Annotated in this window: 396 protein-coding genes, 9 tRNA genes, 8 pseudogenes and 1 riboswitch (2 of these 414 running past the window's edge); of the genes and pseudogenes, 139 read left to right on the top strand and 274 right to left on the bottom strand. The window is 63.4% G+C overall.

Annotated elements, in window-relative coordinates:
• Positions 1 to 801, bottom strand: the 5' portion of a protein-coding gene (locus tag BL8807_RS09565) for an MIP/aquaporin family protein (RefSeq protein WP_072726053.1). The gene continues 132 nt to the left of window position 1, outside the view; only the first 801 of its 933 coding nucleotides appear in the window; the start codon lies at positions 799 to 801; the stop codon falls past the left edge of the window.
• A gap of 184 nt (positions 802 to 985) precedes the next feature.
• Between BL8807_RS09565 and BL8807_RS09560 the strand changes: the two genes are divergently transcribed.
• Entirely contained in the window at positions 986 to 1,759 is a 774-nt protein-coding gene (locus BL8807_RS09560) for a pseudouridine synthase (RefSeq protein WP_072726055.1), read from the top strand.
• A complete protein-coding gene (der, locus tag BL8807_RS09555) occupies positions 1,756 to 3,885 on the top strand; it encodes a bifunctional cytidylate kinase/GTPase Der (protein ID WP_072726057.1) in 2,130 nt (709 codons plus the stop codon). The genes BL8807_RS09560 and der overlap by 4 nt, the downstream gene beginning before the upstream one ends.
• Before the next feature lie 247 nt (positions 3,886 to 4,132).
• Here der and BL8807_RS09550 read toward each other — a convergent pair.
• A tRNA-Pro gene (locus BL8807_RS09550) sits at positions 4,133 to 4,206 on the bottom strand.
• A gap of 73 nt (positions 4,207 to 4,279) precedes the next feature.
• On the opposite strand from BL8807_RS09550, the gene BL8807_RS09545 reads away from it, so the two are divergent.
• From BL8807_RS09545 to BL8807_RS09515, 7 genes are all read left to right on the top strand, one after another.
• Positions 4,280 to 5,713 (top strand): HipA family kinase, encoded by a 1,434-nt coding sequence (locus BL8807_RS09545; RefSeq protein WP_226847329.1) that lies wholly within the window; start codon positions 4,280 to 4,282, stop codon positions 5,711 to 5,713.
• 224 nt (positions 5,714 to 5,937) lie between these two features.
• Positions 5,938 to 7,332 (top strand): UTP--glucose-1-phosphate uridylyltransferase, encoded by a 1,395-nt coding sequence (locus BL8807_RS09540; protein ID WP_072726230.1) that lies wholly within the window; start codon positions 5,938 to 5,940, stop codon positions 7,330 to 7,332.
• A 138-nt stretch (positions 7,333 to 7,470) separates the two neighbouring features.
• Positions 7,471 to 9,381: a helix-turn-helix transcriptional regulator gene (locus tag BL8807_RS09535; protein WP_072726061.1), complete on the top strand. Its 1,911-nt coding sequence runs from the start codon at positions 7,471 to 7,473 to the stop codon at positions 9,379 to 9,381.
• 12 nt (positions 9,382 to 9,393) lie between these two features.
• Positions 9,394 to 9,711, top strand: coding sequence for a hypothetical protein (locus BL8807_RS09530; protein WP_072726063.1), 318 nt, complete (start codon positions 9,394 to 9,396; stop codon positions 9,709 to 9,711).
• Positions 9,712 to 9,740: 29 nt separating this feature from the next.
• Positions 9,741 to 12,326: a DEAD/DEAH box helicase gene (locus tag BL8807_RS09525; protein WP_072726066.1), complete on the top strand. Its 2,586-nt coding sequence runs from the start codon at positions 9,741 to 9,743 to the stop codon at positions 12,324 to 12,326.
• A gap of 73 nt (positions 12,327 to 12,399) precedes the next feature.
• Positions 12,400 to 12,747, top strand: a complete 348-nt coding sequence (locus BL8807_RS09520) for an RNA polymerase-binding protein RbpA (RefSeq protein WP_072726068.1) — start codon at positions 12,400 to 12,402, stop codon at positions 12,745 to 12,747.
• A gap of 93 nt (positions 12,748 to 12,840) precedes the next feature.
• Positions 12,841 to 13,554, top strand: a complete 714-nt coding sequence (locus tag BL8807_RS09515; RefSeq protein ID WP_072726070.1) for an HAD hydrolase-like protein — start codon at positions 12,841 to 12,843, stop codon at positions 13,552 to 13,554.
• 122 nt (positions 13,555 to 13,676) lie between these two features.
• On the opposite strand, the gene BL8807_RS09510 is transcribed toward BL8807_RS09515, so the two are convergent.
• The 14 genes from BL8807_RS09510 to BL8807_RS09445 all read right to left on the bottom strand — a co-directional run bounded on the left by BL8807_RS09510 (position 13,677) and on the right by BL8807_RS09445 (position 24,771).
• Positions 13,677 to 14,303, bottom strand: a complete 627-nt coding sequence (locus BL8807_RS09510; protein ID WP_083570229.1) for a DUF3841 domain-containing protein — start codon at positions 14,301 to 14,303, stop codon at positions 13,677 to 13,679.
• A 120-nt stretch (positions 14,304 to 14,423) separates the two neighbouring features.
• Positions 14,424 to 14,786, bottom strand: coding sequence for a hypothetical protein (locus BL8807_RS09505; protein WP_143249058.1), 363 nt, complete (start codon positions 14,784 to 14,786; stop codon positions 14,424 to 14,426).
• 20 nt (positions 14,787 to 14,806) lie between these two features.
• The gene (locus tag BL8807_RS09500) at positions 14,807 to 15,451 is read right to left on the bottom strand and encodes a MerR family transcriptional regulator (RefSeq protein WP_072726072.1); all 645 of its coding nucleotides are present in this window, start codon (positions 15,449 to 15,451) and stop codon (positions 14,807 to 14,809) included.
• Between the two features lie 82 nt (positions 15,452 to 15,533).
• Positions 15,534 to 15,971: an FHA domain-containing protein gene (locus BL8807_RS09495; protein ID WP_072726074.1), complete on the bottom strand. Its 438-nt coding sequence runs from the start codon at positions 15,969 to 15,971 to the stop codon at positions 15,534 to 15,536.
• A gap of 5 nt (positions 15,972 to 15,976) precedes the next feature.
• Complete coding sequence (locus tag BL8807_RS09490; protein ID WP_072726076.1) at positions 15,977 to 16,798, bottom strand: DUF881 domain-containing protein; 822 nt, start codon at positions 16,796 to 16,798, stop codon at positions 15,977 to 15,979.
• A gap of 3 nt (positions 16,799 to 16,801) precedes the next feature.
• Positions 16,802 to 17,134, bottom strand: a complete 333-nt coding sequence (locus BL8807_RS09485; RefSeq protein WP_072726078.1) for a small basic family protein — start codon at positions 17,132 to 17,134, stop codon at positions 16,802 to 16,804.
• Positions 17,134 to 18,093 carry a DUF881 domain-containing protein gene (locus BL8807_RS09480; protein ID WP_072726080.1) on the bottom strand — a complete coding sequence of 320 codons (960 nt, stop codon included), beginning with the start codon at positions 18,091 to 18,093 and terminating at the stop codon, positions 17,134 to 17,136. The genes BL8807_RS09485 and BL8807_RS09480 overlap by 1 nt, the downstream gene beginning before the upstream one ends.
• Entirely contained in the window at positions 18,083 to 18,700 is a 618-nt protein-coding gene (locus tag BL8807_RS09475) for a CDP-alcohol phosphatidyltransferase family protein (protein ID WP_072726083.1), read from the bottom strand. Before BL8807_RS09475 ends, BL8807_RS09480 begins: the two co-directional genes overlap by 11 nt.
• Before the next feature lie 13 nt (positions 18,701 to 18,713).
• The gene (gene hisG, locus BL8807_RS09470) at positions 18,714 to 19,565 is read right to left on the bottom strand and encodes an ATP phosphoribosyltransferase (protein WP_072726084.1); all 852 of its coding nucleotides are present in this window, start codon (positions 19,563 to 19,565) and stop codon (positions 18,714 to 18,716) included.
• 118 nt (positions 19,566 to 19,683) lie between these two features.
• On the bottom strand, positions 19,684 to 19,947 hold the full coding sequence (locus BL8807_RS09465; protein WP_072726087.1) for a phosphoribosyl-ATP diphosphatase: 264 nt from the start codon (positions 19,945 to 19,947) through the stop codon (positions 19,684 to 19,686).
• Between the two features lie 53 nt (positions 19,948 to 20,000).
• A complete protein-coding gene (rpe, locus tag BL8807_RS09460; RefSeq protein WP_193057515.1) occupies positions 20,001 to 20,669 on the bottom strand; it encodes a ribulose-phosphate 3-epimerase in 669 nt (222 codons plus the stop codon).
• Positions 20,670 to 20,708: 39 nt separating this feature from the next.
• Positions 20,709 to 21,644 carry a prolipoprotein diacylglyceryl transferase gene (gene lgt, locus BL8807_RS09455; protein WP_072726090.1) on the bottom strand — a complete coding sequence of 312 codons (936 nt, stop codon included), beginning with the start codon at positions 21,642 to 21,644 and terminating at the stop codon, positions 20,709 to 20,711.
• 132 nt (positions 21,645 to 21,776) lie between these two features.
• A complete protein-coding gene (trpA, locus tag BL8807_RS09450) occupies positions 21,777 to 22,652 on the bottom strand; it encodes a tryptophan synthase subunit alpha (RefSeq protein WP_072726092.1) in 876 nt (291 codons plus the stop codon).
• Between the two features lie 31 nt (positions 22,653 to 22,683).
• Positions 22,684 to 24,771 carry a bifunctional indole-3-glycerol phosphate synthase/tryptophan synthase subunit beta gene (locus tag BL8807_RS09445; RefSeq protein WP_072726094.1) on the bottom strand — a complete coding sequence of 696 codons (2,088 nt, stop codon included), beginning with the start codon at positions 24,769 to 24,771 and terminating at the stop codon, positions 22,684 to 22,686.
• A gap of 356 nt (positions 24,772 to 25,127) precedes the next feature.
• On the opposite strand from BL8807_RS09445, the gene BL8807_RS09440 reads away from it, so the two are divergent.
• The 5 genes from BL8807_RS09440 (at position 25,128) to BL8807_RS09420 (ending at position 30,373) form a co-directional block, all read left to right on the top strand.
• On the top strand, positions 25,128 to 25,865 hold the full coding sequence (locus BL8807_RS09440) for an ABC transporter ATP-binding protein (protein WP_072726096.1): 738 nt from the start codon (positions 25,128 to 25,130) through the stop codon (positions 25,863 to 25,865).
• A 53-nt stretch (positions 25,866 to 25,918) separates the two neighbouring features.
• On the top strand, positions 25,919 to 27,286 hold the full coding sequence (locus BL8807_RS09435) for an FtsX-like permease family protein (RefSeq protein WP_158217138.1): 1,368 nt from the start codon (positions 25,919 to 25,921) through the stop codon (positions 27,284 to 27,286).
• 40 nt (positions 27,287 to 27,326) lie between these two features.
• The gene (locus tag BL8807_RS09430) at positions 27,327 to 28,613 is read left to right on the top strand and encodes a sensor histidine kinase (protein WP_083570232.1); all 1,287 of its coding nucleotides are present in this window, start codon (positions 27,327 to 27,329) and stop codon (positions 28,611 to 28,613) included.
• Complete coding sequence (locus BL8807_RS09425) at positions 28,606 to 29,280, top strand: response regulator (RefSeq protein ID WP_072726102.1); 675 nt, start codon at positions 28,606 to 28,608, stop codon at positions 29,278 to 29,280. The genes BL8807_RS09430 and BL8807_RS09425 overlap by 8 nt, the downstream gene beginning before the upstream one ends.
• Positions 29,281 to 29,371: 91 nt before the next feature.
• Positions 29,372 to 30,373: a DUF5131 family protein gene (locus BL8807_RS09420; protein WP_072726105.1), complete on the top strand. Its 1,002-nt coding sequence runs from the start codon at positions 29,372 to 29,374 to the stop codon at positions 30,371 to 30,373.
• Positions 30,374 to 30,568: 195 nt separating this feature from the next.
• Here BL8807_RS09420 and trpE read toward each other — a convergent pair whose 3' ends face one another.
• From trpE to hisF, 3 genes are all read right to left on the bottom strand, one after another.
• Positions 30,569 to 32,125 (bottom strand): anthranilate synthase component I, encoded by a 1,557-nt coding sequence (gene trpE / locus BL8807_RS09415; RefSeq protein WP_072726107.1) that lies wholly within the window; start codon positions 32,123 to 32,125, stop codon positions 30,569 to 30,571.
• 162 nt (positions 32,126 to 32,287) lie between these two features.
• Positions 32,288 to 32,665: a phosphoribosyl-AMP cyclohydrolase gene (gene hisI / locus BL8807_RS09410; protein ID WP_072726109.1), complete on the bottom strand. Its 378-nt coding sequence runs from the start codon at positions 32,663 to 32,665 to the stop codon at positions 32,288 to 32,290.
• A 144-nt stretch (positions 32,666 to 32,809) separates the two neighbouring features.
• Entirely contained in the window at positions 32,810 to 33,580 is a 771-nt protein-coding gene (hisF, locus tag BL8807_RS09405; protein ID WP_072726111.1) for an imidazole glycerol phosphate synthase subunit HisF, read from the bottom strand.
• A 152-nt stretch (positions 33,581 to 33,732) separates the two neighbouring features.
• Between hisF and BL8807_RS09400 the strand changes: the two genes are divergently transcribed.
• From BL8807_RS09400 to BL8807_RS09385, 4 genes are all read left to right on the top strand, one after another.
• On the top strand, positions 33,733 to 34,425 hold the full coding sequence (locus BL8807_RS09400; protein WP_072726113.1) for a putative ABC transporter permease: 693 nt from the start codon (positions 33,733 to 33,735) through the stop codon (positions 34,423 to 34,425).
• Between the two features lie 277 nt (positions 34,426 to 34,702).
• Positions 34,703 to 35,362 carry a M15 family metallopeptidase gene (locus BL8807_RS09395; RefSeq protein WP_226847327.1) on the top strand — a complete coding sequence of 220 codons (660 nt, stop codon included), beginning with the start codon at positions 34,703 to 34,705 and terminating at the stop codon, positions 35,360 to 35,362.
• 105 nt (positions 35,363 to 35,467) lie between these two features.
• Positions 35,468 to 36,253 carry a response regulator transcription factor gene (locus BL8807_RS09390; protein WP_072726238.1) on the top strand — a complete coding sequence of 262 codons (786 nt, stop codon included), beginning with the start codon at positions 35,468 to 35,470 and terminating at the stop codon, positions 36,251 to 36,253.
• Between the two features lie 130 nt (positions 36,254 to 36,383).
• Positions 36,384 to 37,523 (top strand): sensor histidine kinase, encoded by a 1,140-nt coding sequence (locus tag BL8807_RS09385; RefSeq protein WP_072726115.1) that lies wholly within the window; start codon positions 36,384 to 36,386, stop codon positions 37,521 to 37,523.
• 104 nt (positions 37,524 to 37,627) lie between these two features.
• On the opposite strand, the gene rlmN is transcribed toward BL8807_RS09385, so the two are convergent.
• The 7 genes and pseudogenes from rlmN to BL8807_RS09350 form a co-directional block, all read right to left on the bottom strand.
• Complete coding sequence (gene rlmN, locus BL8807_RS09380; RefSeq protein WP_072726117.1) at positions 37,628 to 38,806, bottom strand: dual-specificity RNA methyltransferase RlmN; 1,179 nt, start codon at positions 38,804 to 38,806, stop codon at positions 37,628 to 37,630.
• A 193-nt stretch (positions 38,807 to 38,999) separates the two neighbouring features.
• A pseudogene (locus tag BL8807_RS09375) lies at positions 39,000 to 39,907 on the bottom strand (phosphatidate cytidylyltransferase).
• Positions 39,908 to 40,150: 243 nt separating this feature from the next.
• Complete coding sequence (gene frr, locus BL8807_RS09370) at positions 40,151 to 40,705, bottom strand: ribosome recycling factor (RefSeq protein ID WP_072726121.1); 555 nt, start codon at positions 40,703 to 40,705, stop codon at positions 40,151 to 40,153.
• 68 nt (positions 40,706 to 40,773) lie between these two features.
• The gene (pyrH, locus tag BL8807_RS09365; protein WP_072726124.1) at positions 40,774 to 41,523 is read right to left on the bottom strand and encodes a UMP kinase; all 750 of its coding nucleotides are present in this window, start codon (positions 41,521 to 41,523) and stop codon (positions 40,774 to 40,776) included.
• A gap of 116 nt (positions 41,524 to 41,639) precedes the next feature.
• Positions 41,640 to 42,485 carry a Fic family protein gene (locus tag BL8807_RS09360; RefSeq protein ID WP_072726126.1) on the bottom strand — a complete coding sequence of 282 codons (846 nt, stop codon included), beginning with the start codon at positions 42,483 to 42,485 and terminating at the stop codon, positions 41,640 to 41,642.
• Between the two features lie 106 nt (positions 42,486 to 42,591).
• Positions 42,592 to 43,314: an AAA family ATPase gene (locus BL8807_RS09355; RefSeq protein ID WP_083570236.1), complete on the bottom strand. Its 723-nt coding sequence runs from the start codon at positions 43,312 to 43,314 to the stop codon at positions 42,592 to 42,594.
• 234 nt (positions 43,315 to 43,548) lie between these two features.
• Positions 43,549 to 44,412, bottom strand: coding sequence for an AAC(3) family N-acetyltransferase (locus BL8807_RS09350; protein ID WP_072726130.1), 864 nt, complete (start codon positions 44,410 to 44,412; stop codon positions 43,549 to 43,551).
• 88 nt (positions 44,413 to 44,500) lie between these two features.
• Between BL8807_RS09350 and BL8807_RS09345 the strand changes: the two genes are divergently transcribed.
• Both BL8807_RS09345 and BL8807_RS09340 read left to right on the top strand, forming a co-directional pair.
• Positions 44,501 to 45,058, top strand: a complete 558-nt coding sequence (locus BL8807_RS09345) for a helix-turn-helix domain-containing protein (RefSeq protein ID WP_072726132.1) — start codon at positions 44,501 to 44,503, stop codon at positions 45,056 to 45,058.
• Positions 45,049 to 45,861: an aminoglycoside 3'-phosphotransferase gene (locus tag BL8807_RS09340; RefSeq protein ID WP_211278303.1), complete on the top strand. Its 813-nt coding sequence runs from the start codon at positions 45,049 to 45,051 to the stop codon at positions 45,859 to 45,861. Before BL8807_RS09345 ends, BL8807_RS09340 begins: the two co-directional genes overlap by 10 nt.
• Positions 45,862 to 45,970: 109 nt before the next feature.
• Here the strand turns inward: BL8807_RS09340 and BL8807_RS09335 are convergent, their stop codons facing one another.
• The gene (locus BL8807_RS09335; protein WP_072726134.1) at positions 45,971 to 46,897 is read right to left on the bottom strand and encodes a ketopantoate reductase family protein; all 927 of its coding nucleotides are present in this window, start codon (positions 46,895 to 46,897) and stop codon (positions 45,971 to 45,973) included.
• A gap of 94 nt (positions 46,898 to 46,991) precedes the next feature.
• On the opposite strand from BL8807_RS09335, the gene BL8807_RS09330 reads away from it, so the two are divergent.
• A complete protein-coding gene (locus BL8807_RS09330; RefSeq protein WP_072726137.1) occupies positions 46,992 to 48,404 on the top strand; it encodes an aminotransferase-like domain-containing protein in 1,413 nt (470 codons plus the stop codon).
• Positions 48,405 to 48,490: 86 nt separating this feature from the next.
• On the opposite strand, the gene BL8807_RS09325 is transcribed toward BL8807_RS09330, so the two are convergent.
• The 7 genes from BL8807_RS09325 to BL8807_RS09295 form a co-directional block, all read right to left on the bottom strand.
• A complete protein-coding gene (locus tag BL8807_RS09325; protein WP_205408863.1) occupies positions 48,491 to 49,975 on the bottom strand; it encodes an ATP-binding protein in 1,485 nt (494 codons plus the stop codon).
• Positions 49,976 to 50,127: 152 nt separating this feature from the next.
• On the bottom strand, positions 50,128 to 50,979 hold the full coding sequence (gene tsf / locus BL8807_RS09320) for a translation elongation factor Ts (protein ID WP_072726141.1): 852 nt from the start codon (positions 50,977 to 50,979) through the stop codon (positions 50,128 to 50,130).
• A 79-nt stretch (positions 50,980 to 51,058) separates the two neighbouring features.
• Positions 51,059 to 51,886 carry a 30S ribosomal protein S2 gene (gene rpsB / locus BL8807_RS09315; protein ID WP_072726143.1) on the bottom strand — a complete coding sequence of 276 codons (828 nt, stop codon included), beginning with the start codon at positions 51,884 to 51,886 and terminating at the stop codon, positions 51,059 to 51,061.
• A gap of 346 nt (positions 51,887 to 52,232) precedes the next feature.
• Positions 52,233 to 52,718 (bottom strand): peptide deformylase, encoded by a 486-nt coding sequence (gene def / locus BL8807_RS09310; protein WP_072726145.1) that lies wholly within the window; start codon positions 52,716 to 52,718, stop codon positions 52,233 to 52,235.
• A 3-nt stretch (positions 52,719 to 52,721) separates the two neighbouring features.
• Positions 52,722 to 54,827 (bottom strand): AMP-dependent synthetase/ligase, encoded by a 2,106-nt coding sequence (locus BL8807_RS09305; RefSeq protein WP_072726147.1) that lies wholly within the window; start codon positions 54,825 to 54,827, stop codon positions 52,722 to 52,724.
• A gap of 85 nt (positions 54,828 to 54,912) precedes the next feature.
• Positions 54,913 to 55,437: a hypothetical protein gene (locus BL8807_RS12040; protein ID WP_226847325.1), complete on the bottom strand. Its 525-nt coding sequence runs from the start codon at positions 55,435 to 55,437 to the stop codon at positions 54,913 to 54,915.
• Between the two features lie 125 nt (positions 55,438 to 55,562).
• Positions 55,563 to 56,687: a GuaB3 family IMP dehydrogenase-related protein gene (locus tag BL8807_RS09295; RefSeq protein WP_072726149.1), complete on the bottom strand. Its 1,125-nt coding sequence runs from the start codon at positions 56,685 to 56,687 to the stop codon at positions 55,563 to 55,565.
• A gap of 139 nt (positions 56,688 to 56,826) precedes the next feature.
• On the opposite strand from BL8807_RS09295, the gene BL8807_RS09290 reads away from it, so the two are divergent.
• Positions 56,827 to 58,047 carry an NADP-dependent isocitrate dehydrogenase gene (locus BL8807_RS09290; RefSeq protein WP_072726151.1) on the top strand — a complete coding sequence of 407 codons (1,221 nt, stop codon included), beginning with the start codon at positions 56,827 to 56,829 and terminating at the stop codon, positions 58,045 to 58,047.
• Between the two features lie 164 nt (positions 58,048 to 58,211).
• The gene (locus BL8807_RS09285) at positions 58,212 to 59,879 is read left to right on the top strand and encodes a substrate-binding domain-containing protein (RefSeq protein WP_072726153.1); all 1,668 of its coding nucleotides are present in this window, start codon (positions 58,212 to 58,214) and stop codon (positions 59,877 to 59,879) included.
• Here BL8807_RS09285 and BL8807_RS09280 read toward each other — a convergent pair whose 3' ends face one another.
• Together BL8807_RS09280 and BL8807_RS09275 are read right to left on the bottom strand one after the other, a co-directional pair.
• Entirely contained in the window at positions 59,880 to 61,691 is a 1,812-nt protein-coding gene (locus tag BL8807_RS09280) for an AMP-dependent synthetase/ligase (protein WP_072726155.1), read from the bottom strand. It lies immediately after the preceding gene.
• A 76-nt stretch (positions 61,692 to 61,767) separates the two neighbouring features.
• Positions 61,768 to 62,490 (bottom strand): M23 family metallopeptidase, encoded by a 723-nt coding sequence (locus BL8807_RS09275; RefSeq protein WP_226847323.1) that lies wholly within the window; start codon positions 62,488 to 62,490, stop codon positions 61,768 to 61,770.
• 452 nt (positions 62,491 to 62,942) lie between these two features.
• Here BL8807_RS09275 and BL8807_RS09270 point away from each other — a divergent pair, with 452 nt between their 5' ends.
• Positions 62,943 to 63,890: a tyrosine-type recombinase/integrase gene (locus BL8807_RS09270; protein ID WP_072726158.1), complete on the top strand. Its 948-nt coding sequence runs from the start codon at positions 62,943 to 62,945 to the stop codon at positions 63,888 to 63,890.
• Positions 63,891 to 63,957: 67 nt separating this feature from the next.
• Here the strand turns inward: BL8807_RS09270 and BL8807_RS09265 are convergent, their stop codons facing one another.
• Positions 63,958 to 64,842, bottom strand: coding sequence for a Fic family protein (locus BL8807_RS09265; protein WP_072726160.1), 885 nt, complete (start codon positions 64,840 to 64,842; stop codon positions 63,958 to 63,960).
• Between the two features lie 347 nt (positions 64,843 to 65,189).
• Here BL8807_RS09265 and abiEi point away from each other — a divergent pair, with 347 nt between their 5' ends.
• Entirely contained in the window at positions 65,190 to 65,732 is a 543-nt protein-coding gene (abiEi, locus tag BL8807_RS09260) for a type IV toxin-antitoxin system AbiEi family antitoxin (protein ID WP_072726162.1), read from the top strand.
• The gene (locus BL8807_RS09255) at positions 65,719 to 66,672 is read left to right on the top strand and encodes a nucleotidyl transferase AbiEii/AbiGii toxin family protein (RefSeq protein ID WP_072726164.1); all 954 of its coding nucleotides are present in this window, start codon (positions 65,719 to 65,721) and stop codon (positions 66,670 to 66,672) included. Before abiEi ends, BL8807_RS09255 begins: the two co-directional genes overlap by 14 nt.
• A 110-nt stretch (positions 66,673 to 66,782) precedes the next feature.
• Here BL8807_RS09255 and BL8807_RS09250 read toward each other — a convergent pair whose 3' ends face one another.
• The 11 genes from BL8807_RS09250 to BL8807_RS09200 all read right to left on the bottom strand — a co-directional run bounded on the left by BL8807_RS09250 (position 66,783) and on the right by BL8807_RS09200 (position 75,742).
• Positions 66,783 to 67,898, bottom strand: a complete 1,116-nt coding sequence (locus BL8807_RS09250; RefSeq protein WP_072726165.1) for a hypothetical protein — start codon at positions 67,896 to 67,898, stop codon at positions 66,783 to 66,785.
• Positions 67,899 to 67,908: 10 nt separating this feature from the next.
• Positions 67,909 to 69,258, bottom strand: coding sequence for a hypothetical protein (locus BL8807_RS09245; RefSeq protein ID WP_072726166.1), 1,350 nt, complete (start codon positions 69,256 to 69,258; stop codon positions 67,909 to 67,911).
• A 166-nt stretch (positions 69,259 to 69,424) separates the two neighbouring features.
• A complete protein-coding gene (locus BL8807_RS09240) occupies positions 69,425 to 69,766 on the bottom strand; it encodes a hypothetical protein (protein ID WP_072726167.1) in 342 nt (113 codons plus the stop codon).
• A 28-nt stretch (positions 69,767 to 69,794) separates the two neighbouring features.
• Positions 69,795 to 70,517 carry an antirestriction protein ArdA gene (locus tag BL8807_RS09235; RefSeq protein WP_072726169.1) on the bottom strand — a complete coding sequence of 241 codons (723 nt, stop codon included), beginning with the start codon at positions 70,515 to 70,517 and terminating at the stop codon, positions 69,795 to 69,797.
• A 183-nt stretch (positions 70,518 to 70,700) separates the two neighbouring features.
• Positions 70,701 to 71,420, bottom strand: a complete 720-nt coding sequence (locus BL8807_RS09230; RefSeq protein WP_072726170.1) for a hypothetical protein — start codon at positions 71,418 to 71,420, stop codon at positions 70,701 to 70,703.
• A gap of 13 nt (positions 71,421 to 71,433) precedes the next feature.
• Complete coding sequence (locus BL8807_RS09225; RefSeq protein ID WP_072726172.1) at positions 71,434 to 71,697, bottom strand: hypothetical protein; 264 nt, start codon at positions 71,695 to 71,697, stop codon at positions 71,434 to 71,436.
• 14 nt (positions 71,698 to 71,711) lie between these two features.
• Positions 71,712 to 72,605 (bottom strand): hypothetical protein, encoded by an 894-nt coding sequence (locus BL8807_RS09220; RefSeq protein ID WP_072726174.1) that lies wholly within the window; start codon positions 72,603 to 72,605, stop codon positions 71,712 to 71,714.
• Between the two features lie 12 nt (positions 72,606 to 72,617).
• Positions 72,618 to 73,271 (bottom strand): hypothetical protein, encoded by a 654-nt coding sequence (locus tag BL8807_RS09215; protein WP_072726176.1) that lies wholly within the window; start codon positions 73,269 to 73,271, stop codon positions 72,618 to 72,620.
• A gap of 100 nt (positions 73,272 to 73,371) precedes the next feature.
• Positions 73,372 to 74,358, bottom strand: coding sequence for an aggregation-promoting factor C-terminal-like domain-containing protein (locus BL8807_RS09210; protein WP_094725452.1), 987 nt, complete (start codon positions 74,356 to 74,358; stop codon positions 73,372 to 73,374).
• A 44-nt stretch (positions 74,359 to 74,402) separates the two neighbouring features.
• The gene (locus BL8807_RS09205) at positions 74,403 to 75,365 is read right to left on the bottom strand and encodes a hypothetical protein (RefSeq protein WP_072726180.1); all 963 of its coding nucleotides are present in this window, start codon (positions 75,363 to 75,365) and stop codon (positions 74,403 to 74,405) included.
• On the bottom strand, positions 75,365 to 75,742 hold the full coding sequence (locus BL8807_RS09200) for a hypothetical protein (protein WP_072726182.1): 378 nt from the start codon (positions 75,740 to 75,742) through the stop codon (positions 75,365 to 75,367). Before BL8807_RS09200 ends, BL8807_RS09205 begins: the two co-directional genes overlap by 1 nt.
• A 174-nt stretch (positions 75,743 to 75,916) precedes the next feature.
• On the opposite strand from BL8807_RS09200, the gene BL8807_RS09195 reads away from it, so the two are divergent.
• The 11 genes from BL8807_RS09195 (at position 75,917) to BL8807_RS09145 (ending at position 85,549) form a co-directional block, all read left to right on the top strand.
• Complete coding sequence (locus BL8807_RS09195; RefSeq protein ID WP_072726184.1) at positions 75,917 to 76,213, top strand: hypothetical protein; 297 nt, start codon at positions 75,917 to 75,919, stop codon at positions 76,211 to 76,213.
• Positions 76,214 to 76,238: 25 nt separating this feature from the next.
• Positions 76,239 to 76,481, top strand: coding sequence for a hypothetical protein (locus BL8807_RS09190; RefSeq protein ID WP_072726186.1), 243 nt, complete (start codon positions 76,239 to 76,241; stop codon positions 76,479 to 76,481).
• Between the two features lie 30 nt (positions 76,482 to 76,511).
• The gene (locus tag BL8807_RS09185; protein WP_072726187.1) at positions 76,512 to 77,387 is read left to right on the top strand and encodes a hypothetical protein; all 876 of its coding nucleotides are present in this window, start codon (positions 76,512 to 76,514) and stop codon (positions 77,385 to 77,387) included.
• 125 nt (positions 77,388 to 77,512) lie between these two features.
• The gene (locus tag BL8807_RS09180; RefSeq protein ID WP_072726189.1) at positions 77,513 to 79,678 is read left to right on the top strand and encodes a type IA DNA topoisomerase; all 2,166 of its coding nucleotides are present in this window, start codon (positions 77,513 to 77,515) and stop codon (positions 79,676 to 79,678) included.
• A 111-nt stretch (positions 79,679 to 79,789) separates the two neighbouring features.
• The gene (locus BL8807_RS09175) at positions 79,790 to 80,227 is read left to right on the top strand and encodes a hypothetical protein (protein ID WP_072726191.1); all 438 of its coding nucleotides are present in this window, start codon (positions 79,790 to 79,792) and stop codon (positions 80,225 to 80,227) included.
• A gap of 420 nt (positions 80,228 to 80,647) precedes the next feature.
• On the top strand, positions 80,648 to 81,043 hold the full coding sequence (locus tag BL8807_RS09170) for a plasmid mobilization protein (protein WP_083570239.1): 396 nt from the start codon (positions 80,648 to 80,650) through the stop codon (positions 81,041 to 81,043).
• A gap of 424 nt (positions 81,044 to 81,467) precedes the next feature.
• The gene (locus BL8807_RS09165) at positions 81,468 to 82,229 is read left to right on the top strand and encodes a hypothetical protein (protein ID WP_072726193.1); all 762 of its coding nucleotides are present in this window, start codon (positions 81,468 to 81,470) and stop codon (positions 82,227 to 82,229) included.
• Positions 82,230 to 82,325: 96 nt separating this feature from the next.
• Positions 82,326 to 83,642, top strand: a complete 1,317-nt coding sequence (locus tag BL8807_RS09160) for a relaxase/mobilization nuclease domain-containing protein (protein WP_072726195.1) — start codon at positions 82,326 to 82,328, stop codon at positions 83,640 to 83,642.
• A gap of 131 nt (positions 83,643 to 83,773) precedes the next feature.
• Positions 83,774 to 84,118 (top strand): hypothetical protein, encoded by a 345-nt coding sequence (locus tag BL8807_RS09155; protein WP_072726197.1) that lies wholly within the window; start codon positions 83,774 to 83,776, stop codon positions 84,116 to 84,118.
• Positions 84,115 to 85,194: a hypothetical protein gene (locus BL8807_RS09150; RefSeq protein WP_072726199.1), complete on the top strand. Its 1,080-nt coding sequence runs from the start codon at positions 84,115 to 84,117 to the stop codon at positions 85,192 to 85,194. The genes BL8807_RS09155 and BL8807_RS09150 overlap by 4 nt, the downstream gene beginning before the upstream one ends.
• Entirely contained in the window at positions 85,172 to 85,549 is a 378-nt protein-coding gene (locus BL8807_RS09145; protein WP_072726246.1) for an ASCH domain-containing protein, read from the top strand. The genes BL8807_RS09150 and BL8807_RS09145 overlap by 23 nt, the downstream gene beginning before the upstream one ends.
• Before the next feature lie 51 nt (positions 85,550 to 85,600).
• Here BL8807_RS09145 and BL8807_RS09140 read toward each other — a convergent pair whose 3' ends face one another.
• The 15 genes and pseudogenes from BL8807_RS09140 to BL8807_RS09070 all read right to left on the bottom strand — a co-directional run bounded on the left by BL8807_RS09140 (position 85,601) and on the right by BL8807_RS09070 (position 101,371).
• Positions 85,601 to 86,752 (bottom strand): hypothetical protein, encoded by a 1,152-nt coding sequence (locus BL8807_RS09140; protein WP_226847321.1) that lies wholly within the window; start codon positions 86,750 to 86,752, stop codon positions 85,601 to 85,603.
• A complete protein-coding gene (locus BL8807_RS09135; RefSeq protein ID WP_072726203.1) occupies positions 86,749 to 87,915 on the bottom strand; it encodes a DUF4913 domain-containing protein in 1,167 nt (388 codons plus the stop codon). The genes BL8807_RS09140 and BL8807_RS09135 overlap by 4 nt, the downstream gene beginning before the upstream one ends.
• Positions 87,916 to 87,948: 33 nt before the next feature.
• Positions 87,949 to 89,733 (bottom strand): type IV secretory system conjugative DNA transfer family protein, encoded by a 1,785-nt coding sequence (locus BL8807_RS09130; RefSeq protein WP_072726205.1) that lies wholly within the window; start codon positions 89,731 to 89,733, stop codon positions 87,949 to 87,951.
• Positions 89,734 to 89,743: 10 nt separating this feature from the next.
• A complete protein-coding gene (locus BL8807_RS09125; RefSeq protein ID WP_193057466.1) occupies positions 89,744 to 90,220 on the bottom strand; it encodes a single-stranded DNA-binding protein in 477 nt (158 codons plus the stop codon).
• Positions 90,221 to 90,389: 169 nt separating this feature from the next.
• On the bottom strand, positions 90,390 to 91,412 hold the full coding sequence (locus BL8807_RS09120) for a hypothetical protein (protein WP_072726207.1): 1,023 nt from the start codon (positions 91,410 to 91,412) through the stop codon (positions 90,390 to 90,392).
• 63 nt (positions 91,413 to 91,475) lie between these two features.
• Positions 91,476 to 91,865, bottom strand: coding sequence for a hypothetical protein (locus BL8807_RS09115; protein WP_072726209.1), 390 nt, complete (start codon positions 91,863 to 91,865; stop codon positions 91,476 to 91,478).
• Positions 91,866 to 91,878: 13 nt separating this feature from the next.
• Positions 91,879 to 93,426: an ATPase gene (locus tag BL8807_RS09110; protein WP_226847319.1), complete on the bottom strand. Its 1,548-nt coding sequence runs from the start codon at positions 93,424 to 93,426 to the stop codon at positions 91,879 to 91,881.
• 19 nt (positions 93,427 to 93,445) lie between these two features.
• Positions 93,446 to 94,930 carry an SCO6880 family protein gene (locus BL8807_RS09105; RefSeq protein ID WP_072726210.1) on the bottom strand — a complete coding sequence of 495 codons (1,485 nt, stop codon included), beginning with the start codon at positions 94,928 to 94,930 and terminating at the stop codon, positions 93,446 to 93,448.
• Between the two features lie 37 nt (positions 94,931 to 94,967).
• Positions 94,968 to 96,992 carry a hypothetical protein gene (locus BL8807_RS09100; RefSeq protein WP_143147992.1) on the bottom strand — a complete coding sequence of 675 codons (2,025 nt, stop codon included), beginning with the start codon at positions 96,990 to 96,992 and terminating at the stop codon, positions 94,968 to 94,970.
• Positions 96,993 to 96,994: 2 nt separating this feature from the next.
• Entirely contained in the window at positions 96,995 to 97,318 is a 324-nt protein-coding gene (locus BL8807_RS09095; RefSeq protein ID WP_072726211.1) for a TrbC/VirB2 family protein, read from the bottom strand.
• 70 nt (positions 97,319 to 97,388) lie between these two features.
• Positions 97,389 to 97,868 (bottom strand): hypothetical protein, encoded by a 480-nt coding sequence (locus BL8807_RS09090; RefSeq protein WP_072726212.1) that lies wholly within the window; start codon positions 97,866 to 97,868, stop codon positions 97,389 to 97,391.
• A 20-nt stretch (positions 97,869 to 97,888) separates the two neighbouring features.
• Complete coding sequence (locus BL8807_RS09085; protein WP_072726213.1) at positions 97,889 to 99,178, bottom strand: hypothetical protein; 1,290 nt, start codon at positions 99,176 to 99,178, stop codon at positions 97,889 to 97,891.
• 26 nt (positions 99,179 to 99,204) lie between these two features.
• Positions 99,205 to 99,837 (bottom strand): hypothetical protein, encoded by a 633-nt coding sequence (locus BL8807_RS09080; protein ID WP_072726214.1) that lies wholly within the window; start codon positions 99,835 to 99,837, stop codon positions 99,205 to 99,207.
• A 176-nt stretch (positions 99,838 to 100,013) separates the two neighbouring features.
• A pseudogene (locus tag BL8807_RS09075) lies at positions 100,014 to 100,673 on the bottom strand (Bax inhibitor-1/YccA family protein); the annotation flags it as partial.
• A 230-nt stretch (positions 100,674 to 100,903) separates the two neighbouring features.
• The gene (locus BL8807_RS09070) at positions 100,904 to 101,371 is read right to left on the bottom strand and encodes a hypothetical protein (RefSeq protein WP_072726216.1); all 468 of its coding nucleotides are present in this window, start codon (positions 101,369 to 101,371) and stop codon (positions 100,904 to 100,906) included.
• A gap of 136 nt (positions 101,372 to 101,507) precedes the next feature.
• Here BL8807_RS09070 and BL8807_RS09065 point away from each other — a divergent pair, with 136 nt between their 5' ends.
• Positions 101,508 to 101,972, top strand: coding sequence for a hypothetical protein (locus BL8807_RS09065; RefSeq protein ID WP_072726218.1), 465 nt, complete (start codon positions 101,508 to 101,510; stop codon positions 101,970 to 101,972).
• A gap of 318 nt (positions 101,973 to 102,290) precedes the next feature.
• Here BL8807_RS09065 and BL8807_RS09060 read toward each other — a convergent pair whose 3' ends face one another.
• The 4 genes from BL8807_RS09060 to BL8807_RS09045 all read right to left on the bottom strand — a co-directional run bounded on the left by BL8807_RS09060 (position 102,291) and on the right by BL8807_RS09045 (position 108,332).
• A complete protein-coding gene (locus BL8807_RS09060; RefSeq protein ID WP_226847317.1) occupies positions 102,291 to 106,193 on the bottom strand; it encodes an LPXTG cell wall anchor domain-containing protein in 3,903 nt (1,300 codons plus the stop codon).
• 291 nt (positions 106,194 to 106,484) lie between these two features.
• The gene (locus tag BL8807_RS09055) at positions 106,485 to 107,453 is read right to left on the bottom strand and encodes a hypothetical protein (protein ID WP_094725488.1); all 969 of its coding nucleotides are present in this window, start codon (positions 107,451 to 107,453) and stop codon (positions 106,485 to 106,487) included.
• Between the two features lie 37 nt (positions 107,454 to 107,490).
• Complete coding sequence (locus BL8807_RS09050) at positions 107,491 to 107,865, bottom strand: hypothetical protein (protein WP_072726220.1); 375 nt, start codon at positions 107,863 to 107,865, stop codon at positions 107,491 to 107,493.
• 20 nt (positions 107,866 to 107,885) lie between these two features.
• The gene (locus BL8807_RS09045) at positions 107,886 to 108,332 is read right to left on the bottom strand and encodes a hypothetical protein (RefSeq protein ID WP_094725486.1); all 447 of its coding nucleotides are present in this window, start codon (positions 108,330 to 108,332) and stop codon (positions 107,886 to 107,888) included.
• A 205-nt stretch (positions 108,333 to 108,537) separates the two neighbouring features.
• Here BL8807_RS09045 and istA point away from each other — a divergent pair, with 205 nt between their 5' ends.
• Together istA and istB are read left to right on the top strand one after the other, a co-directional pair.
• Complete coding sequence (gene istA, locus BL8807_RS09040) at positions 108,538 to 110,007, top strand: IS21 family transposase (protein ID WP_072727144.1); 1,470 nt, start codon at positions 108,538 to 108,540, stop codon at positions 110,005 to 110,007.
• Positions 110,004 to 110,789 (top strand): IS21-like element helper ATPase IstB, encoded by a 786-nt coding sequence (istB, locus tag BL8807_RS09035; RefSeq protein ID WP_072727143.1) that lies wholly within the window; start codon positions 110,004 to 110,006, stop codon positions 110,787 to 110,789. Before istA ends, istB begins: the two co-directional genes overlap by 4 nt.
• On the opposite strand, the gene BL8807_RS09030 is transcribed toward istB, so the two are convergent.
• The 24 genes and pseudogenes from BL8807_RS09030 to BL8807_RS08910 all read right to left on the bottom strand — a co-directional run bounded on the left by BL8807_RS09030 (position 110,776) and on the right by BL8807_RS08910 (position 126,457).
• Positions 110,776 to 111,597, bottom strand: a complete 822-nt coding sequence (locus BL8807_RS09030; RefSeq protein ID WP_094725280.1) for a hypothetical protein — start codon at positions 111,595 to 111,597, stop codon at positions 110,776 to 110,778. The genes istB and BL8807_RS09030 overlap by 14 nt on opposite strands.
• Positions 111,598 to 111,678: 81 nt before the next feature.
• Complete coding sequence (locus tag BL8807_RS09025; protein WP_072724256.1) at positions 111,679 to 111,963, bottom strand: hypothetical protein; 285 nt, start codon at positions 111,961 to 111,963, stop codon at positions 111,679 to 111,681.
• 26 nt (positions 111,964 to 111,989) lie between these two features.
• Complete coding sequence (locus tag BL8807_RS09020; protein WP_072724254.1) at positions 111,990 to 112,730, bottom strand: DUF2786 domain-containing protein; 741 nt, start codon at positions 112,728 to 112,730, stop codon at positions 111,990 to 111,992.
• 12 nt (positions 112,731 to 112,742) lie between these two features.
• On the bottom strand, positions 112,743 to 113,015 hold the full coding sequence (locus BL8807_RS09015) for a hypothetical protein (RefSeq protein ID WP_072724252.1): 273 nt from the start codon (positions 113,013 to 113,015) through the stop codon (positions 112,743 to 112,745).
• Between the two features lie 12 nt (positions 113,016 to 113,027).
• Positions 113,028 to 113,240 (bottom strand): hypothetical protein, encoded by a 213-nt coding sequence (locus tag BL8807_RS09010; RefSeq protein WP_072724250.1) that lies wholly within the window; start codon positions 113,238 to 113,240, stop codon positions 113,028 to 113,030.
• Positions 113,241 to 113,355: 115 nt separating this feature from the next.
• Positions 113,356 to 113,976 carry a ParA family protein gene (locus tag BL8807_RS09005; protein WP_072724248.1) on the bottom strand — a complete coding sequence of 207 codons (621 nt, stop codon included), beginning with the start codon at positions 113,974 to 113,976 and terminating at the stop codon, positions 113,356 to 113,358.
• A 153-nt stretch (positions 113,977 to 114,129) separates the two neighbouring features.
• Positions 114,130 to 114,561, bottom strand: coding sequence for a WhiB family transcriptional regulator (locus BL8807_RS09000; RefSeq protein ID WP_072724246.1), 432 nt, complete (start codon positions 114,559 to 114,561; stop codon positions 114,130 to 114,132).
• Positions 114,558 to 115,751, bottom strand: coding sequence for a helix-turn-helix domain-containing protein (locus BL8807_RS08995; RefSeq protein ID WP_072724244.1), 1,194 nt, complete (start codon positions 115,749 to 115,751; stop codon positions 114,558 to 114,560). The genes BL8807_RS09000 and BL8807_RS08995 overlap by 4 nt, the downstream gene beginning before the upstream one ends.
• Positions 115,748 to 115,954 carry a hypothetical protein gene (locus BL8807_RS08990; protein WP_072724242.1) on the bottom strand — a complete coding sequence of 69 codons (207 nt, stop codon included), beginning with the start codon at positions 115,952 to 115,954 and terminating at the stop codon, positions 115,748 to 115,750. Before BL8807_RS08990 ends, BL8807_RS08995 begins: the two co-directional genes overlap by 4 nt.
• Positions 115,951 to 116,097, bottom strand: a complete 147-nt coding sequence (locus BL8807_RS08985) for a hypothetical protein (RefSeq protein ID WP_158217118.1) — start codon at positions 116,095 to 116,097, stop codon at positions 115,951 to 115,953. The genes BL8807_RS08990 and BL8807_RS08985 overlap by 4 nt, the downstream gene beginning before the upstream one ends.
• Positions 116,094 to 116,453 carry a hypothetical protein gene (locus BL8807_RS08980; protein WP_072724240.1) on the bottom strand — a complete coding sequence of 120 codons (360 nt, stop codon included), beginning with the start codon at positions 116,451 to 116,453 and terminating at the stop codon, positions 116,094 to 116,096. The genes BL8807_RS08985 and BL8807_RS08980 overlap by 4 nt, the downstream gene beginning before the upstream one ends.
• A gap of 2 nt (positions 116,454 to 116,455) precedes the next feature.
• Positions 116,456 to 116,725 (bottom strand): hypothetical protein, encoded by a 270-nt coding sequence (locus BL8807_RS08975; RefSeq protein ID WP_143147952.1) that lies wholly within the window; start codon positions 116,723 to 116,725, stop codon positions 116,456 to 116,458.
• Between the two features lie 286 nt (positions 116,726 to 117,011).
• The gene (locus BL8807_RS08970) at positions 117,012 to 117,242 is read right to left on the bottom strand and encodes a helix-turn-helix domain-containing protein (RefSeq protein WP_072724236.1); all 231 of its coding nucleotides are present in this window, start codon (positions 117,240 to 117,242) and stop codon (positions 117,012 to 117,014) included.
• A 436-nt stretch (positions 117,243 to 117,678) separates the two neighbouring features.
• Positions 117,679 to 117,751 (bottom strand) — tRNA-Asn (locus BL8807_RS08960).
• A gap of 44 nt (positions 117,752 to 117,795) precedes the next feature.
• Positions 117,796 to 117,868, bottom strand: a tRNA-Asn gene (locus tag BL8807_RS08955).
• 170 nt (positions 117,869 to 118,038) lie between these two features.
• Complete coding sequence (tsaD, locus tag BL8807_RS08950) at positions 118,039 to 119,082, bottom strand: tRNA (adenosine(37)-N6)-threonylcarbamoyltransferase complex transferase subunit TsaD (protein ID WP_072724235.1); 1,044 nt, start codon at positions 119,080 to 119,082, stop codon at positions 118,039 to 118,041.
• Positions 119,079 to 119,603: a ribosomal protein S18-alanine N-acetyltransferase gene (gene rimI / locus BL8807_RS08945; protein WP_072724233.1), complete on the bottom strand. Its 525-nt coding sequence runs from the start codon at positions 119,601 to 119,603 to the stop codon at positions 119,079 to 119,081. The genes tsaD and rimI overlap by 4 nt, the downstream gene beginning before the upstream one ends.
• 9 nt (positions 119,604 to 119,612) lie before the next feature.
• On the bottom strand, positions 119,613 to 120,437 hold the full coding sequence (gene tsaB, locus BL8807_RS08940; protein WP_072724231.1) for a tRNA (adenosine(37)-N6)-threonylcarbamoyltransferase complex dimerization subunit type 1 TsaB: 825 nt from the start codon (positions 120,435 to 120,437) through the stop codon (positions 119,613 to 119,615).
• A complete protein-coding gene (gene tsaE / locus BL8807_RS08935; protein WP_072724229.1) occupies positions 120,434 to 121,015 on the bottom strand; it encodes a tRNA (adenosine(37)-N6)-threonylcarbamoyltransferase complex ATPase subunit type 1 TsaE in 582 nt (193 codons plus the stop codon). The genes tsaB and tsaE overlap by 4 nt, the downstream gene beginning before the upstream one ends.
• A complete protein-coding gene (gene holA / locus BL8807_RS08930; RefSeq protein ID WP_072724227.1) occupies positions 121,015 to 121,995 on the bottom strand; it encodes a DNA polymerase III subunit delta in 981 nt (326 codons plus the stop codon). The genes tsaE and holA overlap by 1 nt, the downstream gene beginning before the upstream one ends.
• A gap of 187 nt (positions 121,996 to 122,182) precedes the next feature.
• Positions 122,183 to 123,043 (bottom strand): annotated as a pseudogene (locus tag BL8807_RS12035) (ComEC/Rec2 family competence protein); the annotation flags it as partial.
• 686 nt (positions 123,044 to 123,729) lie between these two features.
• Positions 123,730 to 124,248 (bottom strand): ComEA family DNA-binding protein, encoded by a 519-nt coding sequence (locus BL8807_RS08920; protein ID WP_072724223.1) that lies wholly within the window; start codon positions 124,246 to 124,248, stop codon positions 123,730 to 123,732.
• A gap of 351 nt (positions 124,249 to 124,599) precedes the next feature.
• Positions 124,600 to 125,301, bottom strand: coding sequence for a response regulator (locus tag BL8807_RS08915; protein ID WP_083570123.1), 702 nt, complete (start codon positions 125,299 to 125,301; stop codon positions 124,600 to 124,602).
• A gap of 1 nt (position 125,302) precedes the next feature.
• Positions 125,303 to 126,457, bottom strand: coding sequence for a sensor histidine kinase (locus BL8807_RS08910; RefSeq protein ID WP_072724221.1), 1,155 nt, complete (start codon positions 126,455 to 126,457; stop codon positions 125,303 to 125,305).
• A 259-nt stretch (positions 126,458 to 126,716) separates the two neighbouring features.
• On the opposite strand from BL8807_RS08910, the gene BL8807_RS08905 reads away from it, so the two are divergent.
• From BL8807_RS08905 to BL8807_RS08890, 4 genes are read left to right on the top strand one after another with little or no spacing between them, the layout of a single operon-like run.
• Positions 126,717 to 127,532, top strand: a complete 816-nt coding sequence (locus BL8807_RS08905) for a hypothetical protein (protein ID WP_072724219.1) — start codon at positions 126,717 to 126,719, stop codon at positions 127,530 to 127,532.
• Complete coding sequence (locus BL8807_RS08900; RefSeq protein WP_072724217.1) at positions 127,519 to 128,220, top strand: hypothetical protein; 702 nt, start codon at positions 127,519 to 127,521, stop codon at positions 128,218 to 128,220. Before BL8807_RS08905 ends, BL8807_RS08900 begins: the two co-directional genes overlap by 14 nt.
• A 12-nt stretch (positions 128,221 to 128,232) precedes the next feature.
• Positions 128,233 to 128,934, top strand: coding sequence for a hypothetical protein (locus BL8807_RS08895; RefSeq protein ID WP_072724215.1), 702 nt, complete (start codon positions 128,233 to 128,235; stop codon positions 128,932 to 128,934).
• Positions 128,935 to 128,954: 20 nt separating this feature from the next.
• Positions 128,955 to 129,635 carry an ABC transporter ATP-binding protein gene (locus BL8807_RS08890; protein WP_072724214.1) on the top strand — a complete coding sequence of 227 codons (681 nt, stop codon included), beginning with the start codon at positions 128,955 to 128,957 and terminating at the stop codon, positions 129,633 to 129,635.
• An 81-nt stretch (positions 129,636 to 129,716) separates the two neighbouring features.
• Here BL8807_RS08890 and leuS read toward each other — a convergent pair whose 3' ends face one another.
• From leuS to BL8807_RS08875, 3 genes are all read right to left on the bottom strand, one after another.
• A complete protein-coding gene (leuS, locus tag BL8807_RS08885) occupies positions 129,717 to 132,662 on the bottom strand; it encodes a leucine--tRNA ligase (protein ID WP_072724207.1) in 2,946 nt (981 codons plus the stop codon).
• A gap of 89 nt (positions 132,663 to 132,751) precedes the next feature.
• Complete coding sequence (locus BL8807_RS08880; RefSeq protein WP_072724205.1) at positions 132,752 to 133,702, bottom strand: magnesium transporter CorA family protein; 951 nt, start codon at positions 133,700 to 133,702, stop codon at positions 132,752 to 132,754.
• A gap of 169 nt (positions 133,703 to 133,871) precedes the next feature.
• Positions 133,872 to 135,164 (bottom strand): Mbeg1-like protein, encoded by a 1,293-nt coding sequence (locus BL8807_RS08875; protein WP_072724203.1) that lies wholly within the window; start codon positions 135,162 to 135,164, stop codon positions 133,872 to 133,874.
• A 128-nt stretch (positions 135,165 to 135,292) separates the two neighbouring features.
• On the opposite strand from BL8807_RS08875, the gene BL8807_RS08870 reads away from it, so the two are divergent.
• Entirely contained in the window at positions 135,293 to 136,543 is a 1,251-nt protein-coding gene (locus tag BL8807_RS08870; RefSeq protein ID WP_072724201.1) for a THUMP-like domain-containing protein, read from the top strand.
• A gap of 12 nt (positions 136,544 to 136,555) precedes the next feature.
• Here the strand turns inward: BL8807_RS08870 and BL8807_RS08865 are convergent, their stop codons facing one another.
• The 6 genes from BL8807_RS08865 to BL8807_RS08840 all read right to left on the bottom strand — a co-directional run bounded on the left by BL8807_RS08865 (position 136,556) and on the right by BL8807_RS08840 (position 141,340).
• Positions 136,556 to 137,596 carry a hypothetical protein gene (locus BL8807_RS08865; protein WP_143147949.1) on the bottom strand — a complete coding sequence of 347 codons (1,041 nt, stop codon included), beginning with the start codon at positions 137,594 to 137,596 and terminating at the stop codon, positions 136,556 to 136,558.
• Between the two features lie 261 nt (positions 137,597 to 137,857).
• The gene (locus BL8807_RS08860; protein WP_072724197.1) at positions 137,858 to 138,262 is read right to left on the bottom strand and encodes a pyridoxamine 5'-phosphate oxidase family protein; all 405 of its coding nucleotides are present in this window, start codon (positions 138,260 to 138,262) and stop codon (positions 137,858 to 137,860) included.
• A gap of 132 nt (positions 138,263 to 138,394) precedes the next feature.
• Positions 138,395 to 139,165, bottom strand: coding sequence for a DUF1287 domain-containing protein (locus tag BL8807_RS08855; RefSeq protein WP_226847315.1), 771 nt, complete (start codon positions 139,163 to 139,165; stop codon positions 138,395 to 138,397).
• Between the two features lie 22 nt (positions 139,166 to 139,187).
• A complete protein-coding gene (locus BL8807_RS08850) occupies positions 139,188 to 139,934 on the bottom strand; it encodes a Fic/DOC family protein (protein WP_072724211.1) in 747 nt (248 codons plus the stop codon).
• A 5-nt stretch (positions 139,935 to 139,939) separates the two neighbouring features.
• The gene (locus BL8807_RS08845; RefSeq protein WP_072724195.1) at positions 139,940 to 140,125 is read right to left on the bottom strand and encodes an antitoxin VbhA family protein; all 186 of its coding nucleotides are present in this window, start codon (positions 140,123 to 140,125) and stop codon (positions 139,940 to 139,942) included.
• Between the two features lie 105 nt (positions 140,126 to 140,230).
• Positions 140,231 to 141,340: an NAD(P)/FAD-dependent oxidoreductase gene (locus BL8807_RS08840; protein WP_072724209.1), complete on the bottom strand. Its 1,110-nt coding sequence runs from the start codon at positions 141,338 to 141,340 to the stop codon at positions 140,231 to 140,233.
• Positions 141,341 to 141,558: 218 nt separating this feature from the next.
• Here BL8807_RS08840 and BL8807_RS08835 point away from each other — a divergent pair, with 218 nt between their 5' ends.
• Both BL8807_RS08835 and BL8807_RS08830 read left to right on the top strand, forming a co-directional pair.
• Positions 141,559 to 141,951, top strand: a complete 393-nt coding sequence (locus tag BL8807_RS08835) for a DUF6442 family protein (protein ID WP_072724193.1) — start codon at positions 141,559 to 141,561, stop codon at positions 141,949 to 141,951.
• Positions 141,948 to 142,166 carry a helix-turn-helix transcriptional regulator gene (locus BL8807_RS08830; RefSeq protein WP_072724191.1) on the top strand — a complete coding sequence of 73 codons (219 nt, stop codon included), beginning with the start codon at positions 141,948 to 141,950 and terminating at the stop codon, positions 142,164 to 142,166. The genes BL8807_RS08835 and BL8807_RS08830 overlap by 4 nt, the downstream gene beginning before the upstream one ends.
• Before the next feature lie 171 nt (positions 142,167 to 142,337).
• On the opposite strand, the gene BL8807_RS08825 is transcribed toward BL8807_RS08830, so the two are convergent.
• The 9 genes from BL8807_RS08825 to BL8807_RS08785 form a co-directional block, all read right to left on the bottom strand.
• Positions 142,338 to 142,410 (bottom strand) — tRNA-Ala (locus BL8807_RS08825).
• An 84-nt stretch (positions 142,411 to 142,494) separates the two neighbouring features.
• Positions 142,495 to 142,567, bottom strand: a tRNA-Ala gene (locus BL8807_RS08820).
• Positions 142,568 to 142,752: 185 nt separating this feature from the next.
• Complete coding sequence (locus BL8807_RS08815) at positions 142,753 to 143,889, bottom strand: hypothetical protein (protein WP_072724189.1); 1,137 nt, start codon at positions 143,887 to 143,889, stop codon at positions 142,753 to 142,755.
• 136 nt (positions 143,890 to 144,025) lie between these two features.
• On the bottom strand, positions 144,026 to 144,724 hold the full coding sequence (locus BL8807_RS08810) for a histidine phosphatase family protein (protein WP_072724187.1): 699 nt from the start codon (positions 144,722 to 144,724) through the stop codon (positions 144,026 to 144,028).
• Between the two features lie 48 nt (positions 144,725 to 144,772).
• Entirely contained in the window at positions 144,773 to 145,180 is a 408-nt protein-coding gene (gene rsfS, locus BL8807_RS08805; protein WP_072724185.1) for a ribosome silencing factor, read from the bottom strand.
• A gap of 2 nt (positions 145,181 to 145,182) precedes the next feature.
• Positions 145,183 to 146,568: a bifunctional UDP-N-acetylglucosamine diphosphorylase/glucosamine-1-phosphate N-acetyltransferase GlmU gene (glmU, locus tag BL8807_RS08800; RefSeq protein ID WP_072724183.1), complete on the bottom strand. Its 1,386-nt coding sequence runs from the start codon at positions 146,566 to 146,568 to the stop codon at positions 145,183 to 145,185.
• A 103-nt stretch (positions 146,569 to 146,671) separates the two neighbouring features.
• Positions 146,672 to 146,742, bottom strand: a tRNA-Gln gene (locus BL8807_RS08795).
• A 115-nt stretch (positions 146,743 to 146,857) separates the two neighbouring features.
• Positions 146,858 to 147,880 carry a ribose-phosphate diphosphokinase gene (locus tag BL8807_RS08790; protein WP_072724181.1) on the bottom strand — a complete coding sequence of 341 codons (1,023 nt, stop codon included), beginning with the start codon at positions 147,878 to 147,880 and terminating at the stop codon, positions 146,858 to 146,860.
• A 192-nt stretch (positions 147,881 to 148,072) separates the two neighbouring features.
• Complete coding sequence (locus BL8807_RS08785) at positions 148,073 to 149,953, bottom strand: acyltransferase family protein (RefSeq protein ID WP_072724180.1); 1,881 nt, start codon at positions 149,951 to 149,953, stop codon at positions 148,073 to 148,075.
• Between the two features lie 260 nt (positions 149,954 to 150,213).
• On the opposite strand from BL8807_RS08785, the gene BL8807_RS08780 reads away from it, so the two are divergent.
• The gene (locus BL8807_RS08780) at positions 150,214 to 151,005 is read left to right on the top strand and encodes a YdcF family protein (RefSeq protein ID WP_072724177.1); all 792 of its coding nucleotides are present in this window, start codon (positions 150,214 to 150,216) and stop codon (positions 151,003 to 151,005) included.
• A gap of 27 nt (positions 151,006 to 151,032) precedes the next feature.
• On the opposite strand, the gene BL8807_RS08775 is transcribed toward BL8807_RS08780, so the two are convergent.
• The 8 genes from BL8807_RS08775 to BL8807_RS12030 form a co-directional block, all read right to left on the bottom strand.
• A complete protein-coding gene (locus tag BL8807_RS08775; protein WP_072724175.1) occupies positions 151,033 to 151,452 on the bottom strand; it encodes a peptide deformylase in 420 nt (139 codons plus the stop codon).
• Positions 151,453 to 151,598: 146 nt separating this feature from the next.
• Complete coding sequence (locus tag BL8807_RS08770) at positions 151,599 to 152,231, bottom strand: ABC transporter ATP-binding protein (protein WP_072724173.1); 633 nt, start codon at positions 152,229 to 152,231, stop codon at positions 151,599 to 151,601.
• A gap of 12 nt (positions 152,232 to 152,243) precedes the next feature.
• Positions 152,244 to 152,843 (bottom strand): ABC transporter permease, encoded by a 600-nt coding sequence (locus BL8807_RS08765; RefSeq protein ID WP_072724171.1) that lies wholly within the window; start codon positions 152,841 to 152,843, stop codon positions 152,244 to 152,246.
• Positions 152,840 to 154,060 carry a sensor histidine kinase gene (locus tag BL8807_RS08760; protein ID WP_072724168.1) on the bottom strand — a complete coding sequence of 407 codons (1,221 nt, stop codon included), beginning with the start codon at positions 154,058 to 154,060 and terminating at the stop codon, positions 152,840 to 152,842. Before BL8807_RS08760 ends, BL8807_RS08765 begins: the two co-directional genes overlap by 4 nt.
• A 70-nt stretch (positions 154,061 to 154,130) precedes the next feature.
• The gene (locus BL8807_RS08755; protein WP_072724166.1) at positions 154,131 to 154,778 is read right to left on the bottom strand and encodes a response regulator transcription factor; all 648 of its coding nucleotides are present in this window, start codon (positions 154,776 to 154,778) and stop codon (positions 154,131 to 154,133) included.
• Between the two features lie 17 nt (positions 154,779 to 154,795).
• Positions 154,796 to 156,160, bottom strand: coding sequence for an ABC transporter permease (locus BL8807_RS08750; RefSeq protein WP_072724164.1), 1,365 nt, complete (start codon positions 156,158 to 156,160; stop codon positions 154,796 to 154,798).
• 170 nt (positions 156,161 to 156,330) lie between these two features.
• Positions 156,331 to 157,614 carry an ATP-binding protein gene (locus BL8807_RS08745; protein ID WP_205408846.1) on the bottom strand — a complete coding sequence of 428 codons (1,284 nt, stop codon included), beginning with the start codon at positions 157,612 to 157,614 and terminating at the stop codon, positions 156,331 to 156,333.
• A 381-nt stretch (positions 157,615 to 157,995) separates the two neighbouring features.
• On the bottom strand, positions 157,996 to 158,259 hold the full coding sequence (locus tag BL8807_RS12030) for a putative immunity protein (RefSeq protein WP_338022518.1): 264 nt from the start codon (positions 158,257 to 158,259) through the stop codon (positions 157,996 to 157,998).
• 613 nt (positions 158,260 to 158,872) lie between these two features.
• Between BL8807_RS12030 and BL8807_RS08735 the strand changes: the two genes are divergently transcribed.
• A complete protein-coding gene (locus BL8807_RS08735; RefSeq protein ID WP_072724160.1) occupies positions 158,873 to 160,510 on the top strand; it encodes a hypothetical protein in 1,638 nt (545 codons plus the stop codon).
• A 154-nt stretch (positions 160,511 to 160,664) separates the two neighbouring features.
• On the opposite strand, the gene guaA is transcribed toward BL8807_RS08735, so the two are convergent.
• On the bottom strand, positions 160,665 to 162,227 hold the full coding sequence (guaA, locus tag BL8807_RS08730; RefSeq protein ID WP_072724158.1) for a glutamine-hydrolyzing GMP synthase: 1,563 nt from the start codon (positions 162,225 to 162,227) through the stop codon (positions 160,665 to 160,667).
• A 448-nt stretch (positions 162,228 to 162,675) separates the two neighbouring features.
• Here guaA and BL8807_RS08725 point away from each other — a divergent pair, with 448 nt between their 5' ends.
• From BL8807_RS08725 to BL8807_RS08715, 3 genes are all read left to right on the top strand, one after another.
• Complete coding sequence (locus BL8807_RS08725) at positions 162,676 to 165,153, top strand: phosphoketolase (RefSeq protein ID WP_072724156.1); 2,478 nt, start codon at positions 162,676 to 162,678, stop codon at positions 165,151 to 165,153.
• A gap of 199 nt (positions 165,154 to 165,352) precedes the next feature.
• Positions 165,353 to 167,020 carry a phosphate acetyltransferase gene (gene pta, locus BL8807_RS08720; RefSeq protein ID WP_072724154.1) on the top strand — a complete coding sequence of 556 codons (1,668 nt, stop codon included), beginning with the start codon at positions 165,353 to 165,355 and terminating at the stop codon, positions 167,018 to 167,020.
• Positions 167,021 to 167,304: 284 nt separating this feature from the next.
• Positions 167,305 to 168,531, top strand: coding sequence for an acetate/propionate family kinase (locus BL8807_RS08715; RefSeq protein WP_072724131.1), 1,227 nt, complete (start codon positions 167,305 to 167,307; stop codon positions 168,529 to 168,531).
• A gap of 239 nt (positions 168,532 to 168,770) precedes the next feature.
• Here the strand turns inward: BL8807_RS08715 and aroA are convergent, their stop codons facing one another.
• The 3 genes from aroA to BL8807_RS08700 all read right to left on the bottom strand — a co-directional run bounded on the left by aroA (position 168,771) and on the right by BL8807_RS08700 (position 172,445).
• Positions 168,771 to 170,141 carry a 3-phosphoshikimate 1-carboxyvinyltransferase gene (gene aroA / locus BL8807_RS08710; RefSeq protein WP_072724129.1) on the bottom strand — a complete coding sequence of 457 codons (1,371 nt, stop codon included), beginning with the start codon at positions 170,139 to 170,141 and terminating at the stop codon, positions 168,771 to 168,773.
• A 63-nt stretch (positions 170,142 to 170,204) separates the two neighbouring features.
• On the bottom strand, positions 170,205 to 171,134 hold the full coding sequence (locus BL8807_RS08705) for a hypothetical protein (protein ID WP_072724127.1): 930 nt from the start codon (positions 171,132 to 171,134) through the stop codon (positions 170,205 to 170,207).
• A gap of 129 nt (positions 171,135 to 171,263) precedes the next feature.
• Positions 171,264 to 172,445: an ABC transporter permease gene (locus BL8807_RS08700; RefSeq protein ID WP_072724125.1), complete on the bottom strand. Its 1,182-nt coding sequence runs from the start codon at positions 172,443 to 172,445 to the stop codon at positions 171,264 to 171,266.
• 109 nt (positions 172,446 to 172,554) lie between these two features.
• Between BL8807_RS08700 and BL8807_RS08695 the strand changes: the two genes are divergently transcribed.
• Positions 172,555 to 172,628, top strand: a tRNA-Pro gene (locus BL8807_RS08695).
• A 776-nt stretch (positions 172,629 to 173,404) separates the two neighbouring features.
• On the opposite strand, the gene glgX is transcribed toward BL8807_RS08695, so the two are convergent.
• The 6 genes and pseudogenes from glgX to BL8807_RS08665 form a co-directional block, all read right to left on the bottom strand.
• Complete coding sequence (gene glgX, locus BL8807_RS08690) at positions 173,405 to 175,525, bottom strand: glycogen debranching protein GlgX (protein ID WP_072724150.1); 2,121 nt, start codon at positions 175,523 to 175,525, stop codon at positions 173,405 to 173,407.
• A 20-nt stretch (positions 175,526 to 175,545) separates the two neighbouring features.
• Positions 175,546 to 176,190, bottom strand: a complete 645-nt coding sequence (locus BL8807_RS08685) for an NUDIX hydrolase (RefSeq protein ID WP_226847528.1) — start codon at positions 176,188 to 176,190, stop codon at positions 175,546 to 175,548.
• A gap of 148 nt (positions 176,191 to 176,338) precedes the next feature.
• Entirely contained in the window at positions 176,339 to 177,253 is a 915-nt protein-coding gene (locus BL8807_RS08680) for a Nif3-like dinuclear metal center hexameric protein (RefSeq protein ID WP_072724124.1), read from the bottom strand.
• An 81-nt stretch (positions 177,254 to 177,334) separates the two neighbouring features.
• A complete protein-coding gene (gene polA, locus BL8807_RS08675; protein ID WP_072724121.1) occupies positions 177,335 to 180,199 on the bottom strand; it encodes a DNA polymerase I in 2,865 nt (954 codons plus the stop codon).
• Positions 180,189 to 180,967, bottom strand: a pseudogene (locus BL8807_RS08670) (ANTAR domain-containing response regulator). Before BL8807_RS08670 ends, polA begins: the two are co-directional and overlap by 11 nt.
• 83 nt (positions 180,968 to 181,050) lie before the next feature.
• On the bottom strand, positions 181,051 to 181,650 hold the full coding sequence (locus tag BL8807_RS08665) for an NUDIX domain-containing protein (protein WP_072724117.1): 600 nt from the start codon (positions 181,648 to 181,650) through the stop codon (positions 181,051 to 181,053).
• A gap of 153 nt (positions 181,651 to 181,803) precedes the next feature.
• On the opposite strand from BL8807_RS08665, the gene BL8807_RS08660 reads away from it, so the two are divergent.
• The 18 genes from BL8807_RS08660 (at position 181,804) to BL8807_RS08575 (ending at position 200,909) form a co-directional block, all read left to right on the top strand.
• A tRNA-Leu gene (locus BL8807_RS08660) sits at positions 181,804 to 181,880 on the top strand.
• A 502-nt stretch (positions 181,881 to 182,382) separates the two neighbouring features.
• Positions 182,383 to 182,670: a hypothetical protein gene (locus BL8807_RS08655; protein ID WP_072724115.1), complete on the top strand. Its 288-nt coding sequence runs from the start codon at positions 182,383 to 182,385 to the stop codon at positions 182,668 to 182,670.
• Positions 182,671 to 182,995: 325 nt separating this feature from the next.
• Positions 182,996 to 183,196, top strand: coding sequence for a hypothetical protein (locus BL8807_RS08650; protein ID WP_072724113.1), 201 nt, complete (start codon positions 182,996 to 182,998; stop codon positions 183,194 to 183,196).
• Between the two features lie 135 nt (positions 183,197 to 183,331).
• Entirely contained in the window at positions 183,332 to 183,772 is a 441-nt protein-coding gene (locus BL8807_RS12025) for a hypothetical protein (RefSeq protein ID WP_072724111.1), read from the top strand.
• Between the two features lie 169 nt (positions 183,773 to 183,941).
• Entirely contained in the window at positions 183,942 to 185,315 is a 1,374-nt protein-coding gene (locus BL8807_RS08640) for a helix-turn-helix domain-containing protein (RefSeq protein ID WP_072724108.1), read from the top strand.
• A complete protein-coding gene (locus BL8807_RS08635) occupies positions 185,312 to 185,827 on the top strand; it encodes a WhiB family transcriptional regulator (protein WP_083570119.1) in 516 nt (171 codons plus the stop codon). The genes BL8807_RS08640 and BL8807_RS08635 overlap by 4 nt, the downstream gene beginning before the upstream one ends.
• 60 nt (positions 185,828 to 185,887) lie before the next feature.
• Positions 185,888 to 186,481 (top strand): ParA family protein, encoded by a 594-nt coding sequence (locus BL8807_RS08630; RefSeq protein WP_072724106.1) that lies wholly within the window; start codon positions 185,888 to 185,890, stop codon positions 186,479 to 186,481.
• The gene (locus BL8807_RS08625; RefSeq protein WP_072724103.1) at positions 186,478 to 186,699 is read left to right on the top strand and encodes a hypothetical protein; all 222 of its coding nucleotides are present in this window, start codon (positions 186,478 to 186,480) and stop codon (positions 186,697 to 186,699) included. Before BL8807_RS08630 ends, BL8807_RS08625 begins: the two co-directional genes overlap by 4 nt.
• Positions 186,692 to 187,513: a DUF2786 domain-containing protein gene (locus BL8807_RS08620; RefSeq protein WP_072724101.1), complete on the top strand. Its 822-nt coding sequence runs from the start codon at positions 186,692 to 186,694 to the stop codon at positions 187,511 to 187,513. Before BL8807_RS08625 ends, BL8807_RS08620 begins: the two co-directional genes overlap by 8 nt.
• 121 nt (positions 187,514 to 187,634) lie before the next feature.
• Positions 187,635 to 188,684 (top strand): hypothetical protein, encoded by a 1,050-nt coding sequence (locus BL8807_RS08615; protein WP_072724099.1) that lies wholly within the window; start codon positions 187,635 to 187,637, stop codon positions 188,682 to 188,684.
• 239 nt (positions 188,685 to 188,923) lie between these two features.
• Positions 188,924 to 193,687, top strand: a complete 4,764-nt coding sequence (locus BL8807_RS08610; RefSeq protein ID WP_072724097.1) for an LPXTG cell wall anchor domain-containing protein — start codon at positions 188,924 to 188,926, stop codon at positions 193,685 to 193,687.
• Between the two features lie 159 nt (positions 193,688 to 193,846).
• A complete protein-coding gene (locus BL8807_RS08605; RefSeq protein WP_072724095.1) occupies positions 193,847 to 194,053 on the top strand; it encodes a hypothetical protein in 207 nt (68 codons plus the stop codon).
• A 36-nt stretch (positions 194,054 to 194,089) separates the two neighbouring features.
• Positions 194,090 to 194,908 (top strand): VirB6/TrbL-like conjugal transfer protein, CD1112 family, encoded by an 819-nt coding sequence (locus BL8807_RS08600; RefSeq protein ID WP_072724093.1) that lies wholly within the window; start codon positions 194,090 to 194,092, stop codon positions 194,906 to 194,908.
• 9 nt (positions 194,909 to 194,917) lie between these two features.
• Entirely contained in the window at positions 194,918 to 195,289 is a 372-nt protein-coding gene (locus BL8807_RS08595) for a PrgI family protein (protein ID WP_072724092.1), read from the top strand.
• A complete protein-coding gene (locus BL8807_RS08590) occupies positions 195,282 to 197,627 on the top strand; it encodes a VirB4-like conjugal transfer ATPase, CD1110 family (RefSeq protein WP_094636093.1) in 2,346 nt (781 codons plus the stop codon). Before BL8807_RS08595 ends, BL8807_RS08590 begins: the two co-directional genes overlap by 8 nt.
• A 2-nt stretch (positions 197,628 to 197,629) precedes the next feature.
• Positions 197,630 to 199,258 carry a CHAP domain-containing protein gene (locus tag BL8807_RS12020; RefSeq protein ID WP_072724088.1) on the top strand — a complete coding sequence of 543 codons (1,629 nt, stop codon included), beginning with the start codon at positions 197,630 to 197,632 and terminating at the stop codon, positions 199,256 to 199,258.
• A gap of 17 nt (positions 199,259 to 199,275) precedes the next feature.
• Positions 199,276 to 199,665, top strand: a complete 390-nt coding sequence (locus BL8807_RS08580; RefSeq protein WP_072724086.1) for a hypothetical protein — start codon at positions 199,276 to 199,278, stop codon at positions 199,663 to 199,665.
• The gene (locus BL8807_RS08575) at positions 199,662 to 200,909 is read left to right on the top strand and encodes a hypothetical protein (RefSeq protein ID WP_143147946.1); all 1,248 of its coding nucleotides are present in this window, start codon (positions 199,662 to 199,664) and stop codon (positions 200,907 to 200,909) included. Before BL8807_RS08580 ends, BL8807_RS08575 begins: the two co-directional genes overlap by 4 nt.
• Positions 200,910 to 200,937: 28 nt before the next feature.
• Here BL8807_RS08575 and BL8807_RS08570 read toward each other — a convergent pair whose 3' ends face one another.
• The 11 genes from BL8807_RS08570 to BL8807_RS08520 all read right to left on the bottom strand — a co-directional run bounded on the left by BL8807_RS08570 (position 200,938) and on the right by BL8807_RS08520 (position 211,766).
• Positions 200,938 to 202,668 (bottom strand): VirD4-like conjugal transfer protein, CD1115 family, encoded by a 1,731-nt coding sequence (locus BL8807_RS08570; RefSeq protein ID WP_072724082.1) that lies wholly within the window; start codon positions 202,666 to 202,668, stop codon positions 200,938 to 200,940.
• A complete protein-coding gene (locus BL8807_RS08565; protein ID WP_072724080.1) occupies positions 202,668 to 203,201 on the bottom strand; it encodes a hypothetical protein in 534 nt (177 codons plus the stop codon). The genes BL8807_RS08570 and BL8807_RS08565 overlap by 1 nt, the downstream gene beginning before the upstream one ends.
• Positions 203,201 to 203,506 carry a hypothetical protein gene (locus BL8807_RS08560; RefSeq protein ID WP_072724078.1) on the bottom strand — a complete coding sequence of 102 codons (306 nt, stop codon included), beginning with the start codon at positions 203,504 to 203,506 and terminating at the stop codon, positions 203,201 to 203,203. The genes BL8807_RS08565 and BL8807_RS08560 overlap by 1 nt, the downstream gene beginning before the upstream one ends.
• Positions 203,503 to 203,772 (bottom strand): hypothetical protein, encoded by a 270-nt coding sequence (locus BL8807_RS08555; RefSeq protein ID WP_072724076.1) that lies wholly within the window; start codon positions 203,770 to 203,772, stop codon positions 203,503 to 203,505. The genes BL8807_RS08560 and BL8807_RS08555 overlap by 4 nt, the downstream gene beginning before the upstream one ends.
• A gap of 1 nt (position 203,773) precedes the next feature.
• A complete protein-coding gene (locus BL8807_RS08550) occupies positions 203,774 to 204,058 on the bottom strand; it encodes a hypothetical protein (RefSeq protein ID WP_072724074.1) in 285 nt (94 codons plus the stop codon).
• Positions 204,059 to 204,070: 12 nt separating this feature from the next.
• Positions 204,071 to 205,228 (bottom strand): hypothetical protein, encoded by a 1,158-nt coding sequence (locus BL8807_RS08545; RefSeq protein ID WP_072724072.1) that lies wholly within the window; start codon positions 205,226 to 205,228, stop codon positions 204,071 to 204,073.
• A 12-nt stretch (positions 205,229 to 205,240) separates the two neighbouring features.
• The gene (locus BL8807_RS08540; protein WP_072724070.1) at positions 205,241 to 206,143 is read right to left on the bottom strand and encodes a PcfB family protein; all 903 of its coding nucleotides are present in this window, start codon (positions 206,141 to 206,143) and stop codon (positions 205,241 to 205,243) included.
• 44 nt (positions 206,144 to 206,187) lie between these two features.
• Complete coding sequence (locus BL8807_RS08535; protein ID WP_072724068.1) at positions 206,188 to 207,624, bottom strand: relaxase/mobilization nuclease domain-containing protein; 1,437 nt, start codon at positions 207,622 to 207,624, stop codon at positions 206,188 to 206,190.
• Positions 207,612 to 208,013: a MobC family plasmid mobilization relaxosome protein gene (locus tag BL8807_RS08530; protein ID WP_072724066.1), complete on the bottom strand. Its 402-nt coding sequence runs from the start codon at positions 208,011 to 208,013 to the stop codon at positions 207,612 to 207,614. The genes BL8807_RS08535 and BL8807_RS08530 overlap by 13 nt, the downstream gene beginning before the upstream one ends.
• Before the next feature lie 357 nt (positions 208,014 to 208,370).
• Positions 208,371 to 210,524 carry a type IA DNA topoisomerase gene (locus BL8807_RS08525; protein WP_072724065.1) on the bottom strand — a complete coding sequence of 718 codons (2,154 nt, stop codon included), beginning with the start codon at positions 210,522 to 210,524 and terminating at the stop codon, positions 208,371 to 208,373.
• Positions 210,525 to 210,623: 99 nt separating this feature from the next.
• Positions 210,624 to 211,766: a hypothetical protein gene (locus tag BL8807_RS08520; protein ID WP_072724063.1), complete on the bottom strand. Its 1,143-nt coding sequence runs from the start codon at positions 211,764 to 211,766 to the stop codon at positions 210,624 to 210,626.
• 131 nt (positions 211,767 to 211,897) lie between these two features.
• On the opposite strand from BL8807_RS08520, the gene BL8807_RS08515 reads away from it, so the two are divergent.
• On the top strand, positions 211,898 to 212,284 hold the full coding sequence (locus BL8807_RS08515; RefSeq protein ID WP_072724061.1) for a hypothetical protein: 387 nt from the start codon (positions 211,898 to 211,900) through the stop codon (positions 212,282 to 212,284).
• A 61-nt stretch (positions 212,285 to 212,345) separates the two neighbouring features.
• The gene (locus BL8807_RS08510) at positions 212,346 to 212,696 is read left to right on the top strand and encodes a hypothetical protein (RefSeq protein WP_143147945.1); all 351 of its coding nucleotides are present in this window, start codon (positions 212,346 to 212,348) and stop codon (positions 212,694 to 212,696) included.
• 277 nt (positions 212,697 to 212,973) lie between these two features.
• Here the strand turns inward: BL8807_RS08510 and BL8807_RS08505 are convergent, their stop codons facing one another.
• From BL8807_RS08505 to BL8807_RS08455, 11 genes are all read right to left on the bottom strand, one after another.
• Positions 212,974 to 213,396 carry a hypothetical protein gene (locus BL8807_RS08505; RefSeq protein ID WP_072724057.1) on the bottom strand — a complete coding sequence of 141 codons (423 nt, stop codon included), beginning with the start codon at positions 213,394 to 213,396 and terminating at the stop codon, positions 212,974 to 212,976.
• A gap of 57 nt (positions 213,397 to 213,453) precedes the next feature.
• Positions 213,454 to 214,041 (bottom strand): DUF4192 family protein, encoded by a 588-nt coding sequence (locus BL8807_RS08500; RefSeq protein ID WP_072724055.1) that lies wholly within the window; start codon positions 214,039 to 214,041, stop codon positions 213,454 to 213,456.
• A gap of 297 nt (positions 214,042 to 214,338) precedes the next feature.
• A complete protein-coding gene (locus BL8807_RS08495) occupies positions 214,339 to 215,307 on the bottom strand; it encodes a nucleotidyl transferase AbiEii/AbiGii toxin family protein (protein ID WP_072724053.1) in 969 nt (322 codons plus the stop codon).
• Positions 215,304 to 215,858 carry a type IV toxin-antitoxin system AbiEi family antitoxin domain-containing protein gene (locus tag BL8807_RS08490; RefSeq protein ID WP_072724051.1) on the bottom strand — a complete coding sequence of 185 codons (555 nt, stop codon included), beginning with the start codon at positions 215,856 to 215,858 and terminating at the stop codon, positions 215,304 to 215,306. The genes BL8807_RS08495 and BL8807_RS08490 overlap by 4 nt, the downstream gene beginning before the upstream one ends.
• 88 nt (positions 215,859 to 215,946) lie before the next feature.
• The gene (locus BL8807_RS08485; RefSeq protein ID WP_072724049.1) at positions 215,947 to 217,278 is read right to left on the bottom strand and encodes a tyrosine-type recombinase/integrase; all 1,332 of its coding nucleotides are present in this window, start codon (positions 217,276 to 217,278) and stop codon (positions 215,947 to 215,949) included.
• A 47-nt stretch (positions 217,279 to 217,325) separates the two neighbouring features.
• Positions 217,326 to 217,535, bottom strand: a complete 210-nt coding sequence (locus BL8807_RS08480) for a hypothetical protein (protein WP_143249040.1) — start codon at positions 217,533 to 217,535, stop codon at positions 217,326 to 217,328.
• Positions 217,536 to 217,705: 170 nt separating this feature from the next.
• Positions 217,706 to 219,148, bottom strand: a complete 1,443-nt coding sequence (gene pyk / locus BL8807_RS08475) for a pyruvate kinase (protein ID WP_072724047.1) — start codon at positions 219,146 to 219,148, stop codon at positions 217,706 to 217,708.
• 167 nt (positions 219,149 to 219,315) lie between these two features.
• Positions 219,316 to 220,302 (bottom strand): TerC family protein, encoded by a 987-nt coding sequence (locus tag BL8807_RS08470; protein WP_072724045.1) that lies wholly within the window; start codon positions 220,300 to 220,302, stop codon positions 219,316 to 219,318.
• 128 nt (positions 220,303 to 220,430) lie between these two features.
• Positions 220,431 to 222,542, bottom strand: coding sequence for an excinuclease ABC subunit UvrB (uvrB, locus tag BL8807_RS08465; protein WP_072724043.1), 2,112 nt, complete (start codon positions 222,540 to 222,542; stop codon positions 220,431 to 220,433).
• 22 nt (positions 222,543 to 222,564) lie between these two features.
• Positions 222,565 to 223,782: a sensor histidine kinase gene (locus BL8807_RS08460; RefSeq protein WP_158217115.1), complete on the bottom strand. Its 1,218-nt coding sequence runs from the start codon at positions 223,780 to 223,782 to the stop codon at positions 222,565 to 222,567.
• Positions 223,779 to 224,450 (bottom strand): response regulator transcription factor, encoded by a 672-nt coding sequence (locus BL8807_RS08455; protein ID WP_226847313.1) that lies wholly within the window; start codon positions 224,448 to 224,450, stop codon positions 223,779 to 223,781. The genes BL8807_RS08460 and BL8807_RS08455 overlap by 4 nt, the downstream gene beginning before the upstream one ends.
• 161 nt (positions 224,451 to 224,611) lie before the next feature.
• On the opposite strand from BL8807_RS08455, the gene BL8807_RS08450 reads away from it, so the two are divergent.
• Positions 224,612 to 226,570: a hypothetical protein gene (locus BL8807_RS08450; RefSeq protein ID WP_072724037.1), complete on the top strand. Its 1,959-nt coding sequence runs from the start codon at positions 224,612 to 224,614 to the stop codon at positions 226,568 to 226,570.
• Positions 226,571 to 226,615: 45 nt separating this feature from the next.
• On the top strand, positions 226,616 to 227,299 hold the full coding sequence (locus BL8807_RS08445; RefSeq protein ID WP_072724035.1) for an ATP-binding cassette domain-containing protein: 684 nt from the start codon (positions 226,616 to 226,618) through the stop codon (positions 227,297 to 227,299).
• On the opposite strand, the gene coaE is transcribed toward BL8807_RS08445, so the two are convergent.
• The 3 genes from coaE to BL8807_RS08430 all read right to left on the bottom strand — a co-directional run bounded on the left by coaE (position 227,286) and on the right by BL8807_RS08430 (position 230,768).
• A complete protein-coding gene (gene coaE / locus BL8807_RS08440) occupies positions 227,286 to 227,933 on the bottom strand; it encodes a dephospho-CoA kinase (protein WP_072724033.1) in 648 nt (215 codons plus the stop codon). The two genes, BL8807_RS08445 and coaE, sit on opposite strands and share 14 nt — an antisense overlap.
• Before the next feature lie 88 nt (positions 227,934 to 228,021).
• Entirely contained in the window at positions 228,022 to 229,500 is a 1,479-nt protein-coding gene (gene rpsA / locus BL8807_RS08435) for a 30S ribosomal protein S1 (RefSeq protein ID WP_072724031.1), read from the bottom strand.
• Positions 229,501 to 229,895: 395 nt separating this feature from the next.
• Positions 229,896 to 230,768, bottom strand: coding sequence for a bifunctional methylenetetrahydrofolate dehydrogenase/methenyltetrahydrofolate cyclohydrolase (locus BL8807_RS08430; protein ID WP_072724029.1), 873 nt, complete (start codon positions 230,766 to 230,768; stop codon positions 229,896 to 229,898).
• Positions 230,769 to 230,862: 94 nt separating this feature from the next.
• On the opposite strand from BL8807_RS08430, the gene BL8807_RS08425 reads away from it, so the two are divergent.
• From BL8807_RS08425 to BL8807_RS08415, 3 genes are all read left to right on the top strand, one after another.
• On the top strand, positions 230,863 to 232,014 hold the full coding sequence (locus BL8807_RS08425; protein WP_370737537.1) for a metal ABC transporter solute-binding protein, Zn/Mn family: 1,152 nt from the start codon (positions 230,863 to 230,865) through the stop codon (positions 232,012 to 232,014).
• 125 nt (positions 232,015 to 232,139) lie between these two features.
• The gene (locus tag BL8807_RS08420; protein ID WP_083570117.1) at positions 232,140 to 233,063 is read left to right on the top strand and encodes an ABC transporter ATP-binding protein; all 924 of its coding nucleotides are present in this window, start codon (positions 232,140 to 232,142) and stop codon (positions 233,061 to 233,063) included.
• Positions 233,060 to 233,896 carry a metal ABC transporter permease gene (locus BL8807_RS08415; RefSeq protein WP_072724027.1) on the top strand — a complete coding sequence of 279 codons (837 nt, stop codon included), beginning with the start codon at positions 233,060 to 233,062 and terminating at the stop codon, positions 233,894 to 233,896. The genes BL8807_RS08420 and BL8807_RS08415 overlap by 4 nt, the downstream gene beginning before the upstream one ends.
• 179 nt (positions 233,897 to 234,075) lie before the next feature.
• On the opposite strand, the gene ispF is transcribed toward BL8807_RS08415, so the two are convergent.
• Together ispF and BL8807_RS08405 are read right to left on the bottom strand one after the other, a co-directional pair.
• A complete protein-coding gene (gene ispF, locus BL8807_RS08410; protein ID WP_072724026.1) occupies positions 234,076 to 234,567 on the bottom strand; it encodes a 2-C-methyl-D-erythritol 2,4-cyclodiphosphate synthase in 492 nt (163 codons plus the stop codon).
• Between the two features lie 153 nt (positions 234,568 to 234,720).
• Positions 234,721 to 235,314, bottom strand: a complete 594-nt coding sequence (locus tag BL8807_RS08405; RefSeq protein ID WP_072724025.1) for a CarD family transcriptional regulator — start codon at positions 235,312 to 235,314, stop codon at positions 234,721 to 234,723.
• Positions 235,315 to 235,464: 150 nt separating this feature from the next.
• Here BL8807_RS08405 and glgB point away from each other — a divergent pair.
• The 3 genes and pseudogenes from glgB to BL8807_RS08390 all read left to right on the top strand — a co-directional run bounded on the left by glgB (position 235,465) and on the right by BL8807_RS08390 (position 239,538).
• Positions 235,465 to 237,719: pseudogene (gene glgB, locus BL8807_RS08400) on the top strand (1,4-alpha-glucan branching protein GlgB).
• A gap of 14 nt (positions 237,720 to 237,733) precedes the next feature.
• Complete coding sequence (locus BL8807_RS08395; protein ID WP_072724021.1) at positions 237,734 to 238,459, top strand: response regulator transcription factor; 726 nt, start codon at positions 237,734 to 237,736, stop codon at positions 238,457 to 238,459.
• A gap of 23 nt (positions 238,460 to 238,482) precedes the next feature.
• Complete coding sequence (locus BL8807_RS08390; protein WP_072724019.1) at positions 238,483 to 239,538, top strand: sensor histidine kinase; 1,056 nt, start codon at positions 238,483 to 238,485, stop codon at positions 239,536 to 239,538.
• Here BL8807_RS08390 and BL8807_RS08385 read toward each other — a convergent pair.
• Together BL8807_RS08385 and BL8807_RS08380 are read right to left on the bottom strand one after the other, a co-directional pair.
• Positions 239,528 to 240,280: a ComF family protein gene (locus BL8807_RS08385; RefSeq protein WP_158217114.1), complete on the bottom strand. Its 753-nt coding sequence runs from the start codon at positions 240,278 to 240,280 to the stop codon at positions 239,528 to 239,530. The genes BL8807_RS08390 and BL8807_RS08385 overlap by 11 nt on opposite strands.
• Positions 240,247 to 241,044 (bottom strand): HAD-IIB family hydrolase, encoded by a 798-nt coding sequence (locus BL8807_RS08380; RefSeq protein ID WP_094725300.1) that lies wholly within the window; start codon positions 241,042 to 241,044, stop codon positions 240,247 to 240,249. The genes BL8807_RS08385 and BL8807_RS08380 overlap by 34 nt, the downstream gene beginning before the upstream one ends.
• Before the next feature lie 89 nt (positions 241,045 to 241,133).
• Here BL8807_RS08380 and BL8807_RS08375 point away from each other — a divergent pair, with 89 nt between their 5' ends.
• Positions 241,134 to 241,562, top strand: coding sequence for a metallopeptidase family protein (locus tag BL8807_RS08375; protein ID WP_072724146.1), 429 nt, complete (start codon positions 241,134 to 241,136; stop codon positions 241,560 to 241,562).
• Between the two features lie 57 nt (positions 241,563 to 241,619).
• On the opposite strand, the gene BL8807_RS08370 is transcribed toward BL8807_RS08375, so the two are convergent.
• Genes BL8807_RS08370 through BL8807_RS08360 form a run of 3 tightly spaced genes read right to left on the bottom strand, consistent with a single transcriptional unit; the run spans position 241,620 to position 246,565 of the window.
• On the bottom strand, positions 241,620 to 243,152 hold the full coding sequence (locus BL8807_RS08370; protein WP_072724014.1) for a DUF5719 family protein: 1,533 nt from the start codon (positions 243,150 to 243,152) through the stop codon (positions 241,620 to 241,622).
• Positions 243,149 to 246,235, bottom strand: a complete 3,087-nt coding sequence (locus tag BL8807_RS08365; RefSeq protein WP_072724012.1) for a glycosyltransferase family 2 protein — start codon at positions 246,233 to 246,235, stop codon at positions 243,149 to 243,151. Before BL8807_RS08365 ends, BL8807_RS08370 begins: the two co-directional genes overlap by 4 nt.
• A gap of 30 nt (positions 246,236 to 246,265) precedes the next feature.
• Positions 246,266 to 246,565 (bottom strand): WhiB family transcriptional regulator, encoded by a 300-nt coding sequence (locus tag BL8807_RS08360; RefSeq protein ID WP_072724010.1) that lies wholly within the window; start codon positions 246,563 to 246,565, stop codon positions 246,266 to 246,268.
• Between the two features lie 256 nt (positions 246,566 to 246,821).
• On the opposite strand from BL8807_RS08360, the gene BL8807_RS08355 reads away from it, so the two are divergent.
• From BL8807_RS08355 to BL8807_RS08340, 4 genes are all read left to right on the top strand, one after another.
• Entirely contained in the window at positions 246,822 to 248,258 is a 1,437-nt protein-coding gene (locus BL8807_RS08355) for an LCP family protein (RefSeq protein ID WP_083570116.1), read from the top strand.
• 69 nt (positions 248,259 to 248,327) lie between these two features.
• Positions 248,328 to 249,716, top strand: coding sequence for an LCP family protein (locus tag BL8807_RS08350; RefSeq protein ID WP_072724008.1), 1,389 nt, complete (start codon positions 248,328 to 248,330; stop codon positions 249,714 to 249,716).
• Positions 249,717 to 249,959: 243 nt separating this feature from the next.
• Entirely contained in the window at positions 249,960 to 251,804 is a 1,845-nt protein-coding gene (locus BL8807_RS08345; RefSeq protein WP_083570115.1) for an FtsK/SpoIIIE domain-containing protein, read from the top strand.
• 108 nt (positions 251,805 to 251,912) lie between these two features.
• Positions 251,913 to 252,191 carry a WhiB family transcriptional regulator gene (locus tag BL8807_RS08340; protein ID WP_003835265.1) on the top strand — a complete coding sequence of 93 codons (279 nt, stop codon included), beginning with the start codon at positions 251,913 to 251,915 and terminating at the stop codon, positions 252,189 to 252,191.
• A gap of 103 nt (positions 252,192 to 252,294) precedes the next feature.
• Here the strand turns inward: BL8807_RS08340 and BL8807_RS08335 are convergent, their stop codons facing one another.
• Entirely contained in the window at positions 252,295 to 253,785 is a 1,491-nt protein-coding gene (locus tag BL8807_RS08335) for a sensor histidine kinase (RefSeq protein ID WP_072724006.1), read from the bottom strand.
• A gap of 190 nt (positions 253,786 to 253,975) precedes the next feature.
• Between BL8807_RS08335 and trhA the strand changes: the two genes are divergently transcribed.
• Entirely contained in the window at positions 253,976 to 254,863 is an 888-nt protein-coding gene (gene trhA / locus BL8807_RS08330; RefSeq protein WP_072724005.1) for a PAQR family membrane homeostasis protein TrhA, read from the top strand.
• Between the two features lie 312 nt (positions 254,864 to 255,175).
• On the opposite strand, the gene BL8807_RS08325 is transcribed toward trhA, so the two are convergent.
• The 4 genes from BL8807_RS08325 to BL8807_RS08310 all read right to left on the bottom strand — a co-directional run bounded on the left by BL8807_RS08325 (position 255,176) and on the right by BL8807_RS08310 (position 258,344).
• Positions 255,176 to 255,655 carry a GreA/GreB family elongation factor gene (locus tag BL8807_RS08325; protein ID WP_072724003.1) on the bottom strand — a complete coding sequence of 160 codons (480 nt, stop codon included), beginning with the start codon at positions 255,653 to 255,655 and terminating at the stop codon, positions 255,176 to 255,178.
• Between the two features lie 24 nt (positions 255,656 to 255,679).
• Positions 255,680 to 256,090, bottom strand: a complete 411-nt coding sequence (locus BL8807_RS08320; protein ID WP_072724002.1) for an FKBP-type peptidyl-prolyl cis-trans isomerase — start codon at positions 256,088 to 256,090, stop codon at positions 255,680 to 255,682.
• 194 nt (positions 256,091 to 256,284) lie between these two features.
• Positions 256,285 to 257,742: an L-serine ammonia-lyase gene (locus tag BL8807_RS08315; protein WP_072724000.1), complete on the bottom strand. Its 1,458-nt coding sequence runs from the start codon at positions 257,740 to 257,742 to the stop codon at positions 256,285 to 256,287.
• Positions 257,743 to 257,777: 35 nt separating this feature from the next.
• Positions 257,778 to 258,344, bottom strand: a complete 567-nt coding sequence (locus BL8807_RS08310) for a cadmium transporter (protein ID WP_072723998.1) — start codon at positions 258,342 to 258,344, stop codon at positions 257,778 to 257,780.
• Positions 258,345 to 258,608: 264 nt separating this feature from the next.
• Between BL8807_RS08310 and BL8807_RS08305 the strand changes: the two genes are divergently transcribed.
• A complete protein-coding gene (locus BL8807_RS08305) occupies positions 258,609 to 258,947 on the top strand; it encodes a helix-turn-helix domain-containing protein (protein WP_083570114.1) in 339 nt (112 codons plus the stop codon).
• Positions 258,948 to 259,047: 100 nt separating this feature from the next.
• On the top strand, positions 259,048 to 259,914 hold the full coding sequence (gene dinD, locus BL8807_RS08300) for a DNA damage-inducible protein D (RefSeq protein WP_072723994.1): 867 nt from the start codon (positions 259,048 to 259,050) through the stop codon (positions 259,912 to 259,914).
• 202 nt (positions 259,915 to 260,116) lie between these two features.
• Here the strand turns inward: dinD and BL8807_RS08295 are convergent.
• The 6 genes from BL8807_RS08295 to BL8807_RS08270 form a co-directional block, all read right to left on the bottom strand.
• Positions 260,117 to 260,197, bottom strand: a tRNA-Leu gene (locus BL8807_RS08295).
• Positions 260,198 to 260,229: 32 nt separating this feature from the next.
• Positions 260,230 to 261,228, bottom strand: a complete 999-nt coding sequence (locus BL8807_RS08290) for a Ppx/GppA phosphatase family protein (protein WP_072723992.1) — start codon at positions 261,226 to 261,228, stop codon at positions 260,230 to 260,232.
• A 122-nt stretch (positions 261,229 to 261,350) separates the two neighbouring features.
• On the bottom strand, positions 261,351 to 261,932 hold the full coding sequence (locus BL8807_RS08285) for a DUF501 domain-containing protein (RefSeq protein ID WP_072723990.1): 582 nt from the start codon (positions 261,930 to 261,932) through the stop codon (positions 261,351 to 261,353).
• Between the two features lie 39 nt (positions 261,933 to 261,971).
• Positions 261,972 to 262,481, bottom strand: coding sequence for an FtsB family cell division protein (locus tag BL8807_RS08280; protein WP_072724138.1), 510 nt, complete (start codon positions 262,479 to 262,481; stop codon positions 261,972 to 261,974).
• Positions 262,482 to 262,656: 175 nt separating this feature from the next.
• The gene (gene eno / locus BL8807_RS08275) at positions 262,657 to 263,955 is read right to left on the bottom strand and encodes a phosphopyruvate hydratase (protein WP_072723988.1); all 1,299 of its coding nucleotides are present in this window, start codon (positions 263,953 to 263,955) and stop codon (positions 262,657 to 262,659) included.
• Positions 263,956 to 264,099: 144 nt separating this feature from the next.
• Positions 264,100 to 265,989 (bottom strand): MDR family MFS transporter, encoded by a 1,890-nt coding sequence (locus tag BL8807_RS08270; protein WP_205408844.1) that lies wholly within the window; start codon positions 265,987 to 265,989, stop codon positions 264,100 to 264,102.
• Between the two features lie 134 nt (positions 265,990 to 266,123).
• Here BL8807_RS08270 and BL8807_RS08265 point away from each other — a divergent pair, with 134 nt between their 5' ends.
• A complete protein-coding gene (locus BL8807_RS08265) occupies positions 266,124 to 266,849 on the top strand; it encodes a TetR/AcrR family transcriptional regulator (RefSeq protein WP_072723984.1) in 726 nt (241 codons plus the stop codon).
• Here the strand turns inward: BL8807_RS08265 and BL8807_RS08260 are convergent.
• Both BL8807_RS08260 and BL8807_RS08255 read right to left on the bottom strand, forming a co-directional pair.
• Positions 266,846 to 267,211 carry a phage holin family protein gene (locus BL8807_RS08260; protein WP_072723983.1) on the bottom strand — a complete coding sequence of 122 codons (366 nt, stop codon included), beginning with the start codon at positions 267,209 to 267,211 and terminating at the stop codon, positions 266,846 to 266,848. The two genes, BL8807_RS08265 and BL8807_RS08260, sit on opposite strands and share 4 nt — an antisense overlap.
• A 100-nt stretch (positions 267,212 to 267,311) precedes the next feature.
• The gene (locus tag BL8807_RS08255; RefSeq protein WP_083570113.1) at positions 267,312 to 268,898 is read right to left on the bottom strand and encodes a S10 family peptidase; all 1,587 of its coding nucleotides are present in this window, start codon (positions 268,896 to 268,898) and stop codon (positions 267,312 to 267,314) included.
• 528 nt (positions 268,899 to 269,426) lie between these two features.
• Here BL8807_RS08255 and BL8807_RS08250 point away from each other — a divergent pair.
• The 3 genes from BL8807_RS08250 to BL8807_RS08240 all read left to right on the top strand — a co-directional run bounded on the left by BL8807_RS08250 (position 269,427) and on the right by BL8807_RS08240 (position 272,024).
• Entirely contained in the window at positions 269,427 to 270,176 is a 750-nt protein-coding gene (locus BL8807_RS08250) for an ABC transporter permease (RefSeq protein WP_072724135.1), read from the top strand.
• Between the two features lie 72 nt (positions 270,177 to 270,248).
• Positions 270,249 to 271,244 (top strand): ABC transporter substrate-binding protein, encoded by a 996-nt coding sequence (locus tag BL8807_RS08245; protein WP_370737536.1) that lies wholly within the window; start codon positions 270,249 to 270,251, stop codon positions 271,242 to 271,244.
• 63 nt (positions 271,245 to 271,307) lie between these two features.
• Positions 271,308 to 272,024 (top strand): ABC transporter ATP-binding protein, encoded by a 717-nt coding sequence (locus tag BL8807_RS08240; protein WP_072723979.1) that lies wholly within the window; start codon positions 271,308 to 271,310, stop codon positions 272,022 to 272,024.
• Positions 272,025 to 272,039: 15 nt separating this feature from the next.
• Here BL8807_RS08240 and BL8807_RS08235 read toward each other — a convergent pair whose 3' ends face one another.
• Positions 272,040 to 273,500 carry a DHA2 family efflux MFS transporter permease subunit gene (locus BL8807_RS08235; RefSeq protein ID WP_072723977.1) on the bottom strand — a complete coding sequence of 487 codons (1,461 nt, stop codon included), beginning with the start codon at positions 273,498 to 273,500 and terminating at the stop codon, positions 272,040 to 272,042.
• A 364-nt stretch (positions 273,501 to 273,864) separates the two neighbouring features.
• Here BL8807_RS08235 and BL8807_RS08230 point away from each other — a divergent pair, with 364 nt between their 5' ends.
• Positions 273,865 to 274,218, top strand: coding sequence for a cupin domain-containing protein (locus BL8807_RS08230; protein ID WP_083570111.1), 354 nt, complete (start codon positions 273,865 to 273,867; stop codon positions 274,216 to 274,218).
• A 30-nt stretch (positions 274,219 to 274,248) separates the two neighbouring features.
• Here BL8807_RS08230 and BL8807_RS08225 read toward each other — a convergent pair whose 3' ends face one another.
• Positions 274,249 to 274,878, bottom strand: a complete 630-nt coding sequence (locus BL8807_RS08225) for a TetR/AcrR family transcriptional regulator (protein ID WP_072723975.1) — start codon at positions 274,876 to 274,878, stop codon at positions 274,249 to 274,251.
• Positions 274,879 to 274,991: 113 nt separating this feature from the next.
• On the opposite strand from BL8807_RS08225, the gene BL8807_RS08220 reads away from it, so the two are divergent.
• On the top strand, positions 274,992 to 277,517 hold the full coding sequence (locus tag BL8807_RS08220) for a YhgE/Pip domain-containing protein (RefSeq protein WP_072723972.1): 2,526 nt from the start codon (positions 274,992 to 274,994) through the stop codon (positions 277,515 to 277,517).
• A 1-nt stretch (position 277,518) separates the two neighbouring features.
• The gene (locus BL8807_RS08215; RefSeq protein ID WP_072723970.1) at positions 277,519 to 279,711 is read left to right on the top strand and encodes a YhgE/Pip domain-containing protein; all 2,193 of its coding nucleotides are present in this window, start codon (positions 277,519 to 277,521) and stop codon (positions 279,709 to 279,711) included.
• An 87-nt stretch (positions 279,712 to 279,798) separates the two neighbouring features.
• Here BL8807_RS08215 and BL8807_RS08210 read toward each other — a convergent pair whose 3' ends face one another.
• From BL8807_RS08210 to BL8807_RS08195, 4 genes are all read right to left on the bottom strand, one after another.
• Positions 279,799 to 280,524: a RibD family protein gene (locus BL8807_RS08210; protein WP_072723968.1), complete on the bottom strand. Its 726-nt coding sequence runs from the start codon at positions 280,522 to 280,524 to the stop codon at positions 279,799 to 279,801.
• 113 nt (positions 280,525 to 280,637) lie between these two features.
• On the bottom strand, positions 280,638 to 281,585 hold the full coding sequence (locus BL8807_RS08205; RefSeq protein ID WP_072723966.1) for an alpha/beta hydrolase: 948 nt from the start codon (positions 281,583 to 281,585) through the stop codon (positions 280,638 to 280,640).
• Between the two features lie 186 nt (positions 281,586 to 281,771).
• Positions 281,772 to 283,328, bottom strand: a complete 1,557-nt coding sequence (locus BL8807_RS08200; protein ID WP_211278302.1) for an RNA-binding domain-containing protein — start codon at positions 283,326 to 283,328, stop codon at positions 281,772 to 281,774.
• Positions 283,329 to 283,420: 92 nt separating this feature from the next.
• Positions 283,421 to 284,116: a DNA alkylation repair protein gene (locus BL8807_RS08195; protein WP_226847526.1), complete on the bottom strand. Its 696-nt coding sequence runs from the start codon at positions 284,114 to 284,116 to the stop codon at positions 283,421 to 283,423.
• 226 nt (positions 284,117 to 284,342) lie between these two features.
• On the opposite strand from BL8807_RS08195, the gene BL8807_RS08190 reads away from it, so the two are divergent.
• Positions 284,343 to 285,011, top strand: coding sequence for a GyrI-like domain-containing protein (locus BL8807_RS08190; RefSeq protein ID WP_072723941.1), 669 nt, complete (start codon positions 284,343 to 284,345; stop codon positions 285,009 to 285,011).
• 137 nt (positions 285,012 to 285,148) lie between these two features.
• On the opposite strand, the gene BL8807_RS08185 is transcribed toward BL8807_RS08190, so the two are convergent.
• Together BL8807_RS08185 and BL8807_RS08180 are read right to left on the bottom strand one after the other, a co-directional pair.
• On the bottom strand, positions 285,149 to 285,631 hold the full coding sequence (locus BL8807_RS08185) for a GNAT family N-acetyltransferase (protein ID WP_072723939.1): 483 nt from the start codon (positions 285,629 to 285,631) through the stop codon (positions 285,149 to 285,151).
• Positions 285,622 to 285,900 (bottom strand): type II toxin-antitoxin system TacA family antitoxin, encoded by a 279-nt coding sequence (locus tag BL8807_RS08180; RefSeq protein WP_072723963.1) that lies wholly within the window; start codon positions 285,898 to 285,900, stop codon positions 285,622 to 285,624. The genes BL8807_RS08185 and BL8807_RS08180 overlap by 10 nt, the downstream gene beginning before the upstream one ends.
• 56 nt (positions 285,901 to 285,956) lie before the next feature.
• On the opposite strand from BL8807_RS08180, the pseudogene BL8807_RS12015 reads away from it, so the two are divergent.
• Positions 285,957 to 286,031: pseudogene (locus BL8807_RS12015) on the top strand (GyrI-like domain-containing protein); the annotation flags it as partial.
• Between the two features lie 334 nt (positions 286,032 to 286,365).
• Here BL8807_RS12015 and BL8807_RS08175 read toward each other — a convergent pair.
• From BL8807_RS08175 to BL8807_RS08165, 3 genes are all read right to left on the bottom strand, one after another.
• Positions 286,366 to 289,092, bottom strand: a complete 2,727-nt coding sequence (locus tag BL8807_RS08175; protein ID WP_072723936.1) for an excinuclease ABC subunit UvrA — start codon at positions 289,090 to 289,092, stop codon at positions 286,366 to 286,368.
• A gap of 30 nt (positions 289,093 to 289,122) precedes the next feature.
• On the bottom strand, positions 289,123 to 289,725 hold the full coding sequence (locus tag BL8807_RS08170) for a GNAT family N-acetyltransferase (RefSeq protein WP_072723934.1): 603 nt from the start codon (positions 289,723 to 289,725) through the stop codon (positions 289,123 to 289,125).
• A 167-nt stretch (positions 289,726 to 289,892) separates the two neighbouring features.
• Complete coding sequence (locus BL8807_RS08165; protein WP_072723932.1) at positions 289,893 to 290,870, bottom strand: aldo/keto reductase family protein; 978 nt, start codon at positions 290,868 to 290,870, stop codon at positions 289,893 to 289,895.
• Positions 290,871 to 291,194: 324 nt separating this feature from the next.
• Between BL8807_RS08165 and BL8807_RS08160 the strand changes: the two genes are divergently transcribed.
• Positions 291,195 to 291,623, top strand: coding sequence for a MerR family transcriptional regulator (locus tag BL8807_RS08160; protein ID WP_072723930.1), 429 nt, complete (start codon positions 291,195 to 291,197; stop codon positions 291,621 to 291,623).
• A 12-nt stretch (positions 291,624 to 291,635) separates the two neighbouring features.
• Here BL8807_RS08160 and BL8807_RS08155 read toward each other — a convergent pair whose 3' ends face one another.
• Entirely contained in the window at positions 291,636 to 292,463 is an 828-nt protein-coding gene (locus tag BL8807_RS08155; RefSeq protein WP_072723961.1) for a formate/nitrite transporter family protein, read from the bottom strand.
• Positions 292,464 to 292,912: 449 nt separating this feature from the next.
• Here BL8807_RS08155 and BL8807_RS08150 point away from each other — a divergent pair, with 449 nt between their 5' ends.
• A complete protein-coding gene (locus BL8807_RS08150; protein WP_143147938.1) occupies positions 292,913 to 293,713 on the top strand; it encodes a hypothetical protein in 801 nt (266 codons plus the stop codon).
• Between the two features lie 161 nt (positions 293,714 to 293,874).
• Here the strand turns inward: BL8807_RS08150 and mfd are convergent, their stop codons facing one another.
• The 4 genes from mfd to BL8807_RS08130 all read right to left on the bottom strand — a co-directional run bounded on the left by mfd (position 293,875) and on the right by BL8807_RS08130 (position 301,935).
• Positions 293,875 to 297,411 carry a transcription-repair coupling factor gene (gene mfd, locus BL8807_RS08145; protein WP_072723926.1) on the bottom strand — a complete coding sequence of 1,179 codons (3,537 nt, stop codon included), beginning with the start codon at positions 297,409 to 297,411 and terminating at the stop codon, positions 293,875 to 293,877.
• The gene (gene pth, locus BL8807_RS08140; protein WP_072723924.1) at positions 297,401 to 298,000 is read right to left on the bottom strand and encodes an aminoacyl-tRNA hydrolase; all 600 of its coding nucleotides are present in this window, start codon (positions 297,998 to 298,000) and stop codon (positions 297,401 to 297,403) included. Before pth ends, mfd begins: the two co-directional genes overlap by 11 nt.
• A gap of 87 nt (positions 298,001 to 298,087) precedes the next feature.
• Positions 298,088 to 298,600 carry a GNAT family N-acetyltransferase gene (locus BL8807_RS08135; RefSeq protein WP_072723922.1) on the bottom strand — a complete coding sequence of 171 codons (513 nt, stop codon included), beginning with the start codon at positions 298,598 to 298,600 and terminating at the stop codon, positions 298,088 to 298,090.
• Between the two features lie 92 nt (positions 298,601 to 298,692).
• Positions 298,693 to 301,935 (bottom strand): UPF0182 family membrane protein, encoded by a 3,243-nt coding sequence (locus BL8807_RS08130; protein WP_072723920.1) that lies wholly within the window; start codon positions 301,933 to 301,935, stop codon positions 298,693 to 298,695.
• Positions 301,936 to 302,068: 133 nt separating this feature from the next.
• Here BL8807_RS08130 and BL8807_RS08125 point away from each other — a divergent pair, with 133 nt between their 5' ends.
• A complete protein-coding gene (locus BL8807_RS08125) occupies positions 302,069 to 303,340 on the top strand; it encodes a glycoside hydrolase family 3 N-terminal domain-containing protein (protein WP_083570107.1) in 1,272 nt (423 codons plus the stop codon).
• Between the two features lie 154 nt (positions 303,341 to 303,494).
• Here BL8807_RS08125 and nadD read toward each other — a convergent pair whose 3' ends face one another.
• The 4 genes from nadD to glyA form a co-directional block, all read right to left on the bottom strand.
• Positions 303,495 to 304,169 carry a nicotinate-nucleotide adenylyltransferase gene (gene nadD, locus BL8807_RS08120; protein ID WP_094636422.1) on the bottom strand — a complete coding sequence of 225 codons (675 nt, stop codon included), beginning with the start codon at positions 304,167 to 304,169 and terminating at the stop codon, positions 303,495 to 303,497.
• 26 nt (positions 304,170 to 304,195) lie between these two features.
• A complete protein-coding gene (locus BL8807_RS08115) occupies positions 304,196 to 304,747 on the bottom strand; it encodes a phosphoribosylglycinamide synthetase (RefSeq protein ID WP_162841411.1) in 552 nt (183 codons plus the stop codon).
• Positions 304,744 to 306,030 (bottom strand): glutamate-5-semialdehyde dehydrogenase, encoded by a 1,287-nt coding sequence (locus BL8807_RS08110; protein ID WP_072723917.1) that lies wholly within the window; start codon positions 306,028 to 306,030, stop codon positions 304,744 to 304,746. The genes BL8807_RS08115 and BL8807_RS08110 overlap by 4 nt, the downstream gene beginning before the upstream one ends.
• A 159-nt stretch (positions 306,031 to 306,189) precedes the next feature.
• Complete coding sequence (glyA, locus tag BL8807_RS08105; protein WP_072723916.1) at positions 306,190 to 307,497, bottom strand: serine hydroxymethyltransferase; 1,308 nt, start codon at positions 307,495 to 307,497, stop codon at positions 306,190 to 306,192.
• Positions 307,498 to 307,899: 402 nt separating this feature from the next.
• On the opposite strand from glyA, the gene thrC reads away from it, so the two are divergent.
• Complete coding sequence (thrC, locus tag BL8807_RS08100; protein WP_072723914.1) at positions 307,900 to 309,390, top strand: threonine synthase; 1,491 nt, start codon at positions 307,900 to 307,902, stop codon at positions 309,388 to 309,390.
• Positions 309,391 to 309,672: 282 nt separating this feature from the next.
• Positions 309,673 to 310,677 (top strand): annotated as a pseudogene (locus tag BL8807_RS08095) (virulence RhuM family protein).
• Between the two features lie 16 nt (positions 310,678 to 310,693).
• Here the strand turns inward: BL8807_RS08095 and tenA are convergent.
• From tenA to BL8807_RS08055, 8 genes are all read right to left on the bottom strand, one after another.
• The gene (gene tenA / locus BL8807_RS08090) at positions 310,694 to 311,419 is read right to left on the bottom strand and encodes a thiaminase II (protein WP_072723911.1); all 726 of its coding nucleotides are present in this window, start codon (positions 311,417 to 311,419) and stop codon (positions 310,694 to 310,696) included.
• A gap of 100 nt (positions 311,420 to 311,519) precedes the next feature.
• Positions 311,520 to 312,245, bottom strand: a complete 726-nt coding sequence (locus tag BL8807_RS08085; protein ID WP_072723910.1) for an ABC-2 transporter permease — start codon at positions 312,243 to 312,245, stop codon at positions 311,520 to 311,522.
• A 10-nt stretch (positions 312,246 to 312,255) separates the two neighbouring features.
• Positions 312,256 to 313,020 carry an ABC-2 transporter permease gene (locus BL8807_RS08080; protein WP_072723908.1) on the bottom strand — a complete coding sequence of 255 codons (765 nt, stop codon included), beginning with the start codon at positions 313,018 to 313,020 and terminating at the stop codon, positions 312,256 to 312,258.
• A complete protein-coding gene (locus BL8807_RS08075) occupies positions 313,020 to 313,922 on the bottom strand; it encodes an ABC transporter ATP-binding protein (protein WP_072723906.1) in 903 nt (300 codons plus the stop codon). Before BL8807_RS08075 ends, BL8807_RS08080 begins: the two co-directional genes overlap by 1 nt.
• Before the next feature lie 77 nt (positions 313,923 to 313,999).
• On the bottom strand, positions 314,000 to 314,380 hold the full coding sequence (locus BL8807_RS08070; protein WP_072723904.1) for a GntR family transcriptional regulator: 381 nt from the start codon (positions 314,378 to 314,380) through the stop codon (positions 314,000 to 314,002).
• Between the two features lie 302 nt (positions 314,381 to 314,682).
• Entirely contained in the window at positions 314,683 to 315,363 is a 681-nt protein-coding gene (locus BL8807_RS08065; RefSeq protein WP_072723903.1) for an HAD family hydrolase, read from the bottom strand.
• A 107-nt stretch (positions 315,364 to 315,470) separates the two neighbouring features.
• The gene (locus tag BL8807_RS08060) at positions 315,471 to 317,417 is read right to left on the bottom strand and encodes a DNA repair protein RecN (RefSeq protein ID WP_072723901.1); all 1,947 of its coding nucleotides are present in this window, start codon (positions 317,415 to 317,417) and stop codon (positions 315,471 to 315,473) included.
• A gap of 4 nt (positions 317,418 to 317,421) precedes the next feature.
• Entirely contained in the window at positions 317,422 to 318,414 is a 993-nt protein-coding gene (locus tag BL8807_RS08055) for an NAD kinase (protein ID WP_072723899.1), read from the bottom strand.
• 321 nt (positions 318,415 to 318,735) lie between these two features.
• Here BL8807_RS08055 and BL8807_RS08050 point away from each other — a divergent pair, with 321 nt between their 5' ends.
• Positions 318,736 to 319,413, top strand: a complete 678-nt coding sequence (locus tag BL8807_RS08050; protein ID WP_083570104.1) for a hypothetical protein — start codon at positions 318,736 to 318,738, stop codon at positions 319,411 to 319,413.
• Here the strand turns inward: BL8807_RS08050 and BL8807_RS08045 are convergent.
• From BL8807_RS08045 to BL8807_RS08015, 7 genes are all read right to left on the bottom strand, one after another.
• Positions 319,357 to 320,193: a TlyA family RNA methyltransferase gene (locus BL8807_RS08045; protein WP_072723897.1), complete on the bottom strand. Its 837-nt coding sequence runs from the start codon at positions 320,191 to 320,193 to the stop codon at positions 319,357 to 319,359. The genes BL8807_RS08050 and BL8807_RS08045 overlap by 57 nt on opposite strands.
• Positions 320,177 to 320,332, bottom strand: a complete 156-nt coding sequence (locus BL8807_RS08040; RefSeq protein WP_162841410.1) for a hypothetical protein — start codon at positions 320,330 to 320,332, stop codon at positions 320,177 to 320,179. Before BL8807_RS08040 ends, BL8807_RS08045 begins: the two co-directional genes overlap by 17 nt.
• Before the next feature lie 27 nt (positions 320,333 to 320,359).
• Positions 320,360 to 321,394: an HAD-IIA family hydrolase gene (locus BL8807_RS08035; RefSeq protein ID WP_072723895.1), complete on the bottom strand. Its 1,035-nt coding sequence runs from the start codon at positions 321,392 to 321,394 to the stop codon at positions 320,360 to 320,362.
• Positions 321,395 to 321,401: 7 nt separating this feature from the next.
• The gene (locus BL8807_RS12010) at positions 321,402 to 323,360 is read right to left on the bottom strand and encodes a tetratricopeptide repeat protein (protein ID WP_226847310.1); all 1,959 of its coding nucleotides are present in this window, start codon (positions 323,358 to 323,360) and stop codon (positions 321,402 to 321,404) included.
• Positions 323,361 to 323,516: 156 nt separating this feature from the next.
• A complete protein-coding gene (gene tyrS, locus BL8807_RS08025) occupies positions 323,517 to 324,839 on the bottom strand; it encodes a tyrosine--tRNA ligase (RefSeq protein ID WP_072723893.1) in 1,323 nt (440 codons plus the stop codon).
• A gap of 85 nt (positions 324,840 to 324,924) precedes the next feature.
• Entirely contained in the window at positions 324,925 to 325,707 is a 783-nt protein-coding gene (locus tag BL8807_RS08020) for a putative ABC transporter permease (RefSeq protein WP_072723891.1), read from the bottom strand.
• Positions 325,707 to 326,213, bottom strand: coding sequence for an HD domain-containing protein (locus tag BL8807_RS08015; RefSeq protein ID WP_072723889.1), 507 nt, complete (start codon positions 326,211 to 326,213; stop codon positions 325,707 to 325,709). The genes BL8807_RS08020 and BL8807_RS08015 overlap by 1 nt, the downstream gene beginning before the upstream one ends.
• A gap of 184 nt (positions 326,214 to 326,397) precedes the next feature.
• Between BL8807_RS08015 and BL8807_RS08010 the strand changes: the two genes are divergently transcribed.
• Complete coding sequence (locus BL8807_RS08010) at positions 326,398 to 327,252, top strand: DUF2238 domain-containing protein (RefSeq protein WP_226847308.1); 855 nt, start codon at positions 326,398 to 326,400, stop codon at positions 327,250 to 327,252.
• Positions 327,253 to 327,500: 248 nt separating this feature from the next.
• On the opposite strand, the gene argH is transcribed toward BL8807_RS08010, so the two are convergent.
• The 19 genes from argH to BL8807_RS07915 form a co-directional block, all read right to left on the bottom strand.
• The gene (argH, locus tag BL8807_RS08005; protein WP_072723887.1) at positions 327,501 to 328,979 is read right to left on the bottom strand and encodes an argininosuccinate lyase; all 1,479 of its coding nucleotides are present in this window, start codon (positions 328,977 to 328,979) and stop codon (positions 327,501 to 327,503) included.
• Positions 328,980 to 329,091: 112 nt separating this feature from the next.
• Positions 329,092 to 330,927 carry an AAA family ATPase gene (locus BL8807_RS08000; RefSeq protein WP_158217113.1) on the bottom strand — a complete coding sequence of 612 codons (1,836 nt, stop codon included), beginning with the start codon at positions 330,925 to 330,927 and terminating at the stop codon, positions 329,092 to 329,094.
• A gap of 300 nt (positions 330,928 to 331,227) precedes the next feature.
• Positions 331,228 to 332,466, bottom strand: coding sequence for an argininosuccinate synthase (locus BL8807_RS07995; protein WP_072723883.1), 1,239 nt, complete (start codon positions 332,464 to 332,466; stop codon positions 331,228 to 331,230).
• A gap of 88 nt (positions 332,467 to 332,554) precedes the next feature.
• Positions 332,555 to 333,079 (bottom strand): arginine repressor, encoded by a 525-nt coding sequence (argR, locus tag BL8807_RS07990; RefSeq protein ID WP_072723880.1) that lies wholly within the window; start codon positions 333,077 to 333,079, stop codon positions 332,555 to 332,557.
• Positions 333,080 to 333,126: 47 nt separating this feature from the next.
• Positions 333,127 to 334,092, bottom strand: coding sequence for an ornithine carbamoyltransferase (gene argF / locus BL8807_RS07985; RefSeq protein WP_072723878.1), 966 nt, complete (start codon positions 334,090 to 334,092; stop codon positions 333,127 to 333,129).
• A 62-nt stretch (positions 334,093 to 334,154) separates the two neighbouring features.
• The gene (locus BL8807_RS07980) at positions 334,155 to 335,450 is read right to left on the bottom strand and encodes an acetylornithine transaminase (protein WP_072723875.1); all 1,296 of its coding nucleotides are present in this window, start codon (positions 335,448 to 335,450) and stop codon (positions 334,155 to 334,157) included.
• Positions 335,440 to 336,393: an acetylglutamate kinase gene (gene argB, locus BL8807_RS07975; RefSeq protein ID WP_072723873.1), complete on the bottom strand. Its 954-nt coding sequence runs from the start codon at positions 336,391 to 336,393 to the stop codon at positions 335,440 to 335,442. The genes BL8807_RS07980 and argB overlap by 11 nt, the downstream gene beginning before the upstream one ends.
• A gap of 186 nt (positions 336,394 to 336,579) precedes the next feature.
• Complete coding sequence (argJ, locus tag BL8807_RS07970) at positions 336,580 to 337,749, bottom strand: bifunctional glutamate N-acetyltransferase/amino-acid acetyltransferase ArgJ (protein WP_072723871.1); 1,170 nt, start codon at positions 337,747 to 337,749, stop codon at positions 336,580 to 336,582.
• Entirely contained in the window at positions 337,746 to 338,840 is a 1,095-nt protein-coding gene (gene argC / locus BL8807_RS07965; RefSeq protein WP_072723869.1) for an N-acetyl-gamma-glutamyl-phosphate reductase, read from the bottom strand. The genes argJ and argC overlap by 4 nt, the downstream gene beginning before the upstream one ends.
• 90 nt (positions 338,841 to 338,930) lie before the next feature.
• Complete coding sequence (locus tag BL8807_RS07960; protein WP_072723867.1) at positions 338,931 to 339,599, bottom strand: hypothetical protein; 669 nt, start codon at positions 339,597 to 339,599, stop codon at positions 338,931 to 338,933.
• Between the two features lie 23 nt (positions 339,600 to 339,622).
• Positions 339,623 to 342,238, bottom strand: coding sequence for a phenylalanine--tRNA ligase subunit beta (gene pheT, locus BL8807_RS07955; RefSeq protein WP_072723864.1), 2,616 nt, complete (start codon positions 342,236 to 342,238; stop codon positions 339,623 to 339,625).
• A 7-nt stretch (positions 342,239 to 342,245) separates the two neighbouring features.
• Positions 342,246 to 343,301, bottom strand: a complete 1,056-nt coding sequence (pheS, locus tag BL8807_RS07950) for a phenylalanine--tRNA ligase subunit alpha (RefSeq protein WP_370737534.1) — start codon at positions 343,299 to 343,301, stop codon at positions 342,246 to 342,248.
• 141 nt (positions 343,302 to 343,442) lie between these two features.
• A complete protein-coding gene (locus tag BL8807_RS07945; protein WP_072723860.1) occupies positions 343,443 to 344,315 on the bottom strand; it encodes a TrmH family RNA methyltransferase in 873 nt (290 codons plus the stop codon).
• An 18-nt stretch (positions 344,316 to 344,333) separates the two neighbouring features.
• On the bottom strand, positions 344,334 to 345,581 hold the full coding sequence (locus BL8807_RS07940) for a sensor histidine kinase (RefSeq protein ID WP_072723858.1): 1,248 nt from the start codon (positions 345,579 to 345,581) through the stop codon (positions 344,334 to 344,336).
• Positions 345,582 to 345,584: 3 nt separating this feature from the next.
• Entirely contained in the window at positions 345,585 to 346,223 is a 639-nt protein-coding gene (locus tag BL8807_RS07935; RefSeq protein WP_072723855.1) for a response regulator, read from the bottom strand.
• 244 nt (positions 346,224 to 346,467) lie between these two features.
• Positions 346,468 to 347,547 carry a hypothetical protein gene (locus tag BL8807_RS07930; protein WP_072723853.1) on the bottom strand — a complete coding sequence of 360 codons (1,080 nt, stop codon included), beginning with the start codon at positions 347,545 to 347,547 and terminating at the stop codon, positions 346,468 to 346,470.
• A complete protein-coding gene (locus BL8807_RS07925; RefSeq protein WP_072723851.1) occupies positions 347,544 to 348,251 on the bottom strand; it encodes an ABC transporter ATP-binding protein in 708 nt (235 codons plus the stop codon). The genes BL8807_RS07930 and BL8807_RS07925 overlap by 4 nt, the downstream gene beginning before the upstream one ends.
• A gap of 3 nt (positions 348,252 to 348,254) precedes the next feature.
• Complete coding sequence (locus BL8807_RS07920) at positions 348,255 to 349,292, bottom strand: peptidoglycan-binding domain-containing protein (RefSeq protein WP_072723849.1); 1,038 nt, start codon at positions 349,290 to 349,292, stop codon at positions 348,255 to 348,257.
• On the bottom strand, positions 349,286 to 350,029 hold the full coding sequence (locus BL8807_RS07915; protein ID WP_072723847.1) for a hypothetical protein: 744 nt from the start codon (positions 350,027 to 350,029) through the stop codon (positions 349,286 to 349,288). Before BL8807_RS07915 ends, BL8807_RS07920 begins: the two co-directional genes overlap by 7 nt.
• A 164-nt stretch (positions 350,030 to 350,193) precedes the next feature.
• On the opposite strand from BL8807_RS07915, the gene BL8807_RS07910 reads away from it, so the two are divergent.
• Positions 350,194 to 350,931 (top strand): response regulator transcription factor, encoded by a 738-nt coding sequence (locus tag BL8807_RS07910; protein ID WP_083570101.1) that lies wholly within the window; start codon positions 350,194 to 350,196, stop codon positions 350,929 to 350,931.
• Positions 350,932 to 350,937: 6 nt separating this feature from the next.
• Entirely contained in the window at positions 350,938 to 352,080 is a 1,143-nt protein-coding gene (locus BL8807_RS07905; RefSeq protein ID WP_072723844.1) for a sensor histidine kinase, read from the top strand.
• An 8-nt stretch (positions 352,081 to 352,088) separates the two neighbouring features.
• Here BL8807_RS07905 and BL8807_RS07900 read toward each other — a convergent pair whose 3' ends face one another.
• The 3 genes from BL8807_RS07900 to BL8807_RS07890 all read right to left on the bottom strand — a co-directional run bounded on the left by BL8807_RS07900 (position 352,089) and on the right by BL8807_RS07890 (position 356,900).
• Complete coding sequence (locus BL8807_RS07900) at positions 352,089 to 354,647, bottom strand: ATP-binding cassette domain-containing protein (protein WP_226847306.1); 2,559 nt, start codon at positions 354,645 to 354,647, stop codon at positions 352,089 to 352,091.
• A 94-nt stretch (positions 354,648 to 354,741) separates the two neighbouring features.
• A complete protein-coding gene (locus BL8807_RS07895; RefSeq protein ID WP_072723841.1) occupies positions 354,742 to 355,356 on the bottom strand; it encodes an ECF transporter S component in 615 nt (204 codons plus the stop codon).
• A gap of 176 nt (positions 355,357 to 355,532) precedes the next feature.
• On the bottom strand, positions 355,533 to 356,900 hold the full coding sequence (locus BL8807_RS07890; protein ID WP_072723839.1) for a dipeptidase: 1,368 nt from the start codon (positions 356,898 to 356,900) through the stop codon (positions 355,533 to 355,535).
• Between the two features lie 168 nt (positions 356,901 to 357,068).
• Between BL8807_RS07890 and BL8807_RS07885 the strand changes: the two genes are divergently transcribed.
• From BL8807_RS07885 to glnA, 4 genes are all read left to right on the top strand, one after another.
• Entirely contained in the window at positions 357,069 to 357,680 is a 612-nt protein-coding gene (locus tag BL8807_RS07885) for a DUF3043 domain-containing protein (protein ID WP_072723837.1), read from the top strand.
• A 106-nt stretch (positions 357,681 to 357,786) separates the two neighbouring features.
• Complete coding sequence (lpdA, locus tag BL8807_RS07880; RefSeq protein ID WP_072723835.1) at positions 357,787 to 359,229, top strand: dihydrolipoyl dehydrogenase; 1,443 nt, start codon at positions 357,787 to 357,789, stop codon at positions 359,227 to 359,229.
• Positions 359,230 to 359,300: 71 nt separating this feature from the next.
• Positions 359,301 to 360,086 (top strand): DUF4191 domain-containing protein, encoded by a 786-nt coding sequence (locus BL8807_RS07875; protein ID WP_072723833.1) that lies wholly within the window; start codon positions 359,301 to 359,303, stop codon positions 360,084 to 360,086.
• Between the two features lie 280 nt (positions 360,087 to 360,366).
• Positions 360,367 to 361,803, top strand: a complete 1,437-nt coding sequence (glnA, locus tag BL8807_RS07870; protein WP_072723831.1) for a type I glutamate--ammonia ligase — start codon at positions 360,367 to 360,369, stop codon at positions 361,801 to 361,803.
• Positions 361,804 to 362,116: 313 nt separating this feature from the next.
• On the opposite strand, the gene BL8807_RS07865 is transcribed toward glnA, so the two are convergent.
• Both BL8807_RS07865 and BL8807_RS07860 read right to left on the bottom strand, forming a co-directional pair.
• Complete coding sequence (locus BL8807_RS07865; RefSeq protein ID WP_143147937.1) at positions 362,117 to 362,809, bottom strand: P-loop NTPase family protein; 693 nt, start codon at positions 362,807 to 362,809, stop codon at positions 362,117 to 362,119.
• Positions 362,810 to 362,970: 161 nt separating this feature from the next.
• Positions 362,971 to 363,867 carry an ATP-binding cassette domain-containing protein gene (locus tag BL8807_RS07860; RefSeq protein WP_072723828.1) on the bottom strand — a complete coding sequence of 299 codons (897 nt, stop codon included), beginning with the start codon at positions 363,865 to 363,867 and terminating at the stop codon, positions 362,971 to 362,973.
• A gap of 596 nt (positions 363,868 to 364,463) precedes the next feature.
• Between BL8807_RS07860 and BL8807_RS07855 the strand changes: the two genes are divergently transcribed.
• A complete protein-coding gene (locus BL8807_RS07855; protein WP_072723826.1) occupies positions 364,464 to 365,285 on the top strand; it encodes a hypothetical protein in 822 nt (273 codons plus the stop codon).
• Between the two features lie 415 nt (positions 365,286 to 365,700).
• On the opposite strand, the gene BL8807_RS07850 is transcribed toward BL8807_RS07855, so the two are convergent.
• Entirely contained in the window at positions 365,701 to 366,792 is a 1,092-nt protein-coding gene (locus BL8807_RS07850; protein WP_072723824.1) for a glycerol dehydrogenase, read from the bottom strand.
• A gap of 370 nt (positions 366,793 to 367,162) precedes the next feature.
• Between BL8807_RS07850 and BL8807_RS07845 the strand changes: the two genes are divergently transcribed.
• A complete protein-coding gene (locus BL8807_RS07845; protein ID WP_072723822.1) occupies positions 367,163 to 368,290 on the top strand; it encodes an Mrp/NBP35 family ATP-binding protein in 1,128 nt (375 codons plus the stop codon).
• A gap of 177 nt (positions 368,291 to 368,467) precedes the next feature.
• Here BL8807_RS07845 and ligA read toward each other — a convergent pair whose 3' ends face one another.
• Together ligA and BL8807_RS07835 are read right to left on the bottom strand one after the other, a co-directional pair.
• The gene (gene ligA, locus BL8807_RS07840; protein WP_370737533.1) at positions 368,468 to 371,242 is read right to left on the bottom strand and encodes an NAD-dependent DNA ligase LigA; all 2,775 of its coding nucleotides are present in this window, start codon (positions 371,240 to 371,242) and stop codon (positions 368,468 to 368,470) included.
• A gap of 228 nt (positions 371,243 to 371,470) precedes the next feature.
• Positions 371,471 to 374,824, bottom strand: coding sequence for a tetratricopeptide repeat protein (locus BL8807_RS07835; RefSeq protein WP_072723820.1), 3,354 nt, complete (start codon positions 374,822 to 374,824; stop codon positions 371,471 to 371,473).
• A 95-nt stretch (positions 374,825 to 374,919) separates the two neighbouring features.
• Here BL8807_RS07835 and BL8807_RS07830 point away from each other — a divergent pair, with 95 nt between their 5' ends.
• The 3 genes from BL8807_RS07830 (at position 374,920) to BL8807_RS07820 (ending at position 379,883) form a co-directional block, all read left to right on the top strand.
• Entirely contained in the window at positions 374,920 to 377,187 is a 2,268-nt protein-coding gene (locus BL8807_RS07830) for a hypothetical protein (RefSeq protein ID WP_226847524.1), read from the top strand.
• Positions 377,188 to 377,376: 189 nt separating this feature from the next.
• On the top strand, positions 377,377 to 379,041 hold the full coding sequence (locus BL8807_RS07825) for an aryl-sulfate sulfotransferase (RefSeq protein WP_072723819.1): 1,665 nt from the start codon (positions 377,377 to 377,379) through the stop codon (positions 379,039 to 379,041).
• A gap of 29 nt (positions 379,042 to 379,070) precedes the next feature.
• Complete coding sequence (locus tag BL8807_RS07820; RefSeq protein ID WP_072723818.1) at positions 379,071 to 379,883, top strand: ATP-binding cassette domain-containing protein; 813 nt, start codon at positions 379,071 to 379,073, stop codon at positions 379,881 to 379,883.
• A 143-nt stretch (positions 379,884 to 380,026) separates the two neighbouring features.
• On the opposite strand, the gene BL8807_RS07815 is transcribed toward BL8807_RS07820, so the two are convergent.
• The 5 genes from BL8807_RS07815 to BL8807_RS07795 form a co-directional block, all read right to left on the bottom strand.
• On the bottom strand, positions 380,027 to 381,427 hold the full coding sequence (locus BL8807_RS07815) for a pyridoxal phosphate-dependent aminotransferase (RefSeq protein WP_072723816.1): 1,401 nt from the start codon (positions 381,425 to 381,427) through the stop codon (positions 380,027 to 380,029).
• A gap of 383 nt (positions 381,428 to 381,810) precedes the next feature.
• Positions 381,811 to 382,578, bottom strand: coding sequence for a polyphosphate--glucose phosphotransferase (ppgK, locus tag BL8807_RS07810; RefSeq protein ID WP_072723949.1), 768 nt, complete (start codon positions 382,576 to 382,578; stop codon positions 381,811 to 381,813).
• A 465-nt stretch (positions 382,579 to 383,043) separates the two neighbouring features.
• Entirely contained in the window at positions 383,044 to 384,060 is a 1,017-nt protein-coding gene (locus BL8807_RS07805; RefSeq protein ID WP_072723814.1) for a glycosyltransferase family 2 protein, read from the bottom strand.
• Between the two features lie 136 nt (positions 384,061 to 384,196).
• Positions 384,197 to 386,782 carry an energy-coupling factor transporter ATPase gene (locus BL8807_RS07800; RefSeq protein WP_083570100.1) on the bottom strand — a complete coding sequence of 862 codons (2,586 nt, stop codon included), beginning with the start codon at positions 386,780 to 386,782 and terminating at the stop codon, positions 384,197 to 384,199.
• Entirely contained in the window at positions 386,779 to 387,378 is a 600-nt protein-coding gene (locus BL8807_RS07795; RefSeq protein WP_226805809.1) for an ECF transporter S component, read from the bottom strand. The genes BL8807_RS07800 and BL8807_RS07795 overlap by 4 nt, the downstream gene beginning before the upstream one ends.
• A 29-nt stretch (positions 387,379 to 387,407) precedes the next feature.
• A riboswitch (FMN riboswitch) is annotated at positions 387,408 to 387,560 on the bottom strand.
• Positions 387,561 to 387,667: 107 nt separating this feature from the next.
• Here BL8807_RS07795 and BL8807_RS07790 point away from each other — a divergent pair.
• Positions 387,668 to 387,973, top strand: a complete 306-nt coding sequence (locus BL8807_RS07790) for a YhbY family RNA-binding protein (RefSeq protein WP_072723810.1) — start codon at positions 387,668 to 387,670, stop codon at positions 387,971 to 387,973.
• Positions 387,974 to 388,074: 101 nt separating this feature from the next.
• Positions 388,075 to 388,695 (top strand): TM2 domain-containing protein, encoded by a 621-nt coding sequence (locus BL8807_RS07785; protein WP_072723807.1) that lies wholly within the window; start codon positions 388,075 to 388,077, stop codon positions 388,693 to 388,695.
• Between the two features lie 275 nt (positions 388,696 to 388,970).
• Here BL8807_RS07785 and BL8807_RS07780 read toward each other — a convergent pair whose 3' ends face one another.
• The 3 genes from BL8807_RS07780 to BL8807_RS07770 all read right to left on the bottom strand — a co-directional run bounded on the left by BL8807_RS07780 (position 388,971) and on the right by BL8807_RS07770 (position 394,725).
• Positions 388,971 to 390,461 (bottom strand): MFS transporter, encoded by a 1,491-nt coding sequence (locus tag BL8807_RS07780; protein ID WP_072723945.1) that lies wholly within the window; start codon positions 390,459 to 390,461, stop codon positions 388,971 to 388,973.
• A 272-nt stretch (positions 390,462 to 390,733) separates the two neighbouring features.
• A complete protein-coding gene (locus BL8807_RS07775) occupies positions 390,734 to 392,101 on the bottom strand; it encodes a replication-associated recombination protein A (RefSeq protein ID WP_072723805.1) in 1,368 nt (455 codons plus the stop codon).
• A gap of 53 nt (positions 392,102 to 392,154) precedes the next feature.
• Positions 392,155 to 394,725, bottom strand: a complete 2,571-nt coding sequence (locus tag BL8807_RS07770) for a DEAD/DEAH box helicase (protein WP_072723802.1) — start codon at positions 394,723 to 394,725, stop codon at positions 392,155 to 392,157.
• 364 nt (positions 394,726 to 395,089) lie between these two features.
• Here BL8807_RS07770 and BL8807_RS07765 point away from each other — a divergent pair, with 364 nt between their 5' ends.
• Positions 395,090 to 401,386 carry an endo-alpha-N-acetylgalactosaminidase family protein gene (locus tag BL8807_RS07765; RefSeq protein ID WP_193057465.1) on the top strand — a complete coding sequence of 2,099 codons (6,297 nt, stop codon included), beginning with the start codon at positions 395,090 to 395,092 and terminating at the stop codon, positions 401,384 to 401,386.
• Positions 401,387 to 401,836: 450 nt separating this feature from the next.
• Here BL8807_RS07765 and BL8807_RS07760 read toward each other — a convergent pair whose 3' ends face one another.
• The 8 genes from BL8807_RS07760 to hisS all read right to left on the bottom strand — a co-directional run bounded on the left by BL8807_RS07760 (position 401,837) and on the right by hisS (position 411,354).
• Complete coding sequence (locus tag BL8807_RS07760; protein WP_072726428.1) at positions 401,837 to 403,942, bottom strand: 5'-nucleotidase C-terminal domain-containing protein; 2,106 nt, start codon at positions 403,940 to 403,942, stop codon at positions 401,837 to 401,839.
• Between the two features lie 233 nt (positions 403,943 to 404,175).
• Positions 404,176 to 405,243 (bottom strand): amino acid ABC transporter permease, encoded by a 1,068-nt coding sequence (locus tag BL8807_RS07755; protein ID WP_072726426.1) that lies wholly within the window; start codon positions 405,241 to 405,243, stop codon positions 404,176 to 404,178.
• Positions 405,244 to 405,246: 3 nt separating this feature from the next.
• The gene (locus BL8807_RS07750; protein ID WP_072726424.1) at positions 405,247 to 405,924 is read right to left on the bottom strand and encodes an amino acid ABC transporter permease; all 678 of its coding nucleotides are present in this window, start codon (positions 405,922 to 405,924) and stop codon (positions 405,247 to 405,249) included.
• A 1-nt stretch (position 405,925) separates the two neighbouring features.
• A complete protein-coding gene (locus tag BL8807_RS07745) occupies positions 405,926 to 406,750 on the bottom strand; it encodes a glutamate ABC transporter substrate-binding protein (protein WP_072726423.1) in 825 nt (274 codons plus the stop codon).
• 89 nt (positions 406,751 to 406,839) lie between these two features.
• Positions 406,840 to 407,646 (bottom strand): amino acid ABC transporter ATP-binding protein, encoded by an 807-nt coding sequence (locus BL8807_RS07740; RefSeq protein ID WP_072726421.1) that lies wholly within the window; start codon positions 407,644 to 407,646, stop codon positions 406,840 to 406,842.
• 139 nt (positions 407,647 to 407,785) lie between these two features.
• Complete coding sequence (locus BL8807_RS07735) at positions 407,786 to 407,923, bottom strand: hypothetical protein (protein ID WP_162841416.1); 138 nt, start codon at positions 407,921 to 407,923, stop codon at positions 407,786 to 407,788.
• Positions 407,924 to 408,078: 155 nt separating this feature from the next.
• Positions 408,079 to 409,875 carry an aspartate--tRNA ligase gene (gene aspS, locus BL8807_RS07730; RefSeq protein WP_072726418.1) on the bottom strand — a complete coding sequence of 599 codons (1,797 nt, stop codon included), beginning with the start codon at positions 409,873 to 409,875 and terminating at the stop codon, positions 408,079 to 408,081.
• 93 nt (positions 409,876 to 409,968) lie between these two features.
• On the bottom strand, positions 409,969 to 411,354 hold the full coding sequence (gene hisS, locus BL8807_RS07725; protein ID WP_072726441.1) for a histidine--tRNA ligase: 1,386 nt from the start codon (positions 411,352 to 411,354) through the stop codon (positions 409,969 to 409,971).
• Positions 411,355 to 411,454: 100 nt separating this feature from the next.
• Here hisS and BL8807_RS07720 point away from each other — a divergent pair, with 100 nt between their 5' ends.
• Entirely contained in the window at positions 411,455 to 412,876 is a 1,422-nt protein-coding gene (locus tag BL8807_RS07720) for a DUF349 domain-containing protein (protein ID WP_072726415.1), read from the top strand.
• A 1,076-nt stretch (positions 412,877 to 413,952) separates the two neighbouring features.
• Here the strand turns inward: BL8807_RS07720 and BL8807_RS07715 are convergent.
• Entirely contained in the window at positions 413,953 to 416,565 is a 2,613-nt protein-coding gene (locus BL8807_RS07715; RefSeq protein ID WP_072726413.1) for an ATP-dependent Clp protease ATP-binding subunit, read from the bottom strand.
• Between the two features lie 148 nt (positions 416,566 to 416,713).
• Between BL8807_RS07715 and BL8807_RS07710 the strand changes: the two genes are divergently transcribed.
• Positions 416,714 to 417,685 (top strand): universal stress protein, encoded by a 972-nt coding sequence (locus tag BL8807_RS07710; RefSeq protein ID WP_370737551.1) that lies wholly within the window; start codon positions 416,714 to 416,716, stop codon positions 417,683 to 417,685.
• A gap of 228 nt (positions 417,686 to 417,913) precedes the next feature.
• Here BL8807_RS07710 and BL8807_RS07705 read toward each other — a convergent pair whose 3' ends face one another.
• From BL8807_RS07705 to BL8807_RS07685, 5 genes are all read right to left on the bottom strand, one after another.
• Positions 417,914 to 419,398 (bottom strand): DUF3027 domain-containing protein, encoded by a 1,485-nt coding sequence (locus BL8807_RS07705; protein WP_072726408.1) that lies wholly within the window; start codon positions 419,396 to 419,398, stop codon positions 417,914 to 417,916.
• A 5-nt stretch (positions 419,399 to 419,403) separates the two neighbouring features.
• Positions 419,404 to 419,793 carry a cold shock domain-containing protein gene (locus BL8807_RS07700; RefSeq protein ID WP_072726406.1) on the bottom strand — a complete coding sequence of 130 codons (390 nt, stop codon included), beginning with the start codon at positions 419,791 to 419,793 and terminating at the stop codon, positions 419,404 to 419,406.
• A gap of 51 nt (positions 419,794 to 419,844) precedes the next feature.
• Entirely contained in the window at positions 419,845 to 421,632 is a 1,788-nt protein-coding gene (locus BL8807_RS07695) for a HAMP domain-containing sensor histidine kinase (protein ID WP_083570254.1), read from the bottom strand.
• A gap of 155 nt (positions 421,633 to 421,787) precedes the next feature.
• Positions 421,788 to 422,519 (bottom strand): response regulator transcription factor, encoded by a 732-nt coding sequence (locus tag BL8807_RS07690; RefSeq protein WP_072726404.1) that lies wholly within the window; start codon positions 422,517 to 422,519, stop codon positions 421,788 to 421,790.
• 4 nt (positions 422,520 to 422,523) lie between these two features.
• Positions 422,524 to 423,525, bottom strand: a complete 1,002-nt coding sequence (locus BL8807_RS07685; RefSeq protein ID WP_072726402.1) for a TPM domain-containing protein — start codon at positions 423,523 to 423,525, stop codon at positions 422,524 to 422,526.
• Between the two features lie 73 nt (positions 423,526 to 423,598).
• Here BL8807_RS07685 and BL8807_RS07680 point away from each other — a divergent pair, with 73 nt between their 5' ends.
• Positions 423,599 to 423,892, top strand: a complete 294-nt coding sequence (locus tag BL8807_RS07680; RefSeq protein WP_072726400.1) for a WXG100 family type VII secretion target — start codon at positions 423,599 to 423,601, stop codon at positions 423,890 to 423,892.
• A gap of 150 nt (positions 423,893 to 424,042) precedes the next feature.
• Here BL8807_RS07680 and groL read toward each other — a convergent pair whose 3' ends face one another.
• From groL to BL8807_RS07665, 3 genes are all read right to left on the bottom strand, one after another.
• Positions 424,043 to 425,668 carry a chaperonin GroEL gene (groL, locus tag BL8807_RS07675; protein ID WP_072726398.1) on the bottom strand — a complete coding sequence of 542 codons (1,626 nt, stop codon included), beginning with the start codon at positions 425,666 to 425,668 and terminating at the stop codon, positions 424,043 to 424,045.
• A gap of 268 nt (positions 425,669 to 425,936) precedes the next feature.
• On the bottom strand, positions 425,937 to 426,176 hold the full coding sequence (locus BL8807_RS07670; RefSeq protein ID WP_072726396.1) for a cold-shock protein: 240 nt from the start codon (positions 426,174 to 426,176) through the stop codon (positions 425,937 to 425,939).
• 166 nt (positions 426,177 to 426,342) lie between these two features.
• Positions 426,343 to 427,032 carry a LytR C-terminal domain-containing protein gene (locus tag BL8807_RS07665; protein ID WP_072726394.1) on the bottom strand — a complete coding sequence of 230 codons (690 nt, stop codon included), beginning with the start codon at positions 427,030 to 427,032 and terminating at the stop codon, positions 426,343 to 426,345.
• Positions 427,033 to 427,157: 125 nt separating this feature from the next.
• Between BL8807_RS07665 and BL8807_RS07660 the strand changes: the two genes are divergently transcribed.
• The 11 genes from BL8807_RS07660 to BL8807_RS07610 all read left to right on the top strand — a co-directional run bounded on the left by BL8807_RS07660 (position 427,158) and on the right by BL8807_RS07610 (position 436,061).
• Positions 427,158 to 427,865, top strand: a complete 708-nt coding sequence (locus BL8807_RS07660; protein WP_094725262.1) for a uracil-DNA glycosylase — start codon at positions 427,158 to 427,160, stop codon at positions 427,863 to 427,865.
• Positions 427,866 to 427,927: 62 nt separating this feature from the next.
• The gene (locus tag BL8807_RS07655; protein WP_072726437.1) at positions 427,928 to 429,004 is read left to right on the top strand and encodes an AAA family ATPase; all 1,077 of its coding nucleotides are present in this window, start codon (positions 427,928 to 427,930) and stop codon (positions 429,002 to 429,004) included.
• Positions 429,001 to 429,978, top strand: coding sequence for a DUF58 domain-containing protein (locus BL8807_RS07650; protein ID WP_072726390.1), 978 nt, complete (start codon positions 429,001 to 429,003; stop codon positions 429,976 to 429,978). Before BL8807_RS07655 ends, BL8807_RS07650 begins: the two co-directional genes overlap by 4 nt.
• Positions 429,975 to 430,499 carry a hypothetical protein gene (locus BL8807_RS07645; RefSeq protein ID WP_072726388.1) on the top strand — a complete coding sequence of 175 codons (525 nt, stop codon included), beginning with the start codon at positions 429,975 to 429,977 and terminating at the stop codon, positions 430,497 to 430,499. Before BL8807_RS07650 ends, BL8807_RS07645 begins: the two co-directional genes overlap by 4 nt.
• The gene (locus BL8807_RS07640; protein WP_072726386.1) at positions 430,496 to 431,563 is read left to right on the top strand and encodes a vWA domain-containing protein; all 1,068 of its coding nucleotides are present in this window, start codon (positions 430,496 to 430,498) and stop codon (positions 431,561 to 431,563) included. The genes BL8807_RS07645 and BL8807_RS07640 overlap by 4 nt, the downstream gene beginning before the upstream one ends.
• The gene (locus tag BL8807_RS07635) at positions 431,560 to 432,585 is read left to right on the top strand and encodes a VWA domain-containing protein (protein WP_072726384.1); all 1,026 of its coding nucleotides are present in this window, start codon (positions 431,560 to 431,562) and stop codon (positions 432,583 to 432,585) included. Before BL8807_RS07640 ends, BL8807_RS07635 begins: the two co-directional genes overlap by 4 nt.
• The gene (locus tag BL8807_RS07630; protein WP_083570251.1) at positions 432,582 to 433,190 is read left to right on the top strand and encodes a DUF6466 family protein; all 609 of its coding nucleotides are present in this window, start codon (positions 432,582 to 432,584) and stop codon (positions 433,188 to 433,190) included. Before BL8807_RS07635 ends, BL8807_RS07630 begins: the two co-directional genes overlap by 4 nt.
• Positions 433,191 to 433,493: 303 nt before the next feature.
• Positions 433,494 to 433,832: a hypothetical protein gene (locus BL8807_RS07625; protein WP_072726383.1), complete on the top strand. Its 339-nt coding sequence runs from the start codon at positions 433,494 to 433,496 to the stop codon at positions 433,830 to 433,832.
• On the top strand, positions 433,829 to 435,406 hold the full coding sequence (locus BL8807_RS07620) for an alpha/beta fold hydrolase (protein ID WP_072726382.1): 1,578 nt from the start codon (positions 433,829 to 433,831) through the stop codon (positions 435,404 to 435,406). Before BL8807_RS07625 ends, BL8807_RS07620 begins: the two co-directional genes overlap by 4 nt.
• Before the next feature lie 65 nt (positions 435,407 to 435,471).
• Positions 435,472 to 435,690: a hypothetical protein gene (locus tag BL8807_RS07615; protein ID WP_072726380.1), complete on the top strand. Its 219-nt coding sequence runs from the start codon at positions 435,472 to 435,474 to the stop codon at positions 435,688 to 435,690.
• Positions 435,687 to 436,061, top strand: a complete 375-nt coding sequence (locus BL8807_RS07610) for a hypothetical protein (protein ID WP_072726378.1) — start codon at positions 435,687 to 435,689, stop codon at positions 436,059 to 436,061. Before BL8807_RS07615 ends, BL8807_RS07610 begins: the two co-directional genes overlap by 4 nt.
• On the opposite strand, the gene BL8807_RS07605 is transcribed toward BL8807_RS07610, so the two are convergent.
• The 4 genes from BL8807_RS07605 to BL8807_RS07590 form a co-directional block, all read right to left on the bottom strand.
• Positions 436,047 to 437,081, bottom strand: a complete 1,035-nt coding sequence (locus BL8807_RS07605) for a sensor histidine kinase (RefSeq protein WP_072726377.1) — start codon at positions 437,079 to 437,081, stop codon at positions 436,047 to 436,049. The two genes, BL8807_RS07610 and BL8807_RS07605, sit on opposite strands and share 15 nt — an antisense overlap.
• Before the next feature lie 138 nt (positions 437,082 to 437,219).
• The gene (locus BL8807_RS07600; RefSeq protein WP_072726376.1) at positions 437,220 to 438,032 is read right to left on the bottom strand and encodes a hypothetical protein; all 813 of its coding nucleotides are present in this window, start codon (positions 438,030 to 438,032) and stop codon (positions 437,220 to 437,222) included.
• A gap of 38 nt (positions 438,033 to 438,070) precedes the next feature.
• On the bottom strand, positions 438,071 to 438,976 hold the full coding sequence (locus tag BL8807_RS07595; RefSeq protein WP_072726375.1) for an ATP-binding cassette domain-containing protein: 906 nt from the start codon (positions 438,974 to 438,976) through the stop codon (positions 438,071 to 438,073).
• Between the two features lie 264 nt (positions 438,977 to 439,240).
• On the bottom strand, positions 439,241 to 439,969 hold the full coding sequence (locus BL8807_RS07590) for a response regulator transcription factor (protein ID WP_072726365.1): 729 nt from the start codon (positions 439,967 to 439,969) through the stop codon (positions 439,241 to 439,243).
• A gap of 267 nt (positions 439,970 to 440,236) precedes the next feature.
• On the opposite strand from BL8807_RS07590, the gene purB reads away from it, so the two are divergent.
• The 3 genes from purB to BL8807_RS07575 all read left to right on the top strand — a co-directional run bounded on the left by purB (position 440,237) and on the right by BL8807_RS07575 (position 444,746).
• Positions 440,237 to 441,679, top strand: coding sequence for an adenylosuccinate lyase (purB, locus tag BL8807_RS07585; RefSeq protein WP_072726364.1), 1,443 nt, complete (start codon positions 440,237 to 440,239; stop codon positions 441,677 to 441,679).
• A 126-nt stretch (positions 441,680 to 441,805) separates the two neighbouring features.
• Complete coding sequence (locus BL8807_RS07580; protein WP_083570250.1) at positions 441,806 to 444,304, top strand: lysylphosphatidylglycerol synthase transmembrane domain-containing protein; 2,499 nt, start codon at positions 441,806 to 441,808, stop codon at positions 444,302 to 444,304.
• Between the two features lie 160 nt (positions 444,305 to 444,464).
• Positions 444,465 to 444,746: an HU family DNA-binding protein gene (locus BL8807_RS07575; protein ID WP_072726362.1), complete on the top strand. Its 282-nt coding sequence runs from the start codon at positions 444,465 to 444,467 to the stop codon at positions 444,744 to 444,746.
• Between the two features lie 174 nt (positions 444,747 to 444,920).
• On the opposite strand, the gene pafA is transcribed toward BL8807_RS07575, so the two are convergent.
• The 6 genes and pseudogenes from pafA to BL8807_RS07545 all read right to left on the bottom strand — a co-directional run bounded on the left by pafA (position 444,921) and on the right by BL8807_RS07545 (position 451,647).
• On the bottom strand, positions 444,921 to 446,357 hold the full coding sequence (gene pafA / locus BL8807_RS07570; protein ID WP_072726430.1) for a Pup--protein ligase: 1,437 nt from the start codon (positions 446,355 to 446,357) through the stop codon (positions 444,921 to 444,923).
• Positions 446,357 to 446,548, bottom strand: a complete 192-nt coding sequence (locus BL8807_RS07565) for a ubiquitin-like protein Pup (protein WP_072726360.1) — start codon at positions 446,546 to 446,548, stop codon at positions 446,357 to 446,359. Before BL8807_RS07565 ends, pafA begins: the two co-directional genes overlap by 1 nt.
• A 156-nt stretch (positions 446,549 to 446,704) precedes the next feature.
• On the bottom strand, positions 446,705 to 447,556 hold the full coding sequence (locus tag BL8807_RS07560) for an inositol monophosphatase family protein (protein WP_094725260.1): 852 nt from the start codon (positions 447,554 to 447,556) through the stop codon (positions 446,705 to 446,707).
• 32 nt (positions 447,557 to 447,588) lie between these two features.
• A complete protein-coding gene (gene dop, locus BL8807_RS07555; protein ID WP_072726443.1) occupies positions 447,589 to 449,364 on the bottom strand; it encodes a depupylase/deamidase Dop in 1,776 nt (591 codons plus the stop codon).
• Positions 449,361 to 450,899, bottom strand: a pseudogene (arc, locus tag BL8807_RS07550) (proteasome ATPase); the annotation flags it as partial. The pseudogene arc and the gene dop, both read right to left, overlap by 4 nt.
• Before the next feature lie 4 nt (positions 450,900 to 450,903).
• On the bottom strand, positions 450,904 to 451,647 hold the full coding sequence (locus BL8807_RS07545; RefSeq protein WP_072726447.1) for a DedA family protein: 744 nt from the start codon (positions 451,645 to 451,647) through the stop codon (positions 450,904 to 450,906).
• 38 nt (positions 451,648 to 451,685) lie between these two features.
• On the opposite strand from BL8807_RS07545, the gene serB reads away from it, so the two are divergent.
• On the top strand, positions 451,686 to 452,387 hold the full coding sequence (gene serB, locus BL8807_RS07540) for a phosphoserine phosphatase SerB (protein ID WP_072726449.1): 702 nt from the start codon (positions 451,686 to 451,688) through the stop codon (positions 452,385 to 452,387).
• A gap of 180 nt (positions 452,388 to 452,567) precedes the next feature.
• On the opposite strand, the gene fmt is transcribed toward serB, so the two are convergent.
• The 5 genes from fmt to rpoZ all read right to left on the bottom strand — a co-directional run bounded on the left by fmt (position 452,568) and on the right by rpoZ (position 458,766).
• Positions 452,568 to 453,584 carry a methionyl-tRNA formyltransferase gene (gene fmt, locus BL8807_RS07535; protein ID WP_072726451.1) on the bottom strand — a complete coding sequence of 339 codons (1,017 nt, stop codon included), beginning with the start codon at positions 453,582 to 453,584 and terminating at the stop codon, positions 452,568 to 452,570.
• 12 nt (positions 453,585 to 453,596) lie between these two features.
• Complete coding sequence (locus BL8807_RS07530) at positions 453,597 to 454,301, bottom strand: HAD family hydrolase (RefSeq protein WP_072726453.1); 705 nt, start codon at positions 454,299 to 454,301, stop codon at positions 453,597 to 453,599.
• 75 nt (positions 454,302 to 454,376) lie between these two features.
• Positions 454,377 to 456,638, bottom strand: coding sequence for a primosomal protein N' (locus BL8807_RS07525; RefSeq protein ID WP_072726455.1), 2,262 nt, complete (start codon positions 456,636 to 456,638; stop codon positions 454,377 to 454,379).
• A 238-nt stretch (positions 456,639 to 456,876) separates the two neighbouring features.
• The gene (gene metK / locus BL8807_RS07520) at positions 456,877 to 458,088 is read right to left on the bottom strand and encodes a methionine adenosyltransferase (protein WP_072726457.1); all 1,212 of its coding nucleotides are present in this window, start codon (positions 458,086 to 458,088) and stop codon (positions 456,877 to 456,879) included.
• Positions 458,089 to 458,481: 393 nt separating this feature from the next.
• On the bottom strand, positions 458,482 to 458,766 hold the full coding sequence (gene rpoZ, locus BL8807_RS07515; protein WP_072726508.1) for a DNA-directed RNA polymerase subunit omega: 285 nt from the start codon (positions 458,764 to 458,766) through the stop codon (positions 458,482 to 458,484).
• Positions 458,767 to 458,909: 143 nt separating this feature from the next.
• Between rpoZ and ilvD the strand changes: the two genes are divergently transcribed.
• Positions 458,910 to 460,769 carry a dihydroxy-acid dehydratase gene (gene ilvD, locus BL8807_RS07510; RefSeq protein ID WP_072726470.1) on the top strand — a complete coding sequence of 620 codons (1,860 nt, stop codon included), beginning with the start codon at positions 458,910 to 458,912 and terminating at the stop codon, positions 460,767 to 460,769.
• A gap of 298 nt (positions 460,770 to 461,067) precedes the next feature.
• Positions 461,068 to 461,373, top strand: partial view of a gamma-glutamyl-gamma-aminobutyrate hydrolase family protein gene (locus BL8807_RS07505; RefSeq protein WP_420835635.1) — the 5' portion only. It continues 492 nt past the right edge of the window; 306 of the gene's 798 nt are visible here — the first part of the coding sequence; it begins with the start codon at positions 461,068 to 461,070; its stop codon lies off the right edge, out of view.

Here is a 461,373-nt window from a genome sequence, read left to right as displayed (position 1 = left end):
GTCGCCTTCGACGGCCACCACGGGCTTCGGACGGGACATGGCGTCGTTGATCATCTGCGCGGCGATCATCACCAGCGCCACCACCGCGGCGGCCAGCACCGGGCAGATCCAGAACACCCACAGCTGGGATAGCGGATTCTGCGTCAGTCCCTGGCCTTGTGCGGCGAGCGCGATACCCGTGGAGCGGGCCGGGTTCAGACCGGCGCCGGTCACCGGGTAGGTGATGGCGGTGGCAAGCGCGTAGGACAGGCCCATCATCCACACATGACGGTCGGAGGATTCGCCATGCTCGCCCAGCGAGGACATGGCGGCGGCGACCACCAGCAGCGCGGCGATCACCTCGATGATGATCGCCAGCGTGACCGAGAAGCTGATGTCGTACTGGCTGAGCACGGAGTAGGAGACGGAGCCCGCCTCGAAACCGTTGACCGCGCCGGGCAGCCAGATGCTCATCGTCACCGTCTCGTTGGTGGGGATCAGCGCGACCACCGCGAAGCCCGCGGCGATGGCGCCGAGCACTTGGGCGATCACATACAGCACGCCGTCGAGCACCTTGGTTTTCGAGGTGAGCACGGCGGCGACGGTCACCGCGGGATTGAGCTGGCCGCCGGAGACCTTCGAGAAGATCGCCGTCACCGCCGCATAGGCCAGACCGGTGGCCAGCGCGGCGAACACCACATTGATGCCGAATACGGCCGACCCCCAGGTCGAAAACGCGTAGATGGCAAAGCACAACAGGAAACTTCCAGCCAATTCCGCGGCCACGCGGATGGCCAAGGGCTGTTGCTTCGTTTCTTCCATGGTTGAATACCTCTGTTCTATTGGTAGAGCGGGAAGACCCGCCGAACGTCTGCCAGTGTAGCAGTACCCCGGCGGTACGATAGAATGGAAAGGTTGGGAATCGCTGGAAGAGTCGGCGGTTCGCCGGCATATGCATAAGAAACCACGCAAGGCGACCGCCTTGCCAGGCCACGTTGGGAGAACGATGCCACACGCATATTCCCGTGCCCAGAAGGCGCACGAAGACAACACCGATGGAATCCGTCTGCAGAAGCTGCTCGCTCAGGCAGGCTTCGGTTCTCGACGCAAATGCGAGGAGATGATCACCGACGGCCGTGTCGAGGTCGATGGCGAACTGGTCACCGAACTGGGCAGCCGCGTCGATCCAAGCAAACAGCAGATCCGCGTCGACGGTTCCCGTGTTCGTATCAACACCAATCACGTCACGCTCGCGTTGAACAAGCCCCGGCGCGTGCTCTCCGCCATGGACGATCCCAAGGGACGCTTCACGCTGCGCGACATCGTGGGCGACAAATACGACCGTATCTTCCATATGGGCCGCCTCGACTACGAGTCCGAAGGCCTGCTGCTCATGACGAACGACGGCGAGCTCAGCCAGCATGTGATGCACCCCAAGTACGAGGTGGAGAAAACCTATATCGCCACGCTCGAAGGCAAGATCAGCGGCACGGTGTGCCGCAGGCTGGTGACCACGGGCGTGCAGCTCGACGACGGCTGGATCAAGCTCGACCGTTGCTCGATCCTCGACTCCAACCGCGACAGCACCATCGTCAAGGTCGTGCTGCATTCGGGCAAGAACCGCATCGTGCGCCGCATCTTCGGTTCCATCGGATACCCGGTCAAGCGGCTGGTCCGCACGCAGATCGGCCCGATCAAACTCGGCGATCTGAAGCCGGGCTCCTACCGCGTGCTCAGCCAGACCGAAATCCGTTCGCTCTCCAAGGAGGTCGGCCTGTGATTCGCGTAGCCATCGACGGTCCCGCCGGCGTGGGCAAGTCGTCCACATCCAAGGCGTTGGCCAAGTATTTCGATTTCGCCTATCTCGACACGGGCGCGATGTATCGCGCCTGCGCCTGGTGGTGCCTGAACCAGGGCATCGATCTGGATGCCGAAACGGTTGACGAGCAGACCGTCACCGAGGCGGTGGGCGCGTTCTTCACCGAAGGCCATTTCGACATCAGCGTCGATCCGGACGATCCGCGCGTGACCGCCGACGGCGAGGACATCAGCCAGGCGATCCGCTCGTCCGAGGTCTCGTCGCATGTGTCGAAGGTCTCGAACATCATCCCCGTACGCCATGTGCTGATCGCCGCGCAACGCGCCTACATCGCGCGTGAGGCCGCGGCCGACTCGTATTCGCGAGGCGCGGGCATCGTGGCCGAGGGACGTGACATCACCACCGTGGTGGCGCCCGACGCCGAGGTGCGCATCCTGCTCACCGCCAGCGAGGCGGTGCGTCAGGCCCGCCGCACCGGACAGGCCGTCGCCGGCGTGGGCGCCGAGGACGTGGCGGCCCGAGACAAGGCCGACTCCCAGGTGACGAACTTCCTGACCGCCGCCGACGGCGTGCTCACCGTGGACAACTCCGACATGGATTTCTCCCAGACCTTGGATGTGCTGACCACCATCGTCGAGGATGCCATCGAAGAGCAGGAATACGAACAGTACGCCGCCAATCTCACCGGCTATGAGCTCGACGAGGGAGACGAGGCGCTGATCGAGGGACGCGGCTTCGCCGACGACTCCGCATCCGCAGGCCCGCGCCAGGTCGGCGTGCTCGCCGTCGTGGGCCGCCCGAACGTGGGCAAGTCCTCGCTGGTCAACCGCATCCTCGGCCGTCGCGCCGCGGTGGTGGAGGACACTCCCGGCGTGACCCGCGACCGTGTGAGCTATGACGCCGAATGGGCCGGAACCGACTTCAAACTCGTCGACACGGGCGGCTGGGAGGCCGACGTGGAGGGCATCGACTCGGCCATCGCCTCGCAGGCGCAGATCGCCGTGCAGCTGGCCGACGCCGTCGTGTTCGTGGTGGACGCCCAAGTGGGCATGACCGACACGGACGAACGCATCGTCAAGATGCTGCGCGCCTCCGGCAAGCCGGTGACGCTGGCCGTCAACAAAATCGACGATGGAGCAAGCGAATACATGGCCGCCGAATTCTGGAAGCTCGGACTCGGCGAGCCCTACGCCATCTCCGCCATGCACGGCAGGGGAGTGGGCGATCTGCTGGACGCCGCCCTGGACTCGCTGGCCAAGGCGGAGAAGACCTCCGGTTATCTCACGCCGACGAATCTGCGCCGCGTGGCTTTGGTGGGACGCCCGAACGTGGGCAAATCCTCGCTGCTCAACCAGTTGGCCGACGAGGAACGCGCCGTGGTCAACGATCTGGCGGGCACCACACGCGATCCGGTCGACGAGATCGTGACCATGGACGGCGAGGATTGGCTGTTCATCGACACGGCCGGCATCAAACGCCGTCAGCATAAGCTCACCGGCGCCGAATACTATTCGTCGTTGCGCACGCAGGCCGCCATCGAACGCGCCGAACTCGCGCTGGTGTTGTTCGATGCCTCACAGCCGATCTCCGATCAGGATCTCAAGGTGATGAGCACCGCGGTGGACGCGGGCCGCGCCATCGTGCTCGTGTTCAACAAATGGGACGCGATGGACGAGTTCGACAAGCAGCGTCTCGAACGTCTGTGGGCCACCGAGTTCGACCGTGTGACCTGGGCGCAGCGTGTGAATCTCTCCGCCAAAACCGGCTGGCACACCAACCGCCTGTCCAAGGCCATGCGCGAGGCGCTTCAATCCTGGGACCAGCGCGTGCCCACCGGCAAGCTCAACGCCTTCCTCGGACAGATCCAGGCGGCGCATCCGCACCCGCTGCGCGGAGGCAAGCAGCCTCGTATTCTGTTCGCCACGCAGGCCGGCACGCGTCCGCCGCGTTTCGTGATCTTCGCCACCGGCTTCCTGGAGCACGGCTACCGTCGCTTCCTCGAACGCTCCCTGCGCGAGGAGTTCGGTTTCGAAGGCTCGCCCATTCAGATTTCGGTGAACATCCGGGAAAAGAAGAAGCGCAAATAACGCCCATCACACCGTTTAAAAATATCGAAATTCGAGTTTGGTGTGTCGGGCCGGAACGCCTTGTTTAGGTAAAACGTTTGATTTCAGAGTTTGGTGTGCGAAAACGCTTACGAATGGCGAATTCGACACACCAAACTCTTTTCGTTTCACAACCCGTGTCGTATCGGTGATGTGCCCGATGTGCGCCCGATGGTGAAAACCCGAAGAAATAAGAAGGGCGGAATCTTGACGATTCCGCCCTTTTCAGTCGGGCCGGCGGGATTTGAACCCGCGACCCCTTGACCCCCAGTCAAGTGCGCTACCAAGCTGCGCTACGGCCCGAACAGAGTGCATCAGCACCGAGTGGATAATTTACCACATCCATGGATTCACGCAAGTTTCATGAGTCGTAAGCGTGTTGTGTCCGATTCTCTTCGTTTTCGCCACGCATGCCCGTCACTGGAGAGTTCCGTCACCGGAGCTTCTCAGCATCGCTTCCCTTAGGGTCGATTCAAGCCGACTCCAAACGGAGTCGTCATCGCCTAGTATTGACCGTGGATGGTTACGCGAAACCGGGACGGAGGCGACAAGCATGCGGTACGTATTGCGAATATACGATACGCCGTTGATGGAGTTCGACGCCTCCTACGGTGAGGGATTGCGTGCAGGCACTTTGAACGCGCATATCCTATGGTTCGATGAAGCGCAACGCACGCGGCTACCGTTCCCTCTTGCCCCGGATCCAACCGACGCGCAACTGACAACGTGGCTGCAGCGACGCACGATCCCAAAAAACAGGCGGTTCGCGGTCGAAATCCTCAAGCAGGCGGGACTGACCATCTCAGACACCCTGGGCATCATAGACCTGTGCAAAGGCCTGTCGGTGAACGACTCGTACTGGATCGAAAAAACAAACGAACAGCTCGCATTCAACGACATCAACCTTTTCGACAATCCGTTGGATGAAACGCTGGCCATCGTGGCCTACACAGGGTACACATCCAGTGAGAAACACGACATCGGACTCTCCAGCGAATGGACCACGGACGGTCAGTTTCCAAAAGCCTGGCGGCATATGCGCGATGGTTTGGAGCTCTGGAAGGCCGGCACCGAAGGCTATGCCAACGCAGGCATGGAACCATACTCCGAGTTCCTCGCCTCGCAGCTCGCGGCCAAGCTCGGCCTCCATGCGGTGTCATATCGATTGGAGCAATGGAAAGGCAAGCTGGCTTCGGTATGCCCGTGCATGAACACGAAGGACGTATCGTTCGTGCCGTTTTACGCAGCCACCGGTTTGGCCGGATTCCCTGCGATGTTGGCCTGCGCGAAAGCCATCTCCCATGACGAGTACGAGGCCATGCGCACAATGCTGGTTTTCGACGCGCTGATCATCAACCAAGACAGGCACGCCAACAACCATGGACTCCTGCGGAACAACGTCACCGGCGGCGTTCTCGCTCCGGCACCGCTGTTCGACCATAATATGAGCCTGTTCAAAAACGATATGAGAACGGATTGGGAAGCCGGACGATGGACCGCCGCCGTGATGGACGAGCTTCAGCCGGCGAACAGTCTGCTCTCCTTCTCCAAGCAGGTGAGGCAGATTATGGGTCCGGTTCAGCACGAATGGTTGCGACGTGCGTTGAATGTGACCTTGGAGGATGATTCCGCATATCCGATGGAGAGAGGACGTATTGATGCGATCAATACGTATATTCATGCGTCCGCAAGAAGATTGCTCGATGTTCCCGTGGTTGACGAGAACGAGCTTTCCGCCCAACTGGATGGATTCGCAGACGAAATAGAATCCGCGCCGGTTCTGCGCAATGAAACGTTGCTGGCGCGCTGATCCAATTCCTGATGCCGCCGGCCCGACATGTGGAGGCTGGAATCTCGCGATTCCGGTCTTTTTCTTTTCACACCCCCTTTCTCCACGGATTATTCACCGGTTCGATGGCGGCATTCACACGCCCTGCACCACGGTCCGCTAGACTTGTTCGGGGTATTGACTTTAGGAAAGGGGTCGAGGTGAGCGACCAGCAGGACGAGGTGTTCGAGGCTTCCGCCGCGAAGATGCGCGATGCGGGCATGAGCGAGATGGCCATCAGCCAGTTCAAGCGTCTGTACGATGTGTGGCGTCATGAGGAGGCCAGCAGCTGGATCCGCGAGGAGGACGTCGAACCGCTGAACGGCGTGCCCAGCTTCCACGACGTCTATGAGACCATCAACCACGACAAGGCCGTGGATGCCTTCGCCAAAACCGCCTTCCTCAAGCTCAACGGCGGACTCGGCACCTCGATGGGCCTCGACTGCGCCAAATCGCTGCTCCCCGTGCGCAGGCACAAAGCCAAGCAGGTGCGTTTCATCGACATCATCCTCGGCCAGGTGCTCTCCACCCGCGCCCGACTGGGCGTCGAACTGCCGTTGACGCTGATGAACTCCTTCCGCACCTCCGAGGACACCATGAAGGTGATCCAGCAGAACCGCAAGTTCGTGCAGGACGACATTCCCGTGGAGATCATCCAGCATGTCGAGCCGAAGCTCAGCGAGGCGACGGGCGAACCGGTGTCGTTCCCCGAGAACCCCGAGCTCGAATGGTGTCCGCCCGGACACGGCGACCTGTTCTCCACGATTTGGGAATCCGGCCTGCTGGACGCGTTGGAGGCCAAGGGCTTCAAGTATCTGTTCATCTCCAACTCCGACAATCTCGGCGCGCGCCCCTCGCGCACGCTCGCCCAGCATTTCGAGAACACGGGCGCGCCGTTCATGGTCGAAGTGGCCACCCGCACCTACGCCGACCGCAAGGGCGGCCATATCGTGCGTGACAAGGTCACCGGACGTCTGATGCTGCGAGAGATGAGCCAGGTGCATCCGGACGACAAGGCGGACGCCCAGAACATCAAAAAACACCCGTATTTCAACACGAACTCGATCTGGGTTCGCATCGACGCGTTGAAGGACAAGCTCGCCGAATGCGATGGCGTGCTGCCCCTGCCGGTGATTCGCAACCGCAAAACCGTCGATCCCACCAATCCCGACACCGAAGCGGTGATCCAGCTGGAAACCGCGATGGGCGCCGCGATCAACCTGTTCAACGGCGCGATCTGCGTGCAGGTGGACCGTATGCGGTTCCTGCCGGTGAAAACCACGAACGACCTGTTCATCATGCGCTCCGACCGTTTCCATCTCACCGACACCTACGAGATGGAGGACGGCAACTATCAGTTCCCCAACGTGGAACTCGATCAGCGCTATTACAAGAACATCCACGATTTCGACGAACGCTTCCCCTACGCGGTGCCGTCGTTGGCCGCGGCGAACTCGGTGACCATCCGCGGCGACTGGACGTTCGGCCGCGACGTGATCATGTTCGCGGACGCCACGCTCGAGGACACGGGCAAGCCGAGCTACGTTCCCAACGGCGAATACGTTGGGCCGCTTGGTATCGAGCCTGATGATTGGGTGTGACCCGTTCATCGATAAGCCAAAAAAAGGATGTTTTTTCGAAAAATGACAGCATTCGCCGCAAAAACCCTCTAATATAGAGTGGAGTGTGCGATACCGCATGCACACTTACTACGAAACGATAACGATACGTGAGGACTAATGGCAGAGGGTAGCAGCGGACGCCGGCGTTTTTCGGACAAATGGGGCAAGCACGAACTTGATGTGCTCGCCGTTTTGTCATCCGCCTTTCCGCAATGGCTGACGTCCCGTCAGATCGCCCAGCGGGTCAAGGCCTACGCCGATTCATACGGAGAGCTCGCCGATCAGGCGGCCAAGGCCGCGTTCGCCAAGCAGTTCCAGCGCGACCGTGCCAAACTCGCCGCCATGGGCATCGCCATCGAATCACGCCAGCCCGAATACTCGTCCAAGTCGGAAGGACAGGATTTCGCGTCCTACCGTCTGCAGTTGGGCGACGAACCGCGCGTGCGCCTGCATTTCGAGCCCGAGGATCTGCCGGTGTTGGCCGCGGCCAACTATCTGGCCCGTTCGATGTCCATGTCGTCCGAGCCCGAGCAGCCGCAGCTCACCCACCAGTCGCGTACCACGCCACGCGTGCCGCAGACCCCGATTCCCGGTCTCGGATTGGACTCCATCGCGCCCGGTTTGGGCACGCAGACCATTCCCGACGCGCTGGTCAAAGTGATCGATTCACGTCGTTTCGCCGCCACCGTCGACGTGGATGGCGAGCATCTCAACGTCGCCTACACGGATTCCGACGATCTGGCCATGTATGTGCTGGAGCATCCCGGCGCGTCCATCGTCAGCCCGCAGGAGGCGGTCGACGCCTTCCACCGTCGCCTGCACGCCGCCACGCAGTTCACCTTGGCCGACGAAACCGCCAGCGACAACAGCGCCACCGTCGTTTCGGAAGCCATCAGCAGTGTCAGCGAGCCGGGAGACCCCGAATCGATCAAAGCCCAGGCCAAGAAGAACGGCGCGTCCTTCCAGACCGGCAGCGAGGTGGATCGCCGACTGCGTCTGATGCTGTTCCTTTCCGCGCATCTGGGCGAGGAGTTCTCGCTGGCCGAACTGGCGGAACGCTTCATCGGCAAGTCCAAGGGCGGCGACGATCTCAAAAAGCAGATCAACATCATCCACAAGGACATCAACACGCTCACCACCGTCTCGGACGACGGCGAGATGGCCGGCAGCCAGTTCTTCGACATCGATTGGCCGCTGCTTGATTCCGAAGGCATCGTCTCGGCCACCAATTCGCTTGGTTTGGAGCGTCTGGCCGGCATCTCGCCGCAGTATCTGAGCATGCTCACCGCCTCGGTAAGCTATCTCGCGCACGCGCCGCTGCTGCCCGCATATCAGCGCGACCAGGCGGAATCGCTGTATCGCCGGCTGCGCAAACATGTCACGCCGGGGCAGACGCCGTGGTTGAGCCTGACCGGCTACGAAATCGAACCGCGAAGCTTCACCATCGTCAAGCGCGCCATCTCCACCGGATCCCTGCTCGATATGGAATACACCGACGGAGCGGGCCGCACCCGACGCAAGCTGGTGGCGCCGGCGAAGATCTTCGTGGACGAGGGCGTGTATTACGCGGCCGTGTGGACGGACGTGGCCAAAGCCGCGCCCAAGGAGATGAAATCCCACGTCGTCAAAGACACGACCATCGATAAGACGAACGGCAAGCCGCGCACCTGGCAGGTGCTGCGTCTGGCGCGCATCGAGGATGCCACGATGGTCGAACCTGTCGCCAAACTCGATATTCCCGACGTGCCGGTGGCAGAATTGCGCAAATGGAATTTCGACAACGGCACCGCCGCGGTGTTCATCACCGACCAAAGCGGTCTGCCGTTCATCAAGTCACTGCCCGGCGCGCAGGTTGAGGCTTGCGGCACGGGGGAGAAGGTGCATCTCATCGTCTCCTCGGATTCCTGGTTCGTCGCCTTCTGCATCGCCCATGCGCGCCATATCACAGCGGTCGCGCCGGAGACGCTGCGCACGATGATTGTCGCCCGGGCGCAGCGTGAGCTGAGCCTGAGCGAATCCGACAAGTAAGGAGTGTCCGCTATGCCATGGTGGGTCTGGGTGCTGCTGGTCGTGTTCATGTTGGCGATGATCGCGGCGGGCTTGGTATATGCGGGATTGCATGGCCTGCGTGCACTGCGTGACGCCGGTGAGATCGGAGCGAAGCTCTCGCAGCGCTTCGAAGCCATGGGGGAAGGAACCGACGCGGGGGAATCAAACGACGCGCCGCTGTTCACCCAGCCGCTTGATGTGGCCCGCGAGCGCTACATCGACGCTCATGCCGACGTGATTCGCCGTCAGGACGCCAAACGTCAGCGTCATGCCGAACGTTGGGCCGTTTGGCGTCGTTTCACCGACTGAACGAATCTACTGGAAAGAAACAGGAGCATATGGCTCGTCACCGCCGCAGTTCCGCCGCCGCGCAATCGAAAAACGAATCTCCCTCGCCATCGCAGCGGTACGCGTCCTTTCAACGCAGACAGCGCCAGTCGCATACGGCCGCCGCGCGTTTCGCCTCGGCGTTGCCGTTCGAACTGGATGATTTTCAAGCGCAAGCCAATGAGGCGTTGGAGAACGACAGCAATGTGCTGGTCGCCGCCCCCACAGGCGCGGGCAAAACCGTGGTGGCGGATTTCGCCGTGTTCCTCGCGCAGGAACGCAACGTCAAAGCCTTCTATACCACGCCGATCAAAGCGCTGAGCAATCAGAAATACCATGATCTGGTCGCCGAATACGGCACGGAGCGGGTGGGTCTGCTCACCGGCGACACCTCGATCAATTCCGAGGCGGATATCGTGGTGATGACCACCGAGGTGCTGCGCAATATGCTGTACGAGCGTTCGTCCACGCTGAACGCGCTGCATTACGTGATCCTCGACGAGGTGCATTTCCTCGCCGACCGTTTCCGTGGCCCCGTGTGGGAGGAGGTGATCATCCACCTGCCCCCTCAGGTCAAAATCGTGGGATTGTCGGCCACCGTCTCGAACGTCGAGGACTTCTCCTCGTGGATCTCCTCGGTGCGGGGCGATACCGCGCTGGTCATCAGCGAGCATCGTCCGGTGCCGTTGGAACAGCATGTGCTGGTGCAGGCGGACGACCACACCGAGCCGGAGGTGCTCGATCTGTACCGCAGGGACGGGCAGGAACGGCAGACGACGAAACTCAACGCGCAGTTGGTCAGCAGGCTTGACCAACTCGACCGGCAGGCGGCCAGGCGACGCGGCGAGCAGAGGCCGGACAAGCGCAAAGGCCACGGAGGCAAATCGCATGATCGTTCGCCCCGCCCGGAACGCCATACCCCACGCCGTTGGGCCGTGGTCGACGAACTCGACTATCTGGGGCTTCTGCCGGGCATCTACTTCATCTTCTCCCGCAACGGCTGCGATCAGGCGGTGGAGCAGTGCATCAACGCGGGTCTTGAACTCACCACCAATGCCGAAGTGACCCGCATCCGCCGCATCGTGGACGAGATGGTGGAAGGCCAGCTCAGCCAGGAGGACCTCAAAGCGCTGCAGTTCTCGAAATTCCGTTTCGCGCTTGAGGAGGGATTCGCCTCCCACCATGCCGGCATGGTGGCTTTGTTCCGCCAAATCGTCGAACGTCTGTTCGAAGAGGGTCTGGTGAAGATGGTGTTCGCCACCGAAACCCTCGCATTGGGCATCAATATGCCGGCGCGTTGCGTGGTGGTCGAGAAACTCGAGAAATTCGACGGCACCGGGCATGTGGGGCTGACGCCGGGGGAATTCACCCAGTTGACCGGCCGCGCCGGCCGCCGCGGCATCGACGACATCGGCCACGCCATCGTGGTCGACCATCACGGCTTCGTGCCGGCCACCGCCGCCGCGCTGTCGTCCAAACGCGTCTACCCTCTGCATTCCAGTTTCCGCCCGACTTTCAACATGGCGGTGAATCTGCTCAACACCAGCGACTACGCCACCGCACGCCAGACGCTGGACCATTCCTTCGCCCAATGGGAGGCCAATGAGTCCGCCTGGCAGTTGGAGGCGCAGATGTCCACGCTGCGGCAGGCGATCGAGGGATACGAGCAGGCCTTCGCCTGCGAGCACGGCGACTTCCGCGAGCTGATGGAGCTGCGGATGACGCTCTCCGATTTGGAGAAGGATGGCCGGCGTCGGCTCAAACGCGAGGTGTTCTCGTCGGAGCGCGACCGCAGACGGGCTTTCGCATCGCTTGACGAACGCATCCGCGAAATCCGAACGCAGGAGACGCATCATCCCTGCCGCCGATGTCCCGACCTGCAACAGCATCTCAAATGGGGACATCGTTGGGCGCGCGAGATGCGCGAGCTGGAACGCGTCGGCAAACGGTACGAATCCCGCACGGGATCGGTGTCACGCCAGTTCGACCGCATCTGCGACATTCTCAGCGAGCTCGGATATCTCCAACAGGACGAAACCACCTCGCGGACCAACCGCACGTTGACGCTCACCGACCGCGGACGGCTGTTGCGCCGAATCTACAGCGAGCTTGATCTGGTGCTCAGCGAGGCGCTGCTGGACGGCGTGTTCGACGGATTGGACGCCCGAGGTCTGGCCGCCGTGCTTTCGGCCTTGGTGTACGAGGCGCGGCGCGGCGAAGGCGGCGAGCCCAGACGGTATCCGGGAGGCGTGAGCGGGCCCATCGCCCAATCATGCGCCCGCCTGTCGCAGGTTTCCATGCGCATCGACCTGATCTGCGAGGACCATGGCCTGGATTCGCCCCGTCAGCTGGATTTCGGCATCGTGGACGTCATGTACGAGTGGGCGGGCGGCGAAAGCCTGTCCGCTTGTTTGCGCGATCGGGAGATGACCGGCGGAGACTTCGTGCGCAACGCGAAACGATTGGCCGACGTGCTGCAGCAGGTCGCCGTGGCCGAGCCTTATCCGGAGGCCGGGGGAGAGGCTCTCGCCTCACTCGCCCATGAGGCGGCGGATCTGGTCAACCGCGGCATCGTCGCCTATTCGGGCGTCGAATGAACGGGAATAAGCCCCAAGTCCGAACTGTTAGGTAGCGTAGAACGGTTAGCGCAGGTTAAGGAGGAACCACCACATGGCTGAACGTAGCCTTCGAGGTATGAGCATCGGCGCGAAGTCGCTGGAGTCCGACGACAATGTGGATTTTGCGGCGCGCAACGACGTGGCGTATGTGTGTCCGAAGGGCCACCGTACGATTCTGCCCTTCGCGGAAGGCGCCGAACTTCCCAACGAATGGGAGTGCCGTTGCGGTGCGGTGGCCCGTCGCGAGGGCGACGATGACGCCAACGCCGACGATCTCGCCAAGCCGGCGCGTACCCACTGGGATATGCTGCTGGAACGCCGTGATGTGGACGAACTGAAGGTTCTGCTTGAGAAACGCCTGCAGATGCACCGGGACGGTTGGATTCCGGACTACGAGTAATGTCGACGGCGAGCGGCCCACCGGTAGGGGACCGCTCGCCGGTTTTCGTAACGGCATAGAACATATGTTTGCATATCATAGGGGGAGAGGACTATGAACGAACATCCGAAGAAAGTCGTGCTGCTGGATCTCGACGGCACGCTGACCGAATCGGCGCCGGGCATCATCGCCTGCGTGGTCAAAACCTTCGAGGAACTTGGATATCCCGTTCCCGACGACGCCGAACTGAAGCGTTTCATCGGTCCGGCGATCATCGAATCGCTGCGACGCAACCATATTCCAGAGGACAAGCTTGAAGACGGCATCGCCATCTACCGCAACTACTATGCCAATCAGAACATTTTCGACGATCCGATGAATCCGGGAAACAAGGTGCCCGGACGGCTTTACAACAGCGTGTTCGACGGCATTCCTGAACAGCTCGCGGCATTGCGCGAGGACGGATATCTGCTGGCCATCGCCACCTGCAAGCCCGAATATCAGGCGTTGCCGATCTGCGAGCATTTCCATCTGACCGAACAGGTCGATGGTATCTACGGCGCCAGCATGGACAACACGCGCCTGCACAAGGATCAGGTGATCCGGTACTGCTTCGACCACATCGGATTCGACGCCGAAGCCGGCGACCGCGCGCTGATGGTCGGCGACCGTTGGACCGACGTAGACGGTGCCGTCGCATGCGGGCTGGACTGTCTGGGCTGCGCTTGGGGCTACGCCGAAGGCGACGAACTCACGCAGCATGGCGCGTATCGCATCATCGAGCACGTGGACCAGTTGCGCGATGCGGTGAGCGAGTATTTCGGCTGACGATTCATTTCGTTCCGCCCTTTGCGCGCACATTCGCGCGCTTCGATAAATGGCGTGTTCCGTACGTACGGAACATGCCATTTTGCATATCGGAGGATGCGATAAGCCTCTAAGTCCACCGTTCAGCGTCCGATTCGACGTCCCTTTTGAACCTCCACCACGTCCTTGGGACGGATCTCCCAGAACGTCGCCTGTACCATCGCATGCGCGGCGCCCATCATGTCATCCGGACTCACGACCACGCGATACCAGGTCTCCGCGACCTGTTCACGTGTCCAATGCTCGGTCTCGTCGAGCCATTCGTCCAGCTTCTCGTCCGGCAGGGCGGCGGGTGGGACGGGACACCGGTTGATGACCGCGTGCCAGCCGTCCAGATCGGTCAACAGCACGCGGTCGGACGGAACGTCGAGTCGGATGAGATCATCGTCGGAACATTCGCGGAACCCCGTATACCGGCGGTCGGGACGGATTCTGGCCTCGCCTTGGGGTGTGGTCCACCGCGCCCACGCCCAGACCGGCGTGAGGGCGTCGGCTGGGCGGGCGATGCCACGACGGTCCATCTCGTCCCTGATCCACCGATAGGCGCTTCCGAAGACGCGCCGCATCTCCATGCCGTCCCTTTCATCCTTGGCGCCGATCGCCTCGTCCACGCCGATGTATGGGGACAGCGCCGGATTGGGAACGTATCGTCCATACTCCTTAAGGGAGCGTTCGACCGCGTCCCATGGTTGGAAGGTCCACAACTCCATACGATCCACCTTATTGGGATAAAGAAAGCCATTCTTGAAAATCAGTCTAACATAAGCCGATAATGTACGTTATGTCAGATTATAATTCCAATCGTGGCATACAGGCTCTTTGCCGCGATGCTATTTGCCGGCGCGGTTGAGTCGTTCGTCCATCTCGGTGAACATGGCGCGTCTGGCCTGCAGGTACATCAACGCCAGCTGCGCGGCGACGCACAGCACGACGACGACCACGGACGGCCATCCCGCACGCGTGTAGAAATCGCGCGCCCGGGAGTCGAAATCATTGCAGATCAGCAGATATACCGGATACGGCAGGATGAACAGCAGCACCGAGACGATGTGAAGCCCGACTATCCCCCAACTCACCGGGCGCACCGGCGGATGCCCGCCTTGCAGGAACTTGCCTCGAATCACGCAGATACAGCACAGATTCACCGAGATGACCACGGCGAAACACCACAGGACGGCGGGCAGCAACTCCATCAGCATCTGAATGACGGGAGTCAGGCGGCCTCGCGCTGTGCGCGCTGGGCCTCGAGCTTCCTGCGCATGCGCATGGCGGTCAGTTCGTCGATGGGTCGACCGGCCGCGACGGAGCCCGGCTGGAGCTCCAAGTCGACGTAATCCTCATGTTCGAGCGCCTCTTCGATCTGACGCCACAACGATCCGACGGACACGCCGAACACCGCGGTGCCGCTTTGCAGCAGCTCGACCATCTGCTCGCTGGTGGTGCACTCATGCACCCGCTGGCCGTCGCACATGATGGTGACGTCGGCGAGTTGGCTGGTGGTGCGTTGGCTGAGGAATCCGATGGCCGCCGTCACGTTCTGCAGGTTGACGCCGGCATCCAACAGCTTCTTGGACACCGCCAGAATCACCACGTCCTTGAAGGAGTACAGCCGACGCGAGCCGGAGCCGTGGGACGGGGTGATCGACGGTTCGACGATCTGCTTGCGCGCCCAATAGTCCAGCTGGCGGTAGGTGATGCCGGCGACTTTGGACGCCACTGTCCCCCGGTATCCGCGCTTGGCGTCCTCCCTGTCCGCGGTGGCGAACAGTTCGCCTTGGATGGCGCCGTCATTGAGGTTCTCGCGCCGTTCAAGCGGCACATGCAGACGGAACTCGGCTCCGGAGCTCTTCTCGGCCATCGCACTCCCCTAACTCACACTGGTGTAATCACACGATTGCAATTCCTGGACTCCAGTGTAGTCCCGACGGTTGTGATGGTTGTCAGGAGAGAACGGCGGATTTCGTGAAGAACACGAGACGGAACTTGCCGATCATGATTTCGTCGCCGTTCCTCAACGTGCTCTGGTCGACGCGCTGACGGTTCACATACGTGCCGTTCAGGCTGCCCGAGTCGATCACCGTGAAGGTGGCGCCGGTGCGGCGGAACACGGCATGGGCGCGGGAGACGGTCGAATCGTCCAGCAGGATGTCCGCGCGGGGGTCGCGCCCGACGCTGATCTCATCCTCGTCCAACAGATACCGCGAGCCCGACACCGCTCCTCTGGTGGAGATCAGCAGCGCCGTGCCGTCGGACAGCTTGGAGATGGTGTCCAGGTCCTCTTGGGTCAGCGGCCGGTCGCCGTTGGTGGTGATGGGAATGTTGATGGCGGGCAACCCGATGATGGTGGTCTCGCCTGCGCTTGGAATCGGTTCAGTCATAATCGTTATTCTACCGTCTTTGCGTACTTGTATTGGGTATCGTCGCGAACTTGGTTGATCTCGACCGTGTCGCTCGTCTCCACAGTAACGGTCGCCCCGTATTTCACCTGCAGCTGGGCGCCCACTCCCCCGGCGATGTTCACGGCGTTCGCCAGATCCTGCGAATTGCCGATGGCGCGCACCACATAGCTGGGGGTCAGCGTCACGCCGTCCGAAACCAGGCCCGTGTCGGCGTCTTTGATGTAGGTGGTGGCGACCACGCGCACGTCGTTGATGGCGATGACCTCGGCGCCGGCGTTGCGCAGTTCCTCGATCAGGCTGAACATGATCGAGGCGTCGACCTTCTCGTCGCGTCCTTCGCCGACGGTGACGATGACGCCCTCGCCGGTGGCGGGCAGTCTGCCGGAAAGCAGGCCGGAGGTCTCCTCGTTCTGCTTGGCGATGCGTTGGGCCTGCTCCTGCTCGTCCACGGCGCTTTTCAGCGAGTTGAGCTGGCTGGTCAACTCGTTTTTGCGCTGCTGCAGATTCGACAGCTGCGTGTTCGATTCGGTGATCAGACGCACGAGCTCGCTTTCGCTCATCGTCTCGTAGGTCGAGGTGGTGTTGTTGATCTGCGTCATGTAGCCGAAGCCCAGCAACGCGCACAGCACCATCACCAGCGCGCTGGTCAGCAGACGGGCGCGCGACGCGTTGCGGTTGAGGTCGCGCTTGGGTTTTTTGCGCACCTGCGGGAACGAACCGGTCTCCATCCGGTCGTTCTTTTTGTCCTGGGCGTGCTGGCTGTGCATTTTCTCCAGCACATCGCGCGGTTCACGTCTTCTGGCCATGTGTCAGCCCCGGAAGATGAAGCGGCGGATGGACGACACGTTGGAGAAGATGCGGATGCCGAGCACGACGATCACGGCCGTCTGCAGCTGGGAGCCGACGCCGAGCTGGTTGCCGAGGAACACCAGCAGCGTCGCGGTCAGCACGTTCGCGAAGAAGGAGATGACGAACACGCGGTCGTGGAAGCTGCGCTCGAAATACGCGCGCGCCGCGCCCAGCAGGGCGTCGAGCGCCGCCACCACCATGATCGGAAGATATGGTTGGAGCACGACGGGAATATCCGGCTTGACGAACACGCCGACGACCACCCCGACGATCAATCCCAACACGGCTGCCATTATTCGTTCCTCCTCGCATACGAGACCTCGCTCGTTACCGCTGCCTTCAGTGTAATCGAATTGGATTTCCTCACCTGAAACGTCATACCCGCCTGCGCGAAGGTTTCATACAATTCCTGCTGGTTCTCCTGGCTCATGGCTTCGTCCAGGGCGTCCTTGTCGCCGATCGCCTCGATGGTGTACGGGCTTTCCACGGCCGTGGTGCCGATGAGGATATGCCCGCCGGCGATGCGGATCGAGGTCTGCACGCCCAGACGGTTGCCGTTGATCGCGATCGCCTCGGCGCCGTTCTGGAACAGCAGCGAGACGAGGTTCTGCAGGTCGAGGTCGGTGACGACGCGGATATGGCCGCTCGCCGTGTCGCTGCCGGATTGGGTGGCGGCGATGGGGTCGGCGAGGGTCAGGACGATTCCCTCGCCTTCGACCGCCGACTGGCCGTTCACCATTTCATCCTGCAGCGCCGTCTGCGACTTCACCGTTCCCGACAACGATTTGGACTGCTCGTCCACTTCGGAGCGCAGCTCCTCGACCTCGGTGGTCAGCGATTCGATCTGCGTGGTGCGTTCCTGCAACTGGCTCGCCAGACTCTGCCGCACCGCCTTGCGGGGATCGGTGTGCAGCTGCTGCACGAACACGCTGCCCGCCATGCCGACGACGATGCAGATCAGGAACACGACGCATCGGTTGAACCATACCGTGACCTTGGACTGCTGCCCACGCACCAGACGTGAGTCGGAGAACATCGGATCGACGGAACGATTGACGAGATTGTCGATGAGTTGCAGCGAATCCTCATGCGCGCGGCGACGACGGCGAGGGGTTACCGGCGCCTCGTCCGGAGAAAGCGCGTGATGCGATTCCAGGGCGGCGAAGGACGATGAGAACACGGCGCGACGCTTCACCGGCTCGTTCTCCTGCGGAACGGGGAACGAACCCGGAGTCGGCGGTTCAAGCGCCATGGCGGTCCCCCAGTTCCTTACGCAGCAACGATATGCCCTGACGGGTGTAGATGTAGCCGGCCAGCCAATACATGGCGATGCCCCAGATGCCGGTGGCGAGGGCCGCCGTATGCAGCATGGCGAACAACGCCCCCGTGCCCAGATCCGCGAAAATCAGCGCAACAATCGATATCATCAGCAGCGCGGTGCCGGTTTTTCCCACGAAATGCACCGGCAGCGGGCCGTAGTCGTATTGGGCGAGCCAAAGCACCTGGATAGCCATCCACAGGTCGCGCAATCCCACCACAATCAGCATCCACCAAGGGATGATGCCGGCTATTCCAAGGGCGAGAATCGAACAGAAGATGAGCAAACGGTCGGCAATGGGATCGAGGATCTGCCCGATTTTGCTGACCTGGTTGAATTTGCGGGCGATGATGCCGTCCACGCCGTCAGAAATCGCCGATATCGCGATCACCACCAAGGCCGCGACCATCTCATGGCGGGCGATCAGCACCGCGATGAACGGAATCGAAGCGATACGCAGCAGGCTGATGGCGTTCGGCACGGTGAAGTAGATGTCGCGCGCCTCCGGGCTATACCGATTCTCGAATTTCGAATTGCTCATAACAGGCAACAGTCTACATGCGGGAGGCCTGCAACGCGGTCACGATGATGCCGCGCGCACCGACCTCATACAGTTTGTCCATCAACTGGTTGACCTTCGCCTTGGGAACCATGACGCGCACGGCGGCCCACTGCTTGTCGTGCAGCGGCGAAATCGTCGGACTTTCGAAGCCGGGGGTCACCGCGACGGCCGCGGACACCTTCTCGACGGGGATGTCGTAGTCCATCAGCACGTACCGCTGGGCGGTCAGCACGCCCTGCAGACGGCGGCTGAGGATCGTCAGACGCTCGTCATGCTCGTCGAGACGCGGGGAACGGATCAGAATGGCTTCGGACCGCATGATCGGATCGCCGAAAATACGCAGGCCCGCATTGCGCAGGGTGGTGCCGGTGGAGACCACGTCCGCGATCAGATCGGCGACGCCCAGCTGCACGGAGGATTCGACCGCGCCGTCAAGGTGGATGGTTTCGGCGTTGATGCCGTTGCGCACGAGGTAGTCGTGCACCAGCTTGTCGAAGGATGTGGCCACACGCTTGCCTTCGATATCCGCCAGCGAGGCGATCGGGGATTCGTTCGGCGCGGCGAAACGGAACGTGGAGGCGCCGAATCCCAGATCCATATGGCGCTGCGCCTCGGTGCCCGAGTTGAGCAGCAGGTCGTGGCCGGTGATGCCCACGTCGATGGTGCCTCGGCCCACATACACGGCGATGTCGATCGGCCGCAGATAGAACAGCTCCACGTCGTTGTCCGGATCCTCCACCACCAGCTGGCGGGGGTTGGAACGCAGACGATAGCCCGCTTCGGCGAGCATATTCCATGCGGGTTCGGACAGCATGCCCTTGTTGGGCACGGCGATTCTGAGCATTTTCCCTCCTAAGGTCGCACGCCCATGCGGCGCGCGGTCACGTCTTGCGGATGCCTGGCTTCGGCCGGCCGCCATACCATCGCGCCGCCCACGGTTGTGGGACGGCGGCGCGGCGGACTCACAGGTGCTTGTAGACATCCTCCAGGCTGATACCGTGCTTGATCATCATCACCTGCACGTGGTAGAGCAGCTGGCTCATCTCCTCGGCGGTGCGGTCGGCGCCCTCGTATTCGGCGGCGATCCACGTCTCGGAGGCCTCCTCGACGATCTTCTTGCCGATGAAATGCGTGCCCTTGTCGAGCTCGTCGACGGTCAGCGAGCCCTCCGGACGGGTGGCGGCCTTCTCGCTCAGTTCCTGGAACAACGATTCAAACGTCTTCATGGTGGGGATTTCTACCTTATGTGTGAACAATGGTTGGTTTGGCGCGGAACGGCTCAGGCCTTGAATGCGGCGGCGGCCTTCTCGCGGATCGAATCGATCGCCTCGGCGGGGCTGTCCGCGCCGTACACGGCGGAACCGGCCACCAGCACGTCGGCGCCGGCCTCGGCCACGATATGCGCGGTTTTGGGGCTCACGCCGCCATCGACCTGGATCTTGGTCTTCAGTCCCCTACGGGTGATCTCGTCGCGCAGGCGACGCACCTTGGCCATCTGGTTGTCGAGGAACTTCTGGCCGCCGAAACCGGGTTCCACGGTCATGATGAGAATCATGTCGAACTCGTCGAGGATGTCGAAGATCGGCTCGACCGGTTCGGCCGGACGCACGGCGAAGCAGGCCTTGCAGCCCATGTCGCGCAGCTGGCGGGCCAGACGCACGGGAGCGTGCGTGGCGCCCATATGGAAGCTCACGGAGGCGGCGCCGAGCTTGGCGTATTCAGGGGCCCAACGGTCGGGGTCCTCGATCATCAGGTGCACGTCGACCGGCAGGTCGGTCACCTGGCAGATGCGCTCGACGATCGGCTCGCCGAGGGTGAGGTTCGGCACGAAATGGTGGTCCATCACATCGACGTGGACCAGATCGGCGTTGGCGATGGCTTTGAGGTCACGCTCGAGATTGCAGAAGTCGGCGGACAGGATGCTGGGTGCGATTTCAATGCTCATGATTACCTACTCTAGCTTTGGTTTGCGACTACTTTCCGGATATCAACGCCCTTTGCGAGCCTTGGCTTTCTCGTCGGCCAGTCTCTGGCGTTCGAGCTCGTCGGCGCTCACCGAGGCGAGACGGCCCGCCAGTTCCTCCGTGCGGCTGCCGTGCTTGTACAACACGACGAAGAGGACGCATCCGAGCACGAACACGATGATCGCGGTCCATACGTTGGTGCGCAGGCCGAGGATCACCGTCGAATAGTTGATGCGCACGTTCTCGATCCAGCTGCGGCCCAGACCGTACCAGATCATGTACATGGCGAACTGCTGGCCGGCCTTGAGCTGGTCGGCGAGTTTCCTTCCGATGACGACGATCAGCGCCGCCCCGACGAGGTTCCAGATCATCTCGTACAGGAACGTGGGGTGGAACAGCGTGTCCGCGCCGTCGGGACAGGCCGATCCGGTATAGCACACCTCGGTTTTGCCGATGGCGTCCGCGTCGTTGAGCTTCAACCCCCACGGCAGGGTGGTGGGCCAGCCGTACAGCTCCTGGTTGAACCAGTTGCCCAACCGTCCGATGGCCTGCGCCACCAGCAGTCCCGGGGCGAGGCAGTCGGCGAGCAGCGCGAAGGGGTAATGGCGGTGGCGGCACCACAGGAACGCGGCCAGCGCGCCCACGGAGATGCCTCCGAAAATCGCCAGTCCGCCCTCCCATATCTTGAGGATGTTCACCAGATCACCGGTCGGCGGGAAGTACATGCTGGGCGTGGTGATGCAGTGGTACAGACGCGCGCCCACGATGCCGCAGGGCACGGCGACCAGCGTCGTGTCGAGCACCTGGTCGAAGGTGCCGCCGACCCGTTTCCATCGGGTGGTCAGAATCCAGACGGCGAAACAGATGCCGACGAGGATGCAGACCGCGTACATGCGGATGGTGACCGGGCCGATGTCGAACGACGAGAAGGTCGGCGACGGGATATACGCGAGATTCATGATTCCTTATCCTATAGGTCCGCCGGTATCGCGGGCGGACGGCGCGCAGCATGAGGGAGGGAATTCACCGGATGTTCTTCCCGGCGAATTCCCTCCCTGCCGTCGAGTCGACGATGTCGTGCCGCCGTGCGGTCAGCGCCGCGCGTTGTGGATGCCTTCGGCGAGCTCGTCCGTCTTCGCGGCGAGCAATGCCAATCCTTCGGCGGCGTCGCGGGCGGTGCGGTTGTCGTCGTTCAGCAGCGTGTGCACCAGCGCCGAGCCGACGATGACGCCGTCGGCGTACCGGCCGACCTGGGCGCCCTGAGCGGCGGTGGAGACGCCGATGCCCACGCACACGTTCGTGGCGCCGGCCTTGCGCGTGCGTTCGACCAGCGTCTCGGGGGACGTGCCGAGCGTGTCGCGTTCGCCGGTCACGCCCATACGGGAGGCGGCGTAGACGAAGCCGCGCGCGTTCCTGGCGACGAGACGCAGCCGTTCGTCGCTGGAATCCGGGGAGACCAGGAAGATGCGGTCGAGTCCGTGACGGTCGGAGGCCTCGATCCACTCCCCCGCCTCGTCCGGGATGAGGTCCGCGGTGATCAAGCCAGCGCCGCCCGCGTTTTCGAAATCGCGCGCGAACCGTTCGACCCCATAGTGGAAGATGAGGTTCCAGTAGCTCATGACCAGCGGCACGCCGCCAGCGTTGGCCACGGTCTCCACGGCTTTGAACACGCCGTTGATGCGTTCGCCGTTGCGCAGGGCGATCTGGCTGGCGGCCTGGATGACGGGGCCGTCCATTATCGGGTCGGAGTAGGGCAGGCCGATCTCGACCGCGTCGACGCCGTGCTCGACCATGGTGCGCAGCGCGTCGAGCGACGTTTCGGGGTTCGGAAAGCCGTAGGGCAGGTAGCCGATGAAGGCCGGCTTGTCCTCGGCTTTGAACGCGGTGAACATGGCCTCGGTGGCGCTGGGCTTATGGCTGATGCCCAAAGGCTGGCCGGACGGGGTGGATGCTGTTTCGTTCGTCATTGTCGTTGCTTTCCTTCGTGCTCGCGTTCGTTCAGGCGACCGTGTCGCCGTGCGCGCCGGTGACCTCCAACGCGGCGCTCTGCTCGTCGGTCAGATAGCCGAACCATTTGCCGGCGGTGGCCATGTCCTTGTCGCCGCGGCCGGAGACGTTGATCACGATCACCGGATTCTCATAGCCCTTGGCCTTGAGGTCGGCGGCGGCCTTGAAGGCGCCGGCGACGGCGTGCGCGGATTCGATGGCGGGGATGATGCCTTCGGTCTGGCTCAGATCCCTGAAGGCGTTCATGGCCTCCTCGTCGGTGGCGTAGTCGTAGGTGACGCGGCCGATCTCCTTGAGCCAGGCGTGCTCGGGGCCCACCGAGGCGTAGTCGAGGCCGGCGGAGATGGAATACGTGTCCAGCGTCTGGCCCTCGTCGGTCTCCAGCAGGTAGCTTTTGGCACCTTGGAACATGCCGAGCTGGCCGGTGCCGGGCGCGAAGCGGATGGCGTGCCTGCCGGATTCGGGACCGTGCCCGCCGGCCTCGTAGCCGTACAGGTTCACGCGTTCGTCGTCGAGGAAGGCGTTCATCGCGCCGATGGCGTTGGATCCGCCGCCCACGCAGGCGCACACCGCGTCGGGATGGTCGATGTCGTACCAGTCGTTGAGCTGCTCCTTGATCTCCTCGCCGATGACCTTCTGGAAGTCGCGCACCATGGACGGATACGGATGCGGGCCGCACACCGTGCCGAGCAGGTAATGGGTGTCGGCCACGTTGGTGACCCAGTCGCGCAACGCCTCGTTGATGGCGTCCTTGAGGATCATGTCGCCGGTGGTGACCTCCACGACCTCCGCGCCGAGCATGCGCATGCGGGCCACGTTGAGGGCTTGGCGGCGGGCGTCGATCTGACCCATGTAGACGCGGCATTTGAGGCCGAGCATCGCGCATACGGTGGCGGTGGCCACGCCGTGCTGGCCGGCGCCGGTTTCGGCGATCACGCGCGTCTTGCCCATACGCTTGACGAGCAGCGCCTGGCCGAGCGCATGGTTGATCTTGTGCGCGCCGGTGTGGTTGAGGTCCTCGCGCTTCAAGAACACGCGCGCGTTGATGCCGACCCGCTCGTTGAGCATGGCGGCGAAGCGCGGCGCCTCGGTCAGCGGGCTCTGGCGGCCGACGTACTGCTTCTGCAACCTGGCGAGCTCCTTATGGAATTCGGGGTCGGCCTTGGCCTGCTCGTATACGGTTTCGAGCTCGTCGAGCGCGTGGATCATCGCCTCGGGCACGTAGCGGCCGCCGAACGGGCCGAAATACGGGCCGTCGTGTTCGCTCAACGGGGTGGTTTCGGATGCTTTCACAATCTCTCCTGCCTTCACAAGACGGCTCACCGCCATCACATGGTCGTCGGCGGTGGCCACGCCCTCGCCGACCAGCACCGCGTCGGCTCCGGCGCGGGCGTAGTCCTCCAATTCGACCGTGCCGAACACGCCGGATTCGGCGACGCGGATCACGTCGTCCGGCAGATCGTCGGCCAGTTCGCGGTATTTGCCCACATCGACCTTGAGGTCTTTGAGGTTGCGGGCGTTGATGCCCATCACCTTCGCGCCGGCTTTGACGGCACGCTGGATCTCCTCGCGGGTGTGGGTTTCGACCAGCACGGTCATGCCCAGCTCGTGCGCGAGGTCGAGCAGACGCTTCAGGGTCTCGTCGTCGAGCGCGGCCACGATGAGCAGGATGATGTCCGCTCCGTGGGCGCGCGCCTCCCAGACCTGGTAGTCGTTGACGATGAAGTCCTTGCGCAGCACGGGGATGGCGACGGCGGCCTTCACCTGGTCGAAGTCGTCGAGGCTGCCGAGGAACCGGCGCCCCTCGGTCAGGCACGAGATCGCGCTCGCGCCTCCGGCCTCGTATTCGCGGGCCAGCGCGGCCGGATCGGGAATGTCGCTCAGATGGCCTTTGGAGGGGCTGGCGCGCTTGATCTCGGCGATCACGGGGATGCCGTCGGCGCGCTTGAGCCATCGTTTGGCGTCGAGCGGAGCGGGGGCCTGGGCCGCCCGTTCCTTGAGTTCGGCGAGGCTCACCCGCGCTTCGCGCGCCTTGGCGTCCTCGACGGCTCCCGCCACCAATTCGTCAAGTACCGACATGTCTCTCCCTTTGGTTTGCGTCATTGGGTTTTCAAGCCACACTGTATGCGATGGGCATGAGCGGCGGCGGCACTCGTCTTAAAATGTGAGGATTTTCGACTTTGGCGAATGTCTCGAAAGGGCTCGGAGGTACTGATCACGGGAAAACATCGGTTCTGGCACTCATGATGCTCTTATCGAATGGATCCCTGACAGGGATTGGCCCGTGAGCAGCATTTAATTGCCGCCATCTGGAGATGGCAAAGCGGTGATCGACGTTGATTGTGCCGGTCCGGCTTGGAAGAATCATTGTTACCGCGCGGGTATCCGTCCACCATCGACACCGTCCACCACGGACAATGATCTGAGAAGGGGCTATGAAACACACCTATACTTCCGTTGGCCGGCAGGAACAATTCCCGATCCACGCATCCGGCCTATGCAAACGGGTTTCTCCTAGGAAAGGGGAGACCATCACCCTCCTGGACAACGTGGAGTTCACCGCGCCATGGGGAGCCATGACCGGCATCGTGGGACCGTCGGGCAGCGGCAAATCAACCCTGCTCTACTGCCTCGCCGGACTCGAGCCCGTTAGTTCGGGCCAGGTGGACATCCTGGGGCAGCGCGTCTCGTCCATGGGACCCGCCGCGTCCGCCCGATTCCGCCGCGAACATCTGGGTTTCGTTTTCCAGGCCTACAATCTGGTGCCTTCTATGAGCGTGGAGGACAACCTCAAGCTGCCCTTCACCCTGCGTAACGCCCGTTGGCCTCAGTCCCGGGTATCCGGCGTGCTGACCAGACTGGGCATCGACGGACTCGTCAAAACCAACGTGACGCTTCTGTCGGGAGGCGAACAGCAGAGGGTCGCCCTGGCCCGCACCTTGCTCTCCGACCCCGATGTCATCTTCGCCGACGAACCCACCGGCGCACTCGACCGGGACACCGGCAACCGAGTCGTCGACGAGCTTGCCGCCTTCGCCAATCACCCGGGACACGCGGTCGTCATGGTCACCCATAGCGCTCAAGTCGCCTCCCGATGCGACACCGTCGTGCGACTCAGCGATGGGCGCATAGCCACAGCCGACAGGGATTCCATACTGAGAGCAGGTGTCTGATGCGACTCATCCTCCGAGACTTGCATGACGCGCCCCTGGCCTGGAGTGGCGTCATGCTTGTGCTGACCGTCTCGCAAACCATGCTGGGTCTGCTGGCCATGATGCTCTCATCGGCCCGAGCGCTTGGAGACCTGCCCGGTATGGACGAACAGAGCCGGACGGCCTATCAGAATCTGATGATTCCCTTCGTGGCTCTCCTCGTCGCCGCGGTGCTGATCATCCTGCAGGTCGTCTCGTCGGTGATCACGCAGCGGCGCCGCAACCTCGCCCTTCTGGCTCTGCAGGGAGCCACGCCGTGGCAGCTCACCGCATTGACCTGCCTGCGAGTGCTCATCCTGGCGCTTGCGGCCAGTCTGATCTCCCTAGTGGCGTCCTTCCTGCTGGCCAGGCCTCTCTACGCGTGGGAGACTTCGCAGTTCCTGATCGGCCGACAGCCTTTTATCGCCAGCCACCAGTTCACCTCCTGGGCCGCGGGCACGGTATGCGGAGTGGCGGTGGCTTTGGTCGGCACGCTGTTGACCATCAGGACCATCAGCCGGATCAGTCCGGTGGAATCCCTGCGTGCCGCCATCGCCCCGCCGAAAACGATCGGCTGGATGCGGCGCATCCTCGCCTCACTGTGCCTATTGGCCGCCTTGGCGTTCATGCTGGTGCCGGTCATGCAGGCGCAGTCCATCCCCGCCGACCAACTCACCCGCCTGCACACCGCCGAGCCCATCCTCCCCATCGGTATGGGCAGCACGTTCGGCTTCGTGCTCCTGCTGGCGGCGATCTGCCTGGCCGGTCCCGCGTTGCTGGGCGTGGTCACGAGCTGCTGGACCGGAATCATCGCCCCGCACGTCCCCTCCTGGCTGGTGGCATGCCGGCAGGCCGGCAGCCGCATGCGCAACCTCAGCTCAACGGTCATACCCTTGGCCGTGGGTGTGTCTTTGCTGATGATGACCGACTCCTTCTACCTGACCAGCACCGAATCCAGCCGTCTGCTTCCTCCCAACCTAGAGGTCGACAGCTCCGATTTCTCCATGCTCATCACCCTCCTTGGCCCCGCGCTGGTCGTCACGCTGGCCGGGGTGTGCGCCGGCTATCTCATCTCGGCCCACGGCCGGAGCCTGGACCTGTCTCTTGTGGCGATCACAGGCGCCGATCCGGGGCAACTCGAGCTCATGTCCGCCTTCGAGGGGCTCATCATGGCGACGACCACTGCCCTGGTGTCTTTCGTCTCCAGCCTCCTGCCGATCGTCGTGTATGCCGAGGGCTTCCGCAAAATCTTCGGCGTCTCACACATCGGCATACCATGGATCCACTGGGCACTGGTCTACCTCATCCTCGCCGCGGCGGCATCGCTGGCGTCATGGGCCACAGTGCGCAGGACGGTACGCCGGTCCCCCGCCGCCGTGATAGCACGGTACACTGGCGAGTGAGTCCGAGCTTCCTCGGCATGCTCCATGAGGGGGAGGCGCAATGAACGTCATGACAACCGACCTGTTCAGAATTCTTGGCAAACTCCACGTGGACAGATTCGTCATGCCCATCCTGAGCATGCTCTATACGGCCCTCTATATCAGTGCGCCGCTCTTTCCGCCGGACTGGGCCGAACGCATTCCTCTGCTTATGTGGAAGACGGTCATCGCTCTGTTCGGTCTCCTGTGTTCCTGCCTGTTGTACTGGAGCAGGCGGGCACCCCTGTGCGTCACCACCATCGAGGCCTTGGCATACATCGGCCTGTCGGCCGTCACCTCGGACGGAAGTTTCCTGATACCTCTGGTGGGAGCGCTCTATTTCTGCGTCTCCCTGTCCCCGGCGAGCAAGGCGGTCGCGGGGATATGCGAGACCGTCATAGCCGTCAGCGTGGTCACCTTCGCCATGCATGACGGTAGCGCGCTCTTCCTTGAATGGGCGGCCCGCATGGCGGCTGTCTCGGCCGTCATAGCCGCCGCCATCGCCGTCAGAGTCTACCGGATATGGCGCGATGCCGAACGGCGCGCGGACCGGGAGCGCGTTCGCGCCGAGATGCTCGCAAAGCAAAGGAACCAGGCCATATCCCGCGCCCAGGTCGCCGCAGAACTGCACGACAGCGTGGGGCACGACCTGACCACGATCATCGCGTTGGCCCAAGGCTTCGCGGAAGCGACCGATATCGGCGAACTGCACGCCGCACTCAAGGACATCGGCCAAGTCGCAAGGGAAGGATTGGCCGACACCCGCCATGCCGTCCATACCCTGGTCCAGCGCCACGAGGAGTTTTCCCGGGAAGATGGTGCGATGGAAGCAGCCCAGGCGTCCGGTTCCCGGAGCGGATTCGGTTCGACGCCGCATTCACTCGACGAGACCGACACCGTGGTCGCCCATGCCCGCGCGGCGGGCCTGGCCGTGGTCCTCACCGAAACAGGCCGTCGACGCCATGACCCAAAACAGGACAACCTCTGCTTCATCATCTGCAGAGAGGCGATCACCAACACGCTCCGGCATGCATCGGAGCCAACCACCATCATCCTTTCCCGGGACTACGGAGACGACGGCACCCTCCACATCAGCATCCATGATGACGGGCATATGAGCGAGCATCCCGGGGCCGACCGGAAGACACCCGTCAAAGACCACCCGGGAATCGGACTGAAGCAAATCGGCGAACAATGTCTGCTGGCCCATGGAAGCCTGAGCTATGGGCCAGACGAGAACGGGGGCTGGACGGTGAAAGCCACCCTGCCCTCCACCGGCAAGAAGAAGGAGGAGGATCCCCATGATTGACGTGATGCTGGTCGATGACATCACGCTCCTTCGCAAGGGGCTGACACGCATGATCGAGGCTGACCCGGGCCTACGGGTCGCTAATCAGGCGTCAAACGGCCAGGAGGCGGTGGCCATGCTGCGCGAGCTCGAGAAAACCGGACGGCCGCTGCCCCACGTGATTCTCATGGACGTCCGCATGCCCGTGATGGACGGTATCAGCGCCACCGCGATCATCTCCAAAGAGTTCCCCACCGTCCGCACACTGATCCTGACCACCTATGACGAGGACGACTACGCATTCACCGGGCTGCATGCAGGAGCCTATGGATTCCTGCTTAAGGACGTGTCCACCCGGGATCTCCATCGGGCCATCCACGCCGTGGCCGACGGCGACGCGGTGCTCACCCCACGCATCACCGCGGAGATCATCAACCGGGACAGGGCGCACGCCCGCCGCAACGATGACGATGCTCAGGCCAGGCGACAGCTCGGCAGGCTTACCCCAAGGGAGTATGAGATCGCAGGGCTGATCGCGCAGGGGCTATCCAACCAGGAGATAGCCCAGCGCCTCACCATCGAGGTCGCCTCCGTCCGACGATACGTCAGCCGCATCCTCGACAAGACCGGCCTGCGCGACCGCACGCAAATCGTCATCGCCTGGTTCCGATCCGGCGCAACCAACTAGACACCCGACCGCAAGTCAAGCATGGAGTCCGCGTTCCGTTTGGAAGCTTATAGTTGGATATCGAACAGTTGTTTGAATAAGGAGAGCGGAGATGGCCACACATGACATCTGGAACCCATGGCATGGGTGCCATAAGGTGTCGGCGGGCTGCCGCAACTGCTACATGTTCCAGCTCGATGCGCAGCGTGGCGTCACCATGCCATCCACGGTGGTGCACCGCACGCAGGAATTCGACAAGCCGTTGAAGAAGGACCGGCACGGCGATTTCAAAATCAAGGCCGGCGAGCGGATCCGCGTGAACATGACCTCGGACACCTTCGTCGAGGAGGCCGACGAGTGGCGCGACGAGATGTGGGATATCATCAGGCGGCGCTGCGACGTGGTGTTCTACATCCTGACCAAACGCCCCGAACGCATCGCCGGGCATCTGCCGGCGGATTGGGGCGAGGGGTACGAGAACGTGATCCTGCACATCACCACGGAGAACCAGAACATGTTCAACCGTCGCTGGCCGGTGTTCGAAGCGATTCCCGCCAAACACAAGGGACTGACGCTGGCGCCGCTGCTGGGGCCGATCGATTTAGGGCCGGCGTTGGAGTCGGGTCAGATCGAGCAGGTCGAATGCGGCGGCGAGAACTATGCGAACCCGCGACCCTGCGATGTGGCGTGGGTGTACGACATCGCCGCGCAATGTCTCAAGCATACGACCAACTTCTGCTGGTACGAGTCCGGCACCGACCTGCGCTGGCACGGGCGGCCGCTACGGAACCTGCCGTGGAAAACCGAACAGTCGCGCTTCGCGTTCCTCGCCGGCACCAACCGCAAACATCACGACGTCCGCTTCCGCCTGTTCGATCCGGTCTATCACCGGGAGCTGGACGACGACGAGCTCTACCATCCGCGGTACAACGATTCGCGCTGCCTGTTCTGCGCGAGCCGCATGATCTGCAACGGATGCAACGGCAGCGACCACTGCCCGAAGGATCTGCGCTTCGTCCCCGTCGAGGAGCTGGAGCGAATCGAGGCGGGCAAGCATGACGAGATGATGCGCTGGTTCCATTCCGGCGAGCATTGGATCCGCACCAAAGCCTGAAGATGCTTCGACTCCGCTGCGCTCCGCTCAGCATGACGCAGTACTCAACAGTAGGAGATCCTTCGACTCCGGGCTACGCCCTCCGCTCGGGATGACGAAAACAAAAAACGTCATCCCGAGCAGGGCGGCGTTCCTTCCTCGTCATCCCGAGCGCAGTCGAGGGATCTAAGGCCCGCTACCCGACGATGACGGGTATCACGCGCTCCGCAGTTGGGCGGCGACCTGCACGGCTTCGACGCTGGCGCCGGCCTTGTTGCGGGTCTCCTGCCATTCGGTGGCGGGCACGGAGTCGAGCACGATGCCCGCGCCGGCCTGCACGCTCGCCTCATGGTCGCGCAGGAACGCGGTGCGGATGGCGATGGCCATGTCCATATTGCCGGAGAAGTCGAAGTAGCCGACAGTGCCGCCGTAGATGCCGCGGTCGGCGAGCTCCAGCGCGTCGATGATCTCGATGGCGCGCGGCTTGGGCGCGCCGGACAGCGTGCCCGCCGGGAAGGCGGAGGTGAACACATCGAAGGCGGTCATATCGGGATTCACACGGCCGGTGACCGTGGAGCAGATATGCATGATGTGGCTGAATCGCTTGATGTCCATCAGGCTGACCACCTCGACGGATTCCGGCGCGCATACGCGGCTCAAATCGTTGCGGGCCAGATCGACCAGCATGATATGCTCGCTGCGCTCCTTCGGATCGGCGAGCAGCTCCTTGGCCAACGCCTCGTCCTCCTCCACGGTGGCGCCGCGCGGGCGGGAGCCGGCGATCGGGAAGGTCATGGCATGGCCGTTGTCCACCTTGATAAGGGTCTCCGGACTGGAGCCGATCACGTTGAAGTCGCGGCCCTCGGCGTCGGTAAGCGCCATGAAGTACATGTACGGGCTGGGGTTGAGGGTGCGCAGCACGCGGTACACGTCGAAGGGGTCGGCCGGGGAGTCGATGTCCACACGCTGGGAGATGACCACCTGGAACACGTCGCCGTCGATGATGTGCTGTTTGGCGACCTCCACGGCCCGCTCATAGTCGCCTTTCGGCGTGCGGAAGCGCAGGTCGGGCTGGGCGACGGACGGATCGAGCACGCTGACGCGGGCCTCGCCGGGCGTGGGCGTGGCGGAGTTGCGCTGCATCGCGTCAAGCCGGGCGATGGCCTCGTCGTAGACGATGTCGGCGCGCGTGGGCCTGTCGTCGAAGTTGACCGCGTTGGCGATCAGCCACACCGATCCGGAGACGTGGTCCACCACGGCGATGTCGGTGGCGAGGGCGAGCACCAATTCCGGCTGTCCGGTCTCGTCGGGGGCTTCGGCGCGCAGGGTCGGCTCCCAATGGCGGATCGCATCCCATCCGACCGACCCGACCAGACCGCTGGTCAGATTCGGCAGGCCCTCCACACGCGGGGCCTTGAGGGTTTTGAGCGCGGCGTGGGCGACCTCGATCACGTCGCCTTCCTTCGGCACGCCGACCGGCACTTGGCCGAGCCAGTCGGCCCGACCGTGGTTGGAGCGCAGCTGGGCGATCGAGTCGACGCCGATGAAACTGTAGCGGCTCCATGATCCGCCGTATTCCGCCGATTCGAGGATGAACGTGCCGGAACGTCCGCCGGCGAGCCGCTCGTAGAAGCCGACCGGCGTGAGCGAATCGGCGAGCAATCGGCGCACGATCGGCACCACACGGTAGCCTTGGTCGGCGAGCTCATGGAACTGCGCGCGGTCGGGCCAGGTCTCGCCCCACTGCAGATGTTCGACGCTGCATTCGCTCATGGCGGCTCCTTCCGTCTCCCGCGTCTTGCGCGCGGACTTCCGTCATGGACAAGCGCGCCGCTCCCATAACGGGTTTCATGGTGTTCTGAACGACTACCCTACCCGATGTCGTTCGCTTATGGCTGCTCCGGCCGTCGGACGTGTGTTCGGCGGACCGTCCGGCTACGGACGGTGGCCTTGCGTGACCGGCAGCGGGCCTCCTTCGAGGAAGCAGCTGCGTTTGCCGGTATGGCAGGCGGCGCCCACCTGGTCGACCTCGACGAGCAGCGCGTCGCCGTCGCAGTCGAGAGAGACGGCCTTGACGTACTGGGCATGTCCGGAGGTGTCGCCCTTGCGCCAGTATTCCTGGCGGGAGCGCGACCAGAAGGTCACGCGGCCTTCGGTGAGCGTGCGGCGCAACGCCTCGTCGTTCATATAGCCGACCATCAGCACCTCACGGGTGTCGTGCTGCTGCACGACGGCCGCGACCAGTCCTTTGTCGTCGCGTTTGAGACGCGCGGCGATGCGCGGATCCAGCGTTTCGCTGTTGTCGTATTCCATTCGTACCTCCTGCCGTTCCCTCGCGCGGCGAGGGAGGCGGCGTTATGTTCGCTCGTCGTCCGTTCGCCGGACGTTGACGGCACCCGTCGGCGTCCTCGCGCCGTGGCCAAGCGCCTTCATCCCGTCCGGCGGATGGGTTCCGCTTCAGCGGACCGTGTATCCCGCGCCCTTGATGGCGTCCTTGACCTCGCGGATCGACACCTTGCCGTAGTGGAAGATCGACGCGGCGAGCACCGCGTCGGCGCCGGCCTCGATGGCTGGCGGGAAGTCGGAGGCCTTGCCGGCGCCGCCGGAGGCGATGATCGGAATCCTCACCTCGCTGCGTACGGCGCGGATCATCTCCAGATCGAAGCCCTGCTGCGTGCCGTCGGCGTCCATCGAGTTGAGCAGGATCTCGCCCGCGCCCAGCTCCTCGGCCCGCTTGACCCACCAGATCGCGTCGATGCCGGTGGATTTGCGGCCGCCCATCGTGGTGACCTCGAAGCCGGAGCACGTATGCTGCTCGCCTTTCTCACGGCGGGCGTCCACGGAGAGCACCAGCACCTGGTTGCCGAAGCGTTCGGACACACGGCTGATCAGCGTCGGATCGTTGATGGCGGCCGTGTTGACGCCGACCTTGTCCGCTCCGCAGCGCAGCAGCGAATCCACATCCTCGGGGCTGCGCACGCCGCCGCCGACGGTCATGGGTATGAACACCTGCTCGGCGGTGCGGCTCACCACATCGACCATGGTGCTGCGGTGCGAACTGGACGCGGTCACGTCAAGGAACGTAATCTCGTCCGCTCCCTGACGGTAGTATTCGCCGGCCAATTCGACCGGATCGCCCGCGTCACGCAGGTTCTCGAAATGCACGCCCTTGACCACACGACCCGCGTCGACGTCCAGGCACGGAATCACTCGAACCGCCAGCGACATACTGCTCTCCCCTTAGGTTGGATTACTTTCAGCTTGATGACGACCTTCAGGTTACCGGCCCAACGTTACAACGATGCGCCCGTTCCCGCATGGTGGGCCGACTTTTCCCCACGCAGTGCCATGATGGAAGGCAGGAAGGTCGGAGGAATCGTATGGAACCAGTGATCGAGCGCACCCTGCGCCGCGGGCGCGAAACCCTTGCCGCCGTCAACGATGTGGAGCGGCTGTATCTGCGCGATTGGATGGATGTGGTGTTCATCTACGCGATCAGCGGATTCGTCGGAACTTTGCACGAGACCTGTTGGACGCTGTTGTCCAAGGGCGTGTTCGAGGACCGCAGCGGGTCGATCCTCTCCCCGTTCAACTATGTGTACGGGCTGGGCGCGCTGGCGATTTTCTTCGCTCTGCGCGGCCTGCGCAAAGGGCATCAGGTGTTCATCGTGGGCGCGCTGCTCGGCGGCGTGCTCGAGTATTCGATGAGCGTGATCCAACAGTATCTGCTGGGCAGCCGTTCCTGGGATTATTCGCAGCTGCCGTTGAATATCGGCGGACGCACCACCGTGCCGTTCATGCTGTTCTGGGGATTGCTGTGCTTCGTCATCGTGCGGTGGATCCTGCCGTTGATGCTTCACGTGGTGCATGCCATCGACGACGACCATCGCAGAACGATCGCGGTCATCCTGCTGGCATGGATCGCCGTGGATTACTGCGTGACGCTGCCGGCCATCTTCCTGTACGCGCAACGGGCCGACGGATTCTCGGGCGGCGGATGGTTCGCCGACGTGATCAACACCGTGTTCAACGATGCGTTCATGCGCCGGCACTTCCCCAATATGAGGGTGTGAGATGGGCGGGGTCGCACGGACGGTGGCTCCGGCACCATCCGTGCGACCCTTCAAACGCCCCGAATCGCACAAAAAGACGTATGGATCCTTGAGATTTCGCCAATTCGGCATGTGATGTCATGTTCGGTTGATGTGAGGAAAAGTCGCACGACGCTTTTCTCCCGCCTCCTCCGTGCGAAGGCCGCCCTTCATCGCTTCTTCATGATTCCTTTATAAGGTCTCATAAGCCGCCGGGCCACGGCCTCATAGGGTGGCGGATATGAGAAGCAAACATCTGATGACATGTCTCGCGATCGCGGCATCGCTGATCGCGGTGTTCACCGGCGCATGGTTCGCCGCCCAAACGGACACGACGGTTCCGACGATTCCGCAGGCCACGTATTCCAGTCAGCAGTGGAATCTCATCGTCGTGAACCGATGGAACGCCATCCCCGACGACTATCCCACACCGACCCTGACCGAACTGGACAACGGCGAACGCGTCGACGCACGCGTCTACGAGGATCTGCAACGCATGTTCGATGCGATGCGGGCGGATGGACTCGACCCGGAGGTCACCGCCGGATTCCGCACGCGCAAGGTGCAGCAGCGACTGATGGACGAGAAGATCGCCGAATACCGCGAACAGGGACTGTCCTCGAAGGACGCGAAGGAACAGGCCGAGCAGTGGGTGGCGATTCCCGGCACCAGCGAGCATGAGATCGGCTTGGCGGTCGATATCAACACGCGCGATTCCACCGGTGCCGCCGACAGTCAGGACGTGTACGCCTGGCTGGCCGACAACGCCTGGCGATACGGGTTCATCCTGCGCTACCCGAGCGATAAGACCGATGTCACCGGCAATATGTACGAGCCATGGCATTACCGGTACGTGGGGATCGACGCCGCGTACGCCATGCACGGCACCGGCCAATGCTTGGAGGAATACACGCGATAGACGCCGACGTTCATGGATTCTTCATCATTCGCCGCCTGTGTCGCGTTCGGAAGACCGCTCGAATCGATTAGCGTGGGTGTCGGATGCCGAAGGAAAGGAACGATGATGGGATGCCAGTCCAGCGGGGTCGCCACGGGAGGCGCGAACGGCGCGACCATACTGGTCGTGGATGACGAGCGGGAGATCGCCGATCTGGTCGCGCTGTACCTTGAGGCGGAGGGGTTCGCGACTCAGGTGCGCTATGACGCCGAGACCGCATTGGCCGCCATCAATGAGCGTCCGTTCGATCTGGCGGTGCTGGACGTGATGCTGCCGGGCGTCAACGGTTTCCAGCTCTGCCGTGAGATCCGCAAACGCCACACGTATCCGGTGATCATGCTCACCGCCAAGGATGCCGAGGTCGATAAGATCGCCGGACTGAATTTCGGCGCGGACGATTATCTCACCAAGCCGTTCCGCCCGTTGGAGCTGGTCGCCCGGGTCAAGGCGCAGCTGCGTCGACGTCGGCAATACGATGCCGGATTGCAGGCTGGTCCCATGCCAGGCGTGCCGGAAGCGACTGCCTCCCGCGCGGGCGCGTCCGCCGCTTCCGGCGTACTGTCGTATCGGGGTCTTGAGCTCAACGCGCTCACGCATGAATGCACGGTGGACGGCGATCCGGTGCAGCTGACGCCCACCGAGTTCGCGATCGCGCGCGTGCTGTTGGAGCGTCTCGGCCAGCCGGTGAGTTCGGAGGAGATGTTCCACGAGCTGTGGGGCGACGAAACCTATATCAAAACCAGCAACACGATCAGCGTGCATGTGCGCCATCTGCGCGAGAAGTTAGGAGACAACGTTGACAGGCCGACCTATATCCGCACCGTTTGGGGCATCGGATACAAAATCGGGTGAGATGCCCGTCGGATATGACGTCCCCTCCGCGGGCGGCGCGGCACGCCCACCCCGCACGGACGGGACTCCCCAATCTCGTACGCGGAACGACCGTCCAGGACATCAGGAGGGGACCCGCCTGGCGCAGGGCATGCTGCTACGCGTCGCCGTCATGCTCGCCGTGGCGGTGGCCGCCGTCGGCTTCTTCGCGCTCACGTGGGATTCCAACACGCTGTACAACGTTCTGGTCCTGTCGCTGGGCATGTCCGACGAGCAGGCGCTGGGACTGCTCGCGCTGATGCGTAACAACTCGCTGCCGTTGCTGATCGCCGTCGCGGCCATGGTGCTGTTCGTCGGATACCAGGCGTCGTTGAAACCGTATTGCGTGCGCTACTTCAGCGCGCTGTCCCACGGCATCGACGCACTGACGGACAGCGGCCGGACCGACATCGCGCTGCCTGCGAAGATGGCGCAGACCGAGACCAAGCTCAACCAGGTCAAACACGAGTTGGAACGGCGGGATATGGAGGCGCGGCTCGCCGAGCAGCGCAAGAACGATCTGGTCATGTATCTCGCGCACGACATCCGCACGCCGTTGACCTCGGTGATCGGCTATCTGAGTCTGCTCGACGAGGTGCCGGACATGCCCGACGCGCAGCGCCGCAAGTATATCGGCATCGCCCTGCGCAAGGCGCAACGGCTGGATACGCTCACCGACGAGTTCTTCGACATCACGCGATACAACATGCAGACCATCGCCTTGGACCGGCAGCGGCTCGATCTGACGACGCTGCTTCTCCAGCTGAGCGAGGAGTTCCATCCGCAACTGGAGGAGCATGGCAATACGGTGCGTCTGGATCTGCCGCAGCGGCTTGAGGTCGACGCCGACGCGCAGAAGCTGGCGCGCGTGTTCAACAATCTGCTGCGCAACGCGATCTCCTATGGCACGCGGGGCACCGACATCGCCATCCAAGCGTGGGACGACCCCGCCCAGGGGATGGCCTGCGTGTCGGTGTCGAGCGTCGGGCGGACGATTTCGCCGGACAAACTGACGCGCATCTTCGACAAGTTCTATCGCCTTGACGACTCGCGCGGCAGCTCGTCCGGAGGTTCCGGGCTGGGACTGGCCATCGCCAAACAGATTGTGGAGCTGCATGGCGGCGCGATCGGAGCGTCCAGTGTCGATGGGACCACCACATTCGTGGTGTCGCTGCCGACCGGGGTCGCACGGCAGGCCGACCCGATCGCGTCCGTGCGACCCTCGAGCGGCTTCGAAACGCACACGAAATGATGAAAAACGCCGTAAATCCGCCGATCAGGCTTGTGAGGCCATGTGCGATTGGTGTGCGGAAAGGTCGCACAAGCCAACCGACGGGAGGACTTCGTGCGAAGGCGTCACCGCTCCTTGGCCGCCAGCTGGCCGCAGGCGCCGTCGATATCCTGGCCGCGGGTGTCGCGTAGGGTGGCGGTGATGCCGGCGGCATGCAGGATCTCCAAGAACCGCGCCTCATCCTCCGGTTTGGAGGCGGTCCATTTCGACCCCTCGATCGGATTGAGCGGAATCGGGTTGACGTGCGCCCAGTTATCGCCGTAATGGTTGAGCCGCTTGGCCAACAGCCGCGCATGTTCGGCCTGGTCGTTGATGCCGCGCATCAGCGCGTATTCGATGCTCACGCGGCGTTTGGAGGCCAGCCAGTAGTCATGCGCGGCGTCAAGCACCTGCGTGGTGTTGAAGCGTTTGTTCATCGGCACGAGTTCGTCGCGCAGCTCGTCGCTCGGCGCATGCAGCGAGACGGCCAGACGCACCGGAATGCCCTCGGCGGTGAATTTCCTGATGCCGGGAACCACGCCGACGGTGGAGACGGTGATGTTGCGCGCGGAGATGCCGAATCCCTCCGGCGGCATGGCGGAGATCTGACGCACGGCGGACAGCACGGACCTGTAGTTGCCCATAGGCTCGCCCATACCCATGAACACGATGTTGCTCAAGCGTCCCGGGCCGCCCGCGACCTCGCCGTCGCGCATCATCTTGGCGGCGACGCGCACCTGTTCCAGGATCTCGCCGGTGGACATGTTGCGGGTGAGTCCCAGTTGGCCGGTGGCGCAGAACGGGCATCCCATGCCGCAGCCGACCTGCGAGGAGATGCACAGCGTGGTGCGCGTCGGGTAGCGCATGAGCACGGATTCGATCAGCGAGCCGTCGAACAGCTTCCACAGGGTTTTGATGGTGGTGCCTTCGTCGGCCACCTGACGGGTGACCTCGGTGATGAGTTCGGGGAAGAACGCGGCGGCCGCCTCCTCGCGCTTGGACGCGGGGAAATCTGTGAATTCGGCGGCGTTCACATCGAAGTGGCCGTAATAGTGGTTCGCGAGCTGTTTGACGCGGAACTTCGGCAGGCCGAGCTTTTTCGCCGTCTCGACGCGCTCGTCCTCGGTCATGTCGGCGAAATGCACGGGCGGCTTGCCGCGCCGTGCGTGGTCTTTGGAGAGCACGTCGCGGAACGCGCCGGAGGTGCCGCCGGGGGTGATGCCGGTTTCGGGCTGCTCGGTGGTGGGAATGGTGGTTTCGCTCATGGTGCCTCTTTGACGTTGGTTGAGATCCCTCGACTGCGCTCGGGACGACGGTGGTAACTACGTTCGGGATGACGGTGGTAGCTGCGCTCGAGATACGTTGGTGATGATTATTCGTCATGCTGAGCGGAGCGTAGCGAAGTCGAAGCATCTCCGCAGGCTGACATTGGTAGCTGCGCTCGGAACGACGGGATGGTTATAGACCGGTCACCCACAGCAGCGCGCACATGAAAGGCGCGCTCATCAGGATGGAGTCGACGCGGTCCATCACACCGCCATGCCCTTTGAGCAGATGCCCCATGTCTTTGAGTCCCAGATCCCTTTTGATCATGGACGCGCACAGGTCGCCGAAGGTTCCCACCGCGCCCACCAGCACGCCGGCGACGATGGGAACCCACCAGCGGGTGGCCCACACGTCCGCGTCATAGGTGCAGAAGAACACGGCGAACGCGCCCACCATGGCGAACAGCATTGATCCGGCAAGTCCCTCCCATGATTTCTTGGGGAAATGCGCGGCGAGAGTTTGTGCTTGCCCAGCCATGCGCCGGCGAACAGGCCGCCGGTGTCGGAAAGCGCGGGCAGGAACACCAGCATGATCGCGTGGGCGACGGGATGATCCCCCGGCAGCGAGATTACAATGCAGGAGGCGAGCAGTGGAATGTACAGGACGGTGAGGATGGAGACCGCCACATGCGACAGGCGGCTGTGCTGCTGCTCTCCCCCGTCGTGGTTGAAGGAGGATTCCAAACGCGCGCCGGCCTCGGTCTGGGAGAGTTTGCCGGCCACCGCAAGCGACAGGCGGTTGCCGAAGCTCAGTTTGGCGGTGGCGGCCAGAGAGACCAGCATCAGCGACATCAGGATGCACAGCGCGGCGGCTTCGAGATGGTAGGGCGAATAGTAGGTGGCGAACAGGGTGACCGACGAGCATACCCACAGCATGATCACGGGGATGTGCAGGCCTACGGTGGCGAAGTCGACGCGCAGCTCCCACAAGGCGAGGATCATGAACACGACGATCAGCGCCACGAACAGGTCGATGCTGATCAGCAGGCAGGCGAGGATCAATATGACAAGGGCCGCGCCGGTGGCGATCGCCTGCGGCATATTGCGTCCGGTTTTCTTGTTGATGTTGTCGAGCGTCTCCTCGGCGTTCCTCTCCAACTGTTCGTTGCGTTCCATCAAGTCCTCCAGCATCGTCAATCTGTGACCACTATAGCGTGAGGCTGGGCGTTAACAGGATTCTTTCGTCCTGTCGCGCGCCCAGCCTCACATCGATCCGGAAGGTCCGCCACTCAAAACCGTCAGAGATGTCACCATCGTCCGGTTATCGAGAGGGGATGGTCCGTCTCAGACCTCCATGATCTCCTTCTGCTTGGCTTCCAGCAGCGCGTCGATCTCGTCAGTGATCTGCTTGGTGACCTTGTCGAGGTCCTTGAGCAGACGGTCGCCCTCGTCCTCGCCCATGTCGCCGTCCTTGACGGACTTGTCGATGGTTTCCTTGGCCTTGCGGCGGATGTTGCGCACGGCCACCTTGCCGTCCTCGGCCTTGGTCTTGGCGAGCTTGACGTATTCCTTGCGGCGCTCCTCGGTGAGTTCCGGCATGGTCAGGCGGATCACATTGCCGTCGCGGTTCGGGCTCACGCCGAGGTCGGAGTTGCGGATCGCCTTCTCGACCGCCGCGGCCTGGGAGACGTCGAACGGGGTGACGGAGAGGGTGCGCGGCTCGGGCACGCCGATGGAGGCGACGGCCTTGATCGGCGTGGGGGAACCGTAGTAGTCCACCATGATGCCGTTGAGCAGCGCCGGGTTGGCGCGGCCGGTGCGGATGCCGGCGAAGTTGTCCTTGGTGTTTTCGATGGTCTTGGCCATCTGGTCTTTGGCCTGGTCGATGAGGGTTGCCATGTGGTGCTCCTTTGTGGATGTGCGGTTCTGCTGCGAACGCTGGTTGGTTTATCTGGTGGTGGACTGGATTATTCGGCCACGCGTGATTCCGCGGTGGAGACGATGGTGCCGATCTCCTCGCCGATGAGGGCGCGGGTCACGTTGCCTTCGCCTTCGAGTCCGAAGACGCGGATGCGCTGCTTGTTGTCGCGGGCCATCGACAGGGCGGAGGCGTCCATGACGGCGAGGTTGTCGACGAGGGCGCGGTTGTAGCTCAGGGTTGCGAAACGCTTGGCGTTCTCATCCTTGCGCGGGTCGGCGGTGTAAACGCCGTCGACGCCGTTCTTGCCCATCAGCACTTCGTCGCAGTGGATTTCGAGCGAACGCTGAATGGAGACCGTGTCGGTGGAGAAGTACGGCATGCCGGCACCGGCACCGAAGATCACCACACGGCCCTTCTCGAGATGACGGATGGCTTTGAGCGGAATGTACGGCTCGGCGACCTGGCCCATGGTGATGGCGGTCTGCACGCGGGTGGCCTGCCCCTCCTGCTCCAGGAAATCCTGCAGCGCGAGGCAGTTCATCACCGTGCCGAGCATGCCCATGTAGTCGCCGCGGGAGCGGTCGATGCCGGCCTGCTGGAGTTCGGCGCCGCGGAAGAAGTTGCCGCCGCCGACCACGATCGCGACCTCGACTCCTTGGTTCACCGCGGGAACGATCTCCTCCGCGATACGGCGGACCACATGCGTGTCGATTCCGACCTTGCCGCCGCCGAACGCCTCGCCGGACAGTTTGAGCAGAACCCTGCGGGGCTTGTCGCCTGCGTCTTCGCCAGTCATACGTTGCCTTTCTCTTGAGGCTCAGGAATTACCGATTTCCAAGCATATCGGCTATTCGCGACGGCCGTCCGCACGACGCGCACACAACGGCTGCGGCGCTGCTCCACAGCGTCGTCTCACCTTCCATACGCATCGATCATGGAAGCGAAATCCAAGTCCCGTCGTCTGCGCGACTCCGCATCGTCAAGGCTCCAACAATCGCGATAGTCGACATCGATTTCGCCGGCAGCAAACCGGCTCAGCAGCTCGTCGCGGTAGAAGTCGCGCTCGCTGAGCAGCAGATCGACCAGATATCCCGGCTGTTGCGGGAAATTCGTCAGCGCGCGCACATACAGATTGCGGTTCTCGTCGCGGATAAGCGGCGGCACCGTGCCGATGCGCAGGCATTCCTTGAAGAGCAGCAGACGTCCGACGCGGCCGTTGCCATCGGAGAAGGGATGAGTGCGTTCGAACATCCAGTGCATGCTCGCGATGTCGTACGGGTCGTCCCGCAGGGCGACGCAGGCCGCGAATACCTGACGCATGCAGTCGGGGACCCGTTCCGGCGGGGCCGTTTTGATCTGGGCCAGCGCGCCGATCACATTCGCGCGGGTTTTGTATCCGCCCACGTTATAGCGCTCCGGATCCGCCTCCTGCATGGTGCCGTGCTTGAGCATCGCATGCAGATGGCACACCAGATCCTCATCCACAGGATCGTCGACATGATCGAGCAGCCACGAGAACGCGCGGAAATGGTTCGCCGTCTCCACCGCGTCGTCCACCCGCACCTGTTTGTCGGTTTCAGGCAGGAACGCGCCCGTCTCGAAGATCTGCGCCGTCTGTTCCGCGCTCAGCGTCGACCCTTCCATATGGTTCGAATTGAACGACAGCAGCACCTGCGTGAGATAGTACAGACCGTGGCTCTCACGCGCGTCGCGTTCGCGGCGCAGTCGCTCAGCTATCGACTCATGTAGCTCACCCATACCGTTCATTGTTCCACAACCGTCCGTCCTTCCGAAAGACATGACGTCTGCGCGCAGTTCATCGGATTTGAATCGTGCGGCCGGCGTCTGCATGACAAGAGGTGCGCTATATCTCGTCGATAAGGTGACGGAGCAGCGACTCGCGGCGGCTGATGATCATGTCGGTGATGCGGTACGACTCGGTGTCCTCATAGGAGATGGGATGCATCCGACCATCGTCGAACGAGAGAATCGTGGCGTTTGGCAAGGCGAGCAGCACCGGCGAATGGGTGGCGATGATGAACTGCGAACCGGCTTGCGCGAGTTCGGACAGCAACGCCAGCAACGAAAGCTGACGCTGTGGGGAAAGCGCGGCCTCGGGCTCATCCATCACACAGAGACCCGGACCGCTGAACGACTGTATCCAACTCATAAAGCTTTCGCCATGGGATTGCTCGTGCAGTCTCGCGCGCGCATCGGACCTGCCGACGGCGTATTCGCGCGCCTTGGTGGCCATGGTGAAGAAGCTTTCCGCGCGCAGGAAGTAGCTGGACTGAGTCAACGACCGTTGCCGCTCCACGAGTACCGCATCGGCCAGTTCGGACACATCGTCGTAGGTGGAGAAGCGGTAGTTTCGAGTGCCGCCTTCCGCATTGAATCCGCAGGCGAGCGCGATCGCTTCCAGCAGCGTGGATTTGCCGGATCCGTTCTCCCCCACAAAGAACGTCACCGGCGCGTCGAATGTCACCTCATCAACGTCCTGTAACGCCGTGATGCCCCGCACATAGGAGTCGTCAGGCAACGCGTTCCAATCAATACGCACCCGACGTACAAACAACGGTGATCCCATGTGCCCCACCATACCTCGAACATACCGCGACGTTCAAAACGCATTGCCGCATCACCACCACAGGCAGCGACATCCCTCGAATATCCGTCTGTCAAGTCTGTCGAGGGTCAGCCAAATGTGCGCGGAAAGCCTGTTCGCTGTGGGGTTCTCAGCTTCGACATGCCGAGTATCGATAAACACCACGGTAAGCGCAATCGTCAATGCTTCCGAACATTAGATAAGGCGCTTCACGAATCACGTTGAAATGAGTTCATGATCACGGGCGCGATAGTAGTCCTGGGCGGCGTCCACCAGCGTTCGGATGGGGAATGCGAGGATCTGCGCGCCGCCGACGCTCGTTCGACGGATCGCATCGCCGTGCTTGGCGAGGAAGTGTTCGCCGAATCGGGAGAAGTCCTCGTAGCGGTCGAGTTCCACGGTGTCGAAGGTGATCCATTCGACCGCGCGCTCACCGGTACCGGCCTCGATTCGCGCGACCGGCGCGGTCTCTTGGATGAGCGGACGCCCGATCAGCGATTCGGCGTGGTGGATGGCCGTACAGGATTCGAAGTCGGTTCCGAGGAAAATCACTTTGCCGTCCAGTTCGCACAGTCTGGCGATGGGGCTGTTCTCGCCGAACGGCATATCGTATACGCCGCTGCCGGCGGCGTCCTGACCATCCGCGATCCCGCACAGCCAGTCGGCGTGCGCGCCCCATGCGCTCATCGAATACAACGGATGACCGCTGCGGCGGGTGCCGGGCAGCGCGCGGAAATATTCCGGGGTGCGTCCCAATCCATGCACGGGCGTGGTCGCGGCGTCGAACGCAGGCAAGGCGTTGCGCACATCATCGACCAACGCCGCATCCACAGGCGGATATCCCCAGTATTGCGGATCGGACAGGTCCAAGCTCTGCGCCGACATCATGATGTCGCCTTCGCACAGCACATCCTTGAGCACATCGACCACGGTCTGCTCGCCGCCCGGTATGAATCCGAACGCGCTGAGTTTGGTGTGCACGAAGCATGAGTCCGTGCGCTCCAACCCCACCGCCGTCAACGCCTCGCGAAGCCGCGTCCCCGTGGCCACGGTCTCGATACAGGACTCATCCCAGGACATGGCAGGTCTCCTTCAGCGTTAGGAACAGCTCACAGCAGTAAGCTATCACCCAATATGCGGATGGACAACATACGCTATACTTGCAAATATGCAAGCCAACGAAGCGCTCAAGAAGCTGATGGAATTGACGGGGATGACAGCAGCCCAACTCTCGCGTGCCACGAATCTCGACGAATCCGTGGTCTCACGCACATTACACGGCAAGACGATCCCCCGCTTCGACACAATCGAGGAGGCGGCACGCGCCTTGGGCTATGAGGTGACGCTCACACCGCTTGAGCAAGTTACGATGCGATTGACCGGCGCGCCATCAATGCAGGAGCTCGTGGAAAGCATCCATACATACGCAGGCGATGCCGACCAGTGGTCACGGATTTCCGCCAGCATGCGTAATTTGTTCGAATTCCCCGATGAACAGCCAGTACGTTTCACGTCAGTCGCAAAGGACATGGACCGCAACTGGAGCGCGTTTATGGCCGGACTATACGATCACCAGCAATGGGCCATCGACCATGACACCACCTCTTTGCGACTGGACGAACCATGGACTCCCTTACGGAAAATATATCGTTCGGCCACACAACCGGACCCTGATTTCGCTCGATACAACGTCATCCTGCCGCGAGGAGAGCTGCAATGGAAATGACCCACGAACGCATCATGAGTCTTACGTTAGTCGACAATGTCGAAGTACCGCACTGGCTGGATGATTCGCTGGCTCATGCGCCCATGTTCGACAGCAGTTCGTCGCCCGAAGCGCGGGTGACGTTCATCGACCGCGAAGACGGCTTCTTTCTGAAACGCGCGGGATTGGGCGCTCTCCAACGCGAGGCCGAACTCACGAGATTCTTCCATGAACGCGGGCTCGCCGCCGAAACGCTGCGTTACGATCAGGATTCGCAGAGCGGCTGCGATTGGCTGCTCACCAAGCGATTGCCCGGCGAGGATTGCACCGCATCGCAATACATGGAACAGCCCGAACGTTTGGCCGATCTCATGGCCGAACGTCTGGCGGCCCTCCATACGATGCCGACCGACGGATGCCCGGTACCCGACCACACAACGCGATATCTGGAACGCGCCGATGAGGGATGGCGCATCGGATGCATCGATCCGTCGTTCTTCACCGACATGTTCGGTCCCACCTCACTCGACGAAATCCACCGCGTCATCATGGAACGCAAACATCTGCTGCATACGAACACGCTGCTCCACGGCGATTACTGCCTGCCGAACATCATTCTCGACGACTGGCGGTTCTCCGGTTTCGTGGATCTTGATTCCGGCGGCGTCGGAGACCGGCATGTGGACGTGTTCTGGGCATTATGGACTCTGCGGTTCAATCTGCATACCGACCGATACGACAACCGTTTCCTCGACGCCTACGGACGGGAGCAGATCGACCCCGACATCCTCCCGCTGATCGCCGCCATCGAAGTGTTCGGATGACGATGATCAGGATTCGGCGCGGTCGTCTTTGAGGGACCGCATAAGAGCTCGGCTACAGTAGGCGATGGTTTGGCGGTCTTCCTCGACGGTCCATGGATAAAACCATGATTCATGCGTCAAGAGCGCCGGCGTTGGCTTTGTCGATGGACGTGATGATGTCGTAGACGAAACGGCATACGGGAAGATCCACGCCGTATTCCCGCCCCATCCGCAGCGCCTCGCCCATGAACATATCGATCTCCGTCTGGTTCCCGTGCAGCACGTCCTGGACCATGCTGCGCATGCCGTCCGGATCGTAATCGTCGAAGAAGCCGTCCAGATCCCGTATGTCCCGCTGGGTCAGGCCCACGCCCATCGCCTCGGCGAGGGCTACGATCTCCCGCATGACGCACTCCATCGCGTCACGGGCTTCGGGGATTCGCTGGAACCAGCGGTGCCGTCCACGGAAGATGGCCTCCACCGTGTTGCAGGCGGCGTTGAGCATGTATTTGCGCCATATCTCCAGATAGATGTCGTCGCTGATCGCGCAGGGAACGGCGGCCGCGAACAGCGCGTGCGCGTCCTTGACCCTGCCGCTGACCGATCCGTCCTTCTCTCCTATGGCGATCTGCCCGACCGGTTTGAAGTCGACATGATTGCCTGACTTCTTCGCATTGATTTTGCTCATGCTGTAGACGACATGCTCCGCGCCGAACCGCCTCGCCAACGTCTCCTCGCTGGATAGGCCGTTGATCAGACTCATCAGCGTGGTGTGGTCGTCGATCTCCCGTGCGATGTCGTCCAGAATCCCTTGAAGCTGATAGCTTTTCACCGCCACGATCAGCAGATCCGGCGCGATCCGCCCCTCGCCCGGAGCGACCACGTTCAGCTCGTAGGATTCCCCGTTGATGACCATGCCGTCACGTTTGAGCCGCTCCGCGCGCTCCCCTGTCGCGATGACACGCACCCGATCCGCGCCCAGCGAGCGTCTTGCGGCATAGTAGGCGACGCTGCCCTCCGCGCCGAGTCCGATGATGCTTACCGTTCGTATTGCCATGATCCGCGCTCCTTTCCGCATGTCGACTGCATCATACGGTTATATTCCATACAATTAAGAACGAGAATTGTATGGAATACATTAGGAGGCCGTTATGCCGCGACACGATGCGCTGTGGGCTTCCGCGCTCTCCTGGAAGCCGGATCGAAGCGGTCTGAAACGCCCGATCTACGCGTCGCTCGCCGAGCAGTTGGAACGCGACATCGCGGACGGCTCGCTCGCCCCGGGCGTGCGACTGCCGTCGCAGCGCGATCTGGCCGACTATCTGGGCATCAATTTCACCACGGTCACCCGCGCCTACCGTCTATGCGAGCTGAAAGGACTGCTGTACGCGACCACCGGCAGCGGAACCTTCGTGGCACCCAACGCGGCGAGGTCGGCCACCATATCGACCGCGAACCTCGCGCGGGAAAGCATCGACCTGGGATTCGTCGGGTCCTTCGAATCCTGCAACGCGATGGTCGCGGACGCCATCGCCTCCGTGGCGAGGAACAGGCACGTCCCGCAACTGCTCGACTACGACCATCCGACGGGCATGCCGCACCATAAGGCCGCGGGCGTCGACTGGCTGCGCGGCATCGGCCTGCGAACCGACACCGACCATCTGGCCATCGTGTCGGGAACGCAGAACGGACTCGCGCTGGCGCTCATAGCCTTGTTCGAGCCCGGCGACCGCATCGCCGTGGACACCTACACCTATGCGAATTTCATCGAGCTGGCGAAGACGCTCCATATCCAGCTCGCGCCCATCGCGGCGGACGACGAAGGCATGCGGGCGGATGAGCTGGAGGCGCAGCACGGACTCAACCCCGTGCAGGGCGTTTTTCTGATGCCGTCCTGCTGCAATCCCACGACGGCGATGATCTCCGAACGACGGAAGAGGGAGTTGGCGGACGTCATCGCGAGACATCGGCTGATTCTGATCGAAGACGACATCCATGCCCTGTTCACGGCCGGCGTCGTCGCGGATTACCAAGGCCCGATGGCGCGGCTGGTTCCGGAGCGGACGATATATCTGTGCGGCACCTCGAAGCCGATCTGCTCCGGTCTGCGCGTCGCGTATCTCGTCTATCCGGACGAATTCCGCGAGCGGATCCTGCAGGCGCTGTTCAACGTGAACGTGAAGACATCCTCGCTGGACGCGGAGATCATCAGCGAACTGATCGCCTCCGGAACGGCGAACGAGATCATTCACCGGAAGCGTGATCTGCTGGCCGAAACGAATGCGCTGTTCCGTGGTTTCTTTCCGGATGCGCCGGATTTCGGCCATCCGCTCAGCTTCTACCGTTGGCTGCCGATAGACGACCAACGGGACGGCGCGCGGATCGAAAAGGAACTCCAGAAAGCGGGAGTGCGCGTCTACCATTCCGATCGTTTTCTGTCGGGCCCACGCCAGGAACGGCGATATCTGCGGATCGCCCTTTCCACGGCCGGAACACCGGAACGCCTCGCCAAAGGTCTGTCGATTCTTTCGGACTATCTGTCGGACAATCGGCCGCTTGTCTAGCGCGGCCGTATGCGGATGAGGCGCGTTCCGCGTTCTTCCACGAGCGGAGAATCACCGTCATCGAAGCGTTCGGGGAGATCGACCGGTCACGAGGCATCGCCGCCATCCAAAAGCCACTTCCATGCGGGGACGATGTGTATGGTGCCCGATGAAACATGTTCGTCCGATTCCTCGTCCATGGTCACCACCGTCGACTCGGATATTCCATAACGTCTCATGGCTGAGTCCAGAGCCGACAGCTCGCGGGACCGGGTTTTCGCGTCCGCCATGTCCACGCTGACCTGCACCAACCGATAGGCATCCATCAGCATGGCGTCCCCCACCACAAAATCGACTTCATGCCGGGAACCGCCATCCTCGACAAACAATCGGGACACCGCGCCTTTACGCGCGTAGGTCGCGCCGCGGCGAAGCTTATCGTATACCGCCGTTTCCAAGCGCTGACCCGCATCCACGGTGGAGGCGGGGGCGAATGCGGCGAACATGCCGGGATCGACGGCGTAGATTTTCGACACGGAACGCGGATTGTCGGCGATGGCGCGGGACAGCTCGCCCACCGGAAACACCAGAAACGCGTCCTCGTAGTACGCCAACAGGTTGCCCAGCGTCTCACGAGAAACGGAAACCCCGCGGCTTCTGATATCGCCATACACCTTGTTCACGGAAAGTTCCCTGCCGGACGAGGCCAGACAACGCGCGACGAACATCGAAGCCACACGCGGATTCCTCAACCCATACCGCTCCACAACATCCAGGGCGACGGTGCGATACGCGTACTCCTGCAACAGCAGCATGCCCTCCGAGGGGCTCAACCGCAACGGCGCGATGAAACCGCCGCGATTCAGATATTCCACACACGCATGTCTCAGGTCGGCCTGAGCACTCGATGAGAAGCCATCGCCGAATGGCACGCCCGTCACACCGCGGAATCGCGCGAACTCCGAAAAACTCAAGGGGAACATCTCCCGCGATAGCGCGCGTCCACGAAATTCGCTCGACAGTTCGGCGGACAGCATCTTCGACGAGGCCCCCGTCACATAGACGGTCGCCTTGGTTCCATCCACCACGCGGCGCAGAAACGCACCCCAATCGTCGACCTCTTGGATCTCGTCAAAAAACAGGAACGCGCCGTCCCTCTTCGCATCAGGGTGCATCGCGAAGAACGTGTCAAGCACGTCGGCCAACAGGCCCGGCGAATACGGCTTGAGACGTTCATCCTCGAAATTGAAGTACATCAACGACGAGCGCGGATAACCCGCATCAAGAATGGCCCGCATCTCCTGATAGAGGCGGTAGGTCTTCCCGCAACGCCGCGTCCCCACCACCACGTTCACCAGATTGCCGCGCGCCGGTGACTGCACGTCCCCCAATGACAGATCACGCTCGAATACCTGCGGAATGCCTTCCTGCTCGAAGTCGAGCAGTTTTTCTTGCACTATGGCATTGACTGGCATAACCGGCCTCCCGTCTGTTCGACAAACAAGAATCGAATTAGGTTCTTGTCTTCTTGGAAGACAAGAATACCATAAATCTTGTCTTCCACGAAGACAAGATTTATTCCATCGAATCAAACGACATATTCCGCCGTGCCGCCCGACGTATCCGTATCAACGAGGACCGCAAACGCCTCGTTTTGGCATAGCAAAGGCCGCGCACCCGAATCGGGATGCGCGGCCGAATGCGTATTGTTCAGTCGGTTATGACCGAAGACGGCGAGTCAGGCTCACTCCTCTTCGCCCTTGCCGACCTCGACGCGGGCGAAGGCCACGGCCTTGCCGCCCACTTCCTTGAACAGGTCGCCGACGGTCTTGGACGGATCCTTGACGTAGGACTGCTCAAGCAGCACGCTCTCCTTGTAGAAGGCGTTGAGACGGCCTTCGACGATCTTGGGAACGATCTGCTCCGGCTTGCCCTCGGCGAGGGACTTCTCGGTGGCGACGCGACGCTCGGACTCGACCACATCGGCCGGAACGTCCTCGCGGGTCAGCCACTGGGCGCCCATCGCGGAGATCTGCAGCGCGGCCTCGTGCGCGACGGCGGCGCCGGCCTTGTCGGTGGCGATCATCGCGACGATGCTCGGCGGCATCTCGGCGGACTTCTTGTGGGCGTAGACCTCGACGTGCTCGCCGGAGATCTTCGCGAACTGGCCGACCTTGACGTGCTCGCCGAACAGGGCGGCGGCCTCCTCGACGGCCTCCTTCACGGTGGCGTCGCCGACCTTGGCGGCCAGCAGCTCGGCGGCGGATTCGGCGTTCGCCTCGACGGCGTAGCCGAGCACCTCGTCGGTGAACTCGACGAACTTCGGGGTCTTGGCCACGAAGTCGGTCTCGGAGTTCAGCTCGACGGCGTAGCCGGTCTGGCCTTCGGCGGTCTCGACGACCTTGGAGCCGATGGTGCCTTCCTGGGCCTTGCGGCCTTCGCGCTTGCCGGCGGCGGCGATGCCCTTGGCGCGGATGATCTCCTTGGCGCGGGCGACGTCGCCTTCGGCCTCGGTGAGGGCCTTCTTGACGTCCATCATGCCGGCGCCGGTGTCTTCACGCACCTGCTTGATCAGAGCGGCGGTAATTGCTGCCATGTGTTTGTCTCCCTTGTTGAAAGTGTGATTGTCCCGTAAACCGGGAGGCGCTTCACACGCCTCCCATTCACGGTCGGATTCACTCGGCCTTCTCGGCCTCGGTGGACTCGGCTTCGACGGCTTCCTCGGCGGGAGCGGCCTGGTTCTCCAGGAGCTCCTTCTCCCAAGCGGCCATCGGCTGCTCGGCGGTCTCGCCTTCGGCCTTGGTGGCCTTGCCGGAACGTTCGATGAGGCCCTCGGCGACCGCGTCAGCCATGAGGCTGGTCAGCAGTTCGATGCCGCGGATGGCGTCATCGTTCGCCGGAATCGGGTACTCGACGGCTTCCGGATCGGTGTTGGTGTCGACGATGGCGATGACCGGGATGCCCAGCTTGTGGGCTTCCTCGACGGCCAGCGCCTCCTTGTTGATGTCGACGACGAACATCGCGGACGGCGTGCGGGTCATGTTGCGGATACCGCCCAGCTGCTTGTTGAGCTTGTCCTTCTCGCGCTCGAGCAGCAGCAGTTCCTTCTTGGTCAGGCCGGAGCCGCGCACGTCGGAGAAGTCCATCTCCTCAAGTTCCTTGAGGCGGTTGACGCGCTTGGACACGGTCTGGAAGTTGGTCAGCATGCCGCCGAGCCAACGCTCGGAGACGTAGGGCATGTTCACGCGGACGGCCTGGTTGGACACGGCCTCCTGGGCCTGCTTCTTGGTGCCGACGAAGAGCACGGTGCCGTTGTGGGCCACGGTGGTCTTGATGAAGTCGTACGCCTTGTCGATCATGTCGAGCGACTTGAACAGGTTGATGATGTGGATGCCGTTGCGCTGGGTGAGGATGAACTGCTTCATCTTCGGGTTCCAGCGGCGGGTCTGATGGCCGAAGTGCAGGCCGGCCTTCAGCATGTCGCTCATAGCGATCTGAGCCATGGTAATGCTACCTTTCATTGTCGGTTCTTGCCTGGCCATGCGCACCTGCGTGCAGCGTCGCTCCCTTTCGGGAGGTCAGCCGACCGACACAGGCCGTCGCGGACATGGCGCGATATGCGTGCGTGCCGGTAGGGATCAGTTGGGTGGCCCCGAACGCCTGCGACCGCGCCCGGAAACCGGGGTGGCACACACAAGTTCCCACAGTAGCATAAAACCCCGCCATTGGGACGGGGTTTTGATGAGATGCCTCGACTCCGCTCGGCATGACGGAAAAGTCCGATACGCCAAGCGACATCCGACACGGTGATGCGCCCCCGAATGTCGGAATCGCCCTATGGCGGAAAACTCACTTGGCGTGTTCGCGCATGTATTTGAGCGCGGCGCGGCGCTCCTCCTTCTCCAGACGGTCGAGGTAGACATGGCCGTCGAGATGGTCGCATTCATGCTGAAGCATGCGCCCCATCAATCCATGCCCTTCGAGCACGACCGGCTTGCCGTCGAGGTCGATGCCGCGCACGCGCGCGTAGTCGGCGCGGCGGGTCTTGTACCACAGGCCGGGCACGGACAGGCATCCCTCGTCGCCGTACTGCTCGCCGCTGGTCTCCTCGAGCACCGGGTTGAGCACATAGCCCACCTTGCCGTCGATGTTGTAGGAGAAGGCGCGAAGGTTCACGCCGATCTGGTTGGCGGACAGGCCCGCCCTCCCGGGATCGTCCACGGTTTCGACAAGGTCGTCGACCAGGCGGCGCACGGCCGGGGTGATCTCCTTGATCTCGTCGCAAGGCGTGCGCAGCACGGGATCGGGTACGACACGAATCTCACGGATTGCCAAAACTCACTGCTCCTCATTGGTCGCGCCGGCCGCGTCGTCGGCGGCGGGCAGGTCCTCAGCTCCGCCGGCGGCCGGGGCGTCGTCATCCGCCTCGAATCCGTCCGGCTGCTGCTTCTTGATCTTCTCCGACACGGTAGCAAGCGAATCCGACACGCTGGCGCGCGTGCGCTCGTACGCCTGCCGCATCTTCGGGCTCATGTTCTCCGAGGCCTGCTTGACCGATTCGCTCATCTGCTGCACCGTCTCCGTGGTGCGGTCGATGATCCTCGCGGTGGCCGGCACCGGCCTTGAGGAGGCCTTGGGCGCATACAGCTCGCTCTCGATCAGATCGGCGTAGCGGGCGAGCACCTTCGGGCGGACCATCTTCATGCTCGGCGTGAGCGTGCCGGCCTCCTGGGTGAACTCCTCGTCGAGGATGACGAATTTGCGCACCGATTCGGCGCGCGACACGTTCGCGTTCGCCAAATCGATGTATTGCTGGATGAACGCGCGCACCGCGTCGCTTTGCGCGACCTCGGACATCGACATATCCGCGTTGAGCCCCTGCGAGCCCAGCCACGAGCGCGTCATCTCGTCGTCGAGTTCGACCAACGCCGCGATGAACGGCTTGCCGTCGCCCACGACGACCGTGTGGGAGATGATCGGGCAGGTGTTGATCACGTCCTCCATGGGAGCCGGGCTGACGTTCTTGCCGCCCGCGGTGATGATGATGTCCTTCTTGCGTCCGGTGATGGTCACGAAGCCGTTCTCGTCGATGACGCCCAGATCGCCGGAGCGGATCCATCCGTCCTCGGTCATGGCGGCGGCGGTGAGCTCGGGTTGCTTGTAGTAGCCGAGGAACACGTTGGGACCGGTGAGCAGCAGCTCGTCATCCTCTCCGAGACGCACGCCCATGCCCGGTCCCGGCTTGCCGACGGAACCGACCACGTTGTCGTCCTCCCAGTTGACGAGCATCGGGGCGGCCGTCTCGGTCATGCCATACCCCTGGATGAACGTGATGTCGTCCATGCCGTTGAAGAAATGCGCCAGGTCGGCGTTGAGCGGGGCGCCGCCGCACGCCAGGTACCTGAGGTTCGGCCCCAAGGCGGAACGCACCGAGGTGCCGACGGTCTGCATGTAGAACATGTGCCTGAGCCGCGCGATGGGGGAATGTCCCCCACCCGCCTGCTCATCCTTCGACCATTGGACGAAATGCGCGAACGCCCGGGCGAAGATGCGGCCTTTGATGCCGGCGCCCGCCTTCTGGGAGGCGGCGTTGTAGACCTTCTCGAACACACGCGGCACGCCCAGCAGATAGGTCGGCTTGAAGGAGCGCAGGTCGGCGAGCAGATGCTTGGCGCTGGGCACATAGCCCACCACGCCGTGCCCGCCGATGGCCACGTACTGGATGTAGCGCGCGAAGCAGTGCGCCAGCGGCAGGAACAGCAGCAGACGGTTCGGCTGGTAGAGCACGTTGTTGAGGATCTCATAGCCGTTGTGGACGATATGGGTGAAGTTGCGGTGCGAGAGCATCGCCCCCTTCGGCTTGCCCGTGGAGCCGGAGGTGTAGACGATGGTGGACAGGTCGTCCGCTTTGACGCGCGCGATGGCACGGTCGAGCTCGTCGTCGTCCACCCGTTCGCCGAAGTCGGCCACCGCGTCGAGTCCGTCCGCTTTGAAATTGAACACGTATGCGAGATGCGCGCGGTCGGCCCGGATCTGCTCGAGGGTCTGGGCATGGTCGTAATCGCCGGCGAACGCGATCAACGGCATGGTGTCGTCAATGATGGAGGCCGCCTGTTTCGCGGAATCGGTCTCGTAGATCGGCACGCTCACAGCGCCGATGGCGGCGCATGCGAAGTCGACCACGCCCCACTCATAGCATGTGGCCGAGTAGACGGCCACCATGCTGCCGGGCTTGGCGCCCAATCCCATCAGACCTTTGGCGACGGCACGCACGCGCGAGAGCATCTGCCCTGCGGTCACGTCCCGCCACTGACGGGTCTCGCCATCCTGCCACTGGGCGATGAGGTCGTCGGGATCCGCTTCGGCCCGGTTGGCCAGCAAGGCGAAAATCGTGTCTTCCTCGGTGGTGATGTACCGGGGATCGGAGATATATTCACGCAACATACGCACCACTATAGGCCGTATCGGGCTCGGCGGCACGCTGCCGCGCCGCCGGCCCCCGTCGCGCGCGTGCGGCGGACGGCTCGCTTCAGCCGAGGTCGGCGTAGGTGCACATCCACCTCGAGCCGATCATCTCGAATTTCATATTCGCCAGATACGCGTCGCGGCCGATGGTCAGTTGCACGGCCGTCTCCAAGGTGTCGTCGCTGATCAGCATGCCGGTGATCCAGTGCGGGATGGCGGGAAGATAGCAGAACCGCGCCTTCAGTTCGGGATGGGTGAGCATATGGGTGTCGACCAGATACGCCATGGTCTGCAGACGGTCCATGCATTGCGAGGTCATGGCCCGGTGCAGATGCTCGACGTTGATCTTGCCGCGCACCGCATCCGTCGCATAGCAGACGACGCGGCACGACGACATCGCCAACGAATGGCATTCGGCGTCGTTCGGCCCTCCGTGGAAGGTGCGGGCGATATGGTACTTCACCGGGCGTTCGGACAGCTCGGTGACGATGAACCCGTCGCTTGCGGGAATGGGACGGCGTTCGCGAATGGGCAGAATCCCACTGGCGTCGTTATCGTTCTGGATGGAGTCATGGTTGTACTGCTGCACGGGTTCTTTCCCTTCTCTACTCAACGCCGTCATCGTTGGCGGCTATGCATCAGCACAACACAACAGGAGCGTCCAGTCAAGCCGACCGGACGCTCCTGTGCATAAGTGGATAACCGTGGATAACTTCAGAGTATGGAGTTGGGGTTCACCACCATGCCGCAACGCTGGAAGTTCTTCACGTCGATGTATCCCGTCGACGCCATCGCGCGACGCAGCGCGCCGACGAAGTTGGTGGTGCCGTCCGCCACATGGCTGGGACCGAACAGGATCCGCTCCAGAGGACCGACCGTGCCCACCGTGGTGCGGTAGCCGCGCGGCAGGGTCTGGTGACGGGCCTCCGCGCCCCAATGCGTGCCTTTGCCCGGCGCTTCGGACGCGCGCGCGAGCGGCGCGCCCAGCATCACGGCGTCCGCGCCCAGAGCCAACGCCTTGACGAAGCTACCGGAATCGCCCATGCCGCCGTCGGCGATGACCTGCACGTAGCGGCCGCCGGACTCGTCCATATAGTCGCGTCGGGCCTCGGCCACGTCGGCGATCGCGGTGGCCATCGGCGCCTGCACGCCGATGGTCTGGCGGGTGGCGGACACGGCGCCGCCGCCGAACCCGACGAGCACGCCGGCCGCGCCGGTGCGCATCAGATGCAGCGCGGCGGTGTAGTTGGCGGCGCCGCCCACGATCACCGGCACGTCGAGATCGTAGATGAACTTCTTCAGGTTCAACGGCTCATGCCCCATCGACACATGTTCGGCGGACACCACGGTGCCGCGGATCACGAACAGGTCGACGCCCGCCTCGACGACGGTCGAATAGAACTGCTGGGTGCGCTGCGGGGAGAGCGCGCCGGCCACCGTGACGCCGGCGTCGCGGATCTCATGCAGGCGACGGGTGATGAGCTCCGCCTTGATCGGCTCCGCGTAGATCTCCTGGATGCGCGCGGTGGCGCGTTCCGCCGGCAGATTCGCGATCTCGTCCAGCAGCGGGGTCGGATCGTCGTAGCGGGTCCACAGGCCTTCGAGGTCGAGCACGCCGAGCGCGCCGAGACGCCCCATGGCGATGGCGGTCGCGGGACTCGTCACCGAATCCATGGGCGCGCCGATCACCGGCACGTCGAACTCATAGGCGTCGATCTGCCACGAGGTCGACACATCCTCGCTGTCGCGCGTGCGACGGGAGGGAACGATGGCCACATCGTCCAACGAATACGCGAGACGGGCTTTTTTGCCCAAACCGATTTCAATTTCCTGAGACATGGCTTCTAGGCTAATGCGCGGCGCAGACGGGGACAAGTCCGCGCCGACGGTGTCCACATAGCCGAACGCGGGCACGTTCCGTTTACAAACATGCGCTATGAATAGCCCTAAGACCCCACGCACCCATAGAGGAGGAAGCATGGCCAAAATCAAGGTCGAAGGCACGGTCGTCGAACTCGACGGCGACGAAATGACCCGCGTCATCTGGAAGGACATCAAGGATCGCCTGATCCTGCCCTATCTCGATGTGGATCTGGAATACTACGATCTGGGCATCGAGAACCGCGACGCCACCGACGACCAGGTGACGATCGATTCGGCCGAGGCCATCAAGAAGCATCATGTGGGCGTCAAATGCGCCACCATCACGCCCGACGAGGCGCGCGTCAAGGAGTTCGGCCTCAAGAAGATGTGGAAGTCCCCCAACGGCACCATCCGCAACATCCTCGGCGGCACGATCTTCCGCGAGCCGATCGTGATGAGCAACGTGCCGCGTCTGGTGCCCGGCTGGACCAAGCCGATCGTCGTGGCCCGCCACGCCTTCGGCGACCAGTACAAGGCCACCGACTTCAAGGTGCCGGGGGCGGGCCGCCTCACCGTCACCTTCACCCCCGATGACGGCTCCGAGCCGATCGAGCACGTGGTCTACGACTATCCGGCCGAAGGCGGCGTGGCCCAGGTGCAGTACAACGTGAACGAATCCATCCGCGGCTTCGCGCGCGCCTGCTTCAACTACGGCCTGCTGCGCCACTACCCGGTGTACCTCTCCACGAAGAACACGATCCTCAAGGCCTACGACGGCCAGTTCAAGGACATCTTCGCCGAGGTCTTCGAAACCGAGTACAAACAGCGCTTCGAAGCCGAGGGACTGACCTACGAGCACCGCCTCATCGACGATATGGTCGCCAGCTCGCTCAAGTGGAGCGGCGGATACGTGTGGGCCTGCAAGAACTACGACGGCGACGTGCAGTCCGACACGGTGGCCCAAGGCTTCGGCTCGCTCGGCCTGATGACCTCCGTGCTCATGACCCCGGACGGACAGACCGTCGAGGCCGAGGCCGCGCACGGCACCGTGACCCGCCACTACCGCCGCTGGCAGGCGGGCGAGAAGACCTCCACCAACCCGATCGCCTCCATCTTCGCTTGGACCGGCGGCCTGCGCCACCGCGCCAAGCTCGACGGCACCCCCGAGGTCGCGCATTTCGCCGACACGCTGGAGCAGGTGATCGTCTCCACCGTCGAATCCGGCCGTATGACCAAGGATCTGGCCACGCTGATCGGCCCCGACCAGGCATGGCTCGACACCGACGGATTCATGAACGCGCTGGACGAGGAGCTCGCGAAGGCGCTCGCCGCATAATCCTCCCCGAGAAGACCCGCATTCAGGCCTGAATATCCCGTAAGGACACCCGGATATTCGGGCCTTTTGCATACTCCAGCGACTACAATCGGCAAGCAGCATCGCAACAAGGCATCGCGACACGCGATACGCCGACCAGCCGCTTCGGAAAGGACCATCCTCGCATGACCACGCGCCATCCCTCGTTCGCAGCACGTCTTACCGCGCTTATGGCGGCGGCCGGCCTGCTCATCGGATTGGGGGCGTGCTCGTCGGCGGATGACGGGCAATCCGAGAATCCCGACCCTTCGAACACCACGGTCTCCACCGGAGCCGAAGACGGCGCCGTCGCCATCTTCACCCCAGCGGACGGCATCACCATCTCCCAACACACCCCATTGAACAAGTGGGCGAAACTGGTGCCGGAGATCACCGACGCGCTGGAAGCCGAGGGCATGAGCGGGGATCGAATCGAATCCTTCACCTCCGATTCGCTGGATCGGCAAAGCCGGGCCGTGCAGGATTACGTGGTCGACCATCTCTCCGCGGATGGGGACGATGACGTCGAGGCGCAGCACACCACACTATTGGTGGCGCCGGTGGTGCAGACAGACGACTCCACCAGGCAATACGGCGACTACATCCGTCAGGAGCTGGCTCATGACGATGAAGACACCGACGGCGCGGCCGACGGCACCGACGCCGATTCGTCAGAAGACGATAACGATACCGCCGATGGCTCCGACGCATCCGGGGAGTCCCTCGAAACCGACGAAGCGGATCCCGAGGAATCCGAATCCGAGCGGGTCGCCGAGGAGAACCGTCAGGCCGCCGACCGATTGGTATCCGCGCTGCGGCTTGCCCAGGAGTCGGGCATGCATGTGGTGCTGATGGCCAACACCATCGAGGGATACGCCCCCGACGCGTTCGTCTCGTTCAGCGACGCGCGGTCCATCGGACAACTGCAGGCCCAAAATCTCGCGGCCAAGCTTGAACTCGACAAAGTCAGCAAAGACAATCCCAAATACGTCGAGGTGATGCTGCCGTACGATCCGCAACCCTCTTCGACGAACGGCGACGAAACCGACACCGACTCGTCCGCCACATTCGCCCAAGAGGCGTTCGCAGGCATATGGAGCGTGCTGGGACCATATTTCGAATCCGGCGTGCTGCGCAGCCCGTCGGGGATCCTCACCGCGTCAAGCACCGCCGATGACTGGAGTCTGGTCGCCTACGACGCCTCCGAAGACAATGCAACCGGCAGCGAGCTCGCCAACCGCTTGGACGTGGAGAACAGCGATTCCGGACACACCCGCATCGACGGTGTGATCGCCATGAACGATTATGTGGCCTCCGACGTGATCGACGAACTGGAGGCGTTGGGATATACCGGTTCCGCCGCCGATATCAATCCGTCGATCACCATTTCCGGCATCGTCGACAACATCACCGGAAAGAAGGATCTCGCCCGCGAAGCCGTGCCCGATCCCATCAAAGCCCCCGATACGGATGATGCCGACGCCGATACGCGGGATGAGGCGGAACGCGACGCGCAATGGCCGCTGGTCACCGGATATGGCGCGTATGTGGACAGCATGCCGGATCTGGTCAGCGGCAAGCAGTGGATGACCGGTCTGGAGGACCGCAAGACGTTGGCCGAAGACACCGCTCGGGCCTGCGTGCTGCTGAACACCGGAAAAACCTTGGACGATATGGAATCGGTGAGCACCACGACCATCGCGGATAAGGAAACGCCGACCATCAGCGAAAGCCTGCTGGCGGTCAGCGCATCCAATCTCAAGGCCGAGCTCATCACGCCCGGCTATATCACCATGGCCGAAGCCGGCCTGTGATCACTTCTTGCCCGCGTAGATCACCGTGTCGATGAGCTCGCGGTAATGCTCGGTGATCGCGGCGCGACGGGCCTTCAGACTCGGGGTCACCATGCCGTTGTCCTCGGTGAACTCGTCGGGCACGATTTCGAACTTGCGGATGGATTCGGCGCGGGAGACCAGCTCGTTGGCGGCGTTCACGGCGCGTTCCACCTCGGCGTAGACGATCGGGTTCCTCGCCGCCTGGGCGAGATCCTCCATCTCGGTGGCACCCTGGGCTTTGAGCCAGGTGTTGGTCTCCGCCAGGTCCAAGGCCACGATGGCCGCGATGAACGGCCTGCGGTCGCCGAGCACCACGCACTGGTTCACCACCGGCGAGGTCATCACGGAGGCCTCCAGCAGACCCGGAGAGACGTTCTTGCCGCCCGCGGTGATGATCAGATCCTTCTTGCGGCCGGTGACCGTCACGAAGCCCTCATCGTCCAATTCGCCCAGATCGCCGGTGTGCAGCCAGCCGTCGACGATCTGCTGCGCGGTGACATCGGGCTGGTTGTGGTAGCCCGCGCACACCTGAGGGCTTTTGAAGCACAGTTCGCCATCCTCGGCGATGCCCACGGTCACGCCCTGCAGGGGCAGTCCGATGGTGCCGATCTTGTATCCTTCCGTGGGGTTCACATTGGTCGGCGCGCAGGTTTCGGTCATACCGTAGCCTTCCAGCAACGGAAGTCCCACGCCGTTGAAGAAATGCGCGATGGACGAGTCGAGCGGCGCGCCGCCGGACACGGCGTATTCCACATGGCCGCCGAACACGCTCATGATGGAGGAATAGACCAGCTTGTCGTACACCGCATGCCGCAGACTCAGCAGCATCGGCATCTTCTCTCCGGACTGCTGCACCGCGGACCATTCCTTGGCCGTGGCGGTGGCGTTCGCGAAGATGCGTCCCTTGATGCCCGAGCCGGCCTTCTGTGAGGCCGCGTTGTAGATCTTCTCGAAAATACGCGGTACGGCGAGGATGAAGGTGGGCTGGAAGCTGGCGAAATCGGCCAGAATGGTTTTCAGGTTGCTGGACAGGCCGAGCGAGACGTTGCCGGCGAAGCAGAAGAACTGCATGTAGCGCGCGAACACATGCGCGAGCGGCAGGAACAGCAGCAGGCGACGGTTCGGCTTCATCGCGATGTCGGGCATGGAGTTGATGCCGGAGTAGGTGATGAACACGAAGCTGCCATGGCTCAATTCGATGCCTTTCGGCGTGCCCGTGGAGCCGGAGGTGTACACGATGGTCGCCAGATCGCTTCCCTTCACCGCGCGTTCGCGTTCGTAGAACTCCTCGGTGGTCACGCCGCGGCCGTATTCCTCGATGGTGTCGACCGCACCGTAGTCGATCACATACACATCGTCGAGATCCGGGCATTCACCGCGTACCGACTCGATTTTGTCGCGTTGCGCGTCGTTTTCGGCGAAGGCCATTTTGACGCGGGAGTCGTTGAAGATCATGGCGACCTGCGCGGCCGAGTTGGTCTCATACACGGGCACGGTGAGCGCGCCGATCGACATGATCGCCATATCGAGCGCGGTCCATTCCCAGCGCGTCTTGGAGATCACGGACACGGCGTCCCCGGGCATGATGCCGCGCGCGATCAGTCCCTTGGCGATGGCGATCACCTTGTCGCGGAACTCCACGGCGGAGAACGACAGCCAGTCGCCGCCGTCTCCCTTGTATTCCACCAGCGAGTCCTCGGGCGTGCGCTCCACGCGGTGCTCGAGCACCGAGAAGATGTTCTGGTCGTAGTCGATGGGGGCCGCCAGCGGGCGGGTGTATTCCTTGAGCATGCTGCTCCTGTTCTCTTACGTTATGTTCCGTCTCGCATTGTATAACGACCCGGCGCTGAAGACGGCGGGATCACCGTTACGCGGCCGGTCGAGCGGTGGGCTTGAGGGCGATGACCGTACGCGCCGTATACGCGCTCGGATCCAGATAATCATCGGCTCCGCGCCGAAGCCCCCAATGCACGCACCTGTTCCCGCAATGATCGGAGTCTCCGCCCGCCACGGCGAAATCCTCTCCCCGACGCACGCCCGAGCCGACCTTCAGGTCGGTGGTGGCCGGTTCGAAACTCGAGGTGATCGTGCCGTGTCGCACGCTGACCACATCCTTGCCCGCCACCACGCCGGCGAAACTCACCACGCCATCCGCGGGGGCGAGCAGCACCGTTCCCTCTTCGGCGAGCAAATCCACACCGCGATGGCCCGAGGCCCATGTCGCGGGAGGCCTGCGGAACTCCTGTTCGAGGCTGACCTGGGCCACCGGCCAATCGAACACGGCCTGGCATCGCGACTCGTCGGAGGAAACGGAGGCGCTTATATCGACCGCCATCACCGTGAAGGCGATGGGCATGGCCGACGCGCAGCCGTCGTGCTCATCGGCGAGCACGTGCCGACTCTGTCCCGCTCCAGAGGCAAGCATGCAGGCCAGCAGCAGCGCCATCGCGGCGAATATCGCCATGGCCGACGCCAAGGCGCGCCGCCGCTCCTCTTGGACTTGTCGGCGTTCGTATTCGAATCGTGTTTTTCTGGCGCGGCTTTGGTCGTGGCGTTCGCCGCAGCGCCCGATATATCGGTTCATCGTCATCGCTCCTTGGGGTCTCGCAGTGGATTCACGCATTCGTCGTGATGTCGTGATTCCACTGTGAGCAATGCGATGCTCCGTTGTCCACTCGAAACGGGTTATGTGGTTCCAGCCTCCGAGTTATCCACAATGCCGTTTCGAGGGTGTCGCAGCGCAAGACGCGCGCCGGCCGACCGATATTGGCCTGAAAACAAGAAAACCCCTGAGATTCAGGGGTTTATGGCTCCTGCGGCTGGGCTTGAACCAGCGACCGTCCGGTTCACAGTTCGGATTCGACGACGATCCGACCGGCGATTTCGAGATTTGGGAAAAGGAATTGACCGGAATTATGACGCTACCCTTACAGAACGAATAAACTTGTTCTCTCCCATATCGATTGGGGAGAGAAGGGATAAACCATAACCATTTCAAGGGAAGCGGTGCTGCTTCCCTTTTTTTGAGGAAGGAAGCATCCCATGCATAATTGGACAAATCGAAACAGCTACGGTTGCGAACACGCTCTACCTCAAGCCGAGTGGGCGCAATCTATAGACCAATGGCTTCTGGAGATGGAGGCGGTAGGACGCACAGCAGAGACTCTGAGAACGAGGTGGTATCAGATCTCACGCTTCTCACGCTTTGCCGATAAGCCAATGGATGCAGTGACCGGCAACGATGTCATCGCTTATTTTCTCAATGGCGCGGAAATGGATCTTGAGGCGAAGAGGAACATGAGGAGCTGCATCAAGATGTTTTATGTCTGGGCAATCAAGAACGGCCTCGCTTCGGCAAATCCAATCGACGAGGTGCCCATCATACCGATGCAGACCAAGGGCGGTCTCATTTGTCCTGAGCATGCGATCAATGAGGGCCTGAAATCCGATGATGAGGATGCCGTGCTTGCCATCATGTTCGGCGCTTGGATGGGGCTGCGACGGATCGAAATGACGCGAATCCACACCGAGCGTGACATCGAGGACAATCCTGAGGAGATGCGAATACTCGTACACGGCAAGGGCATCAAGGAACGGGTGCTTCCCGTTCCGGGCGAACTGGCGCGGAAGATCCGGCGTCGGCCGGCGGGCTGGTTGTTTCCCGGTCGATTCGAGGAGAACCCAGCCAGCGTCGATTACGTTGCGAAACGAATCAAAGCTGCCACCAGTTATCCCAGCCACTCATTACGTCGCCGTTTCGCAACCTTGGCCTATTACCGCACCGGATGCGACATTCTTCTCGTCTCGCAGATTCTCGGGCATGCGAACGTGGCGACGACCATGCGCTATATCGGGGTCAGACCGGACGAGATGCGGGACGCGGTCGAGTCCACGACAAGAACCGACACATATCAGCGGATGATGCAGGAACGGTTCGACCTCCGCCTGCCAAACATGACCATGCAGCGCTTGACGTTTGCCAAGCGCTGATATGAAAGAAAGACGCCGGGATTGTCCCGGCGTCTTGAAGTGTAAATCAATTCAAGGGTGCGGGCCCTTATCTCGCGAGTCCGCTGTTATTGACGCCAGACAAGTCGAGTTCTTGCCCGGCGCGCAAATCCGAGACGAGCCCCGCCACGTCCGTCTCCTCCTGGAACACGCAATCGGCGAGCACCCGGACGAACGGCAGAGGATTGCCGTCGACCTGCCAGGCTTCGAGGCTTTCCCCGTAGGTCCTTCCCGCGTCGTGCTTGATCGCCACGGGCTTGTATCCGGACGACATGAGCATCATATTCAACAGCTGACGGCCGGTCCGTCCGTTGCCATCGGCGAACGGATGGACGTTCTCGAACAAGGCGTGGAATCCAGCCGCGCGCAGAATTGGGTGGATGCCCTCGGCTCGAGCGGTCTCGCACAGCAGGTCGATGTCCTCGTGGATCTCCAGCGGGTCGGCTGTCTTCACCCGTGTGCCTAGGATGCGCGCGGTGTATCCGTATGGGCGGAAACGTCCGCGAAGGGTCGGCTGCACGTCCAGGGATGTGACCTCATGGATCTTCTGGATGATCTCCGTGTCGATGTCCCGTCCTTCTTCGACGAATCGTCGCACGTAGGCCATGCCGTCCGCGACGCCGCGCGCGGCGAAGATATACCGGGCAGGAGAATCGGTCGGAACGAACTCTCCCTCGAGGACCAGCTCGGTGTCCTCGAGAGTGAGCGTGGACCCTTCGATGGCGTTCGAGTTATACACATAACGGGCCATCCACTCCTTGCCGTAGTCTTCGACGGCGCTTTGCTCCACGCCGTCGAGCTCGCCCAACGAATCCCTGTACGACCGGGCTTCGCCCACCTTCGACAAAAGCTCCAATACCTCATTGTTCTCACCCAATGCAATCAAGGACTCGGGCAACGCCCGGATACGCTGAGTCAATGCTGGATTCGGCATGCGTCAGCCCCTTTCATAACGACCGTGGACGAGAGGACATTTCTAATACGATTCTACCGCCGGACTTCGCCAGTTCCGCCTCCGACGACCAAGGAGGGCGACGGCGGTGCCGCCCTCCCTGGACCTACCCCACCGCTGGGAACCATTCCCGGACCCTATGGCCCGGCCGCGACGGAGTACGGCCGGACGAAACCACGTAACGTCCACACGGGCTCGAGACGATAACGAACCGGGCCGCCGCGCCATCCGAACCACGGAGGGTTCGGCGTGCTCGCGGCGACTTGCCCCGTAACCGTCAACTGTACGTGAATTGTGCAAAAACACACAGTTCACGTACACTTACGGATATGAGGTTGAGCAAGGCGATCGAGACGCTGGCCCGGTGGGACGCGACGGGCAGGTACGTGTGGCTCAGACGCGACCTGCGCAAGGTGTTCGACGAGAACGAGGAGACCCTCAGCGACACCCTCGACCGGCTGGCAAAAGCCAACATCCTCACGCGCGCGGCGCGCGGCGTCTACGTGTACCGGCTCTCCGCGCACATCGGCGCGGGCACTCTGGACCTGATCGCCAGACATCTGCGACGCGGCGAGCTGACCTACGAGAGCCTGGAGAGCGCGCTGAGCGCCTACGGCGTCATCAGCCAGATCCCCATCGACCGACGCACCTACGTGACGACCGGACGCAGGGGCGAGTACGATACGCCATACGGCGTCATCGAGTTCACCCACACAAGCGTGGACAAGGCGCGCATCATCCCGGACCTCGTCACGGTCGAGGGCAGAGAACTGCCCGTCGCGTCCAAACGTTTGGCGTTGAGGAACCTGAAGGCCGCCGGTAGGAATATGGACCTGATCGATATGGAGGAGACCGACGATGAACGCCAATGAAGCCAGCCTCCGCGCACAGGCGGAATGGATCGCCGGCACGCAGGGACGTCGCGAGATGGTCGAGACCATCGAGAAGGAGCTGCTGCATTACGAGATCCTCGACGCCATGGACGCGGCCGGACTTCTCGATTCGCTCGTGTTCCAAGGAGGCACGTCGCTTCGGTTGTGCTACGGCGCGGAACGCTACAGCGAGGACCTCGACTTCGCAGGCGGCCGTGCGTTCGACCGCTCGAGCCTCGACCGGCTCGAGGAATGCGTGCGCGACGCGGTGGCCGGTAGATACCATGTGGCGACGCGCGTCAACGAACCGAAAAAGGACCGCCCCGACGATGGACTCGTGAGCACATGGCTCGTCATCGTGGACACCACGCCGCAAAGAAAGGACGTCCGTAGCCAGCGCATCAAGATCGAGGTCGCGTCCATCGACGCCCACGACCCCACGGTCCGTCCCCTGAGTGTGAACTACGACGGACTTCCGAACTCGTACTCCGACATGATGATCCGCGTGGAAAGCAGGGACGAGATCCTCGCCGACAAGATCGAGGCGTTCGTATGCTCGAGCCACACCAGATACAGGGACCTATGGGACCTCGCATGGTTGTCTCGGCAACCGGGCGTCGACCATGCCAACGCGGCCACGCTCCGCCGGATGAAGGCGGTCGACTACGACGAGATCGACAGATACGCGGAACGCCACCCGCTTGCCCTCCGCAGGATCGAGGAGGCGTTCGCGTCCGACGCCTTCGCCACCGAGATGAAACGGTTCCTCCCCGCCGAACGACTCGCCCGCACCATACGAAGGCCACTATGGCTCGAAGGCGCACGAGAGCAGCTCACACTCCTGTTCTCACAATATCCGCCGGAGGCCGGCACCGTTCCGCTCGATCCCGCCGATCCACTCAACGCTTTGGACTCCGACGCCGCGTCCCACACTCTTTGACGATTTCCCGAGCCAACGCCGAACGACACGATAGGGCGGACTCTATGAGGAGAGCCCGCCCGTCACACCGCTACCTCGTCATGGCACCATGATGACTTCTCCTTGAATGGTTAGAACGTCGCGGCCCAGCCGTCCGATTCGATGGAGGCCATGTCCAGCGGATTGGCAGGATCCAGCGGCGTCCCGCCGTCCGCGCCGGCGGAGAGCAGATCGGTATGTTCGAAGCCGCCGTAAAGGGTCGAGGTCGCCGCAAGGCAACGTTCCATGGTGGGCGGTTCGGCGGAGGCGGCCGCGATGTCGCGGCGCAGCAGCACACTCTCGGGCATCAACGCGCGTTCCTCGGCGTACTCCTTCTCGCGCGCGGCGCGTTCGGACCGGTTCGCGGCGATGACGTCGGCTCGGCCAACGCCCTCGTCGGCGAGACGGGAGACGTCCGCGTTGATCACGTCGGTGGAGGCCGACAACGCGACCTCGGCGGCCTCGCCACGCGCGGCGTCGCCGAAGTCCACGCCCTGCACGCCGGCGACGGCGTCGGCCATCTCGCCCACCAACCGTCTCGTCTCCGCAAGCTGCGACACGGGATCATACGAACCGTCCAGAAACGCGCGCGCAGCCCGTTCCGCCATGACGTCCATCCGCGCGACGAAACCGACGTCGACCGAGCAGCGGTTGAACAGATCCATCCCCTCCTGGGACACCGGCTTGAAGGATTGCGGAGCCGCGTCCGACAGCGAGCCGCGAACCAGACCGGCCTCGGGCGCGCGGTCCCCGACCGGACCATTGCCGTCCGCCCGCCCGACGGCCTCCCCTGCCAGGGAAACGGATTCATCGCCGCGCGTCTCCTCCGCGTTCCGCCGTTCGGCCTCGCGCGCCTCGCGGTGCGCCTTCACCGCGCGGGCCAGATCCCACGGATCGTCGATCCTCAAGGTCTCGCGTTCCGCGCCACGGCCACGGAACAATTCGACCGGCTCTCCGACCTTCAGACCGATCGTGACCGGACGGCCGTTGAGCTTGTCCTCCTTGGCCCACTTCGTCGAGAACACACTGAAGCTCCAGCCACCCAGATCAACGCCGTTGACGGTGACGCCCTTCGGGACGCCGACCAGCATCTTCTCATAGGTCTTACCGCTCTTCGCCTGGAACGCGAAGGGGTGCACGAAGCCGTTCGGAAAGTTCACGTTCGCCCAACCGTTGCGGCGGGCCACATTGCCTTGCTCCTCTGCCATCGCTATCACCTCACATGGTCGGTCCGGACGCCGCCGAGACGTCGGACATGGTCAACGGATCCGCCGGATCGGCCGCAACGGCCGGCAATTGCCAAGAGGTGAGCACTCCACGAAGCGCGTATCCTTGGCCCACGAGGCTCACGCCATACGAGTCGTCGTCGATCTCGCCGGAAGGTTCGACGCCCATCACCTCACGCAGCACCGTGTCGGCGTCGCCATGACCGGTTCGGGCGACCTTGATGCGCACCAAGGTGTCCCCGAGGGCGATGGGGATGTCGTCCGACCCCTCGGGGGCGATGCATTCGTAGATGCGATAGCCCGCGTCAGGCATGGGTGCGGACAGCGTGTACCTAGCGATGACCTCGCCCTCCTCGAGCAGGTCGGACAGACGGAAGCCGTGCTCGCCGCCTTTCGCGCGGGCGGACGACTCCATCTCGTCGGCGATGTCCGCGAGATTGGCGCGCGAGTAACGGTTCGAGGCCGGGGCGCAGAACCCCTTGTCCACGTAGCCCCGTTCGCCGAGATGGACATATCCCGAGTCGACGTCCGGACGCCCGTACTTCTCCACGTCGATGGCCGACTCCAGAGCGGCGTCATATCCGGTGGCCGAGGAGTCGCACAATTCCGGATGCATGCTCTTCAGCTTGTGCCAGCCATAGCGCTCCGTCAGGTCCGGGGTGTTCTCCTCGTTCACGTATTCGGGCCAGTCGTATCTGAAATAGCATTCATCCATCGTCTCGGATTGGACCGCGAGATTCGCGATTTCCAGAGGATCGGAGACCTCGCTCGCCTCCACGACGGTGGCGAGCATGTCGAGAAAACCAGGATCCTCGCGTTGCGCCGCGCCCACTATCCTCGCCATGAGGTTCAGATCCTCCAAATTCCCGCCTCGCGGATCGATGCCGAGCCGCGCCGCCAGACCGACGTCCTCGAAATCTTCGATCACGTAGTCGTCGCCGATCTCGTCGACATCGAGCCGCCCCCAGAGGACTCCCTTCAATGATTCCGGCGACATAGGCAGGTCAAGGCTGCTATAGACGCCCTTCGTCGTGTTCCTCACGCCAACGACCATCCTGGCGTCACCGCCGTCGAGGGTCTCGACATCAAGCCGCACGCCCTCCACGGGGCCGTTTTCCTTGAAACCGTCACGACCATGGATCCAATCCTGCGCGAATTCGATGACACGTTCGAGATTCTCCGCGACAAGGGCCACGCCCCGATAGTCAGCGGCCTCCACATACCTGGTCTCGAAGCTCCCAGCGTAGAGGAAGAAACCGTCGTTCCCATCCATGCCGGTGTCCTCGTCGACGATTCTCAGATTGGACACCCCGTTGGTCCGTCGATCGATGAATACGGTCATCTCCATCCCCTTTCCGATACGGAGGCCGGATCGGACGGGATATCCGAGACCACGATGCTTTCCATCATCGTTCCTTTCCTTTTGGGGCCCGGAAAGGAAACCGGGCCGACGTTTCCATCGTCGGCCCGGCAAATAGAGGTGGCGGGACACGTTGTCTACAAGTTTTTCAGCGGGTCGGGCCCGTATCGTCCGTCGGAACGTTCGATGGATCGGAAGCGTCCGCCGGATCAATCCTGGCGTCGCCATTGTCGATATCCTCGACCTCCAGACGGTTGTTCTCCGAAGGTCCGTTTTCGAGAAAATCGCCCAGCCCTTGAATCATGTCGTTCGCTTGGTCAATGAGGTAGTCGATGTCATCCACGACATAGGCATCGTCCAACGCCGTTTCGACATATCGATGTTCCAAAGCCCCGACATCAAAGAAGTCGATGCTCCAGTCCACGCCGTTGTCCTCGTCGACGATTCTTAGGTCCGCGACGCGGTTCGTCTTGTCAATGAACAAGGTCATTATCGTTCCTTTCTTTTAGCTTGTCGGATTAGCGGGCCGGGCCCGATGCCGTCGGGGCGTCGAGGCCGGATGCGGTTCCCATCCGCCAGGCGGCATCTTCGCCGTCCGCGCCGGGCAAGAGGTATCCGGCGTGCTCGTAGAGCTCTTCGCGTGAGTAGTAGTCGGGGTCGGGATAGTCCTGGGCGTCGTCGAAATAGCCGTCGTCAGTCAAAGTCATGTTCATGGCGAGGTCGCGGCCGATGGCCGCCAGGTTCAGGTACGGTCCCCATTTGCCGTCGATGGCCTCTTTGAGGTCCTCGTCGGTCTCGGCGCATGAATAGGCGAACTTCTCCTCGAGGCTGGCGTAGAGGACGCCTTCGGGCGCGTCGTAGGCGGAGAAGGGGATGTCGTCGGCCTGCAAGGCGAGGCTCGCGTAAGCCAAGGGGCCGCTCGCGTTGGCCTGTTCGGCGGCGTGGTCGAGCATGGCGGCGACGTCCGCTCCCTGCTCCTTGAGGATCGCGGCCGCGACGTTGAGGTCGTTGAGGTCGACGTGTTCGTCGATCTTCATGCCCGAGAGGGCGACCAGACCGTCGCCCTCCCAGTCGTGGATCGCGTATTCCTCGTATCCCGCAGCGCCGACGCCCACGGTCTCCGAGAGGAAGCGGTCCAGGTCGTCGGGTTCCACGGGCAGGGTTATCCATCCGCCCTTGAGTTCTCCCTCGTTGTATTTGCCGAGGTTCGCGACATACACGCTGATGCCGTCGTCCGCCATGATAGGTGTCCTTTCGTCCGGGATCCGGCGGGCCGCCGGGTCGCTGGTTCCCATCGTCGGGCCGGCGGGAGGGCCCGGCGGGACACGTTGTCTACAATCCGCCGGAAACGTATGTGGGCGGATACGTATTCCCGTATCCGCTCACATACGCGCACGCTTATCCCCGTATCGTCCCGGATTGGGTCAGAACGTCATCGCGTCCTCGTCGACGCCGAACGCCGTGTCGAATCCTTGTATGGGATCCGCCGTCCAGTCGGATCGGCATTCGTCATAGAGCCGGCGGAACGCTTCGGGGTCCCGCACGGTGTAGGGGTCAGGCTCGTCGGGATACAGAGCGGGTTCGTAGCCGACGCGGCCCTCCGCGATCATGTCCTCGAGCCAGACGCCGAACGCCGAGTCGATGTACATGTCGTCGGGCATGCCGGGGCCGAACTGGGCGTCGCCGAAGAACATTGCGGCCCCGTCGGCGGTGAGCGCCGTGAGGGCGAACGTTTTGCGCAGGTCCGCTTTGGAGACCGGATCGCCGTTCAGGGACCATCCGTGTTCGTCGTCCTCCAGCGGGGGTTCGCTTCCTCCGGTAATGTGTCCCTGGTGGTCGACGATATAGCTCCACGCCTGGGTTTCGGCCTGTTCGATGGGTCCTCCGTGCTCCTGCCATGCGCCGAGACGGTAGGCGAGGTCCGCGGACGGGCCGGCATTGGAGCGGCCGGCCGTATACGCGCCGTGGAGGTCGTGCAGCAGCGCGAGGAGCAGCGGCTCGCTCGCCGTGTGGACGAACAGCGGCGAGATATGCTCCTCGATGTCGGGCATGTCGTCGCGCACGTCCCTTCCCGTCATCGTCTCGTATCGGGCATATGCGGCGTCGAGCGTCGGCGACGCCCAGCGCGAAACACGTCCGCTCATATCCGCGTCCTCCTTATCTCGCATGCGCGTCCGCCGGATCCTCGATGACGCACATCACGGCGGTCGGATCCGACGACGCCCATTCGTCCGCCACCAAGGTGGCGATGTGTCCGCTTTCCGTGACCTCGAGGTCGTGGGTCTGGATCCGGGGTTCCATGACATCGTCCCAATGGGCTTGCAGCCAGTCCTCGAATTGGTCGTCGTCCATGCCGTCCGGCGCTTCGACCTCGAAGCTGGTCTCGAGCCGTTCGCTGTATTCGATCACATAGGTCGCCATGTCGTCGGTCCTTTCTATCGGGTCGCAGAGGCGGCCGGTCCGGCGGTGCCGGCGTCCATGCCGCCCGCAGCCTCCAGATAGTCGATCTCGTCCCATGAGCAGCTTGTCCAGTAGCAGCCGCTTCCGTCGTCCTCCTCGATGGCGGAGTCGACCCGGCTCGCCCAAAAGTCGTCGTTGTTCCAGTTCAGGCTCGCCTCATCGTCGTCGACGGCGCGGCAGGCGATCACGACGAACCGGTCATGTTCGATCCCCTCGGGGAGGACCTCGTCCATCTGCTCCTCGGTCACATACGAGCCGAGGCCGACGTGGTAGCATTCCTCGTCGGGTTCGATCGCCCTCGTGCGCAGGTTCTCCTCGGAAAGGGCGTACAGGCGATCGGAGATGCGCTTCTCCCACGCGCCCATGCGTTCGATTCCCGGACCGTAGGATCCGGCCGGCGGGATCGGGGGCCGCATGGGCACGCCGAGGAGCTTCACCACGTCGGCGGCGAAGGCGTCCGCGTCCACCGACTCGGAGGGATCGTAGGGGTCGGCCGCATGGCCGATGGGCAGGCGGCCGAGGATGCCGGCTCCCATGCCCTTGCCGTCGCGCGTGATGTGCATCAGGGCCTTGGCGTTGCATTCGCCGCGCCAATCCTTGCCGATGATGACCTCCATGTATCGGTACTCTTTTTCGGGATGGTCGCCTTGCTGCGCCCAGTCGTCGAGACGTTGCAGACGGACGCCGCGTTCGGAGGAGAGACGGACCACCTGGGCGTTCTGTTGGTGGATGATGTCGGCCAGCGCCTCGGCCAGCTCCCTCGCCTCGGGTTCGAGTCGCATGCGGTCCGTTTCGGGCACCGTCTCCTCCCACAGCAGAGGCATCAGCCGTTCGGCGTCGTCGTCGAGGTTCCATTCGTCGTTAACCATCGTCTTCTCCCTTCACAGCGTGCGGGCCGCGTCGTCGGCGGCGTTGATGGTGGCCGGGGCCGCGAGGTCGGTCGGGTCGTAGGAGTCCGCCCTCTCCTCCGCGTCGTCGTCGGCGCGGTCGAGGTTGGCGGCGTCGACCATCGCGTCGATCGCCTCCCATCCCATCTCGATGCTTCGGTCCTTCAGATCCTTTCCCGACACCATGGCTTTCATGGCCTCCATGTTCGCCGGGGTGTCGGGATACTCGTGGTCGTTGAGCCATGCGCGCAGGTCCGCGACGGTCCAGCGGATCTCGCACAGCGTCTCCTCGTCGCCGGACCTGGCGGAGATGCTCCTCAGGGCGTCGGAGGCGCGGTCGAAGAAGTCCTTGTCCTCCTGGAGCATTCCGATGAATCCGGAGGGGGTGAAGCCGTTGAGTTCGGCGAAGTCGGACGACCACAGCTTGTCGAACTCCTCGTCCGGGTCGAAGTCGTCCATCGCCGTGGCGAGGAAGCGGCGAAGCCTTTCCTCGTCGGCGGTCCCGTCCACGTCGACGGAGACGGTGGCGTGGTTCGGGGCCTCGACCGTCATATAGAGGTAGCCGTCCTGGATGGACGTTTCGGCGTTGCCGTAATCGAGGTCGAAATCCTCGATGATGCGTTCGGCGGCGGTCCTCAGATCGCTCATGATGGTTCCTTTCTTCCGTGACCCGGAAAAGGCAAAGGCCGGGCCGACGTTTCCATCGTCGGCCCGGCCCATAGGAACGGCGGGACACGTTGTCACGGGATCAGTACCAGTTGTGCGCGAGCCAGAACTCCTTGGCCTTGCCCGGACTGCCATACCGGTCCTTGATGTATTGCAGTCCCCATGCGATCTGGGTGGCGGCGTTGTCCTTCCAGTCGTCGCCGGCGGAGGCCATCTTGTTCGCGGGCAGGGATTGGGGTATGCCGTACGCACCGGAGCTTGGGTTCTCCGCGTCCCACCGCCATCCCGACTCGTGGTTCCAGATCCACACGAGCGCGTCCCAGTCCTCGTCGTTGTCCCATGCCTTGTAGCCGCTGGCGATCATGCGTTTCGCGATCGCCTGGGCCTGTTCGGATGTGGCGTGCACGCCGTCGCCGTCGTAGTCGACGACCACGCCGCTCGAGGACGCCCGGCACGACCAGGCGGCGTTGACGGTGGCCGACGAACCGCCGGAGGATCCGCCCGTTCCCGTTCCGTCGATCGTCGCGTCGGGAAGGATATAGGTGGCCCCGCCGTCGATCGGCAGGGTGCGGAAGCTCACCACCGGCCCCGTCGCGTTCATCTCGCTGATGGTGACGGTCCCGGCCGTCGTGTCGACGGATTCGACCACGGCGACGTGGCCGTAGTAGGAGTCGGCGCCTTGGTTGCCGGGAGGGAAGCTGATGATGGATCCGGCGACGGGCGAATCCGTGGTGGTCTCGTATCCGGCCTTCGACGCGCTGGCGGCCCAGTCGCCGCCGTTGCCCCAATACGAGCCCACGCTCCAGCCGAGTTTCGAGCCCCTCATGCACGCCCAATACGTGCATTGACCCCTGGGATACGCGCGGCAGGTTGGGGGCGAGCCCGGTCCGTCCGCGCCGCCGAACCACTCCTGGGCTTGGGAGACGGTCATGCCTTCGCTCACCTCTCCCTTCGCGACGGTGTTCACGTCGCCGTCCTGGCCGCCGGTCGAGGAGGATTGCTTGCAGCCGCCGAGATAGGCGATCACGTCGAGCGGCGAGCAGGACGCGCAGGTCAGCAGGACCGCCATCGTCGCCGCCACGGCCGCGATCCGGACCCTCGTCCTCCTCGCGGTCATTGTTCCGCTCCGACGTACCAGTAGGGCTTCTGGCCGCCGACCGTGACCTCGACGGTGCGGCACGGACGCTGCGTGGTGCCGTATCCGGTCGAACGGGCGAAGCCGGTGTACGCGCTTTGCCCAGGTTCGAGGTCGCCGGCATCCGAGACGCCGGTTTCGTTGGCGTCCTCGTCCACGAGCGGCCGGTCGAGGGACGCCGGGCAATAGACGGTCACATGCCAGTTGCCGTCGTCCATGGGGATCAGGATCGTGTCGTAGGCCTTCGCCGCCTCCTCCTGGGGGTCGACGCTGCTGCTGGTCGACATGTTCCCGCTCAGGGAGAAGAGCGCGCCGTAGTAGTGCTGCGTGCCCTTGACGGCGTCCTCGTCGGAGCCTTCGAACTCGCCGTCGGCGGTGCAGTCGTAGCTTTGCACGGTGTACCGGTCGCCGCTCATGCGCGAGCACACGCCGTCGGGATTGAAACTACGGGCGAGCCACCAGTAGCGGGGCGCGTCCGACAGCGCGTGCGAGACGCCGCCGCCGTCCTCCGAGAGCAGGCCGGTCACGGTCTGGGCCCATTCGTCGTCCGAAAGGTCGGGGTCGAGCAGGGCGTCCACGGCCGCCAGCGCGGTCTCCACCGGCCCGCCCTCACCGGCGACGGACCGTGATTCCAGATCGGTGGACACCTCCCCGTCCTCGGACTTGGAGACCAGGTAGAAGCCGGTCTGGCGGCTCCACTCGCCGGGGATCGGGATCCCCGCCGCCTTCAGCCCGCGCCACCGCACGTCCGAAGATTCGTCGGCGTCCGGCTCCCCGCTCTCCTCGTTCGCGGACGGGGAGGCCGAGGCGGTGTCCGACTGGTCGGAGTTGAGACGGTTGGTGGCGACGACGCCGAGCGCGACCACGAGGATGGCGGCGACGAGCCATGCGAGCATCCTCACCGGTTTGGGCAGGGGCTTCGGCTCGGATCTCCGCGACATCACACGCCCTCCCCGTACTCGGTGTGACCGCCGTCGGGATAAGGATCGGATCCGGAGGCATCCGGCACGGCGGATTCCGGATCCGATGCGTCCGCCGGACCGTCGGTGGCGGCCGGAGCAGTCATCTGGTCCCAGTTGTCCTGGACGAGGCGTTCGACCTCCTTGAGTTCGGCGGCGGTGTTCCCGGCGTCGCGGGCCGCGCGCCTTTTCTCGTCGACGCCGCGTTCGGCCTCGGCGATCCTGCTTTTGAGGGAGTTGAGTCCGATCAGGGAGTCGACAAACAAATCGAGCGCGTCCTGTTTTTGGGCCCGCTGCTCGCGGACCATCCTGAGGATGTCGCGCTTGGTATCGCGCATAAAGTTGTTTTTCGAGGACATGCGGATCCTTTCCGTGATGATGGTCTTCCATTGGAAGCTTCGCTCAGACGGAACCGGACGGCGGGACACGATGTCACGGATCCGGAGTCGAACTTGGTGACAACGTGTCCCGCCGGCTTGCTCGATGGACGCGAGGATGGTGGTGACAGCCCTCCAAGGAAAGGAAACAGGATAATGGAGAACGCATTGCAGACCGTCAGCGGCATGGTTTCGGAATTGTGGGATTGGACCGTGCACCTCAACGGCGGCCTCCAGATCGCCCTCGCGCTCGTCTCGTGCGTGCTGGCCGGCGTGTGCGCTATCGTCGGCCGCCGCATGCAGCAGCCGTCGATGATGGAGACCACCGGCGGGACAGCCATGAAGACCGTGATCGCGATCGTCGCCTACGTCCTCGGCGTGGTGTTCACCCTCGTCATGCTGTTCGCGATCGCGGCCGTGTTCGCCCCGCTGCTCGGATTCGCCCAACTGTGATCCGGGAAGGGAGGATCCGAGGAACATGGCAGCTCCTGACAGCATCGACCCGCGCGCCCAGGCGCGCATCGCACAGGGAAAGATCATCGACCACACCTCATGCGGGGAATGCGACGAGGATTTCGTCTTCCTGATGCAGCAGGGCGACAGACGGTTCCCCGTATCGCTGCGAACCGTCCTCGCGGCCCTCGCGTTCGCCGAGCGCGGGGGCGCGGTCCCCGCGCTCCCCGTCCGATGGTGGAACGACGTGTCCAACCGCTACCATTAGACACGACAGGCAAGGCAACGAGGATCGGGCATGGACGTATTCAAAACGATCGTGGGCGACAGCCGTTTCATCGATATAACCGATGACAATTTCACCAGGGAGACGGGCAAACGCCGCCCCTACTACAACACCGACGGCGATCGGCTGCGTTGCTTCGCGGTGTGCCCGGCCTGCGACAACCCCATCCAGATCATCGGATTATACAAGGCCGAGGAGGAGGCAAGCCGCTCCCCGTATGGACGGCACACACCTAGGTCCGTCCCGCTGCTGGCCGAATACGATCAGGACGCCTATCTCGGATGCCCGTTCTCGGATCCGGGACACAGGAGGACGGCGAATGGAAGGCGATCTCCGAAGAACCGGACCGGAATCGCCATCAGGAACCTCATGAGGGACCAGTTCGACCGGATCGTGTACATATGGAGCAAACAAACCGGCATCCGTCTCAGCCACGCCTTCGCGGAAAAACTCCTCAGGCAATGGCGGGACGACGAGGGATGGCGCTTCCATATCGCCAACTATCAGAATCTTCCATTCGCGTTGCTCTACGCGCAACCCGCGCTCCCGCTCTACGGCAGGCTGGTGTCCTCGTCCAGCCCGTTGCACACCGCCCTGGTCCGACGCCCGGAAATCAGGATGGTGCCCTCCGTAAACGGGAAATACTCGCAGGTGAAATCCAGCGACGGCGGTTACGTCGACCCCTCCTTCTTCGTCAGCGAACATCGGCAGGAGGTCGTGGACGAACGATTGGAGGAATCCTTCCTGCTGACGGTCACGCTCTCCGACGAAACGGTGTATCGCGAACGGATCATGGTGGACCACTCGTTCCTCACCAACCTCATGAAATCCGAGACCGGCCACCGCGACAGGGATTTCCTCGACATCGCGGCCAGGGTGCTCCGCTGACCCCATCCGGACGGGAATGTAGACAACGTGTCCCGCCCGTTCCTTCGGCCGGGCCGACGATTGGATTCGTCGGCCCGGCCTTTCCATATGCCGGGACATGCAATGAAAGCTAAGGAGCACCAGCAATGAGGTTGATCATCGCGGAGAAGCATTCCGTCGCTCAGGCAATCGCGTCGGCCATCGGCGGGAACCGCACACAAGGAGACGGGTACATCCGGTGCGGGGATTCGACCCTCGTCACATGGGCGCAGGGGCATCTCGTCGAGCTGCTCACCCCGGCGGAATACGAGAACCGGAACTGGAAGCAATGGAGCATGGAATCCCTTCCCCTGGATCCGACGCCCGACTGGCGGTGGAAGGTGTCCACGGATCGCGGCGCTGACCGCCAGTACCGCAACATCGCATCCCTGCTCAACAGATCCGACGTGGACGTGCTGGTCAACGCGTGCGATCCGGACCGCGAGGGCGAGTCCATCTTCCGTCGGATCGTCGCCCACGCGCGATGCCGTAAGCCCGCGTGGCGTTTGTGGGTCGCGTCCCTCGAGGAGGACGCCATTCGCCAGGCGTTGGATTCGATGCGTCCGGAATCCGAATACGACGGGCTGGCGGCGGCCGCCGAGATCCGTGCCAAGGCCGACTGGCTGATCGGCATGAACGCCTCGCGCGCCTACAGCCTCGCCTACGACCGCCGGTTCGCGGTCGGACGCGTGCAGACCCCGACGTTGGCGATGGTCGTCGACCGGGACCTCCAGATCGGCCATCATAGACCGGTTCCGTTTTGGAAGGTCGACGCGGACATGGGTGGATGGCGGCTCACCAGCGAACGGTTCGACCGTCGCGAGGACGCGGAGCATTTCCGGATGTTGGCGGCGGCCGACGGCGAGGGGTTCGACATCCTAGAATCGGACCGGCGTATCCAGCACGAGCGCCCGCCGCATCTGTACGATCTGACTAGCCTCCAGAAGGACATGTCCAGGATGCATGGGCTCACGGCCGCCCGCACACTCGCGGCGCTCCAGCATCTCTACGAAATGAGGCTGGCGACGTATCCGCGCACCGACAGCCAATACGTCACGTCCGACGACCTCGCGTCCCTGAGACGGCTCGCCGAGGGAGGGACGCTCGTCGATGGATTCGCCGAACCCAAGTCCATCCCCGTGGAGCCACGGTTCGACCTCGTCGTGGACGACGCGAAGGTCGCGGGACACACCGCCATCCTTCCGACCATGCAGGCCGGCGCGGACTGCCTCGCCCCGCTCACGGACGACGAACGCCTCGTGCTGGTCAGGATCGTGCGGCGCATGTGGGAGGCCATGTCGGAGGACTGCCTCCACGAGGTCGCCACCGTGCGCGCGAGGCTCAGGATGGATGACGGCGTGGAGTTCTCCTGCCGGTCGGACGTCGTCACGTCCCGAGGATGGCGCGCGGTCGAGAACGAGAAGGCCTCACAGACGGATGACGACGACGCCGAACCGGACGGTCCTCGCAACGTCATTCCCGTGAACCTTCTGGCCCCGTGCACGCTCATACCGGTGTCCGATGCGACGATCACGCAGGGAGAGACGAAGCCACCGAAACCGTTCACCGACTCGACGTTATTGGCGGCGATGGAGCACGCGAGCAGATACGTGGACGACAAAACGCTCAAAGAGGCGCTGGATGACGACGAATCCCATTCCGGAGGATTGGGCACGCCGGCCACACGCGCCGACATCATCGAGAAGCTGGTGCGATCCAAATATCTGGAGCGCAAAGGCAAGCAGTTGAGAAGCACGTCCGAGGGCAGGGATCTGGTCATGGTGGTGGACGGCTCCAGAAAGGACGTCGCGACCACCGCGCGCATGGAACGGGACCTCGCGATGGTCGAACGCGGACTGATGGATCCGTCCGAGGTCATGGAAGCCTTCCGCGCCGACGCGCGCGGAATCCCGACACAGGCCATGCAGAGCGCGGAACGCAATCCGGAATTGAGGAAACGGAAAACCGAAGATGAATCGTTCGGCCCATGCCCCAGATGTGGTGCGGCCGTGGTCAGGACCGGCACCGTTTGGCAGTGCTCCACCAACAAACGGGAGAAGCAGCCGGACGGCGGATGGAAGGACACCGCCGGATGCGGATGGAAACTGTTTGCGTCCATCAGCGGAAAGAAGCTCACGGACACCAACGTGAGGAATCTCCTCGCCGGAAAGAGAGTCCACTTGAAAGGATTCACGTCCAAGGCCGGAAAGAAGTTCGACGCGGACATCGTCGCCGACAAGGACAAGGGAACGCGCTTCGACTTCGGACGATGACGGAACCATATTTGTAGACAACGTGTCCCGCCACGCCCACAGGCCGGGCCGACGATGGAAACCGTCGGCCCGGTTTTCCTTTTCCGGGTCAAGGACGAAAGGAAACACCATATGAGGTTCTATACGAGATACGTGCAAATCGTCATCGACGAGGAAACACGCCGTCAGGTAATAGAGACGAGCAAGGAGAACGGGGCCTCGGTATCGTTGTTCATCCGTACAGCGCTTTTGCCCGGCGGCCACGACGAACTGGATCCATCTCCGACGATTGACTTCTCGAAAATCCCTCTGATATACGACGGACGGGCAAAGGACAAGCCGTTGAAAAGCAAACTCGGATTCACGTTGACCGAAAACGAATACGAGGTCATGTGCCGCGCGGCGATGAAGAGAGGAATGTCGCGCGCGGAGTACGTGCGCATGCGTTTGTCGGTTTTTCTGGAATACGAGCAGATGGATTCCGCGTTGGCATTTTCCAATAAGGAGCTGGACCAATTCGCGGCGAACCTGCTCAAGGAGCTCAAAGACAGGAAAAGCGAAAATGAATAACGATACTATGGCCGGACGGTCCCCTTCCGAAAACTTGGAGCCCATCTTCCATAAAATGGATTCTGACCTCCAAGCCCTTTTCGACAAAGCAATTCGGCCCGCACGAACGTCTGCCATGCGGAATAGTCGGTGTAGACGGCGAAGTACTCGCGAGGGTACACACGAGGTTACACATCAAAGTACTCCGCAGAGTACTTCGCAGAGTACCTTCCGTTTTCTTGGTGTAGCAAGTTATACGGATTGTGTACACAATCCGCGAACCGCCCTCCACCGCCGGCGGCGGTGGAACATGACCCGAGTGCCGAAGGCTGCATCATTCGCGATGATGCTGGAGGGGGAAGAACATCAATTTCGCCGACTCGTGGAATGGTCGTTCATGATGATGCGCTATGCGATGTCGCTTTCATGGAAGGACAAAGCATGGTGAAGAAAAGACCGCGCAAAGCGCAGGGGGTTTCAAGAAATCGGCAGATTCATCTTCGTGTGTCAGACGAAGAATATGAGCTTCTGCATCACTTGTCGTCGGACACCGGAATGACGATGTCGCGGCTTGTTATCGAGGCGATAAAGCAAATGGGCTCGGTCGAAGAGTTGAGAAAGGAGTTCGAGCGCGCTCCCATCGTCGACAAGCTCGAGCGCATTCGCGTTGAGATCTGGCATATCGGACACAACGTGAACCAGATTGCGCGCAACACCAATCGAGACATGAACACGATGTCTGACGACGAGACTTCAGTTTTCCGATCCGTTGAACGATGCAGGACATTGTTATCCGATGCAAATCGGATACTCCAGCAAGAAGCAGCATGCCAATAGAGATGCACTGTTGTCGGAAACGCGAAACAGATCGTTCACTTCACCAGGAATATTTCTTTGATTCCATCTGCAATCGCAGTACGATAACACGCAGACAAACGATAATCATGGATTATGAGGAGAGAGCATGTGTTGTAATCTGTATTGCAACCTGTGTTGCAATCAATGCGATTTATCACCCGACAAGATGATTGATCTAATAGTCGCCATTATAGGATGTCTATGCACGGTTCTCACACTTCTAGGGGGTATTTATTTACATCTCTCAACTGCCGACGTCAAAACACAAAAGGACCATGCTGATCTAGCTCTGAAACTACATGAGCTTTCAAATGTTGCTGACGATTCGGATGCCGCAAGGTTCAATAGGGTCATAGCGTTTCATGAAAGCATGATAATTGAATCCTTCGTAAGGAAACAGTACATGCATTGGAAAGCCGAACGGATCTACACGGAGAAGTTCGCCGGAACTGAAAAAACAGTGATGAAATGTTTTGCTACCATCATTTTTTTCTGGCTTTTCGGTTTGACCATTTGGGATTTGATCTGGAGGGAGAAAAAAGACGAGACAACGATAGTTATGGCGGGCTTAGTATGCTTTCTTGCCGCAGTCTCATTTGTGGTGGTATTTGGACGAAAATGTATCCGTGTATACGTTAGCTATGCGGAGCCTGTTTCTCGATGGATCATGTCACTGGCCGCAATCTCCACCTTTCCCTGTTTTCTTCTAATTGATAATTTAGTGAGGGAACAGTGGGGAAAAGCCTCAACAGCAGCAATACTGACCATAGCGTACGCAGCTTTCCCGATTGTCACTTCCTTCATATCTGACTATCTTTTTTCTCAATCTTTCTCTCGGCACTTTGCACGCAATCTTCGTCTTCATGACCAGAAAATCAAGACCATTGAACAGGGAAAAATTCCTGATTTTGAAGTACCATCTTTCTCTTTCGCTAGGCTCAACGTTATTCCCGGACTAGCAGCAGGTTCGCTCGTTATTCTTATGCTTTACACCATTGCTTTCTATACTGACTGGCAAACAAGCGGAATACCGATGTGGTCCTTACCTATCATTCTCGTTGCAGGTGCTGCGCTCTTCAGCAGCGTGGGTTTCGCTCTCTATGAATGTGGAAAAATGGACGATAAAACTTCAAAGCTTGGATCAACAGGCCTCAAACAAGATTAACGATTCATAGAAATTGCCACTAGCTCCGGGCTTTCATCCAGCTCCTGTGTGACGGCGTGTCCCGCCGACGTGGCGGATTACGGCGAAGATCGTCGTATGATTCCGAAAATCAGCAGAGGCTCGAACCCGGTCGGCTTGGTCAAGTACTTGTTCGGCAAGGGACGCCACAACGAACACTCGAACCAGCATCTCGTGTGCGCGAGCGGCGACATGCTGGCCGCGTTCGGCCTCGACGGCAGACCGGCCGAATCGTTCGCGCGCATCGGCGAGAGATTCGACCGACGCTATCGCGTGCGCGCGTCCAAGGACGATCCGTTCCCGAAGGACCGACGCGGCAAATACAATCCCGAACGTGTGCCGGGCAAGGATCGCGTGTGGCATTGCTCGTTGTCGATCAAGGCCGGCCAGGGCATCCTCTCCGACATGGAATGGGACGCGATCGTGCGCGACTATCTGAAGCGCATGAACATCATCCAGGAGGACGGGCGCGAGACGATGTCATGGGTGGCGGTGAGGCACGGGTTGTCGCGCAACGGCAACGACCATGTGCATCTGATGGTGCAGCTCGCCGGCGACGACGAATGGTACAACACCTACGACGACCGCAAGCACGCGCAACGCTCATGCAGGGGCATGGAGCGCGAACGGCCGGAGCTGATCGAACTCGACAGGACGGTCATCGACTCGAAGGCGCGCTTCAAGTACGAGGAGTGGCGGCGTTGGGCGGAGTGGAAGGCGCATGACGAATATGACGGCGTTCGGCCGTGGGATGTTTTGGATCCGGCCGAGCGGACACGTCTTATCGCGCGGGTGGCGGCGTCGACGATGCCGCGCCATCATGTGTGCCGTGTGGTCGAGGCGTGCGCGAAGGCGTCGCACAGCGAGGACGAGTTCATCCGCCGTGTGCGCCGCGAGGGCTTCAACATCGATCCGCGTTTGCGCAAGGGCGTAGCCAAGGGCTCGTTCGATGCGCCGGAGCAGGTGGTCGGCTATCGGATCACCTGGCGCAGCGAGGACGGGTGGACGGAGCGTTTCAGCGCGTTCGACCTCGGCGACGACCTGCGTCTCGCGAGCCTTCGCCAGGATTGGATGCGGGATCCGCGTTCCAAGGCGTTGGCCGTCCAGGAGTGGAGGGCGAGCATGGAGAACCGTCCGCCCGTGGTGTCCGACGGGATGGAGCGCAGGTTGGAGAATCTCTCCACGCATGACATGGAACGTCTGATCGACGAGGCGTTCCACATCGCCAAGAGCCTAGAGAACAAGTCGGGCGACGAATACACCCAAGCGATGCGCGACGGCTTGCGAACGTTCGACCGGTTGCGCGAACGCTACGGTCTCGACGATTCGATCCCGGCGAACATGATGCAATCTTTCGTCTCCCCATTCGAAAACAATGAAGGAGTCGTTCGATGACACAAAGAGCTGACCGCTAAAGTGTTGTCCTCATGAAACTGCGATTGATTCAGTTCGATGACCGGTTAATATGATTAAACAAGCACTTCCGTGACGATTGACATATCAATTGGCATAAGTAGAAAGACATCATGCAGAGAACCACGATTCTGACCGCGAAGATGAGAGACGAGTTCGCTCGCCTTGTTCATGACGGTAAGAAACGTTACGAGGTCAGAACCGAACCCCTCGACGGGGCGCAGGCGATTCGGTACGTCAGCGCTCTGGACGGAAGAGAATTGGGAATGTATCGAATCGGCAAAGCCTTCCGACGAAACAGGGACGACGATGACGCATTAATCAGTCTCGCGGCCATTTCTCCGGATGACTTTCATGCCTTGTTCCCCCGCCCCGAAGAGGGCGGCCCTTCGGTTCTTTGGATCGCGGAGATACTCGGACCGACCACCATCGAACAACTCATGGAGGATGAAAGATGAACGCTTCTCAACGATTCGATGACCACATCCGCAAGGTCCCCTTTTCCGACTTGGATCTCCATGATCCGTTTTTCGCCAGCCTCAGAGACGCTTATCCCGGATTCGACGATTGGTTCGGCAAAAAAGCGACGAATGGCGAAGAGACCTGGGTATCCAGGGACCGTGATTCGGGAAATCTTCAGGCCATGCTTTACCTCAAAATCGAGGACGATCTTGATGAATCGGCGCAACCGCCCTTGCAGGGACGTCGGATGAAAATCGGCACGTTCAAGGTCGACTACGACCACCATACAAGCCTTGGAAAACGGCTGCTCGCCATCGCGTTGAGGGAGTTCGCCGAAAGCCGATGCCCTTACGTCTACGTCACCATGTTCGACGCGGACAACACCGAAGGCCTTCGCGGATTACTGGAGCAATACGGCTTTTCCCGTTTCGGAGACAAAGGTTCCGAACAGGTCTGGGCCAAAAACCGCCCATCATCGACAGGCATCAGCCCCTATCGAGAGTTCCCATTCATCTCACCGCAACGGGATCACGCCCATCTGCTCGCCATCATACCCAAATACCATGAACGCATGTTCGGCGACATCAGGTTGCAGAGCGAGGCGCATATTCCCGTGCAAGACGAGGTTCCGACCAACACCATCGAAAAGATCTATCTTTCCGGCGCATATAATGCGGCAAGATTAAGAGTCGGGGATCGTGTCGTCATCTACCGCACATCGGACCGGGCGGGAATGGCGCGGTATCGATCGGTCGTCAGCGAAATATGCACGGTTGCCGAAGTCAGGAACCTCAACTCGTTTGAGGACAAAGAGGAGTTTTTCCGCTTCATCAAAGGCCGCAGCGTCTTCACACCGGAGGAACTCGAAGAGTTCTGGACCAAAAAACGCTACCCTTACGTCATTTCCCTGCTTTTCAACTTCCCCTTGAGGAAACGCCCCACAAGACAAGATCTTCTGGACCATAACGTCTTGGCCGGGAACAATCGACTCACCTGTCTGCCTCTCAATACGCAACAATTCACAACGATTCTGGACCTGGGAGATGCCGATGAAGGCTATGTTGTCGATTAAGCCGGAATATGTGGACCGGATCCTCAAGGGAGAAAAAACCTACGAGTTCCGCCGCCGTATCTTCAAGCGCCGTGACGTGGACACGATCGTGATATACGCCACCAGCCCGAGAAGCGCGGTAGTGGCCGAGGCCACCATCGGAGGAATACTCGAAGAGACACCTGAGAGAATCTGGAAACGGACCCGCAAACATGGAGGGATAGACGAGGACGGGTTCATGAGCTACTTCGATGGCAGCGCCGTCGCATACGCCATCAAACTGTCACGGGTGACACGTTTCCCGGAGCCCATCCCCCTTTCGGACTACGCCCCCGAGGTGAAGGCCCCGCCACAATCATTCATATACATCCAATAAGCCTGAACGCCTGTTGCCCGGCCGCATATTAGCGACCGGGCAAAATGTTTTTCAGCGCGCGTCCTTGCCGGCCGTCTCCTTGCGCGTGGCCACGTCGGGCAGGGGCAGTTCCGCAGCCGGCGCGGAGGCCGGCGTCATGGACGCCTCCTGGGCGGGACTGTATTCGCCGAACAGGTCGGGTCCGTCCCATTCCTCGGGTTCGTTGAGGTCGACGAGTTCGTCCTTCTCCTTGCCGCCGACGGTCTTGCCGGAGGCAAGGTCTCCCCCTCCCTCGACCTTCGCGCGCGTGGGAGTTCCCTCGCTCGTCGCATTGTCGTCCGCTTCGCGTTCGTCGTCGGCGCGGGCGGGTTCGTCGCTTGCGGGGGCTGCGTTCTCGTTCTCGTCGCGCGAGCCCTCGAAGAGGCTGCTGGGTTCGTCGCCCACGGCGCGGTTGTCCGCGTGGGAGGATTCGGGCAGACCCGCGTCGCGCAGGAAGCCGATCTGGTCGCCGATCTCGCTCGGGTCGACGACGGCGTGTTGGAGCACGCATTCGGTGATCCTGGCGTCGTCGTATCCGTCCCACGCTTCGCCCATCTCGGGTTTGACGGTGAAGTCCGCGCCGGGATGCTCGTTCTGGAACGCCTGTTTGTCGTCGTCGGCGACATGGTCGAGCGTGACGGCCATGCCGGCCTTTTTGAAGGCGTTGATCGTGTCCTGGAGCTGTTCGGTGTGGTCGAGGTAGCTGATGGTCACGCGGTTGCCGATGCGGCCGGCGAGCTGGGCGATGTCCTCGCCGTCGTGGCGTCTGGCCCATTCCGAACTGAGACGTTCGCGCACCTGGTTGAGCTGCACGGCGTAGCCGGGGTCAGTGCCGACGAGCTGTTCGCTCACGTTCCACGCCTTCAAAAGGCTGGAGTCCTTGAGCGCGCCGCAGCCGGCGTCGGAGAGCACGGTCGCGTTGAGCACGGACTCGAAGCCCGCGTTCATGTCGCGCCGGTTCTGGGCCTCCCACGACAGGAGGCGGTTGCGCTGGCGTTCCATCTCGCGCAGCTCCTCGACCCGCAGCCGTTCGGCCTGATTGGCGGCGGACTGGCGTTCGCGGGCGTACTGCTGCACGTCCGCGTCGAGGGATCGGTGGAGCATGCCGAGCTGTTGGGCGAGGTTGCTCCATGTGTTCGAGAGGATCTGGTCGAGTCCGTCCTCGGGGTCCATTGCGGCCATCATCGGCTCCTTTCCTTACGGCCGGCCATATTGCGTGGCCTGGTGTTCTCCATGGGTTCTGGTTCGACGGAGCGTTCCGCGCGCAATTGCGACATGACCTCGCGCCTCCAGCCCTTCGGCGGGCGCACGCACGGCAACGGTTCGTTCACGTCGGTCTTGCACTTGTCCGCGTCGACGCCAAGCGATCGAACGAGGCCGGTATCTTTGTTGAAGACGCGATCGAGGAGTCCGAACGCTTGGATGTTGAAGATGAACATGCTTCCCGGCTGTTTGCGCGCGTGCTCGTATGCGCGCCACATCGCGTCGAGCTGGCCGACGAGGGCGGGATAGCGCCACCATTCCGGCACCCACTGGAATTTCGTCATCACGCCCTGCTGGTAGGGCCACATGTGCGCCACATACAGTTCCACGAACGCGGGCAGGTTCGGATAATACGTGTCGGATTCGCGGATGCGCACGCCCCACTGGCCTTCGGCGTCGCGGCGTTCGTCCGCGCCCATCGTCCGGGCTTCGGGCATGCCGAGATCCGTGTCATCGAAGGACGGCTCGTCGCCTTCATTCGATTCTTCGGCCGGTTGGGAGGCCGACGTCTCGGCGGCAGGGGATGGCTCTTCCGTTTCCGTCATGGGATGGTCGTTCGCCGAAGCGACGTCGTTCCCGTCCTCCTTGTTTCCGGACTCCGCGGCCGGTTCCGGCGATCGGGTTTCCTCTTTCGTCGTCGGTTCCGGAGCGGCGGCGGCCGTCATCCCCTCGGCCGGAGCGGCGACCTTTGGAGGGATGACCGTCTTATCCGGGTGTTTGCGCAGCGAGAACCGGTCGGGGTCGACGCCGTCGACCACGAGCAGCCATCGCATCATGGGGATCACGAGACCGTATTCGGCCGTGTCCGCGACCGGCGCGGCGGCCTTCGCGGCCTCAACCATGAGACGTTGGCGTTCGTCCGAACCGAGGGTCTTTCCGGCCGCGTCAGCGTTGGGATCGGCCGCTTGTGGACGGGATTCCAGATTGGGGACTTCGACGGTGGAACCGGTTCGCGGTTTCGCCGGTTCCTCGTCTCTATCGTCGGAATGTTCCGCGACGTCGTCGCGTTTTGTCGCCGTGTCGATCGTTCGGGCGAGGACGCGAGGCGTCGAAGAGATGCCGTCGGTGATGAATGTGTCCGGCATGAATATCCTTTCGAAGAGTTGTGCGAGTCCCATCTATGCCGTGCCGTTCCGTCGGGCCGCGTTCACGAGATTGGCCCACACGCCGTTCTCGGTCCACGGCATCGTCCGGTCGATCTGGGCCCTGCATTGGGACGCGAGGATCAGCGCGCGGCCCACGGGCCATTCGGCCAGGTCGGACACGTCGAGGATGTTCTCCTTCTGGATGCTGTTGTTCACGCTCCGCCGGCCGGTGCCGTCAATGTTGAGGCTGCCTCGCACGATCTCGCGCTGACCAACCAGGGAGCTGATCTCCCCAAGCCACCGCGCGTCCTTGATACCGCCCAGATAGACGAGGATGTTCGAGTTGTTGAACAGGCTTCCGAAGCTGGTCTCACCGAACGCGGCCTTGCCTTGGTCGGGGTTCTGCCAGATCGTCATGATCGGGATCCCCGCCGAGCCGAAATAGGAGTACACGTCGGCGAGTTCGGGCCAGCGGCAGATGTTCGCGGCCTCGTCGAGGACGCAGCACAACGGCACGGGCAGTCGGCGGTTGTTCGCGACGCATTCCGATTGGGCGTATTGGAACGCGGTGAACGCGACCACGGCCGTCAGACTCGCGGTCAGAGCCGTGCTGGGCCGTCCTTGGGCGGACAGGAGGTAGAGGGTGTCGCCCTCGCTGGTGGCGAACGCGAGCGGGTCGAAGACGCGACGGCCTTGCGGGGTGCCGTCACCCTCGCGCGGCAGGATCCATTCGATGACGTCCGGGTCGGCGAGGAACGCGACCATGGTCTGCAAGGAGCCGAACACACCGCTCCGTGTCTCGGGCGTCAACGCGATCACCGATCCCACGCGGGTGGCGATCTCGCCGTATTCGGGATACCTGTTGAGGATGCTGACCGCTTCCGTGTTCTGCTCGCTGCTCGCCCAGCGGAACACGTCGGCCACGGTGCAGCCGCCGAGATGGGCGGCGAACAGGTAGTCGGCGAGCTGTTGGGCTGCGGTTCCGGGGAAGAAGTCGTCGCCGCCGGCCTGGGGTTGGCCGGAGGCGTACCTCCAGCAGTCGGCTATGCGTTTCGCGTCCGCTATGGTCTTCACCGAGTCGATCAGGTTCCACACCCATGTGGTGCGGACGCGGTCGGGTTCGGCGATCCTTTCGGGGTCGAACACCCATATCGTGGAATTGGGATGGTTGGCCTCGCGAACGGGACGGGTGACGTCGAGGATGTCGCCCTTGTTCGACGTCGCCAGGCAAGGGCCGGGCGCGCTGCACACGCCCGGGATCGCGTAGCACAATGATTTGCCGGAGCGCGGGCCGGCGAACACGGTCGCCATGTCCTCCCAACTGGTCGACATGAGCGCGCCGTCGACGATGTTGCGTCCCAGCGGGTAGCCGGGCTCCATGGTTTTGGGATCGTAGTCGACGACGAGGCGGCGGGCCATCGTCTCGGCGCGTGCGCGGCTGACCTTCTCGACGGCGTCGCCGTGGCCCATCGACGGCGCGTACACATCCACTCGCGTGCGTGACGCGCTTCCTGTGACCTTCGGCGCTATTTTGTGCTTGCCGAGCCACCACAGGGCGGCGGCTCCCATCATCATGCCAAGGAGCAGGAGGCCGGCCATGGCCCATTGCGTGCCGGTCAGCGTCCATTGTCCGGAGAGGACGTACAGGAGCGCGAATATGTCGAACGGCCGGCCGGCCCAGGATGCCACGGCCGCGAACACGAGGAGCACGATCATGCCGATGCCGAGGGCGACGGCCATGTAGATGCTGGAGGGCCGGACGGTCTGGCCGAGATCGGCGACCCTGTTGGTCTGGAGTTTCGGATCGACGTCCATCAACGGATCCCCCTTAGAAGGCGGGCTCGTCGACGTAGTCCGGGGACGCATCCCCGGCCGGCGCGGCGGGTTCCGTCCCTTGGGGCTGGACGGCGCGTTGGCCTTCGTTGTCCTTGCGTTGCTGGAGGCGGATGGAGTCGAAGCTCAGCCAGGAGGCGGTGATCACGGTGCGGGCGGCGAGTTCGCCGTCCTTGGGGCTGACGAACGCGGCCGGTTCGGCGAGGCTTCCGCCGGCGACGACGGGATCGCCCTGACGCATGTCGAGGCGGTGCGCGGTCTCGGCGGTACGGCCGAACAGTTGGATCGTGGTCTTCAACGGTCCTCGCGGATCGTCCTGCCAGGTGCCGTCGGCGAGGCGGACGCGACGGTTCTCGTAGACGGTCGCGGAGAGTTTGGCCTGCATGAGGGTGCCGTCTTCGGCGGTCTTGGCGGGCAGGAAGTCGGGGTTCGCGCCGAGGTTGCCGCGCACGGTGATCATCGTTTGCGCCATGATGTGTTCCTTTCGTCCGGGCGACGCCGTTCGCCGCCGCTCCTCGACCAGTTTCCCCGCCCCCGCGCGCGGTCGCGGGACACGATGTCTACAGGTTTTCCGGGATGGCCCGAATACGGATAAGCGGATACGCATATGCGTATCCGCTTATCGACGGAGAGGGCATGGGTCACATGGTGGGCGCGGAGCGGCCGTCGTCGAGCCACAGGCCGCCGGCACCGGCGACGCCGTTGTCGGGGTCGGGGATGCGGTCGAGCACGCCGGAGGCGATCCGGTCGTCGGGGTTGTAGCCGATGGCGTCGCGCGCGTGGGACGCGGCGGTGGCGAGGTCGCCTTCGGCGAGGTCGAACATGGCGAGCAGGGATTCCACGCGCCACGCGGTGTTGGTGTCCGCGTTCGCGGCGATCGGGTCGAGGATGCCCCATGCGGCGTGGTCCCGCGCCACGGTCGCGTCGCGGTCGGCGTGCTCGACGAGGTCCGTGAAGAGCCGGTCGACGTCGACGTCGGCTTCCGGGGTGCGGGCGATGCGGCGCAGCGCGTCCAGGTCGTGGCCGTCCGGGTCGAGGACGCTGGCGGCGATCATGGCGCTCATGGCCTGGGGCGCGTACTGCATGGCGACGGCTATGACGGCGAGTTTTCCGGCGTCGTCGGCCTGTTCGCCCGCGCGGCGCGGCTCGGCCATCAGTTTCTCCCAATCGTAGACCGCCGCGTCGCGCCACATATGACGCATGGCCTGGCCGCCGGATACGACCGCGCGTCGGTAGTCGGCGTCGGCGGCGGTGATGATCTCGTTGAGGCTGGGCTCGTCCCCTATGTTGCGGGCGGCGGCCTCGCTTCGGATCATGAAGCCGGGCGTGGTGGCGAGGGACACGCTTTCGTCCCACAGGTCCCCGTCGTCGCTCGGATCGCCCAATGACACGGATTCGATCTCGTCGGCGATGAACCGGGATCCGGCGTACAAATCCCCGTCCAGGCGTTCGAGCGCGGGGGCGACGAGCTGTTCGAGTCGTTTGAACGTGGCCGTCCAGTCGGCGGTCGAGTCGTCGTATTCTTTGCCGGTGGCGAGGTCGGCGATGCGGTTCGCCACGTCGAGTGCGGTGTCGCGCATGCGCACGTCGTCGTAGGATTCGCCCCATTGGCGGATCCACTCGTGCAGGGTGTCGTCGTCGATCGGTTTCGGATGTTCGTTCATGATGCTGTTCCTTGCTGGGCGGGGTGTCGATGTCGCGGGCGGTTCGCCCGCTTGTCTCGATTCTCAGTTCGCGGGATCGGCCGCGCGGGACACGATGTCTACGGATTCGCTGCGCATGGCCTTGGCGGCGCGTCGCAGCGCGGCGTATGCCTCGCGAATGGTCTCGAACTGCTCGTAGTACGAGGCGCGCCGCAATTGCGATCGCCACACTACGGTGCCGGCGTCGTCGGCGACGCTCGCGTCGAGGTCGCCGGCCGCGCCGTCCTCGAGCGGCCGGAACCGGAGCGTGGCACGGCCGTCGCGGACCGTGACGCACGTCACCTCCCTGACCTGGCGGCCGTCGACGCCGTCGGCCCGTCGGGCCGTGATCGTGGCCCGCGCGCAGCCCGAGTATCCGCTCATGGCGGCGAGTTTGTGGATCGTCAGCTGCAATCCGGTGGTCAACGCGCTCATATCCTCACGCTCCTTATCGTGTCCATTTGAGGTTGGTGTCGTTGAAGCCCGTCCGCTCCAGCTCGCACAGTTCGACGTCGATGGGGATGCCGGGAAGGCCGCCGAGCTTGAGGAGGAATTTGCCCATGCCTTTCCAGCTCGCGTTGGCCTCGAAGTTGGTCGGGGTGGACCAGTCGGCGAGGATGTCCTCCTCGCGGCGGCTGACCGGCAGTCCGGACTCGCCGCGCAGGTAGCGTTGGATCTCCGTGCGCGACAGGGCTCCGAGCATCTTGATCTTGGAACGCTCCACGAAGCCCCTGGCCTTGTTGTTCTGGGCTTGTGTGTCCAGGCACATGAGGTCGGCGAACGTGTGCGTGATCATGATCTGGCCGACGCCCCACTGGCGGTTGAGGCGGGTGAGCAGGTCGAGGCGGTCGACCATGAGCGGGCTGGCGCGCAGGGCGCGGTGCATCTCGTCCATGATGATGACGTGGTTGCGCCGGGGTTCGAGGCCGGCTTCGGCGAGGGTGTCGTGCGCGTCCTTCGCGGCGAACGCGGCGCTCCATGTGGCGGCGAGCACGGCGGCGACCACGTCGTCGCCTCCCTGGGCGAGGGCGCTGATGTCGAAGTCGACGGGACGGTCGAGGTCGACATGCTCGGTGGTCTGTTCGCTGAAAAGCCGGCCGAACCGGCCCATCGGGTTCGCCAGGCCGTGCAGGCTGGCGAGCAGGTCGCGCGTGGCGCGCAGGTAGGCGTCGTCGTCCTCGGGCGCGTCGAACACGGCCGCCGCGCGCACCTCGGGCGGACCGGTCCTGATCAGGTCGCGCAGGTCGGACACCACCGGTGGCAGAGGATCGTCCTTGGTGCGTTCGTGCAGGATCTTGAGCGCGGTGGACAGCACGTTGGACTCCACGTCGGACACGGTGCGCCGTCCCTCCTCGCGGCCGGTGCGCGAGATGGTCAGCAGGACCTCGAGCAGGGCGGACCGGCGTTCCTGCCATCCGGCGAGCAGATCGGCCCTCGCCCGGCCTTGGAGGCGTTTGAGGGTGCGGTGCACGTCGCCGGGGTCCAGGGGGTTGATGGAGCCGACGCCGGAGCCGAGGCGGATGACCTGGCCGCCGAGCAGGCTTGTGAGGGCGGCGTAGTCGGGTTTGAGGTCGCCGGGGATGATCGCGTTCATTCCCAGGGCGCTCATGCCCCACACCTGGCGGCGCACGAACGTGGACTTGCCGATCGCGGGCAGGCCCATCACGAACATCGACGGCTGTTCGATGATGCCGGCCTTGAACCAGCTGATCGGATCGCAGCACACGCCGGCCCCGGTCGTCAGGGAACGGCCGACGGGCACGCCCTCGACCGGGAGGCTCATGTCGGTGCTGAAGGGCCAGAATCCGCCGCACACCTGCGAGCTGGTGCCGAAGAACTCGTCAACGCTCGGCATCAGCCCGGCCCAGCCTCCGCCGCGCATGGGCCGGCCCCGCCAGGGGGCGGGACGGATCGGCTCGTCGAGCCGGGCCGTCAGGAGCGGCATGTCCGGATCCACGGCCGTGGCGTCGTCCGCCGGCCGCTTTCTCGTTCTCATAGGGTTCCTCCGATCACAATCACAGGGTGTTGAGGATGCTGGGCGGCGTGTAGTTGCGCAGATTGATTCCAAGGGGCAGACTCGCGGCGAAGCCGGTGTCCTGGGCCCCGTAGCAGGGGCGCAGGTCGATCTTCGCGCTTCCGGCCGCGCCCTCGACGGCGTGGGTCGCGGCGTCGAGCCGCAGGTCCTCGTCCGCGCCGCAGCGCACGGTCACGGTCGCCATCAGTCCGAAGAACACGATGACCGCGCCCTGGTTCGTCTCGACGGCCTGGCGGTTGGCCTTGTTGATCTGGCCCATCGCGCTCACGCTGGCCCGTTTCTCCTGGGCCACCTGGTTCGCGGCGGCCTGGCGGTTCTGCTCGGCGAGGAACGCGGTCTTGTCGGGCGGGAGGATGTGGAACAGCACGGTGACGCGCTTGCGGTCGCAGTCGGCCAGGGGGCCGAGCATGCGGGCGAGGGTGGAGCTGGTCACGTTGCTTTTCGGCGGGTCGCACATCTGCCATGTGCGCGACAGGCCGGAGTCGTGCCGGTAATAATCCCAGCGGGCCTCGTGCGCGACGGGGCCGGCGTCCTCCCACGTAACGTCGGGCTTGTCGTCGGCCTCCTCGAGGATGTCCTGGGCGGCGGGATCGTAGGCGACGCGCGTCATGCGCGAGATCTCGTCGGCGGTCAGCGCGCGGGCGGTGCCGCCGCCGGCGGCGCTGATGTGGGCCTTGATGTCGGGCACGAGCTGGCCGATGCGCCGGGCGGCGTCCTCGGGGCCGAGCCATTTGCCGTCGCGCGCGTTCGCGTAGCGGAACGTGAGGGTCAGGACGGTCGACGTCGAAGCGCCGCCGGAGGCGTACTGGTTCATGATCTGTGCCATGGCGAGCTTGGCGAGGTCGGGCGCGTCCTCGACCGCGCGGCGGCTCAGGTTGCGGCGGAACCTCACGCCCGAGTCGGGCGACGTGTCGACGGTCACGGCGAGCTGGGTGACGCCCGCCTCCGCGCCCAGGTATTCGAGCAGGCCCGCCCACGAGGCGACGTAGGCGTCCTCCACGTCGTCGTCCGCGAGGCCCGCGCCTTGGGGCTGGCATGCGAGCGGGAGCGAGTATTCGCCGGTATGCGCGTGGCGTATGAGGGTCATGCGGTTGCCGAAACCGTCGCTGCATTCGATGAGCGACACCTGCGAGAGGACGCCGGGCAGCCGGCATTGGCCGGATTCGACCATGCCGAGCATGCCGGAGCGGTACAGGGCGCGCCCGGTGTTGACCTGCGACAGCCATGTGCGCCGTTCGACGGTCCGGTCGAGCACGTTGCGGTGCTGGCGGTCGCGCACCGCGAGCACCATGACCGCGCCGATGCCGGCCACGCCGAACGCGATCGCCGCGAACACGTTCGCCATGCTCAGGATCAGTGTGATGACGAGCACGCCGAGGCCGGCGGCCGTCAACGGTTTGCCGATGTTGCGGATGCCGCCCGCGATGGGACGCATCCAATCGCCGTAGGTGGTGCTTGACGCCACGGTTGCCTCCTTAGGATCTCAGGATTCAGGACTTGATTCAGAACTCTTTGGTCTTCCTCGTGCTCGACCGGTCGGCACCGTCCGGACCGTCGTCGCCCATGGACGAACCCATGCCCGTGGATGGACGCGTTCCGCCCGCATGCGGTGCCGGGGCGCGGCCGCCGGCTGGGCCGGATCCGACGCCTTCCGGCGACGACGGGGACGACGTTCCGCCGGCTCCGTCCGGGACGGAGTCGTCGCTTCCTCCGCTTCCGGCGTTCGGGGAGGAGGCGGACGGCGTGGCCGTCGCGGCCGCGCGGTTCGCGCCGTCGGGACCGCCCGCTCCCCCGGTTTCGCCGCCGGCCGCGCGGGCAGGAGATCCCGTCCCCGTGGCGGGGGTCGTCGAGGCGCCTCGCGCGCCGCCGGCCGTGGACGCCGTCGCCGGCGAGGCCCCCTTGGGCGCGCCTCCGCCGGCCTTGGCCGCGATGCCGCGTCCCGCGAGGCGTGCGGCCCCGCCGGCCGCCATGACGGTGCCGCCCGCGATGCCGCCGAGCACGCCGGACATGACGCCGCCGCCTCCGACGCTGTTCGCGACGGCAGGGGCGACGAGCCGGATCATGGCGGGGAGCAGCACGATGACGCTGATGGTGAGCATGAGGGTGATGGCCTGGCTGTCGTCGCCGTCGCCGGCCGTGACCATGATCGCGCAGCCGGTCGCCATGACAATCGCCGCGACGGGCTTGTAAAGGAGGAAAGCGACGAGCCACCCCATGACCTTCGCGAACGCCTGGCGTCCGGTCTCCATCCAGCTCATGGCGGCCCACATCGGGGCCACGCCCACGAGGATCGGCAGGAGTCCGGCGCGCAGGTAGGCGAAGATCTTGCCGATCAGGCCGCACAGCCACACGACCAGGGTCAGCAGGAGCGCGATCGCGCCGTCGAGGTCGAAGAACTCGCTGGCGGCGAGTGTGTTGTGGTCCCATGCGTCGGCCATCATGCTCGACGCGGCCCTGAGGATGCTCGCGGTCCAGGAGTCCACGGTCGCCTGGAACAGGTTGACGAATCCGGCCAGGCACACGGCCGTGACCATCGCCCAGACGAACGCCTTGCCCAAGGGGACGAGCTCGCGCCCCTCCTGGTTGGTGACGAGTTTGAATCCGGCGGCGAGCACGCCGCACACGGCCGCGATCAGCAGCAGCGGGTCGACCTGCATGCGGATCCAGTCGCTCACATAAAACCCGATCCCGCCGGGCGTGTACGCGCCGGACGGGGTCCAGGATTGCAACGCGGGCGTGGTCGAACCGCCGGACGTGGACGCGCGGGTGAAGAACGTGAGCGCGATGGAGGCGCACGACGAGCCGAGGAACACGCCCAGGAAGATCCAGCCGACCTTGCCGAGCAGCTGGCCGTCCATGCCGCCCGCGTCGCCGTTGCCGATGCGCCACACGATCCTCGCGCCGAGCACGGTCAGGCTGATCGCGGCCGCGACGACGAGGATGCCTTGGGCGACGCGCAGATACCGGTTGACGCCCGTGTCCCATTCGTCGTACATGGGCGCGGCGTTCGACCGGAGCGTGGAGACGGTGTCGTCGGACGCCGTGAGGGTGTTGCGCGAGGTCGACAGCCATTCGATCGTCTCCTCGGACTGCTTCTCGTACATGTGCCAGAGGGTTTTCTCCAGCCAGCTGAGGGTGCGGGTCTTGTCGCACGACGAGGTGTCCGCGTTCCACTCCCATGGCCCTTCCTCCTCGGTCTCCTCCTGGTAGGTGTGCTCCAGGGCCTCGCATTGCAGGGACGGGGTCGCCACGAGGAGCTGGCGGACGGTCACGCCGCCCTGGCTCGCGCCGGCGGCGTATTGCTTCTCGGCCCACGCGATCTGGTTGGGGCCGATCAGAGCGCCCAGACCGCCGGCCTCGATGCGCATGCTGTAGACGGTCTGCACGTCGGCGATCTCCTCGTCGCCGAACCGCAGCGAGTCCGAGAAGTTGTCGAAGTCGGGCGCGGAGCACGACGCAAGCGAAAGCAGGGCCGCGAGGGCGAGGAGAATCGCGCACACGCGGCCCCGTAGCCTTCGGGCCCGCATGGTCAGCAGCTCTCCGCGATCGACAGGCCGAGGGCGCTCATGAAGGAGAGCGCGCCGGCGACGATGAAGATGCCCACGACCCAGTTGAGCAGCTTGTCGAACGTGTCGTCGCGGTCGGGCACGCCGTCGCCCTGCTGACGCAGCACATGCACGCCGATGCGGATCAGCGCGACGATCGCGACGACCAGGCCGAGCGCCTTGACCCAGCCCAACGCGGTGCTGACGGGTTCGCTGAAGCCCGGAGGCAGGCACGCGGCGGGATTCTGGAGGTCGGCGAGCACCACGGTGGTCTTGGCCTTGACGGCCTCGATGGTTTCGATAAGCAAAGGAGTCTCCTTTCGATATGTGGTCGCATCCATGTTCGCCCGCCCGACACGGGCCGGCGGGACACGTTGTCTACAGGTTTTCCAGGTCGGCCGTCATGCGCCGGTACGCGGCGGGATACTTGTCCGGGAAGCCGTCGAGGTCAAGGCCGCCGATATACGGCAGACGCCACAGGGCGGGCGCGGCGGACCCCACGAGCAGGCATCCCTTGCGCAGCTGGCGCGGCGTGCGCGCGTGGGGCATCGTGACCGCGACGCCCAGCAGCCGTGTGGGGCCGAACCGGCCCGCGTCCCATTCGGCGAGCAGGCCGCGCAGCGATTCGAGCCCGCGCCCGGTGCACATCGCGCACAAAACGATCCGGCTCGGCTCGGCCGGATCCACGCTCAGGGGAAGCGCGCGGCCGGCGTCGGCGTAGAAATCCATGGCGGAGCGTCGGATGGTGGTGCAGCCCGCGCCGCCGTGCGCGGCGACAAGCCACACCCGCCGCGTGGGACGCGCGTCGAACGCCGGGATAAGACCGGTCAGACCGGACGGTTCTGGTTGTTCTCCCATGAGGCTGGGGTCCTTTCTCGCTATGGGATGACGTCGGGGAACGGATTCGGCGTCATCGGTTCGGGCACGTACCATCCGTCCGAACCGGACGACGAGCCGGTCCCGGAGGATCCGGATCCGCTCGAGGTTCCGCCGTCCGAGCCGGCGTTACCGCCGTAGCTGTACGAAGGCGTGTACGACTGCTGCTGTTGCGGCGCGGACTGCGACTGGGCCTGGGCGGCGGCTTCGGCCTCCTCGGCGGCCTTGCGGTCCGCCTCCTCCTGGGCCTTGCGATCGGCCTCCGTCTTGGCGTTTATGCTCTCATTCACAGCCTTGACCGCTTTGGCGATCGCGTCCGCGTCGCGCTCTTCGATCGCCTCGCGCAGCTTGTCGCGCGTCTTGTCGTCCTGGACCTTGCCGTCCGAGGACTCCAGCAGCGCTTCGGCGATCGCGACGGTCTTGTCGAGCATGCTTTCCCTGACGTCGGACATGGCCTGTTCGACCCGCGAGGCGAGGGTTTCGGTCCGGTCCGCGGAGGTCCTGTTGGCGGTGGCCGCCGCTTCGAGCGCGTCCGCGCCGGCGTCGGCGGGGCATGTTGTCGCCGCCCCGGACTCCGTGGCCGTGAGCGTTTCGAGGTCGGATATGGTCGCCGCGTCGAGGACGTCGTCCTCGCCGATTCCGTCGAGCAGTTCCTCCGCTTCCGCGATCGCCCCGGTGAGTTCCGAAAGGGACGACTTCGCGGCGTCGTAAGCGCTGGAGCACTTCTCAAGCGCCGTCTTGTCGGCGCGCGCGTGCAGGACCGCCAAGGTCGCGCCGGCGGCGATCGCGACGGCCAGTATGCCGACCGCGACGGCGAGGACGATCCGCACGCCACGGAAGTCCCGTTTCGCGGGGATGCCCGTCCGAGGCGGATCCGGCGACGCGGGGTCGGGCTGGACGTCGCTGACGGCGGCCAGATCATCCAGCATGTCGGCGGCATCAACGGCGGGTGAAGCGCCGTCGGACGGTTCGCTGCGACGGTATTCGCCGCGCAGCCGTTCGGCCTGGACGGCGACGCGGACGGCGAAGTCCTCGCCACGACGGTCCGTGATGACGTCGAGCGCGGGACGCAGCGACACTCCGTCGGGGCCTTCGAGAGCGCCGGCACGGGCGACCATCGGAGGCATGTCCCATTCATCCCCGACATCGGATCCGTCGACGCCCGACGGTTCCCGGCCAGCGTCGACGTCGGGGTCGGGGACGACGGATGGTTCGACGCCGACGGTTCCTCGCGGCGTCGGGGCGACGGGGCCGTTCGTCCATTCGTCATCCATGTCCCCGTTGGAGAACATGGACGGTTTGGTTCCTCCGCGCATCGTCAGCGGCGCACCGACACTCGGGCCAACGACGGGTCCGCCACGGTCCCGGACGTCGCCACGCTCAGGGTCCGTTCCTCGACCCCATGGTTTCGGGCGAAGGCCGGACGGACGTCCTCCTGAAGCGCGATGGAGACGTTGAGCCGCAGCTCGTCCTCGGGCCGGACATGGAAGAGCTGGTCGGCGAAATGCTTGACGCGGATCTCGGGATCGCCCTCCAGATAGCTCACGGCGGCCGCGACCCGCAGCGCGCCGGCGCGGTCGGCCCTCGGATGGATCCGCGTGGCGAGGTCCTCGAACAAGGACGGGATGTCCTGATGCCACGCGCACGCCATCTCATGGGACACGTCGTAGCCCGCGTCCCTCATGACGCCCTCCAGAACCGTGTAGACCACGTCCGGACCGGGATGCTCGCGGCGCGCGATCAGATCGAAGCCCTCCTTGTTCAGATCGGGACGGGTGATCTTGGTGACGACCGCGTCGAACAGCGCGTAGTCGTCGGCCATGCTCCTCAGGGCGTCGACGATCCGGTCGTCCGAGACCGCGCTGGCCCCGACGACGTACTTCCCGTGCCGCAGACGATCCTCGAACAACGAATACATCGCGTCGATCTGGGCCTGTGTTGGTGCCGGCATGACGGCTCCCTCCTATGAGATGGATAACTGCTTTCCCCAGTCTCCCCGCCCCCGCGCGAGGTCGCGGGACACGATGTCTACAAACACCGGTTGATGAATACGCGGACGCGCGGATACGGAAATACGTATCCGCGCGTCCGTGCGTCGTCTTTGCCCGTGTGATTCGCCGCCGCGAATCACACGCGGCGCAGGCGAAGCGCGTAGAGGAACATGTTCACGAAGTCGAGATAGAGATCCAGCGCGCACACAATCGAGATCTTCTTGATCATCTCCGGCCCCTGGGTCTCGTAGGCGGCGAACAGCGCGCGCGTCTTCTGCGCGTCGTAGATGGTCATGCCGGCGAACAGCACCAAACCGATCGCGCACACGATCTGGGTCATGCCGTCGACCTGCAGGAACATAAGCACCACCTGCGAGATGATGAGCACGATCAGGCCGACCATCAGAATCGGGCCCGCCTTGAGCATGTCGGACTTGGTGGTCATGCCGAACATCGTCAGCGCGAAGAAGAACGCGGCGGTGATGCCGAGGGCGATGCCGATCGAACCGAGGTCGTACACCATGAAGATGGAGGTCAGGGTGAAGCCCATCAGGGCGGCGTACACGTAGAACATGACACGGGCGGTGCCGGGCCGCATCGTCGCGGCGCACGGGCCGACGCCCAACGCCAAGGCGAGCAGAACGACGCACAGGCCGATGATGCCGAACGGACCGGTCGCGGAGACGAAGGCGTCGTACATGCCGGTCATCTGGCCGGATACCGCGACCACGGCGGTGACGATCAGGCCGATGGTCATCTCGCCGTAAGCTTTGACGACGGCGACGCGACGGACCTCGCCGTGCGCGTCGGCCGGGAGCACGTCGATGGCGGCACCGTTCGATCGGTTCTGGTTTTCCATGATTGTTCCTTTCCTTGTGTTTTCGTCCTGATTCCCATTCTTCCGCTCCACTTCGGGTCCGGCGGGACACGATGTCTACAAGATTTGCGGGCCGGCGAATATGCGGACGCGCGGATACGGAAATACGCATCCGCGCGTCCGCGCCAGCGAGGTCGATCTCGGCTTCCCTACGGACGGCCGACGAATCCGAAGCCGTCGTCCTGAAGGGGCGACGGTGCCATCACGGCGTGCGGATTCGTGATCACGATCTCCTTGACGCCGGAGACGGGATCCCAGAGCACCGTCTGATGATCGCCGAGCTCGAACTCAATGTGCGCGCCGGGCGTGTGCAGCGCGCGCACACCACGGTCATGGTCGCGCGACCGCAGTAGGGCGTCCACGGCCCGGTACAAATCCGCCAGCGCGCCGGCCGCCACGCAAGCGCGCAGGAACAGAATCAGCAGGGGCTCGCCCGGATATTCGGCCTCGATCAGGGAGACCAGCGGGAATCCCACGCACGCCAAGGCCAGCGCGGACACGGCCGACCGCGCGGCGCGGCGCATGTGGTAGCCGTTGCGCCGCGCGTACTCGCGCAGCCTCTTCGGCAAGGCATCGCGCGGCGGGGCGGACTCACGGGAGGCGTTTCGATTGGTCATAGTCGGTGTTTCCTTTCGTCTGATTGACCGTTGACCATCATTCTTCCCGACCTCGCGCGCGGTCGCGGGACACGATGTCACATTTTTTGACGGAAAAGTTTTACCGCGCCGAACCGGATTCCATAGAATCGAACATATGTACGAGTCCGATGATGTGAGGATACGGCGCGCGCCCGCCCGCAGGAGGGACGCGACGGCCGGGGAGAAGGCGCGGCTGCTCAGGGACACGCTGGTCACGGGAGGTTTGGCCGACCATCATTACGCATGCGGGCATCTGATGACCACTTGCGCGCCCGCGCCCGGCGTGAGCGACATATGGGAGGCGCGCGAATGCCCGGAATGCTCGAACCGGGGTCCCCATGACCTAAGGGGCGACGCCAGACGGATAGCGTGGGCCGGCCCCGTCAGGGACCGGGTTCTGGCCGAATTAGAGCTGGCGTTGGAGCGGGCCGAGCCGGCGGCGGAGGCGGCGATCGGGCGCGCGATACGGCTCGCCTTGCGACGGACCGACGCCGAATGGTGGATCGAGCACCGGTCGGACGCCTTGGCGCTGTTGGAGGCCGAGGTCATGCGCGAGGCCGGACGGTGGATGTCCGCCTGAACCGTATGTGCGTATATAAGCGGGAATGTATATGCATATCCGCTTATATACGCATCCGCTCACATGCGGCGCGGGCCGGATCCTAGCGGGAGAATCCCGTCGCGTCGGCGTCCTGGACGACGGTCAGGCCGTCCGGTCCGGCCGTCGGATCGTATGGGCCCGAGGAAAGTTCCGCGACGGATTCGACCACGGGGCGACCGTGGTCCCTGACGGGTCGGGATACGCGAACGCGCGGATACGCATGACCGTATCCGCGCGTCCATCGCTCACGGCCCGGCCATGGGCGGGAATCCCGCTTCATGGCCGGTCGTGGCGTCGTCAGGCCGAATGGCGCGCCTGGCTGCCGGTGCCCTTGCGGCGGACGGCCAGCAGGCCGAGGCCCGCGCCGGCGATCAGGATCGCGGCGACGACCACGCCGCCGATCGCGAGGCCCGTGTCCGCCAGGGGCGGTTTGACCTTGGCGTTCCAATCGTCCGTGTTGGACGTGACGCTCGTGTCGGCGCACATGAGCCGGCCTTCAATCTCGACCGGTTCGACGGAGTCGGCATCGTCGGTCGTGGCGTCATCCTCGCCGTCGTTGTCGCCGGGTTCGGACGTGGTGTCGTCCGAATCGGGGTTGAGCGGGTCGATGGTGGCGGGGCACTCGAACAGCGGAGTACCGGTGACCTGGGCGCGATCGGTGTGATGGTCGGTCACGCCCTTGAGGGTGCCCTTGACGTCGACCGAGTCGCCCGGCTTGAGCACGAGGGTGTCCCAATCGGCGGGATATTCGAGATCGACGACCTCGCCGTCGCCCGCGACGGTCTCGTCCGTCAGGTCGAGATCCTTGGCCTGGAACCACGCGCCCTCACCGGTCTCGGGGTCGGTCTTCGACGTGTTCGTGATGCGGAACACAATCGTCTTCTCCTCGCCCTTCGAGCCGAGTTCGAGCGCGTCCTTGGTGTCATCGCGGTCACCATCGGGCCAGCCGGACCCCTCGTCGAACTTCTCAACATGGATGCTCGGCGCGGTGTCGGGCGTGTTGGTGCGCACGACGTTCGACGGACGCTCGACCCCGTTGATCGTCTCCGTGAAGGAGTTTTCGATGTCGGTGCCGAGGGCGATGCGGCGCATGAGCGGGAAGGCGTACCAGGCGGCTTCGTGCTCGGTGTCGGCGCTCACCAGACCGAGATAGAGCTGGGTGGCGCTGACGGTGAACGTGCCGCTCTCCTCGTCCCAAACGGCCTCGAACAGGTCGCCGCCGAACTTCGAAGAGTCGAAGCCGGTGCCGGCGACCTTCTCGCCCGCCTTGGCGATCACCTCGCCGTCCTTGTACAGGTCACGGGCGAGATAGGCCGCCCATGCGCCCTGGTACTCGTCATGCTCGACGTCGAACGGATCGGTGATGCTCCAGTCCGTGACCTCGGGATAGGCGCGGTCCACGGGCAATACGCTCGAGTCGAGGCGGTAGAGGAAGAGGCGGTCGAGCCAGATCGAGTGTCCGTCGACCGAGTCGCCGTCCACCGACACGACCACGTCCTTGGACGGGTTGATCGGCTTCAAGGGGTTGCTCACCTGGTTGGTGGTCTTGCGCTGGTCGTTGAGAACCTGGGTGGCCTCGTTGACCACGGTGTAGCCGTCATCGACCTTCGAGACCACATAGGGCAGCACGACCTGGTAGGTCTGCCCCAGCAACGCTTGGTCGATGGACGGATCCGCAAGCGGATCATGCTCGTCGGACACGGCGTAGGCCTTCAGATCGGTCGGCTGGGGGTCGCCCTTGACGGTCTCGCCCGTGGCCGGGATCGGGGTGTCCACCGTGCGCGCGAAGACGTAGGCCACGCCGTCGATGATCGCGACGTTGAACTTGTCGGTCACGTCCTCGCCCGAGGCGGAGAGCACCTCGATGTCCTGCTCGTTGACGGTCACGTACTCCTGGTCGTAGTCGTCGACGATGCCGGCCTTCCACACGCGGTAGGCGGTGTCCTTCTGCGTGAGATCAAGGTCGATCACGTAGTTGCCGGTGTCGCCCAGCAGCATGGTCTTGCCGTCGATCGACACGCTCGGGTCGCCCTGGGAGGCGGACTGGGTGACCTTCTTCGAGGGCTCGAAGTCCGGCGGCAGGTTGAACACCCTGTTGCTCGGGGTCAACGAGTTGTTGATGATCAGCATCCACTCGTTGCCGACCTGGTGGTCCGTGGGCGCGTCCTCGTCCACGGTGCCCTCGAAACGGATCTGCACACGCGGCGTGGAGCCCGCGCGCCACTGGGCGATCAGGTCCGCGTCCGTCACGGCCAGCTGGAACAGATGCTCCTCGTCGTCCCACTTCGTCTCGTACTTCGACTTGGGCACGACCTTGCCGGTGGACAGGTCCATCATCTCGACGGTCTGCTTGTCCGGAGTGAGGTACTCGTCGAAGGTGTCGGTGAACACGATCTGGGACACGCCGTACGCCAGGTCGGAGGGCAGCTGAGGCTCGGTCGTCAACTGGTACTCCACGCGCTGGCCGGGGTAGACGATCTTGCCGTCGACGCTCTCCTGGCCGCCGCCCTGCGACGCCTCCGCGATCACGTCCTTCTTGACCGGGGGCACGTAGCCGCAGATGTACGGCTCGTTGGTCTCCACGGTCTGCTTGTTGACGGTCTGGCTGCCCGCGTTCGTCAAAGTCGGCGAGGACGGATCCTGGTCGACGCTCGGGTCGGAGCAGAACGTGATCTCGTCGCCCGCCTCCTTGCCGAAATCAGAACGGACCTGGGCCGCGCCCCCGCCGTTGGCGAAGTTCACCGTGCCGGGCACGAGCAGCGTGACCTGCTTGGCCGTATCCATGCCCTTGAGACCCTCGCGGTACTCCTTCTTCGCGGTCGCGACCGCCTTCGTGTCCCGGATCTCGATATCGAACTGGTCGGTCACGTCGCGGCCGGTGTTGGCGATGTCAGCGACGCTGGACCTCTCGCCGTCCGACGCGTCGGACTCGTACACGCGCAGCTTCGACACGTCGTCCGCGTCGAAGATGTAGTCCGCGTCCGTCCAATCGTCCTCCAACACGAACGTCTCGGGGGCCTGGGCCAGATCCGCGGCGACCACGCCGTTGACCACGGAACCCACACGGTCGCCGTCCAGGAACGTCATGCCGTCGGCACCGGTGGAGTTGGTGTGGTCGGAATCGACCACCGCCTTCCACTGGCTGGCGGCCGAGTCCCACAGGATCCAGCTCTTGTCCGGGGCCGGCCTCCACGTGTCGAAGCTCTTGCCCTCCACGTCGCCGGTGCCCTCGTCGTTCCACACCACGCTCGGCGTGTCCTCGACCTTCGAGACCTCCGGCAGACTCACCGTGATCGTCAACTCCCACGCGAACTCGTGCTCGTCGGGCAGGTCGCCGCCGTTCCACGTGGCGGTCGCCACATTATCGGGGGCGGCGGAACCGTCCGCCGTGTTGAACGTGAACTTCGAGCTCACGTCCTCGCCGGTGGTCGTGTCCGTGACCTTCTGGCCCGTGACCGTGTACGCCATGCCGTTCGCGTTGATCGTGTCGCGGATTACCATGCTCGTGCCGCCCACGCCCGTACCGGTCGTGATCACGGTGGTATTGGTCATCGAATCCGCGCTCACGCCCGACGTCACCGTCTTCGACGGCGGGGTCGGCGGGGTCTCGGGATCGACCGGCTCGTACTGGTTCAGCGCGATCACAATCACGACCGGGTTGTTCGGATCCTTCCACTGCTCCGCTGCGATGTCGTTCACCGTACGGCTAGAATCCGAGAAAGAATCGGAGACAAGGTACTGCTCGCCATCATTGAAATGCGTTTCCTGCACTGAGGCGTTGCCGTCCCAAGCGTTCTTCCAGTAGCTGGAAGTCGCGGAGCCGATACCGGAATAGTTGTGGGTAGTGGCGGTCACGACCACACCCACGGCCACCATACGGCAATCCGCAGTCTCACCGGGATGCAGCTTGTTAAAGCGCGCGACGCACTCGTCGTTTGCCATCGTGATGGCCGTGTTCGCCTTCGCGTCCGCGTCGGGCAGCTTGCCGATGTTGTAGGTCGCGCCCATCGCAGCAACGGCCTTTTTGAACGAGGCGAGATTCATGCCGCCCCAGCCGCCGTCGTTATGGTCATGATAGGCCAAACCGATCTCGGCGGGCTGGTCGCCGCCGCCACCGGGCGCGAAACCGCCGCCACCCTCTGCATTCGCTGTAGAGGTAATCCCGCCGGCCAATATTGTCGCGGCGACCAATGCGGCCACAAACGAGCGGACTATCCCTTTCTTTTTTCCTCGGGTGGGTTGCGGGTCATGACTCCGCATTCCATGCCCATTGGATGTGAAACCCATACTCATGGGGTTTTCCTTCCTCTTGTGTTCTGTTTCCGACCAGCCGTTCGGCTGGTGGTCGGCGGCCGGAAAACCACCGACCAGAAACCATGAAAACTCCGTTCCGGAAGGCCGGCGGGACACGATGTTACGGATTTTGATTTTTGGGGAAAACGGGGCTGCAATAAACGAAAACCCCGCCGAGGCGGGGTTTTGAGTCAGCGGTCAGCCAGCAACATTGGGAGGAATTACACCACCGGGGGCTCCTCCTTGATTACCGGTGCCATCACCTTGGTACCCATTCCATCCACTGCTTCCACCACTGGTGGATCCGCTGCTTGTGGATCCGCCTGAGGAGGTGCCGCCGGAATAGCCACCGGTCCCATAGCTATAGGAAGGCGTATAGGACTGGCCGTAGGAGTACTGTTGCGCCTGAGCTTGGGCTTGGGCGGCAGCTTCGGCCTCCGCTTGGGCTTGGGCGGCAGCTTCGGCCTCCGCTTCCTCTTGGGCTTTTCGATCCGCTTCCTCCTTGGCTTTCACGCTGGCGTTCACGGCCTTGACCGCTTGGGCGATGGCGTCCGCGTCCCGCTCCCCGATGGCCTTCTCCAACGCCTCGCGGGTGGACTTGTCCTGGACCTTGCCGTCCGTGGAGTCCAGCAGCGTCCGGGCGTCGGAGACGGTCTTGTCCAACACGCTCGCGTCCACGGCGTCCACCGCCGCCTGGAGGCTCTTCGTGTGCGTCTCATACCATTCGGACGCCTCGGCCAGGCTCGCCGCCGCCTCGTCCAATCCCGACGCGCTTGCGGCGGTGCAGCCCGCATAGGACGGGGCCTCGGCATCGATCGCCGTGGCGAGGTCTTCCAACACCGCCGCATCCGCCACCACATCCTCGGATGTCTCGGCGGCATCGGCCGCGTCACCATTAAGCAGGGTGTTGTACTTGTTCATCGCGACTCGCACGGTGTCGGACGCTTCGGCGCAGGCGCTTTTCGCCTCGGAGAGCTGGGCGTGATGCCATGCGGTCCATCCTCCGATCCCCGCCGCCGCAACGACGACGACGCAAGCGGCGGCGATCGCGGGAATCAGCCACTTCGGACGCTTGGAATCGGGCGCGCTTCCCGTCCCCTCCGCCCCGGCGTCCACGCTCGAAGTCTTCTCGGGTTCCGCGCCCTTCATGTCCTTCTCGTCAGTCATGATATGTTTCCTTCCTTATATCCGTTGATTCTATTCCTTATTCATCCAGCGGCGGCCCTAATCGCGACGGCACATAAGTCCCGAAGTATGGCTCAAGTCGCGTCGCCAAATGGGTCTCGAAGTGGAACTGGCCGATCTCTTGGAGTTCCGGGTCCTCGTCCGCCCGCCCGTACCGTCGCAGATACTCGTCCGCGAGGGCGGCGTGGCGAGCCAGGAAACCGGCCAACTCGCGCAGAGCCGGCGGATCGAAGGCGAGGTCCGCGCACGTCGCGCCATCACCGTCCGACACCTCCATCCAGCCGTCGTCGTCTTGCCGGACGGTCAGGCGCAGCGCGAACTCGAGGCCGCAGCCGTCGACGGCCCGGTCCCGCTCGTCCACGACGGTCGGCGTGCAGGTAAGTTCAGCCAGCATCCTTTATCCCTTTCTTGATTTCAGCATTCACCGGCATCGGCGTCGCCGAGATCCCGTCCGGGACAGGCCAGGAAATCAAGGACAAACCCGATGGCGAACGCCGCGAGACCGCCGCCCGCCACCGCAAGGGCGTCGAGACGCACCGGGGGAGCCGGCAGGAACGCCAGCACGAGCGCGACGACCGCCACGACCAGACCGCCGAACATAAGGAGGGCCGCCATGCCGGTGGCGACGCGGCCCGCCGTGGGGAGGACGGTCCGCAGGAGCGTCCGACCGGTTCGCCCGTCCTCGACGCGGCACCCGTCCGGGTCCGGCGTCCGGCCCTCGACGGGGTCCTCCCCTCCTTCCTCGGGGAAGGTGCCGTCGGGGCAGCCGAGCTTCCTTTCCACCATGTCCCGCACCTTGACCACGTCGGAGATCTCCCGCTCGACGACGGACAGCGGGGCGGGCTCGTCCCTCACGATCACGGCGAGATCGAGGTGTTTATGTTCAATGTTCTTTGGGCAGGAGTGGCATGGTGTTTTCCGCTTGATGTGCAGCTGTTTTTCCGCAGTGTCGTCATCTTCGTGATGATATGAGCGGCCATGGGTTCGTCCTGCCTGTTAGATTCCCGGGTTGCAAACCAATAGCAGCCAGGGGCCGGTTGCCGCCGGCCCGGGGAAGGAAAGGACAGTGACGATACCCATGTCCAAACAGCAAGATATCAGGAGGCTCGACGCGAAGGGCCTGCCGCATACGGAGATCGCCAGAAGGCTCGGTGTGGACCGGGGCACGGTCGCGAAGTGGGCGGGCATGGAGGACTGCTCGCCGAAACCGCCCGCCAGGCGCAGGGTGAAGTCGGTGCTCGACGGCTACAAGCCGTTGATTGATTCGTGGCTGGAGGCCGACCGTCTCATGCCACGCAAGCAGCGCCACACCGCCAAGCGCGTGCACGACCGGCTCAGGGACGAGCACGGGTTCACGGGCTCGTACTCCACCGTGCTGCGCTACGTGGACGAGTGGCGCGCGGCGAACCGCGAGCCGTCCGACGGCTACGTGGAGCTGGAGTGGATGCCGGGGAGCGTGCAGATGGACTTCGGCCTGGCCAAGGCGCGGCTGGCGGGCGAATGGGTGGACGACCATTGCCTGGTCGTCACGTTCCCGCATTCGAACAAGCGGTACGCGGCGAGCCTGCCCGCCGAGAACGCGGAATGCATCTGCGAGGGCCTGACCTCGATATTCGAGCACATCGGCGGCGTCCCGCACACGCTCGTGATCGACAACGCGTCCGGCGCGGGCCATCGCGACTCTAGGGGGAACGTGACCTTGTCGCGCGTGTTCGAGGCGTTCGTCAGCCACCATCGCCTCGACGTGCGCTTCTGCAACCCGTACTCGGGCAACGAGAAGGGCAGCGTGGAGAACGCGGTCGGGTTCCTGCGGCGCAACCTCATGGTCCCGCCCATGGCGGCCGAGACCCACGAACAGCTCACCCGGCTCATGCTCGCCAAATGCGACGAACTCGGCGAACAGGTCCATTACCGCGCCCTGGAGCCGATCGACGTGCTGTTCGCCGACGATTTGAAGGCGTTGCGCCCGCTGCCCTCGTGCCGGTTCGACGCGGTCAGATGGGAGACCCGCAAGGCCGACAAGTACGGGTGCGTCGAGATCGACTCCAACCGCTACCAGATCGGCCCCGCGCTGCACGGCAGAAGGGTCGACGTCGCCATCCGCGCCACAAGCGTCACCGTCAAGGATCCGGACGGGCGCACAATCGCGGAGCTCTCCCGCGTCTACGGCAGATCGTCGCGCACGATCCAGGATCCCGCCACGGTGTTCCCTCTGCTCGCGCGCAAACCCGGCGCGTGGCGCGACTGCTCGATCCGCCCCGACGTGCCCGACGACGTGAGGGAACGGCTCGACCAGGCCGACGACAAGACCCTCAAGGCCAGTCTCAGTGCCATCGCCAGGGCCTGCGAGGCCGCGGGCTTCGAACCGGCGATGCGGGCCGCCGGCCATCTCATCCGACACGGATGCGATTTCTCCGAGGCCGATATGACGATCCTGGCCAGACGCATCGCGGAAGGCGACATCGACTACGGCGGCGACCTGCCCGACCTCGGCGCCTACGACAGGTTCAACCGGCCCGGAAAGGAGACCGCATGAGCACCAGACCCGAACCACAGATCCCCGAGACCCGCAGGCGCAGGGCCGACACCATCGCCACAAGCCAGCGCATCATGGCGATGAGCAAGCAACTGACCCTGACCCGCAGCGTGCTCGCCAACACGCTGGCCGAGGCCACGCCCGCCCAGCTCGACTTCATCGAACGATGGTTCCAAGCCGAACTCGAATCGCGCGACCGGGCCAAACGCGCCCGGCTGATGAAGACGGCGGGGTTCCCGTCCGACAAGGAGCTCGACGGATACGACTGGACCAACCTGGACATGCCCGCCGACTGGGGACGGAGCCAGCTCGAAGGCCTCGAATTCGTCGGGAAAGCCGAGGACCTCGTGCTCTACGGGCCGGTCGGCACCGGCAAAAGCCATCTCGCCATCGCGCTCGGCAGGGCCGCGTGCCGGGCCGGGATACCGGTGAGGTTCTTCACCGCCTCCAGCCTGGTCATGCGCCTGAGACGCGCCAAGGCGGACAACCGGCTCGACAGGGAGCTCGCCGCCATCGCCAAGGCCCGCCTCATCATCATCGACGAGCTCGGATACATCCCCATCGACGAGGAGGGCAGCCGCCTCCTCTTCCAGGTCATATCCGACTCCTACGAGACAAGGAGCGTCGTCTACACCACCAACATCGAATTCTCCGGATGGGCCAGGGTGTTCGGCGACCCGAACATGGCCGCCGCGGTCGTGGACCGCACCGTCCACCACGGCAGGCTCATCCGCTTCAAGGGCGAAAGCTACCGCAGCCGCAACGCCCTCATGACCAAATAACCAAAACAAACCAAGGCAGCGGGCGAACCCACAGGACGATCATCCTGCGGAAAACCCGCTGCACATCCTGCGGAAAACAACACGACCATCCAGCCGACACGAACTTGACAAAAGACAGATCGAGGGACGGGCCCTCCCGGACCATCAGCAAACGGATATGCTCGTTGAGCCGCGTATCGTGGCAGCCGGGCAGGCTCGCCCAACCATCGACCAACACGCGCTCCCACCGGTCCATGAACGATCCGACAAGGAAGACCGTGTCGGATCCGGTCTGGAGCTCGCCCGACAGGACCTTCCCGTCGGGCGTCTGCAGGCGGCTCGTCCAATCCCAGCCGCGCGACCCGGACTGCGCGTCGCACAACGGGAAATGACGGAACGGCTCGTACTCGATCCCCGACACGCACATCAGCCCCGCGACCCTCTCGCGGCGCGAGGGCGCGAGGGGATCACCGAAGGACTCGGGCCCCGCGTACGCGCAGCAGCGCCGCAGCACGCGGGCGGCCTCCGACTCGAACGACTCGAACGGCATGGACGCGCTCCCGGACAAACGTGGAAACCGGTCCGGCGACGACGGCCAGAGCGCGACCGGCAGCCCCTGATCGAGACAGACCGTCCACCCGTCGACCACGCGCCGGTCCCACGAGCCGGCGGCGAGATGCCTGCGCGCCGTCTCGACCCGCCAATCCACATAGGCGCAGTCCCACGGATCCCCGACCCACACGTCGAGCCCCCACCAGGACGCCAGCCCCTCGTACGAGGCACCATGGTCATGGAAAAGGACCCGAAGAACCAACCCGTCCGCATACATATGCTTTCTCCTTTTATTCAAGGACGCCGGACGCGAACGTCACGCACGCCCCACGAAACATCCCCGTCCGACCCTCCGGTCTCAGACGCCGAACACACGCCAGACCAGGCCCGCGAGCCTCCACAGGTCGCCCGACGCCAGACCGACCGCCATGCCCATCAAGAGGGCCACGCAGCCCAAGCCCAACAGGGCGGCGGGGAAGCCGTCATGTTGTTCGCCATACGGGTTCCGCAGCCGGAATCGGCGGAACCGTCCGCGCCGGCCGAAGCGCCGTCGTCCGATCTCGCCCTCGATCGCGGAGGCGACGGCCAGGAGGAAACAAGCCGCCGCGAACATCAGACAGGCGACCATCGTGATATACGCCATTGGATTTCCCTCCCGATCAGAGCCGTTCACGCGGCGAGGGCTTTGACGATGCCGTCGGCCTCGAACGTGGCCAGGCCGATGCCGACGTGATTGGCGGCCTGGCGTCCCGCGCGCACGCCGTCGCGGTCCGAGGAGAGGGCCGGGAAGTTGGCATCGACGAAGTCCAACCCGCCCATGTAACGGGCGACGGCCTGACGGCTGGCGAGCACGAGGTCCCTGCCCGCCGCGTCCCGTTCGAGGTCCCGGTTCAGCTCGTCGAACCGTTCCTGGATACGCGCGCCGAAGCCCTTGTAGAAGCCGTTGCGGAACGAGTCCCGGCCGACCCGCCGGCGGGAGCGGGCCTGTCTGAGGGCGGGCCTCCACCGGCCCGCCCGGTACAATTCCATGCTCTGCCAGAGCATGACCGCCTTCTCGATGTCACGCTCCGCCCCGACGAACACGACCTCCACGATCACGTCGCGGTGGTTGCGAGACGTCTCGAACGAGGCGTACGCGTCGCACTGGTTCGCGCGCGCCACGGTCCGGGCCAGGTCGGCCCTGTACCGGTTGGCGGGATCGCGGTCGAGACCGACGCGACGCTCCACGACGGGACGCAGGGGTTCGTCCGCCCTTTTCAGCCGCCACGACTCGATCGCGTGCTCCTGCATGATTCTCTGCGCCTGCGCGTAGGCCAGTTCGGCCTCGTTCTCGCTGCTGGCGGGATCCTCCGCCAACGCGAGCAGCCGACGCACACGCTCGACCATCCGATCGAAACGATCATCACTCATCGCCCATCTCCTTCAACATCCGAAAAACTCGCACAACGGACGCGCCATCCAGTCGATCCCATCGGCGATGCGGGAGAAGAATCCCCACAATTCGCCGGAGTGGACGCCGGCCGCGACGAACAACACGTTCTCGACGGCCAGACAGCCCGCGAGGAACGGCCAGCACGGCTCCGCGTCCGCCTCGGCCCGACACAGGACCCGGCACCAGCGGCAGCCGATATGGACGACCGCCGCCACGACCACCAGCGCGGCGGCCGCCAGAAAACACACGGTCAAAACATCCATCCGACATTCCTTTCATATTTCGAGGGGCGGGCAGTTGTCTTCGATCCATTGGGTGAGCATCTGGCTCATGGGCACGCCGGACCTGACGGACGCGATCTTCAATCGTTTGTGGGTCGCGGGGTCGAGGCTGAACGTCGCATGCACGAGTCTGGTCTTGGGTTGTTGGGCGGCGGTGAGGGTGGACGCGAGACGGTTCGCGGTGCTCGTTGGCCTGTTGATCTCCATTGTTTCGCTCCTTGAATGCTGTTTTCTTTATGCGTGTATGCGTGTATGCGTGTATGCGCTTATGTACGTATTTGCGGTTGCGCTGTTTCACGGTTTTCCGTGTTCGCGGAATGGCTTATTCGCCGGGTTCGGCGAAGGCTTCCAGAATCTCGCTGGCGACGAGTCCGTAGCCCGTGGCGGACGGCATGATCCCGGTCTCGCTCGCACGCCTCAATCCCTCTTTGAAGGGGATCTCGGTGTCGAAGCGCGCCAGATGGTGCTCCTTGAGATAGCGTCGCGCGGATTTCAGGGCGACGGTGTGCTCGCGGGTCTGGGTGAGCAGGACGCTGCTGGGCCGGTCGATCGCCCTTGCGGTCTCGCGCATGCGGTCGAGGTCGAGCATGCCAGGAGTGGACACCAGGACCACGAGGCTGGCCGCGTCCACGGCGGCCGCGATCAGGTCGGATTGGCTGGGCGGTGTGTCGATCAGCACCCAAGTGTCGGGATCAGCGGCGGGAGCGCCGACGGTGAAGCGGTTGGCGACCGCCACTTGGAACGGGAGGGGACGACCGGCCCGTTCGGCCCTAGCGGCCCACATCGTCGCGGACCCTTGGGGGTCGATGTCGCGCACCTCGACCTTGTGTCCCAGCTTGCTTAGGGCCATGGCGGTGCAGATCGTGCTGGTCGTCTTGCCGACGCCTCCCTTCATGTTCGCCATAGCGATGATCCTCGCCGGACGGTTCTGCTTGTCGTTCATTTCCAGTTCTCCTTAAATGAGGCTTTCCTTATATACGTATCCGCGTATTCGCTGTTTTCTGTGTCTGCGTGGTGCCGTATCCGCTGGATGGCGACTTCCCGCGAAACCGTATCCCCGTGATGCGGGACGGCCGCGAGACCGTCGGATCCGGCGTCAGTCGCCACCGGCGGCTTCGTGCCTGGCACGCCACGCGGCCTGGTCCTCGGCGCGGTTCTGGCGGCCCCGACGGCTGTTCATCCTCGCTCGGATCTCGCGCACGAGTTCGGGATGCTCGCGCAGCCACACCACGAGCGCGGAGCGGGGCGCGGGATCGTCGTCGCCGATCCTCGCGCCGTCCGCCTCGGCGCAGCGTCGAAGCTGGCGGCGTCCTTTCAGGGGCATTCCGCCGGCGACGCCGTGCTGTTCGCGGCTCAGGATGCCAGTGGCGAGGCACTCGTACTGCATCGGGCACATGTCGCACAACAGGACCGCCGTCTTCTTCATGGCGCGTTGGCCGCCGACGTCCCTGATGGAGTCGGGCCCCCACATGAGGTCCTGGATCTGCAAGGGCAGTCCCGAGCACACGCCTCCCTCGATGCCGCTCATGACGCCACCTCCAAACGCGCGCCAGCGAACATTCGGCCACCGTTTTCGGCGCGCAGACGGGAGAGTTCGGCCATCTGGCTTTCGTAGCGTTCTCTTTCGCGTTTCAGGAGGGCGACAAGCTGGTCGACGACCGTGTCCTCGCCCGCGCCGGATTCAAGCCACGCGCACACTTGGGTGGCATGCTCGCGCCGGCGTTGCGGATCCGGCTCCGTGTCGACGGATTTCCCGCAGTTGAGCAGCCGGCGGACGTGCTCGCAGTCGGCCGTGTGGACGTGCGGAACGTCCGGACAGGCAGCGTTCCCAGCCGTCGCGCTTCGCATGGAGAGTTTCATGTCGTCGCGGATCTCGCCAAAACGTTCGGCGAACTGGCGTCCCGTGCGGACTCGTTTGGGCCACCAGTCGGTGCGCATGGCCCATTCGGCGGTTTCGATCATCAGGTCCGATGGACGGGCCACGCCGGCCGTGACCAGCCCCCAGAACAGTTTCGCCAAGGCGCGGTTGTCGGCTTTGCGGGGCTTCGGAGTGGACAGGCCGAGCCCGGATCGCAGGGAGACGAACCTCGTCCAGAAGCGGTCGCCCTCGGCGGAGGTCGCCCCGCTTGCGGGGAGATGCCCCGTAGGGGCAGAGGGGTAATTATTAGTTGGTGTATTAGTTAGTTGGGTGACATTCTGTCCACTTTCCGGAGACATTCTGTCCTCCTCGGCGTGATCGTCCGGCATGCAGGGGTGACATTCTGTCCCGTCATGTTTTTTGCTTGATTCCGCCGTTTTTGCAGGGGTGACATTCTGTCCCACGGTGTTTTCCCCGGCCGCGAGAGCCTTCGCGTCGGTCCGGTCGTCGGCCTCCTCCTTGCCCTCGTCCTCGACATGTACGAAGTTCTCGACAAGGACGTTGTAGACCTTGGTGCGGTAGTTCTTGCGCTTCGGCATGCCGGTCTCGGAGTCGACCGCGTTCCACTGCTGGTTCTCGGCGACCTCGAGATACTTCAGTTCGATCAGCAGGTCGATCGCGCGCAGCACGGTCTTCCGGTGGATGAAGCACGCGTCGGAGATCGTGTCGATGGCGGGCCACGAGGCGCGCCCGTTGGCGTAGTAGGCGCGGTAAGCGAGATACGCCAGCACCGCGCCGGCGGCCGGCGTCACGCGATCGTCATGCAGACGATAGACCTTCTCCATGGTTCCGGCGGTCATCTTCGCGTCCTTTCGCCAAGAGAGGGATGCCCGGCACGGGCAATCGATTGCTTCCACGCCTCGCGGCGCAGTCTGAGACATTCCCCTCTGACCCTTGCCTGGGGAATGCCGACCATCGTGGACACGTACAGATCCTGCGCGCCATCGATGGGGCTGAGCGCCACCAGTCTGGCCTGGGCGGGCGTGAGGGAGATCGGGATCATGGTCGCGCCGGCCTTCCGTGGTCGACGGCGTTCTGATGTTCGGCACCGTCATCGGCGACGCGGGCGGCGCGGCACATGGCAAGCACCCACAGCATCAGACCGGCCCACAAGAGCACGCCGAGCAGGATCGCGACGACCATCATCGCGCCACCTCCGATCCGGCGGGATGCAGACACATCGACATGCCGGCGCGTTCGCGATCCGCAACGGCACCGACGATCCCGGCTCCGACTCTCAGTCCGAGCGAGAATTTGTCTGGTTCCATCGAGTCGCGGACCGCCGAGGACAGGCCCTCCGACACATCGCGCACCTCCGACGCGAGATCACGCCGACCAGCCAGGTACGCCAGCGCCACGATCTCGCGGACCGTCATATCACCGGTCACCCGCGCCGCCAGCACGTCGATAGAACCCGCATACGTCATCGCGTCCACTGGAATCACTGAGTCCAGCGGGTCGACGCGACCGCCCACCAAACCTTTATCGAATGCGAATCCCATGCTCACTTCACCTCCATCGACCAGTCGGCCAGATCCAAAGCGTCCGAGGCGTTACGCCGGCACCACGCGCCCGCGCCAGCCAACAATCCCGCGACGGGCAGCGGCAGCCACGACACCGCCATGAACGGCTCGAACAACACCCACCCCAGACACAGGCAGCAGGACACCATCGCGACGATCAGCAGCCGTTCCGCGCGACGTGCGTACAGATCGGCCTGAGTACGCCAATACGCGGCCTCGGGATTGGAAGGAACTCGTGAAGTTGGTGACATCGTGTCCCGCGCCACGGCGTGTCGCCGGGTAAAGTCGGACTCGTGAACGACGCACACCGGTTGTTCCGATAACATGGTCATTGCGTGTGAACCTCCTTGATTCACTCAATGGACAATGCAGACCGCTTCGTCTTGGCAGATACCGGCGGTCAATGGTTCGCACCATCCCGGCCCTGCTCCGCTACATTTTTCGACGACGCGGCGGAACAGGGCCATTTTGTATTTGCTTTGAACTCACCCATCCGAAGAACGAGCTACTTTTACAAAAACGATCAAGGCTTAAGCACTATGCCAATGCCTCCGCCTGGTTTCGATAGGGATAGTCAGCTTTCCCAATCACAAAATCTGCGCTTAGGCCTAAATTGTCAGCAAGCCACGCCAAATCATCTTCCTGCCACTTGGTCTTACGATTCAGTTTTTGAGAGATGGAGGAAGGAGACTGGTTCATCCGAGTCGCTAAGTCGCGATACGAAATACCCTGACTGGTCAGCCATTCCTTAACCGGTGTGTTTACCATTTCTACTCCTTGTTTGATATTTCTAAACATAATGCCTCTGTTTAGAATTGTCAAACATAGTTTGCGTGTCTATAATTAAGTATGAAATTACTTGACAAATGACGCTATCGCTAAAGGATTAGACATGACCACCGTTCTTGCATCGCCAATGACCAAGGCTTCGGAGAAAAAACTCGAATCCACAATCGTCTTTAATGTCAGACTTCTTTTGGCGGCGCGAGGATATTCCCAATCATCATTGGCTGAAGCAATGGGCATAGGCCGCTCTGCCATGTCTCAGAAAATGTCCGGAAGGACAAGCTGGTCAGTGGTTGACCTAGTAAACGCTTCTCGTTTCCTAGAAGCGAGCACGGAGCAACTGCTCGACGATGCGCTGATGTATCAGATGGGAGCAGATACAGAAAAAGCCTCCACCGAAGTGGAGGCTCCCAACAAGCTCCTGCGGCTGGGCTTGAACCAGCGACCGTCCGATTAACAGTCGGATGCTCTGCCAACTGAGCTACGCAGGAATATTCAGTTTTCTCGACCGGAAACCGAAATCTCCGATCTCGAGCTCCTGCGGCTGGGCTTGAACCAGCGACCGTCCGATTAACAGTCGGATGCTCTGCCAACTGAGCTACGCAGGAATATGTTCCCGTGCGGTTGATTTCTCTCGCGCACAAGTCACATAGCTTACATGATTTGCCTTCAAATGCAAATCAACACACCTCGGCATGTCGCAGCATCCGATGCGATTCGTTCCGCTCCCCGGTACCTCGAACCATCTATCGGACGATTAACGGTTCGATGCGCGCCGCTACAGCGAAACCGTGGTCAGCGGCATGGACGAGTCGATGGGGAATTCCGGTCCGCTGGGGGCGATGCCCGCCTCCACGAGGTTCACGCCGAGCATGGCGACCATCGCGCCGTTGTCGGTGCAGAGTTTGAGTTGAGGAATCCGCACCTCGACGCCATGTTTCTCGCCGTATTCGAGCAGTTTGGCCCGCAGCTGCGAGTTGGCGGAGAATCCACCGCCCACGATAAGCGTGTCGGAACCGTATTGTTCGCAGCCGCGCATGGCCTTCTTCGCCAGCACGTCGGCCACGGAGTCGGCCAGCGAGGCGCACACGTCGTCCACGGGGATGTCATGACCCGAAGCCTGTTCGGTTTCGATCCAGCGGGCCACGGCGGTTTTCACTCCGGAGAAGCTGAAATCATACGGATGCGCCGCGCCGGCCTTGCCCTGCGTCAGCCCCTGCGGCACGCGGATGGCGTGCGGGTCGCCGGCCTGCGCGTGGCGGTCGATATGCGGACCTCCCGGGTAGGGGAAGCCGAGCAGACGCGCCACTTTGTCGAAGCACTCCCCCGCCGCGTCGTCCAAGGTGGTGCCGACCACGTCGATTTTGCGCGCCACATCCTCCACATGCAGCAGGGAGGTGTGCCCGCCGGAGACGATCAGCGCCATCGTATCCGGCGGGAACGCGCCGAATTGCAGCTGGGTGACGGCGATATGCCCGATGACGTGGTTCACGCCGTACAACGGCTTGTTCGCGGCCCAGGCCAGCGCTTTGGCGCCGGAGACGCCCACGGCGAGGCATCCGGCCAAGCCCGGTCCCGCGGAGACCGCGATCGCGTCCACGTCGGCCAAGGTCATGTTCGCGTCGGCCAACGCCTTGGACACGCAGGGCACGAAGGCCTCGGCGTGCGCGCGCGAGGCGATTTCGGGGATCACGCCGCCGTAGCGCGCATGTTCCTCCATGGATGAGGCCACGACGTTCGAGACGAGCTCGCGTCCGCGCACGACGGCGGCGGCGGTTTCGTCGCATGTGGATTCGATGCCGAGCACGATCGCTTCGCTCATTGCGCCGCTCCTTCGTTCCTGTGTTCCTCACGCGCGAACCCTACCATGCGCGGAGCCAATTCCACGCTCATGGTGTACGCGTCGATGCCTTCGGGCTGATAGTACCGTTTGCGCAACCCCATGCGTTCGAATCCGAAGCGATGGTAGAGGGTCAACGCGGGTTCGTTGTCCACGCGCACCTCAAGCAGCATACGCCGCGCGCCCTGCCGTGACGCCTCGTCCAGCAGACGCCGCAGCAACGCGGCGGCGATGCCCTGGCGCTGGTGGGCCTTGCCGACGCCGATGGTCATGAGTTCGGCGTCCTCGCCGTCGTACCAGAATCCGGCGTATCCACGGATGGCTGAGGGCGATCCGGTCGGGGCGTCGGGCTCGATATCCACGACATAGGTGCGGGCTGGCGCGTCCAGCTCCTCGCGCACCATGCGCTCGCTCCATGCGCCGCGTCCGAACAGTTCGGCCTCCATCGCGGCGATGGCGCGCACCGCCGTATCGCGGTCGATCGTTTCCAATTCGGCGATCATACGAATCCCTCAGGCCCTGTCCGCGCCGGCGTGGCCGAGCACATGCTTGAGCGGGTTCGGAACCTCCGCGTCCGGGCGGCGCAGATACAACGGCTCCACGGGGGCGTCGGGCTGGAGGTCATGCGCGAGCACGGCATCCTCCCAGAAGATCGACAGTCCCCGAGCTCCTTGGTCGAGCACGGATTCGTCGCTGATATCGCCCAGATGCTCCATCCGCTCGAACACGGAGGCGTATTTCGCCGCGCCATGGCCGATCACATCCACCACGACCTGCGCGCCGGGATGTTCCTCGGCGAACGTCCGCACGGCGGCGTTCACCCGTTCCACGACGCTCTCCGGATAGTCGATGTCCATGGCGATCAGCGCCTGGACGGGCCGCTTCGCAGTCAGCGAAGCCTGTTCCAATTGGAAATACAGTTGTTTGCGCCGCGCGTCGTTCACGGCCAAAGTCAGCACATGACGGTCGCCGTCAACGGCGTCGCCCAGTGTGCCGGCCTTGGAACGGCGAATCAGGTTCCATTGCGCTTGGGCCGACAATACGTCATAGCCGATCAGCGTCGCTCCTGTGGCGAAGGCCAGCGCCTTGGCCGCTACGATGCCCGCCCTGAGGCCGGTGAACGGCGCAGGACCGGTGCCCACGATGATCTCGTCCAAATCGGCGGGCTTCAGTCCCGCTTCAGCGACGACGCGGGCGATATTGGCCTGCAGACGTTCCACATGCGTGCGCGAATCGGTTTCCGTGATCGGCTCGCGACCCACGATGCCGACGGTGGAGCCATAGGAGGTGTCGATGACCAACGTATTGGTGTTGGACTGATCTCCCCGTTCGGTCATTGCCGCTCCTTGCCGATGTCGTCGAGTGATGCGATACGCGATTGCCAGTCGCTGCCGACCGGAACCAACGTCACGATTCTAGTCCCCTCGCTGGTCGGCGCGTCGTCCGCCTCCCGAGTCATATCCAACGGACGCTCGATGTGGATTTCGAGACGTTCGGGAGCCAAGGCCGCGGCCATCTGCTCACCCCATTCCATCAGAACCACGGTGTCGTCGCTGGGATCCTCGAGCTCTTCGTCAAGCCCCAAGGATTCGAGTTCGTCGAGCAGCCGTTCTGCGCTGTTCTGTCCGGGCGCGTAGGCGTTGCCGCCGAGACGGTACGCGTCCACATGCACCAGATGTGCGGCGGTGCCGTCCGCGAACCGTCCGTCCAGTTCGCGGGCGATGGTGAAGGTCGGCGACACGATAGGCCCGTCGATGCCCAACCCCGCGCCGAATCCTTGCGCGAAGGTGGTTTTGCCCGCGCCCAGAGGGCCGGACAGCAGCAGCACGTCGCCACCGCGGACCATATGTGCGATTCGTTTACCGAATCCGCGCATCGCCTCGTCGGTGGGAATGGAGTGGGAGAACTCGTTCATCAGGCAGACCGTCCTTTTCCGGCGATCAGCATGATGGACTGTTCCAGAGCGTAGACGGGGTCGCCGCCGTTGGTTTTGCTTTGCTCATCGGCCCAGGCCAACGTCCGGATGCAACGCCCGAGCCCTTCGGAGGTCCATCCGGAGAGTTGGCGCATGGCGTTCTTCAGCACCCACGGGTTCGTTTTGGCCTCCGCCTGCGAGATCGTGCCCGCCTTCACGGCCGACGCTTTGGCCATGGTGCGCAGTTTCATGGCCAGCGCGCCGATCAGCGCGATGGGGTCGATGCCCTGCTCCACGGCCGAACGCATCATCACGATCGCGTCCGCGGCGCGCCCCTCCATGGCCTTGTCGGCCACATTGAACCCGGTGACCTGAGGGTTGGCGGTCAGATACTGGTTGACGCGGTTCAATCCCATGGGATTGTCGTCGAAGTCGAAGCATAATTGGTCGCACATGGCGGCCAGTTCGCCGGTTTTGCCCGCCAGCACGGAAACCAGCTGCTGGGCGGCCATCGGGTCGACGCGCCGGCCGTGGCGGTCGAACCGTTGCAGCACGAAGTTCAGCTGCGCGTCGGCGCGCTTGAGGTCGGGGACCTCCTCTTTGCCGGCGCCGGCCTTCACCAGCTGGTCGATCAGACGTTTGCCTTTGACCCCGCCCTCATGCTGGCAGATGACCACGCTGGAGCCGGCCGGATCGGCGCAGGCCTGCTTGCAGTAGTCGACCAACGCGTCGGCGAGTTTCTCATCGGCGTTCTGCACGTTGAGCAGTTTCACCACGGACACGTCGGACAGCAGCGAAGGGCTCACCGCCTCGTCGAAGGCGTACCGGCCGGCGTGCGTGGCGTCCAGTTCGATGAGTTCGCTGTCCGGACGCGCGTTCAGAGCCCGCTGGCACAGGTCCCGCACGGTCTGCTCGTTGAGATAGGCGTCGCCTCCCGATACGATGCGCACCGGGGCGTTCGCCGCTGCTGTTTTGGCCATAGTCTCCAATCTCGCCGTATCGCTGGACAAGCACGCGTTCCGTCTCATCGAACCAGATCGCCAGCCGATTGCGCCATGTGGCGCCGATACGCTCTCCGGGCAGTCCCGGCTGCGCGACCCGTCGGCGTTTCCACCAGCGGGCGCACACGACCATGCCCGATGCGACTGCGGCTTCCACGATGATCATGGAGACCACGCCGGCGACGCCGGAGCTCCATGGCAGGGTCGCCATGTCGGCGCCGCCGAGCCAGACCGCGGCGCGTTCCATCACTATGGTGCCGCATGAGGACAGCCACGCGCATCCGTAAGCCAGTTCCGGGCTCGCCCAGGCGGCCAGCAACGCCATCAATCCCGTGATGGTCGACCATCCCACGACGGGTGCGACCAGCAGGTTCGCCGCCACCGACAGTATGGGCAGTTCGGGTTCCATAAGGATTTGTATCGGCATGGTGAACAGTTGCGCGGCCGTGGTCATCGCGACCATCTGAGCCAGGGGTTTCGGCATGGCCGTGCGCAGCGCTTTCTCCAACGCCGGCGAGCAGATGACGATGCCCAGCACGGCCGCGCTGGACAACGCGAATCCGTAGCTGCGGGACATGGCGGGGTCGGCCACGAGCACGATGACCACCGTCCAGCTCAATGCGCTGATGGGTTGCGAGCGCCTGCCCAATGCCACGCCGGCCGAGGCGATCAGTCCCATGATGAGGGCGCGTGTGACCGAGGCCGAGGGGAAGACCAAGGCGGCGAGCGCGATATAGGTGGCGGCGAGCAGGGCCGCGCGTATGCGTCGGTCGAGCAGCAGCCATGCGCCCAGTCGGCGCGTGAGTTCGGCGATGAGGGCGAAATGTCCGCCGGATACGGCCATGAGGTGCATGATGCCGGCCCGTCGGAATTGGTCCTCCAGTGTGGCGGCGTAAGTGCCGTCGATGGCGGGTCCTGCGCCGTCGTCGATGTGGTCTTGGCCGAGCAGTCCCAGGGTGAGGCCGGGCACGAGCACGCGTCCTTGGTCGTCCAGCCGGTCGGTGACGGCGAAAAAGGCCTCCTGCATGGCGGTGGCCGTTGTATCGGCCATGCTTGGGTCGCGGATGCGGCGTACGGGATCGGTTCCCTGCACGTTGAGCCAGAGCGCCACGTTTCCCCAGTCGGCCGGGGTGATGGTGCCGGTGAATGCGATGACGGCGCCACGTGTCAGGCCCGCGCAGTCCTGTTCGGTGGCGTATACGCGTATCGATGCGGTGGATGCGCGGCGTACGATGCCGTCGTCGAGGATGCGGGTTTGGGCCGTGGCCTGGCAGTCGTAGCCGCGCCGGTCGGCGGCGGTGACGGGTTCGTCGATGTGGGCGTGCACGGCGACGGTGGCCGGTGTCCCGCGCGCCTGTATGGAGGCAGGGTCATGCCATGCGTGCAGGTCGAAGGCGAGCGTGGCGATGCCCGCGGTGATCGCGGCGCATATCAGCATCGTCGCCATCGCGCGCACATGCGGTTTCAGTGGGATGGCGGGAACCGCCATCACGCCTGCCGTGACTACCGCCATCGCGCATCCCGCGACGCCGACCGTAAACGTCGGCGGAATCGGCTGCGCGACCGCCCATTCGAATGCCGCATGCACGCCGAGGCTTGCCGTCCACATGGCGATGGCGACCGGCAGCATCCGCCAGTCGCGACTGCCTTGCTCCCGATGGAATGCCGGCATGCCGCGCCGCCGCGCGCGTTCCGTAGGTCGTGTGGTTCCGTTCATCGCACCGTCACCCGCGCCCGCATCTTGTCCAGTGTTTTCATGCCGATGCCTTTGACGTCGAGCAGTTGGTCCACGCTGGTGAACCGTCCGATGCTGGCGCGGTGGTCGAGGATGCGTTGCGCGATCGCCGGCCCCACGCCTGGCAGGGTGTCCAGTTCCTGCGCATCGGCGGTGTTGAGGTCGATCAGACCATCATCCGCGGGATTCGAGTCCGATGTTTCGGACTCGGATGGAGTTTGGTTCTCCGTCGGGGGTTCATCCGTGGGGTTCGTCCCACTGGTGCCGTTCGGACTGGAGTCGGTCGCTTCGTCTTCGGAGCCGTCGGATGATTCGCCCGCTTGACTGTCTTGCGCATCCGTGGATGCGTCCGGGAGTCGCGCGATTGTCTGCGAGGCCGCGGAATCCTGCAATGCGGCCATATTCGCGCCCTGCTGCACCAGCAGGGTCAGACTGGCGCATAACGAGGCCGTCAGTATGAGAACGGCGGTCAGCATATGCCGGAAGGTGAATCGCATCTGAGGCTGGGTGCGCTTGCGGCGGGCTTGTTCCGTTCGCCCTTCATCCGGACGGACACCGACCAGATCTTCCAACGCCACCCGATTGGCGGCGGATCTCGATGCGCGGGCAGGCGGAGGCGGCGGAGGAGGAACGTCACCGCCTCTCCGCTGTTGCGTCAGGTCGCGCAGCCGCGTATGCGCGTCCCGTTGGATATGCGAAGCGCCCATGCTCCCACTGTGGGGGAGTCATGGGCGCGTTGTCCAGTCGAACGGGGCGATGTGGTTCCAGCCTATGCGGTTATCCACATCGGCGATGCCGCTTGGCGACGCATGCATCCAGTAGGAACACAGCCACACAGCCTGCGGACGTTATTCCGCCTGATTGAGCCAGATGGCCGATGCATGACGCACGCTGTTCGCGTTGAGTTTGGCGACGATATGCTGCATATGCTTTCTGACCGTGGCATCAGCGATTCCCAGCAGATCACCGATCTCCTGATTGCTCATGCCTCGTTCCGCCGACAACGAGATGATTTCCTCCTCGCGCATGGTGAGCAGCAGATTGAGGGAATGGTCGTTTTTCAGTCGCAGATGCGCCATCTGGGCCGTGTCGAATCCGGGAAGCGCGCCTCCGGCGGCCACCACCCGCATTGCCTGCGCGATTTCCTGGTCATCGCTTTTCCCTATCAGTCCCTGCATGCCGCAGACCGAGGCTTTTTGCCGATACCAGTTCAATGAGAAACTGGTGATTCCCAGTATGGCCGGCCGCGTGGATTGGGCGCGTATCCGTCGGCATACGCTACTCCCCTGCAGTCCTTCCAATGACATATCCACAACCAGCAGATCCGGCGTCTGCCGAGCGTCGCAGCATCGTCCGATGGCGTCCTCGCCTCGCTCGGCCGTCCATATCACCTGCGATGGCGCCAGATGCTGTTCGACCAGTTCCTGCAGGGAAAGCAACGCTCGCCTGTCATTGTCCAACAGGGCGATACGATAACTGACCGGATACCGATGGAACCGGCCGTCGCGGCCTTCAACCGAATCGCCTGTCCCAGCATTCCGGTCATTCATATCATTCGCCCCCTTCTGCGATCATCGAAGCCGTTTTCCCCGGAATGAACACACGCAACCGCCATTGTCCATCGGTTTCCCCAACATCCATCGCGCCATGATACTCCTCGCATATCATGCGCCGCCAATGTTCCAACCCGGTGCCACCGGGAAGGTCCATCGCCGTGCCCGTGTCTGGGCAATCGTTGACCGCCATTATCGCCGCGCCCTCACGCCCCAGTTCCACCGACACCTGATAGCCGCCTTCCGGCTGCGAATGTCGCATGATATTGGAGAACACCTCGTTGAGACAATCGACGATGGCCTTCTGCCTCGCATTATCCAACACGGCGGGATGCCGGACGACATGAACATTGCTGACCCCTTGAAGGCCGATCTGACACATGCGACGATCATGAACGCGCAACGCGTCGGTAAGCCTTGTGACGAAGGATTCCCAATCTGAATCGATGGGCGGCGCGGAGGATCCTTCGTCCAGATTGTCGATGATTTGATGCATCGAAGACAACGCCGTCAACGCCGCGTCCCCCACTTGTCTCCAATCGTCATTCTCCGACCGTTGATGTGCCTTACGCACGATAAACGACAGGTCTCCCGTCACCGAATCATGGATGTTTTGCGCGATTCGTTCGTTATTGCGCATGCGCTCGATCTGCGCCGCATTATTCTCCATTCGCCGTTGCATCTCGAAATATTGTTTATGCCATCGAAGCGAACACCCCATAAGAGCGGCCAATATGTCCATGATCACAAACGACGGATATGTTCGGATATCCATTCCATAGGTGTTGGGCAGCAGATTCTCCAAGAGTTGCACGCAACTGCATACTACGAGCATGAGGGCAGCCGAACGGTTGGTGATTTCATATGCAAGAACCGCAATAGCCACCAGATTACCGAAATAAGAAATCGACGCAACATCCGTGAACAAAAAATACAGCAACGGATCGGACATGAGCAACACCACGCTGGCAGTCTTAGGCCACCAAGGAATAACAAGCAGCAGAACAATATACGCAGCGCAGACGATGGAGGACAATACGCTCAACGTCTCCAGCCAAGCGACGGTATATAAAGTCAATGCCGCGGCAAGCGCGGCGACGACGATCAGCGCTTTTCGGCCTTGCGGCGGATTATCGTCCGCCTTGTCTCCCATACTCACCATTCTCTCCGATTCGCCCGCGGACCATCGCAGTATCCAAGGACAAGATGCCGTCGGATGTGTCCGTCGTATTCAACCCCACGACCATCAATACTACGTCTGGAACCGTTCGCCGGCGCTTCCACCGTAGAACGATCCGCGCACGGATGGGAAGCAGTCATGTACACGTTTCGCGTATGCCCATGATGGTTTCCCCCGCAAACGCTCCCTAGAGTGAAGCCAAGTAGCGATGACGCTTCACCAAGGAGGGGACATGATCACACGATTGTGGAGAGAGCAATTCCGCGATGGTTGCCGCAGCGTGCGCTGGATTGCGGTGCTCATCGTTTCCATCGCATTGCTGGTCGTGCAGCAGGTCACGTCTTTCCCCAGTGTCTGGCGGCTGCCCGATATCGGACCGACCTTTCTCAATTACATGCTGCTCTTCAACTATTTCGGCTCGGGAACCCATCTGTATCTGTTCCTCCTTCCGTTTCTGGCTGCTCTGACAGGCGGCAGCATCTATGCGAATGAACGTCATAACAATCGTTTGTCCCTGCTGAAGGCACGTATTCCAAGACCGCTGATCGTACGCTCGTCGCTGGTTTCCGGTTTTCTGTTGGGCGGTCTGGGAGGATCCGCACCATTGATGCTCAACTTGCTGGTCGCGGTCGTCAGAGAGCCCCATATGCGGTTTGTGGACGGGCATTTCACCGACGACGGATCATATCCGTTGATCACATTCGACTCGTGGGTGTACGGATTCTACGAGCGGAATCAGGTCGCGCTGCTGGCGGCCATATTGCTTTACGTATTCGCGCTCTCGGGATTGCTGGCATGCCTGTCCATATGCGTATCATTCTGGACACGGCATCGGTATGTGGAAGTCATCGTTCCTCTGGTGCTGTCGTATACCGTGTGGATGGCCACCAACGGAACGTCTCTGGCCGGTTTGAGCTTTATTGATTTTCTGAGTGTCCGTGCGGCGAATCAAGCGTGCAGCCTTCTAGGGGCAACCGTCACGTTACCTGCGCTGATGATTCTGATAGCGGCGTGCTATCCGTTGGAGGTGCGTCGTGAAGCATGGTAATGTTCTCTTGCCGCTTGCCAGAGCCGTTCCTTTGGCGAAGTTGGCCATGCTCGCCTGCGCGGCACTGGCGATCACGACCTATACGCTGTCTTATGCGCGCCCTGATCTCGAGGGCCGATGGCAACAGGTCATGCTGAACACCAACATACTGGGATACAATCTCATACCGCTGTTTCTGCTGTTGCTCTGCTTTGGTTCGACGCGATTCTCCAGTTTCGAGCGGGTGCGAACCGATCCCCGCTCAGAGTTGAGGCTCAACCTGATATGGATGCTGGTTGCGGCGCTGCTTGCCTCACTATTGCCCGCGCTGGCCGCCATCATCGCGTGGGCGATAACGCCGCAGATCCCGTCCGCTTTCCTTTCATCTTCGCTCGCGCCACTGCCATTGATCATCGCACAAGTGTTCATGGAATTGACAGCGATAGGTTTGGCAGCGTTTCTGCCCATCAGTGCCGGCGTATCATGGGGGTTCGTCGCGCCTCCATTCATCATTGTGTTTGCTTTGGCGGATTGGGTATTCAGCGCAGCCGCTCCCCGTGTATTGGACTGGCTTTTTCTGTTTACGCTTCCCGTTCACACCGCATCGCAACTGCTACAGGAACGAGTGCTGCCGTTTCTCGTCCTCGCCGCGATGCTCATCGCCGCCAACGCGATCGCACATGCTCGATGCGATCATCTCAAGGAATAGCGAGACGATGATATGCCGCACCATACGCTTGCCATCAGAGGACGAACCGTTTACCGCACGCTGCTCGGCATACTGTATTGCGCGCTGATGGCACGATTCGTCCTGCCGCCGGATCCCGCAGTATTCGTGGGCGCGCCGCATATCGACGAATACGCCGGCGTCACTGGTATGGAAGACAATCTTGGATTTATCGTATTCATGCTGTTCGGCACGCTGCTCTCGCTTGGCCAGCCTGCCGAATATCTTATGAGGCCGAATCCATTCGTATTCATACGCCGTGGACGAAGCTGGGGAAGATTGGCGCGATGCCGCGCCGCGACCGGCGGCTACTGTGTGACATTCGCCGGCGCGCAGCTTGTCATCACCGTGATGCTGTTCGCCGTGCTGCCCGCCGAGGCCTTCCCCTACCACGCGCGCGGCTTCTCTTTCGCTTCCCTGGCATCGGGTGCGATCTGGTCCGCCTTGATGCTGCTCATTCTGCTGCTCAGCGACGTATTCGCCACACTGGTTGGCCACCGTGAGCAAGGCTGGCTGTGGATTTTGGCGATTGTGGCCTTGTGCGCCATCCTGCCCGCCATACAGCATGCGTGTATGGACGCAAATCCTCTCGCCATACCCAATTGGGTGCTGCTGTTCCCTTTGGCGATAGCGGCATTGGTCATCGCCATCACCATCGCATACCAGCATACGGAATTACTCACATCACACCTATAAGACCTATAAGGAGGTATCCCATGTATGTGAACGTCGACAACGTATCGAAAACCATTCGGCGCAAAACAGTGCTCAACGCCGTAAGCGCACAATTCGAACGCGGCAAGGTATACGGCATTCTCGGGCCGAATGGTTCGGGCAAAACCATGCTGCTCAGAGCCCTCTGCGGGTTCATCAAACCAACCGGCGGCTCCATAACCATCAACGGAACGCCAGTGACGTTTAACCGCAAGCTGCCCGAGAATATCGGCATCATCATCGAAACGCCGGGATTCACCCCGTCACGGAGCGCAATGGACAACCTGCGATATCTGGCGGATATCAACCATGCGTTCGATCCGACGGAAGTTGAACGGCTGATGCGGGCGTTCGGCCTTTGGGATCATCGCGACGACAAGGTCAGATCGTATTCCCTGGGCATGCGGCAGAAACTCGCCATCGTGCAGGCGTTCATGGAGCATCAGCGACTGGTGCTGTTGGACGAGCCGACCAACGGCCTCGACTGGCGTTCCGTGGAACGGTTCATGGAGGAAGTGAATCATCAGCGCGAGCAGGGGCATACCATCATCATCGCGTCGCATCATAACGATGAGTTGGGCGGTATCGTGGACGATGCCCTGCTCATGAGCAACGGCATGATCGAACGGCGGGTGGCGCCGGAGGAGATCGCTTCGCTCTCGCTTGACCGAGCCGTGCGATAAGACAACCGAAATCATGACCGGCGTGCCCCTATGACCTCGGAAAGGTCATAGGGGCACGCCGGTCAACGGAGGAAATCGCGCTTATTCGGCGGGCACGATCGAAACGATCTTCGGCGCCTTGACGATCACCTTGCGCGGGGCCTTGCCGCCCAGACGGTCGGCGACGGCCTCGAGCGCGAGCCGTTCCAGCTCGGCCGGGTCGATGTCGGGCGCGACCTCGAGCTTGGCGCGCACCTTGCCCTTGATCTGCACCACCGCGGTGACGGTGTCCTGGCCCACGTACCGTTCGTCGGCGACGGGCCACGGTTCGGCGGACAGGGATTCGCCGTGGCCGAGCTTGTTCCACATCTCCTCGCAGATATGCGGCGCGATCGGCGCGAGCATCAGGATCAGCGGCTCGACGGCGGCGCGCGGCACGGCGTCCAGTGAGGTCAGATGGTTGTTGAGCACGATGAGCTTGGCGATGGCCGTGTTCGGACGCATGGCCTCCATCTCCACGGTCACGTCGGCGATCGTGTTGTTGAGCAGCTTCAGCGTCTTCATGTCCGGCTCGTCTTCGCTCACACGCACCTCGCCGGTGGTCTCGTCGACCACGTTGCGCCACAGGCGCTGCAGGAAGCGCATGCCGCCGACCACGTTGCGCGTGTTCCACGGGCGGGACTCGTCGAGCGGGCCCATGCTCATCTCGTACAGACGGAAGGTGTCGGCGCCGTAGTTGTCGTACATGTCGTCCGGCGTGATGATGTTCTTCAGGCTCTTGCCCATCTTGCCGAACTCGCGGTTCGCATGCTCGCCGTTCCAGGTGAACGTCGGCTCGCCGTTCTCGTCGGCCGGTCCCTCCACCACTTCGGCGGCGGGCACGTACTGTCCGCGGTCGTCGGTGTAGGCGTAGGCCTGGATCATGCCCTGGTTGAACAGCTTGTGGAACGGCTCGGACGAGTTCACATAGCCCAGATCGTAGAGCACCTTGTGCCAGAAGCGCGAGTACAGCAGGTGGAGCACGGCGTGCTCGACGCCGCCGATGTACAGGTCCACGCCGCCTTCGACGCCCGAATACCGGTTGTGGTTCGGCCCCATCCAGTAGTCGTATTCCGCGCCCTCCACCATATGTTCGGCGTCGGTCGGGTCGATGTAGCGCATGTAGTACCAGCAGGAGCCGGCCCAGTTCGGCATGGTGTTGGTGTCGCGGTAGTAGGTCTTCACGCCGTCGCCCAGGTCGAGTTCGACCTTAACCCAGTCCTCGTTGCGGCTCAGCGGCGCCTCGGGGTTGGATTCGGCGTCCATCGGGTCGAAGGTGCGCGGCGAATAGTCCGGCACGTCCGGCAGGTTGATGGGCAGCTGGTCGTCGGGCAGCAGGTGCGGGGTGCCGTCCTCGCCGTAGACGATCGGGAAGGGCTCGCCCCAGTAGCGCTGGCGGGAGAACAGCCAGTCGCGCAGGCGGTAGGACACGGTTCCCTTGCCGACGCCCGCGGACTCCAGCCACGCGTTCACCTTGTCGATGGCGTCGTCGACGCGCAGCCCGTTGATGCTCAGCGGCTCGCCGTTGGCCTTGGTGGCCTCGACGGCGGAGTTGATCACGATGCCGTCGTGGCTCACGAACGGGGCCTTGCCCTCGTAGTCGGCCAGGTCGTCGCCGGATTCGGGCAGCGGCTGGACGGTGTAGATCACCGGCAGTCCGAATTTGACGGCGAAATCGTAGTCTCGCTGGTCGCCGCCCGGCACGGCCATGATCGCGCCGGTGCCGTAGTCCATCAGCACGTAGTCGGCGGTGAACAGCGGCAGCTTGGCGCCGGTGATGGGGTTGACGGCGTACAGGCCGGTGAACAGGCCGGTCTTCTCGCCGGCCGCGTCCACGCGGTCCTTCGCGGTTTTCGCCTCGGCGGCCTTGCGGTAGGCGGCGACGGCCTCGAGCGGCGTGGCATAGCCGCCCTTCCACATTTCGGGAGTTTCGGCCGGCCACTCGGCGGGCACGTCGGCCAGCAGACGATGCTCCGGGGAGACGACGGCGAAGGTGGTGCCGAACAGGGTGTCGGGACGGGTGGTGTAGATCTCCATATCCTTGACGCCGGCCGGGGTGTCCACGTCGAAGTGCACGGAGGCGCCGTGGGATTCGCCGATCCAGTTGCGCTGCATGAGCTTGACCTTCTCCGGCCAGTCGATGCCGTCGAGGCCGGCGATCAGACGGTGGCCATAGGCGGTGATGCGCATGGACCACTGGCGCAGCTCGCGCTGGAACACGGGGAAGTTGCCGCGCTCGGACTTGCCTTCGGCGGTGACCTCCTCGTTGGCGAGCACGGTGCCCAAGCCCGGACACCAGTTGACCGGCGACTTGGAGATGTAGGCGATGCGGAAGTCGTTGAGCACGTCGGCCTGTTCGGCCTGGCTCAGCTCGCCCCAGGTCTTGCCTTCGAAGCCGGGAATCGGGCGGGAGCCGTTCTCGAACTGTTCGACGAGTTCGGCGATCGGGCGTGCCGCGCCCTTGCCGCCGTCGCGGTTGTCGGCGGTCTCGTCGTACCAGGAGTCGTAGATGCGCGAGAAGATCCACTGCGTCCAACGCACATAGCCCGGATCGATGGTGGCGAAGCTGCGGCGGTTGTCGAAGCTCAGGCCCATGCGGTGCAGCTGGCGGCTCATGTTGGCGATGTTCGCCTCGGTGGTCACGCGCGGATGCTGGCCGGTCTGCACGGCGTACTGTTCGGCGGGTAGGCCGAAGGCGTCGTAGCCCATGGCGTGCAGCACGTTCTCGCCCTTCATGCGGTGGTAGCGGCTCACCACGTCGGAGGCCAGATAGCCCAGCGGATGGCCGACGTGCAGGCCCTTGCCGGAGGGGTACGGGAACATGTCCATCGCGAAATACGAGGGGCGTCCCTCGGCGTTGCGGCCCTTGCCGTCCTTCAGGTCGCCGTTCACGTTCGCGGCCCAGAAGGTGCCCTCGTCATCCCAGATCTTCTGCCATTTGGTCTCGATGTCCTGCGCCAGACGCGCGTTGTAGCGGTACATCGGTTCGTCGGTTGCGTTCTCACTCATAACTCAGCAAACTAGCCGCGCAACTGGACACGAGACAAACCGCCAGCCGGCATCCGAGACGCACCCCGCACGGAGCGCACGGCGGAGACCTACTTGAACAGGCGCGAACGGGTGAGGAACCACGTCACCACGGCCGATATCGCCATGGACAGCACGATGACGAGCGCGAATCCCCACGGCTTGTCGGTGAAGGGCATGCCGAGCATATTGCCGTCGAAGTTCATGCCGTACATCGAGAAGATCAGCGTCGGAATCGACAGGGTGATCGAGATGATGGTGAAGATGCGCATCACGTTGTTCAGGTTGTTCGACACCACGGAGGCGAACGCGTCGGTCATGTTCGCGAGAACGCCGCTGTAGATGTTCGCCATCTCGATGGCCTGCTTGTTCTCGGTGATGACGTCCTCGAGCAGATCCTCGTCCTCCGGATACTGCTTGATGCGCGAAAGCGTGGTCAGCTTCTCCATCACGATCTCGTTCGATTTGAGCGAGGTGGTGAAGTAGACCAAAGTTTTGCTCAGTTCGAGCAGCATGAGGATCTCGCGGTTCTGCATGGAATGGCGCAGCTTCAATTCCAGCTTGTCGCTTTCACGGTCGATGATGCGCAGATAGCGCAGGTACATGGTCGCGTTGCGGTAGAGGATCTGCAGGATGAACCGCGAGCGCATATACGTGTTGAAGCCGCGGATCGTGCCTTCCATGAAGGGGTGCAGCACCGGGGTGTCCTGCATGCAGACGGTGATGATGAGCTTCTGCGTGATGATGATCGACAACGGGATGGTCTCGTACCAGTCGCGTCCGTTGCGTTCCTCGACGGTGGGGATGTCCACGATGATCATCGTGTAGTCGTCCTCCACGTCGACGCGCGAGCGTTCCTCGTCATCCAGGGGGGCGCGCAGGTCGGCCAGGTCGATGCCGGTCTGGGAGGCGACGGTGGCGAGCTCCACGTCGGTGGGGTCGCTTAAACACAACCACGCACCATTCTCCGGTTTCTCGATCTGCTCCACCTGACCGTTCATGGTGCTGAACATCCTCAACATCGTCTCTCACCGCCTTCCGATACGCGTACCGTCTCGTCTTCTTTTCGCTATCGCCCTTATGCGCGACGCACGCCCGGCGGCCGTTCCGCCGCGGCCGCGTCTTCTGTCACACAGGCCATCCTTAAGAATAGCCCCTGCGTGCCGACTTTGCCCGCGCCCGCGGAGGAATTCAGTCTCCGTTCACCTGCGCCGCGTCGGATTGCTGCGTCTTCACGCCGTCGCCGACCCGTTCGCCCAGCGAACGCACCGCGGTGGCGGGGAACGCCTTGACGACGTCGGCGAGCAGGGCACGCGTAGACGGGTCGGTGCGTCTGGCGGCTTTGGCGATTTTCGGCAGAGCCTCGCTCCAGTGCGCGGCGAGCTCCGCGAAGGTCTCGTAGCCCGCGGCGGCGAAGATGCCGTAGATCTGGTCGATGGCGCGTTCGCGCTGCTCCTTGCTGAAACGGTCCAACCAGATGTCGATGGTCTGGTCGAGGAAACGCGCGCTCGCATTGAGTTCGGGCACGGTGTCGAATCCGCCGTCGTCCGTGACCCTCCAGTTGCGTCCCATATGCTGCATGATGCCCACGGCGTCGGCGGCGACCACCGTGTAGTCGTCCGTGGTTTCGAGCAGCATGCCGATCACCGAGGATTCGGGCACGGTGCTGTCGATCAGCCGTCTCACGGCGGCGAAGGTCTCTCCTTGCATGAGTTCCGAGGGCAGTCCCGGACCGTCATGGGTGAACACGCGTTCGATGCGGCCGAAGGCGGCCTCGTCATCCCGCGCCAGCATCAGCGCGGAGTAGACGGCCAGATTGCCGCCTTTGGAGTGGCCTCCGACCATGAGGCGCGATCGCGCGCCCTCGTCCGCCCCGCCGGCGAGCGCGGCGAGATAGTCGGCGGCCGCGATCTGCGAGGGCACCGGGCAGCGCACGGCCATATTGAAGTCCTCCTTCCATCCGACCAGCGTGCCGTCGGTGCCGCGGAAAGCGACGTACAGCATGGGATCGTCCTCGTCGCGCGATCCCGCGCAATCGGACAGGTCGAAGGTCATGGCCGCGAACTGGGTCTCGCTGTCCGTGTCCGTGCGTTCGCTATAGCCGCCCACGCGCAGGTTCCGCCATCGCGGGCTTTCCGCCACCGCGACCAGCAGCTGGCGGCGGTAGTCGTTCACGTCTTTGGATCCGGTCACGAACATGTCCGGATAGTCCTCGGCGCGCAGCAACGCCGTGATGGGAACGCCCGGCATGATGCCCGTCCCCCGCTCGGACGCGCCCCGCTCCCCGCGATCCGACGGGGTGGCGTCCCGTCCGGCGATGTCGTCGGATGGCGCGGATCCGCCGGCGTGCGCGGCGAACGCCGGCACCACCCGAGGCATGCGGATGTAGGCGAGTTCGGACAATATCAGCGAGTCGACCGCGCTGAACGGCAGTTCGGCGAAGCTGCGGAACTCCACGCGCGCGTAATCAAGTATGGTGCCCATGCTCTCCACTGTAACGCGAACGGAATATCACGTCGTCGATGGGCGTTCCCGCCCGGCCTCCGACCCACGCGCACGCCCTTCGCGAGGCCGGCCCATCGGCCGCGTATGGCGTCCCATACAATGATGGGGTGATTATTTCCGACGAGACGCTGGCGTTCATCCGCCGGCACCGCACCGAGAACGTGCGCGATCTGGCGTTGCGCGCCAAACGCGGCGAAGGGTTGGATCTGCCGTTCGCGCTCGACCAGATCGCCGGATGGCAGACCGCGCGCGCCAAACTTCCCGCATGGGCGGCATGCGATGGGGTGTTGTATCCGCCGCATCTGTCGATGGAGCAGTGCTCGTCGCAGGCCACGGCCGAATACAAGCGGCGGGTCGCGCATCGGCTCGTCGCCTCCGACGGGTCGCGACGAACATCCATGGCTGATCTGACCGGCGGGTTCGGCGTGGACTGCTCGTATCTGGCGCGCGAATTCGACGATGCCGTATACGTCGAACGTCAGGCGAATCTGTGCGCGTTGGCCGAACACAATATGGCCGCGCTCGGTTTGGACCATGTGCGCGTCGTCAACGCCGACGCCGAGGATTTCCTGCGCGGGATGGAGCCGGTCGACCTCATCTTCCTCGATCCCGCGCGACGCGACGCGCATGGCGCGCGCACCTACGCCATCCAGGATTGCGCGCCGGATGTGCTCGGCCTGTGCGACGCGCTGCTCGGCAAAGCGCCGCATGTGATGGTCAAGCTCTCCCCCATGCTGGACTGGCATAAAACCGTTGAGGATTTCGCTGGCCTCGTGGCCGAAACGCATATCGTCTCCACGGCCAACGAATGCAAGGAGCTGCTGCTTGTGCTGTCGCGCGAACGCCACGCCACCCCGCGCATGGTCTGCGTCAACGACGACGAGGTGTTCGAGCCCATGCCGCCCATATCTGACATGCCGGACGGCGAGGACGCCGCCCGGCAACGCTCCGCATCGCGCGACCGTGAGCTTCCCGACCCCGCGGATCCCGCTTCGTGGCGGTATCTGTACGAGCCGAACGCCTCGATTATGAAGGCGGGCTGTTTCGCGCAGCTGTCGGCGCGGTTCGCCGTATGCCAGATCGCGCCGAACAGCCACCTTTTCGTCGCGGCCGAACCGCAGGACGGATTCCCCGGCCGCGCGTTCGTCGTCGACGACGTCTGCACCATGAACAAGCGCGAACTCAAGCGGACGCTCGGCGGACTCACGCACGCGAATATCGCCGCACGCAACTTTCCGCTCAGCGCCCCGCAGTTGCGCGCCAAACTCAAGCTCAAAGACGGCGGCGACGTCTATCTGTTCGCCACCGCCGACTCCGCCGGCGCTCACCGAATCATCCGCACCCATAAACTCGTCTGACCGTCAGAAGCGTCAGAAGGGAACCTCGTCGTATTCCGGCTCGATAGGGTTCACCGTGACCGGCACCGGCGAGTATCCGCGCTCGGCGCGCCGCTGCGCCGACATGGCGCCGCCGTATTCGTATCGGTCCGCGGCATTCGACGAATACGACCAGGCGTCATCCCTATACGATGAGGCCGTGTTGTTCGTGGCGAACGAATCGAATCCGTACGGGTGGCGAGCGCCGTCGCGATGGCGTTCGAACAGTTCCAGCTCGTAGTCCGAGGGCTTGGGAATCTCGAAGGGGAGATTGTCCGTGTCGTTCCATGGATTGGAGGCACGCAGATGCTCGCGCAACGTATCGAGGTCCTTTTGGAAGGGTGTCGAGATGCCGCCATCCTGACGAAGAACCGCACGTTCGAGCAAGTTCAGATATTCTCCCTGCTGCAACCATTCCTGGTAGTCGCCGGAACGCTGCTTCAACGTTTCGACGAGTTTTTCCAGCCGGTACGCCGCATACATCTCCTGCTTGCGCCGTTCGCGTTCCTCGCGATACCGGCGTTCCTGCTCTCGGCGTTTGCTGCCGAGATCCAAGGAGTCGAACACCTTGCCGAGCCGATCCTCGATGTGGGTGCGGTCGGAATCCTTGCATGTGCGCTGATGCCATTGGGAGACTTCGCTGCGTATCGCCAACGTCAGTACGCCGGTGCCGGCGAATTCATAGTTACGCGCGTCCATCCATGCCGGGCATTCGCCCGTCTGCCCGGGTTTATGCGAGAACGGCTCCCGTGCGGGCATGCCGGGCTGGGAGGATTCGCTGACCTGCATGAAATACGTCACATCCTCCTTGCGTATCGCGATATGCGCCCAAGCCAGATCATCCTGATGCTTGTCCATCATCTCGGCGTCGTCCGGACGCAACACGGCGTATCCGCGGCGTATGCCCTCGTCGGCGATCAACCGGAGCAGTTTCTCCACACGCGGCACCTGTTCCTCGGACACGCGTTGAGTGTCCACATCATCGAGGAAGCGCCTCACCCACGGGTTGTCCTCCATCGCATTCGTCTCGTCCATGTTCACCGCCTGCCTTTCCTTGACTTCCCCGGCGCAGGGCCGGGAACCGGGCGTCCTTGCCCGATCGCAGACAGCATCGCATAGTCGTTCCGCCGCGCGCAAGCGCCCCGAAAAACCTGTGGATGGCGGTGGACAACTTCGCGCTATCCACCGCCATCCACATAAGCGGAACACTCTCCACACTCCACCCGTCCGCGGAAACGAAACGACCCGCAGGCTTGCCGCCCACGGGTCGTCATCGAATGGAATGGAACCGTCCGGTCAGTCCTTGACGATGGTCTTTCCGGCGTTGGCGCCGGCGGTGAGGTCTTGGATCTCGGTGACCTCCAGCACGGGGATGACGGCCGGCTTCTTGGTGCCGTTCTCCTCGGCCACCTTGACCTGGGCGTCGTAGATGTCGTCGTCGACGTGCAGCGCGACGTTGCCGCGGAAGCGGTAGCCCGTCTTCGTCTCAAGATTCGCGACAGCGATGACCAGCTGGGAGCCGTCCAACAGGTTGCGGTACATCTGGCCGGCGGTGCGCTCGTGGTAGGCGATGTGGTTGTCGTCGAGCACGTACATGCTCATCTTCGGTCCCAGATCGACCTCGCCGTCCTTGGAGACGGTGGCGACCCAGCCCAGATTGTTCTCGATGAAGGTTTTCATCTCGGCGGTGAGTGTTGCCATAACAGGCTCCTTTCAAAAGCTCGTCCCTCCAGACTAGCGAACATCACCAAGGATCGCGCGGGTTTCACGACGAGTGTGACGAACCTCACCGCTCTCCGGACCTAGGTTCGCTCCGCCGCCGTCCGCGGTTCCTCATTCCCGCCACGCCCGCAGCACGGATTGGGGAACCTGGCTCGCATCCCACCGGTAGTGTCCGGTGACGGCCATATGCGTTTTGAACGCGAGATAGTCGTTCTCGCGCTGTTCCTGTCCCATGTTGTGGTTGACGAACGCGATGCCGGACCGGTCGCGTTTGTCGGAGATGACGCCGATGTGTTTGACGTTTTGGAACACGACGATGTCGCCCTGCTGCCATTGCGCATGGTCCGTGGTGTCCGTGGTCAGGTTTTGCGCGTATTTGCCGAAGAACACATCGAGCACGCCGGTGCGTCGGAAATCGATATTGGGATCCGGCGTGGAAACCACCTCGGCGTAAGCCGTGGGGTCGGCCGCGATATCGGCGTCGACCATGGCTTTGAGGTCGTAGCCTGCGTTGGCGAACGCGCGCCATACCACGTCGGTGCACGCGCCGCGGTCGTCCGGAGGATAGCCGCCGTCGTAGTAGCCGGAATCGTAGGTGGGTTTGGCGACCGAATCGGCCTGCGCGCCCTGACGGATGTCGGTGTAGTCATCGATGCCGTCGCCGTCATAGTCGACGCCCGACGTGAGTTTGGGATATCGGGAGTCCGTCTCGCTCTGCGGCGCGGCGACCATGCCGTCCACCGGCGGCACGCCGCCGAAATGCCGCCACACCAGCGTTCCCGCCACCACGACGATCATCACGACCACGGCTATAACGGACACCGCCACAAGCCAGCGGCGCGTGCGCGGAACTCCCCCACTCATACCGACATGCTGCGCCATATCCCCTCGATCCATTATTTCGTCACGTTACATCAGCTTCTGATGCATGGGATTCATGTCTGGATTGCCACTGCCGATAGTCCTCATCAGTGAACGTATACCCGATATTCGGCGAATCTCCCACAGAAAGCAACTCGTCCGCTAAATGGGTGTATGGCACGTCCGCTTCCAACGGGATGGTCAAGGGTTTGACGATATCATCGAACATGCTCTCCAAATCACGCAAATCATCCGCCTGCATGCCGGCGATGGACGCTTGGTCGTTTCTCTCTCCCGTTACCAATCCCCAGTCCAGATGCCAACCGGCATCGCGAGCCACGATATCCCAAAACACACGCTGCGTGCGACCATTCCCCTCACGAAATGGATGCAGAATGTTGAAGTTGTTGTAATGGACGCTTAATCGCTTGACGAAAATGTCTCGACTCAACCTCTGCAGCAGATTATCCTCACGTAACATTTGCTCACAATAGGCAACTCCCGTATTGAAAAATGCCAATGGCTGGAAAGGCAGTCCCTCACCTTTAGCGATATCCACCGTACGTATTGCACCTGCCCAGTCATAAATATCCTGGAACAGCACGTGGTGAATCCACTGGAGCTGACTGATGGTGCCTTGTGCCTTTGGCAGATGCGCGTGCAGCTGCATGGCACGACTGACGCACAATTCACTTTCCGCCCGACGCAGGTCCTCCATCGTCGTAGCACCGACCAGATTGCGTAGCACCTGCGTGCCAGCAATAAGATATGGATCGAAGACCGCTTCCACCGTCGTCACACCGAGGTCAGCCCGTAACGGGCGCGAGTACGGGCCACCAAACCATCTTCGTCGATAAGACCGTTGACGTAGTCCTTCGCGTCGCGTAGGAACTCGGAAGACACCATGCCGCCTTCCATCTCAGAAGAATGCACCGCAAGAGAGAGATTCTCCGCTCTGCGTCTCGCTTCGTCCACAGTCATTTCGCCACCTCCTCAGCACAGTCTAACAGCACGATCAGCAAGATTATCAGACGGCGACATATCTCGCTTTGAGTCGAACAATCATCGACCGCGCGGGGCGTGCGGCTATGCGGTGAGGTAGGCCTGCGCGTCGAGGGCGGCACGGCATCCCATGCCGGCGGCGCTGATGGCCTGCCGGTAGACGCGGTCCACGCAGTCGCCCGCGGCGAACACTCCCGGCGTCGAGGTGCGGGTGCCCGCGCCTTCGACCAGCACATAGCCGTCATCGTCCATGGCGACCTGTCCGGTGAGGAATCCGGTGGCCGGCGTGTGTCCGATGGCCACGAACAGGCCGTTGACCGGCATCGTGCCGGCCCGCCCGCTCACCGTGTCGCGGATGTCGATCGAGGCCACCGAATCGGTCGGTTTCGACAAGGCGAGGCCGAGACCGATCGCCGGACCGCCCGCGTTCGCGTTCGAGGCCAGCCCGATGCTCCGACCCGATGATGCCGCCTTCAGTCCCGTCCGCAATTCGAGCGAGGGCGCGGAGACGCTCGGCATGCCGGCCGGCGCGACGCCGCTTCCCCGCACCGCGGTGACCACGGTGTTGGTAAGTATGGTGATCTTCGGATTGTCTCGCACGCGGTCGAGCATGATCTTCGATGCGCGGAATTCGTCACGCCGGTGGATCAGGGTCACCGATGAGCCGAAGCGTGAGAGGAAATCGGCCTCCTCCATCGCGGAGTCGCCGCCGCCGACCACCACGATCGGCTTGTCTTTGAAGAAGAAGCCGTCGCAGGTCGCGCAATAGGAGACGCCCCGGCCGGAATACTCCTCTTCGCCGGGCACGCCCAGCTTGCGCACCTGCGAGCCGGTCGCCACGATCACGGCACGCGCGCGGATTGTCCGGCCCGATGCCAACGTGACGGTTTTGAAGGCGCCGCCGAAGTCCACCGAAACCACATCGTCATAGACGAACTCCGAGCCGAACCGTTCGGCCTGCCTGCGCATGGACTCCATCAGTTCCGGCCCCATCACCCCGTCCGGGAAGCCTGGATAGTTCTCGACCTCGGTGGTGTTGACCAGCTGGCCGCCCGGCGTCAGCGCGCCGGCGACCACCAGCGGCGCGAATCCGGCACGTCCCAGATAGATGGCCGCCGTGTACCCGGCGGGTCCCGATCCGATGATCAGCGCGTCAACCGTCCCGCGCCCTTCGACCGTGTTTCTTTCCTCCATCATGGCACCCGCCCGTCGTCGTTCCGTCGTTCATTCACGCCCCACACTACCGCACGCCCCAAGCCGGTTACGCCTCCAGCTCACGGCGACGATCCGCATTTGCCGAACCACCCACCCAGTGATCTCTTCGTGGAGGTGCCAGCAATATTGACAAGTACACTATGCAAGTCGCATACTAATATTGCCAAATATACTTGTCATACCCAAGGGAGGGCATTATGACTGGGCATCACAGCTTCGGCACCACATCCGCCGCCAAGCTCGACCGCGCGGAAATCCTCGCACGCAGCCGGCATGAGGCATCAGACGAGGGGGAGCTTCATATCGCGAGCCGTTCCAACTATTACGGGGCGTTGTTCACGGCCATCGAAATCCTCGCGGCCATACTGTTCGCCATCATCTGGTATTGGACCGGGGATCACAGTTACATGGATTTTCTCGGCGTGCTCGCCCCGTTCTTCGCGCTGTCCTTGGCCATGATCTCAGGCAGGAACCTGGCGCTATACCAAGGGCACGGCCGGCAGCGCAACTGGTTGGCGCGCACGGTGGGAGGATTGCTGCTTTCCGTCGTCTTCCTCGTGCTGTTCATGGTTCATCTGGTGGCCGGATGAGACCGAGCGGAGAGGACGAACTCGTCCTGCACAACAACCTCAAGCGACTTCGCGCCGAGCGAGGCCTTTCCCAAGCCGCGCTGGCGGAACTTGTCGGAGTCTCCCGCAATACAATCAGCTCGATCGAAACCGGCCAATACACCCCCACCGCCAAGCTCGCGCTTGTCCTATGCGTCGCGCTCGACCAAAAATTCGAGGATGTGTTCTATTTCTAGCCTCCGCCTGCCTCGAGCTGATGGGAGACGAAGACGACCACGACTTCGCAAACCCGGAAACAGACGAATGACATGATGAGTGGTCAAACCGGAGTCGCGCGGACCTTGTCGGAGGCGGTGTGAATATGAGAAGAGGCTTGGAATCTTACGTTTTCCAAGCCTCTCAATCTGTGGAGCTAAGGGGATTCGAACCCCTGACCCTCTCCATGCCATGGAGATGCGCTACCAGCTGCGCCATAGCCCCGTATGCAATTATCTGGACTTCGCGAGCAGAGCATGCCGCCCAACGAAGCCAGTGGTGAGATATTCCGCAAGGAACACCTCGAAGTGGAGCTAAGGGGATTCGAACCCCTGACCCTCTCCATGCCATGGAGATGCGCTACCAGCTGCGCCATAGCCCCGTATTCAGTTGTCGTTCGTTTTGAACCTTGGATAGTCTACGACGGACTTGCCATCTCGGCAAGACCGGCGTGTCGCCAAATGCCATCGATGTGATTTGACGACACGCAGCATGCCTGTCGCGACTGCCCCGCGACCGTGCCAGACCGCGGTTCACGGCGGCTGGTTGCGGGAATCCTCACGCGCGCTATCCGTTTGAGCTTGAGGACGATCCGCCCGTCGACGAGCCCGAACCACTGGACCCGCTGGAGGTGCCGGAGGACGACGAGCCACTGCCCGTTCCGCTCTCCGTCCCACTTCCCGAGCCGGTCGAACCACTGGTCGATCCACTCGTTCCGCTTCCGGTCGAGCCTCCGGTGGTCGTTCCCGAATCGGTTCCGGATGTGCTTCCGGATCCGCTGGAATCCGTGGAGCTTGAGCCGGAGCCGCTGGACGAGTCGCCGGTGGAGCCTCCGGTCGATCCGCTGGTTCCGCTGGAACCGCTCGAGCCGCTGGAATCGCCGGAACCGCTCGATTCATCCGAGTCGGTGCCGTTTGTCGTATCGTCCGTCGACGAAGTGCCCTTTTTGTCGGTGGACGAGTCGGTCGTCCCCTGGCCGCCCTTCTGTTCCTGGGAGGGTTCCTGCGTGGTCTGCGGCGTCTGCTGGATGCTTGGTTGATGCACGAGGTCTCGCACCACGCTGTCGGTGCCTTCGCCGCGGGTGATCAGCATGATCACCGCCGCGGTCAGCCCCACGGCCACCAATGCGCTCACGACGGCCACGATGATGGCGTTGCGTTTGGCGCGGCGGCTGGGAATGAGTCGCATGTCGGATTTGCCGCTGGTCGCGGTCGTTCCGTGTTCGCCGGAGCCGGCCCGCCCTCTGATGGAACGCCCGACGGACGTTTCCGCGACCGTCGTCGCGTCCATCACCGCCGTCGCATCGGCGACGACCGTCGTATCGTCCGTTGATTCCGCATCGTCCTCGCGCGCGTCCACGACGGCGGTTTCTGAGCCATCGACGACATCGGCGCCATCGCGGGCGACGGTGTCATCGCCGGCTTCGGCCTCACCGGAGTTGGCCTCGTCTGAGTCGGCCCCGTCATCGCTTCCAGCATCGCCGTCATTCCCATCTGGGATCGGCAGCGCCGATTGCAGTTTCTCCCCCGACGCTTTGAGCACGTTCTGGTAGACCTGCGACGAGATCGCGGACACCACCGAACCGACGGCCACGCCGATCACCGATCCCGCGATGCCGATTTTGCTCGACAACAGGAACGAGGTCACCGCGGCGAGCGCGCCGGCCGCGAGCTGCGCGAATGAGATACCTTTGAGAAATTTCATCACACCATGACACCGTACCGGCAAACGCTAGAAACGCGCTGCGCCGACGGTGAACGTCACCATGTTTTTACCTTGCGTGCGCAAAATCTCTACGTCCGCGCGCGTTTCAGACCGGCCCGCGCGTGGTTTCCGTCCGTCAGAGCGCGGGATGCTCCCACTGGTCGGTGCGTGCGGCCTGGGGGCCGTGGTTGTAGTCGGCGAGCCGCCAGCGCACGCCGCCGTCCGCGAAGTCCAGAGGAATCAGACGGCTCCAATGGGCGTTGCGCATCGACAGGATGCTGGCGAAATCCGGGTAGGTGATGTCCAATCCCATCAGCGTCTGCAGGGTTTCGGAGATCCACGCTCCATGCGAGAACACATACAGGTCGGTGTCGTCGCCGCCGCGCGCGGACCAGTCGAGCAGCGCGTCGACGCCCCGGTGTCCGACTTCGCTTTTCGGTTCGGCGCCGTGCCTGAGCTCGCCGTCGCGGTGCTCCTGCCACAGGCGGAAGTCCTCCGGATAGCGTTCGGCCAGCTCCTCGCCGCTCATTCCCTCCCATTCGCCGAAGTTGCGTTCGCGCACGCGCGCGTCGGGATGCGTTTCGACGCCGATGAGGTCGGCGAAGGCCCTCGCCGTGTCGACCGCGCGCCCCAGATCGGAGCAGACGACCAGATGGTTCGTCACATCCGGTCTGCGGTCGACGTAGAGTTCCTTCAGCGCCGCGGCGGTCTGCCCGGCCTGCCACCGGCCCACTTCGTCGAGGGGGATGTCGATCTGCCCCTGCAGGCGGCGTTCGGCGTTGTACGCGGTGCGTCCGTGGCGCACCAGCGTGATGGAACGGACATGCTGCGGCATCGGTCGATCAGCTCCTTGAGGTCGCGAGGGTCGGTTCTTGGGAACGGATCAGGCGTCCGTCTCGTCGCCCGCTTCGAGCGAGCTTTCCGGATGTTCCAGCTCGAGTTCGATCTGCGGGCAGTCGCGCCAGAGGCGTTCCAGATTGTAGAACTCGCGCGATTCGTCATGCATGATGTGGATTACGAAATCGCCGTAGTCGAGCAGCACCCACTGGCCCTCGGTCAGGCCTTCGCGCGAACGCGGCTGGCGCTTGCCGCATTTGAGGTACAGATCCTTCTCCACCTCTTCGGCCACGGCGAGCACCTGGCGTTCGTTGGAGGCGCCGGCGATCATCATGATGTCGGTGATGGCCAGCGGCTCGGTCACGTCGAAGGCCACGATGTCGGTGGCCTTCAGCCGGTCGGCCGCTTCGGCGGCGATGCGGATCTCGTCGATGGATTCCTGCACTGCGGGCATGTTCACTTCCTCTCCCAGGCGGGCTTCCAGCCCTCCACGATATGTTGCGTGTTCTCGGAATACACCATGGCGTCGTCCGGCACGTCATGGCGTACCACGGAACCGGCGCCGGTGGTCACGTTGTCTCCCACTTCGACCGGCGCGACGAGCAGGTTGCCGGCGCCCACATGGGCGCCGGCGCCGATGCGCGTGCGGTTCTTGTGCACGCCGTCGTAGTTCGCGGTGATGGTGCCGCCGCCGATGTTGGTGCCGTCGCCCACTTCGGCGTCGCCCACATAGCTCAGATGCGGCACTTTGGTGCCGTTGCCGATATGCGCCTTCTTCATTTCGACGAACGCGCCGGCTTTGGATCCCTCGCCGAACTCGTTGCCGGCGCGCAGATAGGTCCACGGGCCGATGTTCGCGGCGCGTCCGATATGCGATTCCTGCACGCGTGAGCGCTCGACCACGGCTTCTGCGTCCACCACGGCGTCGATCAGCGTGGTGTCGGGGCCGATCAGCGCGTCCTCGCCGACCACCGTCTCGCCCTGCAGGAAGCAGCCCGGCAGAATGGTGGCGTCGCGTGCGATACGCACGTCATCCTCGATCCAAGTGCTGTCCGGATCGAGGATGGTCACCCCCTCGCGCATCCAACGCTCGCAGATGCGGCGGTTGTGCGCCTTGGTGAGCGCGGCCAGCTGCACGCGGTCGTTCACGCCTTCCACGCTTAAGGGGTCGGGCGCGGCGAACGCGCCGACGGCACCGGCGGCCTTGGCGGTCTCCAACGCGTCGGTGAGGTAGAACTCGCCCTGCGCGTTGTTGGATTTCAGCCCCGCGATGGCTTCGACCAGCACCTTGGCGTCGAACACGTATACGGACGTGTTCACCTCGTGAACGGCCAGTTCGCTGCTGTTGGCGTCCTTCTGCTCGACGATGCGCAGCACGTTGCCGTCGCGGTCGCGGATGATGCGGCCGTATCCGGTCGGGTCGTCGAGGATGGTGGTGAGCACGGTGGCCCCGTTGCCGCTGTCGGTATGGTAGGCCAGCAGCCGGCGGAGGGTGTCCGCGTCGAGCAGGGGCATGTCGGAGGCGGCAACGAGCACGGGGCCGTCGAGTTCGCGCGTCCGCCCCAGCTGGGCCATGGCGCACTGCACGGCGCGGCCGGTGCCGGGCACGTCGTCCTGGTTGACGATGGTCACGTCCGCATCATAGGAACGCGCGGCTTCGGCCACGCGTTCGGCCTGGAAATGCACCACCACGGCGAGGGTTTCCGGATTCTGCTCGCGGACGGCGGCCATCACGCGGTTGAGGAAGGTCTTTCCGCAGAAGGTGTGCAGCACCTTCGGCTTGGACGAACGCATGCGGGTGCCCTCACCGGCGGCGAGGATGATTGCGGCGGATAGTGCCATGGGGCCTGCTCCAGTTCTTAACATCACAACCGTGGAGATCTTCCGCGGGATAAACAAGTGACGGCCGACCGTTTGCGTCGCATGCGGTCGGCCGTCAGGCTCGCTCCCCCACCTGGACTCGAACCAAGACAAAGGGTTCCAAAGACCCGTGTGCTGCCATTACACCATGGGGGAATCGGCGGGAGGTGATCCCGCCAAGTGTTCATTATGCCATACCTCTTGACCGGATGGCGGCAGTGGTGTCGCCGCTATGTCGCGAACGGCACCCAAAGCCAGTCATTCCAAGGCGTCAGGCGAACAGGAAACCCTGTCCATGATGCTCGGGATACGTGTCGAACAGCTCCGCCACGGAGCCGTCGTCGAACACGGCGCGGATGGCGGCGGCCAGCAGCGGGGCGATGGAGAGTACGGTGAGCCCGTCCCAGCGCTTCTCTTCGGGAATCGGCACGGTGTCGGTGAGCACCACCTCGCGCGCGCCGCACGCCTTCAGACGGTCGACGGCCGGGCCGGACAGCACGCCGTGCGTGGCGACCACGGTCACCGACTTGGCACCGGCGTCCTTCAGCACGTTGCACGCGCCGGCGATGGTGCCGGCGGTGTCGATGAGATCATCGACGAGCACGCAGTCCTTGCCCTCCACATCGCCGACCACACGGTTGGCCACGGCCTGGTTGGGGCGGGTGATGTCGCGCGTTTTATGCACGAAGGCGAGGGGGCCGCCGTTAAGACGCTGCGCCCACTGTTCGGCCACGCGGATGCGGCCGGCGTCCGGGGAGACGACGGCGACGTTGTCGAGCTGGCCTTGGAAACGGTCGCGCATATAGTCGACCAGCACCGGCATGGCGATGAGATGGTCGACCGGGCCGTCGAAGAAGCCCTGCGACTGCGAGGCGTGCAAATCCACCGACATGATGCGGTCGGCGCCTGCTGTTTTCAGCAGGTCGAACACCAGACGGCAGGAGATGGGCTCGCGTCCGCGATGCTTCTTGTCCTGGCGGGAATAGCCGACCAGCGGGCACACGGCGGTGATGGAGCGGGCCGAGGCGCGCTTGAGCGCATCGATCATGATGAGCTGCTCCATAATGGCCTTGTTGATCGGCTGGTAGTGGCTTTGCAGCACGAACACGTCGGCGCCGCGCACCGATTCGGTGTATCGCACGTACATCTCGCCGTTCGCGAAATCGTAGGCGGTGGTCTCCAACACATCGATGCCGAGCTGCTCGGCGACGTCTTGGGCCAGCTTCGGGTGGATTCGTCCAGTGACGAGAATCAGGTTCTTATCGGGCTTTCCTTCGAGGATTGCGCTCACCATGTCTCCCAACGTGTGGTCTCGTTGAAGTGCAGCCCCCAGTTTAACCACGGCGTGAGACGGGAAAGCCCGACTCCCGCGTCGCGTCCCGCCATCATCCTGTTTCGTCGGCGCGTCCCCATGCCGGACCGGATATCCCGCTCCCGCCCTGCCGAGCGCGGACGCGGACCGGACGCGATGCCCCTCCCGCATCCGTCAGTGGCCGGCGGCGATCCATTGCTCGATGGCCTGACGCACGGCCTGCGCGTAGTAGTCGTTGGTCATGCCGGGGTGGATGCCGTCCGAGGCCAGATCGTCGCGATGCCCTTCGGCCGCGGCGTTCCAGTCGACGAGCACCACGGAGTCGGAATGCGCGGCGGCGTAGTCGGAGAACAGCTGGTTGTTCGGCGGGATCCACGAGCGGTCGCCGTGCGCGTTCACCAGCACCATCACACGGTCGGAGCCGAGCGCCGCGCTGATCTGATCGAGTTGCCCGACGTCCGCCGGACCGTTCGTGCCGATTCCCAGCACCACCCATTGGCGAAGCATCCCTTCGCCAAGCCGTTCGCGCACCAGTTCGAGCCCGTTGCCCATGTTGCGGGAGACCTCGGCGTCGACTTGGATGCCGGGGAACGCGGCGTTCAGTCCGTTGCTGCTGGCGAGCATGACGGAGTCGCCTATGGCGGTGATCTCACCGCCGGATGGCATGGTGTGCTTGGGTTTGCGCGGCTGAGGCACGGCCGTTTTCGTCATGGTGCCGTTCAGTTCCCGCATGCGTTCGAGCTCCGCCGCCTGCTGTTCGAGCTGGATCTCGATCGAGGTTTTGGCGGGCGCGTCCTTGACGCCTTGCACGCATCCCGCGATCGATCCCGCCATCAGCAGCGCCACGATGACGGCACGGGCGATCTGCCGGTTCGTGAACCGTTTGCCCGGCCATAGCACGAACGCCGCGCCATATGCGCCGGCCGGCTGCTCAATCAGCTTCCATGACGCGGCCACGGCCACGGCGGTGAGGATCGCGGCGACGGCCCACACCCAAGGTCCGGGAGTGGGGATGAGTCGGGGGACGACGGCGAGGCTGAGCAGCCACATCGGCCAATGCCACAGGTAGATGCCGTACGAGTAGCGTCCGCATGCGGCCAATGGCTTGAACACCATAAGATCCTGCATCCACGAGTCCGTGGATATGGTGCCGGCGATCAGCAGCACCGCGAGCAGGCTGGCGATGATGATGCCGCCGCGGAAGGCGAATTCGTTCTGGTCGCCGGTGACGGCGAGCGCGATCAGCGCGATCAGACTGAGGAACGCCAGCATGGGGGCGAGAGCGCGCCATATCCGTGCGCCAAGACCGGGACGGGGCTCGCCGTCCGTTTCGGAGGGTTCGCCGTCTGTCGCGGAAGGTTCGCCGTCGTATGCGATGATCCATGCGAGCGCGACGCCGAGCATCAGTCCGCAGGCGTGGGTGTCGGTGCCGAAGTACACGCGGGTGGGATCGCCGCCGGGAGTGTAGAGCAGCCACATGGCCGTCGCGCTGGCCGCGGCGAGTCCGAGGGGGATCAGCAACGACAGCCGCGTGCGGCGGATCTTCCACATCACGCCGACGATCAGCGGCAGGACGAGCATGAACTGCATGAGCACGCCCACATACCATAGGTGGCGCATGATCTGCGGGCTCATTTGTTCGAAGTAGCTTTGTCCGTTGGCGATGGCGTACCAGTTGTAGCAGCCCAGGGCCGCGGTGATGATCTGGTCGCGGATGCCGACGAGCAGATCGCGGTCGACGAGCCAGGCGAGGGTGACGACGGCGGGCAGCATGAACAGCAGAGCCGGGTAGATGCGTGTGGCGCGGCGGGGCAGGTATCTGGCGAGGTCGAGACCTCTCCCCCGATTGAGGGCGCGCACCAGTCCCAACGCCGTAAGGAATCCGGATACGGTGAAGAACACGTCCACGCCGTAGAATCCACCGGGCAGCACGCTTTGCTTGCAGTGGTACAGCACGATGGCGATCAGGGCGAATCCCTTGATGCCGTCAAGCCCGACGAATCTCTGACTGCTCACGTCCACAATCCTCGTTCTTCCTATTCTCGCCCAAACCATGCAGAGCCTACACCACCGCCGCCACCTTATCATCCCTTCGGCGGACGAAAGCGTCGCTTTCGGAGAACATGCGTAGCGGAACATCATCCGAACGGACGGAGACGACGCGTATCATCGAGTAGGGGCACATGGGAGACCAAATCGGGTGCCGCATCGTCGCCATTGCCCCGATGATGGTCGTAAAGAGTGTATGGAGCAGCGCTGCTGCGCAATGCCTCCGATGCTAGGCTTGGGCTCGGGACGCAAGGAGGTCTGGTGTTATGGGGCAGATCGTCAGCCGTATCGTATTCATTGGGTGCATGGTGTTGGCGGTGGCGTGTGTCGTCTACGCCATGGCCGTGCTCGGCACGAATTCCGGCACCGGTTTCTGGATGGCTTGGCTGGCGTTCGCCGTGTTCTTCGCGCTGTTGGGGTTCAGTTTTCTGTTCCATTGGTGGGCGATGATGCCGAAGTTCGCGCGCAATGCGATCGTCGCGGTTTTGGTGTTGGGCGCGTTGTGCTTCGGTGTGGTGGAGGCGCGCATCATCGCCGCGATGAACACCACCGCCGCTGACGGACTCGACTATGTGATTGTGTTGGGCGCGCAGGTGCGTGAAAGCGGACCCAGCCGTGTGCTCAAGTACCGACTGAACACGGCGATCGACTATCTGAACGACAATCCTCAGACCATATGCGTCGTCTCCGGTGGGCAGGGCGCCAACGAACCGTTCCCCGAAGCGCAGGGCATGGCGGAATATCTCGAGGAACACGGCATCAGCGGCGAGCGCATCCTTGAGGAGAGCGAATCCACCACCACCGAGGAGAACATCCGATACAGCCTCGAACTGATCGATGAGGCGTCGGCTGACGGGGCCCCAGGCCCGGCGGACGCCTCCGTGGGGCTGGTCACCAATAATTTCCATATGTTCCGCGCGCTGCAGATCGCGCACGCCCAAGGACTGCCGCAGGCGCAGGGATTGCCGGCCGGTTCCCCTCCCGACATGCTGGTCAACAACATGGTGCGCGAGTTCTTCGCCGAGATCAAATTCCTTCTGCGCTCACTGGCCGGCTGACGGCCCGCTTCGCCGCCTTAGGCGGATTCAGATGACGATGCCGTTGCAGTGGTCGACCTCGTGTTGGATGATCTGCGCGGTCCAACCGGTGAAGGTGGCGTGGCGCGCACGCAGGCGACGGTCCTGATAGTCGACTTCGATGCGGCGGTAGCGTAGTGTGCGGCGTTCGCCGTCCAGAGACAGGCAGCCTTCCTCGGTGTCGAACGCGCCGTCGCAGGCGGTGATCACCGGATTGAACATCACGCTGACGCGCCCGTCCATCTCCTCGTCCACAAACGCGATGATCCGCTTATCCACGCCGATCATATTCGCCGCCATGCCGACGCAGCGCGACCGGTTGGCCTCCAGCGTATCCACCAGATCCCGCGCCACGGACTCATCGCCGGGGCCGGCCTCGGCGCACGGCATGCGCAGGAACGAACGGGAGGTCATAATCGGGCGCTGCATCACCACTCCTTGCCTTGACGACGGTCATGAATCAACCGTACGAAACGTGCACCGTCCCATGCTATCCCACCAAATGATGGAACGACATCCCACACCTCCGAACAATGAGGCATTGTAGGATCTCCCGCCGCGGTGTTTGGGGCGAATCAGGAACGGGGAACCAGCGTTTTCTTCGCAAGCTCCAGCACCACATCCGCGCCTTTGACGACCTGACTGCTATGCGTGACGACGATCACGCATTTGTTCTCCTCGTGCGCGCGCTTCTGAAGGATGGAGATGATCTCCGCCGCCATCTGCTCGTCCAGATTTCCGGTCGGTTCGTCCCCCAGGATCACCGGCGTATCGGCCGCCATCGCCCGCGCGATGGCCACTCGCTGCTGTTGGCCGCCGGATAATTGCAGCACGTTCCGTTTGGCCTCTTCCGCGCTGATTCCCAGCTTTTCCAGAACCTCGACTCCGGCTTTGGGCTGCACCAGACGCACGTTCTCCAACGCCGTCAGATAATCGATCAGATTGTAGCTTTGGAAAACCAACGACACGTGCTCTCTGCGATGCCGCTCGAATCCGCCCTGTGCGATGTCCTCTCCGCGGAACAGCACCTTTCCGGTGGTCGGTTCATCAAGTCCCGCCAGAAGCGACAGAAGCGTCGACTTTCCCGCGCCGGACTTTCCGACGATCGCATAGAATTTCCCCGGCTCAAAGGTCTGCGTCACATTGTTCAGAACCTGTTTCCCGCCTTCGTTGTGATAGCTGTACCCTACCTGCTGCAACTTCAACATATCGTCATCCTCCTAATCGATTTGCGTCAAAATCGTTTTCGCGTTTTTGGTCATGATTCCCAGAGCGGACACGACGAGGGACACCAATACCGTCCCGAGCCAAATGCCGATCGCTTCCAGAAAACATATCGGGTGAATTCCATAGCCCAACAGTTTCAACAGGCCCACGCTCACAATCAATGCCGGGAGAATCGCCATCCCCATCAGATAGAGCATCTCCACCGCAAGCTGCGCCACGATTCGGCCTTTTCCTCTTCCTATCGAAATGAGAATGCCGATCTCATACTTTCTCTCTCGAATTCGGAAAAACAACAGACACGACACGACGACGACGCTCATGACGACCAGGACCAGCACCATGATCTGGAGGAGGGACTGCATCGTACTGCTCGCCTCTTCCACGGCCTTGACCGTCTCGACTTGCGTCATGTCCACTTGAGTCGAAAAACGCTGCACGCCTTGCCCGGATTCCAAACGACTGCTGGACTCCTCATGTCGCATGGTCAGAACCGCGCTGAGCAAAACCATGATCGTGACCAGTATCGCCGCCACGACCACGGTTTTCTCCCGTTTCCTGGCAACATAGCACCAGGCTTGCCTCCATACCGTCATACACTTGTCTCCTTGCTGTATTCCGATATGAACGCTAACTTGCGTATATGAAACCTATATGAATTCCGAACCGTTTTTAAATTCATCCGAAAACACATGCCGTCCTCTTCCGCTTGGAAGGTATAGGGGATCTCCGAGAGCCTCAATCCTTCCCTTACCATATAGAGTCCGAGACCGTTCCCCTCCGCATGCGTATGCCTCGAATATTCCGGTCGGTAAAAGGCCTCAAAGATCTGTTCCAGCTCCTCCTCCTGAAGCGGCACGCAGGAATTGTAGATCCGCAGGTCGTCCCCCTCCAACGAGATCTCCACGCGTCCGCCATCGTCGCAGTATTTCACCGCATTGTCGATGAGATTTCCAAGTATGCAGTCGGCGAGCGTCTCGTTCATGGTGACGTTATAGCGTTCCGGAAGCTTAAGTTCCACCTCAAGCCCTTTCCGCTGGATCCGCATTTCCTGATCCTTCACCATGGAATGGAGCTTTCCCGTAATGGAAACGCGGCTCGTCTCCTGATAGATCTCCGACATTCTGGAGGTATCAAGAATCTCCTTCACCATGTCGGTAAGCTGATCCACCTGCTTGATCGCCTCTTCCAAGTACTTATCCCGATCCTGGTATTTCCCCACGCCCAAAAGCATGTTTTCCAGAAGAATCCGCTGCGCCGCCAGCGGCGTCTTCAGATCATGGGATGCGCTGCGGAGGAAATTCACCTTCATCTCCCTTGTTTCCTCCATCATGGCGAGCACCGGTCGGGTCACCTTTCTGGAATACAGCCATGAGAACGCGAACGATATCGCCAGCGACAGCAGAACCGTCACAGGAAGCACAAGACGCGTGATCCGTCCCGCCTCCTTCACCGGCGCCGTGCTTTCCATAACCTGGAACCGCACGGCCGTTCCGTCCGTCAGTTCTTCCTCCCCATGCGCGGTCAGGATCGTCTCGACCTCTCCGCTCCCCTGCACGGACAGCTCTTCTCCGGAGTCCAGAAAATCCAGAACGGCGATCGTCCCCTCCTGAAAGGACACCGTCTCACCATCGAATTCCGCAAGCACGCCCAGCTGGTTCCTCTTCGCATAGGTCCGGAGAAATTCCTCGCCCGTCTCCCGGTCGCTTGTCCGCAGCATCTCCCCTATGACCGCCACATCGCGGTCCAGTCCCGTCCGTATCTGCTGCGTGTAAAAGACCGGAAACAGGACGTAAAAAGCCAGATGCACCACCGCGATGATGCATCCGAACAGAAGCAGAACCCAAAGAAATGTTTTTCGAAACAGATCCTTGTACTTTTTCTCACTGGACTTTATATCCGACTCCCTTCACTGTCGTGATGCATTCCAGATGCAGTTTTTTCCTCAAATTTTTAATATAGACATCGATCACTCTGTCGAACGGCGCCTCCTCCACATCCCACAGCTGATCCAACATCTGCTGTCTGCTCAGCACCTGTCCTTTATGCTCCACCAGATATTTCAGCAGGCGGATCTCCTTCGGTTTCAGATCCGCCTCCTCACCCTGATACCAGGCTTGGAATCCATCGAAATCGACTTTCGCCTCTCCGCATGTCCACACGGATTCGGATTTACCGCTTCTGCGCAGCAGCGCCTCCACTCGTTTCTTCAAAATGAGCAGGGAGAACGGCTTGCTGATAAAGTCATCCGCCAGGGCGTCGAAGCTCACCACCTGGGTTTTCTCATCACTCATCGCCGTCAGGACCAGCACCGGCAAGCGGCTTGTTTTTCGAATCTCCTTCAGCATGGCGAGCCCGCCCATCCTCGGCATCATAATGTCGAGGATCACGAGATCCGGCTGGAATTTGCGAAAAACCTCCAGTCCTTCCATGCCGTCCGAGGCTTCCGCCACCTCATAGTCCTGGCTTTGCAGAAATTCGCTGATTCCCTCTCTGATCGGCGCCTCGTCTTCCACGATCAAAATTCTCATTCCGCGCTGCCCCTCTCTCAACTCATCTGCGTCAGAATCTCTTTCGGCTGCTTTCTTAGAATCGGTATGACGGAGACGGCGACCGCCACCATAATCACGACCAAACCGATCACGAAGAGAGCGATAACCTCCTCGTTTCCGATCATAACGTCAAGATGGTCTATCGTCTGCGCAGTGGCGGCCGATTCCAGATCCGCTCCCAGCATACCGCCAAGTCCGTTATTCAAGTTGGCCACACTTTCCTGGGATACCCGTTCCAGGAAAAACGCTCCGACCGACTTTGCGATCGCCTGCCCGCCGAAGTAGGACAGTCCCAGTCCCACCACTCCGATGAGCAACGTCTCGCACAACAGCTGTCCTGCGATTTTCCCCTTCGAGACGCCTATGGAGATCAGGATTCCCATCTCCTTTTTCCGTCCCTGCACCCACATGACGAGGAAGAAGGACAATACGACGATTCCGACGATAATGCTCCCGCCCAGCATCAGGCGGATCATCCTGCCCAGCGTCTCGACGGACTCGCCGAGCGCCACATAATCGCTTCCGTTTTGCGTCAATTCATAGGATTTCCAATCCACGTCCAGCTTCTTCGCTTTGTTCATGATCTCCGGTGTAGCGGAGACGCTCGATGTGTAGAAGGTCGCGTCCTGATAGATCTCCTCGCCCTCCTCATATGCATACAGCTGCTTGACCGTATCGAGATCGCTGAATACGGTGTTCTCGCACATCTCCTCCCGCATGGTCGGAGCTATCGGGTTGGTTCCCGAGAACAGTCCGACGATCTCCACGTCCACCGACCGTCCGGACTGGTTGTCGTTCTCCTGATCATATGCGCTGGGCGACAAGGTCAGCACGTCGCCGATATTCAACCCGTTTTGCTTGGCGAAGGTTTCGTGCACCAGCATCTTATTGCGGTCCCCTTCGCGCAGATGCCGCCCCTGTTCCAGCTTGAGAACGCCTCCTGTGAAATTCTTGTCCAGGGAGGAATCGTTTTCCCCGGTGAAGGCCAGCACCCGTTCGTATTCCTGTGACTCCGACCAGCCCGTCGCCCCGGAAAGCGGGACCAGCTTCGCGTTCTCCATGTCGGCGATGCCGTTCATCCGCTTCAGGCACTTCGTGACGCCCTCCACCTCGCAGATCGCGTCAATCGCCTGCGCCGGCACGGTGCCCTCGCCCCGGCTTGTGCCCAAGTTGTATTGCAGATTGTTGGAAATCGTGAATCCCGAGCCGATCCGTTCCAGCATCTGCTCCTCCGAGACCGCCGCCGCCTTTTGAATGGCCAGCGCGCTGATCAGCGACGTTCCCATCACGAACAGCACCAGAAGCAAAACCAACGTCTTGATCCTCTTCCTTGTGATATACAGCCACGCTCGTTTCACCATTGCCGCACTCCTTATACGCGTCCTTCTGCGGCATATCTCAACCTGATATCCGCACACACTGCACGCAGGCTATCCCGGCAATATGAAACGTATATGAAACGTCAGCGGCGTTTTCTCCCGCCCTGATTCCTGTTCCCGACCGCGCGTTTGTTCCGATTAAGACAACCCCACTACAGCCAGTTGTCCGCACATCCGATCGCCCACAGCGGAACGTTCCTCATCCAGCCCTCGTCACGGAAACCAGCGAGGCTAAACCTGCGGCATCGCATATCCTCGTACTTTTTGGCAAAAGCGCGAAGGCTCTTGGAATGGAGGTTTTCCTCGGCCTTGACCTCGATGGGATACACGGCACCATCGGACTGAGTCAGGAAGTCAATCTCACCGCTCGAGTTTTCTGCCGACCAGTAAAACACTCTGAGGCCCAACGCCACGAGCTGCTGGCACACGTACTGCTCCGTCAAGGCGCCTTTGAACTCCGTGTAGACCCGATCACCTTCGAGCACCGTCTCGGGCGCAAGACCACTCATCGCTCCCAGAAGTCCCACATCGACAAGAAACACCTTAAACGCCTTACTGTCGGTATACGCGGAAAGCGGGAGCCCCGGCTTGTCGACACGAGGAGCCTTGGTGATGAGCCCCGCTTGGGCGAGCCAGACAAGCACCTCCTCGAAGTCGCTCGCGCGGGCCCCTTTGCGCACTTGTCCGAAGACGAACTTCTTGTTCTCTTGAGAAAGGTGACGCGGGATTGACTCCCAGACGAGCATCATACGCGGTAGGAGCCTCGCAGGGACGTGCTTCGCGAAGTCACGTTCATAATCGGCAAGGATCTGGCTCTGCAGAATACGCACTTCACGGTAGTCACCGTTTTCCGCGAACACCGAGACCACGCCGGGCATTCCACCGACGACATAGTAGCGTTTGAGAATCTCGGAGATTCGGTCCTTGAAGGGGTTCATGAGGATGGTATCCCCCGAGCGCACAAGGTCAACGAAACGCCCCTCCCCCGTCGCTTCCATGAATTCGAGAAGCGTCATGGGGCCAAGATCGAACGTATCCACCTTACCCACAGGAAAGCCGGTACCCTCGTTCGCGGAAATGCCCAAAAGTGACCCAGCAGCCGCCACGGCATATTCCGACGCATCCTCGCAGAAGTACTTGAGCGATGTTATGGCCTTGGGGCACGACTGGATCTCATCGAGGACGATAAGCGTCTTATTCGGCTGAATGTCGACATTAAGCTGGAGTGAAAGCGACGAGATGATGCGACGCACGTCGAAATCGGGATCAAAATAGCTTCGGGCAAGCGCGTCGTTATCGAGACTCACGTAGGCGACGTTCTCGAAACACTCCGATCCGAAGCGCTTGAGCAGCCACGTCTTGCCCACCTGACGCGCGCCATTCAGGATAAGGGGTTTCCGGCGCGGACTGTCCTTCCAACCGACAAGCTCCTGCATAAGGGATCGCTCCATACCGCACTCCTCTCAATATGAAAACACGTCCTTATTATAGGAATAAATCACATTAATAAGGACGTATTTTTGTATTTCTCCACATTTTTCAGGCGGAGTTCATTGTCGTTCAATGACGGAAATCACCTCGGCCGTGGTTGCCCTTTCTTCTCTACTTGTACCGCAACATGTCAGAGGCACCCGCTGTTACGGCACAGATATACTCGACGGACAATAGTATAGGGGTGTCCGCTTCCCCATCGGGAAATCTAGAGCGAATGGGCAGCTTTTTTAAAGAGAAGTCTCGCTTAACAGAAGACACGAACGCAGGCGGACGATTCTGATCATAAAAGAAGGACCGTTCCCGTCTTCCCCGAATAAGGCGCATCACTCCACGCCTCTTAATCTTTCTATTTGCCACAGCCTTTCCTGCCTGACGGCATTGACATTACCTGGGAACAGAAGATTGATTACTTTTATTGCGTAATCCGAAGCCGCCAATGCATGTTCTGGCATATGCCCAGTAGCGACAGCGTATCCCACCACCCGCAATGCCGTCCGAACAACCACATCCTGACCGTTCTTCGCCAACAGGTGTATTTGAAATCCTACCTGCCTCACATCATGCATATGAGCCTTACCGTTCGCCAGTTCTCATTAGCGGAGTACCCGTTTTAATAACCGGATTATTTATGTCGTTGTAGTCGACGGTCACCAATATATGCGTTGCCAGTGCAAGGGCGTATTTACATAGTTTCACTTGAGAGGATCCCTCGTATTCATCGTCCAACATTTCACGGAGCTCAATATCGTCCGAAATCTTGATTTTCGCTCTGGTTGTCACGTCAGCCTCGCCCTCTATCCCAAGGTTTGAAATCATATAAAGCGGGAGCTCCCTCATCTCAAACATGCTCTGCCGGGATGGGAACCGCGCCACTTGAACTCGACATTTAAACCCTCATCTACTCGGATATATTTTCAAGCGTACCTTCCAACGGACGTTCCGTTTTATTCTGGACACTATCTGGCCGCGCTATCACCCTGTCCAGATTATGGCCAGAATAGCTTCTGGATACGTCCGATTCACCAAGGATCGTAAGTCAAAGGAACGAGAGAAATCACAAGAAAGGCTCTGAAAGAGACGTTTCGTCAAGACGAGACAACGATTCCTTCTCACAAGCCCCACGTATACAAAATCAACGATCAGAGAATAATGACAATGAAGCTGGGTAAGCTAGTCGCAACGGCTACGCGAAGGAATCCCATGGCAGGCAGTCAAGGCAAGGTTATCCAGATAATCAACAATCTCGAACTCGATGAGTCGTATTTCAGACAAATTGATGTCGTTCAACTTGTGATGAACCCCTTTTGCGATACATGGACGACCGTGTATCAGATCAAGAAGGATTTATATTCCAACCCAGCCATATTCTCGTGTCTGGCAAACACTGAGCTTGAGAATACAATTCTCGAAGGAACCGACTGGCTTCGTCATGCCAGCGACTTCAGCCCCGGATTTTACATAACGGGCAACAACACCTACTACGAAAACGGTATGGAAGACGACTATGATTTCCTCGTCAAAGAAATCTACTTCCACGTTCTGGAAAGCAAACAACTTCATATAAGTCAAGAGTTCGTTTTTCTGTTCAATCTGTTTCGCGAAGAAGATGGTTGCTATTATGCACTCGATGAAAGTGGGCGCAAAGAGAAGGTCGTCGACGTCGATGGAGATACAGTCAGATTCAAAACAAGCTATCTCATGCGCTACATAGCGGCGAGACAGGTGCTTTATGTGCAATTCGTCGACTCCAGGCGTTCCTCAAAGCCAAGCTACCCCATGAACGCTGAACATATTTGCAGCGAAAGCCGTCAATGCGACTCAACCCATTATGAAATAAGCTATCAAAGCACAAAAGAGCGCGACTACCTGTTTTCAATGCTATATGCCCGCAGCGTCGTGCGCCCTGGGGATGTCAGTACTTGTAAGATTTGGCCTTATGATAAGGAAATCACCGAGCATTTCCCTGAGTTTGCGATTAGGGAGCTTCCCGATGGGACCCTCGAGCGATTCTCCTGCGACCCCAGCAAGCTTGCAAACTATTTCGGTGCAAATCCCGATGCACCGCAGTACCTGACACCAGTGTACTTTAGCCCCGACGTGCTCAATCGTTATCGAGACGATCCACATTATAAGGTGACAGAGCGTCGTCTCTCATGCGGAACACAGTGGGGAGTTGAGATAGACAACGTCATTCCCGAGCGCGTCATGGTCTACCTCGGAGACCTTGGGAGGGACCTGCCCGCAAAAGAGAGAGCGTACTTCTTGGCTCACGAGATCTCGCCGGCCGGGCAACATGCGTCTGAGACGGCATTGGCACAAGACATCCTCGGCTCATTCAATGCCCCCATGGGCCCCATCACCGCATTCCTCGACGCACGCTGCAAACTGAACGATGCTTGGGCAGCAAGATTCAATCACCCGCTATACCGCCCATTTCATGACGACGAAGATGACATGGAGAAACTCATTCGGATCCCAGCAGGCAACAGCAGACAGGAATTCGACACCGTTATCCTCAACCTAACCAAGTATTGCATCGACTACATTGACGAGTCTGTCTTAGTCAGCTCGGGAAAACCGGGTGGAATCAACAAGCTCGAGGCGACGTTACTCGAATCGGGGCTCCACGCCGATATCAAACCTCTCCGAGATCTGCAAGAGATCCGATCAGCTTGCATGGCTCATGCCAAAGGGAAAAAGTACGAAAGAATCAAAGGAACTCTCCTGACAGGTAATTACCCAAAAGATATCGCGCGAATAATTGAACGCTTGACTACCATGATGGACTGCCTATCCTCTGGCCTCGATAGCACACCGGCAAGTCCCAACCTTTCTTAAGCAGTGCCCCACGTCTGCAAGCGGAATGGCATACCGAGTATGAACGAATCACAAGAATCCGAATCTTCATCGAACAAAAGGACTGCGCAAAACTGTTAGCGCAGTCCTTTTGAATGACAATCCGCCAATATACGGAAGCACGAACGTATGTTCGTCACTCCCACTCGATGGTTGCCGGGGGCTTGGAGGTGCAGTCCAGCACGACGCGGTTGATCTGGCGGCATTCGTTGGTGATGCGCGTGGAGATCGCGGCGAGCACGTCGTAGGGCAGACGCGACCAGTCGGCGGTCATCGCGTCCTCGGAGCTGACGGGGCGCAGCACGATCGGCGAGCCGTAGGTGCGTTCGTCGCCCTGCACGCCGACGGAGTGGACGTCCGCCAGCAGCACGACCGGGCACTGCCAGATGTCGCGGTCGAGACCGGCCTTGGAAAGCTCCTCGCGGGCGATGGCGTCGGCCTCGCGCAACAGGTCGAGACGTTCCTTGGTGACCTCGCCGATGATGCGGATGCCCAGGCCCGGGCCGGGGAACGGCTGACGCCAGACCATCTCGTCGGGCAGGCCGAGTTCGGTGCCGATGGCGCGCACCTCGTCCTTGAAGAGGGTGCGCAGCGGCTCGACGAGTTCGAACTTGAGATCGTCGGGCAGGCCGCCGACGTTGTGGTGGCTTTTGATGTTGGCCGCGCCGTCGCCGCCGCCGGATTCGACGACGTCCGGGTAGAGGGTGCCCTGCACGAGGAACTTGACCTCTTTGCCGCTCTCCCCCGCCTCGGCGATGACCTGACGCTGCGCCTTCTCGAAGGTGCGGATGAACTTCTCGCCGATGATCTTGCGCTTGCGCTCGGGCTCGGAGACGCCCTTCAACGCCTCGAGGAAGTCGTCGGCCGCGTCGACGGCGATGAGCTTGATGCCGGTGGCCTCGACGAAGTCGTGCTTGACCTGCTCGACCTCGCCCTTGCGCAGCAGGCCATGGTCCACGAACACGCAGGTGAGCTGGTCGCCGATGGCCTTGTGCACGAGGGCGGCGGCCACGGCGGAGTCGACGCCGCCGCTCAGGCCGCAGATGACCTGGGCATCGCCGACCTGGGCGCGGATCTTGGCGACCTGGTCCTCGATGATGCTGGAGGCGTCCCAATCGTCGCCCAATCCGGCACATTCGTGCAGGAAGGTCTCGATGAGCTTCTGGCCGAGCGGGGTGTGCTTGACCTCCGGATGCCATTGCACGCCGTAGAGTTTGCGGGCGGGGTCCTGCATGGCGGCGACGGGCGCGCCCTCGGTGTGGGCGAGCACCTCGAAGCCTTCGGGGGCCTGCTTGACGGCCACGCCGTGGCTCATCCACGTGTTCTGGTCGGCCGGGGACCCGGCGAGCAGACCGTCGGCCTTGTCGATGGCGGTCGGGGTCTTGCCGTATTCGCCGAGGGCGGCCTTGTCGACGTCGCCGCCGAGCTCGTGGGCCATGACCTGGAAGCCGTAGCAGATGCCGAGCACGGGAACGCCGGCGTCGAACACCTTCCTGTCGATGGTCGGCGCGCCGGGCTCGAACACGGAGGCCGGGCCGCCGGACAGGATGATCGCCTTCGGATCCTTGGCCAGCATCTCGTCGACGGGCATGGAGTGTGGCACCAGCTCAGAGTAGACGTTCGCCTCGCGCACGCGGCGGGCGATGAGCTGGGCGTACTGGGCGCCGAAGTCGACGACGAGCACAGGACCGTTTGCCATTGGTATTCCCCTAACGTTCATCGGGATGGTTCTTAAGGTGTAACCCAACGATTATCGTCGGCCAACACGACAAGGCGATAAAAGGCGACGCGCGTGTTCGCAAAACGAACAATACCCATACGAGCCGCACCACAACACGCCGAATCTTCACATCTCGAAACGAACGTGAACAAACGCGTTCGACAGCTTGTTTTCGTTGCTATAGAGCCATTTCTCCACTCTTCAGGGCAAAAACCAATATGGACAATCATCCGCTCGAATCGCACAAAATGCGCAGAAAGCGCAACATTTTCGAACACACACGCAAAAAAACTGCCAAAAGTCGTGTTGTCCCCGTACGATTGGGAGCGATTGGGAGTGAGAATCCGCGAAACCACACGGTTTCAGGGCTCGCAACCGAACCATAATAACCAACAGCACTACACAGTGCAGGAGTACAGGAGTACACATGACGAATCCTGTTATTGGCACCCCCTGGAAGAAGCTGGACACCCCGGTTTCCGAGGAAGCCCTGGAAGGCGTTGACAAGTACTGGCGCGCCTCGAACTATCTGTCCATCGGCCAGATCTACCTTCGCAGCAACCCGCTGATGAAGGAGCCCTTCACCCGCGAAGACGTCAAGCACCGTCTCGTCGGCCACTGGGGCACCACCCCGGGTCTGAACTTCCTCATCGGCCACATCAACCGCCTCATCGCCGACCACGGCCAGAACACCGTGATCATCATGGGCCCGGGCCACGGCGGCCCGGCGGGTACGTCGCAGTCCTACCTCGACGGCACCTACACGGAGACCTTCCCGAAGATCACCAAGGATGAGGCTGGCCTGCAGAAGTTCTTCCGCCAGTTCTCCTACCCGGGCGGCATCCCCTCCCACTACGCTCCGGAGACCCCGGGCTCCATCCACGAGGGTGGCGAGCTGGGCTACGCCCTGTCCCACGCCTACGGCGCCGTGATGAACAACCCGTCCCTCTTCGTGCCCGCCATCGTCGGCGACGGCGAGGCCGAGACCGGCCCGCTGGCCACCGGCTGGCAGTCCAACAAGCTCGTGAACCCGCGCACCGACGGTATCGTGCTGCCGATCCTGCACCTCAACGGCTACAAGATCGCCAACCCGACCCTGCTGGCCCGCATCTCCGACGAGGAGCTCCACGAGTTCTTCCACGGCATGGGTTACGAGCCCTACGAGTTCGTCGCCGGCTTCGACGATGAGGATCACATGTCGATCCACCGTCGCTTCGCCGAGCTGTTCGAGACCGTCTTCGACGAGATCTGCGACATCAAGGCCGCGGCCCAGACCGACGACATGCATCGTCCGTTCTACCCGATGATCATCTTCCGCACCCCGAAGGGCTGGACCTGCCCGAAGTACATCGACGGCAAGAAGACCGAGGGCTCCTGGCGTTCGCACCAGGTGCCGCTGGCTTCCGCCCGCGATACCGAGGCCCACTTCGAGGTCCTCAAGAACTGGCTCGAGTCCTACAAGCCGGAAGAGCTGTTCGACGCCAACGGCGCCGTGAAGGCCGACGTGACCGCCTTCATGCCGGAGGGCGAGCTGCGTATCGGTGCCAACCCGAACGCCAACGGCGGCGTGATCCGCAAGGATCTGGTCCTGCCTGAGCTCGACGCCTACGAGGTCAAGGAAGTCAAGGAGTTCGGCCACGGCTGGGGCCAGCTCGAGGCCACCCGTCGTCTGGGCACCTACACCCGCGACATCATCAAGAACAACCCGGACGACTTCCGCATCTTCGGACCGGACGAGACCGCTTCCAACCGTCTGCAGGCCGCCTATGAGGTGACCAACAAGCAGTGGGACGCCGGCTACCTCTCCGAGCTGGTCGACGAGCACATGGCCGTCACCGGCCAGGTCACCGAGCAGCTGTCCGAGCATCAGATGGAAGGCTTCCTCGAGGCCTACCTGCTCACCGGCCGTCACGGCATCTGGAGCTCCTACGAGTCCTTCGTGCACGTGATCGACTCCATGCTCAACCAGCACGCCAAGTGGCTCGAGGCCACCGTCCGCGAGATCCCGTGGCGCAAGCCGATCTCCTCGATGAACCTGCTGGTCTCCTCGCACGTGTGGCGTCAGGATCACAACGGCTTCTCGCACCAGGATCCGGGCGTGACCTCCGTGCTGCTGAACAAGTGCTTCAACAACGACCACGTCATCGGCATCTACTTCCCGGTGGATTCCAACATGCTGCTGGCCGTCGCCGAGAAGTGCTACAAGTCCACCAACATGATCAACGCGATCATCGCCGGCAAGCAGCCGGCCGCCACCTGGCTGACCCTGGACGAGGCCCGTGAGGAGCTCGCCAAGGGTGCCGCCGAGTGGAAGTGGGCCTCCACCGTCGCCTCCAACGACGAAGCCGAGATCGTTCTTGCCTCCGCCGGCGATGTCCCCGCTCAGGAGATCATGGCCGCCGCCGACAAGCTCAACGAGCTGGGCGTCAAGTTCAAGGTCGTCAACGTGGTGGACCTCATCAAGCTGCAGTCCGCCAAGGAGAACGACGAGGCCCTGTCCGACGAGGAGTTCGCCGAGATCTTCACCGCCGACAAGCCGGTCCTGTTCGCGTACCACTCCTACGCCCGCGACGTGCGCGGCCTGATCTACGATCGTCCGAACCACGACAACTTCAATGTCCACGGCTACGAGGAGCAGGGCTCCACCACCACGCCGTACGACATGGTTCGCGTGAACAACATCGATCGTTACGAACTGGTCGCCGAGGCTCTGCGCATGATCGACGCCGAGAAGTACGCCGCCAAGATCGACGAGCTTGAGGCCTTCCGTCAGGAAGCCTTCGAGTTCGCGGTCGAGAAGGGCTACGACCACCCGGATTACACCGACTGGGTGTACTCCGACGTGAAGACCGACAAGCAGGGCGCCGTCACCGCCACCGCCGCCACCGCCGGCGACAACGAGTGATCCGCTCCAGCTGACTTCGGTTAAGCGATAGGAAAAGGCCTTCCGGAAATATTTCCGGAAGGCCTTTTCCTATGAACTGTGACGCAGCACACACCGCAACTCATGGCGACACCCAGCGCGCGCGAACACGCGCGGTCTACAATGACAAGTGGTGTGAGCAAAGCGGTCACACAGAAGTTCGCAACAGAGGAGACAAAACGTGAGTCTTACCAGCGTCACCATCATCAGCCCCGAAGCCGCCAACGGCCGCAACGTCGTCGCCCTCGGCGTCGTCAACGCCCTGGCCTCGGCCAAGAAGACCGGCGTGTTCCGCCCGGCCGTGTGCAAGAAGGAGACCTTCACCGACACGCTGCTCGCCGCCGCCAACGCGGGGCAGTCCCGTGAGCAGGCCGTCGGCGTGTGCCCGAAGCGCGCCCGCGCCGACAAGGATGGTTCCCGTGCCGACATCGTCGCCGCGTACGAGACCGCCGTGGCCGGGTCCGACGCCGAGGCGATGGTGATCGTCGGCACCGACAAGTCCCCCATCAACGATCCCGATCTGTTCGCGTTCAACGCCGACGTGGCCGCCGATCTCAAGTCTCCCGTGTTCCTCGCCGTGTGCACCATCAACCGCACGCCCGAGCAGGTCAAGGCCACCGTCGACGCCTGCGTCGCCACCGTCGAGAAGGCCGGCACCAAGGTGCTCGGTCTGTTCATCACCGGTGCCGAATCCGACCAGGTCGCGCCGCTCAAGGAGGCCCTCGCCGGCGATGTTCCGGTGTGGGTGATGCCGAAGGTCGATTTCGACGAGGAAGGCGCGGCCGAAAAGGCCTCCGCCGCGTTCGCAGAGAACGCGCCCGCCGCCGAGGTGCTCGCCGCCCTCGACGCCGACTTCGACGCTCCCCTCACCCCGTACGCCTTCCAGTACAGCCTGCTGGGCAAAGCCAAGGCCGACAAGAAGACCATCGTGCTGCCCGAAGGCGAAGAGGACCGCATCATCAAGGCCGCCGATTATCTGCTCGAACGCGATATCGTGGACCTGATCATCGTGGGAGACAAGGACTCCATCCTCGCCCGCGGCGCCGAACTCGGGCTGAGCAGCCTCGACAAGGCCGTCTTCCAGGCCATGGACGACGAGGAGGTGCTGCAGCCGATGGTCGCCAAACTGTGCGAGCTGCGCGCCAAGAAGGGCATGACCGAGGAGCAGGCCCGCAAGACCCTGACCGACGCCAGCTACTTCGGCACCATGCTGGTGGTGCTCGGCAAGGCCGACGGTCTGGTCTCCGGCTCGATCAACTCCACCGCCAACACCGTGCGTCCCGCCCTGCAGGTCATCAAGACCAAGCCCGGCCAGTCGCTCGTCTCCGGCGCGTTCCTCATGTGCTTCAAGGACCATGTGGCCGTGTTCGCCGACTGCGCGATCAACCTCAACCCGAACGCCGAACAGCTGGCCGACATCGCCATCCAGTCCGCCGAGACGGCCGCCGCGTTCGGCATCGAGCCGAAGGTCGGCATGCTCTCCTACTCCACGCTCGGCTCCGGCAAGGGTCCGGATGTGGACATCGTCGAGGAGGCCACCGCCATCGTCAAGCAGAAGGCGCCCGAACTCGCCGTCGTCGGCTCCATCCAGTTCGACGCCGCCTGGTCCCCCACCGTCGCCGCATCCAAGGCCAAGGGCAACGACGTGGCCGGTCATGTGAACGTGTTCGTGTTCCCCGACCTGTGCGCGGGCAACATCGGATACAAGGCCGTGCAGCGCTCCTCCGGCGCCGTCGCCGTCGGACCGGTGCTGCAGGGTCTCAATCGCCCGGTGAACGATCTGTCGCGTGGCGCCCTCGTCCAGGACATCATCAACACCGTCGCCCTGACCGCCATCGAAGCGCAGTAATACGTTGACCGTGGGTGGCGGAGCGTGTCTTTCGCCCGACACGCTCCGGGCTGAGCCGTTAAGCCGGCAGTCCGGTGGACTGCCGGTAGGCGAGGGGAGCAGCTGTGCTGCGACGAAGATGCGAAGCATCTTGGCCAAGTCTTTACGGTCGGGCGAAAGACACGCTCCGCCACCCACTCGAAACGTATGAAAAAGAAAGAAATGTAGTAAGCAAAGAGTAGTCTGGGACATGGTAATCCGTGTTCCAGCGGAAATCACACATCACAATTTGGAGGATGCCCACAATGGCGAAAACCGTCCTTGTCATCAATTCCGGCTCCAGCTCGATCAAGTACCAGCTGGTTGACCTCGAGACCGGCGAAGGTCTCGCTTCCGGCCTCGTCGAGAAGATCGGCGAACCGGTCGACGGCCACTACAAGCACGAGTACAACGGCGAGAAGCACGAGCTCGAGGAGCCGATCCACGATCACGAGCAGGGTCTCAAGCGCGTGCTCGGCTTCTTCGACGAGTATGGCCCAAACCTGGGCGAGGCCGGCATCGTCGCCGTCGGCCACCGTGTGGTGCAGGGCGGTTCCATCTTCCCGGATCCGGCCCTCGTGACCGACAAGACCATCAACCAGGTCAAGGATCTGGCCGTGCTGGCCCCGCTGCACAACGGCCCCGAGGCCAAGGGCGCCGAGGTCATGCGCGCCCTCCTGCCCGAGGTTCCGCAGGTCTTCGTGTTCGATTCCTCCTTCTTCTTCCAGCTGCCCAAGGCCGCCAGCACCTACGCGCTGAACAAGGAGATCGCCGACCGCTACCACATCCGCCGCTACGGCGCCCACGGCACCTCCCACGAGTTCATCTCCTCCGTGGTGCCCGACATCGTCGGCAAGCCGGCCGAGGGTCTCAAGCAGATCGTGCTGCACATCGGCAACGGCGCCTCCGCCTCCGCCGAGGTCTCCGGCAAGCCGGTCGAGACCTCCATGGGTCTGACCCCGCTCGAGGGCCTGATGATGGGCGGCCGCACCGGCGACATCGACCCGGCCGTGGTGTTCCACCTGATCCGCAACGCCCACATGAACGTGGACGAGCTCGACGCCCTGTTCAACAAGCGCTCCGGCATGATGGGCATGACCGGCTACGGCGATCTGCGCGAAGTGCATCGCGAGATCGAAGAGGGCAACGAGGACGCCAAGCTGGCCCTCGACGTCTACGTGCACCGCATCGTCGGCTACATCGGCAACTACACCGCCCAGATGGGCGGCGTGGACGTGATCACCTTCACCGCCGGCGTCGGCGAGAACGACGACATCGTACGCGCCCGCGTGTGCGAGAAGCTCGCCCCGTTCGGCGTGAAGCTGGATCTGGAGAAGAACGCGACCCGTTCCAAGGAGCCGCGCATCATCTCCACTCCGGATTCCTCCATCGTCATCGCCGTGATCCCGACCAACGAGGAGCTGGCCATCGCCCGCAAGTCCGCCGCCATCGCGGAAGCCGGCGAGGACACCTACGGCAACAAGACCGCCTGATCGGTCCGCGCTGACGCACGCTGATCGTTAGCAATACAGGGAGGCCTCCCACTCTCACGAGTGCGGGAGGCCTCCCTGTATTGATTTCATACCCCTATCGGGTGAAAACGAGTTTGGTGTGTCGGCTTCGCCCAGTCAAGGCGATTTCGCACACCAAATTCAGGAATCAATCGTTTTATCTGCGTAAGACCTGACAGCCAGGCACACCAAACTCATTTCCTTGAGGTCGGCAGTGGTTTTCAGCCCAGCAGCGCGTTCCACATACCCACGAAATCGGGCAGTGTTTTGCGCGTGGTGGCCACATCCCGCACTTCGATGCCGGGGATACGCAGGCCCAGCATCGCGGCGAAGGTGGCCATGCGATGATCGGCGTAGGTTTCCATAACCGCCGCGTGCATCTCGTCGGGCGAGACCGGCGTGATCTCCAATCCTTGCTCCAGCTCGCGCGCTGTGCCGCCCACGCGGGTGATCTCGTTGACCAGAGCCTCCAAACGGTTGGTCTCATGACCGCGCAGATGCGCGATGCCGAGCATGCGCGTCGGAGCGTCGGCGAACACGAGAATCGCGGCCAGCGAAGGCGCGATCTCCCCCGCCGCGGTCAGATCGAAATCTCCCAGACCATGGATCGTACCGGTGGAGGTCACTTCGCAGTACCGCACGCCATCTTCCTCGGGGAACGACACCTGAGCGCCCATGCGTTCGAGATATCCCGGCAGCAGGCCGCCCGGCTGGGTGGTTTCCTCAGGCCAGTTCGGCACCCGCACCGTGCCCCCGGCGATCAGCGCCGCACCGAGGAAAGGCACCGCATTCGATAGGTCGGGTTCCACCACCACCGTATCCGGCAGCTGCACGGTTCCGGGAGCGACCTTCCATACGCGTGCGGTCTCGTCGGCCGAGACATCCACGCCGGACGCGGCCAAATCGGCCACCGTCATGCGGATATGCGGCAGGCTTGGCGTCTTCTCCCCCGTATGATGCAGCTCCAACCCGCCCGGCACACGCGAGCCGACCAGCAGCAGACCGGAGATGAACTGCGAGGAACCGGACGAGTCGATGGACACGGTCCGGGCCGTCGTTGCGTCCGCTACTTCCATCTCCGAAGAATCGGGCGGAGTGATGGTGAACGGCAGACGGCCATGCTCGCCATGGTAGGTCACTTTCGCACCCAACTGCTCCAAACCATCCAACACCGGCTGCATGGGACGCGCATACGCCTGCCCGTCGCCGTCGAAACGCACCAGACCATCCGCGAACAGCGCCAGACCGGGCACGAAACGCATCACAGTGCCGGCCAATCCGCAGAACACGTCGACGTCGCCGTGGAAAAGTCCCGTATCGGGCGGGGCCACGCGCACGGTGGTCGGATCATCCGCGTCGGCCTCGCAACGCACGCCCAGCGTTTCCAGAGCGGCGATCATCAGATCGGTGTCGCGTGAACGCAGCAGCCCGCGCAGGGTCACAGGGCGCGTTCCCAACGCCGCGAGGATGAGGTAGCGGTTCGACAGGGATTTGCTGCCGGGAATGGTGACGGTGGCCTGCAATGCTCGCGTGGGATGCGGCGCGGGCCACAGGTCTGCGGCGATATGAGGGGAAGTCTCGTTGCTCGTCATCTCGATATGGTCCTCCGTCGTGGGATCGCGGTTTGTGTCGTCGGTCGGGCGGTCGACCCGCCGTCATGCGCTCTTTTCCTGATATTTGTCGCCCAGCAGGGTGTTCAGCTCCTGCAGCATCTCCATGGGGTTCACATTCTCCACGGCCTGTTGCAGATCGACCTGGAAATCGTTCAACGCGCCGTATCCGGTGTCAAGGTCGATCAGTTGGTCCGCCAGCGCGGAAAGTTCCTGATATTCGGCGCTGGTCGCCGTGGAGAAATCGCCGATCGTTCGCATCTGGTTGATGATCGAGGTCATCTGATCCAGATTCTGCACGGTGGTGGACGCGTATTCCTGAAGAACGGACGCTTCGGATTGCGTCAGAGCCTCCACATTCGACCGGCAGTTCGCGATATAGGTCTCATACTGCTCGTAATAATCCGAATCCCCCTCGGCGACCGTCGGCGTCTCCACGCATACCGCGGAGGACTGCGCCAGCGTGCCGGCGGAATCGGCGAGCGCGTTCATCAGCTTGACGTATTGCTTGGCCTGGCGTTGGAAATTGGCGTAGGCGCTGGCCACGTCCTGATCGCTCATCGCGCGGGCGTCGGCGAAGTCGTCCACCTGCTCGTCGAAGGTCTTCACCGTCGAGGTCAGCTCAGTGGCGTCGACCGTGGTCGGATCGATCTCGTTGCTGTACAGGAACGAATACGCGTTGGTGAACGCGGTCGAGGTCTCCACGTAGCTTTCGCTCATCGTTGACGTCAGTTGCGACGCCTGCGCGTAATGCGCCGCACGCACGGAGCTGAACGGCCGCACCACCATGACGAACACCAGCGCCGCGATCACCACGATGGCCGCGGGCACGACGAAAACCGGCCATTTCAATGGTCGCTTCGGCAGGGGTCTCGGCGCGACGAGTCGGTCAAAAGACGCGGGCATGACCGGATTGGCGAACAACTCCTCGATATCCGCCTCGCTGATCAGCTCGTCCTGCTTGCCGTATCGCACATCACCCTCCCTGATTCGACACTCGCATACGTAATCTTTAGGCTGTTTTCCTTGAAAACACGCCGTTATTCACTATAACGCATCCTCCATGAATCCACTGGGGTGTCGCGGTATGTGGATGGCGGAAAGTCATCGGTCGGAGGCGATGCGCGACTCGACGGCTTCGATGGCGTCGACGCCGTCCGGCTCGTTGAGTCCGCCATCCAAGGCCTGCGCGTGCAACAGCTGCGCTTGGACGCGGTCGGCCTCGATGGCGGCGATCTGCCGCGAGAACACGATGAACCAGCCGAGGAACAGCATGCCCGCCACGGCTTCGACGTTGGTGAGCGTGTCGTGCCCCATGATCATGTTGGCCCACAGTCCCGCGCATACGAGCAGACTCAGGTCGGAGACCACGGCCATCGCCTTCGACAGGCGTGGCGCCAGCCATGGCAGCAGCAGGAACAGCACCAGCATCAGCACGGGCAGACCTTTGGCGAAGAAGTTATGAATCGTTTTATGCGGTGTGTAGCGAAACACGCCGATGCCGATGAACGCCAGTCCGGAGAGCGTGAGCAGCACCGACAGGATGACGATGCGCACGCGGAAATGCTTGATCTCCCAGACGGGTTTGCCGTCCGCGTCGCGGTGGTGGCGCTGGTGCCACATGCGTTGCAGACGTTCGGTGGTGATGAGTTCGGAGACGGCGAAGTAGCTGACGATGATCACGCAGGTGCCGGCGAGCATCAATGTGGAGTTGAACATGCGCGCGGCGAAGGTGGTGCTGTCCCCCAGCCGGGAGAAATTCCAGTAGTACCATTCCGGATCGTCGGTGGTCAGTCCGGCCGTGCATACGCCGGAGATCACGAAGAACGGCAGCAGCGAGGCGATGGTTTTCGCGTTCATCAGCTCCGCCTGCACGAAGGTCATGTAGCCGACCACGCCGGAGAATCCCGCGCATGCGGCGGGCAGGTAGCCGGCGAACATCGTGACTCCCATCATCTCGTTCACCGCGTTGATCAGCGCGAAGGACGAGAGGAAAATCGTCGCCGCGTACACGACGGACAGCGCGAGGATCTCGAACACCCGGCGGATCGGCGTGAACCAGCCGTTCTTCAGACTCCAGGAATGCGATTGGCGCGCGTATCCGACGCAGAAGGAGATGACGCCGCAGGCCGCGACGATGCCCGAACACACCATGAACCGGCGTTGCGTGACCTGCCAGATGGCCGGCGCATAGGAGAGATAGATGTTCATCGCCGCGTAGGAGGCCACCGCGCAGATCAGAAAGGAGATGAGGCCCGCGGTTTCGACGCGCTGATGACGGCCCATGCTTCCTCTCCTTTCCGCATACGGGTGGTGACGGTCGTCCATTGTACCCGTGTCCTCGTCCAAACATCCGCTACAATGGTTCCTTGTGCCGTACGTGGTGCGGCACGAACGGGCTGTGGCGCAGTTTGGTAGCGCGCCTGCTTTGGGAGCAGGATGTCGCAGGTTCAAATCCTGTCAGCCCGACCGAAACCGTTGGAATTCCAACGTTTCTGGCTTTCTGTTTCTTCGGGTTTCCGTCATCGGGCACACATCGGGCATATTGTTCGGGGCGTTCACACCTCGATGAGGTTGTCAGTTGCCCGATTCCCTTCATCCTCAGCTCCGGCAACACACGACTCGCCACACGACATCCCACGTCGGCAATTCCCGCTACGGAAAGAAACACGTTTTAAACGGAGCCACACCCAATGGATTCGGGCGGTTTTCAGTGTTCTCGGGCGGTTTTAAATCGCTTCGGGCGGCTGGGCATCTGAGATGGAGACGACTCGTTCATGTTGCACACATGACAAAAACGTTGAAATTCCGCCATTTTCTTCGAATCCGGTTCGCTCTCGCCCGTCCCATAACGGCGGATTTCACTGTAGCGTAACCGCCCGTAATGATCCGCAACCGCCCCAAACCGTTTGAGACCGCCCGAAGCTATTTAAAACCGCCCGAGGACACTGGTAACCGCCCAAGACGATATAGAACCGCCCGAAACCGTTTGGAACCGCACGAGATCCGTTCGCGACCGCCCGAAACAAGCGGCAAGTCTCCTTGCCCGTAGCCTCATCCGCATAATCAATCAATGTCGAGTCATGTGAGGGCCGAACCACAAGAACGTCTCTTACGGTTCGGCCCTCACGAATCGTCCGACACGTCGGGTGCCCAATCCCGAACGTGACGAACACGACAAACATGACAAACACGACAAAACACGGCAAACGCGGCGAGCACCACAACCGCCGCCGCGTCGTCGCCTAGTAGTCCTGCTTCTGCTCGGGCTTTTTGCTGCCCATGAGCATCATGAAGCTGCGCGACTGCGCGGTGATCGCGAACCCGGCCTCATAGTTGAGTTCCGGCCCCTTGGGGTTGTTCGTGTCGATGATGAGCTTCCATTTGCGCCCGTAGCGTTCCTCCGGCAGGGTGAACTGGATCGGCTCGTAGTGCGCGTTGAAGATGAGGATGAAGTCGTTGTCGATCATCCGGTTGCCGTACCAGTCGGTTTCGGGGATGTCCGAACCGTTGAGGTAGATCATCATCGACAGCGCGTGCGTGTTCTGCCAGTCCTCCAGGTCCATGATGGAGCCGGTGTGGTCGAACCATTCGACCTGCGGGATCATGTTGGAGTCGTCGCCGGGTTCGCGCCCAGAGAAGAAGCGACGGCGGTGCAGCACGGGATGGTCGAGACGAAGATGGATGAGTTTCGAGACGAAGTCGAACAGATCCTTCTTGTCCTCCGTGGCGTTCCAGTCGGTCCACGAGATCTCGTTGTCCTGGCAGTAGGCGTTGTTGTTGCCCTGCTGGGTGCGCGCCACCTCGTCGCCGCCGCAGATCATGGGGATGCCTTGGCTGAACAGCAGGGTGGAGAACATGTTGCGCATCTGGCGGGCGCGCAGTTCGTTCACGTCATGGATGTTGGTGGGTCCCTCGACGCCGCAGTTCCATGAGCGGTTGTTGCTTTCGCCGTCGCGGTTGCCCTCGCCGTTGGCCATGTTGTGCTTGTCGTTGTAGCTCACCAGATCGTTCATGGTGAATCCGTCGTGCGCGGTGATGAAGTTCACCGACGCGACCGGGCGGCGTCCGTTCATCTGGTACAGGTCGGAGCTGCCCATCAGACGGCTGGCGAACTCGGGCAGGGTGGAGGGCTGCGAGCGCCAGAAATCGCGCACGGTGTCGCGGTAGCGTCCGTTCCATTCCGACCAGCTGGAAGGGAAGCCACCCACCTGATAGCCGCCGGATCCCAGATCCCACGGTTCGGCGATGAGTTTGACGCGGCTCAGGACCGGATCCTGCTCGACGATGTCGAAGAATGCGGAGAGCTTGTCGACCTCCTGGAACTGGCGGGCGAGCGTGGCGGCCAGATCGAAGCGGAAGCCGTCCACATGCATCTCCGTCACCCAGTAGCGCAGGGAGTCGGTGATGAGCTGCAGGGCGTGCGGCGAGCGCATGAGCAGCGAGTTGCCGGTGCCGGTCGTGTCGAAGTAGTGGCGCTGGTCGCCTTCGACGAGACGGTAGTAGGCCGAGTTGTCGATGCCGCGGAAGCTCAGCGTGGGCCCCATATGGTTGCCTTCGGCGGTGTGGTTGTACACCACGTCGAGGATGACCTCCATGCCGGCGCGATGGTAGGCCTTGACCATGGATTTGAACTCGTTGACCTGTTCGCCGCGCTGCCCGGAGCTGGAGTAGGTGTTGTGCGGGGCGAAGAATCCGATGGTGTTGTATCCCCAGTAGTTGCTCAGGCCCTTCTCCTGCAGGAAGGAATCGTTGACGAACTGGTGGATGGGCATGAGTTCGATGGTGGTGACGCCCAGTCGTTTGAAGTATTCGATGACGGACGGGTAGGCGAGGCCGGCGTAGGTGCCGCGGATGTCCGGCGGCACGTCGCGGTTGAGGTTGGTCAGGCCGCGCACATGCGCCTCGTAGATCACGGAATCGTGGTAGGGGATGCCGGGATGCTGGTCGTTGCCCCAATCGAAGTAGGGGTTGACGACCACGGACTTCATCGTATGCGCGGTGGAGTCCATGTCGTTCATCAGACCGTCGTTGTCCGGGTCGGAGAAGTCGTAGGAGAACAGGCTTTCGTCGCCGTCGATGTTGCCTTCGATGGCTTTCGCGTAAGGGTCGAGCAGCAGCTTGTTCGGGTTGCACCGGTGTCCGTGGGCGGGGTCGTAGGGGCCGTAGACGCGGTAGCCGTAGCGCTGGCCAGGCTGGATGCCGGGAAGATAGTTGTGCCAGACGTACGAGTTCTGCTCGGTCATCTCGATGCGGGTCTCGTTGTCGTGCTCGTCGAACAGGCAGAGTTCGACTTTCTGCGCGACCTGGGAGAACAGGGCGAAGTTCACTCCGGCGCCGTCGTAGCTGGCGCCGAGCGGATACATGGAGCCGGGTCTGATTTGCATTATTCCAGTATCGCACCTTCCTCGGCCGGGCGTGGCCGTTCGGGAATGTTGTGGGTGTCGTATGAGGCGTCGGCGCGCGCGGAGGCGTCGCGTAGCCGGCGTAGGGCTTCGTGTTGGATGGCGATCATGCCGTTGGATGAGGTGACGCGTGTGGCGAGCAGATCACGCCAGCTCACCCAGGACGATTCCACGTATTCGTCGCCGTCGAACCGCCGTTCCTCCTGACGCCACGCGCCCAGATGGAGCACCATGATGTGGGCCAGTTCGTCGGCCATGCCTTCGGACGAGTAGAACGCGCCCACGCGGTCGACCTTCAGTTCGCGCTCGTCCGGCACCACGCCGGTCTCTTCGGCGAGTTCGCGCATCGCCGCGGCCATCGGTTCCTCGCCGCCGTCCATCAGTCCCGCGGGCAGTCCGTAGGCGAACAGGTCGCTGCCCGCGCGGTATTCGCGTTCGAGCAGGTATCGGTCGGTGGCCGTGTCATGCACCAGCAGGACCACGCAGGGCGCGTGCCGCATCACCTGGCGGCGGATCGTATGACGCCCGCCGCGCCGGTCGGTCAGCGCGATGGTCATATCGTCGATGCGGAACACGGCGCCGCGGTAGACGGTTTCGCTGGATTCCACCACTGCAGGGACCGTCATGTCGATGACGCCAAGGCCTCCTTCATCGGCCGTCCGCTCCGATTCCGCAGCCCCGTCGCGGCCGCTTGGCATGGCGATGCGGGATGGCGTTTCGTTATGGTGGTCGCCGTTCGTCCGTAGCGTCATGGTCGTCTCTTTCCGGTCGTGCTCAGCGCGTCTCGCCGGCGGTGATGACGCGGGTCCACGGGTCGGTGTTGTCCCGCAGCCAGTTGGTTTCGACCCGCTCCCCCGTCGCCCGTGCGACGGCGGCGGGCACGTCTTCGATCGCGTAATGGAACCACATCGATTCGATGGCCGCGTGCGGGGTGTTGATGAACATCGGGCGCACCTGCACGTCGCCCTCGTCGCCCTGTCCCAAGGCGATGCCCCGCCCTCGCATGCGGGCCTCGTAGCGCGCCTGTTCGATGGCGTCGGTGACCGGATGGTGGCGAAGGTCGCTGGTCACGTACACGTCCACGCCCGAAGCGCGCACCTCGTCGAACAGCGAGTCTCCGGAGCCGGGCAGCACGGCCACGGTGTTCACTGGCGCGTCGTCATCACCGCAGATCTGGATGCCGTAGGCGGTGCGCATGGGCAGCGCGTCGAACACCCGTTGCGCGAAGTCGCGCAATCGCATGGTTTCAGGCAGACGGCCTATGCGTCCCAATCCGACGGGATGCTCGGATGAGGGATCGTCGATGGGCGTCAGCGGACGCTGGTCGACCAGACCGAACAGGTCGGCGGCCGCCTGTCCCACGCCGCGATGGGCGGCGTCGGCGTTGGTGTGCCCCACCCACAGCGCGCAGCCGTTGGTGTTCAGCGTGCGCACGATTTCGCCGCGGAATCCCAGTCCCGACACCTCATGCACAGAGCGGAAGAACAGCGGGTGATGGGTGATCAGCAGGTCGGCCCGCCAGTCGACGGCCTGTTCGACGATGGCCCAGGTGGGGTCGGCAGCGAACGCGACGCGACGCACCTCGCGTGTCAGATCGCCCACGATCAGGCCGGGCTCGTCCCACTCCTCGGCGTAGCGCAATGGGTAGAGCGTTTCCAGCACGTCGACGACTTGCTTGAGATTCGGCATATGTCCTCCTTCTCGAGTGTGCGTATGTCGCCTGTGACAGGCGGGCCCATCCTTAGGCTCGTCCGCCATAGGCGACGATCGTCAGTGCGCGGCGAGCTGCCAGTCGGCGCCGACGCCCGTCGAAACGTCCAACGGCACCGCCAGCTCCACAGCGTGTTCCATGGCTTCGCTGATCAGGCGGGAGACCTGTTCGCTTTCCCCGGGGGCGATCTCCACCACGAGTTCGTCGTGGATCTGCAGGATGACGCGGCTGGCGAGGCCATGCTCATGCAAGGCGTGGTCGGCGCGGATCATCGCGATTTTCATGATGTCCGCGGCGGAGCCTTGGATGGGCGCGTTCAGGGCTGCGCGCTCCGCGGCCTCGCGGGCGGTGCGGTTCAGGGCGGTCAGCGCGGGGAAATAGCGCCTGCGGCCGAACATCGTCTCCGTATAGCCTTTGTCGCGTGCGGTCTCCACCAGGGATTCCAGATAGTCGTGCACTTTGCCGAAGGTCGCGAAATACTTCTCCTTCAGCACGTCCGCCTCGCTGGGACGGATGTGCAGCTGCTGGGAGAGGCCGTAGGTGCTCAGACCGTACGCCAGACCGTAGCTCATCGCCTTCACGTGGCTGCGCTGGTCGGCGGTGATCGACTCCATCGGCACCGCGTAGACGAGGCTGGCCACGTACTTGTGGAAGTCCGCGCCGGATCTGAACGCCTCGATCAGCGCCTCGTCGCCGGAAAGATGCGCCATGATGCGCAGCTCGACCTGCGAATAGTCGCAGCTCATCAGCGATTCGTAACCTTCGCCGGGCACGAAGGCGGAGCGGATCTCACGGCCTGCGGCGTTGCGGTTGGGGATGTTCTGCAGGTTCGGGTCCACGGAGCTCAACCGGCCCGTCGCGGCCACGGTCTGTTCGAAGGTGGTGTGGATGCGTCCGTCCCTGCGGTTCGTCGCGTCGATCAGCGTGGCGACGATCTGCTTGAGCTTGTTGGTTTCGCGATGCCGCAGCAGCGCGCCGAGGAATCCGCTGGCCCGCTCGTTGCCTTCGCTTGCGGATTTGACGTACAGTTCCTGCAGCACGGCCGCGTTGGTCGTGTACGAGCCGGATTTGGTGCGTTTGGTGGGTTTGAGTTCCAGATCCTCATACAGCACCTTCGCCAGCTGTTTGGGGCTTTGCAGATTCACCCGCGTACCGGCGCAGTCCCAGGCGATCTCCTGCGCCTGGTTCGCTTCGGCCGAGAACTGCTCGTGCATGCCGGTCAGTCTGGCGATGTCCACGGTGGCGCCGAGTTCCTCCATACGCTGCAGAACCCGGGAGACGGGGATCTCCAACGCCTCCATCAGTCCATACTGCTCGCGCTCGTCCAGACGCGGGGCCAGGGTCGCCGCCAGATCGCGCACCAGCGCGAGGTGGGTGAGCAGACGGTCGTCGGAGCGGGACTCGTCCGTGCCGGGATCGTCTCCGAAGTCCAACTCGCCTTGTGTGGCCTCCTCGTGCCGTTCCACGGTGATGTCGAGGAAGCGCGCGGCGGCGTGTTCCAGCGTGTCGGCGTGGAAGTCGGGAACGATGAGGTATCCGGCCAGCTTGGTGTCCATCAGCGGGTCGCGAAGGTTCAGTCCCGCGGCATGCAGCAGGTGCAGCTGCTCTTTGAAGCCGTGCACCACCGTGGAGGCATGCGCCGCGTCGAGCAGGTTCTGGATATGGACGCGCAGCTCGCCATCGCACGGCAGGTCGATGATCGCGGCCTGGTCGCCGCGCATCAGCAGCAATGTTTCGGCCGTGACATCGCCGGGTTTCGACGTGCCCTCGACGTACAGCGTCCATGAGTTCTCCAGCGCGCCATTGCAGCGGGCGGACAGGTCAGGAATTCCCAGACGGGCGATATCCACGGATTCGACGGCTTCGGGGCCGACCGGAGCCGTCGCGTCGACGCCGCGGGCGCTTGCCCATGCGTCGAATTCCGCGGCCGTGGACACGCGCGTGCCCTGCGGCAGCTTCGGAGCGTCGTCGGGTTCGGCTGCGGCGGCGGAGGCGTGGTTCGGGACGACTCCCCCGTTGAAGGTTCTCAGCACCTTGTTCTTGGTGCGGACGCCGAACTGCATCTCCTTGAACAGCGATTCCACCTGACCGGCGTCGACGGAACCGAAAGACAGGTCATCGATGGTCAGTCCCAGATCGATGTCCCGCACCAGCGCGTTCACCTTGCGGTTGAGCAGCACTTGGTCGATGTGGCCGCGCAGGGCCTCGCCTTTCTTGCCGCCGATTTCGTCGGCGTGCGCGACGATCTCATCCAGCGAGCCGTACTGGTTGATCCATTTGGCCGCGAACCCGTCGCCCACGCCCGGCACCCCGGGGATGTTGTCGGCGGTTTCGCCGCGCAACGCCGCCAGATCGGGATACTGTTGCGGCGCGACCTTGTACTTCTCCATCACGGCCTCAGGCGTCATGCGCTTGAGGTCTTTGAAATGATGACCGGGATACAGCACGGTGATGTGCTCGTCGACCAGCTGGAAGGCGTCGCGGTCTCCGGAAAGCACCAAAGTGCGGTATCCGGATCGTTCGCCCATGGTGGCCAGCGTGCCGATCACATCGTCGCCCTCATAACCGGGACACTCGATGTAGGTGACGCCCAACGCGGTGAGCATGCGTTGGATCAGCGGAAGCTGACTGAGCAGCTCCTCAGGAGCTGCCTCACGCGTGCCCTTGTATTGGGGCAGCATGTCGTTGCGGAATGTGCCGCCCTTCACATCGAAGGCGACGGCCAGGTGGTCGGGCTTCTCGGCCTCGACCACCTGGGAGAGCATGGTTGCGAAACCCCACACCGCATTGGTCGGTTGGCCCGCGTCGGTGGTGAAATTCTCCGCCGGCAGACCGTAGAAGGCGCGGAACGCCAGGGAGTGGCCGTCTACGACAAGCAGCGTGCCCCGGTATTCGCCGTCGGGGATCGTCAAATCAGCGCTCATCCTCGTCTGCCGGCTTGGGATCGCCGTACTTGGCGATGATGGCCTGGGCGAGACGCTTCTTCGGGATGCGCTGGTCCATGGAGGTCTTCTGGATCCAGCGGAAGGCACCCTGCTCGGAGAAGTCGGCCTTGTCCATCAGCAGGCCCTTGGCGCGGTCGACGAGCTTGCGCTCCTCCAGCGTGTCCTCGGCCTTCTTGAGCTTCTCTTCGACCTCGCGCAGCTGCTGCTCGGCTTCCTGAGCTGACGCTCGCCACGTTCGACGTTGTCGAGCAGGTCGTTGATCTCGGCGAAACGGCCGATGGCGACCTCCATGGCGGGAAGCAGCTTGGATTCCTCATACGGCTTGGTCACATAGGCCATGGCGCCGGCGCCGGTGGCCTTCTTCACCAGATCGGTCTGGGAGAAGGCGGTCAGCATCACCACGGGGGCGATGTTCTCGTCGCAGATCACGCCGGCCGCGGCGATGCCGTCCATACGGGGCATCTTCACATCCATGCAGACCACATCCGGGCGGAATTTGCGCGTCAGCTCGACGGCCTCCTCACCGTTGGCGGCTTGTCCGACGACCTCATAGCCGTTGTCCTCGAGCATGGCGACCAGATCCATACGGTTCACGGCCTCGTCTTCGGCCACGACCACGGTATGAGCGCCGCTGCCGGAGACGACGGCGGGTTCGCTGTCCTGACGGGCGGCCTCCTGAAGCTCCTCGCTTGTGAGCACCTCGTCCAGCGCCATATCCGCTTCGTCAGACTTCTTCCTTGCAGTCATACCTTACCCTTTCCAAATCAGTACTTGCATGATGATACCAACTGTGCTGTACTCGCCGCCGCTGTGTCGCGCACGAAGTCGGATTAGTCGTCCAGATGGTCGATGATGCCCAGCTTCAGCCTCATGATCGCGACCACGGACTTGGCGTCGACGATGGTGCCGTTGATCGCCATCTGGTAGGCGTCGTCGATGCTGACCAGACGCACGTCCGAGCGGGGCGTCTCCGGGCCGATCTGCGTGCGGGACACCGGCTTGAGGTCGGTTGCGAAGAACACCGACGTATGCTGCGTGGAATAGCCGGGCGTGTTCATAAAGCGGGCGAACTGCGTGAGTTTGCCGGCCTCGTATCCGGCCTCCTCCGCCAGTTTGCGCGCGGCGACCTCCATCGGACGCTCGCTGGGCAGATTGGCGTGTCCGGCGGGGATCTCCAAAGTCCAGCGGTGGTTCGCGAGACGGTACTGCTCCACCAGCGGAATCATCCCCTCCTCCGTCAGCGCGATCACCGCCACGGTCTCGCCGTTGTTCTCGCGGATGAAATAACGCTCGAAGGAGCCTATCTGATTGGATTCGTAGGTGACATGGTCCACGTCGAAATAATGGGTCTCGATGATCTGCTTGCGCGAAATCTCCTTGACCGGCGACGGACGCCACGGATCGAATCTGCGATAGGTATCGTTACTCATGTTGCCTCCTTCTGGCTCGCATACCTGCGCTCCATTGTAGTTCGTGGCCGTGGGACCCGCGCGGCTTTCAATCAAGCGATTCGCGACGCGCGTGACGGCGCCTCCGGTTTTGTCATCCGGCGATATGGTGTATGCTTTCCATTCGTGTGATACGCCCCTGTATCCCAATTGGTAGAGGAAGCAGCCTCAAAATCTGCGCAGTGTGGGTTCGAGTCCCACCGGGGGCACCACCCAATCGTCCGGCATCACGAAGCATCGTGGCCGGACGTTTTTGATTCCACGCTTCCGTCGTCCATCATCCTGCGGATCAGTCGGCTCGACAAGAAACCTCACCGTGCTGGATGCAACCAAAGATGCATCTTCATGACTTCTAAGTTCCCTCATCCTCTTAAACGTGCCGTCATCCACCATCGCAGCTGGAGTAGTGCCAAAGTAATTGGCTAGTCGTTGTATATCGATTGCCCGCCACGGAATTACCCCAGACATCTTGCCCTGTATGGACTGACGAGTCAGTTTTAACGGCTCCCCTAGTGAGCTTTTAGGCTTCCCACCTAGAAACAAGGAAGCGTTGTAAGCAATGACCAGATCCAAATATGAGTCATCGTTTTCGTCTGTTTGCAGCAGCAGTTCATATGGAGTACTCATCGCGCCTCATTCCGTTTGTCAAGAAGAATGATGCAATAGTACTCATTCAATTTGCGTTCGGTCAAATCGAATGCTATTCTGTCAGGTATGACTTTACAAACGCAAAGTAAATCGCCCCTGTCCCCCATGAAGAGGTGGTGTCTTACAACAGGCACCTCCTATCGTGAGCTGGCTGCGTTGCTTGGTCAGGCGACTTCCACTGTCTGCGACAAGGTCAATCGTCGCGTCGAGTGGCAGAACCGCGATTACGTGCTGCTGCGTAAGGAACTGGGTTTGACATACGACTTCATCCAGGAGGTCGATGCCGATGATGTTGAACGGGTGTTGGCTTCGGCCTCACATAACGAGATTGAGAGGTGCCTGACCAACCACTAACGAATTCCTCTGTTTACCTATTAATAAGAATGCCGGCCCGGTGTTGGAGCACCGGAACCGGCTGTGTAATAACAATCCGAGCCTTGAGGTCTCCCATCCTGCCAGATTCGATGACCTTTACGGCTCTGCATTGCGAAGGAGTGTCATCACACATGTTCGACTTTACCAACCGCCCATGCGCTTGTCCTGCGCTATCTGCTGTTTTCCATTTTAAAAGCACTGTTTTCCGTTTTGGGCGGACAATTGTTTTTTCTCGCCATGGTCGCGATGCGTTCCCCGATCGGGCGGCCTGCATGTTCTCGCATCCAGCGAACGGAGGTCGGCGATGAAAACGAAGTGCGTCGCGTTCACGGTTCCCGCTTTGATCGTGTGTCTTACGATCTGTCTGTCCGAATCGTTCTGGTGGCTGGCTGCCGCTACCGTCCTGGCTTTCGTCCAGGTGCTGTTGCTGCCCTCGGATGAGGAGTTCGAGGCCATGACGCATCGCGAACCCCGCGTGGTGTCGTCGCATCCGGTGGAGGCGTGAGATGGTTTGGATTTTAACAGGGGTCACGATCATCGTCATCGGCCAGCTTTTCAATCTCGCCTTATGTCAATCAGCGAAGAGGGGCGATGAAATCGACCGCGCTGTTTTTCGTCATGAAGACGAGGAGGACCGTCAATGAGCAGGAAAGAATTCGATGCGCGGCAGCTGCGGTACCTGCGGAGGCTGTCGGCTGTGGAATCGGTGACCGCCACCAAAATCAGGTATTCTCGCGCTTTCCAGCTTGACTGCATGCGTCGTTATATCCTCGGCGATCATCCCACCGCCATTTTCCGTGATGCCGGTTTGGATCCTTCGATTATCGGCTACAAGCGCATCGAACGCTGCATCGCCCGATGGCGTCAGGACCCCGACATCATGACATCGGTTCGCGCCGGCGATAGCGCCGATCTCGAATCCGATTGCGACATGCGTCTGGACGATGGCGAGCCGCTGCCGGCTCATTCCGATGATGGTTTCGTGCCGATGCATGTGTTCGAGGCGCATCTTAGCCGTGTGAACCGGCTTGAGCATTGCGTCGATGATTTGCAGAAGCAGCTAGCGGAGGTGGCGAAGTGAAACCGCTGACGTTGAAGAGGGCCGACCGACTGTTGATATTGCGTAGTCCGTCGGACGGCTCGCAGGATCTGTACGTGTCCACAATGATTGGCATGCCTTTGCCTCGTGTGCCACTCGAACGGGACCGGTTGCGTGCCTCCGTCATGATTGCCGCCAAGAGGAGGCGATCATGAGCAATATTGCGTTGAGCTGGGCGTACAAGTGCCATGTGGGCAACGCGGCCGCCAAGGCCGTACTCATCTATCTGGCCGACCGCGCCTCTGACGACGGGACCGGCGCGTTTCCCAAGATTGACACGATCGCGAAGGTGACTGAGTTTTCCGAGTCGAGCGTGCGGAAAAGCCTACGCCTCCTCCAGGAGCGTGGATTCATCCGCAAAGGCGACCAACGATACGCGCGCATCGGCAAAGGCGGACGCGACCGACTGCCCCAGTACTGTCAGGTCGTGTGGGACCTTAATGTTGGCTCCGATCCGACCACCCTGGCATGGATCGAAAACACCCATGCCAGCGAGTACGATTCCACCACAATGAGTGTCCAGCCTGACCCGGATGCTGCTCGACTGCCCGATAACGACGAAGCCAGGGAGCTTGATCCCGACGCAAAGTCGGAGAACCGCGAAAATAAGCCATTCCCCAGCTCTACACCACGTACAGTGCTGGAAAAAGAAGAGGAGGACACCCATACTCCAGCACTGCATGAGGTACAGACCCAGTCCTGTACCACGTACAGTGCCAGCTCTGCACCACGTACAGTGCTGTATATAAAGGAAGAAACCCAACAGGCTAACCCTCCAAGTAAACCTCTCCCCTCTGCCACTACGTGGCATCTCCCCGACGGGGAGACCGACGGTGATGATGACGATGGATGGCAGGAATACCTCGCCGAAATCGAGGACGGACCGGACGCAACCAGTGGTCTTGCCGAGTCCGGTGTCGTCGCCGACGACCTGCTGCGCAAGCTGCGCGGTATCCGCGCCGACGCGGGACTGACCACGCCCGAGCCGACCGGCCGCGACCGCAAGGCCGTCCTCGCCCTGCACCGTCGCTTGCAAGCCCTGCACGCTCCGCTGGATGCTTTCGGCCTGATCGTCGCCACATTGGAATGGGCCATCGGCCGTGATTGGTGGGCCAGGCGGATCCGCACCGGCCGTCAATTGGCTCGATTGTGGGACGAGCTTGAGGACGACCGTGCCATCGAGCAGCGCGCCGTCGCACGCCACACATCGGTCAGGCCCGCCGAGGAGCCGGACGCCCAGCACCTCCACGCCACCGGCTGCGTGCATGTGCGCCGGCTGCTTGACTGCGGTCGCGCCGTCGATGCCGACCCTGACTCGACCCGACGCCACGCCCACGCTGATCAGGTCCTCGCATGGCTGGACGCGGGCGACGACGACGCGGCGATCGTGGCCCGTCTCGCCGACCTGCTGCGTGAGGAGCGCGAACGACACGAGCGGGACATGACGGAACTCGCCCGCCAACGCAAGCTGAACGGTGGGCATATGTTCGCCGGCGCGCGCGAACGAGTGGGGGTGATGTCATGAGCGAGACGATTGATGACACCATGCGGTTCGTGCGGACGGCTCCGCTGTTGGGTGGTCGGAACCGGCGGCCGGAATGCGAGGGCTTCCCGGCGAATTGGGCCGATTTGGTTTGGGGATTGGACGACGAGGCGGATCAGCAGGCCCGGCGCGAGGCCATGCGCTTCGGCGCTATGGTCTGCCGCGAGTGCCCGGTCCGCATCGAGTGCCTGGCTTCGGCAATCGTGCAGCGGGAAAGGTCCACACTCAAGGGCGGATTGTCCTGGACGACGCGCAAGCGTATCGCGCATCTGGCCGAGAAGGCCGGCGTGCCCTTGCAGGATAATGACCTGCCGGCCAAGCAACGATACGTGCTGCTGATGCGATGGCTCGCCTCGCATCCTCATGCCGAAGATCAGGCGCGCCGTCAGGAGAACGAGCAGCGGACCAATCGGCGGCGTAGAACATCGCGGCCACGGATCAAGACGCTTCCCAGGGTCTCCCCCGGCGTCGGACAATCCGCGCTGTTCGACTGACAGCAGGCAATCAAGCAAGCAGGAATGCAGACATTCAGACTTTCAAGAAAGCAGGAGAACATGAGAATCGCTATCGCGAACGCGAAGGGCGGTGTGGCGAAGACCACGACCGCGATTTATCTGGCTTCCACGATCGCCCATCGGGGCGGTCTTGTCGAGGTGTGGGACGCGGATCCGCAATCGTCGGCGAGTCTGTGGGCGGACGCAGCGGCCGACGCGGGCGACCCGCTGCCGTATCAGGTGCTGCCCGCGAATCTGAGCACCATGCGTCGTCTCGCTTCGGCGTCGGTCGATGACGGCCGGTGGTCCATCATCGATTGCCCTCCCCAGGGCAAGTTGCTGGAGGCTGCGGTGAGGTCAGTCGATTTCGTGATCGTGCCGACATCGGACAGTCCGATGGACTTGCAGCAGGCGTGGGCGACATTGGATGAGGTGTTGAAGAACACTCCGGCATCCGTGCTGGTCGTGCGCGCGCAATGCAACACCCGCGCCTTCCGGGACACGATGGACGCGTTGGAGGAATCGGACTCGCCCCGTTTCGAGACCGTCATCCGTTTCCGCCAGGAGATCAAGAAGGGACTCGGCTCGAATCCCGGCGACAAGCTCTACGAGTACCGCGACCTGCTCACCGAGATTGATAAGGAGTTGCGATGAAGGGCAATTACTCGCCTTTGCGACGTGACCGCGCGTCCATCGGGGCCGCCTTCGGAGGCTCCGGCCAGCAGTCGCATGGAGACAAGGTCATGTTGAGTCTCAGGGTCCCGTCCGACCTCAAGATGCGGTTTAAGACCGAAGCCGTCTCACGAGGCAGGAGTATGGAGGAATGCCTGGTGGATGCCCTCGAACAGTGGTTGGGAGGCGATCATGAGTGATGATCGTTTCGAGCGGATGCTGGAGCGCGTGCGTCGTTTGCTTGCTTTGGCGGAGGATCCCGCCAGCAGTGACAGCGAGGCCGAAGTGGCCTACGAGCGCGCTCAGAAGCTGATGCAGGAGCATGCCATCGAGTCGTGGCGTCTGCGGCATGTCGGTGAGCCGGTGGAGCGGATCAGCGAGAAGTGCGTGCCGGTCGATGCGAGTCCGGTCAATCGGTACAAGGCCGCTTTGGCGAAGATCATCGCGGAGGCGAACCAATGCGATGCGTTCTGTTCGGCCTACACGTCGCGTAATCATCGCGATGTGATCACGAGCGTCACGTTCGTCGGGACGCCCGGGAACATCGAGAAGTCCGTGCTGCTCTGGCAGAGCATGGAGCTGCGCCGTGCGGCGCATTGGCGTATCGCGCTCAGCCGGGAACGCGCGCGCATCGCGGCGAACATCGAGAAGGAGCTGTCTCCATCCCATTTGGCGCTTATGGAACGCATGGGGGCGTCTCCCGCACGTTACGCTCGGGAGCGCTGCGCCGAAGCCCCGTTCCGCAACGGCTTCTACCTCGGTTTCTGCCAGCGCATCGAAGCCCGTTTCGCCGCGCTCGGCCGAGATATGGAATCCGTGGGCAGCGATCTCATGCTTTCCCACCGCAACGCCATCTCGGACTATATGGCCGGCCATGATCTCAAAACCATGCAGTGCCCGGCGTTGACGGTCAGCCATGACGGGGTGCGCGCGGGACGCGAGGATGCCGATATGACCAGTATCGGTTTGGCCGAAACGGAAGCGGAAAGGAGCAGGTATGAGATCCACGCATAGAGGACGCAGGCAGTCATTAATGAATGCTTGAAATCCAGCGGTCATTATTTCAAGAAATCAGGAAGTCGAAGCCCGCATCTCCGTCCATATGGATAAGGTGCATATATATAAGGAGTGAATCATGTCGGAGAACACGAACAAGAGCACGAACGATAGGCCCGAATCGACGGTTGAGGATATGACCGCCGGCCTCATCGCGCACGATCAGGTTGATGAGGTCACAGCCGAGGCCGAGGCGTTGGCCAACGCTGACGCGGACAAATCGGAACACTCGAAGCGGAAGCGCAAAAGGATGATCGCGTTCGCTGTGATTGTGGCGGTCATCGTCCTCGCCGTCGGCGGCGCGATCGGATGGCTGGCGTGGTCGAACGCACGATTGGACGCGGCCAAAACCGCGTGTGCGACCGCGAGCGAAACCGTGAGCGAGGCGAAACAGTCATATGCCGCTTTGCTGGAAGGCGACGCGGCGGACGCGGCCGCGATCACCACTGACATGGTGGCTGACCCGGACACGCTGGACGCACTGACCGAAGCGATGGACGAACAGGCTCCCGACCACGCGGAATGCGAGGCCGAAGACACGGCGGGTCTGACCGCCGCAACCGACGATATGGACGAGGCGACGACCTGGTATCGGACGCATACCAAGAGTCTGACCGCCGTCATAAAGTCCGTCACCGATTCACGAGATACGAAGACGCTCCAGACCGCGAAGGACGCGCTCAATTCAAAAATCAATGAGGCGCGGGCGCTGCTCACGTCGAGTGACGGCAACGTGGCCGACAATGCGACCCGCGAATCGTTGACCACGGCCATCGACGAGGCATCCGCCATCGACGGCGACGATCCGACCATATACGACGAGTCGCGCGCGAAGCTGGAGGCCGCGATGCAGACGGTGAACGATTCCGTCACGGCAAAGAGCGAGGCCGACGCCCAAGCCGCCGCCGAAGCAGCGGCCGCCGCTCAAGCGCAACAGTCCTACACGCCCTCGTATTCGTATTCAGGCGGTACCGGCACTTACGGATACACCGGTACCGGCTCCAGCGGAGGATCCAGTTCCAGTTCGAGCAGCGGATCATCATCAGGAAGTTCTTTCGGTGGTGGTTCCAGCACCAGAGTTCCCGGCTGGCAAGGCACCGGCACCGTCTCTCCTGACGTGGCCGGCTGACTCAACGAATAATGCTCATGTCACCTTGACGTGAGCATTATTTTTTGCACATGTCCGCCCAAAAACAGCTGACCTATCACTGAGACTGGATATTGCGGGTCGCCCGTGGGACGCCTTCGGGGAAAAAACGACTCGCGCCTTTTCGCTCATACCATGTATGGGACGGCCGGTTTCATCTCGATTCCGGCCAGTCCTGTACAGATGAAGCGAGGAGGCTGGAATTAGCGAAAAAGGTTGATATGACTTTTTTGAACAAGTGCCGTAAGGCGTGCGCTACGATCGCATCCATTGCGGTCCTGGCTGGCGGACTGGCAGCAGGCACCGCGACAGCCTATGCATCAGGAGGCGGCGGCAACGCAGGCGGAGGAATCCCGACCGGCGGTGGCGGTTTTTTCCTGTCATGGCGATATCAAGACAATAACGACGGCGGATTCGGATCAGCTACGGACACCAACAGTGTGCGCAAAGCCCTCGAAATGGACTGGACTCGCATCGAAGGCAGTGCCGACGCTTGGATCAACGAAGCCCTGAACGAAGCGAACTCTAATTGTGTCGCCCGTTTCAATGAAGCCCATCCAGGAGAAACAGCGAACTGTCGTGTCGTGGCAGTCGGAGCGATTGGCACGTCATCTCGCCAGTTCGGATATGTGGCTGGCGCATCTCATAGCATCTGGATGGACGCTTGGAATCAGACCGTGCAGGGCGGCCCCTACTACAACAATGGGAAATCGTACAGCACGAGTGACATCTTTACCGATCAGCCAGGCATGAGCGTTGATATCATTGCAGACCAATATGCACCTGACTTTGTCAACGGCGCATCAACTGGTTCCCTTGTCGTCATTGCCCTGAATCAGTACGAGCCTGCGGATCCGTCCTATGATTTGAGCATTTCGACGCAGGCGTCGGGGACGACGACTAAGGCCGGTGACACCGGTGATGTGTCGGACACGATCAGCCTTTCCAACGGCGGGGCCAACACCGTGGAGAACGTGAGCGGCACCGCGACGCTGCATTGGCGTGGCGTCGACGGGTCCACACGCACCGCGTCGAAGAGCTTCACCGCGTCGAACACCGGCAGTACCCAAGTGTCTTTCGGTTATCGTGATGTGGATTCGTCGTGGGAATCGTGGCCGGCGGGATCGTTCTGGTTCGATGTCGATGTGCCGAAGCAGGGCAACATGGCCGCCGCTGCGAGCCATGCGGGCGAGCAGGACGCAAAGGAGTCCTGGAGCGCGTCGAACGAGCCGCCGACCAAGACTCTGACGAACGCTGCGGGCGAGACCGTGACCGACGATAATGATTCGATTGTGTCCGGCTCGTTGTACACCGCGCACATCAGCGCGCATTCCTCTGCTTCGTCGCAGTTCTGGATTTACGACACCATCGAGACCAAGGACGTGGTGATCGGCGGCATCGATGCGGATGATCTGAGCAAGGTCACCGTGACCGACGCCTCCGGCAATGTGGTCGCCGCCGACATCAGCATCGATGACAGCCAGGAGGGCAAGCGTGTGGTCAAGGCCCACGTCACCAACCCGCATTCCGGCGTCTACACGTTGAATATTCCTCAGAGCGCGAAGCCGACCGGTTCGGACTACACCATCTCCGATGGTTCGATCGCGTGCTGGACGGGTGACAATGGCATGGGTTCGCTGGCCGATTGCCAGACCGGCAACAGCGACGAGGTGGGCAAGGTCACCCCTCAGCCCGACAAGGTGTGGGTTCTGGACGAGGAAGGCGCGCTTGAGGCCGCCGACCCAGACCACACCAACCAGGAGGGCGTCGATACGAAGACGTTCCTTGTGGGTGACAAGATCGCGGTCGTGGTCAACGGCACGTTGCCCGCGCACCTGCTCAATCCTCTCGCTTCCTATTCCATCACGGATGATCTGACGGGTTCGACCGAGTGGATCGATTGGCAGTCCGGCAAGGTGTTCGTGGACGGCGAGGACGTGACCGATCAGTTCGACATCGTGATCGATCAGGGCGCGAGGACCGCTACCGCCACGGCGAAGGCCTCCTACATCGCCGCGACGATGTTCAAGACCTCGGAATCCGAGGTGAAGTTCTATCTTGAGGGCGTCATCAAGGCCGGCGCGACGGCGGGCAAGAAGATCCAGCTCACGAACGTCGCCTCCGAGACCTGGAACAACGAAACCATCGAGACCAACGAACCTCCCGTGTTCGTGTGGACGCCGAACCCGGACAAGGCGTGGGTCAAGCTCGACTCCGACGGCGACTGGGTGACGGTGACCGATCCGACGAAGAGCGACATGGTTGGTGCCGATAACGACTACTTCCGCTTGGGCGACCGAGTGGCGGCGGTCATCAACGGCACGCTGCCGACCGGCTTGGGCCGTGTCCCCGAGATCAGCTTCTCGGACGACTATTCGGCCGTCGATTCGATCCTCGATCTGGACGCCGACAACATCCGTGTCTATGAGCAGGACGCCTCCACCTCGGAGACCTCCAGCATCGACGGCATCAACAAGACCGGCACGGATGTCACCGACCGCTTCGACATCACGACGGATGGTACCAAGGTGACCGTCAACGCGCACGACGACTACGAGGCCGAACAGAAGGATCTCGCGGTTGCGAAGCAGATCACCGTGCTGGTGACCTTCGACGTGCAGTTCGACACCACCGAACTGCTCGAAAGCTACGGCAAGGAGCAGGGTGACGAGCTGAATACCTGCGTTGACCCGAGCGGCGCGGATCTCGACAATGTCGGCTCCCAGACCGTGGGCGGCTCCACCGTGGACACCAACAGCCCGAAGATCTGCGTGACCGTGCCCCCGATCCACAAGCAGGTCATCGCCGAGTCCTCCCAGGGCGGCGACCAGTCCGACATCGACGAGCAGGTCGTGTTCCCCGGCCAGACCGTGGAGTACACGGTGAGGGTCGATCCCCAGATCCCGGCCGACCAGGCCTACGAGGTGACTGTGTTGAAGCTCTCGGACACGTATTCGGAGTACACCACCGCGAACAAGCAGACGCTTGAGATCACGGACCTCAACACCGGCTCGGTGATTCCGAAGAAGACCGGCTACACCGTCTCGTGGGATGACGATGCTCACAGCTTCGTGGTGACCTTCAGCAAGGATTGGGTGGCCGCGAACTGGCAGGCCGGCTCGAATCCGCGCCTCCTGCTGCGCTTCGAGGCCAAGGTGCACGACGACGCCCCGACCGACAAGACCATCGACAACAAGGCGGCTTTGACGGTCAACAACGGCGTCACCGAGTCCAACGAGGTGACGAACAACCCGCCGGTCATCACGCCGAAGAAGCAGGACACCCAGAAGGATCCGACGATCAGCATCGACGGCAAGACCGCGCTCCTGGGCGACAAGGTCTACTACCGCGTCAGCATCGACGCCACCGACCTTTCCAACGCCGCATACAAGGTGTGGCGCTTGGGCATGGTCGATGACTGGGACGAGGAGTATCTGAGCCTGGACGAGACCGGCATCGAGGTGCTGGACGAGTCCGGTGTGGACCACACCGCCGATTTCAACATCCAGGTGCAGGACGGCGTGGTCTATGCCTTCGCAAAGCTCGTGGACACGTACATCGACGCGACGGGCGAGACCGTGCCGGGCGACCCCCAGCCCACGGACCTCAAGGCCTACAGCGAGTTGACCGACGCGGACTATGACCCGCTCGCGGATCCCGCGATCGACCAGTCGCTGCTGGGCCACACCTACACCGTGGTCCTGCCGATGACGGTCATCAAGGTCACCGACGGCTACGTGGTCTCCAACACCGCCACGCAGATCGCCAACGACACGCGCGTCGAGACGAACACCGTCACCAATCCGCTGAAGGAGATCAACCCCTCCAAGGACGTGACCGTGAGCGTGGGCGGCGACAGCGTGAACGGCCACTCGGTCTACAAGGATCGTCTGTTTTTGTACAAGCTCGACAGCTCGATTCTGCCCACGGATCGCGCCTACCCGGTCATCACGGACTGGGGCGGCACGGACCAGCTCGACACCGCCAACGACGAGTACACCGGCCAATGGGCCATCTACGCCAGCCGCGACCTCTACCGTGACGGTGAGGTGATCGCCCAGGCGGGCGAACGCATCGCCGGAAGCAACTTCGACTCCTCGAAGTTCGGCGGCGCGCTGTTCACCGTCGAGACCGACGACAACGGCCTGGTGACCGTCAACGCGACCCAGGCCTACCTGGATCTGGTGAGCGCCGACAACGAGCACGAGGCCGGCTGGACCCTGTACATCCAGTGCAAGCGCCTCAACGTCGTGGACAAGGTCGAGAACGTGTGGACCGAAACGCTCAACGGCCAGCCGCGCGAGTCCAACACCGTGTGGACCCGCACGCCCGACATGACCCCGAGCCTGTCGATCGAGAAGTGGGACACGGCCAGCGGCATCGAGACCGGCGACCGCGACTCCACCGACCAGGCCCTCAAGATGGACGGCGACTCCACGGAGATCACCTTCACCATCACAAACACGAGCGGTGTCGATCCGGACACGGGCGACGGCGCGTGGTTCAAGGCCAGTGACCTTGATTTGAGTGATTCCACGATCGTGGGCGACGCCCAGATCGATATGGACTCCTTGGTCTACCCGGACGGCTGGGATGATCTGGTGCTCAAGCCGGGTGAGAGCGTCGATGTCAGGGGCACGCTCAAGGGCGTCTCGGAGGGGTCGAATCACACCGACCGCGCGATCGTCACCGGCACCCCGCTGGTCGAATGTGCGGCCGACACGTCCGACCCGTTCGGCGACGAGGTCGATCCCGGCTTCACCGTCACCGGCGAAAGGGTCGAGATCGACGGCAGGCAGCTGTGCGCCGACACCCAGGTCACGTCCAACACCGACGACTGGTCCGGCTACCGAGACAAGCCCCTGGCTTCGACCGGCGTCGCCATCGGCGGCATGATCGTCGCCGCCGTCGCCATCGCGGGCGCGGGCGTCAGCCTGATCCTGGTCCGCCGCCAGCGCGCGCACTCCGCGCGTCACGCGGGCTGATCCGACGGTTTGACGGATAAATGACAAGTCCCTCACGGCCTTATAGCTGTGAGGGACTGTTTTGTAATTGTCCGCCCAAAACCGCGCGGGTTTGGCCTGAACATTGTTGTATGAGGTTCGCGCATCGGGCGTGACCCTGATGATATGCAAGGAGTTGGGATGGATTTCCTTAACCAGGTGCTCGAATTGTTCGTGCGGTTCGTGCAGATCGGCGGTGGTCTGTGGCTTGTGTGGGGCGTGGTGTCGTTCGGCGGCGCGCTCAAGGACCAGAATGGTCCCGACATGAAATCCGGCATGTGGCAGATTGTCGGCGGCGGCCTGATTCTGGCCGCTGGCACTTTGTTCTCCAGCATCGCTCTTAGCTAGTAGGGCATCATTGTGCTTGAGGACTGGTGCGTCAACATGCTGAACATGATCGGCGGCGGTGGGCTGGGATCGAACGTGACCAATCTGCTCACCGCGTCGCCGGACTCATGGAATCCGACGCTGTATCAGTTGGCTTTGAGCGTGCATTCGGTGGTGGTCAAGCCGTTGACGAGCGTGATCCTCGCAATCATGTTCACTCTGGAGCTTTCTCGTAACTCGACCCGTATCGAGTCCGATCGCGAACTTGGAGTGAAGATCGTGGCCGGAACGTTGTTCAAGGTGGCATTGGTGCTTTTGGCCGCTCAAAACGCCGATCTGTTCCTCCGGGCCTTCAATTCGATTTCCAGCTGGCTTGTCACCGGCGTTTCGGACCAGATGAGCGCCGACACCACCGCGACCGGCAATGAGCTTGGCGATCAGATGCGTGACCAGATATCGGATGCGGGTGTCATGGGCCAGGCGGCGTTGCTGATTCTGCTGCTTATTCCGTTCCTGTTGTCGCAGTTGGCGAGTGTGATCGCGACCGTGGTCATGTACGTGCGCTTCATCGAGATCTACGCGCTGACGGCCTTCCAGTCGCTGCCGTTCGCATTGCTGATCCATGACGACACCAAACCAATCGCGATTGGTTATTTCAAGGCGTATGCGCGGACCTGCATTAATGCGGTCACGTTGTTGATCTGTCTGGCGATCTATCAGGCGATCGTTGCGGACGCTGTTGGTTTGTCCGCTGCGGAGGGAGACATGGTCGGTTGGGTGACCGGGCATTTCGCCCAACTGTTGATGGCTTCGGTGCTGTTGTTCTTCGTTATCCAGCTTTCCCAGCGTGTGAGCCGCGCGGTGGCCGGCGAGTGAGGAGGTTTTATGGCTTTGCAGATGAGGGTCTATAAGGAGATCCACGGGGTCGAGGCGAAGGTCCAGTGGGGCATGAGCTGGAGGCAGATGCTGGCCGGCGCGTTGATGCTCGTTGTTGGTGGCGGGGAGACGTTCGTGTTCTTCTGGCTCCTGCATCAGACGAATTTGGGCGCGGCCTTGTTGTTCGTGGTGTGCGCGCCTCTTGCGGCGTGGGGCTGGTGGAGGCCGAAAGGTCTGATGCCTGAAAAATACGCCGTCTATGTGCTGCGGCACAAGTTCGGGTCGAATCTGCTGTTTCGCGACGGTCCGGCCAGCCATCACTCATCGGCCAAACCATCAGTTAATGAGCACCAATCACAATCAAGGAGGCGACATGCGTAAGAAGGAAAAGTCAGAGAAAGAAGCATCCCGTCAGGGCGCGCCCAGGTCCGTCAAGGAGCTTGTGGCCTATGACGCGCTCCTGCCGGGCGGTCAGATGTATCTCGGCGGTGATGTCTGGAGTGTGTCGCTGCGTCTTGGCGATATCAATTACGCAATCGCGACGCAGGATCAGCAGTTGGATATCGTGGACCGTTGGGGTCAGATCCTTAATTCCGTGGGCAACGGGGTGAGCGTCGAGGAGACGATCATGACCCGCACGCTCGATCCCGAGCGGGTGAGCGCCCAGATCACGATGGCTCCGGCCGGTGACGGGCATGATGATTTGCGTGAGGATTTCAACCGCAACGTGCGCCGTCAGCTGTCCGGTTCGTCAAAGAGCACGGTGACGGACAAATACCTGACGTTCAGCCTGTCCAATTCCGATCACGAGCGGGCCATTAATTTGCTGAATCGTCAGGCGTTGTCCGTTCAATCGCAACTGCGCAGCCTGTATGGCTGCGAGGCTGTGAAGCTGAACCGTCGGGAACGGCTGCGCGTGCTGCATTCGCTGCTGCGCCGGGGCACCCGCTTCACGTTTGATGAGGATGATTTCGCCGCACGGCGGCATGCGAGCACGAAGGATTACGCGTGTCCGTGGGCGGTGGATATGCGGGACAAGCGTCGTCTGACCATTGATGACGGCGATGTGTCGATGCTGCATCAGGTGTTGTATGTGAGCGATTTTCCCGATTATCTGTCCGACCAGCTGATCGCGGATCTGACCGATATCAAGGCGGATATCACCGTGTCGGTGCATCTGACTCCCGAGGGCAAGGCCGAGGGGTTGAAGCTGGTGAACCGCAAGATCGCGGAGATGGAGATGCAGGCGGCCGACGAGCGGTCGAAGAATAGGAAAAGGCATCAGCCGGACGATTATCTGCCTCATGATTTGTCCGAGTCGATGGATGAGGCGGCCGAGATGCGCGACGATCTCAAACATCAGGGCGAGCGTCTGGTGTCCTCTTTGGTCGTGATCGATGTGTGCGCCGAGACCGAGGAGCGGTTGGATCGTCTGGTGCGTGATGTGATCGCCGTGATCGACGCGCAATCGTGCGTCGCGGACACGCTCACCTACATGCAGGGCGACGCTCTCAACGCGGTGCTGCCGCTCGGGGTCAACCCGCTGCCGATGCGGCGGACCCTGACGACGAGCGGCGCGGCCATCCTATTGCCGTTCACCACGCAGGAGCTGTTCCAGGCGGGTGGCGTGATGGCCGGCACGAACGCGCGGAGCGGCAATGCGGTCGTCTATGATCGCGCACAAAACATGAACGCCAACGGCTTCATCCTTGGCACGGCCGGTAGCGGCAAGAGCCAGGCGGCGAAGAACGAGATCACGCAGATCTTTCTGACCCGTCCCGACGATGATCTGGTCGTCATCGATCCCGAACACGAGTTCACTCCGTTGTGCATGCAGCTTGGCGGTGAGCGCATCGAAATAGGCGAGTCAAGCCCGTCCCATATCAACGCTTTGGACATCGAACTGCTGGACGATTCCGAGGGTGACCCGATCCGTTCCAAGTGCGCGGCCGCGTTGAACATGATCGGCGCGCTGATCGGCGGCGATGAGGGGATGGACAAGGTGGCCCGCGCGCTGATCGACCGATGCCTGATGACGCTGTACCGTGACCTGCGCGACGGCAAACGCCTCCTGATGCCGACCCTGGCCGACCTGCGCGACATGCTGGAGTCCCTGGACGAGGAACGCGCGCACGAGGCGGCCCAAGCGTTGGAGATCTACACCGCCGGAAGCCTCAACGCCTTCGCGCATCCCACGGATGTCGATGTGCGCAATCGCATGGTCGTCTACGACGTGTCCGGCCTGGGCGCGGAGTTGAAGACGTTCGGCATGATGGTCGTGTTGGATCAAGTCTGGAATCGTGTGGTGCGCAACCGCGCCCAGGGACGAAGGACATGGCTGTGGGTTGACGAGTTCCACATGCTGTTCTCGAATCCGTTCGCGGCCGACTACTTCCTGCGCCTGTACAAACGCGGTCGCAAATGGGGATTGGGCGTCACCGGCATCACGCAGAACATCGAGGAGTTGCTGCTGAACGACGAGGCGCGGCTGATGCTGTCCAACAGTTCGTTCCTGCTATTGATGAACCAGACCGCGACCGACGCGGCCGCCTTGTGCGAGCTGCTGAAGCTGTCCGATGAGCAGCGCGAGTTCTTCACCGGCGTCCAGCCCGGCCAGGGCATGCTCAAGTCCGCTGAATCATACATCCCGTTCGACGGGCGTATCGACACGTCCAGCAGGCTGTATCGCCTGTTCTCCACCAAGTTCGGCGAGGAATAAGAATGCGCAAAGCGAGACCGTTGTCCGAATACCACTCCCACGCCACCGCGAAGGAATTCCACACGAAGACACGTATTGCGAATTTCGCAGGCAGGGCGCGGCGCGTGTCCCTTGTGGCGGGGCGTGGCTTGGGCTTCGTCGGACACAAGGCCCTGAGCGGAGGCAAAGGGCTGGTGTCCATGTCGCGCGCCGAGGATGCCCGTCAGGGTGTTTCCGACGCCGACCAGGTGGATGCCGCGGCGGCGGATTTCGCCCAAAAACACGCGAAACCCGCCGTGACCCGACGAAAGACCAAGACGGGGAAGGCCACGCCGGCCAAGGCCGGCGACGCCCCCGCATCTTCGTCTTCGGGCGAGAAGGCTTCGAGCCGGATCAGGTTCAAAGGAACCGGTTCGGCATCGTCCACGCGTGTCCGGCCGACTGGCGGGCGCGCCGCCGCGCATATGGGCGGGCATGGTACGGTCCGGCGCGGCGGTCGCACGGCCGGTCGCACGGCCGGTCGCACGGCCGGTCGCACGGCCGGAAAGTCGGCCGCCAATGGCGGCCGCGCCGTGGCGCGGACCGCCGCCGCTGCGGCGCGGTATACGGCCGCTGCCGTCACCCAGGTCAAGGCTGCGATTGTCGCGGGCACCACGGCTATGGCGTCGCTGCCGATGCTTTTGATCGGCGGTGGGGTCGCGATCGTGGTCGTGGTGTTGGTGAGTCTGTTCATTCCGGCCGCCGGTTCCACCGAGACCGGTTGTGATGACGCGCGGGTGGAATCCTATCTGGCTTGGGCGCGCGAGACCGCCGAGGATGACACGCATGGCTATTCGCAGACCCATCGCACCGGACCGGATTACGATTGCTCCTCGTTCGTGTGGACGGCGTTGCGGGCGGCTGGGTTTGAGGTCGGAGATACGTTATTGCCGTTCTCGACGGCTTCGATGCGGGATCCCTTGCAGGCCGCCGGTTTCACGGCTGCCGATTGGGATGGTTCCGTGGCCGATCTGGAGGCAGGCGATATCGTCTCATCGTCCGGCCATGTGGAGTTCTACGCTGGCGATGGCGAGTGGATCGGCGCTCGGCATGACGAGACCGGCGGCATCACCGGCGCTCAGAGCGGCGACCAGACCGGTGACGAGATCGCGGTATACCAGTCGCAGCCCGACGGAATGACGACGCGATGGCGGCTCTCCACCTCCGGTTGTTCCGCCGGCATGAGCGTCGGCACGCTCTCCCCCGCGCTGCGGATGAAGACCGATCTGCTGGCAGATATGGAGGCCACCGGCACCGTCAGCGACACCCGGTATCCGTGGGGTCAATGCACTTGGTGGGTGGCGTCGCGGCGCGCCCAGATCGGCAATCCTATCCCCGGTTGGGGCAACGCGAAGGATTGGCGCGACCAGGCGAAAGCGGCCGGCATGAGCGTGGACAAGACCGCCAAGGTCGGTGATGTGATCGTGTTCCAGGCTGGAATACTCGGCGCTGACGGCTATTACGGGCATGTGGCCGTGGTGGAGAAGGTGAACTCGGACGGTTCCATCGAAATCAGCGAGTCGAACGCCGTCGGCCTGGGCGTGGTCTCCGTGCGCACGTTCACCAAGACGCAGCTTGACGCGGCGCTGTCGGGCATCGATTTCATCCATTAAGGAGCGAAGGAGCGGATATGAGGAGTCTGGGTTTGCGAGATCGCGTCATTCTGGCGTTCGCGATCGTGTTCGTGGCTGCGGTGTTGGTCGTGTCCGCCTGGCTGTCGGAAACCCGCACATGGCAATCTGATGGGAGCGCCGCAAGTGCGGGTGAGTCGTTGTCGGTGATGCCGTTGGATGAAGTGTGCTCGATCTTGGCCGTCGATGCGGTGGGATCGGCGTCGGCCGACGCGCAAGGCTATCTCGCTTCCGGCCATGACGGCCTGGATGCGACGTGTGTGGTCAAGAATGGTTCCGAGGCATGGTCTGTGTCGTTCGTGTGCGAGGATGGCGAATGGCGTTCGAAGGGCGTCGTTGAATTGGATGGTGCCGTGTCGTCTCCGTCCGGTGCGGAGGCGGAGCAGTGAGGTTGAATCCGAAACTCGATTCGACCGAACTGGCCGCGTTCTCGGCCGAATCCGACAATTGGGAATATCTGGGCCAGATCGCCGACCACCCGTCGGCATGGCCCGAACTGACGGCATGGGCGTTGAAGGCCCAGGAGGATCCGTTCGCCGCCGGACCTCCGCCCGAACCTCCCGAACAGCAGCAGCGGCGGCTGCTGCCGCGACGCCGGCACGAACCGTTGATCGCCGATGACGGAGATCAGCCCATCGAACCGTCCGAAGATTCGATTTCTGATGGACTGCCGACGGATCCGATCGAAGAGCTGCAGAACGTCTCCGAAGTTCCCGACATAGCCGTTTCCACCGCTGCGCATAGGATGCCGGTTCGTCTTATGGCGATTGTCCTGGTTTGCCTCATCGCCGTCGCGTCGATGGCCGTGGGAGGAGCGGCGCTGTATCGTCGCCACGCGATCGGCGTCGCCGTCGAGGATTGCGCTTCTGCTGTCGCGGATGCCGAAACCGCTCGTGAGGATTGGGAGCAGGCGGTTTCCGACGCGAAGGACGCGGCCGCGATTACCGCCGACATGGTGGCCGACCCGGATACGGTGGACGCTTTGGCCGAGGCGATGGACACCCAACCGGAAAAGACGGTGTGGCAGTGCGACGCCGATACCGTGTCAGACCTGACCGATACGGCCAGTCGCGCGGCGTCCGCCACCAAATCGACCGAGACGGCGGCGAAGCGGATCCGTAAGGCCGCCGACTCTGTGCTCGCCTCACAGCAGGCGAAGGAACTGGAGTCGGCCGAATCCGCTTTGTCCGCCGCGTTGGCGTCCGCACGCCAATTGCTTGCCGATAGCGACGGTAAAGTGGCCGATGGGTCGGTCAGAGACGATCTGTCGGACGCGATCGACGCCGCTGACGCCACGCTTGCCGATGCAAGCGATGCAACGGACCTCAAGGACGCCGAGGACAGCTTGGGAAAGGCCGTGGAGGCGGTGAACGCCTCCATCGCCAAGAAGAGCGAGGAGGACCGGCGAAAAGCCGAGGAAGAGGCCGCCGAAGCGGCGGACGCCGCGCAAGCGCAACAGTCCTACACTCCCAGCTACACACCCGCCTATACAGGCGGCGGAAATAGTGGTGGTGGCAGCGGCAGTGGAGCGTCCACAGGCGGCTCCAACAGCGGTGGTAGCAGCGGTGGTGGTAGCAGCGGATGGGAGGTGCCCGCGCCTTCGGATCCAGAACTGTTCCCCGACCACCTATGAGTAAGGCCCGCCATGAGCGGGCCTTAGCTCAGTGTTTTCCTGCGAGACGGTTTGGATCCGGATGGAGTTTGCGCGAGTAGAACGGCGGGACTCCTCGCAGCATGTACACGCACATGTCGGTGGGGATTCGGCCGAGTTCGTCGGGGTTGAGCAGCGCGCGTTCGTTTTTTCTGACGCTTTTGGTCCAGCTGCCCGAGCTGCCACGGCTTTCGCTGGTCTCGATCACGTCGATCGTCTCGTTGCCGAGACGTTTCGAAATGTATTCTGTGGTGGATTGTTCGTTGCCTCCGAGGAAGAGCTGCGAGTCGCAGTTTCCCTTGATGGTCTCCCAGTCGTCTTTGTACAGGGCTTTGCCTTGGCTGTCGTTCTGCAGGATGATGCTCGTGCTGATGCGTCTGGATCGGATGGTGGCGATGAGCCGGACGAAGTTGGGGATTTTGCCGATGTTGGCGAACTCGTCCAGCATAAGATGGACCTCGCGTTTCAGCACTCCCCCGTTGATGTCCGCTTTGCGCACCAGCGTCTCGAAGAGCGATTGGTAGAACATGGCGGCGAGGAAGCTGAACGTGGAATCCGTGTCGGACAGTTCCAGATAGATGATGCGCTTGCCTTCATCGAGCCGGTCAAGGTCGAAGCCGTCCGTTTCCAGGATGCGGCGCACGTTGCTGACCTGCATGGGTGCCAGGCGCACGCCGAGCGAGATGATGATGCTTTTCTTGGTCTCCCCCGCGCCCTGCAGAAAGGTCCTGTACTGGGTGCATGCGAAGCGGAGTCCGTCAAGCATGCGCCTCGTTTCGGCGTCGTAGTCGTCGGGGTTCAGCGCGGCGTTTTCGACCTCGATGGCGGCTTCGGCGAAGTAGGCGTCAACGATGAATTCCTTATCCTCGTCCTGTTCGCTGGCGTTCATGAGGCTGACCATATCGGTGACTTTGTTCAGGCTGCGGTTGTCGATCCTGCGCCCGTTAGGCCCGTCGCTTTCGCCTTCTTCGGTCCAGTAGACCCAATCGATGAGCGCGGTGAGCAGGGCTTTTTCGGCTTTTTCCCAAAAGTCGTCGGAGTTTTTCTGATTTCCGGTGGTGTTCGTGACGATGTTGTCAACCAGGCGGAGTATCGCCGGTTCCGGTTCACCCGGATCGAGGTAGCGCATCGGATTGAAGCCGTCGGACTGGTCCAAATGGATCAGATCGAGCGTGCTGACCTCGTATCCACGCGCGCGCATCCCTTCCTCGGTGTCGCGTTTGAGTTCGCCTTTGGGGTCCGTGCATGAGAAGTTCATGTCGGCGCATAGGATGTTCGGCTTGACGTAGTAGCGGGTTTTGCCGGATCCGGATGATCCGAGCAGCAGCACGTTGAGGTTGCGCATTGTTTTGCGCGTGTCGAGCGCGATCCTCTCGGTTTGGGTGAAGTGCAGGTTGGCGTCGGCCATCTCTGCCTCGAACGGCATGATGTCGGCTCTGTTGCCCCAACGGGCCGATCCGTGTTCCTCGCCGGCGCGCGTGTTGAGCTTCGAGGTGATGTGGTACATCCAGGCGAAGCAGCCGACGCCCACCATGCCTAGCCCCCATAGCATGTCGGTGCGGTCGAGACTGAGATGCAGGGGATTCATGAGGTCGAGCCAGAATCGGTCAGCGAGGTCTCCCCATTGCATGCCTGCGGTGAGGTCGGTGCGGATCTGCCAGGAGATCTTGTCTCCCAGCCAGAAGAGCAGCATCGCCGCGACGATCGCGCATAATGCGGCCCGTATTCGTTCCCTGGTCATCAGTGGTTCCTTTCCATCATCATGGCGTCCCTTGTCCGGCGGTCCCGCACCGCCGCGCGTGCGGTCTCCTCGCCGGATTGCTGGGCGTCTTCCTGTCGTGCCACACGGTTTTCCGCGCGCTGGCGGATGAGTTCGAGCACCTGGCGTTTCGATGCCATTCGTCTGCCGGTTTCAGCCGCCTGCGTTGCCGCCGCTGTCCGTTCCTCCTCTTCCGCTTGAGGAGGATATTGGGGTGCCGGTGGTTCGATTGGCATGGCTTCCGCCTTGTCCGGCAGCAGCCGGTCCTCTCCGATCACGCGGATCGGGTCGCGTGTGGTGTCGAGCATGCGGATTGGCAGCAGCCAGGTGAGGTCTCCTTGCGTGGCCGCCATCATGCCCGTGCCTCCGCACATCGCTGAGATGATTCGGCCGGCCGGCGTCGCCGGATCCACCACTGTGGAGTCGAGGCAGTCGGCTGCGCGGACCAGCTGCGCCTGGCGTCCGTCGGCTGCGGCCAGAATCGTCATGCCTTGCAGATCGGTGAGTCGGATCATCAGGCGGCTCCGTCGAGGGATGTGTGGGCGCAGGCGATGCGCACGGCCACGTAGTCGCCGTGCTTGTTGCTGCGCAGCACTCCGAACAGCACGAGCTTGTCGCCTTGACGCACTTGCGCCGCCATGAGGTAGCCCTTGACCATGCCGCGCGCTTCGGCTTTGACGGCGAGGCTGCCTTCGGCCTGCTGCGCGACGATCAGTGACATGTAGGCGACTTCGTTGCCGTCCTCGTAGGTCACGGTTCTGATGTCCCTGCTGAGAGTGCCCTTGACCCACACACCGGTCTCGATCGGACTTGCTGTCACGCCGGCACCTCCTTCCTTTCATCGATGGCGTTTGGACTGTGTGCAGCGCCGAAAACCGCGCCCAGCTCGAAAGCCCCTAGAAATTTCCAGATGTCCTCTTGGTCGCGGTTTGTCGTGCATATGAGCGTCGATGAGGTGTTTTTGGGAGAGAGCGCAATCTGGTATTCACCGGTCTCGATTCTGGATACGAGCAGTTCGCCGCCTATATGCTTGGACACGCGCGCGGCCCGACGCTTCAGGTCGGTCAGCGAGTGTTTTCCACCCATGTCACTTCACCGCCTTGTTCGCCGCTTCGAGCATCCTCTTGGCCGTTGTGAGACAGGTTTTTCTGCTTCCGACCGGTAGGTCGTCCAGGTCAGAGCCGTATTCCGCTTCCGCGTAGATTTTCGCGGCCGCTTCGATTTCAGTTTCGGTTGGTGCGGTGGTGCGGGCGGCGTAGTATGTCGCGCTGATCGCGGTCGTGGCGGACACGATGCCCGTCGCGAGCATCGCGCCCACGTTGTCCGCATACGTTCGTGCCTCATCGGCCGCGAGGCTTGTCTGCGTTTCCATGATGGTTTCTCCTTATCGTGTTTTGGTGTGGGTTTTCGAGGGATTGTCGCGTGTGGCGGATTGTCCTTCGACCCGCGCGTCCGCGCGTTGCTTGATGCCGTCGAGCACGCTTGCTTTGTCCTTGTGCGGTTCGGTCTCCGCCGGCGACTGCTGCTGTTGCGTCGTCGGCTGGGGATAGCCGTCCAGCGGATCGTATGGTTGCCCACCGAATGTTCTGGGAATACCGTCGCCTCTATATTCGCCTCGGTCGGAATTCAATTCCCAATCCAGCGGGTCAATGCTCCAGGGATCGTCTTGCGTATCGATGGCAGTGGCAGATGCCTGCAATGCCGGCTCCGATGATTGTTGTTCAGGCGTGGAGGATGTTGGCTGCTCCTGCTGCGGTGCTTCGTGCGTCGTTTCCGGTGTCGGCTCCGTTTTCTGCTGGTTGTTTTGCTTGGCGTGCGCGATGTATTCGTCCCGCTGAGCTTTGACGGCGCGGCATAGGGTCCAGGGGTCGTCGATGGTCAGCGTCTCGCGTTGTTCGCCAGCGCCGCGCCATAGGGTGACGGCTTCGCCCGGCTTGAAGCTCACGGTCACGGGCCTACCGTTGAGTTTGTCTTCCTTGGATGATCGGCCCATGAAACGGTCGATTTGCCATCCGCCCATGTCGATGCCGTTGACGAACGTGCCCTTCGGGATGCTCACGCGCATCATCTCCCATTCGCGTCCGTCCCTCGCGGTGCGGGTGAACGGATGCACGAAGCTGTTGGGGAAATTGACGCGGGGCCAGATCTCCCGTTTGGGTTTCTTCGAGGTGTCCTGGGAGAGTTGGAGCGAGTTGACTTTTTCCGCCGTCTGCGCGTCCCAATTGGCGTCGCTCCATGTCTGTTTGACGATGGTTTGCACGGCGAAGTTCATGCTTGTCACCGTCGCGAGGTCGGTCAATGTGTTGGATCGCATGATGCTGGCGTGGTAGCCGTTCTCGACCGGCGTGACCGCGCCCATCGCGACGAGCGCGCCCGCGTTGACGCTTGAGTAGAGACGCCACCGGTCCTCGCCCGGCACTTGTCCGATGATGACGGTCACCGTGTCTCCCGTCACGGTGTCGAAGGCCAGCGTCGTCGTGGGCACGTCGGCCAGTCCGGCTTCGGAGAGTTGGGCCGCCGTGATGTTGGGTGTCTGTTCCATGATGGTTTCTCCTTATCGTGTTTTGGCGTGGGTTTTCTTGGGCACGGAGGTCTTCTGGCCTTCGACGCGCTCCCTCGCGCGCTGTTTGATGGCCTTGATGGTCTCCGATTTGGTTTTCACATGCCGTGGCTTTTCCTCTGCCTGTTCGGGCGCGGGCATGTCACGGCTTGCGGTGTCGTGTTCCTGCGTCGGATGCATGTTGATGCGGCTCCAATCAAGTCCCGGCACGTATTCGTTGAAGTCGTTGAGCATTTCCGCCACGGCGTTGGAGCATTCCCTGGGATACGTGAATCGTTGGGTGGTTTCGCTGATCTGCTCCTGTTTGAATGGGCATCCGAGTTCCGTGAGGTTGGATGAGACGATTGTGGCGTCGCGATCCCATTCCACGGTCTCGAAGTCGAACGTTCCGTTGTCCGGACTGTCCGGATTGAACGGCACCTGCCCGTTGGGGATGGTGTACTGGGGACCCGTCGGAGTGTCCTCAAAAATTCCTAGGGGCGTGGACCGTTCGATCTCTTCCGCGTTTTGGTTGAGCAGGGCGACCACTTTATCGACCGCGTGCTTTACCTCGTCGGCGTCTTTGGCCGCGAAGTGCAGATACGTCTTGCCTGTCTCGCGGTCGCGTTCGATGTGGAACGCGACGCCGCTTTTCTTGAGCTGCTTGACGATGTTGCGGGATTCGTCCGCTTCGATCTCCACGACCTTGAGTGTGCCGCTGTCGCGTTGCAGGTCACGGAGGAAGGCGAAGCCTCCGCTGCGGCGTAGCTCCTCGATTTTGTCTTTGGCGGTCTTCGCGCAAAGGCCCAGCGAACGGAACAGCGTTGACGTGCCCCATTTGCCGAGTTCCATGACGGCTTTTGTGCCGTTTTCCGCGATGCGGATGACGTATTCCTGTGCTTGGTCTTCCACCGGCATGTATGCTCCTTTCTGTCGGTTCGGCGGACTTTTGTCCGCTACTTTTAGCTTCGTCCTCGATGCCGGTGTTTTTGGGCGGACATTTCCTGTTGTTTCCGCTGCTGCTCGTTGTCGCTGCGTCGCATGAGGCGTCGCAGCGCGATCGCGTTGCGCGCGGTTTCGGCGCTATGGGTCTCGATCTGCACGAGCTGGAGTTCGAGCTGTGTCGTGTCGTCGCCGTGGTCCCGCGCTTCCGCGATCGCGGCGATCAGCGCGCGCATCTGGATGCCGTCTGATTCGACTTGCGCGGAGAGTTTGTCATATGCCTGCTGTCGTGTGTCTCCGGCACGCAAGGTGCGGCTGATCGCACGCAGTTCGTCCAGGCTGGATTCGATTTGGTCGCATGCGATGGCTTGGGCGATGGCGCGTCTTCCCAAGCCTCTGAGGTCGGACGGGTCGAGACGCCGCCGCGCGTAGTCCTCGATGCGGAAACTGGGGCGCGCGAACCACTTGTAGAGGTCGTCGCATTCCACCGTCCGCTTGTATCCGCCTTCGGGGTCGGTAATCACTTGGCGTGTGTCTTCGGGGAGATACGCGCGCCAGGTGCGTCCGTCTCGCACGATGCGGTCGATGGGGATGGTCAGCAGCAGTTTGCGGTGCGATCCCGGCAACCAGACCCGCACTTTGCCGTCACCGCGTTTGGCGATCATGCTTTGGTCGAAGCCAATCACGTTGAATGTGTCCCTGCCGATTTTGCCCATAACGCCCAGCTCGTTGTATCCGATGCCTAACCGGATGTCTCGGATGCGACGGTTCGAGTCCGCGAGTATGTAAGTGAGGTGGCTGCCGCGAACGTTCACCTCGATGCCTTTCACGGCGAGTTCTCGTTTGAATTCATCGAACGTTCCAGCTGTTGCGCATGCACGGTCGATCATCACGCACAATGCGTCTTTAAAGCTTTCGCCTCTGGCGGTTAGCTGCACTTCCTCCATGCTTGGCTCGGCGCGTTCCTTTGTGGTCGCGGGAATGACGTTCAACCCGATTTCCGCGCATAGCTTGTCGCTGATTTCCCGCCATTGCTTGAGGGAGCCTTTTTGGACTCTGATGTTTTTGTGCGTGATGTTGTTGTTCGGACATAGCAGGATGTGGTTGTGCAAGTGGTCTTTGTCCACATGCGTCGCGATCACGTAGTCGTGCGCGCCGCCGCTCAGCTCCTCGATGAATCGGACGCCGAGGCTGTGCGCTTCGTCGGCGGTGATGGGATCGTTTGGATCAAAACTTTGGATGATGTGATGTGCCAACACCGCGTTCTCCCTTTTGGCTCCGCCTTTGGCACGGTCAAGCGCCATCAGAAACGCTTGCGCCATCGCGTCGGGATTTTTTACGCGCTCCCCTGTCGTCGTGCTCACTAGGCGGTAGTTTTCCGTCTTGGCGGGATTGGTGATGTATGCCATCGTTTTTTGCAGCGTGGTTTTGATTTGTTTGACTTTTACGTACGCCACGACAACTCCTCATTCCCGATACGCATGTCGCGTTCCATACGCTTGAGGCATCCCTTGATTTCCTCAAGCTCCGCCTGCAATTCGCGTAGGTCTGCGCTGTCCGCTTGGTTCTTGAGGTTGACCTTGTGTGCTATCTGATTGATGTTGTTGCCGATGCGTGAGATCTGGCTGGATAAATCCTTGGCACCGGGTGGTGCTGCGATCCATAGGCGTCGCGATGTTATGAGTCTTTGTCGGGCGAACTGCATCCAGCCGACCGTCGGCAGTCCCGTCGCCGCACGTTGTTGGTTCTCGATTTTTCGTGAGTCCTCAAGCCAGCGAAGCTCTTCGTCGGTGAATGTCACCGACCTGCGATGAGGACGGCTTCTGTTTCCTTTCCAAGATGCCATCTGTATGTCCTTTCGTTTGTATCGGGTGCGGGTGTCCCGCTCATGGCCGCGAGGCCGTGCCGGGCGACCCGTCAGGTCCGTCAGGTCGCGCAGGTGTACGTACACCTGCTATGCTCGCTACGACAAAACCTCCCCTCTGGGAGGGGTTTGAAATCCACGGTTTTTTCGTTGATTCGAGCAGCGATTAGGGTATGGGTTCGGTGTGGTTTTCGTCATGACCCTCCTGCATGTCCGTGTGATGGCCCGTTATGATTTTGCGTGCGTGCAATGCTGTTTTTGGGCGGACATTTTCACGGTTTTGGATATGAGAAAGGCCGGCGAAGGCCGGCCGAAATGTTGTTCCACGCGTCGCGGAGATCAGTCGAACTGCATGCGTACGCCGCGTTCCTCATCGATGACGAGCGTCGCGGCGAAGGCTTTGCCGGTTCGTTTGCTGACGAATCCTGACAGCTTCACCGCTTTTCCCGCGAGGAGTTTGCCGATGACGGAATCGGTAAGTTTCTTGCCGCTGAGTGTGGAGTAGATTTTGAATCCGCATCCGCCGGTCTGCTGCCATTGTCCGCTTTCGGTCTTCTCGCTTTTGTTGCTGGAGCATTGCCAGACACTGCCGGTTTTAATCACGTCTTCTCCGCATCGAGGGCATGCGCCGAGGCTCGCGCGGCGTGGTCCCGTGCTGATGGATTCGGTGCGCATCGAGGCTTGCACGTCGTGCGGTATCCTCGCGCACATGGCGCGAATTCCATCAAGGAAAACCGCTGATTGTATGCGGCCGTGCTCGATGTCGGAGAGCTGCGCTTCCATGCTGGCGGTGAGTTCGACGCTTTTGAGTTCCGGCGAAACCACATCGATGAGCAGGCGTCCCTCATCCGTCGATACAAGCTGCTTGCCTTTGCGCTGGAGGTACTGGTTTCGCACGAGTTTTTCGATGATTTCAGCCCTTGTCGCAGGCGTGCCGATGCCGCCGGAATGCGATGCGTCATCATCGAGCGCGGCCTTCATGTCCTTATCTGCGACGAAGCGGCTGGCGTGCTCCATCGCCGCCAGCAACGTAGCTTCGGTGTAGGGTTTCGGCGGCGCGCTGACGCCTTCCTCCAATGAGATCGCGTGCGCGCCCACCGGTATGCTCTGCCCTTCCATCAGGGATGATGGGATGGAGGGGGCGGCTTGTTCGTCGGTTTGCGGTCCGTCGATGAGACGCCATCCCGGATCCACCGGCATATCGCTCGATGCGGTCAGCAGGTGCTCGGTGATGTGGTCGAAGCATGCCGTGACGCTGGTGGTGTCGTGTGTGTATTCCGGCGAGCAGGCCGCCCACATGCGTTGCACGATACGGCATGCAACCAGTCGTTCATGCTCGCCCATCGATGCCAGGCTTGCCTGTGTGAGACGCTTGGTCGGTAGGATCGCGGTGTGGCCCGAGACCTTGTCGTCCGCGACGCATGCCGAGGGATTGAGCCTGTCTGTGTTCCGGTATTCCCGGACGGCTTCGGCGACCGTCACCGGCATCAGTTCATCCAACGATTCAGAGCGCGTCAGGGCCTCCAGTTCGGCGAGGTCGTCGTGCGTGATGTGGCATGAGTCGGTGCGTGGATAGGTGGTCAGCTTGGCGAGATACAGACGTTCCAACGCCTCCAGCGTCTGCGCCGCCGTCAGCCCGTGCAAGCGCGACATATCCTTTTGCAGGCCGGTCAGATCATAGAGGGTGGGTGCGTGGGTCTTCACTCGTTTGCGTTCCACTGACAGCATGTTGACCGATCGCCCTTGCGCTTCCGCGAGCAGGCTTTCGGCCTCGCTGCGGATGTTGATTTTGTCTTTGCTTCGCAGCTTCCATCCGCCCATGTCGATGGCGATTCGCCAGAACGGGGTCGGCTTGTGCTCGGCGATGGCGCGGTCCCGTTCCACCACCATCGCCAGTGTCGGCGTCTGCACGCGGCCCACCGATAGACGCCGGTGGTAGGCGATGGTGTTGGCGCGTGTGGCGTTCATGCCCACAAGCCAGTCGGCCTTCGCCCTGGCATCGGCTGCTGCCGCCAGACCGTTGTATTGGCTGCTGGGGAGCATGTTGTTCCATGCGTCGCGGATGGCTTGTTCTTCCAGGCTCGCGACCCATAGCCTTGATGATGGTTTGGCGGTCTGCGCGCGGTCGATGATGCGTCGGAATATCGCTTCGCCTTCGCGGTCGGGATCGCAGGCGTTGACGATTTCGGTGATGTCAGGGCGTCGGATGAGGTCGGCCAGGTCTCGGTATCTGCGGCTTGCGCCTTTGTCGGTGCTGACCTGCCAAAGCCATTGCTGCGGGTCGATGGGCAACTGTTCCATGCTCCATCGTTCCGCCGCCCACGGCATACCGTCGTATTGGTCAGGGGTGGCGAGTTCCACGAGATGCCCCTGCGCCCATGACACGATGACATCTCCGGCTTGTATATATCCGTCGGATGGTATTGGGCTGCTTTCCAGTGCCTGCGCGATTGCCACGGCGACTGATTTTTTCTCCGCGATGACGAGCCTCATTGGTTCCGTTCCTTTCAGTGATGGAGTACATTCCGTATCCATCCTCACGCCCAACTGACGGATTTTTGGGCGGACAATTAAAGGCTCGGAATCAATGTTTTAGAAGATAAACGGATCCAGTGGCCCGTCCAACAACGGGGTTTTCGGATGTGTCATTTCCCATTGCTGAATTAGATGCCGCCATACGCGAGCACGTGCGAACCTGTTTAAGGAGTTGCCATCTTTATCTGTTTTTAGCGGTAGTTGGAAGACAAGCACCCTGTTTTGTAGATCGAGAATGTCTTCCTCCTTGAGCTTGCTGATTGGATATGTCCACGCTTTGCCCAGCCGTGGATTCCACACTCCTAATAGTTCGATGTTTTTGTATTCGAGATGTTTGGAATGTAATCCCAACTGCCAATACATCAGCAGCTGCAAACGATGCTTTGCCGTGGGAGACCCTTTGCTGCATTTGAAATCCCATAAGCCGTTTTGCATCACGGTATCGCAGTCGCCGAAGGCAATGACTTCTGTGTATCCGCCGTGAAATGTGTTCATTCCTGTGAACGCTGACCCGTATCGATTCATGAATCGTTGGCTGCGTTCGATCATAGTTCGAATATTCCCGATTGTAATACTGTCCATCTCAGGCAGATGGTCCAAGGGGAAATAAGCGCCAATGCCTCTTCTGTATATGCAGTCGAACGATGCCAGATTCATCGCCGCCTTTATTGAGGTGTCATCCAATCCCGTGATTTGATCCAGATAGTCGGGTATTTTTTCGGATTCACGCGCCGCTATTCCTCCGACGGTCTCCGGCTTGAGGCCCAGTTTTTCAGCACTTTTCCTTGCCTTCTCTCCACCAATTATCGGTATTGAAAAGGCTTGCTCTTTCGATGTTCCTTGCATGTAGCGTGTGAGGTAGTCCACCGTAATTCCAACCAACGCGGGACTTCTGTTTTCGGCTTTGATGTCAGTCAGATCCTTTCCGTCCTCGAAAGACTCAACATCCATCTCTTTAAGTCGGAAGTACCCGCCGTACGGTTGCTTCACATATGGGACATAGGTGACGCCCATGTCCCGCACTCCATTGATTCGGTGCGTCACGGACAGTCCACCTGCCAAAAGTCCCCGCAAGGCTCCTTGGTCCAGTTGAGGCAGAATGTCCTCCACTTCTTCCACACGATAGATATACAGTGAGGTGTCGGGGTTATCGGACAATTCTGCATAGAACGCTGCATCGGAGTCGATTTCTTTTTCCATAACGTAGATCTCCTCATGTGGTAATCATCGTTGACTAGGTTCATTCTATATTCGCGCACATTGTCCGCCCAATCTAAAGAGTCATCGGACATATGGTGGATTTACCGATATTCGAATGAAAGGATTGGAAAATGGCGAAGCCGAGTGAACGTAACAGGGCGATGCGTGAGCTTGCCGATGAGTCTGTGGATGCCGAGATTGAGGCGTTGCGCGCCAAGCGTGATTCGTTGCGCGCGGTCGGTGTGAAGCTGGATGATCTGCGTTGGGCGATCGAGCAGTTTCGTGTCGCCGCTGATGACTTCATCGCAACGAGCGGTTCGACGCGGAGGTATTTGCAGGACACGTTGAAGATCGATAAACGTGAGATGAATATCGTGTGGCCTCCGACGGGAAAACGGAAGAATGAAGCCTCCGATGAGCCTCAGCCGCCGGCGGACCAGGTGGAGAGTCAGGATCACGGCCAGTCTGATTATTCCGTGTCTGGAGAGTCTGGTTTTGTTCCTGGCTATGCGGGATAATCACCGTGTGATGGTGTGACGGATTCCGATTGGAGGCGTGATAGCGATGCCTATTATTGGATTGATGCTGCTTGGCATAAGCCTGGTGTTTTGGCTGATCGGTTTGGCCGTGTCCGGTGTCAACGCGCTTGTGTTCGCGGTGACCCATCCGATTCGCGCCGTGGTCCGATTGGTCGCGACTTTGTGCATCGTCATCGCGACGATCGCGCTCATCGTCGTGGCGGTCTACGCGTACAATGTCTGGTTCGCCTCGACGCCTGACTGGCGGCTCGATGAGACGTTTTGGGTGGCCGTCGCCGCTTTGTTCGTCGGTGGTCTCGCCAATCGTGGCTTGATGGAACTGGATCTCGTGTTGGAGCGGCGCGCGTATGAGCGTCAGATGCGGCGGCTGAATTATTCCGATGCCGATTAACGGTCGTGGTGTGGTTTCCGTCGGTGCCGGGTATGGCGACATGCGCAAGTGTTTTCAGCTTGCGCATGCCAGGAGGAGGGGCATAATTTTCTGCCCCGACGACGCAGATCCGACGCGCCGAACTTGTTCGCGCGCGGCGGATTCGCCATACCCGGCACCGTTTGCAAAAGTGCTTTGCTCCGTGTTCGGCGCGGCCTCCGTCGCCGCGCCGGACACGGTCCGTGTGGTGGTTTCGTCCGCCGCGCCCTATGGGCGCGACGGTGACGGAAGGTGGTCGTCACAGCGGCGGCAGTTCGTCGTAGCTGTGTTCCACGAGGTCATGAAAGCGGTCGAGTTCGGTTTTCGGTAGGATGGTTTTCCTTGTCGAATCGTTTTGTTTTTCATGCCACATGATTTCCAAGGCCTCCCACTCGCTTGTGCGCACGGAACTCATGCTGATTTTCGCGTCCACGCATAGCAGAGCTTTGTAGAAGCTCTTCGGGTTTTCGTCGAGCATCGTTTTAATCATGTTGATGTATGGCTGTATTAGATTGACTTCCACGCTGGCTTCCATCATTTCTTCGATTGGTTTGCTCAGACAGTCTTTGTAGTGTTTTTTCGGCACTCTGGTTTGCTGGTAGGCGTAGGTCATATCCTCCATCGCTCCGGCCATCTTCTCGATGGTCTGCGTGCGGAAGTCATCGAAATAGTGCTTGCTCATTGTTGCTCCTTGATGGTTGTGGGGCCGGCCCTCCGTGGGAGGGCCGGCGGTTGGTGGTTAGAGGTACATCGGTCGGATGTTGCCTTCGACGGCGAAGAACACGATGCTCGCTAGGGCGCATTCGGGGTCTACGCTGAGGGCGGCCAAGGCTCCAGCCGAGGCCGCTTGCGTGTGTCCTTGTATCCATGACAGGTAGGCTCGTGAGGCTATCGGTTGCGCGGACCATTGTTCTCCGGCGTAGTCGGCGGCGAAGCGTGAGAGTTGGGAGCTTGCTCGTTCCACACGGGGTGTGTCCAGTCGGTAGTCCGCGGATTCGAAAGCCTCTTCGAGTGTTTTGGTGATGAGCGCCACCGTTTGTTTTCTGTGTTGGCGGGTGGCGATGTCGAGCAGTTGCGTCGGGGTGAATCGTTTGAGGGATGAGAGGATTATCGCGTCCCGGAATGGGAGGGAATGGGCCATGAGCATGACGGTCAGGGTCGATGTGTGGTCATCGAGCGGATGGCCGGTTTCCAGTGTTCTCGCCCATTGCGTGAGGACTGGGTGCATCCATTCGCGGTCGGTTTTCCTGATGCCGTTTTCACGGCATTCTCTGCGGTATTCGATGGTGAGGGTGTCGATATCGGGGCTGGTTCTTCTGGTGTCCATGAGATTTCCTTTCTTGTCTCGGTTTTTCGGACACCACCCGCCTGCCATGTCGTAGCGAAGGCGACGAAGGCGTGGATCGCGACGCTGCGATCGGAATGGAGATGGCATCATTCATGCCATCGGAATGGAGAGCGGGAGCGGCGTGAGACACGGCGAGGAACCGTAGCGGAGACGTGGCATGCTGGTGGTGCCCGAGACAGTGCCCTTGTGCTTCGGCCCGTCCCGCGCGAGCTTGCGAGCGGCAAAAGAAGAGGCCATGCGCGAAGCGCATGACCTGAGGGCCGGCGGAAATGTCAATCAGATTCCTCGGTTACGGTTCTTCCGTACTTGGTCTGACGTGTGTGATTGCTCATCGATTCTGTTTTGAGCACGAGATTTTATCTGTGCCAGTATGGTTTTCTTCTGACTGACTTCTGGTTTCCATGGAGTCCTCCGACTTGCCTCGCATATCTCTTTTTCCGCTCGTTCCGTGATATGAGTGAAGGTTTCGTCATCGCCCCCTTCCTGATTGCGGAAGAGCTGCTGTAGCGTGGACTTATTGGGGATGTCATACGGTTGTTTGATTTCGCGTATTTCCATTTCGAACGCCAGCAGGGATCGGTATAGTTCAAGATTTCCCTCGCCGTCTAGGACGGGGAATAAGCGAACCATGTCGGTAAGATCGCTCGGCCGAGGATCTTTGGATGAGTACAACGCTGCGGTCTTCTGTGCCAATTGTGCTTCAACATCCAATAGCCTGGCTCCTGCCGGTTCTTCGAATCCCAGGTACTTCATCAAAGCTACGGAGTCGTCGGAGATACGGTAGGACGATGATGACCGTTCGTAGCCTTGAGCAGGGGTGATGTCCAACGGAAGAGTAGAGAACGACTTCCCTAGATAACGAAGTTTGATGTTCTTATAGATCACGTTGGGACGACCTGGATCACGCTCGTTTTTTTGCGTTTCTCCTTTGCCCCGGTCTTCCAGGGAACCGTCAAAGCCATTGGTTCCTTTTGCCAATCGAGCACGAAATTCGGTCTCCCATTCCAAGTAGCTGTCACCGAAGACCAGATCGAGATCCTTCGACATTCGAGAATCCTCCAGGGGGAAACGCAGGCCTAACGCATTGCCTCCCTTGATGACGGTTCCTTCGGGCACGAGCTGCGAGACGATAATGACGGCGATCATCTTTTGAAGTCGTGCAAAAGGAATCCCCGTCTTATTCGCATGATGGTTGAGTTTGGCCGTGATGCCTCCGGAACTTGGCAGTTTCTTTTCCTGGTTCATACGATCACACCTTTCTTAAGCACGTCTCGTAACATGTCTGCCTGTATCGGTGACAGCAGATTACGCTGTTCCGCTTCATCGACGGCCTCTAAACGGTAATCCAGACGCGTGTCTTTTGCTTCCAAAAACGCATCAGAAAGGTTCTGCAATCTGATTCCTCGAATGACATCCACATTCCTCGACTGTCTACGATCATGGATGACGCGTAGCCATCCCGGTAATTTGCGCGATATATGGTGCGGCGTGCGCACTGTCGTCCATCGCGGATTGGCATTCGCAAGATTATAGAAATCAAGTACCGATGATCCGGACAAATATGACTCGTCTCCCGTCATCGCCAGCGCGGCTGCATACGACGCATCCCGAGGATCGACGCCGTCGGCATCATAAACCATGTATACGCCGCCGCCCTGTTTGCCAATGATGTCATCATTGCGACGCGCGAACTGCCGTAAGGCCGATTCGGAATAGCCTAAAGCCTTAATATCTTTTACTGTCACGATACCGTTATTTTTCTTAGCGACATCTAATACAGCATTTTCCATCTTCATACCTCTATTTTGTCACGTTTTGGTACATTTTTCAATCTGTTCGTATCTTTCATGCAATCCATAATGCGTGAAATCATGCATTATGAAATCAGGCGCTGATGCTCATTTCATGGCGCACCTTGACCAGGAACGTCTGGAGCCTCCGCATTTCGATTTCGGTGCTCTTTATCAGATCCTCATAGGGATTGCCCTCGGCATTCTGCGCGGGCCGCATATAATCGGCCGCGAGCAGATTAACCATCTCATCACGATGCTCGGCCACCAGGCGCTGATAATGCTTAATCGCGACTCTTTCGCTGGTATGCCCCAGCTGCTCCATCACCTCCCGCAAGGTCGCCCCTTTGAGCATCAGCATCGTGGCATGCGAGGCGCGAAGCGTATGCGGAGTGATGTCCGGCCTGCCGGCAACCTCTTTCGCTTTATCGAATTGCTTCCGTAGAGTGTTCGGCCCGAGAACTCTTGTCCGCTTCGGCACGAACACCTGGGAATCCGGATTATCGAGATTGCAAAAGGTCTTTAGATGCCGTTCGATGACCCAAACCAGGCTATCGGGGATAGGCACTGTCCTGACGCTGGATTTTGTTTTGGCCGGGGATAGCCGCATCGATCCGAGATCGTCAGGCCCTCTGTTAACGGAATGTCGAACATTTAGTTTGCGATTGACGAGATCGATGTCTTTGACTCGCAAAGCGCAGACCTCGCCCCATCGCAGGCCTCCCACAAGAGCGGCCAGAAGCACGGATAGCTGCGTATAGTCCGGCATGGCGTCGTAGAGCGCCTGCAACTCCTGCGGAGTGACAGGTGGGATGCCTTCTCTGCTTGATTCCGGTGCAGGAGGCACGGGAAAGATGAAGGGATTATCCTCTCTCAGGGGCGCGGTCCCGTCCAGCTGCTCCATCGTCGCGGATCGGAAAATTGATTTCAGTCTCTGGCATGAGCGGTGGAATGCCCAGGGCCCCTCCGGGTGCGGTGAGTCAAGCCATTTCTTGATATCCGCCGGCGTGATGTCTTTAAGCAGTTTGTCCTGAAAGACTGGAAGAAAGTGCCCGATGTCGGCGCGGATGTTTCTGCGCGTGCTTCCCGCTATCGGCTGCCCATTGGAAAGGCGATAGTTTTGGAACCATATCTCAACGTAATCGCCGAACTTGATTCGTCGGCGCTTCTCTATTTGTTCTCTTTCCGTCGGATGTACCCAGGTCTCGATGCCTTTGCGATGCATGGTGACCAACCAGTGTTCCTGGTCTAGCCATCGCTGTGCCTCGGCGCGAAGCTCTGGTTTGAACTGTCTCTGGACTTTTCGGCTATCAATCGGACTGGTGTAGCGCGCCTGCCATCCGATCAGATCGCCTTGCTTGTCGTATCTGGCAATGATGGTGCCAAATTTGCTGCGTCGCGACTGTGTTTGGTTGAGAGCTGCCATAGCTATGCCTCCTTGTAAAACGCACGTTGTTGTGCGTTGAAGGCAGATTAATTTTGGAATGATGCACTTATCTGTGCATCTTCGCTTGCAGATGAGGCACACAAAAGAATGCCTGCAATCGCAGCGACCATAACGGGCGTAATACCGGGAAGAGGTACCAACACCTCTTCTTTTTCCATGCTTTGGCTATTCCCCACCGGGGGCACCACTTGAACGTCGTCGATTTCGCAGTTCAACGAACCATGTGCGAAATCCACGACGTTTTTCTTTTCCGAAACGTCGTGGATTTCGCACACCATCCGTCGAAGTGCGAAATCCACGACGTCTGGCCGGGACCGGCATTCGCCGGATACGTAGTGGGCCCCGTCCGACGAATCGGACGGGGCCCACACGGTTATGGACGTATCACGTCAGACGGCGTTCGCGATCAGTCGCAGGCGCCGACGGTGTGCACGTAGATGGAGTCGGTGCTGCCCGGCTTGTGGTCGCCCTGGGCGGAGCTCAGCACGACGATCTTGTCGCCATCGGACACCTTGCCGGCGGCGCGCAGGATCTTGTCGGTGAAGATCATGAGTTCCTTGCGGGACTTGTCGTGGTAGTCCTCCTCGACCAGGAAGGCCTCGGTGCCCCAGCTCAGAGCCAGCCAGTGGTAGGTGTGCTCCAGGTTGGTCAGACCGTAGATCGGGGTGGCCGGACGCTCGCGGGAGACGCGGTGCACGGTGGCGCCGGTCTGGGTGTAGGCGACGATGGCCTTGGCGTTGAGCTTGTCGGCCAGGTCGACGGCGGCGGAGGACACGGCGCCGGTGGACGACATGTCGAGGTTCTTGAGCTCCGGGATGCGGTCGAAGCCGTGCTCGGTGGCGTAGCCGGAGATGCGGCCCATCGTGTCGACGGTCACGGCCGGATACTTGCCGACGGCGGTCTCGTTGGAGGTCATGGTGGCGTCGGCGCCGTCAAGCACGGCGTTGGCGCAGTCGGAGGCCTCGGCGCGGGTCGGCACCGGGGAGTTGACCATGGAGCCGAGCACCTCGGTGGCGACGATCACGGGCTTGGCGTACTGGCGGGCCAGCTCGATGCAGCGCTTGGTGGCCAGCGGCACCTCTTCGAGCGGGCACTCGACGGCCATATCGCCACGGGCGACCATGATGCCGTCGAAGGCCTTGACGATCTCCTCGAGGTTCTCGAGGGCCTGCGGCTTCTCGATCTTGGCGACGATCGGGATGCGGCGGCCTTCCTCGTCCATGATCTCGTGGGCGCGGTCGATGTCGGTGGCGAAACGCACGAAGGACATGGCGATGATGTCGGCGCCGGTCTGGATGGCCCAGCGCAGGTCCTCCTCGTCCTTCTCGGTCAGCGCCGGCAGGGAGACGGCGACGCCAGGCAGGTTGATGCCCTTGTGGGAGGAGACGGGGCCGGCCACGATGACCTTGGTGTGCACGTTGTTGCCCTCGACCTTGGTGACCTCGAGGCGGACCTTGCCGTCGTCGATGAGGATCGGGTCGCCCGGATGGCAGTCGCCCGGCAGTCCCTTGAAGGTGGTGGAGGTGATGGTCTCATCGCCCTCGACGTCGTCGGTGGTGATGACGAACTCCTGGCCTTCGGTCAGCTGGATCTTGTCCTCGCCCTCGGCGTTCTTCTTGAACCATCCGCAGCGGATCTTCGGGCCCTGCAGGTCGACCAGGGCGGCCACGTTGCGGCCGGTGGACTTGGAGGCCTCACGGATGTTGTTGTAGACGCGGAGGTGGTCCTCGGGGGTGCCGTGGGAGCGGTTCAGACGAGCGACGTCCATACCGGCTTCGACGAGCTTGGTGAGGTTCTCGAGGGATTCGGTAGCGGGACCGATGGTATCTACAATCTTGGCTTTACGCATGCATGCCTGCCTATTCTTGAATTGGTTCCGGGGCGGGGCCGCCCCACTTGCCAAGTCCCCAGTCTACTCGTTGCGTTCCGGTGAGACAACGCTTTCGACCGGGTGTGTTGTGAGCGCTCACAATCGCATGGAACGGCGATATTGAGGCCGTCTCACGGGGTATGCGCTCAGGCCTTGGACGACGATTCGAGCGACTTCATCTTGACCACGCTGGCCAGGGCCGCGCCGCCGATGGCGACGACGATCACGCCCAGCGACAGCCACGTCGGCACCTCGGGCACCCAGTGGACGCCTTCGCCGCCGTTGATGAACGGCAGGGTGTTGCCGTGCAGCGCCTCCATAATGAGCTTGACGCCGATGAAGCCCAGCACGATCGACAGGCCGACGGGCAGATAGACGAGTTTGTCGAGCAGCGCGCCGAGCAGGAAGTACAGCTGCTGCAGACCCAGCAGGGCGAATACGTTCGAGGTGAACACGAGGAAGGGGTCCTTGGTCAGGCCGAAGATGGCGGGGATCGAATCGAAGGCGAACATCACGTCGGTGGTGCCGATGGTGAGGAACACGATCAGCATCGGGGTCCAGTAGCGCACGCCGTTCTTGGTGGTGCGCAGCTTCTCGCCGTCGTATTCGTCGGAGATCTTGATCACCTTGCGCAGCGTGCGGATCACGCCGTTCTCGTGGTATTCCTCATCCTCGTCCTTGCCGGTGACCAGGCTGATGGCCGTGTAGATGAGGAACGCGCCGAACAGGAAGAACACCCACGTGAACCGGGAGATCAGCGCGGCGCCGATCAGGATGAAGATGCCGCGGAACACCAGCGCGATGGCGATGCCGACGCTGAGCACGTACTTCTGCAGATGCTTGGGCACCGCGAAATTCGACATGATGATGACGAACACGAACAGGTTGTCGATGGACAGACTGTATTCGGTCAGCCATCCGGAATAGAACTCGATGGCAGGCTTGGAGCCGGCGAAGAACCAGATGCAGCCGCCGAAGATCAAAGCCATCGCCACGAAGAAGGCGATATGCTGCACGCATTCCTTGGTGGAGGGCACATGCGGCCTGCGTCCGATCACGAACAGATCGACGATGAAGAACAGCGCGAGCACCACGAAGGTGACGATTTCAAATGCAAGAGGGGTTTCAGCCATGAGACACCAGTGTAAGGAAAGCATGTGACGGACGGGAAACCGCGGCCATATGCCGTCGCATACAACCATCGTCGGTATCGGCCGCACCGCGGAATCCGCGCAGAAAATCGGCGCACGGCGAACCGCGGCTACTTCTGGGCTTCGGTGAGCTGGCGCAGCTCCTTCTTCAGATCGCGGATCTCGTCGCGTAGGCGCGCGGCGAGCTCGAACTGCAATTGTTCGGCGGCCGTGTGCATCTGCTCGCTGAGCTGGCGGATGAGGTTGGCGAGAGCCTGCGCGGGAAGCCCCGCCTTGAGGATCTCCTCGTGGCGTTTGCCGGCCTCGTCCTTGTCGAGCGTGGGCACGCCCAGATGCGTGTTGCCGGCCTTGCCCGCGTTGCGGTAGCCGCCCTCCAGCAGGGTCTGGGTGTCCACATCCTCTTTGGCGAGCATGTCGTTGACGTCGCTGATCTTCTTGATCAGCGGCTTGGGGTCGATGCCGTGCTCCGTATTGTAGGCGATCTGCTTGTCTCGGCGGCGGTTCGTCTCGTCGATGGCCTTGCGCATGGCGTCGGTCACATCGTCGGCGTACATGATCACCGTGCCGTCCACGTTGCGGGCCGCGCGGCCGATCGTCTGGATCAGGGAACGGTAGGAGCGCAGGAAGCCTTCCTTGTCCGCGTCGAGGATCGCCACCAGCGACACTTCGGGCAGGTCGAGGCCCTCGCGCAGCAGGTTGATGCCCACGATCACGTCGATCACGCCCTCGCGCAGCTCGCGCAGCAGCTCCACGCGCCGCAGGGTGTCCACGTCGGAGTGCAGGTATTCGACCTTGATGCCGCGTTCGAGCAGATAGTCGGTCAGATCCTCGGCCATCTTCTTGGTCAGCGTGGTCACCAGCGCGCGTTCGTTCCTCGCCACGCGCTCCTTGATCTCGGCTAGCAGGTCGTCGATCTGCCCCTCCACCGGACGCACGTCGATCTGCGGGTCAACCAGGCCGGTGGGGCGGATGATCTGCTCGACCACACCGTCGCTCAATCCCATCTCATAATCGCCCGGCGTGGCCGACAGGTACACGGTCTGGCCGACGCGCTCGAGGAATTCGGGCCATTTCAAAGGCCGGTTGTCCATCGCGGAGGGCAGACGGAAGCCGTGCTCGACCAGAGTCCGCTTTCGTGAGGCGTCACCCTCGTACATCGCGCCGATCTGCGGCACCGTCACATGCGATTCGTCGATGACGAGCAGAAAATCGTCGGGAAAGAAGTCGAGCAGCGTGTGCGGCGGCGTGCCCGGCTCACGCCCGTCGAAATGCCGCGAGTAGTTCTCCACGCCGGAGCACACGCCCACCTGGGTGAGCATCTCCAGATCGTAGGTGGTGCGCATGCTCAGACGCTGCGCCTCCAACTCCTTGCCCTGTTTCTTCAGCTCGGCCACACGCTCGTCGAGCTCCTCGCGGATGGTGCCGAGCGCGCGTTCCATGCGGGCGGGACCTGCCACGTAATGCGAGGCGGGGAAGATATGCACCTCGTCCACATGCGCGATCTCGTCGCCGGTGAGCGGATGCAGGGTGGAGATGCGGTCGATCTCGTCACCGAAGAATTCGATGCGCACGGCGAGCTCCTCGTAGACGGGGATGATCTCGACGGTGTCGCCGCGCACGCGGAAGGTGCCGCGGGTGAAGGCGATGTCGTTGCGCTTGTACTGCATGGCGACGAATTGCCGCAGCAGCTGGTCGCGGTCGATCTGCTGGCCCTCGCGCAGGAACAGCATACGTCCGGCGTATTCCTCGGGCGTGCCGAGGCCGTAGATGCAACTGACGGTGGCCACGACCACGCAGTCGCGCCGGGTGAGCAGATTCGCGGTGGCGGCGTGGCGCAGACGCTCCACGTCGTCGTTGATATTGGAGTCTTTTTCGATATAGGTGTCGGTCTGGGGAATATACGCTTCGGGCTGGTAGTAGTCGTAGTAGGACACGAAGTAGCTCACCGCGTTGTCGGGCATGAGCTCGCGGAATTCGGCGCACAGCTGCGCGGCCAACGTCTTGTTCGGTTCGATGATCAGGGTCGGGCGCTGGAGTTTCTCGATCAGCCATGCGGTGGTGGCGGTTTTTCCGGTGCCGGTGGCGCCCATCAGCACCACGTCGTTCTCGCCGTTCTCCAGACGTTCGGCGAGCTCCTCGATGGCGGCCGGCTGGTCGCCGGACGGCTTATAGGGCGATTTGACGACGAACGGCTTGTTCGTGCGCTCGATATTGAATCCCATAGGCGTGACCTCCTGTCTCATCCTACGGCACGGTGTGAGATAAGGGGATTTTCGCCGAGAAGCTCCAATACCCCTCCTCATCGCGGATACGCACCGTTCCGCCTTGTTCCTCGATGAGCTGACGCAAGTGGGGCAAGCCGAATCCCATGCCCAAAGCCGTTGGCTCCGAGGACGGGCATCGTTTCGCCGCCGGAGCATCGGCGACGGACACATGCGCGTAATCGCCGTTCGCGGACACCGCGACCACATACCCCCGTTCTGGATCCGCATGTTTCGAGATATTCGCGAAAATCTCCCGCAACAGCGTATGCAGCAATCGCATCGTCGCCTCATCCACACGATTCAGGTCAACAGGTGAATCCATCATGATGGTTTCACCGTGAAAACCCAGTGCGGACAATTCTTTTCGATGCCGGTCGAGTTCGTCGTTCACCCATGCGAGGGCATCGCATGAGGCCTGCTCCTTGGCAGGCTCCGTCTTAGGCCGATCCGAATCCAAACGAGAGACGTCATCGGCCGCGAGCACCGCAATGACCTCATGCGTCTGGTCCAATGCCCGTTGCGCGACCTCACGCATCAGCGATAAGTCGGAAATCCCCATATCCGTATGTCGCTCGGCCAGAAGCTTGTCGATGCACATGATCAGATAGGACAGGTCATTGGTCGTCGAATCATGCAGATGGGCCGCCAGATCCAATGATTCCAAGCGGCGGCGATCGTCCGCGGCCCGCTGCCGTTCGCGATGCAGCCATTTCAGCGCGACGCCGATCCCCACGCACGCGACGCTCGGCATGATGATCCAAGGCAACGAACGCACAAGATCCGACGACAAGGAACGTCCCGTCATCCCACCTTGCCATGCCAGCTGTGCGATACGGGACACCGTCACCGCCGCCGCCAGCGCCATCCCCCACCATGCACGGTGATAGGAAAGCGTGACCAACGGCAATACGACGAGCAGGCTAAGCCCCATGGAGAGATTCACCGGCATCGGAAAGACGACGCACCAGACAATTCCCAGAGCTACGCTTCCACCAATCGGCCTCACCGCGCAAACCAGCAGCACGACGACGAAAACAAGCGCTATAGGCAGCGTCCGCATACCTCCAACCGGATCGGCGAACGATTCCAAAGCCGCGTCAACAAACACCAGCGAGGAGCATGCGATCACCGCGGCCTTCCGCACCAAGCCGGATTCAGCCTCCATTGATGCTCCTCCCACACAAACACCTGCGATCACAGGAGATGGTACCGGTCGCAGTATTCAAGAAGTTCGCTTCGTCTCGTCACGCCGACCTTGCGCATGGCGCGTTTCACGTGGCTGTATACCGTCTCGACATTAACTCCCAGATGCCGGGCTATCTGGACGGTGGACGCATGATGCTCATAGAGACGCAAAACGGCCAGTTCCCGATCGGAGAACGACGCCTGACCGCCGGCATTCACATCGATACGCATCAACCGGCAGGCATCGGCAGCGGTACAAAATCCCCAATCCGCGGGGTATACCCCTCCAGCGGCCACCGCTTTGACCGCAGAGCCGATCGTTGAGGCGAAATCCCTTTTGGACACCATTGCCTGAGCTCCGCAACGCACGACGTCGTCGCGATACGTCTTCGCATCATATGAGGTGACGATGATGATTCCCATCGACGAGTCGCGACGCCGAAGACGTTCCGACAGTTGCAATCCATTCAACCCGTCCATCATAAGATCGCAGACAAGAACATCCGGCTTGTTCGAATCGAACAGGCACCTTTCCAACGCCAGACTCGGGTTATCCGTGTTCCACAACACCTTGGATCCAGGCACCTGCCTGCCTATGAGCAACGTCATCATATCCGCAGAACAGCGATCATTATCCACCACCGCGATCCCGACCGAACCCATGGTCTGATTCCTCGCCATGCGACTCCCCCCCCCATTCCCACGACCTGTCGACGGCTGTCACACTACCATGACGTTTTCCGTCACACCAAGTTCCCGATCGAAAAGCCCCGCCCCTATCGTGGTGTCCACCATCGGTACCGCGGCGCGCAACGCGCCGATAAACAGGGAGGCATCATCCGATGCATTGGACTTACAAAATCGCGAGCATATTGGCTCTGGCGCTTATTGTCGTCACCGGCGGACTCTACGCGCAGAATTGCGAGGAGACCTATCCGTCAGGGCCTCAGCAGGACATCATCATCTCGAACACTCACAACGGAACGTTGTCGCAGTTGCTGAACATCGCCGCCTCCCATCACACCATGATCGCCCGTTACACATTCGAACCCAACGGGCATGGCGGCAACGAACGTGTGATCTCCGTATTCGGTTCAACGGATGATGGTGCGGATTTCGCCGCCGACCAGCCATATCCCGATTACGGTTTCTCCATCCGCACACGCGTGCGGCAGGGGGACGACATGACCGCCCCTCTTGGCCGCTGGCTGGTATACGGCGGCAAGAGCGATGCCGAGGCCATGGTCAATGACGTGCGCGCCGCGGGCTTCGAGCTCGCCATATGCGATGGCGTCGATTTTCCTGTGCTGGTCAGCCGTTTCTTCTCCAATTCACTCGCGTCCATCGTCTTCGTGGGTTTCATTGTCGTCTTCGTTTCGGCGGCGTTATCGGCTTCCGTCTCCTCACGGATGTGCGCGATCCAGTCGCTTCATGGTATGAATCAGCCGAATATCGTCATACGCCAGTCGCTCAGACATGCGGCGTTTTTCTTCGGATGCGCGCTCACCGGCTGGTTCGCTTGGGCCGTTCTCGGCTTGATATTCTGGCCTTCCGCCTCTCCCCTCGGTTTTGCCGGTCGGATGCTATTGTCCATTATGGCGATATCCGCCGGTATTTGCCTGATACTGACCTCACTGGCCATCGCCATGGTACGTATCATGGTTCCTCACGCCCTTGCCTTGCTGAAAGGTCGCCGCCCCATGAGGTTCCTTATGGCCGTCAGCTGCATCGGAGCCGTCACGCTGCTCTGTCTCGTCAACGCCAGTGCCGGGACGTCCCTCTCCAAATTGGAGCAGGCTCGGGCTTCAGCCAAATCCTTGAAGCAGGCGCAATCCTCATCACGCGGCCTCCAATTGCAATTGTGGTACGTCAGCGATCAGACACGAACGACCTACATGCCCAATTGGAATGGTTTCATCAAACAATCCACCGACGCGGAACGCATACGGTTCTCCTCATTGGATGAGACATGCACATGGGTGGATGCCTCAGGAGAGTCCGCGTGCATCATCATGGATTCCCAGACGGCCGTCCAACAACATCTCATGACGTCGGCATCATCAGGCGGCTCAATCACCGTTCTTTTGCCCAGCGACGGCCAATGGGACACCGGCACGCTGACCGACAATGTGCTCGCCACGTACGCATTTCAGCAGAGCCAGGCGATGCGCGAGGGCTTGGCCCTGCCATCGCTGGACGCGCGAGACGTTGTGGTCGATGTCTGCTCGCGAGACGGAGTTCCGACGCCCTTCAACGCGGATGCCGATTATCCGCACGCACCGGTCATTATTATGAATGCCTCGCTGCTGAGCGGAGATGCGACCTCGGCCATGGTCTCCACCGGCGCGATGATATTCGACAATGCCACACGCCAGCAGATCATCACCGATCTTGACGACAGCGGAGCACGGCCTTTGGTGGCTTCGGTGGTGAACCGAAGCGACGAAATTCAAACGCGCCTGGCCAGAAACCTTCAGGAAATCGCGTTTTTCGCCACAACCGCCGTCATATCCTTCACCTGCGCGATCGGGAGCGGAATCATGGTGGCTTTGACCTTATGCACGCTTCGACGGCAATCCATGTTCGTGGAATACATACACGGGGCGTCACTGCGTCTGCGATTCGGACCGGCGATGACGTTGGCTGTGGCGCTGTTTGCGCCGGCATGTCTGATATCGCCGTTTGTCGGTACCAACAGCGCGCTTTCGTTATCCATCGCCGTGATGTTCGACCTCGCCTTGTTGGCCACGACCGTCGCCTACGATTCACGGCTTCGCGCGGACAGCATCAAGCATCCGTAAACCAACACAGAATCCGTCCCGTTCCAATTCACAAAGGAGCATCCAATGACCTCATCAACAACTCTTGACGCCACGGCAACCGATCACAACGTCGCCCCATCGTTGGACACCCATGACCTTGGCAAAAGCATGGGCGGACGAACGCTATGGTCGAATCTGAACCTCCGGTTCCTGCCGGGAGAGCTGACCGCCCTCACCGGCGAAAGCGGCTGCGGCAAAACCACATTGCTCAATATTCTGGGATTGCTGGAGCCTCCAAGCTCCGGAACGATCACCTATGGAGGCCGATCCCTCACCGGCGACTCTCCAAGAACGGCGCGTCTCATGCACCGCCACACCATGGGGTTCATGTTTCAGAACTACGCCTTGGTGGAACAATGGACCGTCAACAGGAATCTGACGCTGGCGCTGCGCAGTATGGGCATTGCGATGGGAAGCCGATCCCAGCGTATCCGCAGGGCCCTGCGCAAAGTGCATATGGAGGGGTATGGCGACCGGCTCGTCTACACGCTCAGCGGAGGAGAACAGCAACGGATAGCCATCGCACGGCTGCTCATCCGATCCCCGCGCATTATTCTCGCCGATGAGCCGACCTCATCGCTTGACGCGGACAACCGCGCCATGGTCATGCATCATCTGCGCGCGTTCGCCGATGACGGCGCGATCGTGATATACACGACCCATAATCAGGAGGACGCGCATATCGCCGATCGCATTATCGAGCTGTAGTCTGCACGCGCCATCGCGCGTACAGACCGTCAACCTGTTCGAGCATCCGTTCCAGCGGCTGGGTGGAGTCGATCACCACGTCGGCGATGGCCTCGCGCTCCTCCCGGCTCGACTGGTGGCGGATGCGAGCCTCGGCCTGTTCGCGGGTCATGCCGCGCTCCCCCATCATGCGGGCGATCCGCAACTCCTCGGGCGCCTCCACCGTGACGACATGGTCGAAATCGAACGGCATGGTGCCGATCACCTCGGCCAGCAACGGCACGTCATGCACGATCACCAGCCGGCCCACGCCGCCTTTGGACTCATGTGCGGCGATGGCCTCGCGTTCCAATCGCTGCGATTCGGCGTAGATCAGCGGATGCTCGATCGCGTCCAACCGCTCCCGCGCGCCCGGCTCGGCATGCGCGCCGAACACATGGTCGGCCATCCACGCGCGATCCAACGTGCCGTCCGGGGCGATGGATTCAGGTCCGAATTCGCGCGCGATGCGGGCCAGTCCCACACTGCCCGGCTCCACCACCTTGCGCGCCAGCGCGTCATCATCGATGACGAACGCCCCCAACTGGCGCAGCCGTGCGGCCACCGTGCTTTTGCCGGCGGCGATGCCGCCCGTCAATCCGACCCGTACCGTCATAGCTTCCCAACATACAAGAAACCCGACCCTTACGGGCCGGGTTTCTTCAGCGATTCACGCCATCAGACGCGTTGAACGCGCCTTGGGCTCACTTGTTCTCGCCGAGGAGCTGATCGCGCAGGGCGGCCAGCTGGTCGGAGTCGGCAAGCGTGCCGGTGGAAGAAGTCTCGGAGGAGTAGTTGGACACTTCCTCGACCTTCTCTTCCTTCGGGCCCTGGCCGTCGGCGGCTGCGGATTCGGCAGCGTTCTCCAGCTCCTTGGCCACGAACTCCTTGTGCTCCTCCCACAGATCGTGGGCGGCGGCGTACTGGGCTTCCCACTCCTCGCGCTGCTTCTCGTAACCGGCGATCCACTCGTTGGTCTCCGGGTCGAAGCCTTCGGGGTACTTGTAGTTGCCCTGCTCGTCGTACTCGGCCGGCATGCCGTACAGAGCCGGATCGAAGTCCTCGGAAGCCGGGTCGACGGAGTCGTTGGCCTGCTTGAGGGACAGGGAGATGCGGCGACGATCGAGATCGACGTCGATCACCTTGACGAACACGGCCTCGCCCGGCTTGACCACAGTCTCCGGGTTCTCAACGTGACGGTTGGCGAGCTCGGAGATGTGCACCAGGCCCTCGATGCCGTCCTCGACGGAGATGAACACGCCGAACTGCACGATCTTGGTGACCTTGCCCTTGACGATCTGGCCGGGAACGTGGGTGCGGGCGAAGCGCTGCCACGGATCCTCCTGGGTCGCCTTGAGGGACAGGGAGATGCGCTCGCGATCGAGATCGACGTCCAGCACCTCGACGGTGACCTTGTCGCCGACCTTGACGACCTCGGACGGGTGGTCGATGTGCTTCCAGGACAGCTCGGAGACGTGGATGAGACCGTCGACGCCGCCGAGGTCCACGAACGCACCGAAGTTGACGATGGAGGACACGACGCCTTCGCGGATCTGGCCCTTCTTGAGCTGCGAGAGGAAGGTCTCGCGCACTTCGGACTGGGTCTCCTCGAGGTACTGGCGACGGGACAGAACCACGTTGTTGCGGTTCTTGTCGAGCTCGAGGATCTTGGCCTTGATCTTCTGGCCGATGTACGGGGAGAGGTCGCGGACGCGACGCATCTCGACCAAGGACGCCGGCAGGAAGCCACGCAGACCGATGTCCACGATGAGGCCGCCCTTGACGGCTTCGATGACGGTGCCTTCGACGATGCCGTCGGCTTCCTTGATCTTCTCGATGTCGCCCCAGGCGCGCTCGTACTGGGCGCGCTTCTTCGACAGGATCAGACGGCCTTCCTTGTCTTCCTTGGTGACGACAAGGGCCTCGATGGTGTCGCCGACCTCGACGACCTCGTCAGGATCGACGTCCTTCTTGATGGAAAGCTCACGGGAGGGGATCACACCCTCGGTCTTGTAGCCGATGTCCAGGAGGACCTCGTCGTGATCGATCTTGACGACCGTGCCCTCAACCAGATCACCATCATCGAAGTTCTTGATGGTGGAATCGACTGCCTTGATGAAGTCCTCTTCGGTGCCGATATCGTTGATCGCGACCTTGGTGACTTCAGTGTTGTTCTCTGCCATGTAAATATATGGTTTCTAATAGTTGGATGGATACTAATCGATGTTCAGTTATCATGAGCGCGCCCTAGCGGACACGCAAATACCAACGATACAGCCATCACTGCCCAAAAACCCTCAAAAATTTCGGGCGTGTCGCATAGTGTTCGACACCGGTTCCAGCGTTGGTCGCAGGGGTCGGGGTTTTCTCTCTGGACACGCTCCGGGCCGCTCAGGCCAAGTCTTTACGGTCTCATAGAGAAAACCCCGACCCCTGCTCCGCTTCCAGCGGAACGCAGGTAGAGACGCAAGGAAGTGGGAGGGGCGGGTATCCTCTTCTCGACCGTAAAGACTTGGCCTGAGCGGCCCGGAGCGTGTCGAGAAGAGGATACCCGCCCCTCCCACGACCACGCACCGTCTTACTGACGTTCCGCCATTTCTACGACGTTCGCCAGCAGCATCGCACGCGTCATGGGCCCGACGCCGCCGGGATTGGGCGAATAGGCCGCCGCCCTGGCATAGCAGGCCTTATCGATGTCGCCCTTGATGCGGTAGCGTCCGGCTTCCTCGTCGAAGACGCGCGAGACGCCCACATCCATCAGGATCGCGCCCTCCTTGATGTCTTCGGGTTTGACGAAGCCCGCGTTGCCCATGGCGGCCACGATCACGTCGGCGCGGCGCATGTGCTCACGCACGTCTCGGGTGCCGGTATGGCACAGGGTGACGGTGGCGTTGACGGCGTTGCGGGTGAGCATCAGTCCGATGGTGCGGCCGATGGTGATACCGCGGCCGAGCACGCACACCTCCTTGCCGTCGAGGTCGATGTCGTAGGCGGCGAGCAGTTCGATGACGCCGCGCGGCGTGCAGGGCAGCGGAGTGGCGATGCCGCCCCGCACATGCAGCACGAGTTCGCCGAGATTGTACGGATGCATGCCGTCGGCGTCCTTGGCCGGGTCGATGAGGTCGATGATCGCGTTCTCGTCGATGCCTTTGGGCAACGGCAGCTGCACGATGAAGCCGGTGCAGGCGGGATCCTCGTTGAGTTCGCGCACGGCGGCGGCGATGTCGTCGAAGCTAGCGTCGGCGGGCAGTTCGCGTTTGATCGAGCGGATGCCCACTTCGGCGCAGTCGGCGTGCTTGCCGGCCACGTATTTGACCGAGCCGGGATCCTCGCCCACCAGCAGCGTGCCCAGTCCCGGTTCGATGCCGCGGGCTTTCAGCCGTTCGACGCGCGCGGCCAGATCGCCTTTGATGGTCGCGGACACCGCCTTGCCGTCAAGTGTGATGGACATGCTCATTCCTTTCGATGCGGACGCTTCCTTCCGCTCGATAGGCTATCGTTAAGTGGAGTCAACGATGTTTCCCCATGGACAAGAAGGCATCATGATGACGAAAGCGTTCAGGAACGGATTCACCCGCGTGATGGCCGTGGTCGCGGCCACCGCCATGCTGGCGGGCGGCGCGGCGTGCGGCACGACGGCCGCCGATCCGTCGTCGGGCGACCGCAACGCCTCCGCGGTGCCCACGCCCAACGCTCCGATCCAGGTGGTGGCGTCCGTCAACCAGTGGGGCGCGCTGGCCGCGCAGATCGGCGGCGACGACGTGCAGGTCACTTCGATCCTCTCGTCGACCGCGGTGGACGCGCATGATTTCGAGCCGCAGACCGCCGATATGGCGGCGCTGTCCACGGCGGACGTGGTGGTGGCCAACGGCGCCGGCTATGACTCGTGGGCCGCGAAGAACCTCGGCAAGAGCACGACGCTGGTTTCGGCGGCGCAGATGGTGGGGGCCATGGAGGGGGACAATCCCCATCTGTGGTTCTCGAGGGACGCGCGCATCGCCATGGCCGAGGAGCTGGCCAATGAGTTCTCCAAGCAGCGCCCCGAACAGAAGGATGAGTTCGCGGCCCGGCTCAAGGAGTTCAAGGCCCAGGAGCAGGAGCTCTCCGATTGGATGTCGGATTGGATGTCCAGCTATACGGGCGGATCGGCGAAACCCACGTATGCCGCCACCGAAGCGGTGGCCTACTATCTCATGTCGGATCTGGGATTCGAGGATCTGACGCCCGAGGGATACGCGCAGGCCACGGCGGCCGAGGGCGAGGTGGCCGCGGCCGATCTGCAGGATTTTCAGGAGCTGATCGAAAGCCGCGGCATCGATCTGCTGATCAACAACACGCAGTCGGCCTCGGATGCGACGAATATGCTCACCGGTACGGCGGGCCGTTCCGAGGTGCCGGTGGTCGACATCAGCGAGCAGATGCCCGAGGACGCCGAAACGCTGACCGATTGGATCTTCTCGCTGGTCAAGCAGATCGCCTCGGCGGTGGATCCCGAGTATGAGGGGCTGCTGGAATGCGTCGCCGACGCTGATGGCACCGACGGCACCGACACGCAGGACGGCGACGGCACCGAGTCCGACGGCTCCGGCGATTCGTCATCCGTTTGCGGCACGGACGGCTCGTCCGGCGACGATGCCGACGCCGGTGATTCCAGTGACGATTCGTCGACCGAGGGACAGACCGACCCGGGCAAGTGATCCCCCGGACGGGAATCCTTGGAAAACCGTCCGTGTGACGCTCCTTGCGCCATGCCCGTCGAAGAGACGTACAGGCAACACTGCTATTGAGAACGATTGTCAACATCATTTGCGATAATCGCCCCATGACCCACACCTCCAGCGATTGCATCGTGTTCCACGACGCCGCCATACGACGCGGCGGCACCACGATCTGGCAACACGGCACCTTCTCGATTCCCTCCGGCTCCGTCACGGCCATCGTCGGCACGAACGGCGCGGGCAAAACCACGATGATGCGCGCCGAGCTCGGCCTGTTGCCGCTCGCGGCCGGATCCCTCACCGTGCTGGGAAAACCGGCCGGCGAGATGAACCATCGCATCGGCTACGTGCCGCAAAGCTACACCTCCGACGTCGATTCGAACCTCACCGCGATCCAATCCGTGCTGCTGGGACTCACCGGCACCCGTTTCGGCATCCATCCGGTGACCAAAGCCCAACGCGCCAAAGCCATGGAGGCCTTGGATTTCGTCGGCCTGTCCGACAAGGCGCGGCTGCGGCTCTCCCAACTCTCGGGAGGATTGCGCCAGCGCGTCGCCATCGCCCAGGCCCTGGTATGCGACCCGGAGCTGCTGATGCTCGACGAGCCGCTCGCCAATCTCGATCTGGCCTCGCAGCAGGCGACCGTGCAGGTGCTCACCAAGCTCAACCGCGAGCTCGGCATGACGATCCAAGTGGTGGCGCATGACCTCAATATGCTGCTGCCGATCCTCACCGGCGCGGTCTACCTGCTCGACGGGCATCCCCACTACGCCGCGATGAACGAGGTGCTCGACTCCGACCTGCTCACGCATCTCTACGGCACGCAGGTGCAGGTGGTCACCACCCCGCAGGGCGATATGTTCGTCACCCCCTCGCCGGAGGGCGGCGCGACCGTCTCCGCCGACATGCATGAGGCGCACGAACTGGTCGGACTGCACGACCACACGCACGCCGACGCGGACGGATCACCCGACTCTTCGACGATCGAAAACCTCACGGATTCCACGGCAGGAGGGAAGCAGGCATGAGCGCCATCGATTTCTCATTCGACCCCGACTGGATGGACACGCTGAGCGCCCCGTTCATGACCAACGCGTTCCTGGCCGGCTTGGCCATCGCCGTTGCGGCCGGAGTGATGGGATATTTCACCATCGCCCGCCGCTCCACCTTCGCGGCGCACGCGCTGGCGCATATCGGTCTTCCCGGCGCCACCGGCGCGGTGCTGCTGGGACTGCCGGTATCGCTGGGTCTTGGCGCGTTCGCGCTAGGAGGCGCGCTGGTGATCGGCGCGCTTGGCCGACGCGTCTCCGAACGTGAGATCGCCACGGGCACCGTGCTCGCCTTCGCCACCGGCTTGGGCCTGTTCTTCGCGAGGCTGTCGAGCTCGGCGTCCTCGCAGATGCAGTCGATTCTGTTCGGATCGATTCTGACCATCACCACCGGGCAGATCATCGGATTCGCCATCTTCGACGTGGTGCTGGTGCTGGTGCTGGCGGTGATCTACCGGCCGCTGCTGTTCAGTTCGCTGGACGAGCAGGTGGCGCAGGCCAAAGGCGTGCCGATCGGTCTGATGAACGTGGCGTTCATGGCGATCATGGCCGGCGTGATCACCATCGCCGTGCCGGCCGTGGGCACGCTGCTGATTTTCGCGCTGGTGATCACGCCGGCGGCCAGCGCGAATATGGTCGCGTCCTCGCCGCTGGGCGCCATGATCGGAGCCAGCGTGATCTGTCTGGCCTCCATCTGGGGAGGTCTGGTGCTTTCCGCGATGTTCCCAGCTCCCCCGAGCTTCATCATCGTGACATTGTCCACGCTGATTTGGGCGGTCATCAAAGCCGTGCGCTCATTCACCAACAGGTAACTGCGTTAGCGGTAGTGGATTTATGGCTTTGCGAACATCGATCTACGCTAGTGGTAGTGCCCTACAGACCTTGCTTCATCTAACAGGCCCGGTATTCCGCGCCTCATATACGCCGTTGGCGCATAAGGCCACTACCGCTAACGCGGATTGACCTCTGCAAAGCCATAAATCCACTACCGCTAACGCGGATTGTCTTCGTCCGGCGACGTCACCAAGGCGTTGGCGATGGCGGCGATGCCCTCGCCCGAACCGGTGAAACCCATATGGTCGGTGGTGGTGGCGGTGAGGGACACCGCGCATCCGATGGCGTCGGAAAGCGCGGCTTCGGCCTCGGCCCGCCGCGCCCCCACTTTCGGACGGTTGCCGACGACCACCACGGAGGCGCTGACCGGCGTATATCCCGACTCACGCAGATGGGCGACGGTTTCTCGCAACATGGGAACGCCATGCATGCCGACGCCCCGCGAGGATGACCCCACGCCGAACAAGGAGCCGATATCCCCCAGGCCGGCCGCGGAGAGCAGCGCGTCGATCAGCGCGTGGGCGGCGACGTCGCCGTCGGAGTCCCCTTCGATGCCTTCGCCGTCCCAGAGCAGACCGGCCAGCCACAGCTCCCGGCCGGAACCCGGCTCGGCGAAACGGTGGGCGTCGAATCCTTGGCCTATGCGCATATGAGATCCTTCGACTCGGCTCCGCCTCGCTCAGGATGACGGAGAGGATGGGTCCGCGTCACTTAAGGATGACGGAGAGGATGGGCTCTCCGCCAGGAGCGATGAGATGATATGGAAAACCGCACGAGGCGTGGCCTGCGTGCGGTCGGAACGTCACTTCTTCCGGGATTTCTTTTCGGCCTCGACGCGGGCCAGCGTATCGGCGGCGGCCTCCTCGGGCTCCTTGGTGTGGTGCTTGTCGTCGCCGGGTTCGGCCGGCGCGTAGCCGAGGTTCACATCGAGCAGGCGCTGCGCCTGCGGCTCGTCGAGTTTCTCCGAGAGCGCGATCTCGGAGGTGAGGATCGAACGGGCCTTGGTCAGCATGCGCTTCTCTCCGGCGGACAGACCGTGCTCGTCGACATCGCGCTGGGCGAGGTCGCGCACCACTTCGGCGATCTTGTTGACGTCGCCGGTGGCGATCTTCTCGACGTTCAGCTTGTAGCGACGCGACCAGTTCATCTCCTTCTCGATGATCGGGGTGCGCAGGATCTCGAACACCTTGGCCACCTCGGAGGCGGAGACGATGTCGCGCACGCCAACCTTCTTGGCGTTGTCGACGGGAACGTTGATGACCAGACCGTCGGACGAGAGGACCGACAGCTGCAGATACTCGCGGGTCACGCCCTTAACCGTCCGCTCGGTGATGTCCTCGACCCTTGCCGCGCCGTGACGCGGATAGACGACCATATCGCCGACCTTGTAACCCATGAATCCTCCGGTTCGCAGAACACACAAAACTCGAACAATTCTGCCAGACGGTATGGACCTCTCCTTTATATCCGGGAAAAACCGAAAAACACGAGGGTTGCGACGCGCCAATGTCGCGTGTTCCGCCCACGCCCACGTAGACTTTGGGGCATGGCAAAAAACACGAAGATCAATGAAGATACCGTTGCAGTGCCAGTCAACCAGAGCAATCTGGATGCGGTCAGCAACGCCGAGTACTACAACCCCCACGCGATTCTCGGCGGCCACCTCGCCGAGGGCAGGCATGCGAACCAGACCACGGTGCGCGTGCTGCGTCCTCTGGCGAAAACCGTCACCATCGTGACCCAGGACGGGGAATACGAGGCCAGCCATGAATACAACGGCGTGTTCATGGCCGTCGTGCCCTCCGTCTCCAACGAATACGGATTCGGCGTGCCCGACTACCGTGTTCGCGTCTCCTACGAGGACGGCACCACCCTCACCCAGGACGATCCGTACCGCTACCTGCCCACGCTTGGCGAGATGGACACCTACCTGTTCGGCGAGGGCCGCCACGAGCGTCTCTGGGAGGCGTTGGGCGCGCGCGTCATCCGCTACGACGATCCGATGGGCGGCGCGGACGGCACGCCCGGCGAGCCCGTCGTCGGCACGTCGTTCAGCGTGTGGGCGCCGAACGCCCACGCCGTGCGTGTGATCGGCAACTTCAACTCGTGGGACGGCCGCCGCCACGCCATGCGCGCGCTCGGCTCCTCCGGCGTGTGGGAGATCTTCATTCCCGGCGTCGGCGCTGGCGAGGTCTACAAATACGAGATCCTCAACGCCAACTACGAGTGGATCCAGAAGGCCGACCCGATGGAGCGCAGCCACGAGATCCCGCCGGCGACCGGCTCCGTCGTGGCCGAGTCGACGCACGAATGGGGAGACGACGCGTGGATGGAGCGCCGCCGCACCACCGACCCGCACAACGGCCCCGTCTCGATCTACGAGATGCACGCCAACAGCTGGCGCACCGACGTGTCCAACTACCGCGAGCTGGCCGACAAGCTGGTGCCGTACATCGAGAAGATGGGCTTCACCCATGTGGAGTTCATGCCGCTGGCCGAACACCCGTTCTCCGGTTCGTGGGGCTATCAGGTGACCGGCTACTACGCGGTCGACTCGCGCTTGGGCTCCCCGACGACTTCAAGTACCTCGTCGACAAGCTGCACGAGGCGGGAATCGGCGTGATCATGGACTGGGTGCCCGCGCACTTCCCGAAGGACGCCTTCGCGCTGGGCCGTTTCGACGGCACCCCGCTGTACGAGGATCCGGACCCGACCCGCGGCGAGCATCCCGACTGGGGCACCTACATCTTCAACTTCGGCCGCCGCGAGGTGCGCAACTTCCTGGTGGCCAACGCCTGCTTCTGGCTGGGCGAATACCATGTGGACGCGCTGCGCGTGGACGCGGTGAGCTCCATGCTCTACCTCGACTACAGCCGCGAGGACGGCCAGTGGCATCCGAACATCTACGGCGGGCGCGAGAACCTCGAGGCGATCGACTTCCTCAAGGAGGCGAACGCCACGGCCTACAAGAACAACCCCGGCGTGATGATGATCGCCGAGGAGTCCACCGCCTATCCGGGCATCACCGCGCCGACGAACGCGGGAGGCATCGGATTCGGCCTCAAGTGGAATATGGGCTGGATGCACGACACCCTCGCCTATCTGCACGAGGAGCCGATCAACCGCAAGTGGCACCACAACGAAATCACCTTCTCGATGGTGTACGCCTACTCCGAGCACTACGTGCTGCCGATCAGCCACGACGAGGTCGTGTACGGCAAGGGCGCGCTGTTCGGCAAGATGCCGGGCAACGACTGGCAGCGCTACGCCGGCGTGCGCGCGCTGTTCTCCTACCAGTGGGCGCATCCGGGCAAGAAGCTCACCTTCATGGGCAACGAGTTCGCCCAGTACGGCGAGTGGAACCACAACACGTCCATCGACTGGGATTGCCTCAACTGGCGCGAGCATCAGGGAATCCAGGAGATGGTCGCCGACCTCAACGCCTTCTATAAGGACACACCGGCGCTGTGGAGCCAGGATTTCACCTCGGACGGATTCCAGTGGCTCACCAGCGACGACGCCGACCACAACACGCTGAGCTTCCTGCGTCTGGGCAGTCAGGGCGAGGAGGTCGTCGTGGTCACCAACTTCTCCGGCGAGGCATGGCAGAACTATCAGGTCCCACTGCCCCACGGCGGACGTTGGACGGAGGCCTTCACCACGGACGACCTGAAATACGGCGGCTCCGACATCCATAACGGCACATTCGAGGCCACCGCCGGCGAGTACCACGCGCGACCCGCTTCGGCACGTCTCACGATTCCGGCGTTGGGAACGGTATTCTTGAAGCCAGTAGACTGAAAGGCGACATGAATATGCTCAACACGACAGCGCATCAGAACATGACCCCACGCACGGTGCTGGTGGTCGAGGACGAGCCCACGCTCGCCACGGCCATCGCGCAGCGCATCACCGCCGAGGGCTGGACGGCCCGCGTCGCCGGCGATGGCGCCAGCGCCGTGCAGGCGGCGTCCCAGCTCCGCCCCGATCTGGTGATCATGGACATCATGCTGCCGGTGATGGACGGATTGGAGGCCACGAAGCGCATCGTCGCGGATCGGCCCGTTCCCGTGCTCATCCTCACCGCGCGTGACGATGAGGCGGATAAGGTGATCGGCTTGGGCGCGGGAGCGGACGACTACATGACCAAGCCGTTCTCCATGCGCGAGCTGATCGCCCGGTGCAAGGCGCTGTTGCGTCGTGTCGAGCGCGCGAAGGTGATCGCCAAGAACTCCGAAAACGAGAAGCTGCTCGATTTCGGTTCTCTGGTGATCGATCCCGCGCAGCGCATCGTGACGGTGGACGGGGAGCAGGTGCATCTGACCCCCACCGAGTTCGACCTGCTGGCCACGCTCGCCCGCAAGCCGAAGTCGGTGCTCACCCGCGAAAAGCTGCTGGAGGAGGTCTGGGATTGGGTCGACGCCTCCGGAACCCGCACGGTCGATTCGCATGTGAAGGCGTTGCGCCATAAGCTCGGCGCCGACACGATCCGCACCGTGCACGGTGTGGGCTACGCCTTCGAGCCGCCGGTGGCCGACTGAAGTCCATGACCAAGCAGCCACATATGCGCGTTCCCCGAGCGGGCGCACGGATGAAGCCCGTGCGCCCGCTCGGGCTGTTCTCCTCGCTCAAGCTCGAGCTCGCCACCATCATCGTCACCGCCACGGCCATCGCCTTCGCGATGTGCTGGTTCCTGCTGAAATTCGGCTGGAGCGGATGGATCGCCATGCCGTTGACGCTGGTGGTCGCATTGTCGTTCACCTACTACTTCTCGCGCGGCCTCACCGCTCCCCTGCGCCAGATGCGCGACGCCGCCGAGGCCATGGCCGAAGGCGACTATTCCGTGCGCGTCGACCTCGATTCGACACGGCACGACGAGGTCGGCCAGTTGGCCCGCTCCTTCAACGAGATGGCCGAGGAGCTGGAGCACGCCGACCAGATGCGCCGCGATATGGTGGCCAATGTGAGCCACGAGCTGCGCACCCCCGTCTCGGCCCTGCAGGCGATGGTCGAGAATATGGCCGACGGCGTGGTGGAACCGACGCCGGCCAATATGGAAAGCATCCTCAACCAGACCCGCCGCCTGTCCGACCTCATCGCCTTCCTGCTTGATCTGAGCCGTATGGAGGCGGGCGCGGCCAGTCTGAACATCGAGCGCTTCGATGTGGGCGAGTTCCTCGACGAGACGGTGGAGCCGTTGGAGATCGCCGACGCGGGGCACGCCCACGACATCCGCATGCGCGTGGACGGCGACATCATGATGGAGGGCGATCAGGACCGTCTGCGCCAGCTGTTCACCAATATCATCGCCAACGCGCTCAAGCACTCCGCGGACGGCACCACGGTGCTCGTCGAAGCCCGCGAGGACGAGACGCACGGCACCGTGGTGGTGAACGTCATCAACTTCGGTTCGCAGATCCCCGTCTCCGACCGTTCGGATATCTTCCGCCGCTTCGTCAAAGGCAAAACCGGTCCCGGCACCGAATCGGGAGGCACCGGACTGGGCCTGTCCATCGCCCGGTGGGCCGCCCAGTTGCACGGAGGCACCGTCAAAGTGGTCGATGACGCGCGCGGCGCCGATTTCGAGATCACACTGCCGAAATACCACATCAGCGAGTAGCGGCGGACGGCGTCTGCGCCAACGCCAGCAGGGTCGCCACACACGCGCCGGCGTCGCCCGCCACGGCCGCGCATTGGCGCATGGTGGCGCCGGTGGTGATGATGTCGTCCACCAGCACCACCACGCGGCCGCGCATCCCATAGGAGTCGTCGCACACGATATGGCCGCCGATGCGCCGTCCCCGATCGGCGGCGTTGCCCTGCTCCACGCTCCGGCCTCCCGTGGCGGTGCTGAGCAGCGCCGCCACCGCCACCGCGTCAACGCCCTGCGCTCGCATACGGGCGGCCACGGCTTTGGCCAACGGCATGGTATGGTGCCGCCCACGCCGACGCATCGAACGGGACGAGGACGGCAGCGGCACCACCCACACCGGCAGGTCCGACGCCGGCAGTCCACGGCACCATGCGATCAGACCGCCGCGCTGCGCCAGATCGGCCAGCAGCTCGCCGAACACACCGTCGAGTTCCTCGTCGCCGTGGTCCTTCCATCCGAGGATCGCGTGGCGGGTCTCGCCGCGATACGGCGCGCAGGCCATGGCCCCACCCATCGCGCAACCCGTCAGGACCCGCGGCTCGCATCCCTGGAATACTGCGCGGCAGTCGTCGCAGAGCACCTGGTCGGGGCGGTCGCATCCGGCGCATCCGCGCGGCAGCATCAGATCGCGCGCCGCGGCGGCCGAACGCCGCACCGCCTCCCCCAGGCCCGTCATCAGCCACCGAGCCGGCTGATCAGCTCGTCGCACAACAGCAGCGTATCCTCCGGATCGCTCACGCGCAGCGCCATCGCTCCGGCCAGCGCCGTCGGATAGTCGTTGCCGCCCGGATCCATACGGTCGCCGATGAACGCGATCTGCCCGGGTTCGATGCCGAGTCTGTCGGCCAGCGAGGCGATCGCATAGGATTTGTCCGTGCCGGGCTCGCTCACATCCACGCTGGTCATGCCGCCGGTGCGCACCAGCATATGGGGCAGGTCCGCCTGCACGGCCCGCGCCAGACGACGTTTGCGCGTGTCGTCGGGATCCCATTCGCGTTTGGCTTCCACGGGCGCCCACTGGCCCAACGCGGAAAACGTGATCTGGCTGCCGCGGTCCTCGATGCGCTCTCCCCATACCCGGCTCTCCCACGCGCCCTGCTCGCGGGCCCGACGCTCCAGACTGGCGATGATGGCGGCGCGGTCGGCCTCGCCCAGGTCATGGTCGTACACCAGCGTCCATTCCTCGCCGTTCCAACGGTAGTAGCGCGTGCCGCTGGTGGGCATCACATGCAGGTCCGCGCGTTCGGCGGTCGCGTCCAACGCGTCGAGCACCTGATGGCGGACCACGCCGTAGCTGCCGCCGGAGATCAGCGCGATGGGGGTCAGATGGGTGAGCGCCGCGAAACGCCGCGCCATCGCCGGCGACATCGGCTGCTTGGATGTGGCGAGCGTGTTGTCCAGATCGAATCCGAACACCTTCGCACGAGCGCAGACGGCATCCAGATCGCAGTCTCTCCACGATGAGACAACCACCGCCATAGGTCTCTCCTCCTGAGTCGTCATGCAACGGCCAATGACAGTATCGTAACGCAATGCCGCCGCCTTGTCCTATGGTGGAAGGCATGTTTGAGCCGCCTTGGAACGCACGTGTGTATCGCAACCGCCATGGACGGGGCACCCGCACCCCGATGTTCGGCACCCGTCTGCCGCGCTACCGCACCAGATCGGGTATGTTCGACGATATGGTGGCGGCGCAGATACGCCGTTTGAACGGCGCATGGCCGCAGCTGGTGCGTCCCGTGCAGTTCGCCGTGGAGGATGTGCCGCCGTCCGATCCCGCGCCTTGGGAGATCGAGCCGCGCCCCACCTCGCAGTGTTTCGCAGCCTCGCACGGCATCCCCGCGCGCATCGTGCTCTACCGTCTGCCTTTGCAGACGCACGCGCTTTCCCGTATGGAACTGCAGTGGGCGATCCGCGACGAGCTGGTGGGCCGCCTGGCCCAGCTGTACGGACGCCGCCCCGAGGAGATCGATCCCGACTGGGGGATGTGAGCCGCGACGGCACGGCGCCGCCGTTCGACGAACGCGCCGGCGGATGATTCGCTTCTGTTAGTGGACGATTCCGCTCTGGGAGCGGGCCCACACCTGCGTTTGCTGGGGCATCAGCGAAGTGGCCTCCAACGTGGCCAGTCCGGCCATATCCGCATCGTCCACGGCCGGGTTCGACAGGAGCACGCCCCAGCCGACCTCATGCGACTCGTCGTCCAGCACCAGCACGGCCGCCGTCCCGTCGCCATCGGTCAGATCATCGACGGTGAGCGACTCCGCGGCGTTCGCGCCCACTTCGATGTCGAGGTCGCCCAAACTCGCGCCCGAGGCGTCGTAGATGTGCAGCGTCACCGTATGCGCCTCATCCGAGGTGTTCGCCAACGTCACGCGCGCGGCCATGCCGTCGGGCAGCGCCACGGCGGAGCTTTCCACGGGATGGGCGGCGTTGGTCAACGCGAAATCGGCCTGGTTGTCCGCGCCCGAACGTGTGGTGGCGACGGCGAGGTTCACCTCGGTCTCGGCGTCGGCTGCCAACGCCAACGCGCCTTGGGGCGCCTCGCCCAGATCGACGACCGTGACGCGCTGTGCCTCCAACGCCACTTCCTCGGCCTGTTCCGAACCGTCCTCATCCACCCACGACAGCGTCACGTCGGTGTCTTCGGAGGAGAACAGGTAGGCGGTGGTCTCGTCCCCTTGGGTGATCGACGGCACCACCGAGACGGCGCTCGCCTCGCCCAGCGGCATCGCGAAATCGGAGCCTTTGGAATCCAAGCCGTCCATCGACACCGTACGCACCACCGCCGCCACCGGCGTGAGCTCGCTGGAGACGGTCACGTACAGGCCGTCCTGTCCGCTCGCGGCGGCGGCGAGATCCATGGAGCTTTCGCCGTATGCCGGCACGGTCAACGTGGACGAGGTGGCCAGGGTCAGCGCGCCGCTGGAGTCGCTCCCCCACGCCTGGACGTCCACGGTGGTCGCCTTCGACGAGGGGTTGGCGACGATCAGCTGTTGGGTGGTGCCGGTGACGGTGCCCGTCAGCAGGAATGAGTGGCTCAGGTCGGTCGAGACGCAGCTGGCGGCGGAGACGCCTTTCAGATCGCCTTCGGTGGCTTGGGAGGCCAGCGCGCCGGCCACGCCCACGCCTTGTCCGGATTCCAGCAGACGCGTGTCCATCAGTCGGCTCGCCGCGTTCTGCGCGAGCTCCTCGCCGTCCACCAGCACCGTGTCGGAGTCGGCCAGATCGGCGCTCTCCAACGACAGCGAATCCGCCTCGTCGTCATCGGTCGCGAACGGCGAGATGGTGGAACGGTACACCGAACCGAACGCCGCGTATCGGGCGGTTGAGGATTGGTTGCCCACGGAGGCCTGGTAGGCGCTGTCGCCGTAGGATTCCGTATCCGACAGATTCATCGGGGACGGGCAGTACGAGGAGAACTGCGTGGGGCTGACGGTGTGCGACACGGCGGCGCCGTTCGCCGAGCTGGTGTCGTCCACCCAGGAGGACGGTCCCGGCAGAAGCACCAACGCCGCGGCGACGGCGAGGATCACCAGCATGGTCAGCAGACCGAAACCGATACGTGCCGCTTTTCTCATGCTTCCTCCTCCAGACGGATGCGACGGCTTCTGGGCAGGGCCACCAGACAGTACAGCGCGCTCACCAGACCCAGGCAGATCAGCCATGCGAGCCGCCACGGACTGGATTGGGTGCGTGTCTGCCAGGATGTGTCGATGTTCTGCGTCGCGCTGTCGTTCAACGTCAGACGGTAATACGTGCCGGTTTCGGAACTCACCAGCGATTGGGTGCCTTCGGAGGCGGTCAGATGCGAGACGAGCTGGTCGTAGGCGTCTCGGCCGTCGTCGTCCGAGGCCACGACGAAAACACCGCCGATGCCCAATGCGCTGATCTGCTCGATGGCGTCGGAGTCGACGTCGGCCAACAGACTGGCGCACGCCTGCGCCAACGTCAGACTGGCCTGGTCGCTCGTTCCGGAGATCTCACGCACGCGTTGCGCCGGGGAGCTGTCGATCAGATCGCCCCGACCCGTGCGCATCACCGTGTAATCGACGGCGTTCGTCTCCTGGGCGCGCAACGCCAGCACACGATGATCGGACCCGCTGTCCAGATAGTCCACCGCGACCATGGGCAGCGACGTGGTGGAGAAGCCGACGGTGGCGTCGTCAAGACGCCCGACGGCGAACGCGCATTGCACGGCCACGCATGCGGCCAGCACCACCGCCAGCACGGCGCGTCCCACACGGATGGCCGTCGCGGACGCGGCGCCGGAGGGCTCGATCCGCGACGAACGCGCGTGCAGGGCGTAGAAACGCTTCACCGCGCCGCCCGCGACCAAACACACGCAGGAGAACAATCCCAACGCGGCCAATGCCATTCCCGGCAAGGCGGAGCCGGCCACGGAACCGTCCGCATCGACCTGAATGGTCACGCGCGTCGACACCAGACACAACGCCGCTCCTGTCACGGTCACCACCCACATCAGACGAGAGGCGCGCAACGCGAACGGCAGCACCAGCGAGGCGACCGCCAGCAGTCCCACCACCGCGGCCACCGCGGTGAACATCACATCCAAAGGCGAGAGCGAGGCGATGTTCCACCCCAAGGCGCGCTGCACGACGTCGGCCAACGACAAGGCGGACGGCGAACCGTTGAGCGCCACGGACGGATCCATGATGTCGCCGAAGATCTGACGCCACGCGCCCTCGTCGGCGTATCGGACCGCATTGGTCAGAGTCGGCGCCACCACGAAGGCCGCGGGGATGGGAATCAGCAGCAGCCGCACGCGGCGGGCGGGCACGAAGACGAGGAACACCAGGAAGGAGACGACCAACGGCAGCAGCAGCTGCGGTTCGGCGGCCACCACCGGCATGAAGCACAACGCCGATATCGCAGCCGCCTGCACGGAGGGGCGAGGCTTGACCATATCCTCGGTGTGGTACATGCCGACCGCGCGGAACACGAACGCGAACGCGGCGGGCAGGAACACCATCACGGTGAGCATCGCGAGGTTGGCCTCGGCGTACAGGCCCATGCTCAGCCCCAGCGAGAACCACATCAGCCCGCCAAGCGTGCGCACCACATCCGAACGGGTGAACACGCCGGCCAGCGCCCAGAACGACAACGCGCTCAACGGGGCGGCGAAGAAGAAGATCATCGTCAGGGCGACGTTCACATGCCCCACGGTGAATATGGAGGCGACCATCAGCACCAGCAGCCACGGCGTGGGCGGCGCGGGGATGCCCGCGCCCGCGCCGAACACCCACGGCGTGGTCGCGGCGTCCACCAACTGGCCGAACGTGGCGTCGGTGGAAAGCAGAGACTCCGAGTACAGCGAACCGTCGGAGAACGCCGCGCGCAGCACGTCCCAATGCATCACGGCCACCGTCAACAGGCACAGGGCCGCCATCGCCAACGCCAGCGACCACCGGCGGACGACGCGCGCGCGCAGATGCGCCTTGGCCAGCGGGCTGAGCAGCACGACATGGCTTTGGTCCTCAAACGCCTGTCTGCGGTCGCGCCACAGCCTGCGCTGCTCCTTGTCGACGGTGAGCATGCGCAGATTCGACATCGCCACTTTGGACTGCCTGGCCACCATACGCCGGGCGCGGCGCGCGGAGGGGATCGACGTCAACGCCAGCCATGGCAGACACAGCTCGCACCAGGCCTCCCAAGGCTTCTTGCCGAACAGACAGGCGACCGCCATGCCCAGTCCGCGCAACACGCTCCACAGCCACATCCAGATCCAGTGGCCTTTGGGAACGTCCGTGTACCGGTATCGTTGGGCGGCGCGCTTCACCGACATCGCGGCGTTCGTCTCATGCCCGGCGTCCAACGGCTCTCCGTCGCGGGAACGCAGGCCCTCATAGCGCGCGCGGGCGTGCGCGATGCGCGCCTGCGGCACCACCACCACGCGTCCACCGCTCACACACACCCGACGGCAGAAATCACGCGACTCGCCGAAGGTGGTGAACCATGGGTTGACGCCCTCCAAAGCGCGGTACTGCTCCATCGATACCAACGCGCCGGCGAGCGAGACGGCGAACACGTCCTGCCGGCCGTCGTATTGCTCCTGATCGGGCTCGCCCTCGACCACGAGGCTCTCCACGCCATGGCGTGAGGCATAGAAGCCCACATCATGCAGACGTTCGCCCTCCCAATCGAGCTGCTTGGCGCCCAGCACGCTGGCGCCCGGCGCGTTGTGCCACGCCTCCAGCAGGTTCTCCAGACACCGGTCATCGGCCGGTCTCGAATCGTCGTGCAGCAGCCACAAGGCTTTGATCGAGGATTCCAGACGCGCGTGGGTCAGCGCCTTGGCGACGGCGTCCGAGAACGAACGGGCGCCCTTGGCCCGAACGATACGAATCGTCACATGCTTGCTCTCCGGAATCTCCAACACGGGACCCGAGGGAGAGTGGATGACCTCGAAGCTCGCCTGCACCGGCTGCGAGGTCTCGCCGGTCGCGTCCGCGACGACGATCACGCCGGGCAGCATGGTCTGGGTCAGCAGCGCGCGGAGCGTGGCGGTGAGGAAACGCGTGTCCTCCTCCACGGTGATGACGGCCGCCACCGACGCGTCGACGTCCTGACGATGCGTGTACGGACGGCTTGCCATGGCGTCGGCCAGTGCCTGCTGGATATCGCTGTTGCCTGTCGGATTCATAACCCTTAAGTGTACGCACCCGGGCGAACGCTATGCCCGCTCCTTGCGTTCTCTTTTGTAACGGCGGCGTTCGCGCTCGCTCATGCCGCCCCAGATGCCGAAGCGTTCGTCATGCTCGATGGCCCATTGCAGGCATTGCTCACGCACCTCGCATTTGGCGCACACGCGTTTCGCGTCGCGCGTCGATCCGCCCTTTTCGGGGAAGAACGCCTCCGGATCGGTCTGCGAGCACAAGGCCTTATGCTGCCAAAACACATCCCCCTCAGGTGCGAACAACCCCCACAGATCGCCCAACGGCTCGTCGCCCGGCTCATCGATCACACCCCACATGCGATCCTCCTTGCCTTGAGCGTGTTTTTCGTCGGTTAAATTACACACATGTGAGTTCGAATTTGTCAAATAACGCCCTGTGTCGATGCACCCCTTTCGGGCATACTGTGGTATATAGGGCACGCGAATATTTCGCGAATATCTGCGCAGTTTGCCTCATTCTGAACGCCGTTCTCATGTGGATGCCTTACAATTCAATGGTTTACAGGGCACCGGCCCGGCCGACGTGCATCCCCATACAAGGAAGGCAAGCAGCGTGACACCGTATAGCAACGACGACGCCGAAATCCCCAACCTGAACCAACTGGACGCCACCCGTCCGCGGCACAGCACGGGATACCGGGTCAGTCATCGCGTGCGCACCGTCATCGCCTGCGTCATCGTCGCGCTGCTCTGCTGCGCGGGAACCGCCACGGCGGCGACGCTGCTCGATCTCGACAGCACGATCCAGGACCGGGCCGTCGACATGCTGGCCCAAGACGGGGACAGCGCCAGTTCGCAGATCATCGATCCGAACGCCGGCCAGAGCATCGAATTCGTGGTGCTCGGCCAGGACACGCGCGAGGGCGACGGCAACGCGGCCATCGGCGGCTCCGCCGACGACACCGCCGATCTGCATAACGCCGACACCACGATGGTGGTGCAGGTGGCCGCCGACCGCTCGTGGATCAATCTGGTCTCCATCCCCCGCGACTCCATCGTGGACGTGCCCAGCTGCGAGACCTCCAACGGCACCATCCCCGCGCAGTACGACGTGATGTTCAACTCGATCTTCCCCAACGCCTACTCCGTCGGCGGCGACCTCGCCTCGGCGGCCAGCTGCACGGTGAGCGCGATCAACTCGCTGACCGGATTGGACATCCAGAACTTCATCGTCGTGGACTTCCAGGGACTGAGCTCCATGATCGACGCGCTCGGCGGCGTGGACATCTGCATCCCCGTGGACACCGAGGACGCGTACACCGGTCTGTCGCTCACCCGCGGCCTGCACCATCTCGACGGCACCACGGCCACCCAGTACGCGCGCATGCGCCACGGCACCGGCACCGACGGCACCGACATCATGCGCACCACCAGGCAGCAGTACCTCATCAAACAGCTGTTGAGCGAGGCCATGTCCAAGAACCTGTTCACCCAGACCAGCCAGCTCTACCAGCTGGCGAAATCCGCGCTGCAGTCGCTGAACATCAGCCGCGGCCTGGCCAACACCACCACGCTCGCCGGTCTGGCCATGAGCCTGGCCGACTTCGACATGACCCATCTCTACGCGCAGACCGTGCCCGTCCAGGAGTGGGCGCTGGACACCAACCGCCGCGTGTGGACCTCCGACGCGGAGACGCTGTGGGCGAAGATGCGCGAAGGCAAGCCGATCACCATCGCGGACGACACCGCCGATTCGTCCACCACCGATGACGGGACGGGCGACACCGGCACCTCCGACGGCGCCGACGCCTCCACCGGCACGGACGGAACGGATGGCACGGGCGATTCCGGCGCCACCGACACCACCCCGCAGGTCGATCCGACCACCGGCCTGATCACCTTGGAGGACGGCACGCTCATCGATCCGGACACCGGCGGCATCGTCGATCCCGAGAACGGGTCCATCACCGACGCGACCACCGGCGAATACATAGGCATCGCCGACCGTTACCTGAACGTGACCGTATGTGCCGTTACTGCGCAGGAATAACCGAGCGCAGCCGACGCGGTGGCGCGACCGTGTAAAAGTGGGGCAGACAGACGGACATATGGAGGCATGATGACACAGGACGCAGGCGGCGCCGATCCGCGGAGCATTCCGCCGAGCTTCGTCCCCTCGGCGTCCCGACGTCAGCGTTCCGTCTCGGCCGGTTCCGCGGGCGCGGCCCAGTCGGGATCGGCCCCGGTTCCCCCCAGCTTCACTCCGCGCGCCTCGCGCGGCGGGCAGACTCCCCAAAGCATTCCGCCGGCCGCCTCCAGGACGCGCGGAGCCAACGCCGCGCCACGCACCTCACGGGCTTCGACGTCGTCGGGCTCCGCCGCCTCCGCGCAGCGACCCGCCGCAGCGGCGGTTCCGGAATCGATCGCCCCTCGCGCGGCGCGCACCTCGCGCGCCTCGTCGGCCCACGTGCAGCCCGCATCCAGGCCGACGCCCTCCATGGCGGCCGCCCCGGGCTCGGGATCCATGGCCAACGTCGCGTCCGCACCCCGTAGGCGCGGCCCCAAAGCGACGACCATCGTCGCGACCGTATTGCTGCTGCTGGTCGTCGCCATGGCGCTTTCGGTGTTCGGCGCGTGGAATTGGGTCGACGGACGGCTGAACAAGACCTCCTGGCTCACCGACGCCGCCGACACCCCCGCCTCGACGTGGCTGATCCTCGGCTCCGACGAGCGCGACGGCACCACTCCCGACGAGTCGGATGTGCAGGGATTCCGCACCGACACGATCCTTGTGCTCACCAAGCCGAAAAGCGGGGCCAGTTCGTTGATCTCCATCCCACGCGACTCGCTGGTCGCCGTGGACGACACGTATATGAAGATCAACGCCGTCGCCGAGATCTTCGGCTCGCAGGCGCTTGTGAGCGAGGTCGAGCAGATCACCGGGCAGAAGATCGACCATGTGGCCCAGATCCAATTCGGCGGGCTCACCCAGGTGGTGGACGCGCTGGGAGGCATCGAGCTGTGCTACGACGAGGATGTCAGCGACCCGTATTCCGGACTGGAATGGCAGGCCGGATGCCATACCGCCGACGGCGGCACCGCATTGGCGTTCTCCCGTATGCGATACGCCGACGCCACAGGCGATTTCGGCCGCAACGCCCGGCAGCGCCAGGTGATCTCGGCCATTGTCTCCAAGGCCTCCAGCAGGCAGACCCTGACGAATCCCAGCACGGTGATGTCCGTGGCGCAGGCCGGTCTGGATTCGATCACCGTGGATGAGGACACCAACCCCTACAGCATGCTGATGATGGCGCTGGCGTTCAAAAGCGCCACCGGCGACGAGGGCGTGTCCGGCAGCGTGTATTGGACGGATCCCGACTACTACGTCGACGGAGTCGGTTCCTCCGTGCTGCTCGACGACGCCAAGAACCTGGAACTGTTCTCCCAGCTCGCCGACGGCACGCATGCCGCCGGGACCGTCGGCACGTTGGCGGAAAGCCAGGGCTGATCTCCACCCGTTGGGACGCGGGTCCCATTCCCATACGGTCGCCAGTGGCGGCCGCCGGCCGTCGGACAGCCATATGCGGTCCGTCCGCCCGGTATTGCGGATGGACGCGGACGGATCGGAATCAGCGACTTCCCGCGATCCGGCCAATCGGTCCGCTCCTCATATGGTGGATAACCCCGAGGCTGGAACCACATCACCCCGTTCCGCTTGCGCTCACGCACTCCCATCGTTCACGCTGGAGGAATGTCCGGAACACATCGATCCCATACGAGGCGCGTCGCGCGACGGCAGGGCGTGCGGAGCATCGCACGGCATCGGCGGCTGCTGACCTTCGCGACGGTGGGCGCGCCCCTGCTGGCGCAGACCGTCATGCTCGCGGCGTCGCTCGCGCAACGCCAATGGCTGCTCGCCACCATGGTGACGCCCGGCATCATCGCCTGCGCGGCCTCCGCGCTGTACGCGTGGAGCTCCGCCGGCGACGACGGACGGAGCGGTTCCCCAACGCGCCATGCCGCGCCCGACTCGCGACGGCCGGAGCATATCAATTCCCCAAAAGGCGACGCCGGAGGAGAAGCCGTCATGCGAGCGCTCGGCACCGTCTCGCTGGAACGTCTTCTGGAATGGGGGCGGCTTCCCTGGCGCGATGTTGTTCGCGCATGGCTGAATCCGCCCACCATGCGCGTATGCGTCGGCATCGGCGCGTCCGGGGTCTTCCGCATCGATCTGCGGGCGCAAGGGCCGCACGCGTTGGTGGCGGGCACCACCGGCTCGGGCAAATCCGTGCTGCTGCAAAGCTGGTGCCTGGCATTGGCCGCGGCCAACGATCCGACGCGTCTCAACTTCGTGCTGTTGGACTTCAAAGGCGGGTCGGCCTTCCGGCCGCTTGAGGGACTGCCCCACACCGTGGGCGGCGTATGCGACCTCGACCTCAAACACGCCGTGCGCGCGCTCGAGGCGTTGGAGGCGGAACTGCGGCGGCGCGAACGGCTGGCCGCGGACCATCACGTCGCCGATCTCTCCGCGATGGCGGATCCTCCGGCCCGTCTGGTGATCGTCGTCGACGAATTCCACGCCCTCAAGGACCAGCTGCCCGACTATGTGGGGCGGCTGGTGCGCGTCGCCTCGTTGGGACGGTCCCTGGGCATGCATCTCATCGCCTGCACGCAGAATCCCCTCGGCCAGATCAGCGCCGACATGAAGGCGAACATCTCGCTGAACCTGTGTCTGAGGGTGCGCGACGAGATGCAGTCACGCGAGCTGCTCGCCGACTCCCGCGCGGCGCGCATCCCGCCCTCGCTGCCCGGCGCGGCATACTGCAACGACGCGGATGCGGTGACGGCGATGCGTTGCGCGGCGCCCGCCGACATCGACCGCTGTTGCGAGGCGATCCGCTTGGCGGCGCTTATGACGGGGATTCCTCCCCCGCCGCCGCTGTTCACCGCGCCGCTTCCCGCGCGTCTGCGCGAATCGCAGCTCGCCGCCACGCCATTGGTCGATGCGGACGGCGTCATCACGGTGCCGTTCGGCCTGTCCGACGACGGCGTGCGGCTGCATCCCGCGTGCCTGCGTATCGGCCGCGGCAATATCGGCGTCATCGGACCGGACGGACGGGGCAAAAGCGCCATACTGCGTTTGCTGGAACGCAGGCTGGCCGTCTCGAAGCATTGCGCGGTGCGGGTCGGATCCCCACCACCGCCCGACGGTCGCGCCGCATCGGCGTGTTCCTTTGACGACGTCGGTCCCCCGCCGCCTCCCGCACGGCATCCGGTGTGGCTGGTCGACGACGCGGACCGGCTGTTCGACCCGTTCTCCACGGATCCGCTGGCGGGCGCCTTCCATACGGCGTTGGCCGATCCGGACGTGACGGTCGTGTTCGCCGTCCGTTCGCACCGGTATGTGCGCGTTCCGGAGCATTGCGGCACCCGGATCGTATTCCCCTGCGGAGAGCGCACCGCCGATCTGGTCAGCGGCATTCCGGCCGCGTCGCTGGCGTCGTTCGACGCGAACGACATCGCCACGCCCGGCCGGGCGGTGATGGTTTCGGCGGGCTCGGCGGCCGTCGTGCAGTGCGCGTTTGTGAACCTTTGAGAAAAACATCGATTCTTTTCTCGCGAAACCTCTTGAAAAACCGTCCGGTTCATGATTACCTAATACAGGACAAAACGAGCGTATGCGAACAGCGTCGAGAGGAACGATATGAGCAGTGCATTTGATTGGCGAGCGAAGGCCGCATGCCGCGATAAGGATCCGGAGCTGTTCTTCCCCGTGGGCAACACGGGTGCCGCCTACCAGCAGATCGAAGAGGCCAAGGCCGTATGCCGCACCTGCAAGGTGATCGACGCCTGCCTGAAGTGCGCGCTGGACACCAATCAGGATTACGGTGTGTGGGGCGGTCTGAGCGAGGACGAACGCCGCGCGTTGAAGCGTCGCGCCATGCGCGCCCGCCGATCCCAGGCCATGCAGATGCAGATCTGACCGCAGGACTTTCAGAACCGAAACGTTTACAGCGTGAGCCCCTTCCGCCATCCATGGGCGGAAGGGGCTCACGCTATTCCATGCCGTTGGGCGCGGAGGCGCGTCACGCGTGGGGTTTCGCCGCACGCAGCTTCATATCGAGCACCACGCGCGTGCCGCCCTCGCGTCGGGGCTCCCAATGCACGGTGCCGCCGAAGTCGTTGGTCACGAAGGTGTTGATGATCTGCGTGCCCAGACCGGATCCGGAGGACCGTGCCATGCCGTCGTGCTCTTCGGATTCGAGGCCGGCGCCGTCGTCTTCGACCACCACATTGAGGTTGCTGCCCGAGCGGCCGACCGACACCGTGATGGTGCCCTCCTTGCGCCCGGCGAAGCCGTGCTCCATGGAGTTGGTGATGAGCTCGGTGAGCACCAGCGACAGCGGGGTGGCGTCCTGGGCGGGCATCATGCCGAACTTGCCCATGAAGTTCACGCTGATGTGCTGGTCGCGCATCGTGGCCAGCCCGACCGACATATTGAGCAGGTTGGAGATCACCTTGTCGAAGTCGACCACCTCGTCGGCGGTCTGGCTCAGCCCCTCATGCACCATCGCGATGGTCTGCACGCGCCGCTGCGCCTCCTGCAGCTCCTTCTTGACCTCGTCGCTTTTGGTTTTGCGCGCCTGCAGCCGCAGCAGGGCGGAGACGGACTGGAGATTGTTCTTGACGCGGTGGTGGATCTCGGAGATCGTCGCGTCCTTGGTCTGCAGCTCCTGTTCGCGGCGGCGCAGCTCGGTCACGTCGCGGCACAGCACGATGCCGCCGGTGCGTCCGTTCTCGTCATACAAAGGCAACGAACGCATCGAGACGGTGGAGCGGTTGGCGTTGAGTTCGGCATCGACCGCGGCTTTGCCCGAAAGCAGCAGCGGCAGGGATTCGGGGACGGGATCGTTCTCATGGAGCAGCTGCGCGCCGAGCTCGCTCAGATAATGGCCCGGCATGGTGGTGAGCAGGCCCAGTCGGCGGAAGCAGCTGATGGCGTTCGGCGCGGCGTAGCGCACGATGCCGTCCACGGAGAGGATGATGAAGCCGTCCGCCACGCGCGCGTTGTGGCGCTGGCTCATCACCGCGTCGGAGAAGGGGAACTGGCCGCGGGGGATCATCTCGTACAGGTGCTTGCCGGCGATGATGCTCTCCGACTCATAGCGGCCGTTCGACTCACGCGTGGCCATATTCGTCTCGCGCACCACCAAACCCAGCGTCTTGCCGTTGTGGCGCACCGGCGCGTACACGTTGCACACCGTGGATTTGCCGACGGTGCGCAGCACGGTGGAGCGGAACACCACGCTGGAGCGCATGGCCACGTCCAGCTCGCCGGTCATATCGTCGGGCATGATGTTGCCCACGACGTCCTCCGTGCGCAGCGTCATCACCGTGGATGGGCGACACTGTTCGGCCACCACGTACCTGCCGTCGCCGTCCTGCACAAGCAGCAGCAGATCGGCGAAACTCAGATCGGCGATCACCTGCCAGTCGGCCACGAGCTGGTGGAGCCACTCGCGGTCCTCGTCTTCGAAATCAGGTCGGGTCGCCAGGATATGTGTGAAATCTGCCATGCGACCATCATACGCACGACCGTGCGCGCATACGCGGTTTTTCGCGCTGCGTCCCAACGTATGGTCATACGCGTGCGTGACGTGCGGCGGATATTCGCATGCGGGGGTAGCATATGGAAGACGAATATGTTACGGTAGCGTAGGTTACGGCAACGTAAGGTTTTTTGACGTCAATCATGAAGGCGGCGATATGACACAGCGCGACGAAAGCGAGATAGCGGCCAAACAGCAGGCGGTGTTCGACACGCGCGAGAGCGCCGTGCGGGCCAAAGCCGACGCCGTGCGGGCCAAGGCGTCGTACAAGGCCGAGGCGATCCGCTCCAAGGCCGAGGAGCGCGCCAAACTGGCTTTGGCCAAGGGCGAGGCCCGCGCCGCGCGCATCGAGGGAATCGAAGGCATCGACCCGCCCCGCAAGATCCGACTCGACGTGCATGGGCGACCCAAACCGGCCATGCGCGGCTGGATCCACGCCGTCGCGGCCCCATTGGCCCTGGCCGCGGGCATCGTGCTCATCTGTCTGGCGCAGGGCGCCGGACTCAAATGGGCGTGCGCGGTGTTCATGACCAGCTCGCTGGTGCTGTTCGCCAACTCCGCCGCCTACCATCTGGGCGACTGGAGTCCCAAGGTCACCGACGTGCTGCGAAGGATCGACCATGTGAACATCTTCCTGCTGATCGCCGGCACGTACACGCCGGTCTCGTTCGCGCTCGAACCGTTCTGGCGCAACTTCATCATCATCTCGATGTGGGTGTGCACCGCGATCGCCATCGTCATCCACGTGATCTGGATCAACGCGCCCCGTTGGCTCTACACCGTGGTGTACATCATCTTCGGCGTGTACGGCGTCGGATTCATGGGCCTGTTCTGGGTCTCCCCCGCCGCCGGCCCCGCCGTGGTGGTCCTGCTCGCCTCCGGCGGCGCCTGCTACATCGCCGGCGCGATCGTCTACGCGCTGCGCAAGCCGGACCCGTGGCCGCGCGTCTTCGGATTCCATGAGATCTTCCACTGCGGAACCGTCGCCGGCTACGCCTGCCACATGGTCGCCATCTACATGGTCATCGTGGCGTTGTGGACCTGATTCCCTGCAACGCCGTTCCAACGCCCCGTATCCAATGGGCCGGATGCCCGACGTCCGCCGACGTCGTAGACTTCGCAGTTCGACGGACTTTGTGCGAAATTTACGACGTTTGAAACCGGTGAAACGTCGTGGATTTCGCATATGGTCCGTCGAACTGCGAAATTTACGACGTTCCGCCCGGAGACCTGCCACGGCGACGAATATGACGAAGGCGGGTGCCCACCTTTTCGCAAAGAATGGGCACCCGCCTTATTCGTCGTGCGGCATCGGGCTCATCAGGCCAAGTCCGTCGCACGGCCAGCCGCATGGTATCTACTGCAGGGGCTTGGCGTCCTTGACGGTCACGGAGATCTCACGGCCGTTGGGGGCCTGGTAGCTCACCGTGTCGCCGACCTTCGCGCCGTCGATGGCCTTGCCGATCGGGGATTCGGGGCTGATCACGTCGTAGTCGGTGGCCACGGTCAGGTCGCGAGAACCCAGCACGTAGGTCATCTCACGGCCGGCGAGGTCGATCGTCACCACGGAGCCGTTGCCCACGGTGCCGGCCGGCGGCGCCACCAGGATCTTCGAGTCGCGCAGCTTGACGGTCAGCTCGATGATGCGGCCTTCGTTCTTGCTCTGCTCCTCGCGGGCGGCATGGTAGCCGCCGTTCTCGGACAGATCGCCCTCGGCGCGGGCCGCGGCGATACGCTCGGTGATCTCGTCGCGGTATTCGCCCTCACGCCAGGCGAGTTCTTCCTTCATCTTGTCGTATGCGTCCTGCGTGAGCAGGTAGACCTTATCCTCGGCCATATGGGAACCTCCTTAAGCTTGGATTCAGCGGGTGGAGATGATGTCGATGACGAACACCAGCGTATCGCCGCCGCCGATGCCGGCCTGCGGCACGCCACGCGAGCCGTAGCCGTATTCCGGCGGAATCGACACCACCAAACGGGAACCGACGTTGTGGCCGGGCACGGTCTGGTCCCAGCCCTTGATGACCTGTCCCACGCCGATGCCGAAGCTGGCCGGCTGGTGGCGGTCGAAGCTGGAGTCGAAGGGGTCGGTTTTGCCCCACACCACGCCGTGGTAGTTCACGGTCACGGTGTCGCCGCGGCGCACCATCGGGCCGTCGCCCTCCTCCAACTCCACGACCTTGAGGCCCTTGGGGGCTTCGGCGGTCGGAAACTCAATCACCGGGGCGGTGCCGAATTCGGCGTTCACCACGGGCATGGTCGTATCTGCCATATCTATACCTCCTTGAAACACAATGCCAACCAGATTAGCACCACATGCCGTCGTGGCCAACGGTTCGGCCGATGGGATGGTCGGAAAGGACCATCGGCGCTTCGGAAGGGAACCTCCGTCTTCGCTCGGAATGAAAGACGCGGGAGATTCCGGCGCCACGGCTTCGCCCCGTCAAGGGCGAGCGGAGCATAGGACTAGCATTCGACGACGTTGACGGCGAGCCCTCCTTTGGAGGTCTCCTTGTATTTCGCCATCATGTCCTCGCCGGTCTGCTTCATGGTGCGGATCGCCTGGTCGAGGGTGACGATGTGGCTGCCGTCGCCGAGCATGGCCATGCGTACGGCGTTGATCGCCGTGTTCGAGGCCATCGCGTTGCGTTCGATGCAGGGGATCTGCACCAGTCCGCCCACCGGATCGCAGGTGAGCCCCAGATTGTGTTCGATGCCGATTTCGGCCGCGTTCTCCACTTGGGCGGGGTCTCCGCCCATCACCGCGGCCAGACCGGCGGCCGCCATCGAACAGGCGACGCCCACCTCGCCTTGGCATCCGACCTCGGCGCCGGAGATGGAGGCGTTGCGTTTGAACAGATATCCGATCGCGCCGGCGGTGAGCAGGAAGTCGGCCACGCCCTGTTCGTCGGCGCTGTCGACGAAATGCCAGTAGTAGTGCAGCACCGCGGGGATGATGCCGGCCGCGCCGTTGGTCGGGGCGGTGACCACGCGCCCGCCTCCGGCGTTCTCTTCGGAGACGGCGAGGGCGAACAGGTTCACCCATGCCGCGTCGGAGGATTCCAGCACGGCGTCGACGCGGCGGCGGTTGCGCGCGAGCACGTCGGCGTTCGAGGACAGGCGCTCGTACATCTTCGGCGCGCGGCGGGGCACGTCGAGTCCGCCCGGCAGCAGGAGTTTGTCTGAGACGCAGCCGTGGTGCACGCAGTCGCGCATCACCTGCCAGATGCGTTCGATGCGTTCGCGCACCTCATGTTCGGAGCGCTGCGCGGTTTCGTTGGCCCACACGAGCTCGGCGATGCTCATCCGACGCGTGCGGCAGAGCGCCACCAGCTCGTCGCAGGACGAGAAGGGATAGGGCACGCCGTCCATATCGCTTTCGGGGGCATTCGCGTCGTCCGCCGGCACGGCATCGCGCGCGGATCGGTCGTGGATGCCGATCAGCGGATCGTCCGCATGCCCGAGGCGCACGAATCCGCCGCCGATGGAATACCACACCTGCTCGGACAACGGCGTCATCGCAGCGTCATAGGCCACGAAACGCATGCCGTTGGGATGGGTGGCCAGGCGTTTCCACTGTTCGAACACCATATCCGCGTCGTAGTCGAAGGGGACGCGACGACGGCCCGCGAGGTTCAATGTATGGTCGAGGGCCGCGGTTTCGCGGATGCGCAACATGTATTCCGTGTCGACGACGTCGGGAAGGTTGCCTTCCAGTCCGGCCATGACGGCGCGGTCGGTGCCGTGCCCGATACCGGTCAGCGACAGCGAGCCGTACAACGTGACCCGCACGCGCTCCACACGCTCCAACAGTCCGGCCGTCTCAAGGGCGTCGGCGAACCCGCGGGCCGCGCGCATCGGCCCTACGGTATGCGAGGAACTGGGGCCCACTCCGATGGTGAACATATCGAGCACACTGAACACGGCTTCCTCGCTTTCACGCCATGCAGCGTACGGAATCAGTACAGCTGCCTGAACATGATCACCATAACAGCCAGTCCGGCCACGGCCAGCGCCGCTTCGGCCACGATCAGGGCGATGGCCGGCTTGCGTCGGACGGCGAGCTTCTCCCCCAACATGCGCGCCAGGAAGAACGCCACCGCGCCAAGGGCGCCGCTGTTCACCGTGACCGCGACGATTTGCCCGTTGCTCAGCAGGGGCTGCGCGAGGGGTTCGAGCACGGAGTTGAGCGACGAGGTGATGACGAACAGTCCCCACACGCCATAGCCGATCAGTCCGACCGCCGCGTAGGCGAAGGGCTGGAGGTTGGCTCGCATGCGGTTGGTGAAGGATTCCGCGCACCACAGCAGCGCGAATCCGATGATGTAGGAGAACGCGACCGCGATGAGGCAGGCCATCAGCGCCCAAGGCACCAGAGCCACGGATTGCGCCAGCAGATTGAAGTACAGCGGCGAGCAGGCGATCTCGCCCACGCACAACGTGGCGGCGACGATCGCCGCCTGGGCCAGCATCGTCGGCATCGCGCCTTGTGCGGGCTTCTCCGTATCCATCCAGTTCGAGGGCATAATGCTCCATTCATCGAGGTCATGCAACTGCGTGGAACATTAGCGGCGGTTTGCAACGACCATGTTTCCGCCGGATGGCGCGGCGGTATCCGCCCGATTCGCCGATATGCGAATGGCACCGCCAAACAGGCGATGCCATTGCTTCATATGCTCCAGGTGGGGCTTGCATGTTTCCCACGGTGGTTTACACAATCCTGATTAGTTTATATGAATTTGTAATAGTTCTATTTGACTATTCAATTTGTAAGTAGGATAATTGAGCCCATGAAAACTCTTTCTTCGTTTTGTAAAGCAATGGCGCAGATCATGAGAAGCCGCATGGCTTTTCACGACATCACGCAGTCTGAAATGGCGGAGGCGATCGGCATCAGTCAATCACAGCTCTCGAAGATCCTCAGAGCGGAACGCACCATAGACCTTGAAACTTTCGAAGCATTCTGCGAAACCCTCGGCGAGAGCACAGCAGACCTCGTCAAAGACGGAGAATCAATCGCCGAACGCACCAAAGAGACAAATCCGGATCGATACCAGCCGGCCGCAAAATTCTCATTGGTGGAAGACAATACCCGCATGATTATCACTAGAACAGCATGCGACGAATGAATCGTCCTCATCACAAAAACAGTCCGCGAAAACCATTGGAAACATTGGGATTGAACATTTTGCTGACGTCAGCAAAATGCTCCGTCGAGAAAGGGCCAACATGGACAGATCAACCATCATCCAGCGCTCATCGGAGCTGGATGGCATCACACAGACAGACGGGAACGGCGTTGAGTTTTGGTATGCCCGAGACCTGATGCAACCATTTGGATACACCCAATGGCGCAACTTCGCAAAAGTGATTGATAAAGCGAAAATCTCATGTCAAAACTCAGGAAGCGCCACCAGCTCGCATTTCCAAAACTCCTCACGCGACGTGACCATAGCCAATGGCGGAATCCGAACGATAGAGGATGTGAAACTGACTCGATACGCCTGCTACCTTGTGGCACAGAACGGCGATCCACGCAAAGAGGAAATCGCTTTGCTGCAAAGCTATTTCGCCGTGCAGACGCGCACCGCCGAATTACTCGAACAGCGAATGAGCGAAATCATCCGCATCGCCGGACGTCACGCATTGACCGCCGAAGAGAAGCAACTCAGCTCGCTCGCATTCCAACGCGGCGTCGGAGAAAAAGACTTCGGTATGATCCGCTCGCGCGGAGATCAAGCGCTGTTCGGCATGAGCACCAACGAGATGAAGCTTCGACTGGAAGTCCCGAAGAAGGAGCCGTTGGCCGACCGTCTCCATCCCATCGCCGTAACAGCCAAGCAACTCGCCACGCAGATGACCAACTTCGGTATCCGGGAACGAGACCTACACGGCACGCCGTCCATCACCCGCGAACACGTCGACAACAACAGGGCCATCCGACGTACCCTGATGGATCGAGGAATCGCACCGGAGGACCTGCCGGCGGTCGAAGACATCAAAAAGGTGGAACGCAGAGCGAAACGCGATGAAAAACGCATAGAAAGCGACGGATTCAAATCAGAAACTCCTGAGTCCGAAGACGGAGTCCGGTGAGAGGTATTGCTTCATCGATTCGATCATGGCCTACGCGAATGCGTCGCACTCCGTCCTACTGAGGCACGAGAAAGTGGTTCCATCCACATTTGCCCACATTTTGCCCACATTTGGGCAAATCAGGATATTTATGGATGTACCTCAAATGCTGCAAGTCGTTGGAAACACTGGGAAAGCCCAATGTTTCCAACCTTCGAAAAGGTGCCCCCGGCGGGACTCGAACCCGCAAGCCAAAGGCGATGGATTTTAAGTCCACTGCGTCTACCGATTTCGCCACAGGGGCGTGGCGCCGGCGTTGGTGCCGACTTGGATATTCTAGCGCGTTTCGAGCAGACGACGCCCGTAATCGAGCACAATGCCGTCAAGCAGGCCGTGTTCGCTGGCGATGAACGAATCGATCGGCGTGCCGTGGTCCTCGGCGGCGGCCTGTCCGATGCGCGCCAGAACGCGGTTCCATACCAATGCGCCGCCGCCCACCACGTCGATGCGCCCCGGATGGATGGTTTTGTACCGGCTGCGCTCCTCACGGGTCATGGCTAGGAATCTGTCGTCCACGGCGAAGGCCTCGTCGAAGCCGATGCGCTGCCCGTCGACGGCCGAATGGTCGTATTCGGTCAATCCCATGGCCAATGCGGTCATGGTGGTGACCGTGCCGGACACGCCGATGATGGTGCGGGCCTTGCCCGCGGGCACCGTGCGGAACGCCTCGTCGATATGCTCGTCGATGTCGACGATGGCCGACGCGATCTGTTCGGCGGTGGGCGGGTCGTTTTTCAGATGGCGTTCGGTCATGCGCACGGAGCCGATATCCATTGAGAACGCCGCCTGCACCTGCGTGTTGGGCGCGTCCACGCCGTCGCCGCCGAGCACCAGTTCGGTGGAGCCGCCGCCCAGGTCGACCACCACATAGGGCGCTTCGAAGGCGCTGCGGTCAATCACGCTGGTGGCGCCGAGGAAGCTCAGGTCGGCCTCCTCGGTGCCGGGGATGACCTCAGGCCGCACGCCGAGAATCGATTCCATGGTGGATTCGAATTCCTCGCGGTTCTCGGCGTCGCGCGTGGCCGACGTGGCCACGAACCGCAGTCCGTCGATCTCGTATTGGGCGAGGATGTCCGCGAACTCGCGCGCCGCCGCGTAGGCGCGTTCCAACGCCTCATCCGCGAAACGATGGGTTTTGTCGACGTCCTGACCAAGACGGATCACCCTCAGGACGCGAGGCACCACCTCCCGCATGCCCCGCGCGTCGACGCGGGCGACCTTCAATCGAATGGAGTTCGTACCGCAGTCGATGCCTGCCACCAACACCGAATCCATATCCGCCTTCTTTCCTTGTCCCATGCGTTATCCGCCGGTATCTTCCGCATATGTTCGCTTTGCCGTATGATGCGCGCGACCGACCAGTATGGCAACCGGTCTGGTCGTGCGCGCCGTCCCGCCTACTGTTCGTCGGGCGCGCAACGGCAGATCGTCGGCGAAAACTCCTGCGACACGCGCTCGAGCAGCAGGTCACCGATCGGATTGGCGCCGGGGCCCATCACCAGGGTCTGCGCCATCAGCGCGTGCAGGCATTTGACGCGCACGGGCATGCCGCCCGCGGAGATGCCTTCGATATGCTCCTCGCCGTCGCCCAGACGGATCGCCAGTTCGTGGCGGAACGCCAGATACAGGTCGTGCGCGCGTTCGTAGGCGGCGCGGACCGTCTCGTCCGAGGCCAGCAGGTCGTTGTATTCCTGCATGACGCCGTCCGCCTCCACATGCGAGGCGGCTTTGACGGCCTCAGGACCCGTCAGGTAGCAGGTGGTCGGGAACGGGATGCCACCGGGCAGCAGCGGCCGGGTGACGACGGCCAGCGGACGGCCGCACACGCAGCGGGCGCCCACGCAGACCATGCCGCGCGGATAGCGGCCCAACTGCCGTTCCACGGTGGCGACGTCCTCGTCGCTCGCCGGACTGGCAAGGCAACGGTCGGCCAAAGCGGCCGCCAGCGTCTTCAGGTCGCGGGTGTCGGTTGCGGTCACGGTCTCTCCTCTTATGTAGCTGCGTTCGTGAATGATGGTCTATTCGGTATCGGATTGCGAATTCCGGGTGTTGTCCGTCGTCCCGCCGGACGAAGCGCCTTCGGTCGGCTCGTCCGCCTTCTCGAAGGAGTAGGCGAGTTCGCTGTACCATGGCAGGCTTTTCTGCTCCGTGGAGGTGGAGGTCGACTTCTCGTCATCCTCGTCGTCCGTGTCGCCGGTCACGGCCTCGGGATGCAGCACGCGCACCGCCTGTTCGCCGGGGAACACGAATCCCAACCGTTCCCGCGCCTGGGCGGTGACGTAGGCCTTGTCTTCCCAACGGGCGATATCCTCCTCCAGATCCTGCTTCTGCGCCAGCAGCGAGGACTCCTCGCGTTTAAGACCGTTGAGTTCGGCGAGATTGAGCGCATAGGTGTGGAAGGTGGAGACCAGTTGGATGGTGCCCAAAGCCACGATGAACAGGGAGACGAAGAAGGCGATGGGGCCCGCCCCACGATTGTTCCGGGCTGGTTCGCCTCCGGTTTTGCGTGTGCGGGTCGATTTGCTCATACGCATAAAATACCCGTCGTGCGTGACGAACGGTACGCCCGCCGGAGCCCTTTCGCATGTCGCCGATCGGCCGGCCGATCCCACGCTTTCCGCGCATAACGAACGGGCGAGCGATCCCACGCAGGGATCCCTCGCCCGTTCGTTCGCTTACGCGGTTACGCTATGCGCGCACAACTCACTTGGCGATGTACTGCTTGCAGGCCTTGAAGGCGCTGTAGCCGGCGTACTTCGCGGTGGAACCGAGCTCCTCCTCGATCTCGAGCAGGCGGTTGTACTTGGCGACGCGCTCGCCACGGGCCGGGGCGCCGGTCTTGATCTGGCCGGTGTTCTTGGCGACGGCCAGGTCGGAGATGGTGGTGTCCGGGGTCTCGCCGGAACGGTGGGAGACCATGGAGGTGAAGCCGTTGGCGGTGGCCAGCTCGATGGCGTCGAGGGTCTCGGTCACGGTGCCGATCTGGTTGAGCTTGACGAGCAGGGAGTTCGCGGCGCCCAGCTCGATGCCCTTGGCCAGACGCTTCGGGTTGGTCACGAGCAGGTCGTCGCCGACGAACTGCAGGCGGTCGCCGAGGCGGGCGGTGATGGCCGCCCAGTCGTCCCAGCCTTCTTCCTGGAACGGATCCTCGATGGAGACGATCGGGTACTCGTTGACGAGGCCCTCGTAGAAGTCGAGCATGAAGGAGGCGTCGCGGTCGTCGCCCTCGAAGTGGTACTTGCCGGTCTCCTTGTTGTAGAACTCGGAGGAGGCGACGTCGAGGGAGATGCCGATCTGCTTGCCCGGCTCGTAGCCGGCGGCCGCGATGGCGTCCATGATGTAGTTCAGGGAGTCCTTGTTGGACTTCATCTTCGGAGCGAAGCCGCCCTCGTCGCCCAGACCGGTGGCCAGGCCTTCCTTCTTCAGGACGGACTTGAGGGTGTGGTACACCTCGACGCCGGCGCGCAGGGCCTCGGAGTAGGTCTCGAAGCCGTACGGGGAGATCATGTACTCCTGGATGTCGGTGGCGAAGTCGGCGTGGGCGCCGCCGTTCATGATGTTCATGTTCGGCACCGGCAGGATGTGGCCGTTGGTGCCGCCGAGGTAGCGGTACAGCGGCATCTCGGCGGATTCGGCCGAGGCGTAGATGGCGGCGAGGGACACGCCGAGGATGGCGTTGGCGCCCAGACGGCCCTTGTTCGGGGTACCGTCGAGCTCGATCATCAGATCGTCGAGGGCGCGCTGGTCGGAGGCGTCCATGCCGATGATCTTCGGAGCGATCTCCTCGTTGACGGCCTTGACGGCGTCCAGGACACCCTTGCCCTTGTAGACGGCCTTGTCGCCATCGCGACGCTCCCAGGCCTCGGCCTCACCGGTGGAGGCGCCGGACGGGACCAGGCCCTTGCCCAGAGCGCCGTCTTCGGTCTCCAGATAGACCTCAACGGTCGGGTTGCCGCGGGAATCGAGAATCTGACGCGCGTACACGCTTTCAATTGCTGCCACAACTACTCCTTAAAACGGTTGTGTTTTGATGACAACCCTTAGCCTAGTGCGCTTTATGGACGTTGTGAACAACACGCCCGAAAAAGCATGTGAGCGCTCACAACAGTGTCATCGTCCGATGTGGGCGCGTTCGGAAACCGCCCCTCAGGCCGTCTGGGCGGACGTGTCGAGGAACGACTCCATTGAATAGCGGGTGATGTTGGACCGGTTGATGACGCCCACGATGCGCCCGTCCTGAAGCACAGGCACCTTCTTGAGATGGTTGTCGCCGAGCACGCGGCACACCTCGGGCAGTCCGGCGTGCACGTCGACGCCGATGACGCCCTTGGCGCCGATCGCCGTGACCTTCATATCCGCGAGCCTGCCGACGCGCTCGCCGAAATCGGAGCGGTCGAGTCCCGTGAACATGGTCAGCGACACCGGATCGACGATGGTGCCGTCCCGTCTGGCGAGGTAGCGCATCACATCGCCGTCGGAGACGAAGCCGACGGGACGGCCCTGGTCGTCGACGATCGGCGCGGCGCTGATGCCTTTGCCGACCATCAGACGCATGGCGTCGAGGACGGTGGCCTCGGTCGGCAGCGTGAAGACGTCGCGCACCATAATCGACTCGAGCACCATGCGACGCGCGTCGTCGGGATCGCTCTGTCGCGCGTCGGCGGCCCTGTTGCGCACGAACGCCACGGCGAGCGCGAGCGCGGCGGCGCATAGGGCGGTGCCGATGGCGAACGCCCAGTTCAGACCGACGATGTTCGCGCGGACCGGTTCGACGCCGCGGCCCGTATTCGCGCTCGCGACGATGGACGAGACGGATACGAGCAGGGCGGTGCCGAGCGAGCCCGCGACCTGGCGCAGCGTGTTGTTCACCGAGGTGCCGTGGTTCATCACCGAGTTGTCGAGCGCGTTCATGGCCCAGGTGTTGATCGGCATGTTCACCAGGCCGATGGCGGCCATACGCACCGTGTAGAGGATCACGATCGTGGTGAGGGACGTGTCGTCGGAGAGGAAGGAGAAGCCGAGCGTGGCGACCGTCAGCACGCCGAGGCCGGTCAGGCTCAACGCCCGCGGTCCGTATTTGTCGAACAGCCGGCCCGTGATCGGTCCGAGCAGTCCCATGAGCAGCGCGCCGGGCAGCAGCACCAGTCCGGAGGTGGTGGCGGAGAAGCCGCGCAGCGACTGCAGGTAGATCGGCATCAATACGCCGGCGGCGAGCATGGACGCCTGCACGATCATGACGATGGCCGTGCCGATGAGGAACTGGCGGTTGAACAGCACGCGCACCTCGAGCATCGGATGGTCCAGCCTGAGCTGGCGCAGGAAGAACAGGACGATGAACGCCGCGCCGACCAGCGCGATGACGACGTCGACGATGTTGAACGAGCTGCCCAGCGTGGAGCAGCCGTAGAGCAGGCCGCCGAAACCGAGGGTGGACATCGCCACGGAGGTCCAGTCGAGACGGCCGGGATCCCTGCGCTCGCCGATGTCGTCCAACGCGAAGAAGGCGGCGACGGCCGCGACCACGGCGAGCGCGGCGATGCCGAAGAACAGCACGCGCCAATTGTAGTGGTCGATGACCACGCCGGCGAGGGAGGGGCCGACGGCCGGGGCGAAGGCGATGACGATGCTGAAGACGCCCATGGCGCTGCCTCGTTGGTCGGCGGGGAAGATGAGCATCATCACGGTCATCACCAGCGGCATCATCACGCCGACGCTGGCGGCCTGGACCAGTCGCCCGACCAGCAGCAGCGCGAAGTTCGGGGCGACGCCCGCCACCAGCGTGCCGGCGGTGAACACCAGCAGTCCGGTGATGAAGATGGCGCGCGTGGAGAATTTGTCGGTCAGCCACGCGGTGATCGGGATCATGATCGCGTTGACCAGCGTGAAGCCGGTGGTCAGCCATTGCACGGTGGTGGTGTCGACCCCCATGTCGTGCATGATCGACGGCTGCGCCGGCGAGACCACGGTCTGGTTCAGCGTGGTGATGAAGCATCCGAAGATCATGACGGCGATCATCGCCGTCTGTCTGCGCGTCAATCGCATTCCTTGCGCCCTCCTTGAGACGGTTGTTTATGAAACCGTGTGTAATATTACACTCGGTATAAATTTTTCACGGAACAACGGTCCCCGGACGGCCGATTCGGAAAAACTCCGCCGTAGAATGGAGAACCATGACCTCACCAACGGGCGAACAGCGGGACGGCGACGCGCCGTCGACCGACATGATGGGCCTGCGCGAACGCAAGAAGCTCCAGCAACGCGACGCCATCGAACGGGCGATGCTCACCCGCGTGCTGGAATTGGGCTACGACCGCGCCACCATCGAGGACGTCTGCGACGACGTCGGCATCTCCAAGAAAACCTTCTTCAACTACTACCACTCCAAGGACGCGGCGATCCTCGGCATACGCCACGAGCTGCCCGACGAGGGGGATATCGCCCGACGGCTCGGACCGCCGGACGCCGACCGCGGATCCAACTATCTCGACACGCTGGTCGACGTGATGATGCTCGGCTTCTCCACCATGCCCGCGAACGGGGAGACGGCGGCGCTGCGCAAACAGGTCATCAGGAAGATGCCTCAGATGATGTTCCACAGCCATCGCATGACGCTGGAGCTCCAGCATCGGATATCACGCGTTTTGCGGACGTATCTGCAGGAGCGTCCCGACCGGCGCGTGTTCGCCGGCTCCCCCGCGGACGACGGCGAGGACGCCGCGCTGGACGATGAGATCATGCTCGCGGCGTCCACGGCGACGAGCCTGGCGCGCATGCGCTACATGCAGTCCCTGCGCGAGGGCGACGTGGTGCCCGTCCCCTCCATGCGGGCCATGCTCACCGACTATCTCGACAGGATCTCCCAAACGGGACCGACCGCGGAAGGACTGCCGGACTAGTCGCCGATGATCGCGCCGACGATGCCGGAGACGATCGCCATGACCAGCGAGCCGAGCACGGCCCACCAGAATCCGTCGATGGCGATGCCGAAGCCGAAGATCGACACCGACAGCCACGAGGCGAGCCGCATGAACAGCACGTTGATGACCAACGCCGCCAGTCCCAGACTCAGGATGGAGAACGGCAGCGCCAGCAGATGCACGATCGGTTTGATCGAGGCGTTGATCAGCGCCATGAACAGCGCGAATCCGCCCACGGCGAACAACGTGTTGTCGCCGACCGGCCGCATGCCGGGCAGCAGCCACACCATCACGCCGGCGGCGATCGTCAGAGTAATCCATTGCGCGATAAAACGTCCCATGCCCACCATTCTTGCAGATGGCACGCCCCGACGTCCTCGTCCGCGCGGATGAGTCCCGCGGTGGGCAAGGACGTCGGGCGGACGAGGGCCCGCGGCGGCGTCAGGAAAGGGATCCGCCGAGCGGCGAGGAAGGCGCGGGACGCTCGTCGAGGGCGGCCACATCGGCCGGATCGGCCGCGTAGAAGCGGCGCAGGTCGGCCGTGAACTTGGCCAGGCTCGCTTCGGCGCTGTACAGCATGTGTCCGGCCGGATAGTAGGCGAACGCGATGTTGCCGCGCAGCGGCTTGGGCAGGCCCAGATGGTCGATGTCGTATTCGGTCTGCCCGAATGGCGTGCACAGGTCGTAGACGCCGTTGGCCACCAGCACCTTCAAAGTGTGTTGGTGCGTGATCGCGGCGGCGAGATCGGGCACGACGTTCGGGAAAGGGATGTTCGACCCCCATGAGGATTTCGTCATGGCCGGCTGCTTGTGCCACCAGACCCATCCCTTGCCGGGCTCCGTGGCGTCCCAGTCGAAGTCGGCGAATCCGCGGCGCTCCGCCTCGCCGTCCCAGCCGAGCTCGTCGCGCAGGTAGGCGTTGGCGAGGCTGGAATAGGCGGGGTCGAGGAAGGCGTCGTCCACCACGAAGGTCTCCTCGTCGTTCATGCGGTCGAGGTCGTATCCGGCCACGCGGCCGTCATAACGGCCCACGATGCGGTCCTCGCCGCGCAGCAGCGTCTTGCGGAAACGCATGTCGACCACCCGCAGATCGGAATCGGCGACATAGCGCGGGTCCAGGCCGGTCAATTCGGCGTAGCGCTCCGCCACGCGCCGTTTCTCAGCCTCGTCCAGCGAGGCGCCGGCGGCCAGGGCGAGACGCAGCGGTCCGTTCGCGAACGCGCGGGCCTGCCGCAGATGGTCGGCGAGCTCGACGCCTTTGCCGGCGCGCCCGTGGTAGTGGGCCACCGCGGCGTAGGTCGGGAAGTACCCGACATAGAACTGGTCGGAGGTGTCGAGCGTGAACGCGTAGTCGAGGATGTTGGAGACGAGCACCAGGCCGTTGAGCGCGACGCCGTCCTGCTGCAGACGGTAGGCGAGCGCCGCGCCGCGCGTGGTGCCGTAGGATTCGCCGAGCACGTACTTGGGGGAATTCCAACGATGGTGTTTGCTCAGGTATTGGCGGATGAACGCGCTGAAGCCCGCCACGTCGCCATCCACGCTCCACAGTTCGGGCTTGGCTTTGTCGAGGATGGTGGAGAAGCCCGCGCCGGCCGCGTCGATGAACACGAGGTCGGAGTCGGGCAGCAGCGTGTGCGCGTTGTCCGCGAGCGCGTAGGGCGCCGCGGGCACGGGGGCCGCGTCGGGCACGTCGATGCGTTTGGGGGCGATGGATCCCATAAGCAGGAACGTGGTGGACGAGCCGGGACCGCCGTTGAAGATGAACGTCACCGGGCGGCGCGGGTCGACCGCGCCGGTTTCGGGGTCCACGGCGTTGAACGCCGCGTAGAAGATGCTGGCGGCGGGTTTGACCTTCGCCGTGTCGATGTTCAGCGTGCCGAGGGTCGCGTCGTACGTCCATTCGCGTCCGTCGAGCGTGATCGTATGGCGGGTGGTTATCTCGCGCTGTTCGGGCAGTCGGTCCCGGTTGCCGCCGTCGCCCGTGGGTGCGGGTTCCTGGGCGTTCGTGGTGTTCTTGTCGTCGGTCATCGGCGTCTCGCCTCCTCGTCGTTTGGGGCCCGGGCGTTCCCGTCTTCGGCGAACGCGTTTTGGGATTCCCACGATAACGCGCGTCATACCCGCGGCCGCTCCTCCTGCGCCCATCTCGTGACGTTCGGCGCGCCGCCGCCCGCGCCACGCCCGGGTCGCGTCCGCGGCACATATGTCTTCCGGCGTGTTGTCCATGGCGTGCGCGCACAATGGTGCGCGACACGGGGTGCCCGGGCTGAGGCCTTAAACAGGCTGGATCCGCCACCGCAATCGGTGGCGCGCGAAAGCGGGCGGCTGGGCTGAGATCACACTCGTCGAACCTGATGTAGTTAGCACTATCGAAGGGAATGTCAGATGCACGGCGTTTTCGTGCGTCCGTCCAGCCGTTCGGCAGACCAATCGCATCAGCGCACCGCCCAAGGGGCAGTGCCGGCATCGTCGCATGCCGCGCGCGCCGCCGACGGGCCGTCCGCGCGTTTCGGGTTCGCGAGGGCGAACCGGTCCGCGCGGTCGGAGCATGGCGGTCGCATGCTGAGGATTGGGGCCGCGTGGCTGTCCACGGTCGCGTTATTGCTCTGGTGGTTTCTCGCCACCCTCTCCCCCGCGGATTCCCGTCCGCTCCCCTCACCGCTCGAAGTATGGCAGGCCGGCGCGCAACTGGTCGAACAAGGCATGCTGCTGCCGTCGATCGGCGTGAGTCTGGCGCGCGTATTGGGCGGATTGGCGCTTGGTTTGGCGCTGGCGGTCCCGGCCGGTCTGGTCGCCGGCGCGTCGCGGCTGGGTTTGACGCTGATCGACAAGCCGATCCATATGATGCGCGCGATTCCGTTCCCCGCGCTGGCGCCGTTGTTCATCGTGTGGTTCGGCATCGACGAGACGATGAAGATCGCATTGATCGCGGTCGGCGTGTTCGGACTGATCTACGTGAACCTGCGCGACGGCGTGCGCGGCGTGGATCCGCATCTGCTGGAGCTCGCGCAGGCGTACCGGCTCGACCGGGGCACCGTGCTGTGGCGGATCCTGTTCCGAGGCGCGCTGCCGAATTTCATGACCGGTCTGCGGTTCGCGCTCACCGTCGCATGGATCGCGTTGGTGACATGCGAAACCGTGAACTCCTCCATCGGGTTGGGATACATCCTCTCCCGTTCGCAACAGTTCTCACGCACCGACCAGATGGTGCTGTGCGTGGTGCTGTACGCCGCGTTGGGACTCGCCTCCGAGGCGCTGGTCGGCGTGCTGGAACGCGCCGTGACGCCATGGAAGCAGAGCCGGGCGTAATCCGCCATCCATCCCGCGCCATCCGCGCCATCGCAATCAAACCGCAACATCATCCCATCTTTCAAAGGAACCATCATGACCTTCACCATCCACGCATCCCACCGTCGCCTCGCCGCCGCACTGGCGGCCATCGCGTTGGTCTCGCCGCTCGCCGCGTGCGGATCGTCGTCCGCCGCGGACTCCGCGGACACGACGGGCGACGGCACGACCGTGCGCGTCGCCTACCTGTCCACCGCGAACTATCTGACCACCTCGAAGGACGACGATTTCATGAAGGAGGCGCTGCGGCCCGACACCGTGGAATTCAAAGGCCCGTTCAATCCGACCGACGCCTTCACCGCGGTGACTTCCGGAGCGGCCGACGCCACCAGCACCGGCACCGGCCATTTCATCGATCTCATCGCCGAAGGGCAGCCTTGGGTGGCGTTCGCGCTGGAATACTATTCGGGCGATTCGCAGGGCATCGTGGCCGCCCCCGACAGCGGCATCGAAAGCCTCGAGGATCTGTACGGCAAGAAGGTGGCGATCACCACCAAAGGCGCCACCGGCGACTACATCGTCCATCAGGCGTTCGCGCACGCGGGATTGGACGCGTCGAAGGTCGAGGAGGTGGAGTTGAGCGCGAGCAACCTCAACGCGGCCTTCACCTCCGGACAGGTGGACGCCGTCGCCACATTCGACCAGAATCTCGCCGCGGCCATGGTGGTGCCCGGCGCGAAGCTGCTCGTCGACGGCACGCAGTACGACAGTCTGAACGTTTCGATCCACATGGTGTCGAAGCAATTCGCCGAACAGCATCCCGACCTGGTCAGGAAGATGTACCAGGCGCTGGTCGAGGAGTCCGACAAGGCGCAGAAGGATCCGTCCGTCATCACCGACGCCTACCGCGAGTTCGGCGCCTCCGACGACCTTGTGGAGCAGATCGCCGAATTCGACGTGCCCGTCATCCGACCGATCGACGCGGACGGATTGGCCATGCTGGAACAGCAGGCGCGGCAGTACGTCGATTTCGGTTTCATCGATTCCGCGCCGGACTTGAAGGACTCCGTCATCGACTGCTCCGAATGACGTTCGCCGGACGCAGAGCCGTCCCATCGCACGACAAACCATCCCATCGTTAAGGAGACGAGCATGACCTCCCCGCACACGACCTCCCTCCCATTGGCGCGCTTGCGCGACGTCGAACGAAGCTTCGACGGCACCGCCGTTCTACGCGACGTGTCGTTGGATATTCGCCCCGGCGAGTTCGTCGCGTTGATCGGCAGGTCCGGATGCGGCAAATCGACGCTGCTGCGTCTTGTCGCCCGCTTGTTGGAACCCTCGGGCGGTTCGATCGACGCGACGGACGATTTCGCGGTCGGTTTTCAGGACGCGCGTCTGATTCCATGGTTGCGCCTGTGGGACAACGTCACGATCGGACTGCCCGGCACGGCGCATGAGCGTCACGACTTGGCGGAGCGGGCGCTGGCCGACGTGCAGCTGGCCGCGCGCGTCGACGCGTGGCCCGGCGAGCTCTCCGGCGGGCAGGCGCAACGCGCGTCGCTGGCGCGCGCTCTGGCGCGCCATCCGCGCCTGCTGCTGCTCGACGAGCCCTTCGGCGCGTTGGACGCGTTGACCCGGCTGGACATGCAGGATCTGCTGGCGGCGCTCCATGACCGCGAGGGATGGGCGGCGCTGATGGTCACGCATGACATCGCCGAGGCGGTGCGCCTGTCGGACCGTATTCTGGTGTTGCGCGAGGGACGCATCACCGATGATGTGCCGGTCGACCGCACCGATCTCGACGACCAGGGACGGCCGCGGCGTCATGCCGAGATCGAGGAGATGCTCCGCTCGGCGCTCCGCTAGCCCGCCTTCGGCCGGCTACACCTCGACGAGTTCCGGGGCGCGCCGCGTGGAGAAGCGGAACATCAGCGCGGCGAGCACGACACCGGCCAACCCGACGCCCAACAGCACCGTCATGCTGGAGGGGAAGGCGCGCAGATACGCTTCGGACTGGCTCATGCCCTGGGCCATATTGGCCGCGCTGGCCTCGGTGATCAACGTGCTGGCGACCGCCGTGCCGATCGCGCCGGCCAACTGCTGGATGGTGTTCATCGCGGCCGAGCCGTCGGCGTTCATGCGGGCGGGCAGCTGGTTGAGCGCATGCGTCTGGTCGGGCACGAGCACGAAGCCCGAAGCGGCCATGAACAGGGCGTAGGAGACGGCCACCACCCATTCGATCTGTCCGCCGAACGCCATCATCACCGCGTCCATCACGCTTACGCCAAGAAAGCCGCAGATGATGAATTTGGGCGGGAAGTGGTTCTTCAGCGCGCTGCCGATCAACGGCGCGGAGACGGCGCCGATGACCGCCCCGGGCAGCAGGATCAGCGCCGCGACCATACTGGTCTGTCCGAAGCCGCGCTGCAGCAGGATCGGCAGCATGAAGTTCAGACCGAGCACGCCGCCGGAGCTCATGATGAGGATGAGCATGCCGAGGCTGAAGCCCGGATAGGAGAACACACGCACTTCGATAAGCGGATGCTCCATCTTGAGCTGCGCCACGGCGAACAGGGCGAGAAGGACGACGCTGGCCGCCAGAGTGGCCCAGAAACGCCAGTCGCCGTTCCATTCGCTGTAGAAGCTCACCGCCACGATGAGTCCGGACAGGCCGAGGGCGACCACCAGCAGCGAGGGAACGGAGATGTACCCCTGCTCGCCCTTGCGGATGTCGGGCACGGTGGCGACGCCGAGCGCGAAGGAGAGCACGAGGAACGGAAGCATCGCGTAGAAGATCCAATGCCAGTCGAGGTATTCCATCACCACGCCGCCGTACACGGGGCCGATGGCGGGCGCCGCGCAGGTGACGAGGCTGACGAGTCCGAGCATCATGCCGCGTTGCTCGAGCGGCGCCTTCTCGAGGATGATGTTGGTCAGCAGCGGCAGCGAGATGCCGGTTCCCAACGCCATGACCAGTCTGGCGGCGAGCAGCATCGGGAAGCTCGCGGCCACCGCGCCGAGCAGGGTGCCCGCGGTGAAGATGGCCACCGCCGTGACGAACAGCGTTTTGGTCGAGAAGGTGCGCACGAGGAACGGCGAGGTGGGGATCGACACCGACAGCAGCAGCAGGTAGCCGGTGGTGAGCCACTGCACCACGGATGCGGAGATGGAGAATTCGGTCATCAGCGTCGAATACGCGATGTTGAGGCTGGTCTCCGAGAGGATGCCGAGGAACGTGAGGATCGCGAGCGCGACCACCACGATGACGAGTTTGCCTTCGACGGCCCGTTTGCCGCCGTTGGGAGTGGGTTGGACGGAGCCGTCCGTTCGGTTGGTTGTCATAGTGATAGATGAAGCCCTTTGGTTCGATGTGATTGCGATGGGTTGGGTCGGCGTTTGCGTGCGCCGACCGGTGCGCCGGACGCGTGGGCCGTCTGGCCGTCGCGCGGCATGCGGAGTCGCTTTAGTCGAACAGGTCCGACATGGGGACCAGTTGGCGGGGGTTCTTGCTGTTCATCGGTTCCCTACTGTACGCACCCGCCCGAATATCGACGACACGCGCCGCCTTCACCTAACACGGAGGCGTGTTTTATCGCGGCGCATACAAGTTTTATTGACAAACGATGCATTGGTATATGCGCCACGCCGCCCCGCGCGCGGGTAAGCTGGTGCGTGTCGGCGACTTCCATTCGCGAAAGGAGTTTCCATGGCCGAGAACAACGCCGTTCATGACGAGATGGAGATGGGGTTCATCGACGACCTGCTGCCGCTGGTCAGCGTGCAGGACGAGGCGACCGTCTCGCGCACGGTGATGGAGCATGAGGGCGGCAATGTGGTGCTGTTCAGCTTCGACAAAGGACAGGAGCTCAGCGAGCATACCGCCGCGATGCCGGTGTTCGTGCAGACGCTCAAGGGCCGTCTCACCATCACGGGCAACGGGAAGACCGTGGAGCTGACGCCGGGCGGACTGGTCTACTTCCCCACCCGCATCCCGCACGCCATCGTCGCGCAGGAACCGTCGATCATGATGCTCACCATGATCACCCCCGCCCGCAAGTAGCGCACACGCAATTCCGCCGGCGGCACGCGCTTATGCCGCCGGCGTCGCCATGCCGGCCGAGCCGCCCACCGCCTCGACAAGCCGGCCGAACACCATGTCGCCGTCCCCCACCGACTCCATGACGGACAGCAGACGTTCGGTCATATCCCGCGGACTGGACGGCATCTCGTTGCTCACCCATTTGAACACCACGGCGGACACGCCGCCCAGCTGGTACATCAGCATGTCGCTGCCGAAACTGTCGGAGGCTTTCGACAGGTCCTTCGGGAACGACTCCATCCCCGCGACCGCGTCGAGCAGGGCGTCCTGCAGCGCCAGCATCATCGTGCCTCTCGGCACCGAGGCGACCAACGCGATCACGTCGTCCTTATGCGCGTACAGCGTCTCGAACACCAATTCGACGGCGCGGCGACGGCCGAGCCCTTCGCGTTCGCGCACGAACGCGGCGCGATAGTCGGCGAAGATCATGGAGAGGTAGCGGCTGACGACGGCGTCCTTCGATTCGAAATTCCTATAGAAGCTCTGCCGCGACACGTCGGCCTCGCGGGTCAGGTCGCTCACGCTGATGGACGCGTACGGCACGGTCCTCAGCAGTTTCAACAACGCCTGGGTGATCCAGCGGCGGGTCCTCTCCGACTGCTTGTTGACGCGATGTTCCATAGCTCCTCATTTCTCATGGACGGCTTCATCGTACACGATGTCCGGGTCAAGTGTATTATCTGTTACAGCTGTAACACCTGCTACATATGTATCCTATCGTGGAAAGAAGTGACATGCATACGATTCTGCAGATCTACAAGCGCGATCTGCGCCGGCTGATCACCCAGCCATTGACGCTTGTTCTGGCGTTGGCGCTGGGCGTGGTCGGCGGCGCGTACGGCTGGATATGCATCGTGGTCAACCACGACCCCTACGGCAACACCGGCAATCTCAAAGTCGCCGTGTCCAGCGAGGACGCCGGCGCCGAGATCTCGGGCATGGGCGAGCTCAATCTGGGCAGCCAGCTCATCGAATCGCTCGAAACGAACGACAATATGGACTGGCAGTTCGTCGACGCCGACACCGCCGTCGAAGGCGTGGAATCCGGCGAATACTACGCCGCGCTCGTATTCCCCGAGGACTTCAGCGCCAATATCGCCAGTCTGCTGACCTCCGACGCCAAGCCCTCGCAGATCGAGTACTACGTCAACGAGAAGGTCAACGCGGCCTCGCCACGCATCACCGACAGCGTGGCCTCCACCCTGGAGCAGACCATCAACGAGCAGTTCGCCTCGCAGATCAGCGGCGTGGTCGCCGAACTCATCGCAAACCTCTCCGACCAGACCACCGACGCGATCGACCAGTCGCAACAGGACGGACTCGCGCAGGTGGATGACGCCACGGCCAAACTGCAATCCGCGATCGACGGACTGGACGAGGCGTCCGACTCGCTGGACTCAGCGCGGGAGCAGGTCTCCAACGCGAAAACCTCACTATCCGACCTGACCGACGCCATCGACTCCAGCCAGAACAAGCTGTCGGCGTCCACCACCCAGCTCGGCCAACTGCGCACGACCGCCAGCTCCACGCTCTCCTCCCTCTCCTCGACCGCGGCCCAAGGCGGCGTGCTGCTGGGTCAGGCGGCGGGCGGACTCGGTCTAGCCGCGGGACAGGCGAACGCGGGACTCCAGCAGGCGAGCGGACAGTTGGATACGGTGATCGAAAGCGCGCAGAACGTGTCCGACGACTATACGGCCCTGCTCGCCGCGATCAAGCAGTCGTCCGCCGCGGACAACGACACCGTCTCCGCCCTGATCGCCACACTGGAACAACAGAACGCGGACTATCAGCAGGCGATCGACTCGCTGCGGACCGTCAGCGGCAACATCTCCACCACCTCCAGTGCGGTGAGCGGCACCGTATCCGCCGGCACGTCGGCGATCCAATCGGGGATCGACTCCGCGTCCGACGCCAGCCAGACGATCGGATCCACCGCGATCCCCCAACTGTACGCCGGACTGGACTCCTACGCGCAGATGTCCACCGAACTCGCCGTGGCTCTCGGCTCGCTGCAGCAGGTCGGCGAGCAGGGCGAGGCGACGCTCGACCAGCTCGATTCCACACTGGCGTCCGTCTCCTCCACACTGGCCGCCACCGCGCAGTCGCTGGGCGACGCCCAAAGCGATCTGAGCGCCGCCTCGACCGACCTGCACGCGCTGCGAAGCTCGGAAGTGTACGCCCAGCTCGAAGCGCTTTCCGGACTGGACGCCGACGCGCTCGCCGACTTCGTCGCCTCCCCCGCCACGCTTGAGACCACGACGTTCTACGCCGTGGAGGACTACGGCTCGTCGGTGGCACCGATGTACACCAATCTGGCGTTGTGGGTGGGCGCGTTCGCCACCGTGCTGATCTTCCGCGTGGAACCCGACGACGAGGGCGTCGACTCCATGACCGTCACCACGGGATTCCTGGGACGCTGGCTGTTCTTCGCCACCGTCGCGCTGCTGCAGTCGGTGATCATCGCCGCCGGCGACCTCGTCATCGGCGTGCAGACCACCACCGCGCTGGGACTGTTCGCCACATGCGCGCTGATATCGGTTTCGTATGTGAGCATCATCTACGCGCTGACCGCCGCGTTCACGCATATCGGGCGAGGACTGTGCGTGCTGCTGCTGGTGCTGCAGATCTCCGGCTCCTCCGGCATGTATCCGATCGAGATGATGCCCGAATTCTTCCAGCGGATCTACCATGTGCTGCCTTTCACCTACGGCATCAAAGCCATACGCGAGATCGTCGGAGGCATGTACGGCATGAATTACGTGAAGGCGATCGCACCCATGGCCGCCATAGCCGCGGTGGTGATGGCGCTGGTGGTCGCGCTGCGGCCGTGGACGAACCATCTGACCGAATACTTCAACCGGGAGATGCTCGCCACGGGACTCATCGTGGGCGAGGAGTTCTCCGTGGCCGGACGCGGCGAGCATCGCACGATCCGCATATTGGTCGGCACGCTCGCCGAGCGGCAGGAGCACCAACGCAGGCTGCGCGAACGGCACCAGCGCTATATGGACCGCTATCCCAAGATGCGCCGCGCCGCCATCGTGGCGGGCGTGGTGGTGCCGGCGATCCTGGCCGTGTTCTCGGTGACCAGCGAGGAGAAGGTGGTCATGCTGTCGCTGTGGGTGGTGTGGCTGCTGGTCATCATGCTCGGCTTCGTCGCGCTCGAGTATTTCCACGGCAAGTTCGAGCGACTGCTGCGCGAGGAGAACGACATGGAGACGACGGCCGACCTGGGCCTCGCCTGGACGGAAGGACAGTGATATGAGGACGATCTGGAACATCATCGCCACCGACGTGCGCGCCCTGTGCTCGCGCACCGCCAGCGTGCTGTTCATCATCGCGCTGTGCGTGCTGCCTTCGGCGTACAGCTGGTACAACATCATCGCCTGCTGGGATCCGTACGGCAACACCGGCAATCTCAAGGTGGCGGTGTCCAGCGACGACGAGGGCTATGACGGCGAACTGACGCCGATGACCATCTCCATCGGAGACAACATCATCTCCTCGCTGCGCGGCAACGACGATTTCGACTGGCAGTTCGTCAGCACGGACGACGCCATCGAAGGCGTGAAATCCGGCGACTACTACGCGGCGATCGTCATTCCCGAAAGCTTCAGCGTGGACATGATGACCATGTTCTCCGACGACGCCACCCACGCCACACTGAACTATTACGTCAACGAGAAGGAGAATCCGCTCGCGCCGACCATCACCGATTCGGGGGCGAGCAGCGTGCAGACGCAGATCAACGACACCTTCGAAACGACCGTCGCCGACACCGCATTCTCCCTGATCTCGTCGCTGTCCGACTACGCCGACAAGGACAGCACGCGCAACGCCATCGCCTCCCTCAGCGACGGCCTGTCGAACACGGCCGACGATCTTCGTCAAAGCGGTGAAACGCTGGGCACCTACGCCGACGCCGTGAAAGCCGCGAAGGCGCTGATCGAGTCGTCCGAGGATCTTCTTGGATCCACCGGCACGGCGTTGTCCGAGGCGAAGGACGCCATGAACACCGCGGGCGACGGGTCGGCTTCGCTGCAGGATTCGCTGGAATCGGCCAGTTCCGCGATCTCAACCGCCATCACCGGCAGCGCGGAGGGCTATCAGTCGGCCGCAAACAGCGTGCAGACGGCCTACGCGACCATCGACGAGAGCATGGCGGACGCCGCGCAGCTGCTGCGAGACCAGGCCAGCGCCGTCGACAAGCAGATCAGCGCCTACCAGCAGATGCGCGACACGCTCGCCGGATTATCCGACTTGGACGACGCGACATTGCAATCGCTGCTGGGCAGGTTCGACGACGCCATCGCACGCCAGCAGTCGCTGAGCGATTCGCTGAACAGCGCCGCCGACAGCGTCGAGACGCGGCGAGGGGACGCGTCGGCCAACAAGAACGAGGTCGAAACCCTGCTCCAACAGGCGACCGACAGCATCACCGCGCTGCAAAACGAATACGACGACACCGCCAAAAGCGCGATCGACTCGATGTCCGCCGATCTGTCGTCCGCCATCGCGAAGGGACTGTCCGCCTCGTCGAATCTCGACGCGCTCGACTCGCTGTCCGGCGCGACCGGCGATATGACCACGAAACTCGACGAGATCGCGGCCACAATCAGCGAGGCCCAAACCAAGCTCGACACCGCGGCCACCGAGCTCGAGCGGCATAGCCAGGACATCGACGACGCCTTGTCCAGCGGAGACGCGGACACGCTGCGCGAGGTCATCGGCACGGATTCCAGCGTGCTCGCCAGCGCGTTGGTGACGCCGGTGTCGCTGGACCGGCACGCCATCTTCGCGTCGGAGAACTTCGGCTCGTCGATGACCCCGTTCTACGCGGTGCTCGCCATCTGGGTGGGCGCGTTCCTGTCGACCAGCGCAATACGCATGTCGCTCACCGAGGAACGCATGGAGGAGCTGAAGCGCCGACGCCATGGCAAGTCGGTTCCCTCGCCGCTGCTGTTCCTCGGCCGATACGGCGTGTTCATGCTGATCTCGCTGGCCCAGACGCTGATGGCGTGCGCGGGCATCATCTGGTTCCTCAAGGCCCAATGCGAGCATCCGGCGCTGCTGCTGCTCGGCGGGGCGGCGACCTCGATCCTGTTCTCCGCCATCACCTACACGTTGGTCGCCATTTTCGGCAACATCGGCAAGTTCTTCGGCGTGCTGCTGCTGATTCTGCAGCTCAACGGCAGCAGCGGTTCGATGCCCGTCGAGCTGATGCCGCAGTGGGTGCAGGCGGCGTATCCCTATCTGCCCATCACGCATGCCATCCGCCTGTTCCGTTCGGCGATGTTCGGCATCTACGACAACGACTATTGGAAGGAGCTCGGCATACTGCTCGCGGTCGCGGCGCTCGTGCTGGCGGTGGGCGTGCTGTTCAGCGCGTTCGGCAGGAAGCTCTCCGAAGGCATGGAACGCATGATGAAAGGCAACGCGCTGTTGGCCATCTAGGCGCGGGCTGGGCCGAGACGAAACAAGCGAAAGGCGGATGGGTGCTGCGCCCATCCGCCTTTCGCATTACGAGGCCTCTCCTCGGGATCAGACCGCCTGCTTGACCAGGTAGCGCAGCCAGAGGGCGCCGCCGTCCTTGACCTCGGCGGCCTGCAGGTCGAATCCGACCGGAGTGTCGTCGGACAGGCCCTCGCGGGCGTCGAACAAGGCGGGCGTGTTATCCGAGCCGTCCGCCGCGGCCGCGACGACGATGCTCACCTCATCGCACATGCCCGCTTGGATGAACGACCAGTTGAGCACGCCGCCACCGCCGAGCATCAGCGTCTCCACGCCGAACAGCTCCTTGAGTTTGGCGAGCGCCACCGCATAGTCGAGCGCGTCCTCTCCGGCGATGATGTAGGAGATGCCGAGCCCGCGCAGGAACGCCTTGTACGCGTTGGATGCCTTGCCGGTCAGCACTTCGACGACATGCGCGGTGGTGCCCGCGTAGGTGAGGCTGTTGCGCTTCCAGCCGAGCCTGCCGGACGGGTCGATCGACACATAGTACATGCCGGTCGTCTCGGCCACGAAGTCGCCCTCCGGCACCGTCCCGGCCGTCTCGTCGAGTTCGGGTTCGGCATAGAAGGTGAAGTTGTCGTCGGTGGTCACACGGCCGGACAGCCAGCCTTGATGCTTGTAGTACGGGTTTTCGCCGAAGGCGATCGCTTTGAACGCCGCGCCGGCCGCGTTGCCTTCCGGCGTGCCCATGTAGTTGCCCATGATCTTGCCGTCGAGCGAGGTCATCATATGGCAGAAGATGTATGGTCTGTTCATCGTGTTGTGTCTTTCTGTTATGCGGAACGGATGCTTGGACGCGACGCGGACGGCCGCCCGAGAGGTGTCCCTCGGACGGCCGTCGGCCCGCCGTCGGTTCGGCGGCGTGCGTCTCACTTGAGATTGGTGGAGAAGAACTCCTCGATCTGGTCGAAGGGAATGCGGTCCGCACGGTCGTACAGGTCGATGTGCTCGGCGTCGTCGACCACGACCATGCGCTTCGGCTCCTTGGCCGCGGCGAAGGCGTTCTCGCTGAAGAAGCGGGAGTGGGCGCGGTCGCCGACGATGAACATGATCGGACGCGGCGAGATCTCGTCGATGAAGTCGAGCAGACGGAAGTTGAGGAACGCCATGTCGCTGGTGGTGGTGAAGCCGCCACGCGCACGCGGGTGGAAGCCGCGCTTCAACGCGTAGAAGCGGAACCATTCGGCGGTGGGCTCCTCCAGTTCGGCCGGCACCTCGTCAAGCGGCTGGTCGGGGAAGTACGGATTGTATTCGGGATAGCCGTTTTCGGCGTCCACCCAACGCTGGCGTGCCAGCTGCTCCTTGCGTTCGGCGATGGTCTGCGCGTCCAAGCCCAAACGCGCGGCGGCGGTCATGTCATACATGGAGGCGGTGGCGACGGCTTTGATGCGCGGATCCATCTGCGCGGCGGACAGGGCGAAGCCGCCCGAACCGCAGATGCCGATCACGCCGATGCGCTCGCGGTCCACGAAGTCCTGCAGTCCCAGATAGTCGACGCCGGCGCTGAAGTTCTCGGTGAACAGATCGGGAGACGAGACGTGGCGCGGCTCGCCCGAGGACTCGCCCATATGGCAGGGGTCGAAGGTGAGCACCACGAAGCCGCGCTGGGCGAGCTCGTTCGCGTAGACGCAGGGACCCTGCTCTTTGACGCCACCGTAGGGCGCGCCGACGATGAGCGCGGGCAGTTTGGCGGAGAGGTCGGCGTTCTTGGCGACGTACAGGTCGCCGGCGAGCGTGTATCCATAACGGTTGGGATAGGAGACGTGCGTGCGCTCCACGGCGTCGCTCAACGGTGCGATGTAATACTCTTCAGCCATTGCGATCCTCGTCTTTCTGCATATGGTTTGGCTTGATATGCAGGTATTACATCACCCCACCACTCCCATATCAAATGTCTATCGCATATGGGAATCCATTCAGTTTCCCTATGGAAGGACCATGGCCTCAGGCAAAGCTCGCCTTCATACGCGAGCACACGATCTGTTGGACGTATCCGAAAACAGTCACCCCATCGCGACATACCGAGTGTTGCGGGCACTACCGACACGTTTCACAAGACCCAGCCGGGTCATCGCATTCAATATGTCACGCGTACGACGTTGCTTAACGCCCAGCAACACCTCCGCCTGCGCAACGGTTATTTCCTCATGGGCATCAAGATAATCCAAAACCAATTGCCTTTGGCAAGAGGATTTATCCGGCACTTTCCCAACGGAATCCGGCACTTTCCCAACGGAATCCGGCACTTTCCCAACGGAATCCGGCACTTTCCCAACGGAATCCGGCACTTTCCCAACGGAATCCGGCACTTTCCCAACGGAATCCGGCACTTTCCCAACGGAATCCGGCACTTTCCCAACGGAATCGTATGACTCCTCTCCAATCTGAGTATTCCACGGCACCTGCAGTTGCGCGACGAACACATCTCCCTCGTGAAGATACGGAACGGCACCGGAGTAAAGAGCGGAGTACTTCGTGAGCTTCCTCGTACCGCTGCCCAATTCATCCGCACGTCCAATCTGGTGGAAGAAATCCGCGATGGTCGGGTTCTTCGGAGTAGGTTCGAAATTCGAAAGCGTGACCTCTCCCTCGAACATAGCTCTGCTTGCGTTCTCAGTGCGAATGCCGTTCTTATCAATGATGAGTTTGGCGATGAATGGATTCGCGTATTCACGATGAATCAGCATGTTCGACACCAGTTCCCGACATATGATGTCACGCGCACTTACAGTCACATCACCTTCAAGAATAAACGGGTCTGGCAGATGCTGCTTGGCGAATTTCATGAGCATGTCATAGGCTTCCACCAGATTTGTTTTGACGATAAGTCTGTCATCGTAACGGTCCGTATCGCGCAAACGAACAATGGCATCGGTTTTGTATGCAGGGCAAATATCTGAAATCAATTCATCCGTTCCCAACAACATCGCCGCAGCAAGCGTGAAACCCTCAGCGCCGGTTGACCGGTCCTTGCCATACAACTTCGCCGAGCGCAAAAACTCTTCATCATTCAAACGCAGCCACGGATGGTCACTGTTCCGCGCCTCAATAAGGCCCCTCACCAGATGAAGCGTATCCAATCGCAAATCATCCATGCCAATATAAGGATAAATGCGCCGTTCCGAGTACATATTTTGCTTACGCATGTACATCATCATGATCTGCGAATCATCTCGAACACGCACATCCGCATCTCCTCGGCGGTCAAACACTTCGCCTTTGAAGCGATAGATCGAGGGCCCAATCGGAATCCACAATCGAAGAACTATGCCTTGTTCCGTTTCGATGCGTTCGAACTCGACAGATGGCGTGGCATTGAATGTATTGGGATTGCTGATGACATTGGCGATATTACGTTCGATTTCACGTATCTGGCCCGCATCGACGCCAAGAATAGTGCCATTATCATCCACGCCTAAGAAAACACTGCCGCCTTGGCGATTGGCAAACGAACAAATCGTTTCAAATGTGTCTCGTTCCGGCCGCGAGCCACACCTTTTAAACTCGGTGGAGATATCTTCTCCTCGAGAAAGCGCTGCATAAAGTTCCTGCGGAGTCATGTCTTCCACTTTTCTCTATCGAATGGACAGATTCAAGCACGCCCGTTCCAAGGTCATGGAAAATCGTCAATAATTACCAATATGACGATTCATCACCGTTTGAGAGCGGCGAGGTATTCCTTGCGGTCAGATGGGATGCGGCGGGATTCGCGGGCTTTCTGGATGCTTTTGTTGTGGGTCCAATCATCCAAACACAACTCGGGCGGCGCATCGGGCTGGAACACAGTAATGGCGGCGTCCCACTGTTTGGCCAGCGCCGTGGCGAAATACCAGGCGCGGGCCATATTCACGTAGTATTCCGTCGAACGAATACCCGCCACCGCTGCCAATTGGTCCGGGCGGAAACGTGGGTCATCGAGAAAATCCGCCATCAACGTATCCATAGCGTAGCGCACGACATAGGTGCGGTCGTCGGCGGCCCATTCGCGCAATTTGGTTTCGATGACGCCGGCATCGGCCTTCACGGAACGGAACGCCTTCACCGATATCGCATCGCATACGGCCCAATTGTCCACGAACGGCAGAAATCCATCCAACATATCGAACGCTTCGTCCGTCGTGCGGGCGGTCATGCCGATCAGCAACGCGTGCAGCATGTTCTCTTCGAATACGGTATGGGGAAGATCGTCCATGAATTCAGCGACCACCGACAAACCGTTGGCTTCGTCGGCCGCCAATAGTTCTTTCGCATACGCGCGAAGTTGAGGGATCCGCACACCCAGCATCGTCGACAAGTCGATATTCGGGATCAGCTTCGCATTGAACATGCGATACTTCTCATCCGTCATCCCCCGCAGATCAGCAAGAACATCTCCACTCGTCACTGCCATCCCGTTCCTACTCCATCGCCATTGATTGAATATCTTGAGGCTATCACGGAGTCAAACCAGCGATACATGCGCAGAAGGAAGCGAATGGCGCACTTCACGGCCCACGCTGTCATCGGCACAGTCCCATACAATGGGCTTGGATGCACGATGCCGTGCGACACGGAAGCCCATGCGAGGAGAAGCCATGCCGTTCGATTACAAGAAGGAATATAAGGACCTGTATCAGCCGAAGACCAAGCCGGCGATCGTCGAGGTGCCACGCATGAGCTTCGTGGCGGTCGAAGGCAAAGGCGACCCAAACGAGGAAGGTGGCGATTACCAGACCACGCTACAGCTGCTGTACGGCATTTCGTTCACCATCAAAATGAGCAAGATGTCCAAGAATCCCGATGACCGGATCGACGGCTATTTCGACTATGTTGTGCCGCCGCTGGAAGGGCTGTGGTGGATGGCCGACGACAACGCCGAAGACGGTATGTTGGCCGGCATCGACTATTCGCGCAAATCCGATTTTCATTGGATTTCGATGATTCGACTGCCCGAATTCGTCACGCCGGACGTGTTCGAGCATGCGCGTGAGCGGTTCGCGGCCAAACATCCCGAGGCGGATATCTCACGCGTATTCCTGTTCGACTTCGACGAGGGCACGGTCGCGCAGGTCATGCACAAAGGTTCATACGACGACGAGCCCGCCACCATCGCCGCCCTTGACGCCTACGCCACCGAGCAAGGCTACGCGCTCGACTTCAGCGCCTCGCGTCACCATCACGAGATCTATCTGGGCGATCCACGCAAAGGCAAGCCCGAGAATCTCAAAACCGTGATCCGCCACCCCGTGAAACCCGTTGCATAGCGAGACCATTGGCCTTCCCTTATATAACATCCACGCAAATGGCGAAGGATGCTTCTGGAATCTTGAGGACACGCCAAAGCAACAATTCGCATCATTGCAATCACTGCTAGATTCATCACTGCAAACGTTTCCTGGGATTAGACCAGTTTGGCGAACATACGCGTCGAATCCCGCAAGCGAGAGAATCCAAAATGCTTATAGAATGAGGCGGCATCATCGTCCAACGGATCGACGATCAAGGCTCGCGCACCAATCTGCGATGAGGCAGCCATCGCGCGCTCAACAGCGTCCAACAACAGACGCCAACCCAGCCCCTGTCCTTGGTAGCGCTCGTCAATGGCAAGCATGCCCAAAAGAATGACCGGAATCTGTTCCGGCGTATTACGCGCCAACCATCCGCCGTGCACATCACCCCGATTCACGGAGTTGGCCGACAACGAATAAAAGCCAGCCAGGCTCCCACACTCATCGTGCGATACGTAGGTGACGGCGGTACCACGGTTGAGCGCATTGAACGCATGGTTCATCAGCCATTCATCCAACAACCGCTTGCCTGAGTGGAAGCCGGATACATCGTCCGCCAGTTCGATTCGCCTTGGCGCCGTGAACCTCACAGCCATTCCGGATCCCGCCTCAACAACTCCCGCATAGCCTTCGGCATAGGCCTCTCCAACGCTTCTTTGAATTCATCGAACGCCTTGGCCGACAAACGAATGGCAGTCTCCTCTTCGATATCACGTCGGGCGTCATCAATCAAATGGTCCAAAGCCCATTGAGTGATGGTCGTCCCCTTGAGTAAGGCCGCTTTGTCGATGGTCGACCGCTGTTCGGGAGTCATTCTCATAGCCAAGCGCGACGAGCGCACCGTATCCGTTGTCACTGAAGTCATACCCACATTGTACGCCCAATAGGCACACAATACAATTCTTTGATGTTTTATGCCACCATCACGAAATCTATCTGGGCGATCCACGCAAAGGCAAGCCCGAGAATCTCAAAACCGTGATCCGCCATCCCGTGAAACCCATCATGGCCGTCAACGGCATACGTTTGACGAGCCTTGCCGATGACGCAAACCAAGGGAACGGGATGGTCGCGGACGCAAAGAAGAAAAGCCCGGAACGAATCCCGGGCTTAGAGAAGAAGAAAGGAGAGAGAAGAAGGTTCAGTTATCAGGAGCCTTGCGGCTCGAGGCTTGGTGAAGCTGATATCCATATAACCGCGTCATTCTTCAAGTCATGATGTGAATGACTGAGAATATCCTGATGTTTCCGTTCCAAAACCGTGTCACGATTCCGCCTCTATGCCGCACGCTCGCAATCGAGAGCATCGAAATCATCACATACGACGCCCGTCAGCCCAACAGCGCCCGCAGATAGCGGCCCGTGACCGATTCGGATGCGGCGGCGATCCGCTCGGGCGAACCGGTGGCGACGATGCGGCCGCCTTGTTCGCCGCCGCCCGGCCCCATGTCGATGACGTGGTCGGCGTTGGCGATCAGGTCGAGGTCGTGTTCGATGACCACGATGGTGGCGCCGCCGTCGAGCAGCCGCTGCAGCACGCCGATCAGCGTGCGCACGTCCAACGGGTGCAGGCCGACCGTGGGTTCGTCGAGCACGAACAGCGAAGTGCGCTGCCGCTTGCCGAGTTCGTTGGAGAGTTTGAGCCGCTGCGCCTCGCCGCCGGACAATGAGGGCGTGTCCTCGCCGAGCGTGAGATAGCCGAGTCCCAGATCGTGCAGGGTGCGCAACGCTTTGGCGATGCGTTTGCGCGTCGCGTCGGCGGGCGCCGCTCCGGCGGCGTCATGCGCGTTCGTCTTGTCGGCAGGCGCGGTCGCGTTCCTTCGCGAGCCTGCGGCGGCCTCTTGTGCCGAATCCGCCGTCCGTGACGCGCGGCCCTCAAAAACGTCCAGCAGCGCGTCGACGCTCATGGCGAGGATCTGCGGCAGCGTCATGCGCCGCTCCCCCACCGCAAGCCGTATGCCGTTCACCTCGTCGCGGTAGCGCGTGCCTTCGCAGGCGGGGCAGGCGATCGTCACATCCGGCAGGAACTGCACGTCTAGGTTGACGCGGCCCGCGCCGTCGCATTGCGGGCAGCGCAGCGAGCCGGTGTTGTAGGAGAAGTCGGCGAGCGCAAGTCCACGGGCCTGCGCCTCGTCGGTGGCGGCGAACGCGCGGCGCAGCAGGTCCATGATGCCGCTGTAGGTGGCGAGGGTGGAGCGCACGTTGACGCCGATGGGTGTGGAGTCCACGATACGCACCGTGTCGATGCCGGCCGCGTCGATCGCACTCACATGCTTCGGCAGCGCACGCCCCTCGGCCGCGGCCTGCAAGGCGGGCACCAAGGATTCGAGCACCATCGTGGTTTTGCCCGATCCGGAGACGCCGGTGACGGCGGTGAGACGCCCGACCGGAATCGCCACGTCCAACGGCCGCACGGTGTGGATGGCTTCGGTGCGCATGCGCAGCCAACGCGTATCGCCGCCATGATCCGCCGCTTCCTTGCCGCCCTTGCCGGACTTGCGTTTGGAACGGACGGCCGCATCGTCGAAAGAGGCATTCTCATCCGTGCCGACCGCAGCCGCCGATGCCGTCTGCCGCTCGCGCACGAGCGCAGGTTCGCGCCCGGCGAGGAATCCCGCGATGCGCGAGTTCGGGTCGGCGATGATCTCATCCGGCGAGCCTTGGGCGATGACGCGCCCGCCTTCCACGCCCGCGCCGGGTCCCATTTCGATGAAATAATCGGCGGCGCGCAGCACGTTCACGTCGTGGTCGACGAACACGACCGAGTTGCCGTCGCCCAGCAGGTCGCGCATCACGCCGACCAATCCTTCCATATTCGCCGGATGCAGGCCGGTGGAGGGTTCGTCGAGCACGTAGAGCACGCCGGTGGTCTCGTTGCGCACGGCGCGGGCGAGCTGCGCGCGCTGGCGTTCGCCGGTGGAGAGGGATTCGCCGGATCGATCCAAGCCCAAATATCCGAGGCCGAGCTGCACCAGTCGTTGGCCCATCTCCTCGAAGGTGTCGGCCAAGGCTTGGGCCATCGGCCGCATCTCGTCCGGCAGTCCGGCCGGCACGCCGCGCACCCACACCAGCGCGCCATCCAAGGTCATGGCGGTGGCTTGGGCGAGGTTGATGCCGTCGATCAGCGGCCATCGGGCGGCCTCGCTCAGCCGCGTGCCGTCGCAGTCGGGGCAGGTGTGTTCGGTGACGAAGCGCATCACGCGGGCGAGGCGCTTTTCGTCGGCGGCGCGTTCCAGCTCCTTGGTGACGGTCAGGCGCGCGTTGCGGAAGGTGAAGTCGAGTTCGTGCACGCCTTTCATCGACGTGACGACGATATGCTTCTTCTCCTCCGGCCCGTTGAAGACGATGTCGCGTTCCTTGTCCGTCAGGTCTCGGAACGGCACGTCGGTGCGCACGCCGAATTCGCGGGCGATGTCGTTCTGCACGCGCCAGCCGAACATCTTCCACGGCAGCACCGCGCCCTCGTCGATGGTGAGCGAATCGTCCGGCACCAAGGTCGCATCGTCCACGTCGCGCACCAGGCCGGTGCCTTGACAGCGCGGGCATGCGCCGGTGGAGTTGAAGGCGAGCATCTCCGCTCCCGGCGCGTCGATGCGCGCGCCGCATTCGTCGCAGAAGAACGGGGTTTCGGCGGCCACAGCGATGGTCGGAGCGTGATAGTGCCCATTGGGGCAACGGTGGTGGGCCAGTCGGGAGAACATGAGGCGCAGCACGTTGAGCAGTTCGGTCATCGTGCCGAAAGTGGAGCGCACGCCGCCCACGCCCGGCCGCTGCCGCAAGGCCAGCGCGGGCGGCAGGTAGCGGGCTTCGTCAATCTGCGGGCGTTGCGCCTGCGTCATGCGCCGGCGCGTGTAGGTCGACAGCGCGTCGAGGTAGCGGCGCGAGCCTTCCGCGTAAAGCACGTCCAAAGCGAGTGAGGATTTGCCGGAGCCGGAGACGCCCGCCACGGCGACCAATCGGTTGAGTGGGATGTCCACATCCACGTGTTTGAGATTGTTCACGCGTGCGCCGCGGATTTCGATGTGATCCGCGCCGCCGATTCGTCGTCCGTCTGTCATACCGCCCTATTGTAGGCGTCAGCCGGCCCGCTAGAGGATCTGCTCCATGCCGACTTTGTAGGGTTTGAGGCCCATGCGTTCGTAGAAGGCCTGCGCGCCGGGATTGCAGGACCATACGTTGAGGGTCAGGTTGTGGCAGCCGGATTCCTTGGCGAAGGCGAGCGCATGATGGTAGAGCGCGCTGCCGACGTGCCGGCCGCGCGCCATCTCGTCCACGCAGATGTCATCCACGTACAGGGTGGTGATATCGGTGAGGATGTTGTCGTTCGGATGACGCTGAAACTGGCAGAACGCGTAGCCGAGTACGGGTTCCGCACCTGCCGGGATGGTCGGATCGGACTCGTTGGAGCCGCTGCCGGCACGCTCGGCACACGCATCGCCGCCGTTCGTCGGCTCGACCGCAACGAAGGAATCCGCCGCCTCGTCCGTGGGCGGATTTCCGGCGACGGCCACGAAAATCGGGGTCTCATCCGAGGCGATGAGACCTGCGAGTTCGGCGGCGGTGTATTTCGTCACACCGCCTTTGAACAGGTCCGGGCGGCCCGCATGATGCACCTCCAACACCTGATGCAGCAGTCGGTCGAGTTCGGGGATGTCGGCCACGGTGGCCCTGCGGATCGTCGGTTCACTCATATCTTGCAGTGTAACGCATCGTCGGCGTCATGAGATGGGCCGCCGCGATGGACGGCGGCCCGGCCACGGCCATCGCGCGTCCGCCGTCGAGCGGACGCCGCGGTTTCCGTATCATGCGGCCCGCCTTCGCGCAAAGGACTGCGGGCCGCACGATACCGTTCCGACGGTCAGCCGACGTGGCGCTCGAAGCGTTGGAATCCGGTGATGCGGTCGATTTCGGCCATCGCATCGTCGGGGATGACGAAGCCGGATGCCTTGATGTTGTTCTCCAGCTGGCTGGGTTTGCTGGCGCCGGCGATGACGCAGCTGACCTGCGGATGCTGCAGGATCCACGCCATCGACATGATGGCCAGATTGACTCCCAGCCCGTCGGCCACCTCGATCAGCCGCTCGACCATGTCGAGGTTCTCGTCGGTGAGCATGTCGTTGATCTGGCGGTCGGCCTGCCATGTGGCGCGGGAGCCTTCGGGAATCGGCCGTCCTTTGCGGTATTTGCCGGTGAGCAGCCCCTGGCTCAGCGGGGAGAACGTGGTGATGCCGATGCCGAGACGGGCGCACACATCCATGATCTCGTGTTCGATATACCGGTCGGCGAGATTGTACTGCGGCTGCACCACGGTGAGCGGATGCAGGCCGAGACGTTCGATGATGCGCTGAGCCTCCTGCAGACGGGCGCCTCCCCACTCCTCGGATACGCCGTAGTAGAGGATCTTGCCTTGGGAGACGAGGTCGCTCAACGCGCGCAGCGTCTCCTCGAGGTCGCAGGTCTCGTCGAAGCGATGGCAGTAGTAGAGGTCGAGATAGTCGAGCTTCATGTTGTTCAGGCTTTGCTCGCAGCTTTCGAAGATATGCTTGCGGCTGAGTCCCCGGTCGTTGACGCCCGGCCCGGTCGGGAAATAGACCTTGGATGAGACGACCAGCTCGCGACGTGGGAACCGCGCGAGCACGTCGCCGAAGAAACGTTCGGCCGCGCCGCCGCTGTAGGCGTCCGCGCAGTCGAAGAAATTCACACCATTGTCGAAGGCGAGATCGACGGTCCGTCGGGCGACGTCCGCGGCGTCGGTGCCGTTCAGGTCGGTCACCCAGCTGCCCAGCGCCACCTCGCTGACCTTAAGACCGGATTTGCCCACATTGCGATACTTCATTGCGTCATCCTTCGTTCGCGTTGCTCTGACGCTGCCAACCTAACCACTTGAAGTAAGGTTCAACGCAAAAGCCGACACGCCGGAACGACACGGCAGAATACGACCACGGTTTCCCTGCGCGATCAAACGACGAGGGACGGAGGCATCGATGCAGGAAAGACGGGCCTCCCGGCGCAAGCCCATCCCGGCACCCGCCGATAGTCGAATCGATAGGGGCATCGACAAGGACATCAGGGACATCGGTAGGGGCATCGGTAGGCTGGTCACGGATGGAGCCGCAGACGGACGGTTCCTTGGGTAGAATTCCCGGCGAAAGGTTCCGATATGACCGGCACGCAGCGCTCTTCGACCTATAGCATCGCCCAGGTCTCCGCGCGGTTCAGCATCCCCGCGTCCACATTGCGCTATTACGAGCGCGAAGGGCTGCTCTCCGACGTGCCGCGCGACGACAACGGGCAGCGTCGCTACACCGACGCGCATCTTGCGCGCATCGAAAGCATCCAGTGCTTCAAGGAGAGCGGGCTGCCCATCGCCAAGATCCGGGAGTTCTACACATACGACGACGATCTTGAGCACCATGTCGACGATATCATCGAGCTGGTCGAGGACCACGAGCGCGAACTCAGGCAAACCATCGCCGCGATGCGCAGGGAGCTCAGGCACGTCCAACAGAAGGTGCGGTTCTACCACGGCATCAAGGACGCCGAGGAACAGGGCCGTCCTTGGCCGTCATGGGAGGAGTTCGCCGACTGACGGCCTGCTGCGTCACTTGCCGGGGCGGCGGTTGATGAACCAGTAGCCGAGCGCGACGAACACGGTGCCGCCGATGATGTTGCCCAAGGTCGCAGCGGAGAGGTTGTAGAGGATGGCGGTCACGGTGAGCGCGTCCACGCCGGCCACGTCCGAGCCGAATCCGAGCAGTTTGCAGATAAGGCCGATCGGCAGGAAGAACATGTTGGCCACGCAGTGTTCGAAGCCCATCGCCACGAATCCGGAGATCGGCAGCAGGATGCCGAGCACCTTATCTCCCACGGAGCGCGCGGAGAAGCCGACGCGCACGGCGAGGCAGACGAGGATGTTGCACAGGATGCCGCGCACGAACAGCGTGCCCCAGTCGGGCGTGACCTTCGCGACGGCGGTGGCGACGGCCGTCTCCCCCACAAGCCCGTCGTTCAGACCCATCGTGCCGGCGAGAGTGATCAGCGCGACCAGCAGCAGTCCGCCGGCGAGGTTGCCGAACCAGACGATCACCCAGTTGCGCAGCATGGCCGGCCAGGAGATGCGCCGCGACGCCAGATCGGAGGCCATCAGCGAATTGCCGGTGAACAGTTCCGCGCCGCAGCACAGCACGAGCACGAGTCCCATGCAGAACGCGAGGCCGCCGACGAAGCGTTTCGGCCCCCAGCTCATGGCCGGGTCGGAGGTGACGATGAGGTAGAACAGCGCGCCGAAGCCGATGAACGAGCCGGCGAACATCGCGGAGACGAAGGCTTTCGCCCCGGTCAGGCGGGTTTTGTGCACGCCTGCGGTTTTGACGGCCTCTTCGGTTTCGGCCGGGGTGAGCGCGTTGATGTTGATGATGGGGGTCGTCATCGTCCGCCCTCCGTCGTCGGATGCGTTGTTCGAGGTTTTGCCGTCCAATAGCTTACATTCCCGCCATTCATGGCACGCCAACGGACAGAAATCATGGGGAGCGGATGGACTCCGACATCAGCCGATCACCGCGCGCATTGAGGATCCGCGATGTCGTTACGCGATTCCTGCACTCATAGTTCGACCGATTGCGGTGCGCGCATTGCAGGGGGGGGCGTTCTGTGGGACAATGGACACGGGGTTTCATTCATCGTCGAATTCAACACCCGAGAAGGAGAAGAATCATGAACAACACACGTATATTTCGCGCCGTCGCATCGATGACGGCCGTTCTTCTAGCATGCGCGGCCCTGACGGCGTGCGGCGAGACCGACACGTTGGGCCAGACGTGCGCCGGAGCGGATCGAGGCCAACAATATGATTGGCCATCGTATAACTCCATCGAGGCTATGTCCGAAGCGACCGAGGCGATGTATTACGCGCGCGTCGTGTCGTGCGCGGTGCCGGAATCGACGACGTACGACACCGACATCACCGTCGAGGTGTTGGGAAGTGCCGTCGGAGGAAGTGCCGACAGCGCCTCGCAGCCCGCCAGCGGACAACTCACCATCCACGGATACACCGCCGAAGGCGCGGGCGGTCCGGAGCTGACCATCGGCGACGAATACGTGTTCTTCGTCGCGCAGAACGACATGCAGATGACGCCGGCCCAAAGCGTGTTCCCCGTCGACGATGAGACCCGCGAACGTCCCGCGTCGTCCGCGAACGCCGACGGATCGATGACGTTGGACGTGCCGTTGGCGCAGACCTTGGGCATCATCGACAACACGGACGGCACATATCCCGTCACCGATGAGGACGTGAAACGGCTGGAACGCGTGACGGCGCTGACGCAGGACGATACGAACGGCGAGCCGGTCGCCGCCTCCTCATGGTGGCGGGAGCCCGGCGTGGACGACGAGAACAACCGGACGCCGCCGCAGAGCACCGCCATCTCGGATTTGTCACCGTGGGATCCCGGCACCTACGTGATTCAGGCCTACTGCTACGGCACCGGCTCGTACGATATGGAACTCACCCGCGACGAAAACGACACACAACACTATGCCGTTGCCTGTTCCGCCGATGAGGTCGCCGTCACGTCCGTCGCCATCGAGGTGACCGACGGCGATGAGGCCGCCTGGGTCCAATTCACTCCCGGCGAGACGACCAGCGCCGCCGCAGGCTTCCGTGCGGACGCCGTCGAATGACCCGTTATCGAGTTTGGTGTGGCCGAATGCCGGCAACAGGCGTTTTTTCCACACCAAACTCCTGAATCAATCGTTTCACCTGACGGGCTCTCCGAAGCCGGCCACACCAAACTCGGGTTTCATGCCATATGAGGGTCTGACACGCCGCATGGTTGTGTGAATCAGCGGCGCGGCGCGGGTTTCCAGGCGAGGTCGTCGAGGAGCTGGTCGGTCCAGCGCACCACTTCGGCGGAGCTCATCGGGCCTGAGCCCAGCGAGCCCGCGAACGGGGCGTTGATGATGAGCGTCTGCGTGAGCGGCCGGTATTGCACGGTTTTGTAGATGCGGGTGATGCGCATCTGCACCGATTCGGGCGGTGTGATCTTCGAGACGCGCACCTTGCCGCTTTGGCCGATGATCTCCGAGATGCCCAACGCGCGTGCCTTGTTACGCAACCGCGCCACGTCGAACAGCGTCTCAAACGCCTCGGGCGGTTTGCCGTAGCGGTCGGTGAGCTCCTCACGCAGCTCGTTCAGGTCCTTTTCGTCGCGCGCGGCGGCCAGCTTGCGGTACGCCTCGAGACGCAGCTTGTCTGAGTCGATGTAGTCCACCGGAATCGACGCCTCAATCGGCAGGTCGATGCTCACGGCGACCGGCTCTCCCCGCTCCGGCTCCTTGACCTGTTCGACCGCTTCGGAGACCATGCGCACGTATAGGTCGAAGCCCACGCCTTCGATATGGCCGGACTGCTGGTCGCCGAGCAAGTTGCCGGTGCCGCGCAGTTCGAGGTCCTTCATGGCCACGTCGAAGCCGGAGCCGAGCGACGTGTTCTGCGCGATGGTGGACAGACGGTCGTGCGACTGCTGGGTCATCGGCTTGCTCGGATCGTAGAGGAAATACGCGTAGGCGCGTTCGCGGCCGCGGCCGACGCGCCCGCGCAGCTGGTGCAGCTGCGACAGGCCGAAACGGTCGGCGTGGTCGACGATCAGCGTGTTCGCGTTGGAGATGTCAAGACCGGTTTCCACGATCGTGGTGCACACCAACACGTCGATGTCGCGCCGCCAGAAGTCGCGGATGACGCCGTCGAGCTGTTTCTCCCCCATCTTGCCGTGCGCGGTGCCGATATGCGCCTCGGGCACGAGCTCCTGCAGCTTCGCGGCGGTCGACGAGATCGAGTCGACGCGGTTGTGCACGTAGAACACCTGGCCGCCGCGCAGCAGCTCACGCCGGATCGCGGCGGTGACCTGCGCGTCCTCGTAGGCACCCACATAAGTGAGCACGGGCAGACGGTCCTCGGGCGGGGTCGCCAGGGTCGACATCTCGCGGATGCCGGTGACGGCCATCTCCAAAGTGCGCGGAATCGGCGTGGCGGAAAGCGAGAGCACGTCCACATTGGTGCGCAGCGCCTTCAGCGTCTCCTTGTGCTCCACGCCGAAACGCTGCTCCTCGTCGATGATGACGAGCCCGAGGTCCTTGAATTTGATCTTCGGGTTGAGCAGCTTGTGCGTGCCGATGACCACGTCCACCGCGCCGGATTCCAGCCCTTCGATGGTTTCGTTGATCTCCTTGGATGTCTGGAAGCGGCTCATGGCCGCCACGTTCACGGGGAAGCCCTCATAGCGTTCGGCGAAGGTCTCGAAATGCTGCTGCACGAGCAGGGTGGTCGGCACGAGCACCGCCACCTGCTTGCCGTCCTGCACGGCCTTGAAGGCGGCGCGCACGGCGATTTCGGTTTTGCCGAAGCCCACGTCGCCGCAGATGAGGCGGTCCATCGGGCGGGGCTTCTCCATATCGGATTTCACCTCGTCGATGGTGGTGAGCTGGTCGGCGGTCTCCTGATAGGGGAACGCGTCCTCCAGCTCCTTCTGCCAAGGGGTGTCCGCGCTGAAGGCGAAGCCGGGCGTGCGCTGGCGGGCCGAATACAGTTTGACCAGATCGTCGGCGATCTCCTTGACGTGTTTGCGCGCCTTGGCTTTGGTGGCCGCCCAGTCGGAGCCGCCGAGCTTGTTGAGTTTGGGGGCCTCCGCGCCGATGTATTTGCTCACCTGGTCCAGCTGGTCGGTGGGGATGAAGAGTTTGTCCGGCGGGGCGCCGCGCTTGCTGGACGCGTATTCGATGACGAGGTATTCGCGTGTGGTTTTGTTCGCGCCCGCGCCGATGGCGCGCTGGCGCATTTCGACGAAACGGCCGATGCCGTGCTGTTCGTGCACCACATAGTCGCCGGCTTTGAGCTCCATCAGGTCGATGGCCTTGCGCCGGCGCTTCGGCGTTTTGGCCTGCCCTGCGGCGGAGACGCGTCCGGTCAGGTCGCGTTCGGTGAGCAGGGCGATGCGCGCGGCTTCGTCCACGAATCCGTCGATGGCGCGCGAGCGGATCGTCTCGAACCGGGTGATGCCGGTTTCGTTGATGGCGCGTTTGAGTCTGGCGAGGGTGCCTTGCGCGGCCGCGGTGACGGTGACCTGATAGCCTGCGTCGAGCAGTCCTTCGACGCCCACGGCGGCCCTGTGTTCGTCGCCTCGGAACTCCTCCGGCGCTTTCGCGTCGATCCGCGCATGCCCGGCGATTGTGCCGTCCACACCGAAATTGGTGAGTTTCCACACGTCGTGATTGGAGAAGTCGAGCGCGCGCACGCATTCCTCGAAGTCGAGGAAGTTCGCCTGGTCGAAGCTGATGGGAGCGCCGGCGCCATGACCGGAGGCGGCCACATGCCAGCTGGCGGCGAGGAATTCGTTGGCGGTTTTGCCCAGGTCTTCGGCGGCGCGGCGCAGCTTCTCCGGATCGGAAAGCATCACGAGCGCGTCCGCGGGCAGCATGCCGATCACGGGTTCCATATCGTCCACCAGCGCGGGCATCAGGGATTCCATGCCTTCGACGGGAATCGCGTTGGCGATGGATTCGAGCATGTCCTCGGCGTTGGGAATGCTGCCGATCAGCGACCGCGCGCGTTCGCGCACCGCTTCGGTGAGCTGCATCTCACGGCAGGGCGTGGCCCAGATACCGGTCAGTCCCTCGCCATAGGTGCGCTGGTCGGAGGAGTGGAATTCCTTGATGGTGTCGATTTTGTCGCCGAAGAACTCGATGCGCACCGGATGCGCCGCCGTCGGGGGGAAGACATCGAGGATGCCGCCGCGTACGGCGAATTCGCCGCGGTCCATCACGAGTTCGACGCGCGTGTACGCGTTTTCGACCAGACGGTTCGCGGCCTCGTCGAGCGGCAGGTCATGCCCGACCGTGAACACGAGCGGCTCCACGTCTCCCAGATGCGCGGTCACCGGTTGGATGAGCGAACGCACCGGCATGACGAGGATGCGAATGGGCCCGAACATGGGGTCGGTCTCGCTTGGATGGGTGAGACGGCGGAACACGGCCATGCGGTTGGCCACCGTGTCGGAGCGGGGCGAGAGGCGTTCGTGCGGCAGCGTCTCCCACGCCTCCATCTGCGCGATGTCGTTCGGGTCGCCGTCGTACCAGGAGCGCAGCGCGTCCACCATCTCCTCGGCTTCGCGCCCGGAGGCGACGACGAGAACCACGGGACGCATCTGCGCGGCGGCCGCGGCCAGGGCGGGACGCACGCCATCGACCGCGCCGACCGTGATCGCAGGATCGGCCGCGCCTTCGGCGGGTTCGATCTCACCGGCGATCAGGTCGCGGAAGGCCGGATCGTCACCCAGCTGGGAGAGGATGCCAACCAGCGAACCGTTGACTGGATCAACGGCCATTGTATTTCTCCTGGGTTTTGGCAAGTCCCTGGAAGATGATGTCTTCGGCGGCGTCCGCGCCGTCGGCGATGAATTCCGGCAGCTGCTTGCGCTGGTCGGGGCCGAAGCCGCCGAGCACCCAGTTGATGGTGTTGTCGTGAGCGTTGCCGCCGCGGCGCGCATGGCCCACGCCCATGCGCACGCGCGCGTACTTGGGCGTGCCGAGCGAACGGTCGATGGATTTGATGCCGTTGTGCCCGCCGGCGGAGCCGCCCGACTTGACTTTGATGCGGCCGAAGTCCAGATCCATATCGTCGTGGATGACGATGATATGGTCCGGCTCGATCTGGTAGTAGGCGGCGATCGATGAGACGGCGTTGCCGGAATCGTTCATGTAGGTCAGCGGCTTGGCGAGGAAGAATTTCACATTGCGGCCCGAAAGGTTCATCACGCCTTTGCCAAGCATGGCGAGCCCCTTGTGGTCGGCGAAATGCACGCTCCAACGTTCGGCCAGCAGGTCGGCCGTCATAAAGCCCATGTTGTGGCGGGTGTCCTCATATTTCTTGCCGGGGTTGCCCAATCCCGCGATCAGCCAGAATTCCGATGCCATCGTTTCGTTCCTCCACTTGTTTTCTTGCCGGAAAGATTCTACCCGTCACCTCGGATTGGGCGACTCATCGGATTTGGAAGGCCGCGCTCACAGGTCGAGATACCAGTAGGCGATGTCGTGGGTGGAGCCGGGCAGTCGGACCGCCCCGGGCAATAGTCCGAAGCGGGTGAAGCCGAAGCGCTCCATCAGCGCGTTGGAGCCGGCGTTGTCGCCGAAGATCAGCGTGGCGGCCATGCGGTGCCCGCGTTCGCGCGCGGCGTCAAGCAGCCAGGAGACCATCCGCGTGCCCAGTCCTTGGCGCTGCCATTCGGCGCCGATGTAATAACTCAGTTCCACGACGCCGTCATAGCCGGCGCGTTCGTGGAGGCGCGACAGCGAACCGAATCCGGCGATGCGTCCGGTCTCCTCGTCCTCGATCACCACCACGGGGTACAGGTCGCGCGGATTATGCGCCTCCACCCATGCGCGGCGCTGTTCCAACGTGCGCGGCTCGATGTCGGCCGATGCCGAGCGCGCGAGCACGGCCTCGTTGTAGATGTCGGTGATGGCCTGGATATCGGCGTCGGACGCGCGGTCCGCCTCGCGGATGACGTAGCTCATGGTTCCTCCCTTGCTGTCATTGGACGAGTATAGCGAAGCGGAGCCGAAGAGATCCTTCGACTCCGCTGCGCTCCACTCACTCGGAAGACGGATTATTCGCCGAGTTCGAGCGCCTTGTTGATGGACTCCTCGAGCTGTTTCTGGGCTTCGCCGTAGGCGCTCCAATCGCCGTTCTTCATGGCGGCGTCGGCGTCCTTCATGGCTTGGGCGGCCTCCTCAAGCGCCTGCTGCAGCTCGGTGCCGCCGCCGGTCGATCCGGTGTCGCCATCGGTGGTCGATCCATCCGTGGCGCCGTCGGCGGTGCCATCGCCCCCGGTGTCGGTATCGACGCCGGAGTCGGACGACGTGCCGTCGGACGATGCGGAGTCATCGGCCGCGTTCTCCGCGTCGCCCGCGGAGGCGCCGGAGTCGCCGCCGAACACCTGGTTCAACGCCTCGTCCAACGTGTCCGCGAATCCGACCTGATCGCCGAAGGCGACCAGCGTCTTCTTAAGCAGCGGGAAGCTGGTCGCGCCCGACGATTTGACGTACACGGGCTGCACGTACACCAGTCCGCCGCCGAGCGGCAGGGTGAGCAGATTGCCGCGCACCACCTGCGTGGAGCCGGATTGCAGCAGGTTGAGCTCTTTGGAGACGTCGGCGTTCGCGTTGAAGTTGTTCTGCGCCTGCCCCGGGCCTGGCACGTTGGAGTCCTTGGGCAGCTCCTGCAATCGCAGGGTGCCGTAGTTCTCCCCTATCACGCCGGCCTCGTCTCCCGCGTCGGAGTCGACCGAAAGGAACCCGGTGAGGATCTCACGCGTCGAGGTGCCGGCGGGGATATAGGTGGAGGTCAGCGAGAACACGGGTTCGGAGTTGCCTCCGGTCTGCAGGGTCAGATAGTACGGCGGCTGCAGAATGTCCTGCTCCTGCTGGTCCTCGGACTCGGTGGGGTCGACCGGCGTCTGCCAGAAGTCCTCGCCGGAGTAGTACTGGCTGGCGGAGGTCACATGATATTTGGCGAGCAGTTCGCGCTGCACCTTGAACAGGCTTTCCGGATAGCGCAGATGGCTCATCAGGTCGCCGGAGATCTCGGAGAGCGAGTGGTATTGGCCGGGGAAGATCTGCTGCCAGGCCTTGATCACCGGGTCGCTCTCATCCCACACGTACAGGTCCACGGAGCCGTCGTAGGCGTCGACCGTGGCCTTGACCGAGTTGCGGATGTAGTTGGCGTTCTGGCTGCCCAGTCCCTGCACCGTGTCGGAGGTGACGGTGGTGGAGTCCTCGGTGGCCTCGCCCAGATCGGTCATCTGCGAATACGGATAGGCGTCGGAGGTGGTGTAGCCGTCGACGATCCACTTGACGCGGCCGTCCACCACGGCCGGATACACACGGCCATCGAGCGTCAGGTAGGGGGCGACCTTGGCGACGCGCTCGCGCGGGGAGCGGTCGTAGAGGATCTGCGATTCGCTGGTCACACGGTCGGAGAAGAGGATCTGGTCGGAGCCGAAGCGGATCGCGTAGAGCACGCGTGAGAACAGGTTGCCCACCGAGGGGCCTCCGTCGCCGTCGAAGGTGGTCAACGCGCCTTCGGAGCCGGTCGGATAGTCGAACTCCCAGGATTCGGTGCCTTCCGGCGCGCCGACGATCGAGTATTCCGTGATGTTGGGCGAGAAGTAGATGCGCGGCTCGTACTGTTCGGATTCGGTGAGCGCGCCCTGGGTGGGGATGCCGTATTCGAAGAACTCAGGCTGTCCGTCCGCGGTCACCTTGTTGCCGTAGGCGGCCACGATGCCGTAGCCATGCGTGTACACGGTGTGGTCGTTGACCCAGTTGCGGTTGTCGTTGCCTTCGAGGTTGAGCTCGCGGGCGGCGATCACCGTGTCCTGGCTCACGCCGTCGATCTCGTATTTGTCGACGGCGAGCGTGTCGGCGAAGGTGTAGTACTGCTTCGACTGCTGCAGCTGTTTGAAGGTCGGCGAGACGACCTGCGGGTCGAGCAGGCGGATCTGCGCGGTGGACTCCGCCTCCTCGCTCAGGGCGCCGGACTCGCCTTCGGTGGTGGCCTCGTACTGTTCGACCGTGACGTCGTCGAGCCCGTAGGCGGCGCGCGTGGCGTCGATGTTGCGCTGGATGTAGGTGGATTCCATCTCCTGCGCGTTCGGGTTGACTTTGAAACGCTGCAGCACCGTCGGCCACACCACGGTGAGCACGAGTCCCACAACGAGGACGGCGGCGATGGCCACGACCGGAGTGCGCCAGGCCTTGAGCGCCGCGGCGGCTCGCACGCCCACCGGGGCGTTGCCTTCGAGCGCGTGCGAGCGCATCAGCCACACGCCGAGCACCACGCCGAGGATGGCGACCAGGGCGGCCATCACGAAGGTGACGGGGATGGTGGCGTTGACCGTGGTGTATTCGGCGCCGGTGATGCGGCTGCCCTGCGAGGTGAGGTGGCCGAACACGCCCAGCACCATCTGCGCGGCGAGCGCGAACATGTTGAGCATCAGCCAGATGGCGGTCTGTCGGCGGGCGCGCTTGGTGACGTTGAGGATGCCGCGGCCGTGGGTGGGCATGGTCAGTCGGATGCCGCCCATCATCACATGCGTCACGACGGAGAACACCAGTCCCACGAGCAGCAGCATGGACACGGCGGTCATCACGAGACGCAGGCCGGGCAGTATGAACACGTAGAAGCCGTTGTCGAGGCCGAACTGCGGGTCGGTGGTGCCGAAGCTCTGCGCGTTGAACATGAGCAGGATCTCACTCCAGTTGGCGTTGAACTGCGCGCCGAACATCACGCCGACCACGGCGGCGATCACGACGGCCACACGGCGGGCGGTTTTCGAGCTCACGCCCTTGCCCACTTCGATCACGTCGCCGTTCACGCGGATGGTCGAGCCGTCGGCCGAATCCGGGCGGGCGCGGATGGCGAGGGCGGCGGAGACGAAGCCGGTCAGGGCCATCAGCGCCGCGTAGGCGATCCACAGGCCGACCTTGACGCCGAGTTGCGTCCAGACCACCGACTGGAAGCCGAGCTGGCCGTACCACATCAGATCGGTGATGAAGCGGGACAGCGCGAAGAACAGTCCGACGACCACCGCCAGCGCGAGCACCACGCCGATGAGGATCTTGGTGCCGCGAGAGGCACCGCCCCCGCTCGGCCGGTTGGCGATTCGCGGCGAGCGCGGGCCATGCGGGCCGCGGGTTCCGCCCGTGCGGTTGGGCTCGTCGCCGTCGGTTTCGACGTTGAGGATGATCGGATCGTCACCTTGTCCGTTCGTTGAGGCGCGGCCGGTTCCGCGGCGTCGCGGGTCGTCATCGGGGTCGAACATAAAACCAAAAGCATCAAAGAATGACATGGTTTCCAGCGTACAGTCAGGTAGGGAATGCCGATTCCGCCCTGAGCCGACCCGGTCGTCCACGACGATCTTCCCGTTCGGGGCATATCCGCGCGGTCCGCGGAACACTCGATACGCGCATCATGGGATAATCATGCCCATGTCTCGAAATTCCCAGCGCAACGGCTCGCATATCGCGCTCGCCATTATCGCCGTGTTCGTCGCTCTCGCCTTGGTGATCGCCGCCATCATCGTATGGCCGCGGGTGTCGATGCGGCTTCAGCGGCCGGACGACGGCGCGAATATCGCGCGCAACGACGCCGACGTCGAGCCTTCGCATGACGCGTTGCCCCGCGCCGCCGCGCCCACGCCCGATACCTCCGCCGAGGCCAAGGCCAGACGCGCCGTGGCCGCCATGGGCATGGACGAACGCGTGGGGCAGCTGGTGATGGCGCCGCTGTATGCGGGAACCGACCCGTCCGTTCTGTGGGATCTGATCGCGAACCAGCATGTCGGATCGGTGCTGATCATCGGCAACTGGAACGATGGGGTCTCCAGCGTGCGGTCGGCGACGGACGCGTTGCAAAGCTACGCTCCACAATCCAACCGACTGCTGATGACCACCGACCAGGAGGGCGGTCTTGTCCAGCATCTGCAGGGGCCCGGTTTCGACGCCATGCCGTCGGCCGTCGAGCAGGGCACGATGGATGTCGACCAGCTGCGGCGATCCGCCGCGGTGTGGGGCGCGCAGCTCGCGCAGGCGGGCATCAACGTGGATCTGGCCCCGGTGCTGGGCACGGTGACGATCGACCGCATGGCGAACGAGCCGATCGGCATGCTCGACCGTGATTTCGGGTTGGACGCGGACGGCAACGCGCGGCACGGCATCGCCTTCGTCCAAGGCATGCGCGACGCCGGCATCGCCACGTCGGTGAAGCATTATCCCGGTTTGGGGTCGGTGAACGGCAACACCGATTTCACCGCGGACGGCATTCTCGACGTCACCACCACCTTGGATGGGGCGGAGATCGGCGCGTTCGACACCGCCATCGAGCAATCCGATCCGGGCATGGTGATGATGTCGCTGGCCACATACCAGGCCATCGATCCGGATAATCCCGCGGTGTTCTCATCCACCCTGATCGACGGGCATCTGCGCGGCGATCTGGGCTATGAGGGCGTGGTCACCTCCGATTCGATGTCCGCCACGGCGCTCAGCGGTTTCTCCCCCGACGAGTTGGGCGTGCGGATGGTCGACGCCGGCGGCGATCTGGCCTGCGTGGGCGTGCTGGATTATGTGCAGCCGATTCTCGACGGATTGAAGCGGCGCGCGGCCTCCGACCCGGAATTCGCCGATAAGGTCACGCGTTCGGCGCAACGGGTGATGACGTTGAAATACGAGATGGGTTTGGCCGTCGAAGGATGATTCGCCGGGAGCGATTCGCCGGTTCTGACGAATCAGGCGACAGTCCGTGCCCAACGAATCGCTCCCGACCGACCGGTTCGACGCGCCGGACCGAACGCATACGGCCTGGCTCGCCCGGCCTGGCGAGCCACCGGACAAGTCGCCACCGAACGTGTCAGACGCGGTGGTAGAGCCCGTGTTTGCCGATGTACTGCACCACGCCGTCGGGTACGAGATACCACACCGGTTCGTCGTGCTCGGCGCGCAGACGCACGTCGGTCGATGAAATCGCCAGCGCGGGGATCTCCAGGGTGTCGACTTTGCCTTCGGGCAGATGCACGCCGTCGGGCGTGGAGTAGCCGGGGCGGGTGACGGCGACGAAATGCGCCAGATCCCACATCTGACCGGCGTCCTTCCACTGCATGATCTCGGCGACGGCGTCCGCGCCGGTGATGAAGAAAAGCTCCGCGTCGGGATGCTGGGCGCGGATGTCGCGCAGCGTGTCGATGGTGTAGGTCACGCCCGGACGGTCGATATCCACGCGGCTGACCGTGAACTTCGGATTGGAGGCCGTGGCGATCACGGTCATCAGATACCGGTCCTCGGCGTTGGTGACGTTCTTGTCGAGTTTGAACACCGGCCGGCCCGTCGGCACGAAGATCACCTCGTCGAGGTCGTACACCCAGGAGACTTCGGAGGCCGCGACCAAGTGGCCGTTGTGGATCGGGTCGAAGGTGCCGCCCATGATGCCGATGCGCGGACGCGCATGCCAGTTGCCGCGCGCGGAGCGACGCCCGATGCCGGGAGCGACCACCACGGCGCCGTCCCCGTCCGCGGATAGGTCCGACATGCGGCGGGAGGATTCGGCCGGCGCGCTCACGACCGCTCCTCCGCGGACTGCTCACGGGCCTCCTGGCTGATCTCCTCGGCGGTGACCTCCCGTTGGTCCGGGTCGATCTTGTCCATGTCCTCGTCCCATTCGTCCTGCACGACGCGGCGGATCTCCGCGAAGGTGGGCAAGGGGAAGCCGGGCTGGTAGAGGCGGCGCACCTCGGCCACGCGTTCGGTGATGCGAATCAGGGTGTCGGTCATGCCGTCGATGTCGCCTTTGCTTTCCATCGCCGAGAAACGACGGATGTACTCCTCCATCGCGGTCATCTGCTCGCGCACGGTGTCGAGCTGGTCGGCGCTGAGCTCCACCACCTCCGCGGAATCCGCCTCGGGCCAGCCAATCAGCACGGCGTCGGCGTATTCCAGCGACGCGCGTTGCGCCGCGGAGGCGATGCCGTCCTCGATCTGCACGAGGAACACGTAACGTACGATGCTGAGGCGTTCGGCCGCGATGCCCAATCCCAGTTTCTGGTCGTCCACCGCGGCCTGAGAAGGCATGCCTTCCATGGTGACGCCGTCCGTCATATCCCCACTCATGCGCGCACCTGCCCCATGCCGTAGCCCACCCATTTCGTGGTGGTCATCTCCGTAAGTCCCATCGGTCCGCGGGCGTGCATCTTCTGCGTGGAGATGCCCAGTTCCGCGCCGAATCCGAACACGCCGCCGTCGGTGAACCGCGTGGAGGCGTTGACCATCACCACCGCCGAGTCGATGCGCTTGGTGAAGGCCTCGACGGCCGAATAGTCCTCGGCGATGATCGATTCGGTGTGTCCGGTGGAATGCGCGTTGATATGGTCGATCGCCTCGTCCAGCGAATCGACCACCTTCACGCCCATCGTCAACGCCAGATATTCGGTGTCCCAATCATCTTCCGTCGCGGGAACCAGCGTCAGCCCTTCGATACCGGCGGCGTCGATGATCGCATAGGCGCGTTCGTCCGCATGCAGTTCCACGCCCTTTTCGGCCAGAACGCGCGCGGCCTGGGGAAGGAATTCGGCAGCGACGGCGCTGTGCACCAGCAGTTTTTCGGCGGCGTTGCACACGCCCACGCGTTGGGTCTTCGCGTTGAGGATGATCGGCAGGGCTTTGGCCGCGTCTCCGGTGGCGTCCATGTAGATATGCACGTTGCCCGCGCCGGTTTCGATCACCGGCACTTTGGACTTGGAGACCACCGCCTGGATCAGGCCTTTGCCTCCGCGAGGCACCAGCACGTCGATATAGCCGCGCGATTCCATCATCGCGGCGGCGCCGTCACGGCCGTATTCGTCGACGGACTGCACCAGAGCCGCGTCGAAGCCACGCTCGGCCAGCACCTCGCCGATAACCCGCAAGGTGGCGGCGTTCGTACGTTCGGCGGCATGGCCTCCGCGCAGGATGGCCGCGTTGCCGGACTTCAGGCACAGGCTGGCCACGTCGACGGTGACGTTTGGCCGGGCCTCGTAGATCATGCCGATCACGCCGATCGGCACGCGCGTCTGCTGCAGGCGGATGCCGTTGGGCAGCGTGTAGCCGCGTTCGATCTGCCCGATCGGGTCGGGCAGGGTGGCCACATGGCGCACGCCCTCGGCCGCCGCTTTGACGCGAGGCGCGTCGAAGAGCAGACGGTCGAGCTTGCCCGCGTCCATACCGGCCTGGCGGGAGGCTTCCATATCCTGCGCATTGGCGGATTCGATCTCGCCCGCGCGCTCGACCAAAGCGTCGGCGATGGCGAGCAACAGTGCGTTCTTCGATTCGGCCGTGGCTTCGGCCAGTCGAGTCTGGGCCTCGGCCGCGGCGATGGCCTTCAAGTGAACGGCGTGCAACACTCCAAAATTCTCCATGTGCCTTAGCCTACCGCAATCCAAAGGATTCACACCCCACGATTCCACGTACGATCCGAGATCCCTGCGCCGCACTCGGGATGACGAGAGGTCTCCACCCGTCATCCCGAGCGGAGCGGAGCGAAGTCGAGGGATCTCCGCCCACGAAAGCGCGACGGATCAGTGGATCTGGTCGAGTCCGGGATACAGCGGGAAGTCCTCGGCGAGCTTGTCGACGCGGGCTTTGAGAGCCTCCACGTCGGCCGAGACGCCGGCGGCGAGGGCGGTGCCGATGATGTCGGCGACCTCCTCGTATTCCTTGGCTCCGAAGCCACGGGTGGCGAGTGCGCTGGTGCCGATGCGCAGGCCGGAGGCGACCGAGGCCGGGCGCGGGTCGAAGGGCACGGTGTTGCGGTTGATGGTGATGCCGCACTGGGCGAGCAGGTTCTCGCCCTGCTGGCCGTCCATTTCGGAGTTGCGCAGGTCCACCATCACCAGATGCACGTCGGTGCCGCCGGTGAGCACGCTGATGCCGTTGGCCTTCACATCGTCGGCGGTGAGGCGTTCGGCGAGGATCTTCGCGCCTTCGAGGGTGCGGGCCATGCGGTTCTTGAACTCGTCGGTGCCGGCCACCTTGAAGCTGACGGCCTTGCCGGCGATCACATGCATCAGCGGACCGCCCTGCTGGCCGGGGAACACGGCGGAGTTGAGCTTCTTGCCGTACTCCTCCTTGGCGAGGATGAAGCCGGAACGCGGGCCGCCGAAGGTCTTATGCGCGGTGGAGCTGACCACGTCCGCGTAGGGCACGGGACTAGGATGCAGGCCTGCGGCGACCAGTCCGGCGAAGTGGGCCATGTCGACCCAGAACTTCGCGCCCACCTCGTCGGCGATCTCCTTCATGGCTTTGAAGTCCTCGATGCGCGGGTAGGCGCTCCATCCGCCGATGATCATGGCGGGGCGGGTTTCGAGCGCGCGCCGGCGGATGATCTCCGGATCGATGCGGAAGGTCTCGGGGTTCACTTCGTAGGCTTCGGCGTGGTAGAAGCGGCCGGAGAAGTTGATCTTCATGCCGTGGGTCAGGTGGCCGCCGTGGTCGAGCGCGAGGCCGAGCACGGTGTCGCCGGGTTTGACGAGCGCCTGGTAGACGGCCGCGTTGGCCTGCGCGCCCGAATGCGGCTGCACGTTGGCGTATTCGGCGCCGAACAGGGCTTTGGCGCGTTCGCGCGCGATGGTCTCGATTCTGTCGACCTGCTCGCAGCCGCCGTAGTAGCGGCGACCCGGATAGCCTTCGGCGTATTTGTTGGTGAGCACGGATCCCTGGCATTGCAATACGGAGCGCGGCACGAAGTTCTCCGAGGCGATCATCTCCAGACCGTCCTGCTGGCGGTGCAATTCGGCGTCGAGAATCGCGGCGATTTCGGGATCGGCGTCGGCGATGGGCGCATTGAACATATCGGTCGGGGTCTGCGCGAGGGTGGGTTCGGCCATGTAGGGCTCCTGCCTTTCTGTGTGCGGTCGGCTGTGACGCGCGAGTCTACAAACCATATACAACGCAACCATGCCAGAAGAGGAAACGCCGGCGCAACACATGCCTCGATTGGTGGAATGGCCGAGACATGGCCCTACGCGGGAACGAAGGCGTCGGCGCATACGATGCGTGCTTTTCGAAGAACGGTCAAGCGCCGGCCGGAACAGAAGGCGGACGGAACGGAATCCGATCGGATGCCGGACCGCCCGCCCGCATAGAAGGATGATTCCGGGTGAATGTCCCATGCCAGGCGACGCGGATGCCGCCCTCCCGCCCACATAGAGGGATGGCCCGTCCTTCTGCCCAGTCCTGACGATAGACTTAGGGACGTTTCGTTGACCGTTAGCGTGAAGGATTTGACCGTGACCACCACGTTCCACAGCACCCGCAGCACCACCGATTCGCTCACCTCGAAGCAGGCGATCCGCAAGGGCATCGCCGACGACGGTGGCCTGTTCGTCTCCGATTCGCTGGGCGAGACCAAGGTGCGGATCGACGATCTGGCCGGCATGGGCTATCAGGACATCGCCGCCCGCGTGCTCGGCGCGCTGCTGCCCGACTTCACCGAGGCCGAACTGGCCGACTGCATCGCCGAGGCGTATGGCGAACAGTGGTCGGACGGGCGCATCACCCCGGTCAAGCCGCTGGGCGAGGATTTCGTGATGGAGCTGTTCAACGGCCCGACCTCCGCGTTCAAGGACGTGGCCCTGCAGATCCTCCCCCGCTTCATGGCGCGCACCACGCCGGACGGGGGCGACGCGGACGAGAAGATCATGATCCTGACCGCCACCTCGGGCGACACGGGCAAGGCCGCGCTGGCCGGTTTCGCGGACGCGCCCGGCACCGCGATCACCGTCTTCTATCCGGAAGGCAAGGTGAGCCAGGTGCAGGAGCTGCAGATGACCACGCAGCTCGGCGGCAACGTGCAGGTGGCCGCCGTGCGCGGCAACTTCGACGACGCGCAGTCCGCCGTCAAGTCCATTTTCGCCGACCGCGAGCTGGCCGAGTCGCTGGCCCAGGACTCGCATGTGGCGCTCTCCTCCGCGAATTCGATCAATGTGGGCCGTCTGGTGCCGCAGGTCGTCTACTACTTCTCCGCATACGCGCAGCTGCTGGAACAGCAGGTCATCAATGTGGGCGATGAGGTGGAGTTCGTGGTGCCGACCGGCAATTTCGGCGACATCCTCGCCGGCTACTACGCGAAGCTGCTCGGCCTGCCGGTCAAGCACCTGGTGGTCGCCTCCGACAAGAACAACGTGCTGTTCGACTTCCTGACCACCGGCTCGTACAACCGCAACCGTCCGTTCTTCCAGACCATCTCCCCCTCGATGGACATCCTCATCTCCTCGAATCTGGAGCGCATGCTCTACTACCTGTCCGAGAAGGACGCGCGTCTGATCGCCATGCTGATGAACGATCTGAAGGACTACGGCTGCTATGAGATCCCCGAGGAGCTGCTGGCGCGCATCCGCCGCGTCTTCGGCACCGGTTGGGCCGACGAGGATCAGGTGCGCGAATCCATCGCCGACTGCTGGGAGAAGAACAAGTATGTGATCGACCCGCACACCGCCTGCGGCTATTTCGTGATGCGGCAGATGCCGCGCGATCCGCTGACCCCGCGCGTGCTGCTGGCCACCGCCTCGCCGTACAAGTTCCCGCGCGTGGTGAACGAGTCGCTGGGACTGGACGCCGACGGCACCGATTTCGAGTGCATGGACGTGTTGGCCGAGGCGACCGGCACCACCGCCCCCGCCGCGCTGCGCGGGCTTGAGACGGCCGACGTGCGTTTCGACACGGTGGTCGACATCGCCGGCATGACCGATTTCGTCAGGCAGTCCGCCGCACGCCTGTAACACGCGCCTGCCGCGCGTAGACGCATCTATCAGAACGGCGTGGCCGGGAGCGATTCCGGCCACGCCGTTCGTCATATCAGGTCGTCACATGCCGGCCCGTGTCGCAAGCGTCTCAGGCACCGATCAGATCAAGCATCTGCGCGACGCTTTTGCCGTATCTCGAGCCCTCTCTTATCATCCCAAGCGGAGCTCCGCTCCGGCAACACACCTCTTCCCTGCAGGACGCACCGTTCATGTAGCATAGTTAGAACATTTGTTCGATTATCGTGGCCGGAGGATGCGATGAACAGCAAGAACGCCCCACAAGCCCAAATCGTGCTCTATCAGGACGAAGGCCGCGACGTACCGGTGCGCGTGACCTACGAGGACGAAACGTTCTGGCTTTCACAGAAGGCGATGGCAGAGTTGTTCAGCACGTCCCAACAGAACATAAGCCTTCATCTCGCCAACATTTACAGGGAGCGCGAACTCGACGAAAAAGCAACCCACAAGGATTTCTTGTCGGTTCGCCAAGAGGGGGCACGCATCGTCAACAGATCCGTGTCTTTCTACAATCTCGACGCCATCATCGCGGTTGGATACCGCGTCAACAGCCGTCAGGCGACGAGATTCCGCCAATGGGCCACACAGACTCTAAAAGAATTCATCATCAAAGGATTCGTACTCAACGACGAAATGCTCAAGAACGGCAAAGCATTCGGCAAAGACTACTTCGACGAATTGCTCCAACGCATCCGTGACATCCGGGCATCAGAGTGACGCTTCTATCAGAAAATCACCGACCTGTTCCAGGACATCAGCGTCGATTACGATGCCAAAAGCCAGACGGCACGAGATTTCTTCGCCACCGTCCAGAATAAATTTCATTACGCCGTCAGCACCCACACCGCCGCTGAGATCATCTACGACCGAGCAGACGCAGAACGTCCCCACATGGGACTCACCAGTTGGAAAGGCTCACCTGCGGGAAAAATCCATTCCTCCGACGTGACCATCGCCAAGAACTACTTGTCAGAAGACGAAATCACCCATCTCAATCAACTGGTGTCCGGCTTCCTTGATGCCGCCGAACTCCGCGTACGCAATCACCAGCTCACCACAATGACGGAATGTGCGGAGCTCTGCAACCAATACATCCTATTCACCGGCGGGCAAGCGTTGGAAGGCCTCGGCAGCATCTCCAAAGCGCAGGCCGACGAAAAAGCCTTGGACGAATTCCGCAAGTTCAATGAGACCCAACTCTCCGACTTCGACAAGTTCATCCAAGGCATTCTCGACACAGAATGACATCGGGAGACGATGCCTATGCCAGGGCGTTCCATTCGGGGCGCCAGGACTGTTGGAGGTCGTAGGCGCTGGACCAGAACATATATTCGTGTTCGACTCCGACCACGAATTCGTGGCGCAGCTCGGCCAGGCGGCTCTCATCCATCCCCTCGGTCAGACGTTCGAGCGCCTCGATCAGCCAGACGGAGGACTGCCAGAACTCGTCGGTCCGGTAGGTTTCGATCCACTGACGGTACGGATTGCCCTCCAATCTGTCGCCGTATTCCGCCGACAGTCGAGTGCCGTAGTCGGCATACACCCACGCGCAGGGCAGCACGGCGATCAGGATGTCGACCAGCGGCTTGGTGTAGGCGGTGGTGAGGATGTTCGTGGTGTAGGCGCGGGCGAACGCGGACTGACGAGCCGTGGCCAGCTCTTCTGGCGTGATGCCGTAGGCGCGGCGGTAGTAGTCGTGCATGCCGGCCTTCTCGCGGGCGACGTTCATAATCGTGTTGGCCAGACGCTCGCCAATCTGCGCGTCGTCGCATTTGGCGAAGGCCAGCGCGTGCACTTTGGCGTAATCGTCGAGATACAGGTAATCCTGCTTCAGATAGAACGCGAACCGTTCGCGATCCAACGTGCCTTCGGCCAGTTCGGCGAGGAACGGCTGGCGCAATCCGGCCTCCCACACGGGTTTGGCCGCCTCGTACAGGCTCGCGGCGAACGCGGCCCCCTCCACTTCGCGCATCAATCCGTCGGTCATAGCTTTTTCCTTTCCCTTCTCCATGAATAGCGGACGGGCGATGCCAACCGCACCGCCCGTCCTATCAGACCACGTCATCGCGCGATGCGCAAGCGAAATCCTACAGTTCGCGACGGGTCCATTGTCGTAGCGAGACGGCGAAGGACGCCGCGGCAAGCGCGACAAGCGCGACGATGGACAACGTCATCCTCCCCGTCAACGGCAGAGACTCCAGCGATTGAGCAACCCATGCCACCAGTCCGGGAAGGAACCGGTCGACCAGAACGCACGCCCATACCAGTCCCGCGGACAACACCGCGATGATCTGGATGCCGCGGGTGAGGTCGATGCTGAACATCAGCGGCACCTCGACCAACGCCAACGCCACGTATAGCGGGATGAACACCGCGAGGACGGAGAAGTCCACACTGGCGTCCAGACCGAACATCACAATCGACAACACGTACTCGATCATGCATTCGGCCACGGCCACGACGAGCAGCACCAGCGAAGAGCAGTATTTGCCGAGCACCTGGTTGCACCGGGACACCGGCATGATCGCCGTCAAAGCGGATGATTTCTCCGTGCCGTTCAATGAGAACATCCCGGCAACTGACATCAGCCAGTATCCCATCGTGAAGAAGGTCATCAGCATAATGGCCGCGCCTGAATTGCGAATCAGACCAAACAGCACGAACAGCAGCGGGAGCGCGAACACCACCATCGTCGACCACATATGCCCGGTGGAGATCGCACGGAAATCCGTCGCGACGGACAGCATGACTCCGCGCAGTCCGGAGGGGCGGCGAACCGTCGAAGTCCGCGCCGACGAATAATTCGTTGTCATGACCGGCTCCTTAGAGTTCCTTGGCGCGGTAGATGCGCAGCGAGCAGGCGTAGGACACGCCCAAGGCGACGACATCGACAACGGCCGCGATCAATGCGAGGGAACCGGCTTCCAGTTTCGCTAACGTCTCGAGCGCGCCAAGCACCACCGCCATCTGGGTGACACTCAATACGTCGGAGCATAGTTCCACCGTAATCCAGCCGATGCCGAACAGCGCTGCGGCCACGCCGAAGAGCACCAGCATCGCCTTCTGCAGAGGCATGCGGTACAGCAACGGGCAAAGCACCGATTCGATCAGCAGATAGATCACCGGGATGACGGCTATGTTGGCGGCATATCCTTCCATCGCCGCACGCCATGCTCCGGCATCCGCCGTAACCGCCATGACCAGGGCGGATACCGTCAGCTCGACGGCCAGCAGCAACCCTACGGACAACACCACCAGATAGCGGCCCGACACCTGATGCCCGCGGCGAACCGGAATGACGCCGTTCATCCAACGGGACATGCCTTGGCTCTCGTAGACGAATGTGTAGACCGGCAGCATCGCGAACACACCGGAGGCCATACCTCCCAGCACGGGCATCATCATATCCGACGAGCCGCCACTTTCAGACAGCAAGCCGAACAGCAACGCCAGCGCCGGCAGCATGACCAAGTAGACGGCCATCGACGCCTTGCCGCTGCTGTTCAGTCGCTGCCAGTCCAGACGGAACGCATTCACTATCGGATGGATCGCATGGATCCGGGATCGTTCCTGCATCACAGTGTTCATCACAGCATCTCCTTCACATCGGAAGTCGTACCGGCATTGGTCAGGCGGATGATGTCGTCGATGGAGGCGGGCTCGATGGCGAGCGTCATGCCCGCGAGATCGGCGACGTTCTCCGCACGGACCAGTGCGTCGAAGCCGGTGCCGTACCGCCGCGATCCCACGGCGACGTCCTCCACCGCCGCGAGTTCGTCGGGCCCGCCTTTGACCAGGCGGAAGGAATCCTCGAACTCGTCTTTGGGACCGGTGTAGTAGAGGCGTCCGCCGTTGATGTAGGTGATGAAGTCGGCGGCGCGTTCCAGATCGGTGGTGATATGCGTGGAGAACAGCACCGCATGCTCGCCATCCTCGATATAGGCGTGCAGCGTGTCCATAAGCTCGTCACGGGAGAGCACGTCGAGGCCGGCGGTCGGCTCGTCGAGGATCAGCAGTTTCGCGTCATGGCTCAAGGCCACCGCGAACATGAGCTTCATCTGCATGCCGCGCGAGAGTTCCTTGATCTTCTTCCTGCGGTCGAGCCCGAACTTCACAAGATGGTCGGCGAACGCGGCTTTGTTCCATGCGGAATACATGGGCGCCATCACCCGTTCGACATCGTTCACCGTCCATGTCTCGACGAAATACGAGCTGTCGAACACCACGCCGAGCTGCTGTTTGACGGTCTCCTCGTCGGCCAGGTTGTCGAGTCCGAGGACCTGAATCTGGCCGGCGTCGCGTCGGATCATGTTGAGGATGAGTTTGATGAGCGTGGACTTGCCCGCGCCGTTGGGCCCGATAAGGCCCATGATGTAGCCGGACGGCAGGTCGAAGGTCACGTCGTCAAGGGTGAAGCCGGAGTTGTAACGTTTGGTCGCACCGGTGACGGACAACGCCATCGGGACGTTGCCGAAGGTTTCGTTGATCATGATGGTTCCTTAGAGACTGTTGCGCAAGGGCATCCGTCGTCATCGCACGTCGATGGGGTCGACTTGCGACGGTCCGGTCAGTCCCGCGCACGGCGGTACGCATCGTCGAGCAGGTCATGCAGATCGGCCAGCGGCAGGTCGGCGGCTTTGGCCGCGGTGACCGCCTCGCCCAGGCTTTCCTTGGCTTTGGCGACGAGTCCCTGCCTCATCACCTCGTTGCCGCGGTCCATGACGAAGCTGCCTTTGCCCTGCACGTTCTGTACGATTCCCTCGTCTGCCAGTTCGTTGTACGCTCTGGTGACGGTGAGCACGGAGACGCGCAGCTCTTTGGCGAGTTTGCGCAAAGAGGGCAGCGCCTCCCCCGCTTTGAGTTCGCCGCTGAGCACGGCTTCGCGGATCTGCGTTTTGATCTGTTCGTAGATGGGTTCGCCGGACACGGATGAGATGATCAGTTTCACGCCGCGTCCTTTCTGTTGGTATGTGGATATTGTCGACATGACGGCCAACTGTTTAGCTGTCATATAGAACAGTATCACACTTTATAGCGAACTGTTATGGCGTGTCACATAACAGTTTGACCGCATTGCGCACGGAACCCCATCCATCCGACATTTGTGCGACTTTTCCGCACACATCCCACGTGCGTTTCAACAGTCAAGATTGGCTTGATATCAACGGAACCAACTCAAAGAGAGGTAACACGAATGTTCGTTTCGGGTCGCACGGACACCGCGCGCCGACAAGCCCGTGCGACCCCGCCTTATAACGCCACCGGCGCGCTGTGAAAATCGAACAGCACACCGTCGGCCAGATCGCAGATTTCTGGCCAATCCCCCGCCGACGAGTCGTCGTGCATGGCCCAGACGGCCATGCCGACGGATTTGGCGGATCTCATCCCCACCAGCAGGTCCTCGAACACGGTGCAATCCCCGGGCTCGACGCCCAGCAGCCTCGCAGCATGCAGGTACACGTCGGGCCGGTCCTTGCCCACGTCGCCCACATCGTCGACGCTGACGACCTCATCGAAGAATCCGCGGATGCCGACGTGTTCCATCGCCGGCTCGCGCAGTTGCGGCGGCAGCGACGTGGCGACCGCCAGCCGCACGCCGGCCGCCTTGAGCCGCGCAAGATAGTCGACCGCGCCCGGCTTGGCCTGGACGGCCGTGGCGTACATGACACACGCCATCTCGTCCCATTCTTCCATCACCTCTTCGGGGGTGTCGGGCAGATCGAATCTCGCGATGGTGTATTCGGCGACCTGCCGAAACTGCATGGCCGCGACGGTGGTCGCGAAGTCGTCGGGCACTTCAAGCCCGCGTTTGCGCAGAAAATCCGCGTCGACCTGATCCCACACGCCCATCGAGTCGAGCAACGTGCCGTCCAGATCGAAAATCGCCCCTTTGGGAGCGACGGCGGCGGTTGCGTCATAAGCACCGTTCATCGGACCATCCTTGTTAGAGTTCCTCGCTTGTCTTCGCCGGCTCGCCGACTTCGCCGTACCCCTCCGGCATGCGCCGCCCGAACGGCCGAAGTCCCCACGCCCCAGGGTTATGCGAGCGTGGACTGCGCGAGCAGTTCGCGCGCGTGGTCGAGCGAGGCGTCGGATTCGCTGCCGGAGAGCATACGCGCGATCTCGCGCACACGAGCCTCGTCGCATACCTCGCCCACCGTGGTGGACACGACGGCGTCGGAGGAACCGCCGCCCGCGCCGGGTTCCCGTCCAACGACGGCGGACCGGCCACCCGATTCCGTTCCACGCGAGACGCCGGCGAGAGGCGCAATCCCTTTGCTCACCACGAACTGCGCGTCGGCCCATGAGGCGACCTGCGGCAGATGGGTAACGACGATCACCTGGGCCGACCGCGCGAGTCTCGCCAAGCGGCGGCCCAGCTCCACGGCGGCCTTGCCTCCGACGCCGGCGTCCACCTCGTCGAAGATGAACGTCATGTCGCCGGACACTCCGGCACCGCCGACATCACCGGCCGTGCCGTCGTTCCGTCCGCCGTTGCGTCCAGCCGCGCGCTTGTCGGCGGCGGACAACTCCAAGGCGAGCATCAGACGGCTCAGTTCGCCGCCGGAGGCGCTTTTGCCCATCGGCAGTTGCGGCGAGCCGGGGAACGGGGTGAACAGGAAGGCGATATCGTCCCATCCGTGCGCGTCGAGGAGGCCGGCATCCAAATCCGCGGGGGACTTGCCGCGACGACCGTCGAGAGACGCCCCACGGGCGCGGGCGGCGGCATCGCGCGGACCGTCCGCGCCGGCGCCGTCGGAGGTCAGTCCGCGCGGCGTGACCGTGATGTCCAGCCTTGCGCCCGGCATGGCCAGCGCGTCCAATTCCGAGGTCACCCGCTCAGCGAGTTCGGCCGCGGCGGCGGCGCGGGCCTCGCTCAGCGCGGCGGCCGCGTCCAGCGCGGCGGCGTACAGCCTCCCGCGCTCGGCCTCGAGTTCGGCGATCTTCTCCGGCGAGGCGTCGAGGTCCTCGACGTCGAACACGGCCTTGTCGCGCCATGCGATCACGTCGGACAATTCCGGCCCCCACCGGCGGGTCAGCTCCCCCAGCTCGTGGATGCGGGCGTTGAGCACGTCCAGGTCCTCGACGTCGCCTTCGACGTCCAGTTCCCGCGCCAATGTGAACACCACATCGGACAGGTCGTTGACGATGGCGTCCAGCCTATCGGCCTGTTCGGCGAACACGCCGTCCACCCGGATGGATCGCAGGGACTGCACGGCCTGGTTGATCAGATCGATGGCGGACATGCCGTCCGCGTCGACCCCCATCTGCGAGGAGTCCAATACCGACAACGCGCGTCCCACACCGGAGGCGATCTCGGCCGCGTTCTCGATGCGTTCGCGCCGGGCGCGCAGCTCCACGTCCTCGCCGGGCCGCGGGTCGACGCGGTTGATGCGTTCGATGGATTCGCGCAGATAGTCGGCCTGCTGGCGGGCCGACGCCTCCTGCGAGGTCAGGGCGAGCAGCCGCTCGTCCATCCGGCGCAACGCGTCCCATGCGGATAGGTACTCTCCCAGCTCATGTTCGTCGCCCGCGTACCGGTCCAGGAATTCGCGCTGTTTCGCCGCCGATGCGATGCGCAGCTGGTCGGCCTGTCCGTGGATGGTGACCAGTTCGCCGGCAAGCGCCGACAATACGGAACGCGGCACGGAACGTCCCGACAACACCGCGCGTGAGCGTCCCGACGCGGGCAGCGTGCGGGTGAGGAACAGCTCGCCGTCCTCCGGCTCGACTCCCGCCTCGCGCGCGATGCCGGCGGCGGGCGCGCCATCAGACACCGTGAACACGCCCTGGGCCCACGCCTCGCTGGCACCGGCGGCGACGCGCCCCGCTTCGGCCGCGTCTCCTGAAATCAGGCGGATGGCGCTGAGCAGCATGGATTTGCCGGCCCCGGTTTCGCCGGTGATCGCGGTCATCCCTTGGGCGGGAGCGATCGTCGCCTCGCGGATGGGGCCGAGATTGCGGATGTCAAGCTCGTCCAGCATGCGCTCAGGCCTTCCCTTCCTTGTCCGACCCGGCCGGCGGTTCCCCGACCACGCCGGCCGGGTCGGCGCTGGCCGGGAACACATGTCCGTGATGCGTCCGCACGCCGGCATGGTTGGCCCGCGCATGCTCACGCCAGCCGACCACCGGCAGATCGAATTTGCTGACCAACCGTTCGGTGAACGGCACGCCGGAGAGACGGGCGAGACGCAGGGTGTCGCGGGAGGCGCGCACTTCGACGCGGGTGCCCTTCGGCAGGGCGCGTTGGCGGCGGCCATCGCAGCAGATCCATCCATCCGACATCGAGTCGTCGAGGATGTCCAACGTGAACGTGGATTCCGCGCCGATCACCAAAGGCCGCGCGAACAGGGCGTGCGCGGCCAGCGGCACCAGCTGCAGGGCCTTCACATTCGGCCAGATGATCGGACCGCCCGCGGAGAAGCCGTAGGCGGTGGAGCCGGTGGGCGTGGAGACGATCACGCCGTCCGCGCCGAAGGAGCTCGTCTCCACATCGTCGACGCGGATCGACAGCTCCACCATTTTGCCGCGGTCGGCGCGTTCCAGCGTGATGTCGTTCAGCGCCCAATCCTCGATCGGCGTGGAATGCCCGGGCAGCCACACGTCCACATGGGCGATCATGCGCTCGTCGATCGAATAGTCGTGGGTGGCGATGCGCCGGATGGCCTCCTCCATCTGGAAGCTTTCGAATTCGGCGAGGAAGCCCACATGACCCAGATTCACGCCGAGGATCGGCACCTGCGTGCAGTGCACGAGTTCGGCCGCACGCAGGATCGTGCCGTCGCCGCCGAGCACCACGACGATCTCCGTATCGTCCGAGACGACCGGCGGTTGCACGCCGAATTCGGGCGCTTCGACGTTGTCGATGATGGAGACCGCGAATCCGCACGCGCGCAGCTGCTCCACCGCTTCGGACACCACCGTGCCGCTTTCGCGCAGACGGCTATGCGTCACCACCACCGCTTGTCGCTTGCTGCCCATGCCTGCCCCTCACCACGAGTCACGAATATCTACCGCTTATCCTAATCGAGCCGCCGAACACACGCCCATCCCCGCCGATCCGCGGCCGCCCGCATGTCCGGACCCGGCGACGCGGCACCCGGACAACACGCCGACAGGGGTTTCAGTCACCCCTTCAGTCGCCCAAATGATTGTTTCGCGCGTTTTTCCACATGTTCCAGCACCCCCTGTTATCGATATCATCCCGGCTGTGGCGCGTCCATCATGATGGAGATACCGCCGTCACGCGGAGCGTTTGCCACACCCCATCGACGGGGTCACGGGAGAGGAGTTTGAAGTCCCATGTCCATCCATTCCGCCACAGATTTCGTCCGCATGGGCGAATACGACACCGTCGTCACCACCATGCCGTGCCGTTTCGACGCCCATGTGCGTTTCGGCACCCTGCTGGCGCATGACATCCTGTTCGCGCCGTCCATCACCGGAGAGGTGGTGGTGTCGAAAACCGCAGCCATCAGCTGCTCCCATGATATGAGGGTCGGGAAGGTGCGAGGCAGCGGCCAGTTGAACGTGGACGGCGATCTGATCTGTGATTCGCTGACCTTCAATGGCATGGTGCGCTGTTCGGGGGTCATCCGATGCGCGGGAGATCTGGTCGTCAACGGCTTGCTGCTCAACTCCCGCCATGTCGACGCGGACACCGTTCGGGTGTCCGGCATGTTGAGGGCCTCCACCGTGCGCGCCCGACGGCTCAGGCTGCGTCCGCTGCGCAGCGGTCTGGTCGACAGGTTCCGCATGGACGGATTCGACGGCGCCAGCACCGCCAACCAGGTGATCGCCGACGAGATCGAGGCGCGCGGGCTGGTCTGCAAGGCGTTGCGCGCCGAGCAGGCCACGCTGATCGATGGATGCCGTATCGAGAACGTCACCTGCGAACGCGCGCTCACATCGGACCGCTCGTCCTCACTGCTGCTGGTCGGAGGCAACCATAGGACCGGATGCCGCGAACCCGTCGTCTAGCACCGCATACAGCAGGTATTCCCGGTTGCCGTACGTCCCTTCGATCGGACTGTCCGCGGTGGCCACCACACGCAGCCCCAACTCTCCGGCGCGGCGCGTCACACGGTCCAGCGCGGCCCGACGCGCGACGGGATCGTCGACCACGCCGTTCTTGCCCAGCAAGGACCGGTTGTCCATTTCGAACTGCGGTTTGACCAGCAACACGATATGCGCGGGTCTCCGCGCGATGCGTGCGATCACCGGCAGCACATGGGTCAGGGAGATGAAGGAGACGTCGGAGACGACCATCTGCGGGCGGAACGGCAGCGAATCCTCGTCGACGTCGCGAATGTTGACGCCGCTCATCTCGATGACACGCGCGTCGGAGGCGATGCGCGGATCGAGCTGGCCATGCCCCACATCCAAGGCGATCACCTGCGCGGCGCCGCCACGCAGCAGCACTTGGGTGAATCCTCCGGTCGAGGCACCGATGTCCAGGCAACGCAGGCCATCCGGAGTGGGCAGCCCGTCCGCGGCGAACCGGTCGAACGCGCCCACCAGCTTGTAGGCGCCGCGGGACACGTAATCGTCGCCTTTGTCGACTTCGACCACGGCCGACGGCGCGACGGAGGCGGCGGGTTTGCCCACCGGCGCGCCGTCGACGAGCACCGCTCCGTCTTTGATCAGCCGTTGCGCCTTGGACCGGCTGGCCACCAGTCCGCGCTCCACCAGCAGCACGTCGAGCCGACGGGGCTCTTGCGCCGCGGGCTCGCCGCCAATCGGATCAGCGGCGTTCGTCATCGAGTTCACGCTGCAATTCGTCGAGCACATGGCTAAAGGTTTCGATCTGCTGATCGGGCTGGATCTGGTCGATCCGTTCCAGTTCGGGGAAGCGCGAGACCACCGAGGCCCGCTCGCCTTGCGTTTCCGGCTGCGTCATCACACCCTCCTTATCGTCCGTAAGCGCCTACAACGCCCACTGCGGCAGGGCCACGTCGGTGACGTCCATGCCTTGGTCGGCCGCCTCCCACATCAGGCATGCGGCCGCGCGCAACGCGTTGATGTCGCCGCCGTCGCTGACGCGCAGGTCGCCCGCCTCCAACCACGCCGAAGCCGTGGCGCAACGCCATGAGCCGTCCGGCTGGCGGGCGGGCGCGGGCTGAGGTTCGGCCAACGCGCGCAGATCGCAGGCGATATAGGTGGGGCGCAGGTGTTCGGGGGCCAGCATGAGTTCGCTCGGATTGGTCACGCCGGTGAGCACGGCGAGCGAATCATAGCCGCCGCGGTTGCCGGCTTCGATATCCGTGTCCAGACGGTCGCCGATGGCGATGGACGCCGCCTTGTCGACCAAATCGCGCCCGTCGGACGCGTTGAGCAGGCGGGCCTCGTCGTACATGAACGATTCGGGCTTGCCCGCCGAGGCGACCGGTTCGACGCCGGTGGCGTTGACCACGGCCTGGATCATCGACCCGCAGCCGGGCGCGATGCCCATCTCGCGGGGGATCGTCAGATCGCGGTTGGTGACGAAATAGGTGGCGCCATGCTCGACGGCGTATGAGGCTTCGGCCAGCATCGACCAGGTCAGGTCGGGATACCATCCTTGGATGACCGCGTCGGGCCGGTCGGCCGCCGTCTCGACGACGGTCAGGCCCTGGGCGGCGACCTCCTGACGCAGATGCTCCGCCCCCACCACCAGCACTTTCGCGCCGGCGGGCACGGCCCGGGCGACCATGCGCGCCGCCACCACCGAGGAGGTGATGACCTGCCAGGCCTCGACATCCAGTCCGAACCCTTTGAGTTGGTCGGCGACCACCTGCTGGAACCGCGACGAGTTGTTCGTCGTGTATTCGATGGTCATGCCGTCCGCCTCGGCTTGGCGGATGCTTTCGGAGGCGTGGGCGACCGGGTTCTTGCCGCGGTACACCACACCGTCCAGATCCAGCAGCGCCAGCCTGTAGGCCTGCGCCAGCGGCTTGTCCGTGCCCAGAAGCATGCGCGTCACCGTCCCGTCACTCCTCTTCGGACCTGTCGCCTTCGATTTCGTCGGACTCGTCGCCTTCGGCCAGAGCGGCCGGTTCGACGTCGGATTCCACGCCTTCGAGCGCCTCTTCGGCGGGCAGTTCGGATTCGTCGTCGTCAAACTGGGCGGTTTCGTCCTCTTCGATGGCGCCGTCGGCGATGGATTCGATCGCGCTCTCGTCGTCCTCGTCCACGTCCTCGTCGGAGTCGTCGAGGTCGTCGTCCTCGTCTTCGTAATCGTCCTCGTACTCGTACTCGGGCTCAGGCTCGGGAGCGTACTGGGCCATGGACGGGTCGATGCCGAGCTTCTCCAGCACAATGGAGTCGTCGGTCAGCCCCTGAAGATCATGGTCGATCACCACGTCGTCGGATTCCTCATCCAGATCCTCGTCGGCGTACTGCAGCTCCAGCTTGTCGAGCAGACCGTCGAGGGCGGCCGCCTCGTCGGCGCGTCCCGCCTCTTCGAGGAACAGCTGCTCGGCCTGGACCGCGCGCATGCGATAGCCGCCGGAAATGCCCTGTGAACGGCCCAACGTATGGGCGATCTCGATGGCCTTGTCCCACAGCTCCAAATCACCCAATGCGCCGGCGTATACCAGGAACATCTCGGCCTTGGCATCGCCGCGCAGCATCTTGGCCTCGTCGGAGACGGCCATTTCGATGGCCTTCTTCGGGTTGCCGAGCCCTCGTTCGCAGTCGGCGATGAACGGCAGGTAATCCGGATATCCGTTCATGCGGAACGCGGTGCGGAACTCACGCAGGGCGAGCTTGTAGTCGCCCATGCGGTAGGCCACGAAGGCGAGCGTCTCGCGGGCGAAATCGATGCGGGAGGCCTGACGGGCCACCCACTTGGCGTGCTCGAGCGCCGCTTCGGGGTCGTCGTCGATCAACGCGTAGGTGGCCAGGATATGCAGGCCGATGTTCTCGGCGTGCTCCTTGGCCAGTCCGCGCAGACGCTCCTTCTCGTCCTTCGAGAGCATCGACCATTCCATGCCCTTGGGCATCTTCGGCTCGTCGGGGCGGCGTGCGGTGTACGGATTCTGCGAGGGGAAGCTCATCGTGCCGTCGGAGTTGCGACGGGGACGATCCATGTACTCGCGGTTTTTGCGCTCGCGGTATTCGGCGCGCTCTTCGGGCGTGAACTCGCGACGCTCGCCGCGGCGGTTGTCGTCGCGGCGGTTGTCGCGACGGTCGCGGTCGTAGCGGTTGTCACGACGATCGTTACGGCGGTCGCCATCGCGACGGAAATCACGACGGTCGCCGTCACGACGCTCGCCATCACGGCGGTCATAACGGCGCTCGCCGTCACGACGGAAATCACGACGGTCGCCGTCACGTCGATAGTCGCGGCGTTCGCCGTCGCGACGCTCGCCGCGGTCCTCGCCGTCCTTGCGCCACGGCCTGTCGCCATGCTGGTAGCGCGGATTGTCGCCGTCACGACGGCCGCGGTAGCCACCACGCTCGCCGCCACGGCCGTTGCCGCGGTAGCCGCCATGTTCGCCGTCGCGACGCGGGCCACGGTTGAAGTCGCGACGCTCGCCGCCCTCGGATCCGCCTTCGCCGTCGCGGCGGAAGTCGCGGTCGCGGTCGTTGCGGTAGCCGTCCTTGCGGTAGCCGCCCTTATGGAATCCGTCGTTCTTGCGGTAGCCGCCACGGCGGTCGTCGTTATGGAAGTTCTTGCGGTAGCCGCCCTCGCGACGCTCTCCGCCTTCGGAGCGGAAGTCGCGGTTGTCGTCGCGGTCCCTGCGGAACCCGTCCTTGCGGTAGCCGCCCTCGGAGCGCTGTCCGTCCTTGCGGTAACCGCCGCGGGAGCCGCCATAGGACTTGCCGCCGCGAGATCCGGACTTGCCGTAGCCGCCGCGGGAGCCGCCGTTGCCGTAGGATCGGCCGCGGCCGTTGCCGCCGTAGGACTTGCCGTCGCGCGATCCGTGATTGTTGTCTTGAGTCATACTCATCCTTTTGCGTTATATCGACGCGCTACGCCGCCGATGTGCTGATGTTGGTGCTGATGTCCATATGAGGCCGTGCCGTGCAGGGCCGGAATCTCCCGCCTTCGGGCGTCCAAACTCCCGCGCGTGTGCGACCGGCATGGCCGTGGGGTGCGTCTAACGGCGTTCGACCGCGCCGAGAGCCTTCTTGCCTCGGCGGATCAACGCGAAACGTCCCTGTAGGAAGTCGTCGTCGTCGAGGGTGAGCTCCTCATCCTCGACGCGGGTGTTGTTGAGGTACACGCCGCCGGATTTGATCGCGCGACGGGCCTCGGAGGCGGTTTTGAACAGGCCGGCGGTCTGCGCCGCATCGATCAGACGGTCGCCGGGAGCGGCCTGCGGGAACGCATGCTCGCCGCCGTCCCCCGTCACTTTGAAGCCGTCGAGCACGGATTCGAGCGTGTCCGCGTCGATGTCCTCCAGGGAACCGCCGCGGCCGAACAGGGCGGACGACGCGTCGATGGCGGCCTGCGTGGCCTCCTCGCCGTGCACGAAGCTGGTGACCTCCCATGCCAAGGCCTTCTGCGCCTCGCGCGCGCCCGGATTCGTTTTGGATTCCTCCACCAGACGCTCGATCTCGGCCTTGGGCAGGAAGGTGAACGCCTTGAGAAGGCTTTCCATCTCCACGTCCGGACGGTTGATCCAGAACTGGTAGAACTTGTAGGGGCTGAGCATCGTGGCGTCGATCCACACGGCGTTGCCCTCGGACTTGCCGAACTTCTTGCCCTGCGCGTCGGTGATGATCGGACTGGTGAACACGTTCACGTCCTCGCCGCGCATCTTGTGGATCAGGTCGAGGCCCGACGTGAGGTTGCCCCACTGGTCGGAGCCGCCGAGCTCGAGCGTGCAGCCGTACTCGTCGTACAGGTGCAGGAAGTCGTTGCCCTGCAGCACCTGGTAGCTGAACTCGGTGAAGGAGATGCCTTCCTCGGAGTTGAGTCGGCGGGCCACCGTGTCCTTGGCGAGCATGGTGCCCAAACGGAAGTTCTTGCCCACGTCGCGCAGGAAGTCGATGACGCTCATCGAGGCGGTCCAGTCGTAGTTGCTCACGAAGCGCACCGGATTGTCGCCGTCGGTGTCGAGGATGCCGCCGATCTGCCGCTTGAGGCGCTCGGCCCACTGGGCCACCACATCCTTCGGGTTGAGCGTGCGCTCGCCCGACTGGCGCGGGTCGCCGATCAGACCGGTCGCGCCGCCCACCAGGGCGATCGGATGATGGCCGGCAAGCTGCAGGTGGCGCATGTTGATCAGCTGCACGAGATTGCCGATATGCAGGGAGGCGGCGGTGGGATCGAATCCGCAATAATAGGTGATCGGCTCACCGTTCAACGCTTGGGCGAGTCGTTCCCTGTCCGTGGACTGGGAAACCAACCCGCGCCATTCCAGTTCATCGAGCAAGGTGTCGAACCCGGCTTCCTTGAAGTTGGTGACGTGAGCCATAGCTGGTCGCTTCTCCCTATCGAATTGTCGGATATTCTGCCGCTTTTCAGCACCCTACAGTCTCGCAGAACATGCCGACAGTGCGTCAGTGTTCCCCGCGGCGCATGATCTCGCGGATGGTGTCGACCACCTGCCCGTAGTTGACGGACTTGAAATGCGGGAACGAGCGGATCATACGCTGCTGCTGGCGACCCAGCACCGACGTGACGGTGCCGCGCAGACGGACCAGCTTCTCCTGCGAGGAGGTCGACCAGTCGCGCAGCTTGTCGCCGAACGCGTCCTTGCCCCACTCCCAGGAGTCTCCGGCCTTCTCGGCGCGGGTCTGCACGAATTCGGCGACCAGGGCGAGCTGGCGTTCGAGGTCCATCACGCCGGCCACGGTGACCGTGCAGTCGACGACCACCAGCACGAAGCAGACGAACGTCACCCAATGCACGACCGGCAGCGGCAGCATGGCGGTGACGGAGGCCACCCAGGGATGCACGAACTTGACGATCAGCACGCCCGCCAATCCGAAGACCACGGCGCCCAGCAGGCACACGCGGCCGTTGATGTTGAATCGCATACGGGAGTAATCCCACCAGCGGGCGTGGAACAGCTTCTCCATCCCCCACGAGGTGACGTATTCCAGCACGCTCGCGCCGAGCGCGGAGACCAGGAACAGCACCGCCGCGTTGTCGATATGCCGTAGCAGCACGACGGCCATCACCGCGCCGGTCCCGTAGATCGGGCAGAGCGGGCCGTTGAGGAAGCCGCGGTTCACGAAGCGACGCTCCCGGCTGGAGACGAGGATCGTCTCATACACCCAGCCGACGAAACTGTAGAACAAAAACCAGAGAAACAGGTGCGATAGCGCGGTGAAGATCATCATACGTCCTTGCGGGTCGCGGTCAATTCGGCTTTGCGGAAGCGTTCGAGGCTGACCGTCTCGCGTGTGGCGCTGATCTTGTCGGCCATGGTGACCAGATAGCCCTCGATGTAGCGCGGCGGACGCGGCGTCAGGGGGAACATGTGGTTGGCGATGCTGTCGCACTCGATATGGTTGAGTTCGAAATCCTCCATGGCGTTGGCGAGCGCCCTGCCGCCGTGGGTGAAGCCGTGCAGGCGGTGTTCGCCGTTGTCCCAACGGTGCCAGTCGTAGAGGAAGTAGTCGTGCAGCAGGGCGGCGCGGATCAGCGAACGCAGATCGACCCTGTGCCACAGGCGCAGCCGATCGGCGAAATACACGGCCAGGCAGGCCACGCGGATGGAGTGCGCGTATGTGGTGACGATGCCGTGCTGGTAGCAGCCGCGTTGGATCTGCATGCGCTCGTGCGCGAGGATGTCATGTCCATGATGGTGTACCAGTGTGCGGATCTGGTGTCTGCTCAGCACGTCGTTTCCCCTTGTATGGCTTGGTTCGGGCGGTGTCCCGTATCTTCCAGCCTTCGATTGTACGCACCCGTCCGGTCGTGCGCCCTCATCCGGTCGAATGATGTTCGCGCCGCCCTCGGCGGATGCCGCCGGTCCGCACGGTCGGTGTCACCGGTAGACTGTCAGAGCGGAGAAAGGAACCATCATGGGCGATAACGGCACGAAGCGCGGAGGCCTGCGCGCGCGGATGAAGGCCACCGGCAAGGCGATGGGCGCGGAGATCCGCGAGCACAGAAGCTCGTTCGTGGTCTACATGGTGCTGCGCACGCTGGTGTTGGCGACCATGGTGCTGCAGTTCCTCAACGGCAACTACGAGAACGTGTTCCTGTGCGTGCTCACGCTGTTTCTGCTCATCGTGCCCAGTTTCGTGCAGGTGACGTTCAAAATCGAGCTTCCCTCCACATTGGAGGTCATCATCCTCGTGTTCATCTTCGCGGCGGAGATCCTGGGCGAGATCAGCTCGTTCTACGAGCTTTTCCCCTTCTGGGACACGGTGCTGCACACGATCAACGGCTTCCTCGCCGCCGCGATCGGCTTCTCGCTGGTGGATCTGCTCAACCGGCGCGAAACCGCGAAATTCAATCTTTCCCCGCTGTACCTGTCTCTGGTGGCGTTCTGCTTCTCGATGACCATCGGCGTGCTGTGGGAGTTCTTCGAATACACGATGGACAACCTGTTCGGCTGGGATATGCAGAAGGATACCGTGGTCACCTCGATCCACTCCGTGCTGCTCAATCCGAACCATACCTCCGAAACCGTCACCATCGACGGCATCACCTCCACCATGGTCAACGGGCAGGATCTGGGCATCAACGGCTATCTCGACATCGGTCTGCGCGACACGATGAACGACCTCATCGTGAATTTCATCGGCGCGGCCGTCTTCTCCGTATTCGGCTTCATCTATGTGAAAAGCCGCGGCAAAAACCATTGGATCCGCGGTTTCGTTCCCAGCCGCAAACGGCATTCCGACGACGCTTCGTCTCCGGATCAGGCCTGACGCGTCGCTTTCCTGGAAAGCGACGCGAACGCTCCCTCATCCCAAGCGGAACACCTCCCACCTGTCATCCTGAGCGGAACACCCGCCCACCCATCATCCTGAGCGGAACGCAGTGGAGTCGAAGAATCCCCAGACCGAATGACGGGATCCTTCGACTCCGGCTTCGCCTCCGCTCAGGATGACGGCACAGGAAACGCCCCGTCGTCCAAGACCTAGGACGGCGGGGCGTTCGCATCGGAAAACACCGGTCAGAAGGTGCCGGGAGCCTTGTAGGCGGAGCCGTCCGACGTGGATTCGGCGAAGGCCGCCAGTTCGGCGACGGCCCGCTTGGCGGCCTCAAGCTGCTCGAGCACGCGGTCGTATGCGGTGCCTCCCTTGCCGTCGCGCGAGTCGACGGAGCCGTGACTGGAGAGCACCTCGCGCACCTGCGGCGCCGATTCGGCAGGCAGGAAGCCGTCGAAGGTGGAGACGAAGTCCTCGTCGGTCAGATCCCACAACTCCTGGCCGCGGCCTTCGGCGATCTTCACGCACGCGCCGGAAAGCTCGTGCGCGTGGCGGAAAGGCACGCCGTTCTTGACCAGCCATTCGGCGATGTCGGTGGCGAGCGCGAATCCGGTGGGAGCCTCGGCCTCAAGACGCTCGGCGTCAAAGGCCATGGTGCGCACCATGCCGGTGAAGGCGGGCAGCAGCACCTCGAGCGTGTCGACCTGGTCGAACACGGCCTCCTTGTCTTCCTGCAAATCGCGGGCGTAGGCGGTCGGCAGGCCTTTGAGCGTGGCCAGCAGGCCGGTCAGGTCGCCGATGAGACGGCCGGACTTGCCTCGGGCCAGTTCGGCGATGTCCGGGTTCTTCTTCTGTGGCATGATCGACGATCCGGTGGAGTATGCGTCGTCGAGACGCACGAACGCGAACTCCTGCGTGTTCCAGATGATGATCTCCTCGCTCAGGCGTGAGATGTCGACGCCGGCCATGGCGGCGATGAAGGCGAATTCGGCGACCAGATCGCGCGAGGCGGTGCCGTCAATGGAATTGTCGGTCACGCGCGAGAATCCGAGCTCGCGGGCCACGGCTTCGGGGTCGAGGCCGAGCGTGTTGCCGGCGAGCGCGCCGGAACCGTACGGGGAGGCGTCGATGCGCGCGTCCCAGTCGACAAGACGCTGCACATCGCGCAGCAGCGGCCAGGCGTGGGCCATCAGCTGGTGGGCGAGCAGCACGGGTTGCGCGTGCTGCATGTGGGTGCGGCCCGGCATCACGGTGCGGCCGGCAGCGACGGACTGCTCGATCAGCGCGTTGACGAGCGCAATCAGTTCTCCGGCGATGACACGGGCGTGGCGGCGCAGCCACATGCGGATCAGGCAGGCGATCTGGTCGTTGCGGGAGCGTCCGGCGCGCAGTTTGCCGCCGAGTTCGTCGCCGGCGATGGCCAGCAAGCCGCGTTCGAGCGCGGTGGCCTCGTCCTCGTCGTCTTCGACCGGCGCGAAGACGCCCGAATCGACCCGGCGCTGCAGTTCGTCGAGCGCGGCCTCCATGCGCTCGAGCTCGTCGGCGGTGAGCAGTCCGGCGCGGCCGAGCGCGCGTGCGTGGGCGCGCGAGCCGGCGATGTCGTCGTCGGCCAGACGCCAGTCGAACTGGGTGGATTTGGACAGGCGGGCGAGTTCCGGCGAAGGGCCGGACGAGAAGCGTCCGCCCCACAGTGCGAGATGTTCGTTGCTATTGGTTTCGGTCATGGTCTCTACCATACACATAAGGCTTCCGCTCATGGAACCTCGTGTGCGTGACTTGGTACGCGATCAGCGCGACGACGCCGCCGTGCGCAAACGGATCGCACGGAAGACTCTTCTAGTCAAGACGTTCGCAGGCGACCGCGCAACGGCGGCCAGACACTGCGATGCCCCAACGCAGACGTCCTTGCGCCTGTTGCGGCGGTTCGCCTTCGTCATAACCCCGTTCGGAGATTTGGGTCAGCGCCTCCTGCGCTTTGTCTTCCAACCGGCGCTCCGAATCACTTCCACCTGACGGACCATCGTCGCGCACGTATTTCAGTTCGATGGTGATCAACGGACGTACGGTGGGGGCGACGAATGAGAAGTTGGCCGGATCTCCTCCACTGGGTTCGAGTCGCAGATCATAGCGTCCGTACCCCGATTCTTTGTTGGATTTGGGATCGACGTAACCAGGCATGCCGAAACATAATCCGGTGACGAGCATATGCAGGGAGTTCTCGGAAGTCATGTCAAAGCTGGAGACGGAATCGCGCAGGATGGTGGTCAGCTCACGCAGCACCGTTTCCTCATCTCCCGAGTATAAGGCCCGATGGAACCTGTCGAGACGGTCGTTGCCTCCCGCCATATCGGCGAAACGGTTGATGATCTCACTTTTGTAGAGCTGCGCGATCTCAAGATTGGGGATGCGCAGTCGGCGGAGCAGGTCGGAACGTCCCGGCAGTGCGGTGTCCTCGGTGGTCAGATAGCCGGCCAGATACAACATCGACCAGATGGCGACGTTCTTTACGCCCAAATCAGGGAACACGACGCCGAGATCCAGCGGCGCGGCGACCGTCCCGCCGGGTTCCATCAGATCATAGACCTGACGCAAAGTGTCCACATCAGCCGAGCGCAGCAGATCCCCCACCACGCCGTTGCCGGAGGTGTTGCCCCAGTAGACGTCGGCGGCGCAGTCGTTGTCGAGAAAATTCAACACGCTCCATGGGTTATAGACGTCTTGTTTGCCGAAGCGATAGCCGTCATACCATTGGCGTGCGGTATCCATGCCATCGGTGCCGCATCCCAGATAGTCGGACAAGGCGGCAACCTCGTCCTCGGAGAAGCCGTACCGCTCATCGAAGTCAGTCGACAGCGCGGTGTTCACAATGAGATTGTTCAGATCGCTGAAAATGGAATCCTTGCTGATACGTTGCACACCGGTCAGGCAGGCGAATGCCAGCATTTCGCCGGAGTCCTTCAATGTGCCGGTCAACCAGGCTTTGACGAATGCGACCGCCTCATCGTAATACCCGCCGTTCGGTGCCGAATATGCCGCCATGATCGGCGCGTCGTATTCATCAAGCAGCACCACGACGGGGCGTTGATGGTATCGGTTCAGAAAAGCGACCAGTCTCGTCAGCGATGTCCGGCAGTCGTCCTCACCCGCCTGCCGCGATAGAATGCGCGTGATATAGGCGCGGTCGTCATCCGGCAGCGTCCCATCGTTCAGCAGGTAGCGGTGACGCCCATACTCATCGGCGATCATATTGCGCAGCGACCCGAAAGTCTGCGGCCACGTCAGTCCTTTGGCGGTGAGCATGCTCATGCTGATCACGGGATAGGCACCCTGGTGCCGACGATAATGCCCGTCATCGGATTCCCAGATGTCCGTGCCGTCGAACAATGGCGCGTTGTCCCGGCCGTCCGGGGAAAGCTCGAAGAACGTGCGCATCATCGTCATATTCAAGGTTTTGCCAAAACGTCGCGGACGGCAGAACAAGGTGACGGAATAACCGCTATCCAACACGTCGGCAATCAGCCGGGTTTTGTCCACGAACACCGATTGACTTGCCACGACCGCGAAATCCCCTTGGCCGATGGGCAGACGTTTGCGGCCGGTCCTGTCGACAATGCAGGCTCCGGAACCGCGCCACACACCATTGCCGCATGATTCCAAGGCAGTCGTTTCCATACTCGTGCACGCACCTTTCGCTGAACATAGGCGGAAAGCCTCGCCGACGCACCTCCATTGTATCCGCCGCTGCGGAGGCATCGGAGCTCATACGAAAGCGGAGCCGAGAAGTCCCGGCCTAGGGAAGGTATCGGGATTCCTCGACTCCGCTGCGCTTCGCTCGAAATGACGAGAGAAAGAGATTGCTCTCCGCTCGAAATGACGAGAGAGGGAGATTGCTCCTCACTCGAAATGACGAGAGGAGGGGTCGCTCCCGCCTGAAATGACGGGGAAGCGGCTGGGCTCCGTCGGGAGCGGCGCTTATTCGACGGTGTTGCTCGGCACCTCGATGCCATTGCCGAACTTGACGTCGCGGGCGGCGGCCACGCGGGACGGCAAGCCGTAGATGTCGATGAAGCCGTTGGAGGACTTCTGGTCGAAGCTGTCGCCGGAATCGTAGGTGGCCAGGTTGTAGTCGTACAGCGAGGTGTCGGAGCGACGGCCGGTCACGACGGCGCGGCCGCCGTGCAGGATCATGCGGATCTCGCCGGAGACGTACTGCTGGGTGTCCTCGATGAAGGCGTTGAGCGACTTGACGGCCGGGCTGAACCACTGCGCGTCGTAGACCAGCTCGCCCCAACGCTTGTCGATGTCGCGCTTGATGCGGTGCTGTTCGCGCTCCAGACAGCAGTTCTCCAGCTCCTGATGGGCGGTGATCAGCGCCACGGCACCCGGGCACTCGTACAGCTCGCGGGACTTGATGCCCACCAGACGGTCCTCGATCAGATCGATGCGGCCGATGCCCTGCGCGCCGGCGCGGCGGTTCATCTCCTCGATGGCCTGCAGCGGGGTGACGTCGCGGCCGTCGATCTTGACCGGAATGCCCTGCTTGAATTCGATGACGACCTCGTCCTCGACGGGCGGGAACGCGGGATCGTCGGTGTAGGAGTAGCAGTCCTTGGTCGGACCATTCCACGGATCCTCGAGGAAGCCGGTTTCGATGGCGCGGCCCCACACGTTCTGGTCGATGGAGTACGGGCTTTTCTCCGTCTGCACGATCGGCAGCTTGTGCTCCTTGGCGAACGCGATCTCCACGTCGCGGGTCAGGGAAAGATCGCGGATCGGGCTGATGGCCTTCAGGGTCGGGTCGATGGAGGCGATGGACACCTCGAAACGCACCTGGTCGTTGCCCTTGCCGGTGCAGCCGTGGGAGATGGTGTCGGCGCCGAACTGGTGGGCGGCGCGCACCAGATGCTTGGAGATCAGCGGACGGGAGATGGCGGAGACCAGCGGGTACACGCCCTCGTACATGGCGTTGGCCTTGAGGGCCTGCATGCAGTACTCGTTGGCGAACTCGTCGCGGGCGTCGACCACGTAGGATTCGATGGCGCCGCAGGCCAACGCGCGCTCGCGGATGGTCTCCAGGCTCTCGCCGCCCTGGCCGACGTCGAGGGAGACGGCGACGACGTCCTTGCCGGTGCGCTCCTTGAGGTACGAGATGGCGACGGAGGTGTCAAGACCGCCGGAATACGCCAGCACAAGACGATTGTTATCTGCCATGGTTTGCCTTTCTTATCGCATTGTTATGCACGAGTATATGCAAAGGTACGTATAAATATTCATCTCGGTGCGTCGCACCGGCCGCCCGCTACTGTTGGGTCTTCGACACGATATCCAGCAGCCAGCGCGCGCGACGCTTCGCCGGTTCGTCATCCGAGCAGATCATCATCACGGTGTCGTCGCCCGCGATGGTGCCCAGCACGTCGTCAAGCGACTGCTTGTCGATGACGCTGGCCACATACTGCGCGGCGCCGGAAGGCGTGTGCACCACGACGAGATTGCGCGCGGCCGCCACGGAGGTGACAAGGCCGGAAAGCACACGGGCCATCTGCTGTTCGACGCGGCCCGGCGACACGGATTCCACCGTCGACCCCGACGGCGAATCCGCGATCGCATAGGCCACCGTACCGTCTTTGAGCCGGGTTTTCACCGCGTTCACCTCGTCGAGGTCGCGGCTGAGCGTCGCCTGCGTCACATCGAAGCCCTCGTCGAGCAGAATCTGCGACAGCTGCGACTGCGAGGTGATGACATGATGCAGCAGCGCCTGTTCGATGGCGCTCAGCCGCGCGGCCCGCGTCGCGGGTCGCTGCAGGGACGGACCGGATTCGCTCATCGTCCGCGTCTTTCTCGTATGACTCGTCGCCATGGGCGCGGTCCGTGTCAGGCCAGCAGCGCGTCGTCGCCGCGCTGCTGGCCGACCAGCCAGGTGAGCAGCGCCTTCTGCGCGTGCAGACGGTTCTCCGCCTCGTCCCACACCACGGACTGCGGACCGTCGATCACCGAAGAGGTGACCTCCTTGCCGCGGTAGGCGGGCAGGCAGTGCTGGAACAGCGCGTCCGGCTTGGCGAGCGCCATCAGCTCGTCGTTGACCTGATAGGGCCAGAACGGCTTGGAACGGATCGCGTACTCCGCCTCCTCGCCCATCGACACCCAGGTGTCGGTGAACACGCAGTCGGCGTCGGCCACGGCCTCTTTCGGATCGGTGGTGACGAGGATCGAACCGCCGTTTTCGGCGGCGATGCGCTCCGCGTCGGCCACGATCGCCTTATCCGGCAGATAGCCGTAGGGCCCGGCCACACGCACATGCATGCCGGCGACCGCGCCGCCGAGCAGATACGAGTTGGCCATATTGTTGGCCGCATCGCCCAGATAGGCGATGGTTTTGCCGGCCAGCGCGTCCACGCCTCCGCGGAACTGGGCGATGGTGAGGAGGTCGGCGAGGACCTGGCAGGGGTGGAATTGGTCGGTGAGTGCGTTGACCACCGGACAGGTGGCGTACTTGGCCATCTCCTCGACCCGCTCCTGGCCGAAGGTGCGCCAGACGATGCCATAGGCCATGCCGGAAAGCACTCGCGAGGTGTCGGCGACCGGTTCGCCGCGGCCCAATTGGGAACCGGACTTGTCGATGACCAGCGGATAGCCGCCGAGTTCGGCCACGCCGATGGAGAAGCTGGTGCGGGTGCGGGTGCTGGGCTTGTCGAAGAGCACGGCGACGCCCTGCGGACCGGCGAACGGCTGCCGGTAGAAACGGTTCTCACGGAATTTCATGCCGAGTTCGAGAATCTGCTTCTGCTCCTCATGGCTCACATCGTCGTCGCGCAGCATGTGGCGCAATTGTCCGGTCATTGGTGGCTCCTTGTCTTTTAGCGCAGTGTTCGTTGTCGTATGGTCGCGATCCGCGGGGACGCTCAGTCGTCCGGCAGGTCGGTGGGGATTTGGGCGAGAATGGAAAGCGCCTGATCCACATCCCGCTCGGTGACGTTCAGCGGCGGCGCGAACCGCAGCGAGTCGGGACGCACCGCATTGACGATGAGCCCGTGTTCCAAGGCCCAGTTCATCGCCGCATGCGAGCAGGGGTGGGCGAGTTCGACGGCGTCGAGCAGGCCGCGTCCACGCACGGAGACGTACAACGGATTGCCGCAGGACATCAGTCCGTCGCGCAGCTGCCGGCCCCGCGCCTCGGCGTTGGCGACCAATCCCTCGTCTTCGATCACGTTCAGCGTGGCGAGGGCGGCGGCCGCGCCCAACGGATTGCCCGCGAAGGTCGAACCGTGCGATCCGGGGGTGAACAGGGAGGAGAGCTTTCCACCGAAGGCGATCATGCCGCCCATCGGGAAGCCGCTGGCCACGCCCTTGGCGAAGGTGACTATGTCCGGCGTCACGCCGCCGGCCAGATCCTCGCGCTGGAAGGCGAACCATTCTCCGGTGCGGCCGATGCCGGTCTGCACCTCGTCGACGATGAGCAGCGCGTGGTTGATGTCGCACATCTCGCGCACCTTCTTGACGTAGTCCGCGCCCAACGGCTTGACGCCGGCCTCTCCCTGGATGAGCTCGATCATCACCGCGGCCACCGGACCCTTGCCGTAATGTCCGAGTCCGGTCGCGGCGAAGGCCTCGTACAAGGCGAGCGGATCTCCGGCGCGCACGAATTCGATGTTCGGCACCAGCGGGTCGAAGGGCTTGCGGATGGCGGGCTTCCATGTGGCGGACAGCGCGCCCAGCGTACGGCCGTGGAAGCTGTTGGTCAGCGCGACGATGCGGGCCGGCTTGCCGCCCATGGCGGGAGTGGCGCCCGGCAGCGTGCGGCCGTAGAGTTTGGCGAGCTTCAACGCCGCCTCATTGCCCTCGGCGCCGGAATTGCCGAAGTACACGTGAGAGCCTTCGGGCGCGCCGGCCAATTCCACGAGTTTGGCGGCGAGCTCGATCTGCGGCTTGGTGGCGAAATAGTTGCTCACATGCGCCACCTTGGCGGCCTGTTCGGCGACCGCCTTCACCCACGCGGGATGCGCGTATCCGAGCGAGTTGACGGCGATGCCCGCCAGGAAGTCGAGGTATTCGTTGCCGTCGACGTCCCACACGCGCGCGCCCTCGCCGTGGTCCATCACGCGCAGGGGCGTGCCGAACACGTTCATATGCACCTGGGAGTACTCCCCCAGCAGCCGGGTTCCTTCGGCGCCCAACGTTTCCTTGTTCTCAGTAACCATACGAGCTCCTCATCTCGACGCCACCCTCCGGCACGACCATGGTGCCGATGCCAGCGGTGGTGAAAATCTCATTCAGGATGGAATGCGGCTTGCGGCCGTCGATGATATGCGCCTGCATGACGCCGCCGTCCAGCGCGCGCACGCACGCCTCCATCTTCGGGCGCATACCCGTCTCCAGGTCGGGCAGCATGTCGCGCAGGTTCTCCACACCGATGCGTCCGATCAGCGAGTTGCGGTCGGGCCAGTCGGCATACAGGCCGTCCACATCGGTCAGGATGATGAGCTTGTGCGCGCCCACGGCGGCGGCCAGCGCGGCCGCGGCCGAATCCGCGTTGACGTTCAGCACCTCGGTGGCGTCCTCCTCGTTCGGAGCCACGGAGGAGACCACGGGGATGCGTCCGGCCGCGACCAGATCCTCGACGGCCGAGGCGTCCACGCTCACCACATCGCCCACCAGACCGATGTCGGTGGGTTTGCCGTCGATGACCGGGCGTCGCTGCATGGCGGAGAACAGGCCGCCGTCCTCGCCGGACAGGCCCACGGCCAGCGGTCCGTGCGAGTTGATCAGGCCGACGAGCTCGCGCGACACCTTGCCGGTGAGCACCATGCGCACCACATCCATCGCCTCGGGCGTGGTGACGCGCAGACCGCCCTTGAACTCGGATTCGATGTTCAGGGCCTTGAGCATGTGGGAGATCTGCGGCCCCCCGCCGTGCACGACGATCGGATGCAGCCCCACCTGACGCAGGAACACCATATCCTCGGCGAAGCACTGCTTCAAATGCTCGTCGACCATCGCGTTGCCGCCGTATTTGACGACGATGCGCTGCCCGGCGAACTCCTCCAGCCACGGAAGCGCCTCGATCAGCACCTCCGCCTTCTGGTCGGCGCGCAGGTCGGTATGCACGTCGAAATGGAATCCCGGCCCTTTAAGTTCTGCCATTGTTTCACCTCTCTCCCAACACGACGAGGGATTACGCCGTGAACCGGGGCGGTCGGACGGCGTTCATCGTCCGACACGCTCCGGGCCGCTCAGGCCAAGTCTTTACGGTCTGACAATGAACGCCGTCCGACCGCCCCTCGCTTGCATCGTTCGCTTCGGTTTGTTCGTTTTGGTTTTCGGTTCCGTCTAGCTTTCGTAGTCGGCGTTGATGTGGACGTATTCGTGGGTCAGGTCGTCGGTCCACACCGTGGCTTCGGCGTCGCCGGCGTTCAGGTCGATGTCGATATGCACCTCGCGCGGGGTCATGTCGACCTCGGAGCGGTCGCGACCCGCGCCTCCGTTCTCGCAGATGCGCACGCCGTTGACGTCGACGGTCACCTTGTCCGCGTCGTAGGGGGCCACGCTGGCGGGCACGGTGCCGATGGAGCTGACGATGCGGCCCCAGTTCGGATCGTTGCCGGAGATGGCGCATTTGAGCAGGTTCGACGCGGCGACCGCGCGGCCGCAGGCCAGGGCGGCGTCCACGCTGGTGGCTCCGGTGACGCTGATGCGGATGTCGTGGCTGGCGCCCTCGCCGTCGCCGATGATCTGGCGGGCGAGCGAAGCGCAGGCTTGGGCGACCATCGCGTTGAACTCGTCCGGGTCGGGCTCCACTCCGGAGGCGCCCGAGGCGAGCAGCAGCACGGTGTCGTTGGTCGACTGGCAGCCGTCCACGTCGATGCGGTTGAACGAGGTGTCCACGGCGGCGAGCAGCGCGGCCTGCGCCTGACCGGCGGTGACGACCGCGTCGGTGGTGATCACGGAGAGCATCGTGGCCAGCTGCGGGGCGATCATGCCCGAACCTTTGACCATGCCGCCGATACGGTAGCCGTCGCCTTCGATCTCGACGGTTTTGGGCTTGGTGTCGGTGGTCATGATCGCGTGCGAGGCGTCCGCTCCGGCTTCGGCGGTGTCGTCCAGCGCGGCGAACGCGGCGCCGGCGCCGGCCAGCACGTTGTCGAGCGGTAGCAGCTCGCCGATCAGGCCGGTGGAGCATACGGCGATGTCCTCGGGCGCGACGTCCAACAGTTCGGCCACACGCCGCGCGGTGGCCTGCGACTGTTCGTATCCGGCCTGTCCTGTGCAGGCGTTCGCGCCGCCGGAATTCAGGATCACGGCTTTGACGTGGCCGTCGGCGATGATCGAACGCGTCCACTGCACGGGGGCCGCGCAGAAGCGGTTCGAGGTGAACACGCCGGCGGCCGCGTCCAGCGGGCCGTTGTTGACGACCAGGGCCAGATCTTTTTTGCCCGCGACGGCGGAGATGCCCGCCTCGACGCCGGCTGCGGAGAATCCTTGTGCGAATGTCACGCTCATGGCGCCACTCCAATCTTGGTCAGGCCTGCGTCCTCGGGCAGGCCAAGTGCGATGTTGAGGGACTGCACCGCTTGTCCGGCGGTGCCGCGGTTGAGGTTGTCGATGGCGGCGAAGGCGATGACGCGCCCGGCGTTGCGGTCGGTGACGACCTGCAGATGCGCGGCGTTCGAACCGACGATGTTGCCGGTGGCGGGAAGCGCGCCTTCGGGCAGCATCACCATGAAGTCCTCATCCGCGTATGCGTTCGTCCAGACGGCGCGGATCTCGTCGTCGCTTAAGTCGCGCGCCTTGTCGGTCATCGCCGCGCTCACGCAGGCGAGGATGCCTCGCGACATGGGGGCGAGAATCGGCGTGAATCCAAGCGTGAACCGGTCCGCTTCGGCCGCGGCCAGTCCCGCGGCGTGGGCGAAGTTCTGCAGGATCTCGGGGATATGGCGGTGCGTGCCGCCGACGCCGTAGGGCAGGGCGGATCCCAAAGCCTCCGAAGCCAGCAGGTTGGTGCGCTTCAGGGCCTTGCCCGCGCCGGAGTAGCCGACCACCAGATCGGCCACGATGCTTTTCGGTTCGACCAGACCTTCGGCCACGCCGGGCTGCATCGCCAGTGTGGTGGCGGTCACGTTGCATCCAGGACCCGCGATGCGTTTCGTTCCGGGCAGCGCCGCGCGCTGGCGCGTGTACAAGCCGTCGGAGGCTTTGCCGGTGATGAGCTCGGGCATGCCGTAGGTCCAATGCTCGTAGAAGTCGCCGCCGTAGAACGCGTCCCAGGCGGAGCGCTCCTCGAGACGATGGTCGGCGCCCAGGTCCACCACCACAGCCGTTTCGTCGAGCTCTGCGGCCAACGCGCCGGACGCGCCATGCGGCAGCGCGAGGATGATCGCGTCGTGTCCGTTCAGAACCTCGGCGGTGGTGTCCTCCACCACCAGGTCGGCCAATTGGGGAATATGCGGCATGTGTTTGGCCATGGATTCCCCCACCGAGGAATGTCCGGCCACGCATGCCACTTCGAAATCTGGGTGCGCGGCGAGGATGCGCAGCGCCTCACCGCCCGCGTATCCTGTGGCACCGGCCACGGCAACCGTATACTTCGCCATAATCCGTCCTTTGCGACTACGAAAACTCGGCTTCAGTATACACTTCTATGCAGACTTATGCATAATTATGCAGTCCTCGTGTGGCGGACGTCAGGCGGTGATGGTCGTGTCCGTGCCGGAAGAGCCGCCCTGCAACTGGTTGAGCATCTGCTGGTAGAGGCTCATGGCGTCGATGCCGTTCATCATCATCCACACCACGGCGATGGTGTACAACGCGTTGATCACCACGGCGGCGAGTCCCAGCCAGAACCCCTTCATATGGAAGGTGCGGCACCGCCACATCGCCAGCGCGCCCATCAGCGCGGACAGCACGGGCACGGGGAAGAACAGCGCCAGAATCAGGGAGATCACCGCATAGGCGTCCCAATGCCCGTACATCGGGTTCTGGGCGGGATCGTTCAGATCGATGCCGTTGAAGTAGTGGGGCGTGTGCGCGGGCGCTCCCTGCTGCTGGCCCTGCCACCCCTGCTGCCACTGCTGGCCCGGCTGGCCTTGCATGGGCGCACCGGTGTAGGGGTCGTTCTGCCCGCCGTATTGCGACGGCCGGCCCTGCTGGCCGGGCGTGGTCTGGGACTGCGCCGGCGGCGCGCCATACGGCTGAGCGTATGGCGGCGCGGATGCGGCCGCCTGCTCGGCGGTGGGTTCGGGATCGGGCGCGCCGTAGATGTACGGATTGTAATTCGCTCCGTACTGGCTCGCGTTCGCGCCGTATTCCGGCTCGTGGTACTCGCCGTACTCCGGCTTGCCCGTATCGCTCATCGAACTCCTTTGATTGGGTTTGGTCAGGCGCGCAGCTGTGCGCCCAGCTCGGCGGCCTTGGCCACGATCGCCTCGCGGATCGCCTCGCTGTCCTCGGCGGCCAACGTCTTGTCCTGCGAACGGAAGGTGACCGCGAAGGCCAGGGATTTCATTCCCTCGCCCAGCTGGTCGCCGGTGAACACGTCGAAGAGTTCGACGGATTCGAGGTCTCCGCCCGCGGCTTCGCGGATCGCCTGTTCCAGCTGGGCCGCGGTCACCGTGTCGGCCACGGTGAAGGCGAGGTCCTGCTTGACCGGCGGGAAGGTGGAGATTGGCTTGGCCTGCACCGGCTTGCCGTCCAATGTGGCGAACAGTGCGGTGAGATTCAGCTCGAAGGCGGCGGAATGCGCGGGGAAGCCCAGCGCTTCGTTGACCTGCGGATGCAGTTCGCCCACGAAACCGACGAATTCCTCGCCCACGAGCACGCGGGCGGCGCGGCCCGGATGCCACTGGGCGGGCATCTCGTCGGCGGAAGGCTGGTCCAGGGTGATGTCGGCGCCGATACGGTCGGCGATGCGGCGCACCGCCTCCACCGCGTCGGACCAGTCGACGGCGCGCTTGCCGCCCATCCAACCGGTGTCTTCGGCCAGGCCGGTCAGAATGCCCGCCACATGGTCGGGCTGCGCCGGCAGACCGGCGTCGAGCGCGGCGAGCTGCTCGTCGGTCGGCTTCACGCCGCCGGGCAGCGCCGGGATGGCGGGGGCTTCGGGATCCCACAGATACACATGACCCAGCTCGTACAGGGCCACGTTCTCGATGCCGCGGCGCAGGTTGCGCTGCACGGTGGTGGCGAGAGTGGGCAGGATGTCGCGGCGCAGGTACGGACGGTCGCCGTACAGCGGGTTGGCGATTTCGACGCTGACGCGCTTGACGTCGTCCAGACGGTCGCCGTGGGCGAAGGCCTTGAAGTCCTCGTCTCCGACGAACGGGTAGCTCAGCGTCTCCACCATGCCGTATTCGGCGAGCTCCTGCGACACCTCGCGGCGACGACGCTGGTCGGCGGTCAATCCCACCATGCCTTCGGTCGGCGCGGGCGGCACGGTGACCGGAATCTGGTCGTAGCCGACCAGACGGGCCACCTCCTCGACCAGATCGCACGGCTCGTTCAGATCAGGGCGCCAGGTCGGCGCGGTGACGGAGAATTCGCCGTTGCCGCCGCCGGCCACCACGCAGCCGATATCGGTGAGGATGTCGCTGATGCGGTTGAGATCCACGTCCAAGCCGGCCACACGGGCCACCTCGCTGGCTTTGAAGGCGATCGCCTTGCGGTGCGCGATGGTGTTCACATCGTTCGGATGGTCGCTGGCCTCGCCGGAACCGTACTTGGTGAGCAGTTCGGCGGCCATCTGGGCGGCGGCCGGCTGCAGCGCGGTGTCCACGCCGCGTTCGAAGCGGCGCGACGCCTCGGAGGGGATCTTGTGGCGGCGCGCGGAACGGGCGATGGTCACCTGGTCGAAATGCGCGGCCTCCAGCAGGATGTTCTTGGTTTCGGCGGTCACCTCGCCGTACAGGCCGCCCATCACGCCGGCCAGACCCAGAACGCGCGAGCCCCGCTCGCCGTTCGGGGAATCGGTGATAAGCAGATCCTCGACGCTCAGCTCATGCTCCTTGCCGTCGAGCGTGGTGAGCTTCTCGCCTTCCTTCGCGCGGCGCACCACGATCGGACCTTCGATTTTGTCGAGGTCGTAGGCGTGCATCGGCTGGCCCAGATCCATCATCACATAGTTGGTCACATCCACGGCCAGCGAGATCGAACGCTGTCCGGCGCGGGTGAGGCGGCGGCGCATCCAGTTGGGCGTGCGCGACGACGGGTCGAAACCGCGCACGGCGCGCGCGTGGTAGCGGTCGCAGCCGGGCACGCCGTGGATCGGATTGTCGTCGTCGATGATGATGTCGATGTCGGTGACGGTGCCGGGCGCGTAATCGGCCGGCTCCGGCGCCTTCTCCCCCAGTTCCACGGCCGGATCGACGTACGCCGCGCCGGTGGAATGGTGGTATTCGCGGGCCACGCCGCGGTAGGAGAAGGCGTAGCCGCGGTCGGGGGTGATGTTGATCTCCAGCACCGGCTGGTCGAGGTGCAGCAGTCCCATCGCGTCGTCGCCGGGCTTCAGGGCCTCGTATTCCTCTTCGGTGAAGCCATAGTCGCGCAGCAGGATGATGCCGTTGTGGTCGTTGCCCAGACCCAGCTCGCGCTCGGAGGCGCACATGCCGTCGGAGATGTGGCCGTAGGTCTTGCGCGGCTCGATCCTGAAGTCGCCGGGCAGCACGGCGCCCGGCAGGGTCACGACGACCTTCTCACCGGCGGCCATGTTGGGCGCGCCGCACACGATGCCGCGCGGCACCTTGTTGCCGTTCTCGTCGACGTCGTTGTATTCGTCGCCGACGTCCACATGGCACCAGTTGATGGTTTTGCCGTTCTTCTGCGGCTCCGGGGTGGCGTCCACCACGTAGCCGACAACGATCGGTCCGGTGAGCTGCGAGGAGTGGATCTCCTCCTCCTCCAGACCGACCTGCACCAGATCCTGGGCGAGTTGCTCGTAGGTCAGTCCCTCGGGCGTCTCGACATGGTCGTTAAGCCAATCGATATCGATCATAGGCATGGGTCAATCACTCCCCCATCACAAACTGTTCGCTGAATCGCACGTCGCCCTCGACGAGGTCGTGCATGTCGTTGATGTCGTGGCGCAGCAGCAGCGTGCGCTCCATACCGACGCCGAAGGCGAAGCCGGTGTACACGTTCGGGTCGAGTCCGGCGGACTTGAGCACGTTCGGGTTCACCATGCCGCAGCCGCCCCATTCGAGCCAGCCCGCCCCGCCCTTCTTGTCGGGGAACCACAGATCGAGTTCGGCGCTCGGCTCGGTGAACGGGAAGTAGCTGGGACGCAGACGCGTCTTGGCCTCGGGGCCGAACATGGCGACCGCGAGCTTGTCGAGCACGCCCTTCAAATCCGCCATGGTCAGGTTCTTGTCGACGGCGAGCGCCTCGCACTGGTGGAACACCGGGGTGTGGGTGGCGTCGAGCTCGTCGGTGCGGAACACGCGGCCCGGGCAGGCGATGTACAGCGGCACGCCGCGGGTGAGCAGCGCGCGCACCTGGTCGGACGAGGTCTGCGTGCGCAGCACCATGTTCGATCCGACGAAGCCGGCCGCGTCCTTGGCCTGGTTGCCTTTGACGTAGAAGGTGTCCTGCATCTGGCGGGCGGGATGGTCGGGGCCGAAGTTCAACGCGTCGAAGTCGTACCATTCGGTCTCCACCTCGGGGCCTGTGGAGATCTGCCAGCCCATGGAGACGAAGAAGTCCTCGACGTCCTCCATCAGCTTGGGCAGCGGATGACGGGCGCCCAACGGCTTGCGCCTGACCGGCAGGGTCATGTCCACCGTCTCGGCGGCCAACGCCGCGGCCTCGGCCTGGGCTTTGAGCTCGGCCTCCTTGGGGCCGTAGGCGCGTCCGAAGTCGGCGCGCAGCTTGCCCAGCAGCTTGCCCGCGTCCTTCTTCTGGTCGGCGGGCAGCGAGCCGATGGCCTTGCTGGCTTGGGTCATCGCGGAGTCGGCTCCGGAATACTGCGTTCTGATAGTCTTCAATTCCTCCAGTGTGGAGGCCTGTTGGATCTTCTCGATGCCTTCGGCGACCGCTGCGGTCACCGCCTGGGCGTCGAACACCATGTTCTGCGACACGAGAACCCTTTCCGAGTATGTTGTAAAAACCTATAAACCTTATGTTTTCCAGCGTTTTACCGACTTCACATTCTTTCAATATGACTCGACAACGCCTATCGGTCCGGCGGCCGCCAGCAAGCCCGGAGGCTAGCCGTGGGAGGCCATCGCCAGACTCATCAGCATGACGGCGGCGCTGGTGGCGAGGTTGAGCGATTCGGCCTTGCCGTACAGCGGAATCGACACGATGTCGTCCGCGCGTTCCAGCACGTCGGCGGGCAGTCCGCGGGCCTCGTTGCCGAACAGCACCGCCAAAGGGCCCGAAATCAAGGAGCGTTCCGCCAGCACGTCGGGCAGCGGGCGAGACCCGCGCTCCTCGGTGCCGTACACATCCGCGGCGACGACCTTGATGCCGTGTCCGCCCGCCCAAGCGAGGAATTCGTCGGTTCCCATGGTCAGCACCGGCACGTGGAACAGGGATCCGGCGGTGGAACGCACCACTTTGGGATTGAACACGTCCACGCAGTCGTCCACGAACACCACCGCGTCGCAACCGGCGGCATCGGCGGCGCGGATCACCGTACCGGCGTTGCCGGGATCGCGTACCTGCCAGAACGCGGCCAGACGCGTGCCGGACTCCCCGGCCTGCGCGGCGGGCGGCATATTCGCTCCGGCGCGCATGGCTTCGACATCGCCCACGGCGAGGATTCCTTGGGCGTCGCCGCTGATGCGACGAATCACCTCGCCGCTGGCCCAATGCACATAGATGTCGGAATCCAGCGCCTGATCCACGATGCGCCGCAAGGTATCCGTCGCGGCGCGGCGCTCGCCGCCCTCGGCCTCGACCTCGACGTACAGGTCGCGCACCACATCCGGACGCCAGACGACGGCCTCGCGCACCGACTGCGGTCCCTCGATCAGGAATCGGCCGGCGCGATGGCGGGTTTTGCGGTTCGTCAGGTCGGCGAGATGCCGCACCCGTTCGGATTTGGGGTTATCGACAAGCTGTGCGTTGATGGGCATGCCATCCACACTACCGCACTACCGCACGCCGACCAATCGAGGGACACGCACATACAGGATCCAATGCTCGTCCTCGGCGTCGGCGGACAGCACGCCGCCGAGCCGCTCCACCTCGGCACGGTGCATCTTCAACCCGTGTCCGCCCGTCATCGGCGGCGAGTCCACGGGATCGCCGACCTCGTCGAGCCGCTCGTCGTCGGCCAGCGGATTCGTGGCGACGATCTCGATCTGGTTCTTATCCACGGTGACCACCACGGTGAAGGCCTCCTGGCCCGGAGTCCCATGGCGGACGATGTTCGCGTACGCCTCGTCGAGCATATCGAGCACGCAGGCCCTGCGCTCGCGGATATCGCTTGGATTGTCGAATTGGGGACCATGCACATGGTCGATGACGCGCGAGACGCCGATGAACCCGGATTGCGCGAGCACGGCGGTCCACTCGTCCGTCCTCTCGCGCAGCACGTCCACGAACCGGCGGCCGTCGGTGCGCCCGCGTTCGCTGCTCAGTTCCGTCTCATCCTCGTCGCTCAACTGGCGGATCACCGCGTACACGCTGTCGAGCACGCGCAGGGAGCGGTCGTTGATCTGCCGCCAGGCCTCGCGGTCCTCCTCGGATTCGACGCGGCGGATCCGCTGCTGGGCGATGCGTGCGATATTCGACAGGTCGCCGGTCACCGAATCGTGCACGATGCGGGCCACGGTGACACGGCGTTTGAGCGCGTCCGCCTCCTCGATCTTGCGCTGCGCCTCGTACAGCAGCGAATGGCGGCGGCTGGTGTGGCTGAAGAACAGCAGCAGCGTTATCAGCAGAATCAGGATCGGCACCTGCGCGTAGCCGGAGAACCAGCGGAAATCGGGGTATCTGGAACTCTGGATCGCCAACGAGCACACCACGGGTATGGCCAGCACCACGCCCGCCTTCGTGCTGATGTCATAGGTGAGGGTGCCCAGGGAGTAGGCGACTCCCAGCAGTTGGGACGGCCCTTCGACATGGAAGAACAGGCAGGTCACGCAGAAGTTGAGCAGCAGCGCCAGATTGGCCGGCACGGGGAACACGCCCGCGAGCGGCAGCAATATCATGAACACCGTGGCGGTGACCACTCCGGACAGGGTCTGCGGCGGCGTGAAGTACCATTCCCAGAATCCGCAGATCAGCAGAACGAAGGTCTGCCCGATTCGGATCGGATGTTTCACGGGGCTGAGCGCCAGCGGCACCGACCCGGCGAGATGTCCGTCCCCTCCGCGTGTGAAACGCTCCCGCTCCATGGTTCACGCCTCGGCGTTCAGCCACATCGCCACGGCCTGCCAACGCGAGGTCGCGCCCAGCTTGTGCATCGCGCGCTGGCCGTGCTTCTTCACCGTCTCCGGAGTGATGTTCAACGTTTCGGAGATCGCCTTGATCGACATGCCCGCCGCGAAGGAATCCATGATCTCGAATTCGCGGTCGGTGAGCACCGCGCTCATGCCCGACTGGTTCTTCAGACGCACATGCGCGGTCAGGGGAGATTCGAATCCATCCCCCCACGTGCCACCCGAGGCGACGGTGCGCAGCGCGGTGACGATCTGCTGTTCGTCGGCTTTGCCGACGATGCCCTGCGCGCCGGCCAGCGAGGCCTTCTCCGTGTATTTGTCCAGCGAGTAGGCGGTCATCGCCAGAATGCCCACTTTGCTGATGCGTGCGCGGATGCGGCGGCACACGGAGATGCCGGACACCCTTTCCATGCTCATATCGACCAGCAGCACCTTGGGTCGGGTGGCGGCGCGCAGGCAATATTGCACGGCTTCGCCGCCGTCCGCCGTGGTCCAGATGACTTTCGCGTCGGGCAGCAGCTCGGTGATGCTGGTCTTCAGGCTAGGCAGTACGAACCGGTCGTTGTCCACTATGCCGATGGTCACTTCGTGGTCCATATTGCCTCCGTAGCACTTCAGGTGAGGACACTCCACTCTGGGGTTTTTCTGAAAGCAATCCTAACAAAAAGCAATGCTCCCACCTCCGTCATCCTTTTCCCGGTATTCCCCGAAAGGGGTAGATTTCACACACGCGAGCCGCAAGCCGCACAGCGTATGAATCGGACGCAAGCATTATTCGGCGGAGCGAAACAAGCAGACTGAGCATAGGGAAGACTCGCCTCACCGTCGGCATCATTACGGCTCATCGCCGCTTGAAAAAACGGAACAGCTGCGATTCCCGCACCCAAGCGCCGGACGCCACTGCCGAGACGACCACCGCCGCGCACAGAGCGATCGGGGTCCGGATGGCGATGGCGGCGATTCGAGCGAAGTCGTCGGAGGCGAGTCTCGCGCATAAGGCGGTTAGCAACGATGTCGAGGCGAGCGTGCCAAGACCCGCCCAAACGCTCGTCTCCACCGCAATGGTAAGCACAAGGGCCTCCTTGGACTGCCCGGAGTGCAACGCCCCCGCGTATTCGAGCCGTCGCCGACGCACTGCCATCCATCCGATCAGCAGTCCCACCGATCCCGCCACGAACGGCATCCATCTGGTCATGCGCGAATGGTACGAGCCACCGGCATCATAGTGGGAGTCGAATCCTTTGTTCAGCCGGGTGACGCCGCCTTTGGCGCTTTCGCCGCCGGAGACGACGGCCGTGGAATACAGCAGCGCGTCAAGATCGTCGGACGTCGGCCACTGCTTGGCCCAGCATTCCTCAAATGTCCCTTCCCACGAGGAGACGGGCACCACAAGCGCGTAGGCGAATCGGGTATCCCGCCCGTCATTGTCCCAGTCGTACACGCCTCCCACACGAATTGTCCCTTGATCGGTCTGCACCACGCTTCCGACGGACAATCCAAAATCCCCTGCCATGTCGCGGGATATCCATACGCCGCCAGCATCGGCCGACATCGTGTCATCCGAGGCCAGCAGATGCAACAGTCCCGGTGTCACCTCATAGGATGCCACGTCTCTGCCGGGTGTGGCAGCGAAGACGATCTGCGGGCCGCTTCGCATCGCGCCGGACACCGATGGACCATCCGGAACCGAAGACAGACGGTCGCATGTCACACCATCGACCTTCGCCCCGACCAGCGTGGCCACATCAGCGTTGGCTCGAATTCGAGCGGCTGCGTCGTCCTGCAATGCAATGACCGACATCGCCTCGTATCCGCCGAACAATCCTCCGACTAGCAGTACCGCCAAAGCCATCGAAACGGCGCGAGCCGTACCGCATGACACATTGCGCATCGCCTCGGAGAGGATGGATTCCAACCTCATCGCGCCGCTCCCACTTCCGCCGTGCCAGCCGCCCCGCCGTCAGGTCTTGACATCTCATCGTGAGGGCGTTCGGCGTCGTCTCGATCTGATCCCGTCGCCAACGGCGCATACTCAGACAAATCGACCACACGTTGACATGCGTCGCGCGTGTCGGGATCATGCGTGGCAATCATCACCATCATCCCCTGTCCGGCAAGTCTCCCGAGCACATGACTGACCGAACGAGCGGTGCGCGTGTCCAATTGCGCGGTCGGCTCGTCCACAAGCAACACATCAGGCTTGGAACATACGGCGCGCGCCAGCATCAGACGTTGTGCCTCACCACCGGATAATTCGGAAAATCGACGGTCGGCAGCGTAGCGAAGATCGAACACCTCCATCATGTCCAAGGCCTGTCCTTCGGCATCGCGCCGGGACATTCCCTTGGTAAGCAATGGAAACACGACATGGTCCAGCGCTGAGCGTTCGGCTACGCCATACGGATTCTGGAACACCCAGCCAATCCGCTCGACGCCATCGCGCTCCACAGTGCCGGCGTATGGTTGTTCCCATCCCGCAAGTATGGACAGTAGCGTGGATTTGCCGCATCCGCTCGGACCGCACACCGCCACGGTCTGCCCAGGGTGCACGACGATATTCAAGTGCTCGAATAGTATATCGGTGTCAGCGAAGCGATGCGCGAGATCATGTGTGGCGATATGCATCGCTCACCCACATGTCAGCTGCGACAACCGGGATCCCAAAGCGACCTCACTGATCGCTGACGTGTCGGTGTCGTCCGAAGGCCGCACCAGACTGACGCCGAGTTCGGCCCCGACGATGAGCACCGGCGTTTCCTCGCCATCCGCCACGACACAGCCAGTGGAACCGGTGATGCCATATACCGCGCCGGCTGGAACCCGCAGCACGGTCACCGGTTCCTCGAATGCCAACGTGGCGTCGAATCCCGCGGACAGCATGTCCGCCGTCATCGTACGAAACCCTTCGGTAAGGGCGACCTGCTGGCAGAACGCCGCGTCACTGACCGTGGTCTCGCCAGCGGGCAACACGGTCGTCTGGTCGAACACGGTGAGCACGCGGGATCTGTCCAGGGCCTGCCCGTTCTTGATCGTCAACGACGTGATGCCGCCGGGCACCTCACCCACGATATCTGATGCATTGACGACGACACCGACTCCCGCGCTCCATGACTCGGTTCGTACACTGGATTGCGGAATCCATAGGACATCAGCCAGATGAAGAGAGCCGTCGCTGGTATTGCCCGAGTCGGACATCAGCTGCTGCCATCCCGCTCGGGTGCGCCAATCGTACAGGTCGGTTCCCGAAGCGGAAGTGTATCCTAACCGTCCCAGCTCGTCGTTCAGCGCGCGGACGTCGTCGCCTTGATCCCCCACCGTCAGATCCCGGTAGAGCGGACTGGCCGTATTCAGGGCGATAACCACACGGTCGTTGACCTTGTATGCCGCCGCGCCGGAATTCAGTCCCGCCCCCGACCAGTTGGCGGTCACCGTTCCGGACGCGTTGCCGATAAGTCCGTATGACGCGGACATGGTCGGTACCACCGTCACCTGTTGTTGACCGGAGTACTGCTGCGTGTTCACGGGGACGCTGGTGATCTCCTTCGCGCTATCGAGCAACGCAGGCGCGCGGTCGGGCAGCCAAAGCGCGCAGGCTCCCGCCGTAAGCGCCATCGCCGTCATCACCGACAATGGCAGCCATACAATCGATACCTTGCGTCTCACCACAGTTTCTCCACGGGATCATCGGCGAACCCCACAAACGAATTGTTGGCGGCCTGGCAACCCCGCACACCCATATCCTGCGCATCGTAGCTGAGTTCGCCATCCGCGCGCTCACGCGCGTACTGTTCCGCGGTGTAGTCCTTCGGCACCAGATCGTTACGGCGCAGGCAGTCCACGATCGCCTCGTCCCGGTTGGACAGCAACGAACCGTTGCCCTGCTGCACGGCGTAGATCTCCGCCACGATGTTCACGTTGCCGAAGCACGACGCCTGATCGGCATCATATTTCTCCTCTTGGGAGTCGGTGCCCGAATAATGCACCGCCTCCTCGTAGATGCCGTTGGGATATTTGATCAGAACGATCTCCTTATATCCCTTGTCGAGCATGCACGACTTATAGGTCGACCACGCGTCCTCGTAGTCGGCCGCCGTCACGCCGCCATCGGCCTTGGCGCGTTCCATCACGGATTTCTCATAATCGGACGCGGGCTCGAATTGGTTCGAGATAAACATATCGATGTATTCGTCCAGTGAGTTCGCCAGTTTCTCGCCCGCCACGCCCGAACCGATGTCCCGACCGCTGTTCTGCGACGCGCCTCCGCCAGAGGTCTGGCCGCTGGACTTCCCCGTCGCCTCATCCGCCGTTGTTTGCCCACCATCCGCCGCCCGCGAACAGCCGGACATGCCCGCCAGCGTCATAACGGCGACGGCGGCCGCGCCAAACCGAATCATTCCCTTCATAATCGCCCCTTCTCATCAGCTCCGATGGAGTCTTCCTAGTTCAGGGTATGTGGTCTGTGGTCTGTCGGGCAACAATCGCATGGTTGTTTTGTGTATACCCATGTGCTTCCCTCCACTACAACATTTGTGCATACGCTCTTCGGTGAGGGTTTCACCTTGCAATCATGTTCGATATCATGGCGGGTGAATTCGTTGAGGAAGACGGGAATGGGTTGAAGTTGCATATGGGGATGGAAGACCGAACGTCGACTGCGCACACGCGTCCGACGGGCATGACGTTCTGTCGTATCGCCATAGTCGATAACGACGAAATGGCATTACGCTCGCTCATCCGGATCATCCATGAGCGGATTCGATTCGCATCGCCGATCTGGACCGCCACCACCGCGCGACAGGCGTTGGAACATTGCTCAGCACCTCGAGACATCCCCGACGTGCTACTGGTGGACATGTCGCTCGAAGGCATTCAAGGCCCATCATTATGCCGTCATATACGATTGGGAAACACTAAAACCCGTTTGCTTGCGATCACCAGTTTTTCCACAACCATGTACCATGACAAGGCCGTTCATGCCGGAGCGCAGGGACTGATAAGCAAAAACGACGAGGATGAGATCGTCCGCGGCATCCATCTGATGCAATGCGGAGAGGTTATGGAGGGATTCGAGTCCCCTGTGATGGCTCAGATACGACTGAAGCATGAGCCCGCACCGGCGATTTTGAGCATACGGGAGGAAGAGATTCTCGATCTTGTGGCGACATGCGGACTTGTCGACCGACAAATCGCCGACCGTCTCGGCATAGCCGAGGCGACCGTCCGCAGGCATATGCACAACATCATGAAGAAGCTCGGCGCCCGAACCTCCCGCCAAGCGGTAGCCATATGGCTCAACAACAGATAGGCTCCCATGAATATCGTGAAACGCATTCATCATCCCGTTCAGTGGGCGATTGTTCTGGGAGTCGAGCTCGTATGCATCGCCGAATGGTGCGCACGTCCATCGGCGCAATGGCCGGCCATAGTGCTGTCCGCCGCGCAATGCGTGCTGATCGCACTTGCGCCGATTCGTCCCCGTGTGGTGTTTGTGATCGCTCTCGTCTGCGACGCCAGCATGACGATGCTGTATACCGATACTGCGGCAACTCCCATATACGCGCTGGTCACCGTGATCGGATTCCTCGCCTATCAGACGAACAATGCGACCACATTCGCGGCGCTATGCGCGGCATCCATCGCCCAACTTCTGGAGACGGCCGCCGGCGGCGCATCAGGAGGCCGCGCGTTGGTCGCCTTCCTGGTGACTTTCGTGTTCGCCGCCCTACTGGGCAGCGCATTGCGGTGGCGTGAGCAGTTCGTGGCAAACCAGCATGCGGCACAGGTGGCGAGCATACGGCTGCGGGACAGCGAGAAAGCCATTCGGGCGGCCAACGAAATCCATAGCGCCGTCACCAACCAGATGTCGTCAATCGCGCGGATCGCCCAACGACAGATACGGCTTGGATTGGACGGCGATCAACAACCTTGGGCAATGATCAATGACGCGGCGACGGAAGCCTTGTCGAACACCCACCGAGCCATCGAATACCTCCGGCAGGTCGATGGCGACACCACGTCCGAGAAGGATCCTTCCTATGAGGACCTTGTGAAGGGCATCACACGCATGTTGGAAGAGGACGGCGGGAATCTTCGCGCCCTCGGTTTTTCCGGCAGCGTCACCACTCAGACGGACACACCCGTAAAACTCAGCGCCGACAAACAACACCTTATTCTCACGCTGCTGCATGAGATCCACACCAATATCGTCCGGCATGCGCCTCATGGCTGCCATTACGAGCTTTCCGTACTTCTCACCCGACAAGGCGTGGAGGTCACCCAGATCAATCCTCTCGCCGCACACGAATCCGCTACGGATCTTCCCGTCGGACGATACGGCTTGCACGGGCTGCAGCAGGACTTCTCCGCATACGGCGGGACGCTAAGCGCTGAATGCGAAGGCGACATGTGGGTCGTCTTCGCATTCCTGCCCGCCGATGGCGAGGAAATCAGCTAGCCCGCACGTCAGTTGCCGAGGAAGGAGAAGCTGCCGGTCAGCGCCGCGACGGTCAGCGCCACGATCGGCAGGGCGAGGCATCCGACGAGGAACATGCGGTCACGTGTGTGCACCTCGCTCACGCGCGCGTGGCTGCGCGGTCCGTCGCCGCCGAATCCGCGCGCCTCCATGGCGGTGGCGAGCGTGGTGGATCGTCTGATCGAAAGCACCAGCAGCGCGAAGGCCTGCGGGAAGAAGGCCTTGACCTTGCTGTCGTCGCCGAGCCCTCGGGAACGACGCGAGGCGGTGAGCGCCGCCCAATCGTCCTGCAATACGGAGAACAGACGCATGCCGGCCAGTCCGCCGTACACGAAGCGGTCGGGCAGGTGCAGCACCTGACTGAACGCGTCGGCCAGATCGGTGGAGTCCACCCCCAGAATCGTGATGATGGCGGGGATGCCGATGGCGAGGATACGCAGGCCGGTGGCGATGGCGAGTTCGCTGGAACGGTCGGTGACATGGATCATGCCCCATTGGAACCAGGTGTCGCCGCCCTGCTTGCCGTACAGCCAGACGGCGAGCGCCGAGCCGGGCGCGCCGATGAAGACGGGCCATGTGGATCGCACGATGCGCCATGGGGTGAATCCGATCGTCATCAATACCGCGAATTCCAAGACGAGGGCGACACTCGCCGATATCCAGTCGAGGCTTAGCAGCATAGGCAGGGATACCAGAAACGCGCCGATTAGACGGTATGCGGGGTTCAACGAGGCTAGGAAAGGCGATCGACTGGAGACTTTCACGGGTTCTTCTCGTTCGTTCACCGAGGAGACTTCGACACGCGCATGCGTCGGATCAGAACCCTTTTGCTCCTGCCACTCTCCCGAGGCACCATCAGGTATGAGCTCCACCAGACGGGCTCCCAACGCGGTGACGAGTTCGCGGTCATGTGTGACGACGATGATGCTTACGCCGTCACCACGCAGCGAGTGAATCAGCCGCACGATCTGCATCCATGTGCGGCGGTCCTGGCCGAAGGTCGGTTCGTCGAGGATGAGCACTCGTGGTGCGGATGCCAAGGACGCAGCCACTGTGAGGCGACGTTTCTCCCCTCCGGACAGCGTGTACGGATTCGCCCGTTCGTAACGGATGAGATTGAAGCGTTCGAGCAGCTCGCGAGCGCGGGATTCGGCTTCGCTCTGCGGCATGCCGGCGCGCAACGGTCCCAGCATCACCTCTTCGAGCACGCTGCCGCAGGCGAACTGGTGCTCGGGGTTCTGGAAGACGTAGGAGATGCGTGAAGCCAGTTCGGTGGATCGCCATGCGATGGGCGAGTCGCCGCGTGCGCCCTCCGCCAGCGCGGGCGAGGCTTCGACCCGTCCGTCGACGGGTTCGAGCAGACCGGCGAGCGTCAACGACAATGTGGATTTCCCGGCGCCGTTCGCGCCGACCAATGCGGTGATCTGTCCTGCATTGAAGTCGAGATCGATATGCTCGGCGATGGCTTCGCCGTTGCGACCGATCGCCAGATCACTGGTCGAAAGCAATGTCTCGCCGTTGCCGGTGCTGGCCGGGTATTCGGGCTCGTCATCGGTGTGGATGCGGCGAATCTCGTCGCTCGGGCGGCGGTAGCGTTCCGGCAGCCAGATGCCGAGCGCTGCGAAGTCCAGATCGGGGTTGCGGAACACCTCGTCGGGCGTGCCGTCGGCCACGACGACCGTGCGGCTCGAGACGGCATGGCCGATCTCCTCGTCCTCGCCGTTTTGGGTGACGCGCGTGCCGGCCGCGTCGCCATCGGCCAGACCGAGCACGACCACGCGGTCGATGAGGTCGATCCAAGAGCCGGCGCGATGCTCGACCAGCACCATGGTGGCATGCTGGTCGGCCAGCACTTCGCGCACCGCGTCGACGACCTGTTCGACGCCGTCCGGATCGAGATTGGCGGTCGGCTCGTCGAGCAACAACACGCCTGGACGCATCGCCAACGCGCCGGCCAAAGCGAGACGCTGCATCTGCCCGCCGCTCAGATGCATCACCGAACGATGCAGCTGCACGCCCTTCATCCCCACGGCAGCGAGGCTTTCATCCACGCAGGGCCAGATCTTCTCGAGGGGCACGTTCATATTCTCCGGACCGAACGCCACATTGTCACCCAGACGCTGGAACACGGCTTGGGCATCCGGATCCTGCAATACCAGGCCCACGCGCCCGCGCGCCTGACGCACGGGCACCCCGTCGACCAGCACGGCTCCCTCGGTGATGCCGCCCTCCTCGTCGACCACTGTCTGGGGGCCGCCCGCCATCTGGACGGATTCATCGTCCGACACGCCGTCCCGCTCATCGCTCCGGTCGAATCGTTCCTCTTGCTCGAATTGTCCGGGCCGTTCGACGGGCGCATCGGCCATATCGCTGCCAAGCAGTCCGGCCGCTCCCTCAAGGATGGTGGATTTGCCGATGCCGGAGGCTCCCAACAGCAACACCCGCTGTCCGGCTTCGATACTGAGATTCAGACCGCGCACGGCGAAGTTCCGTCGTGAGGCGTGACGATAGCCCCAGTTGTCGAATCGCAGGCTCGCGTTGTCAATCATGTGCCGCTCCATGTAACGAAGGATGAAGCGGGTGCGCCCACACACGGCGTGGCGCACCCGATATACCCGATGAGGTGACGCGCCTGTACCCGCTTTAGGCGGAAACGCCGCGCACATCACGGCCGGAGGCGAACTTGTCGAGCGCACCGGTTTTCGCGATCGCGAGGTAGAGGAACCACATGAGAACGCCGGCGAACACGATGCCGGAGACCACAGTGGCGATCAGATAGACCACGCCGTAGGAGCCGGTGGCGGAAATGCCCTGCAGGTTCTTGAAGAAGGAATAGCCCCAGCATCCGACGGCGGACAATGCGCCGGAGAGCACGGTCACGGCGAGATTCCACTTCTTGTAGGCGAAGATAAGGAACGCGACCTCGGCGAACAGCCCCTGCACGAGCGCGATGAGGAAGGTTTCGACTCCTCCCCACATATTGCCCATCAGCGCCTCAAGCACACCGGCCACGACTTCGGCATAAACCGCGGCACCGGGCTTGCGCACGATGATGGCTGCCAGAGGACCAGCGAACAGCCACAGGCCGTTAATCAGGCCAGGCAGTCCAGGGACAAGCGCGTCCATGACTTCCCAAGGACCGTAGGTGATGGTGGCCACGCCCCAATAGATCAGGGCGGAGGCGACGCCGATCACGGATGCGACCGCGATATCGACGACGCGCCAGCGGTAGTTGGCTTTGGCGATGGTTTGAGACATTGATGTGCCTTTCTCTCGTCACGCGCCGACGTTCGGCGCGTGTTCTCAGGCACGGGAAAAGAGCGACGTCCGTGCACCAGCATTATCTGGACTCACGTTCATTCGGTCGAGGGAAACCCCTCATCTCAGCCGCTTTTGGACAGCAGCCCCCGTGTCAACTCACACAGTGTAAAACATCACCTGGCCAATTTGTCAAGCAGCAGCGCTTCGGTGACCACATTGCTCTTCAACCCCGGCAGGGAGAGGGACTCGTTGGGGCTGTGCGCGTTGGCCTTCGGATCCTCCGGTCCGGTGACGAGCACCTGGGCTTCGGGGAAGATGCGCTGCAGTTCGGGGATGAACGGAATCGACCCGCCCTCGCCCTTGTTCACGGGCGCCACGCCGAAGGCCTCCTCCATCGCCTCCATCGCGTCCTTGGTGGCCTCGGCGTTCGGATCCATGGCCCAGCCCATGCCGTTCTCCAGCTTGTCCACGCGCACCTGCGCGCCGAAGGGGGCGTTCGAGACGAGGAACGCGGCCAGCGCGTCCTGCGCCTCTTCGGGGCGCTGGTTCGGCGCGGTGCGCAGGGAGAGACGGAAGGTTGTTTCGGGGGCGATCACGTTGAACGAGCCTTCGACCGGATGCGCGTCGAAACCGATCACGGTCACGCTCGGCTTGGTCCACATGCGTGCGGCGAGCGAGCCGGTGCCGGCCATACGGTAGCCGTCGACGACGCCCGCGTCGGCGCGCACGCTCGCCTCGTCGAGGTCGCGCTGCAGTCCGCCGATCGGCTCCTCCGCGGCCACGCCCGGCACCGCCAGGTCGCCGTTCGCGTCGTACATGGAGGCGATGAGCATGGCCGCCAGCGTGTTCGCGTCGAGGATCGGACCGCCGAACTGGCCGGAATGCACGGGATGCTCCAAGGCCTTGACGGTCACGTCCACGCAGGTGTTGCCGCGCAGCGAGGTGGTCAGGCTGGGGATCTCGGCGGACCAGTTGCCCGAGTCGGCCACAATGATCACGTCGGATTCGAATTCCTCGCGATGCTCCTCGATGAAGGGGATGAAGCTCGGCGAGCCCATCTCCTCCTCACCTTCGATGAACACCTTGATGTTCACCTTGAGATCGTCGCCGAGCGCCTTGAGCGCGCCGGAGTGGATGGCGATGCCGCCGCCGTCGTCGGCCGCGCCGCGGCCGTACAGGCGCGTGTCGATTTCGGTGGCCACGAACGGGTCGGTGTCCCATTCGGCCGGGTCGGGCACCGGCTGCACGTCATGATGCGCGTACAGCAGCACGGTGGGCGCGTCCGGATCGACGATCCTCGAGCCGATCACCTCCCATGCGCCGGGAGTGCCGTCGGGATTATGGGCCTGGGCGACCTTCGCGTCCACCCCCACCTCGCGCATCAGCTCGGCCACGAATTCGGCCGATCGCCTCATATGCTCGCCGGTGATGCCCTGAGCGGAAATCGACTGGAGCGCGATTTTGTCGCGCAGCACGCCGACGATGCGCTCCCAATCGGATTCCACCCGCGTGCGGATGTCCTGAGCGGTGAGATCTGCCATGGATGATGGTCCTTTCCTCGTGTTTCCAGGGTCGCGCGAACGCACGCACGGGTTTGCTCCCCGCCCGCGACGGACGTTTTCGATACGCCCACATCGGCCCGTATCGATGGGATTGCAACGCCTGACACCTGGTATTCATGCGTCTATACGTCACCGTAACCTGCAATCATGACATGGAACCCGTTCAAGAAGGAGCAGGCCCAGCAGCCTGTCGAAGAGTCCGCCAAATCCGATTCCTCCAAGGGCAAAGGGCACGCCACCCCCAAGCGCAAGGAGGCGCAGGCGGCCAACCTGCGCCCGCTGGTGCCGGTGGATCGCAAGGCCAGCGCGAAGGCCGCCAAGGCCCGCATGCGCGAAAGGGAGAACGCCGAATACGAGGCGATGCAGAAGGGTGATCTGAGCCGCATGCCCAAGGCCGAACGCCTGCCGTGGCGCATCTACATCCGCGACTATGTGGACGCCCGCTGGAACATCGGCGAGTTCTTCATCCCGGTCGCCTTCGGCATTCTGATCCTGTCCATGATCCTGTCCGTGTTCGTGCAGAACGTCGCCATCTCGATGGCCATGATGGTTCTTATGTACGGCTATCTGTTCGCCGTGATCATCGACACCTGGCTGATGTGGCGCAAGCTCAAGAAGAAGCTGGTCGCCAAGTTCGGCGAGGCGGCCGTGGCCAAGGGATCGCGCTCCGGCACCTACGCGTGGAGCCGCGCCATCCAGCTGCGCCGCTGGAGGCTGCCCAAGCCGCGCAACAAGCGTGGCGAATACCCCCAGGACTGATTCCCCGCGTTATTCTCTAGGAGAGCCGCCCGACTTGGGCGGCTTTTTGCTTTACGATGGACGGCAGACGCGGGGCGCGACCCGCATCCGATCCCAAGGAGACAAAATGACCCAGCAGTATGACGTGGCGATCGTAGGCGCGGGACCGGGCGGCTACGCGACCGCCCTGCGCGCGGCCGAATTGGGGATGTCCGTCGCCCTGATCGAGCGTGAAGGCACCGTGGGCGGCACCTGTCTGAACCGCGGCTGCATCCCGTCGAAGGCGCTGATCACCGCCATGCACGCCATGGACGCCGCGCGTCACGCCAACGTGTTCGGCGTGCGGGCGAGCGTGTCGGGAATCGACTACGGCCGTCTGCGGGAGTACCGCGTCGGCGCCGTCGCGAACATGACCAAAGGTTTGGCGGGACTGCTCGCCCAACGCAAAATCGAGGTGCTGCGCGGCGAGGCGGAACTCACGGACGCGCACACCATCCGCATCACCACGGACGATCCCGCCGACGACGGGACTCGACGCGTCTCGACCGTCACCGCCGACCATATCGTGCTCGCCACCGGCGGCAGACCCCGCGCCTTGCCGGGAGAGCCGTTCCGAGGAGCGCTGATCGATTCCACGCAGGCGCTGGAACTCGACGAGTTCCCCTCGCGCGCGGTGATCGTCGGCGCGGGTGCCATCGCCCTCGAATTCGCCTCCATGTGGAACGCCGCGGGCTGCGAGGTCACGCTGATCATCCGCAAAGGCCGCGTGCTGTCCGCTTGGGACAAACGCACCGGCATAACCCTCACCCGCGAACTCAAACGCCAGGGCGTCACCGTCATCGCCAACGCCTCCGTCACCCGCGTCGACACCGGCGCCGAAACCGGCGCGACAGTACGTTATGCAACGGCCGGCGGCGGAGAAGCCGACGTGGAGGCCGATGTGGTGCTGGCCGCCATCGGCCGCGACCCGAACACCGACGCGCCCTGGTTCGACGCGCTGGGCATCGCCCGCGACGCGCACGGACTGGTGGCGGTCGACGAGCTGGGCCGCACCTCGGTACCGGGAGTGTGGGCGGTGGGCGACATCACCCCCGGTCATGCCCTCGCCCATCGCGCCTTCGAACAGGGCATCGTGGCGGCCGAAGCCATCGCGGGACTCAACCCCCGCCCCGTGGACGAGACGACCGTGCCCGGCATCGTGTTCTCCTCCCCCGAAGCGGCCACGGTCGGACTGACCGAAGAGCAGGCCAAGGAACGCGACGACCTGCGTGAGGTGAGGCAGACCGCGTACCCCATGCTGGGCAACGCGCGCATGATGATGAGCGGCGCGGGCGGCTCGATGAGCGTGGTCAGCGGCGAGAGGGCGGACCGTCCGGGCGTGCCCGTGGTGCTCGGCGTGCACATCGTGGCCCCCGGCGCGTCCGACCTGATCGCCGAAGCGCAGCAGCTGGTCGGCGCGCGCACGCCTCTGGCCGAGGCCGCGCGGCTCATCCACCCCCATCCCACATTCAGCGAGACGCTCGGCGAGGCCCTGCTCAAGGCGGACGGCCGCCCCCTGCACACGCGCTGACGGGAGGGCAGTGATACTGATAGACTTGTTGCCCAGTGTGTTCATCATCCGTATCGCAGTGAAGGAAAGAGATGGCTCAGAACGACGCTAAGGCCGAGAAGAAGCCCGGCACGATCAAGCAGATCATCCAGATTTTCAAGTACACCTACGCGGAGGACAAGCAGCTGCCTTGGCTGTTGGCAGCCGTGTTCGTGGCCCCGATCGTCGTGATGGTGATCGCCGGCATCGTCTTCCACTGGTCGGTGATGAGCTGGATCTTCCTGATGATCACCGCGATCATGCTGGGGCTGCTGTTCGCCACCATGATGCTCACCCGCCGCGCCGACCGCGTCGGATACCGCCAGCTGGAGGGACGTCCGGGCGCGGCCGTCAGCGTGCTGAGCAATATGAAGAAGGCCGGCTTCACCTTCCCCGAGCAGCCGGTGTGGATCGACGCCAAAACCAAGGACGCGATCTGGCGCGGCACCTCCATCAACGGCATCTATCTAATCGGCGAGGGCGACTACGGACGCGTGTCCAAGGCGATGGACCGTCAGGAGCACAGCATCAAGGGTGTGACCGCCGGCTCGTCCATTCCCGTCTACCGCATCGCGGTGGGCACCGGCGAGCATCAGGTGCCGCTGAAGGACGTGCGCAAGGCCGTCACCAAGAAGAAGGCCTACGAGCCGACCAACCATAAGAATCCCGTGCTGGCCAAAATCCACCCGCGCCGCCGTTTCCTGCTGACCAAAACCGAGCTGGACACGCTCAACGACCGTCTGCGCACCCTGCAGACCAAGGGCGGATACGGCATCCCCAAGGGCATCGACCCCACGCATCCGCAGCGTGTGAGCCGTCGCGCCATGCGCGGCCGCTGATTCGGAGCGAATCGGAACTCTCTTCGCGGAGCCCCACGACGCCATGCGCGCCGTGGGGCTCCGTCATATTCCGCGGACAGTACACGCATCGCACCAGGGCGTGTCCATAACCTGAAAAAACGCAGATTAATGGCTCGACCATCGCAAAACCGCATGATTCCGCGGGTTCCACGCAATCCAGCATCCCGACGTAACACTTTCGTAACCCAACTCGCGAGTGAGCGAAACGCATATTCCTATGCTTAACACTCGTAACGTTTCTCATGAAAGGAGCGGTCCCGTGACCGAACTCAAAACCAAGGCCGATGCCGAGGCCCTGATCAACCAGGAAGGCGTGGAGTACGTCTCCATCCGCTTCACCGACCTCATCGGCGTGCAGCAGCACTTCAACGTGCCGGCCAGCGAATTCCTCAAGGACGCCTTCGACGAGGGCATGCCGTTCGACGGCTCCTCCGTGCAGGGCTTCCAGGCCATCAACGAGTCCGACATGAAGCTCATCCCGGATATCGCGACCGCCTTCATCGACCCGTTCCGCAAGCATAAGACGCTGAACGTCTCCTTCTCCATCGTGGACCCGCTGACCGACGAGCCCTACTCCCGCGATCCGCGTCAGGTCGCCGGCAAAGCCGAAGCCTACCTGAAGTCCACCGGCATCGCCGACACCGCTTCCTTCGCCCCCGAGGCCGAGTTCTTCATCTTCGACAAGGTGCGCTTCTCCAACGACATGAACCGCTCCTTCTATGAGGTCGACTCCATCGAGGCCCCGTGGAACTCCGGCGTGGACACCGAAGAGGACGGCACCCCGAACATCGGCTTCAAGAACCGCGTCAAGCGCGGCTACTTCCCCGTCCCGCCGATCGACCACAACCAGGATCTGCGCGACGATATGGTCGCCAACCTGCAGAAGGTCGGTCTGACTCTGGAGCGCGCCCACCACGAGGTCGCCGGCGCCGGCCAGCAGGAGATCAACTACCGCTTCAACTCCCTGCAGCACGCGGGCGACGACCTGATGAAGTACAAGTACGTCATCCACGAGACCGCCGCTCTGGCGGGCAAGGCCGCCACCTTCATGCCCAAGCCCATGGCCGGCGACAACGGCACCGGCATGCACTGCCACCAGTCCCTGTGGAAGGACGGCAAGCCGCTGTTCTACGATGAGAAGGGCTACGCAGGCCTGTCCGATCTGGCCCGCTGGTACATCGGCGGTCTGATCAAGCACTCCTCCTCGGTGCTGGCCTTCACCAACCCGTCGCTGAACTCCTACCACCGTCTGGTGCCGGGCTTCGAAGCGCCCGTCAACCTGGTGTACTCGGCCCGCAACCGTTCCGCGGCCATCCGCATCCCGCTGGCCGGCACCTCCCCCGCCGCCAAGCGCATCGAGTTCCGCGCGCCGGATCCCTCCTGCAACCCGTTCCTGGCCTTCTCCGCCCAGCTCATGGCCGGCCTGGACGGAATCCTCAACCACATCGAGCCGCCGGAGCCGGTCGACAAGGATCTCTACGAGCTGCCGCCGGAAGAGCACGCGGGCATCAAGCAGGTGCCGAGCTCCCTGGCCGAGGCCATGGACGCGCTGGAGGAGGACCACGACTTCCTCACCGCGGGCGACGTCTTCACCGACGACCTGATCGAGACCTGGATCGGCCTCAAGCGCGACGAGATCGACCAGTCCCGCCTGTCGCCCACCCCGCTGGAGTACGAGCTGTACTTCCACATCTGATAGATGAGGTCTCAAAACGGCGGAATAACGGGCTTTTGATGTTCTTCATCATAGCTTTGTGAGCCATTTGTGAGCCATCCGGTCCCCTTCCCGAAAGGGAAGGGGACCTTTTGTATCTACGAAACTCGTCGATACCCTACGCCCGGGTGACATGGTCTGAACGCACGAAACTCGTCGGCACCCACGCCCATGCGACCCTCAAATCGGCCCCAAACGAACATCCCAACGGGACTTTCCTTGGAATACCAACGTTTCCCGCCGACGCGACCGCACACGGCATGTGCGGTTCATGTGACGAAAAGTCGCACGGCACTCACCCACCCCACACTCCGTGCGACCCCGCCTCATGACTCACCACAATCACCGCGCCCCGAAAGCCACTCAGCACCCGGCCAAGCGCCTCTTTTGATCCCAAATCCAAATGATTGGTCGGCTCATCCATGATGATCAGCTGCGGGTCGCGGACCAAACCAAGACACAACAGCAGTTTGCGCGACTCCCCCGGCGACAGGGGCCGCCCCGAAACCAGCACGTCGGGGTCGGCGTTGAGTTGCGCGAAGGCGGCAAGCACACGCGTCCTATCCGTTGCGGTCAGCCGTGCCAACTCCGCCACCGCCACGTCGCACTCGGCTTGCGTCACCTTCTGCGCGATATAAAGGCACGGCACGTCATCGGACACGGCCCGCACCAACGCGCGCATCAGCGTCGATTTGCCCAATCCGTTGGGACCGGTGATGACGATATGGTCGCGCGGGCCCACACTCAACGTCGGAATCGCCACGCCGCCGACTGGTTCACCGGTTCCGTGGGAGTCTTGCGGGTGTCCCGCCGGGACGACGTGCCCGACTGGGAGTTCACCGGTTCCGCAAAAGTCTTTCAGGTCTGGTTCATGCGATTCAACTGAGGCCAGTTGCTGGGGACCCGCCATCGTCATCTGAGACGCGTCCATCGCCGCAACCCGCCAAACGCCATCTGGATCGACAAGCAACCTCGCGTTCGCAATCACAAGCTGGCCAACTCCACCGCAAGACGGTCCCACATTCCGCACGGCATCATCTGGCTCACCGCCGTAACGGATCACCCCGGATTCCAGACGCACCAGTTCGGAGCGGTGGCTCGGTTCGATATCTAGCCAGATGTTTCCGTCGTACCGTTTCGCCGCGGTCGTCAGATTCTCCGCTTGGGCGCGGGCCGCGGCGACGCGCCCATCGAGTTGGGAATAGGCGCGCCCCACGCCGGAGTCCAGGCTGGTGGAACGCGCCAGTTTGCGGGCGGCGCGCGCGTCATGGTCTTTGGGATCGACCCGCCGCCCTGACGTTTGGCCGACTCCACCTGCTGGACCTTGGTATGACGCGTCGTCTGGATATCGACCAGACGGGCGGTTTCACGGTGGGCCGCGGACAGAGCGTCCGCCTCGCTCCGTTCCCGCTCCCGTCGCGCCTGAATCATCCTCGAATATCCTCCGGCGTAGGCGCCGACCTGTGTGACGTTGCGTCCGCGAATATGCCGTCGCTCGAAGCAGACGCACCGATCGCAGGTCGCGTCGATCAGCGCGACGTCGTGGGAGATGACGATGCCGATGCCACGGAACGTACGCATGACGCGTGCGATGGAGTTCCGGGTCGGCCCGTCCACATGGTTGGTCGGTTCGTCCAGCACCAGCACGTCGGGGCGTGCGGCGAGCGCGCAGGCCACCTGCACACGTTTGGCTTCGCCTCCTGACAGGGTGTCGTACCGGTAGCACCACTCATCGTCGATGCCGAGCGTTTCGCGCACCGTCATCGCCTCGGGCGACCAATCGGCTGCGAAATCCTCCAGTCTTTCGGGCGTCTCGACGGTGCGCTGCGGGCAATATCCGACGACCAATCCGCGCGGCGACGGACTGACCTTGCCTTGGTCCGGGGTCAATCGTCCTACGGCGATATTCGCCAGAGTCGATTTGCCGATGCCGTTGTCGCCCAATATCGCACTCCATCCGCGTGGGAAAGTCGCGCTGACGTCATCGAACAACGGTTCGGGAGCGCCTTCATATGTAAAAGAGATATGTGATAACGAAAGTGCCATAGCATCTCCTTGATGCCCAGGCGCACTGTGACGATTCCACGATTATGACGGCAGCGGCGGGCGACGCGCGGCAGTGCGCATCAACGCGCACGCTCCTCTTCAGCGCAATCCGTCACCGTCACAGCCACATCGTTCCGCGGACCCTTTCTCGATTTCATCATCGCCGCTCCCAGAGTAGCGCTTCGACGGGTATCCCACAACACCACCGCCGACAATCGCCAGTGCGACCCTCAAATCAGATTCAAACGAACATCCCGCAGGATGGATCGTTGAAAAACAGCTATTCCACATCGAACCGACCACACACAATGTGTGCGGTTCATGTGACAAAAGGTCGCACGAAAGACAGCCGCCTCGCACTCCGTGCGACCTCGGTCAACCTGATATGTCCAGCAGTTGTCGCAAATTTTGCAACGACTGAAATCACGAAGGGCATTGGCCATATGTCTGCTAATCGTAGGCATGCTTCGCCCGAACAGCGTGACGGTTCGGCCGCCTCGCACCGGACACACCGTATCCAAGGCTGGAACCACATAACCCTGTTCGGCTTGCGCTCAGACGCGCACCCACTTTAGCGTCGAGACATGAGTAGTTTTATGCATGACAAAGCCGTCGGACTGAGACGGATGGAACGCCGACGTTGCAATGAGGCCGCCGGGCGGACCACAGCGCCACTGTGGGTGAGTCACATCAACGCGTTGCAGTATTGGGGCGCATCGGTGCCGGAAACGATAACGATACGTCGCGACGTCGTGCACGTCAGTGTGCCCAAAGCCAGCCAACGCAAGAAAGTGCAGGGCGTGCGATTCCATGTGTTTCGCGGAGCGGTCGAACTGCGCAAAACGGACTGGGAACGATTCTGGGTGTTCGCGCCTCCCGCGGCATGGTCGCAGATGGCACCGTTCTGCACCGCGGAGCAGCTTGCCATCATCGGAGCGTCGCTGTTGCGACGAGACAAACGCGACAAAGTCACCACCATAGACGAGATCACCCGATATGTGGAAGCGAATCCGACGATTCGCGCACATGCGACCTGCCTGAAGGCGATTCCTCTGCTCGTGGAGAACACCGATTCCCCAAAGGAGGCCGACCTGTTCCAGCTGCTGATCGGAGGCGGGATGGGTCGACCGCAGGCGAACTGGCGCGTGGACATTCCCGGAAGTTCCCGATATCGATTGATCGACCTCGCGTATCCCGACTGCAAAGTCGGTTTTGAATATCAGGGATACCACCATGCCGAGCCCGACCAGATGCAGGCGGATTACCTGCGGCAGAACCAGCTCACGCTGAAAGGATGGGTGATTCTGTACGTGACGGCCAACCTGCTTGAGACGGAGGAATCCCGACGGGAATTCCTTAAGATGGCACAAAATATCGTCGCCCGGCAACGTGCCATTGGATCGTGGTGCAGCGCATAGAACCATTCTCAATAGTGTCCGTGCGACCCTTGCATCGGCCTCAAACGAACATGATGATGGCGACTTTCGTTGGAAAGTCGCCATTCTTTACTCATACGCCCTCACACGGCATGTGCGGTTCATGTAAGAAAAGGTCGCACGAACGGAGCCCCGGTCCCGCTCCGTGCGACCTTGGCCCTCGTCCTAAGCCGACGGAGAGGATCATGTCGAGGTTGTAGTACTCGACCTGTCGTTCAACCGTTCTGCCGCCTTCGTTTTGAACTAGTGCAAAAAATGCACTAGTCAAGAGTCTTTCTAATCCTTCAAGTCTCAATTCTTGATGTGTCGACGCAAACGCACAGAGTGCGTGCGGGTCGTGTGACAAAAGGTCGCACGGAGGGAAAGTGGGACTTCCTCCGTGCGACCTACCCTAATCTCAGTCGATAATGCTGTTCAGCTCGTCGACGGCGCGCAGGGCGGCGGCGACGTCGCCCGGGGTGACCTCGAAAGGCATATTGCCCATGGTGTCCTCCGGAGCGCAGGCCAGCTCGCCGACCTTAAGCAGATCCTCGTCGGTGGCGTCGCCGATACCGATGCCCTCCAGCGTGGTCGGCAGTCCGACCGTGCGGAAGAAGCGGTATTCCTTCTTCAGCACGTCCAGCGGCTGATCGTCCAGCACCAGCTGGGCGAGCGTGCCGTACGCCACCTTCTCGCCGTGCAGATACTGGTGGGTGCCGGCCAGCGCGGTCAGACCGTTATGGATGGCGTGCGCGGCGGCAAGTCCGCTGCTTTCGAATCCCAGTCCGCTCAGCAGGGTATTCGCTTCGATCACGCTTTCCACGGCCGGGGTGCGCGCGCCCTTGCGGACGGCGGCGACGGCCTTCGCTCCCTCGCCGGTGACCAGCTCATGGCACAGTTTGGCCATGGCGAACGCGGCATGCGTCGGATGCCCGCCGACCATGGTCGTGGCGTTCGACCGCACGCAAGCCGCGGCCTCATAATAGGTGGCGAACGCGTCGCCCAGGCCCGACACCAGCAGACGGATCGGTGCCTTCGCGATGAGTTCGACGTCCATGATCACCGCGGTCGGATTGCTGACCAGCGGCAAATAATGGTCGAACTGTCCGTCGGGGGTGTAGATCACGGACAGGCGCGAGCAAGGTGCGTCGGATGACGCGGCGGTCGGCACGATGGCCACGTCGAGCCCGCCGGCGTAATAGCCGACCGCTTTGGCGGTATCGATGCTTTTGCCTCCGCCGATGCCGAACACGATATCCGAGCCGTCGAGAGCCTCGCGGTGTTTGGTGATTTCGTCGTCGGAGCATTCCCCGCCGAACACCGCGTAGACGTACGGCATGCCCGCGGTCTCAAAGCTGGACACGATATCGTCTCGATACACGCCGTCGATGAACGAGTCGACGATCAGATACGCCTTGGAGGCGCCCAGTCCCTCGCATTCGTTCGCCAACGCGGACAGCGCGCCTTCGTGCTGAATGTATGTGCCTGGAGCTGCAAGAACTTTTCTCATAATGGTTTTCCTTCATGGACGTGCCGACGGCGCGTCAGCAAGTGTCGTCTTCGACACGGGAGACGCCGGACGTCGGATCGCCGCGGAATTGCGGCGGTGCGTCCAGCCTATGGCGAAGCGGTGACACAGTTCCGTCTGCGGCTTAATTCCGACCGACACCACAACCTCATTCCGTCCGATTTCCATTCGCAGGTTGATTCCGTCCCGCGTCCCGCTCGACGGTTCCGCCGCATCCTGCCGAGCATGCGCCCGTCCATGCTCCTCGAAAGACTCTGGGACGACGACTTTCGCAAAATCCCCGCGTCGTGCTCTGGAAAGCCGCGCGGCTTGCCGCTAGGGTGGTAGGCGGTCCGTACAAAGGAGGAGCCACATGGTCGACGCACGCCAGATTGAAGCCGAAATCTACGAACGCCTCAGCCGGGTGATCGACCCCGAGCTCGGCCGTTCCGTCACCGATTTGGGTATGATCGCCGCCATTCAGGCCGTCCCATCCGACCAGTCCGACGCATACGACGTGACGGTGCGCGTGGAGCTCACGGTCGAGGGCTGCCCCCTCAGCGAGACCATCACCAACCAGATCAACGGCGCGGTCGCCTCCTATCCGCACGCCGCGCTCACCCCGCATATCGAGGTCTCGTCGATGAGCCGCGACAAACTCGCCGATCTGGTCGCCGGTCTCAAGGCGGAACGCAAGCAGAACCCCTTCACCAAACCGGGGGTCAAAACCCGCATCTTCGCCATCGCCTCGGGCAAGGGCGGCGTGGGCAAGTCCTCGGTGACGGCGAATCTGGCCGCGACCTTCGCCGCGTTGGGCTACGACACGGCCGCCATCGACGCGGATATCTACGGATTCTCCCTGCCGCGCCTGTTCGGCGTGCGCACCCAACCCACCAATCTCAACGGCATGCTGATGCCGGTGACCGCATGGGGGGTCAAGCTGATCTCCATCGGCATGTTCGCCGGGGCCGACCGGGCGATTCTGTGGCGCGGACCGCGCCTGCAGCGCTCATTGGAGCAGTTCCTCTCCGACGTGTGGTGGGGCGAGCCCGATGTGCTGCTGCTCGACTTGGCGCCGGGCACGGGCGATATGGCGATTTCGGTGGCGCAGGCGCTGCCGAACGCGGAGCTGGTGGTGGTCACCACGCCGCAGCCCTCCGCCTCCGACATCGCCGTGAGGTCCGGCTTGGTCGCCCTGCAGGTGCCGATGAAGGTGCGTGGTGTGGTGGAGAATATGAGTTTCTACGAGCATAAGGGTGAGCGTCTGGAGATTTTCGGCGCGGGCGGCGGCCGTCGCGTCTCCGACCAGCTGACCGAGGCGCTGGGGTATGAGGTGCCGCTGATGGCGCAGCTGCCGTTGCTGCCTGAGGTGCGTGAGACCGGTGAGGATGGACGTCCGGCGGTGCTGGCGGAGGACGGGTCGCTGGCTGACACGCCGTTGGCACGCTCGTTTAGGGAGTTGGCGTTGGATTTGATGGACGCAGGTTCGCACAAAGCATGATGGCGGTACGTCGCGTGCGACTTTTCCTTACGTGAAACGCACGGATTCTGTGAGGTTTACGACTGTAAGGAATGGCGGTTTTCCAAGGAAAACCGCCATTCTTATGTTCGTTTGAGGGGTAAAAAAGGGTCGCACGGACGGGGAGGTCTACCGCTTCCGTGCGCCGGGCCTTTTACGCTACCGCGCGACAGGCCCGTTCTCCAACAACGCCACGAAGCCGTCCTCGTCGAGGATCGGAATGCCGAGTTCCTCGGCCTTGGCGGCCTTGGCCCCGGCGTTCTCGCCGATCACCACATAGTCGGTTTTTTTGCTCACCGAGCCGGCGGCCTTGCCACCGCGCGAGATGATCGCCTCTTTGGCGGAATCGCGAGAGAATCCTTCCAAGGAACCGGTCACCACCACGGTCAGGCCGGCCAGCGTCTGCTCCAGCGTGCTGGTCTCGGCCACGGCCTGACCGACGCCGGCGGCCTGCCATGCACGCAGCGTCTCGCCGCGCCAATCCCCCGGCTCGCGGGCGGCCGTGAACCAGTCGACCACGGACTGCGCGATCTCCGGTCCGATGCCGTCGATGGCGGACAGCTCCTCGACGCTGGCCGACGCGATGGCATCCAACGATCCCAAGGCGGACGCGATGCTGCGGGCCGTGGGCGGGCCGAGCCTGCGGATGGACAGCGCCACCAACACGCGCCACAGATCGGCATGCCGGGCCTTGTCGATCTCGTCGAGCATTTTGCGCGTGTTCTCCATCGGTTTAACGATCACCGGAATCCGCGTCACCATGCCGTCGCGCGAGGTTTTCACATCCTCACGCACCACCACCGCGTCGGCCGGCACGTCATAGCCGGGGTAGGTCGCCCCCACGGCCGAGGCGGCTGCGTCAGTCCCGTTAGCGGGAATGATTCGCACCGCGGTTTCAGTCGATTCAACCGTTGCGTCACTGCCGACGGGACCACCCCGAAAGGCTGGATCCACGCCCGATTCGGTCGACATGCCGATGCCAGCGGACGCGCCGGCCCCGTTCCCTTTGGTTTTGGTTTTAGCCGCCGGCGCGGGCGAGGTCCAGAAGGCGGGAACCTGATGCCACAGGCCGGAACCGCCCAGACGTTTGCGCACCTTCTTGCGTTTGCCTTTCGCGTCCGTCGTCTCGCGCACTTCGATGATCGCGGCCTCACGCCATACGCGCACGTCGCGTAGGTCGTCGGCGGTCAGCGAGAACAAGCCAGCCTCCGAACGCAGCACCGGGGTCTGCGGCGCGGGCAGGGCCAGTCCCTCGACCGGCGTGTAATCCTCCGGCTCCTCCCCCGGCCCGACCAGAATCTCGGTGATGTTCGGCGCGTAGGTGGCGACCGATTCGGGACGGTTCTCCTCCGGATTGGTCAGGGCGATGGCGCTTTGCTCGCCCAGATGCTCGATGTCGAAGGCCTTGCGCATCGACAGCGAGATCACGCGTTCCGTCAGCTGCGCGGGGCAGCTTTCCATATTCGGGCATCGGATGTCCTTGTCGCCCTCCTTGGCCGGTGCCAGAAGCGTGCCGCAGGAGGGGCAGTGCGTGGGCATGACGAACTCGCGCAGCGACTCCTCGCGCCCGTTGCGCCGTTCCAGCACCGGCCCGACGAGTTCGGGAATCACATCGCCCGCCTTGCGCACCACCACGGTGTCGCCGATGAGCACGCCCTTGCGCGCCACCTCGAAACCGTTGTGCAAGGTGGTGCGGGCCACGGTGGAGCCGGCCACATGCACGGGCTTCAAGATCGCGACCGGCGTCACGCGCCCGGTGCGCCCGACCTGCACGGTGATGTCGAGCAGTTCGGTGTTCACCTCTTCGGGCGGATACTTGTAGGCGACGGCCCAGCGCGGCGCGCGCGAGGTCGCGCCCAGCGTACGCTGCAAGGCCAGATCGTCCACTTTGACGACGATGCCGTCGAGCGCGTGTTCGATGTCGCCACGATGCTCGCCGTAATAGTCGATCATCTCCAGCACGTCGTCGAAGGACCCCACCGACCGGTTGTGCGGCGAGACGGGCACGCCCCACTTGGAGTACAGCGCGTAGGCCTGCGATTGGTCGGCCACCGTATCATGCGAATCGGCCGGACGCCCCTCGCCCCAGTCGAGCCGGCCCAATCCGTGCGCGTAGAAGCTCAGGCGGCGGGTGGCGGTGACGCGCGGATCCTTCTGACGCAGCGATCCCGCGGCCGCGTTGCGCGGATTGGCGAAGGGATTGCCGCCCGCCTCCTCCTGCTCGGCGTTCAGCGCGCGGAAATCGTCCCACCGCATGAACACCTCGCCGCGGATCTCCACGAATTGCGGAACATCCTCGGCCGGACCTCCCAGATTCGCCGGAATGGAGCCGATGGTGCGCACATTCAGGGTGATGTCCTCGCCGGTGACGCCGTCGCCGCGCGTCAGTCCCTGCTCCAGCACGCCGTTACGGTAGATGAGATTCAGTGCCAGACCGTCGATCTTCACCTCGCAGCTCATCGGCAGGGGCCTGCCTTCGGGCCAGTCGAGGTCGCGCAGCACCGAGTCGTACCAGTCACGCAACTCCTCGATGGAGAACACGTCGTCCAGACTCATCATGCGCGAGGGGTGGCGCACCGACGTGAACTCGTTGGAGAAGGTGCCGCCGACGCGGTGCGTGGGCGACTGCGGGTTGTCCAACGCGGGGAACGACGATTCCAAACGCTGCAGGCAGCGCATGCGCGCGTCGTAGGCGGCGTCGGAGCTGACCGGAGCGTCGTCGATATAGTAGGCGATTTGGTCGGATTCCACCCATGCGGCCACACGCGCCCACAGGCGGGCGGCATCGTCGGCGTCCATGGCCGCGACATCGAGCCGGTCGAGCCGCATGGCATCGTCGTCGTCGGCTTGCAGGGCGGCGATCCATGGCGCGCTGCCCGGCGTGAAACGCGCGACCGACGAACTGGGCACCACGCTGGGCGCGCTATCCGACATATCATCGAAGTCCCAAGCCAACTGCTCGTCCGACATGGCATCCTTTCCTTCCAACAACCACTTCCGGTATTCTACCGGCCGAGCGCGCCCGACCTTCCGTCATGCCGAGCATGGCCGAGCGCGACCTCCCCACATGCCATATCGGATGAGACGAGGAACCGCGCGGCGGGCAGACCACGCGCGCCCGACCCGTCCCACGGCACGGCAGCGGAGGAAACCCCGGCTTCTTCAGGCGCTGAGCGAGCGGAGGAACTGCGCCTGGACCACGTCGATGTTGTCGCCCTCGCCGTCGTTCATCCGCGCCGCCGCGACCGAAAGCGTACGGGCGGGCACGAACATGCCTTCGTCCACGCACACACGCGCCGCGTCGCGCACGATCGAGGCGACCTCGGTATGCGGCCAGACGGGCAGGTCGCGCGATTCGAGCAGCGCGACCGCGTCGGAGACGGATTCGGGCACGCGCACGCATTGCGAGTCGGCCCGCGCCACCAGTTCCTGCAATTCGGTCTCCAACGCACCGATCTGGCCGGGGCTGATGTGGTCGCTCATGATGTAGGCGGCCACGGCGGTGTCGAAACGGTCCTGCATCCATTCGCAATAAGCGAAACGGTAGTAGGCGAACGCGGCGTCGGATCGGTCCAATGCCACGCGCAGGGCGTTCAGGCAGGCGGCGCGGGCGGAATTCCAATCCTCGCCGCGGGCCAGTTGGATGGCCAGCCGCAGATGCGTCAGCGGATATGCGGGCGCGAAGGCGACCATGCGGTTGAGATGCGGCAGGGAGGCCTTCGGCCCCTTGAGTTGGGCGAGGATGTCTCCCAATTCCATATGCGCGTAGAACAGGTTGTCGGGGATCAGCACCGTATGCTCGCCCGATGTGGCGAACAGACGGTTGTAGACCACGCGTTCGGCGTACGAGTTGAAGTAGCGGGGCACGCCGGGGTTGGCGTCGACGATCGCGTCGAGCCGGCCCAGCGCCTCTTCGATGATGGCGACCGCCTGCTCGGTCTGTCCGGAGAACAGCAGGTCGCGCGCACGCACGCGTTCCTTATCCAGATCATCGGCCATCGTGAACTCGATGTCGGGGGTGTCCTTACCGTCGATGAGCGCGCTGGTGACGCGCGGCGCCAGTTCGGTCAGTTCCGGATCGGAGATCTTCTCGACCACCCGCATCGCCTGTTGCGCCTTGGACACCGCGTCCAGCGACTGGTCCGCGGCGATGCCGTGGAAGTCGACGACGGCGCGCTGCAGCAGATCCTCGCGTTGGATGGACAGACCCGAACTGTCCGCGGTGCCGAGCACGCGGGCCACGGCCGGGGAGAAGGCCTCCTGGACGAGCTCCGGCTCCTCCTGCGATCCCAGCGGGGAGAAGCGCGCGTCGCGCAGGTCGAATCCGGCGTTCACGGGCCGCAGTCCTCCCTGCTCGTCCACATCCATGACGGCGTCGAAGATACGGTAGGTCTCGTTCGGATGCTCCAATCCGTCCTCGGCGAGACGCGCGAGGAATTCCTCGCGGGTGAAGGTCACGGACACCATATTGCGCACGGTGGGGTTGCGGCGCAGCACGCTCATCGGATCCTCGAGGCCGCCGGCGTCTCCGTGCGCCACCTCGTCGAAGTCATCGAAGTCGTCGTCGAAGTCGTCGCGATCCCCGGCGAAGTCGGATGAGGCGAAGGTCATATCGTCGATGTCGATGTCGCGCATCAGATCCTCGAAGCGCGAGTCCAGACTCTGCCCGTCCAAATCAGCGGAGGCCGCGGCATCGGCCGTCTCTTCGGCCTTGGTCATTTCGCCGGCCATATCCAGCGGATCCGCGGGGGCGATCGAGGCGCGCGGCTCGTCATGGGTGATGGGGCGCGTGGGATCGCCGTGCACGTCGCCGTCCTTCGGATCGGCTTTGGTGCGGGCGCGGCCCACATCGCCGTTGCGCAGATGCTCGAAGGCGCTCAGGGCCTCGCTCATCAGCCGCTCGATGGCCGAATCCTGTTCGGCGACGGCCTCCTCCAAGCCGATGGAGTCGATATGCAGCGACACCCGCTCCACCTGCGGATCGACCCCGAAGCTGAGCGCGGCCATGATCAGACCGACGCGCAGATTGTAGGCGGCGCTCATCGCGGCCCGGTCGGCATCGCCCAAGGCGCGCCACGTATGGCGTTTCTCGTCGTATCGGCTGTCGGGCATCATGGAGGTGCCGGCGGTGGTGAAGCCGATCGCCACGTTGCGCTGCTCGAGATCGGCGCGGAACTCCACATCGAAGCGGTACGGCAGGCGCAACCTCCGCAGCAGGGACGACAGCGCCTGTCGGCTCACCCATTCGGAGGGCCGCCGCTCGCCGCCGATGGGGTCGGGATGCTTGCGCCGCATCTCTTCGGCGGTGCGTCCCGCCAGCCCCACCAGCCGGGTCACGTCGCCGTCGCCGTAGGGTTTGAGGGCGATGATGGCGGGATTCTCCAGCAGACGCATGTCGATCTGCGCGGCTTCGGCGCGGGTCACCGTGTCTTCGGTGGGGGTGAGGCCTTGGGCCGCGTTGTTCTCAAGCCAGGCGCTCACGGCGGCGAAACGGTTGAGATTGCCTTCGATTTTCAGGGATTTCAACGCGGAGCCGAAGGGCAGCGACTTGTCCCAAGCGAAGAAATAGCTTCCCGAGTAACTGGAGGTGTACAGGTGCAGCGGCTCCGCGCCGTGCACCGCCTCCAGTCCGTCCAGGGAGTCCATCGCGCCGGCCTCGCGCATCAGATCGGCGAAATGGTCCTCCAGACCGGAGGCGCGCAGGCCGTGGGCGCGCGCCTCAAGCGTGTCGCGCACCGAACGGCGGATCGCCCCGATCGGAGCCTCGCGGTTGAGCCGGCGGAAGATGTTGCCCGAACCGAATCCGACCAGCAGACCGTTCATCTGCGGCAGCAGATAGCAGGCGAAGAAGGCGATGGCGATGGCGTCGCGGTATTCGAGATTCTGGCGCATCTCGGCGGGCAGGTCGGCGCGGCTCTGCTCCAACGTATAGCGTTTGCCGTTCTTCAGCCATGCGGCCAGCCAGGTCATCCGCCCGGTGTCGTCGCGGCCGATCACCCCGCCGGTCACCACGCGCGTCGGCCCGGCGAGGTCGCGCCGTCCCAGGCGCGCGCCGTCGGCGAGCACGGGATCCTGCTCCTTGCCGAACATGAACCGCGGTTCGAGCGGCTGCGTGTCCATTTGCGGGTCTGTGCCGGCGAACACGCGTCCGCGATGGTCGGCGAACGCGATCTGCGCGAAATGGTTCCGGTCGGTGAACACGCCGAGGCTGAAGCCGCGTCCGTTGGTCCGCGGCAGCTGCGCCCATCCGAGGGTCAGTCCCTCGGGCACGTTCTGCAAATCGGGGAACAGCCGCCTTTTCACCATCGGATTGAGCGTGATGGCGTGTTTGGTCAGCTGGGCGATCAGCCCGTCGGGCGATTCGCTGGATTCGCGCAGCGCGTCGCCGAATGGATTGGCCGACGGCGGCTCGCTCGGGCCCGTCAGGGAGCCGGCGAGCGCACCCACCGAATGCAGCAGGTCACGTATGCCGCGGCCCTCCTCCCGTTCATGGGTGTTCGGTGTTCGTTGAGGCATGGTTCACATTCTCTCCTGTTTCCCCGACATGAAGCCGTTAGAATAATGGGGTGCTGTTATGGAATCGTCATCCCCGCGCCGGTGAGGTTGAGCGCGTGCGCGTGTCCCGCCGCCGCAGGCTGAGCCGCGCGGCCAAACGCCGCATCGCCGTCGCCGCGCTGGCGCTGGCCGCGGTGCTGCTGGTGGAATGCGCGGTGTTCAATCTGCCGTTCTGGCGTTCGCTGGGCGCGAGCACCGACACGAACGCGGCGTACAACACGCTGGGGCCGGGCCTCACACGCGACGAGGACGGGCTGCTGACCGTCACCGATCCCACGCAGGCGTATCTGCGGCTGACCGCGGACGGCACCTCCGATTATCTGCGCATCGATCCGGTGGATGGCGAGGTTTTGGAGCAGGCGCTGCAGCGTCTGGCGGAAAGCGATGACGAGGAGACAGCCATCCCCCGCACGAGCATGCGCGTGCGGGTCGATGTGGCGGGCGAGTCCGGACGTACGGCGTCGGTGTCGTCGGACGCCCCGCGCAGTCTGATCGTCAAGGCCTCGGGCGCGGGCGATGTGCGCGTGTGGATCCAGGAGGCGAAGGGCACGCGGGTCGCGTTCGAGGCGGCCCGGGCGAATGTGCGCGTGCCGTTCGAGTTCAACATGGCCCGTGTGGTGGTGATGCTGGCCGTGTTGGCCTTGGTCGCCGTCTGGCGGCCGCGTTCGCGCCTGTGGCGCGTTCCTCTCGACCCCTCGCGTCTGTCGCAGCGGGTGGGTTTCGCCGTGGTGATGGCGGTGCCGGCCGTGTTCACCGCCGTTTCGGTGGCCGCGCAGATCGCCTACGCCTCGCCGCTGACGTTCCATACGGCCGGCAATTACACGTATGATTTCGACCAGTACGCGCATGTGGCCGATTCTCTGATCGCGGGCCGCACCTGGCTGGATCTGGAGGTGCCGGACGCGCTCGCCTCGGCAGGCAACCCGTATGACGTCTCGCAGCGCGAGGAGCTGCTGGCGCAGGGCGTCAGTCCGATCTATTGGGATTACGCGTTCTACGAGGGGCATTGGTATTCGTATTTCGGCGTGCTGCCCGCGGCGCTGCTGTTCGTGCCGTTCCGTCTGATCACCGGCCGTATGCTGCCGACCGCCGCCGCCGAACAATTGTTGACGTTCACGTTCATCGTCTGCGCCACGTTGCTGGTGGTCCGCCTGATCCGCCGCATCGCCCCGCGCACCTCGCTGGCGGCGGCCTCCATGATGGTGACGATGGTGCTGGTCGGCGCGCAGACCGGATATCTGCTGTTCCGCACGAATTTCTACCAGGTGCCGTTCGTCGCCTCGCTGACCCTCACCTGTTTGGGATTGTGGTTCTGGCTGGGCGCGGATACCGACAAACGCCCGCTGCGCCCCGCCGACCGTTGGAGGGCGGGCGACGCCAAACCGTTGTCGCTGCCCAGGCTTGCGGCCGGCGCGTTGTGCATCGCGGCGAATTTCGGATGCCGCCCCACGTTCGCGTTGACCGCGCTGCTCGCCTTCCCGCTGTTCTGGCCGCAGATACGCGCCATGGCCGCCGATCTGCGCGCCCGTCGCACAAGCGTGGGCGCGGCGTTGCGCGCGCCGTTGGCGATGATCATTCCCGCCGTTGTGGTTGTGGCCCCGCTGATGGCGTGGAATATCGCCCGTTTCGGCTCCCCGCTCGATTTCGGCAACGCCTATCAGATCACAGTGGCCGATATGACGCGCTACGCCACCCCGTGGGTGGATATGCCGCTGGTGGTGGGCTACTACCTGTTCCTGCCGTTGCGTTTCACCGATGGTTTCCCCTTCCTCGCCGTCTCCCCCGCGCCCATGCCCGAGTGGAGCTATTACGAGCCGATGGTGGGCGGATTGTTCTGTCTGTGTCCGCTGCTGCTCGCCGCGTTGCTTCTGCCGTTCATGCGCCGTCTTGAATTGCGCGGATACCGCCCGTTCCTGCTCACGTGTCTCGCGTTGGCCATGGCGCTTGCCATATTCGACAGCGCCGTCGCCGGTTTGGGATGGCGTTATATGGCCGATTTCGCCTGGCTGGTCGCGTTGGCCGCCATGCCGGTGGTGCTGCGTGCGGTCAACGGCCGCCAGTCGCGCGTCGCCGACGTGCTGCTCACCGAACCGTCGGTGGTGCCGAAAACCGGATTGGGGGCGGCCAATGTGGCGGCCTCCGCCACCGGTGTGGTGACGCCCGCGCGCTGGCTGGCCCGCGTGGTGGTGATGCTGGCGCTGATGTGGATGCTGCTGGTCGTCGTCGTCTCCTGTTTCGTGGTCGGCCGCAGCGACGCGTTGATCAACAACAACGCGGGACTGTTCCACGAGGTCCAGTCCTGGTTCTCCCTGCTTATGGATTAAGACGGTTCGCCCACGACGATGGGCGCTCACCGGGCCTGTCTTCCCCTGTTTATGGACTGAGGACCGCCGTCCGCATCACCATTCCCAGCGTTTTTTGAGCATGCGGATGCGTTTTCCCAAGGCATCGGCCATACTGTTGTTCCGATTCGTCCCATCCGGCAACTATTAGGTAAGAAAGCGCATCATCCCATGAGTTCCACGCATGGCATCAGTCGTAAACGCGTCCTCACATGGACCACCGCCGTGGTCACCACGCTTATCGCCGTCGGCATGTGCATGCTCACCCAGTCCGACGTGTCCGAAGCGCTTCAGGAGCGCCGCGTGGACCTGCTGAACGACTATGTGGAGCAAATCTACACCGACGACTATCAGCAGGAGGCGGACGAGAGGCTCGCCGAAGCCCGGGCGGAGGGCGGGCACACCGTCGACGACATGCTCATCGAGGAGAACCCCTACGGCACGAACACCACGTCGCTGTACGTGTATTTCACCACCGACATGCCGGCCAGCATCAGCTACACGATTTCGGCGGATGGATACCCGGATTTCACACGCACGGTCGCGCAGGACGAGGAATACCAGACGGAGCACGAGTTCACCGTCATCGGCCTGATCCCCGAAGAGACGAACACCATCGTCTTCACCATCACCGACGAGGACGGCGGGACGACCACCAGCACCGTCACGCGCACGGGCGCGAAACTATTGGGCAACGAGGAGGTGCGTCTCGAGCGGACCGTCACCGCCGACGACGGCACCGATCTGGGCGACGGACTGTACGCGATCCTCGGCAACGACAGCGACGAGCAGGACTTCATGCTCTACTACGACACCGACGGCGTGCTGCGCGGCGAGGTGCCCATCCCCTTCTACCGTTCGCACCGCATCCTCTTCGACGACGAGGGGCTGATGTGGTTCTCCGCGTCCACGCATCTGATGGTCGGCATGAACAACCTCGGCAAGCTGGAGAAGATCTACGATCTGGGCGACCGGTTCATCCTGCACCACGACTACGCGATGGACGACGACGGCGACATCGTGCTGCTCGCCACCGATCTGACGCGCGAGGACCACACCGTGCAGGACCAAATCGTGCGTCTCGACACCGATTCGGGAGAGGTGGACCTGCTGCTCGACCTGGGCGACATGTTCCCCGACTACAAGGAGTCCACCGACCACGCGGGCACCGACGAATCCGACCCGGACGCCACGGACCGCTGGGACTGGATCCACATCAACACCATCCAGCTGCTGCCCGACGGCTCGGCGCTGCTGTCGGCGCGCGAAACCTCCACGATCATCAAGGTCGCCGACATCGAAGGCACACCGACGCTGGAGTATATGATCGGCGAGGATTCCGTGTGGGACGGCACCGAATACCAGGCGGCGTTCCTCACCAAGGACGGCGACTTCCCAGACACCGGCGGACAGCACTCCATCACCTACGTGGCCGACGATTCGCTGGAGGACGGCCAATACTACCTGTACATGTTCGACAACACCTTCGGCTATGCGACGACCCGGCCGGACTACGATTGGAGCGCGATCGAAGGCCTCGCCACCACCGCCAGCCCCTCCACCGAGGGCGCGCACTCGCAGTACCGCAAGTATCTGGTCGATGAGACGGCCGGCACCTACACCGAGGTGTCGAGCTTCGACGTGCCGTATTCGGCGTATGTGAGCTCCGCGCAGGAGCTCGACGACGGCGACATCCTCATCGATTCGGGCATGCAGGGCCTGTTCGGCGTCTACGGCGAGGACGGCACGCTCAAGGCGCAGTACAGCATGGCGCTGAACACCACGTACATCTACCGCGTCTACAGCTACGACTTCTCCGGCTTCTACTTCGCCTGAGGTTCGCGCACACCCTACAATGGGGAGGCATGGGATTGTTCTTCACCACTCGCGACCTGCCCCGACCGACCGCCTTGCGTTTCGCGCTCGATGGCGCGGGCCACACCTATGAGGATGGACAGGTGGGACTCGAGCCCACATCGCTGACCATCACCGAGCGTCGCGTCGCCGTCATCGGATTGAACGGCTCGGGCAAATCCACCCTGCTGGGCCTGCTGGACGGTTCCCTCGCCGCGACCCGCGGCACGGTGACGATCCAAGGCGTCCATGACGCGGACGGGACTTCGGCCGACGAGGAGACGCTGGATACCGCCTCCAAACGCGACCGCAAACGCATCGACCAGCTGATCGGCCGCGTGCGCCGCGAGGAGATCCCCAACGCCTTCTACCGGGCGGCCACCATCGGCGACGCCGTGGACGAGGCGTTGAAGAAGCATAAGGTGCCGCAATCGGAACGTCAGGCGCGGATCGGCAACCTGTTCGCGCATTTCTCACTGGCCGACGTGGCCCGCCGCCGCGCCGACGAATTGGATTCCGAAAAGCGGCATCTGCTGGCCATCACGGCCGCGCTCAGCTTCGACCCGAGCGCCATCGTCGCCGATGAGCCAAGCAAGGGATTGGACGAGATCGGCACACGACATGTGGCCGAGGCGCTGTTCGGCTACGACAAGCAGGTGGTGTTCGCCACGCATGACACGGCGATGATCACGCGTCCCGAATACGCGATCGACCGCGCGCTGGTGCTTGACGAGGGGTCCATCGCGTTCGACGGCGCGCCCGCGCAGGCCGTCGAGTTCTACGAACGGCTCATCCGTGACAAAGCGGCGGCGTTGCGCGCCTAAAACACTCCCTCGTTCCCTGCCTCGACAAGGAGAAACGAGTTTGGTGTGTCGGATTTTCTCAACAGGGCCGATTGCGCACACCAAACTCGAGAATCAATCGTTTTACATGAGCGAGGGTTCGAAGCCCAACACACCAAACTCCGTTAGGCCATTTTTTCTTGCGTCATCGCGTCGACAACCGAGAGCATCGAACGGATCAGCCGCTCGAATTCTTGCGGTTCGGGCAGCAGCGAGACGGCGAGATAGCCGTTGGATTCCATATCGAAGAAATAGCCCGGCTGGCCGGTGAGGCGACGTTCCTCGATCAGGCGCAGCACCAGCTCGTTCTCGTCGATCACCGACGGCACGCGCACCAGCACGTTCCAGCCGCCTTCGGCGTGCGGCACGCTGGCCACACCGCAGTCGTCCTGGTCCAGCAGCTCGTGCAGCCGCGCGAGATTGCCGCGCACCCGCTCGCGCACCCGCGCGGTCTGGTCCTCGGCCGCGTCCAGCAGGTCGGGAATGGCTTGCGCGATCAGATCGCTCATGGGCAGGTAGTCGTCGGCGATGACGTCCAGCCGCCGTTTCGCCTCCGCCACGTCATGATCGGGTCCGGAAACCTGGATCCAACCGACCTTGGCATGCGGCGCGGCCAGCATTTTCGAGAATCCGTCCAACGCGAACGTGAGAGCGCCGCGTTCCCCCGCCATGCGCGAGTTGCCGTCGAACGGTTCGAGCGTGTAGTCGTAGAACACCTCGTCGGCGATCAGCGCCACGCCATGCGCGGCGCATAAATTGATCAGCGTCTCGCGCTCGGAGGGCTTGACGTAGGAACCGGTGGGATTGTTGGGGTTGATGAGCACCAGCGCACGTACGCGGGCACCGGCCTCGGAGTCGAGCAGCGCGGCGAGTTCGCCCGTGTCGATATACCACGATCCGTCGTAACGCAGCCGATAGGCGATGGTGTCCACGCATTCGAGGGCGGCGATGGATTCGATCAGCGGATAGCCGGGCTTGGGCGCGAGCACCGCATCCCCCGGATCGCACAGCAGTTTGAACAGCCACGAATAGGCCTGCGAGGTGGAGCTGAGCAGGTACAGGTCGTCCGGATCGACCAGGCATCTCGCCTCTCCTGCGGTATGGTTCCGCGCGTCGTCACCCGCGGCGGCGCGATTCCGCGCGGCCCCCTCTGTCCCGACAGTGGTATCGCCCCGTGCGTCTCCACCCGTCCCGGCGATAGCACTGTCCCGTACGCCACCCCCAGCCCCGACAGCGGCACTGCCTCGTGCGTCAACACCGCCGTCCGGGGAAGTCCCGACGGAGACGTACCGGTACCCCGCCGTGCGAGCGGTGAGGAAAGCGGCCAGGGATTCGCGCGCCTTGCGTGGGCCGCGCGGATCGGCGGTGTAGATGTCTGGGACCAAAGCCGGTGCCAACCCGTGCCGTGTGGGATTGGAGTCGTTGAGACGGTCGAGTGCCACGCCCTCGGCTTTGGCCTGGGCTTCGGCCACGGCGATTGGATTGGGTTCGCGGATATCCACGCGGGATGAGAAACGCACGGTCATGCGCCCCACTGTAGCGAAGATGTCCGTCAATCCCCTGCCGTCCGCTTATAGGAGACGTCGTGGATTTCGCACTTCGACGTAGGCAGTGCGAAATTTACGACGTTTTATGGGAATGAAACGTCGTCGTTTTCGCACACCGTTCGTCGAAGTGCGAAATTTACGACGTTGCCCCACCTGAGATGACAGCGAGGCCACCGTCCGATCTGTGGATTACCGGACCGGGCACCGTCACCATATGGATTACCGGACCGGGCACCATTAACGTATGGGACGGCCGAACACCGTCAACGTATGGGACGGCCCGGATACGACGAATGCCACCCGGATTGGGTGGCATTCGTTTTCAGATTACGTCATCAGGTACGTCGCACCTGATGGTGGTGTCAGGCCTGCTTGGTGCTGGCGTAGTAGGCGGCACCCACGATGCCGGCCTCGTTGCGCAGCTTGGCCGGCACAATCGGGGTCTTGATCTCGATGTACGGCAGGAAGCGGTCGCTCATACGGCTCACGCCACCGCCGACGACGAACAGGTCGGGGTTGAGGTAGGTTTCCATCAGACCGTAGTACTTGGTCAGACGCTTCGCCCACTTCTTGTAGCCGAGGTCCTTCTGTTCGCGAATCGAGGAGGCGGCGTACTTCTCGGCGTCGAGATGCTTCTCGTCGAGGATGATGTGGCCGAGCTCGCTGTTGGGAATCAGCACGCCGTTGTAGATCAGGGCGGTGCCGATGCCGGTGCCGAGCGTGGTGGCCACGACCAGGCCGTCCTGGCCCTGGGCGGCACCGAACTGCTGTTCGGCCAGACCGGCGGCGTCGGCGTCGTTCACCACAACGACCGGACGACCGCACGCCTCGGAGAAGACCTCGGTGACATCCACACCGATCCAGGACTGGTCGAGGTTGGCCATGAAGTCAAGCTTCTTACCGGGCTTGATCGGGGCCGGGAACGCGATGCCGACGGGCGCGGACTCGGGCACCTCAAAATGCTCGAGCTGCTGGCGCACGATGGCGGCCACCGCCTGCGGAGTGGAGACCTCAGGGGTGAGGATCTTCAGACGCGGCTCGGCGAATTCGCCCTTCTCCAGGTTGACGGGCGCGGCCTTGATGCCGGATCCTCCAATATCAACGCCAAAGGCCTGTGCTGTCTCAATCATCATTGACCTCTCTTCAGGGGTGTGGGTGTTATCGAACCGGTAGGGGAATTCTAACTCGCCTCATGCCCAACACGCGGGCGTTGAAGCATAAACGGTGCGAACGATTGCATAACTTGTCATACCGAAACCATGTCGACATGGGAATCGGCACAGCCAACGATACGCATAGGTCGAATCACACGCGTACAACACCCACAAATCGAAAGCGGGGAAGGCGACGGTCAGTTCGCCGGAATCATCGGTAACGCGTCCGACGCACAGGTTGCAGAAGAGACGATGTCGGTCAGCTCGACAAGGCCGTCTGCGGCACACGCGATGCGAGGGACGCCAACGAAAGGCGGACGTACGGCTAGCCAACTGATCGACTGCCCGGTCGATTCGTCGGTCAGCCAGCCGATTCGTCGATCAGCCAGCCGGTCGATCAGCCGGTCAGCCAGCCGATCGGCCCGCCAGCAGAACAGCCGCTCAGTCCTTCAACGGCGCCATCGGCTTCCACGACGGATCATGCAGCAGCTTGCGCGAATCCCACCATCCCTGCGCGATCTTCACCACGCCGGTGCGCACATGCTCGCGATCCACCATCACCAGCCGGATCAGCTCCTTGGCGGCGGTGGCGAGCGTGCCCACACCGAACAGGAAGGGGTGGAAGTCGCCGTGTTCCATGAAATAGCGGGCCATATAGCCGCGGTTGCGCATGATGTGGTAGCGGTTCATGTCGGAGGTGGAGTTGAGCTGGCGCACGCCGGCGATATCCCAGTTGCCGATCTCGCGGGTGCGGCGCAGGATCACGTCCGGCACGACGATCGGATTGGTGACCTTGCTGGCGCGGTAGCCGTAGATCGTATCGTCCCAGTAGATGAAGAAGCGCGGATCGGGCAGGCCGATCTCCTTGACCACGCGACGGCTGAACAGGCCGCCTTCGAAGCACAGCGTGTTCATCACACGGTAGCCCGCGTTGCCGAACGCGGCCGGCGCGATCGGGTTGGGGATGCCCAACGGCACGATGAAGTCGTACTGCCAGTAGAACGGGCCGCCGTCGTAGTCGAAGCGCGATCCTTGGATCACTTCGTGGCGGTCGGTCCATTTAGCGAGTTTGGCGATGGCGCCAGGCAGCACGGCCACGTCGTCGTCCATCACCCAGAACCATTCGGCCCCAAGCTCGTAGGCTTTCTTCACACCGGCGGAGAAGCCGCCCGCGCCACCGAGATTCTCCTTCTGCGGCGCGTACACCACACGGGATTCGTTGCCGCTTCTATCGGCCACAGTGGCGCCCCACTGGGAGGTGACCTTATCCGAGAACCCGGCCACCATGGCGGCCGTCTCATCGGATTGCTCGTTGTCGACGATGACGACGCGCCACGGAGCCTGCTCCAACTCCAGAATCGAGTCGAACAGGGTGCCGAGCAGCTGCTGGCGCTTATACGTGGTGACGATGAGGGCAAGCTTGTCGATGGTCTTCTTGGCTTGAGTCATGCCCTCCATTGTTGCATCCACCATGGGCGAACGGCAACCCGCAGAGACTGAGACCCGGACGCAGACCCGGACGCGGGCCCGTCACCGCACAGGGAACGCGGGAATCGCCGAACCCGACAGGCTGGAGCGGGACCATTTCATCACGTCACCACACGAGGAACGCGGGAATCGCCAGCAATGCCGCGATGTAGGCCACGGCGAGCGCGGCGAACACGACGTCGCGTGAGGAGACGCGCATCGCATGCCATTGCGTGCGGCGGATCCCCTCCTCATAACAGCGCGCGTCCAACGCAAGGCCGAGATTGCCGGCATGCCGCAGGGTTCCGGCGAACACCGGCACGATGATGGCGGCCAACGCCCTGATCCGCCGCGTCGGCGTGCCGGTTTCCACTCCGCCGCCGCGCGCCGACTGCGCGTCGATGACGGCCATGGTCTCCTGCATGAGTGTGGGGATGAACCGCAGGGCGAGGCTCAGCACCAGCGACAGTTCCTGCGTGTGCACGCCGAGCCTGCGCAATGGGCTCAGCAGCGACGCGAACGCGTCGGTCATTCGCGTGGGGGTGGTGGTTTCCAGAAAGATCGCGCCCATGACGATGACCAGCGCGAAACGGCACGCGTACAGCACGGCGATGCCCACGCCCTCGTCGGTGATCGTGATCGGGCCGAATTGGGCGATCGGCGTGCCGCCGCGCACGAAGAACACGTTCAGCAGCCCCATCACCACGAACAGCGCGAGGAAGGCGCGCACCGAGGCGAGCAGCCGCAGCGGACGCAGACGCGCCGCGGCGATCAGCCCGGCCGCCATCGCCGCGCACAGCGCCAGTTGCGCCGGCGTGGCGATGGCGAAGGCGGTGAACATCATCGCCAGAAACGCGACCATCTTCACGCGCGGGTCCACTTGGGCCAGCGGCGCGCGAGAAGGCCGCTTCGTCGCGCGGTCGGAGCCGGCGTGGATTTCGTCTGATTCGTTTGTGTCATCGGTCCGCGCACCTTCGTCATTCAGCGCGCCACCGTCCGAGAAGGCATCTTCCACCGCCAGCAGCGACGCCACCCGCCCGTGCCGCATAACCAGCACGCGGTCGGCGAGTTCGCGCGCCTCATGTGCGTTATGGGTGACGATCAGCACCGTCACGCCTTGGGTTTGCAGCTCGCGCACCAGCCGGCGGATCGCGGCGCTCGCCCGTTCATCCAGGCTGGCGGTCGGCTCGTCGAGCACCAGCACGCGCGGGAGGCAGGCGATCACGCCGGCGACCGCGGCCAGGCGCTGCTGTCCGCCGGACAGGCTGAACGGGTCGCGGTCGGCAAGATGGGCGATGCCGAGCATCGACAACGCCCACGCCACCCGGTCGTCGACCTCGCGTTCGGATAATCCCTGGTTGCGCGGACCGTAGGCCACGTCGTCGGCGACCGTTTCGGCGAACAGCTGTCGTTCGGGATGCTGCATCACGTAGCCGACCTGCCGACGCAGCTCGCGCAAGGCTTTGCGCGGCGCGCGTTTCGATGCGCCCGACGCTCGCCCCGTGGCGACCTTCACTCCCCCGACCGTGATATCGCCACGGCTTGGGGTCTCCAACGCGCACAGCAGACGGGCCAGCGTGGATTTGCCGGAGCCGTTGCGTCCCATGATGGCCAGGACCTCGCCCCGACGCACGTCGAACGACACGTCGTCGAGCGCCGGGCTCTCGGCACCGGAAAAGGAGAAGCTCACGTGGTCCACCGTGACGGCCGGCCCGGTATCGGAATCCGGACGCGTCTCGTCGGCTGGTCGGGATGCATCCGACGGTGGCCGATGGGTTTCGGTCCGCGGATTGCGCCGCGTCTGGTCCGATTCGTCCGTTTCCGCGTCGGGGTCCGTCCCCATACGCGATGAGGATTCGGCACGGCCGTCCGCCGCATCGCCGTAGCCGCCGGCCGCCATTTCCGCGGTATCGTCGGCCGCGTCTGCGGAGGCATCGCAGATCGTCGGCACGGCATCCGTCGCGTCCGTCCGGCCGTCGTCGGCGACGCGGCCGCCCTCCAGCCGGATGATGCGGGAGGCGCGCGCCGTCTCGTCGGCGTGATGCGTGACATGCACGATGGTCGTGCCCCGCGCGTGCAACGTGTCGAGCACCGCAAGCAGTTCCGCCCGCGCTTCGGGGTCGAGCATGGCGGTCGGCTCATCGAGCACGAGCATGCGCGGACGCATGGCGAGCATGCCGGCGATGGCGACGCGCTGCTGTTGCCCGCCGCTCATGCGCGTGGGGTCGGCCGCGCGCATGTCGGCGAGGTCCACCGCGCGCAACGCGTCGGCGATGCGAGAGCCGATGTCGTTTCGCGGCGCGGCCAGATTCTCCGGCCCGAAGGCCACGTCGTCCTCGACGATGGTGGTGACGATCTGGTCCTCGGGATTCTGGAACACCGCTCCGATGCCGCGCCGCGCCATCCGATAGTCGTCGGCGTGCGCGCCACGCCCGTCGAACACGCGCCTGCCCAACAGGGTCACGACGCCGCCGTCGGGCGCGCTCAACGCGCACAGCAGACGCGCCAGCGTGGATTTGCCCGAACCGTTCGCTCCGGTCAGGCACACGTATTCGCCCGGGGCGATGTCCAACGACACGTCGTCCAACGCCCAGGTCGCGCCCGCGTCATAGCTGAAGCGGACGTGTTCCAACCGCGCGATGGCCCGCTCGGCAGTGCCGGGCGAATCCGGTGCGCCGTCGGCGGCGGTCCCGTTGGCGGAAGGCGAACTCATGCCCGGTCCAGCAGATTCGACACCGGCTTGTAGACCAGGAAGGTCACGACGGCGTGGATGGCGAATTTGACGAGGTTGAACGGCAGCAGAATCGGCACGATCATCGCCGCCACCTGTGCCATGGTCATATGCGCGTAGATCGGCGTGATCAGCAGATTGCCCACCAGCGCGGCCGCCAGCGCGCACACCGCGCCGACGAGGATGCCAACCAGGGCGCGCGAACGCGTGCGCTTGCCGCGGTAGACCAGAGCGGCCGGCACCGACAGGCACAACGCCACCAGCACCGCCATCAGCGTGCCCCACGGATTCGTGAACACATGCGGCAGGAAGCCCAGCACGCTGACGATTGCGGCCGCCGAGGGGCCGAACGCGAAGCCGGCCACCAGACACACGATGCCGCTGGGATCGTATTTGAGCCACTGCACGCCGGGGATCAAAGGAAATTCGATGAAGCTCGTCACCATCGCCAACGCCACGAACAGCGCGTACATGGCGATGCGTTTGGTGGACCAGCGCCCCGAATCGGCCACGCCCGTCGAATGCGCGTTATGCCGCGCGTCCTCGTGCGCGTTGGATTCGCTGGTGGTGGCATGCATATGGTTATGCGAAGATACGCTCATCTGAGCCCTCGTTTCTTCCATCCGGACTGTAACCGTTGGCCCCGGAATCCCACCGGATCAGCCGCTTGCGCGGGTCGCGGGCTGCCGCGTTCGCCATTATGGAAGCGAGGAACGCGGGTCACCGCCAGTAAGGAATCGCACCTTCCCTGAAACTTGCCCCTCCAAACTAAAACCCGCGCTCGACAAGCCCGAGGATGGGGTGCGGCTAAGCTGAGGTCAGACATTCCATCAGCCAACGCACACCACAAGTCAGGACTTGATTCATATGGCATTGACCAAAAAGCAGACCAAGCAGCTGCGCGCGCTCGCGAACCAGCTCAATCCCGTGTTCCACGTGGGCAAGAACGATTTGACCGACGCGGCCGTGGACCAGGCCGACGATCTGATCGAACGCCGCGAGCTCATCAAATGCGCCGTGCAGAACGGTTCCGAGCTGACCGCCAAGGAGGCGGCCGCGGATCTCGCCGAGCGGCTCGGCGCGGAGGTCGTGCAGACCATCGGCAACCGCTTCGTGCTCTTCCGCCGCTCGCATCGAGACGATGTGGAGCATATCCGCTTGGTGCGCGAGTAGACGCGCGGCTACATCCGCGCCCATAAGCGCCCCTCCTCGTGAGAGGATGGAGCATAACGCCCGACGACAGCGTCCCGGCATCATCGAGTAAAGGAGAGGCCATGACCGACTATCAACAGCAGGTCCCCCAGCCCGACAACGAGCAGAACGCGGGCTATGGCGCGCAGCAGACCGGCTACGGACAGGCCGATTCCTACGCGTCGACGCAGAATTCCTACGCGCCGCAGGGCGGCACCAGCCAGCCGCAATACGAGCAGCCGACCCAGGGCTATACGCAGCCGCAGTACGAACAGCCGCAGGACTACGACCAGCAGCAGGGGTACGCCCAGCAACAGCAGCCGTACGGGCAGCAGTCCTACACCCAGTACACCGGCCAGTCCTACGGCCAGCAGCCGTACACCCAGTACACCGGCCAACCGTATGGCCAGCAGCCGTACGGGCAACCCTACGGCCAGCCGTATATGCCCGTCTATGGCGGCAGGTCGAAGCTGGCCGCCGGTCTGCTCGGCATCTTCCTGGGATCGCTGGGCGTGCACAACTTCTATCTGGGCAACACCGGCAAGGCGGTCGCGCAGCTGCTGCTGACGCTGGTCGGCTGGATCGTCATCGTCGGACCGCTCGTCTCGGGCATCTGGGCGCTGGTCGAGGCGATTCTCATCCTGTGCAGCCAGCCCGGCAGTCCGTGGCACCAAGACGCCAACGGCAGGGAACTCGCCGACTGACCCGACGCGAAGCAGTCGGATACGGACGCGAAACGGGGTGCGTTCCTCCCTCACGAGTGAGAGGGGGATCGCACCCCGTTCATTATGTTCTGCCGATGACATGCTTATGGCACGTCGGTCAAGAGATCGGATAGGCCCCACGAACGCATGGCCGCCGCATGACGCGACAAGTCCCGCCCGGGCAAGGCACACGCCCGCGATACGGCTACCGACGACTGTCGATCATGATTAGTGAGTCCCGCTTGGGTAAAGGCACACGCCCCGCGAAACGGGGTTTACGCCGCGCGATGCGACCTGATGCGGAACGCGGCGGCCAGACAGGCCCAACCTGCCACGCAGATCACCACCATCACCGCGAAGGTCCACATGCCGCCCACCGCGGTGGCGTGCATGAACTCGGCGCTCCCCTCCTCGCCATGCCCGGCTTGGGCCACGGCCAGAATCGTGGAGAACAACGCCGTGCCGGCCGCGCCGCCGAACTGCAGGCAGGTGTTGAAGATCGCGTTGCCGTCGGGGGCGAACTGTCGCGGAATGGAGCTCAACGCGCTGGTCATCACATTGGGGTTGCCGAGCGCGAAGAAGAATCCGAAGATGAAGTAGAAGCCGGCGAGCATCGCCGGGGTGAGCCGCATGGAGAACACCAGCAGCAGCGCCGGGCCGAGGATGGCGATGCCCAGCGGGATGAGGATCGGCCGCACCGCGCCGAAACGGTCGTACAGCCAGCCGCCGAGCGGCGAGCAGACCGCGCCGACCAGCGCGCCGGGCAGCACCAGCGAGCCGGCGAGGAAGGCGCTGGTCCCCAGCGAGAGCTGCGCCACGTTGGTGATCACGTAACCGAAGCCGATGGAGACGATCGGCAGAATCGTATATTCCACCAGATGCAGCAGCACGACGCGGTCACGCAGGATGCCCAAGCGCAGCAGCGGCGAGAACGCCTTGCGCGAGCTGAGCGCGAACAGCACGAGCGAGCCCAATCCCACGATGAGGCTGACGACGGCGATGACGGCGCTGCGAGTCGCGGGCGTGCCGGCCATGGCGGCGCTCACGGCCACGCCGGCCTGGTTGAGCGCGAGCACCAGTCCGCACAGGGCGAGCACGATGCTCAGCAGCTGGATCGGGTCGAGATAGGCGGCTTCGGTGGGTGCCTTCTGTTCGATGCATTTGAGTCCGATGACCATGGCGATCAGCATCAGCGGCACTGCGGCCACGAAAATCGCCCTCCACGGCAGCACGCTGGTCACCGCGCCACCCACGGTCGGGCCGATGGCGGGGGCCACGGTGATCACCAGCGAGCCGACGCCCATCAGTCGGCCGATTTTCGAGCGCGGCGACTGTTCGAGGATGATGTTCATCATCAGCGGCGTGGCGATACCCGAGCCGATGCCTTGAATCACGCGGGCCACGATGAGCATGGGGAACGCGGAGGCGACGATCATGATCAGCGAGCCGACGATAGCCAGGGCGAGAGCAGCCAGAAAGATGGCCTTCAACGGGAATCGGCGTTTGAGGAACGACGAGACAGGCATCGTGGCGGCCACGGCCAGCAGGTAGATGGTGGTGATCCATTGCACGGTGGCCATGTCCACGTCGAACTCGCGCATGAGTTCGGGGAACAGCACGGTCATCACCGTTTCGGTGAGGATGCCGATGAAGGCCAGCGACCCCACGGCGACGATCGCGCCGATGAGCTTGAGCGGGATGCGCTCGTCGGTTGGCGCGACCGCGCCGTTCGTTCGATCTGTGGTTTGGATGGGCACGTTGGACATCATTCGCTCTCTTCCTCATCATCGCGCGGGGAGTATCCGCGCATGGCCGGCCGCTCGCGCCTATCCGGCGTTCACGGTGTTCTCACGGAAATATGGTTTGCCAACCGGTCGAGCCGCCGTTATCACCGTCCATGCGCATACGACCGCGGAAGAATCGCGGGAGGCCGGACGTGGTGCCCACTCAAGACCTCAACAGACTTTAGCCGAGCTGGTAGGACATCTCAACAACACCGCGGAACGCGAGCGGGAGAGACCTATCCCACGCGAGACCGTCACCCGGCCTGGCGCAGGATGGCGCGGATCTTCTCCAGTCGCGGCCCCACCTCGTGCTCGTAGCCGCGGTCGTTGGGATGGTAGTACTCGCGGCCGCGCAGCTCGTCGGGCATGTACTGCTGGGGGGCCACGGCGCCGGGCGCGTCGTGCGCGTACTGGTAGCCCTCGTGGTTGCCCCACTGCTTCATCAGCGCGGTGGGCGCGTTGCGCAGGTGCAGCGGCACTTGGCCGATACGCCCGGCGTCCACGTCGGCGAGCGCCTCGTTGATGGCCATATAGCTGGCGTTGGATTTGGGTGCTGTGGCCACGGCGATGGTCGCCTCGGCGAGGATGATGCGTGCCTCGGGCATGCCGACCAGCGCCACGGCCTGCGCGGCGGCCACGGTGACCTGCAGGATCTGAGGGGCGGCCATGCCCACCTCTTCGGCCGCTGCGATCATGATGCGCCGGGCGATGAAGCGCGGGTCCTCCCCCGCCCGGATCATGCGGGCGAGATAGTGGATGGCCGCGTCGGGGTCGGAGCCGCGCATGGATTTGATGAACGCGGAGATCACGTCGTAGTGGTCGTCGCCGTCTTTGTCGTAGCGCACGGTGGCCGCGTCCATCACGGTGCCGACGATTTCGGGGGTGATGATGGGGCGGCGCGCGCCCTTCTTGCGCGCCTCGTCATGGGTCACCGCGCCGGCCGCCGCCTCAAGGATGGTCAGGCTTTTGCGCGCGTCGCCGCCGGCCATGCGCACAATCTCGTCGATGGCCTCGTCGCTGGCTTTGACCTCGCCTTTAAGCCCCCGTTCGGATTCCAGGGCGCGCCGCACGAGTTCGGACAGCTGGTCGGGTTCGAGCGATTCGAGTTTGACCACCACGGATCGGCTAAGCAGCGGTTTGATCACGGAGAAGCTCGGGTTTTCGGTGGTCGCGCCGATGAAGGTCACGTCGCGGTTCTCCACCGCCGGCAGCAGCGCGTCCTGCTGCGATTTGGAGAAGCGGTGCACCTCGTCGATGAACAGCACGGTCTCATCGCCTTTGGACACCAGCCGGTCGTGCGCGCGCTGCAGCACGTCGCGCACGTCCTTGACGCCGCTGGTCACCGCGGACAACTCCTCGAACACTCGACCGGACTGGCGCGCCACAATGGTGGCGAGCGTGGTCTTGCCCACGCCGGGAGGCCCGAACATGATGATGGAGCTCGGCGCGGTGAGGCTGCCCTTGGAGGCGGGGTTGGCGAGGCGGCGCAGGGGCGAGCCCTCCCCCAGCACATGGCGCTGTCCGACCACCTCGTCCACGGTGGTCGGGCGCATGCGTACCGCCAACGGCCGCGTCATATCCTCGGGTGCGTCCGTCGCCCCGAACAAATCCTGCTCGCTCATACGCACCACTGTACCTCACGTCGAACACTTGTTCGACACCCCATGGTGCGGCGTTACGCGGCGGCCACCGAATAGTCGACGAATACGACCTCGCCGCTTTCCTGGGTGGCGTCGAGATCCACCACGCCTACGATGGCCCAATCATGGTCGCCGTCGGAGTCGTCGATGATCTGCCGCACCTTCCAGGTGTGCTCGTCGCGTTCGTGCGAATCGTCGAGCACGAACAGGTCGGCGGAGCGTGCGGCCGCGTCGACGCCGACGTATTCGTGGGCGTCATAGTAGTCGTCGAGCGCATCCTCCCATTCGTGCACGCCGTAGCCCCAGTCCTTGTCGAGCGCGCCCAGCTCTTCGGGCCGGTCGAGGTCCATCAGCTGCACGCGGCGGAACAGGGCGTTGCGCACCAGCACGGTGAGTCCTCGGCGGTCCTCGACCACCTCGTCGCGTCGACCCGGAGCGGCGAGCGCGGCGGCGGCCTCGCTGGCGTCGGCCGAGCCCGCGTTCTCCCATTCGTCGACCAGACTGGAGTCGATGGAGCGCACGAGCACGCGCAGCCAGGCGATGATGTCGCTCAGCTGTTCGTCGCGCTTGTCGACGGGCACGGTGCGGGCGAGCGAACGGTAGGCGTCGGACAGATACCGCAGCAGCGTGCCTTCGGAGCGGGCGATGTTGTAGCGGCCGATGTATCCGGTGAAGTCGGATGCCGTCTCCACCATGTCTCGGATCACCGATTTGGGGCTGAGCCAGTAGTCGTTGGCCCAGGGCACGTCGCGGCGGTATTGGGTGAAGGCCGCGTCGAGCATATCCTCCAAAGGTTTGGGATAGGTGATGTCCTGCAGGCGGTCCATGCGCTCGTCGTAGTCGAGTCCGTCGGCCTTCATGTCGGCCATGGCTTTGTCTCGGGCGGCGCGTTCCTGGGCGCGCAGCACCTGCTTGGGGTCTTCGAGGGTGGCCTCCACCATGGAGATCACGTCGAGCGCGTAGGTGGGGCTCGCCGGGTCGAGCAGTTCCAGCGCTGCCAGCAGGAAGGGGCTCAACGGCTGGTCGAGCGCGAAGTCGTCGGGCACGTCGACGGTGAGGAAGTAGTCTTTGCCGCCGTCGTCGCGGTCCTCGGTTTCGATCACGTCGGTGTCGAACAATGTTTGGAAGATCTCGTCGGCCCGCTGGTGCAGCCGTTCCTTCTGGTCCGGGCTCTGCGCGGAATCGTCGATGAGCCGGTCCACGCGCCAGCGCGCGTCGCCGCCCTGCGCGACTTCGTTGAGCACCATGGAGTGAGTGATCTTCAGATGCGGCACGAGGGTTTCGGGGTCCGCGTCGATGAGTTTGTCGAAGGTGTTCTCATTCCACGTCACGAAGCCTTCGGGCGCCTTCTTGCGCTTGATCTTCTTGAGCTTCTTCGGGTCTCCCCCGGCTTTGGCCACGGCCTTCTGGTTTTCGATCTCGAATTCGGGGGCCTCCGCGATCACCAGTCCTTCGGTGTCGAAGCCCATGCGGCCGGCGCGGCCGGCGATCTGGTGGAATTCGCGGGCGCGCAGGCGGCGCATTTTCGAGCCGTCGAATTTGGTCAGGGCGGTCAGCACCACGGAATGGATCGGCACGTTGATGCCCACGCCGAGCGTGTCGGTGCCGCAGATCACCGGCAGCAGGCCTTGTTGGGCGAGCTGTTCGACCAGACGACGGTAGCGCGGCAGCATGCCGGCATGGTGGATGCCCACGCCGGTGCGCAGCAGCCGCTGCAGGATCTTGCCGAAGGCGGTGGTGAATTTCGTGCCTTTGATGGCTTCGGCGATGGCCGTGCGCTGCTCCTTGCTGCTCACGCCGGTGGAGGCGAGCGCCTGCGCGGTTTCCAGCGCCGCGTCCTGTGAGAAATGCACCACGTAGATCGGGGTGGACCCTTCGTTGAAGGCGAGTTCCACCGTGCGTTCCAGCGGGTCGAGCGTGTATTCGTAGGTCAATGGCACGGGGCGGGGCGCATCGGCGATCACGTCCACGTCCGTGTCGGTCATGGATTCGAGTTTGTCGGCGATGGAGTCCACGTTGCCGAGCGTGGCGCTCATGAGCAGGAACTGCGTGCGCGGCAGGGTGAGCAGCGGCACCTGCCACGCCCATCCGCGCTCGGGGTCGCCGTAGTAGTGGAATTCGTCCATGGCCACGCAGCCCACGTCGGCGCGGCGGCCCTCGCGCAGGGCCTGGTTGGCGAGGATCTCCGCCGTACAGCAGATGATCGGCGCGTCCGCGTTGATATGAGTGTCGCCGGTGATCATGCCGACCAGGTCGCGGCCGAAGACCTCCACCAGGTCGAAGAACTTCTCGCTGACCAGCGCCTTGATCGGCGCGGTGTAGTAGGAGCGGCGACCGGTGCATAGGGCGGCGAAATGCATGCCGAGCGCCACGAGGGATTTGCCTGAGCCGGTGGGCGTGTTGAGGATCACGTGGTCGCCGGCGAGCAGATCCATGATCGCCTCCTCCTGATGAGGCCATGGTTCGATGCCTTTGGTGCCGACCACCCATTCGAAGAAACGCTCGTAGATGTCGTCGGCGGCGAGGTTGCGCGCGCCGTCGTCGTACCAGTCCGGCGCCAACGCGCCCAATGAGCCGTATCGCTTATCGCCCTGTTCGTCCGTCATGGTTCGCAGTCTACCCGCAGCCTTCTATCACCGCTTATCCTACCCCCTTTTTTAGTTAAGAAAGCTAATGGAATACATGCGCACACTGCGGATTTAAGCAACCCATAAGAGCGGAAACCCGGCACCACAAGCCATCCCACAGGCCGCCTCAATGCCCAAATACCCCGACAAGTAGCGGTATTCAACACCCCCGAATATCCGCATCACACACAAAAACCTTCGCAACACCTGAAAAAGCACTGGCTTTACTTTGAGAGATATTTATTGTAAGGTTGCTTACGCAATTGCAGTTTCGTCTATTTCTATCACATCGTGGTGCTTGGGCGACTGCACCTCAAAGAAGAGCGAAAGGAATATATCGCACATGAAACGCGCGATCTCAGTGGCGCTTGCGGCGGCACTGGCTCTCGTCCCACTGGGGGGGGGCAGCACGGCATTCGCCGCGCCGCTTTCGACCAGCGACGTCGAAGACTACGCTTTGCAGATGCTGGCGGAGTCATATGAACAGCAGAACACCACGCCGGTCAACGACGAATCGTCGAACGGCACGACCACGGACGGCACCGCCTCTCCGACCGCGGACGATCCCGTGTCCGCAGGCGGATGGACACTCGACCCGGATGTGACCAAGGGCAACGAAACGCTCGAGGAAAGCGGCGACTGGGTGCATTTCAAGTCCGGCGCCGGCAACGGCAATAGCGCGTCCAACTCGTCGCAATACCCGGCGGTGGCCATCAACGACGGCAGCTTCGACTTCAGCACGGAGGGCGGAATCCGCGCCACCATCATGTCGCCACAGGACTGCACCCTGAACCGCTTCGGTTTCTATCTGGGCTACGACGGCCCGGGCAACGGCCTGTTCATTGGCTATGACCTTTACAGCAAATGGTACTACCAGCTCTACGTGAATGGGGAAGGCGACTACAAGGCATCGTCCTTCGCGATCCCCGAGCAGGATGCCGAAGTGCCCGTCGCCATCGACTGGGACGGCACCACCGCCACACTGACCGTAGGTGGCGAGAAGGTCTTCGACGTCAACTACAGCTCGCTGACCAATCTCAGCGACAAAGTCGCCATGAAGGCTTCCACCTACGGCACCGAATACACCGACGTGTACGTCAAGGACTTCACCAAGGTGGAGGCCGTCAAGTACGCCGTCAACGGCACCGTGGTCGATGCCGAGGGCCAGCCGATCGAGGGCGCCAAGGTGCGCGTCGATGGCGCCTCCGCCACCACCGACGCCAGCGGCGCCTACACCATCGGCGACCTCAAGGCCGGCAAGTACACCATCTCGGTCGGCAAGGACGGCTACGAGGACGTCACCAAGGACATCGAGATCATCAACGGCGATCTCACCGTGGACGCCATCACGCTGAACGAGGCGGCCGCCGTCGAGACGGAGACCCTCTCCACCAAGCAGATGAAGGTGGAGGTCAAGAAGAACTTCCCCTCCGTGCTCCAGTACACGATGACCAAGCTCGACAACCGCGTGATGTACGGCCAGTCCAAGGACGTGCGCACCGTGGAGATCAACAACACCTACGTTGAGCTCACCGACGACGACGTCACGTTCTCCAAGGAAAGCGACACCAAGGCCGTCTACACGATGAACGTGAAGAACGCCGAGAAGAACATCGACGCGGTAATCACCGCCGAGATCGTCGTCGAGGCGAACACGCTGGACCTGAACATCACCAAGATCGAGAACAAGCTCGGCGACGAGGAGCACCCGGTGCCGGTGCAGACCGTGTCGTTCCCGAACCAGAGCCTCATCTCGATGCGTGAGGATCAGGACGGCGCGCAGTTCACCGGCGCCGTCATGTCGTCCGACACCAACAAAACCGGCGACGAGCACTTCGACATCACCACCGCGACCAACCTGACGAACCGCGACTACATGTACGCGTTCATCTCCGGCAACTCGCTGAGCGCCGGCATGTGGAGCAACTCCGAGAACGAGGGTCGTTATGTGGCCTCGCCCGTGTACGGCGGAGCCCAGAACACGCGCATCTACGCCACCACCCAGACGGTCGGCGGCACGAACTCGCTCGGCCTGGCCAGCGCCCCGTGGTACTACCACCGCACCGTCACCGATTCGAAGGGCGTGTCCTACACGGTCGAAGAGACCGAAATGCCGAAGATGTCCGTCGTCATCACCGGCGACGAGAACGACGACGACACGGTCGATTGGCAGGACGGCGCGATCGCGTTCCGTTCGATCATGAACAACCCGTACAAGTCCGAGGAAGTGCCCGAGCTGGTGGCATGGCGCATCGCCATGAACTTCGGCTCCCAGGCGCAGAATCCGTTCCTGACCACGCTTGACAACGTCAAGAAGGTCGCGCTCAACACCGACGGCCTCGGCCAGTCCGTGCTCCTCAAGGGCTACGGCAACGAGGGCCACGACTCCGGCCACCCGGATTACGGCGACATCGGCGAGCGTATGGGCGGCGCCGAGGATATGAACACGCTGATGGAGAAGGGAGCCGAATACGGCGCCCGCTTCGGTGTGCATGTCAACGCCTCCGAAATGTATCCGGAGGCCGAGGCCTTCAGCGACGACTCCGTGCGCCGCAATTCCAGCGGCGGCCTGAGCTATGGCTGGAACTGGCTCGATCAGGGCGTCGGCATCGACGGCATCTGGGATCTCGCCACCGGTGCCCGCGAAAACCGCTTCGCCGAGCTCAAGGAGAAGGTCGGCGACAACATGGACTTCATCTACTTGGACGTGTGGGGCAACCTGACCTCCTCCGGCTCGGAGGATTCGTGGGAGACCCGCAAGATGTCCAAGATGATCAACGACAACGGCTGGCGTATGACCACCGAATGGGGTCCCGGCAACGAGTACGATTCGACCTTCCAGCACTGGGCGGCCGATCTGACCTACGGCGATTCGACCTCCAAGGGCGAGAACTCCCAGGTGATGCGCTTCCTGCGCAACCACCAGAAGGACAGCTGGGTCGGCGACTATCCGTCCTACGGCGGCGCGGCCAACGCTCCGCTGCTCGGCGGCTACAACATGAAGGACTTCGAGGGATGGCAGGGCCGCAACGACTACGACGCCTACATCACCAACCTGTACACGCATGACGTGTCCACGAAGTTCATCCAGCACTTCAAGGTGAGCCGTTGGGTCAACAACCCGCTCGACGATACCTCCTCGTACGATCCGGAAACCAACGGCGGCAACGAGTTCATCGAACTCAAGGACGACGAAGGCAACGTCGTGACGCTCGCCCGCGAGACGAACGACCAGTCCTCCACCGCCTACCGCAACCGCACCATCACCTTCAACGGTCAGGTCGTCGCCACCGGCGCGGTCTCCAAGGGCGATGGCACCGGCACCGGCACCGAGTCCTACCTCCTGCCGTGGCTGTGGGACGCGCAGACCGGCGAGTTCGTCAACTCCGACGACGAGAAGCTCTACCACTGGAACACCGCCGGCGGCACCACCGAGTGGACGCTTCCCGACGAGTGGCAGAACCTCGCCAACGTCAAGGTCTACAAGCTCACCGATCTGGGCAAGACCGACGAGCAGACCGTGTCCGTCGTCGACGGCAAGGTCACGCTGACCGCCGAGGGCGAAACCCCGTACGTCGTGTACAAGGGCGACGCCACCCCCAAGCAGATCTCGGTCACCTGGAGCGAGGGCATGCATCTGGTCGACGCCGGCTTCAACGGCGGCGAGCAGACCTTCGAGGAGGACTGGACCCTCAAGGGCACCGGCGAAGCCTCCATCGCGAAGAGCCAGTACAGCAACCCGATGCTCAAGCTCACCGGCAAGATCTCGGCCACCCAGAAGCTGACCGACCTGACGCCCGGCGAGCGCTACGCGCTGTACGTCGGCGTGGACAACCGTTCCGACGGCGACGCCACGATGACGGTCACCAGTGGCGGTGAGACGCTGGCCACCAACTCCACCTCGCGCAGTATCGCGAAGAACTACGTCAAGGCGGATACGCACAACACGAATTCCGCCACGGTGGACGGCACCAGCTACTTCCAGAACATGTATGTGTTCTTCACCGCGCCCGAAAATGGCGAGGCCACGCTGACCCTGGCCCATCAGGGCGAGGGCGACGCGTACTTCGACAACGTGCGCGTGGTCGCCAACGCCTATGATGGTCTGGAGTTCGACGAGAGCGGCGACGTCACCAAGCTGACGAACGACTTCGAGAACAACGCCCAGGGCATCTGGCCCTTCGTGATCTCCGGATCCGAAGGCGTCGAGGACAACCGTATCCACCTGTCCGAGAAGCATGCGCCTTACACGCAGGCCGGCTGGGACGTCAAGAAGATGGATGACGTGCTCGACGGCGACTGGTCGGTGAAGGTCAACGGCCTGACCCAGAAGGGCACGCTGGTGTACCAGACGGTTCCGCAGAACTTCGAGTTCGAGCCGGGTCGCACGTACAAGATCTCCTTCGACTACCAGGTCGGATCCGACGACTCCTACGCCGTCGCGGTCGGCTCCGGAGAGTTCTCCGACAGCAGCACGACCCTGAAGAACCTGAAGAAGTCACTGGGCAAGACCAGCCACTACGAGTTCGAGTTGACGGGTTCCGTCAACGGGGATTCCTGGTTCGGCATCTACTCCACCTCCACGGCTCCCGATCTGCAAGGTCTCGACGAGAAAGATTCCGCCGCCAACTTCGGTGGCTACAAGGACATCGTGCTCGACAACCTCGTGATCGAGCGCGTCGACTCCGAGAGCAAGACCAAGGCCGAGGCCGAGAACAAGCTCGCGGAGGTCACCAAGAAGTACGATGACCAGTCGGCGAAGTTCAGCGACGAGGCGTGGACGACCTATCAGGAGACTCTGGCCAAGGCCAAGGTGCTGATCAACAAGTCCGATGCCACCGCCGAGGACTACACCGCGGCGTTCGCCCTGCTCGAGGCTCTCGACACATATATGCCGAACGCTCCGGGCAACGATTCCAGCGACAAGTTCGACGTGGCCACCAATGCCTACACGGTGTTAGTTGGCAGCGAACAGTCGCTGTCCGGCAACGAAGGCCCGGCAGATTTGGCCCAAGACGGACTGGACAGCACCCACTGGCATACCAAGTGGGGCTATGACGCCCTCGGAAATAACGCCGCTTGGTACCAGTTCAACCTGTCCGAAGCGACCACCATCACCGGCTTGCGGTATCTGCCTCGTTCCGGTGCAGCCAACGCCAACGGCAAGATCAAGAAGTACAAGATCGAGCTGACGACGACTGATGGCACCACCCGCGCCGTCACCGGCACCAGCACCAACGGCAACGTCACCACCGTCGAAGGCGAGTTCTCGACCTCGACCGAATGGCAGTTGGCAAGCTTCGACGCCGTGGAGAACGTCACTTCCGTGAAGTTCATCGCACTCGAAACCGCAGGCCAGACCGCAGGCGAGATGAACAAGTATGCTTCTGCCGCCGAACTGCGCCTGACCACGACCCGCGACGTGCCGCCGACCGTGGTCGTCCCCGACACGACCGATCTCACGGCCGCCGTCACCGAGGCGGAGGGACTCAGGGAGTCCGACTACACCGCGGACAGCTGGAAGACGATGAGCGAGAAGCTCGCCGCCGCCAAGGCCGTGCTGGATGACGAGAACGCCGACGTCTACAGCGTGCTGCTCGCCACAACCGAGCTCAACGCCGCCCTCGAGGCACTGGAGCCGGTGGCCCCGCCGGTCGATAAGACCGACCTGCAGTCCGCCGTCGACAAGGCCAAGGCTCTGGTTGAGGCCGACTACACGGCCGAGACGTGGGCCGCGTTCGCGACCGCCCTGTCCGACGCCCAGGCGGTGCTGGACAACGCCGCCGCCACGCAGTCCGACGTGGACGCCGCCCTGACCGCGCTCCAGACCGCCATGCAGGCCCTCAAGCCCGCCACGACGGAACCCGAGCAGGTCAACAAGGCCGTCCTCCAGGCTGCGGTCGATTCGGCCAAGGCTCTGGTTGAGGCCGACTACACGGCCGAGACGTGGGCCGCGTTCGCGACCGCCCTGTCCGACGCCCAGGCGGTGCTGGACAACGCCGCCGCCACGCAGTCCGACGTGGACGCCGCCCTGACCGCGCTCCAGACCGCCATGCAGGCCCTCAAGCCCGCCACGACGGAACCCGAGCAGGTCAACAAGGCCGTCCTCCAGGCTGCGGTCGATTCGGCCAAGGCTCTGGTTGAGGCCGACTACACGGCCGAGACGTGGGCCGCGTTCGCGACCGCCCTGTCCGACGCCCAGGCGGTGCTGGACAACGCCGCCGCCACGCAGTCCGACGTGGACGCCGCCCTGACCGCGCTCCAGACCGCCATGCAGGCCCTCAAGCCCGCCACGACGGAACCCGAGCCGGGCACGGTGAACAAGTCCGCTCTGCAGGCGGCGATCGCCAAGGCCGAGGCCCTTGATCTCAAGGGCTACACCGAGGCGTCCGCCAAGGCCGTACGCGAGGCTCTGGCCAGCGCCAAGCTGACCGCCGCCAACGCGACCGCCACCCAGGAGCAGGTCGACGCCGCGCTCAAGGCTCTCGAAGCCGCGATCGCCGGTTTGGAGAAGGCTCCGGCCTCCACCAACAAGCCGATCTCGAGCACGGGTGCCAGCGTCTTCGCGATCGTCCTCGCGGCGATGGTGATGGCCGCAGCCGGACTGGTGCTGACGGTTCGCCGTCGCAGCCGCGGCTGAATGATTGGCTGATGGGGCCAGCCGCATAGCGACCGGCCCCATCCCTCTCCCCCAACCAACAACCCATAAATCAATATGACGAAGGCCTGTTCCGGAAATTCCCGGAACAGGCCTTCGTCATATCTCCCCCAGTCGACTCATCGGCCTTTCTTCATCATCACACGCAACCATCCTCTCACCAGCCATCCTCTCGTCGTCATGCTGAGCGGAGCGCAGCGGAGTCGAAGCATCTCCTGACCAGTAATGCCGCAAAGGTCAAGGAGATCCTTCGACTACGCACTTCGTGCTCCGCTCAGGATGACAGTGGAAAGAACTGTCCCGCTCAGGATGACAGTGGAAAGTGCCGTCCATTCAGGATGACGGCAAGAAGAAAGCACACCCCGCCAAAACATCTCGGCGTGGCACGGATCACTCCATGCCACGCCGAGATGGGATACGGAAGGCGAACCGCTATTCCGCGTCCGCCGATGAGTAGACGACGCTGCGACGCTTGAGCATCACGCCGCCGGCGAGCAGCAGCACGGCCACGGCCGCGATGGCGGAGGTCGCCGAGCCGGTGTCGGGCAGCGTCGGCTGGGTCTCCGGAGCGCCGGTGTTATCCTCGGTTTCGGCGTCGGTGAACAGCACCTCGACCTCGGCGGTGCGAATCGTCGCGGTGTCGGTCGAGGTCGCCGAATCGGCAACGGCCGCCGTTCCATCGAGGAAGGTCTCCAACTCGGCGTCGGACAGCGTCTTCGTCACCGTCACCGACCCCGCGCCCGGCCCCTGTACCTCGCCGGAGAAGTCGAGAATCTTCAGCGTGCCGAAGTCCACGCCGTTGGCGGTGAGCTTGATGGACTTAGGACGCTGCTCGTCGGTGGTGAACGCGAGTCCGCTCACCGTGAAGCTCACGGTGTTGCCGTCGACATCAACCGCAGAGAATCCGGTGCTGCCGCGGGTGCTCACGGCCTTCAGGTTCGGATGGGCCTGGAGATAGTCCGACAGTCCGTCGAAATCGATATAGCCGGTGTCCACATAGTTCGTGCCCTCTTTGAACACGGTGAAGTTGTCGCCGCCGGTGAGCAGGAAGGGGTTGCCCGCGATGGTGAAGGTGTCCTCGTCCTGCACGGCCTCGCCGTTCACGGTCAGGTCGAACACCTCGCCGCGGGGCAAGGTGGTTCCGTTGATGGTTTCGGTATACAGGTTGTAGTGGTAGCTCACGTTGCTGGACAGGCCGAGCCACTGCACCGGACGCGACGCGCCGGCAGGCTGCCACTGCTGTTCGAGCAGCGCCTTGAGCTGCGCGCCGGTCAGGGTGACCACCGCCGTGCTGTTGCCGAAGGGCAGCACGTCGTGGGCCTCCTTCAGCGTGATGATCTTGTCGCCGTTCGGATCGAGGTCGGCGCGCAGGCCGCCCGCGTTGATCACGCCGATATCGGCCTGCTGGCCGTGTTCGTTGGCCGCCCACATCGCCGCGTCGGCGTTGAGTACTCCCAGCGTGGATTCGACGCCGCGGTTCTCCTCGCTTGCCAGATCACCCGTGACGGCGCGGCCGCGGTTGAAGGTGGAACCGGTGTCGATGGTGCCGAGCACGGTGTTGCCCTGCTCGTCGGCGGCGGCTTGCGCGCGCTCGTAGATCGCGTTCACGTCAGGGTCGGCCGCATACAGCGCCTCGCCGCTTTTTTTATCGATGACATCATTCAGCCGGCCGCTCGCGCTCACCTGCGCGTCCTTGCCGCTGCCGGTGATCTCCAGATCGATGGTGGCGTAGGATTCGCCGTAGTTCCTGGTCTGCTCGATCGGAGCGCCGGACGCGGTCTGCGTCTCCTGATCCAGATGCGTGTGTCCCGCGACCACCGCGTCCACATTCGCGTTCAGACCGGTGAGTTGATGCGCGTCGGCATGCACCAGCGCCACCACCGCGTCGGCTTCGCCGTTGCTCTCGTCACCGTCGGAAAGCTGGTCGGCGTAAGAGTTGATCGCCTCGACCGGATCGCTGACCGTCACGCCCGCCATACCGGCCGGCGAAACCGAGTCGAGCAGCGTCTCATACACGCCGCCGATGAAGGCGATGCTCTTGCCGCCGCTTTCGACGATGGTGTACGGCTGGATCTTGCCCTCCAGCGCGCCGCCGCTCACATTCGCCACAATGTACTGCGCCGAGCTCATCCCCGGCATGATGCGGTCCACCAGGTCGGCCGCGCCCTGGTCGTATTCGTGGTTGCCGGTGGCGGAGACCACCATGTTCATCGCCGTCAGCTGCTCCATCGCAGGCTCGTCGTTGGCGATGGACGAGGCGAAGGCGGAGGCGCCGACCATATCGCCGGCCGCGGCGAAGATGGTGTTCGGATTCTTGGCTTGGGTCTGCTTGAGCGCGGTGGCCAGATAGCCACCGTTCTCGATATGCCCGTGGAAGTCGGACAGGCCGAAGATCGTGACGGTGGTGGTGTCGCCGGCTGTGACGGAGGGATTCGCGCCCTCATCCGCCATCGCCGCGCCGACGGTGAGCGACATCGCCCCTATCGTGAGCGCGGCCGTCGCCATGGCGACGAATTTCCTACACATGGTCAGACGCATAATCACACGCTTCTTTCCCTCACTGTCGCCGTTGTTCGGGGGCCATCCCGAACCGGCATACGCTTAGCAATCTACCACTCCCCTGCTATCTCCCGCCATCTCCCGCCAGTCATCAGCCATCCAACCGCCCGATCATCAGCCCGACCACATAGCAAACGGGGGCGGTGGGACGACCAAGCGTCCCACAGCCCCGCAATGCGTACGAGAATTACCGGATCAAACGGATCGCAGCGCTACCGCTCCTCCTGCTCAGCATCCTCGCCGCCTTTCCCTTGCTGGTATTCGTCGTATCCCTGCTCGTAGCGGGTGCGACGCCAGTTGCGGATCGACGCGTTGGTGCCGCGGTGATGCACATGGTATTGACGCGGCGCGCCTCCGAACGGACGCTCCTCGACCTCCTTGGCCACGGCGATCTGGTTCACGTTCGAAGGGTCCATGATCGCGATGGGCGCCACCGCCTCCGGTTCCACCGGCGCGGCCGTGCGGCGCTGCATATGTTCGGGCAGCCATTCCGCCAGACGGGACAGCAGCCAACAGACGATGAAATACACCACCGCGGCCACCACCAGCGTCTGCAGGATGTTGAAGTACATCGATCCCAGTCGGCGCGACTCCTGCAGCAGATCCGTGTACATGATGATCGAGCCGAGCGCGGTGTCCTTGACCACCACGACCAGCTGGGTCACGGCGGCGGGAAGCATGGCGAACACGGCCTGCGGCACCTCGATCTGCATCAGCGACTGCGTTTCGGTCAGTCCCAACGCCAGCGAGGCCTCACGTTGGCCGTTCGGCAGATTGCCCACACCCGAGCGCACCAGCTCGGCCACCACGGAACCGTTGTACAGCACCAAGGCGAGCACGACCGCCCAATAGGACGGACTCGCCAGGCCGGCGAACGCGAACCACCGCCAGAAGAAAATCATCATCAACAGCACGGGCACGGCGCGGCAGAACTCGACGATCACCGCGGAGACGGCACGCAGCAGCGGATTCGGCAGCAGTCGGCCGATGCCGAACACCAGACCGAACACCACCGAGCCGATAACGGCCACCACGGAGGCCTGCACGGTCATCCACAGACCCGGCAGATAGAAGTCGGTCCATGCCTCGGCCTCAAGCGCGGGCTTCCACAATTCCCAGCTCAGCTGGTTCTCGCCGTCCGGCGGATTGTGCAGGCGCATGAGGATCAGCACCACCACAACCGCGAAAACCGCTCCGGCGATCCAGTTGACGATGCGGATGGTTCTGCGACCCTTGGGACCAGGCTGGTCGAACAGTACGGCGCTTTCGTTTGCGGCCATGGGTCACCTCCTCACGGCGAGCTTGTTGGACAGGAACGTGGTGATCATGCCGATCGGAATGATGAGGATCACATAGCCGATGGCGAAGATCAGGAAGATCTGGATGATCACGTCGGGGCGGAACTCGATCATCTCGCTCATCAGCGAGGAGGTCTCGGTGGAGACCGACGCGGCGGCCGCGACCGTCGAGTTCTTGAGCAGGGCGATCAGCGTGTTGCCCAGCGGGGCCACGGATCCGCGGAAGGCCTGCGGCAGGATGATCTGGCTGGCCGACTGCATGAAGCCCAGCCCCAACGCGCGGGCCGCCTCGGCCTGGCCAAGCGGCACGGTGTTGATGCCGCTGCGCAGGGATTCGCACACGAACGCCGCCGTGTACAGGCTCAGGCCCGTCACCGCCAGCCAGAAGAAGTTCGTGGCGAAGATGTCGGAGAAGGCGAATTTGAGCTGCGCGTAGGCGCCCAGCACCATGAACACCATGATGATGGTCAGCGGCAGGTTCTTGAACAGCTCCACGTAGGCGCCTGCCACGGTGCGCATCGAGGAGATAGGCGAGATGCGCATCATCACGAGCACCACGCCGAGCACCAGCGAGAACAGGGCCGACCATAGGGTGATCTCGATGTTCACCAGGAACGCGCCGACCACGTCGTATTCGCTGAACAGTTCGATGAATCCGTCCATCTCACTCCTCCCCTTCGGTCGGTTCCGGCGGGTTGTATTCGCTGTTCGGAGCGTATCCAGTGCCGGAGGTGTTCTCCTCGATCGCGCGCTGCCAGGAGCCGTCCTCGATCATCTGCTCGATCGCGTCGTTGATCTGCTTGGCGAACTCGGTGTTGCCCTTCTGGATGCCCACGCCGTAGTATTCCTGCGTGAACGGGACGCCCACGACCTTGAGCTTGCCGCGCGAGGCGGAGGCGAGTCCGGCGAGGATGATGTCGTCGGTGGTGACCGCGTCCACGATGCCGGAGAACAGGGCGGTGGCGCATTCGGCGAAGCCCGGCTGCTCCATCAGCTGCACTTCGGAGGCGAACCGCTCCTTGACGGTGGCGGCGGAGGTCGAACCGGTGGCGGTGCACAGACGCTTGCCGTTGAGGTCCTCCGGGCCTTTGATGCTGTCGTCGTCCTTGCGCACCAGCAGGTCCTGACCGGCCACGAAATAGGGGCCGGCGAAGGAGACGGTCTTCTTGCGTTCGTCGGTGATCGAATAGCTGGCGACGATCATATCCACGTCGCCGTTCTGCAGCATGGCCTCACGCTGTTTGGACGGCGATTCCTTCCAGATGATCTGGTCCTCGGAGTAGCCCAGATAGCGGGCGATGTACGTCGCCACGTCCACGTCGAAGCCGACGTAGGTGCCGGACTTCTTGAAGCCAAGGCCCGGCTGGTCGAATTTGATGCCGATGCGGATCTTGCCGGCCTCGCTCTCGGCGCCGCAGGCGGCCAGCGAGGCCACGCACGCGAGCGCGCAGACGGCGGCGACGCACCGCTTGATCAGTGTGTTCTTCATAGCTCTTCCTTTGGCGCGGCCGCCTTGCGCGGTGGCGGCGGCCGCACATGACGGGCGGGATGGACGGAGTGCGGAGTGCGACCGGCGGCCTAATGGGTGAGGATCTTCGAGAGGAAGTCCTTGGCGCGGTCGGTTTTCGGGTTGTCGAAGAACTCGTCGGGCGTGCCCTCTTCGAGGATGCGGCCGTCTGCCATGAACACGATGCGGTTTGCGGCCTTGCGGGCGAATCCCATCTCATGGGTGACGCAGATCATCGTCATGCCTTCGCGGGCGAGCTCCACCATCACGTCGAGCACCTCGTTGACCATCTCCGGGTCGAGCGCGGACGTCGGCTCGTCGAACAGCATCACCTTGGGGCGCATGGCGAGCGCGCGGGCGATGGCGACGCGCTGCTGCTGGCCGCCGGAAAGCTGGCTGGGCATCTTGCTTGCCTGGCTGTCCACGCCGACGCGGGCGAGCAGGTCCATGGCCAGATCCTCGGCCTCTTTCTTGTCCATATGGCGCACCTTGATCGGGGCGAGCGTCACGTTCTCGAGGATCGTCTTGTTGGCGAACAGGTTGAAGGACTGGAACACCATGCCCACTTCGGCGCGCAGGGCGGCGAGCTCCTTGCCTTCCTGGGGCAGCGGCTTGCCGTCGATGCGGATCACGCCGGAATCGATGGTCTCCAGACGGTTGATGGTGCGGCACATCGTGGACTTGCCGGAGCCGGACGGGCCGACCACCACCAGCACCTCGCCTTTGGTGACGGTGAGGTTGATGTCCTTGAGGACGTGCAGATCGCCGAAATGCTTCTCCACGTGGGCGAGCTCGACGAGCGGTTTGTTCGGGTCGTCCTGCCCCGGCACCAGCGGCGCCAGCGGACGTGCGGCTGCGTTGTTCTTCATCTCAGACATAAGAGGACAGTATACCTGCAAATGTTTCGCAAACAATATCTGAGTATTATCTGAATGCTTCTAAGGGTACTTCGAATCCCCTCGTCCCCGCCCGTCCGGATCCAACCAACCACCTGAATCAGACCGAAGCGTGGTCGTCTCAACCGAACAGTCGAGGCAGTTCAATCGCCAGCACGGCGGCGACCACGCACACCGCGGTCAGACCATAAACAATCCGTTCGGGAACCTTCGCGACGAATCGGTCGTGCAGCCGTCGCCACCACGTGCGTTCACTCATATCTCCACGCTAGGTCGCCTCCGCATACGAGACGCCGAACGCCGGCAAACGCCCGGTGAACACTTTCCCAATTCTCTCCGATGATCCGTGCCGGCACGACGCAAAAGCCCCCTGACCATAGGCCAAGGGGCTTGAGATGCGTTATGCGAGGGAGATTACTCCTCGTCGTCGGGCTCGTAGTCGACGCCGGTTTCGGCGCGCTGCTCGGCCGAGATCGGGGCCGGGGCGCCGGTCAGCGGATCGCGTCCGCCGCCGGCCTTCGGGAAGGCGATGACGTCGCGGATGGATTCGGCTCCGGCGAGGATGGCCGCGGCGCGGTCCCATCCGAGGGCGATGCCGGCGTGCGGGGGCGCGCCGTACTTGAACGCCTCAAGCAGGAAGCCGAACTTGTCGGCGGCTTCCTCGGCGGTGATGCCCAGCACGTCGAGCACACGGTCCTGGATGTCGTCGCGGTGGATACGCACGGAGCCGCCGCCCATCTCGTTGCCGTTGCAGACGATGTCGTACGCGTCGGACATGGCGTGCTCGGGATCCTTGTCGAAGGAGTCGACCCAATCCTTGGACGGCATGGTGAACGGATGGTGCATGGCGGTCCACTTGGAATGGCCGATCGCCACATCGTCGTCGTCCGGATCGTCGGTGGACTTGAACATCGGGAAGTCCACCACCCAGGTGAAGGCGAACTCGTCCGGCTTGAGCAGGCCGGCGCGGTCGGCGAGCTCGACGCGCACGGCGCCGAGCAGCGTCTGCGCGGTGGCGCGGGCACCGGCGGCGAAGAACACGGCGTCGCCCTCTTCGGCGCCGACGGCCTCACGCAGACCGGCGCGCTCCTCATCGGAGAGGTTCTTGGCCACAGGGCCCTTCAGCTCGCCGTCCTCGGCGAACACCACATAGGCCAGGCCCTTCGCGCCGCGCTGCTTGGCCCACTCCTGCCAGGCGTCGAACTGACGACGCGGGGTGGCCGCGCCGCCCTTGAACACGACGGCGCCCACATAGGGGGCCTGGAACACGCGGAACGGCGTGTTCTTGAAGAAGTCGGTGAGCTCGACCAGCGGATTGCCGAAGCGCAGATCCGGCTTGTCGGAGCCATACTTATCCATAGCCTCCTGCCAGGTGATGCGCTGGATCGGCAGCTGGATCTCATAGCCGGCGGCCTTCCAGATGGCGGCGATGACCTTCTCGGCCATGGCCATCACATCCTCCTGGTCGACGAACGCCATCTCCATGTCGAGCTGGGTGAACTCGGGCTGGCGGTCGGCGCGGAAGTCCTCGTCGCGGTAGCAGCGGGCGAGCTGGTAGTAGCGTTCCACACCCGAGACCATGAGCAGCTGCTTGAGCAGCTGCGGGGACTGCGGCAGGGCGTACCAGGAGCCGGGCACCAGACGGGCCGGCACCACGAAGTCGCGCGCGCCCTCCGGCGTGGACTTGATCATGGTGGGGGTCTCCACCTCGGTGAAGCCCATCTCGTCGAGGGCCTGACGGGCGGCCTTGCTCATATCGGAGCGCAGCTTCAGGTTGCGCTGCATGGAGGGGCGGCGCAGGTCGAGGTAGCGGTACTTCAGACGCACCTCCTCGCCGGGCAGCTTGTTCTCGGACTCGTTCTCGAGCGCGGTGGAGACCTGGAACGGCAGCGCGTCGGACTTGGCGAGCACGTCGATGCTCTCGGCCACGACCTCGATCTTGCCGGTGGCCAGATGCTCGTTCTCGTTGCCTTCCGGACGCAGGCGCACCTCGCCGGTGACCTGGATCACGAATTCGGAACGCAGCGGGCGGGCCATCTCCTCGTCGTAGATGACGACCTGCACCAGACCGGTGGTGTCGCGCAGGTCGATGAAGGCCACGCCGCCATGGTCGCGACGGCGGTCGACCCAACCGCTCAGCGTCACCTTGTCGCCGGCGAGCGCTTCCGTCACCTCGGTGGCGTGATGTGTTCTGTAAGCCGTCTGGCTCATGCTTCCTCGTTTTCCTTGTGAACCGCCGCCGCATGCCGGCCGGGCCCCGCAAACACAGGGTCGCCCATCCGCACGCGCGACGACGAAAAGTTGTTACATTACAACGGTTTGCCGGGCATTAACAGTATCCGGCTCCCACGACGTGGCGTCGGCCTCGAGCTGGTCGCCGGAGACGATGTTCTTCACCTCGTCGCCCGCGCCCTCCTGTCCGGGGAACCACACGTAGGGGATGCCGAGCTTGTCGGCGTATTTGATCTGCTTGCCGAGTTTGGCCGCGGTGGGCGCCACATCGGCCGCGATGCCGCGCGAACGCAGCGTGTTGGCGATGCGGTTGGACGCCGCGCGCTCGTCCTCGCTCCACACGGCCACCATCACCACGGCCGGGGAGACGCGGCTGGCGTGCGCGCCGGCGGTGTGCAGCATGTACGACACGAGTCGAGACAGGCCGATGGACAGGCCCACGCCGGGGTACTTCTTATTGCCCTGCGAGGCGAGGTTGTCGTAGCGGCCGCCCGAGCAGATCGAGCCGAGCGAGGCCGCGCCGTCGAGGAAGGTCTCGTAGACGGAGCCGGTGTAGTAGTCGAGTCCGCGGGCGATTTTCAGGTCCGCGATCACGGAGCCCGGGCGGATGGCGGCGGCTTCGTCCACGATCATGGCGAGCGTGTCGAGTCCCTGCTTGGCCAGCGCGTACGATTCCGCCGTCTCGCCTTCGGAGGTGATGCCGTGGGCCGCGGCGAGCGCGTCGAAGCGTTCGGCGAGTTCCGTGCCGTCGGCCGCGGTGAGGGAGGCGAGTTCGAGGCAGGCGCGCGCCTGGTCCTCGTTCGCGCCGCATTCGCTGACGAGCAGCTTGGCCACCTCGTCGGCGCCGATCTTGTCGAGCTTGTCGATCTCGCGCAGCACGCCTTCGACGTCCGTCAGTCCCAATCCGCGGTAGAAACCTTCGGAGAGCTTGCGGTTGTTCGCATGCACGGTCGCCTTGGGCAGGCCGTACTCGCGCAGGCGCTCCAGCGCGGCGACCATCACCAGCGGCAGTTCCACCTCGTAATGGTCGGGCAGGTCGCCGTTGCCGATCACGTCGATATCGGCCTGCACGAATTCGCGGAAGCGTCCCTCCTGCGGGCGTTCGCCGCGCCACACCTTCTGGATCTGCCAACGCTTGAACGGGAAGGCGAGCGCGCCGGAATTCTCGACCACATACCGGCTCAGCGGCACGGTCAGATCGAAATGCAGCCCCAATCGCTCTTCCACCGGAGTGTCGGATTCGTGGCCGACCTCCTGCAGACGGCTCAGCAGATAGATCTCCTTGCTGGTCTCGCCTTTTTTGAGCAGACTTGCGCCTGTTTCCACGGCTCTCGTCTCGATTCCTACGAATCCGTTGAGTTCGAAAACCTCACGAAGCGTGTCGATAACACGCTGCTCCACTACGCGTTCAGAGGGGAGCCACTCTGGAAATCCTGATATTGATGCACCTTTAGCCACGGTATCAATATAATAGGTGAGGTTACGGAAAACATCACGGCTTTCCCATGATGCGATTCGCAGCCGCACACACCGCTCAAGCCTTAAAGGAGCTGACCCCATGGCCGACGAGAACGTCACCGAAACCGAGAACACCACTGAGACCGCCGAGCAGGCAACGTCGCCCGCCGTGCCGACGCCCGCCGCCATGCCCAAGCCGCACGCGCCCTCCCCCGCCGCCTTCGCGAAGAAGCCGGCCGCGGTGGCGCATGTCGCCGCTCCGGCCACCGGCACGTACACCGACGCGCAGGTGAAGGAGGCCGAGGCTTTCGGTCGCGTGGACGACAACGGCACCGTCTTCGTCAAGGAGGGCGAGACCGAACGCGAGGTGGGCCAGTTCCCCGACGCATCCAAGGAGGAGGCGCTGGCGCTGTACGCCCGCCGCTTCCTGGATCTGAAGGCCAAGCTCGACCTGCTGGCGACCCGTCTGAACTCCCCGAACGTCAAGACCCGTGAGATCGACGATTCGCTCAAGACGCTGGCCGAGGAGACCGCCGAGCCGGCCGTCGTGGGCGACATCGCCGCGCTGAAGGCCCAGTTCCAGGAGCTGCAGGCCACGGCCGAAGCCAAGAAGACCGAAATCGCCAAGGCGCGCAAGGCCGCGGTGGCCAAGGCCGTCGAGGAGCGTACGAAGATCGTCGAGAAGGCCGAAGAGCTGGCAGCGTCTCTGGGCGACAACACCAACTGGCGTTCCACCGCCGACAAGTTCCGCGCCCTGTTCGACGAATGGCAGCAGCATCAGCGTTCCACCGTCCGCATCGACAAGGCCGACGCCGACGCGCTGTGGAAGCGTTTCTCCTCCGCCCGCACCACCTTCAACCAGGCCCGTCGCAAGTGGGCCCAGGCGCGCGACAACGAGCGCAACCAGGCCAAGGACGTCAAGGAGGCGATCATCGCCGAGGCGAACGAGCTGAAGGATTCCACCGCTTGGGGCGAGACCTCCCGCAAGTTCAACGATCTGATGGACCGTTGGAAGAAGGCCGGTCGCGCCGGCCGCAACGAGGACGACGCCCTGTGGGCGCAGTTCCGCGAGGCCGCCGACGCGTTCTTCAACGCCCGTCAGGCCGACCGCGACCAGATCTCGTCCTCCGAAAAGGAGAACCTCGCCAAGAAGGAGGCCCTGCTGGTCAAGGCCGAGGCGCTGGTGCCGGTGGCCGATGAGAAGGCCGCCAAGCAGGCGCGTCAGGCCCTCGCCGCGATCCAGGAGGAGTGGGACCAGATCGGATACGTGCCGCGCGACGACATGCGCCGCATCGAGAACCGTCTCGACGCGGTCGACAAGCAGATCAAGGCCGTTGAGGACGCCGCCTGGAAGCAGGCCGATCCGGAGGCCGACGCCCGCAAGTCCAGCTTCGAGGTGCAGCTGACCGCACAGCTCGCCGAGCTGGACGAGAAGATCGCCGCCGAGACCGACGAGAAGAAGAAGGCCAAGCTCGAGGCCGAAAAGGCCACCAAGGAGCAGTGGCTCAACGCCATCAAGTAGTCGCCATCTCCGTTGCGTCAACCGATGAGGGCCGGCATTCACCCGTGTGTGGAATGCCGGCCCTCATTGATGTAAGGAAAGCCATGAACCGCAACGAGCATATCTCGCAGTCTTTGACAGGTACCTCGCGTAGCCTCGCATTCGCATACGGCTGATCAGTCGTCCATCAGGCTTACGGATGGCTACGGGCGGCTGCTTCATCCCTTCGGGCGGCTGCGGATGGCTTCGGGCGGCTACGGCTTCCCTTGGGCGGTTACGAATAGCTACGGGCGGCTACGTCACCCTTCGGGCGGTTACGGATGGCTACGGGCGGTTGCCGTTTACGACCATCCCCTGCCGTCTATTCGCAGCAAGAATCAAAAACATTGAAATTCCGCCATTCTTAATTTCGATAAATGATCAGGCAACGAGGAATCCCCAATCCGGCAACCGCCCGAAACCATTTGAAACCGCCCGAAACCATCCGTAACCGCCCAAGAGATAATGGAACCGCCCGATGCCCGAATCAACCGCCCGAACAATCTACTTCCGCCCGGTAGCTGATCGCGGTCATCAAACTGATTGAGACCGCCCGGTAGATATGGAACTCAGACAACAGGAACTCGCGCGCATCGGCATAGCAGCACGCGGATATCGAAAACATCGATTCCGACCGGTTCAGCGGGCTGGCTCACCGACCATGAACAACTGGATGCAGGGATTCCGTCGGCACAGCGATATGGGAACAGGGAGCCAATCCCGCGAGCTTCGGCTGTTATTTCAAGTCTTCACGGGGACTCCCTGTCCCAAGTAGATGACAACGCCTCGTATGTCACCTAAAGGTGTCAAACGTGTGTTGTCTGCCACAACCGTAGCACACATGTGGCGGGACGATGCCGAACATCGATACGACATCCTCTTAAGCGAATGTCAACGCCTCATATGTCACCAAAGTAAGGGTGTCAAACGGGGCGTTGACAGGCATGAATATACCACGAAATCCACCGTCGCCTATGACAAGAGGGCGTTCCGTCCACAAAACATGTGGACGGAACGCCCTCAATCAACGTACGTAACAAACGTATCGCGTCGAAGCGTTACTCCTGCGCCGGGGCGGAATCGCCTTCGGTGGATTCGTTGGTCGCGGAGGCGCCGACGAGTTCGGACGGAGCGGTCTCCCCTGCCTCGTCAGCGGCGGCACCGTCATCGGCGGCAGCGTCCGCCGGGGCCGCGTCTTCAAAGGCCTCGCCCTTGAAGACGAACTCGCCGAGGATGCCTTCGCCTTCCGCATCGACCAGCACGCGCTGGCCGTCCTGCAGCTCGCCCATGAGGATCTTCTCCGAGATGGCGTCCTCGATGTCGCGCTGGATCACGCGGCGCAGCGGACGCGCGCCGAGCAGCGGGTCGAAGCCCTTCTGCGCAAGCAGGTCCTTGGCGCCGGTGGTCAGTTCCAGCGACATGTGGCGGTCGAACAGGCGGTCGTTGAGCTGCTTGACGTCCAGATCCACGATCTGGCGCACCTCGGGCTCGGTGAGCTGCTTGAACACGATGATGTCGTCCAGGCGGTTGAGGAACTCGGGGCGGAACTGCTGCTTGAGTTCGCTGGAGACCTGATCCTTCATGCGCTGGTAGCTCGACTCGGTGTTCGCGCCCAGATTGAAGCCCGTGTTGGCGGCCTTCGCGATGTCGCGCGTGCCCAGGTTAGTGGTCAGGATGATGATGGTGTTCTTGAAGTCCACCTTGCGTCCCTGGCCGTCGGTCAAATGGCCGTCGTCCAGCACCTGCAGCAGCGTGTTGAAGATGTCGGGATGCGCCTTTTCGATCTCGTCGAACAGCACCACGGAGAACGGCTTGCGACGCACCTTCTCGGTGAGCTCGCCGCCCTCCTCGTATCCCACGTATCCCGGAGGCGCGCCGAAGAGTCGCGAGGCCGCGTACTTCTCGGAGAACTCCGACATGTCGACGCGGATCAGCGCGTCCTCGTCGTCGAACAGGAATTCGGCGAGCGTCTTGGCCAGTTCGGTTTTGCCCACGCCGGTGGGGCCGGCGAAGATGAACGAGCCGGAGGGGCGCTTCGGGTCCTTCAATCCCACGCGGGTGCGGCGGATCGAGCGGCTCAGAGCGCTCACGGCCTCGTCCTGGCCGATGATGCGCTTGTGCAGCTCCGCCTCCATGCCGAGCAGCTTCTTGGACTCGGCCTGGGTGAGCTTGAACACCGGGATGCCCGTGGTGGCGGAGATCACCTCGGCGATCACATCCTCGTCCACGACCATCTTGACGTCGGATTCGCCTTCGCGCCAGGCGTTCTCCTTCTCCTTGCGCTCCTGCTCCAGCTTCTCCTGGCTGTCGCGAAGTTCGGCGGCCTTCTCGAAGTCCTGGTTCTTGATGGCCTCGTCCTTGTCTTTGGAGAGCTTGGCCACCTTGTCGTCGAGTTCCTTGAGCTCGGGCGGGGCGGTCAGACGCTTGATGCGCAGGCGCGCGCCGGCCTCGTCGATCAGGTCGATGGCCTTGTCCGGCAGGTTGCGGTCCTGGATGTAACGCGACGAGAGTTCCGCGGCGGACTGGATCGCGCCGTCCGTGATGGTCACGTGATGGTGGTTCTCGTAGCGCGAGCGCAGACCCTTAAGGATCTCGATGGTTTCGGCGATGGTCGGCTCCTGCACCTGGATGGGCTGGAATCGACGCTCCAGCGCCGCGTCCTTCTCGATGTACTTGCGGTACTCGTCGGTGGTGGTGGCGCCGATGGTCTGGAGTTCGCCGCGCGCCAGCATGGGCTTGAGCATGTCGGAGGCGCCCAGCGCGCCGTCCGCGGAACCCGCGCCCACGATGGTGTGAATCTCGTCGATGAACAGCACGATGTCGCCGCGCGTTTTGATCTCCTTCAAGACCTTCTTCAGGCGCTCCTCGAAGTCGCCGCGGTAGCGCGAGCCGGCCACCATGGAGCCGAGGTCCAGCGAGTAGACCTGCTTGCCCTTCAGCGTCTCCGGCACGTCGCCCGACTGGATCTTCTGCGCGAGACCTTCGACCACGGCGGTTTTGCCCACGCCGGGCTCGCCGATCAGCACCGGATTGTTCTTGGTGCGGCGGGAGAGCACCACCATCACGCGTTCGATCTCGTTGGTGCGCCCGATCACCGGGTCCAGCTTGCCTTCGGCGGCCTCCGCCGTCAGATTGCGACCGAACTGGTCGAGGATCGCGGAACCGGTTTTGTTGTTTTTGTCGGCCACGCCGCCCGCGTTCGCGAGTTCGCCCTTGCCGTCCGATCCGTTGCCGGAGTTGCCGCGGATCAGGTCGATGGTGGCGCTTCTGAGCTCGCCCAGATCGACGTCCATTTTGATGAGCACCTGCGTGCCGACGCCTTCGCCCTCGCGGATCAGGCCGAGCAGGATGTGTTCGGTGCCGATGTAGCTGTGCCCCAACTGCAGCGCCTCGCGCAGCGAGAACTCGAGCACCTGCTTGGCGTGCGGCGTGAAGGGGATGTGCCCGTTCTGCGTGGCACTGCCTTTGCCGATCATCTCCTCGACCTGCTTGCGGGTGGCTTCGAGATCCACGCCCTTGGAGGCGAGCGCCTTGGCGGCCACGCCTTCGCCCTCGCGGATCAGGCCGAGCAGCAGGTGTTCGGTGCCGATGTAGTTGTGCTGGAGAGTGCGGGCCTCCTCCTGCGCCAACACGATCACGCGCCGTGCACGGTCGGTAAACCGTTCGAACATGCTTGTCCTTCCTCAAATGACATTCCGTCTTACTCTACCGATTCGCGGTGACGTTTCTTCCCGGTATTCCACGAATTGCGCTGACAACGCAAAGAAGTGGGCCCAAGGAACGTTATGCTTGGGATAAATGACGTGTTCTAGGGAGGGCATGATGACTGAGCTAACCAACGCCATGGCCGACATCGTCGTCGGTGTGGACGGATCCGACGAGTCCTTCGCGGCGCTGAAATGGGCGCTGAAGGAGGCCGGCCTGTCCGGACAGAAGGTCAACGCCGTGTTCGGCTGGACGCATTCGTGGGATATGGGTTCGGAGCCGGACAGCGACGAGGCGTGGGCCAATCTGCGCCATGAGATCGCCTCCGAGCTGCGTGAGTGGGTCGACAAGGCCTCCGCCGGCATCGATTTCGACCCGGAGAACCTTAAGCTCACGTCGGTGAAGGCATCGGGCACGTCGGCGCTGCTGCAGATCGGCGCGAACGCCCAGCAGATCGTGGTTGGCCGCCGCTCGCTGGGCCGTGTGATGCGCTGGTTCATGGGTTCGCTTTCGGCCTCGCTCGCCCAGGAGGCGCAGGTTCCGGTGACGGTGGTGCGCATCATGGACGACGAGGACGCCTCCGTGCAGGATGAGATCGCCAACGCGCTGACTCCCACCGATGTGACCGTGCGTCACGTGCAGCCCCAGCGGCCGCCGGTCGAGGGCGTGCGTCCCGTGGTGGCGGGGGTGGATGGTTCGCCCACCTCGCGTCACGCGTTGCGTTTCGCGGCCAATGAGGCGCATCTGCATCACGCGCCGTTGAACGTCATGTTCTGCTGGCAGTTGAAGGATCTGGGCACGGTTCCCGGCTATGAGAACGCGGTCGCGCCGGTCGAGGCCGGTCAGCGCCGCGCCGAGGAGATTCTCGCGCAGATGGTGGAGCAGACCGAGATTCCCGCCGATGTGCGGGTCACCACGAACGCCTTCCATATTCCGGCCTCCAAAGGCTTGATCGCGGCATCGCGTTATGCGAGCCATCTGATCGTCGGCTCGCGCGGCCTGTCCGGCTTGGACGCCCATTTCCTGGGATCGGTGTCCAAGCAGATCGTGAACTTCGCCGAATGCACCGTCACCGTCGTCCACTGACGGCCGCGACGCTCCGAACAAAGCCGACGCCCTCCCTCGTTACCCGCGAGTGGAGGGCGTCGGCTTTTGCGATTCTGAGCGAAGCCCTAGGTTAATGCGCACGAGATCCTTGTGCCTCGACCACGCCCTCCGCTCAGGGACAACTTTCATCGTCATGCTGAGCGGAGTGCAACGAAGTCGAAGCATCTCCACAGAATGACGGCGAAGGAAAGACCATGACGTCTCGGCTCAGGATGACGCCGGAATAGCCGTCTCGTCTTCGGTTTCGGTGGCGGTTTCAGACTCGGATTCCTCCGACTCATCAGACGCGTCAGCATCGTCGGCTTCATCGTTTCCATCGGCGCCTTCGGAGTTCTCCGATTCACCGGGGTCTTCGGAATCGCCGGCCTCGCCGGAGGCCTCAGCTTCATCGACTCCATCGGCGCCATCGGATTCTTCCGGCTCGCCGGAGCCATCGGCACCATCGGGTTCATCCGACTCACCGGAATCGTCGGTTTCATCGGAGTCGTTTTCAGCCAGATCGATAACGGCCTCCACGGCCGGCTCGTCGGCGTTCGGCTCGGCCGAATCCTCATCCTCCACGGCGGAGGCGGGCACGGCCTGCTCCTCGATGTCCGCTTCGGTGGCCTCGGCGGCCTCCTCGTCCAGCTCCTCCTCGATGAGTTCAACCTGCACGCGCTCCTCGCGCGGCGCTTGGGCCACCACGTCGATATGCAGATCATCGTAGGCGGGCTTGGACTGCACCCACAAACGCCCCGGCTCGGGGGGACCGATTTCGGAATGCTCGCCGCAACCGTGATCGAGCGAGACCACGCGCCCGTCATCCGGACTCCACTTGTTGGCGCACACGCCGAACATCAGGTTCAGCTCGCCCTGCAACGGCACGAAGAAACCGCATGTGGAGCACAGGTTGCCGCCGGCGGTTTTGGTCGAAAGCGACTTGGGACCGCGCGGCCCCTCATACCAGCGCTTCGCCGTCTGGGCGCGTCCCAACGGGGTGAGCACACGGCGGCGCGACAGTTCGAACGCCTCGACGGCCTCGGCCACATCCTCGGGCGAGGTGACGGCCTCGGCTCCATCCGCGGCGCCAGTCTCACCAGCGGAGCCAGCGTCGACCCCGTCCCCGGGCTCGGTCACGGATTCACCCGCGACCTCGGCAGGCCCACCCATGGATTCGGCATCGCCCGAAGGCTCGACCCCATCCGCGGACTCTCCCCCGGCAGCCGGTTCCGTCGCACGGAAGGATCCGTCACCCCCGTTCGCGGACGCATCGCCGGATTCGGCGGCCTCACCGCCGGCACCGGCGGTCCCGTCGGAGACGACGTCGCCCCCGGCGGCGTCAGCCTCGGATTCGACGACCCCCGCCTCCAGACGCGGATCGTCGGGCTCGGTGCCGATCGCATCCGTCGGAGACAGATCGGTGGGTTCCAAACGGTCCTTCCACGGGATCCACGCCGGCGGCATCAGCGCCTGATCGGTGGGCACCAGCGAGGATTCGTTCACGGTCCAGTTGTCGAGTTCCTCGTCGTGGTACAGCGTGACCGACCACTGCCAGCCCTCATACCCGCGAACGTTCGACTGGAATCGATAGTCGGTGACGTGGTCATCCAGCGGCACGGCGGTGACGAAGCCGCCCACATGCTCGGGCTCGTCGGCGACTTCGATGGCCACCGCCCGCGCGATGTCCTGGGGGTCGAGTGCGGTATCGGTCATACGTTTCAGTCCTGTACGTCGAAGTTATCCGCCACGGCGCGCAGCAGCGTGGCCAGCTTCTTGCTTTCCTGGGCGTTGGGGTAATGGTGGCGGCGCAGCGTGTTGCCGGCGTCGTCCAACAGTTTGATCAGGTCCTCGCAGATCGCGGCCATATCGTCGGGCTTGGGGCGCGTGGCCTTGACCAGCGAGGGGGCGGACGCCACCAGCGTCAGTCCCATCACCTGCGGCCCGCGGCGGCCCTCCACAACGGAATACTCCACCTTGGCGCCCTTGCGCAACGTGGTGACGCCGGCGGGCAAAGCGGTCGCCGGCAGGAACACATCCTTGCCTTCCTCACTGGTGATGAAGCCATAACCTTTGGCTGCGTCGAACCAACGAACTCGACCGGTGGGCATGTCCAGACCTCTCTTATCTCGATGCGAATAGAACCGACAGGCTATTCTACCTCACATCTCCTGACCGGCGCCACGTCGACGCTTTGGGCGAACCGAGGCGGCCGCGGCGGAGGTCACGGCGGCGCTCGGCGGCACCTGTTCGATGGGCAGCACCACGGTGAAGGTCAGACCGCCGCCGGGGGTGGCCGTGGCGCAGATGAAGCCGCGGTGCGCCTTGACCACCGACTGCGCGATGGCCAGGCCCAAACCGGTGCCGCCCTTGTCGCGGGCGCGCGAGGGGTCGGCGGTGTAGAAGCGTTCGAAGATCTGCGCGCGCGACTCCTCCGGCACGCCCGGCCCATGGTCGGAGAAACGGATCACGGCGTACCGGTATCCGACGGGCATGGAGTCGGCCACCTCAGCGGCTTCGATGAATCGCCGCAGCGACTGGTCGTCGGAGGGCAGCCTGGACAGCTGGATCGGGTCGATGGCGGCCGCGATCACGCCCACTCCCGCTTCGGCCGGGGAGTCGGCGGGCGTGTAACGGTGGATGTTGCCCACGATGTTGGTGACGACCTGACGCAGTCGGGAGGCGTCTCCCGGCACCATCACCTGGGGTGGCGCGTCTTCGGTGAACACCAGTCGAGCGCCCGGCGCGGCGGACGGCGTGGCACCCGACGCGCCGGGCTCGCCAGACGCGCCCGTCGTGTCCAATCGCAGCGTGCCGAGGCTGATGCCGCGTTCGGGGTCGAGGGCGTGCAGATCGTCGGTGGCATCGCCCACCACGGAGGTGAGGTTCACCGTGCCGGTCACGTCGATGCCGCGGCCCTCGTCGAGGCGGGCCAGCGACAGCAGGTCCTCGACGAGCACGGTCATGCGCGCGCTGGATTTTTCGATATGGCTGATGGATTCGTCGGCGCGTTCCAGAGCGCCCGGCAGGTCGCGCTGCATGGTGTACAGCTCGGCGTAGCCGTGGATGGCGGCCAGCGGGGTGCGCAGCTCGTGGCTGGCGTCTGAGACGAAGCGTTTCATCTTCGCCGTCGTCTCCTCCTGCTCGCGGAAGCTGGACTCGATGCGGGTGAGCATGGTGTTCAGCGAGGCGGAGAGCGAACCGACCTCCGTGTTTTCCGGAGCTTCGGGCACGCGCTGGCTTAAATCGCCGGCGGCGATTTTCGCGGCGGTTTTCTCGATGCGTTTCAGGGGGGCCATCGTGCGCTGCATCACCAGTGTGGCGATGGATCCGCCGAGCAGCATCACCGCGATGCCGACGATCACGCAGTAGCGGGTGAGCGTGTTCATCGTGTCGATCTGGTCGCTTAAGGACAGGCCGATGTAGACGATGCCGCGCACCTGGTTGTTCTCCACCCACTGCATGGCCAGCACGCGCCAGGGGGCTCTGGCGGCGTTGAGGGTGGATCGGTCCACGGATCCGAGGGCGCTGGTCAGCAGGTTGGAGCTTCCGGTGCCGTCCGTCTCGCCGTCGGATTCGTCCTCATCCGTGCCGGGGAAGACGATGCGCTGCACGATCGCCGAGGTGGTGAACGGCTCTCCGAGCGTGATGCCGGAGGTGTCGCCGTTGGCCGGCAGGGACGGCATGGAGACGATGTCGTCTTTCAGGCGCGGCAGCAGCGCGATCACCGTTTTGGCGTTGCCGTTGTCGTCCACGGTGCCGTCGGTGTATTGGATCTGCAGGAAATACGAGTTCAGACCGCTGGTGCCGCTGCTGGATTGGCTGAGCAGATCGATGTTGCGGAACACCAGATCGCGCTGCTGCACCAGCTGCCGGTCGGTGCGTTCCAGCACGTAGCTGCCGACCAGCGTGCGGATCGACAGGGTGATGACGGAGATGCCGACCAGCATCACCACCACCGTGCACACCACAAGCTTGGTGCTCAGCGAGACCCGGTCGAAATGGCCGATGAACAAACGCTGGAACCAGTTGGGCGTGTGCGGCCGCTGCTTGGTCGCGTCGTCCGTCGAAGGCTGCTGCTGCGGCGTCGTCACTGTGTCTCGCCTTAGCCCTTGGGTTCGCGGATCATATAGCCGATGCCGCGCTTGGTTTCGATCAGCGGGGTCACCTTGCGGGTCTCGCCGTTCTCGTCGGTGAACTCCACGCCGTCGACCTTCTTGCGCAGGTAGGAGATGTAGCTTTCGACGATGGCCGCATCCCCGCCCCAGTCGTACTGCCACACGTGGTCGAGGATCTGCGCTTTGGAGAGCACGCGGCCCTCGTTGTCCATCAGATAGCGCAGCAGCTTGTATTCGGTGGGGCTCAGGTCCACGGGCTGGCCGGCGCGGGTCACGTCGTGCGAATCCTCGTTGATCTCCAGGTCGGCCACGCGGATGATCGGATCGTCCTCGATCTGCTCGCGGGTGCGGCGCAGGATGGCACGTATGCGGGCCACGACCTCCTCAAGGCTGAACGGCTTGGTGACGTAGTCGTCGCCGCCGACGGTCAGTCCCATCACCTTGTCCTGGGTGTCGTCGCGCGCGGTGAGGAACAGCACGGGCGCGTCGATGCCCTCCTGGCGGATGCGGCGGGTCACGGTGAAACCGTCGATGTCCGGGAGCATCACATCGAGCACGATCAGGTCGGGCTGGACCTTCTCTATCACCTCGATGGCTTGGGAGCCGGAGGCGGCGGTGCTCACCTCGAATCCCGCGAAATGCAGGGAGGCCACCAGCAGTTCGCGGATGGAGGGCTCGTCGTCGACAACTACAATCGATGCTTCAATAGGCTTGCTCATGGATTCAAGAGTGGTCCGTCCGACTGAACGTTTCCTGAATGCCGTCTTGAAGTTCCGTATCTTCCGCCTCGTCGTCCGCCCACGCGCCGCCGGACGAGGGTGTGGAATCGTCTTCGGATTCGTCGACGGAGGCACTTATGGACTCTTCGGAACCGGCGGTTTCATCGGCCTCTTCGGATGCGTCGGACCGCTCTTGCGAATCGTCCGCTTCGTCGCGTTCATCCCGTTCGTCACGCCCGCGGCCCCGATGCCGTTTCGCGGAATGGCGGCGCCGCTTCGCGGAATGGCGGCGCCGCTTCGGATTGCGGCGACGGATCAGCGCGACGACCACGGCCGCAACCACCAGCACCGCCACCACGCCGACGGCGATGGCCACGCCGAGCACGATCGGCTCATTGGCTTTGCTGGTATGCAACACGGTGATCTCATCCATCATGGCGATGGCCGATTGCGACCAATTGGGCGTGCTTTCCATCAGCGGCTGCTGCGCGGCGTCCGACAACGCGTCCACGGCGGTCTGGCTTTTCAGCCATTCCTCGGAGTTGGACGACACCGCCACCACCAGATTGCCGTCGTTGGAGGCGACGGCCAGCATCACCGTATTGGGGTCCGGATCGAGGTATTCCAGCACATCGCCGGCCCAGGTGGCGGGATCCTCCTCGCTGTTGAAGCTCGACAGGTACATCAGTCGCACCGTCACGCCCGTGGTCTCCTTGACCTGATCGATGGCGTCGGTGACCTCGGCCACATGCGAGCCCAAAAGGTTCCCGGTATCCGTGATGTTCTCCGTGACCGTGATGCCGCTGTTCTGGCTGTCGTCCACGGTGTCCGTCGCGTCGTCGGCGAAGACGCCGGGAGTTATCCACATGCACAGCACCGCCGCCAACAGCGCGCAAACGGCGGCATACAGCCATTTCATGCCCTCGCGACCCCGAAAGGACACGCCGAAGGGCGAGGCTGGAACCACCATGGTCGTTTTTTCCACCGTGCGAATCGTTTTCGTCATACGCTCCACATTAGCGGCCGGTGATGCCAACGCCGGCCGTCGGAAACGCCTTTTGGCACGGAAAGGAGCAGTCATGCCCCAGTATCAGGTGGATTCGGAACGCATCCAATCCTCGTCGGCCGCGGTGTACGCCTCGATCTCGCAGATCAGGCAGGCGGTTGGCGGCATGTACGCCAATCTCAACGAGCTGCAGAATGTCTGGCGGGGCTCGGCCGCCACGCAGTTCACCACCGTGGCGGCGCAATGGCGTGCCGCGCAGCAGCAGATGGAAGCCTCTCTGGAATCCATCCAACGCGCGCTCACCCAGGCCTCCGCCGTGTACGCCGACGCGGAGACCCAGGCATCACGCCTGTTCACAACCGGATGACCCGCGTCCGGGCGGCCCCATGCAAGAGGCCGCCCGTCGGCGAACATCCGTTCGGATACGGCGAGGCCCGCCTCCCCGAGAAAGGAGGCGGGCCTCGTCATGCGAATCACCCGCACCGCGCGTTCAGCGTGCGGCGCGAGGGGCGCGGGTTTAGTAGCCCATGTCGGCGCCCGGAGCGGCGGCGGCCGCCGGCGGTTCCGGCTTGTTGGCCACCACGGCCTCGGTGGTCAGGAACAGGCCGGCGATGGAGGCGGCGTTCTGCAGGGCGGAACGGGTCACCTTGACCGGGTCGGCGACGCCGGCGGCCAGCAGGTCCTCGTACTCGTTGGTGGCGGCATTGAAGCCGGTGCCCTCGGGCAGCTCGCGCACCTTGTTGAACACCACGTCGCCGGAGACGCCGGAGTTCTCGGCGATCTGCTTGATCGGGGCCTCGACGGCGCGGAACACGATGGCGGCGCCGGTGGCCTCCTCGCCGGTCAGCGAGGTGACGGCGACATCGGACTCGGCCTTCTTGGCGGCCTGGACGAGGGCCACGCCACCGCCGGGCAGCAGGCCTTCCTCGATGGCGGCCTTGGCGTTGCGCACGGCATCCTCGATGCGGTGCTTGCGTTCCTTGGCCTCCACCTCGGTGGCGGCGCCGACCTTGATGACGGCCACGCCGCCGGCCAGCTTGGCCAGACGCTCCTGCAGCTTCTCGCGGTCGTAGTCGGAGTCGGTGTTCTCGATCTCGGCGCGGATCTGGGCCACGCGGGCGGCGACATCCTCGGTGGAGCCGGCGCCGGAGACGATGGTGGTCTCATCCTTGGAGACGATGACCTTCTTGGCGGAGCCGAGCACGGAGATGTCGACGGAGTCGAGCTTCAGGCCCAGCTCGTCGGACACCACCTGGGCGCCGGTCAGGATGGCCATATCCTGCAGCATGGCCTTGCGGCGGTCGCCGAAGCCCGGAGCCTTGACGGCGCAGGACTTGAAGGTGCCGCGGATGTTGTTGAGGATCAGGGTCGGCAGCGCCTCGCCGTCGACATCCTCGGCGATGATCAGCAGCGGCTTGCCGGACTTCATGACCAGCTCGGCCACGTGCACGATGTCCTGCTGGGAGCTCACCTTGCCGGAGGTCAGCAGGATGTAGGGCTCGTCCAGAACGGCGGTCTGGTCCTCGGCGTTGGTCACGAAATAGGGGGCGATGTAGCCCTTGTCGAAGCGCATGCCCTCGGTGAAGTCGAGGTCCAGGCCGAAGCGGTTGTTGTCCTCGACGGTCACGACGCCGTCCTGGCCGACCTTGTCGAGAGCCTCGGCGATCTTCTCGCCGACTTCCGGATCGGCGGCGGAGATGGTCGCGGTGGCGGCGATCTGGTCCTTGGTCTCGACGTCCTTGGCGGCGGCGACGAGTTCCTTGACGATGGTTTCGGTGGCCTTCTCGATGCCGCGGCGCAGCGCGATCGGGTTGGAACCGGCGACCACGTTCTTCAGGCCCTCATGCACGAGGGACTGGGCGAGCACGGTGGCGGTGGTGGTGCCGTCGCCGGCGACGTCGTCGGTCTTCTTGGCGACTTCCTTGACCAGCTCGGCGCCGATGCGCTCGAACGGATCGTCCAGATCGATCTCCTTGGCGATGGAGACGCCGTCATTGGTGATGGTCGGCGCGCCGTAGGCCTTGTCGAGCACGACGTTGCGGCCCTTGGGTCCCAGCGTGACCTTCACGGTGTCGGCGAGCTTGTCGAGGCCCGCGAGCATTCCCTGACGGGCATCCTCTTGATACGCAATGATCTTTGCCATGGTGTGTTGTTCCTCCAAATGGCTGATGGACTGGTTCTCACCCGACGAATCGCGGGGCGGCAACCGGCCGTCAGCCACCGGCTGTCACTCTCACGCCTCGAGTGCTAATTGAGGAGATTAGCACTCTCACCCCTCGAGTGCCAACATCGCGCGCGACGATTGCGCCGAGGGCATGAAAACCCTATACGAAAAAGCCCCGGCCGCCTATGGCGAACCGGGGTTCCACGATGGATATCATGATCGGCGCTCCTGGCGAACGCCCGCACGTTCAGCGATCCGACCCTTCGGCGGAAGCGATTTTGACGACCTCCTCGGCCTGGATGCCCTTGCCTCCGGTCGTAGGGCGGTATTCCACGCGATCGCCCTCGTACAGCATTTTGAATTTGCCGTCGCCGCCGTCTTCCTTGATTTCCGAGTAGTGCACGAACACGTCCTCGCCGCCGTCGTCGGGATGGATGAACCCAAACCCTTTCTTGGCTAGAAAGAATTTCACGGTACCCTGCGTCATAGTAGATCTTCCTTCGTTCCCATGTTGCGCGACCAATGTCAGGGAACGTAGAAAGAACCGCATCGCGCTCCCCCCTACCTCGCGACTGATGCCCCATTGTAGCGTGTCTGTTGTCGCATTACAGGGCGTGTCGGAGATAAACGGGGGACGAGGGCCGCGGAAATCCTCAGCTCAGCAGCACCACGGTGATGGGGGACGCGAGGCCGTCGGCCTGTTCGACGGCGGTGATGCCCAGCGTGGCCGCCACGTCCTCGGCGGTGGCCCGGTCGGTTTCGTTCTGGTACCACACCACCGTGGACGCCGGCACCGTGCCCGTCGGGTTCTCCGCGGTGACGTTGGTGTATCCGGCCGATTGCAGCACGCCCGCCTGCTGGGCGGCGTATCCCTGGATACCGGTGGCGTTGACCACGCGAACGGCGGTGTCTTTGTTCACCGTGGATTGGGTCTGCTCACCGGTGGTCTGGTCCTGCTGTCCGTCATCGGTGGCGGTGCCGTTGGCATCGGCGTCGGTGGCGCCGTCCGTGCCGTCGGCGGCGTCAGAGCCGTCCGTGGCGGCCGAGTCGTCGGTGGCGGCCGAGTCGTCCGTGGCGGTCGAATCGTCCGTATCGGTCTGGTCGTCGGCGGTCTGCGAGGTGTCGGCCGACTGCCACGGGAAGCGCACATTCGCCAGCTCGCCCGAGAACACGCCCCACGCGCCCAGGCCGAACAGGGCGGCGACCAACACGACGATGAGATACGGCGTCACGCGCGCGGCCAGCGAGCGAGGACCGCGGTGCACGCCGACAGGGCCCTTCGGCGGGTTGTCGAACGCGTCCCTGTTGTAATCCTCATACGTCACTTTGTCCGTGCGTGCCATAATCGTCACCCTTCCGTTCAAACTATCCACGAGTGTAACCGGCGTGGCCGAAATCGGCATCCCACGGCACGCGGCATGCACCGGATATGCACGTTTTGCCCCGCGCTTCTTCTACAGTGGAACGCATGAACGCGCATGTCAAACCGCTGCAGCAACTGATCGAACCGGGTTGGGCCCAGGCCCTGGCCGACGTGGAGCCCACGGTCCACCGCATGGGCGACTTTCTGCGGGCCGAAACCGCCGCGGGGCGACCATGGCTGCCGGCGAGCGCGAATATCCTGCGCGCCTTCACCATCCCCTTCGACTCGATCAAAGTGCTGATCGTAGGCCAGGACCCCTACCCCACGACGGGGCATCCGGTGGGGTTGAGCTTCTCCGTGGCGCCCGACGTGCGGCCGCTGCCGAAAAGCCTGATCAATATCTATAAGGAGCTCTCCTCCGATCTGGGATTGCCCGCGCCCGCCAACGGCGATCTGACGCCGTGGACCGAACGCGGGGTGATGCTGCTCAACAGATGCCTCACCGTCGGCGTGGGCCAGCCCAACAGCCATCAGGGCAAAGGTTGGGAGGAGGTCACCGAGGCCGCGATCCGCGCGTTGAACGCCCGCGTCGACGAGCAGGGCCGCCCGCGCCCGCTGGTGGCGATTCTGTGGGGACGCAACGCGCAAAGCCTCGAACCGTTGCTGACGAACGCCGCCATCATCAAGTCGCCGCATCCGAGTCCGCTGTCGGCCTCACGCGGATTCTTCGGTTCCCGGCCGTTCTCGCGCGCCAACGCCGCGTTGGCGTCCATGGGGGCGGAACCGGTGGACTGGTCGCTGCCCACGGTCTGATAAAACGGCTGAATTCCGCCGTTTTCCAGCTTCCGTCAGCAAGACTTGTTACCGTGGTGCGCATGGCTTTATTCCCCACACAACCGCAGATGCCCCCGAAACCGGCCGCGGCACCGAGCGCCGCACCCGCACCGCAGGCGACCGCCGCGCTCGCCCCAGCCGACGTCAAACGCGCCCGCACGCTGGCGGATACGATCCGCTCGCGCTTCGCGCTCACGCTGGTCGGGCAGACGAGCCTGCGGGAATCCCTGATCGTCACGCTGGTCGCCGGCGGCCATGTGCTGATCGAATCCGTGCCCGGTCTGGCCAAAACCACCGCGGCGCAGACCTTGGCCACCTGCGTCTCCGGCACGTTCAAACGCGTGCAGTGCACGCCCGATCTGATGCCCTCCGACCTGGTGGGCACGCAGGTGTTCGACTTCTCCACGCAGAAGTTCACCACGCAGATCGGCCCGATCCACGCGAATTTCGTGCTGTTGGACGAGATCAACCGCTCCAACGCGAAAACCCAGTCCGCCATGCTCGAGGCGATGGCCGAAGGCGCCACCACCGTCGGCGGCCAGCGCATCGCCCTGCCGCGGCCGTTCATGGTGATCGCCACCGAGAATCCCATCGAGGAGGAGGGCACCTTCAATCTGCCCGAGGCCCAGATGGACCGCTTTATGATGAAGGCCGTCATGACCTATCCATCCGCCGAGGACGAGACGCGCATGCTGGCGATGCTCACCCGCCGCGGCTCCGACATGATCGGTCCCGACACCATCACCGGCGAGAAGATCTCCCTGAACGATGTGGAGTTCCTGCGCGCGGCCGCCCGGCGCGTGCACGTCTCCGACGCGATCATGCGCTACGCGGTCGATTTGGCCGCCACCTCGCGCGGCGCGGGATCCAAACCCATCCAGGGGCTCGCGTCGCTGGTGCGTCTGGGCGCCAGCCCGCGCGCCTCGATCGCGCTCATACGCATCGGCCAGGCCAACGCGCTGCTGGCCGGACGCGACTATGTGGTGCCGGAGGACGTCAAGGCCTTCGCCCACGAAGTGCTGCGCCACCGCATCATGCTCACCTTCGAGGCGTTGGCCGACGGCGTGAGCACCGACCAGATCGTCGACCGCATCGTCGAAACGGTTCCCGTTCCATGAGTTCAACCGGTAACGACGACCCGATCCGCAGGAAGATCGAGGCCCTCGGCACCCAATTGAGCCTGCCCACGGTTCGACGGGCGTTGGGCGTGCTGGAGGGCGAGCATTCCTCCGACCAGCGCGGCGGCGCGGACGACGCGCTGGATGTGCGCGTCTACGAGCCCGGCGACGAGTCCCGCCTTATCGACTGGAAGGCGAGCGCGCGCATGGGCCGCCCCATGGTGGTGCAGCGCGAGAGGCCCTCGACCTCGCATGTGTGGCTGCTGATGGATGTGGGGATCCAGATGCGCGGCACCTGCGTCTCGGGAGAGCGCGCCTATGAGGTCGCGGCCAACGCGTTGCGCATGTTCGCGGCCCTGTCGTTGCGCCGGTCCGACGAGGTGTCGTTGGTGATGTGCCATGAGGCGAGCATCACCCGCGTGCCGTTCAACGGCGGATTCGCCCAGTTCGAACGCACGCTGGACCAGGCGTTGGACCGCGATTGGACCCACGGGCGCAATATCGACGCGATGTTGGAATACGCTCGCCGCATCAAGGACAGAGAGGCGCTGATCGTGTTCGCCACCGACGAGCACGCGCTGGCCGAACGCCATCTGGAGCAGATCCGCCGCATCGCGCGCACGCATCCGATCGTGCTGATCGATGTGGCCACGATGAATCCCTTCCAGCCGTTGGCCTCGGGCCGTAGGTCCCCGCTGGACGGCACCAGCGAACGCCGGGTGCCCGCGTTTCTGCGCGCCTCACGAGCCGCGCGCGAGGTCGACACGCATCGCGAGTATATGGCCGCGGCGTTGGAGCGGGAACTGCGCAAAACGGGTTCGCATATGATCCGCGCCGCCTCCAGCGAGCAGATGTTCTCCGCGTTCGTGGCGCTGATGTCGCGCGCGCTGTCGTATTCCACGCGCAACCATCTCAACGCCGCCCCCACGCTGAATCTGGCCGGTGCGGCCGTCGAATCGGGAGGTCGGGCATGAGGGCCTTCGCCGCGGACCTGAACGAACTCGACACCGTCGGCGAGCTGTCGCTGACCACGCCGCTGCTGGTGTTCCTGGCGGTCTGCCTGCTGCTGGCCGCCGTGCTGGCGGCCGCGGCGGTGATGCTGTCGCGCCCGCGACGGACGGCGGCGAAACCCGCTCGCGGGGCGCATGCCCACGCGTCGGATAAGACGCGGTGGCGCGCTCGCATCGATGGGGTGACGCGCGCGTACCACGACGGCGAGCTCTCCCGTGAGGAGGCGTTCGTGGCGTTGGCGCGGATCGCCCGCGAATTCGCGTCCCTCTCCAGCGGCCGGAATCTGGGCGCGAGCACGCTGACCGATCTGGCCTCGCAGCGCTCCGGCGCCACGCGCGGAGGATTGCAGCTGTTGCGACAGACCATCGAGGCCTTGTATCCGCCCGAATTCGCCGATGCCGCGGTGAACAGCCACGCGCGCGGCGTCGAGGTGGACGAGGCGGCCGGTTGGGTGTCGAATCTGGTGGAAAGGTGGCGGCGATGAGCTTGCAATGGCAGTGGCCATGGGCCGCGCTGGTCGCCGTGTTGGCGGCGGTGGCGGTCATCGTGCTGGCCGTGGTGTTCGCCACGCGCACGAAACCCGACGACGCGCACGACGATGCGGTGTTCTCGCTGGATGACGATCTCTCCACCGACGAGGCCTCGCGTCTGATGGGCCAATGGCGGATTCTGAGCCGGATCGGCGTCGCGCTGCTCGCCGTGATGATCGCGGTGGCGATCGTGTTGGTCGCTCGCCCCTTGCGCGTCGACCAAGGGCAGGAGCAGGCCAGCGGGCGCGACATCGTGCTGTGTCTGGACGTGTCCGGATCCACCCTGCCCTACGACCGCGAGGTGATCGACACCTACCTGAGTCTGGTGGGGAACTTCGAGGGCGAGCGCATCGGATTGAGCATCTTCAACTCGACCTCGCGCACCGTGTTCCCGCTGACCGACGACTACGAACTGGTCACCGACCAGCTCACCAAGGCGAGCGAAGTGCTTGAGGGCGTGCAGTCGCAGGACGACATCGACCAGATGACCGACAGCCAATACCAGAGCGTCGCCGACTGGCTGGAGGGCACGCAGAACAAGCAGAACGCCACCTCGCTGATCGGCGACGGCGTGGTCTCCTGCGCGGCCATGCTGCCCGGATTCGCCTACGGCGAGGCGAACGAGACGAACGCCGAACGCCAGCGCGCCGCGTCGATCGTGCTCGCCACCGACAATGTGGTGTCGGGAGAGCCCACCTACACGCTCGAACAGGCGCTGGATCTGACCAGCAGCGCGGATATCACGGTCGACGGCCTGTATTCCGGACCGAGCTCCAGCGAAGGCGACGAGGACACCATCGCCATGCGCGAGCAGATCGAGGCGCACGGCGGCGTGTTCCTCACCCAGTCCAACGGCTCCTCGGTCGAGGAACTGGTGCGTGAGATCCAGCAGCGCCGCGACGCCCAAAGCGACGAGGCGAGCAAGGCCGCCATGGTCGACGCGCCCGGCTGGTGGGTGCTGGCCCTGGTGGTGATGGTCGTGCTGTGGCTGCTGGCGGCTTGGAGGTTGCGTCGATGAGTCAGTTCGTCTTCTCCCCCGCGCTCGGCTGGCCGGCCGCGATCGCGCTGGTCGCGCTGCTGTGCGTAATGGCCGTGGCGCAGGTGACGCTGCATGTACGCCGCAAGGACAGCGACGAGACGCTGTTCGCCTGCGTGCGGCGCGTGCTGATCTGTCTGACGCTGGCGGTGATGGTGCTCACCCCCAGCGTGATCTCCTCCACCACCAGCCGCGCGGTGAACGCCACCGACGTGGTGGTCGCCGTCGATGTGACCGGATCCATGGCCGTCTCGGACGCGCACTACGGGTCCGACGAGACGGTCAGCCGCTTGGACGCGGCCAAACAGGCCGTGCATGACCTGACCGAACAGTACGCCGACGCAAGTTTCGCGGCCCTGCGGTTCGGCGCGTCCGCGACGCTGGACGTGCCGCTGACGCCCGACTCTCTGGCGATCGACAACTGGGCCGACACCCTGTCGGTGGAGTCCACTTCGGTTTCGGCCGGCTCCAGCCTCGACGCGCCGATCGACCAGCTGCTGCTCACGTTGAAGTCGATTCGCGACCAGCATCCCGACGACGCCGTCATCCTGTATCTCATCACCGACGGCGAGCAGACCTCGACCACGACCCGTCGCACCTTCTCGTCGCTGCGCCAGTACTTGGACGATGCCTTCGCCGTGGGCGTGGGCTCCACCGAAGGCGGGCGCATCCCCTTGGTCTCCGACGGCGTGGGCGAAATCGACCCGGACACCGAGAACTGGGTCACCGACCCGGATACGGGAGAGCCCGGCATCTCCGCCATGGACGAGGCCATACTCTCCGAACTCGCCGACGAGATGAGCGGCAGCGTCGTCATCCTGTCCGCCGAGCAGACGTTGGCGAACGGCGTTTCGGCCGAAGCGTCGGATCAGTGGCGCGTCACCAGCACCACCAAGGAACGCCAGCGCACCACCCCGGTGGTATGGCCCGAGGCGATCGTGCTGCTGGCGTTGCTGGCCATGGAGGCCGGCGCGTGGATCGCCACCTCAAGGAGGCTGATATGAGCCGTATGGGCAAGTCCTCTTCCCCTTCGCCGCGTGGGTCGCAGGCGGCACGCACGTCCCGCGCTCCGTTGGGCGTGCGCATCGCGCTGATCGCGGCGGCGGTGGTGCTGGCGGCGGCCGCCTGCGTGGCCGCGGTGAATCTCGCCGCCGTGCTCACCTTCAACGCGGCCACCCGCAGCCTGCAGGAGAACCTCGCCTCGGCCTCCGAGGAGACGGTCGACTACGACACGCTCAGCGCCCTGCAGGAGCAGACCGACGCGCAATTCGACGAGGCGAACACCTTCCGACCGCTGCTGCTCAGCCAGATCCGCGAGGCCATCGACGCGAACCGCGAGACCTCGTACGCGTTGACGGTCCACGCCCGCGAGCAGCTCGACCAGCAGCAGAACGGATCCTCCGACGACGACACCGACTCGTCGGATCAGGACTCGACGGACACCAAACAGGGCGGCGGCCTGACCGAGGAGCAGCGGGCCCAGGTGGAGGAGCTGCTGCAATCCAACCAGCCGTCCAGCGGCACCCAGGATTCCGACGCTTCGGATTCCGACGGCTCGTCCGACGAGACCGGCGGCACCACCGGCACGCAAACCGCCAAACCCTGGTAGTCCGCAAACGGTCGGCGCTTGACCAGCCGACCCAACGCAACGGTGCCGCACGCCCTGACGGATGTCGTTCTTCGGCGATCTCGCCGTCTTGGCCTGTCGTCTTGGTCCATAGATACGACGTGCCACGCTCTTTCGCACGGTCAGACAGCCATTCCCGAACATCGCTTCGCGAACATCCGGCATTCGCAGTCGTAAGGCTTATGCGATGTTAGGAATGTTGTCGTAATGGTGGATAACCGGGGCTGGAACCACATAACCCGTTCCGGCTGGACAAGTCCCGCCCGACTGTTTTTGACTGGTGGTATGAACACGCCACTCGTCACCACACAGCCATATTCGCCGCAGTCGTATTCGCCGTGGTCGGGCCTCGCCGGCACCACGGTCGCGGCCTTCGACACCCACTGCCCATGCCATGCGGCGGTCCAGTCCAGCCGCGACCTCATCGCCGTCGCGGAGCGCTCCACCGAAGCCGCGCTCGACCGCACGGCGGCGGCCATCGCGCAATCGCGCGACATCTCATGGCAAGGCAACGCGGCCACCCTGTTCCGCACGCGACTCGAACGCGTGGCGTGCGAAGCCGCCGTACTGCTGGACGATATGGACGCCACCACACGGATTTCGCTATCGGCGGGTGCGCCATGAGCTGGCAGGTCACCTCGCATATCTACGGCGGCAAAGGCTTCGCGCCCGCCACCGTGGAGGAATACGCCCGCATCGCCCGCGCGTTGGACAGCGAGGCCTGCGCGTTGGGCGCGCTGTCGGCCTCATGGAGCTCCACGGGAGTGCAACTCGGTTCGCATCGCGTCAGCGCGCCGATGTGTCCCACGCTCGCCTCCGGCGATATCACGGCCGTGGACGTGCGGCATACGACGCTGCCTTTCACGACATTGGCCGCGCGCTGCTCGGACCATGCCGTCGAATGCCGGCGATTGGGCGATACCCTGGCCGATATGGCGCGATTATTGATCCGCGCCCACTCGCTGTATGCCGACGCCGAACTCGCCTCGCGCCGCATCCTCACCGAAGTGGTGCAGGTGGGTACCCAACTCAAACCCGGCTACGCGGCCGCCGGCACGGGCGCGCTGGCGGCCGGCGGACTGCTCGCCGGATGGGCCGTCGAGGGCAAGCCGAATCCCGCATGGATGTCCACCACCACCGCGCGGTTCCAGGAGGGCGTGATGTCGGGCGTCGGCGCGAAGGTCGGCGGAGTGCCGTCCGGTGTGGGATTGGTCCGCACCGACGAGGTCAACACGGCGGCTGGGCGCATCGCCGGAGTGTCCGCGCCGGTGAAGAACCTCGCCCAAGGCGACCGGCTGCGTGTGCGTGAGGTCGTCTCCCATGCACCTGTGGTGCGCTCCAGCGCGTCGGTGGGCGAATCCTTGGAGAATCTGCGGCGGCTCGCCGAGGAGCGGTTGGGCAAGGTGGATCTCGACAGCGGACTCGAGTACGCCACCATCGCCATCCAACGCTATGAGCGGGCCGACGGGTCGAACGCCTGGCTGGTCACGATCCCCGGCACCGACGGGAAGCCGGATTCGCCGTTCGGATGGGCGCAGAACGTGGAGTTGATGAGCGCCGACGCAAATCGGCGCATGAGCGCGGACAGCGCCCGCATGGTCGTGGAGGCGATGGAACAGGCGGGCATCGGCGCCGACGAGCCTGTGGCGCTGATCGGGCATTCACAGGGCGGCATCGTGGCCGCGGCCATCGCCGCCGACAAGGCCGACGACTACAACATCCAGCATGTGGTGACGGCCGGCTCGCCGGTGGCCAACCATCCCATCGGCGAGAACACGTGGGTCACCAGCATCGAAGTCGAGGACGAGCTCGTGGCCGCCTTGGACGGGGCGGAGAATCCCGCCACCGACAACTGGCTGACTGTACGCGGGACTGTCTCCCTCGCGCCGGAGCCCACCTTGGCGAGCGTCGACGAGAACGGGTCGTGCACGCCGGGCTCCACGCCGGTCGCCGGTTCGACGCCGTTCGACGCGGCGCCCGTCTTGGGTTCCACCACGCAACGAGAGCTGAGCCATTGGCTCAAATACCATCAGGCGGCCTACCAGAACGCCACCGATTTGGGCTCGCCCGCGCTGCAACGTCATGAACAACATTTCCGTCAGACCATCGCCGGCGAACTCAAGGAGACCCGCTACTTCGAAGGCCGCATGACCCGTTCCACCACCCTAGCCCCAGCCGAATCCGACTCCCCCGCCTAAACCCCGCCCACTAAACCGTCAATCCCACGCTTGCCAATTTTGTCAATAAAGGAATTGACATTACAATGACGAAAAGAAAAACGTTGATACGGGCCTTGCGCCGAGCCGCACGTGCCCGAGGAATGGAATTCATACTCGCACGTCAAGGCGCGAACCATGAGGTCTACAAACTTGGCGGGCTGATGATTCCCATTCCCAGACATACGGAAATCGACGACCGACTGGCCGACCGCATCTGTGACGAGGCCGAGGCGAAACTTGGGAAAGGATGGAAACGTCCATGAGCAGCTATCAGGTCACCGTACGCCCTGGTGAGAAGTATTGGATACTTGAGATTCCCGGCGTCGGCGTCACCCAGGCGCGCACCAGCAAGGAGATCGAGACGATGGCGCGCGACCTCATCGCGGTGATGACCGATACGGCGGATGCGGCGGAATCCGAATTGGAAATCACCATGCGGTTGCCGCAGTCGGTGCAGCATCATCTGGACGAGGCGCAACGGTTGAGGGAACGCGAAGCCGAAGCCCGCGCGGCGGCCGCCCGCGAAACCCGAGCCGCCGCGAAGGAACTGCACGGACTCGGACTGGCGTTGCAGCAGATCGGCGACATCCTCGGCGTATCCCGCCAACGCGCGCACCAACTAGTGAACGCGTAGGTCGATCACCAACCGGGGCGGAGCGTCCATACCAGCGCCGCCGCCACCCGCGCGGTCCAGCCGCGCCGTCAGAGACATCCCCATGGATTGGGCCAGCGATTGGGCGACCGAAAGCCCAAGTCCGGACCCGCCGGACGAACGGGCGTCATCGGCTTGGTAGAACCGGGCGAATAACCGGTCCGGGGCAAGATTCTCCGCGGCCCGCCCATCCACGACGTTGGAGAAGGAGACGACTCCCCCGCGCTGGACGATCGTCGGCGCGCCCACGCCATGACGCAACATGTTGACGACCAGATTATCGACGACACGCACCAGCGCGGCCCTGTCCGCCTCGACCGCGAACGCCTCGTCCCTGAAGTCCACGACCGGCTCCCAGCCGCGCTCCTCGAATTCGGGGTAATGCCCCACCAGAACGTCAGCGACCAGTGAATGCACGGCCACGGATTCGATGTCGAGCGCCCGATCGGGGTCGTTGGCGCGCGCATAGGAGAACAGCTGGTCGAGTAGCTCGCGCATATCACCCAGACGGTTGAGCGCCGCCGTCAGATGACGACCGGTCTGCGACATATTCGCGAACCCGGCAGGACCATCGTCATCATTACGGAGCGTCACCGTCGCATCTTCGCTTCGTTCGACGGAATCGGGTTTGATTGCGTCTCCATGGGACGAAACGGCATAATGCTTGCTGGCAAGATCATCCAGCGCGAGTTGGATATGGCCCTGCGCGCCCATCAGCGGCGTGCGCACATCGTGGGCGAGGGCCGACAAGCCCCGCTGGAACTCCTGCCGTTCGCCGATCGATTGGATGCGTTCCGCTTGGATCTTATCGAGTGCGGCGTTGATCGAAGCGGCCAGTTCGCTCCATGATTTTCCCGGCATACGCACATCCAGGCGGGCGTTGCCGTCGGACGGGCGATGCGCGAGGAACCGCGCCGCACGCCGATGCTCATGGGCGACCATCACCGCCACACCAAGCGCGCCGCACGCGATTCCCGCAATCAGTGCCAGCACATATCCCATACGCCCATCCTAGCCACCGCAAGACATTCCGCCCGCTCCATCACGAGATTCCTCGACTCCGCTACGCTCCGCTCGGAATGACGAAGAAAACAGACTAAGTCCGTCATCTCGAGCGGAGCGTAGCGGAGTCGAGAGATCTCAGCACACGTCGCGGCGACGGTTGACCAGCACCGCGGCACCGCCGGCGAGCGCGACCCATCCGGCGAAGGCGATCAGCGCATGCAACCACACCGGCATGCCGCCGATCGTGGCGGTGGCGGCGAGCTGTGAGAAATTATACGAAGGCATCCATTCCAGCACGGTCTGAAACCATGGCGAGTCCGGCTTGTCGAGCATTTGCGCCGCCGTGGTCATCACCATGTCCACAGGCCCCATAGGCTGCACCGCGATCGCCGCGAAGACGCCCACGACTCTGTTGCGGCTCAGCCAGGTGACGAAGGCGACGACGGTCGCCATCGCGAACACGCCCAGCATCACCAGTCCCACAAAAGCGAAGTAGACACCCCAATCCTCCCGCTGGTCATAGCGGAATCCCAAGATGGCGAATCCGATCTCCGCGGATACGATGTACACCATCGTGTGCCACACCGTCAGCGCCGCCAGCGTCAACAGTTTGCCGACGTAGTAGCCTCCCATATGCCGTCCTGCGGCGAGGTTGTTGACGAAGCCGGTCTCGAAGTCCTCGTTGACGACCAGCACCGCGAACACCAGCGTCAGGAAGCTCAGCGTGGTCGTGGTGATGCCCAGTTCGCTGAGCATCATGACATGGCTGTCGAAACGCATGGTGGCGAACATCGCGGTATCAGCATCGAATTCGCCTTCCACATGGCGGACCATATAGAAGCTCAAGGCGGTCAGTCCGATGTTCATCGCGGCGATCAGCGCGGTCATCATCCACAGTTTGCGTCCGTGGATCAGGCGGTACATATCGGATTTGAATAAGTTGATCATCCTCTGCCCACTTTCCTTTCGTGCTCTCTCGCAGCCGCTCACCGCGCCGACGGTTCCATCAGCGACACGAAATAGTCCTCCATGTCTTTGGCCTGCCTCGACATCTCCCGAACCTCCTGACCGTGTTCGTGCAGAATCGCGGCTATTCGATCGGCGCTGAACGCGCCGGAGACGATGATGGAGCCGTCCGGCTCGGCGGCGAAGCGAACGCCGTCCGCGCCGATCGCGTCCTCGAGCAACACCAGGCTTTTCGCGGGTTCGGCGGTGCGCACGCGAAGGCTTTGGCCGCATTCTCGCTCCACGTCGCCGGCGGTCATCTCGCACGTCATACGGCCGCTTGCGATCACGCCGTAATGCGTGCACATGCGTTCCAGCTGGTCAAGCACATGCGAGCTGATCACGATGGTGATGCCGCGGGTCTGGTTGAGTTCCACCAAAGAGTTGCGCATGGCCCGGGCCGCTTCGGGGTCGAGTCCGTTCAACGGTTCGTCGAGCAGCAGCAGATCCGGGCCTCCCAGCAACGCCAAGGCTATGCCGAGGCGTTGCTTCATGCCCAGGGAGAAGCCTTTGATCGGTTTGCGACCTGTCTCGCCGAGCCCCACCTGCGCCAACAGATCACGGCAGGCGGTTTTGGGGTTGGTCACGCCGAACGCGATCGCCTGCGTCATCATCATGTCGTAGGCGTTCAGATTCGGCAGCAGGCCCGGATGTTCGAGCAGCACGCCGATGCGCCGCACGTCGGACGTCTGTCCACCGAACAGCGTGATCTCCCCACTGGTCGGGGCCACCAATCCGGCGATCATCTTCATCACCGTGGATTTACCCGCGCCGTTCTTGCCGACGAATCCGTAGATCGCGCCTTGCGGCACATGCATCTCGAAATCGTCGATCACCCGCCTGCCCGCGTATCGTTTGACGAGCGCGCGGACCGTCACCACATCCATAGTCGTTGCTCCATTCACGTTGCGTTATTGCCGATGTCTTCACGCTACGGTGCGTTTCTTGCGCAATCTTCGCCTGTTTCTTACCAAAGTGTGACGTTTCATCCGTTTCGGACCGGCGATCCGACCGTGCGACGGCGTCAACACAGGTCGATTTTAAGTTTGGTGTGACCGGCTTGCACGACAAGCGTACGTCAAACGATTGATGTTGTGATGGCATCGTTACCATCACCATCGTCTTCTCACTGGGTCACACCAAACTCCACATCAAGGCTGTTCGACGTCCAGTTTGACGCCCAGACCCCAGACGGTGCGGATATACGAGTCCGTGCCGGAGGCTTTGAGCTTGGCGCGGATCTTCGAGATATGCGCGGTGACGGTGTTGTCGTCGACCAAGTATGATTCACCCCAGCACAGCTCGTACACCTGCTGTTTGGTGAACACCTGGTTGGGGTGCGCCGCCAGCAGTTCGACGATGTTGAATTCGATGTTGGTCAGAGGCACCGGTTCGCCGTCGACGGCGAACACTCTGGCGGCGGAGTCGAGCGTCCAACGTCCGCGGACCATGCGGCCGTCGCCGCCGTCTCGCACGGCCGCCGCATCTTCTCCCAAGCCTCTCGTGGCATAGGACCGGCCGCGCAGCTGGGATTCGACGCGGGCGGCGAGTTCGTCGAGATCGAAGGGTTTGACCAGATAATCGTCCGCGCCCATCGCCAGCACGGCTACGCGGTCGTCCACCGCGCCGCGCGCGGAGATCACGATAATCGGCGCGCCGGAGCCATGCTCCCGCAGGTCGGCGATCAGTCGTTCACCTGGAACGCCAGGGAGCATCAAATCGGTGACGATCAGGTCGAAGGATTCGCGCTCCAGCACCATGCGCGCCTCGGAGCCCGAGTATGCGGCCGTCATGCCGTATCCGGCGCGGGCGAGCCGAGCGCATACCACCTCATTGATGTCCGCGTCGTCCTCCACCACCAGAATTCGCGTGTCCGTCATCGCCGTCACCTCCGACCCTCTCAAGGACGTCTCCTCCACAGGATTATGAGATCCCTCGACTTCGCTCGGGATGACGAGAGGACCGCCATGCCGAGCGAAGCGCTCTTCCCGTCATGCCGAGCGAAGCGAAGCGGAGTCGAGGCATCTCAATCGCCGGAAACGAGGTCGGGGCAGCAGGGAGTCCACTGAGGAGGACGACGAATAGCCCATCAGGAATGACAACGGCACGCTTTTCCAATTCGTGGGCTGGAAGTACCCTAGGGAGTTATGAAGCTTACTGACATCTCCCCCGCAATCGCATTGACCCCGCTTGACGGCCGCTACCACGCGCAGACCGCCGACCTCGTCGAATACCTGAGCGAACCCGCCCTGAACCGCGAGCGCATGCGCGTCGAGGTCGAGTGGATGATCCTGCTCGCCAACGGCTTCGAGGCCAACGGCAACCAGCCCATCGTCGAGGGCGTCAAGCCCTTCACCGAAGCCGAGATCGCGTTCCTGCGCGCCATCCCCGAGGATTTCGGCGCCGAGGGCATCGCGGCCCACGCCGCGCACGAGGCCGTGACCCACCATGACGTCAAGGCCGTGGAATACTACATCGACGACCAGCTCGACAAAGCGCCCGAAACCCTCGGCGCGGACACGCAGCTGCCGAACATCAAGACGCTCGTGCATTTCGCCTGCACCTCCGAAGACATCAACAACCTCTCCACCGCCCGTTGCGTCAAGGACGCGATGGAGCGGGTGTGGCTGCCGAATTTCGAGGCAATCATCGACCATCTCGCCGCCAAGGCCGAGGAATACCAGGACAAGGCCATGCTTTCGCTCACCCACGGCCAGCCGGCCACGCCGACGACGCTGGGCAAGGAGCTCGCCGTCTACGTGTACCGTCTGAACCGCCAGCTCAAGCATCTCAAGGCTCAGGAGTATCTCGGCAAGATCAACGGCGCGACCGGCACCTTCGGCGCGCATCTGGCCGCGCTGCCGAACGTCGACTGGGTGGCCGTCTCCCGCGAGTTCGTCACCAACCGCATGGGTCTGACCTGGAACCCGCTGACCACGCAGATCGAAAGCCATGACTGGCAGGCCGAACTGTATTCCACGGTGGCGCATGCCAACCGCATCATGCACAACCTGTGCGTGGACGTGTGGATGTACATCTCGCGCGGCGTGTTCGCGCAGGTGCCCGTCAAGGGCGCGACCGGATCGTCCACCATGCCGCACAAGGTGAATCCGATCCGCTTCGAGAACGCCGAGGCGAATTTCGAGTTCTCCTGCTCGCTGCTCGACACGCTCGCCGCCACGCTGGTCGAATCCCGCTGGCAGCGCGACCTGACCGACTCCACCACGCAGCGCAACATCGGCTCCGCGCTGGGCTACAGCCTGCTCGCTCTGAACAATCTCATGGGCGGCCTCAAGTCCATCCACCCGAACGACATCGTCATCGCGCGCGAGCTCGACGAGAATTGGGAGGTGCTCGGCGAGCCGATCCAGACCGCGATGCGCGCCTGCGAGCTCAAGGGTCTGCCCGGCATGGAGAAGCCCTACGAGAAGGTCAAGGAGCTGATGCGCGGCCACGAAATCAGCCAGAAGGATGTGGAGTCCTTCATCGACTCCCTCGCCTTCGACGAGGAGACCGCCGCCTATCTCAAGGCCCTCACCCCCGCCACATACACCGGCGTCGCCGGCCAGCTGGTCGCCTTCGACCGCTGACATCCGCCGACCGACCGCACGCACGACCGACGTCGTTGAGATCGAGCCCACTCATCTCAACGGCGTTATGGTCCACTCCGCCGCACCTTCCTCGAATCCCCGCATAAGGAGCAATCTGTTCACAGCATGACGAACGGCATCGAAAGCAATCGGCACGCTTCGACGACGACCGAATCCCTCGAGGCGGGCTTGAACTCGTATTCCACGCGTTCCGCGGGCGGTGTGCATATCGATGACATCGCGCCGCGCCGCACCCGCGACTTCGGCGATCTGACGCGCGCGGCGTTGTCGGTGGTCGTCGCGATCGTCGCGGTGGTGTGCGCGGCCACGATGCGCGGCCTCACCTCGGGAGTGGAGTCCGACGCGCATACCGCGGCGCAGGCCATCGAATGGTTGGCCGACGTGCCGTCGTCCGTGCTGCAGCAGCTGGCCACCATCGTGATCGTGGTGATGGTGCTCGCGCAGCTGCTGCTCTCGCGCGAATGGTTTCAGGCCGCCGTTTCGGTCATCGGCATGTTTGTCGGATATGGCGCGATTTGGGGTATCTCCGCGCTGATCAGCGGCAGCGGCAGCCCCGCCCTGATCGCCGCGATGTCGTCCGCGGCGACCGCATACGGCATCGGCCTGCTGCCGGACGTCTACGCCGGCATCGGCGCGTTCCTCACCGTCGCGGGTCCGCGCCGCATCCGTTCCACCGTCAAGTGGGCGTGGAATATGCTCTACGCGTTGGCCGCGATCATGGTGGTGCTGTCATGGCATTCGGTGGCGGGCATGGTGGTGGCGTTGGCCACCGGCCGTGTGATCGGCATGCTGATCCGTTTCATCGTCGGCACGCGCAACACCGGCGTGTGGGGCGAACAGCTGGTGGTCGCGCTCAAAGGCATCGGACTCAACCCCGTCTCGCTGACGCGCCGCCATGATCCCGTCGTCTCCGGCAACGCCCTGACCGCCGTGTTGGATGACGATCTGGTCGAAGGCTCGCGCATCTACGATTTGGAAACCCGCAACGGCAGGCATTATCTCGTTTCCGTGCTCGACGGCCAGCGCCACACCGCCGGCTATCTCAAGCAGCTTTGGCAGTGGATGCGGTTCACCGACGTCTCCATGCGCCGCGACCGTTCCACACGCGACGCCACCCAGCATCATCAGGCCATGCTGATGGGTCTGGAGCACGCGGGGCTGCCGGTCTCGCGTCCCTACGGCGTCGCCGACACCGAGGATTCCTCGGTGCTGGTGCTCGACGCCAACACGCAGGCGCTGCCGTGCAATCTCAACACGCTCACCAACGACGACGCCACCGCCTACATGCGTTATCTCGACGTCGCCAACCGCCGCGGATACACGCATCGCCGAATCACTCCGGACACGCTCGCCCGTCTGGACGACGGCACGCCGATCATCGCCGGATGGCATAACGGCGACAACGCCTCGATGCCCGCCAACGTCGCGTTGGACAAGGTGCAGATGCTCGCGCTGATGAGCGCGCTGATCGGCATCGACCGCACCATCGAGGCAGCGCAGGTCGCGTGGGGCACCGACGCGTTGGTCGAGCTCGCGCCGTTCGTCCAGAAGGTCGCCGTCCCCTCCGACATCCGCGCGCTGCCCGCGTGGGACCGCCAATTGGTCGACCGTCTGCGCAAGCGGCTGCTCGCCTTGGGCCCGCAGGAGGTCGCCGAATCGATGGAACCCGTGGCGCTGGCCCGTTTCTCGCCGCGCTCGTTCATCGCGATGGCGCTGCTGATCGTGGCCGTGGCCGTGGTGTTCACCCAGCTCAAGCCCGACGAGGTGATCGCCGCCGTCACCAACGCGCGCCCGTCCATGGCCGCCTTCTGTCTGCTGCTCAGTATCATCGCCTGGCTGGGTTCGTCCCTGTCGTTGGGCGCGTTCATCGACCGCGACCGACGCAACGTCGTGGGCGTGTTCATGTCGCAGGTGGCGGCCGGATTCGCCACCGTGTCCATGCCGGCCGGCGTGGGCCCCTCGTTCGTGAACCTGCAGTTCCTGCGCCGCAGCGGCTACCGCAACACGCCGGCCACCGCCATCATCAGCGCGGTGCTGGTGGTGTATTACGTGGTGTATGTGATGATGCTGGTGATCATCGGCCTGTTCACCGGCCGCGACATGCTTTCCGGCATGATCCCCACCAACACGCTGATCATCGTGCTGGGCGTGGTGGTGATCGTCTGCTCGGTGGCGATGATGATCCCCCCGGTCCGCAGGTTGGTCGCGCGCAGACTGGTGCCCATCGTCAAGTCGTATACCAGCCAGTTGTGGGATGTGCTTTCCCAACCCCGCGCGCTGGCGTGCAGCGCTCTGGGCGTGCTGATACAGAATGTGGCGCTGGGACTGGCGTTTTGGGCGGCGTTGCTGGCATTCGGCACCACGACGAATCCCATCGAGACGATGTTCGTGTTCATGCTCGCCAACGCGCTCGGTTCGGCCGTGCCCACGCCGGGTGGCCTGGGCGGCGTTGAGGCGGCGTTGACCTTCGCGTTCGTGGCCGTGGGCGTTCCCCAAGGCGTGGCATTGTCGGCCACGCTGCTGTACCGCGTCGTGTTCTACTGGCTGCGTATTCCGTTGGGAGCGTTGGCGATGCGGTGGCTGGCGAGGCACAATCTCGTCTGATTCTGCCCCTCAAGGGGCGCGTAGGGGCCAAAACCTGTGATTATGCGGCAAAAACCCTTACACAATGCGGGTTTTCGGTAGACCGTGCGCTAATATCATTGATTGACGATGGACCTTGCAGCGAATAGAGCAGGTCCCCGGAAACAAAGAAGGATGCTTTATGGCATACAACAAGTCTGATCTCGTCTCGAAGATCGCTCAGAAGTCCAACCTGACCAAGGCCCAGGCCGAAGCTGCCGTCAACGCTTTCCAGGATGTGTTCGTCGAGGCCATGCAGTCCGGCGAAGGCCTGAAGCTGACCGGTCTCTTCTCCGCTGAGCGCGTCAAGCGCGCCGCCCGTACCGGCCGCAACCCCCGCACCGGCGAGACCATCAACATCCCGGCTTCCTACGGCGTCCGCATCTCCGCCGGCTCCCTGCTCAAGAAGGCCGTCACCAAGTAAGATTGGCCAGTTTGGCATCGTCTACTGACGTATAGCAAATCCCCCCCCCGATTCCACATGGAATCGGGGGGGGATTTTCCATTATCGGCACCCTCAGAACCTGCGCGTGCCTTGCTCCGTATCGTCATCCTGAGATGCTTCGACTCCGCTCAGCATGACGAAGTGGGGCTCCGCTCACCCCAGCGAACGCATCATGCGGAGGTATTCCTCGGTGGGTTCGGCGCGGAACGGGTCGAGCAGCGCGACCTCGTGGCGTTCCGGAGCGCTGACCGTCAGCCGCGTCCAATCGCAGGAGAACTGCGCGCCGGCGTTCAGCGCCGCGCCGACGAACGCGCCACGCAACGCGGCCCTGGTATCCGAAGGAGGCTCGCCCATCGCACGGAACGCGGTCCCGTCATCCGCCAGAACGCGCATCTGCCCGCGGGCCAGCAGCGACTCGTAGACACGACCGTTGGCCACATCGTGATAATCCAGTTCGAGATGCTCCAATTGCGTGCGGGCCATTCCCGGATGACGGGCCTCAAGAGCCGCGAACAGACGCCGTTTCGCCGCCCAATCCACACGGTCGGCGAGCGCGTCGAAATCGCCGGATTCCAACGCGTCCAACGCCTCACACCACTGCTCCAACACATGCGGCACATCGTTCAACTCATCCGCATGGTCGGCGGCGAAGACCTCGACCAGCTCCAAGTACCGACGTTGCATGGCAAGCGGCGACATGACGCCGTCGGCGGTTTCCAACACGATATCGTCCCGCATCAAATACCGGCTGACGGCGCGATTCGCCGCGGCCGGATCAACCAGCGCCATCGGCTCGAATCCCGACGGCTCACCCGCGCGCGCGGCGTGCTCCATCACGCACAGCACCAGATGCGTGGTGGCGAGCTTCATCCATGTGGCCCACTGCGAGCGGTTGGAATCCCCGATGATCACATGCAGACGGCGGAAACTGTCCGGGTCGGCGTGCGGTTCGTCGCGCGTGTTCACCATGGGTCTGGCGCGCGTGGTGGCCGAGGAGACGGCCTCGTCGAGAAAATCAGCGCGCTGCGTGATCTGCAATCCCTCGTCGGTGACCCGGCCCGCGCCGGTGAACAGCTGGCGGGTGATGAGGAACGGCAGCAGCTCGCGCTCCACGTTCTCCAACGGCACGAAACGGCGCACCAGATAGTTCTCATGGCAGCCGAAGGCGTGACCGGCCGAATCCACGTTGTTTTTGAACACGTGGATGCTGGCGTTCGCGCCGTGCGACTCACGCAGGCGTTCCTGCGCCTGCATGGCAAGCCGGCGCATCACGCGCTCCCCCGCCAGGTCCTGGACCAGCGCGTTCATCGGGTCGCGCGCCTCGGCGGTGGCGTATTCCGGATGCGAGCCGACGTCGAGATACAGCCGCGAGCCGTTGGTCAGGTAGGTGTTGGTGGAGCGCGAACGCGAGACGACCGGCTGGAACATCGTCATCGCCACCTGCCCCGCGTCCACGGGCCTGTCCGCCCCGGTGACGGACACGCCGTATTCGGTTTCCACGCCGAAAATACGGCAGAACCCGTTCATCGCGGCGGATGATACGGGTTCCCGGGAGTTCGCGCTGGTGGAGCTGTCGCGCAGCTGCGGCATCACTCGCCGCCCTTCTGCACGAAGCTGCTCACGTATTCCTCGGCGTTGGTGGCCAAAGTCGATTCGATGTCGTCGAGCACCGCGTCCAACGCGTCGAGCTGATCGCTCGTCTCCTGCGATGTGACCGCCGCAGACTCCTGTTCGGCGACGGTTTCGGCCGCGGCCTGCGCCTGTTCAAATTCCTGAGGCATACGCCCTCCTCATCCTTGCTGCATATGTGACGCAAGTCTAGCGCGTCCGTCGGGACGGCGGCGCGGATCGTCTCAGACGAGAGACACACGGCGGGATGCCACGGAACCGCATATTCCACAGGTCTCCCGCCGCGGCCTCTTCCTTAAGCGTTGAGATCAGTCGAGATACTGCTTGAGATCGCGGTAGATCAGACCGTTGGTGGCCACCACGTCGTTGTCGTGACGCCAGTGGATGTAGTCGCCGTTCCAACGATGCAGGGTGCCCTGCGCCTCCCACACCACCACAGTGCCGGCTGCGATGGCGGGGATATCCCAATCGTGCAGCATCGGCTCGAAATAGGCGTCGTACGTGCCGTCCGCCACCTTGCACAGATCCAGCGAGGCGGGACCGACGCGTTTGATGTCGGCCGGGCGGCCTGCCATGGCGACCACCGTCTCCAACGCGCGCTTGGACTCCTCGGGAATGAACGACATGCCGTAGCTGATCACGGCGCCGTCCAAGGAGGGGGTCATCGAAGGCACGACCTTCTCGCGCTTCTCACCGATCGAGCTGGTGCGGATGCGGATGGCGCCGGCGCCGCGGGCCGCCAGGTAGGTCAGACCCAACGCCGGAGCGTGCACGACGCCGAGGATGGGCACGGGGCGGCATTCCTCGTTGAATTCGAACAGCGCCGTGGTCAGCGACCATTCGCTCATATTGCGGATGAAGTTGATCACGCCGTCGACCTTGCCGATGTACCAGTAGCGCTGGCCGGGGCGGCTGGTCGCGGGGCGCGCGCTCCAGAAGCCGTCGAAACGCATGGTGTCGGCGATGCGCGCGCTCACATAACGCAGCACGCGGGTGTCCGTCTCCACATGTTGGCGGCGGCCGTCGCTGATGTCGGGCAGATGCAGGTCATGGGGGTTCAGCTGGTCCTGCAGGGCGTGTTTGCCTGCCTGTTCAAGAATCTTCGCGACCTGCATCGCCAGAGCGCGCAGGTCGTTGGGTGTTTCCTCTCTGGTTTCCATGGTTCAGGATTCTACCGGCTGCCGGTGATGTTCTAAACGGTCGAGGCGCGCGTCTCGGCGAGCCTGCGCAAGACCTGCACGGCCTGTTCGCATTGCTCCATTACAGGCTCGCAATCCGCGCGCGTGAACGCTTCGGGATCGGCGGTATCCAACGAGAACAGATCTGAGGCCGGGCGCGGGGCGCGGCTGGCATTGCCGTATGTTTCGCCCGCCGACGCGGTGTTTTCGTCTCGTGCGGTCAGATGCGACCAGCTCGCCGCCGCCATCTGCCCGGGGTACCGGCGCACCATCATGGCGCGCAGCCAGGCGCGCGTGTCCTCGGGCGGTTCGGCCGCCGCACGCGCCACCTCGCCGTCCGTCAGCACCCGTTCGGTGCGTGCGCGAAGCCGTTCGAACACACTGTCCGCGGGGTCGAGGGCCGCCCATTTCAGATCGATGGCGGCGATCCGCGGATCGTCCCAACCGCTGGCCGCGCGCTGGCCGGGGGCGATGTCGGAAGCCGGGACCGTATCGGTCGAGCCGATGCCGGAGCCGCCCGGCATGGAAACCCCGGACGTGGAAGAAGCCTGGGCTGCGGGGACTTCGGTCGTGGGCGTTGCGGTCGCCTCAATCTTGCGCCGCAGCTTCTCCAGCAGCTGCCATTTGAGCAGCCATTCCACACGCGAGGCCTCGCCGCTCATCGCAAGCCGCGCGTCGTCGTCGGCATGGCGGATGGCGGCCGTGTCGGCGAGCGCCTGCCCCCACATCGCCATCACCGAGCGGGTGGCCCTGTCCGGCCATGCCGGTTCGCCGGCCGTATCGATGCCGTACGCGACCGCCGCCGCCTGATACACGGCCATGCGCAGCCGTACCTGAATGATCCACGCGGTGGTCGTCTCGCCCGATTCGAGCGGCAGTTCGGCCGCCAGAGACAAGTCGCGCGACACGGTATGCAGGGCCGCGACCGGATCGGCCAACGCGAGTTCGTCCAGCAGCGCGTCGAGTTCGAATCCGGTCTCTTCGGCATGTTCGAGCAGCCACAGCAGCATGGAGGTGACGCCGAGTTTGAGCGCCTGCGGGACCTCCATACGGTTCGCGTCGCCGACGATCACATGCAGACGGCGGCTGGCTGCGGGACCGTGCGGTTCGTCGCGCGTGTTGATAATCGGCCGGTCGAAGGTGGTTTGCAGGCCGATTTTCGACTGGATGTAGTCGGCCCGCTGGCTGATCTGGTAGCCGGGCGTCTCGCCGCGCTCCCCCAGGCCCACGCGCCCCGAGCCGGCGTAGATCTGTCGGGAGACGAAGTGCAGGGTCATCAGACGCGACACCTTCTCGAACGGAACCGAACGGCTCATCATATAGTTCTCATGTGTGCCCCAGCTCGCGCCTTTGCCGTCCACGTTGTTGCGGTGCAGCACGATGGGACGTTCGGCGGCGGCGCTGGCGGCCTGGGCGGCGGCGAGCATCAGACGGTCGCCGGCATGGTCGTACGCCACGGCTTCGAAGGGGTCACGGGTCTCCGGCGCGGAATATTCGGGATGCGCGTGGTCCACGTAGATGCGTCCGCCGTTGGGGGCGATCACGTTGGTGATGTTGAGCTGCGGCTCGTCGGTGAGCATGTCGGGGCGGGCGGCGGCGCGGTCGAGACGGGTGCCGCGCGCGTCGTTGACCGGATCCTCCTGCCGGTAGTCCCAGCGGATATGCGCGGTGCTCGGATCGGATGCCGCCTTGACCACGTCGAATGACAACTGCACCGGCTGATAATAGGCCACGCCCGGCTGCGACACCGCATATTCGGTTTCCGTCCCCATCACCCGTTTGACGCTCATAGGGCGCTCCTTTCAATCACGTCGACGGAACGGATGCGGGAGACGTGGCCGGCGTCCATGCCGTTGACGCGGGCCCATTGGGCGGGGTCGGCATCGAGCACGGAATCGCGCGTCTCACGGAATTCCTCTTCGACGGCGGCGGCGAGCAGATCCACGTCCAGCGCCACGTCCGCGCCCGACGTGATGGAGGCTTTGACGGCCCGTGTTTTGGCCCGGTCCACGATGTTCTTAAGCATCGCGCCGGAGACCACGTCGGCGAGGAACAGCGCGGACCATTGGCCGTGTTCGTCGCAGATGTCGGCCAAGTGGCGGCGTTCGTCGCGCACGTAGATGTCATGCGCCAGCACGCCGGCGAGCGCGGCCGCGTCCACGCCGGATTGCAGGGGCAGATCGTCGGTGAGGTAGTGCCGGATGATGGAAACCGCCTGTTCCGCGTCGGGACGGTCCACGCGGATCTTCACGTCGAGTCGCCCGGGGCGCAGTACGGCGGGGTCGATCATGTCCACACGGTTGGAGGCGCCGATCACCATCACGTTGGCGAGATTCTCCACGCCGTCGAGTTCGGCGAGGAACTGCGGCACGATGGTGGTTTCCACGTCGCTGGACACGCCGGAGCCGCGCGTGCGCAGCAGCGAGTCCATCTCGTCGATGAACACGATGACGGGCCGTCCGTCGGCGGCGCGTTCGCGGGCGCGTTGGAAGATCTGGCGGATAAGACGCTCGGATTCGCCGACGAATTTGTTGAGCAGTTCGGGGCCTTTGACCGATAGGAACACGCCGGTGCCGTCGCCACTGCCTTCGCACAGCGCGTTGGCGATGGCTTTGGCGATCATCGTTTTGCCGTTGCCGGGAGGACCATACAGCAGCACGCCTTTGGGTGGTTGCAGATTGTAGCGTTCGAACAGCGCGCGATGCAGGAACGGCAGTTGCACGGCGTCGCGGATGCGTTCGATTTCGGTGTCGAGGCCGCCGATGTCGGTGAAGGAGACGTCCGGGGTCTCCTCCAACACCAGGTTCTGGTCATCCTCGGCGGGCAGAAGTTCCAACGCCAGCCGCACGGACGGGTCGACGATCACGCGGTCGCCCTGCCGCATCGCGGCGTTCGCCAACGCGCTGGACCGGCGCACCACCGTGGGATTGCCGCCGCCATCCTGCACGACGATACGGCCATCGTCCACAATCTCACGAATCGTGCGGATCTGCCCCACGCTGTCAACGTCGCGCTGCTCGACCAGCACCATCTGCTCGTTGAGCACCACGGTCGCGCCGGAACGCAATCGTTCGGCGTTGAGATTCGCGGCGACCGGCACGACGATGCGGCGCGTGCCCGCGATCACCTCCGCCGACGCGTGCTGGACGCCCTGCTCGTCGGTTGTGGCGCGATCGATTTTGACCATGGTGGCGAAGGTCAGCGGCGGTTGGGCGATCTGCGCCAACTGGGCCTTGGCCTTGGCGAGTTCCTTGCCGGCGCGGTTCAGCGCTTGCGCCAACGCACGGTTCTTCTCGCGCAGACGGTCGTAGTCGGCCGCCATTTCGGTGTCAGTCATCGCTCTCCTCAGTGCCTTCCGCCGCGTCGGCCTGTGCGGCCACGCGTCTTCTCAGCACCACACTACGCACTTTGCGCGCCGCATACCATACGATGACCATAACCACGGCGGCGATGACCACATCCTCGAACACACCCAACGCGCCTTGGATCGAACACCACTGGTCGCCGAGCAGATATCCGGCCGAGACGAGAATCGTGTTCCACACGGCCGAGCCGAGCAGCGTCCAGCCTGTGAATTGCAGGAAGTTCATACGGTTGAAGCCGGCGGGAATGGAGATCAGCGAGCGCACCACGGGAATCACACGGCCGAGCAGCACCGACCAGGTGCCATACTTGGTGAACCAGTCGTTCGCTTTGCCCACGTCCTTGCGGCTGACGCCGGGGATTTTGTCGGCGGCGCGGTTGATGCGCCGCAATCCCACCCAACGGGAGATGCCGTACAGCGCCCATGCGCCCAAGACGGAGCCGATGGTGGCCCAGATGATCGCCTCGAAAAGGTTGAGCGAACCGCGAGCCGCGGTGAATCCGGCCAAGGGCAGAATCACCTCGCTGGGAATGGGCGGGAAGACGGATTCCAAGGCGATGGCGAACGCGACGCCGAGGCCTCCGACCGTCTCCATCAACCCCACCAGCCAATCGGTGATCGCGCCTATCAGGCCGCTGCTTTCCGTGGTGCAGATCGGGGCCGGTGTGGCGTTGGCGAGGACGAAAGCTGAGGAAGCGGAAAAAACCATACCCGCCATTGTCCCAATGTTTTCCGACAATCGAAAGCATGTCCGAAGAATATGCGCAGTTTGTTGACGAGACGCCCTCCCCCGACCAGTTCTTTGCACCCCCTACGCTGTCGAAACCCGGCCTGCTGGTGATGGATGTGGATTCGACGCTGATCGACGAGGAGGTCATCGACGAGCTGGGCGAAGCCGCGGGCTGCGGCGAGCGGATCGCCGAGGTGACCGAGCGGGCGATGCGCGGCGAATTGGAGTTCTGCGAGGCCTTGCGCGCACGCGTGGCGCTGTTGGAGGGTTTGGACGTGTCGGTGTTCGACGCGGTGCGCGCACGCATCCACTTCACCACCGGCGCGTTGGAGCTGATCGACACGCTGCACGCGCATGGTTGGAAGGTCGGCGTGGTCTCCGGCGGATTCCATGAGGTGGTGGATCATCTGGCCGAAGAGGCGCATATCGACTATTGGATGGCGAACCGGCTGGAAGTGGTGGACGGACGCCTCACCGGACGCGTGTTGGGTGAGATCGTATGCAAGACGGTCAAGCTGCATGCCTTGCGGGAGTGGGCGCGGCGGTGCGGCGTGCCCATGACTCAGACCGTGGCGGTGGGCGACGGCGCGAACGACATCCCGATGATCCAGGCCGCCGGATTGGGCATCGCCTTCTGTGCCAAGCCGAAGACGCAGCTCGCCGCTCCCGCCGCCATCAACGAACGCGATCTGCGACTGGTGCTCGACCACCTCGATTAACACCCTTTTCGAGTTTGGTGTGTCGGGCCGTTAGGCCTTGCCCGAGTAAAACGATTGATTCTTGAGTTTGGTGTGCGAAATCGGCTTTATCTCGTGAAGCCGACACACCAAACTTGATTGTGCCTCCCGAGGGGAGGCACAACGTTCGTTGACGGGCACGGTATATGCGCACCTCGCGGGTCAGTCGCAGTAGGCGGCGTCGGTCAGACGCGCGCCTCGCGCCCAATCGGCGGCGCGCATGGCTTTTTTGCCTTGCGCTTTGACTTCGAGCAGCTCCAACGGCGTAGTGCCGGTGCCGACCCACACGTTTTTCTTGCCCGCGCGAATCACGCCAGCGCCAAGATCTGTCGGGGTATTGGGATTGCCCAAGTCGGCGGGACGTGCTGACAACACATGCAGGGTCGTGCCTTTGCCATCGCCGCCTGCGGCGTTCTCGATACCAACGCCGTCAGCGCCATCAGCGATACCAGCACCGCCGGCGTGCAGAACACACCACGCGCCAGGCGCGGGCGTACAGGCGCGGACCTGCCGGTCGATGGATTCCACATCGTCGGCGAAATCGATATGCGCGTCCTCGGTGGTGATCTTATGCGCGTACTGGACGCCCTCATCCGACTGGGGCGTGAATGCGGCGGTGCCCTCCCCCACGGCGGCCAGCGCGTCCACATACATCGGCGCGCCGTCGGCCGCCAAACGGTCGAGCAGCTCGCCGGAGGTTTCGCGGCCGGTGAGCTCCACGCTCATCGAGGCGATGACGGGGCCGTCGTCCAATCCTTCGCCGACTTTGAACACGTCGGCGCCGCAGGTGGCGTCGCCCGCCCAGATGGCGCGCTGCACGGGGGCCGCGCCGCGCCACTTGGGCAGATTCGAGAAATGCAGGTTGTACCAGCCGAGCGGCACCGCGTCGAGCACCGGTTGGGGAAGGATGTTGCCGTAGGCGATCACGGCGGCGATGTCGGCGCGCAGTTCCCGCAGGATTTCAAGGAATTCGTCGCTGCGGGGTTTGAAGTCGATCACCGGCACACCGAGTTCGAGCGCCGCGGCTTTGACCGGACTGGGCATGAGTTTGCGGCCGCGACCGGTGGGGGCATCGGGACGGGTGATCACGCCGACCACTTCGAAACGCGGATCGGCGGCGAAGGCCTTCAGGGACGGCACCGCCACGTCGGGGGTGCCGGCGAACACCAGTCTGAGCATGACCGTTTCTCCTTACTGCAGCGCGGGGATGTCCACTCCGGCGGCGATCAGCAGTTCGCGCAGCTTCACCGGGTCCTGGAAACGCACGCCGCGGATGCCGGCCTCGTTCGCGCCCACGATGTTCATCGCCTTGTCGTCGATAAATACGGCCCCTTCGGCCGTGATGCCGAACTCCTGCAGGGCGCGCTCGTAGATATCCTTATGCGGCTTGCGCATGCCGACGAAGCCGGAGACGATTTTGCCGTCGAGTTCACGCAGGATGTCGCACTGCTCCTCGGCCTCGGCGAACAGCTCCTTATCCCAGTTGCTCAGGCCCCATACACGCACACCGGCGGCCTTCAGATCGTTGACGAGCACGCGCGCGCCCGGCACGATGCCGGTCAGGGAGTCGAGAAAGTTCGCGATGTAGTATTCGAGGATGTCGGCCCACTTGTCGCCATGCGTACGGCGCATCCAGTCGACGCTCTCGGCAATAGTCGCGCCGCCATCCATCATGTCGCAGCTGTCGTAGAAGCCGGAGATGTCATTGTCGAGGAACTGGTCGATGGTCTTCTGGCGGTAGCGGGGCACCAGCACGGCCGCCGGATCCCAGTAGATCAGCACGTTGCCGAAGTCGAAGATCACGTCGGTGACGGGCTTGCCGGCATTCGCCGCGGCCTCGCCCTGCGCCACCATCACGTCATAGTCCATGTCCGGCTCGCCGGGCCATCCCTTCATGGTTGCCTCCTCAAAAGTCACGGGAATCATCCGTCACCATCGTCCCATGCCAAGGGGACGATTCGAAGGCATGATTCAGATCAGATCCTTGGGGTCAATCTGGAAGCGCAATTCGCCGGGCTTGCGGGCGGCCACATGGCGGGCGACCTGCATATGCAGTCGTCGGGCGAGTTCCCCGCGGCGCGACCGCGGCACCAGCACCACCGCCTTGACGCGGTCGGCGGTGACCTCCAACTCGCGCGCGTCCACCGTGCGCGGCGGAGGAATCGGCACCGGACCAAGCACGGCCGGCAATTCCCTGCCGTCGGGGGCGGGGCATACGGCCATATCGCCGCCGTCCATCGCGCCGATGCTGAGCAGCAGCGAACGCACCGCATCGCGCTGCCCCCACACGCAGGCGGCGGCGACCACGGGCGGCAGTCCGATCTCGCCACGCTCCTCAACGTCTTTGGCGGCGAGCAGCGCGGAATTCCACATCATCATCGACTGCGCGATGGCGGGATCCGTCTCGCCGAGGATCAGCACCTGGCCGCCGCGCGAACGTGGCGCGCACATGGCGGCCACGCGCATCCACGCGGTCAACGTGTCCACGCGCGCGTCCATGCCGGGCGAATACAGGCTGGTCCACGCGTCGAGGATCGCGACCGCGCTGTACTCGTGCCCGGCCGCTCCCTGCTCGTCGGTGACGGGGTTCACGCGTGGTTCGGCGCCGGGCGTGGCGATCACGATCATCCGTTGCGCGGTGATCTCGTGGATCACGCCTTTGGGCTGGCTGGGGCTGGAGAGCAGCATCGGCACGCCGCGGAACAGTTTGCGCAGCTCGTCCGCGGTGCCGGCCGCGCCCACGCGCACCACGCGCAGGCGTTCGCCCTTGCATCCCGGGCAGACCCAGTTCACCGCCGCCGCGCCGCACCAACGGCATCGGGGGGTGCGGTTGCCGGCCACCGTCGCCAGCGGCCCGGAACAGCGACGGCATCGCGCCTGACGATGGCATGCGGCGCAGCTCAACGCCTCGCTCACGCCGTCGGAGGGGATGGAGAACAGCACGGGGCCACTGTCGAGCGCCTGCCGGATGTTGTTCACGGCGGTGTGCGGCACGCGCGCGCCGATGGAGGGGTCCGCCAGTCGGGCCAGTTCGTCGCGGTTGAGCCAGCGCACCCAAGGCATGCGTTCCCGGGTGACCGTGGGCAGCGCGTGGATCGCCGTGGCCGGGCCGCCGGTGGCGGTGGCCGCGCCGATGCCTTCGACCTCCGCGTGGCTGATGGGGCTGCGCGCGTTGGCGATGGCGACGAACACGCCGCCGTGGCGTTCGGCGCGCAGACGCAGCACGCCGCGAGCTTGGGCGTACGGCATCATGCCGTCGGCCTGCTGGTAGGCGACGTCGTCGACGATGGCGAACAGGGCGGGGCCGTCGACCGGCGCGTACATGGCGGCGCGCGTGCCGATCACGCAGCGCACCTGTCCGATGGCGGTGGCGAAGTAGGCGCGGTATCGGTCGGCGGGGGCGGTGGACGCGGTCAGCACCGCCACGTCGCCACGCCACGCGCCCATACCTGACGGGTTGGCGCCCTGCGGGGCATCAGCAGCGGGACCGAAGGGACGCAAGCCGAGTTCCCGCAGGGCGAGCATCACATCGCCCACCTCGCGCATGGTGGGCAGCACCACCACCGCGCCATGCCCGGCCAGATACGACTGGGCGATCATCCAGGCGACGCAGCGCGCCTGCTCCCCCACGCCGGGCAGCGAATCGAATACGAATGGACGGAAACCCGTTCCCGCAAGCGCGTCGCGCAACATGTTCCACTGGCCGTATGAGGCCTCCAGCATCTCGCCGCGGCGTTCCACGGCCTGGGACAGAATCGGGGAAGGCTTGCGATTGAAGGACGCGGCCAGACGCTGTTCGCGTTCGATTTTGACCACGCGCGGCGGCACCGCCAACCGCAGGATATTGGCCCGTGTGCCGCCGTACGCTTCGGCGATGGCGGTGATGTCGTCACGCATCGAGGCGGGCACCAGCACGTCGCCGCCGAGCACGCGTTCGAGATAGCGCAGGGAGGATCTCGGCGTGTCGCTGTCGTCGCTCCTGCCCCAGATCACGCCGTTGACGCGCTGGCCGCCGAAACGCACGCGTACCAACGCGCCGGGCACGGCCACGTCCGCGTCCTTCTCGTCGATGAGATAGTCGAAGGTCTGGCCCAGATGCATGGCCTGCACGTCGAGCACCACATGGGCAACGGGGTCGTGCGCCGCCGGCGTGTGCTCCGCGGGCGCGCGGCGGCGGCGCTTGCGCGGGGCCAGCCCGTCAAGCGCCAACTGCTCGGCGTCGCTCATACTCATGCCCTCCACTGTAACGCGTTGCCGGAAGCGCGGCCGTCAACGCATGGCATAGGCCGGCTCGTTGCAGGGACGCCGCAAGGCATATCTAGCGGATTATGCCCCATCGAACGCCTTCTCGTGCTATGCCACCGCACAACCCACGCGGAATCATGGCCCCATTGCGTTGGGACGAAGAAATCAACCCCACCCGAGATGCTCGGATGGGGCGATGCCACGGTGCTCCGGTGGGGTTACTCCACTAGCGCACTGCGGCTTTGAGCTCCTCGACCTTGTTGACGCGCTCCCACGGGAATTCCACGTCGGTGCGGCCGAAGTGGCCGTAGGCGGCGGTGCGCTCGTAAATCGGGCGCTTCAGGTCGAGCTCGTCGATGATCGCGGCGGGGCGCAGGTCGAACACTTGACGCACGGCGGCGGCGATCTGGTCGCGGCTCACGTCGATCTCGGTGCCGAAGGTCTCCACGTTCACGCTCACCGGGTCGGCCACGCCGATCGCGTAGGCGACCTGCACCTCGACGCGATGCGCAAGCCCGGCCGCCACGATGTTCTTCGCCACCCAACGGGTCGCATAGGCGGCGGAACGGTCCACCTTGCTCGGATCCTTGCCGGAGAACGCGCCGCCGCCGTGGTGCGCGGCACCGCCATACGTGTCGACGATGATCTTGCGGCCGGTCAGTCCCGCGTCGGCGGCCGGCCCGCCCAGCACGAAGGAGCCGGTGGGGTTCACCAGCTGGCGGTAGGAGCCGTGTTCCACGCCGGTACCCAACGCCTCGTCGAGCACCGGATCGATCACATGCGCCTTGAGTTGGGTCTCCAGCCATTCATGGGTGGCTTCGGGGTCATGCTGGGTGGAGATGAGTACCGTGTCCACACGGCGGGGCGTGTTGTTCTCGTCGTATTCGATGGTGACCTGCGTTTTGCCGTCGGGGCGCAGATGCGGCACCGTGCCGTCATGACGCACCTGGGCCAGACGATAGGACAGTTTATGCGCCAGATAGATCGGCAGCGGCATCAACGTATCGGTCTCGTCGGTCGCGTAGCCGAACATCACACCCTGGTCGCCGGCACCCTGCGCCTCGTAACGCTCCTCGCGAGAGGCGGCGGATTCACGCTCGCCGCTCAGACGGGCCACGCCTTGGTTGATTTCGGCGCTCTGCTCGCTGATGGCCACAAGCACGCCGCAGGAGTCCGCGTCCAAGCCGATGGCGGAGCTGGTGTAGCCGATGCGGCGCAGCACTTCGCGCACCTTGGCCTGCACGTCCACATAGCCTTCGGAGGTCACCTCGCCGAAGATGAGAAAGGTGCCGGTCGCGGCGGAGGTCTCCACCGCGACGTGGGATTGCGGATCCTGTCGCAGCAGGTCGTCGAGGATCGCGTCGGAGATCTGGTCGCAGACCTTGTCGGGGTGGCCTTCGGTCACCGATTCGGCGCTGATCAATCGTGGTTCGCTCATTGTGGGTCCTTATGTCTCGGATAGTTGGCGATGCTCTCGGATGGTAATGCCGGCGCGGGGTGGTTTGACAGTTCGGTTTGACCGTTTGGGTGGCTTGTCGTACAGGCGATTGACGGTTCGGATGGCGATCGTCCGGGCGGGTGCCCGGCTGGCCGACACCCGCTCAACCTGGCATCCGACCACCTGACTATCCGTCCGATCGGTCGGTTAAGCGTCTCTGGCACCATGCAAAAGGCTCGCGCCAGCCTTGGATGGTTGGCGCGAGCCTTCAGGTTTGTTCGCTCCAGATTCCACGTCTCGTTGCACCTGATATCGGGCCGGTCGACAATGGCGCATGCCGGCCGATGTTACCGGTTGTTCCGATAGCCGGCTATCAGGCGGAGACGACGGGCGTCAGTTGCCTTCGGACAGATCGTCCTCGCCGAGGGTCTCCTCCAGCAGGCCTTCGTCGATTTCGCGGAACGCGATGGACAGCGGCTTCTCCTGGTTCTGGTATTCGACCAGCGGGCCGACGTTCTGCAGCAGGCCTTCGTTGAGCTGGGTGAAGTAGGAGTTGATCTGGCGGGCGCGCTTCGCGGCGAAAATCGCCAGCGCGTACTTGGAGTCGGCATGCTCCATAAGATCGTCGATGGGCGGGTTCGCAAGTCCGGTGGGGGTAGGCGCGGTGCCAAAAGCCATGGTGTTATTCTCCAAACAATAGGGAATCCATCTAATCCGAAGCAAGTATAGACGCGAGGGCCGACGCCTCGCAATATACGGCCGTCCCGCCATACGAATCGCGGGGAGGATTCGTGTCCCGCTGAAGCGATTGAATAGAGGGTATGGAAATGCGATCTGCAAAAATCATGAATGGCCGCGTATTCGCGGGCGCCCGCTCCCTCTACCGCGCCGCCGGCGTCGACGGCAAGGACTTCGGCAAGCCGATCATCGCCATTGCCAACTCCTTCGACGAGTTCCTTCCCGGACATGTGCATCTGAACAAGGTGGGCCGCCTGGTCGCCGAGGCCGTCAAGGCCGCCGGCGGCATCCCGCGCGAGTTCAACACCATGGCCGTGGACGACGGCATCGCCATGGGCCACACCGGCATGCTGTACTCGCTGCCCAGCCGCGACATCATCGCCGACACCGTCGAATACCAGGTGAACGCGCACTGCGCCGACGCGCTTATCTGCATCCCGAACTGCGATAAGGTCGTGCCGGGCATGCTGATGGCCGCGCTGCGCCTGAACATCCCCACCGTGTTCGTCTCCGGAGGCCCGATGGAGGCCGGCACCACGGTGCTTTCCGACGGCACGGTCAAGAAGAACACCGATCTGATCGACGTGATGTACGCCACCGCCGACGATTCCATCTCCGACGAGGATCTGCTCGCCTATGAGAAGAGCGTGTGCCCGACCTGCGGCTCCTGCGCCGGCATGTTCACCGCGAATTCGATGAACTGCCTGACCGAGGCGATCGGTCTGGCGCTGCCGGGCAACGGCACGATCCTCGCCTCGCACGCCTATCGCAAGCGCTTGTTCGAGGACGCGGCCAAGCAGGTGGTCGATATCGCCAACCGCTACTATCACGAGGACGACGAGTCGGTGCTGCCGCGTTCCATCGCCACCAAGGAGGCGTTCGAGAACGCGATGACCATGGACGTGGCCATGGGCGGCTCCTCCAACACCGTGCTGCACATCCTTGCGATGGCGCAGTCCGCCGATGTGGATTTCACGCTCGACGACATCGAACGCATCTCGCACACCGTGCCCTGCATCTGCAAGGCCAGCCCCTCCGGCCAGTGGGAAATCTCCGACGTGCACCGCGCCGGCGGCATCACCGGCATTCTCGGAGAGCTCGACCGCGCCGGCAAGTTGCACCGCAACGTCAGCTCGATCGACTACCCGACCTTGGAGGCGAAGCTCGCCGACTGGGACATCATGCGCGACACCTGCACCGACAAGGCCAAGGACCTCTACCGCGCCGCGCCGGGCCATATCATCTCCCCCGATCCGTGGACGCACGAGACCCTGTTCGACGAGCTGGACTACGACCGCGAGAACGGCGCCATCCACGACATCGAGCATCCGGCCGTCACCGAGGGCGGTCTGGCCGTGCTGCGCGGCAACCTCGCCCCCGACGGCTGCGTGGTGAAAACCGCCGGCGTGCCCAAGGAGATCTGGACGTTCCGCGGGCCGGCGCTGGTCGTCGAATCGCAGGAGCAGGCCATCGAAGTCATTCTCAACGACACCCTGAAGCCCGGCATGGCGCTGATCATCCGCTACGAGGGTCCCAAGGGCGGCCCGGGCATGCAGGAGATGCTGTACCCGACCTCCTTCGTCAAGGGCAAGGGCATCGGCAAGGAGGTGGCCCTGCTCACCGACGGCCGCTACTCCGGCGGTTCCTCCGGCCTATCCATCGGCCATATCGCCCCCGAAGCCGCAAACAAGGGCCCGATCGCGCTGGTGCGCAACGGCGACATCATCAACATCGACATTCCGAACCGCAAGGTGGATGTGGAGTTGAGCGATGAGGAGCTCGCCCAGCGTCGCGCCGAACTGGAGGCCGGCGACGGATACCGCGCGCATCGCGACCGTCAGGTGAGCCAGGCGCTTAAGGCCTACGCGGCCTTCGCCCGCTCCGCCGACAAGGGCGCCACCCGCGACCCCGAACTGATCAACCGTCTCTCGGGCCTCGCATAAGCTGGTACAATGAGATTCGTCCTTCCAAGTCTGGTATAGGTCTGACACAGATCTGACATAGGCCTGCATGGATCTGATATAGATCTGGCATAGGTCTGGATATAGGCTTGGGCATAGGTCTGGGTATAGGCCTGACATAGGTCTGAATATAGGCCTGGACGTATAGGAGAGCCTCGCCATCGCGCGAGGCTCTTCTGCTATCTCCGCGGACGAACCTGCGCCGTAACAACAAACGCATAGACTGATGCGAAACCTATAGAGGTTGCAACAATCCCGTCTGAAAAGAGGTGAGCTTCCATTGCGGTCTGTGCGACAGTCGAAACGGCCCCTGCCAGTTGTGGGCGTGGTTCCATTGTGGGATGACCGGTTGGACAGCCTATGGATGCTGCCCGGATATTTTGACGGCGTTATCGAGGCGGGCGGCACTCCGGTGATGCTGCCGTTGACCGACGACGGCGAACGCGTCGAACAGCTGGCGGATATGTGTGATGCGATTCTGTTCACCGGAGGCCATGACGTCGATCCCGCCCTGTACGGCGAAACTCCGGGGCCGCATACCACGGAGCTGTGTCCCGCCCGCGACCGCATGGAAACGCTGCTGCTG

It is taken from the genome of Bifidobacterium lemurum (assembly GCF_014898175.1).
Taxonomy (GTDB): domain Bacteria; phylum Actinomycetota; class Actinomycetes; order Actinomycetales; family Bifidobacteriaceae; genus Bifidobacterium; species Bifidobacterium lemurum.
Note: the sequence above shows the minus strand (reverse complement) of the source record. Positions and strands in the feature narration are given on the sequence as shown.

Coding starts and splice junctions, on each gene's coding strand:
- BL8807_RS09560 (WP_072726055.1), top strand. CDS start 986: ATGCCACACGCATATTCCCGTGCCCAGAAGGCGCACGAAGACAACACC.
- BL8807_RS09540 (WP_072726230.1), top strand. CDS start 5,938: ATGCGCGATGCGGGCATGAGCGAGATGGCCATCAGCCAGTTCAAGCGT.
- BL8807_RS09535 (WP_072726061.1), top strand. CDS start 7,471: ATGGCAGAGGGTAGCAGCGGACGCCGGCGTTTTTCGGACAAATGGGGC.
- BL8807_RS09530 (WP_072726063.1), top strand. CDS start 9,394: ATGCCATGGTGGGTCTGGGTGCTGCTGGTCGTGTTCATGTTGGCGATG.
- BL8807_RS09525 (WP_072726066.1), top strand. CDS start 9,741: ATGGCTCGTCACCGCCGCAGTTCCGCCGCCGCGCAATCGAAAAACGAA.
- BL8807_RS09520 (WP_072726068.1), top strand. CDS start 12,400: ATGGCTGAACGTAGCCTTCGAGGTATGAGCATCGGCGCGAAGTCGCTG.
- BL8807_RS09515 (WP_072726070.1), top strand. CDS start 12,841: ATGAACGAACATCCGAAGAAAGTCGTGCTGCTGGATCTCGACGGCACG.
- BL8807_RS09510 (WP_083570229.1), bottom strand. CDS start 14,303: ATGGAGTTGTGGACCTTCCAACCATGGGACGCGGTCGAACGCTCCCTT.
- BL8807_RS09505 (WP_143249058.1), bottom strand. CDS start 14,786: ATGGAGTTGCTGCCCGCCGTCCTGTGGTGTTTCGCCGTGGTCATCTCG.
- BL8807_RS09500 (WP_072726072.1), bottom strand. CDS start 15,451: ATGGCCGAGAAGAGCTCCGGAGCCGAGTTCCGTCTGCATGTGCCGCTT.
- BL8807_RS09495 (WP_072726074.1), bottom strand. CDS start 15,971: ATGACTGAACCGATTCCAAGCGCAGGCGAGACCACCATCATCGGGTTG.
- BL8807_RS09490 (WP_072726076.1), bottom strand. CDS start 16,798: ATGGCCAGAAGACGTGAACCGCGCGATGTGCTGGAGAAAATGCACAGC.
- BL8807_RS09485 (WP_072726078.1), bottom strand. CDS start 17,134: ATGGCAGCCGTGTTGGGATTGATCGTCGGGGTGGTCGTCGGCGTGTTC.
- BL8807_RS09480 (WP_072726080.1), bottom strand. CDS start 18,093: ATGGCGCTTGAACCGCCGACTCCGGGTTCGTTCCCCGTTCCGCAGGAG.
- BL8807_RS09475 (WP_072726083.1), bottom strand. CDS start 18,700: ATGAGCAATTCGAAATTCGAGAATCGGTATAGCCCGGAGGCGCGCGAC.
- hisG (WP_072726084.1), bottom strand. CDS start 19,565: ATGCTCAGAATCGCCGTGCCCAACAAGGGCATGCTGTCCGAACCCGCA.
- BL8807_RS09465 (WP_072726087.1), bottom strand. CDS start 19,947: ATGAAGACGTTTGAATCGTTGTTCCAGGAACTGAGCGAGAAGGCCGCC.
- lgt (WP_072726090.1), bottom strand. CDS start 21,644: ATGAATCTCGCGTATATCCCGTCGCCGACCTTCTCGTCGTTCGACATC.
- trpA (WP_072726092.1), bottom strand. CDS start 22,652: ATGACGAACGAAACAGCATCCACCCCGTCCGGCCAGCCTTTGGGCATC.
- BL8807_RS09445 (WP_072726094.1), bottom strand. CDS start 24,771: ATGTCGGTACTTGACGAATTGGTGGCGGGAGCCGTCGAGGACGCCAAG.
- BL8807_RS09440 (WP_072726096.1), top strand. CDS start 25,128: ATGAAACACACCTATACTTCCGTTGGCCGGCAGGAACAATTCCCGATC.
- BL8807_RS09435 (WP_158217138.1), top strand. CDS start 25,919: ATGCTTGTGCTGACCGTCTCGCAAACCATGCTGGGTCTGCTGGCCATG.
- BL8807_RS09430 (WP_083570232.1), top strand. CDS start 27,327: ATGAACGTCATGACAACCGACCTGTTCAGAATTCTTGGCAAACTCCAC.
- BL8807_RS09425 (WP_072726102.1), top strand. CDS start 28,606: ATGATTGACGTGATGCTGGTCGATGACATCACGCTCCTTCGCAAGGGG.
- BL8807_RS09420 (WP_072726105.1), top strand. CDS start 29,372: ATGGCCACACATGACATCTGGAACCCATGGCATGGGTGCCATAAGGTG.
- trpE (WP_072726107.1), bottom strand. CDS start 32,125: ATGAGCGAATGCAGCGTCGAACATCTGCAGTGGGGCGAGACCTGGCCC.
- hisI (WP_072726109.1), bottom strand. CDS start 32,665: ATGGAATACGACAACAGCGAAACGCTGGATCCGCGCATCGCCGCGCGT.
- hisF (WP_072726111.1), bottom strand. CDS start 33,580: ATGTCGCTGGCGGTTCGAGTGATTCCGTGCCTGGACGTCGACGCGGGT.
- BL8807_RS09400 (WP_072726113.1), top strand. CDS start 33,733: ATGGAACCAGTGATCGAGCGCACCCTGCGCCGCGGGCGCGAAACCCTT.
- BL8807_RS09395 (WP_226847327.1), top strand. CDS start 34,703: ATGACATGTCTCGCGATCGCGGCATCGCTGATCGCGGTGTTCACCGGC.
- BL8807_RS09390 (WP_072726238.1), top strand. CDS start 35,468: ATGGGATGCCAGTCCAGCGGGGTCGCCACGGGAGGCGCGAACGGCGCG.
- BL8807_RS09385 (WP_072726115.1), top strand. CDS start 36,384: ATGCTGCTACGCGTCGCCGTCATGCTCGCCGTGGCGGTGGCCGCCGTC.
- rlmN (WP_072726117.1), bottom strand. CDS start 38,806: ATGAGCGAAACCACCATTCCCACCACCGAGCAGCCCGAAACCGGCATC.
- frr (WP_072726121.1), bottom strand. CDS start 40,705: ATGGCAACCCTCATCGACCAGGCCAAAGACCAGATGGCCAAGACCATC.
- pyrH (WP_072726124.1), bottom strand. CDS start 41,523: ATGACTGGCGAAGACGCAGGCGACAAGCCCCGCAGGGTTCTGCTCAAA.
- BL8807_RS09360 (WP_072726126.1), bottom strand. CDS start 42,485: ATGGGTGAGCTACATGAGTCGATAGCTGAGCGACTGCGCCGCGAACGC.
- BL8807_RS09355 (WP_083570236.1), bottom strand. CDS start 43,314: ATGGGATCACCGTTGTTTGTACGTCGGGTGCGTATTGATTGGAACGCG.
- BL8807_RS09350 (WP_072726130.1), bottom strand. CDS start 44,412: ATGTCCTGGGATGAGTCCTGTATCGAGACCGTGGCCACGGGGACGCGG.
- BL8807_RS09345 (WP_072726132.1), top strand. CDS start 44,501: ATGCAAGCCAACGAAGCGCTCAAGAAGCTGATGGAATTGACGGGGATG.
- BL8807_RS09340 (WP_211278303.1), top strand. CDS start 45,049: ATGGAAATGACCCACGAACGCATCATGAGTCTTACGTTAGTCGACAAT.
- BL8807_RS09335 (WP_072726134.1), bottom strand. CDS start 46,897: ATGGCAATACGAACGGTAAGCATCATCGGACTCGGCGCGGAGGGCAGC.
- BL8807_RS09330 (WP_072726137.1), top strand. CDS start 46,992: ATGCCGCGACACGATGCGCTGTGGGCTTCCGCGCTCTCCTGGAAGCCG.
- tsf (WP_072726141.1), bottom strand. CDS start 50,979: ATGGCAGCAATTACCGCCGCTCTGATCAAGCAGGTGCGTGAAGACACC.
- rpsB (WP_072726143.1), bottom strand. CDS start 51,886: ATGGCTCAGATCGCTATGAGCGACATGCTGAAGGCCGGCCTGCACTTC.
- BL8807_RS09305 (WP_072726147.1), bottom strand. CDS start 54,827: ATGTTGCGTGAATATATCTCCGATCCCCGGTACATCACCACCGAGGAA.
- BL8807_RS09295 (WP_072726149.1), bottom strand. CDS start 56,687: ATGTCTCAGGAAATTGAAATCGGTTTGGGCAAAAAAGCCCGTCTCGCG.
- BL8807_RS09290 (WP_072726151.1), top strand. CDS start 56,827: ATGGCCAAAATCAAGGTCGAAGGCACGGTCGTCGAACTCGACGGCGAC.
- BL8807_RS09285 (WP_072726153.1), top strand. CDS start 58,212: ATGACCACGCGCCATCCCTCGTTCGCAGCACGTCTTACCGCGCTTATG.
- BL8807_RS09280 (WP_072726155.1), bottom strand. CDS start 61,691: ATGCTCAAGGAATACACCCGCCCGCTGGCGGCCCCCATCGACTACGAC.
- BL8807_RS09275 (WP_226847323.1), bottom strand. CDS start 62,490: ATGACGATGAACCGATATATCGGGCGCTGCGGCGAACGCCACGACCAA.
- BL8807_RS09270 (WP_072726158.1), top strand. CDS start 62,943: ATGCATAATTGGACAAATCGAAACAGCTACGGTTGCGAACACGCTCTA.
- BL8807_RS09265 (WP_072726160.1), bottom strand. CDS start 64,842: ATGCCGAATCCAGCATTGACTCAGCGTATCCGGGCGTTGCCCGAGTCC.
- abiEi (WP_072726162.1), top strand. CDS start 65,190: ATGAGGTTGAGCAAGGCGATCGAGACGCTGGCCCGGTGGGACGCGACG.
- BL8807_RS09255 (WP_072726164.1), top strand. CDS start 65,719: ATGAACGCCAATGAAGCCAGCCTCCGCGCACAGGCGGAATGGATCGCC.
- BL8807_RS09250 (WP_072726165.1), bottom strand. CDS start 67,898: ATGGCAGAGGAGCAAGGCAATGTGGCCCGCCGCAACGGTTGGGCGAAC.
- BL8807_RS09245 (WP_072726166.1), bottom strand. CDS start 69,258: ATGACCGTATTCATCGATCGACGGACCAACGGGGTGTCCAATCTGAGA.
- BL8807_RS09240 (WP_072726167.1), bottom strand. CDS start 69,766: ATGACCTTGTTCATTGACAAGACGAACCGCGTCGCGGACCTAAGAATC.
- BL8807_RS09235 (WP_072726169.1), bottom strand. CDS start 70,517: ATGGCGGACGACGGCATCAGCGTGTATGTCGCGAACCTCGGCAAATAC.
- BL8807_RS09230 (WP_072726170.1), bottom strand. CDS start 71,420: ATGAGCGGACGTGTTTCGCGCTGGGCGTCGCCGACGCTCGACGCCGCA.
- BL8807_RS09225 (WP_072726172.1), bottom strand. CDS start 71,697: ATGGCGACCTATGTGATCGAATACAGCGAACGGCTCGAGACCAGCTTC.
- BL8807_RS09220 (WP_072726174.1), bottom strand. CDS start 72,605: ATGGTTAACGACGAATGGAACCTCGACGACGACGCCGAACGGCTGATG.
- BL8807_RS09215 (WP_072726176.1), bottom strand. CDS start 73,271: ATGAGCGATCTGAGGACCGCCGCCGAACGCATCATCGAGGATTTCGAC.
- BL8807_RS09210 (WP_094725452.1), bottom strand. CDS start 74,358: ATGGCGGTCCTGCTGACCTGCGCGTCCTGCTCGCCGCTCGACGTGATC.
- BL8807_RS09205 (WP_072726180.1), bottom strand. CDS start 75,365: ATGTCGCGGAGATCCGAGCCGAAGCCCCTGCCCAAACCGGTGAGGATG.
- BL8807_RS09200 (WP_072726182.1), bottom strand. CDS start 75,742: ATGTCCTCGAAAAACAACTTTATGCGCGATACCAAGCGCGACATCCTC.
- BL8807_RS09195 (WP_072726184.1), top strand. CDS start 75,917: ATGGAGAACGCATTGCAGACCGTCAGCGGCATGGTTTCGGAATTGTGG.
- BL8807_RS09190 (WP_072726186.1), top strand. CDS start 76,239: ATGGCAGCTCCTGACAGCATCGACCCGCGCGCCCAGGCGCGCATCGCA.
- BL8807_RS09185 (WP_072726187.1), top strand. CDS start 76,512: ATGGACGTATTCAAAACGATCGTGGGCGACAGCCGTTTCATCGATATA.
- BL8807_RS09180 (WP_072726189.1), top strand. CDS start 77,513: ATGAGGTTGATCATCGCGGAGAAGCATTCCGTCGCTCAGGCAATCGCG.
- BL8807_RS09175 (WP_072726191.1), top strand. CDS start 79,790: ATGAGGTTCTATACGAGATACGTGCAAATCGTCATCGACGAGGAAACA.
- BL8807_RS09170 (WP_083570239.1), top strand. CDS start 80,648: ATGGTGAAGAAAAGACCGCGCAAAGCGCAGGGGGTTTCAAGAAATCGG.
- BL8807_RS09165 (WP_072726193.1), top strand. CDS start 81,468: ATGCATTGGAAAGCCGAACGGATCTACACGGAGAAGTTCGCCGGAACT.
- BL8807_RS09160 (WP_072726195.1), top strand. CDS start 82,326: ATGATTCCGAAAATCAGCAGAGGCTCGAACCCGGTCGGCTTGGTCAAG.
- BL8807_RS09155 (WP_072726197.1), top strand. CDS start 83,774: ATGCAGAGAACCACGATTCTGACCGCGAAGATGAGAGACGAGTTCGCT.
- BL8807_RS09150 (WP_072726199.1), top strand. CDS start 84,115: ATGAACGCTTCTCAACGATTCGATGACCACATCCGCAAGGTCCCCTTT.
- BL8807_RS09145 (WP_072726246.1), top strand. CDS start 85,172: ATGAAGGCTATGTTGTCGATTAAGCCGGAATATGTGGACCGGATCCTC.
- BL8807_RS09140 (WP_226847321.1), bottom strand. CDS start 86,752: ATGATGGCCGCAATGGACCCCGAGGACGGACTCGACCAGATCCTCTCG.
- BL8807_RS09135 (WP_072726203.1), bottom strand. CDS start 87,915: ATGCCGGACACATTCATCACCGACGGCATCTCTTCGACGCCTCGCGTC.
- BL8807_RS09125 (WP_193057466.1), bottom strand. CDS start 90,220: ATGGCGCAAACGATGATCACCGTGCGCGGCAACCTCGGCGCGAACCCC.
- BL8807_RS09120 (WP_072726207.1), bottom strand. CDS start 91,412: ATGAACGAACATCCGAAACCGATCGACGACGACACCCTGCACGAGTGG.
- BL8807_RS09115 (WP_072726209.1), bottom strand. CDS start 91,865: ATGAGCGCGTTGACCACCGGATTGCAGCTGACGATCCACAAACTCGCC.
- BL8807_RS09110 (WP_226847319.1), bottom strand. CDS start 93,426: ATGAGAACGAGAAAGCGGCCGGCGGACGACGCCACGGCCGTGGATCCG.
- BL8807_RS09100 (WP_143147992.1), bottom strand. CDS start 96,992: ATGCGGGCCCGAAGGCTACGGGGCCGCGTGTGCGCGATTCTCCTCGCC.
- BL8807_RS09090 (WP_072726212.1), bottom strand. CDS start 97,868: ATGGGAGAACAACCAGAACCGTCCGGTCTGACCGGTCTTATCCCGGCG.
- BL8807_RS09085 (WP_072726213.1), bottom strand. CDS start 99,178: ATGTTCTCCAACGGGGACATGGATGACGAATGGACGAACGGCCCCGTC.
- BL8807_RS09080 (WP_072726214.1), bottom strand. CDS start 99,837: ATGCCGGCACCAACACAGGCCCAGATCGACGCGATGTATTCGTTGTTC.
- BL8807_RS09070 (WP_072726216.1), bottom strand. CDS start 101,371: ATGACCAATCGAAACGCCTCCCGTGAGTCCGCCCCGCCGCGCGATGCC.
- BL8807_RS09065 (WP_072726218.1), top strand. CDS start 101,508: ATGTACGAGTCCGATGATGTGAGGATACGGCGCGCGCCCGCCCGCAGG.
- BL8807_RS09055 (WP_094725488.1), bottom strand. CDS start 107,453: ATGACTGACGAGAAGGACATGAAGGGCGCGGAACCCGAGAAGACTTCG.
- BL8807_RS09050 (WP_072726220.1), bottom strand. CDS start 107,865: ATGCTGGCTGAACTTACCTGCACGCCGACCGTCGTGGACGAGCGGGAC.
- istB (WP_072727143.1), top strand. CDS start 110,004: ATGAGCACCAGACCCGAACCACAGATCCCCGAGACCCGCAGGCGCAGG.
- BL8807_RS09030 (WP_094725280.1), bottom strand. CDS start 111,597: ATGTATGCGGACGGGTTGGTTCTTCGGGTCCTTTTCCATGACCATGGT.
- BL8807_RS09025 (WP_072724256.1), bottom strand. CDS start 111,963: ATGGCGTATATCACGATGGTCGCCTGTCTGATGTTCGCGGCGGCTTGT.
- BL8807_RS09020 (WP_072724254.1), bottom strand. CDS start 112,730: ATGAGTGATGATCGTTTCGATCGGATGGTCGAGCGTGTGCGTCGGCTG.
- BL8807_RS09015 (WP_072724252.1), bottom strand. CDS start 113,015: ATGGATGTTTTGACCGTGTGTTTTCTGGCGGCCGCCGCGCTGGTGGTC.
- BL8807_RS09010 (WP_072724250.1), bottom strand. CDS start 113,240: ATGGAGATCAACAGGCCAACGAGCACCGCGAACCGTCTCGCGTCCACC.
- BL8807_RS09005 (WP_072724248.1), bottom strand. CDS start 113,976: ATGAACGACAAGCAGAACCGTCCGGCGAGGATCATCGCTATGGCGAAC.
- BL8807_RS09000 (WP_072724246.1), bottom strand. CDS start 114,561: ATGAGCGGCATCGAGGGAGGCGTGTGCTCGGGACTGCCCTTGCAGATC.
- BL8807_RS08995 (WP_072724244.1), bottom strand. CDS start 115,751: ATGACCGCCGGAACCATGGAGAAGGTCTATCGTCTGCATGACGATCGC.
- BL8807_RS08990 (WP_072724242.1), bottom strand. CDS start 115,954: ATGATCCCGATCTCCCTCACGCCCGCCCAGGCCAGACTGGTGGCGCTC.
- BL8807_RS08985 (WP_158217118.1), bottom strand. CDS start 116,097: ATGATGGTCGTCGCGATCCTGCTCGGCGTGCTCTTGTGGGCCGGTCTG.
- BL8807_RS08980 (WP_072724240.1), bottom strand. CDS start 116,453: ATGGGATTCGCATTCGATAAAGGTTTGGTGGGCGGTCGCGTCGACCCG.
- BL8807_RS08975 (WP_143147952.1), bottom strand. CDS start 116,725: ATGTCACCAACTTCACGAGTTCCTTCCAATCCCGAGGCCGCGTATTGG.
- BL8807_RS08970 (WP_072724236.1), bottom strand. CDS start 117,242: ATGGTAAACACACCGGTTAAGGAATGGCTGACCAGTCAGGGTATTTCG.
- tsaD (WP_072724235.1), bottom strand. CDS start 119,082: ATGAGCGAAGCGATCGTGCTCGGCATCGAATCCACATGCGACGAAACC.
- rimI (WP_072724233.1), bottom strand. CDS start 119,603: ATGATCGCCGAATTGGAAACGATCGACCGCGATACGGCGGTGCGCGCC.
- tsaB (WP_072724231.1), bottom strand. CDS start 120,437: ATGACCGAACGGGGAGATCAGTCCAACACCAATACGTTGGTCATCGAC.
- tsaE (WP_072724229.1), bottom strand. CDS start 121,015: ATGAACGAGTTCTCCCACTCCATTCCCACCGACGAGGCGATGCGCGGA.
- holA (WP_072724227.1), bottom strand. CDS start 121,995: ATGGCCAAAACAGCAGCGGCGAACGCCCCGGTGCGCATCGTATCGGGA.
- BL8807_RS08920 (WP_072724223.1), bottom strand. CDS start 124,248: ATGCGATTCACCTTCCGGCATATGCTGACCGCCGTTCTCATACTGACG.
- BL8807_RS08915 (WP_083570123.1), bottom strand. CDS start 125,301: ATGAATGACCGGAATGCTGGGACAGGCGATTCGGTTGAAGGCCGCGAC.
- BL8807_RS08910 (WP_072724221.1), bottom strand. CDS start 126,457: ATGGGAGACAAGGCGGACGATAATCCGCCGCAAGGCCGAAAAGCGCTG.
- BL8807_RS08905 (WP_072724219.1), top strand. CDS start 126,717: ATGATCACACGATTGTGGAGAGAGCAATTCCGCGATGGTTGCCGCAGC.
- BL8807_RS08895 (WP_072724215.1), top strand. CDS start 128,233: ATGCCGCACCATACGCTTGCCATCAGAGGACGAACCGTTTACCGCACG.
- BL8807_RS08890 (WP_072724214.1), top strand. CDS start 128,955: ATGTATGTGAACGTCGACAACGTATCGAAAACCATTCGGCGCAAAACA.
- leuS (WP_072724207.1), bottom strand. CDS start 132,662: ATGAGTGAGAACGCAACCGACGAACCGATGTACCGCTACAACGCGCGT.
- BL8807_RS08880 (WP_072724205.1), bottom strand. CDS start 133,702: ATGTTGAGGATGTTCAGCACCATGAACGGTCAGGTGGAGCAGATCGAG.
- BL8807_RS08875 (WP_072724203.1), bottom strand. CDS start 135,164: ATGGGCACCATACTTGATTACGCGCGCGTGGAGTTCCGCAGCTTCGCC.
- BL8807_RS08865 (WP_143147949.1), bottom strand. CDS start 137,596: ATGGACGAGACGAATGCGATGGAGGACAACCCGTGGGTGAGGCGCTTC.
- BL8807_RS08860 (WP_072724197.1), bottom strand. CDS start 138,262: ATGGCAACACTCACCGCCGAGATGAAAACCTTCATCGAGAACAATCTG.
- BL8807_RS08855 (WP_226847315.1), bottom strand. CDS start 139,165: ATGGCGCAGCATGTCGGTATGAGTGGGGGAGTTCCGCGCACGCGCCGC.
- BL8807_RS08845 (WP_072724195.1), bottom strand. CDS start 140,125: ATGACTGTGGACGAAGCGAGACGCAGAGCGGAGAATCTCTCTCTTGCG.
- BL8807_RS08840 (WP_072724209.1), bottom strand. CDS start 141,340: ATGGAGGAAAGAAACACGGTCGAAGGGCGCGGGACGGTTGACGCGCTG.
- BL8807_RS08835 (WP_072724193.1), top strand. CDS start 141,559: ATGACTGGGCATCACAGCTTCGGCACCACATCCGCCGCCAAGCTCGAC.
- BL8807_RS08830 (WP_072724191.1), top strand. CDS start 141,948: ATGAGACCGAGCGGAGAGGACGAACTCGTCCTGCACAACAACCTCAAG.
- BL8807_RS08815 (WP_072724189.1), bottom strand. CDS start 143,889: ATGAAATTTCTCAAAGGTATCTCATTCGCGCAGCTCGCGGCCGGCGCG.
- BL8807_RS08810 (WP_072724187.1), bottom strand. CDS start 144,724: ATGCCGCAGCATGTCCGTTCCATCACGCTGGTGCGCCACGGACGCACC.
- rsfS (WP_072724185.1), bottom strand. CDS start 145,180: ATGCCCGCAGTGCAGGAATCCATCGACGAGATCCGCATCGCCGCCGAA.
- glmU (WP_072724183.1), bottom strand. CDS start 146,568: ATGGCACTATCCGCCGCAATCATCCTCGCCGCCGGTGAGGGCACCCGC.
- BL8807_RS08790 (WP_072724181.1), bottom strand. CDS start 147,880: ATGGTGAGCGCAATCCTCGAAGGAAAGCCCGATAAGAACCTGATTCTC.
- BL8807_RS08785 (WP_072724180.1), bottom strand. CDS start 149,953: ATGGTTTGGGCGAGAATAGGAAGAACGAGGATTGTGGACGTGAGCAGT.
- BL8807_RS08780 (WP_072724177.1), top strand. CDS start 150,214: ATGGGGCAGATCGTCAGCCGTATCGTATTCATTGGGTGCATGGTGTTG.
- BL8807_RS08775 (WP_072724175.1), bottom strand. CDS start 151,452: ATGCAGCGCCCGATTATGACCTCCCGTTCGTTCCTGCGCATGCCGTGC.
- BL8807_RS08770 (WP_072724173.1), bottom strand. CDS start 152,231: ATGTTGAAGTTGCAGCAGGTAGGGTACAGCTATCACAACGAAGGCGGG.
- BL8807_RS08765 (WP_072724171.1), bottom strand. CDS start 152,843: ATGACGGTATGGAGGCAAGCCTGGTGCTATGTTGCCAGGAAACGGGAG.
- BL8807_RS08755 (WP_072724166.1), bottom strand. CDS start 154,778: ATGAGAATTTTGATCGTGGAAGACGAGGCGCCGATCAGAGAGGGAATC.
- BL8807_RS08750 (WP_072724164.1), bottom strand. CDS start 156,160: ATGGTGAAACGAGCGTGGCTGTATATCACAAGGAAGAGGATCAAGACG.
- BL8807_RS08745 (WP_205408846.1), bottom strand. CDS start 157,614: ATGCAGGAGCTTGTCGGTTGGAAGGACAGTCCGCGCCGGAAACCCCTT.
- BL8807_RS08735 (WP_072724160.1), top strand. CDS start 158,873: ATGGCAGGCAGTCAAGGCAAGGTTATCCAGATAATCAACAATCTCGAA.
- guaA (WP_072724158.1), bottom strand. CDS start 162,227: ATGGCAAACGGTCCTGTGCTCGTCGTCGACTTCGGCGCCCAGTACGCC.
- BL8807_RS08725 (WP_072724156.1), top strand. CDS start 162,676: ATGACGAATCCTGTTATTGGCACCCCCTGGAAGAAGCTGGACACCCCG.
- BL8807_RS08715 (WP_072724131.1), top strand. CDS start 167,305: ATGGCGAAAACCGTCCTTGTCATCAATTCCGGCTCCAGCTCGATCAAG.
- aroA (WP_072724129.1), bottom strand. CDS start 170,141: ATGACGAGCAACGAGACTTCCCCTCATATCGCCGCAGACCTGTGGCCC.
- BL8807_RS08700 (WP_072724125.1), bottom strand. CDS start 172,445: ATGGGCCGTCATCAGCGCGTCGAAACCGCGGGCCTCATCTCCTTTCTG.
- glgX (WP_072724150.1), bottom strand. CDS start 175,525: ATGTATCCGCTCGGCGCCAGCTACGACGGCGCCGGAGTGAACTTCGCC.
- BL8807_RS08685 (WP_226847528.1), bottom strand. CDS start 176,190: ATGACGGTCCCTGCAGTGGTGGAATCCAGCGAAACCGTCTACCGCGGC.
- BL8807_RS08680 (WP_072724124.1), bottom strand. CDS start 177,253: ATGCCGAATCTCAAGCAAGTCGTCGACGTGCTGGAAACGCTCTACCCA.
- polA (WP_072724121.1), bottom strand. CDS start 180,199: ATGAGCGCTGATTTGACGATCCCCGACGGCGAATACCGGGGCACGCTG.
- BL8807_RS08665 (WP_072724117.1), bottom strand. CDS start 181,650: ATGAGTAACGATACCTATCGCAGATTCGATCCGTGGCGTCCGTCGCCG.
- BL8807_RS08655 (WP_072724115.1), top strand. CDS start 182,383: ATGACTTTACAAACGCAAAGTAAATCGCCCCTGTCCCCCATGAAGAGG.
- BL8807_RS08650 (WP_072724113.1), top strand. CDS start 182,996: ATGAAAACGAAGTGCGTCGCGTTCACGGTTCCCGCTTTGATCGTGTGT.
- BL8807_RS12025 (WP_072724111.1), top strand. CDS start 183,332: ATGAGCAGGAAAGAATTCGATGCGCGGCAGCTGCGGTACCTGCGGAGG.
- BL8807_RS08640 (WP_072724108.1), top strand. CDS start 183,942: ATGAGCAATATTGCGTTGAGCTGGGCGTACAAGTGCCATGTGGGCAAC.
- BL8807_RS08635 (WP_083570119.1), top strand. CDS start 185,312: ATGAGCGAGACGATTGATGACACCATGCGGTTCGTGCGGACGGCTCCG.
- BL8807_RS08630 (WP_072724106.1), top strand. CDS start 185,888: ATGAGAATCGCTATCGCGAACGCGAAGGGCGGTGTGGCGAAGACCACG.
- BL8807_RS08625 (WP_072724103.1), top strand. CDS start 186,478: ATGAAGGGCAATTACTCGCCTTTGCGACGTGACCGCGCGTCCATCGGG.
- BL8807_RS08620 (WP_072724101.1), top strand. CDS start 186,692: ATGAGTGATGATCGTTTCGAGCGGATGCTGGAGCGCGTGCGTCGTTTG.
- BL8807_RS08615 (WP_072724099.1), top strand. CDS start 187,635: ATGTCGGAGAACACGAACAAGAGCACGAACGATAGGCCCGAATCGACG.
- BL8807_RS08610 (WP_072724097.1), top strand. CDS start 188,924: ATGACTTTTTTGAACAAGTGCCGTAAGGCGTGCGCTACGATCGCATCC.
- BL8807_RS08605 (WP_072724095.1), top strand. CDS start 193,847: ATGGATTTCCTTAACCAGGTGCTCGAATTGTTCGTGCGGTTCGTGCAG.
- BL8807_RS08600 (WP_072724093.1), top strand. CDS start 194,090: ATGCTGAACATGATCGGCGGCGGTGGGCTGGGATCGAACGTGACCAAT.
- BL8807_RS08595 (WP_072724092.1), top strand. CDS start 194,918: ATGGCTTTGCAGATGAGGGTCTATAAGGAGATCCACGGGGTCGAGGCG.
- BL8807_RS08590 (WP_094636093.1), top strand. CDS start 195,282: ATGCGTAAGAAGGAAAAGTCAGAGAAAGAAGCATCCCGTCAGGGCGCG.
- BL8807_RS12020 (WP_072724088.1), top strand. CDS start 197,630: ATGCGCAAAGCGAGACCGTTGTCCGAATACCACTCCCACGCCACCGCG.
- BL8807_RS08580 (WP_072724086.1), top strand. CDS start 199,276: ATGAGGAGTCTGGGTTTGCGAGATCGCGTCATTCTGGCGTTCGCGATC.
- BL8807_RS08570 (WP_072724082.1), bottom strand. CDS start 202,668: ATGACCAGGGAACGAATACGGGCCGCATTATGCGCGATCGTCGCGGCG.
- BL8807_RS08565 (WP_072724080.1), bottom strand. CDS start 203,201: ATGATCCGACTCACCGATCTGCAAGGCATGACGATTCTGGCCGCAGCC.
- BL8807_RS08555 (WP_072724076.1), bottom strand. CDS start 203,772: ATGGGTGGAAAACACTCGCTGACCGACCTGAAGCGTCGGGCCGCGCGC.
- BL8807_RS08550 (WP_072724074.1), bottom strand. CDS start 204,058: ATGGAAACGCAGACAAGCCTCGCGGCCGATGAGGCACGAACGTATGCG.
- BL8807_RS08545 (WP_072724072.1), bottom strand. CDS start 205,228: ATGGAACAGACACCCAACATCACGGCGGCCCAACTCTCCGAAGCCGGA.
- BL8807_RS08540 (WP_072724070.1), bottom strand. CDS start 206,143: ATGCCGGTGGAAGACCAAGCACAGGAATACGTCATCCGCATCGCGGAA.
- BL8807_RS08530 (WP_072724066.1), bottom strand. CDS start 208,013: ATGGCATCTTGGAAAGGAAACAGAAGCCGTCCTCATCGCAGGTCGGTG.
- BL8807_RS08525 (WP_072724065.1), bottom strand. CDS start 210,524: ATGAGGCTCGTCATCGCGGAGAAAAAATCAGTCGCCGTGGCAATCGCG.
- BL8807_RS08520 (WP_072724063.1), bottom strand. CDS start 211,766: ATGGAAAAAGAAATCGACTCCGATGCAGCGTTCTATGCAGAATTGTCC.
- BL8807_RS08515 (WP_072724061.1), top strand. CDS start 211,898: ATGGCGAAGCCGAGTGAACGTAACAGGGCGATGCGTGAGCTTGCCGAT.
- BL8807_RS08505 (WP_072724057.1), bottom strand. CDS start 213,396: ATGAGCAAGCACTATTTCGATGACTTCCGCACGCAGACCATCGAGAAG.
- BL8807_RS08500 (WP_072724055.1), bottom strand. CDS start 214,041: ATGGACACCAGAAGAACCAGCCCCGATATCGACACCCTCACCATCGAA.
- BL8807_RS08495 (WP_072724053.1), bottom strand. CDS start 215,307: ATGAACCAGGAAAAGAAACTGCCAAGTTCCGGAGGCATCACGGCCAAA.
- BL8807_RS08490 (WP_072724051.1), bottom strand. CDS start 215,858: ATGAAGATGGAAAATGCTGTATTAGATGTCGCTAAGAAAAATAACGGT.
- BL8807_RS08485 (WP_072724049.1), bottom strand. CDS start 217,278: ATGGCAGCTCTCAACCAAACACAGTCGCGACGCAGCAAATTTGGCACC.
- pyk (WP_072724047.1), bottom strand. CDS start 219,148: ATGCGTAAAGCCAAGATTGTAGATACCATCGGTCCCGCTACCGAATCC.
- BL8807_RS08470 (WP_072724045.1), bottom strand. CDS start 220,302: ATGGCTGAAACCCCTCTTGCATTTGAAATCGTCACCTTCGTGGTGCTC.
- uvrB (WP_072724043.1), bottom strand. CDS start 222,542: ATGGGATTCAATATCGAGCGCACGAACAAGCCGTTCGTCGTCAAATCG.
- BL8807_RS08455 (WP_226847313.1), bottom strand. CDS start 224,450: ATGGCGAGGAATCAGACCATGGGTTCGGTCGGGATCGCGGTGGTGGAT.
- BL8807_RS08450 (WP_072724037.1), top strand. CDS start 224,612: ATGCATTGGACTTACAAAATCGCGAGCATATTGGCTCTGGCGCTTATT.
- BL8807_RS08445 (WP_072724035.1), top strand. CDS start 226,616: ATGACCTCATCAACAACTCTTGACGCCACGGCAACCGATCACAACGTC.
- coaE (WP_072724033.1), bottom strand. CDS start 227,933: ATGACGGTACGGGTCGGATTGACGGGCGGCATCGCCGCCGGCAAAAGC.
- rpsA (WP_072724031.1), bottom strand. CDS start 229,500: ATGGCAGAGAACAACACTGAAGTCACCAAGGTCGCGATCAACGATATC.
- BL8807_RS08430 (WP_072724029.1), bottom strand. CDS start 230,768: ATGTCCATCACACTTGACGGCAAGGCGGTGTCCGCGACCATCAAAGGC.
- BL8807_RS08425 (WP_370737537.1), top strand. CDS start 230,863: ATGACGAAAGCGTTCAGGAACGGATTCACCCGCGTGATGGCCGTGGTC.
- BL8807_RS08420 (WP_083570117.1), top strand. CDS start 232,140: ATGACCCACACCTCCAGCGATTGCATCGTGTTCCACGACGCCGCCATA.
- BL8807_RS08415 (WP_072724027.1), top strand. CDS start 233,060: ATGAGCGCCATCGATTTCTCATTCGACCCCGACTGGATGGACACGCTG.
- ispF (WP_072724026.1), bottom strand. CDS start 234,567: ATGCGCATAGGCCAAGGATTCGACGCCCACCGTTTCGCCGAGCCGGGT.
- BL8807_RS08405 (WP_072724025.1), bottom strand. CDS start 235,314: ATGGGTTACAAGGTCGGCGATATGGTCGTCTATCCGCGTCACGGCGCG.
- BL8807_RS08395 (WP_072724021.1), top strand. CDS start 237,734: ATGCTCAACACGACAGCGCATCAGAACATGACCCCACGCACGGTGCTG.
- BL8807_RS08390 (WP_072724019.1), top strand. CDS start 238,483: ATGCGCGTTCCCCGAGCGGGCGCACGGATGAAGCCCGTGCGCCCGCTC.
- BL8807_RS08375 (WP_072724146.1), top strand. CDS start 241,134: ATGTTTGAGCCGCCTTGGAACGCACGTGTGTATCGCAACCGCCATGGA.
- BL8807_RS08370 (WP_072724014.1), bottom strand. CDS start 243,152: ATGAGAAAAGCGGCACGTATCGGTTTCGGTCTGCTGACCATGCTGGTG.
- BL8807_RS08365 (WP_072724012.1), bottom strand. CDS start 246,235: ATGAATCCGACAGGCAACAGCGATATCCAGCAGGCACTGGCCGACGCC.
- BL8807_RS08360 (WP_072724010.1), bottom strand. CDS start 246,565: ATGTGGGGTGTGATCGATGAGCCGGGCGACGAGCCGTTGGGCGATCTG.
- BL8807_RS08350 (WP_072724008.1), top strand. CDS start 248,328: ATGACACAGGACGCAGGCGGCGCCGATCCGCGGAGCATTCCGCCGAGC.
- BL8807_RS08345 (WP_083570115.1), top strand. CDS start 249,960: ATGTCCGGAACACATCGATCCCATACGAGGCGCGTCGCGCGACGGCAG.
- BL8807_RS08340 (WP_003835265.1), top strand. CDS start 251,913: ATGAGCAGTGCATTTGATTGGCGAGCGAAGGCCGCATGCCGCGATAAG.
- BL8807_RS08335 (WP_072724006.1), bottom strand. CDS start 253,785: ATGGCAGATTTCACACATATCCTGGCGACCCGACCTGATTTCGAAGAC.
- trhA (WP_072724005.1), top strand. CDS start 253,976: ATGACACAGCGCGACGAAAGCGAGATAGCGGCCAAACAGCAGGCGGTG.
- BL8807_RS08325 (WP_072724003.1), bottom strand. CDS start 255,655: ATGGCCGAGGATAAGGTCTACCTGCTCACGCAGGACGCATACGACAAG.
- BL8807_RS08320 (WP_072724002.1), bottom strand. CDS start 256,090: ATGGCAGATACGACCATGCCCGTGGTGAACGCCGAATTCGGCACCGCC.
- BL8807_RS08310 (WP_072723998.1), bottom strand. CDS start 258,344: ATGCCCTCGAACTGGATGGATACGGAGAAGCCCGCACAAGGCGCGATG.
- BL8807_RS08305 (WP_083570114.1), top strand. CDS start 258,609: ATGAAAACTCTTTCTTCGTTTTGTAAAGCAATGGCGCAGATCATGAGA.
- dinD (WP_072723994.1), top strand. CDS start 259,048: ATGGACAGATCAACCATCATCCAGCGCTCATCGGAGCTGGATGGCATC.
- BL8807_RS08290 (WP_072723992.1), bottom strand. CDS start 261,228: ATGGATTCGGTGTTGGTGGCAGGCATCGACTGCGGTACGAACTCCATT.
- BL8807_RS08280 (WP_072724138.1), bottom strand. CDS start 262,481: ATGAGCAAATCGACCCGCACACGCAAAACCGGAGGCGAACCAGCCCGG.
- BL8807_RS08265 (WP_072723984.1), top strand. CDS start 266,124: ATGACCTCACCAACGGGCGAACAGCGGGACGGCGACGCGCCGTCGACC.
- BL8807_RS08260 (WP_072723983.1), bottom strand. CDS start 267,211: ATGGGACGTTTTATCGCGCAATGGATTACTCTGACGATCGCCGCCGGC.
- BL8807_RS08255 (WP_083570113.1), bottom strand. CDS start 268,898: ATGACCGACGACAAGAACACCACGAACGCCCAGGAACCCGCACCCACG.
- BL8807_RS08250 (WP_072724135.1), top strand. CDS start 269,427: ATGCTGAGGATTGGGGCCGCGTGGCTGTCCACGGTCGCGTTATTGCTC.
- BL8807_RS08240 (WP_072723979.1), top strand. CDS start 271,308: ATGACCTCCCCGCACACGACCTCCCTCCCATTGGCGCGCTTGCGCGAC.
- BL8807_RS08235 (WP_072723977.1), bottom strand. CDS start 273,500: ATGACAACCAACCGAACGGACGGCTCCGTCCAACCCACTCCCAACGGC.
- BL8807_RS08230 (WP_083570111.1), top strand. CDS start 273,865: ATGGCCGAGAACAACGCCGTTCATGACGAGATGGAGATGGGGTTCATC.
- BL8807_RS08225 (WP_072723975.1), bottom strand. CDS start 274,878: ATGGAACATCGCGTCAACAAGCAGTCGGAGAGGACCCGCCGCTGGATC.
- BL8807_RS08220 (WP_072723972.1), top strand. CDS start 274,992: ATGCATACGATTCTGCAGATCTACAAGCGCGATCTGCGCCGGCTGATC.
- BL8807_RS08215 (WP_072723970.1), top strand. CDS start 277,519: ATGAGGACGATCTGGAACATCATCGCCACCGACGTGCGCGCCCTGTGC.
- BL8807_RS08210 (WP_072723968.1), bottom strand. CDS start 280,524: ATGAACAGACCATACATCTTCTGCCATATGATGACCTCGCTCGACGGC.
- BL8807_RS08205 (WP_072723966.1), bottom strand. CDS start 281,585: ATGGCTGAAGAGTATTACATCGCACCGTTGAGCGACGCCGTGGAGCGC.
- BL8807_RS08200 (WP_211278302.1), bottom strand. CDS start 283,328: ATGACTCCGCAGGAACTTTATGCAGCGCTTTCTCGAGGAGAAGATATC.
- BL8807_RS08195 (WP_226847526.1), bottom strand. CDS start 284,116: ATGACGGATGAGAAGTATCGCATGTTCAATGCGAAGCTGATCCCGAAT.
- BL8807_RS08190 (WP_072723941.1), top strand. CDS start 284,343: ATGCCGTTCGATTACAAGAAGGAATATAAGGACCTGTATCAGCCGAAG.
- BL8807_RS08185 (WP_072723939.1), bottom strand. CDS start 285,631: ATGGCTGTGAGGTTCACGGCGCCAAGGCGAATCGAACTGGCGGACGAT.
- BL8807_RS08180 (WP_072723963.1), bottom strand. CDS start 285,900: ATGACTTCAGTGACAACGGATACGGTGCGCTCGTCGCGCTTGGCTATG.
- BL8807_RS08175 (WP_072723936.1), bottom strand. CDS start 289,092: ATGACAGACGGACGACGAATCGGCGGCGCGGATCACATCGAAATCCGC.
- BL8807_RS08170 (WP_072723934.1), bottom strand. CDS start 289,725: ATGAGTGAACCGACGATCCGCAGGGCCACCGTGGCCGACATCCCCGAA.
- BL8807_RS08165 (WP_072723932.1), bottom strand. CDS start 290,870: ATGAAGTATCGCAATGTGGGCAAATCCGGTCTTAAGGTCAGCGAGGTG.
- BL8807_RS08160 (WP_072723930.1), top strand. CDS start 291,195: ATGACCGGCACGCAGCGCTCTTCGACCTATAGCATCGCCCAGGTCTCC.
- BL8807_RS08155 (WP_072723961.1), bottom strand. CDS start 292,463: ATGACGACCCCCATCATCAACATCAACGCGCTCACCCCGGCCGAAACC.
- BL8807_RS08150 (WP_143147938.1), top strand. CDS start 292,913: ATGTCCGAAGCGACCGAGGCGATGTATTACGCGCGCGTCGTGTCGTGC.
- mfd (WP_072723926.1), bottom strand. CDS start 297,411: ATGGCCGTTGATCCAGTCAACGGTTCGCTGGTTGGCATCCTCTCCCAG.
- pth (WP_072723924.1), bottom strand. CDS start 298,000: ATGGCATCGGAATTCTGGCTGATCGCGGGATTGGGCAACCCCGGCAAG.
- BL8807_RS08135 (WP_072723922.1), bottom strand. CDS start 298,600: ATGAGCTACGTCATCCGCGAGGCGGACCGCGCGTCCGACGCCGATATC.
- BL8807_RS08130 (WP_072723920.1), bottom strand. CDS start 301,935: ATGTCATTCTTTGATGCTTTTGGTTTTATGTTCGACCCCGATGACGAC.
- BL8807_RS08125 (WP_083570107.1), top strand. CDS start 302,069: ATGCCCATGTCTCGAAATTCCCAGCGCAACGGCTCGCATATCGCGCTC.
- nadD (WP_094636422.1), bottom strand. CDS start 304,169: ATGTCGGACCTATCCGCGGACGGGGACGGCGCCGTGGTGGTCGCTCCC.
- BL8807_RS08115 (WP_162841411.1), bottom strand. CDS start 304,747: ATGAGTGGGGATATGACGGACGGCGTCACCATGGAAGGCATGCCTTCT.
- BL8807_RS08110 (WP_072723917.1), bottom strand. CDS start 306,030: ATGGAGAATTTTGGAGTGTTGCACGCCGTTCACTTGAAGGCCATCGCC.
- glyA (WP_072723916.1), bottom strand. CDS start 307,497: ATGGCCGAACCCACCCTCGCGCAGACCCCGACCGATATGTTCAATGCG.
- tenA (WP_072723911.1), bottom strand. CDS start 311,419: ATGACCGACGGATTGATGCGCGAAGTGGAGGGGGCCGCGTTCGCCGCG.
- BL8807_RS08085 (WP_072723910.1), bottom strand. CDS start 312,245: ATGACAACGAATTATTCGTCGGCGCGGACTTCGACGGTTCGCCGCCCC.
- BL8807_RS08080 (WP_072723908.1), bottom strand. CDS start 313,020: ATGAACACTGTGATGCAGGAACGATCCCGGATCCATGCGATCCATCCG.
- BL8807_RS08075 (WP_072723906.1), bottom strand. CDS start 313,922: ATGATCAACGAAACCTTCGGCAACGTCCCGATGGCGTTGTCCGTCACC.
- BL8807_RS08065 (WP_072723903.1), bottom strand. CDS start 315,363: ATGAACGGTGCTTATGACGCAACCGCCGCCGTCGCTCCCAAAGGGGCG.
- BL8807_RS08060 (WP_072723901.1), bottom strand. CDS start 317,417: ATGCTGGACGAGCTTGACATCCGCAATCTCGGCCCCATCCGCGAGGCG.
- BL8807_RS08055 (WP_072723899.1), bottom strand. CDS start 318,414: ATGGGCAGCAAGCGACAAGCGGTGGTGGTGACGCATAGCCGTCTGCGC.
- BL8807_RS08050 (WP_083570104.1), top strand. CDS start 318,736: ATGTCCATCCATTCCGCCACAGATTTCGTCCGCATGGGCGAATACGAC.
- BL8807_RS08045 (WP_072723897.1), bottom strand. CDS start 320,193: ATGACGAACGCCGCTGATCCGATTGGCGGCGAGCCCGCGGCGCAAGAG.
- BL8807_RS08040 (WP_162841410.1), bottom strand. CDS start 320,332: ATGACGCAGCCGGAAACGCAAGGCGAGCGGGCCTCGGTGGTCTCGCGC.
- BL8807_RS12010 (WP_226847310.1), bottom strand. CDS start 323,360: ATGACTCAAGACAACAATCACGGATCGCGCGACGGCAAGTCCTACGGC.
- tyrS (WP_072723893.1), bottom strand. CDS start 324,839: ATGGCTCACGTCACCAACTTCAAGGAAGCCGGGTTCGACACCTTGCTC.
- BL8807_RS08020 (WP_072723891.1), bottom strand. CDS start 325,707: ATGATCTTCACCGCGCTATCGCACCTGTTTCTCTGGTTTTTGTTCTAC.
- BL8807_RS08010 (WP_226847308.1), top strand. CDS start 326,398: ATGGGCGATAACGGCACGAAGCGCGGAGGCCTGCGCGCGCGGATGAAG.
- argH (WP_072723887.1), bottom strand. CDS start 328,979: ATGACCGAAACCAATAGCAACGAACATCTCGCACTGTGGGGCGGACGC.
- BL8807_RS08000 (WP_158217113.1), bottom strand. CDS start 330,927: ATGGAAACGACTGCCTTGGAATCATGCGGCAATGGTGTGTGGCGCGGT.
- BL8807_RS07995 (WP_072723883.1), bottom strand. CDS start 332,466: ATGGCAGATAACAATCGTCTTGTGCTGGCGTATTCCGGCGGTCTTGAC.
- argR (WP_072723880.1), bottom strand. CDS start 333,079: ATGAGCGAATCCGGTCCGTCCCTGCAGCGACCCGCGACGCGGGCCGCG.
- argF (WP_072723878.1), bottom strand. CDS start 334,092: ATGACCGGACAATTGCGCCACATGCTGCGCGACGACGATGTGAGCCAT.
- BL8807_RS07980 (WP_072723875.1), bottom strand. CDS start 335,450: ATGGTTACTGAGAACAAGGAAACGTTGGGCGCCGAAGGAACCCGGCTG.
- argB (WP_072723873.1), bottom strand. CDS start 336,393: ATGGCAGAACTTAAAGGGCCGGGATTCCATTTCGACGTGCATACCGAC.
- argJ (WP_072723871.1), bottom strand. CDS start 337,749: ATGAGCGTGACATTCGCACAAGGATTCTCCGCAGCCGGCGTCGAGGCG.
- argC (WP_072723869.1), bottom strand. CDS start 338,840: ATGGCGAAGTATACGGTTGCCGTGGCCGGTGCCACAGGATACGCGGGC.
- BL8807_RS07960 (WP_072723867.1), bottom strand. CDS start 339,599: ATGAGCGATACGGGCAAGCCGGAGTACGGCGAGTACCACGAGCCGGAA.
- pheT (WP_072723864.1), bottom strand. CDS start 342,238: ATGCCTATGATCGATATCGATTGGCTTAACGACCATGTCGAGACGCCC.
- pheS (WP_370737534.1), bottom strand. CDS start 343,301: ATGGTGTTCGACGCCCAGGCGGTGACCGCAGCGGTCGCCGAAGGCATC.
- BL8807_RS07945 (WP_072723860.1), bottom strand. CDS start 344,315: ATGCCCATCAACGCACAGCTTGTCGATAACCCCAAATCCGAACGGGTG.
- BL8807_RS07940 (WP_072723858.1), bottom strand. CDS start 345,581: ATGGAGCGGGAGCGTTTCACACGCGGAGGGGACGGACATCTCGCCGGG.
- BL8807_RS07935 (WP_072723855.1), bottom strand. CDS start 346,223: ATGGACCACGAAGTGACCATCGGCATAGTGGACAACGACCGGTTCGTA.
- BL8807_RS07930 (WP_072723853.1), bottom strand. CDS start 347,547: ATGAGGTTGGAATCCATCCTCTCCGAGGCGATGCGCAATGTGTCATGC.
- BL8807_RS07925 (WP_072723851.1), bottom strand. CDS start 348,251: ATGCATATCGCCACACATGATCTCGCGCATCGCTTCGCTGACACCGAT.
- BL8807_RS07915 (WP_072723847.1), bottom strand. CDS start 350,029: ATGAAGGGAATGATTCGGTTTGGCGCGGCCGCCGTCGCCGTTATGACG.
- BL8807_RS07910 (WP_083570101.1), top strand. CDS start 350,194: ATGTTCGATATCATGGCGGGTGAATTCGTTGAGGAAGACGGGAATGGG.
- BL8807_RS07905 (WP_072723844.1), top strand. CDS start 350,938: ATGAATATCGTGAAACGCATTCATCATCCCGTTCAGTGGGCGATTGTT.
- BL8807_RS07900 (WP_226847306.1), bottom strand. CDS start 354,647: ATGATTGACAACGCGAGCCTGCGATTCGACAACTGGGGCTATCGTCAC.
- BL8807_RS07895 (WP_072723841.1), bottom strand. CDS start 355,356: ATGTCTCAAACCATCGCCAAAGCCAACTACCGCTGGCGCGTCGTCGAT.
- BL8807_RS07890 (WP_072723839.1), bottom strand. CDS start 356,900: ATGGCAGATCTCACCGCTCAGGACATCCGCACGCGGGTGGAATCCGAT.
- BL8807_RS07885 (WP_072723837.1), top strand. CDS start 357,069: ATGACATGGAACCCGTTCAAGAAGGAGCAGGCCCAGCAGCCTGTCGAA.
- lpdA (WP_072723835.1), top strand. CDS start 357,787: ATGACCCAGCAGTATGACGTGGCGATCGTAGGCGCGGGACCGGGCGGC.
- BL8807_RS07875 (WP_072723833.1), top strand. CDS start 359,301: ATGGCTCAGAACGACGCTAAGGCCGAGAAGAAGCCCGGCACGATCAAG.
- BL8807_RS07860 (WP_072723828.1), bottom strand. CDS start 363,867: ATGGCACTTTCGTTATCACATATCTCTTTTACATATGAAGGCGCTCCC.
- BL8807_RS07855 (WP_072723826.1), top strand. CDS start 364,464: ATGCATGACAAAGCCGTCGGACTGAGACGGATGGAACGCCGACGTTGC.
- BL8807_RS07850 (WP_072723824.1), bottom strand. CDS start 366,792: ATGAGAAAAGTTCTTGCAGCTCCAGGCACATACATTCAGCACGAAGGC.
- BL8807_RS07845 (WP_072723822.1), top strand. CDS start 367,163: ATGGTCGACGCACGCCAGATTGAAGCCGAAATCTACGAACGCCTCAGC.
- ligA (WP_370737533.1), bottom strand. CDS start 371,242: ATGTCGGATAGCGCGCCCAGCGTGGTGCCCAGTTCGTCGGTCGCGCGT.
- BL8807_RS07835 (WP_072723820.1), bottom strand. CDS start 374,824: ATGCCTCAACGAACACCGAACACCCATGAACGGGAGGAGGGCCGCGGC.
- BL8807_RS07825 (WP_072723819.1), top strand. CDS start 377,377: ATGAGTTCCACGCATGGCATCAGTCGTAAACGCGTCCTCACATGGACC.
- BL8807_RS07820 (WP_072723818.1), top strand. CDS start 379,071: ATGGGATTGTTCTTCACCACTCGCGACCTGCCCCGACCGACCGCCTTG.
- BL8807_RS07815 (WP_072723816.1), bottom strand. CDS start 381,427: ATGACCGTGCGTTTCTCATCCCGCGTGGATATCCGCGAACCCAATCCA.
- ppgK (WP_072723949.1), bottom strand. CDS start 382,578: ATGATTGAGACAGCACAGGCCTTTGGCGTTGATATTGGAGGATCCGGC.
- BL8807_RS07805 (WP_072723814.1), bottom strand. CDS start 384,060: ATGGAGGGCATGACTCAAGCCAAGAAGACCATCGACAAGCTTGCCCTC.
- BL8807_RS07800 (WP_083570100.1), bottom strand. CDS start 386,782: ATGAGTTCGCCTTCCGCCAACGGGACCGCCGCCGACGGCGCACCGGAT.
- BL8807_RS07795 (WP_226805809.1), bottom strand. CDS start 387,378: ATGCATGCCACCACCAGCGAATCCAACGCGCACGAGGACGCGCGGCAT.
- BL8807_RS07790 (WP_072723810.1), top strand. CDS start 387,668: ATGGCATTGACCAAAAAGCAGACCAAGCAGCTGCGCGCGCTCGCGAAC.
- BL8807_RS07785 (WP_072723807.1), top strand. CDS start 388,075: ATGACCGACTATCAACAGCAGGTCCCCCAGCCCGACAACGAGCAGAAC.
- BL8807_RS07780 (WP_072723945.1), bottom strand. CDS start 390,461: ATGTCCAACGTGCCCATCCAAACCACAGATCGAACGAACGGCGCGGTC.
- BL8807_RS07775 (WP_072723805.1), bottom strand. CDS start 392,101: ATGAGCGAGCAGGATTTGTTCGGGGCGACGGACGCACCCGAGGATATG.
- BL8807_RS07770 (WP_072723802.1), bottom strand. CDS start 394,725: ATGACGGACGAACAGGGCGATAAGCGATACGGCTCATTGGGCGCGTTG.
- BL8807_RS07765 (WP_193057465.1), top strand. CDS start 395,090: ATGAAACGCGCGATCTCAGTGGCGCTTGCGGCGGCACTGGCTCTCGTC.
- BL8807_RS07760 (WP_072726428.1), bottom strand. CDS start 403,942: ATGCGTCTGACCATGTGTAGGAAATTCGTCGCCATGGCGACGGCCGCG.
- BL8807_RS07755 (WP_072726426.1), bottom strand. CDS start 405,243: ATGGCCGCAAACGAAAGCGCCGTACTGTTCGACCAGCCTGGTCCCAAG.
- BL8807_RS07750 (WP_072726424.1), bottom strand. CDS start 405,924: ATGGACGGATTCATCGAACTGTTCAGCGAATACGACGTGGTCGGCGCG.
- BL8807_RS07745 (WP_072726423.1), bottom strand. CDS start 406,750: ATGAAGAACACACTGATCAAGCGGTGCGTCGCCGCCGTCTGCGCGCTC.
- BL8807_RS07740 (WP_072726421.1), bottom strand. CDS start 407,646: ATGTCTGAGATGAAGAACAACGCAGCCGCACGTCCGCTGGCGCCGCTG.
- BL8807_RS07735 (WP_162841416.1), bottom strand. CDS start 407,923: ATGAGTGAACGCACGTGGTGGCGACGGCTGCACGACCGATTCGTCGCG.
- aspS (WP_072726418.1), bottom strand. CDS start 409,875: ATGAGCCAGACGGCTTACAGAACACATCACGCCACCGAGGTGACGGAA.
- BL8807_RS07720 (WP_072726415.1), top strand. CDS start 411,455: ATGGCCGACGAGAACGTCACCGAAACCGAGAACACCACTGAGACCGCC.
- BL8807_RS07715 (WP_072726413.1), bottom strand. CDS start 416,565: ATGTTCGAACGGTTTACCGACCGTGCACGGCGCGTGATCGTGTTGGCG.
- BL8807_RS07710 (WP_370737551.1), top strand. CDS start 416,714: ATGATGACTGAGCTAACCAACGCCATGGCCGACATCGTCGTCGGTGTG.
- BL8807_RS07705 (WP_072726408.1), bottom strand. CDS start 419,398: ATGACCGATACCGCACTCGACCCCCAGGACATCGCGCGGGCGGTGGCC.
- BL8807_RS07700 (WP_072726406.1), bottom strand. CDS start 419,793: ATGCCCACCGGTCGAGTTCGTTGGTTCGACGCAGCCAAAGGTTATGGC.
- BL8807_RS07695 (WP_083570254.1), bottom strand. CDS start 421,632: ATGCTGGTCGGCATCTCCGTCATCACCCTGTCGATCCGCACGCTGGTC.
- BL8807_RS07690 (WP_072726404.1), bottom strand. CDS start 422,519: ATGAGCAAGCCTATTGAAGCATCGATTGTAGTTGTCGACGACGAGCCC.
- BL8807_RS07685 (WP_072726402.1), bottom strand. CDS start 423,525: ATGACGAAAACGATTCGCACGGTGGAAAAAACGACCATGGTGGTTCCA.
- BL8807_RS07680 (WP_072726400.1), top strand. CDS start 423,599: ATGCCCCAGTATCAGGTGGATTCGGAACGCATCCAATCCTCGTCGGCC.
- groL (WP_072726398.1), bottom strand. CDS start 425,668: ATGGCAAAGATCATTGCGTATCAAGAGGATGCCCGTCAGGGAATGCTC.
- BL8807_RS07670 (WP_072726396.1), bottom strand. CDS start 426,176: ATGACGCAGGGTACCGTGAAATTCTTTCTAGCCAAGAAAGGGTTTGGG.
- BL8807_RS07665 (WP_072726394.1), bottom strand. CDS start 427,032: ATGGCACGCACGGACAAAGTGACGTATGAGGATTACAACAGGGACGCG.
- BL8807_RS07660 (WP_094725262.1), top strand. CDS start 427,158: ATGAACGCGCATGTCAAACCGCTGCAGCAACTGATCGAACCGGGTTGG.
- BL8807_RS07655 (WP_072726437.1), top strand. CDS start 427,928: ATGGCTTTATTCCCCACACAACCGCAGATGCCCCCGAAACCGGCCGCG.
- BL8807_RS07650 (WP_072726390.1), top strand. CDS start 429,001: ATGAGTTCAACCGGTAACGACGACCCGATCCGCAGGAAGATCGAGGCC.
- BL8807_RS07645 (WP_072726388.1), top strand. CDS start 429,975: ATGAGGGCCTTCGCCGCGGACCTGAACGAACTCGACACCGTCGGCGAG.
- BL8807_RS07640 (WP_072726386.1), top strand. CDS start 430,496: ATGAGCTTGCAATGGCAGTGGCCATGGGCCGCGCTGGTCGCCGTGTTG.
- BL8807_RS07635 (WP_072726384.1), top strand. CDS start 431,560: ATGAGTCAGTTCGTCTTCTCCCCCGCGCTCGGCTGGCCGGCCGCGATC.
- BL8807_RS07630 (WP_083570251.1), top strand. CDS start 432,582: ATGAGCCGTATGGGCAAGTCCTCTTCCCCTTCGCCGCGTGGGTCGCAG.
- BL8807_RS07625 (WP_072726383.1), top strand. CDS start 433,494: ATGAACACGCCACTCGTCACCACACAGCCATATTCGCCGCAGTCGTAT.
- BL8807_RS07620 (WP_072726382.1), top strand. CDS start 433,829: ATGAGCTGGCAGGTCACCTCGCATATCTACGGCGGCAAAGGCTTCGCG.
- BL8807_RS07615 (WP_072726380.1), top strand. CDS start 435,472: ATGACGAAAAGAAAAACGTTGATACGGGCCTTGCGCCGAGCCGCACGT.
- BL8807_RS07610 (WP_072726378.1), top strand. CDS start 435,687: ATGAGCAGCTATCAGGTCACCGTACGCCCTGGTGAGAAGTATTGGATA.
- BL8807_RS07605 (WP_072726377.1), bottom strand. CDS start 437,081: ATGGGATATGTGCTGGCACTGATTGCGGGAATCGCGTGCGGCGCGCTT.
- BL8807_RS07600 (WP_072726376.1), bottom strand. CDS start 438,032: ATGATCAACTTATTCAAATCCGATATGTACCGCCTGATCCACGGACGC.
- BL8807_RS07595 (WP_072726375.1), bottom strand. CDS start 438,976: ATGGATGTGGTGACGGTCCGCGCGCTCGTCAAACGATACGCGGGCAGG.
- BL8807_RS07590 (WP_072726365.1), bottom strand. CDS start 439,969: ATGACGGACACGCGAATTCTGGTGGTGGAGGACGACGCGGACATCAAT.
- purB (WP_072726364.1), top strand. CDS start 440,237: ATGAAGCTTACTGACATCTCCCCCGCAATCGCATTGACCCCGCTTGAC.
- BL8807_RS07580 (WP_083570250.1), top strand. CDS start 441,806: ATGACGAACGGCATCGAAAGCAATCGGCACGCTTCGACGACGACCGAA.
- BL8807_RS07575 (WP_072726362.1), top strand. CDS start 444,465: ATGGCATACAACAAGTCTGATCTCGTCTCGAAGATCGCTCAGAAGTCC.
- pafA (WP_072726430.1), bottom strand. CDS start 446,357: ATGCCGCAGCTGCGCGACAGCTCCACCAGCGCGAACTCCCGGGAACCC.
- BL8807_RS07565 (WP_072726360.1), bottom strand. CDS start 446,548: ATGCCTCAGGAATTTGAACAGGCGCAGGCCGCGGCCGAAACCGTCGCC.
- BL8807_RS07560 (WP_094725260.1), bottom strand. CDS start 447,556: ATGGAAACCAGAGAGGAAACACCCAACGACCTGCGCGCTCTGGCGATG.
- dop (WP_072726443.1), bottom strand. CDS start 449,364: ATGAGCGTCAAACGGGTGATGGGGACGGAAACCGAATATGCGGTGTCG.
- BL8807_RS07545 (WP_072726447.1), bottom strand. CDS start 451,647: ATGGTTTTTTCCGCTTCCTCAGCTTTCGTCCTCGCCAACGCCACACCG.
- serB (WP_072726449.1), top strand. CDS start 451,686: ATGTCCGAAGAATATGCGCAGTTTGTTGACGAGACGCCCTCCCCCGAC.
- fmt (WP_072726451.1), bottom strand. CDS start 453,584: ATGCTCAGACTGGTGTTCGCCGGCACCCCCGACGTGGCGGTGCCGTCC.
- BL8807_RS07530 (WP_072726453.1), bottom strand. CDS start 454,301: ATGAAGGGATGGCCCGGCGAGCCGGACATGGACTATGACGTGATGGTG.
- BL8807_RS07525 (WP_072726455.1), bottom strand. CDS start 456,638: ATGAGTATGAGCGACGCCGAGCAGTTGGCGCTTGACGGGCTGGCCCCG.
- metK (WP_072726457.1), bottom strand. CDS start 458,088: ATGAGCGAACCACGATTGATCAGCGCCGAATCGGTGACCGAAGGCCAC.
- rpoZ (WP_072726508.1), bottom strand. CDS start 458,766: ATGGCTTTTGGCACCGCGCCTACCCCCACCGGACTTGCGAACCCGCCC.
- ilvD (WP_072726470.1), top strand. CDS start 458,910: ATGGAAATGCGATCTGCAAAAATCATGAATGGCCGCGTATTCGCGGGC.